Origin of the sequence: Rugamonas apoptosis (assembly GCF_014042355.1) — a bacterium.
Lineage (GTDB): Bacteria > Pseudomonadota > Gammaproteobacteria > Burkholderiales > Burkholderiaceae_D > Rugamonas > Rugamonas apoptosis.
On record NZ_JACEZU010000007.1, the window covers coordinates 1 to 379,068 of the forward strand.

Consider the following 379,068-nt stretch of genomic DNA (forward strand, 5'->3'; position numbering starts at 1 on the left):
ACAACCAAGCGCTAATTGCTCTCGCCAGGCGGCGCTGCGATGTCATCTACGCCATGATGCGAGACGGCACACTTTATTGTCCTGCCTCCGTCACAACTGCTTGACGAACGACATAGGGACACCCCCCCCAACTACGGAGCCCCGTCATGCGAGCACTCTTTTGCGTCCTGGCCGCCACGGCGGCCCTGGCGGCGCCCTGGATCCCGGCACACGCCGAGCAAGGCACACCCGACCAGGCCGTGGCCATGGTCAAGCGCGCCGTCGCCCTCATCAAGAGCGACGGCCGGGCCAAGGCGTTCGCCGCCATCGCCGACGTGGCCAACCCGTCCTTTCATGAACGCGACCTGTATATCTACGTGTATGACTTGAACGGCCAGGCCCTGGCGCACGGCAACAATCCCAAGATGGTGGGCAAGCCCCTGATTGGGCTGCGCGACGTGGAAGGCAAACCCGTGATCCAGGAAATGGTCGAACTGGCCAAGAGCAAGGGCAAAGGCTGGGTCGACTATAAATGGCCCAATCCCGTCACCCACGCGGTGGAAACCAAGTCCGGCTATGTGGAGCGGCTGGACGACATGCTGGTCGGCTCGGGCGTCTACAAATAAGCGGCGCAGCGGCGCGGCCATCCCAGCCCGCCCCCATAAAAAAACGCTGCGGGGCTTGCGCCACGCAGCGTTTTTTCGCTTCATGGCCGCCGCGGCGGCCATGCGCACCATTACTTGGCCGTCATCAGCGCCACGGTGGTGTCCAGCATGCGGTTCGAGAAGCCCCACTCGTTGTCGTACCACGACGACACCTTGACCAGACGGCCCGACACCTTGGTCAGGGTCGAGTCGAAGTTGGACGAGGCTGGGTTGTGGTTGAAGTCGATCGACACCAGTGGTTCGGTCTGGTAGGTCAGCACGCCTTTCAGCGGGCCTTCAGCGGCGGCCTTCATCAGCGCGTTCACTTCGTCCACGGTCGTGTCGCGCTTGGCGATGAACGACAGGTCGACCAGCGACACGTTGATGGTCGGCACACGGATGGCGAAGCCGTCCAGCTTGCCGTTCAGCTCAGGCAGCACCAGGCCCACGGCGGCGGCAGCGCCGGTCTTGGTGGGGATCATGCTCATGGTGGCGGAACGGGCGCGGCGCAGGTCTTCATGCATCACGTCGCTCAGCACCTGGTCGTTGGTGTAAGCGTGCACGGTGGTCATCAGGCCGGTTTCCACGCCGATCGCGTCGTTCAATGGCTTAACCAGCGGGGCCAGGCAGTTGGTGGTGCACGATGCGTTCGAGATCACGGTGTCGGTCGATTTCAGCACGTTCTGGTTCACGCCGAACACGACGGTGGCGTCCACATCCTTGCCGCCTGGAGCCGAGATGATGACTTTCTTGGCGCCGCCTTTCAGGTGGGCCGACGCTTTTTCCTTGGTGGTGAAGAAGCCGGTGCATTCCAGCACCACGTCCACGCCCAGCTCGCCCCATGGAATTTCAGCCGGGTTGCGCTGTGCGAACACGCGAATCACATCGCCGTTCACGATCATGTTGTCGCCGTCCACTTCCACGGTGCCGGGGAACTTGCCGTGGGCCGTGTCGTAGCGGGTCAGGTGGGCGTTCGACTTGGCATCGCCCAGGTCGTTGATGGCCACGATCTGGATGTCCTGCTTTTTGCCGCCTTCGTAGAAAGCGCGCAGCACATTGCGGCCGATGCGGCCATAACCGTTGATTGCAACTTTGATCGTCATACTTTACTCCTGATTATGAAAAAAAAGGGTTCCAGCGACTTGCGACTGGCTGCGTAAGGATTCAGGCAGCCAATACCGATTGAACTTTTGCCACCACGTTCTCGACCGTGAAGCCGAAGTGCTTGAACAGCACGCCGGCCGGGGCCGATTCGCCAAAGGTGTCGATACCGACCACGGCGCCTTCCAGGCCCACGTACTTGTACCAGAAGTCGGTCACGCCGGCTTCGATGGCCACCCGTGGCAAGCCCTTGCCCAGCACGCCGGCCTTGTAGGCGGCATCCTGGCGGTCGAACACGTCGGTCGACGGCATCGACACCACGCGCACGGCCACGCCTTGCGCGGCCAGCGCGTCGGCGGCGGCCACGGCCAGTTCCACTTCCGAACCGGTGGCGATCAGCACGGCCTTGGCATCGGCCGCGTCACGCAGCACGTAGCCGCCGCGGTTGATGTCAGCGATCTGCTGGGCGCTACGCTCCTGGTACGGCAGGTTCTGGCGCGAGAAGATCAGGGTCGATGGGCCATTGTGGCGCTTGACGGCGGCGCCCCAGGCGGCGGCCGATTCGACCGTGTCGCAGGGACGCCAGTTGTCCAGGTTGGGGATCAAGCGCATCGACGAGATGTGCTCGACCGACTGGTGGGTCGGGCCGTCTTCGCCCAGGCCGATCGAGTCGTGGGTGAACACGAAGATGGAACGCTGCTTCATCAGCGCAGCCATGCGCAGCGCGTTGCGGCTGTAGTCCGAGAAGGTCAGGAAGGTGGCGCCGAACGGGATGAAACCACCGTGCAGGGCGACGCCGTTCATGATGGCGCTCATGCCGAACTCACGCACGCCGTAGTTGATGTGGTTGCCCGGCTGGCCGGAACGCAGCGCCACGCACTCTTTCCAGTTGGTCAGGTTGGAGCCGGTCAGGTCGGCCGAGCCGCCCAGGAATTCAGGCAGCGACGGCGCCAGCGCCTGGATCGCATTCTGGCTGGCCTTGCGGGTGGCGATGTTTTCTTTCTTTTCCACGCAGGAAGCGATGGCGGCGGCCAGCGCGCCTTCGAACGCGGCCGGCAGTTCGCCAGCCATGCGGCGGCTCAGTTCAGCCGCTTGCGCCGGGAACTGGGCGCGGTAGGCGGCGAACTGCGCGTTCCAGGCCGCTTCACGGGCCGCGCCCGCTTCTTTCGCGTCCCAGGCCGCGTACACGTCGGCCGGCACTTCGAACGGGGCGGCGTCCCAGCCGATGTATTCGCGTACGGCCGCCACTTCCTTGTCGCCCAGCGCGGCGCCGTGCACCTTGTCGCCGCCTTGCAGGTTGGGCGAGCCCTTGCCGATCACGGTCTTGCAGCAGATCAGGGTTGGACGGTCCGAGGTCTTGGCGGCGGCGATGGCGGCGCTCACGGCGGCCACGTCATGGCCGTCCACGGCGCGGATCACGTTCCAGCCGTAGGCTTCGAAACGCTTCGGCGTGTCGTCGGTGAACCAGCCTTCGACCTTGCCGTCGATCGAGATGCCGTTGTCGTCGTACAGGGCGATCAGCTTGTTCAGGCGCAGCGTGCCGGCCAGCGCGCACACTTCGTGCGAAATGCCTTCCATCAGGCAGCCATCGCCCAGGAAGGCGTAGGTGTAGTGGTTGACGATGTCAAAGCCAGGCTGATTGAACTGGCTGGCCAGCAGGTATTCCGACAACGCCATGCCGACGGCGTTGGCGATGCCCTGGCCCAGCGGGCCGGTGGTCGTTTCCACGCCTGGCGTGACGTCCACTTCCGGGTGGCCCGGGGTCTTCGAGTGCATCTGGCGGAAGGCCTTGATGTCGTCCATGCTCACGGCGTAACCGGCCAGGTGCAGCAGCGCGTAGTGCAGCATGGAACCGTGGCCGTTCGACAGCAGGAAGCGGTCGCGGTTGATCCACTTCGGGTTGGCCGGGTTATGGCTGTAGTGGCCGCTCCACAGGGCCACGGCGATCTCGGCCATGCCCATGGGCATGCCTGGGTGGCCGGAATTGGCCTTCTGGACGGCGTCCATTGCCAGCGCGCGGATCGCGTTAGCCATTTTGGTGGTGGGGAGCGTAGAGGTCATCGTCTATCTATCACGAAAGTAGGGAAACTGGTTGCAGTGCGGTAACACGAGCCGGGCTGGCCGCGGGGCCCCACTGGCTGAACCCATTATTCTAGCAGACCCGATGTGCTCAAAATAGATTTGCGCGGCAACATGGGCGGGCGGCGAAGCCGCCGGCAGCCCCCGGCAGGCCGTCCCGGCGCCGCGCCGCGGGGCCGGTATGGGCCGCCGAGCATAAATTTGTCCAAATATTTAGCCACACCCTTTATTCCATAGTTATTTACTGAAAAAACAAAATATAAAACTGTTAGGCACCGAAAAAATGGACAAAAACAAATAAAACTTGCCGCAGCGTTGGTTCAGCGGCGTCATCGCTCCTTGCCCACACGCTCAACTGTGGCCAATCCGAGACATTCGACGGAAACACCTAGGAGCGCTTCGTTGACTTTGAGCTACATTGAGTGTCTGATACACCTTCCGAAATTACCGATCTTATCCAAAAGATATTTAGAATTTCGCGTGATCCAATAAAGCACCCCTTAAATAGGTCAGCATAGGAGTTTTAAGCAATGATGATAGAAACAATTATTTCGCGTTCGCTGCGCCAGATGTTTTCCGGCACCGCAGTTGTTGTTGGCCTGGGCGTTCTGGCCCAGCCCGTGATGGCACAGGAAGCGCCTATCCAGCGCGTGGAAATTACCGGCTCGGCCATTAAACGTATTGACGCGGAAACGGCCGTACCGGTCACCGTGGTCAAGATGACTGACTTGAAAAAGCAGGGCATCACCACGGTTGAACAAGTTCTGGCCAACCTCAGTGTGTCGCAAGCGAACCAGGGCACCAGCCAGGTGGTTGGCTCCGGCACCGGCGGCGCCTCCTTCGCCGACCTGCGCGGTATCGGCGCGGACAAGACCCTGATCCTGTTGAACGGCCGCCGCCTGGCCAACAACGCCTTCGACAGCTCGGCACCCGACCTGAACATGATTCCATTCGCCGCGCTCGAGCGCGTCGAAGTGCTGCGCGACGGCGCCTCCTCGCTGTACGGCAGCGACGCCGTCGGCGGCGTGATCAACTTCATCACCCGTAAAGACTTCCGTGGTGGCTCGGTCACCGTGGGCGCCGATTCGCCACAACATGCTGGCGGCTTCGCCAACAACTTCAACGTCGGCTACGGCTACGGCGACCTGGATCAGCAAGGCTTCAACGTCTTCGCCGTGGTCGACCACCAAGAGCAGCACCGCATCGGCGGCACCCAGCGCCCATTCAACACCCGTTACTTCGGCGGCGTATCGACTTCCACCAGCCCAGGCAACTACTACCAGGACGGCAACAGCGCCAACCCGGCCGGCCCGACCTGCGCCAACGGCCTGTTCACGGCCCCAGCTGCCGACGGTTCGTGCAAGATGACCACCTCCCGCTTCGTCGACTACGTGCCCAAGAGCGAACGTACGACCGCGCTGGTCAAAGGTACTCTGAAGCTGAACGAAAACCATGAACTGGGTATCGAACTGCTGAGCACGCAAAGCAAGGTGCAGAGCGCGATCGCGCCCGTGCCATACGGCGGCCTGTTCATGAACCGCCTGCGCCCTGACGGTTCGGTCAATCCTTACTACCCGACCAGCGGCACGATCACGCTGGATCCGAACTACACGGAAGACCCGATGCCGCGCGGCACGCAGCCCGGTTTCATCCACGTCAAGTGGCGTGACGTTCCGAACGGCCCACGCGCCGATGAAAACATCAACAACCAGCAACGTCTGGTCGTTTCCCTGACCGGCAACCTGGCTGGCTGGGACTACGATGCCGCAATGACCTACAACGAGAACAAGGTCAAGGAAAACCTGCGCGGTTACAGCGATGGCGGCATCATCCGTGCCGGCGTCCTGAACGGCGTCATCAACCCGTTCGGCGACCAGAGCGCCGCCGGCAACGCCTTGCTGGCCAGCGCCGCGCTGGATGGCAACGTGCAGAACGCCAAGGGCACCACCGCCGGTGCCGACTTCCACGCCAGCCGTGAAGTGGGCGACTGGACCCACTCGGGCCGCCAGGCCGCCTTGGCCGTGGGCGCGCAGGCGCAACACGAGAAGTTCCAGCAGGTCGCCAACGCCGACTACGCCGCCAAAGTGGTGTCGAGCACGGGTATCGATCCAGAAACCAACAATCAAGGTTCGCGCAACGTGTACGCCATGTTCGCCGAGCTGAACGTTCCCGTGCTGGCCAACCTGGACATCACCGGCGCCCTGCGTTTCGACAAGTACAGCGATTTCGGTCATACCACCAACCCGAAATTCAGCTTCCGCTACCAGCCTAGCAAGCAAGTGCTGCTGCGCGGTTCGGCGTCCCGTGGTTTCCGCGCGCCGTCGCTGTATGAGATCAACAACCCGCAAACCTACACCTCGGGCGAAAACACGCTGAACGATCCGGTCAACTGCCCGGGCGGCAAGCCTATCGCGGGCAAGTCGGCTGCGGCCAACTGCGGTCAGCAATTCGAAACCCTGCTGGGCGGTAACAAGAACCTGAGCCCGGAAAAATCGAAGAGCCTGTCGCTGGGCATCCTGGTGGAGCCGGTTAACAACCTGACCCTGGGCGTGGACTACTGGAGCATCCAGCTGACGCACCAGATCAGCACGCTGAAAGACTCGACCGTCCTGGATCCGACCGCACCAGCCGTATTTGGCCCTTACATCCACCGCAACCCGGCCGGCAATCTGGCCATCGACGGTTCGCAATGCCCGGATCCAGCCACTTGCGGTTACCTGGATCTGCGCACGCAGAACCTGGGTGACCTCAACACCAATGGTCTGGACCTGAGCGCCACCTACAAAATGCGCACGGCCGAATTTGGCACCTACCAGTTCGCCATGAACGCGACCTATGTGCACAAGTATGAGTACCAGAACTACATCGGCGACGTGATGCACCAGAACGTCAACGTGTACGCTGACGACGGCTCGAACATCTTCCGTTGGCAGAACACGATGTCGCTGACCTGGAACAGCGGCAAGTTCGGTGCTGGCCTGGCGGCGCATTACAAGACCGGCTATATCGACTTCAAACCGACCAACACGGTATCGTCGTACACGACCTTCGACGGTTATGGCAGCTGGGAAGCCTTCAAGAACTTCAGCCTGACCGCCGGCGTGCGTAACCTGTTCGACCGCGATCCACCGCTGAGCTTCCAGACCGGCAAGTTCCAAGCTGGCTATGATCCACGCTACTCGGATCCTACCGGCCGTACCTACTATGTACGCGGCACCTATAACTTTTAATTAAGTTGTAAGCCAGCCTAACGCCCGGGAAAGTCCGCTTTCCCGGGCGTTTTTCTTTGCGCCGCCCACCGCGGCACGCGACACAGGCCTTCCCATAACGGCCAGCCGCCTTTACCATCCTGCATGCATGGGGCCGCCATCGCCCTCCCCCAACCTTCAGGATTCAGCATGCCCCGCTTTTACTCCCCCCAGCCACTGGCCCTTGGCCTGGACGTCACCTTGCCCGACACCGTGGCGCACCACGTCCAGGTGCTGCGGCTGGCGCCCGGTGAACTGATCACACTGTTCAACGGCGACGGTGGCGAATACAGCGCCATGCTGGACCACATCGAACGGCGCAGCGTGACGGCCACCATCAAGGCCCATGTGGCGCGCGACGTCGAGCTGCCGTATGCCGTCACGCTGGCCCAGGCCCTGCCCGAAGGCAGCAAGATGGACTGGATCGTGGAAAAGGCGGTGGAACTGGGCGCGGCCGCCATCGTGCCGCTGGCGGCCCAGCGCTGCGTGGTGCGGCTGGCGCCGGAGCGGGCCGAGAAGAAACTGGCGCACTGGCAGGGCATCATCGTGGCCGCCTCCGAACAGAGTGGGCGCAACCGGCTGGCCCAACTGGGCCCATTGCAGGATTACCGCCACTGGATCACCCAGCAGGACCTGCACCGGCGCATCATCCTCAGCCCGCGCGCGGAACAGTCGCTGGCCGGCTGGGCGCGCCACCAGGCGCCGCAGGCGCTCACGCTGGTGATCGGCCCGGAAGGCGGCTTGAGCGAGGCCGAGGAACAGGCCGCCCTGGCCCATGGCGCGCTGGCGCTGGGCATGGGGCCGCGCATCCTGCGTACGGAAACGGCCGGCCTGACGGCGCTGGCCACCCTGAACGCCATCTGGGGCGGCATGTAGGCAGGAAAATAAGCGGGGCCAATCAGCCGGGATAACAAGCAGGAATAAAAAAACGCCGCCAGGCGCGAGCATGGCGGCGTTTCGGGTTCAGGACCGGCTGGTCATCAGAACTTGTAGTTGGCCTTCACGGTGAAGTAGCGGCCACGGGCGTTATGAATTGCCGAGTTGTAGCCGCCCGTCGCGTAGCTCGGGTCATACGGCGCCTTCGAGTCGAACAGGTTGGCGACGTTGAAGCTCAGCACCGTGTTCTTGATGCCGGTGAACGCGTACGCCAGGTCCACCGTGGTCCAGCTGTGCACTTCGCAGTCCGGGTAGAACTTGGTGTACTGCGGGTTCAGCGATGGACGGCCATACTGGCAGAACGGCTGGTCGTAGGCGCCGGTGGTGCCGTCATCCAGCGTGCTGTAGCGGGCCATCATCGACAGCGACGACACGTAGTTCACGTTGGCCGTCAGGTTGTGCGCGCCATAGCTCCAGGTGCTCGACAGGGTGGCGCGGATGCGTGGCAGTTCGCCCACGCTGGTGGTGTCGTTGCTGATGGAACCGTTGGTGCCCACCAGGTCGAACATCGGGTCGCCCACCACGGCCGCCTTCTTGTAGTCGAACACATAGGTGTAGTTCAGGCGGGTCGACAGCTTGCCCAGCTCGCCCAGCGAGTTGCGCACGTCCAGTTCCAGGTCCACGCCGCTGGTGCGGGTGCCGCCGGCGTTCACGTACGGGGTGGCGATCGAAATCAGCGGACCCGTGTTCGGGATCGGCTTGCCGTTGGCATCCACCAGCCAGGTGCCCGGGTTCTGGTCACGCTTGACCAGGTCGGCGTACTTCGGATTGTCCACCACGGCCGTATTCGGCAGCAAGTCCACTTCCTTGTCCTTGCGGATGCTGTAGTAGTCGACCAGGATGTCGATGCTGCTGGTGGGCGAGAAGATCAGGCCAGCCGTGAAGCTGCGCGCGGTTTCCGGTTCCAGCTCCCTGTTGGCGGCCGCGATACCCGACAGGCTCTTGACGCAGTCGGTCGAGTCCGAGCCAGGCTTGTTGCAGCGCAGCTTGTCTTCGAAGTTGTTGACGAAGTACTGGGTGCCGCCGTTGACCATCTGGGTCAGCGCTGGCGCACGGAAGCCTTCCGAGTAGGTGCTGCGCAACGCGAAGGTCGGGGTCACATCCCATTTCGCGCCCACTTTCGGCGTGAAGTGCGACTTGAAGCCTTCGTACTTGTCGTAGCGGCCGGCGAAGTCCATCTCGAAGGTCTTGAAGAACGGCGTGCGCAGTTCGACGAAGGCCGAATGCACGTCGCGCTTGGCGTCCGAATAAGTGTTGACCAGACCGATGATCTTGCCGTCCACGGTCAGCGGATCAGGCACGATGTTCATCTTTTCCCGCTTCAGCTCGCCACCCACGGCCAGGCCCATCGCGCCGCCTGGCAGTTGGCCGAATTCCGTACTGCCCTTCAGATCCCATTGGGTGATGCTGGACTTGCCGTCCAGCGTGACATTGCGCGTCACGCCCGGGGTGCTGGCGATCGTGGCCAACGGTACATTCTGCGTCATCAAAGTCTGCACGATCGGCAGGTACAGGAAACCATTGCTCAGCTGGTGACGCTTGGACTCGTTGTACAGCAGCGCGCTATCCCAGTCCCAGCCGTAGTTGCTGCCCTGCAGGCCAGCGAGCAGGCGGGTGGCCTTGTTCTCGTTGGAGCTGCCGCCAGGGGCGTCGGTGAAGCGATAGGCCACGGCCACGGGCACCGGATTGGCCGTACCGCGGGTCGGGTTGTCCGGATGGTTCACGCCCAGCACAGGACGGAACGGGGTGCCGGCGCCATCTTTCGGGAACACGGTGGTGATGCTGCGGCCGCTCATCGAACGCGACACGCCACTGTAGAACAGCTCGGACTGGCTGTAGGCCGCTTCCGTGAACGCTTTCAGGTCGCCGCCCAGCTTGAATTCGGCACGCGCCAGCAGGTTGCCGCTGCGGTTCTTGCCTTCCGCGTCCTCATACTGCCAGCCGTCGTAGTTGCAGAACTTGTTGCCGATCAGCGGATCGTTGGACTTCATCGGCACCAGGGCCGTGGAACCGGTGCGGATATCGGCCGCGTTGCAGCCCAGGTCGGCGCTGACATACTTGTTGAAGCTGCCGCTACCGAGCTTCGATTCCTTATAGAACACTGGGTGGCCGCTGATGCCGCTGTAGAAGTCGCTCAGGCGGCCGTCCATGATGCGGCTCTGTTCCACTTGCGTCGCTTTAGCGTCGGCCAGCGAAGTGCGGTCGCGCTGCGACACGTCGAACGCGATGAAGGCGTTGTAGTGGTTCTCTTCCAGGTCGCCGAAACCGACCACGCCGTTCAAGCCGGAGCGGCCGAAGGCGTTATCCTGGTTGCGGCTGGCTTGCAAGCTCAGCTCGCCGCCCTTGTAGTTGCTCTTGGTGATGAAGTTGATCACGCCGCCGATCGCGTCCGAACCGTACACGGCCGATGCACCATCCTTCAGGATCTCGACCCGTTCCAGCGCCGACAGGGGAATCGCGTTCAAGTCATACTGGGTCGACTGGCCGGCATTTGGGTCGGCATAAGCGGCCGGCGACATGCGGCGGCCGTTGATCAGGATCAGGGTGGAAGCGGAACCGAGGCCGCGCAGCGAAGCCGTGGCCAGGCCCTTGGAAAAGCCGCCGTCGCGCGAATCGACCTGGTTGCTCGAGCCGAGGGCCGGGATCTTGGCCATCAGGTCGGCCACCGACACGGCGCCCGTATGCTCGATGTCCTTCTTGGTCAACACCTGCACCACGGACGGATTTTCCGTCGCGGTACGTTTCAGGTTGGAACCGGTGATGACGACGCGCTCAACGTTCGCCTCATCGGCCGCCAGCACCCCCTGGCTCCAGCCCACGCAGCCCAGCAGCGCGATGGCCTGGACAATGATTTTCTTCTGCATACAAAAACTCCCTCAACGCGGTGACTAGCGGTTCGTGGCCGCACGCACCAATAAAAAAACCGCCGCAGCGGTCCTGTCCGTTTATTGACAGAAATGAACATTGTTCCTGTCAACAAGGTTTTTATTGTAGCAACGTTAAGTTACATTAAGATACAAAGCCTTGACAGCGACCGGGGTTTTTTTGGCAATTTCGCACAAAATACAACACATCGCGCGGCCGGCAGGGCCTGCCTTTTGCGACGCGCAAGCCCGCCCAATTGAACCGGCCGCGCCCGGGTACGGTAAAATCATGGGTTGCCGCGCGCCCCGGCGCCGCCCCGCTCTCCGCTAGCTACGGAGCCCCTGGAACCACAGAATGAAACCATCATGTTGCGAATCAACGAAGTCAAACTCCCGCTGAACCACACCGAGCCGGAACTGCCGGCCGCCATCCTGGCCCGGCTGGGCATTCCGGCCGCCGAGCTGCGCGGCTACACCATCTTCAAACGCAGCTATGATGCGCGCAAGAAATCGGCCATCGTGCTGATCTATTCGATCGACGTGGACGTGGCCGACGAGGCGGCCGTGCTGGCCCGCCTCCAGCACGACATCCACCTGATGCCCTCGCCCGACACCTCGTACAAATTCGTCGCCGACGGCGTACAACTGGCCGGCCAGGAGCGCCCTGTCGTGATCGGCACCGGTCCCTGCGGCCTGTTCGCGGCCCTGATCCTGGCCCAGATGGGCTTGCGCCCCATCATCCTGGAACGGGGCAAGCAGGTGCGCGAGCGCACGGTCGATACCTTCGGCTTCTGGCGCAAGCGCGAACTGAATCCGGAATCGAACGTGCAGTTCGGCGAAGGCGGCGCCGGCACCTTCTCGGACGGCAAGCTGTACAGCCAGATCAAGGACCCCAAGCACTACGGCCGCAAGGTGCTGACGGAATTCGTCACCGCCGGCGCGCCCGAGGAAATCCTGTACGTGAGCAAGCCGCACATCGGCACGTTCCGCCTGGTCAAGATGGTGGAGCAGATGCGCGCCACCGTGGAAGCGCTGGGCGGCGAATACCGCTTTGAAAACAAGGTGGTCGATATCGACATCGAGCAGACGCCCGACGGTGGCCAGGTGCGCGGCCTGACGCTGGAAAGCGGCGAAAAAATCGCCACCCGCCACGTGGTGCTGGCCGTCGGCCACAGCGCGCGCGACACCTTCCAGATGCTGTACGACCGCGGCGTCTACATCGAAGCCAAGCCGTTCTCGGTCGGCTTCCGGGTCGAGCACCCGCAATCGCTGATCGACCAGTGCCGTTTCGGCCCCAACGCCGGCCACCCCATCCTGGGTGCGGCCGACTACAAGCTGGTGTACCACGCCTCCAACGGCCGCGCCGTGTACAGCTTCTGCATGTGCCCCGGCGGCACGGTGGTGGCGGCCGCGTCGGAACCGGGCCGGGTGGTCACCAACGGCATGAGCCAGTACTCGCGCAACGAGCGCAACGCCAACAGCGCCATCGTGGTCAACATCTCGCCCGAGGTGGACTACCCCGGCCACCCGCTGGCCGGCATTGAATTCCAGCGCCGGCTGGAGGAAAAGGCGTTCGAACTGGGCGGCGGCACCTACAACGCGCCGGGCCAGTTGATGGGCGACTTCGTGGCCGGCCGCGCCTCGACGGAATTGGGCAGCGTGGTCCCGTCCTACAAGCCGGGCGTGCACCTGACGGACCTGGCCCGCATCCTGCCGGAATTCGCCGTCACGGCGCTGCGCGAGGCGTTCCCCGCGTTCGACAAGCAGGTCAAGGGTTACTTCAAGCACGACGCCGTGCTGACCGGACTGGAGACGCGCACCTCGTCGCCGATCCGCATCAAGCGCCGCGACGACACGCTGCAAAGCCTGAACACGCGCGGCCTGTTCCCGGCCGGCGAAGGCGCCGGCTACGCGGGCGGCATCCTGTCAGCCGGGGTGGACGGCATCAAGGTGGCCGAAGCGGTGGCCCTGTCGATGGCGGCCGCCGGCTAAGCCGTGGCGGCGGCCGCCGCCTCGTGCAGCGGCAACCGGATGCGTATCGTGCAGCCCCGGGCCACACTATCGTCATGCATCACCTGGCCGCCCATCTGATGCACGATGGTGTAGACGATGTGCATGCCCAGCCCGGAACCGCCCTGCCCGCGCTTGGTGGTGAAGAACGGTTCGAACAGGTGGGCGCGCGCCTCGGGCGTCAGGCCCACCCCGTCGTCGGCCACCGCGAGCCGCAGCCAGCGTCCCTGCTCTCCCGTTTCCACGCTGGCGCTCACCTTGACCAGACCGGCGCCGCCATGCGGATAGCCGTGCTTGACCGCGTTCATCAGCAAATTGGACAGCACTTGCGACAGCGGCCCTGGCGCCAGCCGCGCGCGGATCGCCGGGTCGATCTCCAGCTCGGTGCGCAGGCCCGCCTTGCGCAGCTCCGGACTATGGGCCGAAATCACTCCCTGCACATGGTCGCGCAGGCACAGGTCGCACACCTGCCCGGTCCCCTGGTCCACCGCCAACTGCTTGAAGTTGCCGATCAATTCCGCGGCGCGGGCCAGGTTTCGCTCGACCAGCGAAGCCGCCTCCTGCAGCCGGCCGCTCAGTTCCCGCACTTCCTGGCGGCTGACTTTTTCCCCGCCGATGCTGCGCTGCAGCTGGCCAGCGTAACTGCTCAGGCCCGACGCGGCCGTGACCGCCACGCCGATCGGGGTGTTGATTTCGTGCGCCACCCCGGCCACCAGCGCGCCCAGCGCCGCCATCTTTTCCTGCTCCACCAGGCTGGCCCGGGCCACGCGCAAGGCCTCGGTACGCTGCGCCACTTTTTCCTCCAGCACCTGCTCGCGCGCCTGATGCTGCAGTTCAGCCGCACCGCGCGCCGCAAAGATGGACAGCAGCGACAACGCCAGCAGCCGCTTGTTTTCATCGATAGGCTTGGTGTCGATGGCCGACAGGATGCCCAGCGTCTTGCCCTCGGTATCGATCATCGGCATCCCGATATAGCTCTCGGCCAGCATGTCGACCAATAACGTGTCTTGCGGGTAGTCGGCCTGGATGCCGCAGCCATGGAAGCACATGGTCTGGTCCGTCACATCCTGGCAGGGGGTGTGGCGCAGGCCGTATTCCATATTGGGCAGGTAATCGTTGCCGCCCCACACGGCCAGCGTCCGTATCCCCTCCTGGCCGTCCGCCATGGCGATCACCCGGCCGGCGATCACATACGTGACGTCGAGCGCGTCGGCCAGGTCCTTGACCAGGATGCGCAGGAAATCGTCACCCCGGGCGCGCGCGGTCGATGCCGTAATCGAGCGCAATGCCGCCTCCGCCAGCAGGCGGCCGTCGGCCGCGCCGAACAGCTGGCCGGGAGCGGCCAGCCTGGCGCCCCGCAGCGCCATCAGTTCTTCGCGCAGCAACAGCTTCTCATAGGTGATGGCGACGTTGGCGGAAAATACTGCCAGCAATTCGCGCTCGTCGGTGCCGATCGGCTCGCCAAAAGCCATGTAGAGCAGGCTTTCGTTGCCGTCGCGGGTGCGGTAGTAGCAGGCGTGATAGCGCTCGCCGTGGTGGTTGCGGTGTTCGTGCGTGCAGCGCACGAAGGCGGCGCGCACTTCGGGCGGCAAGTCGTCCATGCCCGCTTCGCCCTGCAGCCCGGCATAGGCGGGCGTGACGGCCAGCACCTTCAGCCGGCCGTCCATGCTGGCGGCGGCATAGGCGCTGACCCCTTCCCCCTCCTGCCCCAGCAGGATGCCGGCCTGGGCCAGCACGGCCGAACAGAACGTGCGCAGGTTGTCGGAGTCGCACACATCGGTAATGGCATGGATCGAGCGCCGCAGGCCGGCCCGTGCCCGTTCCAGCCGCATCAGGTCGCGGTAGGCGCGCAAGGTGGCGTAAAACAGGGTGGTCAGCTTGGCATGGGTAAGGTCGGTTTTTTCGCGGTAGTCGTTGATGTCGTAGGTCTCGATCACCTGCGCCTGCGGCGCCTGGCCAGGCTGGCCGGTGCGCAGCACGATGCGCACGTTGGCGTCGCCCAGCTCGTCGCGCACATAGCGCACCAGGTCCAGGCCCGCGTGTTCGCTTTCCATGACCACGTCCAGCAGGATCAGCGCAAAACGGCCGGGCTGGTCCAGCACGGCCCGCGCCTCCCGCCCCGAGTAGCAATCGGTGAAGCGCACGCCGCGCCCGTCCAGCTTGAAATCGGCCATCACCAACCGCGTCACCTCATGCACCGAGGCTTCGTCATCGACGATCAGCACCTCCCACGGCGCCAGGGCGAGCGCGGTTTCGGGCCGCACGTCGTCATCCATAAACAACATTTCGTCGTTCATCATGCCCCCTGTCGGCCATCCCGCGACGCGCCACGCCGACCACCCGGCGCATGGCGGCGCCCCGTGCCTGTTCTTATTCTACCCCCAAAACTTGCGGCCAACGACCGGCCGCGCCGGCCCGCTACAGCCAGCCGGCGCGCTTGAAGCGCCGGTACAGGTACCAACAGACCGACACCATGATGGTGACGGCGGCCGGATAACCGTACTTCCATTCCAGTTCCGGCATCACCTTGAAGTTCATGCCCCAGATGCCGGCGAACGCGGTGCAGATGGCGAAGATGGCGGCCCACGCGGCCAGCCGCTTGTTCACCTCGCCCTCCTCGATGGCCACCATCGACAGGTTGACCTGGATCGCCGTGCTGATGGTGTCGCGCACGTTGTCGAGCGTGGCGCTGATGCGGTGCAGGTGGTCGTGCACGTCGCGGAAGTATTCCTGGCTGTCCAGGCACATGGCCGGCACCCGGCCGCCATGCAGCTTGCCGGTGGCCTCCATCAGCGGCGCCACGGCATGGCGCACGGCCATCACCTTGCGCTTGAGTTCATACAGCCGTTCGATGTTGTCGCGCTGGGAACCGTGCAGGAAGATGCGCTCCTCGATCTGCTCCAGTTCCACTTCCAGCGCGTCGGCCACGGGGAAGTAGCGGTCCACCACGGCGTCCAGCAAGGCGTACAGCACGAAGGCCGGCCCCTGGCGCAGCAAGTGCGGTTCATGCTCGGCGCGCGCCCGCACGCCCAGGAAACCGTGGCTGCTGTTGCTGCGGTTCGACAGCACGTAGTTGGGGCCGACGAACACGTCGACCTCGCCCACCGTCAGTTGCTCGTGCTCGAACTCCACCATCTTGGCCACCACGAACAGCGAATCGCCATACTCCTCGATCTTGGGACGCTGGTTGCCGCGGCGCGCATCCTCCACGGCCAGTTCGTGCAGGCCGAATTCCGCCTGCATGACGGACAGTTCGGCCGCATCCGCTTCGCGCAGCGCCACCCACACGAAGCACTCGGGCCGGCACACATACTCGCTGATGTCCTCGACGGGAATGTCGGCCAGCTTCTGGCCATCCTGGTACACGACGCAATTAATCAGCATACAAAATCCATAAAAAAAAGCTCCTGGCGATCAAGCCAAGAGCTTACCGCAAATGCGCGCGGCGCTGCGTGCGGCGGCCGGGCCTAGTCGTCCTTGGCGCCGTCGATGCCCAGTTCCGCGATCTTGCGGGTGATGGTGTTGCGCCCTATCCCCAGCCGTACGGCGGCGTCGTTCTTGCGGCCGTGGGTATGCTTGAGGGCGGTGCGGATCAGGGCCGATTCGAACTGGCGGCCCAGCACGTCCATCACTTCATGCTGGCCGTTGCTGAGCATGCTTGCGGCCTGCAGTTCCAGCAAGGTCAGCCAGCTGTCCGGCCCGCCGTGCGCGGTGGCCTCGGCCAGCGCCGGCGGCACGGACGACACGGTGCCGTGGTGCGTCATGCTGAACGATTCGTGGGCCGGGGCCGGCGCGGCCGGGCTGTGGCCGCTTGTGTCCTGGCCCTGGGTCAGTTCCAGCGGCAAGTCCTTCACTTCCACCGTCTGGCCGGGCGCCATCACGGTGATCCAGTTGCACAGGTTTTCCAGCTGGCGCACGTTACCGGGCAAATCCAGGCCGCTGAGGAAGTGCAGCGTGGCGTCGCTCATGCGTTTGGCTTCCACGCCCAACTGGCGTGCGCTCTGCACCAGGAAGTGGCGCACCAGGATGGGGATATCCTCGCGCCGCTCCCGCAAACTGGGCAGGCGCAAGCGGATTACGTTGAGGCGGTGGTACAAGTCTTCGCGGAACAGGCCGTCGCGCACGCGCTGCTCCAGGTTTTGGTGCGTGGCCGTGATCACGCGCACATTGGCCTTCAAGGGCTGGTGCCCGCCCACGCGGTAGAAATGGCCATCCGACAGCACGCGCAGCAAGCGGGTCTGCAGGTCGAACGGCATGTCGCCGATCTCGTCGAGGAACAAGGTGCCGTTCTCGGCCTGCTCGAAGCGGCCGCGGCGCGTGGTCTGGGCGCCCGTGAACGCGCCGCGCTCATGGCCGAACAGTTCCGACTCCAGCAAGTCCTTGGGAATGGCGGCCGTGTTCAAGGCGATGAACGGCTGCGATGCGCGCGGGCTGTGCTTGTGCAGCGCGCGCGCCACCAGCTCCTTGCCGGAACCGGATTCGCCGGTGATCAGCACCGTCACGTTCGATTGCGACAAACGGCCGATGGCGCGGAACACTTCCTGCATGGCCGGCGCCTGGCCCAGGATCTCGGGCGTGTCGGCCGGGCCTGATTCCACGCTGGTTTCGCGCAGGCTCTCGTCGAGCGCGCGCCGGATCAGCTCCACGGCCTTGTCGATGTCGAACGGCTTGGCCAGGTATTCGAAGGCGCCGCCCTGGAACGCGGCCACGGCCGAATCCAGGTCGGAGAACGCCGTGATGATGATGACGGGCAGGCCCGGGTGGCGCGACTTGACCAGCGCCAGCAGATCGAGGCCGGAATCGCCCGGCATGCGGATGTCGGACACCAGCACTTGCGGCGTCTCGAACTCCAGCGCGGCGATCGCTTCGCGCGCGTTGGAAAAACTCTTGGTGGCGAGGTTTTCCCGCGCCAGCGCTTTTTCCAGTACCCAACGGATCGACTCGTCGTCGTCCACTATCCAGATTGGCTTCATGTATATTTCGGTTCCCGCGTTGGATCGTGATCAAGGGACCGCGGAAACGCACCAGCTCGCCCGCCGCTTATGGCAGCGGCAGCAGGATGCGGAAATCCGTGTATCCAGGCCGGCTTTCGCACTCGATCACACCCAGGTGCTGCTGCACGAAGGTTTGTGCCAAGGTCAACCCCAAACCGCTGCCGCCTTCCCGGCCCGATACGAGCGGATAGAAGATGCGGTCGCGGATCTGGGGTGCGATGCCCGGTCCATTGTCAATGATATGCAAATCTAATGCCAGCCCGTAGCGGACCTTCGCCAGCGTCACCTGGCGGGCCACCCGGGTCTTGAAAACGAGCTCCGCGTCGCCCGCTTCGATCCGGGCCGACAAGGCCTGGGCCGCGTTGTGGGCGATGTTGAGCACGGTCTGGATCAGTTGTTCCTTGTCGCCCCGGAACTCGGGGATGGAAGCGTCATAGTCGCGCCGGATCGCCAGCCCGGTGGGGAACTCGGCCAGGATCAGGCTGCGCACCCGTTCGCACACTTCGTGGATGTTGACGTCGCCCACGATGTGCGGCCGGCGGTGCGGCGCCAGCAGGCGGTCCACCAGCGTTTGCAGCCGGTCCGCTTCCTTGATGATCACTTGCGTGTACTCGCGCAACTGGCCCAGGTGCAGTGGCGGCAATTCCATCTCCAGCAGCTGGGCCGCGCCGCGGATGCCGCCCAGCGGATTCTTGATCTCGTGCGCCAGGTTGCGGATCAGCTCCTTGTTGACCTGGCTCTGGTCCAGCATGCGTTCCTCGCGGTCCAGCTTCAAGTGCTGCAAGTGTTCGCGCAGCTCGATCAGGATGTGGTCGCGCGGCTCGTCCAGCGCCGACACGATGCTGTGCACGTGCAGCGGGTCGCGCCCGGCCCGCTCCAAGGTCAAGTCCTGGCGCAGGTCGGAGAACTTGTGCTGGCGCGCCTGGGCGCAGATGTGTTCCAGTTCGTCGGGGTTGAGGAACTGGGCGCTGAGCTTCTGGCGCGACAGCGCCTTGAGCGAGCTTTCCAGCAGGTTTTCAGCGGCCGCGTTGGCGTAGGCGATCTGGCCGGCGCCATCGACCAGTACCACGGCCGAGGCCAGCAATTCCAGCCCGGCCAGCGATGGCATGGCCTCGCCCGCGCGGGCGTTAGCGTGCTGTGCGTTCATCTGATATTCGCGATCTCACGTTTCAAGGCTTCGATGTTTTTTTCCGAGCGGCTGATGCTGTCGCGCATCTGCGCCACCCGTTCCTGGTATTTGGCGTAATTGCGCTCATCGCCATGGCGTTCCGGCTCGCCGTTGTTGAACTCCTTGCGCAGGCCGGCCAGCTTTTGCTGTTCGCTGCGCAGTTCCTCGTTGAGGATGCCGAGCCGGTCGGCGTCGCGCGCCTTCTGTTCCGCGCTGTCGACGCGCGGGAAGTCGGCCGGCGCTGGCGCGGGTGCTGCCCGCATGGGCGCGGGCGCCTGGCGGCGCTGCGGCGCCGGAACGGCGTTGCCCGGCACGTCCAGGATCCTGCAGCCGGGCTTGTTGGCGTCCGTCAGTTCCTTATGGCCGGCCGCGTCCACGCACAGGTAGATGGGGCCGTCGGCCCTGGCGGCGGCGCTGGCGGCCAGCAAGACCAGTACCGGTAATAAGCGTGTTGTCATTCCCTATCCGTGAAGAGCATTAATGCCCCCCGAATATACAACATCCAAAGAAAAACGCGAGGAAAGCCGGGGCTCGCCTCGCGTTGTGGCCATACGGCGGGCGCCGGCTTGCGGCCGGCGCGCTGCCATTACAGCGAGTAGTACATGTCGAATTCGATAGGATGCGTGGTCATGCGCATACGCTGCACGTCCTGCATCTTCAGTTCGATGTAGGCATCGATCATCGAATCGCTGAACACGCCGCCACGGGTCAGGAACTCGCGGTCTTTGTTCAGGTTGTCCAGTGCCTCTTCCAGCGAGGAGCAGACGGTTGGGATCAGCGCGTCTTCTTCTGGTGGCAGGTGGTACAGGTCTTTGGATGCGGCTTCGCCCGGATGGATCTTGTTGATGATACCGTCCAGACCGGCCATCAGCAGCGCGGCGAAGCACAGGTACACGTTCGCCAGTGGATCCGGGAAACGGGTCTCGATGCGGCGGCCCTTAGGATTGGCCACGTGCGGGATGCGGATCGAAGCGGAACGGTTACGGGCCGAGTAAGCCAGTTTGACCGGTGCTTCGTAGCCTGGCACCAGGCGCTTGTACGAGTTGGTGCCTGGGTTGGTGATGGCGTTCAGTGCCTTGGCGTGCTTGATGATACCGCCGATGTAGAACAGCGCGGTGTCGGACAGGCCGGCATAGCCGTCGCCGGCGAACAGGTTCTTGCCGTCTTTCCAGATCGACTGGTGCACGTGCATGCCCGAGCCGTTGTCGCCCACGATAGGCTTAGGCATGAAGGTGGCGGTCTTGCCGTAGCTGTGCGCCACGTTCCACACCACGTACTTCAGGTTCTGGGTCCAGTCGGCGCGCTCGACCAGGGTCGAGAACTTGGTGCCGATTTCATTCTGGCCGGCGCCAGCCACTTCGTGGTGGTGCACTTCGACCGGGATGCCCAGCGATTCGAGGATCAGGCACATTTCCGAACGCATGTCCTGGAAGCTGTCCACTGGTGGCACTGGGAAGTAGCCGCCCTTGACGGTAGGACGGTGGCCGCTGTTGCCGCCTTCGATTTCCTTGTCGGTGCTCCACGAAGCTTCGTCCGAGTCGATCTTGACGAAGCAGCCGGACATGTCGACTTTCCAGCGCACGCTGTCGAAGATGAAGAATTCTGGCTCAGGACCGAAGTAGGCGGTGTCGCCCATGCCCGACGATTTCAGGTAGGCTTCAGCGCGCTTGGCGATGGAGCGTGGGTCGCGGTCGTAGCCCTTGCCGTCCGACGGTTCGATCACGTCGCACTGCATGAACAGGGTGGTTTCTTCCATGAACGGGTCGATATTGGCCGTGTTCGGGTCTGGCAGCAGAATCATGTCCGATGCTTCGATGCCTTTCCAGCCGGCGATCGACGAACCGTCGAATGCGTGACCCGACTCGAACTTGTCCATGTCGAAGTGCGACACAGGCACGGTCACGTGCTGTTCTTTACCACGGGTATCGGCGAAACGAAAATCAACGAATTTGACTTCGTTGTCTTTTACCATTTTCATCACTTCTGCGGCTGTCATTGCCATGCGTATCTCCTAAAAGAAAGGGGTGGGTGAGCCGACCAACTGTGTGTGCGCGGATGCGCTGCGCGTCCCCGTGTAAGTGCGACCGAAACTCATCCCGGGGTAAAGCAGTATCCGTGCCAGCTCAAAAATCATAACCTTCTGCCAAAACCAACTTGGAACTTGCTGGCAAATGATTCTAAAATCGTTCGGCCAGCAAAATCAGTCCCGTTTGCGCCAGCGCAAGACTGCTCCATTATGGTGCGATTTTTCTGATTTGCACCTATTTCGTGCATTTTCAAAAAACCAGTGAAAAATGCCCTCGTTTGGTGCGTGCGCGCAACACGGACGGTCAGGGCATCTATAATAAACTTAATATCCTTTCTGGAACATGACATGAGCGATGTGAATGCAATTCTGGCCCTGGCCCGTGCACGCAGCAAGGATTGGCCCTATGCCGGCGCCGTCAACCCGCAGGAAGCGTGGGAACTGCTGCAGGCCGATCCGCACGTCAAACTGATCGACGTGCGCACCAATGCCGAGCGTGACTGGGTGGGCCGGGTGGCCATACCGGATACCCAACATGGTGCGGTCCAGTGGGCCACCTATCCGGGTGGCGTGGCCAACCATGAGTTCATCGAACAGCTCAACAGCCAGGCCCGCAAGGACCAGGTACTGTTGTTTTTATGCCGCTCCGGGGTGCGCTCGCGCCACGCGGCCAAGCTGGCCACAGAATTCGGTTATCAGCATTGCTACGACGTGCTGGAAGGCTTCGAAGGCGACAAGGACGAGGCCGGCCACCGCAAGAACGTCAATGGCTGGTGCCGCGCCGGCCTGCCGTGGCTGGGCGCCTGAACCTGCCAGCGCCACACGGCGCCCGCTTGCTTCGTTGCCCGCCATGCACGGCGGGCTTTCCGGGAGAAATGCATGAAGAAATATGTGGCCGTTTTATTGCTCGCACTGGGCAATATGGCGCCGGTCCGGGCGGAAGACGCGCCCGCGGCGCCGGGCGCCGTAGCGCAAGCTAGCCTTGCCAGCAAGCTCGTCGAAGGCTCGCCATGGCGATTCGACACGAAATTCGAAAGCACGATCGTCAATTTCCGTTTCTCGGACGACGGCAAATTACAGCGCCAGTCTGCCCGCAGCCAAGCCTGGAGCGACTTTCCGATCGGCGACAATCAGACGGGTACGTTCAACACCAGCAACGGGCACACGATTACCTATTCGCTCGATGCGGCGGGCAATCCCATCGCCGTCCATTCCAAGCACGCCGCGACGTTTAAATCAGTCAAATAATCCATAGGGTCCAACCCCGGCGCCAAGGCGGGGAGTCTGCCCCTCAAGCGCGCTAGACCGGCACGGCCGCCGGCGCGACAGGCGCCGCCTCGCTCAGCAAGCTGAGCACCCGCTCGCGCACGAAGTTGATATGGCTGCGCAAGCCATACAAGCCATCGGCGAACGACAGCGGAATGGAAATCTGGTTCACCATTTCCTCGATCTCATTCAGGCGCGCCAGTTGCGCCGCGTAAATCTCCATGCGGCGCTCGCCCTGCGACTGCGCGTCCTCCAGCGCCTGCTCCACCGTGCGTAACTGCCCGTACCAGCGGTACACGCGCGAGCGGATGCGCCACACATACAACGGCGGCACCACCTTGGACAGCGGCAGGATCAGCGCGCCCAGGCCCAGCACCAGCACCCACATGCGGTCAAAGAAATTGGCCAGCCAGAAGCTCATATAGCGTTGCAGGAAGGGCGGGCCATCCTTGTAGAACTTGGCCGCGCTGGGCGCGACGGGAATTTCCGTGTAGCGCGCGGACGGGAACTGGCCCTGCTGCTGGAACCAGCCCGCGCCGCTGTGGATCGACGCGGCGGCCTGCACGAACAGGTCGACCAGGGCCGGATGCAGGGTGTCGCGCGCCACCAGCGTGGCCGTGGGGGCGATCAGGTTGTAATCGACGGGCGGCAAGTCGCGGCCCAGGTCGACGATGCCGCGCGGCAGTACCACGTGGCTGAGGAAGGGCAACTTGCGCGCATACGCTTCGGCCTGGTCGAAATCGAACAACTGGATGCCCGGCGTTTGCAACAGCATCTGGATCAGCGGCGCTTCCGGCGCCGAGGTGAACACCAGGCCATCGATGCGCCCTTCCAGCAACTCCACCGTGGCCGGCGTGTTGGCCAGCGAACTGCGGGTCACTTCCTCCGGCTCGATGCCATTCAGCGCCAGCACCTGCTTGAACAGGCGCGGAGCGCCGGCACCCTTGGGGCCGAAGTTAATCTTCTTGCCCTTGAGTTCAGTGAGCCGGGTGATGGGCTTGCCCTTGGTTTCGCGCAGGAACAGCCACATGGGTTCCGTGAACAGGCTGCCCAGCGATACCAGCCCTTCCCGCTCGGCCGCCGCCTCGTCAGTCGAGCCGCTCTGCACGAAGGCGATATCGACTTCACCGCTCTTGAGACGGCGCAAGTTCTGACCCGAGCCGGCCGACTGCACCAGTGTCACCTTGACGCCGTGCTTGGCCAGCGCGGCCGCGTATTTCTTGCCGATCTGTTCGTAGGCGCTGTTTTCCTGGCCGGTGGACAGCACCACGTGGCGCGGCGGCGACGGGTCCACCAGCACATAGGCCAGCGCGCACACGCCGACGATGGCCAGCAAGGTGGGGGCGGCAGCGACGAGCAGGTCACGCACGGAAAATTGCGTGAACTTGAGGATTTTGGACATGGTATGGCGTACAGGTTTCATGGGCTGTCACCTTGCCAACAATTGCGCTGTTTTGCAAGCGCCGCGCGCGCAAAAGGGAAGCGGGCGGGGACGGGCCGGGCGCGCGCGGCACCCGGCCCGGGAGGGCGTCAGCCGCCCGTACTGCCCCCGCCGCAGGCCGGCAGCGGTGCGGCGGCGGCAGCGGCGGCCGTGCCGGCGGCCGCGTTCTGGATGGTGGCCGGCTTGACCGGGTTAGGCTCGATCAGCGGCATCAGGCTGGGCGCCAGCACCGTCAGCAACTGCACCGGCAGCGCGCTGGTGAAGTCGTAGTTCTTCGAATCCGGACCGCGCACATAGGCCGTCATGCTGCCGAAGAAGCGTTCGCCGATGTTGAACACGAAAGTGGCCGAACGGTTCACATAGCGCGACTCGATCAAACGCCCGCCGGCGGCGAAGACGTCGAAGCGCTGGTCGCCGGTGCCGGTCTTGCCGCCCACGGGAATCACGGTGCCGTCCGATTTGACGAAGGCCATGCGGGCCCGCTTGGCCGTGCCGTCCGATACCACGCCGCGGATGGCGTCGGCCACCACACGCGCCACTTCCGGCGCCAGCACCCGCTCGCTGAGCGTGCTCTTGCCGGGCGCCACCTGGGTGTCGTACGGCGTGCCGGCCGCGAAGTGCAGCGAAGAGATACGCTGGCTGGGCTTGCGCACGCCACCGTTGATGATGATGCCCATCATCTCGGCCAACGCGGCAGGCCGGTCGGCCGAAGCGCCCAGCGTGGTGGCGTAGGATGGCACCAGCGAGTCGAAGGGATAGCCCATCTTCTTCCACTGGGCGTGGATCTTCATGAAGCCTTCCATCTCCAGCAGGCCGGCGATGCGCTTGTCCTGGGCGTGCTTGTGGTGGGTCTTGAACAGCCACTGGTACACTTCCTGGCGCTGCTGCTCGCTGGCGGCTGTCATCTCGCTCAGGGTGGCGCCTTCATGGGTGCGCATATAGGCCGCCATCCACATTTCCAGCGGGTGCACCGAGGCCAGGTAGCCCCGGTCGGGCAGCGACCACTTGTCGATCGCGTATTGCTCATACAGCTTGGCCACGCGCTCGGGCGGCACTTCGTTCTGCGACGGCAGGTTGTCCTTCAGGAAGGCGGCGAACTGCTCCTCGGTCGCTTCCGGATACAGCGTGCGGTGGATCACGGCCAGCCGCACCGGCGTGCCGCGGATATTGGCCAGCAGCGTTTTTTCCAGCTCGTCGCCCTTCTTGCCCTTGTACTTGACGTAGAAGCGGTTCATGAACTCGCGCCCTTCCTTGTCGGCGAAGCGGGCCAGGTATTCGGCGCGGCGCGGATCGTCGGCATCCTGCAGCAGCGAGGCCGAGGAACCGGGCGACTGGAACATGTAGAACTTGGCCACGTCGCGCATCAGGCGCACGAACACCAGGTTGGTCGAATGGCGCAGCGCTTCCGTCACGGTCAGGATCTTGCCGTTGTCTTCCTTGGAGAAGTTGCCGAAGTGGTGCAGGCCGCCGCCCGTGAAGAAACCTTCGCCGGGGTTGCCCGAATACTTGCGCTCCATGGCCGCGTTCAGCATCGGCGTCAGTTCCCGGCCGCCCTTGTCCAGCGGCAGCGCCTTGAAGTAGTCGATGGCCCACTGCGACAGCTTGTCCTGCGGATCGACCACCACCTTGTTCAGGGCCGCCGTATCCATGCCGCCGTAGCGGGTGTGCAACTGGTCGACGATATCGAGGTAGGTGACCAGGGTGCGCAGCTTGGCGGTGGAACCCAGGTCCAGCTTGGCGCCCTCGTTGATGTCGAGCGGCTGATCGAAGTTATCCGTCTGCAAGCGCAGCAAATTGGCCTGTTCGCCTTTTTCCAGCAGCGTGAAGCTGTACACCACGTGGGCCGGGTCGCCGTTGCCCAGCATGCCCTTGCCTGTCAGGCCAGCCGCCTTGGCCATGTCCGGATCGCGCAAATCGCGCAGCACTTGGGTGACGGCTTTCTGGGCCCGCGCATCGAGCGTGCTGACCACGCTCAGGTCCAGCCGGTCCAGGTTGTACAGACGGTTATCGCCCAACAGGCTGGCCAGGTGGGTGCGCACCGCGTTCGACGCCTTGCGGGTGACGTAGGTCATGGCCGGCGCGGCCTGCACACCGGAACCGGCGGAGGGATGCAGGCGCTGCTTGAGGGCCGCGTCGCGCACGGCCGGCGTGATCACGCCTTCCTGGGCCAGCAGGCGCAGGTGCGAGTTGGCCAGCGTTTCCAGGTCGGCCGTGCCTTCGCCCAGGTAGTAGCTGGGACGGCGCTGGGCGATCATCAGGCTCAGCGCTTCCTTGTAGGCCAGCGCGCTGTCGGGCTGGTCCAGCTTGCCGCCGAGCAGGCGGTTCACTTCCGCGAAGTCGCGGCCGTACCAGACCCACATGCCGTCGCCCAGGCCGTTCACTTCACCGTAGCCGGGCTTGGCCGACAGCGGCACCGTGTTGAGGTAATCGAGCACGATCTGGCGCCGCACGGCGGACGTGTCCTCGCCCTGCTGGTAGGCGCGCAGGCTGGCCGACACCATCTGCTGCAGCTTGTCCTTGAGGCTGCTGGTGCGCCCTTCCGGCGAGTGGCGGTATTTCTCGATCTGGGTCGCCAGCGTACTGCCGCCGGCCGGCCGGTGGCCGCCCGAGAAGGTGCTGGCCGTCTTTTCCAGCACGGCCTTGCTGAGGCGGTCCCACTCGACGGCCGGATTGCGCTTCGGATATTTAGTGTCGAGCAGTTCCCGGTTCTCGATGAACAGCAGGCTGCGCACCAGCGCCGTGGGCGCCTCGTCGAACTTGCCGTACACGCGCTCCGGATAGCTGGCCGTGAACAGGGGCTGGGCGCGGCAATCGACGATGGCCAAACCGGTCTTGGTCTTTTCGCGGAAGGTGGTGAACACGCCCATGTCGGTCAGTTCCACCATCTTGGGCGAGAAGCGGGACTGGGCCGTGACGGCGTAATCGCGCGTCTTGAGCTTGCCCAGGTAGTCGGGAATGTTGGCGTAACCGAGGCGCTCGTCGTACGGGCTGTCCTTGGGGAATCGGATCGCCGCGCTGGGCCCCGGTTCGACCCGGTAGGTGAGCTTGCCCACCAGGCCCGAGAAGAACTGGGCCTGCATGCTCGAGCTGCGAATCTCCTGCAACACCCAGTACACGCCGCACGACAGCAGCACCAGCATGGCGACGATGAAGGCGTTGCGCGAGCGCTTGCTCTTGACGGGCTCGGACGGCGGCGGCGAGGCCGGCTGGGTGTGGGCCAGCAGCACGGCTTCGTCAACTGAGTCGGGCTGGGGGACGGCGCGCAGGTGGCGGCGGCGGCCATAACCCATGGCGGCCGCGCCTGCGCGCAGTTTGCGCACCGCGCGTACAACGATGCGGGGCCGGCGGAAACGACGATTGCTTAACATATGATTCAAACCGGTCAGTCTTCTGTTCAGTAACACTTCGCGCCGCACCGCATACACCGCAGCAATGAAATCAGGTGGTACTACTTGCCTGCCTCACTACTTTGTTGGCTGCCTTGCAAGCGCACTCAAATAAAAGTCCTTTCAAAAAGCCCATGGCGTCGTTATGGCGCCTCGCCGTGCAAGCGCACTGTCTTCGGCGCCACGCCTAGCCATGGTCATTGTGAAACAACTTCTACGCACTTAACTCGCGCGGCAGGCACCCCGTTGACCGGGTCGCCCATCACGCGCAGCCTGCCATCCATTGCACCACATCGGCGCCACATGGATGGGCCGGCGCGCAGAAAAATTATAGTTCATGGGAGCTTTTCGCAAAAAAACAACGGCGCTCGCCGGGCAGGGGGAACGCCGTGCGCGCCCGGCGCGGGCCACCGTGAAGACGGCGCGCCGCGAGGCGTCAAGAGAGGTGTTGGTACTCTACCTGCAAGCGCGTCAACTCGGCGCACAGTTCAGTGAACGCGGCGGCCGTCGGCGCGGGCGCGCCCTTCACGCCCAACTCGATGTGGCGGCGCGTGTTGGCGTCGCCCACGCTGGGTAGGCTGAACACTTTTACACCGGCGAACTTCGCTTCGAGCGCCTCCATCAGCGGCGTGAGCGCCGATTCGGCCGTGCCATACACCAGCACCGATTGCTCGCTGTGCGGGGCGCGGTGGAACAGGTGGGCGTAGTGGTGGTCCAGCACCCAGGCGATCATGGGCCAGGCCATGACGGGGAAACCGGGCACAAAGTAATGCTGGCGCAGCGCGAAGCCGGCCACGTTGTTGTACGGATTGGGAATCAGCTCGGCGCCTTGCGCGAATTCGGCCATCTTCAAGCGATGCAGATTCTCGGCCGAATTGAGGTCGGCCGGCTGGCCGCTCTCCTCGCCCATTTGCAGGATGCGCTGCTGGATGTTGCGCTTGCCCTGCTCGTGCAACACCAGCGGCAAGCCCAGCGCGTCGGCCGCCGCCTGGCGCGTGTGGTCGTCCGGCGTGGCGCCGATGCCGCCGCAACTGAACACGATGTCGCCGCTGGCGAAGGTGCGGCGCAGCGTGGCCGTGATGCGGGCCGGGTCGTCGCCCAGCACTTCGGCCCAGTCCAGCTGCAGGCCACGTTCGGCCAGCAGCTGCACCACTTTGGTGAAGTGCTGGTCGGTGCGCCGGCCCGACAGGATTTCGTCGCCGATGATGATCAATCCGATTGCCATGTCAGTCCTTGGAAGTCGTTTCAAAAAGCCCATGGCGTCGTTGTGGCGCCTTGCCGTGCGGAACGGCAGTGCCGTTCCCACTGTCTTCGGCGCCACGCCTGGCCATGGTCATTTTAAAACGACTTCTTAGTCCGGTCTTGCAAAGTGAAAAGTAGGAAGGCGGTCGTGATACCAAAAAGGTATCAGCTGGCCGCCGTGTTGATGTCGCGCATGGGTGGCGCCGCGCGCAGCCGTTCCAGCGCCTCCAGGCAGTAATGCGCGAACCACAGCCCGGTGAAGATGAAGATCACCACATACAACCAGATCGAGGCGGCCGCCAGGAACGGGAACAGCACCACCGACAAGGCCGTGCCGCCCAGCCACAGCATGCCCGGCAGCGCGCCGGCCAGGCCGGACAGCACACCGATGGCCAGCAGCGGCCAGCGGTGGCGGCGCAGCACTTCGGCCCGCTCTTCGGCGCTGGCATGGTCGGCCAGCGTGTCGTACACCATCACGCGGCAAGTGAGCCAGCCCCACAGCGCGGACTGCACCACCAGCGCCAGCGGCGGAAAAGCATACAAGGGCAAGGTGAGCAGCCACAGGCCGATGAACACGGCCATGCCCACCAGCGCCGTCAGGGCGCTGCCGACCAGGCTGCCACCGTGCCTGCGCTCCAGCTGGCCGTAGCGGCGCTGGCCCACATGGCGCACGATGGCCGGCATGGCGGCCACGCCGATGAACACCAGCGCCGTCAATATCATCAAGGGTAACAACAGCAGCATGGCGATCATGGGCACCACCACCGTCTTCAGCATACCCAGGCCCAGCGAAGTGAGCAGGTTGCTGCTGTAGGCGAAGCCGTCGTACTGGACGAACAGGGCATGCAGGGTATCGATCAGCGGCTGCAGGCCCACGTACAGCAGGCCGGCCCACAACAGCACGGCCAGTGCGAACGGGATCACGCTCAGCAGCAGCATGCGGCCGTGCAGTTGCGACATCCAGGCGCGGCCATAGGACCGCATCAGCGCGCCCATCAGCGCGGGTTCCCGCGCGGGGCGGGCATCGACAGGTGTGACATGTGTATACGCTTCCAATCCAGGGAGGTGGCCGGCCCATGCCGGCGACGCCTGGCGATGATACCCTAGTGCGGCGCTTCGCCATGCCAGGCGTGGCCGCTTTTTGGCGGGCCGGGGCCGCTTGTTCTACAATGCGGGATTATCGTCAACGACACACCAAGGAAAACCATGTCCACCATCACTACCGCCTCGGGCCTGCAATACATTGAACTGACCGTCGGCGAAGGCGCCGAAGCCAAGGCCGGCCAGAACGTCACCGTGCATTACACCGGCTGGCTGCGTAACGACGACGGCAGCAAGGGCCCGAAATTCGATTCGAGCAAAGACCGCAACGATCCGTTTGAATTCGCCCTGGGCGCCGGCATGGTGATCCGCGGCTGGGACGAAGGCGTGCAAGGCATGAAGATCGGCGGCGCGCGCCAGCTGATCATCCCGGCCGACCTGGGCTACGGCTCGCGCGGCGCCGGCGGCGTGATCCCACCGAACGCCACCTTGATCTTCGACGTGGAACTGCTGGCCGTCTAAGCCATCACCGTCGGCCGTGCGCGCCCACGCTGGCGCGCATGGCTTTAGCGCACATGACTCTGCGCGCATCACTGTAGCTCACCGCCCTCCCCGGCGGCCGCGCGCTCAGCGCTGCCAGCCCCGCCGCAACGCTTCCAGTTCCGCCCTCGGCTCCAGCATCTCACCGACGATGCGCTGGTCTATCGCTTCCAGCAAGGCCGTCGGCAAGTCCACCCCGGCGCGCTTGTATGCGCCCATTTGCGGCATCGGTTTGCCGACCTGCACCAGCACCGGGATACGCCATTCTTCGCTGGCGCGGCAGGCCAGCCCCGCCAACTCCTGGCCGGTGCCGGCCAAGGTGAAGGTGCGGCAGTAGCCGCCCTCGCGCGACAGGAAACTCAGACCGATCCGCACTTCGCTCGACGCGGTGGCGGCGCCCCCCATCTGCAAACTGAGCGAGGACGCCAGCGCGCCCTGCGCGGCCAGCACGCCGTCGTGATGGGCCACCACCGTGACCGGGGCCGGAGGGCCGAACCATGACGGTTGCCAGCGCACCAGGACGAAGCGGCCCACCACCATCCCCGACAACAGCATCAGCGCCAGCATGCTCCATTCCAGCCAGCCCCAGGGGCGCCGGCGCCCGCGCCGGGCAGCGCTGTGGTTGGCGGCCCGGCTGGCCCGCACCGCGTCCAGCTGCACCACGTTGGCGCCGCGCCGCGCCCGCGCACCCTCGCGCGGGGCCTGGGCCGCGTACTGGCCGTCGCGCAGCGCGCGGTAGTGGGCCACGCGGCGCGCCACGCCATCGTCCAGCCGCATGGCTTCCTCGACGGCGCGACGGGTCGTCTCGTCCAGCTCGCCGTCCGCATACGCAATCAGGGTTTCGTCCGAAAAACTCATGATGGTGTCCTCGCTGGTACAGATCATAACCCTTTGCGGGGCTGCGCGGGCGCGCCGCTGGCGCCGCGGTTGCGGCTTTTTTGCATGCCGCGCGGGCCACTGTCAGACAAGGCGAATCGTGGTGCGGCGCCACAAAAAGCCCGCCAACACTGGCCTTTTTTTAACGCGCGACGTGACATGGCAGCTACTGTATGGTCTGCTTCAACGAGAAATCATTACATTTGACAATATTTATGCTAATCTGCGCGCTCTATTAACCAAGGAGGTAGTAATGAAAAAAGGCGAATTGATTGCAGAATTTGCGAAACGCACCGAGATGTCCGCTGCTGCCGCCAACGGTGCGGTGAACACGCTGATCGCCATCATCACCGAGCGCCTGAAAAAGGGCGACACGGTAGGCATCACCGGCTTTGGCACCTTCGCCGTTGCCAAGCGCGCTGCCCGTAAAGGCCGCAATCCTGCCACCGGCGAAGCGATCAAGATCGCCGCGTCGAAGACCCCGAAATTCTCCGCTGGCGCGACGCTGAAAGCCGCTGTCAATCCGAAGAAGAAGTAATACTCGCGACATCGTGAACTAGTGCCTGTCCAGGCACCGGAACCGGCGGCCCGGGGCGCAAGCCCAGGCCGCCGTTCTGTTTTTCAGAACTCGTCCATCAGCGCCAGCAGCACCAGTTTCTCGAACTCAGGCGCGAAGCGGCGAATGATATTCTCCGGATCGCGCGCCAGCGCGTCGTCCGTCACGATGCCGAACTGCACCCCGCCGTTGTAGCTGAGAATGGACACCCCGATGCCGATATCGCCCGATTGCGGCACCCAGAACATGACCTGATCGAGCTGGCTGCCGGCCAGGTACAGCGGCGTGCGCGGCCCCGGCACATTGCTCATCACGGCGGTGGCCTTGCGGGCGAAATAATTCTGAATCTCGTTCTGCACCTGCTTGGGCGTGGCGCCCAGCACGCCCAGCACGGACATGGCCACCAGCGCCGTGTAGCCGCCCTTGAGTTCATCCATGCGGCGCCGCACTTCGCGCAGGCGCGCCACCGGGTCCTCAATGCCCACCGGCAGCACCAGCGGCACCAGGCCGAACGCGTTGCCCAGCTTTTCATGGCCATCGGCCTTGCGCAGGTTGACCGGCACCATCACCCGCACGTCACAGGCCGGGTCCACCGTGTCGCCGCAAGCGCGCAGGTAGCTGCGCAGGGCGCCGGCCACGCTGGCCATCAGCACGTCGTTGATCGAGCAGCCATAGGCCTTGCTGATGGCTTTGACTTCGGACAGCGGCAGCGGCTCGCTCCAGGCCACGTGCTTGCGGCCATTGGGCTTGCCTTTCAGGCGCGTGGCGCTGTCGGAGTCCATGGTGGTGAGCTTGACGGCGTCCAGCGCCAGCTTGGTGGCGGTCTGGCCCAGGTGGCTGATGCGGCCCACCATCTGCGGCATGTCGGTCCACAGCCGGATCGACTTGAGCCACACGGCCGACGAGATGTCGATGGCCTTGACGGTGGTGGCCGTGATCGGCAGCAGTATCTGCTCCCACGGATTTTCCTCGGCCGCCTCGACAGCCACCTCGGACGGCGCATGCGGCTGGCTGTCGGGATGGGCGCCGAACATGGACATGAACACGCCCACCAGCGCCACGCCATCGGCGATGCAGTGGTGGATGCGGATGATCAACGCCTGGCGCACCTTGCCATCCTCGCCCACGCAATTGTCGACCAGGTGCATCTGCCACAGCGGCAGCACCGGGTCCAGCGGCTGCTGCGACAAGCGGCCCACCAACCCCTGCAGCGCCGGCTTGTTGCAGCCGCCATCCCTGGCGTCGTGCAGGCGCAGGTTCACCACATGGTCGTCCAGGTTCACGTCCTGCTCCTGCCACCAGGCGCCCGTCAGGTCCGACACCACCCGGCTGCGGAAGCGGCTGTAGGCGAGGAAACGGGTGGTGAGCGCCTCCTTGAGGCCGTCGAGCGCGATGGGCTGGCTCATCATCGCGACGCCCACAATCATCATCTGATTGCCATCCGAATCCATCCTCAGCCACGCCGTATCCACGGTCGACATCTTTTTACGGCCAAACAAGGCTTTGGACAACATTCGAGCATCTCCTCTAAGGTTTGCGGACAGTTTGTTTGTATTATGTCGCTGAACAGGATGTCAATGCGCTAAGTATTTATAGTGACATTGCTCTAACAACAATATGTGCAACGATTTATGCAACATTCTTAGTCCACAGGAGCCGTTATGAGTTTACAAGAGCAATTCGCCCAAGCGCAGGCCGATTCCAAGAATCTGCCCGAGCGTCCAGACAATATGACCCTGCTGAAGATCTACGCCCTGTTCAAGCAGGCCAGCGCGGGTGATGTGGAAGGTGCGCGTCCTGGCTTCACCGACATGGTGGGCCGCGCCAAGTATGATGCCTGGGCTGCGCTCAAGGGCAACAGCCAGGATGAAGCGATGCAGCAATACATCGATCTGATCGAAGAACTGAAGGGCTGATCAGGCCCCACCGGGGAGCGGGCCGCGCCCTCTCCCCTGCCCTGCCGCGGCGGCCATTCAGGCCTTGCCGCCAAATACCTTCTGCATGTTTTCCGCCACCTTGTGCTCGATCTTGTGAGAGAACGCGCTCAGCAAGAATCCCAGCTTGATCTGCATCTGCGCCTGATGCTTGTGCAGCGTGAGCGAACCGGACACGCCGCTGCGCTCGAAATGCAGCACGTCGCCCTGCCAGTTGCATTCGATATCGAATTCCTCGGCCATCTGCTCGGCCACTTTCTCTGCCGCTTCGCGGGCTTTCTTGTGTGACAGGTGGTGCTCCTGCACGATGTTGATGTCCGCCATCTGGCCTTCCTCACTTGTTGAACCAGCCGCCATGATGCCAGTTGGGGCGGCGCGGCGCTAGTGCCGGGCTAGTGCGGCTGCCAGCCCAGCACGGCCAGCAGCGCCGCGAAACCGACCACGTAGGCCAGCGCCACATGCCAGCCGTGGCGCAGCCACAGCAACACGGAACGGGATTCCGGATACTGGCCGCTGAGCGCCACCCCGGCCGAGGAACCGAACCAGATCATGGAGCCGCCAAAGCCCACGGCGTAGGCCAGGAAGCCCCAGTCGAAACCGCCCTGGCGCAGCGCCAGCGCCGTCAGCGGGATATTGTCGAACACGGCCGACACGAAACCGAGCGCCAGCGCGCTCTGCCAGGATGCGGCCGGCAGCGCCTGCACCGGCATCAGGGAGGCGGTCCACACCAGCGCCAGCAGGAAGGCGGCGCCGCGCAAGGCGCCCGGCAACTCCTGCCAGTCGGGCCGGCGCCACAGGGCGCTGGCGGCCAGCGTCAGCCACACGGCCGCGCCCAGGAAAGGAAACACGCCGATCCAGTCCGGGAAGCGCACGCTGAGCAGCACATTGACCAGCACCGCCGCCACCAGCACGCCGGCCACGATGGCCACCCGCGCGCCGTCGATACGCACCCCGGCCGGCGCATCCTTGACGATGGGACTGTAAGCCTGCTGCTGGCGCGCGGCCGGCAGCGCGCACACCAGCAGCGCCACCCCGGCCGCCACGTAGGCGTGCAGCACCTGCGACGGCGCCACGCCGGCCAGCCACATCATGGTGGTAGTGGTGTCGCCCACCACGCTGCCCGAGCCGCCCGCGTTGGAGGCGGCCACGATGGCGGCCAGGTAGCCCATGTGCACCTTACCCCGGAACACGCTGTGGGCCACGGTGCCGCCGATGATGGCGGCGGCGATATTGTCGAGGAAGCTGGAGATGAAGAACACCAGACACAGCAACACGAACGGCCCCTTCCAGTCGTTGGGCAGGTAGTCGGGCAGCAAGTCGGGAATGCGGCTGTGTTCGAAATGCTTGGCCAGCAAGGCGAAGCCGAGCAGCAGCGCCAGCAGGTTGGTCAGCCCCACCCACTCGTGGCCGGCATGGGCCACGAGACCGGCCACGCCCGCCCCTTCACCGAACGGCGCCCACCACACCTTGTAGGCGGTGATCGCCAGCGCCCCGCCCAGCGCCGTGCGCAGGGTGCTGATGGGGGCGAAGGCGACCATGGCCAGCACCACGGCGAACAACAGGAATTCCAGCGGGATGCCGGCCAGGGCGGGTGCGGCGAAATGGGGCATGCGGTCTCCGGGTAGGTGCGCCGGTTGCACCGGCTGTCGAGTTTGCTTGCGATTCTAGCGCACCGGTACCGGCGCCGGCCAACGCTCGAACATTTGCCTCCACGCAAACCCCAGCACGGCCGGCGCCACAGCGTATCGTTGTGCGAGGATGGGCGGCCGGCCAACCGGCGCTGGCAGCAATTGCTGAACCAGATCCGGGCCGCCACCTGAGTTCTTTTCATGCCAGCTGTTCGGGCCAATCTTGACTAGCGTCATCGCCCCGTGCGCCGGGGCATGCTACTGTCGCTCTCCGGTAGAAAAAGCACCTGTTTGCACGCCGCCCGCCCCCGCGCCGGCGGTGCGTGCGCGCGCGCGGGCTAGCACGCGCGGCGCATTTGCTTATAGGGATTGTATCTAAGCGCGATTTGTGAGATGTAGCAAATTACCTTAAAATACAGTGCTTTGCTGAAGTTGGCACGGCCGATATGACGCCGCTGACGAACCAGCGCACCAACATTGATAGGACTGTTATGACTCACGTTGTCACCGAATCTTGCATCAGCTGTCGTTACACCGATTGCGTCGATGTTTGCCCGGTAGATTGTTTCCGCGAAGGCCCGAATTTCCTGGCGATCGATCCGGACGAATGCATCGACTGCGCCGTGTGCGTGGCCGAATGCCCCGTCAACGCCATTTTCGCTGAGGAAGATGTGCCGTCCGACCAGCAGCAATTCATCAAGATCAACGTCGATCTGGCGCGCAACTGGCCTTCGATCACCAAGACCAAGGCGGCCCTGCCGGAAGCTGAAGAGTTCAAGGACGTCAAAGAGAAGCTGCACCTGCTGGTACGCTAACAGCGTCCCGTTTCGACCCGGCGCGCGTCCGGCACAGCCGGCTGGCAGGCAGCAACAGGCAGTGTTCAGGCGTGTTCGCCGCGTGCGCGCGGCGTGCCCCGTTGTTGCCCGAACATTTGACCTGAATGTTTACGCAACAACAGGGAAAATCGTATGCAAAGCGTCACCCCCACTCCAGCTGGCGTCATCGAAGCCGATGCCGTCATCATCGGCGCCGGCCCCGTCGGCCTGTTCCAGGTCTTCGAACTGGGCCTGTTGGAAATCAAGGCCCACGTCATCGATTCGCTCCACGCGGTCGGCGGCCAGTGCGTGGAACTGTACCCGGACAAACCCATCTACGATATTCCCGCCGTGCCTTCGTGCACCGGCCAGGAGCTGACGGACAACCTGCTCAAGCAGATCGCCCCGTTTGAGCCCACCTTCCACCTGGGCCAGGAAGTAACCGTGGTGGAGCGGCGCGAAGATGGCCGTTTCAACGTTGAAACCAGCAGCGGCACCCGTTTCCTCACCAAGACCATCTTCATCGCGGCCGGCGTCGGCTCGTTCCAGGCCCGCACGCTGAAAGTGGACGGCATCGAACAGTTCGAAAACAGCCAGCTGTTCTACCGCGTGAAAGACCCGGCCCTGTTCGAAGGCAAGAACCTGGTCATCTGCGGCGGCGGCGATTCCGCGCTGGACTGGGCCCTGAATTTCGTCGGCAAAGCTGAATCCGTGGTGCTGCTGCACCGCCGGGAAGACTTCCGCGCCGCGCCCGCCTCGGTGGCCAAGATGAAGGCCCTGTGCGAGCAATACGAAATGCAGCTGATCATCGGCCAGGCCACCGGCTTCGACAGCCGCGACGGCAAGCTGACCGACCTGAAAGTGACGGGCGCCGACGGCGTCACGCGCCGCGTGCCGCTCGACATGCTGCTGGTATTCTTCGGCCTGTCGCCCAAGCTGGGTCCGATCGCCGACTGGGGCCTGGACATCGAACGGCGCCAGTTGAAGGTACAAAGCACGGAAAAATTCGAAACCAACGTGCCCGGCATCTTCGCCGTGGGCGACATCAACACCTATCCGGGCAAGAAAAAACTGATCCTGTCGGGCTTTCACGAAGCGGCGCTGGCCGCTTTTGGTGCAGCGCCATACATCTTCCCGGACAAGAAAATCCACATGCAATATACGACCACCTCGCCCAAGCTGCACAAGGTGCTGGGCGTGGAAACACCCGTATTCGATTAAAAATTCCGGCGCCGGCCTGGCCATTCGTCCTACAGAAAAGCAGCGGAAACGCTGCTTTTTTTTATTCTGGCTGCGTTATGATGACCCACAGAGCCAAAAAATCGCACATTCCCTTTTGGAAACAGCAGTATCATCATGCAAGGTACCCACGAAGCGAGGCTACAGGCCTTTCTTACGGGAATCTCGAAATGCTTTAAGACACGAACAAATATCCTATAATTGGTCTATGATGTAATAGTGTTGGTGCGCTGCACCATCCTCACTGCCAGGAATATTTATGCTCTACCAACTGCACGAAATGCAACGTTCGTTCCTGACGCCCCTGATGCACTGGGCTGACGCGTCGTCCAAACTGTTCACCAATCCCGTCTCGCCGCTGGCGCACACGCCATTTTCGCAGCGGATCGCGGCCGGCTATGAGTTGATGTACCGCCTGGGCAAGGATTATGAAAAGCCGGCGTTCGAGATCGACAGCACCGAAATCAACGGCGAACAGGTGGGCATCATCGAACAAGTGGTGGAAACCAAGCCGTTCTGCCGCCTGATCCACTTCCGCAAGGACTTGAGCGAAAAGGCGCAACGCGCCCTCAAGCAACCGAAAGTATTGCTGGTGGCGCCGCTGTCGGGCCACCATTCTACGCTGCTGCGCGACACCGTGCGCGGCCTGCTGGTGGAACACGACGTCTACATCACGGACTGGACGGACGCGCGCATGGTGCCCGTCTCGGCCGGCCCGTTCCACCTGGACGACTACATTTTCTACGTGCAGGAATTCATCCGCCTGCTGGCGCCAGACCTGAACGTGATTTCCGTCTGCCAGCCGACGGTGCCGGTGCTGGCCGCCATCTCGCTGATGGCGTCGGCCAACGATCCCAAGCTGCCCAAGACCATGACCATGATGGGCGGCCCGATCGACCCGCGCAAATCGCCGACCCAGGTCAACAACCTGGCCACGGAAAAGAAGTTCTCGTGGTTCGAAAACACGGTGATCTACTCCGTGCCGCCCAACTATCCGGGCTTCGGCCGCAAGGTCTATCCCGGCTTCCTGCAGCACGCCGGCTTCATCGCCATGAACCCGGGCCGCCATGCCCAGAGCCACCGCGAGTTCTACATGCACCTGGTAGAAGGCGACGACGAGCCGGCCGACAGCCATCGCAAGTTCTACGACGAATACAACGCCGTGCTGGACATGCCGGCCGAATACTACCTGGACACCATCAAGACCGTGTTCCAGGACTTCAGCCTGCCGAAAGGCACGTGGAAGGTGGGCGGCAAGCTGGTGCGTCCGCAGGACATCAAGACGGTGGCCCTGTTCACGGTCGAGGGCGAGCTGGACGACATTTCCGGCGCCGGCCAGACCCAGGCCGCGCACGCGCTGTGCAGCGGCATCCCGGCCGACATGCAGCAGGACTTCGTGGCGCCGCAGGCGGGCCATTACGGCATCTTCTCGGGGCGCCGCTGGCGCGAAGTGATCTGTCCGAAAATTGGCGAGTTCATCCGCAAGCACGGCTGATACCACTCCCCACCATGCCCCGGCCAGCCGGGGCTTTTTTTTGGCCGCGTTCAGTTGGCCACAGGCCGCGCATGTCCGGTGTCCGCCCTGCGGAGGGTGCCACCGCCATCGAGGTGGGCGCGCTTCCAGTATTCCCGCTCCAGCCGTTCCAGGTCCAGTTCACGGGCCGCACCGTTGAACGCCTTCTGTTGCTCCAGGCCTTGCGGCGTGTGCTTGAAGCACACCGTCACGGGCCGCTCCTTGAACAGGTTGTCGGCGATGCCCACGCGCTCGCGCTCGCCCGGGCCGAACTGCGGCGTGTGCAGCAGGTAATCGAGCACATGGCGCTCGATCACGATCACGGAATAGCGCCCGATCAGCAGCTTGCGTAAATTGGTCTCGTCATTGACGCTCTCGTCCGGCGACACATCGCCGCGCGCGCGGGCCGCGTCGAACTGTTCGCCATAGGCGTACCCGGCCACCGTGCCCAGCCGCACACCGCGCAAGCCGGCCAGCGTGTCGGGCCGCACCGGCGCCGCTTTCAGGAAGGCCAGCACCGTCTGCGTGCTGCCGATGGAGGACGAGAAGTGGCACAGCTTTTCCCGCTCCGGCGTGCGCCACACGGGCAGCAGGCCGGCGTAGCGGGGGTTGTGCAAGCCAAACTCCATGGCCCGCTTCCAGGGAAAATATTCGATTTCCGAGCGCATGCCCAGCCGCTGGTAGACGGCTGCCACCAGCGCCCCGGACAAGCCGTCGCCCGGCAGCGCGGCCGTGACGAAAGGTGGCCACTCATCGGCCGAAAAGCGCACCACCGGTAATGGCGCCGCCCCCAGCCACATGGGCCACCCCGCGCAAGCCAGCCACGCCACCACAATGCCCGACTTCAACCGCCCCATCCATTGCTCCATCGTTAGTCCGGCGGTCACTGCGCCGCCGGTATGATCGGTCACTATCGTCCCACAAAAGGCGGTCGCGCACGGTTGTTATTTAGCAACTTTCGCCACATCGCCCTGCCGTGTCATGGGGCCGGATTTTTTTCGGCCCGATGGGCGCGGATATTGGATAATGACGTTTTACCGTCTACAAGTTCACCGTGTCGTCCACCAACACCCCCACCCTCGCCGACCGTATCGAAGACGTATTGCCACAGACCCAGTGCACCAAGTGCGGCTACCAGGGCTGTCGCCCATACGCGGAGGCGATCGCGGCCGGCCTGGCCGAAATCAACCAGTGCCCGCCCGGCGGCGCGGAAGGCGTGGCGCGCCTGGGCGCGCTGACGGGCCGCAAAGTCATTCCCATCAATCCCGTCAACGGCATGGAGCATCCGCGCGCCGTGGCCTACATCGACGAAGCACTGTGCATCGGCTGCACCTTGTGCATCCAGGCCTGCCCGGTGGACGCCATCGTGGGCGCGGCCAAGCTGATGCACACCATCGTGCCCGATTTGTGCACCGGCTGCGATTTGTGCGTGAACCCGTGCCCGGTCGATTGCATTGTCATGTACCCCGTGACGGAAACGACTGGTTGGGATGCCTGGAGCCAGCAGCAGGCCGACGCCGCGCGCGAACGGCATGACTTCCGCGCGCTGCGCCTGCGCCGCGACGCGGAGGAGAACGATGCACGCCTGGCCGCCAAGGCCGTGGCCAAGATGAAGGCAGTGGACGCGCTGGACCCGGCCACGGCGGCCGACGAAGCGGAGAAGGAACGCAAGCGCGCCATCATCGCGGCGGCCATGGAACGGGCACGCCTGAAAAAGGAAGCGGCGCAACAGCAGGCAACGCAGCAAGACCCAGGCGCCAAGGAAAACAAACCGGAATGAATGCAGCCAAACGCTACGAAATGTTCACGCGCTTTCGCGCGGCCAATCCCAAACCTGTCACGGAACTGGAATACAGCACCCCGTTCGAACTGCTGATCGCCGTGCTGCTGTCGGCCCAGGCCACGGACGTGGGCGTGAACAAGGCCACCCGCAAGCTGTACCCGGTGGCCAACACGCCGGCCAAGATCCTGGCGCTGGGCGAGGAAGAACTCAAGAGCTACATCCAGACCATCGGCCTGTACAAGACCAAGGCCAAGAACGTGATCGCCACCTGCAAGATATTGCTCGACCAGCACGGCGGCGAAGTGCCGCGCGACCGCGAATCGCTGGAAGCGCTGCCCGGCGTGGGCCGCAAGACGGCCAATGTGGTGATGAATACGGCCTTCGGCGAGCCGACCATGGCGGTCGACACCCACATCTTCCGGGTGGCCAACCGCACCGGACTGGCGCCGGGCAAGAATGTCGAGATCGTGGAGCAGAAGCTGCTCAAGTTCGTGCCCAAGGAGTTCCTGCACGATGCCCACCACTGGCTGATCCTGCACGGCCGCTACACCTGCAAGGCGCGCAAGCCTGAATGCTGGAACTGCATGGTGGCCGACCTGTGCGACTACCGCAGCAAGACGCCGGCGCCGGACGGCGTGTGAGCCGCCGCACTTGAACTAGCACTGCCCGCGCGCACCGCATACGCGTACCGCGCGTGCGCGGCGGACATGGCTGCGCTTACACCAGCACCAGGTTGTCGCGGTGGATCAGCTCCGGGCCTTCCACGAAGCCGAGGATGGCTTCGATCTCCGTCGATGACTTGCGCATGATGCGGCGCGCTTCCGCGCTGGTGTAGTTGGACAAGCCGCGTGCCACCGGATGGCCTTCCGGATTGACACAGGTGATGACGGCGCCGCGGCCGAATTCCCCCTTCACCGCCGTCACGCCGATCGGCAACAGCGACTTGCCTTCATCCTTCAGCTTCTGCACGGCGCCCGCGTCCAGCACCACCTGGCCCACCGTGTGCAGGTGGTCGGCCATCCATTGCTTGCGCGCCGTCAGGTGGCCCGTTTGCGCCGTCAGTTCGGTGCCGATAGCTTCACCCTGCGCCAGGCGGCTCAAGACGTCGCTGTCGCGGCCCCAGGCGATGATGGTGTGGGCGCCCGACTTGGCGGCGCGCTTGGCGGCCAGAATCTTGGTCAGCATACCGCCCCGGCCGATGCTGCTGCCGGCGCCGCCGGCCATCGCTTCCAGCGCCGGATCGCCGGCGCGGCCCTGGCGGATCAACTGCGCATTCGGGTCCCTGCGCGGATCGGCCGAGTACAGGCCATGCTGGTCGGTCAGGATGATCAGCGCGTCGGCCTCGATCAAATTGGCCACCAGCGCGCCCAGGGTGTCGTTGTCGCCGAACTTGATTTCATCCGTCACCACCGTGTCGTTCTCATTGATGATGGGGACCACGCCCAGGCGCAGCAAGGTGGTGAGGGTGGAACGCGCGTTCAAATAGCGCTCGCGGTCGGCCAGGTCGGCGTGCGTGAGCAGCACTTGCGCCGTGCCCAACTGGTGGGCGCGGAAGCTGGTTTCGTAGATTTGCGCCAGGCCCATCTGGCCCACGGCCGCGCAAGCCTGCAGTTCGTGGATGTCGGTGGGGCGCTGCTCGAAGCCCAGGCGCAGCATACCCTCGGCCACCGCGCCCGACGACACCAGTACCACTTCCTTGCCCAGCGCCCGCAAGCCGGCGATCTGCGCGGCCCAGCGCGCGATGGCGGCGTGGTCCAGGCCCCGGCCATCGTTGGTGACGAGTGAGGAACCGACCTTGATGATGACGCGGGTGGCTTTTTGTATGACGGAATTCATGGTGCGGCGGTTCTCATCTCAAAGCGCGGTCCGGCCGCGCATGACTATCAAACACCCCGGCGCGCGCGCCAGGACAAGGATTGCTGTGATATCGCCGGCGACGGGCGGGTCGCCCTGTCCTGCCGCAACCGGCGCCGCGCCCGTGGTAGCGGGGCTCGCGCCGACATGCATGACATAAACCGTGGTAACCGTTTATATCAAAGAGAAAAATGCGAATCGGCCGCGCGAGGCGGCCGATAGGGAATCACGTACTGTGATTGTAATCGAAGACGGCCTTGCCGTTCAGTACGATCCGTCCAGGATTTTAGTCCAGGATTTTGAAGCGGGGATCGTCCGGATCGATGGAGGAGATGCCGCGCGCCTCTTCCGTCATCTGGGTTTCTTCCGCGCGCTGTTCCTCGTGCTTCTTCTGCTCCAGGTGCAGGTAGATGGCGTTGACCAGTTCCTGCGTGCCTTCGTGGCTCAGGGCCGAGATCTCGAACACGGGGCCTTTCCAGGCGAAGCGCTTGAGGAAGTCCTTGACCACTTTCTTGCGCTCGTCTTCCGGCACCATGTCCAGCTTGTTGAGCACCAGCCAGCGCGGCTTGTCCACCAGCGCCTCGTCGTACTTCTTGAGCTCCTTGACCAGGGCCTTGGCTTCCTTGACGGGATCGACGTTCGCTTCGAACGGCGCCAGGTCGACGATGTGCAGCAGCAAACCGGTACGCTGCAGGTGGCGCAGGAACTGGTGGCCGAGGCCCGCGCCTTCAGCCGCGCCTTCGATCAGGCCGGGAATATCGGCGATCACGAAGCTGCGTTCGTGCGACACGCGCACCACGCCCAGGTTGGGGTGCAAGGTGGTGAACGGATAATCAGCGATCTTCGGACGGGCGTTGGACACGGCCGAGATGAAGGTGGACTTGCCCGCGTTGGGCATACCCAGCAGGCCCACGTCGGCCAGCACCTTCAGCTCCAGGCGCAGTTCGCGCCGTTCGCCTTCCTTGCCTTCGGTCTTCTGACGCGGCGCACGGTTGGTCGACGTTTTGAAGTGGATGTTGCCCCAGCCACCCTCGCCGCCCTTGGCCAGCAATTCGAGCTGACCGTGTTCGGTCAGGTCGGCCAGGATCTCGCCGCTGACGTGGTCGATGATCAGGGTACCCACTGGCAAGCGCAGCTGGATGTCGTCCGCGCCCTTGCCGTAGCAATCGGCGCCGCGGCCCGATTCGCCATCCTTGGCCTTGTGCACCTTGGAGTAACGGTAATCGACCAGGGTGTTGACGTTGCGGTCCGCCACGGCCCAGATCGAGCCGCCTTTGCCGCCGTCGCCGCCGTCCGGGCCGCCGAAGGGTCTAAATTTTTCACGGCAAAAAGAGGCGCAGCCATTCCCGCCGTCGCCGGCGATGACTTCAATTTTTGCTTCGTCGATAAACTTCATAGTATGCCGCCAAAAAACTAAAAAGGCTCTACCTTGGGCAGAGCCTTTCGATTGAAGGCTTGCGCCTTACGGGGTGGCATGCCACGAGGGCATGCCGGTACCAATTACGCTGGTACGACGGTCACGAACTGGTGCGAGTTCGGACCCTTGACAATGAACTTCACCTTGCCGGCCACCAAGGCGAACAGGGTGTGGTCTTTGCCCATGCCTACGCCTTCGCCGGCGCGCACTGGGGTGCCGCGTTGACGAATGATGATGCCGCCGGCGTTGATCGCCTGGCCGCCGTAGACTTTAACGCCCAGACGTTTTGATTCTGAATCACGGCCGTTTCGCGTTGTGCCGCCGCCTTTTTTGTGTGCCATTCTAAGACTCCTTGGATACTAGTGTGGTTCGGGCAAACAGCGATTAGCCGTTGATCGAAACGATTTGGATTTCGGTGTAATTCTGGCGATGGCCCTGATGCTTCTGGTAGTGCTTACGACGACGCATCTTGAAAATCTTCACCTTATCGTGACGACCGTGTGCCACAACAGTTACCAGTACCTTTGCACCTTCGACCAATGGAGCACCAAACTTGATGCTGTCGCCCGCGCCTACGGCGAGAACCTGATCGATGGTGATTTCGGAACCAATGTCTGCCGGTATCTGTTCTACTTTAAGTTTTTCGCCAGCGACAACTTTATACTGTTTGCCACCGGTTTTTATGACCGCGTACATGATTTGAAACCTCATCAAATGTTAAGAAAAATTCCCTCCCGGCTCGGCGTTGCAAGCATGCTGAAAACGGGGGAACCGCTGATTATACATGCGTTGGGATTTCGCGTCAAAAACTATTCACAAACTTGATGCGGCGTGGTATGTCACTCTGCGCGCGCATTCCTATCGTTATGCGAAAGACATCCAAGTTGCAGGCCCTGGCGGCCAAATGCCCCTTGCCGCAGGGCCATGTCGTATAATCGCGGCACCCTACACAGTCCATCGCAGGTTCGCCTTGTCTGACGCTACCCAACACACCACGCAAAACACCATCGCCCAAACGATCGCCGCCGACATGGACGCGGTCAACACGGTGATCCGCCAAAAGCTGCATTCCGAGGTCAGCCTCGTCAACCAGATCGCCGAGTACATCATCAGCGCCGGCGGCAAGCGCATCCGGCCGGTGCTGGTGCTGCTGGTGGCCAACGCCTATTCCTATGATGGGCGGGCGCACCATGAACTGGCGGCCGTGGTGGAATTCATCCACACCGCGACCCTGCTGCATGACGACGTGGTGGACGAATCGTCGCTGCGCCGCGGGCGCGCCACGGCCAACGCCCTGTTCGGCAACGCCGCCTCGGTGCTGGTGGGTGACTTCCTGTATTCGCGCGCCTTCCAGATGATGGTGGGCCTGAACAATATGCGCGTGATGCAGATCCTGTCGGACGCCACCAACGTGATCGCGGAAGGCGAAGTGCTGCAACTGCTGAACATGCACGACCCGGACGTGAACGAGGAACGCTACCTGCAAGTGATCCGCTCCAAGACGGCCAAGCTGTTCGAGGCGGCGGCCGAACTGGGCGCGCTCGTCTCCGGCGCCACCGACGCCCAGATCGCGGCGGCCGGCGAATACGGCCGCTCGCTGGGCACGGCCTTCCAGCTCATCGACGACGTGCTGGACTACGCGGGCGACGCCGGCGAGATCGGCAAGAACGTGGGCGACGACCTGCGCGAAGGCAAACCCACCCTGCCCCTGATCTACCTGATGGAAAACGGCACGGAAGAACAACGGGCGCTGGTGCGCAGCTGCATCGAGCAAGGCGACGAACAGCATTTCGACACCATCCTGGCGGCCATCACCACCAGCGGCGCGCTCGACTACACGCGCCAGCAAGCCGTCACGGCGGCCCAGCGCGCGGCCGACGCCATCGCCGACCTGCCCGACAACGTGTACAAGCAATCGCTGTTGCAGCTGGCCAGCTTCGCCGTCGACCGCACCCACTGAGAGGTCGTTTCAAAAAGCCCGTGGCGCCGTCGTGGCGCCTCGCCACAGTCATTTTGAAACAACCTCCTGGCGGGCGGCCCTCCGCCCTTACAGGATCTGCTGCACCAGGTCCGCTGGGCGGCACAGGCGCACGCCCTTGTCCGTGACCACGAACGGACGGTTGATCAGGATGGGATGGGCCATCATCGCATCAAGCAAAGCCTCGTCGGACAGGGTCATGTCCGACAGGCCCAGCTCATTGTACAAATCCCCCTTGTCGCGCATGGCGGCCCGCACGCTCAGGCCGGCCGCCGCGATCATCTGCTGCAGCGCCGCCCGCGTGGGCGGCGTTTTCACGTAATCGACGATCTCCGGCTCCACGCCGGTGGCGCGGATCAGTTCCAGTGTATTGCGCGAGGTGCCGCACGCCGTGTTGTGGTAGATGGTGATGCCCATGGTAGTCCTTGCTTATTCTAGGTTGGCCGAAAACGAGGCAGGCATTATCGCCGAAATGACGGCATGACGCCGGCGCGCGCTTCAGGGATAAGGCACGCCACGCCACAGCGCCAGGCGCGCCTCGCATCAATATCGATCAAAAATTACAGGTCGATAGTTGAACAAACCATAAATTTCTGGTGTAATTATTGTTAAGCGGGGTGTAGCTTAGCCTGGTAGAGCGCTACGTTCGGGACGTAGAGGCCGGAGGTTCGAATCCTCTCACCCCGACCACAGAATTCCATTAAAAACAGCGGGTTATGCGACCCGCTGTTTTTGTTTGCAGGTCAAGAAGCCAGCCGCGCCTGTTCATGGGGCCGTACGCCCGGGGTGAGCCGCGCGCGGGCGCGTCGGCGCCACCCCGATGTCAGATTTATCTTTGATCTTTCTCAGAAAAACCTTCGTGAAGCCAGGGATATACTCCGGCACTTGAGCGTAAGCCTCGTAACCATGCCTCTTGTAAAAGGGGATGGAGTTGGAGTTCATCGTGTCCAAGCGCACCTCGGAGCAGCCCATGGCGAACGCCTCGGCTTCGATCGCCGCCAACAACTGGCTTCCGTAGCTGCGGCTTCGCTCCGCAGCGATGACCCAAAGATGGCCAAGATAGAAGTAGCCTTTGACTTCCTGGCCAGCTGCCCCGCCGATGGTTTGGCCGGCAATGGTGAGCAGCACTGCCAACTTCTTCGGCTCGATGCCGCCGATAGCCTCCACGCCGAAACGATGAAGACCTTCCAGAATAGGCTGGATCGTGACTTCATCAGGGTCATGAACTACCGAAAGTCGCGCATTGCTCATCTTGGAAATCTAACCTGATTAGCCCCCTAAATGTCGTGATCTCTTCCGCCAAAAGCTTGGACTTTCGCAAGATATACGCCAATGGAGATAATATTATCAATAAGTTACGCTAATGTACCATACCCTAACGGGCGTTCTTGCGGCCGGTCAGCCGCAACGACCGTCAGCCCGTCCGCTACGCCCTTGACTCACTGCGCGCCCTGCGTATCCGCGCGGTCCTTGCTGCCGCGCTTCTGGCAATACATTTCCGCGTCGGCGCGCGCCAGGTAGTCGGACAACGTTTCCCGGCCGCGGATATCGCAGCGGATCGCGCCTATGCTGAGCGACACGGCCGCCCCCCCGGTCCTTGCTCCATTAAACTGCGCCAACTTGGCCTCTATCCGTTCGATGATCGCGCGCGGCGTCGCGTTGTCGAACGTGAACGCGGCAAATTCATCCCCGCCGACCCGCCCTACCACATCCGCATGGCGAAACGCACTGCTGAACAGCTGGGCCACCTCCCGAATCAGTGCATCGCCGGCAGCATGCCCAAACTCATCATTGATCCGCTTCAGGCCATCGACATCGGCGAAGATCACCGCACACGCCAATTCCTGCCGTCGAGCAATCAGCATGCATTGCTCGGACTTCGCCAGGAACCCGCGCCGGTTCTGCAAGCCGGTCAACTCATCCTGTGCGGCCAGCTCGCGCGCCGCCACATTTTCGGACTCGCTGGCCCGGAGCGCCGCCACGTGACGCGACTGTGTCACCGCCTGCATCCTGCTTTGCTCGTCTTCCCGGCGCAGCTGGGCCAGCAGGTTGCCGAGACGGACACCGGCGAGTTCCGCGATGCCGGGAAGCAAGTGAAGCGCAAGCTGCCGCACCGTCCTTGCAGGCGGGGTGTTCCAGCTCAGCGCGATGTAGCCACTCCTTACGCCATCCGTGTAGGGGGAGACGACCTGGCATCCTTGATCTAGCGTCAACGCCCTGCGATGCGGCGCGGACCCGCCGGCGCCCGCCAGCAAGCGTATCGGCCTGCACAATCCACTGTTCGGTTCAAGGCATGCGCTTCCATGTGCCGTATCCAGGCAGTAGCAATCGCCGGCGTCGTCACCGCTCATGAGCAGGATCGCATCGGGCCGCCACTCCGCCAGGCTCAGTCCGACGGTACGCAGCACGGATTCGACATCAGTGGCGCCCATCAGCCCCCTGGCTATGCGCAGCAGCACCAACAGCTCGCTCTTGGTAGGATGGCGCGGGCAAGCCGCCGCGCGCTTTGCCGCCGCCCGGGCGCGCCTTCCCCCTGGCTGATCCGCCTGATCAGCATCTGCCATGAACGGGACTTTATCCATTGCGACGACGTTCTGTCCCGATACGCGGGGTTGCGAAAGTTCAAGCGGCTCCCTGCTTTCCTGCAGCCGGCAACGCGCGTCGCGTACCTTCAAGCGTTTCTCCCACCAGCCGTAATCAGACAAGGTTTCCTTGGCCCGCTCCACGCAGCGTTCGTAATCGCGGGAAAGCTCGGAACATGCTGGCACGGGGGGCTCGACGCCTTGGGCCACACAGTAGCGCACCGCGTCCGCCAGTTCCCCCTCTTCCAACAGGTCGCGGCACACGGTGGAATGAATGAGTGCGAGATTCATGTTGTTCGCCCATATCTGGCCACCTGCCCCGCCATGTGCAGTCAATTCAATGGTGGGCACCACGCCTCTACGTGCGATGGTACTCTTGCTTGGTCACGCATACCGAGTGTACGCCTAAATCCCGCGCGCCGGCCTGGCGATTGCCGCCAGCCACCTGGCGGCAGGCATCGTTAACCTCAGCACAGCTTGGGATTGAGCGTAAAAGTCCCCGTCACGCTGGCCTCGGCCAGCACATGGCCGGCGATCGCAGCCCGCACGGCTTGGCCATTCATGGTCTGCCCCTTCGGTAGCGCCGCGATATCGAGCGCATACAGCGTGAACACGTAGTGGTGCAGCAGCGTGTCGTTCCAGGGCGGACATGGGCCGTCGTAGCCGAAATAGTTGCCACCCATCTGTTCGTCGCCGGCGAACCAGCCCGTGTAGTCGTTCACGCCATGGACCATGCCCTGCGGCGCGGCGGGACCGGGCTTGCCGCGCGCGGTGACGCCGTCGCTGTGGCTGCCGGCCGCGATCTCTCGGGTGGCGGCCGGAATATCGAGCAGCAGCCAGTGGAAGAAGTCCACGCGCGGCAGACTGGCCGGCACTTCGCGGCCTTCCTGGTTCACGTCGTCGCCCCGGCTGGGCACGTCCGGGTCGTGGCAGATCAGCACGAACGACTGGGTGCCGGTCGGCACGTCGCTCCAGGCCAGCTGCGGGTTGCGGTTGCCCGACAGTGCGACGTGGTTGACGGGGTCCATCACCGCGAACGCGAACTCGCCGGGGATTGCCCCGTTGTCGGTGAAGCTGGTCGTGGTCAGTTTCATGGTGTTATTCTCTTTCCCATAAATAGTGATGTTTCGTTCAAAATTATAGAAGGCGGCGACCTCCGGTGGCGCACTTTTCCGGACAAATAACGCCGCCGTTGCGGCAATAGCGCACCTGCGCGCCCCGGCGCCGCACGACCGCGTGGGCAAGCGAGCCGCTTCATGCCACGCGCAGTCAATCCGGCTCAACTTTCTTAAGCCTGAGCTCAGCATTCTTCGCTACACTATCCGCATGCGCCGCTCTTTTCCATCCCTGTTCCGGCTGATCGCCTGTCTGCTCATCATGACCATCATGAATTCGGGCATGGCGATGGCCTTGTACGTCTGCCCGCAGCAGACGGTGGAACCGATGCAGGCGCGCGCGATGGCTGGCATGCCTTGCGCCGGCATGGACATCGAAAAACCCATCCAGTGCGCCGAGTTCCAGTCCGCCGCCAAGGTGGCGCATGACCTCGCGGGCAGCGCGCCCGATCTGGCGCCCATTTCCATCGCCTTCATCATCCCCGCCCCACCTCCGTCCGTGCCGCCGCAACTGGCGCTGGCCTGGACCGATATGGTGACGCCAGCCGGCACCGACCCGCCCTACCTGCGTACGCAGCGCCTGAGAATCTGACACCTCCCCTTCCGGTTCGCGCCGCCCGGCCCCAGGCCAGGCCGGCGCTCGTCTTTCACCTGAAGGGAAATGTATGTCCACATTATTCAAACCGTATGCGGGCGCGCGCTGTCCGCGCCACGGCGGGCTGCGACTGGCGCTGCTCGCCGCGCTGTGCGCCGCCTCCACGCTCGCCTTCGGCCAGGCCGCCAATCTGACGCTGGATGAGGCGCTGCGCCTGGCCACGCAGGCGTCCGCCGCCAGCCGGGCGGCGCAAGCGTCCGTGCAAGCGAGCACGGAAGCGGCCGCCCGGGCCGGCCAACTGCCCGACCCGATGCTCAAGCTGGGTATCGACAATGTGCCGCTCAGCGGCCCCGATCAATTCAGCACCACGGCCGACTTCATGACGATGCGTAAGCTCGGCATCGAACAGCAATGGGTATCGGCCGACAAGCGCGCGGCCCGCCAACTGCGCGCCAGCCGCGCCGTGGATGCCGAACAAGGCGCCCATCTCGACACCGTGGCCAAAGTGCGCGCGGAAGCGGGCAAGGCCTGGCTCACGATGCTGTACGCGCAGCGCGGCCTGCACCTGACACAACAACTGGAACAGGAAACGGCGGCCGACCTGCGCACCGTGCGCGCCAGCCATCGCGGCGCCCAGGCGACGGCGGCCGACGTGCTGCAATCGCAACTGGAGCAGGCCCAGGCCCGCGACGACATGCGCCGCGCGGAACAGGAGCTGCGAGCCGCCCGCATCGTCCTCACGCGCTGGACCGGCGTGCGGGCCGACGCCGTGGCCGACACCCCCCCGCCACTGGACTCGCACAATACGTCATCGTCCGACGCGCAGCTGGAGCAACGCCACCCAGCCGCCATCGCGGCCCGGCGCGCGCAGGCCCTGGCCGATGCCGACGCGGCGCTCTCCGTGCGCGAGCGCAGCCCGGACTGGACGTTCGAGGCCAGCTTCAGCCAGCGCGGCAACCAGTACGCCAACATGTTCTCGTTCGGCGTAAGCATTCCGCTCACCGTCAATCGCGGCCAGCGCCAGGACCGCGAGGTGGCCGAAAAGGCCGCCATGGCCACCAAGGCCCGCCTGCAACGCGACGACGCGCTGCTCGAACTGCAGGCCCAGCACGACACCATGACACTGGAACTGGACAGCACCCGGCAGCGCATCGCCCAATTCGATGCCAACCTGCTGCCGGTGGCGCGCGAACAGGCCGAACTGGCCACGGCCGCCTACCGTGCCGGTGCCGGCCCGCTGGCGGCCGTGTTCAAGGCCCGCCGCACGCTGCTGGAAAAACAGTTGCAGCGCAACGAGCTGGAAAAACAGGCCGCGCTGGCCTGGGCCCGGCTGGAACTGGATCTCATCCCAACCGACATGGCGCAAGCCGCAGGGGACGCACAATGAACAAAATATTCAATCCTACCGTCCTGATACTGGCCCTGGCGGCGGCCGGACTGTCTTACGGCGGCTACCTGCTCGGCACACGCGCTGGCACGCACGGGATGGCGGGCGCAGTTTCGGCTTCGGTATCAGCATCGACTGCGGCATCGGCATCGGCACAGCAACAGGCGACAAAAGCCGCGTCCAAGGCGGCGCAATCCGGCGGCGACAAAATCGACCCGGCCACCGGCCGCCGCGTGCTGTACTGGCACGACCCCATGAACCCTGGCCAGCGCTTCGACAAGCCCGGCAAGAGCCCATTCATGGACATGGAACTGGTCCCCGTGTTCGCGGAGGAAAGCGCGAGCACCAGCGCCAACGCCGGCGCCGCCTCCGAGGCCGACACCGACGATGGCGCCGGCGTGCGCATCAGCCCCGCATTGCGCCAGAACCTGGGCATACGCTATGCCACCGTGCGCCACGCGGAGGTGCGCGATGCGTTGTCGCTGGTGGGCACCACCCAGTTCAACGAGAACGCGACGGCCGTGGTGCAGAGCCGCGTGACCGGTTACGTCGAACATTTGCACGCCCGCGCGCCCATGCAGGCCGTGCGCCGCGGCCAGCCCATCGCCACGCTGTTCGTGCCGGAGTGGCTGGCGCCGCAGGAGGAATACCTGGAGTTGCGCCGCAGCGGCAACGACGCGCTGGCCACCGCCGCGCGCCAGCGCATGCGCGCCCTCTCCATTCCCGACACGTTGGTGGCCGAGGCCGAGCGCAGCGGCAAGGCGCAGCGGGGCTACACGCTCACCGCGCCCGCATCGGGCATCGTCACGGAACTGGGCGTGCGTGAAGGCGCCATGGCCAGCCCCGGCATGACGATCGCCAAAATATCGGCCGTCGATAAAATCTGGCTGCTGGCGGAAGTGCCAGAATCTTTGGTGCCCAGCGTGAGCCCCGGCATGACGGTCAACGCCTCGTTCGCCGGCGCGCCGCAGCGCAGCTACACGGGCCGCGTGCGCGAACTGCTGCCCGCCGTGAACCCGGCCAGCCGCACCGTGCAAGCGCGCCTGGAACTGGACAACCGCGATGGCGCACTCGTACCCGGCATGCTGATGCAGGTGCGGCTGGAAGGCGCCAGCGGGCAGCACCGCCTGCTGGTGCCGACGGAAGCCATCATCACCTCCGGCAAGCGCGCCGTGGTACTGGTGGCCGATCAGCACAAGGGCATCCGCCCGGTTGTCGTCACGCCCGGCCGCGAGCATGGCGACGACACGGAAATCGTCAGCGGCCTGGAAGCGGGCCAGCAGGTGGTCGCCTCCGGCCAGTTCCTGATCGATTCGGAAGCGAACCTGCGCGCCATATTACCCAAATTCGTGCCCAAGGCCGAAGACAGCATGCCGGCCAAGGGAGGCATGAAATGATCGCCCGCATCATCCGACGTGCCATCGCCCACCGCATCTGGGTGCTGCTGGCGGCGGTCCTGCTGGCGGCGTGGGGGCTGGTGTCGCTGCGCCAGACGTCGCTCGACGCCCTGCCCGACCTGTCGGACACGCAGGTGATCGTGCGCGCCCAATATCCTGGCCAGGCGCCGCAACTAGTGGAGGACCAGGTGACCTATCCGCTGACGACGGCCCTGCTGTCAGTCCCCGGCGCGAAGACGGTGCGTGGCTACTCCTTCTTCGGCGACGCCTTCGTCTACGTGCTGTTCGACGACGCCACCGACCAGTACTGGGCCCGTTCGCGCGTGGCCGAGTACATCAACCAGGTGCAGAGCCGCCTGCCGGCCGGCGTGCGCGCCGAGCTGGGGCCGGACGGCACCGGCGTGGGCTGGGTCTACGAATATGCGCTGGTGGACCGTGGCGGCCATCACGACCTGGGTCAGTTGCGCGCCCTGAATGACTGGTTCCTCAAGTTCGAACTCAAGACCGTGGCCAACGTGGCGGAAGTGGCCAGCATCGGCGGCATGGTGCGCCAGTACCAGATCGTGCTGGATCCGGACCGGCTGCGCGCCTACGGCATGTCGCACGCGAAGGTGCTGGAGGCCGTCAGCAAGGCGAACCAGGAATCGGGCGGCTCCGTGGTGGAAATGGCGGAGACGGAATACATGGTGCGCTCGCACGGCTATCTGCGCTCGCTGGAAGACTTCCGCAACATCGTGCTGGACGCCGGCGAGAGCGGCACGCCGGTGCTGCTGCGCGACGTGGCCAGCGTGCGCCTGGGGCCGGAGATGCGGCGCGGGATCGCGGACCTGAACGGCGAAGGCGAAGTGGCCGGCGGTGTGGTCGTCATGCGCTCCGGGAAGAACGCGCTCGACACGATCACCGCCATCAAGGCCAAGCTGGCGACGCTCAAGGCTTCGCTGCCGGCCGGCGTGGAAGTGGTGACCACCTACGACCGCTCGACCCTGATCGCCGCTTCGGTGGCCAACCTGCGCGACAAGCTGGTGGAGGAATTCATCGTCGTCGCCATCGTGTGCGCGCTGTTCCTGTTCCACTTGCGCAGCGCCGCCGTGGCCATCGTCTCGCTGCCGCTGGGCGTGCTGGCGGCCTTCATCGTGATGCGCTACCAGGGCGTGAACGCCAACATCATGTCGCTGGGCGGGATCGCCATCGCCGTGGGCGCGGCCACCGACGCGGCGCTGGTGCTGATCGAGAACGCGCACAGGCACCTGGAGGCATGGCAGCATGCGCATCCCGGGCAAACCATCACCACGGCGCAGCGCTGGGAATTGATCACACAAGCGTCGATCGAAGTGGGGCCGGCCCTGTTCTTCTCGCTGCTGATCGTGGCGCTGTCGTTCATTCCCGTGTTCGGACTGGAGGCGCAGGAGGGCAAGCTGTTCTCGCCGCTGGCCTACACCAAGACCTACACGCTGGCGGCGGCGGCCGGCCTGGCCGTGACGCTGGTGCCGGTGCTGATGGGCTATCTGATCCGGGGCCGGATACCCAGCGAAGCGGCCAACCCCGTCAACCGGCTGTTGATCCGCATCTACCGGCCGCTGCTCGACGCCAGCCTGGCCCGCCCGCGCATCACCATCGCCGTGGCGCTGGCGGCGCTGGCGCTGACGGCCATTCCCCTGTCGCGCCTGGGCGGCGAATTCCTGCCGCCGCTGAACGAGGGCGATTTGCTGTACATGCCATCCGCCCTGCCCGGCCTGTCGGCGGCCAAGGCCGGCGAACTGCTGCAGCAGACGGACCGCCTGATCAAGACCGTGCCGGAAGTGGCCACCGTGTTCGGTAAGGCTGGCCGCGCCGATTCGGCCACCGATCCGGCGCCGATGGAGATGTTCGAAACCACCATCCAGTTCAAGCCGCGCGGCCAGTGGCGGCCCGGCATGACGCCGGCCAGGCTGGTGGAGGAACTGGACCGGGTGGTCAAGGTGCCCGGCCTGTCGAACGTGTGGGTGCCGCCCATCCGCAACCGCATCGACATGCTCTCGACCGGCATCAAGACGCCGGTGGGGATCAAGGTCACGGGGCCGGACCTGAACCGGATCGACGCCATCGCCACCGAGATCGAAGCGGCCGTCAAGCAGGTGCCGGGCGTGACGTCGGCATTGGCTGAACGGCTGCGCGGCGGGCGCTACCTCGACGTGACGGTGGACCGGGCCCGCGCCGCGCGCTACGGGCTGGCCGTGGCGGACGTGCAGTCCGTGGTGGCCACGGCCATCGGCGGCGAGAACGTGGGTGAAGTGGTGGACGGGCGCCAGCGCTTTCCCATCAACGTGCGCTATCCGCAGGACTACCGCGATTCGCCGCAGGCGCTGCGCCAGCTGCCCGTGGTCACGCCACGCGGGGCGCAGATCCTGCTGGGCGACGTGGCCACGCTGGCCATCAACGATGGTCCGCCCATGATCCGCAGCGAGAACGCGCGCCTGTCGGGCTGGGTGTATGTGGACGTGCGCGGCGTGGACCTGGCCGGCGCCGTGCGCGCCATGCAGGCGCGCGTGGCGCGCGAGGTGGCGCTGCCGGCTGGCTACGCGATCGGCTGGTCCGGCCAGTTCGAATACCTGGAGCGGGCCGAAGCGAGGCTGCGCACCGTGGTGCCGTTGACGCTGGCGGTGATCTTCCTGCTGCTGTACTTCGCGTTCCGCCGCGTGAGCGAAGCGGCGCTGCTGATGTTGACGGTGCCGTTCGCGCTGATCGGCGGTTTCTGGTTCGTGTGGGCGCTGGGCCATGCCGTGTCCGTGGCCACGGCCGTGGGCTTCATCGCGCTGGCCGGGCTGGCGGCCGAATTCGGGGTGGTGATGCTGGTCTACCTGCGCAACGCGCTCGACGCGCGGCTGGCGCAGGGACGCCCGCTCACGCGCGAGCTGATACTGGAGGCGATCCGGGAAGGGGCGGTGCAGCGGGTGCGGCCCAAGGCCATGACGGTGGCCGTGATCCTGGCGGGCCTGCTACCCATCATGTTCGGCAGCGGCGCCGGCTCGGAAGTCATGCAGCGTATCGCCGCGCCCATGGTGGGCGGCATGGTGACGGCGCCGCTGCTGTCGCTGTTCGTGATCCCGGCCGCGTGGCGGCTGCTGCAGGAATGGCAGTTGCGGCGGGCGGCCGCGTGAGCGAAAAAACTTCCGGAACTTCCAACTTCCGGGGTCAGTTCCCTTCCGGGGTCAGTTCCGGCAATCAGCCACGAACTTCCGGGGTCAGTTCCGGCAATCAGCCAAATCGTCATTTTTGGCACGATGCCGGAACTGACCCCGCCGTTGCGATGCCGGAACTGACCCCGCCGTTGCCGCCGTTGGCCCCGGCCGTTACGGTTTGTAGATGCCGGTGCCGATGCAGAAGTCGTCCACCTTGACGACGTAGCTTTGCTTGGCTTCCACCGTGTTGGTGACGGGGTTGGGCCACTTGTAACTGACCCAGCCCTTGCCTTCCTTGCTATTGCAGGTTTTGAAGATTTCGCGGATCAGGTAGACGCCGTCCGCGTCGCGCATCTCCGACAGGTCCTTGCCCACGATCTTGGGGTTCTTGCCATGCACCAGTTGACCGGCCGTCACTTGCTTGGCACTGAACATGAACAGGTACAGATCGCCCTTCTTGTTGATGTCACTGGTCGAGTTGAAGGGGCTGGCCAGCGTGTTAAATTCCGTGATCGACTTCTCGGGACCGTTCTTCTTCAAATAATCGATCGCCTTGTTCACCAGCGCCACCGCATCCTCGGTGTTGCTGCGCTCCACGGCCAGCGCCGGCAGCTGCCCGGCCATGACCAGCAGCATCCCCATGATCCACTTGCTCATCTTGCTCTCCCCATTATTGCCATTAGCGGCTATTTTCCTGAAATCATGCTAGGGGCATTCACCGGCCCCGTCAACGCGCGGCCGCCACGTCCCATCATGTCTGTTGCATACAGATACGAATAATTTTCCCTGCGGCAATATCAATTACCAAGAATTGCGAAAAAAATGCTACAGTAAACGCTCTTTCCCCATTTAATCATCCACCGCTGCGGCCCGCGCCGCGGCGCCTCGCCCATGCTGAGCCTGCACACCAACACGGCCGCGCTATACGCTCACGTCGCCCTTGGCCGCGCCGAGGGCAGGACGGCGCTCGCGGCCACGCGGCTGGGCACGGGCTTACGCATCAACTCCGCCATGGACGACGCGGCCGGGCTGCAGATCGCCACCCGCCTGGCGACGCAGAGCCGCGGCATGGCGATGGCCGTCAACAATATCCAGAAGTCGCTGTCGCTGCTGCAGACGGCGGAAGGCGCGCTCGATGAAAGCAGCACCTTGTTGATCAGGATGAAAGACCTGGCCACCCAAGCCGCCGATGCCTCCGCGTCGCCGACCGACCGGGTGGCGCTGCAAGCGGAATTTGGGGCGCTCAGCCATGAATTGAGTCACATCGCCAGTGGCACGACGTTCGGCGGCACCAAGCTGCTGCTGGGCGACACGACGGCCGAAAGAGCCACCGTCGCAGCCACCACGGCCGCCGCGACGGCCAGCGCCGGTGCCGCCGCCGGAGCGCTGGCCACGGCGCAAAACACGTTTAACACCGCCGTCGCCACCGACCTGGCCGGCTCCACGCCCGCCACCCAGGCGGCCGTGGCGGCGGCCGCCAGCGCCGTTACTGCGGCCAGCGCGCTGGCCACCGCGACCCAGCTCGCGGCCACCGACGCCCAGCAATATGCGGCCCAGGTGGCCGCGGCAACGACAGTTGACGGGGTATTTTCCAAGCCGGCGCAATTCCAGATCGGTGACTCGGCCAATGAAACCATGCAGGTCGACTTGACGGCGCAACTGGGCGCCATGCACGCGGCCCTGCACGTCGCCTCATCCACCTATGATACGTTCGGCATAGAACGCGGCAGCGTAGGCACCGAGCTGCTGCTGGCCAGCACCGCGTCGGCCACCATCGACAAGCTGCAAAGCGCGCTCGACGCCGTGGCCGGCGTGCGCTCGCTCCTGGGCGGCACGGCCAACCGGATGAGCTACGTGAACAGCAACCTGAGCCACGCCCAATTCAACACCACTGTGGCCAGGGGCCGCCTGGCCGACACCGACTTCGCGCAGGAGAGCGCCGAGTGGGTGTCGAACCAGATGCTGATGCAGGCTGGCACTACGGTGCTGCGCCAAACCAACAGCATGGCATCGATGCTGATGTCGCTGTTGGCCTGACCCGGCGCGGTCGGCGCTTACTGGGCCTTGGGTTCGCGGTAGCGGGCCAGTTCCATCTTGCCGATCTGGGCCCGGTGCACTTCGTCCGGACCGTCGGCCAGGCGCAGCGAGCGCGCGCCCGCGTAGGCCGGCGCCAGGAAGGGATCGGCCATGCCGCCGCCGCCGTGGACCTGGATCGCCCAGTCGATCACCTGGCATGCCATGTTGGGCGCGGCCACCTTGATCATGGCGATTTCCTTGGCCGCCACCTTGTTGCCCACCGTGTCCATCAAGTGCGCCGCGTTGAGCACCAGGAAGCGGGCCTGGTCGATCAGGATGCGGGCCTCGGCGATGCGCTCGAGCGTCACGCCCTGCTGCGCCAGCGGCTTGCCGAAGGCGACCCGGCTCACGCTGCGGCGGCACATGTGCTCCAGCGCGCGTTCGGCCAGGCCGATCAGGCGCATGCAGTGGTGGATGCGGCCCGGTCCCAGGCGGCCCTGGGCGATCTCGAAGCCACGGCCTTCGCCCAGCAGCAGGTTCGACGCGGGCACCCGCACGTTCTCGAACAGGATCTCGCTGTGGCCGTGCGGCGCGTCGTCGAAACCAAACACGGGCAACTGGCGCACGATGGTCACGCCCGGCGTGTCGCGCGGCACGATGATCATCGATTGCTGCTTGTGGCGGTTGGCGTTATCGGGATCGGTCTTGCCCATGAAGATGAACATCTGGCAGCGTGGATCGCCGGCGCCGGACGACCACCACTTGCGGCCATTGATCACATACTGGTCGCCATCGCGCACGATGCTGCTTTCGATGTTGGTGGCGTCGGACGAGGCCACGGCCGGTTCCGTCATGGCGAAGCAGGAGCGGATGCGGCCATCGAGCAAAGGCCGCAGCCACTGGTCCTGCTGGGCCGGCGTGCCGTAGCGGGCCAGCACTTCCATGTTGCCTGTGTCGGGCGCGGAGCAGTTGAACACTTCGGCCGACCACAGCACACGGCCCATGATTTCGCACAGCGGCGCGTATTCCAGGTTGGTCAGGCCGGCGCCCAGTTCGGACTCGGGCAGGAACAGATTCCATAAGTCGGCGGCGCGCGCCTTTTCCTTGAGTTCCTCGATCACGCGGGTGGGGATCCAGGCGTCGCCGGCGGCGCGGTTGGCTTCCACCTCGGCGTAGTAACGCGGTTCGGCCGGATACACGTGTTGTTCCATGAAGGCCGTCAGGCGGGCCTGAAGCTGCTGTACTTTCGGGCTGTATGCAAAATCCATGGTGATGGGTTCCTGGTTAGATGTAAGTGATGGCGCCAGCTTCACCCAGCCATTCCAGGTGAGCGTAGTTGTTCAGGGAGCTCAGGCTGATCTGGCCCGGGGTGTGGCGCAGCCGCGTGACGGCGCCGTTGGCCAGGCTCCAGTTGAGCGTGACGACCTGCTGATCGGGCAGGCCAAGCAGATGCTGGGTCAGGGCCGCGATCACGCCGCCCGAAGTGAACACGATGCTGGCCTGCGACGGCGCGTCGGCGCCGGCCGCGCCCTGGGCCGCGTCGGCCTGGGCCGCCACGCGCTCCAGCGCGTCCACGCAGCGCTGGCGGAACTGGGGCCAGCTCTCCACATAATCGTCGCCATGGGCGCCGCTCATCCAGCGCAGCATGGCTTGTTCGAACAGGTTGCGGAACGCCAGCTGCGGCTGCGGCGACTGGGCCAGCAGGCGCTTGAACGCTTCCGCATCGCCAAACTCGGGGCAGTGGCATTGCAGCACCTGGCGGTGGTCGAATTCCGCGAAATCCGTGTCGGTGCGCCATTCCGTTTCCTGCAGCAGGGTCTTGGGCAGCTCGGCCAGGCAGGTGTCCGCGCTCTGGCGGTGGCGCTGCATGCCGCCCATGATGACGCGGTGAAAACCCTGGCGGGTGTTGGCGAACCATTGGCCCAGCAGGCGCACTTGCTCGAAGCCCAATTCGGACAGCTGGTCGTAATTGGCGCTGCCGAACGACGCTTGGCCGTGCCGTACCAGATAAATAGTCCCCATGTCGCTCACTCGTTCCATTCAGAATAAGACACAGCTTACCGCCCGGCCTATAATTCATCAAATGAATAGTATTAATCGTCCTGTATAAATACCATGCATATATCCCGTGTCGACCTCAATCTGTTCATCGTGTTCGAAGCCATCTACGCGGAAGGCAGCCTGACGCGCGCCAGCCTGAAGATGAACCTCACGCAGCCGGCCATCAGCCACGCGCTGGGCCGCCTGCGCCAGTTGTTCGACGATCCCCTGTTCGAGCGCCAGGGCCACGTGATGGTGCCCACGCCGCTGGCGCGCTCCATCATCGAGCCGGTGCGGCAGGCGCTGCGCGGTTTCGAGGTGACGCTGAACGGCGTGGAGCGCTTCGATCCGGCCAGCAGCGAGCGCACGTTCTCGGTGGCGCTGCGCGACGTGCTGGAGGCGAGCGTGCTGCCGCCACTGATGGCGGAGCTGGCGCACAGCGCGCCGTCGGTGGGGCTCAATGCGCTGCAGGTGGGGCGGCGCGAACTGGAAAGCGAACTGGCGGCCGGCACGCTGGACGCGGCCATCGACATTTTGCTGCCGCTGTCGGCGGATGTGCGCCACACGCGGCTGGTGCGCGACAACACGGTGGTGCTGGTGCGGCGCGACCATCCGCTGGTGCGCGATAGGGCGCTGGATATGGACACCTATCTGCGTCTGGAGCACATCATGGCCAGCTCGCGCCGGCGCGGGCCGGGGCTGGAGGATTTCGAATTGAGCCGGATGGGGTTGCAGCGCAAGATCCGCCTGCGCTGCCAGCACTACTTCTCGGCCTGCCGGGTGGTGAGTCAGACGGATCTGGCGTTGACCATACCGGAACGGCTGGCGCAGGTGGTGAACCAGCAATTCGACAACCAGATCCTGCCCTTCCCGCTCGCCATGCCGTCGCTGGACATCTACCTGTACTGGCACGCCAACGTGGACAACGACCCGGCCAACGTGTGGCTGCGCCAGCAACTGGCGGCGGTGACGGCGGCGCTGCCGGGCTAGTTCGCCCCAAAAACCGGGGTCAGGTCATGCCCTCAAGCAATCAGGCTATTTGCGTGATTGCGTGAGGGCATGACCTGACCCCGGTTTTATGTCTTTAGCAGCCGGCGCCGCCGCCGGCCAGGCGTTGCACGGCCGCGCCGACGCTGTCGGCCAGGCGGCCGACAGCGCGCCGGTGACCGTCCACCAGCGCGTCGTAGCCGGGTGCGACCTGCTCCTTCAATTCGCTGCGGCAGGTCAGTACCTTGGGGCTGCCGGCCAGCCGCACGCTCCACACCACGTCCAGCAGCGCATACTGCCCCGGCGCCGATTCGAAGCGCTGCACGCTGGTGCTGATGCGGTAGATGGCGGCATGCTCCGGCGTGGGCGTGCGGAACACATCGATCGCGCCCAACCGCGCCGTCAACGCCAGCGACAAGGCCTGGCCCAGTTCCGCCGCCAGTGGCGCGGCCCACCGTTCCTGTTCCAGCAGGTCGATGCGCCCGGCGCCGGTTGTCACCACCAACTGGCTGCGCGCCACCTGCGGCGGCACGCTGGGCGCGAGCACTTCGATGTAATATGGCGCGGCGGTGACGGCGTTGTCGTGGGCGTTGTTGGCTGCGTTGTCAGTGGCGATTGCTGTGCCGGTGCCGGAGACTGTCCGCTGTGCGAAGGGTAAGCCGCTGCTCAAGCTGTAAAAGTGCTCGGGCGGCGGGCTGGCGCAGCCGGCCAGCGCCACCGTCAACGCCGCCGTCACAGTCAACGGCACCACCAGCGGCGCGGAGAACGCCCTCATGGCGGATCGCGGCGCGGCCATGAAGCGGCATGCTGGGGACGTGGACCTCATTTGCGTTCTCCTTGTTTGCCGCGGATCAGCGCCTCGGGATGGCGCTCCAGATAATCGGACAGCGCGTTCAGCGATTGCAGCGTTTGCGTCAGCTGCTGCAAGGCTTCACGCAGGTCGGACTGCACGGGCGAGTCCTTCTGCAGCAACACTTCGGCCGTGCCGAAGGTCTGGCGCGCCGCGCCCAGCGTTTGCTTCATTTCCGGCATCAGCTGCGCGTCGACTTGCTTGAACAGGGTGTCGGCGCTCTTGAGCGTGTCGCGCAGGTTGTTGCCGATCTCCGCGAACGGCACCTGATCGAGCTTGTGGGCGATGCTGGCGATCTGGGTCTGCAGTTCATCCAGGCTGTTGGGGACGGTGGGCATCACCATCGGGTACTGGCTCACGTCCAGCTTCACGTCGGGCGCCTTGGGGAAAAAGTCCAGCGCCACGTACAACTGGCCGGTCAGCAGATTGCCAGTGCGCAGTTGGGCGCGCAGGCCACGGCTCACCATGCGCTCCAGCACGGCCTGGCCGGCGTTGCGGTCCGGGTCGGCCGCCATCGCCTGCTGGAAGCGCTTGCCCAAACGCTCGGGGTACATATCCACCGTAACGGGCATGCGGAAGCTCTTCCTGGCCGGGTCGTATTCGACGCCGACCGAACGCACCTCACCCAGCACGATACCGCGGAAGTCCACCGTCGCCCCCGGCGACAGGCCGCGCAGCGACTGGTCGAAATACAGCACGGTGGTGATCGGCAGGCCATCCGGCTCGCGCATGGCGCTGGCCTGGTCCGGCGCCAGCGCGAAGCTGGTGCCCGACGGCGCGGCCGCTTCCGGCTTTTGCCCGCTGATGGATTCGAATGCTATGCCCCCCACCAGCAGCGCCGTCAGCGACTGAGTATTGAGCTTGAAACCGGTCGAATCAAGCCGCACGTCCACGCCGCTGGCATGCCACCAGCGCGTGTTCACGCCCACGTAACGGTCGTACGGGGCGTTGACGAACACCGTCATGGCCACGCCGCGCCCCTTGTCGTCCAGGTCGAAGCCGATCACCTGCCCGACCTGGATGCGGCGGTAGAACACGGGCGAGCCAACGTCGATCGAGCCCAGGCTCTCGCCGTGCAGCGTGAACTGGCTGCCCTTCTGGTCGCCCGTCACCTGCGGCACCCGTTCCAGTCCCGTGAACTCGTCGCGGGTGGCGGCGGATTTGCCGGCGTCCACGCCGATGTAGGCGCCCGACAGCAGCGTGTTCAGGCCCGACACCCCGCTCGCCCCTACCCGCGGGCGCACCACCCAGAAGCGTGTGTCCTCGGCCGTGAAGCGCTTGGCTTCCTTGCTCATGTCGATCGTCACCAGCACCTTCGACAGGTCGGGCGACAGCGAGATGGCGCGTACCAGGCCGATATCGACGTCCTTGTATTTGACCTTGGTCTTGCCCGGCTCCAGCCCGTCGCCCGTGCGGAAGCTGACCACCACGGTGGGGCCCTGGTCCAGTATCGACTTGACCACCAGTGTGGCGCCGATCAACGCGGCCAGCAGAGGCACCAGCCACACCAGCGAAGGCAGCCAGCGGCTGGCCTTTTCCACCACGGGCGCCGGCAGGTGGGTGTGGCCTGCTTCGGCGTCAGGGCCGGTTTCTTCCATCGTTTTCTCCATTCGCTCCAAGATGATCCCAGATCAGGCGCGGGTCGAACTGCATCGATGCCAGCATGGTCAGCACCACCACTGCGCAAAAAGCCAGCGCGCCGGGGCCGGCCGTGATCACGGCCAGCGTCTGGAAGCGCACCAGCGCCACCGTCAGCGTGATAACGAAGATGTCGAGCATGGACCAGCGCCCCACCAGCTCCACCAGCCGGTACAGCACGGTGCGCTGCAACGGCCGCCAGCGCGAGCGGCGCTGCGCCGTCCACGCCAGCAAGGACAGCGCGGCCAGCTTCAGCACCGGCACCACGATACTTGCGATGAAGATGATGGCCGCCAGCGCCGGCGAGCCGCTGTGCCAGAAATAGATCACGCCGCTGATGATGGTGTCGTCTTCCTTGCCGAACAGGGAGTGGGTGTACATCACGGGCAGCAGGTTGGCCGGAATGTAGAGGATGGCGGCGGCCAGCAGTAGCGCCCAGGTGCGGGCCACGCTGTCGGGCCGGCGGCGGTGCAGGGCCGCGCCGCAGCGCGCGCAACGCTGCTGCCCGTTCCCGTTCCCGTTCCCTTGCCCGTGCTGGTGCCCGTGCTGGTGCCCGTACTGGTGCTGCTGCCCGTGCCCGTGCTGGTGCTGGCGCTGGCCCCGGTCCTCCGCCACCAGTCCACAGGCATGGCAGGTCAGCGTGGGCACCCCGCCGGCCAGCACGGTGGCCGGCGCGGGCAGCGCGGCCCCGCGCGCGCGGGCCTGCTCGTCGGCCAGATTCCACAGGATACGCGGGTCGAACGCGGTGACGATGGCCAGCATCAACGTGAGCGCGCCAAAGGCGAACAGGCCCGCCTGCGGCTCCACTTGCGCCAGGCTGGTCATCTTGACGACCGTGATCAGGATGCCGATCATCAGCACCTCCGTCATGCCCCAGTGGCGCGCCGCGCGGACGGCGCGCAACAGCCGGTGCAGGCCCGGTGGCTGCTGGCCGGCGCGCAGGCTGAGCGTGACGTACAAGAGGCTGCCCAGTTCCACGGCCGGCAGCAATATGGTGCACAGGAAGACGATGGCCGCCACCACCTGCATATTCTCGTTCCACAGCACACGAATGGCGCCCAACAGCGTGGCGCTGGAACGCAGGCCGTTGACCTCCAGTTTAACGATGGGGAACAGTTGGGCGATCAGGAAGGTGAGCGCGGCGCCCAGTACCAAGGCCGCCATGCGGTTGGCATCGGAGGCGATGCCGCGATAGAGGACGGAACGGCAGCGCACGCAGCGCGCCTTCTGGCGCGGCGCGAGCGGGTGCCGGCGATGCAGCTTCCCGCAGTCATGACAGCTGATCAGTTCGTATCGATGCACGGGTACTCTCAGGCTGGGTCCAGCATGCATGATACGACAAGCGGCCGCGCCACGGTGCGGCAGATATCGGAACGATTGGCCCTGATGCGCCGCGCTGCTGCTGCGGGCACCGGGCGTCGTGCGGCAGGCGGCAGGCGCCGCCGCGCTATTGGCTTACGCGGCCAGGAAATCGAACAGCGTCATGGCCACCACCTTGGTCGCCTTGCGCAAGTCTTCCAGCAGCAGCCGTTCATCGGCCTTCTTGGCGTTCGATTCGGGCACGGTGCGGGGGCCGGCGCCGTACAGCACGGCCGGAATGCCCTGCTCGCCATACAGGCGCGCGTCCGCGTACAGGGGCGTGCCCTGGGCCGGGATGTCCTCGCCAATCACGGTCTTGGCATTGCGCTGGAGATTGGCCACCAGCTTTTCGCCGCCGGGCAGTGGGCGCAGCGCGTGCGACAGCAGCAAACGCTTGATCTCGATCCGGATGCCCGGCTCGCCGCGCACGGCGTCCTCGATCAGGGCCCGCACCTGGGCCTCCACAACGACCGGGTCTTCTTCCGGGATCATGCGACGGTCCATCTTCATCACCACTTTGCCCGGCACCACGTTGGTGTTGGTGCCGCCGTCGATGCGGCCAACCAGCATGGTGGGCGAGTCGATCCCGGGCACCTCGGATTTGACCTTTTTCAGTTCAGGCAATTGGCCGTAGATGGCGTTGAGGATTTTGGTGGCCGCCTGCAACGCGTCGTGCCCCGTCTCCGGCATGGCGCCGTGGCCGGACTTGCCGTGCACGGTGATCTCCAGTTGCAAACAGGCGTTATGGGCGGTGACGATGTTGTAGCTGAAGCCGGCCGCGATGACGAAGTCCGGCTTGGTCAGCTTCTGCTGCAACAGCCAGCCCGGTCCCAGCAAGCCGCCGAATTCCTCGTCGTAGGTGAAGTGCAGTTCCAGTCCGCCCTTGAGCGGCACGCCCAATGCTTCCAGCGCGCGCACGGCGAAGATGTAGGTGGCGAAGTCGCACTTGGAAACGGCGGCGGCACGGCCATAGATGTAGCCGTTGTCGATCACGCCGCCGTACGGTGGGTAGGTCCAATTGTCGCCCGGCGGCACCACGTCGCCATGCGCGTTCAGGGCCACGGTCGGGCCGCCTGGCTGGTAGGGGCGGCGCACGATCAGGTTGGTGATGGATTCCATACCGTAGTCGCGCACCTCGGCGCTGGGCACGGCGTGCTTTTCCGCCTGCCAGCCATAGGCCTTGACCAGTTCCGCCACCATGTCCGCATGGGGCGCGTTGTTGCCGGGCGGGGTGTCGGTAGGGACGCGCAGCACTTGCTGCAGCACGCCCACTTGCTCGTCGAAATGGGCATCGATCCAGGCCGCCAGTTGTTCTTTTTGAGTGCTCATTGCGCAGTTCTCCGTATTGGGTTTGGCGCGCTTACTTGGCGCCGGATTCGTACCAGGCCGCGATGGTGGCCCGTTCCGCATCCGTCATATTGGTCAGGTTCCCGATCGGCATGGCCTTGAGCTGGACGGCCTGCTTGTAGATCTTTTCGGCGCTCTGGTGGATCTGCTGGTCGGTGTCGAGCACCATGCCCAGCGGCGCCGTGGCGAAACCGGGCTGGGTAGGATGGGCCGAATGGCAGCTCGCGCAGCGCTGGCCGATGACGGCCTTGACGCTGTTGAACGCGGCGGCCGGATCGGCCGCCGGCGCCACCGCCACTGGCGCGGGCGGCGCGATGGTCACGGCCACGCCCAGCAACAGGGCCACGCCGGCCACGGGATAACGCCATTCCACGCGACCCTTGTGGCGCAGGTTGAAGAAGTGGCGGATCAACACACCGGCCGCCATGACGAAGGCCAGCACCAGCCAGGCATGGTCGTTCCGGTAGGTCATCGCGTAGTGATTGCTGATCATGATGAACAGCACCGGCAGCGTGAAATAGTTATTGTGGACGCTGCGTTGCTTGGCCTTCTGGCCATGCCTGGGATCGGGCAGGCCGCCGGCCTGCATGGCTTCGACCATCTTGCGCTGGCCGGGGATGATCAGCATCAGCACATTGCCTACCATGATGGTGCCGATCAGCGCACCCACGTGGATGTAGGCGGCGCGCCCGCTCAGCACATGGGTCAGGCCATAGGCGGCGGCGACGATCAGCACGAAGACCACGATCCCGAACGGCAGCTCGCGCTGGCCCAGCGGCGAGCGGCACAGCAGGTCGTACACGGTCCAGCCGGCGACCAGGGTACCGATGCCGATGCCGACCGCCTGCCAGCTGCCGATGTCGGCCACCTGCTTGTCGATCATCATGGCCTGGGCGTTGAAGTAGTAGGCGATGGTGAGCAGCGCGATGCCGGACAGCCAGGTGCTGTAAGCCTCCCATTTGAACCAGTGCAGTTCCTTGGGCAGTTCGGCCGGCGCCACCAGGTATTTTTGCGGGTTGTAGAAGCCACCGCCATGCACGGCCCACAGTTCGCCGGATACGCCCTTCTTGGCCAGCTCGGAGCCGGCTGCGGGCGGACGGATCGAATTGTCCAGCCAGACGAAGTAGAACGAGGCGCCGATCCATGCGATGCCGGTGATGACGTGCAGCCAGCGCACGATCAGGTTCAGCCACTCAAGGCCATACGGGATCAGATAGGCAAATGCGTCCATGAATTCCTTGGGTAAGAGATGTGGCGAATTTACAGAAGATAATCGTATTAGGTTCCGGCAACATGAAGATTAGAGTATATTCAACATAACGTCTAACATATATTGCCCCATGCCAGCCCTGCCGCAACACCTCGACCTGCACCTGATCCGCATCCTTTATATGCTGCTGGTGGAGAAGAACGTGTCGCGCGTGGCGCTCAAGCTCAATCAGCCGCAGCCTTCCATTTCCGCGTCGCTGCGCAAGCTGCGCGAACTGACGGGCGATCCCTTGCTGGTGCGCGGCGCGCGCGGCATGGTGCCGACCCAGCACGGCGAAAGCCTGCTGGCGCCGGCCAAGCGCATCCTCGACGAAACGGAGAACCTGTTCGTCAAGAAGACGCCGTTCGTGCCGCAGGAAGAGGCGCGCGTGTTCCACATCGCCGCGCCCGATTACCTGGACAGCCAGTTCCTGCCCAATGTGGTGGCCCTGCTGCGACGGGGCTCGCCGCTGAGCCGCATCAAGATCCACAGCCTGGGGCCGGGCTCGGACTACATCCGCCTGCTGTCGGATGGCGACATGGACCTGGTGATCGCCAACTGGGACGAACCGCCCGAGCACCTGCACATGTCCAAGCTGTTCGAAGATCCCATCATCTGCACCATGCGCGCCGATTGCCCATACGCGATGCGCACCGGCAGCGAGGACATGACGCTGTCCGATTATCTGACCCTGCCGCACGTGCGGCCCACGCAGATGCTGCCCGGTTACCACGGCGTGGTCGACTCGTTCCTTGAATCGCAAGGCATGCAGCGCAACGTGATGGTGGAATCGGCTTACTTCGGCTTGATCCCCTACATGCTGACCCAGACCGATCTGGTATTGACCACGGGCCGCCAGTTCGTGCGCTACTACGAGCGCAACCTGCCGCTCAAGACGTTCGCGGTGCCCGTCAAATTCCCGGCCATGCGTTTTTACCAGCTGTGGCACGAACGCGTGCACCAGGCGCCGGAGCACAAATGGTTGCGCGATCAGGTCAGCGCGGCGGCGCGCACGCTGCAGAAGTAAGCGGCGTTCATCATCGGCGGCATATAGCCGCTATGCATTCCACACATTTTTTTCCGCGTCCGATGCAATGGCGCGACACCGCGGCCTGACGTTTCAGGTTATGGCGCGCCGTGGCTGACAAGCTAGTTGCACTTGCCCCGCAACTTGGCCACGGCCACGAACGGCAGTGCCAGCAGGCCGGCAAAAATGAGCGTGGGTTGGAACTTCAAGCCATCGGAATGCAAGCAGTCGGGTATCCTGGCCTCATTGAAGGCGGAGGACAGGACGTCGGCCTCCGCGCTGCCCCGATACACCACGCCACCGGGCGCCACGCCCGGTTGCATCTGCTTGTTGGCCACGTCCTGGCGCTCGGCGGCGGCCTGGCGGTCGGCTTCCACCAGCGTCTCATGGATCGCCTCGCGGATCGCAGCCTCGGTTAACGGTGGATGGCTGGCGGCGGGGGCCGGTGCGAATGGGTCAGGGACGGCTGTCCCATCGCTGTGAGCGGGCGCGGGTACAGATGCGGGCGCAAGTGCGGGTGCGGGTACGGGTACGGGTGCGGGTATGGGTGCGGGTGCGGGCGCTGGTATGGAGGGCGGCGCGGCGCAGACCGCACAGGTGAAAGCGGACATTGTAATCACGGCACAAACCTGGGCCAGACGTCGCATAAGGATCACGAGCAATTTAGGCCGCGCGACGACGCCGCGCACACGAGCCACGTTTCACTATATAACCCGGGCTGGCATTGGTTGTCAAAAATAACATGTTGTTACAATCCGCTGAGGTGGCAGAACTGCCCCGCACCAGATATGCGATTTAAAAATAATGCTTATTGGAAATAAAAATTAGCTTTGCATTCCGCGACACCGCATAATGCACCTGTCTCCTCCAACTCCGTAAGAAGAATTGGATTTCACCCGCCAACATTGGCGGGTTTTTTTTGCCTTGTCTCGTGCGTAAGCGGCGGCCAGCTGCTGCTACTGGGCCTTGGCCATGCCGGACATCAGGCGCATGACCAGCTGGGTTTCCTGCTGCTCGGCGCCGGTCCCTTCGCCGGCATTGGCGACCACCAATACGCCGCTTTGGGTGTCCGGCGCCAGCGCCACCAAGGCGTTCCAGTGCCCGTTGGAACCGGCGTGCATCAATAGACGCATCGGTGCGTGAGCCGGCCAGTTGTTCTTCACCCCCCAGCCAAGGGCCGCGCCGGTTTTCCCTTGGGGCGCATGGAGGAATCGATAACCTTGCTGCGAAAGCAGTTTGCCCGCACCACGTTCACCCGCCATCTGGTCAAGCACGAACTTGGACCAATCCGCCAAACTCATTTTCATGGTCGCGCCGGCAGGTGCAAAGAAAGGCGGGATGTCGGCGGTCCCTCCTGTCAGCGGCTTGCCGGCCTTATGACCGAGCACTTGGCCATGACGCGAGGGCGCAGTATCGACCTGCATGCCGAGCGGAGCAAACACCTGTTCTTGCATCAGGTTTTCAAAGCTCTGGCCGGTGGCGCGTTCCGCAACGGCGGCGGCGATGATATAGCCGCTGTTGGAATATTGCGAGTCTGCGCGGACCGGGCCCACTGGCGCCTCGTTGAGCGCGCGCTGAACATATTCCATGCGCAGCACCGCCAGCGCGCGTCGGTCCTTGCGCGTGGCTTCGATGCGCTTCTCGTCACTGTTTGGCGGCAGGCCGGCGCGGTGCGAGAGCAGGTCAGCCAGCGTGACGGACTGATATTCCGGCCGCATTGCGGTGTCGGGGAGCATCTCCTTGAGCGGTGCCTCCCAGGACAGTTTGCCCGTCTCGACCAGGCGCGCGATCAGGGTTGCAGTCATCGCCTTGGCGTCTGAGCCGATATGCCAATGGCTGGACAATTGCGCGTGCGCGGGGCTGCCTGCGGCACGCACGCCACGCACCGCTTGATCTTCAACTTTGCCGTCGCGCATGACCAGCACGGCCATTGCCGGGATGCTGCGATCTTTCAGGGCCGTGGCAAGTTGGGCGTCCAGCTCACCCGCGTTGGCGCTGCAAGTGATCAAAGCCATGGCCGCCACGGAATAGGCGCAGCAGAAGGTGGGCCGCATCGATAAGTCTCCTAATCAGGTTTTGAGGTGCCTCCAATGTAAAGCACTGTGTTTCCGTTGGGTTTGCATATGTGACAGGCGATGATTTTGCTGGCCTGGGATGCAAAAAAATGGCTCTTTGCGGATGAACGGGAAACTCCGCCTTGCCTCGGCGGCTCAAGCTCAGATATGCGAATCAAAAATAATGCTCATCTGAAATAAAAATTAGCCTTACGTGCCGCGCCGCCGCATAATGCACCTGTCTCCTCCAACTCCCTAAGAAGAATTGGATTTCACCCGCCCACATTGGCGGGTTTTTTTTTGTTCTTCGCGGATACATGGAGAGGATAGGCAGTCATCATTCAAATGCGACGTCCTCTATGCGGTAACGGAATTTGCGCCGTTCGGGCAAGTTCCAGCCGGGCCCGGGCGGCACGTTGCGTGGCGCCGGAGCGGGAGGCAGTTGCACGATCGGGGCGGGAATCTTTGCGGCCAACAAGGCCAGCACGAATTTGGTGATGTCGTCGGCCGGTGCGACCGGCGCCGCCAGTTTCGCCTGCTTGGCCTGCTCACTGCGCAGGCGGCACGCCAGATAAAAACGCTCGTCGCCGGGCCGGCGAATATACAGATCCGTCCACGCATTGCGCGTAGTGCGTGCGAACGACTGCGCGAACTGGTTGGGCGACACAGTCCGCCCGCGATGGATGATGTGATCGCCCTCCACCCGCGCGTAGTTATGCTCGCCGTAGCTCCACGAACGCAGCACCGTCCCCTCCGGCAGGAAAAGCGACTTCCATTGATAGCCGCGCACGCAATCCGCGTCCGCCCCTTGCTGCCGCACTTCCCGCGCGCAGATCCAGCTATTGACGGCGTCTGTAACGGCCGCGGCAAGATCTTGTGGGCCACCGTTGCCCTGGCGAAGGTGGGCGACCAGGCGGGACAAGGTACTGCTGTGGAGGGGCAGGCTCACTGTGGATTCCATTCTATTTCTCCTTCTGGTTTTTTCTGCATCCTCCTATTTAGATCGGAAAACCCGGAATAGGTTCAAACTGAAGAAAGCAGAAGAAAATAGAAGCGGAAATAGAAGCTTCCCCACAGGGGCTCGGAGCGCCCGACTGGGCCTGCCTTCTCGTCCATTCTTGCCGCCAGACAGGGGCAGAAAGGCAGGATCAGTTCGAACATGCGGCTAACACGCGCGGCGAACTTTTCAATTCCGGCTTAACAGCAGATATGCGATTCAAAAATAATGCTCATCGGAAATAAGAATTAGCCTTACGTGCCGCGCCGCCGCATAATGCACCTGTCTCCTCCAACTCCCTAAGAAGAATTGGATTTCACCCGCCAACATTGGCGGGTTTTTTTTTGCCTCAACATGCGCGAAAAAAAACAGCCCGCGCATCTTGCGATGGGCGGGCGTTGCGAGGGCCACGGGCCGTCTAGCCGGCGGTGCGGGCGTTGTGCTTCTTGCGGTAGATCTTGTTGCTGGTGTGGTCCAGTTCCTTGTTCAGGTGGGCCCGCTCCTGCGGCGTCACTTTGCCGTCCGCCTTGGCCTTTTCCTTGTCCGACTCGATCTTCGCTTCGCGCTTTTCCAGGTTCAGCGTTTCCCTGGCCGTCAGCTGGCCGCTGTTGACGCCCTGCTCAATGCGCATTTCCTGCCGTTCCTGCCGGGCGTCGACCTTCGGCGTGGTCGTGCTCTGGGCGAAGGCCGGTGCGATCAGGGTGGCCAGGGCTGCCGTCAACAACAGTTTATTGATCTTCATTTTGGTATCCTCTATCGTCTCGGTTGCGGGCAACGCGCCCATGCATACTTTAACGAAGCGGATACCGATCGGTGCACCGCTCAACTGTAAGGAGTGTAAGCAGATGCTACATCCCCAGCCGCGCCGCTAGCTGGCGATGCCCGCCCTGTCCAGCATCGCGTGCAGCAGCACGTTGCAACCGGCTTCCAGATGTTCCGACTTGGCATCCTCGATCTCGTTGTGGCTGATGCCGTCCTTGCAGGGCACGAAGATCATGCCGGCCGGCGCCACGCGCGCCGCGTAGATGGCATCGTGCCCGGCGCCGGACACCACGTCCATGGTCGAATACCCGAGCTTCCCGGTGGCCTTGCGCACGGCCCCCACGCAGTCCGGATGGAACGGGCATGGCGGATAGTAGGACACGCGCTCCACCGTGATGCCCAGCCCCGTCTCACTGCGGGTGCGCTCGACGAAGGCCAGCATCTCCTCGTGCATGGCGATGAGCAGCGTGTCGTTCACGTTGCGCAGGTCGATGCTGAATTTGACTTCGCCCGGTATCACATTGCGGCTGTTGGGGAACACCTGCACCATGCCCACCGTGCCCCGTCCATAGGGCGGATAGCGGTTGGCGATGGCCACCACTTCCTGCATGATCTTCGTGGCCACCTGCAGCGCGTCCTTGCGCAAGCCCATGGGCGTGGGGCCCGCGTGCGCTTCCATGCCCGTCACCACGCAGTCGTACCAGCTCAGGCCCATCACGGCCGGCACCACGCCGATCACCTTGTCGGCGTCCTCCAGCACCGGCCCCTGTTCGATGTGGGCTTCAAAATAGGCGCCGATGGGATGCTGGCCCGGCACCTCGCTGCCCTTGTAGCCGATACGCTCCAGTTCCTCGCCCACCGACTTGCCTTCCACGTCGCGCGCCGCGTAGGCCGTCTCCAGGCTGAAGGCGCCGCAGAACACGCCGGAGCCCATCATCACGGGCACAAAGCGCGAGCCTTCCTCATTGGTCCAGAACGCAACCTCGATCGGCGCCTCGGTCTGGATATTCAAGTCGTTCAAGGTGCGCACCACTTCCAGCCCGGCCAGCACACCGTAGTTGCCATCGAACTTGCCGCCCGTGGGCTGGGTGTCGATGTGGCTGCCCGTGACCACCGGCGGCAGCGCGTTGTTGCGGCCGGCGCGGCGCATGAACACGTTGCCGATCTGGTCCACCGTGACCGACAAACCGGCCGCCTTGCCCCAGCCGACCACCAAGTCGCGCCCCTGTCGATCCAGATCCGTCAGCGTCAGCCGTTTGACGCCGCCCTTGGGGGTGGCGCCGATGCGGGCCAGTTCCATCAGCGCCGCCCACAGGCGTTCGCCGTTGATACGCATTTCGCTCATGTCACACTCCTTGTTCAAGACTGGGCCGACACCGGCACAAACGCCGGCCGTTCCACGTAGCGGCCCGCGCCCTCCTCCGCCGTCAGCACGCCACGGTCGAACACCACCTTGCCGGCGGCCATCGTGGTGCTGGGGATGCCACGCACGGTGCGTCCCTCGAACACGTTGAAGCCACCCTTGGCATGCTGGGTCCTGGCGCTGACGGTACGCGTGCCTTCGGGATCCCACACCACGATATCGGCGTCCGAACCGACCGCGATCACACCCTTGCGCGGATACATATTGAAAATCTGGGCCGCGTTGGCCGACGTCACGCGCACGAATTCGGATGGCGTCAAACGGCCCGTGTTCACGCCCGCGTCCCACACCACGGCCATGCGCTCCTCCACCCCGCCGCAGCCATTGGGGATCTTGGTGAAGTCGTCCTTGCCGGCCGCCTTTTGCGCGGCGCAGAAGGTGCAGTGGTCGGTGGCCGTCGTATGCAGGTTACCGCCCTGCAGGCCATGCCACAGCGCGGCCTGATGGTGCTTGCTGCGGAACGGTGGGCTCATCACGTGGCCAGCCGCGAATTCCGGATCGGCGCTGTGATACACGCTGTCGTCGATCACCAGATGGCCGGCCAGCGCTTCGCCATACACGCGCTGGCCGTTGGCGCGCGCCCGTGCGATGGCTTCCAGCGATTCGGCGCACGAAACATGGACGATGTAGAGCGGCGTATTGAGCACGCCGGCGATGGTGATGGCGCGGTTGGCCGCCTCCGCCTCCACGGCGGGCGGACGCGAAAGCGGGTGCGAGGATGGCCCGGTCAGCCCCTGGCGCAGCAAGTCCTGCTGCAACTGGAATACCAGTTCGCCGTTCTCGGCATGCACGGTGGGGATGGCGCCCAGTTCCAGCGCGCGGCGGAAGCTGTTCACCAGCGTTTCGTCATCGGCCATGATGGCGTTCTTGTAGGCCATGAAGTGCTTGAAGCTGTTCACGCCATGGTCGCGCACCAGGATGCCCATTTCCTCGCGCACGCTATCGTCCCACCAGGTCACGGCCACGTGGAAGGTGTAGTCGCCGGCCGCCTTCTGGGCCCAGCCGCGCCACACGTGGAACGCTTCCAGCAAGGACTGTTTGGGGCTGGGGATGACGAAGTCCATGATGGTGGTGGTGCCGCCGGCCAGCCCGGCCGCCGTGCCGGTGAAGAAGTCGTCCTGCGTGACCGTGCCCATGAACGGCAGATTCATGTGGGTGTGGGTGTCTATCCCGCCCGGTATCACGTACTGGCCGCGCGCGTCGATCACCCGCGCGGAAGGGGGTGCCTCCAGGCTCTCCCCCACGGCGACGATCTTGTCGCCATAAGTCATCACATCGGCACGAAAGGCGCGGTCCGCGTTGACGACGGTGCCGCCGCGAATAATCATGGTCATGGCTAGTCCTCTCGGTTATGGCTGAGCCGCCGCGCGCATGGCCGGCAGCGCCTTACCTTTCATCAGCACACCATACACCAGCGCCGAAATGGCAATGCCGACGAACCAGGCGTAGGTGTAAATGGTCTTGAAGCCGTCCGCCACGCCGGGGAAGGAGGACGGGAAGGCGGCGTTCAGGAAGCCGGGAATATTGGGCACCACGCCGACCACGAAGGCCACCAGCGCCGCCGTGTTCCAGCCATTGCCGTAGGAGTAGCCGCCGTCTTCGCGGTACAGCTGCGCCACGTCCAGCTCCGTCTTGCGCACCATGTAGTAGTCGATGATCAGGATACCGGCGATGGGGCCCAGCAGCGCGGAATAGCCGATCAGCCAGGTGAAAATGTAGCCCTGGGTCGATTCCAGTATCTTCCACGGCATCATCAGGATCGCGATCGAGGCCGTGATGTAGCCGCCCGTCTTGTACGAGATCAGGCGGGGCGCCAGCGAGGAGAAATCGTAGGCCGGCCCCACCAAGTTGGCCGCCAGGTTCACACTGACCGTATCGATCAGCAGGATCAGCAGCGCCACCAGCACCGCCACACCCGTCATGCGGCTGGACAGGTCGACCGGGTCCCAGATCGCCTTGCCGTACAAGACCACGGTGGCCGAGGTGACGATCACCGCCATCATGGCCAGCAATCCCATGGGCACGGGCAGGCCGACGGACTGGCCCAGCACCTGGTCGCGCTGCGAGCGGGCGAAGCGGGTGAAGTCGGGGATGTTGAGCGCCAGCGTGGCCCAGAAGCCCACCATGGCCGTCAGCGAGGGCCAGAACGCGGACCAGAACTGGCCAGCCTTCTTGCCACCTTCAACGAATTGCGACGGCGCCGACAGCAGGTCGCCGAAGCCGCCCGCCTTGTTGTACACCCATCCCAGCAGCACGAAGCAGATCAGGATCTTGAGCGGCGCCGTGTAGGTTTCCAGTTTGCGGATGGCGTCCATGCCGTGCACGATGTACCAGAACTGGATGCCCCAGAACGCGAGGAAACACGCCAGTTGCGCGCCGTTGATGCCGAGCCCCGCGATCTTGGCGCCGCCGATCTCGCCGCCCATCATCACGCCCAGCAGCGTGTAGATCATCTGGCCGCCGAACCAGGTCTGGATGCCGTACCAGCCGCAGGCCACGATGGCGCGCATCAGCGCCGGCAGCCGCGCGCCGGTGGTGCCGAACGAGGAACGGGCCAGCACCGCGTAGGGGATGCCGTACTTGGTGCCGGCATGGCCGATGGCCAGCATCGGCAGCAGCACGATGGCGTTGGCCAGGAACACGGTCAGCACGGCCTGCCAGCCGGACATGCCGCCTTCGATCAGACTGGCCGACAGGGTGTAGGCCGGGATGCACATCACCATGCCCACCCACAGCGCGGCGAAGTGATACCAGCGCCAGCTGCGTTGCGCCGCCGTGGTGGGCGCCAGATCTTCATTCCATAGTTGCGTGCTGCCAGTCGGTTCTTTACTCACGTTGCTCTCTCCAAGGGTTGATGAGGCCTCTGGCCCCGTCACCTGCGCAAGCCTGGTGACGGGCCAGTGTATCTCAGTCTCTGCAATTTTTATACCTAACCCTGTACTCACGCCGAACTAGTTTTGGACCACCTCCGCCGCCGGCTGCTGGAGCGCGCCCGGTACCGCGCCTTGCGCTGGACTTTGTGCCGTGCCTGGTGCGGATTCCGCGCGCGGATTGCGCGGGTCCTGGGTCCAGTTCATGTACGGCTTGCCCGTCTTCTGCGGCACCATCGTGATGCAGCCCTGCACCGGACAGGTGATTTCGCACAGATTGCAACCGACGCATTCCTCCTTGATCACCTCATACCGGCGTCCACCCGCCTGGTCGACCAGTTGCGCGATGGACTGGTGCGACGTGTCCTCGCACGCCACGTAGCAGCGGCCGCACTGGATGCAATCGTCCTGGTTGATCTGGGCGATCACCTGGTAATTCATATCCAGGTATTTCCAGTCCGTCGTGTTGGGCACGGCCTTGCCGGCGAACTCGCTGATGCTGCGATAACCTTTCTCGTCCATCCAGCGCGACAGGCCGTCCTTCATCTCCTCGACGATGCGGAAGCCGTGCAGCATGGCCGCCGTGCACACCTGCACCGAGCCGGCGCCCAGCGCGATAAACTCGGCCGCGTCGCGCCAGTTGCCGATGCCGCCGATGCCGGAGATGGGCAGGCCCGCCGTGGCCGGGTCGCGCGCGATCTCGGCCACCATGTTGAGCGCGATCGGCTTGACGGCCGTGCCGCAATAGCCGCCGTGCGTGCTGGCCCCGCCCACCGCCGGGAAGGCCACCATGCGGTCCAGGTCCAGGTGGGTGATGGAATTGATGGTGTTGATCAGCGAAACGGCGTCCGCCCCGCCCTCCCTGGCCGCGCGGGCCGGCCCCCGGATGTCCGTGATGTTGGGGGTGAGCTTGACGATCACGGGCAGCTTCGAATGCTTCTTGCACCAGCTGGTCACCATGCGCACATACTCGGGCACCTGGCCCACGGCCGCGCCCATGCCGCGCTCCGGCATGCCGTGCGGGCAGCCGAAATTGAGCTCGATGCCGTCGGCGCCGGTCGCTTCCACCAGCGGCAGAATATCGGCCCATGCCTTTTCCTCGCACGGCAGCATCAGCGACACGATCAGCGCGCGGTCCGGCCAATCCTTCTTGACCTGGGTGATCTCGCGCAGGTTGATTTCCAGCGAGCGGTCGGTGATCAGTTCGATGTTGTTAAAGCCGATCACTTCGCGGTTCTTGCCGTAATGGGCCGAGTAGCGCGACGATACGTTGACGGCTGGTGGATCTTCGCCCAGCGTCTTCCACACCACGCCGCCCCAGCCGGCCTCGAAAGCGCGCACCACGTTGTAAGCCTTGTCCGTCGGCGGCGCGGACGCGAGCCAGAACGGATTGGGCGACTTGATGCCGCAGAATTCTATGCTCAGATCAGCCATGATGCGGCTCCTTGTTCGATTGGATGTCGCGGTGGATGGCCAGCGCGGCCAGCTTCCCGTGCTGTACGGCCTGCACCGTCAAGTCCTGCCCGGGCGCCACGCAGTCGCCGCCGGCGTAGATGCGCGGCAGGATGGTGCGGAACTGAGCGTCCACATGGATCTTGTCGCCGTCGCGCTGCAAGGTCCTGGCCAGCGGATCGCCAATGCTGTCCGGGTCCATGCTCTGGCCGATGGCCTTGAAGATGGCGTCGGCCGCGATCTCGAACGTCTCGCCGGTGCCGGCCAGCCGGCCGTTGTTCAACGCCGTCTTCTCGAAGCGCATGGCGCGCACGCGGCCCGCCTCGTCCAACAGCACTTGCTGCGGCTGGGCCCAGGTGCGCATGCGGACCTGGTTTTCCATCGCGATGTGCTGCTCATGGCCGGTGGCGCTCATGGCGTCGAAGCCGCGCCGGTACACCAGCGTCACCTCCTCCGCCCCCAGGCGCCGGATCTGCACCGCCATGTCGATGGCCGTGTTGCCCGCGCCGATCACGATCACCCGCGCCGGCACCGGCAGTTGCGACAAATCGTCCGCTTGGCGCAGCGCGGCAATGTAGTCCACGGCCGCCAGCAGGCCCGGCGCGTCCTCGCCCGTCAGCCCCAGGCGGCGGCTGGCGCCCAGGCCCAGGCCCAGGAACACGGCGTCGTACTGGGCCTGCAAATCCTTCAACTGCACATTACCGCCCAGGGTCTGGCCGTGGCGGATCTCGATGCCGCCTATGCCGAGCAGGAACGCCACTTCCTTCTGCGCGAAGTCGTCCGTCAGCTTGTACTTGGCGATGCCGTATTCATTGAGGCCGCCCGATTTTTCCCTGGCCTCGTAGATGACGACATCGTTGCCCAGCATGGCCAGCCGGTGCGCGCACGACAGCCCGGCCGGGCCGGCACCCACCACGGCGATCCTGCGCCCCGTGGCCGGCGCGCGCTGGAACGGATGCTCGCTGAACGTCATGTGGTCCACGGCGTAGCGCTGCAGCAGGCCGATCTTCACGGGCTGCCCTTCCGCGTCGTGATTGCGTACGCAGGCGTCCTCGCACAGGATCTCGGTCGGGCACACGCGGGCGCAACTGCCACCCAGGATGTTCTGCTTGAGGATGCCGGCGGCGGCGCCGTTGACATTGCCTTCATGGATATTGCGGATGAAGCTCGCCACGTCGATTTCGGACGGACAGATACGCGAGCAAGGCGCATCGTAGCAATACAGGCAGCGCGCGCTTTCAATCGCCGCCTGGCGCGCATTGAGCGCGGGCGCCAGGTCGGTGAAATGCTCGGCCAGCGCGCTGCTGGATTGCCGGGACTGCGGCATGTACTTCAGGGATTCGATCATCATCTTCAATTCCTGACTGGGGCTGGTTGACGGGGGCTTGGTCACGCACCTGCATGCGGCAGGCCGGCCTTACTTCATCTGCGGGAACGCAAATTCCGCGCCAGCGCTGGCCGTGTTCGGCCAGCGCTGCATCACGGCCTTGTGGCGCGTGTAGAAACGCACGCCTTCCGGGCCGTAGGCATGATGGTCGCCGAACAGGCTGCGCTTCCATCCGCCGAAACTGTTGAACGCCATGGGCACGGGCAGCGGCACGTTCACGCCCACCATGCCGACCTGGATCTGGCGTACGAACTCGCGTGCCACGCCGCCGTCGCGGGTGTAGATGGCCACACCGTTGCCGTACTCGTTGCGGTTGATCAGGCCCACGGCATGGCCCACGTCCGGCGAGCGCAGCACGCACAGCACGGGGCCGAAGATCTCCTCCTTGTAGATGCTCATGTCCGGCGTCACATGGTCGAACAGCGTGCCGCCCACGAAGAAACCGTTCTCACGCCCGGCCACGTGGTAGTTGCGGCCATCGACCACCAGCGTGGCGCCCTGCTCCAGGCCTTCGCCGATCAGCTTTTCGATGCGTTCCTTGGCCGCGCGCGACACCACCGGCCCCATTTCCGCGTCGGCCGCCATGCCGTCGCGGATTTTCAGGGCGGCCGTGCGCTTGGCCAGCGCGCCGATCAACTTGTCGCCGGCGTCGCCCACGGCCACCACCACGGAAATGGCCATGCAGCGTTCGCCGGCCGAACCGTAGGCCGCGCCCATCAGCGCGTCGACCGCCATCTCCATGTCGGCGTCCGGCATCACCACCATATGGTTCTTGGCCCCGCCCAGCGCCTGCACCCGCTTGCCGCTGGCGCAGCCGCGCGCATAGATGTATTCCGCGATCGGGGTGGAGCCAACAAAACTCACCGCCTGCACCACGGGATGGTCAAGCAGCGCGTCGACTGTGACCTTATCGCCCTGCACCACGTTGAACACGCCGTCCGGCAAACCGGCCTCCTTGAGCAGCCGCGCATGCAGCAGCGACGGCGACGGGTCGCGTTCGGACGGCTTGAGCACGAAGGTATTGCCGCAAGCGAGAGCGACGGGGAACATCCACATCGGCACCATCACGGGGAAGTTGAACGGCGTGATACCGGCCACCACGCCCAGCGCCTGGCGCATGGACCAGGCGTCGATGCCGCGCGAAATCTGGTCGGTGAACTCGCCCTTGAGCATTTGCGGAATGCCGACCGCGAATTCCACCATCTCGATCCCGCGCGCCACCTCGCCTTGCGCATCGGCGAAGGTCTTGCCGTGTTCACGCGTGAGCATGGCCGCGAATTCGTCGGTGTGCTGCTGGCATAGCTGCAGGTATTTGAACAGCACGCGGGCCCGTGTCAGCGGCGGCGTGGCGGACCACGAGGGGAAGGCGGCGGCCGCCGCCGCGACGGCCGCATCCACTTCCTGCGCCGTGCCCAGCGCCACGCGCGCCACCGGCTCGCCCAGCGCGGGGTTGTACACGTCCGCATAACGGCCGCTGGCGGTATCGGCCTTGGCGCCGTTGATGTAGTGGGTGATGGTGTCTAGCGTAGTCATGATGTTCCGTTCAAATTAAATGCGCTCAGCCCAGCAGGCTGTCCGCTTCGACATAGTGATAACCCAGGCCATGCGCCACCGCTTCATAGGTGACGTGGCCGTGGCAGACGTTCAAGCCGTTCTTCAAATGGGGGTTGGTCCGCAGCGCCTTCTGCCAGCCCTTGTCGGCCAGCGCCAGCGCATGGCCGATGGTGGCGTTGTTGAGGGCGAAGGTGGAGGTGCGCGCCACCGCGCCCGGCATATTGGCCACGCAGTAGTGCACCACACCGTCCACGACGAAGGTGGGCTTTTCGTGCGTGGTGGCGTGCGACGTTTCGAAGCAGCCGCCCTGGTCGATGGCCACGTCCACCACCACCGCGCCCTGCTTCATGCGTGAGATCATGGCCGCCGTCACCAGCTTGGGCGCGGCCGCGCCGGGCACCAGCACGCCGCCCACCACCAGGTCGGCGTCCAGCACCGCCTCCTCCACCGTGTGGGCGTTCGAGTACATGGTGCTCACGCGGTTGCCGTAGATGAGGTCCAGCTGGCGCAGACGGTCGATATTCTTGTCCAGGATCGTCACGCGCGCGCCGATGCCCACCGCCATCTGCAGCGCGTTGGTGCCCACCACGCCGGCGCCGATGATGGCGATATGGCCGGGCGCCACGCCGGGCACGCCGCCCAGCAGCAAGCCCATGCCGCCCTTGGATTTTTCCAGGTGGGCGGCGCCGGCCTGCACCGCCATGCGGCCGGCCACCTCGCTCATGGGCGCCAGCAGCGGCAGGCCGCCGTTGGCCCCGGTGATGGTTTCATAGGCGATGCAGACAGCGCCGGAAGCCACCAGCGCGCGGGTCTGATCCGGGTCCGGCGCCAGGTGCAGGTAGGTGTACAGGATCTGGTCGCGGCGCAGCATGGCGCATTCCTCGGGTTGCGGCTCCTTGACCTTGACGATCATCTCGGCCCGCGCGAAGATTTCCGCCGCCGTGTCGATGATGGTCGCGCCGGCGCCCTCGTACATCGCGTCCGTCAGGCCGATGGCCGCGCCGGCGCCCTGCTGCACCAGCACCTGGTGGCCGCGCAATACCAGCTCCTTCACGCTGGCCGGCGTCAGGCCCACGCGCGATTCCTGGTTCTTGATCTCTTTAGGTACGCCTACTAGCATGCTGTTCTCCTCGTTGTAGTTTGGGATGCAAAGTAAAACGTCAGGCAGAAAAAAGGGCCAGGCGTTGCTTGTGGCGGCGCCTGTCCCGGTACAGCGGGGCCGATCAGGCCAGGTCCTTCAGCACCTTGGCCAGCTTGCCGAACAATTCGTCGATGTGCTTCTTCTCCAGCACCAGCGGCGGCGACAGCGCGATGATGTCGCCCGTGGTGCGGATCAGCACACCGTCCGCGAACGCCTTCTTGAACGCGTCGAACGCGCGCGCACCCGGCTTGCCCGCGATCGGCGCCAGTTCGATGCCCGCGATCAAGCCGATGCTGCGGATATCGATCACATGCGGCAGGCCGCGCAGCGAATGCACGGCGTCCTCCCAGTACGACTGCAGGCTGGCCGCGTGTTCGACGATCTTCTGTTCACGGAACACTTCCAGCGTGGCCAGCGAGGCGGCGCAGGCCAGCGGGTGGCCGGAGTAGGTGTAGCCGTGGAACAGTTCAATGCCGGCCGGCGCCTGCATGAAGGCTTCATACAGGAACGGCTTGGTGAACACGGCGCCCATCGGCACCACGCCGTTGGTCAGGCCCTTGGCCGTCGTCATCAGGTCCGGTTCCACGTCGAAGTAATCGGCCGCGAACGGCGTCGTCATGCGGCCGAAGCCCGTGATCACTTCATCGAAGATCAGCAGGATGCCATGCTTGGTGCACAGTTCGCGCAAGCGCTTCAGGTAGCCCTTGGGCGGGATCAGCACCCCGGTCGATCCGGCCACCGGCTCCACGATCACGGCCGCGATGGTGGACGCGTCGTGCAGGGTGACGATGCGTTCCAGTTCGTCAGCCAGGTGGGCGCCGTATTCCGGCTCGCCGCGCGTGAACGCGTTCTTTTCCAGGTCGTGGGTGTGCGGCAGGTGGTCCACATACGGCAGCATGGCGCCATACGGCTTGCGGTTGCCGGCGATACCGCCCACCGAGATGCCGCCGAAGCCCACCCCGTGGTAACCGCGCTCGCGGCCGATCAGGCGGGTGCGGGTGCCTTCGCCGCGCGCGCGGTGGTAGGCCAGCGCCATCTTGAGCGCCGTGTCCACGGCCTCGGAACCGGAGTTCGTATAGAACACATGGCCGAAGCGGTGGTTGGTGTACTCCATCAGTTGTTCGGCCAGGTCGAAGGCGGCCGGATGGCCCATCTGGAAGGTGGGGGCGAAATCGAGCTGGCCTATCATCTCGCGCACGGCCGCCACGATCTTCGGCTGCGCGTGGCCGCAAGGGACGCACCACAGGCCGGCCGTGCCATCGAGGATGCTGTTGCCGTCCACGTCCTTGTAGTACATGCCTTCGGCCGACACCAGCAGCCTCGGATGCATCTTGAAATCGCGGTTATTGGTGAACGGCATCCAGAAGGACGCCATCGATGCCGGTCGGGTCTCATTCATATCGGTCTCCTGTTCCGGTGATGGACGGCGCCGTGGCTGATCCATCCCATCGTAAAAATAATTTACCAGTTGGCAAAATGATGATGCAATAATAGACAGCGCAACAACTATGGCACAGATACACAAATCGCAAAACCCGCCAACCGTACAGGCGGCAAAAACACTACAGTTTTGTTCAGTGCAACAATAAGGAGAACACGGATGGGGGACGGGGACACTGCGCCCGATCAGCACCCGGCGCCGGCGCCCGACAGCGGCTGGCCCGCGGTGGCCATCGCGCGGGGCGGCAAGGGCAGCCTGGTGGACCAGATCGTGGCCGCCATCAGCGCCCTGGTGGGTGGGCGCGCGTTGCGCGTGGGCACCAAGATGCCATCCGTGCGCCAGTTCGCCAAGTGTAATGGTGTCAGCACCTTCACTGTGGTGGAAGCCTACGACCGGCTGGTGACGCTGGGCCTGCTGTCCTCGCGCCGCGGCTCCGGCTACTTCGTGGCCCGCCAGGACCTGCCGGCCGCGCTGGCGCCGGCCCCGTTCTCCCCCACCCCGGCCGCCATCGACGCGCTCACGCCGGAACTGTATTCAGGCACGTCGGACGCGCTGCCGGTGGGCGCCGGCTGGCTGCCGCCGGAGTGGTATGGCGAGGACACCATCCTCGACGCCGTGCGCCACGCCATGCGCATCCCCGCCAACCGCTTGCGCGGCTATGGCCACCCGCTGGGCTTTCCCACCCTGCGCCAGCACATGGCCGCCACCCTGAGCGAGGAACTGGTGGCCATCGAACCGGAACAGATCCTGCTGACCCATGGCGCCACCCACGCCTTCGACCTGATCCTGCGCACACTCACCAAGCCGGGCGACACGGTGCTGGTGGAGGATCCCGGCTACAGCAACCTGCTGTCGCTGATCCGCCACCACGGCTGCGTGGCCGTCGGCATCAGGCGCGGCGAACAGGGACTGGACATGGAGCAGCTGGCGGCCCAGGCCCAGGCCACGCAACCGAAGCTCATGTTCGTCAACACGGTGCTGCAAAACCCGCTCGGCACCTCGCTCAGCGCGGCCCAGGCCCATCGCCTGCTGGCCCTGGCCGAGCAGTTCGATTTCTGGCTGGTGGAGGACGACATCTACCGCGAACTGGCGCCACGCGGCGAAGCGTCGCTGGCCGCCATGGACGGACTGCGGCGCGTGATCCGGGTCGGCAGCTTTTCCAAGACCCTGTCGCCGGTGCTGCGGGTCGGTTCCATCTGCGCCTCGTCCTCGCTGCTGCCGGAACTGCTGCGGGTGAAGATGCTGGCCGGCCTCACCACCTCCGAGATCAACGAGCGCGCCGTGTACCACGCCATCACGGCGCGGCCCTACAAGCGCATGGTGGAACGCCTGATCGCGCAGCTCGACGCGGGCCGCGAGCGCAGCACCGCCCTGCTGCGTGAAGCGGGCATGGCGCCGCTGGCGCGCCCGCGCGGCGGCATGTTCGTCAGCGCCGGCTGGCCGGAAGCGCCCACGCCGGAGTGGAACGGCAAGGTGGTGGCCGAACAGGCGCTCAAGGCCGGCATCCTGCTGTCGCCCAACGACTTCTTCCTGCTGCGCCCGGCCGAGACGATCTGGTTCCGCTTCAACGCGGCCTACGCCGACCATCCGCAACTGCTGCAATTCCTGCGTTCGATACGCCCTCGCTGAAAGACGACTCCATGCCGACCGCCAAATCCCAAACCGGACCAGCGCCAAGAAGCAGCCGGCGCGCCCTCAACCGCGACCGCCTGGAAGCGGACATCGCCGCCGAAGCCGTGCGCGTGTTCGCCGAATGCGGCTACGAAGGCACCTCGATCGCCACCGTGGCCGAGAATGCGGGCCTGTCCAAGCAAAACCTGATGTACTACTTCCCGTCCAAGCAGGCCCTGTACCAGCGCGTGCTCGACAACGTGCTCGATGAATGGCTGGAACGCATGGAAAACCTGGCCGATCCCAGCCAGGAACCGCAGGACGTGCTGCGCGCCTATGTACAGGCCAAGCTGCGTTTTTCGCGCGAGCAGCCTTGGGCCTCGCGCGTGTATGCGATGGAAGTGATCGGCGGCGCGCCGCTGTATGGAACCCAGATCCAGGAACGCGTGGTGCCGCTGCTGCGCAAGGATATCGACGTGTTCGAACACTGGATCAGCACCGGCAAGATCGCCGCCATCAACGCCACCCATTTGCTGTTCGCCATCTGGGCCATGACCCAATCGTATGCCGACTTCTCGACCCAGATGTCGCTGGTATTGGGCCGCAAGCAGCTCACCCGCAAGGACTTCGACGACGCCGAAAAACTGATCGTGGACATGGTGCTGGCCGCCATCCGCGTGCAGCCTCCGGCGCCAGCGCCGGCACCGACAGCGACACCGGCACCGGCCGATCATCGCGGCTAAACTGGTCGTTCTCATCCGTTTTAGTCCGTTTTCGCCCGTTTTCATCCGCTTTCATCGATCTTCACAACATTGACCGCCATGCCCGTGTTCGAACCCATCACCTTGCAAACGCCGCGCCTGACGCTGCGCTTTTTGGAACCCTACGACGCCGACGCCCTGTTCGCCATCTATGCCGACCCGCAGGCGATGCGCTACTGGAGCTGCGCGCCATGGCGGGAACTGGGCCAGGCGGCCAGCCACATCGCCACCTCGCGCCAGCACTACGAGAATGGCGAATCGCTGCGGCTGGCCATCACGCTGGCCGCCACCGGGGAATTGATCGGCACGGCCACGCTGTACGCCTTCCACCGCGCCAACCGCCGCTGCGAGATCGGCTACATGCTGTCGCGCGCCCACTGGGGCCAAGGCTACATGCCCGAAGCGCTGGCCGCCCTGATCGACTACGGCTTCGGTCCGCTCGACCTGCACCGCATCGAAGCGGACCTGCATCCGGCCAACGACGCCTCGGCCACCATCCTGGACCGGCTGCATTTCCGCCAGGAGGGCCGGTTGCGCGAACGGTGGTTCGTGGACGGCGAGCTGTCCGACAGCGTCATCTACGGCCTGCTCAAGGACGACTGGCGGGCCGCCCGGCGCTGACGGACGCCCCGCCGCGCGCGCCACTCATCGCCGTTTGCCGCAGGCCATACCCCGCCAGCTGCAATTGGTCGGATGGCGCTGTTGACGCTGGCCCGCTTGCGCTACATTGACGTCATCGGTCATCTTTTAAAGGAGTAGCCAGATGAGCAAGATCACCCGCCAGAGCGTGCTCGACGTCCTCACCGAAGTGGGCACCGCCTTCCTGAACACGGCCCGCTACGGCGCCCGCACCCTGCAACGCATGTCCTGGCCCGCGTTGCTGGTGGCCTGCGTGCTGATGGCCATGATCCTGACCCTGCTGCCGCTGGCGCTGCTGCTGTTCACCGCCTTCCTGCTGCTCAAGCTGGCCGTGGGAGCATGCATCCTGGAGCGCCGCAATAAAGCCCAGCCGCCGGAGCGCCATTCGTGACGACGGCCAAGCGTCCCCCGGGCCGCGTGGTCGGCTTTTTGCGGGAGCTGGGCGACACCGCCAGCGCCCTGTGGTGGCGCTTTTTCGACTGGCTGGCCCAGGTGGCGTGGCGCAAGCTGATCATCATCTGGGTGCTGGTGCTGCTGCTGGATCTGACGCCGTTCGGCCGCCCCGAACAGGCGTTCGCCTTCGTGCTGGCCTCGTTCGGGCTCAAGGTGCTGGCCGGCGGCAAGCGCAAGGCCGAACTGGAAGCGCGCCAGTCCGCCGCCCACGCGGGCGAGGAAACCCTGGAACGGCGGCTGGTGGAAGCCCGGCTGGCCGCGCTGCAGGCCCAGGTCGAACCGCACTTCCTGTTCAACACCCTGGCCCTGATCGGCCAGTTGATCGAAACCGACCCGCCCGAAGCGGCCCGCATCCACACCCACTTGATCGACTACCTGCGCGCCACCCTGCCCCAGATGCGAGCCAAGGGCAACGGCACGCTGGGCCGGCAGCTGGACATGGCACGCGCCTACCTGGCCATCATGCAGGCCCGTATGAAATCGCGGCTGGCCGTCTCGATCGATGTGCCGCCCGAGATGCTGAGCGCCAGCTTCCCGCCCATGATGCTGCAGATTTTGATCGAGAACGCCATCAAGCACGGGCTGGAACCGAAGATCGAAGGCGGCCGGATCGACATCCGCGCCAGCGTGGCCGGCAGCCAGTTGCAGGTGGACGTGATCGACGACGGCGTGGGCTTCTCCACCCACGCGGGCGACGGCATGGGCCTGGCCAACGTGCGCGAACGGCTGCAACTGCTGTACGGCCGGCGCGCCGAACTGGTGATCGAAGCCCCGCTGACGGGCGGCGCCCGCGCCACCATCCGCCTGCCGTACGCGCCCGACATCTTCGCCAAGGGAGCACCATGAACCCGCAACTGCGCGCCACCGCGCTGATCGCCGACGATGAAGACGCCATGCGCGACCAGCTGCGCACCCGTTTGCGCGAAGTGTGGCCGGCGCTGGAGATCGTGGCCGAAGCGGCCAACGGCATCGAAGCCGTGGCGCTGGCCGGCCAGCACCAGCCCGACATCGTGTTCCTCGACATCCGCATGCCCGGCCTGTCGGGCATCGAGGCGGCCCGCATGCTGTTCAACCGCTGCCACCTGGTGTTCGTGACGGCCTACGACCAGTACGCGATCGAAGCGTTCGAACAGGGCGCGCTCGACTACGTGCTCAAGCCGGCCGGCGGCGAGCGCCTGAAAACCACCTGCGCCCGGCTGCAGACGCGGCTGGGCAAGCAGCCGGCCAACATCGAACAGCAATTGACGGCCCTGCTGCGGGGCCAGCCGGGCACCAGGCCGGGCGCCAAACCGGCCGGCAAGCCCGACTACCTGCGCTGGATCCAGGCCGTGGTGGGCAACAGCCTGCGCATGATCAGCACGCGCGAAGTGCTGTTCTTCCGGGCCGACGAGAAATACACGCGGGTGCAGACCAGCCAATCCGAAGTGCTGATCCGCAAGACGCTGAAGGAACTGGCCGATGAGCTCGATCCCGACGAGTTCTGGCGCATCCACCGCTCCACCCTGGTGCGGGTGGACGCCATCGAGGAAGTGTCGCGCGACTTGCGGGGACGCCAAATGGTGCGCATACGCAACTTTCCGGAATTGCTGGAAGTGAGCCGGGGCCACAGCCACTTGTTCCAGCAGATGTGACCTCGTGGCGGTTGTAGCGGCGGCCCCAGTGGACTAATATTGGAGCCAGCCACCGGATGCGCCGCATAATCGCCATCCCTCTGAGCGATATCAACACGGCCCCGAGGCGGGCCGGCGGCGGCGAACCCCTGGGCCTCGGCACGATAGAAGCAGTTCCACACCAGATTGGGAGAGAACCATGTCCACGATACCGAAAGCCACCAAGGCCACCGTCATCCCCTGCATGCGCTACCGCGACGCGCCCGCCGCCATCGCATGGCTGTGCGATACCTTCGGCTTTGAGAAACAACTGGTGGTGCCCAACGAGGACGGCACCATCGCCCATGCCCAGCTCTCGTACGGCAACGGCATGATCATGCTCAGCTCCGTGTTCGACACGGAATACGGGCGCCTGATCCGGCAGCCGTCCGACCAGGACAAGGCCGTCACTCAATCGGCCTATCTGGTGGTGAACGATGCCGACCGCGTCTATGGCCGCGCGCTGGAAGCGGGTGCCCACATCCTGCTGGACATCAAGGACGAGGAATACGGCGGCCGCGGCTTCACCTGCCGCGACCTGGAAGGCCATTTGTGGAGCATCGGCACCTACGACCCGTGGCAGGGTTGACGGCCACGCGAGCGGGCGCGCGGGCGGGCCTTCGTCAGCCCAGCGCCGCGATCAGGGCCGCATCGGCCACCTGCGTGGGGCGGATGCGGATCACACTGCGGTACAGCGGCGGGAAGCCCGCGCACAATTCGGCCAGCGCATCCGCCGCCATGCGCGGCCGCACGTACTGGAACTGGGCAGGATTCGTCAGCGGCAGCGGACCTTCCATGGTCGAACCATAGGCGCCCAGGTCCATGAAACTGAGCGCGCTGTCGTCCGGCCCCTGCGCGAACACGAACGTGCCGTCCTTGGGATGGCCCAGGTACTGGCGCACTTCCTCGCGCTGGGCCGGCGTGGCATCGGCCATCAACTGGTAGCGCAGCCGCGCGTAGGCACGCGTCGTCTCCATGAACGCCGTGCGGATGCCGGGGCGGTCCCGCCCGCCGGGCAGGCATAACAGCAGGTTGCCGAAGGAATCGAGCAGCGCCACGGCATCGCCCGCGCCGCCCCGCTCGCGGTCCTCGGCCATGGCGCGCAGCAGATAAGGCGCCAGGTCCGCGTCCGGCTGCTGCGGCGTGCAGCGGTAAGTCAGCGCGTCCGGATAGGCCGCCTTGAGCGCGCGCACGATGGCATGGCCGGGCGCCAGCGTGGCCGGGCATTTGAGCTGCGATTGCGGCAAGTCCGTATCGAACAGCGCCGTCACCTCCTCCTGGGTGGCCTCGAACACGAGCGAGCACAGGGCCTGGGTCGGTTCCGACACGGTCTTCCCGATGAAGAAGGACTTGGGCGCCGCGCCCATGCCGGCCCGCGCATACTGGGACGACCCCAGCACGGCCGGATAGCCGAACGTGGCGCCAGCCTGTTGCCGCAACGGCGCCGGCAGCGACGGGAAAGTGGCGTCGCCATCGAAATTGACGCCGGCCTGACGGTCGGGCGCGGCCGCCACCACGTTGAAGCCGGCCGCCAGGATCGCCCCGCTGCACATGCAGCACGGATCGAGCGAGGTGACGATGGTGACGTCGTGCGGCGCGGGCAGTTCCCGGCCCTGCGCCCGCTGCGAGAAATACCAGTCGATCAACTGGCGCTCGCCGTGGGCCGTGGGATCGTAGACCAAGCCGTTGCGGATCACATTGTTGTGCAGCGACATCAGCACCGCGCCATGCTGGTCCAGCATCACCCCGCCCACGCCGAAGGTGCCCTGGGTCTTGGCCGCGATGGCTTCGGCCGCCGCGATGGCGACGGCGGCCTGCACGTCGATGGTCTTCTTGAGCGCCAAGGTGCTTACTTCTTTTTCAGGTCGGCGCCGCCGAAGGCATTGGGCAACTGGGCCGCCGCCGTGGTTTCGAACACATCGCCTTTCAGGTTGCTCAGCACCACAGGCAGTTCATTGCCGCCCAATTCCAGGATCACCTGGCGGCAGGCGCCGCACGGCGCGATGGGGCCATCCGTCTCGCCGATCACGGCCAGCTTGTCGAAATCGCCCGGCTGGTAGCCGTGGGCGAAGGCACTGAAGAAGGCGGTGCGCTCGGCGCAGTTGCACAAACCGTAGGAAGCGTTTTCCACATTACAGCCGTGGAACACGCGGCCATCGTTGCACAGCAGCGCCGCGCCCACCTTGAAGTTCGAGTACGGCGTATAAGCCTTGAGGCGCGCAGCGGCCGCCTCGGCGATCAATTGTTCGTTATTCATCTGCATTCTCTTCATTGGGGACGCTAATTGGGGACGTAACACATTCGTTAATTGGGGACGTAACACAATTCAGTTACGTCCGGATTTATCGATTTGTCGGCCTGGGATCAGGGGCGGATCGAGCGGTAGATCACGGGGTTGGCGGCTGGCGCCGCGTCGGCGATATGATACGCGGCCTGGATCTCGCGCACCGCTTGCTGTGCCGCCGCTTCCGTGCGGGCGTGCACCATGGCCAGCGGTTGGCCCGCTTCGATACGGTCGCCCAGGCCCGCCAGCTCCGTCAAGCCGACGGCGAAATCGATATTGTCGCTCGGGCGACGGCGGCCGCCACCGAGGCTGACCACGGCCAGCCCGATACCGCGACAATCCGTGCCAGCCGCGTAGCCGGCCTTGAGCGCGGGCACGGGCAGCACGATAGGCGCGCGTTCCAGGTGCCGGTCCGGATTCTCGATCAGGTCGGCGGGGCCGCCCAGCGCCACCACCATGCGCGCGAAACGGGTGGCCGCTTCGCCGCTGTCGAGCGATGCTCGCAGCTTGGCGCGGGCCGCCGTCTCGTCATCGGCCAGGCCGCCCAGCACCAGCATTTCCGCGCATAGCGCCATCGTCACCTCATGCAGGCGCGCGGGACGCGAACGGCCCGTCAGGTAATCCATCGCGCCGCGCACTTCCAGCGCGTTGCCGGCGTACGGCGCCAGCGATTCGTTCATGTCCGTCAGGATGGCCGAGGTGCGCATGCCGGCGCCGTTGCCGACCGTGACAATGCTCTGCGCCAGTTCCAGCGATTTTTCATAAGTCGGCATGAAGGCGCCGCTGCCCACCTTGACGTCCATCACCAGCGCATCCAGCCCGGCCGACAGTTTTTTCGACAGGATGGAACCGGTGATCATGGCCACCGATTCCACCGTGGCCGTCACGTCGCGGATCGAATAGAAGCGCTTATCGGACGGTGCCAGCGACGAAGTCTGGCCGATGATGGCCACGCCCACCTCGCGCACCACCTGGCGGAAGCGCGCGTTATCGGGCACGGTGCAGTAGCCGGGGATGGCGTCGAACTTGTCGAGCGTGCCGCCGGTGTGGCCCAGGCCGCGGCCGGAAATCATGGGTACATAGCCACCGCAGGCGGCGATCATGGGGCCCAGCAGCAGCGACACCACGTCGCCCACGCCGCCGGTGGAATGCTTGTCCAGCACGGGGCCGGGCAGGTTCAGCGAGCGCCATTCCAGCACTTCGCCCGAGTCGCGCATGGCCAGCGTGAAGGCCACGCGCTCGTCCATGTTCATGTCGTTGAAGAAGACGGCCATGGCCAGCGCGGCGATCTGCCCTTCGCTGACGCTGCCGTCGGTGATGCCGCGCACGAAGAACTGGATCTCCTCGGCGCTCAGGGCGCCGCCGTCACGCTTTTTGCGGATGATCTCTTGGGTTAAAAACATGCGATTCTCCGCTTGAAATTGGGGATATTGAAAAATGCCGCGAAAAATCGGGGACGGACCCCAATTTTCGCATTGCGGAAATTGGGGTCCGTCCCCAATTTTTCGCTTACACGCCGTACGGTATCCAGATGTTCTTCACCTGCGAGGCGTGCGCCAGCACGGCGCGGCCGCCGCTTTGGGCCGTGCTGTACCAGTCGCGCCCTTTGGCGCCGCCCACCCAGGTGCGCTTGAGCGTGCCGGCCGACAGGCGCTCCACTTCGGCGCAGCCTTCGGCCGAGCCGTCGTGGCGCCACACGGCGTCGATGTCGGCATGGGTGGCCAGCGTGCGCGCCAGTTCGTCGGCACTGCCGGTGACGATGTTGACCACACCGCCTGGCAAGTCCGAGGTGTCGAACACTTGATACAGGTCGGTGGCCGACAGCGGATGCGCTTCCGACGGCACCACCACCACGCGGTTGCCCAGCGCGATGGCCGGCGCCACCAGCGAGATGAAGCCCAGCAACGGCGCCTCGTTCGGGCACACGATGCCGATCACGCCCACCGGCTCATTGAGCGCCACGGTGATGCCGTGCATCGGCGGCTGGTGCGCCAGGCCGTCGTACTTGTCGGCCCAGGCGGCGTAGTAGAACAGGCGTTCGATCGCGGCCTGCACTTCCCGCTCGGGGTTCCTGGCACCCGTCATGGCGGCTATGCGGGCCGCGAATTCCTCGCCGCGCGCGGCCAGGTTTTCAGCGATGTAGTACAGCACCTGGGCGCGGTTGTGCGCCGTGGCCTTGGTCCAGCCGCCGGCCTTGTGCGCCGCTTCCACGGCGTTGCGGATGTCCTTGCGGTTGCCCTCGCCCACTTCGGCGATGAATTCGCCGCCGGCGCCGTGGATGGCGCGGCTGTAGGCGCCATCCGGGCGCGCCTGCTTGCCGCCGATGTACAGCTTGGCCGTGCGGTCGATGCCGAACGGGCTGTCGTGTGGCGCCGCTTTTTCCTTCACCTCGGCGCCGGCTTTGGCCTTGGCCTTCGCTTCCACCAGCGGTGCGGCCGGGCGGGCGTCTTCCGACAACGCCGTCAGGTATTCGAGCATGCCTTCGCGGCCGCCCTCGCGGCCAAAGCCGGATTCACGGTAGCCGCCAAAGCCGCAGGCCGCGTCGAACTGGTTGGCGGTATTGATCCACACCACGCCGGCCTTGATCTGCGGCGCCACGTCCAGCGCCAGGCTGATGTTCTCGGTCCATACGCAGGAAGCCAGTCCGTACACGGTGTTGTTGGCCAGTTGCACCGCCTCGGGCGGGGTGCGGAAGCTCATCGCCACCAGCACCGGGCCAAAGATCTCAGCCTGGGCCACGGCGGCCGATGTGGAGGCGCCCGTGATCAGCGTGGGCGGGAACCAAGAACCATCTGCCGGCAGTTCGCAGGCTGGCTGATACACGGTGCAGCCTTCGGCACGGGCCGATTCCACCAGCCCGGCGATGCGCTGGCGTTGCACGGGATCGACCAGCGCGCCGATGTCGATCGACTTGTCCAGTGGCGAACCCAGAGTCAGCTTGTCCATGCGGGCGCGCAGCTTGTCCAGGAATCTGGCTTCCACCGATTCTTGCACCAGCAGGCGCGAACCGGCGCAGCATACCTGCCCCTGGTTGAACCAGATCGAATCGACCAGCCCTTCCACGGCCGCATCCAGGTCGGCGTCCTCGAACACGATGAAGGGCGACTTGCCGCCCAGTTCCAGCGACAGCTTCTTGCCGCTGCCGGCGGTGGCGGTGCGGATGGCGCGGCCCACTTCCGTCGAACCCGTGAAAGCGATCTTGTCGATACCTGGATGCTTGACGATGGCCTCGCCCACGCGGCCGTCGCCGGTGACGATGTTGACCACGCCGGCCGGTACGCCGGCCTGCACGCAGATGTCGGCGAACAGCATGGCCGTCAGCGACGTGAATTCAGCCGGCTTGAAGACGATGGTGTTACCGGCCGCCATGGCGGGCGCGATTTTCCAGGCCAGCATCAGCAGCGGGAAATTCCACGGCACGATCTGGCCCACCACGCCCACGGCGCGGTAGCCGGCGAAGTCCTCGGCCTGCAGCTGGGCCCAGCCGGCGTGGTAATAGAAGTGGCGCGCGGCCAGCGGCAGGTCGACGTCGCGCGTTTCGCGGATGGTCTTGCCGTTGTCCAGCGTTTCGAGCACGGCGAACAGGCGCGCGTGCTTTTGCAGCAGCCGCGCCAGCGCGTACATCACGCGCGCGCGGCCGTGGCCACCGAGCGCCTGCCAGCCCGGCTGGGCGCGGCGGGCGGCGGCCACGGCGCGCTCCACGTCCGCGTCCGTGGCCTGGGTCAGGTCGGCCAGCTTGCTGCCATCGGCCGGATTGGCCGAGGCGAACAGCTCACCGGGCGCGCTCCAGGCATTGTCGATGAACAGGCCGAAGCTGCGGCCGCGCTGCGCCAGCCAGGCTTGCGCTTCCTTGGTGCTCTCGGGTGCAGGGCCGTATTCCATGGTGTTGAGAATCTCGTTAATAGTTGGCATGACGAATCCGTGTGATCTTAAGGTTGCGCGTGGCGGTGGGCGGCCGAATAGGCGCCCGTGACGTGATGCTCCAGCTGGCGCTCGATGTCGGTCAGCAGGCTGGAGGCGCCGATGCGGAACAGGTGCGGCTGCAGCCATTCGTTGCCCAGTTCTTCCTTCATCAGGGTCAGGTATTGCAGCGCGGCCTTGGCCGTGCTCACGCCGCCGGCCGGCTTGTAGCCGATCTTGAACCCGGTCTGCTCATGGTATTCGCGGATCGCGCGCACCATCGTCAGCGAGACGGGGATGGTGGCGTTGACGGGTTCCTTGCCGGTCGAGGTCTTGATGAAATCGGCGCCCGCCATCATGCACACCCACGAAGCCTTGGCCACGTTTTCCAGCGTCACCAGTTCGCCCGTGGCCAGGATGGCCTTCACGTGCGCGTCGCCGCACGCCTGGCGGTAAGCCACCATCTCGTCGTAGAGCGCCTGCCAGTTCCCCGTCAGCACGTGCTGGCGGGTGATGACGATGTCGATCTCGGAAGCGCCGGCGGCCACCGACAGTTCAATCTCGCGCACCTTGGTTTCCAGGCTGGTCAAGCCGGCCGGGAAGCCGGTGGAGACGGCGGCGATCGGCAAGCGGCCCTGCAGCACTTCCACGGCCGGCTTGATCATCTCATGGTAGACGCATACGGCGCCCGTCGTCAGCGGGTAGTCCTGCAAGCCCATGGCCTGCACCAGGTCGGCGCGCAGCGGCCGCAGCGCCTTGCGGCACAAACGCTCCACCCGGCCCGGCGTGTCGTCGCCCGACAGCGTGGTCAGGTCGATCAGGCCGATGGCCTTGACCAGCCACGCGGCCTGGTATTCCTTCTTGACCGCGCGGCGGTTGGCCAGGCTGGCGGCGCGGCGGTCGGCGGCGGCCTTGTTGATGTGGATGTGGTTGATCCAGCCCAGGTCGAGGGGGACCGCTTCGTTGCGCTTGAAGCCGGGAAGAGTGCTCATAACAGGTTGATTCCGTTCGAAAGAGGTTGCACGCCAAGGTGGTGCGCCAGGGTCTGGCCGATGTCGGAGAAGGATTCGGAAATGCCCAGCGCGCGCGGCTGCACACCGGGGCCGAAGAAGATCATCGGAATGTGTTCGCGGGTGTGGTCCGAGCCGGTCCAGGTGGGGTCGCAGCCATGGTCGGCCGTCACCACCACCAGGTCGCCCTCGCGCAGCCTGGCCATGAATTCAGGCAGGCGCGCATCCATCTCGTGCAGCGCGTTCGAATAACCGGCCACGTCGCGGCGGTGGCCGAAGGCCTGGTCGAAATCGACGAAGTTGACGAAGGTGAGCGCACCATCGCCCGCCTCGTCAGCCACCTTCAGCAGCGCGTCGAACAGGGCCATATTGTCGGCGCCCTTGACCACGCGCGACACGCCCTGGGTGGCGAAGATGTCGCTGATCTTACCGAGCGCGATCACTTCGCCGCCGCCATCCTTCACATGGTCCAGCAGCGTGGGCGCGGGCGGCGCCACGGCGTAATCGTGGCGGTTGGTGGTGCGGGTGTACTTGCCGTTGGCGCCCACGAACGGACGGGCGATCACGCGGCCGATGTTGTATGGCTCCACCAGCTTGAAGGCGATTTCGCACAGCGCATACAGGCGCTCCAGGCCGAACGATTCTTCGTGCGCGGCGATCTGCAGCACCGAGTCGGCCGACGTGTAGATGATCGGCTTGCCGGTGGCCACATGCTCGTCGCCATGCTTGTTGATGATCTCCGTGCCGGAAGCGTGGCAGTCGCCCAGGAAGCCGGGCACTTCGCCCAGCTGTTGCAGGCGCGCCGTCAACTCGGCCGGGAACGAGGGCACGGTGCGGGGGAAATAGCCCCAGTCGAATTCCACCGGCACGCCGGCGATTTCCCAGTGGCCGCTCTGGGTGTCCTTGCCGGTCGAGCGCTCGCGGGCGGCGCCATAGGCGGCCGTGAAGCCGTCGCGCTGGTCGAAGCCGTCGGCCCACTGGCCGCAGGCCATGTGGGCGGCGGCGGCCAGGCCCAGTTTTTCCAGCGTCGGCATGTTCATCGGGGTGCCGGCCTTGGCGGCCCAGGCGGCGATGTGGCCGAAGGTGTTGGCGCCGGTGTCGTGGTACTTGGCGGCGTCCGGCGTGGCGCCGAGGCCAAAGGAATCCAGCAGGAGGATAAATGCGCGTTTCATGATGTGCTCCGGTGCGGCGAGGTATTCAGTCGTGTAAGCAGTGTAGGCCGATGGCCGGAAAAACAAAGGGGCGGACCAGGCCGCAAAAAAACGAAAGGGCGGACCAGGCCGCCCCACAGAGGGATTACGCTTGCGGCGTTTTCGCCACGTTCGCCAGGAAGCCCAGTATCAGCTCGATCAGCGACTTGGCGCCAACGGCCGCGTATTTCAGCGTCTGCTCGTGCGACAGCGGGAACGGCGACAGGCCCTCGGCCAGGTTGGTGATGACGGACACACCCACCACCTTCAGGCCGCAATGGCGGGCCGACACCACTTCCGGCACCACCGACATGCCCACCACGTCGGCGCCCAGCGTCTTGAAGGCGCGGATTTCAGCGGGGGTTTCGAAGTTCGGGCCGGCGTAGGCGATGTACACGCCTTCGTGGAGGGTGATGCTCTTGCCGGCGGCGGTCGCTTGCAGCAGCTTGCGCAGGTCGGCGTCGTAGGCGTTGGCCATGCTGAAGAAGCGGGGGCCGAAGCGCTCGTCGTTGGGGCCGATCATCGGCGTGCCGGGCATGAAGTTGATATGGTCGGTCAGCGCCACCAGCGAGCCGGCGTCCACTTCCGGACGCAACGAACCGGCCGCGTTGGTCACGAACAGCATCTCACAGCCGAGCAGCTTGAGGGTGCGCACGGCCGACGTCATCACGCCCATGCCATAACCTTCGTACACGTGGCCGCGGCCTTTCATGCACACCACCGACACGCCGGCCAGGGTGCCGATCACCAGTTCGCCGGCGTGGCCGTGCACGGTGCTGATGGGGAAGCCGGGCAGCTCGTCGAAGCTGATGGTCACCGCGTCCGTCATCTGTTCGGCCAGCACGCCGAGGCCGGAACCGAGGATCATCGCGATGCGCGGCTTGAAGTCGGCCGGAATGCGGGCGCGGACGATGGCGGCGGCCTGGAATGGGGAATTGTTAGACATGGATATCCTCGTTGTTATCAGTATGGTTCGGAGTTGGCGATGCTGTGTTGCCCTGCGCGCGCAGCGCAGTCTGGCCGGGCGCCGGGCGCCGCTACAACAACTGCTGGTGATGCGGGTATGCTGTGGATCAATGCTGGTTGAACGACACTATGCCTGATCGATATATGTATGGCAAATACCATTTTTCTTCGCAATTTATATCGCTAGAATATAAATAAACGGGATTTAAAGCCTGCTTATTTGACAGTCGATAAACATTTGTCTAGGATTGTAAACAAATGTTTACAGGAGTGGCCGTGACGGAACCCTCGAAAAAGGAACAGCTCTACCAGCTGATCCGCGCCAACCCCTTCATCTCCCAGCAAGACCTGGCCATTGAATTGCGCCTGTCGCGTTCGGCCGTGGCCGGCCACATCGCCGGCCTGATCCGCGAACGGCGGCTGCTGGGCCGGGCCTATGTGCTGCCCGACAAACGCCCCATCGTCTGCATCGGCGCGGCCAACCTGGACCGCAAGCTGCGCACGCTGGCGCCGCTGCGACTGGGCACCTCCAACCCGGCCAGCGCCGAGGAAGTGTTCGGCGGCGTGGCCCGCAACATCGCGGAAAACCTGATCCGGCTCGCCATTCCCTCCGCCCTGCTGACGGCGCTGGGCACGGACGCGGCCGGGCGCGCCCTGGCCGACCACGCCGAAGCGGCCGGCATCGACCTGCGCGGCAGCCTGCACGTGGCCGACTGTGCCACCGGCACCTACACGGCGGTGCTGGACGCGGACGGCGAAATGACGGTGGCGCTGGCCGACATGGCCCTGTACGACCGCCTCACGCCAGCCTTCCTGGCCAGCCGCCTGCCGCAACGCTCGGCCGCCGCCATGACGGTGGCCGATTTGAACCTGCCGCGCGACGCCGTCGCCCTGTTGCTGGCCGACGCCCGCCACGAAGCCGTGCCGCTGGTGATCGTGGCCGTGTCGCAGCCCAAGATGGCGCGCCTGCCGGCCGACCTGCACGGCCTGCGGCTGCTGATCCTCAACCGCGGCGAACTGGAAACCCGGGTCGGGCGCGCCCTGCCCACCGAGGACGACGTGGCCGCCGCCTGCCGCGAAGTGCAGGCCCAGGGCGCGCGCGACGTGATCGTCACCTGCGGCGGCCAGGGCGTGTTCCACACCAGCGCCGGCCGGCTGGCCTGGCTGCCGGCGCGCCAGGTCGAGGTGGTGGACGTGACGGGCGCCGGCGACGCCTTCGCGGCCGCCGTCTGCTGGTCGCTGTACCAGGGCAGCGACGACCTGGGGCTGGCCTGCCGGCGCGGCCTGAAGGTGGCCGCCATGACGCTGGAAAGCCAGGACACCGTCTCGCCCGTGCTGGCGGCCGACGTGCTCGACGAAATCAACGACTTCGACCTGAACGCTCCACTCTTCCCCGCGCCGGGCGCGCCGCTCATCGGCTGACGTCACCGACACCACCAACGCCATCGACGCCATCGACGCCACCACAGCCACCATCGCCAACCACGCCATCCAGGCCACCAACAGGACCGACACCATGCACTCCTTCCTCTCGTTCTCGCCCGAAGTGGCGGCCGCCCGCGCCGCCGGCAAAGCCATCGTGGCGCTGGAATCGACCATCATCTCGCACGGCATGCCCTATCCGCAGAATGTGCAGATGGCGCGCGAAGTGGAACAGATCATTCGCGACGGCGGCGCCGTGCCGGCCACCGTCGCCATCATCGGCGGCAAGATCTGCATCGGCCTGTCGCCCGAACAGCTGGAATTGCTGGCCACCGCGCCCGACGCCATGAAGGTGAGCCGGCGCGACCTGCCCTACGTGCTGTCGCAAGCGAAGCTGGGCGCCACCACCGTGGCCGCCACCATGATCTGCGCGCAACTGGCCGGCATTGAAGTGTTCGTCACGGGCGGCATCGGCGGCGTGCACCGCGGCGCCGAAACCAGCTTCGACATCTCGGCCGACCTGCAGGAACTGGCCCAGACGTCGGTGGCCGTGGTGTGCGCGGGCGTCAAATCCATCCTCGACATCGGCCTCACGCTGGAATACCTGGAAACGCACGGCGTGCCCGTGGTGAGCGTGGGCCAGCCCGGCTTCCCCGCCTTCTTCACGCGCGAGAGCGGCTATCAAGCCGACTTCCAGCTCGACACGGCCACCGAACAGGCGGCCTTCGTCCGCACCAAATGGGAACTGGGCCTGCAAGGCGGCGTGGTGGTCAGCAACCCGGTGCCGGCGGCGGACGCCATGCCCAAGGCGGAGATCGACGCCATCACCGAACAAGCATTGGGCGAAGCGGCCCAGCGCGGCATCACGGGCAAGCAGGTCACGCCCTTCCTGCTGGGCCGCATCAAGGACTTGACGGCCGGCCGCAGCCTGGCCACCAACATCGCGCTGGTGAAGCACAACGCGCGCGTGGGCGCCGCGCTGGCCTGCGCGCTGCACGCCCATCCCGCGACCCGCTGGGCCACACCGAGCCACACCGAGCCACACTGATCACCGCGCTTAATCCAGACCGAACCACGCCATGTCCATCGACCTGAAACAGTTACGCTACTTCCTGGCCGTGGCCGAGGAAAAGAGCTTCAGCCGGGCGGCCGAAAAGCTGCACATCTCGCAGCCGCCACTGAGCCAGCAGATCATGAAACTGGAGGCGGAACTGGGCGTGCGCCTGTTCGCGCGGACCACCCGCACCTTCGAGCTGACGGTGGCGGGCAAGGCGCTGATGCAGGAAGCGTCGGACCTGCTGGCGCGGATGCGCATGACGGTCGACACCATCCGCCAGATCGACCGCGGCGAAGTGGGACGGCTGCGGGTGGGCATCGTCGGTTCGGCCATGTGGGGGCCGATCCCCAGCCTGCTGGAGGAATTCCAGACCAAGTATCCGCGCGTGACGTGGACCCTGCACGAGCTGGGTCCCACGGTGCAGTACGAAGCGCTGCGCGGCAAGCAGGTGGACGTGGGCTTCTGGCGCGAACCGAAGCTGGACGAGGACGAACTCAAACGCGACAACCTGCGCCAGGAACTGTGCTACCGCGAGAACGTATGCGTGGCCATCAACGAGCACCACCCGCTGGCCGTGCGCGGCGAGATCGACCTGATGGACATCGCCCAGGAACCGATGCTCACGCTGGCGCTCGACAAATCGTCGTTCCCCCGCTACCTGATCGAATGCTGCGTCAAGGCCGGCTTCCAGCCCACCATCTTCCAGGAAGCGAACGAGCCGCAGACGTTGCTGGCCATGGTGGGCGCTGGCCTGGGTGTGACGCTGCTGCCCGAGACGACCAGCCGCATCGGCTGGCCCGGCGTGGTGTTCCTGCCGCTGCGCGACCCGCCGTCGGCCAACCTGTTCATCACCTACCCGGCGAACGACGACGCGCCCGTGGTGCGCGCCTTCCTCAACATCATCAATCCACCGGCGCCGGGCGAGGGCTGAGGGTCGCGAGCCACTTGAGCAGGTCGGCCGGATCTTCGAAGCTGATGACGTTTGTGGCAGGAATCGGAAGTTGTTGGTCGGCCAACCGCGCGATCTTGCGGCCACGCTCGAAAAACTCTTCCACGGTTTCAACCTTAACAATAAGCTCAGTCATTTGCGCTCCAGAAAGACGGTCCAGTCACGTTCGAAGCAGGCTTGAACATCGTCAAAATCTGTAAAGTTGACAGGTTCGACCAGTCCCATGTAGTGCCTGTGATGGCCACCATGCGCATTGTCATAACCGACAACTCGGCCATTGTCGCGTTGGCATACGCGATGGTTTATATACGCCAGATTGTACCGCGTGACGCGTCCGCACGAATCAACCCAGACTTCACGCCGTAACTGGCCATTACCGCGTTTTTCGGTGATGCAATACGTTTCGTCGATAATCTTCTTATCAGCCATGCCCGATGCTATCGCGCCACCGCCGTCCCATGTCTGACCAAACGCTAGGGACGAGAGGGAACTACGCGACTGTCGCTTTTGCAGCGCGCCGCGCTTGTCATTTGACGACAGCCTGCTGTCATTTGATGACAAAAACAACACAACATCCGCGACACGATTGACCGCGCCCCCGCGCGCCGGGCAGACTCCATTCCTATTCCCACCAGCATGGAGGCCCGCATGACCCAGTCCCAGAAACCGCCGGCGCTACCCTTGCCGCAACGGCGCGCATTCCTCAAGCAGGCCGGCACGCTGGGCGCGGCCGGCGCCCTGGGCGGCACCGCGCTGACGGCGCTGGCCGCCGCGCCTGGCCGCATCGCGCTGCCGTTCGAAAACGGTGAGCGCGAGCTGGTGGCTTACCCGCAAAAGCGTCCGCTGATCCTGCTCACGGCCCGTCCACCGCAGCTGGAAACGCCGTTCGCCATTTTCGATCAGGGCGAGATCACGCCCAATGACGCCTTCTTCGTGCGCTACCACTGGAGCGGCATCCCCACTTCCATCGACCTGAACGAATACCGCCTGAACGTGGGCGGCAACGTGAGCCATCCGCTGGCGCTCACGCTGGATGAACTCAAACAACTGGGCGATCCGGTCGAGGTGGTGGCCGTCAACCAATGCTCAGGCAACAGCCGCGGCCTGCTCACGCCGCGCGTGAACGGCGGCCAGTTGGCCAACGGCGCCATGGGCAACGCGCGCTGGACCGGCATTCCGCTCAAGACGGTGCTGGAAAAGGCCGGCATCAAGGCCGGCTCGGTGCAGGTCAGCTTCAACGGCCTCGATACGCCGCCGCTGGGCGACGGTCCCGATTTCGTCAAGGCCCTGAGCGTGGACCAGGCCATGGATGGCGAAGTGCTGCTGGCCTGGCAGATAAACGGCGCCGACCTGCCCGTGCTGAACGGCTACCCGCTGCGGCTGGTGGTGCCCGGCCACTACGGCACTTACTGGGTCAAGCACCTGTCGGACATCACGGTGCTGGAGCGTCCATTCGAAGGGTTCTGGATGAACCCGGCCTACCGTGTGCCCGACAATGCCAGCGCGAGCGTGGTACCCGGCACGGCGCCCACCAAAACGGTGCCGATCAGCCGCTTCAACGTGCGCTCCTTCATCACCAGCGTGGCCGATGGCGCGCAGGTGGCCCATGGCCGGCCGCTGGAAGTGCGCGGTATCGCCTTCGACGGCGGTTACGGCATCACGGAAGTGGCCTTCTCGGCCGACGGCGGCCGCAACTGGCAGGCCGCGCGTTTGGGCAAGGACCTGGGGCGCTACTCGTTCCGGCGCTGGAGCATCGCGTTTACCCCGCCGCGCAAGGGCGCGTACGAATTGAAAGTGCGCGCAGTGAACCGCATCGGCCAGAGCCAGCCCATGGACCCGTTATGGAATCCGGCCGGCTACATGCGCAATGTCGTCGAATCCACCCACATCGTCGCCGTCTGAGGAGCACCGCATGCGTCCATCCCTGTTTGTCCTGTCCCTGTGCTCCGCAGTGGCCGCGTTGGCCGCGCCGGCCGCGCTGGCGACGAGCATCGACCTGCCGCCCGAAACGGCCCTGTTCAAGCCCAGCACCCTGCCCGGCTACGAGCTGGTGCAACGCAACTGCATGCTGTGCCACTCGGTCCACTACATCCAGAGTCAGCCGCCCCAATCGCCGCGTGCCTACTGGGAAGCCACCGTCAAGAAAATGAAAAAGCCGTTCGGCGCGCCATTCCCGGAAAGCGAGATGCCGGCCATGGTCGACTACCTGGTCAAGACCTACGGCGCCGAACGACCGGCCGCCGCCGGCGTTAAATAACCGCACCGGCGAAGGGCCGGCCGATGGCACTGCGACCGTTCAAGCGCGGCCAGGGCGGCCATCGCCGGACCAGCGCGGCGTCTCAGTGGGTCACGCCACCCGCCTCGCGCAGGTCCACGTCATAGGCCAGTACCGTGCGCACGGCGATGCGCAAGGCTTCGATCATGTCGGCCAGCCGCATGCTGGGCGAGCCCGGATGGCGCGCCGCCTGCTGCGGCAGGTAAGGTACGTGAATCAAGCCGGCGCGCATGGTGGTGCCCCAGTCGGCCGCCTGGTGCATCAGGCTGTAGAACACATGATTGCACACGAAGGTGCCGGCCGTTTGCGACACGGAAGCCGGCAAGCCCGCCTCGCGCAGCTGGTGCACGATGGCCTTGATGGGCAAGGTGGAGAAATAGGCGGCCGGGCCGCCCGCCACCACCGGCACGTCCACCAGCTGGCGCTTGCGGTTGTCCTGGATGGGCGCGTCGTCGACGTTGATGGCGACGCGTTCAACCGTCATGTCGACCCGGCCGCCGGCCTGGCCCACCATGATCACGATGCTGGGCTGTACTTCCTCCACGATCTGGTGCAGCAGCTTGCTGGCCACGCCAAAAGCGCACGGCAGTTGCCGCGCCACCACCGTGAAATCACCTTCGTGCCAGTCGCCCAGCGCGCGCACGGCTTCCCACGACGGGTTGATGTCTTCCTGGTTGAACGGCTCAAAGCCGGTCAACAATACGATCTTGTTCATGCAATACACTCCGATTACCGGTACATCAGAAAATACAACAGGCCGACGTTGGCGGCCAACAGCGGCAAGGCCGTGGGAATCTGCGCCTTGATCACGCCATGTTTGTCATCCAGCTCCAGCAAGGCCGCCGGCACGATATTGAAATTGGCCGCCATGGGCGTCATCAAGGTGCCGCAGTAGGCGCTGAACATGCCGATGGCCGCCATCACGGCCGGATCGGCATGGTAAGTCCCCACCAGCACGGGAATGCCCACCCCGCCCGTCATCACGGGAAACGCGGCGAAGCCATTGCCCATGACGATGGTGAACAACGCCATGCCCACGCAGTACACGGCCACCGCCGCCAGGCGCGTGTCGAGCGCGAGCCAGTGCGTGACGACGTGGGCCACGGATTTGCCCACCCCGGCCTGCACGAACAGCAGCCCAAGCACGGCCAGCATGTGCGGCAGCACCACGGCCCAGCCCATGCTGTCGACCAGGCGCCGTGCCTCGCGCAGCGCCTGCGCCGGCGTGGCGCGGGTCAGCCAGCAAGCCGCCGCCACGGCCAGCAGCGCGCCGCAGCCAAGGCACACCAAGGTCACATTCTTCGCCTCCAGCAGCGGCAGGCCGCCCAGCCGCGCATCCTTGAGCAGCGTGGTGCCGGCGATGGTGACGGCCGGGATCAACAGCGCCGGCAGCAGCAGCCGGTGTCCCAGCCGCTGTGCGCTGGCGGCCCGTTCGGCGGCCGGCCGTTCGCCGTGGCGGCCCGGCAGTACGCCTCCAAAACCGGCCAGCAGCGCCATCACCACCATGGCCAGCCCCACCACTTGCGGCGGCAGGCGTTCGCCCGCCAGGTAGACCAGCGCATACAGGCCCCAGAACAGGGCCGCCGCGTGGCGCCGGGGATGGTGGCGGTCGCGCAGCGTCATGACGGCGATCAGCAGCAGCATGGCGCCGACCACCAGATAGAAAAAATCGAGGGTGATGGTCATGCGCCCTCTCCGCCCGCCGCCCGCACCAGCGCCTGCGCGCCCTCGCGCGCGATGCGCGCGTCGAGCCGGCGCAGCCGCCAGCCATGGATCACGAACGCGCTGACGGCGGTCGGTATGCCCCACAGCGCCATGCGCAGCGGGTCCACATCCAGCCCTTCGCCGCGCAGGATGGTCTGCATCAGCACGATGGCGCCGAAGGCGACGAAGATATCCTCGCCGAAGAACAGGCCGACGTTGTCAGTGGCGGCGGCCATGGCGCGGATGCGCTGGCGCAGCGCCTCGCTGATGCCGGGATGGCGGGCGGCGGCCAAGCCTTCGGCCATGGGCGCCACCAGCGGCCGCACCATGGTGGGATGGCCGCCCAGGCTGGTCAGCCCGAAGGCTGCGCTCAGTTCGCGCGCCAGCAGGTAGGCGATCAGCAGCCGCCCCGTGGTGGCCGAGCGGATCCGCGTCACCACGGCCTGGGCGTGCTCGCGCAGGCCGTAGCGTTCCAGCAGGCCGATGGCGGCCAGCGGCAACAGCAGGATCAGCGGCAGGTTACGGGTCTTGACGAAAGCCGTGCCCAGCGCGGCCAGCCAGTCGCCGGGCGGCATGGCGACGGCCGCACCGGTGGCGGCGCAGGCGGCCACCACCACCAGCACGGGATGGATGCGCAGCGCGAAGCCGGCCACGATCACGGCCACGCCGATCAAGGGCCACAGATTGACGGCTGCCTGCATGCTCACTCCTCCCGCGAAAAAACGCTGGCATGATCTTACCCCAGCCCGTCGCCGGCGCGTTGCAGAAACATTCTAAAAAGCAATTCCAGTCGTTCCGCTGCCACGCGCCACGCGCAAAACGCATAAAAGTTTTCTTTGACAGTAACAAGTTAGCACGCTAATATTTATTCAACTACCAATCTTAGCAAACACCACCATGTTGGAACTCAAGGATTTACCAAGCTTCGACACCTTGTCGCAATTCGCCAAGCTCTACCCCAATCCCGATATCGACGGGGTGCAGACGTGGCTGTTGCTGTCGCGCGGCTGCAGCGACATGATGGCCGAGTTCGAGGCGAATCTGGCCCGCCACGGCCTGTCGCAAACCAAGTTCTTCGTGCTGTTGCTGCTCAAGCGCAATCCGGACGGCATGGGCGTGGGCCGGCTGGCCGAGGGCGTGAGCGTCTCCTCGCCCACCATGACGGGCATCGTCGACCGGCTGGAGCAGGCCCAGTTGTGCCGGCGCGAGCAGGACGTGAACGACCGCCGGGCGTGGGTGGTGCGCCTGCTGCCGGCCGGCGAGGCGCTGCTGGCACTGGCCCTGCCCGAACATTACCACTGGGTGGCCCAGCTCATGAGCGTATTCAGCCCGCAGGAACGGGACCAGTTGCGCGGCCTGATGCGCAAACTCACGACCAGCCTGGCCGACAACAAGGCGATCGCCGCCTAAGCATAGCGCTGCTGCTGTGCAGCCTGGCCAGCAACCTGGAAAGCATGATTGTGTTCCGCGTAACCGTAACTGGGGACGTAACACCATGAATGGAACGGGAAAATGTTACGCCACCATGTCGCGCGCAGCGTCGCGGCAATCGGCGGCCAGCCGCCAGCGCGCCTCGCCAGGGAACCGCAGCCAGAGCGCACTCCACGTACGGGTTCCGCAGCCATAGGCATTGACGAATTGCGATGGCGATGGCGAGACATGAAACACTTCGTTCGGCAGGTGGACAGGGATGGGGTAGCTCATTTTGATCTCCAGGCTAAAACTTCTAAATCGATCCAGAACGCTCTGGATCGTTCTATATCGCTCTATTTCGCTCTGGAACAGCTCTAAAACGGTCTAAAAATGACAGCGAGAAACCGCATATTTCTCTAAAACGCTCTAACTTCTATTGTCTGCTCCTGCTAATTAGACAAGTTTAGAGTGGAGTAGTTCAAATTCTCTTAAAATAGGCCCAACTAGAGCGCTTTAGGCGCATTAGAGCCCTTCTCCAAAAAAGCGCAGCAAGGTGGGTATAGGCGCGCGCGCCGGGATCAAACGATCCACTTCGATGCAGGGGGATTTGCACAGGTACGCTAGTTCGCCTTCGTCGACGTGCCGCTCGAGCGCACGGACGCGCATAGGCGCCGCTTCCTGGCCAAACCGGCCGCCACCGGGCAGCCGGGCCACACCAACGCTTGACGACGGTGTTGAAAAAACAGCCCGCGCACTTTGCGGTACGCGGGCTGTGGAGGGAGTGACGAAACGACGACGGCTTAGAAGTTGACCTTGAACGTGGCGCCCCAGGTGCGCGGTTCGTTCAGCATGCCGGTCAGGTTGTCGATGTCGATGGCGCCGATCAATTGCTGCTTGTTGGTGATGTTGCGGCCATAGGCAGCCACTTCATACTTGCCGCCGTTCCAGCGGTAGCCGGCGCGCAGGCCGCCTTCCGTCAACGGCTTGGCCTTGTGCTCGGGCGCTTCGTACAGGAAGAAGTTGTAGCTGCTGCGGTAAGTCCAGTCGGTGTAGGCATAGAACTCGCCGTCGCCCACTTCCTTGCTGTATTTCAGCGTGAAGTTCAGCTGGGTCTTGGGCGCGCGCGGCAGCGGGTTGCCGTCGACAATGGACATGCCAGGGACCTGGGGATTCTTGTTACTCGGCGAGCAGCCCGAGGCTGGATTGTTGGTGTAACTACCGCAGTACTGCACGAACAGGTTCTTGTCCTTGATCTCCGTGTCGTTGTAGCTGCCGCCCAGGGTCATGCTGAAGGCGTCGCTCAGATTGGCCTGGAAGTCCACTTCCAGACCCTGGCCCGTCACCTTCTCCGCGTTGACCAGCTGGTTCATGTTGACGGCGCCGCTACCGGCCGTCAGCTGCTTGTCCTTGACCCGGTACTGGAACAGGCTGGCCGACAAACGGGCCCGTTTGTTGAACAAGTCCTGCTTGATGCCGGCCTCATACGACAGCGCTTTTTCCGCGCCGGCGAATGATGGCTTGTCGCCCAGGCTGAACAAACGGCCCTGCATACTGGGCGCGCGATAGCCGGTGGCGATACGGCCGAACAGGTTGGTGCTCTTGTCGAGCTCGTAGGTGCCGCTCACGTCCCAGCTCACGTTATGGGAAGTGTTGTTGAGCGGGTAGTAGGTGGTGCCGGTCGGTTCCACGCGGCTGGCCGCGAAGTCCTTCTTGTCGTTGGTGTAGCGCAAGCCGCTGCGCAGCTTGAGCTGCTCGGTGACGGTGTAGTTGAGCGAGCCGAACGCGGCCCACGACTTGGCGTCCTGGGTCTGGGTCGAGTACTTGGGCGACAGCGGATTGCCTGGCGTGAGGGAATCGAAACCGATGCTGTCGATGCGGATATGCTCATCGAAGTAGAATAGGCCGGCGATCCACTGCAGCGGGCCCTTATAGTTCGATTCGGCACGCAACTCCTGCGAGAACTGGTGGTGGCTGGGCAGCAGGTCGGCCGTCTCCAGCGTGAACGGGATCACGCCCGGGCCGTTCGGCTGCGCGGCGACCACGGGACCGCAGAACAGCGAGCAGCCATAACCGCCATCGACGTCGCCACGGCTGTAGAAGTCCAGCGTCTCGTAGCCCGTGATCGAGTGCAGCGTGATGTCGGCCAGGTTGTACTTCAGGCGGATATTGCCGCCCTTGGTCGTCAGGTTCTGGTGGTTCTGGCCATCCGACGGGTAGGAACCGTAGTCGAAGCCATCCACCAGGTCATTGCTGCCCTTCTTGATGATGTTGGCGCGGAACAGGGTGGCGCTGCCGTGGTAGTCGCGCTCATGGTAGTTGAACAGGGCACTGAAATCCTTGCCCGGCTGGACCAGCGCCTGCAGGCGGAACGCCTGGTCGCCATAACCTTCGAAGTCCTGGGTGCCCGTGTTGGGATTGGGGTTGGTGTTATGCACGCGGTTGCCGCGGTGCTGGCTGGTGCCCGAGAAGCGCAGCGCCACCGTATCGCTGACAGGGATGTTGAACATGCCTTCGGCCGTCTTGGCCGAGTAATTGCCGATGCCCAGCGTCAGATAACCTTCCTGGCGGAACACAGGCTTGGCCGAATCGAACTTGATCACGCCGGCCGGCGAATTGCGGCCGAACAGCGTGCCCTGCGGGCCGCGCAGCACTTCGATCTGGTCCACGTCGAACACGGGGAAACCCTTGAGCATGGCGTTTTCCTGGACGATGTCGTCCATCACCAGGCCCACGGGCTGGGAGGCGTTCAAGTCGAAGTCGGTATTGCCCAGGCCACGGATGTAGAAGCGGGGGAAGGTGCGGCCATAGTCCGATTCCACGTTCACGCTGGGCGAACGGCCGGCCAGGAAGCGCACGTCGGCCGCGCCGGAGGTGATCACGTCGAGCTTGTCGCCTTTTAAGGTGGCGATCGACATCGGCACATCCTTGATGTTCTCGGCCCGGCGCTGGGCCGTCACAATCACGGTTTCCAGCTGACCGGGCACGGCCTGCTCGGCGGCGGGCGCGGCCTGCCCAGCTTCATCGGCCATGGCCGCGTGCAGCGGGAAGGCGCCAGCCACAGCCAGCGCGATCAGCGTGCGGGTGGCGATACCAGTACTTTTTCTTATCATGAGTGCTACTCCCATTGGTCAAACACCAGGTTGAAATTCCGTGCCGGCAGCCGGATGGGCTGGGCCGGAGATCGGTCATCGCGCCCGCAAGGTTGGCAGGCGGTGAAAACATGTGAAATCCCCCACATTTGCCTTTGCATTCTGCAAAGTAAGGGCCATGCTAGCACGCGAATTGCTCGCAAATATTCATATCTATTTCATATAAATAAGGAAGAAAAAACGTATTTGCCGAACATATCCCGGCTGTAGCATAGTAGGGGAAGGACCCTGCACGGGCATGGCCGACGCCATTGCGGCCCCGCCCTATGAAGTAGCGCAGCTCCAGGTCTTTCCGATGGGACTAAATTTTTTCCTATCGGACAAAAAAGCAACAACGAGTAAGAATATTGACTTCAAATTACTGTTGCCGCCCTGCGACAACGGACATTCAAGCTTGCATAAAACGCTATTTTTTGGACCGCGAGGGAAGCCTGGGACGGCAACGGCGCCCGCGCCGCGCGCGGCGCCCCTGGCCAGATTAAATGTTGCTAAATTAGATGTTTCGGCCAATAAAAATATACAATATCGATCTTCCAGGAGCCTATTCATGAAACTTTCACCATTCAGTTTGACGATCGCGGCGTTCGCCGCGGCTGGCGCGTGCGCCAGCGCGTCCGCGGCTGACCCTAAGCTGGGCATCGTGTATGACGCAGGCGGCAAGTTCGACAAATCGTTCAACCAGTCCGCCTTTGAAGGCGCTTCGCGCTTCAAGAAGGAAACCAACATCAATTTCATCGAAGTACAGGCTTCCAGCGACACCCAGGCCGAGCAGATGCTGCGCGGCCTGGCCCGCAAGAACCTGGACCTGATCGCTTCGATCGGCTTCGCCCAGACCCAGGCCGTGCAGAAGGTGGCCAAGGAATTCCCGAAAGTGCACTTCGTGCTGATCGACGGCGTGGCGCAAGGCGCCAACGTCAATTCCGTCACTTTCAAGGAGGAGGAAGGTTCCTACCTGGTGGGCGTGGCCGCCGCCATGGCCTCCAAGTCCAAGAAGCTGGGCTTCGTGGGCGGCATCGACATTCCCCTGATCCGCGCGTTCGCGTGCGGCTATGAGCAGGGCGCCAAGGCCACCGCGCCCAAGGTGGAAGTGATCCAGAACATGGTGGGCACCACGGCCGCCGCCTGGAACGACCCCGCCAAAGGTGGTGAGCTGGCCCGCTCCCAGTTCGACCGCGGCGTGGACGTGGTGTTCGCCGTGGCCGGCGGCAGCGGCATGGGCACGCTGCAAACGGCCAAGGAAAAAGGCAAGCTGGGGATCGGCGTGGACTCCAACCAGAACGCCCTGTACCCGGGCGCCGTCCTGACCTCCATGGTCAAGCGGGTCGACAACGCCATCTATGACTCCTTCATGCAAATGAAGAACGGCACCTGGAAGGCCGGCGTCACCGCCAAGGGCCTGAAGGAAGGCGGCGTGGACTGGGCGCTCGACGAGAACAACCGCAAGCTGATCACGCCCGAGATCGAAAAGCGCGTGATGGGCGCGCGCAAGGACATCATCGACGGCAAGGTCAAGGTGATCGACTACCGCGCCGCCAACCACTGCCCCGCTTAATCTCCCGCTTCATGACATGACGCGCCGCCGGGGTGATCCCCCGCGCGGCGCGTTTTAACTACATACTCCTATGCAGCCAGCAGTTGAATTTCGCGCCATCTCCAAGCAGTTTGGCGCCGTGCGGGCCAACGCGGACGTCTCGTTCTCCATCGCCAAAGGCTCCATCCACGGCCTGGTGGGGGAGAACGGCGCCGGCAAATCGACCCTGATGAGCATCCTGTACGGCTACTACCGTGCCGACAGCGGCCAGATCCTGCTCGACGGCCAGGCCCAGTCCATCCGCACCAGCCAGGAAGCGATCCGGCTCGGCATCGGCATGGTGCACCAGCACTTCATGCTGGTCGAGAACATGACCGTGCTCGATAACGTGATGCTGGGCGCCGAAGGAGGCTTCCAGCTGGCCGCCCAGCGCCCCACCGTGGAAGCGCGACTGCGCGAGATCTGCGCCCGCTACCGGCTCGACGTCGACCCGCTGGCCACCATCGCCGACCTGTCCGTGGGCGCCCAGCAGCGGGTCGAGATCCTCAAGCAGATCTACCGCAGCGCCAACATCCTGATCCTGGACGAACCGACGGCCGTGCTGACGGCCCAGGAGACGGCGTCCCTGTTCGACATCCTGCGCCTGTTCAAGGAGCAGGGCAAAACCATCATCCTGATCACCCACAAGCTGCAGGAAATCCTCGACATCACCGACACCGTCACCGTGATGCGCGGCGGGCGCGTGATCGGTGCCGTGCCCACGGCCGGCACCACCAAGGAGGAACTGGCCAACATGATGGTGGGCCGTCCGATCGAAAACAACCTGCCGCGCGCGCCCTACCACCCCGGCGCGCCCGTGCTGACGGTGGACAACCTGCAATTGCAGGACGCCCAGCAGGTCAAGCTGCTGGCCGATATCGGCTTCACGCTGCGGGCCGGCGAGATCGTCGCCGTGGCCGGCGTGTCCGGCAATGGCCAGAGCGAGTTGATGGAAATTTTGGCCGGCATGCGCCTGCCCACGTCCGGCAAGCTCACCTACCTGGGCCAGGAACTCCCTTACGGCAAGCGCCACGACGCCGACGGCCTGCCGCTGGCATTCCGCGAACTGGGCATCGCCCACGTGCCGGAAGACCGCTTGCGCGACGGCGTGGTGAAAAGCTTCTCCGTGATGCACAACACCATCCTCGGCTACCAGGACCAACTGAAGAACCGCTGGGGCCTGTTCGACTTCAAGGCCATCGCGGCCCGCTGCGCCGGCCTGATGAAAAAATTCGACGTGCGCCCCGCCAACGGCGACTTGCGTATCGGCCTGCTCTCGGGCGGCAACCAGCAAAAGGTGGTGATCGCGCGCGAAGTGCTGGCGCAACCGAAGCTGATGCTGGTGGGCCAGCCCACGCGCGGCGTCGACATCGGCACCATCGAGAGCATCCACACCCAATTGCTCGCGCTGCGCGACGCCGGCGTGGCCATCCTGCTGGTGTCGGTCGAACTGGAGGAAGTGCGGGCGCTGGCCGACCGCATCCTCGTCATGTGCGGCGGCCGCATCACGGGCGAACTGAAAATTGAGGAATTCGACACCACCCGCATCGGCCTGCTGATGGGGGGCATGCATAAATCATGAACAATCACGACCTGCCACGCTGGGCCACGGCCTTCGTCCTGCCCATCCTGAACCTGCTGTCGGCCATGCTGGTCGCGGCCGGCGTCATTTATCTGCTGGGTGAAAGCCCCACCGAATCGCTGGGCATCCTGCTCAACAGCGCCATCCTCAATCCGGAAGGACTGGGCTATACGCTGTTCTACGCCTCCACCTTCATCTTCACCGGCCTGTCCGTGTCGATCGCCATGCAGGCCGGCCTGTTCAACATCGGCTCGGAAGGCCAGATGTATTTCGGCGGCCTGGGCCTGACCCTGGCCATGCTGGCCTTCGACAGCACGCTGCCGGCATGGGCGCTGATCCCCGCCGCCATCGCCGGCGCCGCCCTGTTCGGCGCGCTGTGGGCCTTCCTGCCCGGCTACCTGCAAGCGAAACGGGGTAGCCACATCGTCGTCACCACCATCATGTTCAACTTCATCTGCGCCTCGCTGATGAACTTCATCATCGTCAAATACCTGATCCCGGCCGGTGAGCAGAACACGGCCAGCCGCGCCTTCGCCGACGCGGCCGCCATGCCGCTGCTGAACCAATGGTTGCCTGTGCTGGGCGAGACGCCGCTCAACATCAGCTTCCTGTTCGCCATCGTGGCGCTGGCGATCTACGGCGTGGTGGTCAGCCGCTCCGCCTGGGGCTTCAAGCTGCGCGCCACCGGCCAGAACCCGCACGCGGCCCACTACGCCGGCATCCGTTTGTCGAAGATGGTCATCACCGTGATGCTGATCTCGGGCGCGCTGGCCGGCCTCGGTTCGGTCAACTCCATCCTCGGCTCGACCCACTACCTGAGCCTGAACTTCGTCGGTGGCGCCGGCTTCATCGGCATCGCCATCGCGCTGATGGGACGCCAGCATCCGGTCGGCATCTTCCTGTCGGCCGTGCTGTTCGGCACGCTGATCCAGGGCGGCTTCGACCTGTCGCTGGAAAAGCCGAACATCCCCACCGAGACTTTCATCTTCATCCAGGGCTTGATCATCCTGTTCTGCGGTGCGATGGAATACTTCTACGCGCCGGCCATCGCCGCCGTCCTCAAGCGCACGAAAGGCTGACCATGACTTTTGCAGACCTCCACCTCGACAGCGTGCTCGTCTCGACCGTGCGCAACGCGCCGGTGCTTATCTTCGCCGCCATGGCCGGCCTGTTCGCGGAACGCTCGGGCGTGATCGACATCGGCTTGGAAGGCAAGATCCTGGCCTCGGCCTTCGTCTCGGCCGCCGTCGCTTTCGCCACCCAGAATCCCTGGTATGGCGTGGCGGCCGGCATGGCCATCTCGGTCGCGCTGGCCATGCTGCAAGGCTACGTGGCCATCAGCCAGAAGGGCAACCAGCTGGTGGGCGGCATCGCCATCAACATCGCCATGAGCGGCCTGACTTTCGTCGTGGCCCAATTCTTCTTCCAGCAGGGCGGCCGCACGCCGGACCTGGGCCAGGCCCGTTTGTTCGACGTGGTGCTGCCCGGCTCCGCCGCCGTGGACAACATCCCGTTCCTGGGCTGGCTGTACGCGCACCTGATCGGCGGCCATTCCGTGCTGGTGTACCTGGCGTTCGGGCTGGTGCCCGTGGTGCACTGGGTGATCTACCACAGCCGCTTCGGCCTGCGCCTGCGCGCCTGCGGCGAGAACCCGCACGCGGCCGACGCGGCCGGCGTGAACGTGGAACGGCAGCGCTACCTGGCCATGCTGGTGGCCGGCGTGCTGTGCTCGTTCTCGGGCGCCTACCTGGCCATCGTGCAGAGCGGCTTCTTCCTGCGCGACATGTCGGCCGGCGCCGGCTACCTGGCCTTGACGGCCATGGTGTTCGGTAACTGGCGGCCCGTGTACACCTTCCTCGGCTGCCTCATGTTCGGCTTCTTCGGCGCCGTGCAGATCCAGATCGAAGGGGTGGACCTGCCCGTGGTGGGCCGCATTCCCGGCTCGCTGATCCAGATGGTGCCCTACGTGGTCACCGTGATCGTGCTGGCCGGCCTGATGGCCAAGTCGGTGGCGCCCAAGGCGCTGGGTACGCCGTTCGTCAAGTCGCGCTGAGGCGCCCCGGCCCTCCCGGGAGTATGATGGGACTGGCGCGATGCCGGTTCCGGCCGTCGCGTTCCCACTGCACAGGAGGAAGTCATGCCCAAGTCCAGCCAAGGCCGGCAGCCCCGGCCCATGCACGCCCCGCCCTCGCGGACCGACACCATCGGCAAACAGAAGCAGCATGCCGAACAGGCCGAAGTGACGGGCCGCCACAAGAACGCGGGCCGCAACGACAACATCGGCCACAAGACGTCCAAGTAAGGTCGTAGCCCCTTAGCGCAACGTGCGCAGGTAGGCCAGCAGGTCGGCGATCTGCTGCGCGTCGCTGATGCCCCAAAAGCGCATGCGCGTGCCGGGCACCACGTCGCCGGGCGCGCGCAGGAAGGCGCTCAAAGCCTGCGCATTCCAGACGATGCGGGACTGTCGCATCGCGTCCGAATATTTGTAATCGCTGGTGGCTGCGGCCGGGCGGCCCACGATGCCGTTCAGCTGCGGGCCGAAGCCGCCGCGCGCGGACGGTCCCACCTGGTGGCAGGACGCGCACTTGCGAAAGGCCGTCTTGCCCGCCGCCACGTCGCCGGCCGCATGCACAGGACCGGACACGGCGCCAGCCAGCGCCAACAACGCCAGCCACCGCGGCATTGGTATCGTCATGATTGATTCCCAGAGCGGCGCACAACGCGCCGCCCGCATTATGCCTTGAACAGGCAACCCCATGACGTCATGGGGTGCTGCACACATAAAGCGCGACTCACACCGCGCGCGGAACCTCGTCCAGCGACTGGAACACCGGCAGGCCCAGGCCGCGCGCCGTCTCCACCATCAGATCGGCGCCGGCCGACGGGCCGCCGATGCGCAGCACGGCGTCGCAACGCGCCAGCAGGCGCTGCGCGTGCGGATGGAACAGCGCCTCGTACACGGCGTCGCCCGTGCCGCGCGAGCCGGCCAGCGCCAGCATCGGCAGCGCCAGCCACTCACCGAGCACGGGCACATGGCCTGCCTCGTACAGCGGCAGCGCGCACGCCTCCATGGCCGCCACGTTGCGCGCGATCAGGGCCGGATCGTCGCCGGTGCCGGAACGGTAAGGGCCGGCGATCAAAATCATCAGGCCGCGCGCCGGCACCGGCGGCAGCAGGTGACGCTGCGCGTACTGCAGCAGCATGATGGTCTTGCCGTCGGCGATGTGGCCCTGCTCCACCATGCGCATGGCTTGCTCGATCGGCAGTTCCAGCACTTCGATGTCCTCGCCCTCGTCAGCCACGCCGCCGCCCGCGCCGGCGCGCGCGTGCGGCTCGTACTCGGCCACGAAAAAGTGCAGCCGCTCCGTGACGGAACCGGGACTCATGTAGGCCTCGAACACCTTGCGCACCCGGCCCACCCGGTAGCCCGTCTCCTCCTCCACCTCGGCGCGGATGCGCTGCTCGGGCGTGGCGCGGTCGAGCAGCCCGGCCGCCGCCTCGATCAGGAAGCCGTCGGCGCCGTCGCGGTAGGCCGGCAGGCGGAACTGGCGGATCAGCACCACGCTGCGCCTGGCCCGGTGGTACAGCAGGATGGTGGCGCCATCGCCACGGTCATACGTCTCGCGCGACAGGGTTTGCCAGCTGCCATCGCGGCGCCGGTAGTCGAAGGTGGTCTTGCGCAGCACATACCAGTCGTCCGACAGGGTGTCGACGCGCTGGATGCGGATATGGTCATGGGGCATGGCGGGCTTTCGGGGTGGGGGAGGAAACTTGCTTTTTTCTACATTATCATGCAATATCGTGCAATATCAAGAAATTTCACGCACACCATGCTCGCTCGCCACCGCCAGGAATTGCTGCTCCAACGTTTGAAACAGGATGGCCAGATCGTCGCCAGCGCCCTCAGCGCGGAGCTGGGCCTGTCGGAGGACACCATCCGGCGCGATCTGCGCGAACTGGCGCGCGACGGCTTGCTGCAGCGGGTACACGGCGGCGCGCTGCCGCTGGCCCTGCCGCCCTCGCCCGCGCTGGGCAACTTCGCCCAGCGCCAGCACATTTCCACCGACGCCAAGCCGGCCATCGCGCGCGCGGCGGCCGCCATGATCGCGCCGGGCCAGGTGGTGTTCATCGACGGCGGCACCACGGCCGTGCAACTGGCGCGCCACCTGCCGCCCGAGCTGCGCGCCACCGTCGTCACCCACAGCCCGTCGGTGGCGGTGGAACTGGCCGAGCATCCGCTGGTGGAGGTGATCCTGGTGGGCGGCCACCTGTTCAAGCACTCCATCGTGGCCATGGGGCCGGACGCGCTCGAGGCCATCGCCCGCATCCGCACCGACCTGTATTTCATGGGCGTGTGCAGCCTGCACCCGGACCTGGGCCTGAGCACGGGCGACCATGACGAGGCGGGCGTCAAGCGCGCCATCAGCCAGGCGGCGCGCCGCACGGTGGTGCTGGCCTCGCCGGAAAAGCTGGACACGGCCGCCCCATTCCAGATCGCGCCGCTGACCCAGGTGGATACCATCGTGGTGCAGGCGGGCACGCCGGAAGCGCTGCTGGCACCCTACCGCCGCCTCGGCATCACACTGGTGCTGGCTTGACGTGGGCCGCTTGCACATGAGCAGCGTGGCGTGCCACACTGACACAGATATTCACCCCGAACCCAGCCGAGCATGAAACGCGACAAACAATGGCGCATCCCGGCCTGGCGGCTGTTGCTGCTGGCGGCCCTGTGCCTGCACGGCGCCAGAGCCCACGCCTACGATCGGCTGGTCTACCCCTTGTCGGTGGGGGTGGACAGCCGCTACGAGTACGACTGGGCCGTGCTGCGCATGGCGCTCGACAAGAGCCGCGCCCAGTACGGCGCCTACTCCCTGCACCAGGCCACCACCTCCATGTCGCCGGCCCGCATCACGCAGGAATTGCTGATGCCCACCGGCCACATCAACATTCTGGTACGGGCCACGGCGCCTGAACTGGAACAGCAATTCACGCCAGTGCGCATCCCCGTCGACCGTGGCCTGCTGGGCTACCGGGTGTTCCTCGTGCGCCGCGACGACCTGCCCCGCTTCGCCGCCGTACGGTCGCTGAACGACTTGCGGCCGCTGCGCGCCGGCCTGGGCAAGGACTGGAGCGACGTGCCCGTGCTGCGCGCGGCCGGGCTGCCGACCGAGGAAGGTTCGGCCTATGAAGGCTTGTTCTCCATGCTGGAAGCGGGCCGCTTCGACTACTTTTCGCGCGGGGCCGACGAGGCACTGCGCGAATACGGCGAGCGCCGCGACGCCCACCCGAAGCTGGCGATCGAGCCGATCCTGCTGCTGCACTACCCGCTGCCGCGCTACTTCTTCCTGCGGCGCGACGCGGAAGGCAAACAGCTGGCCGCCCGCATCGCGGCGGGCATGGAAATCATGGTGCGCGATGGCTCGCTCAACACCCTGTTCCAGCACTACAAGGGCGCCACCATCGCCGCCGCCAACCTCAGGCACCGGCGCGTGCTGACCATCCCCAACCCCACGCTGTCGCCCCAGACGCCGTTGTCGCGCAGCGAATTGTGGTACAACCCGCTGAACGGAAAGTAAGCCGCCCGCGCCGGCACTCGGGTCGACACTACGCCCGTCTCAGGGCCAGATCGCCCGCAGCAGCGCGGCAAGGTGGTAACCCGCCTTGGTCAACTGGGCGCGGGCGATGGCGGAACTGGGCACCGGATAATCGTCCGGCACCGTCAAACCCCACACCGCATATGCCTCGCCGTTGCGGGCCGTCTGGTACCCGATGGTGCCCGGCTTCGCGTCGGCATAGGCCAGCTTGGCCACGGCCAGTCCATCATCAGCCCACTGGTAAGGCCAATCCGCCGGCTCGCCCGTGTTGGCGACGATGGCCGGCCGGGCCGCGATCATCGCTTGCGCGAATTGTTTGGGCGTGCGCGTGCCGCTGCGGCGGAACGCATAATCGACCACGGTCGTGTCCCAATAACCGTGGAACGGCTGGGTGGGCGACTTGGGCTGCGTCCATGCCGGCGCTTCGTCGGCGGGACGTGGCAGCGGCGGCGGGATCATGCGCGCGCTGGCCGCGCCCAGGCGCGCATCGTCGAGCAGCAGGTTGTTGCCGCCGCGCGCATCGAACATATGGACCGCATCGACCTGGCCACGGCGCTCGGGCACCACGAAGCCCCCTTCCCCGCCCAGATACGCCGCCCCCACGTGCAGCGGCTGGTGAATGTCGCCCACCAGGTGCACCACCAGCAGCAAGGCCTGGCGCCGGCTGAAGTGGTGCGGGTTGCCGGCATCATCATCGTGGCCCTGCAGCACGGCGATGGCTTGCCTGAGGGTTTGCACGATGTCGTCATCGGCCGTGCCGACGGCATGGTCGCGGTAATGCTCCAGCTGGAACGGCACGTCCGCGTAGTGGTACTGGCTGTGGTGCGGATTGGCGGCCGTGTAGGCTTGCATTTCAGCCGTCTGCGGACCGCAGAAGGTGCCCTTCACGCAGTCGGCCCAGTTGGCGGCCTGCTCCAGCGATTCGCCGGGCAGCAGCAGGGCCGTCACATGCTTCCGGGCGGGGCTGTCCGCGATCAGCTGGGCCGCCATGGCGGCCACGGCACGGTGGCCATCGCTGCCCCAGGCCAGCGCATCACCGGCCACCGCCGCGCAGGCGCCCGCCAGCGCGGCGGCGATCAGCCGGCGTTTCACTGCGGGCTGCCCTTGGCCGGCTTGGGATACACCTTATTGATGTCGAGCGGCTGGGCGTAGGACGAGCTCCACGTCTGTTCATGCAGGGCGGCCAGGCGCTGCGCCATCTGGCCGTTGCGCATCACCACTTCCAGGTTGCGCGACAAGTCCATATAGCCACCCGCCCAGTTGCTGGTGCCGACCCAGGCCAGCTTGTCGTCGATCACCATGATCTTGCTGTGAATGACGCGGGCGAACGGGATGAAGCCGGCCGACGCCACCGGCAAGGTCACCACCCGCACTTCCACGTTCGGCAACACGGCCAGGCTTTTCAGGTAGACCTGCTCCGGCTCCTCCAGGTTCCAGTTCGACACCAGCAGCTTGACCTTCACACCGCGGTTGGCGGCGCTGCGCACGGCGTTGTCGATCACGGCGTAGTACGGGCGCGTGCCCTTGGGGCCGTAGCTGAGCGGCGCGTAGTCCAGCAACTGGATCCGCACTTCGCTCTGGGCCGTGGCCAGCAGGGCCGGCAAGCCCGTCTCGGAATCGCCCACGCCGGCCGGGTTGTAGCGGTTAGGGCTGGCCAACAGGAAGGCGTCCTGATTGAAGTCGGCGGCCACGGTGCGCGAGTTCAGCACGGGCGCCGGCATGCCCTGGGCCGCCAGCGCCTGGGCGCGCCAGTCCTGGTCGAACACGGCCTGCACCTGGCCCACGATGCGCGGCTCCGTGATGCGCAAGCCCGTTTCATGGATATGCTCGAACGAGCGCCAATCGAAATTCTGGCTGCCCACGTAAGCCGTGGCGCGGTCCACCACCAGGTATTTGGCGTGCAGGATGCCGTTGCCCGTCAACTGGTTGAAATCGATGATGTGCAGTTCCAGGTTGGGGATGGCCTTCAGGCGCTCGATAGTGGCCGCGTCGGACAGGCGCACGCCCTTCTGGTCCAGCAGAAAACGGATATGCACGCCGCGCTGGCCGGCCGCCTCCAGCCGCGTGAGCACGCGCTCAAACGCGCTGCCGGCCTGGCCGACGACGTAGAACTGGCCCAGCACGATTTCCTTGCGGGCCAGATCGAACAGCTCGCACCAGACGGTGGCCGGGTCGCGCAGGTCGGCGTTGACCAGCGTGGTTTCGCGCGGCGCCGTTTGCACCAGCTCGAAGCCGGGGATGGTGAACGCCGCATGGGCCAGCGAGGCCGTGCCCAGCAGCGCGGACAATAACAAAGAAGAAGGCAGACGACGCATCATGGTCCTTATGGTTGCGGGGCGCGCTGGATACGGCCCAGGGAATATTTGCTGCCGGCCGGTTTGTGCAACTGGTCGCGGCGGGTCAGGTAGGCGGCCACCGCGTCGCTCAGGTAGATGCCGGTGTTGGCGCGGCTGCGGCCACTGGTGAACATGGGGAAGGCATCGCCCCCCTCGGCCAGGAAATTATTGGTGGCCACGCGGTAGGGGCTATCCGGCTCCAGCGGCACGCCATGCAGGGTCACGCTGCCCGGCACCACGCGGCTCCCCACGGGCAGCTTGGGATTCCACTGGTAGCCAAAGCCGTCCGACACTTGCAGCAGCATGTGCTTGTCGCCATAGTCACCTTGCCATTGCTGCTCCAGCAGGGTGGCGATCTGGGCGCCCGTCAGGTTCATCACCACCACCGTATTCACGAACGGCAGCACGGTCTGCACCTGGCCCAGGGTGACGCTGCCATCCTTGCCCGCCGCCAGATCGTGGCGCATGCCGCCCAGGTTCATGAACGCGATCTGGGCCCCGAACGGCGCGCCGGCCTGCAGCGTGGCATCCGCCACCAGGTCGCCCAGCGGCGACTCGTCCACATCATCTTTATCGAGCGGGACGACTGGCACGGCCAGCCGTCCCACGGAACGGGCCAGCGCGGCCGTGCCGCGCGCGCGGACCCGGGCCAGCCAGGCGTCCAGCGCCGGGTCGGCCGGATAGCGACCCGCCAGCATCACCTCGTTGCTGGCGCTGATGGCGCGCACGCGGTTGTCGGCCGTGTCCACCGTGAGCCGGATGCGCGACAGCACATGGCCGGCCGTCTCGGCCTGGGTCACCACGCGGCCATCCACCTGGCACAGGTAGCCCTTGTGCGAGTGGCCGCTGACGACCAGCCGGATGGCCGGGTCGAGCCGCTTGACGATGTCCACGATGGGGCCTGTCAAATGGTCGCAGCCCGGCTGATCAAAATAATCGGTGGTGCGGCCCCCCTGGTGGATCAGCACCACGAACACGCCCACGCCCTGCTTGCGCAATTCCGGCAGCAAGGCGTTGATGGCGTTGGCCTCGTCGGTGAATTCCAGCCCGCTCACGCTGGAAGGCAGCGACAGCGCCGCCGTGTCCTTCAGCACGGCACCGATGAAGGCCACCCGCACGCCATGCGCCGTCTCGATCTGATAGGCCGGGACGATGGGCTTGCGGGTCACCATATCGAGCACGTTGGCGGCCAGGTAGCTGAAATGGGCGCCGCCGTAATTGGGCGCGAACTGGCACGCCTTGTCGGCGCGGGGCGAGACGCAACCGCCCTTCTGCTGGCGCAGCAGCTCGGCGCGGCCCAGGTCGAACTCATGGTTGCCCAGGGCGCTGGCGCGCAAGCCCAGCAGGTCGAGCGCGCCGACGGCCGGTTCATCGGCCCACATGGACGAGATCGACGGGCTGGCGCCCACCATGTCGCCCGCGCCCACCAGCAGCAATTCGCTATCGTCCTTGCGCCACGCCTGCAGGGCCGCGCCCAGCGCATCGATGCCGCCGGCCTGCGCCGTCGTCTCGCGCCGGTCGCGCGCGCTGGTGTAGGTGTAGGCGCTCGGCTCCAGGTTGCCATGGAAATCGTTGAGCGCCACCAGGTTGATGACGGCCGTGTGCGGCGGTGGTGGTGGGCTGGCGCAAGCGGCCAGCAGGGCCGCCAGCGCGGCGGCGGCCAGGGGACGGAGCAAGGAATTCATCGTGATTCGCATCAGTGAGAAGCGGATATTGTACAGGCGGCACCCCCAGAAAATCGGGGACGGACCCCGATTTTCCCATCGGGAAAAATCAGGGTCCGTCCCCGATTTTCTGGTTGCCACTATGAAAAAACGGCTGATGTCGCCATCAGCCGTCCGGTCTTGCTTAGCTACCCATTGGTACGCTTAGAACTCGTACTTGACGGTAGCCTGGATCGCCCACTGCGATTCGCCTTTGACCTGGCGAGTCACCATCGGCTCGACTGCGTCGCGCACTTTGTAGATGTACTTGCCGCTAGGGTCCAGACCGACGAAATCGACAAAGCTGCGCGCCTGCGCGCCGCCGGCGCCCAGATCGCTGTTGAAGCCCACTTCGTTGATGCGGCCCCATTTCTTGTTCAGCAGGTTGCCGAAGTTGAACAGGTCCAGCGTGAACGATGCCTTGTGATCCTTCCACAGGCCAGGGATCTCCTGCTTCAGGCGCAGGTCGACGGTGTTGGTCCATGGCGAGAAGTCGGTGTTGCGACCGACCACGCCGCCGGCCGCTTTCTTCAGCACCGAATTGGCGTTGACCACCGACCAGAACTTGGTTTCGTTGGCATGGTTGGTGGCGGTATCGCCGGCGAACACCACCTCGCCCGAACCTGGCGCCGAAGGGATGTACATCAGGTCGTTGCCGGTATAGCCGTCGCCGTTCAAGTCGTTGTTGTAGGTCCAGCTGTATGGCTTGCCGCTGCGGCCTTCATAGAACACGCCGAAGGTGGTCTTGTAGGCACCGAAGAAACGCTTCTGGAAGTTGACCAGCGCGTTGATGCGGTTCTTGACCAGGTAGCCCGAGTTGCCCGCCACGTTCTCGTTCGGATTGAACACCGAGCGGCCGCCGTAGTTGGAGCTGGACGTCGACGAGGTCAGCGGCGACACTTCGGTCGCGTCCGTGTAGGTGTACGACACGGACCAGCTGATACCGGCCGTCATCGGGCGGCTCAGCGACACGGTGGCCAGGTTGCTGCCGCCCTTGTCGGTGCCGGTGGCCACCAGCACGTTGGTGAAGGCTGCGTTGCTGAGCGCCTTGGTACGGCCGCCGGCGCACGCGCCGCCGCTGGTGGTCAACACGCCGGTCGGGCTCCAGCAGGCCGGGTTGTAGGACTGGGTGGTGTAGTACAGGTCGCGGCCGTCGCTGCCGGTCTTGGTCGCCACGCCCAGGTTCAGGTTCTGGTAGTAGATGCCGTCCTTGACCTTGGTGTTCAGGTATTCGGCGCTGAACACGATGCCATACCACGGCAGTTCGGTATCGAACGCGATGTTGGCCTTCCACACCGAAGGCTGCTTCAGGCCAGGCGCCAGCGCGTCGACCGCCGCCGCCGGAGCGGCGCCGGCGAAGTTGCTGGGCTGGTTATTGATGTCCGGGGTGAACAGGCTGCCGGCATTGGCGCACGCCGCGAACGAACCGCCGCAGCCGATGTTGTGGGTGGCCACGCCAGGGTTGGAGAACGGATTGGACAACCACACCGTGGCCGCCGCGCCCTGGAACAGGCCGGCGCCGCCGCGCACCTGCATCTGGCGCGCGCTGTCGAGGTTGTAGTTGAAGCCCGCGCGTGGCTGCCAGACGTTTTCGCCGTCGAAGGTGACGGTGTTGTCCAGGTTGAAGCCGCCCGTGGCGCGCTTGCCGGTGGCCACGTCGCCCGCCACCGGCGCGGCCGCCACGGCGTTGTTCTTGCGTGGACGCTCGCCCACGTGGGTCTGGTCCAGTCGCAGGCCGTAGCTCAGCGTCAGGCGCGGGTTGACCGACCAGGTATCCTGTACGAAAGTGCCGGTATCCTTCAGGCTGAAACGGGCCACGGCGTCGTCCAGCGTCAGGCCGGCGTTGGGCACCTGCAGCGTGTATTGCGACGGACGGCCGGCGCGGAAGTTGTCCAGCACGGCCGCTTCGACCTGCGCGTTGGTGGTGCAGGTCTGGCCCCAGCCCGTCACGCAGGAGAACGAGTAGTTGCCCCAGATGTTTTGCAGGAAGGCGTTGTAGACGTCGTTCTTGTTGTAGTCGGCGCCGAACTTGACTTCGTGGTCGCCCAGCGACCAGTTGGCGCCCAGGTAGGCGTCCTTGGTCTTGGTGCCGAGGATGTTGCGGTGACGGCTGTTGTCGGTGCCAAACAGCAGCGAGCGCTGCGTGGTCGGCACGCTGGCCGGGGTGCCATCCGGGGTCGGGCCGGTGAAGCTCAAGCCGATCAACGGCAGTTGCGTGTTCAGCGTGGGCGTGCTGTCATAGTCGCGCGAGGACAGCTTGAGTTCGGTCGAGAAAGTCGGGGTCCAGTCGGCGGTCCACTGGGCCACCAGGGTTTCGATGGTCTTGGCCTGCGAGAACCATTCCGAGTTCAGCGACACGCCGGTGGCGCTCAGGCCGGAGAATTGCGGCTCGGTCTGATTGGTCTTGGACCAGCGCAGCATGGCGCGGTGGTTTTCGTTGATGTTCCAGTCCAGCTTGACCAGGCTGTCGTCCACCACCAGTTTCGAGCCCGGGGTCTGGGCCGAGGTGCCGATATCGATGCCGTATTTGTCCTTGGCGATGGCCTGGGCGCCGGCGATGGCCGAATTGGTGATACCGACGTTGGTGTACGGGCTGCCGATCGGGCCGAAGGCTGGCGCCAGGCGGGTCGATTCCAGCTTCTCATAGGCGGCAAAGATGAACAGCTTGTCCTGGATCAGCGGGCCGCCGACAGTGGCACCCTTGGTGGTTTCCTTGAACGAAGGCGGGGCCGAGTAGGTATCGGTGGCGGCGTTGTAGCGGTCGCCGGCCAGGCTGTCGTTGCGGAACACGTAGTAGGCGCTGCCATGCACCTGGTTGGTGCCGGACTTGGTGACGGCGTTGATGTTGCCGCCCGTGTAGCCCTTCTGGGTCACGTCGTAGTTGGCCACGTTGACCTGCACCGACTGGATCGCCTCGATCGAGATCGGCTGCTTGGCCGTCGGGCTGCCGTTCGACTCCAGGCCGAAGGTGTCGTTGACGGCCACGCCGTCGATGGTCAGCGAGTTGTAGCGCGAGTTCTGCCCGGCCACGGACATTTCGCCGCGTTCCTTGTCGGTCTGCGACACGCGGGGGTCGGCGCGCGCGTAGTCCTGCAGGTTGCGGTTGATGGAGCCCTGGATATCGAGCTCGGTGCGGCCGATGCTGGTACCGGCGCCCATGGTGGTCTTGGAGAATTTCTCGGAACGGCCGCCGGCCACGCCGGCGATGGTCACGGTCTGCATGGCAGGCGCGCCCAGGGTAGCGTCCACGTTGGCCGTTTCAGCCAGCTGGATGAACACGTTCTCGCGCTTTTCCGACACACCGTCCTTGGTGATGGTGATCGTGTACGGACCGCCGGTGCGCAGGCCGCGCGCCACGTAGCGCCCTTCCGCGTCCGTCACCACGTTGTTGACCGTACCGGACTCGGTATGGACGATGGTGACGACGGCGCCACCGGCCGGCTTGCCGTCGGCAGCCGAAATGCGGCCGCCGATGGCCGAGGTGGTGTTTTGCGAGAAGGCGGGCGCTGCCGCGAGGGCGATGGACAGGCTGAGCGCGATCTGCGTCAGCCGGAGCCGTTTGTGATCAATCATGTGTAACCCCAAATAGACGAATAGTTATATGGAATCCGCGCGGATAACGGGAATTCCTCTTTACTGTGCTGCAACTGGTAAGCCGCGTGGCCGCTGGCCGAACATCTGCCGCTGCACGCCATGCCTGGCGTTGCCCCTGCGGGCGCAACGCACAAGTGTAACGGTCCTATATTTCAGGGTAATGACAGCTTTATGGCAATGTTGCTCATAATGAAAATGGCGCCGATAAGCGCCGCCGAACACCGTCACGACCCCGCGTAAGCCCATCTCGAAGCTGTTGGAGAAGAAATAATATTGCTTTTTTGGATCATTCCATCCCACTATGCATGACGGCAAAATGGTTGACAAATACGATTTATCTTGGAGATTAAGATGAGAAGCAAATAAATAGGACCGAAAAACGCATGGCGGACTTGAGACAAAGGCAAGGCCGGGGCTGCACGGGCGGATTATAGTTCAGGCCATAGTGGCATGAAAATAATTCATCTATTGATCGCGATCAATCTAGAGGAAGTCCACCAATTTATGTCGCGCAAGGGCAACGGCGCACCGCCGCGCCGCGCACGGAGGCGCGGCGCGGCGGCGGCACGGACAGGGCTTACTTGCGCCGGGGTTCAGCGGCGGCGATGGCCGCTTCGAACTGGGCAAATTTGCCGTCCAGCGCCTTGAGCAGGCGCTGCTTGTCGGCCGGGGCCAGGAAGGAATAACGCAGGCTATCGTAGGACAGCTTTTTCACTTGCGCGTAGTCGGGCCGGTAGCGGGCCGCGTACAACACATACTCGCCCGACAGGTTGTTGCGCGACACGCCCGCGTCGTCCGTGGCCAGCACGAACGGCACCCCATACTTGCGGTACAGCGTGACGGGATGGGCCGCGCCCTTGATCCCGAGGATGAAGTCGTTGCTGCTCAGGTTGACTTCGACCGCGATGCCCTTGTCATGCATGGTTTTCATGATGGCCAAGGGATTGCTCTCATGCGCGATGTCCATGCCGTGGCCGATGCGGCTGGCGCCGGCCACCTCCACCGCATCCTTGATGTGGAAGGTCAGCCCCTCCGGCGGCACCATGCCCAGCGCCAGCTCGCCCGCATGCAGCGCCAGCTTGACGGTCGGGTACTTCGCTTTCAGGAACTTAAACATCTGCATGTGCATCGCGTAATCACGCATGGACACGTTGACGCTTTCCTGCCCCACGATGTTGACCCCGACGATCTGCGGGCTCATGGCCGCCAGCCTGAAGCTCGCCACCATGGACGCGAACACCTGCGACGGCGACAGGAAGCGCAGCACGAATGGCTGGAAGCGCATGGTGAAGCGGGCGTCGTCGATCCCGGCGCTGCCGGTCTTGAGGTTGTCCAGGTAAGACGCGATCCACTGCTGGTAGCCCTGCTCGTGTTCCAGCTGCGCGCTGTAGGCTTCCAGTGCGGCGTCCGTCACGCCATGGGCCAGCGCGCCGCGGTCGAAGTCGTCGTTATGGGTGAACGGGGCCAGCTCGAAGATGGTTTCGATATAGCTCAGGTTTTCCTGGATGGCGCGCAGCTTGAGGCGCTGCAGACCATCGCGCGCGTTGGTCGACGACACCGGACCGAAATAGCCGAAGGTGTCGAAGAACTGGCGGTCCGGCGGCGACTGGGGGCCGCTGTGGTTGTAGAAATCCTTGTCCGACCAGCGCTGCAGCAGCTGGGTCAGCAAGGTGTTATCGCCCATCACCTGCTGCCCCGTCACGCAGGCGCGCTCGGCGGCCGGCCTGGCCTGCTCGGCGGCGATGGTGGCCTGGTCCGTTTCGATGCGGTAGCTGGCGCGGTTGACGCAGTAATGCTGCTGGTCCACCCACTCCAGGTACTGCTCGGCGTAGAGGGCGCCCGAATAGTGGTGGTGCAGGTCACCGCCCTTGGGCATCATGGTGAAGAACATGGTCAGCTCGGCCAGTTTGGGCTCACTGCCGGCCACCAGCGCGGCGAAATGGCGCTCGGTGATCGCTTCGTTGCCGCGGGCCGCATTGGCCGCGTTGGCGCCGGCGGCGGCATAAGCCGCGTGCGGCAAGGCGCAGGCGGCGAGGACGGCGGCGGCGGCACCGGGCAGCATCAGGCTGGCGATTTTTCTTGGCATGCGGTGGTCTCGCTAAGGTTGGAGGTCGAACATCAGGCAGCGTCGCGCACGTGCACCGGCTGGCCGGCCGCGTAGGTGGCGGCCACGGCGCGGTCGTCGCCCAGCAGCGCCAGCGCGAACAGCAATTCCTCCAGGCTGGCGCAGTGGCTGGTACGGCGCTGCAGCAGCGGCGTGGCTTGCGGATCGAGCACGATGAAATCCGCTTCCGCACCGGGCGCGAAACCGCCTATCGTCCCCTCCAGCCCCATGGCGCGGGCCGCGCCCAAGGTGGCCAGGTAGAACATGCGCAAGGCCGGCAGATAGCTGCCTGTCAAGCGCGCTACTTTATAGGCTTCATTCATCGTTTGCAACATCGAGCACGAGGTGCCGCCGCCCACGTCCGTGGCCAGCGCCATGCGCATGCCGGCGCGGTCGGCCTGGGCGAAGTCGAACAGGCCGCTGCCGAGGAACAGGTTGGAGGTGGGACAGACGGCCGCCGCCGCCCCTGTCGCGGCCATGCGGGCGCGGTCGGCGTCGTCCAGCCAGATGCAATGGCCGTACACGGCGCGCGGGCGCAGCAGGCCGCAGCGCTCGTACACATCGAGGTAGCTGCGCGCTTGCGGGAACAGCTCGCGCACCCAGCGGCATTCATCGGCGTTTTCCGACACGTGGCTTTGCACGAAGGTGTCCGGCCAGGCCGTGGCCAGTTCACCGGCCAGCCGCAATTGCGCCTCGCTGGAGGTGGGTGCGAAACGGGGCGTGATGGCGTACAGCGCGCGGCCCCGCTTATGCCAGCGCCGGATCAGCGCCTCGCTGTCGCGGGCGCCCGATTCGGCCGTGTCGCGCAGCCATTCCGGGCAGTGGCGGTCCATCAGCACCTTGCCGGCCACCATGCGCAACTGGCGCTGTTCGGCGGCGGCGAAGAATGCGTCCACCGAGGCCGCGTGCACAGTGCAGTACACCATGGCCGTGGTGGTGCCGCAGCGCAGCAGTTCGTCGAGGAAAAATTCCGCCGTGCGGGCCGCGTGCGCCGGGTCGGCGAACTGGCGCTCGGTGGGAAAGGTATAGGTTTCCAGCCACGGCAGCAGGCCCGGCGCCGGCGAGGCAATCATGTCCGTCTGCGGGTAGTGGACGTGGGTGTCGATGAAGCCGGGGGTGATCAACTTGCCGCTGTAGTCATGCAGCGGCGTGCCCGGCGCCAGCGTGGCGTGCAGCGTGGTGTAATCGCCGGCCGCCACCACCCGGCCCTCATCGACCAGCAGCAAACCATCCTCATGCCAGCTGTGGGCGTGCTCGCTGAAGGCGGGATCGGCATGAAAGTGGAGCAGGCTGGCGCGGTAGGCTTGCATGGTGGCTCCCTTCACCTCTCAACCGGAGGTCAACCTGAAAACGGATGGTAAGTGTGCCAGTGCTCGGCGATGTCGATGCGGCGCGTGATCCACACCTGGTCATGGCTTTGCACGTAGTCGAGGAAGCGCGCCAGCGCGGCGGCGCGGGCCGGCCGGCCCACCAGCCGGCAGTGCAGGCCGATCGACAGCATCTTCGGCTGGTTCAAGCCGTTCGGGTCGCCTTCCGCGTACAGCACGTCGAACGCGTCCTTCAGGTAGTCGAAGAACTGGGTGCCCGAGTTGAAGCCCTGCATGGCGGCGAAGCGCATGTCGTTGGTATCGAGCGTGTAGGGCACGATCAGTTGCGGCGCCACGGCCGCCTGGCCGCTGGCGTCGGTGTAGTCCACCTTCTGCCAGAACGGCAGGTCATCGCCGTAATAATCGGCGTCATAGCGGAAGCCGCCGTGTTCCACCACCAGCTTGCGGGTGTTGGGCGAGTCGCGGCCCGTGTACCAGCCTTGCGGCGCGGCGCCCGTCAAGTCCTTGATGATGGCCACCGCTTCGCGCATGTGCTCCCGTTCCGTGGCCTCGTCCATGTTCTGGTAGGTGATCCAGCGCAGGCCGTGGCAGGCGATTTCATGACCCAGTTGCTGGAACGCGGCCACCGCTTCCGGATTGCGTTTCAGCGCCATGGCCACGCCGAAGATGGTCAGCGGCAGCTTGCGTTCCTCGAACATGCGCAGCAAGCGCCACAGGCCGGCCCGCGAGCCGTATTCATAGATCGATTCCATGCTCAGGTGGCGGTTGGGGAAAGCGGCCGCGCCGATGATCTCCGACAGGAAGGTTTCCGACGCGGCGTCGCCATGCAGCACGTTATTCTCGCCGCCCTCCTCATAATTGAGCACGAACTGCAACGCCACCCTGGCCTTGCCCGGCCAGTTGGCGTGCGGTGGGGTGCGGCCGTAGCCGATCATGTCGCGCGGGTAGTTATCGTATGTGGTCATCGTCGGTCAGCTGGAAAGAGTGGCAATGAAGGATATATGGCGCATCATATATTGCTCCGTCGGCCACAGTATATGATTTGTTACATAGACACCACCACCCAAACATATATGGAGGAGAGACCATGGGTAAGCTTAGTACGCACGTGCTCGATATCACCGTCGGCAAGCCTGGCGCCGGCGTGAAAGTGGCGCTGTACGCCGTCGGGCCGGCCGGCAAGACCTTGCTGAAGACGGACGTCACCAACGCCGACGGCCGTTGCGCCCCGCTGCTGGAAGGCGACGCCATGCAAGTGGGCCAGTACGAGCTGGTGTTCGACGCGGGCGACTACTTCGCGGCGCAAGGCGTCGAGATGCCTGCCCCCCGCTTCATCGACCGGGTCACGCTGGCGTTTGGCATCGCCAGCGTGGCGCAGAATTACCACGTGCCGCTGGTGGTGTCGCCGTGGGCTTATTCCACCTACCGCGGCAGTTAAGCGTCCCGCCCCGCCCCCGCGCGCAGCAGCCGGTGCGACCTGCACGCAACGCTAGCGAATTGATAGCATCAACAGCCACGGGCCGCGTGCCCGTGGGCATTGCCGCTCACCAACTTCCGATCAAGAATGATCCGATTCTCTGCTGCGCAAAGCCCGATTCCGTAGCATGATGTTGTTCAGCAAGCAGCTACAGTCAGTATCGCGCTGCTTGCATACCGTAAGTGACGGACCATCGTGCAGTTGCCACCGGGGGCTAGCGAAATCATGCTCGACCAAGCCGAAATTTCCATCGAACAGTTGCGGGTGGGCCTGTACGTGCACTTGGACTTGAAGTGGTTCGAGCATCCATTCGCGTTCAGCCACTTCAAGATCAAGGACGAGGAGCAGATCCAGGTGCTGCGCGGCCTGGGCTTGCGCAAGGTGCGCATCAGTCCCGCGCTCTGCGATCCTGGCGCCACGCCCAAACCGTTGGCCAGCGATGCCGCCGCCGACAGCGCCGCGGCAAGCGCGCCGGCGCCCGCCCCGCCCCCGGCCCCGGCCCCGGCCCTGTCCGCCATGCAGCAAGCCAAGCGCGCCATGGTGGAACGCATCAACCAGCAGCGCGAACAGGCGGGCCAGATCGAGAAAGCCTTTCTCGACGCGGGCCGCACCATCCGTTCCATCGAAACCAATCTGTTCAGCAAACCGGCCGCCAGCGTGGAACAGGCCAACCAGCTGATAACGCAAATCGTCGATTCCATCCTGTGTGCACCCGAGCTGGCGATCCACGTCATGGGCGACAAGGTGGGCGGCGAGGAACAGTATGTGCACTCGCTCAACGTGACCATGCTGTCGATGATGATCGCGCGCGACATCGGACTACCGCACGCCGTGATCTCCATGCTGGGCATGGGCGCGCTGCTGCACGACATCGGCCACAAGAACGTGTCCGACAAGATCCTCAACAAACCCGAGGCGCTCACCCGGGCCGAGCAGAACGCCTACCAGATGCACTGCGAGCACGGCGCCGAGATGGCCAAACAACTGGGGTTGGCGCCGGCCGTGGCCGCCATCATCCGCGACCACCACGAACTGTACGACGGCAGCGGCTTTCCCCGTGGGCTCAAAGGCGAGGCCATCAGCGTGCTGACCCGCATCGTCTCCATCGCCGACCATTACGACGAGCTGTGCAACCCGTTCCACCTGGCGGCCGCCCTCACCCCGCACGACGCGCTGTCGCAGATGTTCGCCCGCCAGCGCGACAAGTTCGACCCCAAGCTGCTGCAGATCTTCATCCGCTGCCTGGGCGTCTACCCGCCCGGCACCGTGGTGCAATTATCGAACGGCGTGCTGGGCATGGTGGCCACCGTCAACACCAGCAAGCCCATGAAACCGATCGTCGTCATCTACGACGCGGCCGTGCCCAAGCACGAAGCCATCCTGGTCGACATGGAGCGCGAATCCAGCCTCAACATCGTCAAGTCGCTCAAGCCGGCGCAAGTGCCGCAGGACGTGTTGCGCTACCTGAGCCCACGCAAGCGGGTCAGCTACTACTTCGACGCCAGCACGGGCGGCCAGGGGGCGGCCGCCTCATGAGCAGCCGCAGCCTCCACCAACTGATGCTCGACCACAGCCCGCACATGATGCTGCTGGTCGAACCGCACAGCCTGCGCATCCTCGGCGCCAACCGCGGCGTGGCACTGGCACTGGGCTACCATGAGGACGCCCTGCCCGGCTTGACCATCACCGACATCGAAAGTTCGCTGCCGGACGTGTTCTACTGGGAGGACGTGCGCAACGGCCTGTACCAGGATATTGAAGCCCAGGAAGGCGAGTACCGCTGCGCCGACGCCAGCATGCTGACGGTGTCCAAGTCGGTGCGCGTGATCGAGCACAATGGCGCGCCCTTGCTGCTGGTGCAGGCGCGCGACATCCGCCACGAACGCCAGGTGGAGGACGTGCTGGAACAAACCCTGTCGCAGCTGCGCGCCACGCTGGAATCGACCGGTAACGGCATCCTGGTGCTGGACTGGCAAGGCAAGATCGCCAGCATGAACCGCCTGTTCAGCAATATGTGGGGCGTGCCGGCGGCACTGCTGGACACGCGCGACGATGGCGCCATCCTGGCCTTCCTGTCGGCCCAGGTGAGCGAGAGCACCCTGTGCCGCACGCTGCTGAGCGCCGTGGTCAGCGAGGACGAGACGGAACACTTGCTGCAACTGCTCGATGGCCGCGTGTTCGAATGCCGCGCGCGCCCGCAGTACCTGGGCGAGCGCATCGTGGGCCGGGTCTTCAGCTACACCGACATCACGGAGCGCCAGCGGGCCGAGGCGGCGCTGCGCGAATCGCGCGACCAGCTGGAAGCGCGCGTGCTGAGCCGCACGGCCGACCTGCAACGCGCCAACGCCACGCTGGAGACGGAGAAGGCTTGCCAGCAGGAGCTGATCCGCAAACTGAACGAAGCCCAGAACCAGTTGCTGCAATCGGAGAAGATGGCCTCGATCGGGGTGCTGGCGGCTGGCGTGGCGCACGAGATCAACAACCCGATCGCCTTCGTCAATTCCAACCTGAACGCGCTGCAGCAGTACGGGCGCGACATGCTGCGCCTGCTCGACGCCTACGAGGAAAACGAAGCGGCGCTGGCGCCCGGGCAACTGGACGCCATCGCCCGCCTCAAGCGCGACATCGACGCCGACTTCATGCGCGAGGACCTGGGCAGCCTGCTCAACGAGTCGCGCGAGGGACTGGAGCGGGTGATGCGCATCGTGCAGGACTTGAAGTATTTCTCGCACGTGGACAGCAGCGGCCTGGTGCTGGCCAACCTGGAACAGGGGCTGGACAGCACCCTCAACGTGGTGTGGAACGAGATCAAGTACAAGGCCGAGGTGGTCAAGGAATATGGCGGCATCCCCCAGGTGACGTGCTTCCCGTCGCAACTGAACCAGGTATTCATGAATTTACTCGTCAACGCCGCCCACGCCATCGAGGACCGCGGCCGCATCACGGTGCGCACCGGCGGCAGCGATGGCCACGTGTGGGTCGAAGTGGAGGACAGCGGCAAGGGCATCCCGCCTGAACTGCTGGGCCGCATCTTCGAACCGTTCTTCACCACCAAGCCGGTCGGCAAGGGCACGGGGCTGGGCTTGTCGCTGTCGTACGGCATCGTGCAAAAGCATGGCGGCCATATCACCGTGCACAGCGAGGTGGGCAAGGGCTCCGTGTTCCGGGTGGTGCTGCCGCTGGAACGGCCGGTGGACGATGAAGCGGCCGAGGCCGATGCGGATGTTGGGGCCGAGCCGGCCCAGGTGTCAGCGGCCGGTTGACGGTCCGGCTTCCTTATCTGATTTGACGGCTTGCTTGACCGCTTGCGGCGCATCCCCATACTCCACCAGTTGCCACGTCACGGGGCCAGGCTGAATGGGGTCCCCCCACTCTCTCGCCCTTATGTATTTCCCATCTTTGTGAAGTTGGTTTTATTCGTTTCGTTTGATATTAACGAAACGTATGCTGGTGTCTATCGCCACCAAGTCACAAAGGTAAGCCATGTCGGAATTAATACTCGAATTGCCGGAGCAATTGCTCACAGCTAAAACACAGGCTCAATTATCCGGGCTGTCTTATGCGGGAGGCATCCCGCCCGCCATCGCATGGGAGTTGTTCATCAGCGGCCAGGCGCTGCTGGTGGATGTCCGCACGACGGAAGAGCGTAAATTCGTCGGCCACGTGCCCGAGAGCCTGCACGTGCCTTGGGCTACCGGCACCGCCCTGGTTCGCAATCCCCGCTTCGTCCGCGAACTCGAAAGCAAGATCGGCGGCAAAGAAACGGTCGCATTGCTGCTGTGCCGAAGCGGCAAACGCTCCGCGCTGGCAGCGGAGGCGGCGGCCAAGGCTGGCCTGCTCCACGTCTTCAATGTGCTGGAAGGCTTCGAAGGTGAAATCGATGAACGGCAACAACGGGGCAAGGCCGATGGCTGGCGCTTCCACAATTTGCCTTGGGTGCAGGACTGAACGATGGCCACCTTCGACATCGCGGGCATCGTACAGTCGTTGCACGAAACGCGCCACCATTGGCGGCAGTCAAACAGCCGGAACAGCGAAGCGGGCAACCGAAAATTTCCGTCGCGCGATGCGCTGTCCGCCATCCTCGACTGCTTGAAAGGCGTGCTGTTTCCCATGCGCCTGGGACCGCTCGACCTACGCCAGGAAAGTGAGAATTTCCACGTCGCCCATGCCCTGGACGCCGCACTGCATGCCTTGCTCAAACAGGTGACCCGCGAATTGGCGTACAACGCGGGCTTACGCGGGGAAGCTGGCCGTCCCGTCGATGAGGAGGCGTTGGCGATCGTGCACCGCTTCGCCGCCGCGCTACCGGAAATTCGCCGTTTGCTCGATAGCGATGTGCTGGCCGCCTACCAGGGCGATCCCGCCGCCAGCAGCGTGGACGAGGTCTTGTTGTGCTATCCCGGGGTGCTGGCGATGATTCATTACCGGCTCGCGCATGAACTGTATGGGCTGGGCCTTCCGCTGCTGGCACGCATCGTCAGTGAACTGGCGCACAGCACGACCGGTATCGACATTCACCCTGGCGCACGGATCGGTGCAGGATTCTTCATCGACCATGGCACCGGCGTCGTGATCGGTGAAACGGCGGTGATCGGCGCACGCGTGCGCGTCTATCAAGCCGTGACGCTGGGCGCCAAACGCTTCCCAAAGGATGGCCACGGCACGCTGCAAAAAGGCTTGCCGCGCCATCCGGTGCTGGAGGACGACGTGGTGATTTATGCCGGCGCCACGATCCTGGGGCGCATCACGGTGGGGCAAGGGGCTGTCATCGGCGGCAATGTCTGGCTGACGCACGATGTACCGCCCGGTGGCCGGATTGTCCAGGCCGAGTCGCGCGAGGGCGCATTGGCCAACGGCATAGGTGGCACATGACAGCGCAACCGGCTCTGCCCAACCCACTGGTGCAGGAATTCGGACTCGGCGTACGGCGATTGCGGGAAGCGCAAGGCTGGTCGCAGGAGCGCCTGGCTGAAAATTCCAACCTGAATCGCTCGTATATCGGCGAGATCGAGCGCGGCAGCGCGATCGCCTCACTGCTCACCGTCGAGAAGCTGGCGGCGGCGTTGAACCTGACACCGTCCGAACTGCTGATGCATGGCGAAACCCGGCGTCAGGCGGCCGCCGCGCCGCACGCTTGATGGCTATAGCATGTTGAGTACTCAAGTATCGCGCTGCACACTACGTCCGCAACTTTCTTTAACTAATCTGGATGGGAGTCATGATGGCGGTAACTGTTGGCGGGACCACGGCGCTGGGCGATAAAGCGGCACGGCAATTAGCGAATGCAACCAAGACCGCGCCACAGCTGTCGACCATCAGCCCGCGCTGGCTGACACATCTGCTGCAATGGGTGCCGGTGGAGGCCGGTATCTATCGCCTCAATCAGGTGAGCAATCCGGAAGCGATCAAGGTCACGTGCACCGCACGACAGGAAGAAAACCAGTTGCCGCGCACCTTCGTCGACTACGACGACCATCCGCGCGAGTACTTCCTGAACGCTGTCTCGACCATCCTGGATGTGCATACCCGCGTGTCCGACTTGTACAGCAGTCCGCACGACCAGATCAAGGAACAGCTGCGCCTGACGATAGAAACCATCAAGGAAAATCAGGAAAGCGAGCTGATTAACAACCCCGACTACGGTTTGCTGTCCCAGGTGAGCGACGCGCAGCGCATTTTCCCGCTGACGGGTGCGCCGACGCCGGACGACCTGGACGAATTGCTGACCAAGGTGTGGAAAGAACCCGCGTTTTTCCTGGCCCACCCCTTGGCGATCGCCGCATTTGGCCGCGAGGCGACCCGCCGTGGCACGCCGCCTCCCACGATCAGCCTGTTTGGTTCCCAGTTCATCACCTGGCGCGGCATTCCGCTCATTCCATCGGATAAGATTCCAGTGGCCGATGGTAAATCCAAGATTCTGCTGCTGCGCGTGGGCGATAAGCGCCAAGGGGTGGTGGGCCTGTACCAGCCGGGGCTGCCGGGAGAGCAGAGTCCAGGCTTGTCGGTGCGTTTCATGGGCATCAACAACCAAGCCATTTCGTCTTACCTGATTTCACTCTACTGTTCGCTGGCGGTATTGACGCCAGATGCCTTGGCTGTGCTGGACGATGTGGAGATCGGCAAATACCACGATTACGCGGACACCTATAAGTAAGGAGATGCCGTGAGTCTTCCATCTCCAACCTTGCCGGAGCCGTCCGGCGCGCCGTTCGACCTGGCGCTGTTGACGCGCATGGCGAACGATTTATTCGCCGCGCGACCGTTTGCCACGCCGGCGGGCGCTCCAGGCGTACAAGCGCCCGCCAATATCGCACCTGCCGGCTCGCCCCTGGCCAGCCCGGCCGGTCTGGGGCCGGGTGTGCCCGGCACGCCGATGCCGCAAGGCCAGGCACCGGGATCCAATCTGATTCCCGCCTCGCCGACGCAAGTTCCCTCGTTAGCCAACCGCATGCCGGCCTTGGCGCCGGCAGCGCTGGCGGGCAACGGTGTGCCCGACAAAATCCATGGCGCCGTGCCAGCCTATGAGCCGCGTGGCGGTGGTGCCTTGCTGGGTATTGCGCCCTTGGGGCTCGCCGGCCAGCGCCAGGCGGATGCTCCAAGCTATTACTTCCTCAACGAATGGCCAGGTACATCGGCCGCGCCGGCCGCATCCAGCCAAACTGCCGGCTGGGACCGCCAACCACCATTCGACGTGCACGCGGTACGGCGCGATTTCCCGATTTTGCAAGAGCGCATCAATGGCCGTCAGCTGGTGTGGCTGGACAACGCGGCGACCACGCATAAACCGCAAACGGTGATTGATCGCATCAGCCACTTCTACGCGCACGAAAACTCCAACATACACCGGGCCGCGCACGCACTGGCGGCGCGCGCCACCGATGCCTATGAAGGCGCGCGGGAGCGTGTCCGGCGCTTCATCAACGCACCGGACGTCAATGAAGTGATCTTTGTGCGCGGCACCACCGAGGCCATCAACCTGGTGGCCAAGAGCTGGGGCGCGCAGCACATCGGCGAGGGAGACGAGATCATCGTTTCCCACCTGGAGCACCACGCCAATATCGTCCCGTGGCAGCAATTGGCCGCCGCCAAGGGCGCGAAGCTGCGCGTGATTCCGGTGGACGACAGCGGCCAGGTACTGCTGGACGAATATCGCAAGCTGCTCAATAGCCGCACCAAGCTGGTGTCGATCACACAAGTATCGAATGCCCTGGGTACGATTACGCCGGTTAAGCAAATCATTGCATTGGCGCGTGGTGTGGGCGCAAAAACGCTGGTGGACGGCGCGCAATCGGTGTCGCACATGCGCATCGACGTGCAAGACCTGGACGCGGATTTCTTCGTGTTCTCCGGCCATAAAGTCTTTGGCCCGACAGGCATCGGGGCGTTGTGGGGCAAGCGCGCGGTGCTGGAACAGATGCCTCCATGGCAGGGTGGCGGTAACATGATCGCCGACGTGACCTTTGAAAAGACCGTCTACCAGGCGATACCGAACAAGTTCGAGGCAGGCACCGGCAACATCGCCGACGCCGTCGGCCTGGGCGCCGCAATCGATTACGTCACCCGCATCGGCATCGACAACATCGCACGCTACGAGCATCAATTGCTGGAGTACGGAACCCATCATCTGAAGCCGATCCCTGGTGTGCGCTTGATCGGCACGGCGTCGGACAAAGCCAGTGTGATGTCGTTTGTGCTGGATGGCTATACCACCGAGGAGGTGGGGAAGGCGCTCAACGAAGAAGGCATCGCAGTGCGAACCGGCCACCATTGCGCGCAACCGATACTGCGGCGCTTCGGTGTCGAGACGACAGTGCGGCCTTCGCTGGCGTTCTACAACACCTACGGGGAAATTGACCGGCTCGTGGCGGTGATCTCCAGGCTAGCCTGTCAGCGCCGCACCACCGCGACGACGGGTTCCACCTTGCCTTGATGCAGACCGGGCGGCGGCCTCAGGCCGCCCGTGGCGCCCGCCCGCGGGCTCGTGATGCCCAGCGACAGGTCGAGGAAGGCGACATAGGTGCCCATGGCCGCGCCCCGGCTTTGCGGCGGGGGGCGCTTGACGGCTTCCACACCAAAGCCAGGAACGGCCAGCGAATAACCGAAGCCCGTCAGCGCCGCCCCCAGGTAGACCAGCGCGGGCGCCCCGGCCTGCCAGATGCACAGCTGGCCACCGACTTCAATCCGCACGCACACCAGCGCCACTTTGGCCAGCGCCCCGGCCCAGGCCCGCGTGAGCAGGGCCGCGACGAACTGGGCGCCGGCCACCACGCCCACCACCAGCGTGTTCAAGCCGAGCTTGCAGTAAAAGAATATGAGCAATTGCTCACATACCGCTAAAAGGCGGCACGCTGCGCGCGCAGATCGACGCCATGGTGCGGGCCCTGCTGGCGGCGCACCTGCTGGAGCCGGACCTGCACAAGATGCTGGAACGGGAATTCCCCTATTTCGACGCACCCCAATCGGACGACGCGGCCGACCTGGGCATCTTCCAGCGGGTGCGCGCGCTGCTGGACCTGTGGCGCGCACAGATCGCGCCGCGCGACCTGGACCTGGCCACCTGGACCATCCTGCACATCATGGAATCGATGGTGCATGCGGCCGTCATCGGCGCGCCGCCGTTTCCGCTGGCCGCCATCGGACAAGCCATCACCGACGCCGTGATGGGTTATCTGACGCTGGGTGCGCCGCCGCCCGGCCAACCGGACCAGGCTGGCAAACTTGCATCGCTACCGCCCTTGCCTTAGAATCCAGAACTCCATGGCCGCGTTCCGGGCCAGCCCGCCCTGGCTCCGCGCCGCTGTATGCCGGCCAGTTTCCCCATGCAAGATTCTTGACGTTGACACTTGGATACCGTGCCGTTCTGGGTGCAATTGCTTGCGCTCGCTCTCCTGATACTGTGTTCGGCCTTTTTCGCGATGGCCGAAACGGCCCTGATGGCGGCCAACCGCCACCGTTTGCGCCACCTGGCCAAACGGGGCAGCCGCGGCGCCAGCACCACGTTGTGGCTGCTGGAACGCACCGACAAGCTGCTGTCGCTGGTGCTGATCGCCAACACCCTGATCAACGCCATGGCCACCGCGCTGGTGACGGCGATCGCCATCGACACCTTCGGCCACGACGACAACGTGATCACCATCTCCACCAGCGTCGTGGCCTTCCTGCTGATCGTGTTCGCGGAAATCTCGCCCAAGGTGATCGGCGCCACCTATCCGGAAAAGATCGCGCTGCCCACCAGCATGGTGCTGAAACCGCTGATGGCGGCGGCCAAGCCGCTGATCTGGTTCGTCAACCTGTTCGTCAGCCTGCTGCTCAAGCCGCTGCGCATCAAGGATGGCGCGCACCAGCACGACGCCCGCCTGTCGCCCGAGGAATTGCGCTCCATCGTGCTGGAAGGGGGCAACTTCATTCCGCAAAAGCACAAGAGCATCCTGCTCAACCTGTTCGACCTGGAAACCATCTCGGTCGAGGACATCATGACGCCCCGCTCCCAGATCGAGGCGCTGGACCTGTCCTTGCCGGTGGAGGAGATCAAGCACGAACTGACCACTTGCTACCACAACAAGCTGCCCGTCTACGAAGGCGAGATCAACCAGATCGTCGGCATCCTGCACGTGCGCAAGGCCGTGGCCCTGCTCAACCAGGAGCAGGAACTGACGGTGGAGCATTTCCGCGCGCTGTTGACGGCGCCCTATTTCATTCCGCAGGACACGCGCGTGTTCACCCAGCTGCAGTACTTCCAGGAGAACCGCGAACGGCTGGGCATCATCGTCGACGAGTACGGCGAAGTGCAGGGCCTGGTCACGCTGGACGACATCATCGAGGAAATGATCGGCGAGTTCACCACCTCCATGCCCGGCGCGGCCCGCGCCGACAGCTTCGACTGGAACGAGCACGGTGAATGCCTGTTGGAAGGGGCCACGGCATTGCGTGACATTAACAAGCGTCTGGGATTAAACTTCCCACTGGACGGTCCGAAAACCCTGAATGGGATGATGCTGGAATTGTTGCAGGAAATTCCGGAAGCCCCCATCAGCGTCAAGATTGGCCACTGCGTGATCGAGGTGGTGCAAGTGCAGCACCAGTCGATCAAAGTGGTGAAATTGATACGTCCTGCCAGCAAGCGCGCCGCCTGAGCAAAATCGCCGCAACCCCGCCGTTGCGGGCGCCCTGCCCCGTATGCGCACCGCCGGCGCAACGATGCGGCACTCATTGTTGCCGCACGGCAACGAATTACTTTACAAACCAGCTTCCTAAGGGCATTATCCGACGGGTAGTTGAGGGCCAGGCCGCCCCTGTCCGCTCCACTTTCCCGACCCCTATCCTTACAGCGCGCTCTTATGGCAGCAGTCCTTCCTAACGCGGCGCCCAGTACCTCCTTGCCGGGGCTGGCGCGCGCCTTGATGCAAGCCGGACGCCTGAGCGCCCAGCAGGCGGAGGCGCTGCAAAAGAAAGCGCTGACCGAGAAGCTGCCCTTCATCGACGCCATCCTGGCCAGCGGCACCATCGACGCGCCCGCGCTGGCCTCGTTTTGCGCGGAAACCTACGGCTATCCGCTGATCGACCTGGGCTGTCTGAACCTGGAGGCGCTGCCGTCCAAGAGCATAGACGGCAAGCTGATGTACACCCAGCGCGTGGTGGCGCTGGCCAAGCGGGGCAACAAGATGTCGGTCGCCATCTCCGACCCCACCAACACCCAGGCCCTGGACCAGATCAAGTTCCAGACCGAGTCGACGGTGGAACCGGTGATCGTGGCCCACGACGCGCTGCTCAAGCTGCTGGCCGCACTCAGCAAGAGCGCCGAGCAAAACCTCAGCGACCTGGCGGGCGAGGAACAGGATATCCAGTTCGCCGAGGACGACAATCCGCCCACCACGGCCGCCGCCGACCAGGCCGCCAGCGAAGTGGAGGACGCGCCCATCGTGCGCTTCCTCAACAAGATGCTGATGGACGCCGTCAACATGGGCGCCTCCGACTTGCACTTCGAGCCGTTCGAGAAGTTTTACCGGATCCGCTTCCGGGTCGATGGCGTGCTGATCGAACATGCCCAGCCGCCCATCTCGATCAAGGAAAAGCTGGTGTCGCGCATCAAGGTGCTGGCCAAGCTCGACATCTCGGAAAAGCGCATCCCGCAGGATGGCCGCATGCGCTTGATCGTGTCGCCCACCAAGACCATCGACCTGCGCATCTCGACCCTGCCCACGCTGTTCGGCGAAAAGACCGTGATGCGTATCCTGGACGCCACCCAGGCCCAGATGGGCATCGACGCGCTCGGCTACGACCCGGACCAGAAGGAACTGCTGCTGGACGCCATCCACCGCCCCTACGGCATGGTACTGGTGACGGGCCCCACCGGTTCCGGCAAGACGGTGTCGCTGTACACCTGTCTGAACGTGATCAACAAGCCCGGCATCAACATCTCCACGGCCGAGGACCCGGCCGAGATCAACCTGCCGGGCGTCAACCAGGTCAACGTCAACGACAAGGCCGGCCTGACCTTCCCCGTGGCCTTGAAGTCGTTCCTGCGGCAGGATCCGGACATCATCATGGTGGGCGAGATCCGCGACCTGGAAACGGCCGACATCGCCATCAAGGCGGCCCAGACCGGCCACATGGTGTTTTCCACGCTGCACACCAACGACGCCCCGTCCACCCTGACCCGCTTGATGAACATGGGAGTGGCGCCATTCAACATCGCCTCGTCCGTGATCCTGATCACGGCCCAGCGCCTGGCGCGCCGGCTGTGCACCTGCAAGCAGCCGGTGGACATTTCGGAAGACTTGCTGGTCAAGGCCGGCTTCCGGCCCGAGGAACTGGACGGCAGCTGGAAGCCGTACGGCCCCGTCGGCTGCGAACGCTGCAATGGCGGCGGCTACAAGGGCCGGGTCGGCATTTACCAGATCATGCCCATCACGCCGGCCATCGAAGCGCTGATCCTGGCCAGCGGCAACGCGATGCAGATCGCGGCCCAGTCCGAGGCAGAGGGCGTGAAGTCGCTGCGCCAGTCCGGCCTGGTCAAGGTCAAGAACGGCCTGACCAGCCTGGAAGAAGTACTCGGCTGCACCAACGAATAGGAAAGCGACCATGGCCACATCGAGCGGCACCCCGATCAAGGAATCCATCTTTTCCTGGGAAGGCAAGGACAAGACCGGCAAGACGGTGCGCGGCGAACTGCGCGCCGGCGGCGAGGCCGTCGTCAACGTCACGCTGCGCCGCCAGGGCATCATGGTCACCAAGATCAAGAAGAAAGTCTACCGCAGCGGCAAGAAGGTGACGGACAAGGATATCTCCCTATTCACGCGCCAGCTGGCCACCATGATGAAGGCGGGCGTACCGCTGCTGCAATCGTTCGACATCGTCGGCAAGGGCCACGCCAACCCATCCGTGTCCAAGCTGGTGCTGGACTTGCGGGCCGATATCGAGACCGGGACCAGCCTGAACCAGGCGTTCCGCAAGTTCCCCCTGTATTTCGACCCGCTGTTCTGCAACCTGGTGGGCGCCGGCGAACAGGCCGGTATCCTGGAGGACTTGCTGACCCGGCTCGCGATCTACAAGGAAAAGACGCTGGCCATGAAGGCCAAGATCAAGTCGGCCCTGATGTACCCGGTGTCGATCCTGGCCGTGGCCTTCATCGTCACGGCCGTGATCATGATCTGGGTGGTGCCGGCGTTCAAGGAAGTGTTCAAGAGCTTCGGCGCCGACCTGCCCGCGCCCACGCTGGCCGTGATGGCGATTTCGGAATTTTTCGTCAAGTGGTGGTATGTGATCTTCGGCGGCCTGTTCGGCGGCATCTATTTCTTCTTCCGGGCCTGGCAGCGTTCGGCCAAGGTGCAGCGCTTCATGGACGTGGCCCTGCTCAAGGCGCCCGTGTTCGGCGACGTGATCCGCAAGGCCACCATCGCGCGCTGGACGCGCACCCTGGCGACCATGTTCGCGGCCGGCGTGCCGCTGGTCGAATCGCTCGATTCCGTGGGCGGCGCGGCCGGCAACGCCGTCTACCTGGACGCCACGCGCCGCATCCAGAGCGAGGTCAGCACGGGTGTCAGCCTGACGGTGGCCATGCAGAACGCCGACGTGTTCCCCAACATGGTGACGCAGATGGTGGCCATCGGCGAGGAATCCGGTTCGCTGGACGCCATGCTGGGCAAAGTGGCCGACTTCTACGAGGAGGAAGTGGATGACGCCGTCGCTTCGCTGTCGAGCCTGATGGAACCGATGATCATGGTGATCCTGGGCGTGCTGATCGGCGGCCTGGTGATCGCCATGTACCTGCCCATCTTCAAGCTCGGCTCCGTCGTTTGACGGCGCCACGATGGCGGGAAGGGGCCGCGTGCCGGCCCCGTCCCCCATCGCGTGCCGGAATGCTTTACACTCGACCCGTGACAATAACGACGCCCCCAGGGCGCAACACGCCATGCCCCAAGCTACCCTGTTCTTCGCCCCGCCCGCCAACCTCTTCATCAGCCTGATCGCCGGCCTGTTCGGCCTCATGTTCGGCAGTTTCCTCAACGTCGTGATCCACCGCCTGCCGAAAATGATGCAGCGCGAATCGGACAACTACGTGGCCACGGAAAGCGGCAAGGAGCCGCCCCACACGGACCGCTACAACCTGGTCGTGCCCCGTTCCGCCTGCCCCCACTGCGGACACCAGATCACGGCGCTGGAAAACATCCCGGTGCTGAGCTACCTGGTCCAGGGCGGCAAGTGCCGTGCCTGCAAGGCGCCGATCTCGGCCCGCTACCCGGCCGTGGAGTTGCTGACGGGCGTGCTGTCGGCCGTGATGGTGTGGCACTTCGGCAGCGGCTGGGCCGGGCTGGCCGCCATCTTCTTCGTGTGCGCGCTGGTGGCCATGACCTTCATCGACTTCGACACCCAGATGCTGCCGGACGACCTCACCTTCCCGCTGCTGTGGGCCGGCCTGCTGCTCAACGTCAACGCCACCTTCGTGCCGCTGCAGGACGCCGTGATCGGCGCGGCGGCCGGCTACCTGGCGCTGTGGTCGATCTACTGGCTGTTCAAGCTGGCCACCGGCAAGGAAGGCATGGGCTACGGCGACTTCAAGCTGCTGGCCGCGCTGGGCGCCTGGATGGGCTGGAGCATGCTGCCGGCCATCATCCTGTTGTCGTCCGTGGTGGGCGCCGTGGTCGGCATCTGCCTGATCGTGTTCGCCCGCCATGGCCGCCACAACCCGATTCCGTTCGGCCCCTACCTGGCGGCCGCCGGCCTGATCGCCCTGCTGTACGACAAACAACTGTCGGGCTTCACGTCCGGCCTGCTGGGCTGACATGGGCGCAGCGCCACGTTTCACGGTGGGCCTGACGGGCGGCATCGGCAGCGGCAAGAGCACGGTGGCGGACTTGTTCGCCGCGCGCGGCGTGAGCGTGGTCGACACCGACCAGATCGCCCATCGCCTGACGGCGCCCGGCGGTGCCGCCATGGCCGACATCGTGGCCCAGTTCGGCCCCGAGTACGCGGACGCGGCCGGCGCGCTGGACCGGGCCCGCATGCGCCAGCTGGTGTTCGCCGACGCCGGCGCCAAGGCTCGGCTGGAAGCCATCCTGCACCCGCGCATACGGGCCGAGACGGAGGCGGCCACGGCCGCCGCCAGCGGCTGTTATGTGATGCTGGCCATCCCGCTGCTGGTGGAGTCGGGCACATGGCGTGCGCGGGTGTCGCGGGTGCTTGCGGTAGACTGCCCGGAAACGGTCCAGATCGCCCGCGTAATGGCGCGCAACAAGTTGCCAGAAGCGCAAGTCCGGGCCATCATGGCGGCCCAGGCCACGCGCCAGGCCCGGCTCGACGCGGCCGACGACGTGATCGTCAACGACGCCGGCCTGGCCGCCCTGACGCCCCAAATCGACCGTCTGCACCAGTTATATCTGACTTTTTCGAACGGAACCGCGACAAACGGTTCCCAACGTTTGTAATTTTGCTTCGCTTGCTTCAAAATCACGGGATTACCAGCGGGTCCACACATAGAGGGATGTTATTTTGATCGTCTACGAATATCCTTTCAACGAACGCATACGTACCCTGTTGCGGTTGGAGGACCTGTACGAGAAATTCAAGTTCTTTGTGCACCAAGAACATCCGATGCAGCACCATGTCGCGCTGGCCACCATTTTCGACATGCTGGAAGTGGCGGGACGGGCCGACTTGAAGTCGGATCTGCTGCAAGAGCTGGAACGCCAGCGCCAGAGCCTGCTGGGCTACCGCATGAATCCCAACGTCCAGGCCGAAACGCTGGACGCCATCCTGGGCGAGCTGGACACCGTCAGCAGCGCGCTGGTGGCGGCCCAGGGCAAGACCGGGCAGAACGTGCGCGACAATGAATGGCTGATGTCGATCCGCGGCCGTACCATCATCCCCGGCGGCGCCTGCGAATTCGACCTGCCGTCCTACTACGCCTGGCAGCAGCGCAGCGCCGAACAGCGCTTCAACGACATCGCCAACTGGTTCGCGCCGCTGGCGCCCCTGTTCGACGCGCTGGCCCTGGTGCTGCGTTTGCTGCGCGACTCCGGTGGTCCGGTCAAGATGATCGCCGCCGCCGGCAGCTACCAGCAGATGTTGCAAGGTAAGGTGTACCAGATGCTGCGCCTGACGCTGGACGAATCGCTGGGCGCCATCCCTGAAATTTCAGCCAACAAATACATGCTGTGGGTGCGCTTCACCACCCAGGGCGGCGACTTGAAACCGAAGCCGCTGGAAGACGACGTCCCCTTCGAGCTCACGCTCTGTAACTTTTAATTGAATGCCATGACTGTAGTAGATTGCCCCACCTGCGGCGCCAAAGTGGAATGGAAGCCGGAGAACAAATTCCGCCCGTTCTGCTCGGAACGCTGCAAGAAAATCGACCTGGGCGCCTGGGCCGAGGAAAAATACACCATCCCTGCCGCGCCCCCCGTCGATCCGCTCGACCAAGAGTAAGGTCGCTCCAAAGCTCAGGTGTAGCGTACCTGCTCCAGCCACTCCAGCAATGGGATGGTGGCCGGCAGCAGCGGCTCCACGCCCACCGCGCCCTGCCAGGCGAACGCCTGCCCTTCCAGGCTTTGCGGCTCGCCTTCCCAGTCGCGGCTGATGAAGAAATGCAGCCGCACGTGGGCATGCGGATACACATGCTCGATGCCGCACCATTCGTCGGCGCTGCGGATGGTCAGCCCCAGTTCCTCGACGAATTCACGCTGGAGCGCTTCGAACACCGTCTCGCCCGGATCGACTTTACCGCCGGGAAATTCCCAGTAACCGTCGTAAGGCTTGTCGGCCGGACGCTGGCCCAGCAGCACATCGCCGTTGGGCCGGACCAGGATGCCGACGGCCACGTCGATCGGACGCGCTGGCGCGCCGCTCATGCCGCGCCGTCCTGCGGCAGCTTGCCCGCGTAATCCTTGGCGAACTGCCACGCCACCCGGCCCGAACGGGAACCGCGCTGCAAGGCCCAGCGCAAGGCGTCGGCGCGGGCGGCCGCGATCTGGGCCGCGTCGCAGCCGAACGAGGTCAGCCAGTGGGCCACGATGTCCAGGTAATCGTCCTGCTTGAACGGGTAGAACGACAGCCACAGGCCGAAGCGCTCGGACAGCGAAATCTTTTCCTCCACCGTCTCGCCCGGATGCAGATCGCCATCCTCGTCATGCTGGTAGCTGGCGTTGTCGGACATGCGCTCGGGCATCAGGTGACGGCGGTTGGAGGTGGCGTAGATCAGCACGTTGTCCGATTGCGCGGCCACGCTGCCGTCCAGCGCCACCTTGAGCGCCTTGTAGCCGCTCTCGCCTTCCTCGAACGACAAGTCGTCGCAGAAGATGATGAAGCGCTCAGGCCGGCCCGCCACCAGATCGACGATGTCGGGCAGTTCAGCCAGGTCGGCCTTGTCCACTTCGATCAAACGCAGGCCATCGGCCGCGAACTGGTTCAAACAAGCCTTGATCAGCGACGACTTGCCGGTGCCGCGCGCGCCCGTCAGCAGCACGTTGTTGGCCGGACGGCCAGCCACGAACTGGCGGGTATTCTGTTCGATCTGGGCCTTTTGCGGGCCGATGTTGTGCAGGTCGGACAGCGCGATGGTCGAAGCGTGCGCCACCGCCTGCAGATAGCTGGCGCCGCTGTGGTGGCGGCGCCAGCGGTAGGCATAGCCCAGCCGCCAGTCCGGCGCGCGCGGCGTTTGCGGCAGGATGGCCTCGACCCGCTGCAGCAGCGCCTCGGCCCGCACCAGGAACTGTTCGAGTGGCGTGCTCATGATCAGGAACGGTAGTCGGCGTTGATGGTCACGTAGTCGTGCGACAGGTCGCAGGTGTAGACGGTGGCGGCGGCCGCGCCGCGCGCCAGCTTGACGCGCACCGTGATCTCGCTTTGCGACATCACACGCTGGCCATCCTCTTCCTTGTAGTCGGGATTGCGGCCGCCATCCTTGGCCACCCACACGTCATCCAGGTACAGATTGAGCTTGCTCACGTCGAGGTCGTCCACGCCGGCGTAGCCGATGGCGGCCAGGATGCGGCCCAGGTTAGGGTCGGAAGCGAAGAAGGCGGTCTTGACCAGCGGCGAGTGGCCGATCGAATAAGCGATCTTGCGGCATTCGGCCACGTCCTTGCCGCCTTCCACGGTGACGGTGATGAACTTGGTGGCGCCTTCGCCGTCGCGCACGATGGCTTGCGCCAGGAACAGCGCCAGTTCCGTCACGGCCGCCGCCAGCGTCACATATTCAGGGCTGTCGACCGCGTTCACTTCCAGCGTGCCGGCGCCGGTGGCGATCAGCATGAAGGAATCGTTGGTGGAGGTGTCGCCGTCGATGGTGATGCAATTGAAGCTGACGTCGGCCACCTGCTTGACCAGCACGTCCAGCACCGGCTGGGCCACCTTGGCGTCGAACGCCAGGAAGCCCAGCATGGTGGCCATATTCGGCTTGATCATGCCGGCGCCCTTGCTGATGCCCGTCAGCGTGACATGATGGCCAGCCACGTTGACGCTGCGCGAAGCGGCCTTGGGCTGGGTGTCGGTGGTCATGATGGCTTCGGCCGCGTTGTACCAGTTGTCCGCCGTCAGGCTGGCCACGGCTTGCGGCAGGCCGGCCACGATCTTGTCGACCGGCAGTTGTTCCAGAATCACGCCGGTGGAGAACGGCAGGATCTGCTGCGCCTCGCAACCGAGCAGGCCGGCCAGGGCCGCGCAGCTGGCGTTGGCGGCGGCCAGGCCAGCCTCGCCGGTGCCGGCGTTGGCGTTGCCGGTATTGACCATCAGCGCGCGGATAGCCTTGCCGCCGGCTTGCACGGCCGCCAGGTGGGCCTTGGCCACCTGGACCGGCGCGGCGCAGAAACGGTTCAGCGTGAACACCCCGGCCACCGTGGCGCCCGGCGCCACCTGCAATACCAGCACGTCCTTGCGGTTGGGCTTTTTGATGCCGGCTTCGGCGTAACCGATGTCGACACCCGCGACGGGCTTGAGGTCAGCGGCGGTGGGCTTGGGGGAGTTGACGGCCATAGTATGTTCTCGTGCTAGGGATGGAGGGAAAAAGGTAGCCGCTATTGTAATCCCTGGCGTGCCAGTTCGTCTGCGCGGCGCTGGCGCCGCTAGCAATGCGGCCGCCCCGACATTAACCAGTAGTTACAAATCTATTCTAGCCGCGCCTGGTTGCGCCGTGGGTCGCCTTAAATATCAAAAAAACATTCAATATCAATAACTTATCGATACCGACAGGCCAATGCCGGCGTTTTTTGGTCGATAAACCACATTAATAATAGAACACTCATTCTATTTCCCATTTGAACAACAGATGCCGTACGGAAATTAGTCTAAGGTGTCGGCTGCGTACGCTACAAGCGTGCCGCGACCGACAGGCGGGCTGCGCCATACGACAGAGCGCCGACAAGAACTAGAACGAATAAAGAACTCAACGGAATCCATAGAATGAAAAAACAACTGTTAGTAGCAAGCATCCTGGCCGCCTTCGGTGTGTTGCAAGCGCAAGCGGGCACCATGGACGACGGCAATCTGAGCATCAGCGGCTTCGGCACGCTGGGCGTCGCCAAGAGCAACACGGACCAGGCCCAGTTCGCCCGGTACAACCAGGCTGAAGGCGTGTCCGACAAGGCCCGCATCGGCCTGGACAGCAACCTCGGCCTGCAGGCGACGTACAAATTCAACGAGCAGCTGTCGGGCACGGCGCAAGTGCTGACCCGCAAGAACACCAGCACCAGCTTCACCACCGACCTGACCTGGGCCTTCCTGAAGTACAAGATCAACGATGAGCTGAACGTGCGCGTGGGCCGCGTGGTGGTGCCCACCTTCCTGATCTCCGACTATCAGAACGTGGGCTATGCCAACACGATGATGCGTCCGCCGATCGAACTGTACGGCCAGAACCCGATCGAGAACGTGGACGGCGCCGACGTCAATTACCAGCACGCGTTCGGCGACATCAACTTCAGCACCCAGGCCTTCATCGGTACCAGCCGCGGCAAGCTGTTCATTCCGACCGGCGCCGGTTCCGTGGCCACCTACCGCGCTCCGGCCGGCGGCATCAGCGTCTCGGCTGAATACGGTCCGTTCCTGGTCCGCCTGGCCCATGCGCGCGCCAAGCTCACCACCAACGACCTGACCCCGATCAACAACCTGACCAACCTGCTGGCCAAGAGCGGCTTCCCGACCCTGGCCCACGACCTGAGCCTGACCCCGGGCAAAAAGATCGCCTTCACGTCGATCGGTGTGACGATGGACTGGAACAACATCCTGCTGCAATCGGAGTACGCCCAGCGCCGCGACAAAGAGCCCGCGTACGTGCCTGACACCAACGCCTGGTACGCGCTGGCTGGCTACCGCGTCGGCAAGGTGCTGCCGTACTACGCCCACGCGGCCGTCACCGGCGCCGGCACCTCCGTCACCGTGCCCGCCACGCTGCCAGCGGCCCACCCGCTGGGCGCGGCCGTGCGCGGCCTGCTGCCCAGCACCGAGCAAAGCTCGGACCTGATCGGCGTGCGCTGGGACTTCGCCAAGAACGTGGCGCTGAAGGTCCAGGTCGACCGCGTCAAACCCAAGGTCAAGTCCGGTTCGCTGATCTTCGTCCAGCCGGCCGCCGGCATCACCAACAGCGTGACCGTGGTTGCGGCAGCGCTTGACTTCGTATTCTGATCGGGAGCCCCTCCATGAAATCCATGATGACTTCTTTGCTGCTGGCCGCCCTGGCTGCGGCGGCGCTGCCGGCATCGGCTGAAACCGTAGTGATCGTCAGCCAGAAAAACCCGGCTACCCGCATGTTCTCGGAACAGGCGGCCCAGTTCTTCCTCGGCAAATCGACCATGTTCACCCCCATCGACCAGGCCGAAGGCTCGGCCATCCGCACCGAGTTCTACCACAAGATAGCCGACAAGGACGCGGCCCAGGTCAAAGCCATCTGGTCCAAGCTGGAATTTACCGGCAAGGGCACGCCACCCAAGGAATACCACTCCGACGCGGACGTGCGCAAGGCCGTGGCGGCCGATCCCAAGGCCATCGGCTACATCAGCAAGGCCGCAGTAGATGACAGCGTGAAAGTGATCCTGACGCTGCCATAAGCGTGCACGTGATGCCGGCGCTGCCATAAGCACCGTCCGGCTTGCCACACAACGCCCGGCCACGTGCTGGGCGTTGTCATATCTGGCGCACGCTGAGCGGATATTGTCCTGGACGTCGGTGAAAAAACCACAGTTTTCACCCCGGCAACGCAATTCCGCACGATGTAGTTTTATGCTCCAGGGAAATTCGTCTAAGGTTACATCTAAGCACGCAAGGCGGCGGCAGCGATCCTGAGCCAGCCCTGGGTGCAAGCACCAAAATAAAAATAGCTATTTCTCGACGTAAGAGACAACAAGAGGGGACTTATGAAAAAACTCGTACTGGCAAGTGCATTATTCGCGGCATTCGGCGGCGCCCACGCGGGCGCCATGGATGACGGCAATCTCACCATCGGTGGCTTCGGCACGCTGGGCGTGGCCAAGACCGACACCGACAAGGTCCAGTTCATCCGCTACAACCAGGCCGAAGGCGTGGGCGAGAAAGCCCGCATCGGCTTGGACAGCAACCTGGGCCTGCAAGCGAGCTACAAGGTCAACGACGAACTGTCGGGCACGGTGCAAGTGCTGACCCGCAAGAACACCAGCCCCACCTTCACCACGGACCTGACCTGGGCCTTCGTGAAATACAAGATCAACGATGAACTGAACGTGCGCGTGGGCCGGGTCGTGATCCCCACCTTCGTGATTTCGGACTACCAGAACGTGGGCTACGCCAACACCATGATGCGTCCGCCGATCGAGATGTACGCGCAAGATCCGATCGAAAGCGCCGACGGCGCCGACTTCAATTACCAGCATGCGTTTGGCGACACCAACTTCACGGCCCAGGGTATCGCCGGCGTCAGCCGCGGCAAGCTGGTGCTGACCGGCGGCACGACGGTGGCCACCTACCGCGCGCCCGTGCTGGGCCTGAGCGTGGCCGTCGAACACGGCCCCGTGACGTTGCGCGCGGCCCACGTGCAGGCCAAGCTGAGCAGTAATGACGCGGTTCCACTCAATCAGCTGCAAGGCGTGCTGACCAAGGTCGGCTTCCCCACCCTGGCCAATGACCTCGGCTTCAACAACAGCAAGAAGGTGACGTTCACGGCCGTGGGCGCGCTGCTGGACTGGAACAACATCGTGGGCCAGATGGAATACGGTCAACGCCGCGCCAAGGATCCGGTCTATATCCCCGACACCAATTCCTGGTATGCGATGGCCGGCTACCGCATCGGCAAAGTACTGCCGTACTATGCCCACGCGGCCGTCACCCAGCATGGCCAATCCGTCACGCTGCCGGCCGGCTTCCCGCCAGCCGGTCCCCTGTCCACCGCCGTCAACGGCGTGCTGACGGCGGCCGAGCAAAGCACCGACCTGATCGGCGTGCGCTGGGATTTCGCCAAGAACGTGGACTTGAAGGTCCAGATCGACCGCGTCAAACCCAAGACGCCTGGCAAGGCCGGCTTGATGATCAACGGTCCCGCGACGGGCTTCACGGACACGGTCACCGTGGTGGCCGCCTCGCTCGACTTTGTATTCTGAACGGGAGGATGACATGAAACTGATGCTCCAGGCCTCCCTGCTGTGCGCCCTGTCCGCCACCGCCCTGTCGGCCAGTGCCGAAACGGTGGTCATCGTCAACAAGGCCAATCCAGCCACCCGCATGTTCTCGGAACAGGCGTCCCAATTCTTCCTGGGCAAATCGGCCATGTTCACGCCGATCGACCAGGCCGAAGGCTCGCCCATCCGTGCCGACTTCTACCACAAGGCGGCCGACAAGGACCCGGCCCAGGTGAAGGCGATCTGGTCCAAGCTGGTGTTTACCGGCAAAGGCACGCCACCGAAGGAATACTCCTCCAACGCTGAAGTCAAGAAAGCCGTTGCTGCCGATCCCAAGGCGATCGGTTATATTGACAAGTCGGCAGTGGATGATACCGTCAAGGTCATCCTGACCCTGCCGTAAAGGCTGGCGTGTGCTGCGCCCGCGCCCCGATCCTGGGGCGCGGGCGCTGTCTCGTCCGGCGTCGATAGGCTGGTATGGGAGGCATGTCTTGAGTTTATCGCTGCGCGCGAAATTTCTGCTGCTCAGTGCCGTGGTACAGGCACTGGTGGTTGGTCTGCTGATCTGGAACAGCCTGCGGCTGATGGACAGCGCCGTCAGCAGGAATGCGGAACGGGTGGCCCATGAATACGCAGTTACCCTCAACCTGACCCTCGGTCCCTACGCCACCCGCGGCAAGCTGGCCGAGCTGAGCAATTACCTGGCCGAAATGCTGGCCGATCCCAACGACAGCTACCTGCGCTACATCGTCATCCTCGACGCCGAGCGCCACCCCATCATCGAAGTGGGCACGCGCGCGCCCACGCTGCCATTCGCGCTGGCCGCCAACAGCGGGCCGGGCCAGGTGGTGCGCACCTATGACGACGGCCACACCCTGCACGCGCGCACGCCGCTGCTGTTACGGGACAACAAGGTCGGCTCGCTCAACTTCGGCCTGTCCACGCGCGACCTGCAACAGGCGCGCGATGAAGTGATGTGGCAAGGCGGCGTGATCTCGCTGGGCGGGCTGGTGCTGGGCGTGGCCCTGTTCTACCTGTTCACCCACGGCATCGGCAAGCGGCTGCAGGCGTTGACGGGCCAGACCCGCCAACTGGCCCCCGGCCTGGATCCGGACGCGCCGCAAGCGCCGCACCGCGCGGGCGACGAGATCGACCAGTTCTCACGCTCGCTGAACGCAATGAGCGCCGCGCTGCGCCAGCGGGTGGCCCAGCTGGAGCAGTCGCAACAGCGGCTGTCGGAATCGGAAGCCCGTTTCAAGACCTTGTTCGACATGGCGCCGCTGCCGCTGAGCGTGACAGACTTCGATGGCCACATCATCGCCGCCAACCAGGCGCTGACGCGTACCTTCGGCCACCCGGTGGGCGAATTGATCGGCCGGCGTTCGGACCAGCTGTCGTTCTGGGCCAGCATGCGCGAGCGCGACCGCCTGTGGGACATTTTCCTGCGCGACGGCGCCGTGCAAGGCGACGTGGCCGGCGTGCTGCTGCCCGACGGCAGCGTGGGCAGCGTGGCCATCTGGTCCTCGACGCTGGTGCTGGATGGGCGCCAGGCCATCATCTGGGCCTTGCTGGACTTGAGCGAGGAACTGAACGCCAAGCGCGAGCTGAAGGACTTGAATGTGTCGCTGGAAAGCCGGGTCAGCGAGCGCTCGGCCGCGCTGGAGCGGGCCAACGCCGACCTGAGCGCCGCGCTCGACACCCTGCGGCAAACCCAGCACGAACTGCTGGCGGCCGAAAAGATGGCCTCGCTCGGTTCGCTGGTGGCCGGCATCGCGCACGAGCTCAATACGCCGATCGGCAACAGCCTGCTGGCCTCCACCACGCTGGGCGACCGGGTGCACAGCTTCGACACGCTGGTGGCCAGCGGCAACCTGCGCCGCTCCGAACTGCAGCAATACCTGGGCGAAGTGCGCCTGGCCAGCGAACTGATCTCCGGCTCGCTGCGCAAGGCGGCCGACCTGATCTCCTCATTCAAGCAGATCGCCGTCGACCAGACCAACGACCAGCGGCGCGAATTCGACCTGGCCACGGCCGTGCACGACACGGTGGCCACCTACATGCCGCGCTTGCGGCGCGCCAACTGCGCGATGCGGGTGGAAGTACCCGACGGCATCAAGCTCGATTCCTATCCGGGCGGCTTGTACCAGATCCTCAACAACCTGCTCAACAACGCGCTGGCCCACGCGTTCGAGCACCGCGCCAGCGGCAACATCACGATCGAGGCCGGCGCGGCCGAGGACGACATGGTGGACCTGGTGTTCAGCGACGACGGCGCCGGCATGTCGGACGACGTGCTGCGCCACGTGTTCGACCCCTTCTTCACCACCAAGATGGGCCAGGGTGGCACCGGACTGGGCATGAACATCGTCTACAACATCGTCACCGGCGTGCTGGGCGGACGCATCGCCATCGACTCCGCGCCCGGCGCCGGCACCACCATCCACATCACCATCCCCCGCGTGGCGCCCCAGCGCGACGCGGCGCGCAACTAACAGCAGAACAATCGGGGACGTAACACAATTCCGAAAATTCGGGACGTAACACAATTTCGAAAAAAAACGGAAGCGCACGCGCTTCCGTTTTTCATTCCAGCCTGAAGTGAATCAGGCCAGCTTGCCGTGGCAAGCCTTGAACTTCTTGCCGCTGCCGCAAGGGCATGGATCGTTGCGGCCCACTTTCATGCCCATGTTGAGCAAGGGCTCGCCGGTGGCCGGTTCCGCGTTGGCGGTCGGCGCCAGCAAGTCTTCCGGCGCCGCATCCGGGTTGAAGTCGGCGTGCTGGTAATGCACATTGCCCACGTGCGGCTGCTGCATGGCCGCTTCGGCCGCGTCGATTTCCTCGCGCGACTGGATCCGCACCGTCATGATCAGGCGCACCACTTCGTTCTTGATCATGTCCAGCATCTGGCCGAACAGTTCGAACGCTTCGCGCTTGTACTCCTGCTTGGGGTTCTTCTGCGCATAGCCGCGCAGGTGGATACCCTGGCGCAGGTGGTCCAGCGCGGCCAGGTGTTCGCGCCAGTGGCTGTCCACGCTTTGCAGCATGACGTTGCGCTCGAAGCCGCCGAACGATTCCTTGCCGACGATGTCGATCTTGCTCTGGTACAGCGCGTCGGCGGCGGCCAGCACGCGCTCGACGATGTCCTCGTCGGTCAGGTTCTGTTCCGATTCCAGCATGGCGCGCAGCGGCAGTTCGATCTGCCATTCGGCCAGCAAAGCCGCTTCCAGGCCCTTGATGTTCCACTGCTCTTCCACCGATTCCGCCGGCACGTATTCACGCACCACGTCGGTGAAGGCGCCATGGCGCAGCGACTGGATCAGCTCGGCGATGTCCACGCTTTCCAGCAATTCATTACGCTGCTGGTAGATGACTTTACGCTGGTCGTTGGCCACGTCATCGTATTCCAGCAATTGCTTACGAATATCGAAGTTGCGTGCCTCCACCTTGCGCTGGGCCGATTCGATCGAGCGCGACACGATGCCCGCCTCGATCGGTTCGCCTTCCGGCATCTTCAGGCGGTCCATGATGGCGCGCACGCGGTCGCCCGCGAAGATGCGCAGCAACTGGTCGTCCAGCGACAGGAAGAAGCGCGAGGAACCGGGGTCGCCCTGGCGCGCGGCACGGCCACGCAGCTGGTTATCGACCCGGCGCGATTCGTGGCGCTCGGTACCGACGATGTGCAGGCCACCGGCCGCCACCACCTGGTTGTGCAGCGCCTGCCAGCCGTCACGCAGTTGCTGCGCCTGGGCCGCCTTGTCGGCGTCGCTCAGTTCGGCGTTCGCTTCGATGAATTGGATCTGTTTTTCCACGTTACCGCCCAACACGATGTCGGTACCGCGACCGGCCATGTTGGTGGCGATGGTGATGGCCTTGGGGCTGCCGGCCTGGGCGATGATTTCCGCTTCACGGGCGTGTTGCTTGGCGTTCAGCACGTTGTGCGGCAAGCCGCCCTTGGTCAGGATGCCCGACAGCAGTTCCGAATTCTCGATCGAGGTGGTCCCCACCAGCACGGGCTGGCCGCGGTCGTAGCATTCGCGGATTTCCAGCATCATGGCGTTGTACTTCTCGGCCGACGACTTGTACACCTGGTCGTGGCGATCCTTGCGCTGCGATGGACGGTTAGGCGGAATGACGACCGTTTCCAGGCCGTAGATTTCCTGGAATTCGTACGCTTCCGTGTCGGCCGTACCGGTCATGCCGGCCAGCTTGCTGTACATGCGGAAGTAGTTCTGGAAGGTGATCGAGGCCAGGGTCTGGTTCTCGTTCTGGATCTTCACGCCTTCCTTCGCTTCCACGGCCTGGTGCAGGCCGTCGGACCAGCGGCGGCCCGTCATCAGGCGGCCGGTGAATTCGTCGACGATGATCACTTCATTGTTCTGCACCACATAGTGCTGATCCTTGAAGTACAGCGCGTGCGCGCGCAGCGCCGCGTACAGGTGGTGCACCAGCGTGATGTTGGCCGAGTCGTACAGCGAGGCGCCTTCGGGCAGCAGGCCCATCTTGGTCAGGATGGCTTCGGCCTTCTCGTGGCCCGCTTCCGTCAGCAGCACCTGGTGGGCTTTCTCATCCTTGGTGTAGTCGCCGGGCACGTCCACCTTGCCCTTGCCGTCCGGGGTTTCCTCGCCGATCTGCTGGGTCAGCAGGCGCGGCACTTCATTGATCTTGTAGTACAGGTCGGTATGGTTCTCGGCCTGGCCGGAGATGATCAGCGGGGTGCGGGCCTCGTCGATCAGGATCGAATCGACCTCGTCGACGATACCGAAGTTCAGCACGCGCTGCACCCGGTCGCGCGCTTCGAACACCATGTTGTCGCGCAGGTAGTCGAAACCGAATTCGTTGTTGGTGCCGTAGGTGATGTCGGCGTTGTAGGCGGCCTGCTTGGCGGCGTGTTCCATCTGCGACAGGTTGATACCGGTCGTCAAACCCAGCCAGCCGTACAGCTTGCTCATGGTGTCGGCGTCGCGCTGGGCCAGGTAATCGTTGACGGTGACGATGTGCACGCCCTTGCCGGCCAGCGCGTTCAGGTAGGCCGGCAGCGTTGCCGTCAGGGTCTTGCCCTCGCCCGTGCCCATCTCCGCGATTTTGCCGTAGTGCAGTACCATGCCGCCGATCAGCTGTACGTCGAAGTGGCGCATCTTGAACACGCGCTTGCTCGCTTCGCGGCAGACGGCGAACGCTTCCGGCAGGAGCGCGTCCAGCGACTCACCGTTGGCGATGCGTTGCTTGAACGCGGGCGTCTTCGCTTGCAGCTCGGCATCCGACAGCTTTTCAATGACAGGCTCGAGCGCATTGATCTCGCGTACCGTTTTTTGGTATTGCTTGAGCAGCCGCTGGTTGCGGCTACCGAAAATCTGGGTCAGTAATGACATGCTTGAATTCTTGAAAAAACGCCGTTAAAAAAAGCTCTGTTGGTGAAAGTTGCCTTACCGCACGGAGTTCGACTATGGCAAAAGACGATGATTTTATCATGCGCAGTCGCCAACATTGGGGTAGAGACCTATATAACAATAGCCCAAAGCAGAACAATGCCACAAAATCAATACATTTCACACATGCTTAGCGGAGGGTAGCGCGCAATTGCTGCAGTCGTGTGACAGGGACCGGCACGGACGGGCCGGCTTGTGATATGTTTCGGCCCATGCGATTCTCCATGCGTTTCAACTCCTCCAACCTGTCCCTGAAGCGGCCCACGGCCGTCGGCGCCACTGATTTCCTGCGGCGCGACGACAAGATGGCCGCCTTGCTGCCGGCCATCGAACGGATGGCGTCGCTGCAGCGCGACTGCGCGGCGGCCTTGCCGGCCATGTTCCAGTACGTGGAGATCCTGTCGTTCGAGGATGGACAATTGCTGCTGGCCACGCCCAACGCGGCGCTGGCGGCCAAGCTCAAGCAGCAAATTCCCAAGTTGCAGGACACGCTGGCCCGGCGCGGCTGGCAGGTGTTGGGGGTCAAGCTGCGGGTGCAGATGGTGAAAGCGGCCGAGATCAAGGAACAGATGCGGGCACTGTCGCTGCCCGAAGCGGCCGTGGCCGCGTTCGACGAGCTGGGCCATACGCTGGAGCAGACGCCCCAGAACGCCACCCTGATCGAGGCGCTGCAACGGATGGTGGCGCGCCGCCGCGAAGGCGGCGGCTAAAAAAGGCGAAAAAAAAATCGGGGACGGACCCCGATTTTCAGGCGCAGGGACTTAAGTTAGCGCCCACTCACGCGCCATCTGGCGCAGATACGAGGGCGGTGCCGCCTCATTCGTCTCAAACGAAACGATTTCATACGCTTCCGGATGCTTGAGCAACTCCAGCAGCAGCTGGTTGTTGAGCGCATGGCCGGACTTGTGCGCCTCGTAGCTGGCCAGCAAGGGATGGCCTACCAAGTACAAATCGCCGATGGCGTCCAGGATCTTGTGGCGCACGAATTCGTCGTCATAACGCAAGCCATCGGAGTTGAGGATGCGGTATTCATCCATCACGATGGCGTTTTCCAGCGAACCGCCGCGCGCCAAACCTATGCCGCGCAGCATTTCCACGTCCTGCATGAAGCCGAAGGTACGGGCCCGTGCCACATCATGCACGTATGACACGTCGCCGAAATCGACCTGGGCCCGCTGGCTGGTGCCATCCACGGCCGGGTGATTGAATTCGATGAAAAAGTCTAATTTAAAGCCGTTGTATGGCGACAACCTGGCCCATTTTTCCTTGTCGCCCACGCCGTCGCGGATTTCGACCGGCTGCAGCACGCGGATGAATTTCTTGGCCACGGGCTGTTCCTGCACGCCCGCCTGTTGCAAAAGAAACACGAACGACGAGGCCGAACCATCCATGATGGGGATTTCCTCGGCGCTCACGTCGATGTACACGTTGTCGATGCCGAGGCCGGCGCAGGCCGACATCAGGTGCTCGACGGTGGACACGCGCGCCCCATCCTTGACCAGCACCGATGCCATGCGCGTATCGCCCACGGCCGTGGCGCTGGCCGGGAACTCGACGATGGGATCGAGGTCCACGCGGCGGAACACGATGCCCGTATCGGGCGCGGCCGGGCGCAAGGTCAGTTCGACCTTGGTGCCGGAATGCAGGCCCACACCTGTGGTGCGGACCAGTTGTTTGACGGTGCGTTGTTTAAGCATCCCGCGATTATAGCGAAGTTGGGCCAGCCACGTTTTCGCGCCGTTGCCAGCCAATCACGGATGTTCCGCCTCGGCATGCACGGCCTCGTGCCGCACCAGATAGATGCCGCTGGCCACGATGATGACCGCGCCCAGCACCGTGTAACCGTCCGGCAAGGTGTGCCACAGCAGCCAGTCGATGGCCACGCCCCAGGCCAGGGCCGAGTATTCGAACGAGGCCACGGTCGACGCCTTGCCCTTGCTGAACGCTTCCGTGATGGCCAACTGGCCGAAAAAGCCGCTCAGCGCCAGCGCCACCAATACCAGCCAGTCGTCCTGCCGCACCGGCACCCAGCCGCTGGCCGACATGGCCAGTCCGCCGCCGGCCATCATCAGCAGATACCAGAACATCATCGATTCATTGTTGTCCGTGCGGCTCAGCACGCGGCTGGCGATGGCCGACATGGCGTAGAAAACGGCCGCGCCCAGAATGGCCAGGCCGCCGACGGACAGGAAGCCCGTGCCCTCCGGCCGCAGCACCACCAGCACGCCGATCATGCCGACCACGATGGCGGCCCATTGGGCCCGCCCCACTTTTTCCTTCAGCACGAACACGGACAGGGCCGCGATCAGCGACGGCGCGATGAAGAAGATGGAATACGCCTCGGCCAGCGACAGGTTGCGCAAGCCGAACGCGAACAGGGTCAGCATGCCGATCCCGAGCGCGCCGCGGAATACGTGCATGGGCCAGCGCACCTTGAGGATGCCGGAGAACGCGCCCCGGTACGCCATGTAGGCGCACAGCAGCGGCAGCGAGCACAGCGCGCGCAAGGCCGTCACCTGCATGGCCGGGTAGTGGGCCGACAGCACTTTCATGGCCGTGTCCATCATTGAGAACATGGCCACGGCGATCAGCATGGCGTAAATGGCATGCAGGTTTTCCCTGCGGGAGTAGACGATGGCGGACAGAGCGGACCTCTAGCATAACGGTGGCCGCCGGGATGGTGGGATGCGGCCGCATGGAACGTCATCATGGCGACGTCCAGAGCCAGCAGCGTCGGCGGATGGCCGGCGCTCCGGGAAATTATAGCAAGAGGGAAATATTCATGCTGGCGGTGACGCCAGTCTGGTATCCGGTGCGGGTGCGGGTGCGGGTGCGGGTGCGGGTGCGAGTGCGGGTGCGGGTGCGGGTGCGGCCGCCACCGGCAACAACATCACCAGTTTCAAGTCCGGACGCTGGGCCAGGTGCAAGGTGACCTGACTGAACGTGTGCTCGCCACCGGCCGCGTCACGGAAGCGGCGCGCGCCCCCTTCGCGCCCCACCACGTCCTGCAAGGTCCACAGTTGGCGGAATTCCTCGCTGGCGGCCTCCAGTTGGGCGATCAGGCTGGCCAGCGGTTCCTGGGCCGCGTGGCGGCCCGTGTCGGCGCGGAACTCGGCCACCAGGCGGCGTGCCCGTTCCGGCCAGTCCACCGTCAGGCTGCGCGCTTGCGGCCGCAGGAACATGAAACGCAGCAGGTTGGGCTTGCCCGCCTCCTGGCCGTCGAGCCAGCCGCGCAGCAGGGCCGCCGCGTCGGCGTTCCAGGCCAGCGCATCCCATTGGCGGTCCAGGATGTAGGCCGGGGCGTTGATGGCGCGCACCAACGCGTCCAGCCCCTGCCCGGCCGCGCCACCGTCCAGGTCGTGCTGCGGGTCGAGCCGGCCGGCCAGGCTGAACAGGTACGCCCGTTCGGCCACGGACAGGCGCAGCACATCGGCCAGGCGGGCCAGCAGGCGGGCCGAGGCCGCCACCGGCCGGCCCTGCTCCAGCCACGTGAGCCAGGTGGGACTGACTTCGCACAACTGGGCCAGTTCCTCGCGCCGCAGGCCGGGCGTGCGGCGCCGTCCGCCGCCGGGCAGGCCGGTGCTGGCGGGCGTGACGCGCTCGCGGTGGGCGCGGATGTAATCGCCGAGGGTGGTGTGCATGGTAGAAGTTATACCAGTATAAGTCATTGTCTTGTTACAGGATAACAGATTGCCTATCCTGATGGTTCCCCACCACACGAGGAAACCACCATGAAACAGCAAGCCGTCGTCGTTGAGCAATTCGGTAACACCGCACAAGCCTACCTGAGCAGCGCCGTACACGCCCAGGGCGCCGACCTGGCCGCCATGCGCGACTTCGCGCGCGGCATGGCCCTGCCCCGGGTGCTGGACCTGGGCTGCGGCGCCGGCCACGCCAGCTTCGCCGTGGCGCCCGTGGCGCAATCGGTGGTGGCCTACGATTTGTCGGACGCCATGCTGGACGTGGTGACGCAGGCGGCGGCCGAACGCGGCCTGGAGAACGTCCGCACCCAGCAGGGCGACGTGGGCCAGTTGCCGTTCGCCGGCGGCATTTTCGACCTGGTGGTGACGCGCTTCTCGGCCCACCACTGGCTGGACGTGCCGGCCGCGCTGCAGGAAGCGTGGCGCGTGCTGCGCCCTGGCGGCAAGCTGGTGGTGGTGGACATCGTGGCGCCCGCGTCGGCCCTGTGCGACACCACCTTGCAGGCGGTGGAATTGCTGCGCGACGGCTCGCACGTGCGCGACTACCGGCTGTGTGAATGGGCCCACAAGCTGGGCATGGCCGGCTTCGCCCAGCGGCTGGAGAGCCAATGGAAACTGGAGATGCGGTTCGCGGAATGGGTGGCGCGCATGCGCACCCCGGCGCTGCGCGAACAGGCCATCCGCAGCCTGTTCGATTCCGCCCCGCGCGAGGCGCGCGACTACTTCGCGGTGCAGGCCGACTATTCGTTCTCGATTGATGCGGCGATGTTTGTCGCTTGCAAGCAGGAAGATGAAATCTACTGAGGCGTAGCGTCGGCGGCCACCGCGCCGACGTGCTCACGCAACGCCAGCAACGCACCGCGCAATGCGGCAACCATGGCCGTATCATGCTCCAACGCCTGCTCGTCCAGGTTCGCGCCCACCAGCGGCACCACGATACAGGCGGCATCGACCACCGGGGCCGACATGACGCTGACCGTCTCGCGCAAGGCCGCGTGCGCGTGCGTCGCGCGCGGCGAGGCGTTGAACAGGGCCACCGGCTTGTCGATGAACGATTCGTTCCCCACCATCCAGTCCAGCCCGTTCTTGATGGCACCCGTGACGCCATGCGCATACTCTGGACTGGCGATGACGAGCGCGTCGGCGTCAAGGATGGCCTGCTCCAGCGCGCGGACGATGGCTGGCGGCCCATCGGCCAGGTCGGGATTGAACAACGGCAGCCGGCCAAGGTCCGGGTAAAGCGTCACCTCGACGCCGGCTGGCGCCACGCGCGCCAGCACGCGCAGCAGCATGGAATTGAGGGAGGCCGCCCGCAGGCTGCCGGAAATCGCGAGTATCTTCATCAAAGTCGCTTCATGAGGTCGCTGGCCCGACAAGCCTGCTTTTCCGGGTCTGCGCCCATTCTTCTTGAGAATCGCCGGGATTGGACTGCTCGTGACACCAGGCATCATGGCCAAGATCAGGCGCATGTTCGCCCCGATTAGCTTCCGGCTCGACAGACAATCGCATGCCCACCGTCTTGAGCACGGCCAGCAGTGTCCTCAGGGTCGGATTACCTTTGGGCGACAGCGTACGGTACAAGGTTTCGCGACTGATACCAGCCTCAGCCGCAACCGCAGCCAGCCCGCCGTAAGCTTCGGCCACCGTGCGCAGGGCCAACAATCCAGCCGCGCGGTTATCTGGATCATCGAGCGACTCCATCGCGGCCTTCAGGTACTCGACTGCCAGTTCCCGGTCAGCGCGCAATTCAGCGACTTCCGCCTCATGATGCGAGACCAGTCCCTTCAACTTACCCATGACTGCCTCCGCTTCCACTCCATCCATAGTTCCTTGGCATACCGGATGTCGGCCGGCTGCGAGCGTTTTCCGCCACCACAGAGCAGAAGCACAACCGATCGTCCATGGCGGCCACAGTATACCCGGTACCCCACGCCGACATGAATACGCAATTCGATCACGCCCTCGCCTACGGGTGCCCAGTCGCCAAAATTACCAGCCTCAAGTTGAAGCAGGCGTATCCGAATACGCGTCTGCGCGACTCTATCGCGCAGCGCATCTAGCCATTCCGTGAACGGTTCACAACCATCTTCACGCCGATATCGGAATAGGTTGATCATATACTCGTTGTAGCTTAAGAGCTACTCAGCCCAAATCCAAGGAATATCGTTTTTTGGCCGCGACGGCTGGCCAGCGCCACACAACGGGATAGATTCTATCCAGATGATCGCGGCACCCATCATGCTGGCAGAAATTTCCAGGCTAGCCCAACGCAAAGCTGGATTGCATTGTTCCGCATCAACGAAACATGGCGTCCCATAACGCAAAACGGCGCCGCAGCGCCGTTTTGTCATACCTGTTGGGCAGCAGAAATTACAGCTGGCCCAGCAGCGTTTCCGCGTTCGACACTTCGAACTTGCCGCCCTGCTCCACGTTGAGCTGGCGCACCACGCCGTTCTCGACCAGCATCGAGTAGCGCTGCGAGCGGGTGCCCATGCCGAACTTGCTGAAGTCGGCGTCCAGGCCCAGCGCCTTGCTGTAGGCGGCGTTGCCGTCGGCCATCATGCGCACGATGCCGGTGGCTTTCTGGTCGCGGCCCCAGGCGCCCATCACGAAGGCGTCGTTGACGGAGATGCACCAGATTTCATCGACGCCCTTGGCCTTCAGTTCGGCCGCGTGCTTGACGTAGCCGGGCACGTGTTGCGCCGAGCAGGTCGGGGTGTAGGCGCCTGGCAGGCCGAAGATGGCGATCTTCTTGCCCTTGACCAGGTCTTGCACGTTGAAAGTATTGGGGCCCAGTGCGCAACCTTCGGTTTCGGTTTCGATGAATTCCGACAGGCTGCCTTCTGGCAGGGTATCGCCGATCTTGATGGTCATGTTTGACTCCTCTGTTCTGAATTTTGAATAAAAAAAACCGCGCTAAGCGCGGCTTGGCCCGGCATAGAAGGTGCAGTATGCCTGAAGCGGGATGATTCTGCTGAACGGACGAAAAAACGGCGCCCGCCCCTCTCCAGGGCCGGGCGCCGCCCCCCATCTTAGTCAGCCTGCTTGCGCAGGAAGGCCGGGATGTCGTAGGTTTCCATGCCGTTCTTCTGCAGCGCCTGCACCTGCTCGGACGCCGTTTCGCGGCGCCATACGGCCGGCGCCTTCATGCCGTCGTAAGCGGCGTTGCCCAGGCCAGCGGCCGCGCCCACGGACACGGAAGTGGCGGCGGCGCCACCACCGAGCGAGGCCGATGGCGTCAGCGGGCTGTTGTGGGTACCCGTGCGCAGCATCTGCTGCGGCACCAGTTGCACATGCTTCTTGGCCTTGCCCAGGCCGGTGGCCACCACGGTCACGCGGATGTTGTCGCCCATCTCGTCGTCATAGGCGATACCTTGGGCGATGGAGGCGTCCGGGGCGGCGAAGGCGCGCACGGCCGCCATCACTTCCTTGATCTCCTTACCCTTCAGGCCACGGCTGGCCGTCACGTTCACCAGCACGCCGCGCGCGCCCGACAGGTCCACGCCGTCCAGCAGCGGCGAAGCGACTGCCTGCTCGGCCGCGATGCGGGCGCGGTCCACGCCCGAAGCGGTGGCCGTGCCCATCATGGCCTTGCCCTGCTCGCCCATGATGGTCTTGACGTCGTTGAAGTCGACGTTGATGTGGCCCGGCACGTTGATGATCTCGGCGATACCGGCCACCGCGTTGTTGAGCACATCGTCCGCGTGCTGCAGCCATTCGATCAGCGATTCGTCTTCGTAGATCTCTTCCAGCTTCTCGTTCAGGATCACGATCAGCGAGTCCACGTTGGCCGACAACTGCTCCAGGCCTTCGTCGGCGATGTCCATGCACTTCTGGCCTTCGTGCGAAAACGGCTTGGAGACCACGGCCACGGTCAGCGCGCCCAGCGACTTGGCCACTTCCGCCACGATCGGTGCGGCACCGGTGCCGGTGCCGCCGCCCATGCCGGCGGCGATGAACACCATGTGCGCGCCGCGCAGCGAGTCCTCGATACGCTGGCGCGATTCCTCGGCCAGCTTGCGGCCGACGTCCGGCTTCATGCCTGCGCCCAGGCCGGTTTCGCCGATCTGGATGATGTTGTCGGCCTTGGAGGTCGACAGGGCCTGGGCATCGGTGTTGGCGGCGATGAACTCGACGCCGGCCATGCCCTTGTTGATCATGTGTTGAACTGCATTGCCACCTGCTCCGCCGACGCCGACGACCTTGATGACGGTTCCCAAAGCTGCGTTATCGACCATATCAAACTCCATGATGTGCTCCTATCAGTATGCGGTTTCCAAGCGCCAGGCCTCATATTTTTTAGGAGAACTGGAGGTTGAAAACTGCGGTTGAATTATATAAATAGTTTAGTTAAATGTATTGGAATCGCCGTACTAAAAACCACCCTGCAAACCACACTGCAACAACCTGACCTACTGCTTGACCTTTACTGCTTGACCTTCACCGCTTAGAAATTACCGAGGAACCATTCCTTCATACGCTGCCAGACCGCCTTCACCGAACCATCCTGGCGGGTCACGATGTGGCCGCGCAGGTACTGCTTCTTCGCTTCCAGCAGCAGGCCCAATACCGTCGCGTAGCGCGGGCTGCGCACCACGTCGGCCAGTTGGCCGCGGTAATCGGGCGTGCCGAGGCGGGCCGGCTTGAGGAAGATGTCTTCCGCCATCTCCACCATGCCCGGCATGATGGCCGTGCCGCCCGTGAGCACGATGCCCGACGACAGCACGCCTTCGTAACCGGATTCGCGCACCACCTGGTGCACCATCGCGAACAGTTCCTCCACGCGCGGCTCGATCACGGCGGCCAGCGCCTGGCGCGACAGGTTGCGCGGACCGCGGTCGCCCAGGCCCGGCACTTCCAGCGATTCGCCCGGATCGGCCAGCACCTGCTTGGCCACGCCGTAGCGGATCTTGATCTCTTCGGCTTCCGACGTCGGGGTGCGCAACGCCATCGCGATATCGTTGGTGATCTGGTCGCCGGCGATCGGGATCACGGCCGTATGGCGGATCGCGCCGTCCGAGAACACCGCCACGTCGGTGGTGCCGCCGCCGATGTCGATCAGCACCACGCCCAGCTCCTTCTCGTCCGGCGTCAGCACGGCGTCGGCCGAAGCCATCGGCTGCAAAATCAGGTCCGACACTTCCAGCCCGCAGCGGCGCACGCACTTGACGATGTTCTGCACCGCCGACACGGCGCCGGTGACGATATGCACCTTCACTTCCAGCCGGATGCCGCTCATGCCGATCGGCTCGCGCACGTCTTCCTGGCTGTCGACGATGAATTCCTGCGGCACCGTATGCAGCAGTTGCTGGTCGGTGGGGATGTTGACCGCCTTGGCCGTCTCGATCACGCGCGCCACGTCGGTGGCCGTCACTTCCTTGTCCTTGATGGCCACCATGCCGCTGGAATTGAAGCTGCGGATATGGCTGCCCGCGATGCCGGCATAGACGTTGCGGATCTTGCAGTCGGCCATCAGCTCCGCTTCCTCCAGCGCGCGCTGGATGGATTCCACGGTGGCCTCGATGTTGACGACCACGCCCTTCTTCAAGCCCTTCGATTCGTGCTGGCCCAGCCCGATCACTTCGTGGCGTCCGTCGGACATCACCTCGGCCACCACCGCCACCACTTTCGAGGTGCCGATGTCGAGGCCGACGATCAGGTTCTTCGCATCTTTAGTCATTTCTCTCGCCTACTGTATGTGCTTGCTGATTGGCTTTAAATTGGTGCTCTTCTTCAGTACTGCCGGTCGCGCCTTCGGTCGGGCGCCTTCGGCCGGTATCTTCAGGTCGGCCGCGCTCAGCGCCAGGCCGTTCTGATACCGCATGTCGATGGTTTCGATATTCTGCAAATGGGTCACCAGCTGCGGGTAGATGCCCAGCAGCCGGTCGACCCGTTCCTTCAACGTGGTGGCGGTCTGCTCACGCCCCAGCGCCACGCTCATGCCGTTATCGAGCTTGACGGTCCACGCATAGCGGCCCGACAGCGACAGCGCCTGCGGCACCAGCTTGAGCGGCGCGAACCACTGGCGCAATTCATCGAAGCGCGACAGCACTTCCTTCTCGCTGCCTTCCGGTCCGTCGAACTCGGGCAGCGCGTGGTCTTCCTCGGCCTCGGCCAGGTTGGCCGTGAACACGTCACCCTTGGTCGACAGCAAACGGCCATCGGCGCCCCAGGTGCCCAGCGCCTCATGCTCTTCCAGCGCCACGATCAACTGGTCCGGCCATTCGCGGCGCACGGTGGCGCGCCGTACCCAGGGCACGGACTCGAAAGCCTGGCGCACCGTGTCCAGGTTGGTGGTGAAGAAGTTGCCCTTGATGCGGCCCAGCGCGTTGTTGCGCAGCGTGAGCTGGCTCACATGGCGCAGCTCCTCGTCCTGCGCGATGGTTTCGATGCGAATCGTGCGCAGGGTGAACATGGGCCGCTGCGCCAGCCACCAGACGCCGGCGGCCAGGCATGCCAGCAGCGCCAGGGCGAAGATGCCGTTGGCGGTAGCATTCAAGGCTTTAGCGTCTTGCCACATGCGCTTACTCCTTACCCTTGGCCGGCGCGGCCATTTTCAAGCGCGCCGAGCGCAGGATTTCCACGCACAGCTGTTCGTAGCTGATGCCCGTCGCGCGCGCCGCCATCGGCACCAGCGAGTGGGTGGTCATGCCGGGCGAGGTGTTCACCTCCAGCAGGAACGGTTTGTTGTCGCGCTCGCGCAGCAGCACGTCGACCCGGCCCCAGCCCTCGCAACCGAGCACGCGGTAGGCTTCCACGGCGATGCGCTGCATCTCGGCCGTGGTGGCTTCGTCCAGCGCGGCCGGGCAGTAGTACTTGGTGTCGTCCGTGAAGTACTTGTTCTGGTAGTCGTAATTGCCTTCCGGCGCCACGATCTCCACGATCGGCAGCGCGCGGGCGGTGGCGCCCTGCCCCAGCACGGCCACGGTGAACTCACGGCCGGTGACGAATTCCTCGGCCAGCACGGAGTCGTCCAGCGCGGCGGCGATATCGTAGGCGGCCTTGAAGTCGGCGGCAGCGCTCACCTTGGTGATGCCGATGGTGGAACCTTCATGCGGCGGCTTGACGATCAGCGGCAGGCCCAGGTCGGCCGCCACCTGGTCCAGGTCCGAGTTCGCGTCCAGCACCGCGTATCGCGGCGTCGGCAGGCCGTGCATCAGCCACACGATCTTGGTGTAGATCTTGTCCATGCCCACGGCGCAGGCCATCACGCCGCTGCCCGTGTAGGGAATGCCCAGTTGTTCCAGCGCGCCCTGCATGCTGCCGTCTTCGCCGAAGCGGCCGTGCAGCGCGATGAACACGCGGTCGAATTGTTCGGCCGCCAGCTCGGCCAGCGAGCGCTGGCCCGGATCGAAGGCGTGGGCATCCACGCCCTGGCTTTGCAGCGCCTGCAACACGCCGGTGCCGGACATGATGGACACGTCGCGTTCGGCGGAACGGCCGCCGAACAGCACGCCGACCTTGCCCAGCGCCTTAGCCTCGTTTGGAGTAATGTGATTCACGTTCAGACCTTCGGGTAGTTAGTCAGTTTGGCCGGGACGCCGCTGATCGAGCCTGCGCCCATGGTGATGACGACGTCGCCGTCGCGCACCACGCCCATGATGGTTTCCGGCATATCGCCGATCGCCTCAACAAAAATCGGTTCCGTCTTGCCGCGCGCACGCAGCGCGTGGGCCAGCGCACGGCCGTCGGCAGCCACGATGGGCGCCTCGCCGGCCGCATACACTTCGGCCAGCAGCAATACATCCACCGTGCCCAGCACCTTGACGAAGTCCTCGAACAGGTCGCGGGTGCGGGTGTAGCGGTGCGGCTGGAACGCCAGCACCAGGCGGCGGCCCGGATACGCGGCGCGCGCGGCGGCCAGCGTCACTTCCGTTTCCACCGGGTGGTGGCCGAAATCATCCACCAGGGCGAAGCTGCCGCCGGTTGGAATGGCGATGTCGCCATAGCGGGTGAAGCGGCGGCCCACGCCGGCGAAACCGGCCAGGCCGGCCTGGGTGTCCTGGTCGGCGATGCCGATCTCGCGGGCGATGGCCACGGCCGAGCAGGCGTTCTGCACGTTGTGCATGCCGGGCTGGTTCAGCACCACGTCCAGGTCGGGATAGCCTTCCTGCAGCACCGTGAAATGCATCTCCACGCCCACGGCGCGCGCGTTCACGGCGCGCACTTCCGCATCCTCGTGGAAGCCGTAGGTGGTGACCGGCTTGGTCACGTGCGGGATGATGGAACGCACATGCGGGTCGTCGATGCACAGCATGGCGCGGCCGTAGAACGGCAGGCGGTGCGTGAAGTGGACGAAGGCCTGCTTGAGCTTCTCGAAATCGTGCTCGTAGGTTTCCATGTGATCGGCATCGATGTTGGTGATGACTTCAATCATGGGGGTCAGGTTCAGGAACGAGGCGTCCGACTCGTCGGCCTCCGCCACCAGGTAGTCGCCCGTGCCCAGCTTGGCGTTGGCGCCGGCGCTGGTCAGGCGGCCGCCGATGACGAAGGTGGGATCAAGCCCGCCCTGCGCCAGCACGGACGCCACCAGGCTGGTGGTGGTGGTCTTGCCGTGGGTGCCGGCGATGGCGATGCCGCGCTTGAGGCGCATCAGTTCACCGAGCATGACGGCGCGCGGCACGATGGGAATCTTGCGGCTGCGGGCGGCCACCACTTCCGGATTGTCCTGCTGGACGGCGGTGGAGGTGACGACGGCGTCGGCATTGCCGATGTTTTCAGTCGCGTGGCCCTGGAACACGGTGGCGCCCAGCGACGCCAGGCGTTGCGTGACGGCGTTGCTGCCCAGGTCGGAGCCGGTGACGGTGTAGCCCAGCGTGAGCAGCACTTCGGCGATGCCGCTCATGCCGCTGCCGCCGATGCCGACGAAGTGAATGTTCTGTACTTTATGCTTCATGAGAGTTGTTCCAATACTTGTGCGATCGCGTCGTTGGCGTCGCGCTTGCCGGCCGTTTTCGCCGCCATGGCCATGGTCTGGCAGGCGGTGCGGGTCAGCGTTTCCAGCAAAGTCGCCACGCTTTGCGGATTCATTTCCGTTTGCGGCATGTGGATGGCCGCGTTCTGCCTGGCCATCCATTTGGCGTTGTCGCGCTGGTGGCTGGTGGTCGATGCCACCAGGGGCACCAGCACGCTGGCCACGCCAGCGGCCGTCAGTTCCGACACGGTGATGGCGCCGGCGCGGCAAATCACCAGGTCCGCTTCCGTGTAGGCGTGCGCCATGTCGTCGATGAAGTCGACCACGTTGGCCTGCACGCCGGCTTGCGCGTACGCGGCGCGCAGCGCGTCGATGTTCTTCTTGCCCGACTGGTGGGTGACTTGCGGGCGCAACGCGGCCGGGATCAGCGCCAGCGCGGCGGGCAGGTTGTCATTCAGGGCCTTGGCGCCCAGGCTGCCGCCCACCACCAGGATGCGCAGCGGGCCTTCGCGGCCGGCGAAGCGCTGCTCGGGGCCGGCCATGTCCAGGATCTCCTTGCGCACCGGATTGCCGGTGACGACGGCCTTGCCGGCGGCGCGGCCGAATTCGGCCGGGAAGCCGAAGCACACGCGCTGGGCCAGTGGCGTCAACGTCTTATTCGACAGCAGCAGGGCCGCGTCGGCATTCACCAGCACCAGCGGCACGCCACGCAGGCGCGCCATCATGCCGCCGGGGACGGTGACGTAGCCCCCCATGCCCAGCACCACGTCCGGCTTGCGCTTGCCGATATAGCCGAAGCAGGCCGCGAAACCGGCCAGCATCTTGAAGGCGCCAGCCACGGTGTGCTTGAGGCCCTTGCCGCGCATGCCGGAAAAGTCGATCGCATCCATCGTGATGCCGTGCTTGGGCACGATATCCTGTTCCATGCCGTGGGCCGTGCCCAGCCAGCTCACTTCCCAGCCGCGCCCGCGCATGGTCTGCGCGATCGCCAGGCCGGGGAAAATGTGGCCGCCGGTGCCGGCCGCCATAATCATCAATCGTTTCATAATCTGCCACCACGCATCAGGACCCGGTTCTCGTAGTCGATCCGGAGCAGGATCGCGAGTCCGACGCAATTAATCACCACCCCCGTGCCGCCATAGCTCATCAGCGGCAGGGTCAAACCCTTGGTCGGCAGCAGGCCAAGGTTGACGCCCATATTGATAAACGTCTGCACCCCGATCCAGATGCCGATGCCCTTGGCCGTCAGGCCGGCGAAGGTCTGGTCGATGGCGATGGCCTGGCGGCCGATGTCGAACGAGCGCTTGACGATCCAGTAGAACATCGCGATCACCACCAGCACGCCGGCCAGGCCCAGTTCCTCGCCGATCACGGCCAGCAGGAAGTCGGTATGGGCTTCGGGCAGGTAGTGCAGCTTTTCCACGCTGCCGCCCAGGCCCACGCCAAAGAGTTCGCCGCGGCCGAAGGCGATCAGCGAGTGGGTCAGCTGGTAAGCCTTGTTGAGCGCATTGTCTTCCTGCCACGGATTGAGGTAGGCGAAATAGCGCTCGCGGCGGAACTTGGACAGCGCGATGATGGAAATGAAGATCGTCACCAGCACGGCGCCGATACCGCCGAACCAGATCGCGTTGATCCCGCCCAGGAACAAAATGCCCATGGCGATGCAGACGATCACGCCGAACGCGCCCAAGTCCGGCTCCAGCAGCAGCAACAGGCCGACGAAGCCGACCGCCGCCGCCATCGGCATGAAGCCCTTGGTCAGCTTGTGCATGTATTCCTGCTTGCGCACCGTGTAGTCGGCCGCGTACAGCACGGCCACCACCTTCATCAGTTCCGACGGCTGCAGGTTGACCACCTTGAGCGACAGCCAGCGCCGCCCGCCATTGACCACCACGCCCAGGCCGGGCACCAGCACCAGCACCAGCAGCACCAGGGTGCCGATGAACAGATAGGGCGCGGCCTTTTGCAAATCGGCGATGCGGATGCGGAACACGAACAGGCCGGCGGCCAGCGACACGGCGATGAACAGCGCCTGGCGCGTGAGGAAGTAGGTATTCTGCCAGCGCACGTAGTTGGCGAACTTGGGCGAATCGGGCAGCGAGATCGAGGCCGAATACACCATCACCATCCCCAGCAACATCAGCAGCAGCGTGACCCAGACCAGGGGCTGGTCGTATTCCATCATCTTCGACTGCCGCGCGCGACTGCCCACCGGCATGGAGGCCGGTGGTGCGTTGAAGCGGAATGGCAGCTGGAAGGCCATCAGATCTCCTGTCCCGCGTCGAGGGCGATATCGCGCACCGCATCGATGAACACCTGTGCGCGGTGCGCGTAGTTCTTGAACATGTCCAGGCTGGCGCAGGCGGGCGACAGCAGCACGGCGTCGCCGGCTTGCGCCAGTGCGCAGGCGCGCTTGACGGCTTGCGGCAGGTCGGCGCAGTCCTCCAGCGCCAGGCCGGAAAGTGCAGCGGTTTCATCGAGCGCGGCGCGGATGGCCGGTGCGTCGCGCCCGATCAGCAGCACGGCGCGCACGTAGCGCGCCACCGGATCGGCCAGCGGTGCGAAGTCCTGGCCCTTGCCGTCGCCGCCGGCGATCAGCACCAGGCGCTGGTTCTCGCCCGTGAAGCTCTTGCCCAGGCCGATCAGGGCGGCCACGGTAGCGCCCACGTTGGTGCCCTTGCTGTCGTCGTAGTATTCGACTTCATTGATGGCCGCCACCAGTTCCACCCGGTGCGGCTGGCCGCGGTATTCGCGCAGGCCGTGCAGCAGCGGCGCCAGCGGCAGGCCGATGGCGCGGCACAGGGCCAGCGCGGCCAGCGCGTTGGCGGCGTTGTGCTGGCCGCGCACTTGGAGCGCGTCGACCGGCATCAGTTTCTTGAGCACGCATTCGACCGGCTCCGGGGCCGGGTCGTTCTTGCGACGCTTCTTGCGTTCCACTTCCTCGCCCGGCTCGGCCACGGCCAGCCAGTAGATGCCGCGCTCGTTGTGCAGGCCGAGGCAGTCGGCCAGTTGCGGCGTGTCGGTGCCGAAGGTGATGTTCTCGCCCGTCGGGTCCTGCATGCGCATCACGGCCGCGTCGTCGCGGTTCAGCACGCGCACGGTGTCGGCGCCGAAGATGCGCTGCTTGTCGGCGGCGTAAGCGGCCATGTCGCCGTGCCAGTCCAGGTGGTCCTGGGTCACGTTGAGCACGGTGGCGGCGTCGGCCTGCAGGCTGTAGGTGGTGTGCAGCTGGAAGCTTGATAACTCAAGTACCCACACCTGGGGCAGCGGATTTTCCCCGGACTGCGCATCCACGGACTGGTCCAATACTTCGCGCAGCACGTCCAGCGCGGCCGGACTGATATTGCCCGCCACCCGCACCGTGTTGCCGGCCCGCTCGCACAGCTGGCCCACCATGCTGGTGACAGTGGTCTTGCCGTTGGTGCCGGTGATGGCGATGACTTTGGGCGCGTAGCCCCGTTCGTCCTTGAGCGCCTTCAGGGCCTGGGCGAACAGTTCGATCTCGCCCCACACGGGAATAGTGCGCTCGGCGGCGGCCGGCACGATGTCGGCCAGCTCGCGGTTGGGCGCCAGGCCGGGGCTGACGGCCACGAAGTCCACGCCGTCCAGCAGCGCGGCGTCGAATGGGCCGGACACGAATTCAACTTCCTGCACGGCAGCGCGCAGCGCGGGCAGGCGCTCGGGCGCTTCGCGCGTGTCGGCCACGCGCACGCGCGCGCCGCCGCGGGCCAGCCACAGCGCCATCGCCAGGCCGGATTCCCCCAGCCCCAGTACCAGTGCGGTTTTGCCTTCGTAGTTCATCAGCGCAGCTTCAGGGTAGTGAGTCCGACCAGGACCAGCATCATCGTGATAATCCAGAACCGTACGACGACCTGGGTCTCTTTCCAGCCTTTTTGTTCGAAGTGGTGGTGCAGCGGCGCCATCAGGAACACGCGGCGGCCCACGCCGAAACGCTTCTTGGTGATCTTGAACCAGCCCACCTGGATGATGACGGACACGGTTTCGGCCACGAACACGCCGCCCATGATGAACAGCACGATCTCCTGGCGCACGATGACGGCCAGGGTGCCGAGCGCGCCGCCCAGGGCCAGCGCACCGACGTCGCCCATGAACACTTGCGCGGGGTGGGTGTTATACCAAAGGAAGGCCAGGCCGGCGCCCGTCAGCGCGCCGGTGAAGATAATCAGCTCGCCCGCGCCGGGAATGTGCGGGATGAACAGGTATTTGGAATAGGTGGCGCTACCGGTCAGGTAGGCGAACAGGCCCAGGGCCGCGCCCACCATGATGGTCGGCATGATGGCCAGGCCATCAAGGCCGTCCGTGAAGTTGACGGCGTTGCTGGTGCCGACGATCACGCAGTAAGTCAGCGCGATGAAGCCCCACACACCCAGCGGATAGCTGATGGTCTTGAAGAACGGGACGATCAGGTCGGCCTTGGGCGGCAGGTCCATCGAGAAGCCCGACTGCACCCAGGCGAAGAACAGCTCGAACACTTTGCCCGCGTTAGGCGCGGACACGGAGAACGCCAGGTACAGCGCGGCGCTGATACCCACCAGCGACTGCCAGAAGTATTTTTCGGCCGAGCGCATGCCTTCCGGGTCCTGGCGCACCACCTTGCGGTAGTCGTCCACCCAGCCCACGGCGCCAAAGCCCAGCGTGACCACCAGCACCGGCCAGATCAAACGGTTCGACAGGTCGCACCACAGCAGGGTCGAGGTGCCGATGGCGATCAGGATCAGCACCCCGCCCATGGTCGGCGTGCCGTGTTTTTTCAGGTGGGTCTGCGGACCATCGGTACGCACGGCCTGGCCGTATTTCATGGCCGTCAATTTGCGGATCACGGCGGGGCCGGCGCCCAGGCCGATCACCAGCGCCGTGATGGTCGCGAACACGGCGCGGAAGGTGATGAAGTTAAAGACCCGCAAAGGTCCAAGGTCCTGCTGAAAATATTGCGCGAGCCAAAGCAGCATGATTAGTGACTTTCCTTGTTAGCTTGTTGCGATCCAATCAAATGCTGCACGACCCGTTCCATTTTCATGAAGCGGGAGCCCTTGATCAATACGGTTGCATCCGGCGTGATGACGGCGTCCAGCGCCGCCAGCAGATCGCCGAACTGTTCAAAATGACGAATAGAAGTTTGTTGTAAAGGCACGCCGTGCATATGGCGCGCCAGTTCGCCGGTAACGAGCACCTGTTCGATGCCCTTGCTCTGCGCGTAAGCGCCGATTTCCTCGTGAAACTCGCGGCCCTTGGTACCCACTTCGCCCATGTCGCCCAGCACCAGGATGCGCGGCGCGGCGGCCTTGGCCAGCACGTCGATGGCGGCGCGCACGGAGTCCGGATTGGCGTTGTAGGTGTCGTCGATCACGACGGCGCCGTTGGCGGCGGCTTTTTTCTGCAGCCGGCCGGCCACAGGCGCGAACGCCTCCAGTCCGAGCCGGATGGCGGTAGCCGAGATGCCGGCCGCGTAGGCACAGGCGGCGGCGGCCAGCGCGTTGCGCACGTTGTGTTCCCCGGCCGCCTGCAGGCGCACGAAGAACGGCGTGGCAGCCGCGTCATGGCCGATCGTAATCGTCAGTTCGCTGCCGAAGTCGCCGGCGCGATAGGTGCAGCTGACGTCCGCCTGCGGCGTCAGGCCGAAGGTGACGGTGCGGCGCTTGCCGGAGAGCGCTTGCCACAACGGTGTGAACTCGTCGCCATGGGGGAACACGGCCACGCCGTCCTCGCCCAGGCCGGCCAGCACGGCGCCGTTCTCGCGCGCCACCGCTTCCACCGTGTGCATGAATTCCTGGTGTTCGCGCTGGGCGTTGTTGACCATGGCGACGGTGGGTTCGGCGATGGCGCTCAGGCGGCCGATCTCGCCCGGATGGTTCATGCCCAGTTCCACCACGGCGGCGCGGTGCGCGGCGTCCAGGCGGAACAGCGTGAGCGGCACGCCCACTTCGTTATTCAGGTTGCCGCGCGTGGCCAGGCGCGCGTCCTCGCCGCCGCAGGCCTCGGCCAGGATGGACGCGATCATTTCCTTGACGGTGGTCTTGCCGTTGCTGCCGGTGACGCCGATGACAGGTACGGCGAACTGGCGGCGCCAGTAGTTGGCGATGCGGCCCAGCGCCACCAAGGTGTCCGGCACGACGATGGCCGGCAAGGTCCAGCCATCCGGCAGGTGTTCCGCCACCACGGCGGCCACGCCCTGCCCCGCCACTTGCGGCAAAAAGGCGTGGGCGTCGAACACTTCGCCGCGCAGGGCGACGAACAGCGCGCCGGCGGCCACGTTGCGGCTGTCGGTGGAAACGCCGTCGAACGCCGTCTGCGCGTCGTTGACGAGCGTGGCGCCAGGAATGGCGCTCGCGAGCTGGGCCAGCGTGGCGCGCATCAGTTCGGCCTCATCATGGTCAAACGGGCCGACAGGGCCAGCTGGGCGTGGTCGGTGTCGGAGAACGGCAGCTTCTTGCCCTTGATCTCCTGGTACGGCTCATGGCCTTTGCCAGCCAACAGGATCACGTCCGGCTTACCCGCGTGCTTGATGGCCAGCAGGATGGCGGCGGCGCGGTCTTCCACCGTCTGCAGCGTGGACGACGGGTGCTGCTGGTCCATGCCGGCCACGATCTGGCCGATGATGGTGTGCGGATCTTCGCTGCGCGGATTGTCGCTGGTGACCAGCACATGGTCGGCCATCTGGGCGATCTTGCCCATCTGCGGGCGCTTGCCCGGATCGCGGTCGCCGCCGCAGCCGAACACGCACCACAGCTGGCCGCCGCGCTCCTGCGCCACCTGGCGCAAGGCTTGCAGCGTTTTTTCCAGCGCGTCGGGCGTGTGGGCGTAGTCGATCACCACCATCGGCGCATCCTGGCCGCCCACCTGCTGCATGCGGCCGGGGGCCGGGCGCAGCGACTCGATGGCGTCCAACGCGGCGCGCAAGCCCATGCCCTTGGCCAGCAGCGCGCCCAGTACGCCAAGCGCGTTGCTGATGTTGAAGTGGCCCACCAGTTGGGTCTTGACCTGGGCCGCGCTCAGCGGGCAGTCCAGGTGGAATTCGGTACCGGCCGTGCGGCTGCTGCGGAACTGGCTGGCGCGCAGCATGAACACGCCCGGCAGGTCGGGCAAGGTGGCCGCGTCGGCCAGGGTATAGCCGATCACGGGGATGGCGCCGGCCAGCTTGCCCTGCACGTGGGCCGCCAGGCGCAAGCCCATGGGGTCGTCCAGGTTGATCACGGCCGTTTTCAAGCCGGGCCAGTCGAACAGTTTGGTCTTGGCCGCTTCATAAGCCGCCATGTCGCCGTGGAAGTCCAGGTGGTCGCGCGTGAGGTTGGTGAACACGGCCACGTCGAAGTGCATGCCGGCCACGCGGCCCTGTTCCAGGCCGATGGACGACACTTCGATCGCCAGCGAGGCGGCGCCGGCGTCGCGCGCCTCGGCCAGCGTGCGGGCCAGCAGCACCGCGTCCGGCGTCGTATAGCCGGTGACGTCGTATTGCGCTTCGGCGCGCGGCTTGAACAGGCCCACGCCCAGCGTGCCCACCACGGCGGCCGTCTCGCCGCCGCGCGACAGGGCCTGGCCCAGCCACACGGCGCTGGAGGTCTTGCCGTTGGTGCCCGTCACGCCCACGGTGAACATGGCGCTGTCGGGCTGGCGGTAGCAGGCGTGCGCGATCAGGCCGGCGCGCGCTTTTAGCTGCTCGACGGTGATGTAGGGCACGGCCCAGTCGGGATTCCAGGTAAAGCCGGCCGGATCCAGCACCACCAGCGCGGCGCCGGCCTCGATGGCCGTTTCAATATAGTTGCGGCCATCGCCGGCGTCGCCGGGATAGGCAAAGAACACATCGCCCACTTTGATGCGGCGCGAGTCGGACGCCAGCTGCGCCGTGGGCGCCAGCTTGCGGATCGCGTCGGCGATAGTCAACGGGTCGAAGGTAGAAGTCGTCACATTTTCCCCTGTTCGGAATTCTCAGGAATGATGATATGGGTCACGTTCGCGTCAGGCGTGATGTTCTTGGCACGCAGCACGTTGGCCGCCAGCGTGGAAAACACGGGGCCGGCCACGTCGCCGCCCACGTGCACCGCGCCGCCCGGCTCGTCGATCATCACGGCGATCACGAAGCGCGGATTGGACATGGGCGCCATGCCGACGAAATTGCCGATGTATTTGCTCTGCGAATAGCGGCCGCTGATGACCTTTTGCGCCGTGCCGGTCTTGCCGCCCGTGCGGTAGCCTGGCACTTGCGCCTTCTCCGCCGTGCCGCCCGGTTGCGTGACCATCTCCAGCATGTCGCGCATCTCGGCCGCCGTCTGGGCGCTCACCACGCGGGTGGCCGCCGGCGGCTCCGTCACTTTCTGGAACGACAGCGGGATGATGTCGCCGTCGCGGGCGAAAATCATGTAGGCGCGCGCCAGCTGGATCAGCGACACGGAAATACCCTGGCCGAAGCTCATGTTGGCCTGCTCGATCGGACGCCACGATTTGTAGGGACGCACGCGGCCCGCCACGGCGCCGGGGAAGCCCCACTTGGGCTGCTGGCCCAGGCCGACCTTGGTGAACATCTCCCACATTTCCTGGGGCGGCATCTGCAGCGCCAGTTTCGAGGTGCCGATGTTGGACGATTTCTGGATCACCTGCTGGATCGTGATCACGCCGTGCGGGTGGGTGTCGTGCACCACCTTGTCACCGATGGCGTAGTAGCCGGGACCGGTATCGATCAGCGACAGCGGCTTGACGCGCTTGGTGTCGAGCGACAGGCCCACCGTGAACGGCTTGAGCGAGGAACCGGGCTCGAAGGTGTCCGTCATCACGCGGTTGCGCAACTGTTCGCCCGTCAGCACGGAACGGTCGTTGGGGTTGTAGGACGGCCAGTTGGCCAGCGCCAGCACTTCGCCCGTGTGCACGTCCAGCACCACGGCGGCGCCGGCCTTGGCCTTGAATTTCTCGACCGCGTCCTTGAGCTGGGTGAAGGCGATGTACTGGATCTTGCTGTCGATCGACAGCGTCAAATCCTTGCCGTCATGCGGCTCGCGGATCGATTCGATGTCCTCGACGATGTGGCCCAAGCGGTCCTTGATCACGCGCCGGCTGCCAGGCACGCCCACCAGGGTTTTCTGCTGCGCCAGTTCCATGCTCTCCTGGCCCACGTCCTCCACGTTGGTGAAGCCCACCACGTGGGTGGTCACTTCGCCCTGCGGGTAGAAGCGCTTGTATTCCTTGCGGGTCTGGATACCGTCGATATCGAGCTTGGTGATCTGGTCGGCCACGTCCTGCTCCACCTGGCGTTTCAGGTAGACGAAGCCGCGGTCGGAATCGAGTTTTTTCTGCAGCTCGGCGTCGCTCATGTCGAGCAGCTTGGCCAGCGCCTTGAGTTTGGCCGGCGGTGCTTCCTGCACGTCGTCCGGGATGGCCCAGATGGCCTTGACGGGAATCGAGGAAGCCAGCACCTGGCCCTCGCGGTCGGTGATCTTGCCGCGCGTGGCCGGCAGGTCCAGCGTGCGGGCGTAGCGGATCTCGCCCTGCTTTTGCAGGAACTGGGTAGACAGCCCTTGCAGCCACGCGGCGCGCGCGCCCAGCAGCGCGAAAGCGGAAAACAGCACGAACAACACCACGCGCGAACGCCACACCGGCAGGCGCACGGCCAGCACGGGATTTTTCGAGAACGGCACTCCCTTGGAGGCCGCTACCCGGGACACGCTGGCATTGGAGGCGCGCTTCATTTGCCCTCTTCCGGCGACAGGTATTGGGTACGGGTAGCCGTCAGCGGCACCATGTTCAGGTCACCGCGCGCGATCTGTTCGATACGGGCGTGCTTGCCCAGCGTGGACTGGTCCAGCTGCAGCTGCGCCCATTCGATGTCGAGCTGGCGCGCCTGCGACTGGCTGCGTTCCAGTTCGATGAACAGGTGGCGGGCCTGGTATTGGGCGTTAACCAGCGACAGGCCGCAAATGACCAGCAACACCGTCAGTACCAGGTTGATCTTGTTGCTCATGGCGCCCCCTCCGGCAACGGCAGGCGGCGCGCCACCCGCATCACGGCGGAACGGGCGCGCGGGTTGGCATCGACTTCGGCGTCGGACGGCTTGATCTTGGAGATCAGTTTCAGCAGCGGCTGCGGCAGGTCGACGGCGCGGATCGGCAGCCGGCGGTCCGGCTGCGGCACGTTGGCCTTGGCCGCGAAGAAGCGCTTGACCATGCGGTCTTCCAGCGAATGGAAGCTGATGATGGCCAGGATGCCGCCCGGCGCCACGCAGTCGTAGGCTTGCTCTAATCCAGCTTCGAGGTCTTCAAGCTCTTTATTGATGAAAATCCGGATAGCCTGAAAAGTACGGGTGGCCGGGTCCTTGCCCTTTTCCCGAGTCTTGACCGCGCCTGCCACGAGACCGGCAAGCTGTCGTGTGCTTGAAATTGGCTCGACTGCCCGGCGAGCAACAATCGCCTTTGCAATCTGAAAAGCAAACCGTTCTTCCCCATATTCTCTGATCACCTTTTCCAGTGTCTGTTCGGATTCTGTGGCGAGCCACTCGGCCGCCGACATGCCGCGCGTGGTATCCATGCGCATGTCGAGCGGGCCATCGTTGCGGAAGCTGAAACCACGCGCCGCGTCGTCCACCTGCGGCGAGGAGATGCCCAGGTCGAGCAGGATGCCGTCCACCTGGGCCACGCCGCGCTCCGTGAGGGCGGCGCGCATGGTGGCGAAGCTGTCGTGCACGATGGTGAAGCGGGGATCGGCCACCTGTTCGGCGGTGGCGATGGCTTGCGGGTCCTTGTCGAAGGCGATCAGGCGCGCGCCCTCCGCCAGGCGCGACAGGATCAGGCGGCTGTGGCCGCCACGGCCGAAGGTGCCGTCCACGTAGATGCCGCTGGCGCGCGCGCCCGACAGTTCGAGGGCATCGACCGCTTCGTCTAGCAGCACCGTACGATGCTGAAATTCAGGCACCGCTGTTATTGTCATTGCGGAGCCTTAGAAAGAGAAGTTGGCGAGGACATCGGGCGTGCCGGCTTCGATCGCCTGCTGCTCTTTTTCCGCCAGTTTGGCGGCATCCCAGATTTCAAAATGGCTGCCCATGCCGATCATCATGATCTCGCGCGACAAGCCGACGGCGTTGCGCAGTTCGGGCGAAATGAGCACGCGGCCGGCACTGTCGAGCTCGACGTCGCAGGCGTTGCCCAGGAAGATGCGTTGCCAGGCCCGGGCCGACATGGGCCAGGCGGCGATCTGTTCGCGGTGGTTTTCCCACACGGGGCGGGGGAAGAACAGCAGGCAGCCGTCCGGATGTTTGGTCAACGTGAGGCGGCCTTCGCACTGGATGGCCAGCGCGTCACGGTGCTTGGCAGGGATGGACATCCTGCCTTTGGCATCGAGACTGATTGCGGACGCGCCTTGAAACACGGGAGTTACCTTTTGACCTCAAATTGGTTAGCGGAGCGGAAATCGCGCTGTTTCGTCTCATCTTCCCCCGCCGCTAAGTCAGGAGAAAAATCCCACAAAAAGACACTTTTTCACACAGATGCCCACTTTAGAGGAAGGGCGATGGGTGGTCAAGCGCTTTCAGCCTAACGAAACAGGGATTTTATTAATGAAATTAAGGACTTAGCGAACTTCCTTGAAGCGGGCTCGAACAAAAATATATTGAGAAATTAGATACTTATGGAAGATAGTGAAAGTGCTACCTCATCTGCGCCCCTGTTTTTCGCGGTGCGAAAGGGCGGAAAATGTTGGATGAAAATAATTAAATTAAATGCATACAGTTGCCAATGGCCAACACCGCAATAGTAATCCGGCAACAGGCTGGATGACGTGACGGGACGGCTGCAAGCCGAGGGGCGGAAGTGTGAACTTTGGAGAGAATGACCAGCCTGTCGCGCCTGGCGCGCGTTTCGCGGATTGGAAGACCTTCAACACTGCACTATCGATACCACGGTTTTACTGCCTGCATTTTCAGCAGCCGGCAAGGCATGGCCCGAGCACTTGTATAGACAACATTGCCTGACGAGCCAACGAGCATGCGGCGCCGGCCGCGCCACATCCGCCATTATACGGAATCGGCGCACGGCCCCGCGCACACGTGCGTGCGCAAGACTGGCACGGTGTCAGGCCGGCGGGTATCAGGCCGGCGCTTCCCAGCCGCGCGAGCGTTCCACGGCGCGCGCCCAGCGGGCCAGCAGCGCGGCGCGCTGGTCGGCCCCCATTTGCGGCAGGAAGCGGCGCTCGCACTGCCACTGGGCCGTGATCTCTTCCTGCGTGTCCCAGAAGCCCACCGCCAGGCCGGCCAGGTAGGCCGCGCCCAAGGCCGTCGTTTCCGTCACCTGGGGCCGCACCACGGGCACGCCCAGCAGGTCGGCCTGGAACTGCATCAGCAAGTCGTTGCGGGCCGCGCCGCCGTCGGCCCGCAACTCCGTCAGCGGGATGGCCGCGTCCTTCTGCATGGCCGCCAGCAGTTCGGCGCTCTGGAACGCGATCGCCTCCAGCGCGGCACGCGCGATATGGCCCTTGTGGCTGCCCCGCGTGAGGCCGACGATGGTGCCGCGCGCGTAGGGGTCCCAATGGGGCGCCCCCAGGCCGACGAAGGCCGGCACCATATACACACCGCCGCTGTCGGGCACACTGGCGGCCAGCGCCTCCACCTCGGCCGAGTGCTGGATGATGCCCAGCCCATCGCGCAGCCACTGCACGGTGGCGCCGCCCATGAACACGCTGCCTTCCAATAGATAATCGGTGCGGCCATCGACCCGCCAGCCCACCGTCGACAGCAGCCGGTTGTGCGACACCACCGGATGGCGGCCCGCATGCATCAGCATGAAGCATCCGGTGCCATAGGTATTCTTGACCATGCCGGGCTGGTGGCAAGCCTGGCCGAAGGTGGCGGCCTGCTGGTCGCCGGCGATGCCGGCCACGGGAATGGCGCCGCCGAACAGGCCCTCGCGCGTGCTGCCCACCTCCTCGCTGGACGATACCACCTGCGGCAGCATCTCTTCGGGGATGTCGAACAGGTCCAGCATGTCCTGGTCCCAGCGCATCAGGTGGATGTTGAACAGCATGGTGCGGGCCGCGTTGCTCACGTCCGTCACATGGCGGCCGGTGAGCTTGTAGACCAGCCAGCTGTCGATGGTGCCGAAGGCCAGCGCGCCATGGCGGGCCCGTTCGCGCGCGCCGGGCACGTGGTCCAGCAGCCATTTGAGCTTGGTGGCGGAAAAATAGGCGTCCAGCTCCAGTCCCGTGACGTCGGCCACCAGCTTGGCCTTGCCGTCCGCCCGCAACTGGGCGCAGTAGTCGGCCGTGCGCCGGTCCTGCCACACGATGGCCGGCGCGATCGGCTCGCCCGACTTGCGGTCCCACACAATGGTGGTCTCGCGCTGGTTGGCGATGCCGATGGCGCGCACATGGGCGCTGTCCACATGCAGCTCGTTCAGCACCTTACGGGCCACGGTCAGCTGGCTGTTCCAGATTTCATTGGGATCGTGCTCGACCCAGCCGGGCTGGGGATAATGCTGGGGGAATTCCTGGGCCGCGCTGGCGCAGATGCGGCCACGGTGGTCGAACAGGATGGCGCGCGAACTGGTGGTGCCCTGGTCCAGGGCCAGTATGTATTGAGTCATCAGCATATCCCCTGGCGTCGCCGCGTCGGACATGCGCATGCAGCAGCGGGCGGCCGCCGTGTTAAGCAAAGAAATACAGCAGAATTCAGTTGAAGCAAGCCGATAGGCCGGATTTTGTTACGGCGCGGGCAAGCCCGCGCTATGACAGCCATTCCTCTAGGCGCCGAATTACTCCGGCGCTCAAGCTTCCTACCCGCACGCTCCGCGAGCAGCATCATCGCGTGCCTATTTGGAATTGCACCAGGTGGAGGTTACCGCGTTTCACCGTAACTTAATACGCTCGTCTCTGTGGCCCTATTCCTCGCCTTATACCCCCGGCTTGCGCCGGAAGGCTTTCAGCGGACGGCCGTTAACCGTCACCCCGCTCTATGGAGTCCGGACCTTCCTCCCGCCGGGCATTACGCACCGGCCAGCGGCTGTCTGGCTTGCTTCAGGCGGTATTGTACCGCGCCGGCCGCCAAATCTGAAATTTGGTGTCGCCATTAGAAAAGCCGCCCCCCGCGCAGCGTCTTAGAATGGGACTGCCGGCGACCATCCCGCTCGCCCCCAAGATAAGGTTATACCATGACCCATCCCTCCCGCACCGGCGGCCAGATCCTGGTCGACGCCCTGAAGATCCACGGTGTCGATACCGCCTTCGGCGTGCCCGGTGAAAGCTATCTGGACGTCCTGGACGCGCTGCACGACTCCGATATCCGCTTCATCATCAACCGCCAGGAAGGCGGCGCCGCCTTCATGGCCGACGCCTACGGCAAGATGACCGGCAAGCCGGGCATCTGCTTCGTCACCCGCGGGCCGGGCGCCACCAACGCCTCGATCGGGGTGCACACGGCCTATCAGGATTCCTCGCCCATGATTCTGTTCATCGGCCAGGTCGGCCACGACTTCACCGACCGCGAGGCGTTCCAGGAGATCGACTACCGCCGCATGTTCGGCCAGATGGCCAAGTGGGTGGCCCAGATCGACCGCGCCGACCGCATCCCTGAATATATGGCGCGCGCGTTCCAGGTGGCCACCAGCGGCCGCCCCGGTCCGGTGGTGCTGGCGCTGCCGGAAGACATGCTGACCAGCGTGGCGGCCGTGGCCGACACGGCCCGCTACCAGCCGGTGCAGGCGTCGCCGTCGGCAGACCAGATCGCGCGCGTGCGCACCATGCTGGCCGGCGCCAAGCGTCCCTTGGTGCTGCTGGGCGGCGGCGGCTGGAATCCCCAGGCCTGCGCCGACCTGCGCGCCTTCGCCGAGGCCAACGCGCTGCCGGTCGCGTGCGCGTTCCGCTTCCAGGACCTGCTCGACAATGCGCACCCGAACTATGTGGGCGACGTGGGCATCGGCATCAATCCCAAGCTGGCCGCGCGCGTGCGCGAGGCGGATGTGATCCTGGCCATCGGCCCGCGCCTGGGCGAAATGACCACCAGCGGCTACAGCCTGCTCGATGCGCCGGTGCCGAAACAGCGCCTGATCCACATCCACGCCGACGCCGAGGAACTGGGCAGCGTGTACCAGGCCGCCCTGATGGTCAACAGCGGCATGCCGCAAGCGTGCGCCATGCTGGCCGCGATGGCGCCGGTGGACGCGGGCGCCTGGCGCGCCAGCGTGGCCGAAGCCAAGGCCGAACTGCTGGCCTACCAGGAGCAGCCGCCCATCTTCAAGGACGGCAAGGCGCCGCTCGACCTGTGGCAGGTGGTGCAACAGATCCGCGCCATCGCGCCGGCCGATACCATCATCACCAACGGCGCCGGCAATTACGCCACCTGGGCCCACCGTTTCCACCGCTACGGCGGCATGCGCACCCAGCTCGCGCCCACCAGCGGCGCCATGGGCTACAGCGTGCCGTCCGGGGTGGCGGCCAAGATCGTGGCGCCCGAGCGCACCGTGATCACCTTCGCCGGTGACGGTGAATACATGATGAACGGCCAGGAGCTGGCCACGGCCGTGCAATACAAGGCGGGCGTGGTCATCATCGTGTTCAACAACGGCATGTTCGGCACCATCCGCATGCACCAGGAGCGTGACTATCCGGGCCGCGTGTCCGGCACGGTGCTGCATAACCCGGATTTCGCGGCGCTGGCCCAGGCCTACGGCGCGCATGGCGAGACGGTGACGGAGACGGCCCAGTTCGGGCCGGCGCTGGAACGGGCGCTGGAACATACGCGGGCCAAGCGGCTGCCGGCTGTGATCGAACTGCGCTACGACGGCGACCTGATCACGCCGGGCGCCACCTTGTCCGCCATCCGCGCCAACGCGCTGGCCGCGCGCGCGGCCAAGCAGTAAGCGCAGCGCGGGGCGGCCGGCGCCCAGCCAGACCCGCCGCAGGACGCGCCGAGGCCTCGCAGCAGGTCTTGCTTCAGGCCTCAGGCCTCTATTCAGCCTGCATTCAGGCCTGCGTGGCGGGCAACGGCTCGGCCACGCCGGGCTGGCGCTGCGGCGCCCTCTTGTCGTCCTGGCGCTTGGGCGCCGGCGGCTTGCCGCCCTCGTTTTTCAGCATGGGCGCTTCCTCGCCGCCATGTTCCGGCGCCGGTGCCGGCTCGCCCTCGGCGGCGGCCGGCTTATGCGACGCTGGACAAGCACGGCAAGCGCCCGGCTTGCGGCCAAAATCGACCACCTTGGGCAGGCGCATGGGCACCGAGCCATCATCGCAGTAGGCGCCATCGAGCAGCAGCGTATTGCCATCGTCCGACAGCTTGCCGCTGATGGCGCGTTCGTCCTCACCCGGCGGGGTGACGGTGAACACCAACTGGTGGCCGCGCGGGTCGATATTGACGTCGCTGGCCACCACCGGCCAGCTCAAGCCGCCGGCCGTGTACTCATAGAGCACCGTATCGACTTCCGCGAAGCGCTGCAGCGTGATGCGCTGGCCGCCGAATTCGCCGCTGCCGGGATGCAGGCACAGGTCGGAGAACACCAGCATGCCGTACCGGGGCAAAGCGGCGGCGGGACGGCGCGCCACCTTGGGCGCGGCCAGCGCGGCGCAGGACGCCAGCAGGATCAGACAGGCCAGCGCGGCGCGGCCGGCGGAACGGGTGGGCATCATGGTGGAAACAGGAATGATATTGAAGGAATATTCTACCGCCTGGCGAACGCCGGCGGTGGTGGATGGCGCATCGCCGTCCGTAAACGCACATCGGCCGCGCGAACGCGGCCGATGTGTCATCTAAATCCGAACTAAGCGGAAATTAGAAGTTGTGCTTCACGCCAACGTTGAACGCCTTGTCGCCGGTGCCGGCTTCGGTGTTGTTGCCAACGGTGTAGAACGCGCCGTTCTTGTTCTTGATCTTGGCATAAGCGACGTAGGCGCTGGTACGCTTCGACAGAGCGTGGGTGTAGCCGATGGCCCACTGGTCAGCGTCTTGGTTAGCGGCCAGCTTGTCGTTCTTACGGGTGAACGAAGCGATCACGCTGCCTGCTGGACCGACTGGCACGGTGGCGCCAACCAGGATGTTGTTGCTGTCAACAGCAGCGGTGGTCTGGGTCAGTTGACCTTTGTCACGGCCGTAGGCGAAGAAAGCCTTGGCAACCTGGAAGTCGTAGTTCACGGCCAGCAGGGAGTCGTGGCCCATAGGAGCGGACACTGCCGTGTCGTTGTTACGGCTGTTGTAAGCGAAGCTCGCGTTCAGCGGGCCGTTCGAGTAACCGATCGAACCACCGATCTGACGCTGGGCCTTGGCGCTGCCGTTTTGCTCGCCAGCGCTGTACGACAGTTCAGCCTGCACGCCGTTCAGCGACGGGGTACGGTAGGTCACGGCGTTGCTGTTGCGGGTCAGGGTGTCGGTGGTCGCGAACAGGTTCTTGGCGGTACCAGCCAGGCCCAGGGCGAACGGGTCAGCCACGTCGCGCAGGGTTTCGTAGTACGGGGTGTACTGACGGCCCAGCAGCACGGTGCCGGCGTCTTTCGACACCAGACCAACGTACGATTGACGGTTAGCGATCGAACCAGCGACGTCGGACGCGCCGGTGTCAGCCTTGATGCCCGATTCCAGGACGAACACGGCGCTCAGACCGCCGCCCAGATCTTCGGTGCCCTTGAAGCCCAGACGCGAAGCCGAAGCCACGCCGGAGGTAACTTTGGTCACGGTGCCAGCTGCACCACCACGCTCGCTCACGATGCCGGCATCAACGGTACCGTAGATCGTAACGTTCGACTGAGCGAAAGCAACGTTGCTCATTGCGCCCAGGATTGCGATGGAGATAAGAGATTTTTTCATTACGTGATTCCTTCAGTTGTGTTGCGGGTAAAAAGGTAAAGCTAGTGCTACGCCTAAATACGGTGCTTATCGGCGCCGGTTGGGGCGTCGTTTATGCGTGAGGGCAATCTCCCCTGCTGCCACGTCGCTGTCCTTGTTGCCGGACGCGTTCACATTTAAGTTGCGGCCGATTTAATCGTGCCGGCTTTATCGCAGTGCTTGTGGCACCGGAGGCGGCACTATACTGACGCTTTGAGTATCCATCAAGTGTAAAAACGTTCATATTGGTTATCGCCTGCGGCGATTCCCACGCTGCCACCAAGATGGTTTTTCAAAAACAGCAATATTTTACCGCATCGCAATATAACCTGCCGAGGCAGCCCACTAACTTGTCAAATCCGCACGGATGAACTTACTGCGGCACCCCGGCAAGCCGGACCGCACATACCTGCTGCAATTGAAAAATGCACCAGTGTCGGACTAAGTAAAAATAGCTACATTGCTATTTCTGGCTGTATTTTATACCGAACCTTTGCTCGGCACACTTATACCAAATATGTAGATGCGGCCCAGCCCGGAGAATGTTTGGCAGTTTCCGTAGAAAAACACGGGGCTGGACCGACTTTGCCTATAGTGAGAGTGCTCAATTAATGAAGTAAATTCTGCCCCGGCGGCGCCCTGCTGCGACGCAGCAGCAATTTGTAAGCAATTGCTACTTGTTGTCGAGAGACGACAGTAAACGTCTGGCCTCAACCGCCGCGAGGCCGCACACGGCCACTGACGCCGGCCATGACCGGCCCGACAACATGAAATGTCTTCATGAAAACGCCAACCGGGCCAGCATTGCGGCTGCGCTGCCCGTCATTTAACAATTAGCGTCTCCACAGGCCGCGCGGCGTCCCCGCCCGGTGCCCGCACCGGCACACCGGCGCGCCCCGCACACCGTCCGGCGCAACCCAGGCGGCCGGCCCGGCAGGCCCGTAAACCATGCCTCGTCACAACATTCTTGATTTTTTTCACCCGCGCCCCAACTTTTTTGTCCATGGCAAATTGCGAGCATTTGCAGTATTTTTCGCATTAGTTCTTTATGTCAACAGTGTGTCGTGGACAAGGTTCTATACTGTGGATAAGTGGCTCCGCGTGACGGGCGGAGGTGGGCACTTTGTTCTCCGAAACGAGGTTAGAATGCAGGTCGCGTCGCGGAGAAGTCAGGGCTGGCGGCGTGCAACCATACCGAGCCAATGCCTATCCCTACGGCACCCAAACCATGTGCGAAAACCAGCGTCTACCCGATTCCCGTAGCCGCACAAGCTGATGAAAACTAACGCCCTCACTTTGCCTGTTTCGAGCACCATCAGCGACGTCGAGCGCGATACCGGCGTGGCCAAGGAAACCTTGCGGGTGTGGGAGCGGCGCTACGATTTCCCGCAACCGCTGCGCGACGCCCATGGCGAGCGCGTCTATCCGGTGGAACAGGTGCGCAAGCTGCGCCTGATTAAACGCCTGATCGACCTGGGCTTCCGTCCCGGCAAATTGATCGGCTACAGCGCCGAGGAATTGCAGGCCATGGCCGAGCGCGCCGTACAACCCGGCCCCAACCTGCCCCTCCCCCACCCCGAGCATCAGCAATTGCTGGACCTGTGCAAGGCGCACGACATGGATGCGCTGCGCCGCCGCCTGTCGCAGGCGCTGCTGGTGATGGGCTTGAAAAGCTTCGTGATCGACCTGGTGGCGCCGCTGACCCGGCTGGTGGGCGAAGCCTGGGCCAGCGGCAAGTTGGCCGTGTTCGAGGAACACCTGTACACGGAAACGCTGAAAATGGTGGTGCGCAGCGCCATCTTTTCCGTCCCGCAAGCGAACGCGGCCAGCATCGGCGCGCCCCGCATCATCCTCACCACCCTGCCCCAGGACCGCCACAGCCTGGGCCTGCTCATGGCCGAGGCCATGTGCGTGGTGGAAGGGGCCCATTGCGTGTCGCTGGGCGTGCAGACGCCGCTGCTGGAAGTGGTGGAGGCCGCCCGCGTGTTGCAGGGGGATATCGTGGCGCTGTCGTTCTCGGCGTCGATGAATCCGCGCCAGGCGCTCGACAGCCTGGCCGAACTGCATATGCGCCTGCCGGAGACGACTGAACTCTGGGCCGGCGGCAACAACGCGGCGCTGCGCCGGCGCAATCCCAAGTTCGTGCGGGTCCTTAACCTGGCCGACATCGGCCATGCCATCGCGGAATGGCGCTTGCGCCACCCGCGCCACAGCGCCCGCGCCGGCTGACCAGCGTGCCGGCGGCCCGTGCGGCGGACGCCCAATCTTGCCATTCAGACAGCCCAGGCGGGCCGTCCCGCCCCGCGCTCTGGTAAAATATCGCCATTCCCAGTGTCCGGCGCCGCCGGCCATCCGCTTGAAGCGCCTTCAATCACACACCCATGTTTAGTTTCTTCAAGAAAAAACCCGTCGTTCCTGAAACGCCGCCCGCCGCCGCGCCGGCCCCTACTCCCACCGCTCCACCTGCCGCCGTCCCACCTGTGGCCGCTCCGCCTGCCGCCGAGTTACAGCCCGGGTCTCAGCCCATCTCCGCCCCGGTGCCGGCCGCCGAGCCGCTGCTGGCCGTGGAAGAGCCGGCGCCGCGCCAGTCCTGGATCTCGCGCCTGAAGGCGGGCCTGTCGAAAACCTCGGCCAACCTGTCCATCCTGTTCGTCGGCGCCAAGATCGACGACGACCTGTACGATGAGCTGGAGGCGGCCCTGCTGATGGCCGACGCCGGCGTCGATGCCACCCAATACCTGCTCGACGCGCTCAAGCGCAAGGTCAAGGAAGACAAGCTGCTGGACGCGGCCGCCGTCAAGGCCGCCCTGCGCACGCTGATGATCGACCTGCTGACGCCGCTGCAGCGCCCGTTCGAGCTGGGCCGCCATCAGCCGCTGGTGATGATGATTTCCGGCGTCAACGGCGCCGGCAAGACCACCACCATCGGCAAGCTGGCCAAGCACATGCAGTCGCACGGCCAGTCCGTGCTGCTGGCCGCCGGCGACACCTTCCGCGCCGCCGCCCGCGAGCAATTGATGGTCTGGGGCCAGCGCAACAACGTCACGGTGATCTCGCAAGCGTCGGGCGACCCGGCCGCCGTCTCGTTCGACGCCGTGCAATCGGGCAAGGCGCGCGGCATCGACGTGGTGATGGTGGACACGGCCGGCCGCCTGCCGACCCAGTTACACCTGATGGAAGAGCTGAAAAAGGTCAAGCGCGTGATCGGCAAGGGCATGGAAGGCGCGCCCCACGAAACGCTGCTGGTGATCGACGGCAACACGGGCCAGAACGCGCTGGCCCAGGTCAAGGCTTTCGACGACGCGCTGCAACTGACGGGCCTGGTGATCACCAAGCTGGACGGCACGGCCAAGGGCGGCGTGCTGGCCGCCATCGCCCGCGTGCGTCCGGTGCCCGTGTACTTCATCGGCATCGGTGAAAAGATTGAAGACTTGCAGCCCTTCGTGGCGGCCGATTTTGTCGAAGCCCTGCTCGGATGATGCCGATGATTGAATTCCAGAACGTCACCAAACAATATTCCCCCGACGCCACCGCCCTGCGCGGCGTGTCGCTGACGGTAGAGAAAGGCGAACTGGTATTTCTGGCCGGCCCCTCGGGCGCCGGCAAGTCCACCCTGCTGAAGATGATCGCGGCCATGGAGCGCCCCAGCAGCGGACGGGTGCTGGTCAACGGCCAGGACGTGGGACGCATCAAGCCGGCCGGCCTGCCGTTCCTGCGCCGCAACCTGGGCTTGATCTTCCAACAACAGCGATTACTGACCGACCGCTCCGTGCTCGACAATGTGATGCTGCCGCTGCTGGTGACGGGCGCGCCGCGCGCGGCCGCCGAGCAGCGCGCCCGCGCCGCACTCGACAAAGTGGGTTTGCTGGACCGTGCCCTGGCCCAGCCGCTGGCCCTGTCGGGCGGCGAGCAGCAGCGCGTGTCGATCGCGCGCGCCATCGTCAACCGGCCCCAGATCATCCTGGCCGACGAGCCCACCGCCAACCTGGACCGCGCCAGCGCCAACCAGGTGCTGGATGCGCTCAAGGCCTTCCATTCCGTCGGCGTGACCTGCCTCATTTCCAGCCACGATGAACAGATGCTGGACGCGGCCGCCCGCGTGATCCACCTCCACCACGGCCAGATCGATGGCCAGCAAGACGCGGGAGCGCAAGCATGAGCAACTGGTTACGGCAACACGGCTTCGCGCTGGCGGCGGCGCTGGTGCACCTGCGCCGCGCGCCGGGCAGCTTCCTGTTCAATATCATCGTGGTGGCCATCGCGCTGGCGCTGCCGTTCGCGGGCGTGACCCTGCTCGACAACGTGCGCCCCATGTCCGAACAATTGTCGGTCGATCCCGAAATCAGCGTGTTCCTCCGGCAGGAACTGCCGCGCGCCGACGCGGAAGCGATGGCGACCACCCTGCGCCAGCTGGTGGCTGACAAGCAAGCCAAGATCATCTTCACGGCGCGCGAAAAGGCGCTCGACAACCTGAAAACCAAGAGCGGCCTGACGGACGTGCTCAGCACGCTGGGCGAGAATCCCCTGCCCGACAGCTACGTGCTCAAGCTGGACGCCTTCCGCAACGCCCAGTCCGGCGGCGACGTGGACGCGCTGGCCGACCAGATCCGCGCCCTGCCCGGGGTGGACACGGTGCAGGTCGATTCGGCCTGGGTCAAGCGCCTGGCCGCGCTGATCAACGTGCTGCGGCTGGCCCTGCTGCTGCTGGCCGCCACGCTGGGCACGGTGGTGGTGGCCGTGGTGTTCAACACCATCCGCCTGCAGGTGATGACGCAGCGCGACGAGATCGTCGTGTCCAAGCTGATCGGCGCCACCGACACCTTCATCCACCGCCCCTTCTATTACACGGGCGCCCTGTTGGGCCTGTGCGCGGGCGCCGTGGCGCTGGGCGCGGTGGCGCTGGCCTTGCGCCCGCTCAACACGGCCATCGCCGAGTTCGCCCGCCTGTATGCGTCCGAATTCCAGCTCACGCCGCTGCCGCCGCTGGCCATGGCCGGGCTGCTGGCCGTGTCGGCCGGATTGGGCCTGGCCGGCGCCGTGCTGTCCGTGCAACGCCACCTGTCGCGCCTGAACTGAGTCAGCTCGCCCCGGCAGCGCCAACTGCGCTTCATCCAGCTGGTCATGCCCCAACCGTGCGTTCGCGCACGGTTTTTCGCCTGTCTCCCGCCTACAATTAAGTTCCGCTTAAGCTCACCCCCGCATGCTGATCGCGTCATCAGATGCGGCGTACTGTCATTGTGTATGCGACGCCCACATCCGCCGCCGGCCGGTGCCGGCACTGGATATACAAGCCCCCCAGGTCGCCTGAAAATCGATAGCTTTTTTACTATCAAAGCGATTATGGATGGCGATTGGCACTCAACGACGGAGAGTGCTAATATATGAAACATCGTGGTGCTGGAAATTCTTATAAGCAACTTTTTGCGGCGAGAATAGCCAGTTCCCCAAGCAAGATCGCAGCGGGCAACAGACGGATGACAGGCTGGTAACAAACAGTAAAATCCGATGTGAACGCCCCGGCTGCATGGCACATTGACACTTGGCACTATCAGCTAGCGAGGAAATAAATGAATATGATGTCCGCACCGAACGCGTTGGTCCCAGCCAACAACCGTGCTCTGGGCCTCGGCTTCACTGGCAACCTGGGCAACCTGGACGCCTACATCTCGGCCGTCAACCGCCTGCCGATGCTGTCGCATGACGACGAAGTCTCGCTGGCCCGTCGCCTCAAGGAACAGAACGACCTGGCCGCCGCCCAGGAGCTGGTGCTGTCGCACCTGCGCCTGGTGGTGTCGATCGCGCGCGGTTACCTGGGCTACGGCCTGCCGCACGCCGACCTGATCCAGGAAGGCAATATCGGCCTGATGAAAGCCGTCAAGCGCTTCGACCCCGACCAGGGCGTGCGCCTGGTGTCGTATGCCATGCACTGGATCAAGGCCGAGATGCATGAGTACATCCTCAAGAACTGGCGCCTGGTCAAGGTGGCGACCACCAAGGCCCAGCGCAAGCTGTTCTTCAACCTGCGCAGCCACAAGCAGGGGCTGGACGCCATGACGCCCTCCCAGATCGATGGCCTGGCCAAGCTGCTGGACGTCAAGCGCGAGGAAGTGATCGAGATGGAAACCCGCTTGAGCGGCCGCGACATCGCGCTCGAATCGCCGACCGACGACGAGGACGACAAGTTCGCCCCCATCGCCTACCTGTCGTCCGAGCAGAGCGAGCCGACCAAGGTGCTGGAAGCGGAACAGGTCACGCGCCTGCAATCGGAAGGGCTGGAATCGGCGCTGGGCAAGCTCGATCCCCGCTCGCGCCGCATCGTCGAAGCGCGCTGGCTGGCCAACGACGACGGTTCCGGCGCCACGCTGCACACGCTGGCCGACGAATTCGGCGTGTCGGCCGAGCGCATCCGCCAGATCGAATCGGCCGCGCTCAAGAAAATGAAAGGCGCGCTGGCCGCCTACGTCTGAGGCCCACCGGCCTGGTGCCCAAGAAGATGCCGCCCCGCGTACACGCCGGGCGGCATTTTTTCTGGTACGACGCCGATGCGTGTACCATATCCGTCCCGCCGTTTTTTCGCGGCGCCGTCCGTGCGCCGCCATCGGGCAGCTTTTGTTAGTCTCGTTGCATTCCTGACCGAAAGGATACGCATGAACAGCAAGTTGTCGCGCCGTCTTTGGCTGCACCCGTGGTTCCGTCTGGTCCTGCTGCTGGCCCTGGCCGGCTGCGGCGCGCACGCCAGCGATGGCGCGCCGCCGGCGCCGCCCATCCCCGCCAAGCTCACCGTCGCGTTGACCCAGGGCCAGAGCACCACCGTGGCGCCGGGCGCCGTGCTGCGCCTGGAACGCGTCAACGACAGCCGCTGCCGGGTGGGCGCCGTGTGCGTCTGGGCCGGCTACATCAGCTACACCTTCACCCTCAACAAGGGCGGCGCCAGTTCCAGCTTCGTACTGGCGTCCGATATGCCCGGCGCCGGCAAGACCGCGAGCCAGAACGGACTGACCTTTACCCTGCTCGGGGTGGAGCCCGACAGCGTGCCGCACATGAAGGAAGCGGCACCCGATTATCGGGTCAGCTTGCAGGTGAGCCGTCCCTCCGCCCCCTGAACCCGAGCGCCATGACCGCCCGCGCACGTCCCATCCGTGCCCATGGCGGAAGCGCTAAGCCATGATTAAGAAACCCTGTCGATACTGACAACTCGACACACATCGACCGGGAGACATCATGCAAGGCTGGATCCGCGCCAACAAAGGCTTCCTGCTGTTCCTCACGCTGTTCGGCATCTTCCGCACGGCTGTAGCGGACTGGAATCCCATCCCGTCCTCCTCCATGCATCCCAATCTGCTGGAAGGCGACGTGGTGCTGGTGAACCGCCTGGCCTACAACGTCAAACTGCCGTTGACGGACATCGTGCTGGGCCACACGGGCGAACCGCAGCGGGGCGACATCGTCACCTTCAGTTCGCCCCAGGACGGCACGCGCCTGATCAAGCGCCTGATCGCGCTGCCCGGCGACCGGGTCGAAATGCGCGACGAGCAGTTGATCATCAACGGCCAGCCGGCCAGTTACGCCACGCTGGGCGACGGCAGCGAGACGGTGGGCGCGGCCGGCTCATTGCGCACCATACAACTGCGCGAAACCATGGCCGCCGGCACGGCCGCCGCGCACACCATCCAGCTGCTGCCGCAAGTGAACGCACGGCGCAATTTCGCGCCCGTCACGGTGCCACCCGGCCAGTACCTGATGTTGGGCGATAACCGTGATAACAGCGCCGATTCGCGCTACATCGGCATGGTGCCGCGCGCGCTGCTGATCGGGCGCGCCGTGCGGGTGCTGGCCTCGGCCGACATCCAGGGCAACTGGCATCCGCGCACGGAACGCTTCGGCATGGATTTGTACGGCGCGCGCTGACCGCGCCGGCCAGCCCGCCTGGTCGCCGGGTTTGATGGCCCACCGCCCTGGCGGTAGCGATGCCTGCAACTGGCGTCGTTCAGGCCGGGACGGGCGCGCTGTCCACGGCCTGCGCGCGGCGCAGCCGTTCGCGGCAATTACACAGATTGGTGCGCATGGCCGCGCGGGCCGCTTCCGGATCCTGGCGTTCGATGGCGTGGTAGATGTCTTCGTGTTCGCGGTAGATGCGCTGCAGGCAATCGCCGGCCGCGCCCGGCGCCACATGCGCGCCGCGGCCCGGCGCCATCAGGGCGCAGGGAATGAAGGCTTGCCCCAGGTCGGCCAGCAGGTCGACGAAATAACGGTTGCCCGTGGCCTCCGCCACCAGCAGGTGAAAGCGCTGCTCGGCCTCGACCGATATGCCCGGCAGCGCGGCCCCGCTCAGGATGCGGTGCAGCGCCGCCTCCAGCTGCGCCACCTGCTGCGCGCTGCGGCGGGTGGCGGCCAGCCAGGCCGCCTCCGTCTCCACGCTGATGCGCAGTTCCAGCACGGCCAGCAGGTCATCGACGCTATGCACGGCGCCGGCCGCCACGCTGAGCCGCGCCGGCTGCGGCGCCAGCACGAAGGTGCCTACCCCATGCCGGGTCTGCACCAGTCCCGCCGCCTGCAGGTGCGAGATGGCCTCGCGTACCACGGTGCGGCTCACGCCATGCCGCTCCATGATGTCCGATTCTGCGGGCAGCTTGTCGCCGGGCTTGCAGGCGCCGCTGCGGATGCACGCGGTAACGCTCTCCACCACGCCCTGCGCGAGATTGCGCGGCTTCTTGCGGGGCACGAACAAGGGAGCGGGGACGGTGTGGGACATGACGCGGACGGGCGGTGACGGGCCTGCCCATTATAGCAGCGCGAACTGACGGCAGTTGAAGCGGCGGCGGCGCCTCAGACCAGCAGCGCCGCGCTCATCGACTCGGCGTCGGCCGCCGACTGGCGCAGCACGTGCTCCAGTTGCGCGTTATCGCGCACATAGTCTTCCAGCGCGCCATCGGCATACCCCGCCTCGATGGCCGGCGCCAGCGGCGAGGCAACGGGCGCCAGGCGCCTGGCCAGCAGCAGGGTATCGCGCAGGCCGGCCGGCGGTGGCGACAGCGTGGCGCCGCGCAGCCCCACGATGGACAAGGCCACCGGCTCGGGAATGGCCAGCTTGCGCATCATTTCGCGTGTGATGATTTCCTGCGCCGCGCCCAGCCACTCGGCCGGGTCATCCAGCAGGCCGGGCATCTCGTCGGCGCGCGACAACAGGTAAAAGCCGCCCGCCTCGTGCACCACGCCGGCGAATAACGCCGTGTCGGCGTCGACGCCCGTCACATGGCGCGCCAGCACATGGGCCAGCGCCGCCACATGGGCCGAGTGGCGCCACAGCTGTCCGGCCATGGCGCGCAGTTGCGGATCGCGTATCCGGCTGCCGAACTGGCGCACCACCATGGCCGCCGCCATCGTGTACAGGTTGCGGAAGCCCACCCGCAGCACCGCCGTGCGCACGCCCGTCACCAGCGGGCCGCGCCGGTTGAACACGGCCGAATTGGCCAGCGCCACCGTGCGCGCGGCCAGTTGCGGCTCGGCCAGCACCTTGCGCACCACGTCGTCCGTGGCGCAATCGGGATCGGCCAGCGCCAGCTGCAATTGCAGCGCCGCGTTCACGCTGGTGGGAAAAACCAGCTCGCCGCGTTCGGCTTGCGACACGATCAGGGCGAAATCTCTTAGTTTTTCCATGGAAACATTATACGCAGGGCGGCGCCAACCGCAATGCCCCGCGTATCGTGGCCGCCACGCCGGCGGCAAGCCATGGGCTACAGGTGTGGCAGGATCAGCGGCAGCAGGTCGTCGAAGGTGCGGCCGCTGGCGTTTTCGCCGATCGCGTGCATCTTCCATTCGCCGTTGTGGCGGTACACCTTGGCCATGATCTGCGCCGTATGCGCGCCCTGCACCGACAGGTTGAAACGGGCCACTTCCTTGCCGCTGGCCGCGTCCAGCAGGCGGCAGTAGGCGTTTTCCACCTGCGAGAAGTTCTGTCCCGTGAAGCTGTTGACGGTGAATACGAGGCTGCGCACGCCGGCCGGCACCTGGCGCAGATCGACGTTGATCTGTTCATCGTCGCCATCGCCGGCGCCGGTGCGGTTGTCGCCCGTGTGGACGATGCTGCCGTCGCGGCTACGCAACTGGCGGAACCAGATCACGTCCAGCGGCCGGTTGGCCTCGTCGAACATGACGCACGAGGCGTCCAGGTCCACCGGCTCGCTGCGCGCGCCGAAGCCGAAGAAGCCCTTGCTCTTGATCGCGTCCCAGCCCAGGCCCATGACGACCTGGCCCAGGGTGGCGCCCGCTTCCTTGTCCAGCGAGATCTTCTGGCCTTTTTGCAGATTGACTGACATTGCTGTTTCCTTTCGATTGAGATTGCGCTGAATGCAGACTGCTGACTGCTGACTGCTGGTGCTTACTGCTGGCGGCGCTGGGTCCAGGCCAGGAAGGCTTCCCGGTTGCGCGAACACACCAGCACCTTGCCCTGGCCGGAAAAACGCAACACCATGCCTTCGCCGCTGGTCTGGCTGTTGATCAGGTTGCCCAGGAAGCCGCCGCTGCCGCCGGTGGTGATGGACATGTCGTAGCGCAGCGCGCTGTCCCAGCACACCACGTGCGAATTGTCGATCACCACATCGCGCCCCGGCGCCACCTCCAGCTGCGAGATGGAACCGAAGCCCGACACCGCCACCTGGCCGGAACCGGCCGTCTCCGTGACGAAGAAGCCGCCGCTCTGGGCGAACAGCGCGTTGCCCAGGTTCTGGGTCCGCACCCGCAGCTCGACGCCGTCACTGGCGGCCACGAAGGCGCCGTCGCTCAGCATGTACTGGCGCGGCCCCACGTCCACCACCTGCATGGCGCCCGGCAGCGTGGGCGACAGCAGGCAATCGCCCGCGCCGCGCACGGCTTCGATGTGCTGCTGGAAGAACGACTCACCGTTGGCGAAGCGCCGCATCAGCGCCGCGCCGATACCGCCGGTGACCTTGCCGCGCAAGTCCAGCGCCGCCTCCATCATCACCATCGCATCCGACTCGCAGTAGATTTTTTCGCCGTGCGCGAGCGACACGTGCAGGAACGGATCGACGTCCCCGGTAACAGTAAATGCTGGCATAGTGATCTTTCCTGAAACTATTTATACCGTTTAGATATTCACACCGAACGACGAGGCCAGCGGCCCCAGGCCACCCTTGAAGCCCTGGCCCACGGCCTTGAACTTCCAGTCGGCGCCATTGCGGTACACCTCGCCGAACACCATGGCCGTCTCGGACGAACCATCCTCGGACAGGTCGAAGCGGGCGATCTCCGCATTGCCGCTGGCGTTCACGCAGCGCACGAAAGCCTTCTGCACCATGCCGAAGTTCTGGCGCCGCGCGTCCGCCTCGTGGATGGTGACGCAGATGGCGATGCGCTCCACGTTGGCCGGTACTTCGGCCAGGTTGATGGTGACCGTCTCGTCATCGCCGTCGCCGGCGCCGGTGCGATTGTCGCCCGAGTGGGCCACCGCGCCCTCGACCGACTTCAGGTTGTTGTAGAAGACGAAGTCGGCGTCGCCACGTACCTTGCCATCCACCTTGAGCAGGAAGGCCGAGCCATCCAGGTCGAAGCTGTTGCCGTCCGTGGCGCGCACGTCCCAACCGAGGCCGATCACCATCTTCGACAGACCGGGAGCTTCCTTGCTCAGATTGACGTTGCCACCTTTTTGCAGACTGATTGCCATGATGTGTTACTCCTGTGTGATAGAACGGGCGCCTGGCCGGATTGGCCTGTACCAGGAAGTCATTTCAAAAAGCCCATGGCGTCGTTGTGGCGCCTTGCCGTGCAAGCGCACTGTCTTCGGCGCCACGCCTAGCCATGGTCATTTTGAAACAACTTCCTCCTGCCCGCGGCGGGCCGGCGCCTGGCGCCCGCCGCGTTGTCAGACTTTGCTTATGCCGCCAGCGCCAGCGCTTCCTGCTTGCGCCGGTGGCGGATCGAGGACCACAGCGAGGCGGCGATGAAGGCCACGCCGACCAGGCCCGTGAACACCTCGGGGATGTGGAACTTCATGCTGGCCAACATGATCAGCGCCAGGATGCCGATGGCGTAGTGGGCGCCGTGTTCCAGGAACACGAATTCATCCAGCGTGCCCTGCTTGACCAGGAACACCGTCAGCGAGCGCACGAACATGGCGCCGATGGCCAGGCCCAGCATGATGATCACCACGTCGGTCGTGATGGCGAACGCGCCGATCACGCCGTCGAAGCTGAACGAAGCGTCCAGCACTTCCAGGTACAGGAAGCCGCCAATGCCGCCGCGCTTGATCAAGTCGCCCACGTTGCTGCCGTTTTCCTCCTTCTCCAGCAGGCTGCTGACGGCGTCCACGCCCACATAGGTCAGCACGCCCCACAGGCCGGACACCAGCACCACCAGCTTCTGCTCCGGCGCCACCAGCGCCAGGCTGCCCAGCAGCGCGCCCAGCGCCACCATCACCGAGATCGACGACACCTTGCCCAGCGCGCCCAGCTTCTGCTCCACATGGCCCAGCCAGTGCAGTTCCTTGTCCTCGTCCAGCAGGAAGTTCAGGAACACCAGCAGCAGGAAGATGCCGCCGAAAGCCGCCACTTCAGCGTGGTGGTTGGTCAGGTGGGTCGAATAGGCGGCCGGATCATTGAGCGCCAGCTGCCATACTTCCATCAGCCCCAGGTCGGCCGCCATGGCCACGATCACCAGCGGGAACAACAGGCGCATGCCGAATACGGCGATCACGATGCCCAGGCCCAGGAACAGCTTTTGCCAGTACGCGTCCCAGGTCTTCAGCACCGAGGCGTTGACCACCGCGTTGTCGAACGAGAGCGAGACTTCCATCACGCCCAGAATGGCGGCGATGCCGATGGCCGACAGCGCGCCGGCCCATCCCGTATGTTCGTAGCCCCACCATCCGGCCGCCACCAGGCAGACGAAGGTGACGAACATGGACACCTTGAAGTGTTTCATTGATTTACCCCGTTGTTGTCATGAATGGGATGCAGTGTAGGGCCGGACGCGATATTAAAAAATAGAAGATAATCGAAGTATTACTTCGAAAAACCAGAACATGAAAACAACCGGACTCAATTTCCGCCACCTGTATTTTTTCTGGATGGTGGCCAAGGAAGGCAGCGTGACGCGGGCGGCCGAGCGGCTGGGACTGGCCGTGCAGACGGTCAGCATGCAGCTCGCGCTGCTGGAACAATCCGTGGGCAAGCAGTTGCTGGAACCGCAGGGCCGGCGCCTGGCGCCGACCGAGGCGGGCCGCGTGGCGCTCAGTTATTGCGACCAGATTTTCCTGCTGGGCGACCAGTTGCAGGATGCGCTGGAAGAGACGGACACGGGCAAGATGCGGCTCACGGTGGGCATCTCCGACTCGCTGCCCAAGCTGATCGCGTTCCGCCTGCTGGAAGCGACCCAGCAAATGGGCCAGCAAGTGAAGCTGGTGTGCCTGGAAGATGAATTCGAATCGCTGCTGGCCGACCTGGCGCTCAACAAGCTGGACGTGGTGCTGACCGACCGCGCCGTGCGCCCCGGCGGCGGCTTGCGCGTGTTCAGCCATTTACTGGGCGAAAGCGGCATGCAGTTGTTCGGCGTGCCGCGCCTGGTGCGCAAGGTGCGGCGCAATTTCCCCGCCAGCCTCGATGGCGCCCCGCTGCTGCTGCCCACCCGTAACAACGCGCTGCGCGGCCGGATCGACGCCTGGCTGGTGCAGCACGGCGTGCGGCCGGACGTGGTGGGCGAATTCGAGGACAACGCCATGCTCAACACTTTCGGCCGCAACGGCCTGGGGCTGTTCTTCGCGCCGTCCGCGCTGGCGCACGACATCCAGGAACAGTTCGGCGCCGTGCTGGCCGGCGACGCGCCGGAATTGCGCGAGCAGTTCTATGCCATCTCCAACGAACGCAAGATCAGGCACCCGGCCGTGGAAGCGATCCTGTCGGCCGTGCACAGCGGACCGTTCGCCGTGGCGCAGTGAGCACGACCTGCGCACGGCCGCGGTTGTCCCGCCCGCGTCGCATCAACCGGCGCGCGCGGCGCACACGAAAATTGCGCTGCCGGGTGGCCGGGTCGGATAAGATGCAGGTTTCGACCGCCCGCCTCGCGCGCCCCTATGCAAAACCTCCTGCTTGTCCTGCTCGCCATTTTCCTGGTCGCGCTCAACGGCTTCTTCGTGGCCGCCGAATTCGGCATCGTCACGCTGCGCCCCACCCGCATCCGCGCCATCGCCAAAAGCCAGGGGCTGCGGGGGCGCACGCTGGCCAAGGTGCACGGTGAGCTGGACGCCTACCTGTCGGCCTGCCAGCTCGGGATCACGCTGGCCTCGCTGGGCCTGGGCTGGATCGGCGAGCCGGCCTTCGCGGGGCTGCTGGAACCACTGTTCGCCGCCATCGGCGTCAGCTCGCCGCAACTGATCCACGGCGTGGCGTTCGCGCTGGCGTTCACCATCATCTCCTTCCTGCACATCGTCGTGGGCGAGCTGGCGCCCAAGTCGCTGGCGATCCGCATGCCCGAAGCGATCGGCCTGTGGAGCGCCCTGCCCCTGTACGGCTTCTACTGGGCCATGTATCCGGCCATCTGGGTGCTCAACGCCAGCGCCGGCATGGTGCTGGGACTGGCGGGCCTGTCCGGCAAGGGCGGCCATGATACCCACTATTCCGTCGATGAACTCAAGCTGATCCTGCGCAGCAACCAGCCGGGCCAGAAGTACAGCAAGGACGAGCGCAACATCCTGGCCCACTCGCTGGACTTCAGCGAGCTGTCCGTGGCGGACCTGATGCGGCCCATCAATGAAGTGATCGCGCTGCGGGCCGACCTGCCGCTGGAGGAGAATCTGCAGACCATGCTGCGCAACCGTTTCAGCCGCTATCCGTATTACGACGCGGACGGCGAAACGGTGCTGGGCCTGATCCATTTGAAAGACCTGTTCTTCGCCCAGCAATCGGGCAAGCCGGTGACGGAACTGGCGCCGCTGCTGCGGCCGGTGGAAACCCTGTCCGCGCGCACGCCCGCGCTGGAGCAGTTCCGCCGCTTCCGCGACGGCGCGCCCCACTTCGCGCTGATCGGCGAAAAAGGCAAGCGGCCGCTGGGCTTCATCACGCTCGACAACCTGCTGGGCGCCATGGTGGGCGAGATCCACGACGAGTTCCGGCTCAACGAAAACGACTGGCTCAAGCAGCCCGACGGCACACTGGTGGGCAAGGCCAGCCTGCCCATCTTCTCGCTGGAGCGGGCGCTGGGCATCGATATCGAGAACGAGGAACTGGGTCTGGATGAAGTGGAATCCGTGGGCGGCCTGCTGATGCTCAAGCTGGGCGACATTCCCAAGCAGGGCCAGCGCATCAGCTTCCGCTCGTTCGACATCGTCGCCAAGAAGATGACGGGACCGCGCATCCTGCTGGTGAAGGTGATTCCGAAAAGCGCGCCGGCCAGCGAAGAGGACGATAGGGACTGAGGCGGCACTGCGCACGGACCGGCGTCATGGCCGCCACCATCTCAAGCCAGCACTTTCGCCCCGGCCGCCAGCAACACCATGCTCAGCGCGATTTGCAGCCAGCGTCCCGGCAATCGGCGTCCCAACGCGCTGCCCAGGACGATGGCCGGAAGCGAACCGGCCAGCAGGCTGGCCAGCATCCGCCCGTCCACCATGCCGGCGAACAGGTAACCCATACCGGCCACCATGGCCAGCGGGATCGCGTGCACCAGGTCGGTGGCCACGAGCTTGTGGGGCGTCATGCGCAAGGGATACAGATACAACAGCATCACGCTGCCCAGAGCACCCGCGCCTACCGACGTCAACGCGACACACAGGCCCAGGATGGCGCCGGCGGCCACCGTCATCCGGGGCTGCAGCCGCTTGAAACTGGCCGGATCGCCGAGCCGGCGCCCACGCGCCAGCGCCAGCAAGCTGGGCGCCAGTAGCAGGCCCAGTGCTGTCACCAGCACCAGCAAGCCGATCGCCTTGCTCAACCAGGCTATCCTGATCAACTGGTGGCCCAGGCTTACCGCGACCACCACCGCCAGTGCCATGGGCAAGCTGCCCATCCATAAACGCCGCACCACCTGCCAGTCAACCTGCCCGCCCCCACTGTGCATGCGGGCCCCGGCCAGCTTGGTGATGGCCGCGAACCACAGATCGGTCGCGATCGCGGTGGTGGGGGCCACGCCGAAGAACAGCAACAGGATGGGCGCCAGCAAGGCGCCGCCGCCGACGCCCGTCAATCCGACCACGAAGCCGGTCAGAGCGCCCGGCATGACATAGGCCAGGTCGATCATCGGGCCGCCCCGGCGCCGGACATCAAAAAATTCGTCGTAATTTGCATATTTATGTTGCCAACCGAATTATTGGCATTATCATTTACAGTCCAGACAAGTATAAAATACAAAGATGCAAATTGCGACTAAAAATGAGGCGAGCGAACTGTGCGGCTTGAATGCCCCGCAGGTCTGGGACACGGAGCGTGCATTTCACCATTTACAGGCACTGGGCAAGGCGGACACCAAGCGCACCGCCGAGCGCCGCCTGAACGAATGGAAGCTGCTGCCGGCGCCTTTGACGCCAGCGTCCCTGCGCGATGAACTGGAGCGCCCGGCCAATCCGCTGATCCTCGACTGGGCGCTGGAGAAGGCCCGCAGCCAGCGCAAACTGGTGCTGTTCGCCCAGCTCAGCGCCCTGCCGGACGGCGCGCCCTGTCTGCATGCCAACGACGCCCGCGGTGGCCGCTACTGGCTGCCGCTGGCGGACGGGCATGTCCAGCCACTGGACACCCCCGCCATCGTCGCGGCCTTGCGACGGTTGCAACAGCACGCCGGCAAGGACGTCGCCGTATTTCCCCACGGCGCCCTGGCTGGCCTGCTGCGCCCGGTGCGCTCGCCGGAGCACATCACCCTGCATCCTGGCGCTTACGCACCCACACTGCCCACGCCGCCCGTGCCGGCCGGCGCCGCCCGCCACCTGCCGCCTGCGCCACACCTGAAACGGCTGGAAGCGGAAAGTATCCACCTCATCCGGGAAGCGGTGGCCGAGGCCGGCAACCCGGCCATGTTGTATTCGGCCGGCAAGGACAGCGCCGTCATGCTGCATCTGGCGCGCAAGGCTTTCCACCCCGCGCCACCGCCCTTCCCCCTGCTGCATATCGATACCCGCTGGAAGTTCCAGGAGCTGTACCTGATGCGCGACCAGATGGTCAAGGCCAGCGGCATGGAACTGCTGGTCCACGTCAATCCGGAAGCCATCGCCAAGGACATCAACCCGTTCGACCATGGCTCGGCCATGCACACGGCCATCACCGAGACCGAGGGCCTCAAGCAGGCGCTGGACAAATACCGCTTCGACATGGTGTTCGGCGGCGCCCGCCGTGACGCGGAGCGGTCACGCGCCAAGGAGCGCATCTTTTCCTTGCGCGGCCCGTCGCACCGCTGGGACCCAGGGCAGCAACGCCCGGAAATGTGGGACTTGTTCAACACCAGGAAAAGCCAGGGCGAAAGCATCCGGGTCTTCCCCCTGTCGAACTGGACCGAACTGGATATCTGGCAGTACATCCACCAGCAAGCCATCCCCGTCGTGCCCCTGTATTGCGCCCGGGAGCGGCCGGTGGTGCTGCGCGACGGCATGCTGCTGGCGGTGGACGACCACCGATTCCGTCTGCTGCCGGGCGAGCAGATCGTGGAAAAACTGGTACGCTTCCGCAGCCTGGGCTGCTACCCGCTGACTGGGGCGATCGCATCGCACGCGGCCACCGTGCCCGAGATCATCCTGGAACTGCTCAACGTCCGAGGTTCCGAACGCCAGGGCCGCGCCATCGACCACGATGCGGCGGCCAGCATGGAAAAGAAAAAACAAGAGGGGTATTTCTGATGGCGTCTTCCCATCCGGTCCAAACCAAATCCACGCGCGCCCGCAGCGGCGCCAGGACCGCGGCGGCGCAGGCCCCGGCCACCGGCCTGCCAACCACCGTCGAGGCCTTGCAGGCGCGGCAAAGTGGGCAGGACCTGCTGCGCGTGATCACCTGCGGCAGCGCCGGCGATGGCAAGAGCACCCTGCTCGGCCGCCTGCTGTTCGATGCGCGGCAACTGTACGACGACCAGCTGGACACCTTGCAAGCGGAATCGCGTCTGTACGGCACCCAGGGCCAACAGATGGACTTCGCCCTGCTGAGCGATAGCCTGGCGGCCGAACATGCGCTAGGCAATACCATCGACGTGGCCTACCGCTACTTCACCACCGCCAAGCGCAAATTCATCGTGGCCGACACGCCGGGCCTTGAGCAAGCCACGCGCAACATGGTGAGCGGCGCCTCCACCGCCGACGTGGCTATCATGCTGGTCGACGTGCGCGCCGGCTTGCTGTCCCAGACCCGGCGCCACGCCTTCCTCGCCTCGCTGATGGGCATCCGCCACGTGGCGCTGGCCATCAACAAGATGGACTTGGCCGACTTCTCGCACGACATGTACGAACGCGTCAAGACCGGCTTCGAGGCGTTTGCGGCGCCGCTGGGCTTCGCTTCGATCACCACCATCCCCATCAGCGCGCTCGAGGGCGACAACCTGACCGACCGTTCCGCCCACACGCCGTGGTACCGGGGGCCGACGCTGATGGCTTACCTGGAGACGGTGGAAGTGAGCCGCCAACAGAGCGACAAGATGGTGTATCCGGTGCAAATGGTAAACCGCGGCGATGCCGGCTTCCTTGGCTATTGCGGCACGGTGGCGCAGGGCCGCATCGCCGTCGGCGACGAAATCCGCGTCACCGCCTCCGGCCAGAAAGCCATCGTGTCCGACATCGTCACCCTGGATGGATCGCTGCCTGTGGCCCTGGCCGGCGACGCCGTCACGCTGTGCCTGGACCGCGCGCTCGACGCCACGCGCGGCGACATCCTGTCGCACGCGCAAGCGCCGCTCGAAATGACGGACCAGTTCGAGGCGACCATCGTCTGGCTGCATGAGGACCAAGGCATGCCCGGCCGGAACTATGAGCTCAAGCTGGCCGGCCAGTGGACCACGGCCGCGATCACCAACATCAAGCACCTTATCAACGTCGACACCATGGCCCACGAGGCCAGCAAGAAACTGCAGTTAAATGGCATCTACGTGTGTAACCTCAAGACCAGCAAGCCGGTCGCGTTCGATGCCTACGCGGCGTCCCGCACGCTGGGTGGCTTGATTTTGGTGGACCGCTACACCCATGCCACGGTCGCCGTCGGCATGATCCGCCACAATCTGCGCCGCGCCCAGAATGTACACCGCCAGGCGCTGTCCATCGCCCGCGCCGACCGGGAGCAATTGAACGGTCATCAAGGCAAGGTGTTCTGGTTCACCGGCCTGTCCGGCTCCGGCAAGTCGACGCTGGCCAACGCGCTGGAAGTCAAGCTGCATGCCCGTGGCATGCGCACCTATGTCCTTGACGGCGACAACGTGCGCCAGGGCTTGAACAAGGACCTGGGCTTCACGGAAGCGGACCGGGTCGAGAACATTCGCCGCATCGCCGAAGTGGCCAGGCTGATGATGGACGCGGGGCTGGTGGTGCTGACGGCGTTCATCTCACCGTTCAAGCGCGAACGGGAAATGGCGCGCGACGTGATCGGCGCGGATAACTTCGTCGAAGTGTACGTCAGCACCCCGCTCGACGTGTGCGAGCAGCGCGACGTCAAGGGCTTGTACAAGCAGGCGCGGGCCGGCCGGATTCCGAACATGACGGGCATTAACAGCCCTTATGAGGCACCTGACGAACCGGCCTATGAAGTCAACGCCAGTACCACCCCGGTGGAGACAATCGTGCGGGAACTGGCGGCCATGATCGGCTGAGCGCGCGCCGCTGCCAGCGCGGCGGGAGGGCTCAGGCCGCGCCGTCGTCCGGTTCCGCCGCGCCCCAGTGGCGCAACAGGCCCAGCGCCACGGCCAGCAGCGTGGGGCCGATGAACAGGCCGACGAAGCCGAACGCCAGCACGCCGCCCATCACGCCCAGCAGCACCAGGATGAACGGCAGGCTGCTGCCACGGCTGATCAGGATGGGCTTGACCACGTTGTCCACGCCGCTGATGGCGAAGAAGCCCCACAGCAGCATGAACACGCCCCATCCCGTATGGCCCTGGTTGAACAGCCAGATGGCGGCGCCGCCCCAGATCAGCGGCGGCCCCACCGGCACCAGCGACAGCACGAAGGTGGTGATCGACAGCAGCGCCACGGCCGGCACCCCGGCCAGCGCCAGTCCCACGGCCGCCACGCCGGCCTGCGCCAACGCCGTGCCCAGCAGGCCGTACATCACGCCGCGCACCGTGCGGCCCACCGTGTCGGCCACGGCCACACCCTGCTCGCCGATCAGCTTATTCATCCCGCTGCGCACCAGCGCCACGATGGCGTGGCCATCGCGGTACAGGAAGAAGCACACGAACACGGCCAGGCTGACCTGGGCCACGCCGCTCCCCAGCACCAGGCTGCTGCCCAGGAGCAATTTGCGCGCCGGTTCCAGCAGGCGCTGGGCCAGCGCGATCAATTCCTCGCGGCTGGCCACCAGTTTGCGCAGGTAGGCGTCAAACTGCTCGCCCACCAGCGGCAGTTGCTTGACCCATGCCGGCAGCACGATACCGCCGTCATCGAGCGCGGCGCGCACCTGGTCGAAATAGCTGGCCGCGTTGTCGGCCACGCTCCATGCCACCAATGCCAGCGGCACCAGAATCACCAGCGTGAGCGAGAAGGTCATCAGGGCGGCGGCCAGCGTGCGGCGCTGGCGCATACGGTGCAGCAGCCGCAGGTACAGCGGCCAGCTGGAAATGGCGATGGCGGCCGCGAACAAGATCGCGGCCAGGAACGGCCGCAGCACGATCAGGCAGCCGAGAATCAGCAGCACAATGGCCGCCAGGCGGGTGTAGGGTTGGAAGCGCTGCTCCATGCCAGGCCCGCCGGTCAGGCGATCAATTCAGCAGCAGCTTGAGGTCGTGCACGATGGGCTCGGGGCCCAGGCCGTGGCGCACGAACAGGCGCAGCTTGCCCGTCTTGTCGAACACATAGCTGCCGGCCGTGTGGTCCACCGTGTAGCTGCCCTTGGTCTTGCCCGGCACCTTGGCGTAGAACACCTTGAATTCCTTGGCCACGGCGGCGGTCTGCTCCGGCGTGCCATACAGGCCGATGAAGCGCTTGTCGAACGCCGGCACGTACTGTGACAGCAGCGCCTGGGTGTCGCGCTCGGGGTCGACGGTCACGAACAGCACCTGCACCTGGTCCGACAGAGGGCCCAGCGCCTGCATCACGCTTTCCATTTCCGCCATCGTGGTGGGGCACACGTCCGGGCATTGGGTATAGCCGAAGAACATCACCACGGCCTTGCCCTTGAAGTCGGCCAGCTTGCGCGGCTTGCCCGTGTGGTCGGTCAGCGCGAAGTCGTGCGCGTAATCGAGGCCGGACAGGTCGGTGTTCTTGAATTCCACTTTGGGCAGGGCGGGTTTTTCGCCGCAACCGGCCAGCGGACCGGCCGCCAATACGGCCAGGGTCAACGTCGCTAACAGTTTTTTCATGGTGTGCTTTGAGCTTGAATTACAGCTTGATGTAGTGGTCCACCAGCAGCGCGGCGAACAGCAGCGACAGGTAGATGATGGACCAGGTGAAGGCCTTGCGGGCAATCAGGTCGGTATAGTGACGGTAGATTTTCCACGCATGGCGCAGGAAGACGGCGTTCAGCACCACGGCGCTGGCCAGGTAGATCAGGCCACTCATGTGGACCGCGAACGGCAGCAAGGTGGTGGCGGCCAGCGCGATCGAATACAGCAGCACGTGGAACTGGGTGAACGGCAGGCCGTGCGTGACGGGCAGCATGGGCAGGCCGGACTTGGCGTAGTCGTCGCGGCGGTACATGGCCAGCGCCCAGAAGTGCGGTGGCGTCCAGACGAAAATGATCAGCACCAGCAGCCACGCTTGCATCGGCACGTCGTTGGCCACGGCGGCCCAGCCCAGCGCCGGCGGCATGGCGCCGGACAGGCCGCCGATGACGATGTTCTGCGGCGTGGCCGGCTTCAATATCATGGTGTAGATCACGGCGTAGCCGACGAAGGTGACGAAGGTCAGCCACATGGTCAGCGGATTCACCAGCGCGTACAGGATCCACATGCCGGCGCCGCCGATGATGGCCGAGAACAGCACGGTCAGGCCCACGCTCAATTCACCAGTGGCCACCGCGCGGCGCGCGGTGCGCGCCATGCGTGCGTCGATCTCGCGTTCGGCCAGGCAGTTGACGGCGAACGCGGCGCCGGCCAGCAGCCAGATGCCGATGGTGGCAGCCACCACCACGCGCCAGTCAGGCAGGCCGTCGGTGGCGAGGAACATGCCGATCACGGCACAGAACACGGCCAGTTGGGTCACACGGGGCTTGGTCAGCGTCCAGTATTGAGCGAAGTGGTTGGATTTACGGGTGGCGGTGTGCGTCGTCATTAGTGGTGTCTGGCAGCGGTGGCATGCGGGAATACGGCGCTGGCGGCTGCCTTCTGCGCAATCTCGAATTGGAACTTAGCCCGGTAGTTTAACATGGTCAGCAGCAGCACCAGCAGCGCCGCCCCGGCGTTATGCAGCACGGCGATGGCCAGCGGATAGTTGAGGAAAATCGTGGCCACGCCGGTGCACAATTGCAGCGCCAGCACCACGGCGATGGCGCGCGCCGTCTTGTGCAGCGCCGTGTGGCCCCAGGCGCGGAACGCCGTGTAGCCGGCCACCAGCGCCACCACGAACGCGAAGTTGCGGTGCACCCAATGGATCGCCGTCAGCGCCGCGAACGGCAGATAATGGCCGGCGGCCGTCTTGCCCAGCGCGCGCCACAGCGTGAAACCATGTTGGAAGTCCATCTCCGGCACCAGCTTGCCGCCGCACAGGGGGAAATCGGTGCAGGCCAGGGTGGCGTAGTTGGTGCTCACCCAGCCGCCCAGCGCCAGTTGCACCAGCAGCAGCACGCCGGACAAGGCGGCCAGCAGGCGGATATTGCGCATGGCCGGCGGCGAACCGGTCACAGTGCGCACAGGCGCGATCATCTGGTCCTGGCGGCCGCCATACCACGCCAGCAGCGCCAGCAAGCCCATGCCCAGCAACAGATGGCTGGTGACGATCACGGGCTGCAGCTTGAGGGTGACGGTCCAGGCGCCGAACGCGCCCTGCAGGCAGACGAACAGCAGCAGCGCCGTGGGCAGCCAGGGCGCGTATTCGGCGCGGCTGCGGTCGCGCAGCCAGTGGCGCCACGATTGCGCCGCCATGGCCACGATCAGCACCCCGATCGCCATGGCCAGGTAGCGGTGGATCATCTCGATCCAGGCCTTGGCCACCGTCACCGGGCCGCTGGGCAGCAGCGCTTCGGCGGCCTGGATCTGCTCATGGGCCAGCAAGGGGTTGGCGGTGCCGTAGCAGCCGGGCCAGTCGGGGCAGCCCAGGCCGGAGTCGGTCAGGCGCGTGAAGGCGCCGAACACGATCAGGTCGAAAGTGAGGAACACGCACACCCACACCAGCTTGCGGTACTTGTTGGTGTCGGACGAGGTCCACACGATCGCCAGCGGCAGCAGGGCCACCAGCAGCGCGGTGATGGCCATTTGGGGCAAGGTGACGGCATGCATGATGGTTCAACCTATGGCGGAAGCTTTGAGCAGTTTGGCCAGGTCCTTCTTCACCTTGGCCATTTTATCGATATCGGACGAGATGGCGCGCGCCGGAAAGCGCATCATCAGGTTGCCCAGCGGGTCGATCAGGAACACGTGTTCGCTGAGCGGACCGTCGGTGCCGGGCGGCAGCCACTTTTCCACCGCGCCGGCCGGCGCGCGCAGCATACGGGTGCCGTCGTTCACGCGCAGCAGCATGGTGTCCAGCGGCGCGTCGTCCGTGATCAGCCAGACCCGTTCGATGCGTTCCATCTCCTTGCCCTGCATGGTGCGCAACTGGCGCATGGCGAACAGCTGGTCCTGGCAATCCTGCCCGCAGTCGGACGGGCCCACCTTGAGCATGATCCACTTGCCCTTGTAGTCGTCCAGGGTGGCCGGCTTGCCGTCCAGCGTGGTGCTGGCCATGGCGGGAATCGGGTACTGGCGCGGGTCGATCAGGTCACCGTAATTGGTGCGGCCGCTGGGCTTGACCACGTAATAAGTGAAATAGGAGGCGATCAGCGGCGCCGCGCACACGGCCAGCACGGCCAGCAGCTTCCAGCGCCCGCGCGCTTGTTGCCCGGCCGCCGGTTCAGTGTTCGTCACGTTGGTTTCCACTGCTTTTTCCACGTCGGTATCCATTCCATACATAAAAGATGATGGCCATCGCCGCCAGTGCGTACCACTGGAAGGCGTAGCCGCGATGTTTGTCCACGCCCAGCGCCGGCGCCGGCCAGTCGCGCACCAGCGTGGCGTCGTCCGGGCCGGCGGCGCCCGCCTGTTCGATCACGAACGGCGCCAGCGCCAGTCCGGTGCCGGCCGCCACCTGGGCCGGGTCGGCGTTCTGCACGATGGCGCCCGGACGCAGCGCGGGCGCGGTGCCCAGTTGCATCACATGGCCCACATGCTGGCGCGCCACGCCTTCCAGCGTGACAGTGCCGGCCGGGGTGGCGTAGTCCGGCAGCTTGTCGCGCCGTACCGGGTCGCGCGGCAGCCAGCCACGCGCCACCAGCACATTGCCGGCCGTGCCGTCGATATGAAACGGCATCAGCACGTAAAAGCCGGCCCGGCCCTGGTAGGGGCGGTTATCCAGGTACAGCGGCCAGCCGCGTACAAACTGGCCCTGCACGCGCACGCGGCGGAATTCCACCTCGGCCGCAGGCACGGCGTAGCCATCCAGCACCAGCGGCGCGGCGGCGACGCCCTGCATCAGCCGCGCTTCCAGCGCCAGCTTCCCGGCCGCGCGCCGTTCTTGCCAATTCCCCAAGGCAATGCCGAGCGCCACCACCAGCACGGTGGCCACGAATGGGATAAGTGTAAACCGGAAGGCGATACGCATTACAATGGGTGCCTCACTCTATCTACCAACTACCGCGCCATGAAAATCGCCGTCGCCATCGCATTCATCCTGATCATCGGCAGCCTGGGCTCGGCCCTGTTCTTTCTCATGCGCGACAAGGGCAAAAGCAACAATACGGTGCGCGCGCTGGCCATGCGGGTCGGCCTGTCGATCACGCTGTTCCTGCTGATCCTGCTCGGCTACAAGCTGGGCTATATCCAACCCACCGGCATCCGCCAGTAAGCAGTCTTCCCCGCCCTGCCCCGCCACGAAAAAAGCCGCATCCGGGTCTGCCCCGCATGCGGCTTTTTCAGCTTCGCGGCAGGCGGCGCCGCGAAGAATTATAGCGCTCTCTTACAGCCAGTACACGACCACGTACAGGCCCAGCCAGACCACATCGACAAAGTGCCAATACCAGGCCGCGCCTTCGAACGCGAAGTGGTGCTCGGGCGTGAAGTGGCCGCGCAGCACGCGGTACAGCACCACCGACAGCATGATGGCGCCCATGGTCACGTGGAAGCCGTGGAAACCGGTCAGCATGAAGAAGGTGGAACCGTAGATGCCCGAGGTCAGCTTCAGGTTCAGCTCGCTGTACGCGTGCATGTATTCGAAGGCCTGGAAGCCCATGAAGGTCGCGCCCAGCAGGATGGTGAGGAACAGCCAGAACGCGGTCTTGCCGCGATGACCGGCGCGCAGCGCGTGGTGCGAAATGGTCAGCGTCAGGCCCGAGGTCAGCAGCAGCGCCGTGTTCAGGGTCGGGATCGGGAACGGTCCCATGGTCTTGAATTCCTGGATGGTGCCGGCCGGCCCCGTGTTGCCCCAGTGGGCCGCGAAGTCGGGCCACAGGATCTTGTGGTCCAGGTCGCCCAGCCACGGCATGGTGATGCTGCGGGCGTAGAACAGGGCGCCGAAGAAGGCGCCGAAGAACATCACCTCCGAGAAGATGAACCAGCTCATGGACCAGCGGTAGGAGTGGTCGATGCGCTGGCTGTACAAGCCCTTCTCCGACTCGCCGATGGCGTCGCCGAACCAGAAGTACAGCACCGTGATGATGCCCGCCAGGCCGACCATGTTCACGGTCGAGCCCCACGAGACATCGTTCACCCAGGCCGACGCGCCGACCATGGTCAACAACAGCGACAGGCCGGCCAGCAGCGGCCACTTGGATGGACCAGGCACGAAGTAGTACGGTGCCGAGGCGTTTTGTGAACTCATCTTCATCTCCCTAAATCAACTGTATGCGTGAATGCTACTTTTTATTTTGAAACGACAAATTTAACGATCGTGATCAGCAGCGCGATGAACAAGGCCACCCCGATCAAGCCGGCGATGATGACGTGCACCGGGTTCAGTTTAGCCGAATCCGTGTCGAAATCACGCTTGCGGCGCAGGCCGAAAAACGACCAGAACACCGCCCGCATGGAGTACAGGAACGAGGCCTGCGGTTGCGCTTTCTTCCCTTCATCCATGGCGTCCACCTTGCTCACTTCGAGGCCGTCTGGTCCAGACCGGCGATTTCAAAAAACGTGTACGACAGCGTGATCGTCTTCACATCCTTGGGCAGGGCCGGATCGATGTAGAACACCACCGGCATCTGCCGCGCCTCGTTCGCCTTCAGGGTCTGCTGCTTGAAACAGAAGCATTCCACTTTCTTGAAGTGCGGCATGGCGCTTTGCGGCGCGTAGCTGGGGATGGCCTGGGCCTGCATGGTACGCGGCTGGGTGTTGACCACTTCATACAGCATCGTCTGCAGCTGGCCCGGATGCACCTGCATGCTGGCCACCACGGGACGGAAGCGCCATGGTCCCTGGGCGTTGCCGTCGAATTCCACGGTGACGGTGCGGCTCATGTCGACCTGGGTGTTCTGGTCCAGCGTCACCGTGCCATCCTTCTGCGTCAGCACGTTGATACCCAATACTTCGCAAATCTGCTTGTAGACGGGGATCAGCGCGTAGCCGAAGCCGAACATCATGACGGCGATGACGAGCAGCTTGGCCAGCAATTGCCGGTTCAGGCCGCGGGTTTCCTGGTCCATGGCCACGTCAGCTCAGCCAGATGTGCTTGACGAACACGGACACGAAGAACACCAGCGCCACGGACGCCAGGATCAGGCCGGTCCTCACATTATTCGGTTTGTTCGCTTGGGACATGATCCTCAACTCACTGCTGAAATATCGTTGGCGGACCGCCGGCTGGCGGCCCGCCCTTGCCATTACTTGACGGTTGGCGGCGTTTCGAAGGTGTGGAACGGGGCCGGGCTAGGCACGGTCCATTCCAGGCCTTCCGCGCCATCCCAGGGTTTCGCTTCCGCCTTCTTGCCGCCGCGAATGGTTGGCAGCACCACGCAGAACAGGAAGAACACTTGCGACAGGCCGAAACCGAAGGCGCCGATGGAGGCGATCATGTTGAAGTCCGTGAACTGCGCCGGGTAGTCGGCGTAGCGGCGCGGCATGCCGGCCAGGCCCAGGAAGTGCATCGGGAAGAAGGTGATGTTGAAGGTGATCAGCGACAGCCAGAAGTGCAGCTTGCCCATGGTTTCGTTGTACATATGGCCGGTCCATTTCGGCGACCAGTAGTAGAAACCGGCGAACAGCGCGAACAGCGAGCCGGCCACCAGCACGTAGTGGAAGTGGGCCACGACGTAGTAGGTGTCCTGCAGCTGGATGTCGATCGGGGTCACGGCCAGGATCAGGCCGGTGAAGCCGCCCATGGTGAACACGAAGATGAAGCCGACGGCGAACAGCATCGGCGTCTCGAAGGTCATGGAACCCTTCCACATGGTGGCGATCCAGTTGAACACCTTCACGCCCGTGGGCACGGCGATCAGCATGGTGGCGTACATGAAGAACAGCTGCGACGTCACCGGCATGCCGGTGGTGAACATGTGGTGGGCCCACACGATGAACGACAGGATGGCGATCGAGGCGGTGGCGTACACCATCGAGGCGTAGCCGAACAGCGGCTTGCGGGCGAACGCCGGCAGGATCTGCGACACAATGCCGAACGCCGGCAGGATCATGATGTAGACCTCGGGGTGGCCGAAGAACCAGAAGATGTGCTGGTACATGACAGGGTCGCCGCCGCCGGCCGCGTTGAAGAACGAGGTGCCGAAGTGACGGTCGGTCAGGGTCATGGTGATGGCGCCGGCCAGCACGGGCATCACGGCGATCAGCAGGTAGGCGGTGATCAGCCAGGTCCAGCAGAACATCGGCATCTTCATCAGGGTCATGCCGGGCGCGCGCATGTTGAGGATGGTGACGATGATGTTGATCGAACCCATGATGGACGAGGCGCCCATCAGGTGCATGGCGAAGATACCCATGTCCATGCCGATACCCATCTGGCTCGACAGCGGCGCGTACAGGGTCCAGCCGGCGGCGGTGGCGCCGCCCGGCACGAAGAACGACGACGCCAGCAGGATGGCGGCCGGTGGCAGCAGCCAGAACGAGAAGTTGTTCATGCGGGCGAAGGCCATGTCGGAGGCGCCGATCTGCAGCGGGATCATCCAGTTGGCGTAGCCCACGAAGGCCGGCATGATGGCGCCGAACACCATCACCAGGCCGTGCATGGTGGTCAGCTGGTTGAAGAATTCAGGCTGGAAGAACTGCAGGCCGGGCTTGAACAGCTCGGTGCGGATCATCAGGGCCAGCACGCCGCCCGACAGCAGCATGATGAAGGAGAACCACAGGTACAGCGTACCGATATCCTTGTGGTTGGTGGCGAACAACCAGCGCGACAGGCCGTGCGGATGGTCGTGCGCGTGATCGTGACCGTGGGCGTGATCGTGTGCGTGATCCAGAGTGCTTGTGCTCATGTAACTCCCCTAATTACTTGCGTGCAGCCAGGACTTCGGCTGGTTGAACGATGTTTTCGGCGGCCTTGTTCGACCAGCTGTTGCGGGTGTAGGTGATGACAGCCGCGATCTCCGTATCCGACAGTTGTTTCCATGCTGGCATCTCGCCAGGGAACTTGCCGCTCTTCTTGCCGTTCAGCAGAACGTGGATCTGGTCCGCCTTGGGACCGGTGACGACGGGCGAGCCGTCCAGCGCGGCGAACGCGCCGGGCAAGCCCTTGCCGTTGGCCTGGTGGCAGACCACGCAATTGGTGGCGTACACTTTCTCGCCCTTGGTTTTCAGTTCATCGATGGTCCACACCTTGCTCGGATCTTCCGCCAGCGCGGCCATTTCCTTGAGCTTGCCGTCGACCCACACCTTGTACTCGTCTTCCGTCACGACCTTGACGACGATCGGCATGAAAGCGTGTTCCTTGCCGCACAGTTCGGCGCAGTTGCCGCGGTAGGTGCCGGTGTGCTCGGCCTTGAACCAGGTGTCGCGCACGAAACCGGGGATGGCGTCCTGCTTGACGGCGAAGGCGGGGATGGACCAGGCGTGGATCACGTCGTTGGCGGTGGTGACGATGCGGATCTTCTTGTTGACCGGCACCACCACTTCGTTGTCCACTTCGATCAGGTAGTTCTCGCCGCGCGGCTCGGTCGGCGCCACGCCGGGCGCGCCCACTTGCGATCGGGGGGTGGACAGGTTGGACAGGAAGGAAATGCCCTGGCCCTCGCCTTTCAGGTAATCGTAGCCCCATTTCCACTGCATGCCGGTGGCCTTGATGGTGATGTCGGCGTTGGAGGTGTCTTTCATGCCGACCACGGTGCGGGTGGCGGGCAGCGCCATGCCGATCACGATCAGGAATGGCACCACGGTCCAGGCGATCTCGACGGCCGTCGATTCATGGAAGGTGGCGGGTTTGTGGCCCAGCGACTTGCGGTGCTTGATGATCGAATAGAACATCACGCCGAACACGGCGACGAAGATCACCATGCAGATCACCATCATCCAGGTGTGCAGGCTGTAGACTTCGGTCGCGATCTGGGTCGCCGGTGCCTGCAGGTTCAGTTCGCGCACCATGGGACCGCCGGTACCGCCCGTTGCCGCCGTGTAGGTGCCGGCCGCCACCGGGGCGTCGGCCGCCCACGCCGGCATGCCCGCGGCTGTCATCAACAGCCCGAGCATCAACGATTGAAGTCGCTTTGCATGTTTCATGTTTTCCCCAACCACCAAAAAAAATGGATATATTTTTTTTAAAACGGCGTGAAGATTCGATGAGTTGAACCGCCGCCGCTCCTTAAACACCTTCAGATCCGGCCCGGCGCGCCCGCAAAAAACATCAGGCTGCGGTAGAGCAGAATCTTGATATTTCGCCAAGCGTAGCTAATATTACTATCAGATGCCCGGCCTGCACTAGCAATTACTCTTCGCCTCCCCCGACGCCGCCTATATAAGGTAGGCGATATCAAGACATGACAAAATTAGTCAACGATTATATAGAACAAAAATGACTTCCATCAAGGAATTATCCAATTTCCCATAGTGGCAGTGCACCATCATCGGGCGAGAAATGGCCGAGCGCACCCGAGCGGCGGGCCCGTCCGGGCCGCTGCTGTGCGTCAATCAGATAGCAATTTGATAGGAAGTGGGTGGCTGCAATGGTGCCGCCGCGCGCCGCTTAACGCGGCTTGCGGGGCAGATCGAAGCGGATGATGGCCTCGCCCGCGGCCGTCACGCGCGGGGCGGGACGGAAGGCGTGGCCGTAGATGATCTCGAACGACAGGCCCAGCTTGCCATCGGCACGGCGGGTCCGTTCCAGCGCGGCCAGCATGCGGGCCCAGGCCTTGCGGCCGATCAAACCACGGCGGCGCGTGGCCAGCGGATTGCCGCCCCAGGCCCGCACGTCAGCCAGCAGCGCTTGCGGCGTGTCGTAGGTGACCGTGATCACTTCCATGTCCAGCACCGGCGTCGAGAAGCCTGCCTCCACCAGCTGGTCGCCAAAATCGTGCATGTCGACGAACGGCAGCCCATGGGGCGCCATGTCCACTGCCTCGAACGCGGCCCGCACTTCCTTGAACGTGTCGGGGCCGAAGCAGGAAAACATCAGCAAGCCATCCACCTTGAGCACCCGGCGCCACTCGGCGAACACGCGGTCCGGCTGCGGGTGCCAGTGCAGCGCCAGGTTGGACCACACCAGGTTGATGGCGCCCGGCCCCAGCGGCAGCGCCGCGAAATCGCCGCACACCAGGTCCACGCCCGTCTTGGCCGGCAACAACTTGCTCATCAACTGGTTGATGGCGCCGGGCCGCGAAGCGCGCGCGCGGGCCGCGCCCAGCATGGCTTCGGCCGCGTCCACACCCACTACCTGCGCCGCCGGATAAACTTTCTGCAATGTTGCCAAATCGGCGCCCTCGCCGCAGCCCGCTTCCAGCACGCGCTGGGGCGACAGCTTGATCAGGCTCAGCCGGTCATGCATGCGCGAGGCGATCTCGCGCCGCAGGAAGTCGGACGGTTGCACCCGCTGGGGGTGGGCGAAGGCGGCGCGCACGCGCGCAAGGTCGATGGGTGCGCTCAGCTTGGGCGCATTAGCAGGCACTTGCATGATTCTTAATAGGGGACGGTGAAGATGCGATAATGTCGGCAGTGTACATGGTTGTAGCCAAACGCGATGCCGACCGCCCCGCCACCGCCGCGCCGTCCGCCACCCGCCAGCGCCCGCGCGCTGCTGCGCCGGACCGGTACGGCCTTGCTGCATGGCTTGCTGCCGACGGCGTGCGCACTGTGTGGCGCCGCCTGCCCGGATACGCTGTGCGCACCTTGCACTACCCAGTTTTTCGGCGCCGGTGGCGACCGCCCGGCGCGCTGCCACCTGTGCGCCAATCCGCTGCCCGCCGGCGCCGAGGCGGGCACCGCTACCGGACCTGGCCTGTGCGCCGGCTGCCTGCTGCACCGGCCCGCGTTCGACGCCACCGTGGTGGCCGCCGATTACGCCATGCCGCTGGACCAGCTGGTATTGCAGTTAAAATTCGGCCACCGGCTGGCGCACGCCGCCCTGTTCGCCCGCTTGTTGCGCGACGCCGTGCTGGAGCGGCCCGGCTTCGTGCTGCCGGCCCTGCTGTGCCCGGTGCCGCTGGGGCCGCAACGGCTGGCCGAACGGGGCTACAACCAGGCGCTGGAAATCGCCCGTCCGCTGGCGCGCATGCTGGGCGTAGCGCTGGCGCCGCGGCTGGCCTGGCGGGTGCACGACACGCTGGCCCAAAGCCGTGTCGCGCCGGCGCAGCGCGGCCGCAACGTGGTCCATGCGTTCGCCGTGGCCGACCCGGCGCTGGTGGCCGGCCGCCACATCGGCATCGTCGATGACGTCATGACCAGCGGCAGCACCTTGCAGGAGCTGGCCGCCACCCTCAAGCGTTACGGCGCCGCGCGCGTGAGCAACCTGGTGTTCGCGCGCACGCCGCCCCACTGATTTTTTTAGGAGAAGCACCTTGTTCCACGTCGTCCTCGTCAACCCGGAAATCCCGCCCAACACGGGCAACGTGATCCGCCTGTGCGCCAACACGGGCGCCCAGTTGCACCTGATCGAACCGCTGGGCTTTCCGCTGGAAGACTCGAAACTGAAACGCGCCGGCCTCGATTACCACGAGTACGCGCAAATGAAGGTGCACAAGAACTGGGATGCGTTCCTGGCCGCCGTCCAGCCCGACCCGGCCCGCATGTTCGCCATGACCACGCACGGCTCCTCGCCATTCGCCAACGCCGCGTTCCGGCCCGGCGACGTGTTCGTGTTCGGCTCCGAAACGCGCGGCCTGGACCCGGCCCTGCGCGAGTCGTTCCCGCCGGCCCAGCGCATCCGCCTGCCGATGCGGCCCGACAACCGCAGCCTGAACCTGTCGAACACGGTGGCGGTGGTCGTGTTCGAGGCGTGGCGCCAGAACGGCTACGCGGGCGGCGCCTGACTGCGCGGGCGCGCCGGATCGGCCCCCGCCTTCGTGCGCCGCCAGCCCACGCCAACGGCGGGATTCCAGCCCACCACGCAACTTTCAAAAACGGCAACTGATTGCCCACAAAAAAGTGAATTTCTGCTAATCTCAGGCATCAAGAACCAACCTGCGGACCCGCCACCCGCCGCCTGACGATGCAGAAATCGACGTTTCCACTGATGCTGATGCCCGTCATCGCCTTGGCAGCGGGCGTGTTCGATTATCGTCGGCCGCATGGCGGCGACGTGGCATCGCTGGCCTTCGCGCTGGCCGCGCTGCTGCTGATATTTTGCTGGTTCCACCTGGACGCCACCCAACGCCACTACCGGCGCAGCGCCATGCAGCTGGGCGCCATGCTGATCCTGCCGGCGTTGGCCCTCCCCTGGTATCTGTTCAGATCGCGCGGCGCCTTGCGCGGCGCCGTCGCCATCGGCAAGGCCCTGCTGCTGTTGCTGGCAACCATGAGCTGCTACGGCCTGGGCGCCCGGCTGGCCGCCTGATTACCGCCCGATACCCGCCCGCCCCTCACTTTCACGGACCGCCATGTCCCACATCCGCATGTTCCGCCCCCTGCGTTCGCCGGCCGGCGTGCTGGCCATACTGCTGGCCATGCTGGCCTTGCCGCTCCAGCTTCCCGCCATAGCCGCTGCCGGGACAGGCGCGGTCATTAACGACGTCACCCAGCTCAATCCCATTCCCGTGGCGCAGGTGCTGACACCGACCCGGCTCGACGAGATCGTGGCCGCCGTCAAAACCCATCATGGCCCGATCTCCATCGGCGGCGGACGCTACAGCATGGGCGGCCAGACGGCCACGGAACAGGCGCTGCAGATCGACATGCGCCAGTTCGACCAGGTGCTCGCCTTCTCCGCCGAGCGCAAGGAAGTCACCGTGCAAACCGGGATCACCTGGCGCAAGCTGCAGCGCTTCATCGATCCCCACAACCTGTCGCTGCAGATCATGCAGACCTATTCCAACTTCACAGTGGGCGGCTCGCTCAGCGTCAACGTGCATGGGCGCTACATCGGCCAGGGACCGCTGGTGTATTCCGTCAAAGCGATCCGCATCGTGCTGCCGGACGGCCGCCTGGTGCGCGCCAGCCGCGACGAGAACAGCACCATCTTCTACGGCGCCATCGGCGGCTACGGCGCGCTGGGCGTGATCGTCGAGGCCACGCTGGCCTTGACAGACAACGTCGCCGTCGAGCGCAAGTCGGAAGTCATGCCGCTGTCGGCCTACCGCGCCTACTTCTTCGGCAAGATCGCCAGCGATCCGGACGTGGTGTTCCACAATGCCGACATTTACCCGGACGCGTTCGACACCGTGCGCGCAACGTCCTACGTCAAGACCAGCAAGGCGCCGACCGTGCCGCAACGCCTGATCCCGCCCGACCAGCGTTATTGGCTGGACCGCGGCGCCTTCTGGATCATGTCGGAACTGCCGTTCGGCAAAGCGTTCCGCCAGCACGTGATCGACCCGCTGGTGTTCCGCGGCGAGCGCGTGGAGTGGCGCAACTACGAGGCCAGCTACGACGTCAAGGAACTGGAGCCGTCATCGCGCCAGGACTCGACCTACGTGCTGCAGGAATATTTCGTGCCGGTCGAACACCTGGAGCAGTTCGTGCCGAGGATGGGCGAGATCCTGCGCCGCCATCACGTCAACACCATCAACGTCTCGATCCGCCACGCCAAGCAAGACCCGGGCACCCTGCTGGCCTGGGCCCGCAAGGAAGTATTCGCCTACGTGCTGTACTACAAGCAGGGTACGGGCGCGCAGGACAAGGCCGCCGTGCGCGCCTGGACCCGCGAAATGATCGACGCCGCCACGGCCATGGGCGGCGCCTACTATCTGCCGTACCAGATCCATGCCACGCCAGCCCAGTTCCACGCCGCCTACCCGAACGCCGGCGCCTTCTTCCAGCTGAAAAAAGCGCTGGACCCCGACAACAAATTCCGCAACAAACTATGGGATGCCTATTACCTGCCCGCCGCGCCCGCCACGCCTGCCGCCAGGGTGGCGGTGACGGCCAGCCCCGCCGCGCCGCCCCTGCCGGTCCAGCGCACCGCGCCGCAGGCCTTGCCGGCGCCAACGGTCGCCCGCGCGCTGGCTTCCGTGCCCGGCTACCGGCGCGACGAAGCCCAGACCTACCTGACCTTGCCGGAATGGGTGCTGGTCTACCACCCCGATGAATATGCCCGCTTCATCAAGGACCATCCGCCATCGGCCTACCCTTACTTTGGCGCCATCGGCCAGTTCTGGGGGTACTACTGGGACGCCTATGCGGCCACCCGCGCCAGCTACGATTTCAACTGGGGCTATCACTTGATGGTGTGCGTGATCGGCACCAGCTACACGGTGGAGAACGCCATCAAGGGCGCCTATGAAGACACACTGGGGCGCGCCAGCGAAGCGACCCGCGGCGCCAACGTGACGCCGGAAGAAGTGTTCGCGGCCAGGGTGGCGCAGGACTATGTGGACTTCATCCGGGTCGACCCGTGGTACGAGTTTTCATTCGCCACACCGCTCAAGCGCCTGTGGGTGGAGACGCCGCTGACCGGCCCCGACATGGTACGCAAGTGGGAACGCAAGCTGATCCTGAGCCTGGAATACACGATCAAGGCCAGTTACGCCAGCGCCATCAAACTGGCCAGCAAGGCCGTGTATGGCGACGCCGACACGGAAATGCTGGCCCTCACCAGCCACGTCGCGCCCGATGCGCTGCGCCCCGGCAGCAAGATGCAGGTGATCAGCCAGTTCGCCGACGGCAGCACCCTGCTGTCGCTACCCCGCTACGAGGCATTCCGCGACGACGTGATCGAACTGGGCAAGCAAGGCGTGGCGTTCCGCGAAATCGCCGGCAACGGCACCATCCTCGTGACCAGCCTGGTCCCGGCCGACTGGCGCTACGACCTGGCCGAGGGCAAGGTCCTGTTCGAAAAGCCCATCCTGACGGCGCCGCGGCAAAAGCGCATCGCCATCAATGCCCCCGTGCGCCATCTGACCGATATCGTCCGCCAGCTCGCGGCCCGCCACTACACGGTGGAACACATCTACGATTACTGACGCCGGACTCAGACCCGCACAAATTCCATCAACGCGTTGCGGGTGGGATCGCCGGGCTGATACAGCTGCTTGCCCGTGTTCTTGAAGCCGCGCTGCTCCAGGTAGGCCGTCAGCTGGGACAGCGACGTGAAGTTGCGAATCTCGGCCTGGTTGAGGTTCCAGTCCGTGCCCAGGCCCATATTGAAGACGTCGTGCGCCAGCGCCACCATGCGATTCATGTCGTCCGAACTGACGTCGTGGTCGCGCACGATCAGGCGCCCGCCCGGCCGCAATGCGCGCCGCAGCGACTGCACGAAACCATCGAGCCGGTCCGGCGGGCTGTGGTGGAAGCCGATGAAATTGCTGATCAGGTCCAGGCTGCCATCGGCCACCTCGGTCCCCGTCAACGGCGCATATTGCTTGAGCGGCACGAAGCGGCCCAGCTTGAACAGGCTGCCCCGCTCGGCCAGATCGACGGGAGAATAGGCGGCTGCGTCCGTGTGCACCAGCACCAGGTCGCCCTTCAGTTCCAGCGCGCTTCGGAAGGCACTGATGTAGCGGCCGGTGGTGCCGATTTCCATGTACCCGTCGACGCGGCGCGCATCGCCCAGCAGCGACAGCATTTCGCGCGCCATTTCCCGCTTCTGCCGCGCCAGCGCCGGCAAGGCATAACGCACATCGCCCAGCAGCGGCTTGATTTCGCCCAGCCGCGACTGGGCCAGCCGGTAGATGTCGCGGTCGCACGGCGCCGCCGCGCTGACGTCGGCAATCAACTGGTGCAAGCGCTGTTCCGGATACAGGTGATAGACGTTCTGCAGGAACTGGTAGAACGCCGCCTTCAGCTGCGGGTTGCCGTAGATGGCCTTGAAATTGGAGGTCTGCTGCAAGGCGTAGCCGTTCTGTGCGTCCGCCGTGGCCGTGCCCGTGGTCCGCGCGATGGCGGGCAGGCCGCCGTCCAGCGCCAGCAGCGCGCCGAACAGCGCGATCCATTTCAGCGCCTGGCGCCGCTCTCCGTTTTCCACACTGACCACGACGCCGCCTTCGTTAATTATTTGAAAACAATTATACAGCGGCGCAGGCGGACCGGGCGCCGGGACCGCCAGCCGGCCAGGGCGGACGGAAACCGCATGGTTTGTTCGATGTCCACGCATGGTTCAAATTTGAACTATACTGTTCAAACCTGAACCAAATTTCATTACCTTTGCGGAGCCCCTGCCATGAATCTGTTTATCCGGCTGTTCTACGTGCTGATCACCACGCTGTTCCGCCCGCGCCTGCCTGTGGGCCCGGCCACCAGCGAACTGGCGTTGATGACCATGCCCAACGACCTCGACATCAACCTGCACGTCAACAACGGCCGCTACCTGACGCTTTGCGATCTGAACCGGGTCGACCTGTTCATCCGCTCCGGCCTGGCGCGGCTGATGGTCAGGCATGGCTGGATGCCCGTCATCGCGGAACATACGATGAAGTACCGCAAGGAGCTGGGCGTGTTCCGCCGCTTCAAGGCGACGATGGAATTAACGCACTGGGACGAGCGTCACTTCTTCATGACGCACCGCTTCACCATCGGCGACAAGCTCATCGCCGAGGGCACGTCGAAAGGTCTGTTGGTGGGCAAGCAGGGCGTCGTCGCACCCCATGTGGTGATCGCCGCCCTGCAGGCCAGCCAGGACGCCCGCACCTGAATGGAAGCCGCGGCGGGCCTGGCCACGGCGGCTGCCGCTACAGCAGTGCTTCCAGCTGGGCCGACACGCGTTCCATCACGCGGCCGATGATGCTCAGTTCCGCCTCCGACGTGCCGGCCACCATGGCCTGCACCACCTCGCTCTGGATCTTCATGGCCTGCTGCGCCAGCGCCATGCCGGCCGGCGTCAGGGTCAGGCGCTTGGTGCGGGCGTCCTCCGCGTCGGTATCGCGCGTGACGAGGCCGCGCTCGGCCATCTGGGTCAGCAGCATGCTCACGCCGCTCTTGGTGATGAAACAGCGCGCGGCCAGCTCGCGCTGGCTGAGGCCAGGCCGGGTGGCCAGCGTGGCCAGCACTTCCAGGTCGCCCACCCGCAGATGGATTTCGGCCAGCCGCCGGCTGACCACCGTCTCGCACAGGTTGTAGGCGCGCACAGTCGCCAGCCACGTCTGCGTGCCGTGCGGCGACGACGGCTGTTTCATGCCTGGCGTACCTTGTTCAGCAGCTTGGTGGTCGAGCGGTCGTGTTCGAAATCGATGGCGATGGCCTGGCCGCCGTAGGCCAGCACGGCCTGGCCTTCCGGGATGGCCCCCATGTCGTAGTCGCCGCCCTTGGCGTAGATTTCCGGGCGGGCTTCCAGCACCACTTGCAGCGCCGTGTCCTCGTCGAAGTCCACCACCAGGCTGACCGATTCCAGCGCGGCCAGCACGGCCATGCGGTCGGCGCAGTTGTTCAGGGGCCGGTCGTCGCCCTTGCCCAGCCGTTTGACGGAGGCGTCCGTGTTGGCGGCCACCACCAGCGAGGCGCCCAGCGCGCGCGCCTGCGCCAGGTAGGTCACGTGGCCACGGTGCAGGATATCGAACACGCCATTGGTCAGAACCACGGGCTTGGGCAGCGCGGCCACGCGCGCGGCCAGTTGTTCACGGGTGCAAATCTTGTTTTCAAATACGGGCATGTTTTTTCTTGGGTGGTGCGGCGGCCCAGGGCCGGCCGGGTTTATTCGTCTTCTTCCTCGTCGTCCATCTGCATGCTGAGTTCGCCGCCGGACGCGCCCGACGGTTCGTCGCGCCGCTCGCCGCGCAGCTTGATCTGCAGACGCAAGCCATTGGCCGAGTCGGCGTTGCGGATCGCTTCCTCGTAGCCGATGTAGCCCTTATTATAAAGTTCATACAGGGCCTGGTCGAAGGTGCACATGCCCAGTTCGCGCGACTTGTGCATGATTTCCTTGATCGACTGGAAATTGCCCTTGAAGATCATCTCGGCGATGGTGGGCGTATTGAGCAGGATTTCGATGGCCGCCTTGCGGCCCTTGCCATCCTCGGTGCGCACCAGCCGCTGCGAGACGATGGCGCGCAGGTTGGACGACAGATCCATCAGCAACTGGTTGCGCCGCTCCTCGGGGAAGAAGTTGATGATGCGGTCCATGGTCTGGTTCGAGTTGTTCGCGTGCAGCGTGCCCAGGCACAAGTGGCCCGTCTCGGCGAACGCGATCGCGTGCTCCATGGTTTCCGTGTCGCGGATCTCGCCGATCAGGATCACGTCCGGCGCCTGGCGCAAGGTGTTCTTGAGCGCGTTGTGCCACGACAGCGTGTCGACGCCCACTTCGCGGTGGGTGATCAAGCAGCTCTTGTTCTTGTGCACATACTCGACCGGATCCTCCACCGTGATGATGTGGCCGGCCGAATTGGCGTTGCGGTAATCGATCATGGCCGCCAGCGTGGTCGACTTGCCGGAACCCGTGCCGCCCACCACCAGCACCAGCCCGCGCTTGGTCATGATGACCTCTTTCAACACGTCGGGCAGGTCCAGCTTTTCGAAGGTGGGAATCTCGGAGGCGATGGTGCGGATCACCATGGCCACGTTCTGTTGCTGCACGAACACGTTGACGCGGAAGCGGCACACGTCGGGCAGCGAGATGGCGAAGTTGCACTCCAGTTCCGCTTCGAACTCGGCGCGTTGTTTTTCGTTCATGATGGACAGCGCCAGCGCGCGCGTCACCTGCCCGTTCAGCTTTTGCTGGCTGAGCGCCTTCATGGCGCCTTGCGACTTCATGCTGGGTGGGAAGTCGGCGGAAATGAACAAGTCCGAGCCGCCCGTGTGGTGCATGACTTTGAGCAGCTTGTGCAGGTAGGCCTGGGCCTCTTCGGGGCCAAAAGTGGAGGACATGCGAACCTTTCGATCAGTCGATACAGCGACACGGCCGTGGTGTGTCATTATATCGGCAGCGCCCGGCGCCACCGCTTTTTCGTGAATGACACAACGGTTGAGATTGACCTCTTTATATCATTGCGTCGCCGCAATGCCTGTGTTCAAATACCTTTATGACACTGACCGAACTGAAATACATCGTTGCTGTTGCACGAGCGAAACACTTCGGCCACGCCGCCGAGGCATGTTATGTCGCCCAGCCAACACTCTCGGTAGCAATCAAGAAGCTCGAAGACGAGCTGGGTGTCGTATTGTTTGAACGGGGCGGAGCGGAAATCTCCGTCACCCCGCTGGGCGCGCAGATCGTGGCCCAGGCCGAACGGGTGCTGGAACAGACGGCCGCCATCAAGGAATTGGCCAAGCAGAACAAGGACCCGCTGGCCGGCCCGTTGCGGCTGGGCGTGATCTACACCATCGGCCCCTACCTGCTGCCGCCGCTGGTGAAAGCCATGATCACCAAGGTGCCCCAGATGCCGCTGATCCTGCAGGAGAATTTCACCGTCAAGTTGCTGGAAATGCTGCGCCAGGGAGAACTGGACGCGGCCATCATGGCCCTGCCGCTGCCCGAACACGGCATGGCCGTACAGGCGCTGTACGACGAACCGTTCGTCGTGGCCATGCCGCCCCAGCATGCATGGGCGCGGCGCCCGGCCATTCCGGCCGAGGATTTGAAGACGGAAAACATGCTGTTGCTGGGCAACGGCCACTGTTTCCGCGACCAGGTGCTGGAAGTGTGCCCGGAAATGGCGCGCTTCTCCTCGCCCGGCAACGGCATGCAGCGCACCTTCGAAGGCTCGTCGCTGGACACCATCCGCCACATGGTCGCTTCCGGCATCGGCCTGACGGTGCTGCCGCGCGCCTCCGTGCCGGACATGGACAGCGACACGGGCATGCTGCGCTTCCGCCATTTCACCCAGCCGGAACCGTCGCGCCGGGTGGTGATCGTGTGGCGCAAGAGCTTCACCCGCAAAGCCGCCATCGACGCCATTTGCGCCGCCGTGGCCGAATGCCACCTGCCCGGCGTCACCCCATTGCCGATCGACGCCCACTGAGTCCCTCCCCTGACGCGCCGGCCCAGGATTTGCGATAATCGCGTTTTGCCCTGGAACGGACGCCCCCTCATGAACAAGCTGGAGCTGTACGCGCGCCTGCTGCGCCTCGATAAACCGATCGGCACGCTGCTGCTGCTGTGGCCCACGCTGAGCGCGCTGTGGCTGGCCTCGGGCGGCAAGCCGGACTGGAAACTGGTGGCCATCTTTTCGCTGGGCACGCTGCTGATGCGTTCAGCCGGCTGCGCCGTCAACGATTACGCCGACCAGGATTTCGACAAGCACGTCAAGCGCACGGCCCAGCGCCCCATCACCAGCGGCAAGGTCAGCGGCAAGGAAGCGCTGGCCATCGCCGCCGCGCTGGCCGTGCTGTCGTTCTGCCTGATCCTGCCGCTCAACGCGCTGACCAAGCAATTGTCGGTGGCCGCCGTGCTCATCGCCGCCAGCTATCCCTACTTCAAGCGCTTCTTCGCCCTGCCCCAGGCCTACCTGGGGATCGCGTTCGGCTTCGGCATCCCGATGGCGTTCGCCGCCGTGCAGGACACGGTGCCGCCGCTGGCCTGGGTGATGCTGGTGGCCAATGTGTTCTGGGCCCTGGCCTATGACACGGAATACGCCATGGTGGACCGCGACGACGATTTGAAGATCGGCATCAAGACTTCCGCCATCACCTTTGGCCGCCACGACGTGGCCGCCGTCATGTTCTGCTACGGCGCCAACCTGACCTTGTTGCTGGCCTGCGGCTGGCTGTTGGGTCTGCGCATCTGGTTCGTTACGGGACTGCTGGCCGCAGCCGCCATAGCGGCGTACCATTACACTTTGATACGGGGCCGTGAGCGCGACGCCTGCTTCTACGCCTTCCGCCACAACAACTGGCTGGGCGCCGCAGTGTTCGCCGGCGTGGCCCTGGATTACGCGCTGCGCTAAGTACGACACCAGGCGCGTTCGGCACACGCTTGATCTGGCGCACAGCGCCGTCCGCGCAGCAACTTATACACTGGGCATTTCACGATGTAGTGATCCACCTTACCAGGGAGTAACCATCATGGAACAGACTGTGCAACAAGGAAATGGCGCCGTGAACGGCAACATGGCGCAAAGCCAGGCCAACAGCCACGAAGCGCGCGAAAAACTGATGAACGATCTGAAGCTGGTGATCGGCGACGCCGAGAGCTGGCTCAAGGAAGCCAAGCGCAACGCGGCCAACAACGCCGGCGAAGCGCAGGCCCGCTTCGACGACACCCTGCGCACGGCCAAGTCGGATCTGTTGCGCCTGCAGGACAGCATGACGGCGCGTGGCAAGCTGGCGGCCCAGTCGGCCGACAGCTACGTCAAAGGCCATGCGTGGCAGGCGGTGGGCCTGGGCGCGGCCGTGGGCGTGATCGCCGGCCTGCTGCTGGCGCGGCGCTAAGCAGGACCGAAGCGTCAACCAGCCATCGGGGGGCCGGCGGCTTTAGTTTCCGCAGGGAAAGCAAAGTTTCCACCGGCGCGCCGGCATGCCATAATGGCGCCGCAGCGCGCGGTGGCTACCGCGCCATCTCCCGAACCTGGAACGTCATGTCGTCTCGCTTGCCCTATCGTCTGCTCGCCGTGCTGGCGGCCTGTATCGCGTTGCCGCCCGCCGGGGCGGTGGAAGTGAAGATGGCTTTCGGCGAAAAAATCCCCCCGTTCTGCTTTCCGGAAACCAACTCCGGCATCGAACTGGAGGTCATCGGCGAAGCGCTGGCCTACCGGGGCCACTTGCTCAAGCCCCAGTATTTCCCGTTCGCCCGGGTGCCCATCGCCTTCAAGGGGCGGATGGTGGACGCGGCCATGACGGACCTGGGCGAGGACATGACTGCCGCCGGCGGCTGGTATGGCGACCCCGCCGTCCTGTATGACAACGTGTTCATCAGCCTCAAGGAACGCCATCTGGCGATCCGCGGCCCGCAGGACTTGCGGGGGCTGCGCGTGATCGCCTTCGCCGGCGCCGCCAAGCGTTATCCCGACTGGCTGGGGCCGGTCAAGGAGGCGGGCCTGTATTTCGAACAGAACGACCAGGCGCTGCAAGTGCTCACGCTGGAAAAGGGCCGCTATGACCTGGTGCTCAGCGATCGCAACATCTTCAAATACTTCAGCTTGCAACTGAAGCGCGAGCACGGGGTGCCGCTCAAGCCCACCCAGGAGCATGGCTTCGTCAAGCTCAACCCCATGGATTACCGTCCCGTGTTCCGCGACAGCCATGTGCGCGACGACTTTAACGCCGGCCTCAAGCACTTGAGGGACACCGGGCGCTACAACGCCATCTACCAGAAATACCTGGGCGACGAAAAAAGTAACTAAGGAGCAGCTAAGGGCAACTGAGCGGCTCAGCTAAACGCGCTGCACCAGCCGCCAGCCAGCACCAGCTTGCCGGGGAACAGCGGGCAGCCGCCCTTGCCATCCGGGCCATCCTCGTAGATCTGGCATTTGGAACATCGCTGGTCGGGCTGGTGCTCGGGGAACCTGGCCTGATCCACCCGGGCCGTCTCCGTCACGTAGCCGAATTCCAGCGCCTTGGGGTCATCCTCGCGCAGCGCCGTACGTTCGTCGGCCACGGCCAGCCGGCCCAGGCCGGCGGCAGCCAGGCCCGCCACGGCACGCATGATGAAGATTCTGCGATTGGCCATATTGCCTCCCGAATGTTGTGTAGCCGTCATGATACTCCCCAGCCACCACGCCGGCCTGATCCCAGATCCGCACCCGGATCGCCGCCATGCGGGCCGGCGGCGATGTTGACGTCATAGTTCAGGCGGCGCCGCCCAACTCGTCGCCCAGCTCCTTGCCGCGCTGGGCCGCCGCTTTCACGGCCGTGATGATGGCCGCCTTCACGCCGCTGGCTTCCATGCTGGTCAAGGCCGCGTACGTGGTGCCGCCCTTGGACGTGACGCGCTCGCGCAGCAGCGACACCGGTTCGTCCGACTGCGCGGCCAATTGCGCCGCGCCGGTGAAGGTGGCCAGCGCCAGCTGCTTGCCCTGCTCCGCGCTCAGGCCCAGTTCCGCCGCCGCCTGCTGCATCGCTTCGATGAAGTAGAACACATAGGCCGGGCCGCTGCCCGAGACAGCCGTCACGGGGTCGATCTGCGCTTCGTCGTCCAGCCACACGGTCTGGCCCACGGCTTTCAGGATGGCGTCGGCCGCGTCCTTCTGCGCGGCGCTCACGCCGGCCGTGGCCACCATGCCCGTGATGCCCTGCCCGATCAGGGCTGGCGTGTTGGGCATGCAGCGCACGATGGCGCCGTAGCCGCCCAGCCAGCGCGACAGGTCGGCGGCGCGGATGCCGGCCGCGATCGACAGCACCAGCGGCGGCGTGTTCTTGTCCAGCAGCGGCAGCAACTGGGCCGCCACTTCGCGCATGCTTTGCGGCTTGACGGCCAGCACGATCACGTCGCGCCCCGCCAGTTCGCCGCCGGCGGCGCTGGCCGTGGTCACGCCGAACTTGGCGCGCAACTGGTCCAGCGCGGCGCCGTTGGGGTCGACCACGTGGATGTTCTGGCCCGCCGTCAGCTTGCCCGCCAGGCCCGCGATCAGGGCCGATGCCATATTGCCGCCGCCGATAAATGCTATTTTCATGTCGCTCTCTCGTTTAATGGTAGTTGCGTGATCCGAATATGGCGCTGCCGATGCGCACGATGGTGGCCCCTTCGACGACGGCCGCGTGCAGGTCGGCCGACATGCCCATCGACAGCGTGTCGAGCGGGATGCCAGCGGCGCGCAACTGCTCATACAGCGCGCGCAGTCGGGCGAACGGGGCTCGCTGTTGTTCCATACTGTCAGCCGGTTCGGGAATCGCCATCAAGCCGCGCAGCCGCAAATTGGGCAAGGCCGCCACTTGCGCGGCCAGCGCGGCCACTTCCTCGGGCGCCGCGCCGCTTTTACTGGCCTCGCCGCTGATGTTCACTTGCAGGCAGATGTTCAGCGGCGCCTTATCCGCCGGGCGCTGCTCGGACAGGCGCTGGGCGATCTTGAGCCGGTCGACCGTATGCACCCAATCGAAATGCTCGGCGATGGGCCGGGTCTTGTTGCTCTGGATGGGACCGATAAAGTGCCATTCCAGCGCCGCGCCGGGCGCGCCAGCGGCCACAGCGGCGATCTTGTCGAGCGCTTCCTGCAGGTAGTTTTCACCAAACGCCAGCTGGCCGGCCCGCACCGCTTCCAGCACGGCTTCCGGCCCGAACGTCTTGGACACGGCCAGCAACTGGACGGCGCCGGGCGGACGGCCACACTCTTGTAATGCGGCAATTATTGTGCCGCCGATGGCTTGCAAGTTCTGGGCGATTGTGGACATAATCAGTGGGCAATGAGCAGTAGGCAATGAGCAGTTGGCAATGAGCAGTAGGCAATAAGCAGTGAGCGATGAACGCACGGCGATCAGCGGACAGTTACACTATCGGCTGAACAAACCGCCGCACCGGTGAGCCGTCCCGGCGCGCGCCCGACAACAGGCACAGGGATTATAAATGGACATTTCAGAACTGCTGGCATTCTCCGTCAAGAACAAGGCCTCGGACTTGCACCTGTCGGCCGGCTTGCCGCCCATGATACGGGTGCATGGCGACGTGCGGCGCATCAATCTGCCGCCGCTGGAGCACAAGGATGTGCACGGCATGATCTATGACATCATGAACGATGGCCAGCGCAAGGCCTACGAGGAAATGCTGGAATGCGACTTCTCGTTCGCCATCCCCGGCCTGGCGCGCTTCCGCGTCAACGCCTACAACCAGGAACGGGGCGCCTCGGCCGTGCTGCGCACGATTCCGTCCAAGATCCTCAGCCTGGAAGAGCTGAACTGCCCCAAGATCTTCGCCGAGCTGTCGCTCAAGCCGCGCGGCCTGGTGCTGGTGACGGGACCGACCGGTTCCGGTAAATCGACCACGCTGGCGGCCATGGTCAACCACGTCAACGAGAACGAGTATGGCCACATCCTCACCATCGAAGACCCGATCGAATTCGTGCATGAATCGAAGAAGTGCCTGATCAACCAGCGCGAAGTGGGACCGCACACGCTGTCGTTCAACAACGCGCTGCGCTCGGCCTTGCGGGAAGATCCGGACGTGATCCTGGTGGGCGAGTTGCGCGACCTGGAAACCATCCGCCTGGCGCTGTCGGCGGCCGAGACGGGCCACCTGGTGTTCGGCACCCTGCACACTTCGTCGGCCGCCAAGACCATCGACCGTATCGTCGACGTGTTCCCGGCCGATGAGAAGGAGATGGTGCGGGCCATGCTGTCCGAATCGCTGCAGGCCGTCATTTCGCAAACCCTGCTCAAGACCAAGGACGGTTCGGGCCGGGTCGCCGCGCACGAGATCATGGTGGCCACACCGGCCATCCGCAACCTGATCCGCGAAGCCAAGATCGCGCAAATGTATTCGGCCATCCAGACCGGCAGCAACGTGGGCATGCAGACGCTGGACCAGACCCTGACGGACCTGGTGCGGCGCAACGTGATCTCGTCGGCCGCCGCGCGTTCGGCCGCCAAGACGCCGGACAACTTCCCTGGCTGAACATCAAACACCGGGGTCAGTTCCGGCAATCGGCCAAGGACGATGCGTCCTTGGCCGATTGCCGGAACTGACCCCGCCTTCCATCAACCAGGAGCGCACCATGGAACGCGACCAGGCATCAAAATTCATGTTCGACCTGCTGCGCCTGATGCTCAGCAAGAAGGGCTCGGACTTGTTCATCACGGCCGGCTTCCCGCCCGCCATCAAGATCGACGGCAAGATGACGCCCGTGTCGGCCCAGGCCCTGTCGGCCGCCCACACGGCCGACCTGGCACGCTCCATCATGAACGACAAGCAGACCGCCAACTTCGAGCTGACCAAGGAAGCCAACTTCGCCATCAGCCCCGGCGACCTGGGACGGTTCCGGGTTTCGGCCTTCGTGCAAATGAGTTCGGTGGGCATGGTGCTGCGGACCATCACCAGCGAGATCCCCAAGCTGGAAGACCTGGGCTTGCCGGAAGTGCTGAAGGACGTCGTGATGTCCAAGCGGGGCCTGGTGATCATGGTGGGCGCCACCGGTTCAGGTAAATCGACCACGCTGGCGGCCATGGTGGGCTACCGTAACGAGAACAGCTACGGCCATATCATCACCATCGAAGACCCGGTCGAATACGTCCACCCGCACAAGAACTGCATCGTCACCCAGCGCGAGGTGGGGGTCGATACGGAGGACTGGGAAGTGGCGCTGAAAAACACGCTGCGCCAGGCGCCGGACGTGATCCAGATCGGCGAGATCCGCGACCGCCAGACCATGGACCACGCCATCGCCTTCGCCGAGACGGGCCACTTGTGCCTGGCCACGCTGCACGCCAACAGCGCCAACCAGGCGCTGGACCGCATCATCAACTTCTTCCCCGAGGAGCGCCGCCAGCAATTGCTGATGGACTTGTCGCTCAACCTGCGCGGCATGATTTCCCAGCGCCTGATTCCGCGCAAGGAGAGCAAGGGCCGCGCCGTGGCCATCGAGATCATGCTCAATTCGCCGCTGATCTCGGACCTGATCTTCAAGGGCCAGGTGCACGAGATCAAGGAGCTGATGAAGAAGTCGCGCGAACTGGGCATGCAGACCTTCGACCAGTCGCTGTTCGACCTGCACGAAGCCGATCTGATAACCTATGAGGATGCGCTGCGCAACGCCGACTCCGTTAACGATTTGCGCCTCACCATCAAGCTGGAAGGCAAGGCCGCCAAGACGCGCGACCTGTCGGCCGGCACCGAACATTTGGGAATCATCTGATGCACACTATTTTCGACCTGGAAGCGGACACCCTGTCCGGCAAACCTGTGAGCCTGAGCCAATACAAGGGCCAGGTGCTATTGATCGTCAACACGGCCAGCAAGTGCGGCTTCACGCCCCAGTACCAGGGCCTGGAGGCCGTGTACGCGCAATTCAAGGACAAGGGCGCCGTGGTGCTGGGCTTTCCGTGCAATCAGTTCGGCGCCCAGGAACCGGGTTCGGCCGACGAGATCGGCGCTTTCTGCGAAAAGAACTACGGCGTCAGCTTCCCCATGTTCGCCAAGGTGGACGTGAACGGCAGCCAGGCCCATCCCCTGTTCAAGCAGCTCAAGAAGGACGCGCCCGGCCTGCTGGGTACGGAAGGCATCAAGTGGAATTTCACCAAATTCCTGGTGCGCAAGGACGGCACCGTCTACAAGCGCTACGCGCCGGCCACCAAGCCGGAGGAACTGATCGCCGACATTGAAAAGCTGCTGGCCGAATAGCGCCCGGTCGCGCCATTGCTTGCAAGGTGCAAGCGAGTGGACAGGGCGCACGCCCAATGCCGGCATGAACTTTACAAACGGCAAAATAAAATGCCGGAGAATTAACTATTCGGTAATAATAAGGGTGGATCAATTCGCCGGATGATATCGACCATCTATGCCTCTGCTGGGGAAACTACTGTCGCGCTGGTCGCGGATGGGGATCTATTCCCGCCTGTTCCTGCCGATCTTCGTCATCATCGCCGTCGTCACGGGCGTGCGTTACACGCTGCTGGTCGACAGTGAGTCGCAGGCGGCCGGCGCGCACTACCGGCGCCAGGCGCGCGAACTGGAAAGCTATCTGAGCACGGCGCTGCAGCCGGCGCTGGCCGCGCGCGACCGCGCCGCGCTCGACGCCACCCTGGCCGGCGCCCTGCTGCTCAACCCCGACGTGGCCGACGTTCACCTCGACTACCCCGGCGGCCACCTGGAAGCGCTGCGCGCGGCGCCGTCGCCGGTGCGCCACCCGGACTGGTTCGCCGCCCTGGACACGGTGCCGGCGCTGTCCATGGAACACGCCCTCGGCCCGCACGCCACGCTGGCGCTGCGTTTTTCCCCCACCGCGCCGCTGAACGCCGTGTGGCACACGGTGCGCCAGCAAGCCGTGATCTCGGCCATCAACATCACCATCATCTACGCGCTGCTGGGCGTACTCGTGTGCCTCAACCAGCGCATGCTGCGCCGGCTGCAACAGGCCACCGACCGTTTCCAGAACGGCGACTACGCCGTGCGCATGCCGGTGCGCGGCACGCTGGAGGCGCGCGCGCTGGCACGCACCTTCAACAACATGGCCGAGAAAGTAGCGGCGCTGGTGCACACCCTGCGGCGCAGCCAGCAGCAACTGCGGGAGGAGAAGGAGCGCATCGAAGTGACGCTGGCGTCGATCGGCGACGCCGTCATCACCACCGACACAGCCGGCCGCATCGCCACCGTCAACGCCGTGGCGCAAGCGCTCACCGGACGCAGCGAGGAACAGGCGCGCGGCATGGAACTGCACCAGGTGTTCGCACTGGCCAATAACTTCGGCCAGCACACGCTGCTCAAGGCCACGGATGCCATCTGCGCCGGCGGCGCCGCCGTCAAGATGGCCAACCAGGCCTTGCGCCACTTGTCTGGCGCGCTGGCCACCATCGAATACACGGCCGCCGCCATCCGCTCGGCCAATGGCGCCGTGCATGGCATGGTGCTGGTGTTCCGCGACGTGAGCGAACGGCGCCAGCTGATCCAGCAGATGTCGTGGCAAAGCAGCCACGACGTCCTCACCGGCCTGCCCAACCGCAGCGCGCTGGCGGCCCGCTTCGAGCACGAGATCGCGCGTGCCCGCGAAGGCGGCTACCGGCTGGCCGTATGCCTGTTCGACCTGGACCACTTCCAGCAAGTGAACGACAGCCTGGGCCAGGCCGTGGGCGACGCGCTGCTGACGCAAGTGGCCAGCCGCCTGCACGACCTGGCCGAACAGCGCCAGTACGTGGCGCGCCTGGGCGGCGACGAATTCGTGCTGCTGCTGCCGGAACTGGGCGAACGGACCGCCATCGGCCAGCTGCTGCTGCGGCTGATGGCGGCGCTGGAACGCGACTACCTGTGCGAAGGCGAAGTGGTGAAGATGTCGGCCAGCGTGGGGGTGGCCATCTACACCGGCAACGAGGCCAGCGCCGACCACCTGCTGCGCCAGGCCGACCAGGCCCTGTACCAGGCCAAGCTCACGGGCCGCAACCGCTATCACTTCTTCGACGCCGACCTGGACGAGCAGGTGCGCACCCACCACAACCGCCGCACCGAGGTGCGCGCCGCGCTGCGGGCAGGCCAGTTGCGGCTGCACTACCAGCCCAAGCTGGACATGCGCTCGGGCCGTATCATCGGCATGGAGGCGCTGCTGCGCTGGCAGCACCCGCTGCGCGGCCTGGTGGGGCCGATGGAGTTCCTGCCCATCGTCGAGCACAGCGACATCATCGTCGACATAGGCGAATGGGTGCTGCGCGAAGCGTTGCGCCAGCTGCAAACGTGGCGCGCCGAGGCGCCGCACTGGGTGGTGAGCGTCAACATCGCGGCGCGCCACTTCCAGCGCGCCGATTTCGTCGAGCGCCTGGGCGCCATCCTGGCCGAATTCCCGGACGTGCCGCCGGCCATGCTGGAACTGGAGATCCTGGAATCGTCGGCCCTGAGCGACGTGGCCCACGTGCGCGCCATCATGCAGGCCTGCCAGCGGCAAGGCATCAGCTTCGCGCTGGACGATTTCGGCACCGGCTATTCGTCGCTGTCCTACCTCAAGCGGCTGCCGGCCGACACGCTGAAGATCGACCAGAGCTTCGTGCGCGCCATGCTGGTGGACCGGGAAGATTTGCACCTGGTGTCGGCCATCATCAACCTGGCGCGCTCGTTCGGCATGCGCATCATCGCCGAGGGCGTGGAGACGGTGGAACATGGCGCCATGCTGATGCGGCTGGGCTGCGACCTGGCCCAGGGCTACGGCATCGCCCGCCCCATGCCGGCCGACGAAGTGCTGCCCTGGGTGGCCGCATTCGACAGCGCCCCGCTCTGGCAGGCGGCCGCGCAACTGCCGCCCATCGTCACCCTGCACGGCGCGGATGCCGACGGCGACGCCCAGTTCCCGCTGTTCGCGGCGGGCTGAATTGACCACAAGGAGAAACCAGATGAACAAGACCCTGCTGGCGGCCTGCCTGCTTATCACCACCACCGCCGCCACCAGCGCCTACGCCGACGAAGCCGGCGATTGCAGCGCCGCCGCCGGTTCCTACCGTACCGGCGTGGTGGTGCGCGGCCCCGCGTTCGCCCACGGCCAGTACCGCAAGGGCGTGGAACTGTCGCACACGCACCTGACGATGAAGGCGGACCAGGATGGCCGCATCTACGACGTCGCCATCGACAATGTGTTCGTACCCGGTTTCGACCGCAACCAGGCCGGCATCCCCGCCCCGCTCAACGCGATCCGCGTGAACGACCGGATCGGCGTGTGCGGCCAGCTTTATACGAAAGGCGTGGGCATCCACTGGGTGCACACCAACTGCGGCAAGCGGCCCACGCCGGCCCATCCGGACGGCTGGCTCAAGGAGCTCAAGCCGGACGGCACGCCCGGCCCCAGCGTGACCGGCAACCCGGACTTCTGCCCGATATTCAGGAACCGCTGACTTAGCTCGCGGTGTGAACCAAAATTGGGGACGGACCCCAATTAGCGCGAGCGCTAATTGGGGTCCGTCCCCAATTTTGGTTCACACCGCGCCATGGTGAACTCGCTTGCCTTATCCCCATGTGTAAGATATTCTTTACACGTGAAAACGAAAACATTACAACTCGACGGAGACCGGCTGCTGGCCACGCTGTCGGCGCTGGCCAATCCGCACCGGCTGCGCATCATCGCGATGCTGGAATCGGGCGGACGCAACTACGTCAGCCAGCTGGCGCGCGAGCTGGGCATCAGCCGCCCGCTGCTGCACCTGCACCTGCAAAAGCTGGAAGACGCGGGCCTGGTGACCAGCCAGCTGGAACTGTCCCCGGACGGCAAGGCGCTCAAGTTTTTTGAGGCGGCCCCGTTCGACGTCGAACTGACCCCGGCCGCCATCGCGCAGGCAGCGCAATCCCTGACCAACCATACTGAAACGTAGAGGCCATCATGTCCGAAAGTGTATTTCTTCTGACGATCTGCCTGCCACTCGCCACCATTGTGGTGGTGTTCGGCATGCGCTCCTATGCCGCCATCCAGCAGGCCAAGGCGCGCCTGGCCAACGACAACGCCTACCGCCAGATCGCCGAACAGGCGGCCGCCGCGCAAGCGGAAACGGCGCGCCGCCTGGCTTCCATGGACGCCACGCTGAGCGAGCTGAAATCGCGTCTGGCGACGGTGGAGAAAGTGCTGAAGGAAGTGGAATAAGCGGGCGCCGGCGCCCCACTAGGAAGCCAGCGCGCGGTCGATCAGTTCTATCCAGTGCTGCACGGGCGTGTCCGTGCCCGATTGCAGGTGGGCCTGGCAGCCCACGTTGGCCGACACGATCACTTCCGCCCCCGTGTCCGCCAGGTTGGCCAGCTTGCGGTCGCGCAGTTGCAACGATAATTCCGGCTGCAACAGCGAATAGGTGCCAGCCGAGCCGCAGCACAAATGGCTGTCCGCGCACAGCTTCACGTCCACACCAGCCGCGCGCAGCACACCTTCCACCTTGCCGCGTATCTGCTGGCCGTGCTGCAGCGTGCAAGGCGGGTGGTAGGCCACGCGCTCGCTGATTTTGCCGCGCAGCTTGCGCCCCAGTTCCTCCTCGAATTCCGGCATTACCTCGCTCAGGTCGCGCGTCAACGCCGAAATGCGTTCGGCCTTGGCCGCGTATGCGGCATCGTGCGCCAGCAAGTGGCCGTATTCCTTGACGGTGGCGCCGCAGCCGGACGCCGTCATCACGATCGCTTCCACCCGCGGCACGCCCTCCGTGCCTTCCACGTAGGGCCACCAGGCGTCGATGTTGCGGCGCATGTCATCCAGGCCGCCATCCTGGTCGTTCAGATGGTAGCGCAGCGCGCCGCAGCAGCCGGCCCTGGGTGCGCTCAACAACTGCACGCCCAGCGCGTCCAATACACGCGCCGTGGCGCTGTTGATATTGGGCGCCATGCCCGGCTGGGTGCAGCCTTCCAGCACCAGCATCTTGCGTGCATGCGCCCCCGTGGGACGCTGGCCCGCGCCTTGCACGTGCGGGATCTTGTCCTGCCAGGGCTTGGACAGCAAGGGCCGCAGCAACTGGCCCGCCCGCAACGCCGGCTTGAACACCCAGCTGCGCGGCAGCGCTTCTTTCAACACGGCGCGTTTGAGCCGTTCGGCCAGCGGGCGCTGCACGCGCTGCTCGACCACCTTGCGGCCGATGTCGACCAGCCGCCCATATTTGACGCCGGACGGGCAGGTCGATTCGCAATTGCGGCAGGTCAGGCAGCGGTCCAGGTGGCTCTGGGTCTTGGCCGTGACGGGCGCCCCTTCCAGCACCTGCTTGATCAGGTAGATGCGCCCGCGCGGCCCGTCCAGTTCATCGCCCAGCAACTGGTAGGTGGGACAGGTGGCCGTGCAAAAGCCGCAGTGCACGCAGGCGCGCAGGATGGCGTCGGCTTCGTCGCCGTCGCGCGTGTTCTTGATGAAATCGGCGAGATGGGTTTGCATGGGACTCCGTCAATACATGCGGCCGGGATTGAAGATACCGGCCGGGTCGAAGCTGGCCTTGAGCCGCTGATGGATGGCCGCCACGGCCGGCGCCAGCGGCTGGAACACGCCCGCGCTGCGGTCGCCGCCCCGGAACAGCGTGGCGTGCCCACCCACGGCGCTGACCGTGCGGCGGATGCTGGCCGCGTCGCCGCCGGCCACCCGCAGCCAGCGCTGCGCCCCGCCCCACTCGATCAACTGTGCACCTTTCATCACCAGCGCGCTGGCGGCCGACGGCACCGACAGCCGCCACAACTCGCCGCCGTCGAAAAAGGCGTGGCGCTGGTCGCGCAGGCTGGCCCAGAACGCCCCGTCATGTTCGACCGGCTGGCCCCCCAGCTTGCGCCGCGCGGCGCCGACGGCCGCTTCGGCGCCGGACAGGCGCAGCGAAAGGATGCCGTCGTGCCAGCAGCTGGCCGAGATGGGCAGCGGCTGGCCGCCCCACTCGTTCAGGCGCCGCAGCGCGTCGATTTCCGACAGCTCGAAGCGGATGCTGGCCTCGCACACGGGCAACGGCAGCACCTTGAGCGACACATCCATGATCAGGCCCAGCGTGCCGAGCGAGCCGGCCAGCAGGCGCGACACGTCATAGCCGGCCACGTTCTTCATCACCTGCCCGCCGAAGCAGAGCAACTCGCCCCGCCCGTCCATCAAGGCCGCGCCCAGCACGAAGTCGCGCGCGGCGCCGGCGCTGGCGCGGCGCGGGCCGGACAGCGCGGCCGCCACCACGCCGCCGATGGTGGAGACGGCGCCGTAACGGGGCGGTTCAAAGGCCAGCATCTGCCCCTGTTCGGCCAGCAGCGCTTCGATCTCGGCCAGCGGCGTGCCGCAGCGGGCCGTGATCACCAGTTCCGTCGGTTCGTAAGCGAGCACGCCGTGGTAGGCGCGCGCGTCCAGCAATTGGCCGGTGGGCATGTTGCCGTACCAGTCCTTGGTGCCGCCGCCGCGCAGGCGCAGCGGCGTGCCGGCGGCCGTGGCGGCGCGGATCTGCTCTTGGTATTGGTTGATAATCGCTTGCAAAGTGACTCCGTCAGAAACGCGGCAAACCGGGGAATTTCAGTACCCCGCCCGTGACCCGCATCTTGCCCATGTCGGCGCAGCGGTTCAGGGTTGGTATCGCCTTGTCGGGATTGAGCAGCTTCACCGGGTCGAAGGCGCGCTTGACGGCGAAAAACGCTTCCAGCTCCTGGGGCGTGAACTGCTCGCACATGGAATTGATCTTCTCGATACCCACGCCGTGTTCGCCCGTGATGGTGCCGCCCACTTCCACGCTCATCGCCAGGATCTCGGCGCCGAACGCCTCGGCCCGCGCGAATTCGTCAGGTTGGTTGGCGTCGAACAGGATCAGCGGGTGCAGGTTGCCGTCGCCGGCATGGAACACGTTGGCGCAGCGCAGGCCATACTTGCTCTCCATGCGCGCGATCCCGGCCAGCACTTCGGCCAGCCGCTTGCGGGGAATGGTGCCGTCCATGCAGTAGTAATCGGGCGAGATGCGGCCGGCGGCCGGAAACGCGTTCTTGCGGCCGGACCAGAAGCGCAACCGCTCGGCCTCGTCCTGCGACACGGCGATGGCGCTGGCGCCGGCCGCCTGCAGCACGGCCGTCATGCGCGCGATGTCCTCCTCCACCTCCTCCACCGTGCCGTCAGCCTCGCATAGCAGGATGGCGGCGGCCTCCGTGTCGTAGCCGGCCTTGCAGAACGGCTCCACCATGCGGGCCGAAGTCTGGTCCATCATCTCCAGCCCGGCCGGGATGATGCCAGCCGCGATCAGGTCAGCCACGGCGTTGCAGCCGGCCCCCACTTCGCTGAACGACGCCATGATCACGCGCGCCGTGGACGGTTTGGGAATCAGCCGCACCGTCACTTCCGTCACGATGCCCAGCATGCCTTCGGAGCCGATGAACACGGCCAGCAGGTCCAGGCCCGGCGCGTCGAGCGATTCGCCGCCCAGTTCCACCACCTCGCCTTCGATGGTGACCATGCGTACCCGCAGCACGTTATGCACCGTCAGGCCGTATTTCAGGCAGTGCACGCCGCCCGAGTTCTCGGCCACGTTGCCGCCGATGGTGCAGGCGATCTGGGACGAAGGGTCGGGCGCGTAGTACAGGTCGTGGCGGGCGGCGGCGTCGGAAATGGCCAGGTTGCGCACGCCCGGCTGCACCACGGCCGTGCGGGCGTAGGCATCCATGCGGACCACCTGGTTCATGCGCGCCGTGGACAGCACCACCCCATCCGCGATCGGCATGGCGCCGCCGGACAGGCCGGTGCCGGCGCCGCGCGGCACGATCGGCACGCCCAGTTGGCGGCACACGTTGACGATGGCGATCACCTGCGCCTCGCTGTCGGGCAACACCACCACCATGGGTAGCTGGCGGTAGGCCGCCAGCCCGTCGCATTCGTAGGGACGGGTATCCTCCGGCTCAGCCAGCACGCAGCGCGCGGGCAGCACGGCGCGCAGGGCGTCGGCCACTTGCTGCCGGCGGATGAACAGGTTGGCCGGGTCGGGGGAAGCGGTGTGCATGGCGGCGGTGGGAACAAGTCGATAGACGTCGATTGTAAGCACAAACGGCGTCGCCGTCGCGCCGGGCGATCAATTGGCGCTGACTCTGGACGCGATTCGCCGCGTCGGCGGTGGGGGAAATCGGGTGGCGGGCGGGGTTTTGGCGTATCCTCACATCTTTTCACGGATCAGGAACCATCATGGGCAACCGACTCTCCAAGATCGCCACCCGCACCGGCGACAACGGCACCACCGGCCTGGGCGACGGCACGCGCACCGACAAGGACAGCGTGCGGGTGCACGCCATGGGCGACGTGGACGAACTCAATTCCAACATTGGCCTGCTGCTGTGCGAAGCCATGCCCGACGACCTGCGCGAGGAACTGGTGACGATCCAGCACGACCTGTTCGACCTGGGCGGTGAGTTGTGCATCCCCGGCTACCAGATGATCACGGATGCCCACGTGGCCCGGCTCGACGACCTGCTGGCCAAGTACAACGCCGACTTGCCGGCGCTGACGGAATTCATCCTGCCGGCCGGCTCGCGGGCGGCCGCCGTGGCCCACGTGTGCCGCACCGTGTGCCGCCGCGCGGAACGGGCCATCGTCACGCTGGGCAAGGCTGAAACCATCCACGACCATCCGCGCCAGTATGTGAACCGGCTGTCGGACCTGATATTCGTGCTGTCGCGCGTGCTCAACCGCTTCGACGGCGGCAGCGACGTGCTGTGGCAGCACGAGCGCAAACGCGGGTAAGGTAACCGGCCCGCGCCCCCAGGAGTACGCATGACGTCACGCTGTGCCTCGACGTCCGCCATCGCGCGGGCCTTGCTGTTATGCAGCGCCTTGCTGGCCGCGCACGCGCGCGCTGGCGCCCCGACGCCCGCGGCGCCCCAGCAATTCGCCCGCCTCGGCGACGTGACGCTGGAGAACGGTGCCGTCATCCACGATTGCCAGCTCGGCTACCGCACGCTGGGCACGCTCAACGCGGCGCGCGACAACGCCGTCCTGGTACCCACCTGGCACACGGGCACCAGCGCACAGCTGCTGGAGATATTGGGCCCGCAAGGCCTGTTCGATCCGGCTCCGTACTTCGTGATCCTGGTTGACGCGCTGGGCAACGGCGTATCGTGCTCGCCGTCCAACAGCACCAGCCAGCATGGCAAGGCCTTCCCCGCCTTCACCATCCGCGACATGGTGGCCAGTGAGCACCGGCTGCTGACGGAGAAACTGGGCATTCACCACCTGCGGGCCATGGTCGGCTACTCCATGGGCGGCATGCAGACGCTCCAGTGGATGGTGAGCCATCCCCGCTTCATCGACATCGCCATTCCCATCGCCGCCACGCCGCGCCTGTCCAGCTACGACCTGCTGTTCTGGCGCACGGCCGAACAGGCCATCGCCACCGACGCCACCTTCGCCGGCGGTGACTACCAGCGCAACCCGCCGCTACCACTGTTCCAGATGGTGTTCGCGCTGAACGCCAGCTCGCCCGACTACCGCCAGCGCATGACGGCGCCGGCCGGCTTCGACAAATTTTTGCACGAGACGGTGGCGCCCGACCCGGAAGCGCCCGACGCCAACGACAACCTGGCGCAAATCCGCGCCCTGCTCACTCAAGACATCGGCGCCGGGCCGGGCGGGCCGCAAGGGCTGGAACAGGCGGCGGCCCGGGTGCGCGCGCGCGTCCACCTGATCAACGCGCGACAGGACCAGTTGATCAATCCGGGCGCGGCGCAGGCGCTGGCGCCGCTGCTGCATGCGCGTATGACCTTGCTCGATAGTGAGTGCGGCCATTTCGCCATCCAATGCGATATGGCGGCGATCCGCACGGCGATCGAAGCGGCGCTCAAGCCGTAGGCGGCCAGCGGCGAGTTTCAGGGTGCCGCAGCCAGCGAAGAGTTTCAAGGCGCCGCAGCCAGCGGCGCGTCGGCGCCCAGCAACAGCGCCATGCCCTTGGCCATGCTGAGGCGGGAAGCGGCGGCCGGGTGGTCGGCGATCAGCGCGGCCGACTCCTGGGCCGCCAGCTTGGCATAGAAACGGACCATGGCCACCGGCGGCCAACCGGCCCGGTAGGCCAGCACCATGCCCAACTGGTCAGCCTCACTCTCTTGCATGGACGACAGATCGGACAGCCGGATTTGCAGCGACAGGTCGGTGTCGAGCCGTTCCAACAGCACGTCCAGCGGCAGCGGCGGCCGGCGTGCCAGCAAGAACGCTTCGGACAAAGTCTCGCGCGCATGCTCGGCCACGGCGTGGGCCACCTCATGGCCCAGCAAGGTGGCAAGTTCGCCATCGTCCGCTGCCAACTGGCGTACGAAAGCGCTGCCGACGAGGATTTTTCCGCCCGCCATGCAGACGGCATCAACCTCGGGATCGCTGGTGGTATGCAGTTCCCACTGCCATTGGGCCGCTTCCGGCTTGAGCGCGATGGCGGCCCGTATCAAACCGGCGCTGATGGCGCGCAGACGGGCCAGCAGGACGGGATCGTCATCGAGCTTGCCATCGGCCGCCAGCCCCACCACGCGTTCGATGTAGCGGTCCTCGACCTGGCTGTCCACCGCATCGGCGGAAAAGCGCAGCTCCTGCCAGCGCCCCGATTCCGGCACCTGGCCCCGTACCGCGCCGCAGCAAAACAACAGAACCGCCGTCCACATGGAAACCCGGTACATGCCGCCCTCCCCGCGCGGGGCCGCCACGGCCAGCCATGCGCCGATATAAACGATTTATATCAATATAGGATCGAAGCGGAGTGGGCGCAAGGCCGCGAGCAGCGAGCAGAAAAAATGGGGACGTAACACTAATTCCGGTTTTCGAAATTGTGTTACGTCCCCATTTCTTTTCGCCCCCGGTCAGTCCGGCGGGCGGAGCGGTGATCAGCCGTTGTTGACGACCAGCCGGGGCACGTCGGCGCCGAAGCGCTGGCGGATCGAGGCGGCGATGCCGTCCGCGTCCAGCCCCACGCCAGCCAGCAGCTTGGCCGGGTCGCCATGGTCGATGAATTTGTCGGGCAGGCCCAGCATGAGCACGGGCTTGACGATGCCTTCGGCGGCCAGCGCCTCGGCCACGGCGGCGCCGGCGCCGCCCATGATGCACCCCTCTTCCACCGTCACCAGGTAGTCGTGTTCGGCGGCCAGTTGCTTGACCAGTTCCACGTCCAGCGGCTTGACGAAGCGCATATTGGCCACCGTGGCGTCGAGCGAGGCGGCCGCCTTGACGGCCGGCGCCACCATCGAGCCGAACGCCAGGATGGCGATCTTCTGGCCCTGGCGCTTGATCTCGCCCTTGCCGATTGCTATGGTCGTCAGCGCTTGCTCGATGGCCGCGCCGATGCCGGCGCCGCGTGGATAGCGGATCGCGGCCGGGCCGTTGTACTGGTAGCCGGTGGTGAGCATCTGGCGGCATTCGTTCTCGTCCGACGCGGCCATGACGACCATGTTGGGAATGCAGCGCAAATAAGCCAGGTCGTAGTTACCGGCGTGGGTGGCGCCGTCCGCGCCCACCAGGCCGGCACGGTCCAGCGCGAACGTCACGTCCAGGTTCTGCAGCGCCACGTCGTGGATCAACTGGTCGTAGGCCCGTTGCAGGAAGGTGGAATAGATCGCCACCACCGGTTTCAGTCCTTCACAGGCCAGGCCGGCGCCAAAGGTGACGGAATGCTGCTCGGCGATGCCGACGTCGAAATAACGGTCCGGGAACTGCTGCTCGAAGCGCACCATGCCCGAGCCTTCACGCATGGCGGGGGTGATGCCGACCAGGCGCTTGTCGGCGGCGGCCATGTCACACAGCCAGTTGCCGAATACTTCCGTGTAGGTAATCTTGCCGGGCGCCGTGGCCGGCTTGATGCCTTCAGCCGGATTGAACTTGCCGGTGCCGTGGTACAAGATAGGCTCGGCCTCGGCCAGCTTGTAGCCCTGGCCCTTCTTGGTCACCACATGCAGGAATTGCGGGCCCTTGAGGTGCTTGATGTTCTGCAGCGTGGGGATCAGCGATTCGAGGTCGTGGCCGTCGATGGGGCCGATGTAGTTGAAGCCGAATTCCTCGAACATGGTGGCCGGCACCACCATGCCCTTGGCGTGTTCTTCCAGCCGCTTGGCCAGCTCCAGCACGGGCCCCGGCAGCACGGACTTGCCCACGTTCTTGGCGGCCGCGTAGAACTGGCCCGACATCAGGCGCGCCAGGTAGCGGTTCAAGGCGCCCACGGGTGGCGAGATCGACATGTCGTTGTCGTTCAGGATCACCAGCAGGTTCAGGTCTTCCTGCACGCCGGCGTTGTTGAGCGCCTCGAAGGCCATGCCGGCCGTCATGGAGCCGTCGCCGATCACGGCGATGGCGTGGCGCTGCTCGCCCTTGATCTTGGCTGCCTGCGCCATGCCCAGCGCGGCCGAGATCGAGGTCGACGAGTGGGCCGTGCCGAAGGTGTCGTATTCGCTCTCGTCGCGCTTGGGGAAGCCGGAAATGCCGTCCAGCTGGCGCAACGTGTGCATGCGCTCGCGCCGGCCCGTGAGGATCTTGTGCGAGTAGGTCTGGTGGCCCACGTCCCACACGATGCGGTCATGCGGCGTGTTGAACACGTAGTGCAGTGCCACCGTCAGTTCCACCGTGCCCAGGTTGGACGACAGGTGGCCGCCCGTCTTGGAGACGGAATCGAGCAGGTAGTGGCGCAGTTCGTGGGCCAGCGGGGTGAGCTGGTGGCGTGCCAGCTTGCGCACGTCGGCCGGGGAATCTATGTTTTCGAGCAATTTCATATTCTTATGCCTTCCGCTGCACGATCAAATCCGCGAGTTCGCGTAAGCGCAGCGCTTTGTCACCGAACGGCGCGAGCGCCGCGTGCGCATCGAGCCGCAATTGTTGCGCCAGCGCGCGCGAAGGTTCCAGGCCGAGGATGGAGACATAGGTCGGCTTGTTGTCGGCCGCGTCCTTGCCGGCCGTCTTGCCCAGCGTGGCCGAATCGGCCGTCGCATCGAGCACATCGTCCACCACCTGGAATGCCAGGCCGATGGCGCGCGCGTAGGTGTTCAGGGCCGCCGTTTCGGCCGCGTCCAGCGTCTTGCCGGCCAGCGCGCCCAGCACGACGGAGGCGCGCAGCAAGGCGCCCGTTTTCAGCTGGTGCATCTGCTCCAGCTGCTCCAGCGTCAGGCTCAGGCCCACGCTGTCCAGATCGATGGCCTGGCCGCCGCACATGCCGGCCGAGCCGGAGGCATGCGCCAGCAGGCGCAGCATGGGCACCAGCCGCTCGCACGGCGCCGCTTCCGACAGCACCAGGAACGCTTGCGATTGCAGCGCGTCGCCCACCAGCAGGGCCGTGGCCTCGTCGTAGGCCACATGCACGGTGGGTTTGCCGCGGCGCAGCGCGTCGTCGTCCATGCAAGGCATGTCGTCATGCACCAGCGAATAGGCGTGGATCATTTCCACGGCCGCCGCCGCCCGGCTCAGTAATTGTTCGTCGGCGCCGAACAGGGCGCCGGCCGCGTACACCAGCAGTGGGCGCACCCGCTTGCCGCCGCCCAGCAGCGCATAGCGCATGGCTTCGTGCAGCTTGGCCGGCACCACGTCCGGCGCCGGCAGGTAGGCGCCCAGGTCGCGCTCGGAAGCGGCCTGCACGGTTTTCATCCAATCGTCGAACGCGGGCGTCATGCCAGTTCCTCCTGGTTGTCGGCGAACGGTTTGAGCATGTCCCCTTCCCGCACCTTAACCTGGGATTCCACCTTGTCGAGCTGCTGGGCGCAGTATTTCACCAGCTCCGAACCGCGCTGATAGGCCGCCACCGACGCTTCCAGCGGCAGCTGGCCGGCCTCCATTTGGGCCACCAGTTGGGCCAGTTCGGCCATCGCTTCCTCAAACGAAGCGGGCGGCGCGGCCGTTTGCGCGGCGTCCGCGCTAGATTTCTTAGACATAGAATTCGGATCTTTACAGGCAAAACGCGCCCGAGTTGTGCAAAAAACAGCGCTGCGGGCGCAGTGTAGCCCGTTATTTTAGAACAAACCAACTTATCCGGTGGAACTAATGACCCCGCCTGGCGCGGCGCCTGCGCCCGCCATCGGCTGGGAAAACTAGATTTTATCGCAATCGCCCGGCGCCGGCCCCGGTACAGCGCTGCCGGATCAAGCCCGGGGCAGATGGGCGCCGTCGCGCCCGCAAAGGGGGTGGAAACACGGTATAATCGCCGGTTCTGTCCGAAATACCATTTTCAACAACTTGAATTCAGGTCTTTACGGATTCTGTCTCTCTTTGGTTTGATGCACATATTAAGGGGGGTTTGGATGTCCGATCTGGGTAGCCACGCCAAGCTCGCGCCGACTGAAGCGCAACTTCCGGTTAACGTCTATTTTGACGACGCGCTGTTGCAGCGCGAAATACAACAATTATTCCAGACGGGGCCACGCTACGTGGGCCACGAACTGATGGTGCCGAACGCCGGCGACTATGCGACCCTCGTTTCCGAAAACGAAGGGCGCATGCTGGTGCGCAACGCCAGCGGCGTGGAGCTGGTGTCCAACGTGTGCCGCCACCGCCAGGCGCTGATGTTCAATGGCCGCGGCCACGCCGACAACATCGTCTGCCCGCTGCACCGCTGGACCTACGACCTCAAGGGCGAGCTGATCGGCGCGCCCCACTTCGAGACGACGCCCTGCCTGAACCTGCCCAAGACCCAGCTGCAAAACTGGAACGGCCTGCTGTTCGAGCAGAACGGCTATAACGTCATGGAGCAGCTCAAGGCATTGTCCGTCACCAAGGACCTCGATTTCTCGGGCTATATGTTCGACCATGTGGAAGTCCAGACCTGCAATTACAACTGGAAGACCTTCATCGAAGTCTACCTGGAGGACTACCACGTCGAACCGTTCCACCCTGGCCTGGGCAGCTTTGTCAGCTGCGAAGACCTGCGCTGGGAATTCGGCCGCGACTACAGCGTGCAGACGGTGGGCGTGAACCGGGGCCTGACCAAGGCCGGTTCCGACATCTACAAGCGCTGGCAGGAGCAGGTGCTCAAGTTCCGTGGCGGCGAAGCACCGCCCTACGGTGCCATCTGGCTCACGCTCTACCCCAACATCATGGTGGAATGGTATCCGCACGTGCTGATCGTCTCGACCCTGTGGCCGGAAGGTCCGCAGCGCACCAAGAACGTGGTGGAGTTCTACTATCCCGAGGAGATCGTGCTGTTCGAGCGCGAATTCATCGAGGCCGAACGGGCCGCCTACATGGAAACCGTGGTCGAGGACGACGAGATCGCGCTGCGCATGGACGCCGGCCGCAAGGCCCTGATGGACCGGGGCACGACGGACGCCGGTCCCTACCAGTCGCCGATGGAAGACGGTATGCAGCACTTCCATGAGTGGTATCGCGGCAAGATCACGCTGTAGCAACCGGATAGTCGATGCAGTCGCTTTGGATGTTGTTTGCCAGTTTTATGTTCGCCGCCATGGGGGTGTGCGTGAAGCTGGCCTCCGAGCAGTTCGCCACCTCGGAGATCGTGTTCTACCGGGGCGTGATCGGCGTCACCACTCTTTTCTGCATGATCCGGCTGCAAGGAGGCAGCCTGCGCACCACCATGGCCGGCGCCCACCTGTGGCGCGGCTTGGTGGGCGTGCTGTCGCTGTGGCTGTGGTTCTGGGCCATCGCCCGCCTGCCGCTGGCCACGGCCATGACCCTCAACTACATGGCGCCAATCTGGATCGCCGTGTTCCTGTTCGCCGCCGGCTGGTGGCACGCGAAAAACCATGTGGAATGGCCGCTGCTGGCCGCCGTCGGCATGAGCTTTGTCGGCGTCACGCTGCTGCTGCAACCGGCCTTTCACGCCAACCAGTTGACGCCGGCCCTGATCGCGCTCAGTTCCAGCCTGCTGTCGGCCATGGCCTACCTGCAGGTGCGCAAGCTGGGCCTGGCCGGTGAGCCCGAATACCGGGTGGTGTTCTATTTCTCCGTCATGAACCTGGTGGCTGGCGCGGCCGGTACCATGTTGGCCAGTGCGCCCGGCCAATCCGGCTGGCACGCCATCGACACCATGCACGGCGCCTTGCTGCTATTGGGCATAGGCGTGTGCGCCACCAGCGCCCAGATGGCCATGACGCGCGCCTACCGCCTTGGCAGCACGCTGGTAGTGGCCAACCTGCAATATACGGGCATCGTATTTTCCAGCGTGTGGGGTGTGCTGGTGTTCGACGACGTGTTCGACTGGCGCAGCTGGGCCGGTATTGCCGTGATTCTCGCGTCGGGCAGCGCCGCAACGTTTTACAATACGCGCAGTACCGAACGCGGTAAAGCCATCGCCAATACCGACCCGATCGCAAGCGAAGTCTAAGAGGTTGTTTCAAAATGACCGTGGCGAGGGGGCTGCGCCGCAGGCGCAGCGAAAACGAAGGCAGTGCGCTTGCACGGCGAGGCGTCACAACGACGCCACGGGCATTTTGAAACGACCTCTAAGGAGCAGCCATGCATACGACCTTGATAGACGCCGCCACCCTGGCCGGGCACCTGACCGATCCCGACTGGATCGTGATCGATTGCCGCCACGATTTGATGGACCTGGAAGCGGGCCGCGCCGCCTACGCGGCCGGCCACATCCAGAACGCCCAGTTCGCGGACATGGAACACGACCTGGCCGGTCCCAAGGTGGGCCCGGACGGCAAGTTCCACGGCCGCCATCCCCTGCCCGACCGGGCGGCCCTGATCGAGAAGCTGCGCCAGTGGGGCGTGAACGACCAGTCGCAAGTGGTGGCCTATGACGCCCATGGCGGCATGTACGCGGCCCGCCTGTGGTGGCTGCTGCGCTGGATCGGCCACCCGGCCGTGGCCGTGCTCGACGGCGGCCTGGCCGCATGGCACGAGCAGGGCTTGCCGCTGGTGACGCCGGTGGCCACGCGCCCGCGCGGCCATATCATGGAAAAGCCCACGCTGACGAAAACCGTGACGGCGGCCGAACTGGTGGGCAATCTGGCCGGCGGCATGCTCAAGGTGATCGACGCGCGCGCGCCGGACCGCTTCCGCGGCGAGAACGAAGTGATGGACCCGGTGGGCGGCCACATCCCAGGCGCCAAGAACCGCTTCTTCAAGGACAACCTGCTCAGCAACGGACGCTTCAAGAACGCCACCCAGCTCACCAGGGAATTCGGCCCGTTGTTCGACACGGTGTCGGATGTCGTCATGCAGTGCGGCTCGGGCGTGACGGCCTGCCACAACCTGCTGGCCCTGGAAGTGGCCGGCCTGAGCGGCGCGGCCCTGTATCCGGGCTCGTGGAGCGAATGGTGCGCCGATCCGGCACGGCCGGTAGCCAAGGGCGAGGCGTAAGGAACACGACCTCGTTCCGCCCCGGCCGGCGCCAGGCCGGGCGGGCGGCAGCGGCCGTCAGTGGCCGCGCGTGAGGAACAGCACGATACACACGCCTAAGGCGATCAGCAGCACTTGCGGCACCGTCTCCCTCAACGTGGCGCGGCGCTGCATCTGCGGCATCAGGTCGCTCACGGCGATGTAGATGAAGCCGGACGAGGCGAACACCAGCACATACGGGATCATGCCGCTGGCGCGGTCCAGCATGTAGTAGCCCAGCACCCCGCCGGCGATCGCCATCAGGCTGCACAGCAGGTTGTACACATAGGCGCGGGTGCGCGTGAAGCCGGCGTTGAGCAGCACGATGAAATCGCCGATCTCCTGCGGAATCTCGTGCGCGATGATGGCCAGGCCCGTCACCAGCCCCAGCTCCGGATTGGCCAGGAAGGCGGCCGCGATCAGGATGCCGTCCGTGAAATTGTGCATGCCGTCCCCCACCAGAATCATCCAGCCAGCCTTGCCCGCCTCGCGCTTGTCGTGGCCGTGGTGGTGATGGTGGCCGTCGCCCTCGTGGTGGTGCGAGTGGCGCAGGATGGCCAGCTTTTCCAGCATGAAGAAGGCCAGCAACCCGCCCAGCAGGGTGGCGAACAGGCTGCGCGCGTCGGCCTGCGATTCGAACGCTTCCGGCAACGCGTGCAGCAAGGAGGTGGACAACATGATGCCGACCGACAGGCTGACCATGCGCTCGACCACCTTGGACAGCAGCGCGAACGAAAAAATGGCGGCGGCCGTGATGCTGACGACGCCGGCGACCGTGGTGGCCAGCAGGATGGAGATGAGTGTCGAGTCGATTTTGAACCTCTTATGGCAGGGACCGGGCGCGGCGGCAGGGCTGCAAGCGGCGCGGGCCGGACGGTATTTTACCGCCCAGCCCGCTTATTTGCCCAATTCACGCCAAATGGCGCCTCCCGCTTACATCACGCCATGCTCGCGCAACCACGCGATGGCGCGCGCGAAACTGTCCTTGGCGTCCGCCTCCACATAGCTGGGACGGTAGTCCGCATGGAAGGCGTGACCCGAATTCGGGTACACCACGAACTGGGACTTGTTGCCGGACCGGTTCAGCGCTTCCTTCATGCGGGCGATGGAATCCTGGCTGATGCCGGTGTCCTTCAAACCGTACAGGCCCAGCACGGGTACCTTGAGCGAGGGGGCGATGTCGATCGGATAGGTCGGCATCATGGCGTTGGCCTCGCCCACCAGCCGGCCATACCAGGCCACGGCCGCCTTCAGTTGCGGGTTGTGGCCCGCGTACATCCAGGCGATGCGGCCGCCCCAGCAGAAGCCGGCGATGCCCATCTTGTCCGGATTGCCGCCGTTGGCCTTGGCCCACGCGAACACGGCGTCGATATCGCCCAGCACCTGCGCGTCCGGCGTCTTGGCGATGATGTCGCGCTGCAGGTCGGCGATGGTGGCCGCCTTGCTGGGATCGCCCTGGCGCACGAACAGTTCCGGCGCCAGCGCCAGGTAACCGAGCTTGGCGAAGCGGCGCGCCACGTCGGCGATGTGCTCGTGCACGCCGAAGATCTCAGACACCACCACGATCACGGGCAGGTTGGTCTTGCCCTCGGGCTGGGCGCGGTAGACGGGCACGGTCTGCCCGTTCACGGTCAGGTGGAGCGTGCCGGCCGTCAGGCCCTCGGTGTCGGTCTTGATGACGTTTTGCGCCACCACCGGCATGGCGGCCACGGCGAAGCCCGTGCCCAGCGCCACTTTCAGGAAATCGCGACGGCCTACGCCATCCGACAACGACGTTTTCGACAGCAGACTTGCAGCATCTTGTACCAGATCTTTCATGTCTCTCCTCTTATAGTTTAACGTCTCCACACACGGGCACCTTGTGAGCGCCCGCTATTGCCAACACCGTTACCGGGAAGCCGCGCGTCAGTGCGCCTCGTCCCAATTCTTGCCGACACCCACTTCGGCCGTCAGCGGCACCTTCAATGCGGCCACACCGGCCATCAGGCGCGGCAACTGCTCGCGCACCAGGGCCAGTTCCGCGTCCGGCACTTCCAGCACCAGTTCATCGTGCACCTGCATGATCATTTTGGTTTGCAGACCGTCGCGCTCCAGCCAGCCCTGCACGGCGATCATGGCCAGCTTGATCAGGTCGGCCGCTGTGCCCTGCATGGGCGCGTTGATGGCGGCCCGTTCCGCGCCCTGGCGGCGCGGGCCGTTGGGCGAATTGATCTCGGGCAGCCACAGGCGGCGGCCGAACACCGTCTCCACGTAGCCGCGCGCCTTGGCCTGCGCACGCGTATCTTCCATGTACTGCTTGACGCCGGAGAAACGGGCGAAATAGCGGTCGATATAGCTTTGCGCCGCGCCCCGCTCGATACCCAGGTTGGACGCCAGGCCGAACGCGCTCATGCCGTAGATCAGGCCGAAGTTGATCACCTTGGCGTAGCGCCGCTGCTCGCTCGACACCTCGTCGGCCGGCACGCCGAAGATTTCGCCGGCCGTGGCGCGGTGGATGTCCACCCCGTCGGCAAAAGCGCGCAGCATGTTCTCGTCGCCCGAGATGTGGGCCATGATGCGCAGCTCGATCTGGGAATAGTCGGCCGACACGATATGGCTGCCGGCCGGCGCCACGAACGCCTCGCGGATGCGGCGGCCTTCCTTGGTGCGGATCGGGATGTTCTGCAGGTTGGGATCGTTGGACGCCAGCCTGCCCGTCACGGCCACGGCCTGCGCGTAGTTGGTGTGCACCCGGCCCGTCGCGGCGTTGATCATCTTGGGCAGCTTGTCCGTGTAGGTGGACTTGAGCTTGGACAGGCTGCGGAATTCCAGCAGCACTTTCGGCAGCGGATAATCCTCGGCCAGTTTTTGCAGCACTTCCTCGTCGGTGGAAGGCGCGCCGCTCGGCGTCTTTTTCACCACCGGCAGCTTGAGTTTTTCAAAGAAGATCTCGCCGATCTGCTTGGGCGAACCGAGGTTGAACGGCTGCTCGGCCAGTTCATGCGCCTTCTGCTCCAGCTCCGCCACGCGCGCGCCCAGTTCAGCCGACTGGGTGGCCAGCAGGCCGGCATCGATCATCACGCCATTGCGCTCGATCTTTTGCAGCACCACGGCCGTCGGCAATTCGATGGCGCGGTAGATGTGGTTCAGCTTCTCGTCCCCTTCCACCTTGGCGATCATGGACTGGTGCAGGCGCAGCGTGATGTCCGCATCCTCGGCCGCGTAGGCCGTGGCGCGGCCCAGTTCCACCTGGTCGAAAGTGATCTGGCTGGCGCCCTTGCCGCACACGTCGACGAACGGAATGGTGGTCACGTTCAGGTGGCGCAGCGCCAGGTTGTCCATGTCGTGCGGACGGTGCGACTCGAACACATACGATTCGAGCAGCGTGTCGTGCACGATGCCGCGCAGTTGCACGCCATGGTTGGCGAAGATGTGGCTGTCGTACTTGAGGTTCTGGCCCACCTTGGGCTTGTCCGCGTTTTCCAGCCATGGCTTCAGGCGCGCCAGCACATGCTCGCGCGACAGCTGTTCTGGCACGCCGGCGTAGGTGTGGGCCACCGGGATGTAGCAAGCCACGCCCGGCTCCACGGACAGGGAAATGCCGACCAGCTGGGCCGTCATCGGTTCCAGCGACGTGGTTTCCGTATCCACGGCCGTCAGCGCGGCGGCGTCGATCACGGCCAGCCAGTGATCGAGCTGGGCCTCCGTGGTCACCATGTCGTAGCGCAGTTCGGCGGGCGGCTCCGCGAACAGATCCTCCGTGACGCCACCGGCCACCACCACGGCGGCAGCGGCGGCGGCCGGCGCGGCCTTGCCGCTGGCCGCGCCCAGCTCGCGCTGCAAGGTCTTGAAGCCGTACTTGGTGAAGAAGGCCAGCAAGGATTCCACGTCCTCGGGGCGCGCCGCCAGCGATTCCGTGATGCTGCTCATGTGGCCCGACAGGTCGCAATCCGTCTTCACGGTGATCAGCTGGCGCCCGCGCGGCAGCCATTCCAGCGCCGAGCGCAGGTTCTCGCCCACGGCGCCGCCCACGCTGGCCGCGTTGGCCATCACGCCATCGAGGCTGTCATATTGGGTCAGCCACTTGAGGGCCGTCTTGGGGCCGCACTTGTGCACGCCGGGCACGTTGTCGACCGTGTCGCCGATCAGGGTCAGGTAGTCGATGATGCGGTTGGGCGGCACGCCGAACTTGGCCAGCACACCGGCCTGGTCCAGCTTCTCGTTGCTCATGGTGTTGATCAGCATGACGCGCTCGTTGACCAGCTGGGCCAGGTCCTTGTCGCCGGTCGACACCACCACGTCCATGTCGGCCTGGGCCGCCTGCACGGCCAGGGTGCCGATCACGTCATCCGCCTCCACCCCCTCCACCATCAGGATCGGCCAGCCCATGGCCTTGACGGCTTCGTGGATCGGTTCGATCTGCAAGCGCAGGTCGTCCGGCATCGAGGCGCGCGTGGCCTTGTATTCGGGGTACATGTCGTCGCGGAAGGTCTTGCCCTTGGCGTCGAACACGCAGGCGATATAGGCGGCCGGATAGTCGGCGCGCAGGCGGCGCAGCATGTTGACCATGCCGTGCATGGCGCCGGTCGGGTGGCCGTCCGGGCTGCGCAGGTCGGGCAGCGCGTGGAAGGCGCGGTAAAGGTAACTGGAACCGTCAACTAACAGCAGGGTTTTATGCATAATGCCGGGAAAATGGAACGCGCGCGCGGGCGAAACAGGCATTATCGCAGACTTTACGGGCCCCATCGCCCTCATTGCATTGTTTTCACAAAGACAACGAAACAACAGCCGCGCGCCCTTCGCGTGTCCCGAAATGACGCCGAAACGACGCTTTAGAAACAGCTAAGCGTGTCTGTTTGTTACAATGGGCTCTCACACTGTATTCATCCCGTTTTCACAGGCGACCCCACCATGATGCGCACCTCCACTCTCTGGCAAGTCCTCCTTCTGGCGCTGTGCGCGCAGGTGGGCGTGGCCAGTGCCCAGACGCCCGCTGCCGGCACCCCGCCCAAGCTCGAAAAAATCGAGGAAGTGGCGGACGACCCGATCACGGTCAACGCCAAGCCGGCCGCCGCCGAGAAGAAAATCACCGAGAAGCGCGAAGGCGGGCGCGTGACCGAAGCCAAGGTCAAGAGTGGCAAGAGCACCTACACGGTCAAGCCCAACAACCCGGTCGGCAGCGCGCTGCCGGGCGACGCCGTGGGCAGCGCCAACCGCGGCCCCCAGTGGACCGTGATGGAATTTGACCTCGGCAAGAAAAAGAAGAAAACCACGGAAGAAGAAGCGGCCGACACCAGCGTGCCGCCGCCACCGCCACCGGCCAAACAGTAGGAAGTTGTTTCAAAATGACCGTGGCTAGGCGTGGCGCCGAAGACAGTGCGCTTGCACGGCAAGGCGCCACAACGACGCCATGGGCTTTTTGAAACGACTTCCAGACGGCCAGTCCGCCGCGCCCCGGCCTGTACGGGGCGCGCCCTTCGAACCTCATCCCTGACACTCATGGCAGTTTTTACCCCGGTCACCCTGGACGATATCGGCCAGTGGATCCAGCAATTCCCCCTCGGCAAAGCGCTCGCCCTCAAAGGCATCGCCTCCGGCATTGAAAACAGCAACTTCTTCCTGACCACGGAGCGCGGCGAGTATGTGCTCACCATCTTCGAGAACCTGTCGTTCGAGCAGTTGCCATTCTATCTGCGCCTGATGGACCACCTGGCCGCGCGCGGCGTGCTGGTGCCGGCCCCGGTGGCCACCAACGCGGGCGAACTGCTGGCCGAGTTGCACGGCAAGCCGGCCGCCATCGTCAGCAAGCTGGAAGGCCGCTCGCAGCTGGACCCGCAACCGGTGCACTGCGCGGCCGTCGGCGCCATGCTGGCGCGCATGCACCTGGCCGGCCAGGACTATCCGCTGCAGCAACCGAACTTGCGCGGCCTGGCATGGTGGAACGACACCACGCCGCTGGTGCTGCCTTACCTGTCCGACGACAACGCCCATCTGCTGCGGGCCGAGATGCACTTCCAGCAGGCGTACGCCTGCAGCGACACGTACAACCAGCTGCAGCAAGGCCCCGTGCACGCCGACCTGTTCCGCAACAACGTCATGTTCGACGGCGAACGGCTGACCGGCTTCTTCGACTTTTATTTCGCCGGTTGCGACACCTGGCTGTTCGATGTGGCCGTCACCGTCAACGACTGGTGCATCGACCTCGATACGGGTGTGCTGGATCAAGCCCGCGTGCGCGCCATGCTGGACGCCTACCATGCCGTGCGCCCCTTCACGGCCGCCGAGCAGTCGGCCTGGCAGCCCATGCTGCGCGCCGCCGCGTTGCGCTTCTGGCTGTCGCGCCTGTACGACTTCCACCAGCCGCGCGAAGCGGAAATGCTGACCCCGCACGACCCCACGCATTTCGAGCGCATCCTGCGCGAACGCATCGCCACCCCGGCGCCGGACCTGTACTGATGAACAATCTGCCCGCAAGTACCGGCTGGCTGTGGGTGAAACAGGGCCTGGCCCTGTTCCGCCGGCAGCCGGCCGCGCTGTCGACGCTGCTGCTGGGCTCCATGTTCATCTCGCTGCTGGCCAGCGTGGTGCCGCTGCTGGGGCAGTTCATGCCCGTGCTGCTGGTGCCCGTGTTTTCCGTCGCCTTCATGCAAGCCTGCCTGGACATCGACCAGGGCCGGCGCATCGTGCCGGCCCGGCTGCTGACGGGCTTTCACAAGCCGGCCGTCGGCACGCTGCTGAAATTGGGGGTGCTGTACCTGTGCGCGGCCGCGCTGGCGCTCGGCGCCTCGGCACTGGCCGACGGCGGCGTGCTGTTCCAGCTGATCACGGGGCAAATCGAAGCGAACGCCGACACGGCCCGCCAACTGAAGGAAGCCAACCTGGGCGGCGCCATGCTGCTCGCGTGCGCCGTCTACATCCCGGCCGCGATGGCGTTCTGTTTCGCCGCGCCGCTGATCTACTGGCAGAAAATGGCGCTCGGCAAAGCCATCTTCTTCAGCTTCTTCTCCGTGCTGCGCGCGCTCAAGGCCTTCATCGTGTTCGCACTGGGCTGGTTCGCCATCACCGCCACGGTGAGCGAAGTGGTGATCATGCTGATGGGCCGCAGCCAGGTGGCCCTGCTGGTGCTGCTGCCGCTTTCCGTGATCCTGACGGTGCTGCTGCACTGCTCGTTCTACGCCAGCTACCGCCAGATCTTCGGCCTGCCGGCCGCGCCCCAGGAACCGGCGCCGGCGGAGCAGGAATAATTCCAATACGGCGGCGCCTCGCGAACAAATGGGGACGTAACACAATTCAAACTGCAAATTGTGTTACGTCCCCATTTGTTCGCCGCCGTTCTTTCCGCTACCGTCCCAGCCGTTCCAGCTTGGCCACGCTCAGGTCCAGCACCTTCATGCCGTGGCTGCCGAAATTGATCTGGGCCCGCGCATTGCCGCCGCTGCCCTCGATGTTGACGATCACGCCTTCGCCGAATTTGCCGTGAGCGACCGATTCACCGATGCGCCAGCCGGCGCCGGCCGACTTCTGCGCGATCTTCTGCGCGATGGCGTTGTCCGAGCCCACCAGCGGCACCACGTCGTCCCACGCCGACTTGCGGTTGTTGGAGGCGGACCAATGCGACTGCACCTTGGGCGAAAGCCACTTGAGCGATTCCTCCGGCAGCTCGTCGAAGAAGCGCGACTTCATGTTGTAGCGGGTCTGGCCGTGCAGCATGCGGGTCTGCGCGAAGCACATGTAGAGCCGCTTGCGCGCGCGCGTGATGGCCACGTACATCAGGCGCCGTTCCTCCTCCACGCCGCCATCTTCGCGCGAACTGCTCTCGTGCGGGAACAGGCCCTCCTCCAGGCCCGTGATAAATACGTTGTCGAACTCCAGGCCCTTGGCCGAATGCACCGTCATCATCTGCAACGCGTCCTGGCCGGCCTGGGCCTGGTTGTCGCCCGCCTCCAGCGAGGCATGCGACAGGAAGGCCGACAGCGGCGACATCACGGTCGGCAGCGGCGCGTCGGCATCGTAGATCTCCACACCGTCGGCGTTGACGATGGCATCGCCCGCCTGTGCCTGCGCCTTCGGTCCCAGGTGCGCAGGCGCCCCCTGGCCGTAGCCTTCCTCGGACACGAACTGGGTGGCGGCGCTGACCATCTGCTCCAGGTTTTCGATGCGGTCGGCGCCTTCCTTCTCGGTCTGGTAGTGGGCCAGCAGGCCGCTCATTTCCAGCGTCACGCGCACCAGTTCCGGCAGCGCCATCTGCTGCGTCTCGAAGCGCGCACCTTCGACCAGGCGCACGAAGCCGCCCAGCGAGGTGCCGGCCTTGCCCGCCACATAAGGCACGGCCGCGTACAGCGAAATATTGTGCTGCTCGGCCGCCGCCTGCAATTGCTCGATCGAGCGCAGGCCGATGCCGCGCGTGGGGAAGTTCACCACCCGCAGGAAAGCCGAATCGTTGTGCGGGTTGTCCATCAACTGCAGGTAGGCGATCGCGTGCTTGACCTCGGCGCGCTGGAAGTAGCGCAAGCCGCCGTATACGTGATACGGCATGCCGGCCGAGAACAGCGCATGTTCGATCACGCGCGACTGCGCGTTGGAGCGGTACAGCACAGCGATCTCGCTGCGCGACACACCGTCTGCGATCAAACTCTTTGACTCCTCAATGATCCATTGGGCTTCCGCCAAATCGGAGCTGGCTTCATACACGCGCACCGGCTCACCGTGGCCGGCGTCCGTGCGCAGGTTCTTGCCCAGGCGCTTGCTGTTATTGGCGATCAGCATATTGGCCGCGTCCAGGATGTGGCCGTGCGAGCGGTAGTTCTGTTCCAGCTTGATCAGGTTCTGCACCTTGAACTCGCGCTCGAACGCGCTCATGTTGCCCACATTGGCGCCCCGGAAGGCGTAGATGCTCTGGTCATCGTCGCCCACGGCGAACAGCGCGCCGCCCACTTGCCCGCCATGGCCGGCCATCAGCTTGAGCCAGTTGTACTGCAGGTTGTTGGTGTCCTGGAACTCGTCCACCAGAATGTGCTTGAAGCGCTGCTGGTAATGCTCGCGCAAGGGCTGGTTACGGCTCAACAGCTCGTAAGTGCGCAGCAGCAGTTCAGCGAAATCGACCACGCCTTCGCGCTGGCACTGGTCGTCGTACAACTGGTACAGCTCGACCTTCTTGCGCTCGTCCGGGCCGTAGGGGTCGATCTTGTTGGCGCGCAGGCCCTGGTCCTTGGCGCCGTTGATGAAGTACTGCAGTTCCTTGGGCGGGAACTTCTCATCGTCCACGTTGTTCGCCTTCAGCAGCCGCTTGATGACGGACAGCTGGTCCTGCGTATCGAGAATCTGGAACGTTTGCGGCAGGGCCGCGTCGCGGTAGTGGGTGCGCAGCAGGCGGTTGCACAGGCCGTGGAACGTCCCGATCCACATTCCCCGCGTATTGATCGGCAACATGGCCGACAAACGCGTCATCATTTCCTTGGCCGCCTTGTTGGTGAAGGTCACGGCCAGGATGCCGGCCGGCGACACCTGGCCGGTCTGGATCAGCCACGCGATGCGGGTGGTCAGCACGCGCGTCTTGCCGGAGCCGGCGCCGGCCAGGATCAGGGCACTCTGGGGTGGCAGCGTGACGGCGGCCAGTTGTTCGGGATTGAGGTTGTGGAGGAGATTTTGCATCCCGTGATTATACCGGGCCGGCGCGCCAGTGCTGGGGTTTTATACAGTCCAGCACATGGCACAGGTGTGGCGCGCCGGCCCGTCACGTCAGTACAGCACCACCGAGCGGATCGACTCGCCCCGCTTCATCAGGTCGAAGCCTTCGTTGATGCGCTCCAGCGGCAGCCGGTGCGTGATCAGGTCGTCGATATTGAGTTTGCCTTCCATGTACCAGTCGACGATCTTCGGCACGTCGGTGCGGCCGCGCGCGCCGCCGAACGCGGAGCCCTTCCACACCCGCCCAGTCACCAGCTGGAATGGCCGGGTCGAGATTTCCTGCCCTGCCGCCGCCACGCCGATGATGATGGATTGGCCCCAACCCTTGTGGCAGCATTCGAGCGCCTGGCGCATGGTGGTCGTGTTGCCGATGCATTCGAAGCTGTAGTCGGCGCCGCCGTCGGTCAGCTGGATGATGGCGTCCACCACGTTCTCCACCTGGGATGGGTTGATGAAGTGGGTCATGCCGAACTTGCGCGCCATGTCCTCGCGGGCCGGGTTCAGGTCGACCCCGATGATCTTGTCCGCGCCCACCATGCGCGCGGCCTGGATCACGTTCAGGCCGATGCCGCCCAGGCCGAACACCACCACGTTGGCGCCCGCCTCCACCTTGGCCGTGAACAGCACCGCGCCCACGCCGGTGGTCACGCCGCAGCCGATGTAGCACACCTTGTCGAACGGCGCGTCCGAGCGGATTTTCGCCAGTGCGATCTCCGGCACCACGATGTAGTTGGAGAAGGTGGAGGTGCCCATGTAGTGGTAGATCGGTTTGCCGTCCAGCGAAAAACGGCTGGTGGCGTCGGGCATCAGACCGCGGCCCTGGGTCGAACGGATCGACTGGCACAGGTTGGTCTTTTGCGACAGGCAGAATTTGCACTGGCGGCATTCCGGCGTGTAGAGCGGAATGACATGATCGTCCTTTTTCAGGCTCTTCACGCCCGGTCCCACGTCCACCACCACACCAGCGCCCTCATGGCCCAGGATGGCGGGGAAGATGCCTTCCGGGTCGGCGCCCGACAGGGTGTAGTAATCCGTGTGGCAGATGCCGGTGGCCTTGATCTCGACCAGCACCTCGCCTTCGCGCGGGCCGCCCAGCTCCACTTCCTCGATCGTCAGCGGCTGGCCCGCCTGCCATGCAACGGCTGCTTTGGTTTTCATGTGTTTGTCCTTGTTGGCGTTAGTCGGCGCTCCGGCCTGGCCGGTGCACCATCATAACAAACCGCCAACGTGAACGAAACGTCAGCAGGAAGGCTGGATGACGGTGGCCAGCGATGGCATTTCCAGCAGGCGCGACACGGTCAGCCACAGCTGGCGCGGCGACGTCCACGGCTTGTGAAGGAAGGGGATGCCCTGGTCGAGGCGCTCCGGCTGGCGCCCCGAATACAGCAGCACCGGGGTGGCCTGCGGCTGCTCGCACAAGATGTGCAGCAAGGTGGCGCCGTCACCGTCGGGCAGGTCCGGGTCCAGCACCACCAGCGCATAACGCCCGCTGCGCACGGCCCGCACGGCGGCGTCCAGCGTGCCGGCGTGGGTGACCTGGGTTTCCGGCACCAGCAGCGCGGCCAGCACCAGGGCGGCGTCATGGTCGCTATCAACATGCAATACACGCGGTGCGGCGCCGTACCCGCGCGCCTCATCATGGGCGGCGCGCGCTTCATCCAACTGCTGCTGGCTGACACAGAACGGCGCTGGCGCGGTGCTGATTGGCTTATCGGTCATGAAATCTCTCCGGCGAAAAAAGGACTGCTCCGGCTACGCAACGAGCGCGCGCAAGGGCGCGCGAGGCAACGAAGGAAACGGGAACGATGCGGCGGAGTTGGGCCGGACGGGGATAGCGGCGCGGGGAACGGGCGGTCGCGAACAAGACGGCGGGGAGCGGGTTACGGTCCGGCCGCGTATCGGCTCAGCGACGGGAGGCCGCTGAAGCCAGTGTGCATGGTACATCAAAACACGGGGCCGGCAAGCGTACGTCGCTTACCGGCGCCCCCGGCGTTTACTTTTTGAGACGGTTGCTGAACGCGGCATGCAGGCTGTTCAGGGTTTCCTCGGCGGCCAGCAGTTGGTCGGCCACTTCGTTGACCTTGCGCCGGCTGGAGCGGGCGTGATCGCGCAGCACTTCGAAGGCCGTGTTGCGGTCGGTCTGGAACTTGCACATCAACAGGCCCACGGCCAGGCTGGTTTCGCGTCCGGCCGCCAACGCCGCGTTCAGGTTGAGCTCCGTACGGCGCAACTGGCGGATCTCGTCGGCCCGCGCCAGGCCGGCCGCGAAAGCCGGCATCAAGTGTTTTTCATCGACCGGCTTGACCAGGAAGCCGACGGCGCCGTAGGACGCCGCCTGCTTGCCGGCGTCGGCGTCGCCGCGGCCGGACAGGAACATGAACGGCACCGAGGTCTGGGCGTGCAACCGCTTGGCCAGTTCCAAACCATTCATGCCCGGCATGTGGATGTCGAGCAGGGCCAGGTCCGGTTCGCGCTGGGCGATCAGTTGCAAGGCTTGCTCGGACGAGGAAGCCTGCAGCGTGTCGTAGCCGGCGTGGCGCAGCACCTCGCCCAGGTAATCGAGCAGCAGTTGGTCGTCATCGACGATCAGTATCAGTCGCTTCGCGCTGGCGGAGACGTTCATAGGGCGGATCCGTGGTCAAGTAAACGCCTGAATTATAAGACGTAACGGCCCACGGATAGCCAACCAGTTTTCAATGCCGTTGTTAATGAGCCAAGAATAAGGCCCTGAACCGGTGCACGGCGGCGGCCGGATCATCGGCCAGGTAGACGCTGCTGATGGCCGCCACCATATTGGTGCCGCGCGCCACCAGCGGCGCCGCGTTCTCGGGCGTCATGCCGCCGATGACGACGCTGGGCACGGTGATCACGGCGCGCGCCTGGTCCAGGATGGACGGCGCCGTCGTCACCGCATACTGCTTGACACGCGACGGATAAAAGCCGCCGAAGGCCACGTAGCTGGCGCCGGCCGCCTGCGCCGCCTGGGCGCGCGGCAGGTCGCCGTAGCAGGAGGCGCCGACGATCTTGTCCGGCCCCAGCGCGGCGCGCACCTCTGCCAGCGTGGCGTCGGTGCCGCCCACGTGGATGCCGTCCGCGTCGAGCGCGCGGCACAGGTCCAGGTGGTCGTTGATAATCAGCGGCACGCCGTGGCGGCGGCACAGCGCCAGCAGGGCCGCGCCCTGCTCCGCGCGCAGCGCCGGACCGGCATCCTTGTGGCGGTACTGCAGCAGCGCCACGCCGGCGCCCAGCGCCTGCTCCGTCACGGCCAGCAGCCGCTCCGTATCGTCCCAGTTGGGGGTGACCAGATAAAGTCCTTGCATCATGCTCTCTCAAAAAAAATTCGGGACGTAACACGCTTTTCAGCGCAGCGGAATACGCTGGCCTGCGGCGATCGGGTAGGACGCTTCCAGCGCGTGATGGCAGAACAACTGCGCCCGTTCCAGCGCCACCGCCACCGGTACCTGCTGCGCCAGCAGGCCGGCGATGGATGAGGCCAGGGTGCAGCCGCTGCCGTGAAAACCGCCCGGCAAACGGGGCCAGCGCCACTGTTGTTCGCGTTCCGGGCCATACCAGCGGTTGACCACCTGCTCGCCGTCCTCATGCCCACCCGTGATCAGCACATGCTGGCAGCCCCGCTCGCGCAGCACGCGGGCCTGCGCGGCCGGCGTGTCCTCGCCACTCAAGGCGCGCGCCTCCGGGCCATTCGGCGTCAGCACGGTCACCAGCGGCAGCAGTGGCGCCAGCGCCAGCGCCGCGTCGTCGCGCGACAGCAGGTCGCCGTGGCCACTGGCCAGCACCGGGTCCAGCACCACCGGCAAGTCCGGCTGATGCACGCGCAGGCGCGCGATCAGGCCGGCGATCGCGCGTGCGTTGGCGGCGCTGCCCGTGATGCCGATCTTGACGGCGGCGATGGCGATCTTCGCCGCCAGCACCTCGGCCTGGCGCAGCACCATGGCGCTGTCAACCGGCTGCACGTGGTAGACGCGATCGTTGTCCTGCGCCGTCAGCGCCGTGACCACGGTCAGCGCATGCGCGCCCTGGCCGGCCACGGCTTGCAGGTCGGCCGCGATGCCGGCGCCGCCCGACGGATCGACGCCGGCCAGCACCAGCACGGCGGCCCGTTCATCGGGACGGCGCACGGGTGGCGCCGCCGCCGGCGAACCGGCGCCGGCTGGCGCGTGCATGCCGGTGGCGGCGCGGTCCGTCATGCCAGCCGGCCAGCCATCGGCGACGATGGCGAGGCGGCGAAGCGCTTCGGAATGCGGCCGGCCAGGTAGGCTTCACGCCCGGCCTGCACCCCCAGCCGCATGGCGCGCGCCATGCGCACCGGGTCCTGGGCGCCGGCGATGGCGGTGTTCATCAACACGCCGTCGCAGCCCAGTTCCATGGCGATGGCGGCATCCGACGCCGTACCCACGCCGGCATCGACCAGCACCGGCACGGTGGCCTGCTCGATAATCAGCGACAGATTCCACGGATTGAGGATGCCCATGCCCGAGCCGATCAGCGACGCCAGCGGCATCACGGCCACGCAGCCGATACTGGCCAACAGCTTGGCCTGGATCGGATCGTCGCTGCAGTAGACCATCACGTCGAAGCCGTCGCGCACCAGCGCCTCGGCCGCGATCAGGGTTTCCGGCATGTGCGGGAACAGGGTCTTCTCATCGCCCAGCACTTCCAGCTTGACCAGCTTGTGGCCGCCCAGCAGTTCGCGCGCCATCTGCAGCGTGTAGACGGCGTCCTTGGCCGTGTAGCAGCCGGCCGTGTTGGGCAGGATGGTGTACTGCGACGGTGGCAGCACGTCCAGCAGGCTGGGCGTATTGGGATCCTGGCCGATGTTGACGCGGCGGATGGCCACCGTGATGATCTCGGCGCCGGCCGCGTCGGTCGCTTCCTTGGTTTGCGCCAGGTCCTTGTATTTGCCGCTGCCCACCAGCAGGCGCGAGTTGTAGCTCTTGCCCGCGATGGTCAGCAGGTCTTGGTTTTGCTCTTGCATCTCTGTTTTCCTTTAACGTCCGTGGTTAGCCGCCGCCGATGGCGCGCACGATGTCCACCTTGTCCTGGGCCGCCAGCTGGCGCTCGCGCCATTGCTGGCGCGGCACCACCGTGCGGTTGATGGCCAGCGCCAGCGCCTGGCCCGTCAGCGACAGGGCGTCGATCAAGTCGTTCACCGTATGGCCGGCCGGTACGCTGTGCGGCGCGCCGTTCAGTTCTATCGCGATCATGGCCGCCTCACAGCTTGCGATACAGCTCGGCGCCGTTCTTGACGAACTCGATCGCCTTGGTCTGCATGCCCTGTTCCAGCGCCGCCTTGTCGTCGATGCCGCCGTTGGCCGCCGCGAACTCGCGCACTTCCTGGGTGATCTTCATCGAGCAGAAATGCGGGCCGCACATGGAGCAGAAGTGCGCCACCTTGGCCGAATCCTTGGGCAGCGTCTCGTCGTGGAATTCGCGCGCCTTGTCCGGGTCCAGGCCCAGGTTGAACTGGTCGTCCCAGCGGAACTCGAAGCGGGCCTTGGACAGCGCGTTGTCGCGGATCTGCGCGCCCGGATGGCCCTTGGCCAGGTCGGCCGCGTGGGCCGCGATCTTGTAGGTGATGATGCCGTCCTTGACGTCGTTCTTGTCGGGCAGGCCCAGGTGCTCCTTGGGCGTTACGTAGCACAGCATGGCCGTGCCGTACCAGCCGATCTGCGCCGCGCCGATGCCGGAGGTGATGTGGTCGTAGCCGGGCGCGATGTCGGTGGTCAACGGGCCCAGGGTGTAGAACGGCGCCTCGTGGCACTGCTCCAGTTGCAGGTCCATGTTCTCCTTGATCAGCTGCATGGGCACGTGGCCGGGGCCTTCGATCATCACCTGCACGTCGTGCTTCCAGGCGATCTGGGTCAGTTCGCCCAGCGTCTTCAGTTCACCCAATTGGGCTTCATCATTGGCGTCGTAGATGGAGCCGGGACGCAGGCCATCTCCCAGCGAGAACGACACGTCGTAGGCCTTCATGATTTCGCAGATCTCTTCGAAGTGCGTGTACAGGAACGATTCCTTGTGGTGGGCCAGACACCACTTGGCCATGATGGAACCACCGCGCGAGACGATGCCCGTCAGGCGCTTGGCCGTCATCGGCACGTAGCGCAGCAGCACGCCGGCGTGGATGGTGAAGTAATCCACGCCTTGCTCGGCCTGTTCGATCAGGGTGTCGCGGAAGATTTCCCAGGTCAGGTCCTCGGCCTTGCCGTTGACCTTTTCCAGCGCCTGGTAGATCGGCACGGTGCCGATGGGGACCGGGCTGTTACGGATGATCCATTCGCGCGTCTCGTGGATATGCTTGCCGGTCGACAGGTCCATCACGTTGTCGCCGCCCCAGCGGATGGCCCAGGTCATCTTCTCCACTTCCTCGCCGATGGACGAGGTGACGGCCGAATTGCCGATGTTGGCGTTGATCTTGACGAGGAAATTGCGGCCGATGATCATCGGCTCGATTTCCGGGTGGTTGATGTTGGCCGGGATGATGGCGCGGCCGCGGGCGATCTCGTCGCGCACGAATTCAGGCGTGATTTCGGCCGGAATGGCGGCGCCGTAGGCCTGGCCCGGATGCTGGCGGCCCATCAGGTCGGCCAGGCGCTGGCCCATGGGGCCGGAGGTTTTCAGGTTCTCCAGGTACTCCTGGCGGCGCAGGTTTTCGCGGATGGCGACGAATTCCATTTCCGGCGTGATGATGCCCTGGCGCGCGTAGTGCATCTGGGTCACGTTCTTGCCAGCCTTGGCGCGGCGCGGCTGGCGGTGCAGGTTGAAGCGCAGCTCGGCCAGGGCCGGATCGGCCAGGCGCGCCTGGCCATATTCGGAGGTGGGGCCGGCCAGTTCCTCGGTGTCGCCCCGTTCCAGGATCCATGGCAGGCGCGGAGTGGCGGCCAGGCCGGAGCGGATGTCGATCACGGCTTCCGGGTCGGTGTAGGGACCGGAGGTGTCGTACACATAGACGGGCGGATTGGCTTCAAAACCAAACGAGGCGGGCGTGTCGGCCTGGGTGATTTCGCGCATCGGCACGCGGATGTCGGGGCGGCTGCCCTGCACGTACACCTTGCGCGAATTGGGCAGCGGCGCGATGGCGGCCTGGTCGACCGTGGCGGTGGCGGAGAGGAATTTCGGATTGGCGTTCAATTTGGCTCCTTGGTTGGCTACAGGAGCCAGCAAAGGAGGTGGGGATGGCGCTGATGATGGCCTGACGGCGGCCGGCGATATCCTGAGCTTCCCTTCGCTGGCATTATCCAGATCAGGTTCGGAGGGTATTTCTCACCCGCGCAGCGCTCAATTGATAGCGCTTTGCAGGACCCCTAGCGTGTGCCACCCACCGTGAGGCGGGCAGCGGATCGCATTATACATCGGTGCGCCGCCCGTGCGTGCGCATGCGCGCCGAAGCGCCAATAGCGTGTATGCGCGGCGCCCCGCTTGACAACGCCGGCGCCAGCCGTGTCGCGCCTACAACAACAGTACATTTTGCCGGGCCTGCTTGTTTTTTATGCATGTGAAACTGCTACAATCCTCAGCAATTATAAAAAAAGTATTGTTTTTTGACATCAGTCCGGTCGCAGCCCCCCTCCCCTCACTCTTCAGGATGCCAACATGAAACCAAGCTCCCCCATGCTTTCCACCCTGCTGCTGGGCGCCGTGCTCAGCTGCGCGCTCCCAGCCCACGCCACCGTCTACGCCAGCTATTCCGGTTCCCAGCTGGGCGTGACGCAACGCACCGACGGCCTGGTGCAAACCAACTACTTCGGCACCGGCGTTCAAGCCCGTGGCCTGGCGCTGGGCGTGAGCAACGACCTGTACATCGCGGCCGGCAACCACCTGATCAACTACAGCACCAACGGCACCCTGATCAACGACATGGCCTTCCCCATCGCCTCCATCAACTACACCGATGTGGATGTGGGCGGCGGCCATGTGGTGGCATCCTATAACGGTCCCCAGCAAGGCTTCACCGTGCGCGACTATGCGCTGAACCAGTCCAACGCCGTCAGCACGGGCTTTAACATCAACGGCATCGCCGCCGGCGACAACAACCACGTCTACCTGGCCTCGGGCAATCACCTGTACGATTACCTGACCAACGGCACCCAGGTCACCAACATGACCTTCCCCGACCAGGGCATCAATTACACCGATGTCGCCTACGGCAACAACTGGGTGGTGGCGTCCTACGCCGGCTCCCAGCACGGCGTCACGCTGCGCAACCTGGCGCTGAACCAGACCAGCTACTTCGGCGTTGGCTTCGACATCGACCGCCTCACGCTGGGCAACCACAACGATGTGTACCTGACCTCGGGCAACAGCATCTACGACTACTCGCTCACGGGCGCGCTGATCACCCAGATGACCTTCCCCGATAACGGCATCCACTACACGGGCATCGACGTGATGGCGCCCGTGCCGGAACCTGACACGGCCGCCATGCTGCTGGCCGGGCTGGGTCTGGTGGGCTGGATCGCGCGCCGCCGCAAGGCCTGAGTATCAGGCGGCCACCGGACTATGGCAGCGGGCACGGCGCCCGCCCGCTTCCCAGTGGCGCCCCCGCGTGGCAAGATGAGCGCCTGTCCCGCCATCGCTGCCCATGCGCCAATTTCATCTGTTACCCGCCCCGCCACTGCAGCCATATATCGACCGGCTGTGGGGGTGGGAAAGCGCCCCCGGCGAAACCATCGCCCTGCCCACGCTGCTGCCGGGGGTGGGCGCCGAACTGTATTTTCACTACCGGCTGCCGTTTCACCATGCCAGTCCGGAGCAGGCGTCACGCCCCTTGCCGGCCGCCTCGGCCCATTTGCTGTGCCTGCGCAGCGCGCCGCTGGCGCTGGCGGCGATGGCCGATGTCGGCTTTATCGCCGTGCGCTTCCGTACCAGCATGCTGGCCCGCTTCACGCCCGTGCCCATCGCCCAGCTGCACGACAGGGCGCTCGATATCGCCGACGTCTGGGGCGTGCCGGGCCTGGCCTGCGCCACCCGGGTGGCGGCCGCCGACAGTCACGCCGAACGGCTCGGCCTGATCCAGGATTTCCTGCTGCGCCAGCTACGCCCCGAGGGTGCCGATCCGCTGATCGAACGCGCGGTGGACGTCCTGTACCGCACGCATGGCGGGGTGGCGATCGAACAGCTGGCGCAGCGGCTGCAACTAGGCCGGCGCCAGTTGGAACGCCGCTTCCTGGCCGGCACGGGCCAGACCCCGGCCGGACTGCGCCGCTTATGCCGCTTCCACCACACGGTACGGGCGCTGCTGCTGACGCCGTCCACTCGCGGCCTGGACACGGTTCTGCGCTACGGCTATTTCGACCAGGCCCATTTCATCCGCGATTTCCGGACCCTGGTGCACACCACGCCCCAGCGCTACCTGCGGCAGGCAAGGGATATGACGCATTTTTACAATCCGCCGCGCGCGCAAAACGGCACCATGCAAGTTCCCTGAACCCTGACACGGAGCTTCCATGCTGTTAATTGCCCACCTACATTCCCATCCCCACACGGCCGACGAACTGGCCGCCACGCTGTGCGCACTGGCCACGGTGAGCCGCGCGGAAGCGGGCTGTCTGTCCTACACGGTGCATCGCCGCCGGGACCAGCCTGAGGTGTTCGTCGTCTGCGAGCTGTACCGCGACCAGGCCGCCTGCGACGCGCACCTGGCCTCGGCCCCGCTGCGCCAGGCGCTGCGCCGTTTCGACACGCTGCTGAGCGCTCCACCCGTGCTCCAGATGTGCGACACTATCTCCATGCCGAGTCCGCTTTAATGCCGTACCGGCGGTACCTGGCTGCTGGGTAAACTGAAAAGTAAGAGTTGTAACAAAACCTCACTATGTGCGGAAACTAACATTCTAGTTTCCATATGGAACGCATACTGTCCGTGCAGCGAACTCGTCACTGCCGTTTGAACGACAACAGAATAAGAGGTCCATCATGAAACAGCCAGGCTATCGCCCCCTTCGTACCGCCAGCGCGGCCTTCGCCGCCATCGCCGCCCTCACCCTTGCCGCCTGCGGTGGCGGTGGTGGCTCCACGGCGTCCACCAGCACCATGGGCACGCTCAGCGTGTCGCTGACCGACGCCCCCTCCTGCGGCTTTGACGCCGTCAACGTCACCGTCAGCAAAGTACGCGTGAACCAGAGCGCGGCGGCCAGCGACACGGATGCCGGCTGGACCGACATCACCCTCAGCCCGGCCCGCAAGATCAACCTGCTCAACCTGACCAACGGCGCGCTCGACACGCTGGGCCAGACGCCCCTGGGCGCCGGCCACTATTCGCAACTGCGCCTGGTGCTGGACGCCAACACGGGCAACGCCCTGGCCAATTCCGTGGTCGCCACCGGCAGCACCACCGAAGTGTCGCTCGACACCCCCAGCGCGGTGCAAAGCGGCATCAAGCTGGTCAATGAATTCGACGTCGCCGCCGGCCAGAAAGTGGACCTGGTGCTGGACTTCGACGCCTGCAAATCCGTCGTCACCAAGGGCAATGGCAAGTACGCGCTGAAACCGGTGGTCAAAGTGATCCCGACCGCGCTGAACGGTATCGGCGGCTTCATCGCGCCTGCCCTGCTGACCAGCCACGTGATGGTGTCGGCCCAGCAGAACGGCGCCATCGTCAGCGCCACCACGCCCAACGCCACCACCGGCGAATTCTCGCTGACCCGATTGCCGCTCGGCAACTACGACGTGGTGGTGACGGCCGACGCCCACGCCGCCGCCGTTGTCGGCGCCGTGCCCGTGACCAGCACCAGCGTGATCGTCCCGCTCAGCACCTCGGCCGCGCCGATCACCCTGCCGACTTCCGTTACGGGCAGTATCGCCGGCACCGTGCTGCTGGCGCCTGTCAGCACCACCGCCACCGCCTATGTCGACGCCAAGCAAACCATCGCTGCCGGCCCCGTTGTCACGATCAAGTACATGGGCGCCGACCTGACCACGGGCAACTACACGCTGACCGGCCTGCCCACCACGGCGCCGCAATACGCGCCCTACAGCGCCACCTTGCCGCTGGCGTTCGCCAGCGCCGGCACGGTGCAGCCGGGCGTGGGCAAATACATGCTGGAAGCGTCCGCCAGCGGCTACACCACCAAGTCGCTGGCCTCGGTCGACATTTCGGCCGCCAACCAGACGGGCGTGAACTTCAGCCTGGTGCCATAAACACCAAGCTGCGTGATCCGGAAGGGGCGCTGCGGCGCCCCTTTTTCATTCCCGCAAGAAATTTCCCGCCCCTTGCCGGCGGCGCACGCCACGGTTTGACACTTTTCCCGCAGATTTTCACGCTGCTGCGCCCATGTCCCGTCGTATGGCCTGCTTCGTCATCTATAATGGCTGTTTTCGCAAATTTAACTCACCAAATCATGGAATTAGCCAAGTCTTTCGAGCCCGCCGACATTGAACAATTCTGGCGCAACGAGTGGGAACAGCGCGGTTACTACGCCGCCACGCTCGACGCCGGCAAACCCTCGTTCAGCATCCAGCTGCCGCCGCCGAACGTGACCGGCACCTTGCACATGGGCCATGCCTTCAACCAGACCATCATGGATGGCTTGACGCGCTACCACCGCATGCTGGGCCATAACACAGCCTGGATTCCCGGCACCGACCACGCCGGCATCGCCACCCAGATCGTGGTGGAACGCCAGCTGGACGCCCAGAAAGTGTCGCGCCATGACTTGGGCCGTGAAAAATTCGTCGAAAAAGTGTGGGAATGGAAGGAAAAATCCGGCAACACCATCACCGGCCAGATGCGCCGCATGGGTACCTCGCCGGACTGGAAACGCGAATACTTCACCATGGACGAGACCCGCTCCAAGGTCGTCACCGAAGTGTTCGTGCGCCTGCACGAGCAAGGCTTGATCTACCGCGGCAAACGCCTGGTCAACTGGGACCCCGTGCTGGGCACGGCCGTGTCCGACCTGGAAGTGGTGTCGGAGGAAGAAGACGGCTCCATGTGGTACATCAAGTATCCGCTGGCCGACGGCAGCGGTGCGCTGACGGTGGCCACCACCCGTCCGGAAACCATGCTGGGCGACGTGGCCGTGGCCGTGGACCCGACCGATGAGCGCTACACGGCGCTGGTGGGCAAGCTGCTCAAGCTGCCCCTGTGCGACCGCGAAATCCCCATCATCGCCGACAGCTATGTGGACAAGGAATTCGGCACCGGCTGCGTCAAGATCACGCCCGCGCACGATTTCAACGACTACGCCGTGGGCCAGCGCCACAACCTGGACATGCCATCGATCCTGACGCTGGACGCCAAGATCAGCGACAACGCGCCCGCCGCCTACCGTGGCCTGGACCGCTTCGCCGCCCGCAAGCAGATCGTGGCCGACCTGGAAGCGCAAGGCCTGCTGGAACAAATCAAACCGCACAAGCTGATGGTACCGCGCGGCGACCGCACCGGCGTCGTGATCGAACCGATGCTGACCGACCAGTGGTTCGTGGCCATGAGCAAGCCAGCCCCGGAAGGCACGTTCTTCCCCGGCAAATCGATCGCGGAAACGGCGCTCGACAAGGTCGCCAGCGGCGAGATCCAGTTCGTGCCTGAAAACTGGAGCAACACCTACAACCAGTGGCTCAACAACATCCAGGACTGGTGCATCTCGCGCCAACTGTGGTGGGGCCACCAGATCCCGGCCTGGTACGACGAAGCCGGCAACATCTTCGTGGCCGCCACGGAAGCGGAAGCGCAAGCCCAGGCCGCCAAGGCCGGCAGCACCGGCCCGCTGCGCCGCGACAACGACGTGCTCGACACCTGGTTCTCGTCGGCGCTGGTGCCGTTCTCGACGCTGGGCTGGCCCGAGCAGACCCCGGACATCCAGGCTTTCCTGCCGTCGTCCGTGCTGGTGACGGGTTTTGACATCATCTTCTTCTGGGTCGCCCGCATGGTGATGATGACGGCCCACTTCACCGGCAAGGTACCGTTCAAGACCGTGTACGTGCACGGCCTGGTGCGCGACTCGCAGGGCCAGAAGATGTCCAAGTCCAAGGGCAACACGCTGGACCCGATCGACCTGATCGACGGCATCGGCGTGGAAGCGCTGGTGGAAAAACGCACCACCGGCCTGATGAACCCGAAAGCGGCGGAAAAGATCGCCAAGGCCACCCGCAAGGAATTCCCTGAAGGTATCGCCGCCTACGGCACCGACGCCGTGCGCTTCACCATGGCGTCGTATGCCTCGCTGGGCCGCAACATCAACTTCGACCTGGGCCGCGCCGAGGGCTACCGCAACTTCTGCAACAAGATGTGGAACGCCACCCGCTTCGTGCTGATGAACACGGAAGGCAAGGATTGCACGGAGAACGAAGCCGCGCTGTCGATGGCCGACAAGTGGATCATTTCGCTGCTGCAAAAGGCCGAGCTGGACATCGCCAAGGGCTTCGAGGACTACCGCTTCGACAACATCGCCTCCACCATCTACAAGTTCGTGTGGGACGAGTATTGCGACTGGTACCTGGAAGTGGCCAAGGTCCAGGTGCAGCACGGCACGGAAGGCCAGCAGCGCGCCACCCGCCACACGCTGCTGCGCGTGCTGGAAGTGATCCTGCGCCTGGCGCACCCGATCATCCCCTTCGTCACGGAAGCGCTGTGGCAGACGGTGGCCCCGCTGGCTGGCAAGACGCTCAAGGCCGAAGGCGATTCGATCATGATGCAGCCGTACCCGCTGGCCAACACGGCGAAGATCGACGAATCGGCCGAAGCATGGATGCAGCAACTGAAAGCGCTGACCGACGCCACCCGCAACCTGCGCGGCGAAATGCAGCTGGCGCCATCGCTGCGCGTGCCGCTGATCGTGGAACCGGGCGACGCCGCCGACAAGGAAGCGCTGCAAGTGTTCGCGCCTTACATCCAGTCGCTGGGCAAGCTGGCCGAAGTGCAGATCGTGGATGCGCTGCCGGAATCGCCGGCCGCCGTTTCCATCGTCGGCACCACCAAGCTGATGCTGAAAGTGGAAATCGACGTCAAGGCCGAGCGTGAGCGCCTGAGCAAGGAAATCGTGCGTCTGGAAGGCGAGATCGCCAAGGCCAGCGGCAAGCTGTCGAACGAGAGCTTCGTGGCCCGCGCGCCTGCCGAAGTGGTAGCCCAAGAGAAAGAACGGGTCGCCAACTTCTCGGCCACGCTGGACAAGATGCGCGAACAGTTCGCCAAGCTGCCAGCCGCTTAAGCACCGCGCAGTCCCAAAACGGGGGCGTGACACGTTTTCAGCGTGTTCCGCCCCCGTTTTTTCTTTGTGGAACTATCTCCGTTGCGGATTAGAATCAAAATAGCACGAGTGGTCAATTTTTTTGCAACATACGGTGGAATTGGGCCGACAGTTTGCTAAACTGCCAAATACACAACAACTATCCCGGAGACTCCACGATGCGTTCTTTGAAGCAAGCAGCCACTATTTTTACCATCGCAGCAGCCAGCCTGGCGGCCAGCGCGCTGGTCGCTCCCGCCTGGGCGGACGACAGCTCGCCCGTCGGCCTGTGGAAAAATATCGATGACGTGACGGGCAAACCCAAGGCCCTGATCCGTATTACGGAAAGCAATGGCGCCCTGCAAGGCCAGATCGAAAAGCTGTTCCGCGCGCCCACCGAAGACCAGAACCCCAAGTGCGAGAAATGTGAAGGCGCCCGCAAGGACGCACCCGTGCTCGGCCTGGTGATCATGTCCGGCCTGAAGAAGGACGGCAGCGAATACACGGGCGGTGAAATCCTCGACCCGGACAACGGCAAGGTCTACAAGAGCAAGCTGAGCCTGGCCGACGGCGGCAAGAAACTGAACGTGCGCGGCTACATCGGCATCCCGATGCTGGGCCGTTCGCAAACCTGGGTGCGCCAGGAATAAGTGCGTCCTGCCCGCCTGAAAAAAACCGGCCACGTTGCACAGGCCGGTTTTTTATTTGCGCTTGGTTGATGGTGTGGCCAGGCCTACTTCTGCGAGAGCAGCCGCGAATTGGCATCGCTGCGGTAGATCAGCGGCGCCTCCGCGCCCGCCGCCGCCTGGCTGGCCTGGGCCTGGCGCACGATGCGCACGATGTCGCCATGCTGGGGTGACTTGCTGCACACCGGGTCGGCGTTGGCCGCATCGCCCGTCAGCGCCAGCGCCTGGCAGCGGCAGCCGCCGTAATCCTTGTGCTTGTCGTCGCAACTGCGGCACGGCTCCTTCATCCATGCGTCGCCACGGAACTTGTTGAAGGCCTCGCTCTCGTACCAGATTTCTTTCAAGCTCTGCTCGGTCACGTTGGGGAAGCTCATGCCCTGGATAGTGCGCGCCGCGTGGCAGGGCAAGGCCGCGCCGTCGGCCGCCACGTCCAGGAACACGGAGCCCCAGCCATTCATGCAAGCCTTGGGCCGCGCCTCGAAATAATCGGGCACCACGAACAGGATGCGCAGCCGGGAGCCGATGCGTTCGCGGCAAGCGTTCACCACCGCCTCAGCCCGCTCCAGCTGTTCGCGCGTGGGCATCAGCTGGGCGCGGTTGACCATGCCCCAGCCGTAGTACTGGGTGTTGGCCAGCTCCAGGTATTCCACACCCATCTCGAGCGCCATGTCGATGATGCGTTCCACATGGTCCAGGTTGTAGCGGTGCAACACCACGTTGAGCACCATCGGATAGTCGTACTGCTTGATCAGCCGCGCCACGCGCGCCTTCAGGTCGAAGGTGCGGGTGCTGCTGAGGAAGTCGTTCATTTCCCGGGTCGAATCCTGGAACGACAACTGGATGTGGTCGAGCCCGGCCTCTTTGAAAGCCGCGATGCGCTGCTCCGTCAAGCCGATGCCGGACGTGATCAGGTTGGTGTAGTAGCCCAGCCGGCGGCCTTCGGCCACCAGCAGTTCCAGGTCGTCGCGCAGCAGCGGTTCGCCGCCGGAAAAGCCCAGTTGCGCAGCGCCCAGTGCACGGCCCTGGCGCAGCACGTCTATCCACTGTTCGGTGCTCAGCTCGTGACGGTTGCTCGCGTAATCGACCGGGTTGTAGCAGAACGCGCAATGCAACGGGCAACGGTAAGTCAGCTCAGCCAGCAACCACATGGGCGGCGCGATGGCCGCCGTGCTGACCTGCGGGAGGGCGGCGCTAGACAAGCCAGCCTCGCTGCCGCGCTTCGGCCAGGAAGGCCAGCACGTCCGGACCGAGGTCGCTGGCCTGGAATGCCGTTTCCAGCTCGCGCACCAGGTCGGCCACCTCGCGGCTGCCGTCGCAGCGCTTGAGGATTTCCGCCGCGCTCGGGTTGAGCCGCACCAACCCTTCCGGGTACAGCAGCACGTACGCTTGCTGCGCTTCCTCCCACTGCAGGCGGAACAGCCTGGACAGCTTGGGCATCGTCAAGTCGGTCAGCATGATGGCTCTCCCGGTTCAGTCGTAGGCCAGTGCGATGGCATCCATCATGGCCCACAAGATGTCGAGTTTGAATTGCAATATACCGAGCGCCTGTTCCTGCTGCGCGCGCGTGGTGAAGTGCGCCAGCGTGACGGCCAGGCCATGTTCCACGTCGCGCTCGGCCAGCGAGATGCGGCTGCGGAAGTAAGCCAGCCCTTCCGGCTCGATCCACGGATAATTCTTGGGCCAGCTGGCCAGGCGATCCTTGTGGATCTTCGGTGCGAACATTTCCGTGAGCGACGAACAGACGCCTTCCTGCCACGGCGCCTGGCGCGCGAAGTTCACATAGGCATCCACCGCGAAACGCACGCCGGGCTGCACCTCGCGCAGCGACCACAAATCGTCGCGCGCGATGCCGACCGCCTCGCCCAGCCGGCTCCACGCTTCGATGCCGCCCGCGTTGTCGCCGTGGCCGTCGTGGTCGTGGATGCGCTCCACCCACAGCCGGCGCGTGGCGCGGTCCGGACAATTGGCCATGATGGCCGCGTCCTTGCGGGGAATGTTGATCTGGTAGTAGAAGCGGTTGGCCACCCAGCCCCGGATCTGGTCCGGCGTGAGCGTGCCTTCCTGCATGCGCACGTTGAAGTGGTGATGGATGTGATAGCCGGCGCCCTTGGCCATCAGTTGTTCCGTGAACTCACGTTCATCCCACGCCGGCCGGTTGTCCCGCCCTGGTTGCGACATCATGTTCATAGTGTGATCTCCATACCGTCATAGGCCAGCTCGATGCCGTGCTCACCCAGCGTGGCGTGCTGGGGCGAGTCTTCATCGAGGATGGGATTGGTGTTGTTAATGTGGATCAGGATCTTGCGCGATGCCGGCATCTGGTCCAGCACTTCGATCATGCCGCCCGCGCCCGACTGCGGCAAATGGCCCATGGAGGCGGCCGGATTGGGCGAGAAGCCCAGCGTGATCATTTCGTCCTCGGTCCAGAACGTGCCGTCCACCAGCAGGCAGTCGGCGCCGCGCATGAGGGCCGTGGTGGTGGCGTCGAGGCTGCCCAGGCCGGGTGCGTAGAACAGGGTGCGGCCGGAGATCATGTCCTCCACCAGCAGGCCGATGTTGTCACCCAGCTGGGGCCGTTCGCGGTGGGGCGAGTATGGCGGCGCCTTGCTGTGCAGCGGCACGGCCGTCAACCGGATGCCGCTCAGGGCCGGGATCTCGAACGGCTGCGCTTGGCCCGCCACCGGCAGCGGCTGCCAGTGTACGCCGCAATAGTGCGACAGCACGTCGGCCAGCGGATAGCCGGTCTGCAAATCGTCCCAGACGGACGCGCTGCAATAGAGGGGGATGGTGCGCCCTTCGCGCAGCATCATCAGGCCAGTCACGTGGTCCACCTGGGCATCCATCAGCAGCACGGCCGCGATGCCCGTATCGCGTGCGGCGCGGGCTGGCTGCAGGGCCGGCGTGGCGCGGATCTGGGTCAGGATATCGGGTGAGGCATTCACCAACAGCCAGTCCGTGCCGTTGGCGGAAATGGCGATCGACGATTGGGTGCGGGCGCGGCTGTTGATGGTGCCGTTGCGCACGCCGTTACAGTTGTAGCAGTTACAGTTCCATTGCGGATAGCCGCCGCCAGCCGAAGAACCCAGTACGATGATTTTCATCAGTAACCTCGAATCGAACTTGCGCCGCGACCACCGGCAACTGGCCGGCGGCCGCGGCAAGCGCCGCTTAGCGGTTGGCGATGTACAGCGTGATTTCAAAACCGAAACGGAAATCGATGAACTCTGGTTTGCTCCATTGCATGGCTGTCTCCTTGAATATAGGTAGGTTGATTGACCGTCCTGGACCATGTGGACATGGTTTTCGGACCATCACAGCTATCTACGCAAGTTCCATGCCGCTCGCGTTGGAACAGCGCGCGCAGGTGCATGGCGCAATTGCCTGCGCCACCGTGCAACAAAAGTGTGGAGAAATGGAACAGTGGTGTGTCAGCGCGTGCGCATCTTGTGCAGATGGCGGTCCAGGCTGTTGGCGAAATTCTGGCGGTCGGCCTGGCTGAAAGCGGCCGGGCCACCCGTGTCCACGCCGCTGCCGCGCAGCTCGTCGAGGAAGGCGCGCATGGTCAGCATTTGCTGGATATTATCGCGGGTGTAGAACTCGCCGCGCGGGTTGAGCGCGTAGCCGCCCTTGTCCAGCACGTCGGACGCGAGCGGGATGTCACCCGTGATAACCAGGTCACCGGCCGCCAGCCGGCGCACGATCTCCTGGTCCGCCACGTCGGCGCCCGATGGCACTTGCAGGGCGCGGATGAAGCGTGAAGGCGGCACCCGCATCAACTGGTTGGCCACCAGCGTCACCTGCAACTGGACGCGGTCGGCCACCCGATACAGGATCTCCTTGATGACGGCGGGACAGGCATCCGCATCGACCCAGATCTGCATGGGCGCGGCCGGCGGGGTCAGCTCCCCCACAGCTCACCGTTCGGATTGACGCGCGGGGGATTGACGCCGAAGTGCAGGTAAGCGGCCGGCGTGGCGACCCGCCCGCGCGGGGTGCGTTGCAGGAAACCTTGCTGGATCAGGTAAGGTTCCAGCACATCCTCAATGGTGTCGGCCGCCTCGCCGATGGCCGCCGCCAGGTTGCCGATACCGACCGGGCCACCACCGAACTTGAACAGCACCGCTTCCAGCAGCTTGCGGTCCATCACGTCGAAGCCCACCGTGTCCACGTCCAGCATGACGAGGGCCGCGTCCGCCACCTGCTTGGTGATGTCGCCGTCGCCCTTCACTTCCGCGTAGTCACGCACGCGGCGCAGCAGGCGGTTGGCGATACGGGGCGTGCCGCGCGCGCGGCGCGCCACCTCGGCCGCGCCGTCCGGTTCGATCTCCGCCTTGAGCAAGGCGGCGCTGCGGGTGACGATGCGGGTCAGTTCGGCCGTGTTGTAGAACTCCAGCCGGGCCACGATGCCGAAGCGGTCGCGCAGCGGGTTGGTCAGCATGCCGGCCCGGGTGGTGGCGCCCACCAGCGTGAACGGCTGCAAGTCCAGTTTGACGGAACGGGCCGCCGGGCCTTCGCCGATCATGATGTCGATCTGATAATCCTCGAGCGCCGGATACAGGATTTCCTCCACCACGGGCGACAGGCGGTGGATTTCATCGATGAACAGCACATCGTTCGCTTCCAGGTTGGTCAGGATCGCGGCCAGGTCGCCGGGCCGCTCCAGCACGGGGCCGGAAGTCTGGCGCAGGTTGACGCCCATCTCGCGCGCGATGATGTTGGCCAGCGTGGTCTTGCCCAGCCCGGGTGGGCCGAACAACAAAGTGTGGTCCAGCGCCTCGCCGCGCTTGCGGGCGGCCTTGATGAAGATTTCCAGCTGGTCGCGGATCTTTTCCTGCCCGACGTATTCATCGAGGTGCTTGGGACGCAAGGCCCGTTCGATCGCTTCCTCATTGGGCGAAGCGGGGGCCGCGTCGATGATGCGCTGTTCGGTGAAGTTGTCGGTTTGGATGCTCATTCAAGAATCTATCAAGTATTGTCGTCTTTGATCGGGGCGGGAACAGTTGCCAGAACCCGACGTACATAATCCCCGATCATCTGGTTCGCGGCACGCAACTGCTCTTGTTCGCCTAGCGTCAGCATTCTGACCTTCCCCCTTAATACCGGCGGGCTGTCGAGCCGAACGACCAAAGGTTCGACTTTACCTTCCCCGACCAGCTTCTTCCAAGCGCTCAACGATTCTTTCGCTCGTTGCAGTCTGGATAAGGTATCGGGCTTCCGATGCGGTGAGACAGTCGAAGCCGAAGCCAAATCGCTGCCTCCACCAGAATTCGATTGTTCCATGCTTGCTCCTTAACGCGTCAAGCTGATGATTCGCCAACGCCAGCTTTGCCGAGTGTGGCTTCCCGGTCAATACGCTTGTGCCGAGAACCTTGGCGCCTTGAACCAAAATATGGCCGCGCAGATTGGCAAGAGTACCACCTTGGCCGATAAAATCGTCTATCAGAAAATAGTTTAGGCCAGATTTAACTGCACCACTGAAAAGCGCTTGATTGGCCATGCGAACGAAGCCACTGGCGCCAGTATGACCGACAACGTTCTTCTGAAGCACATGTGTTTCGATGTCCCAGTTCAAAATGACGGCAATCGTCTCGGCCATTGCCCTGGGGATCGCATTCAATCCGGCAGACTCCTCTGCCTGCACTGCAAGCAGTACCGGCGAAAAAGGTCCATATTCCCGGCTTAACCGATCCAAAATTTCATAGGACAGCGACTCGGTGACAAGGCTGATCGAAGCGATCACATCGCCAGCCTTTGCTTGTTGATAGCTGGAGTGCCGTTTGACGAATAGTTCCGATGCGTGAATCAAGACATCCGGAAAGCCATTCCAGGGAAAACGTATCGGCTTGTCCATGACTGCCTCCGCTCGACCCGAAGATCGAGCATAGGCAGAAGCGCCAGCCACTCATTTGAGACACATCACCCCTTGGATAACGCCTTCAATGCCTGCTTGATGCCGTCCGAAACACCGCTGCCGGCCGGCACGGTCTTCAATGCGGCCACCGCTTCCTTGTCCGAATAGCCCAGCGCCAGCAGGGCGTTCAGGATATCAGATTGCGAATCGGGCACGGCATGGACGCCGCCGGCGCCGATGTCGGCGCCCAGCTTGCCTTTCAGTTCCAGCAGCAAGCGCTCAGCCGTCTTCTTGCCGATGCCGGGTACCTTGACCAACCGGCCCGCTTCCTGCAATGTGACCGCCTGCGCCAGGTCGGCGATCGACATGCCCGACAGGATGGACAGCGCCGTGCGCGCGCCCACGCCGCTGATCTTGATCAACTGGCGGAAGACGGCACGCTCCTCGGCGTTGCCGAAGCCGAACAACAAATGCGCATCCTCGCGGATCGCCTGGTGGGTGAACAGCACCACCTTCTCGCCCACCTGCGGCAGGTTGTAGAACGTGCTCATCGGCACGTCCACCTCATAGCCCACGCCCTGCACGTCGACCAGCAGTTGCGGCGGATTTTTTTCCAGCAGGATGCCGGACAGACGACCTATCATCGTGATACCTTTTTGGTATTAGTAAGGGAGATTAACCGACCAGCCGGCCGCGCTTCATGCGCAGCCCGGCCAGCGGTCCGGGCAGGCCGGCGGCGGCAACCGTACCGCCGCTGGCCGCGTTGGCGCCGGCGATCAGGGTCAGCGTTTCGCGGCTGTGGGCATGGCAGATGGCCACGCCCAGCGCATCGGCCGCGTCGGTGCCGGGCAGGCCTGGCAGCGCCAGCAGCCGCGCCACCATGGCTTGCACCTGGGCCTTGACGGCCCGGCCCGTGCCGACCACGGCCTGCTTGACCTGGGTGGGCGAATACTCGGCCACGGCCAGCTCGGCCGTCACCAGCGCGCAAATGGCCGCGCCGCGGGCCTGGCCCAGCAACAAGGTCGATTGGGGATTGACGTTGACGAAGACTTGCTCGATGGCGGCGCAATCGGGTTGGTACTGCCTGGCCACCTGGCCCACGCCGTCCAGGATCACCTTGAGCCGCTTGGGCAAATCGCCCTCGCCGCTCTTGATGGTGCCCGAGGCGATGTAACGCAGCCTCGCCCCCTGCTTGTGAATGACGCCAAAGCCGGTGGTGCGCAAGCCGGGGTCGATGCCGAGAATAATCATTCCCGGATTGTACCCGGGAAAATTGAATGCTGTATATAAAAACAGTGCGGCGGACCGAAACCGGCCCGCCGCACTGTGGGCACTACTTGAGATTAATGACGGAAGTGACGGGTGCCGGTGTAGACCATGACCACGCCGCGCTCGTCGGCCGCGTCGATCACTTCCTGGTCGCGCATCGAGCCGCCCGGATGGATCACGCAGTTCGCGCCCGCGTCCACCACCACGTCCAGGCCGTCGCGGAACGGGAAGAAGGCGTCCGACGCCACCACCGAGCCGGTCAGCGACAGGCCGGCGTTCTGCGCCTTGATCGAGGCGATACGGGCCGAGTCGATACGGCTCATCTGGCCAGCGCCCACGCCCAGGGTCATGTTGTTACCGCAGAACACGATGGCGTTGGACTTGACGTACTTGGCCACACGCCAGGCGAACATCATGTCCTGCAATTGCTGCTGGGTAGGCTGGAGCTTGGTCACCACTTTCAGGTCGCCCACCAGCACGTTCTTGGCATCGGCCGACTGCACCAGCAGGCCGCCGCCCACGCGCTTGAAGTCCATCGCGTTGATGCCGTTGCCCAGCGGGATTTCCAGCAGGCGCACGTTCTGCTTGGCCGACAGGATCTGCAGCGCTTCGGCCGTGAACGACGGCGCGATCAGCACTTCCACGAACAGCTTGGCCAGTTCCGTGGCGGCGACGCCATCCACTTCCGTGTTGAAGGCGATGATGCCGCCGAAGGCCGAGGTCGGATCGGTCTGCAGCGCGCGCTTGTAAGCGTCCACCGCGTTGGCGCCCAGCGCCACGCCGCATGGGTTGGCGTGCTTGACGATCACGCAGGCGGCGCTCTGGTCGAAACCGCCCAGGCTCTTCACGCATTCCCAGGCCGCGTCGGCGTCGGCGATGTTGTTGTACGACAGTTCCTTGCCCTGCAGCTGGCGGTAGTTGGCCAGCGCGCCGGCCGACGGTTGCAGGTCGCGGTAGAAGGCGGCGCTCTGGTGCGGGTTCTCGCCGTAGCGCATGTCCTGCACTTTTTCGAACGCCACGTTCAGCGTTTGCGGATAAGCCGCGCGGCTGGCGTGGGCCTTGTCGGCGCCCAGGCTGGTCAGGTAGTTGGTGATGGCGCCGTCGTACTGGGCCGTGTGGGCGTAGACCTTGGTGGCCAGCTTGAAACGGGTGTCGTAGCTGACCTGGCCGGGCGCGTTGTCGGTGCCCTTCATTTCCGCCAGTACCACGCCGTAGTCGGCCGGGTCGCAGATCACCACCACGTCCTTGTGGTTCTTGGCGGCCGAACGCAGCATGGTGGGGCCGCCGATGTCGATGTTCTCGATCGCGTCTTCCAGCGTGCACGTATCCTTGGCCACGGTAGCCTGGAAGGGGTACAGGTTGACCACCACCATGTCGATGGTCGGCATGTTGTGCTCTTCCAGCTTGGCCATGTGCTCAGGGAAATCGCGACGGGCCAGGATGCCGCCGTGCACTTTCGGGTGCAGCGTTTTCACGCGGCCGTCCAGCATCTCCGGGAAGCCGGTGTAGTCGGCCACCTCGGTCACGGCCAGGCCGTTGTCGGCCAGCAGTTTGGCGGTGCCGCCGGTCGACAGGAGGTTGACGCCCATGGCCGCCAGGGCGCGGGCGAAGTCCAGGACGCCGGTCTTGTCGGATACGGAGATGAGTGCTTGTTTAATCATGGCTATGGCTAGTTGGTTGAGTATTCTTGGTTCAAGCCCACCGGCGCCAGCGGCCATGCACAGCCACCCAGGTGCCGGAAGGTCGCGCGCGCTTACAGCAGGCCGTGCTCTTGCAGTTTTTTGCGCAGGGTGTTGCGGTTGATGCCCAGCATTTGCGCCGCATGCGACTGGTTGCCGTCGGCGCGGGTCATGACCACTTCAAGGATGGGCTTTTCCACGGTCAGCACGACCATGTCATAAATATTCGATGCTTGTTGCTCGCCCAGGTCGTTGAAGTAATCTTCAAGGCTCTTCTGGACCACTTCCTGGATACTTTCTTTGCTCATTTTGTTACCGTTCGGCTAATTGATCTGTTATGACGCCCTTGTCGCGGATCACGCGGCAGCGGCGTTTGCCCTTTTTTTTTGTATCTTTTTTGAAGCGCTGGAAGACCGTTATGCGGCCTCCGCCGGTTCCGGGAGGCGGTATTGTAACCGCTCGCCGAAACGCCATTGCGATTCAAAGAACTGGTCGACGGCCAGCAACTGCTCGTCCGTCGATTCCAGCAAGTTCATTTGCTGGCGGAATGCTTCCCCGCCCTCCAGGTCGCGCACATACCAGCCGATATGCTTGCGCGCCGTGCGCACGCCCAGGTATTCGCCGTAGAACGCATAATGGGCGCGCAGATGCTCGTCCATCAGGGTGCGCACTTCGTCCACATAAGGCGCCGGCAAATGGGTGCCGGTGCGCAAATAGTGGTCGATCTCGCGGAAGATCCATGGCCGGCCCTGCGCCGCGCGGCCAACCATGATGGCGTCGGCGCCCGTCTGGTCCAGCACGTAGCGGGCTTTTTCCGGCGTGGTGATGTCGCCGTTGGCCACCACGGGAATGGCCACGGCCCGCTTGACGGCGGCGATGGTGTCGTACTCGGCATCGCCCTTGTAGCCGTCGGCGCGGGTGCGGCCATGCAAGGTCAGCATGGCGATACCGGCGTCCTCGGCAATGCGGGCGATGGTGAGCGCGTTCTTGTTGGCACGGTTCCAGCCGGTGCGGAACTTGAGCGTGACGGGCACGTCCACCGCGCCCACCACCGCATGCAGGATTTCCCTGACCAGCGCTTCGTCCTGCAACAGGGCCGAACCGCACCAGCTGTTGCACACCTTTTTCACGGGGCAGCCCATGTTGATGTCGATGATCTGGGCGCCGCGTTCCACGTTGAAGCGGGCGCAGTCGGCCAGGTCTTGCGGGTCGGCGCCAGCGATCTGCACCGCCTTCGGTTCCATTTCCCCCGCATGGTCGGTCCGGCGCGAACTCTTTTCCGTGGCCCACAGCCGCGGATTGGAGGCAGCCATCTCGGATACGGCGTAGCCCGCGCCGAGCTGCTTGCACAGCTGCCGGAACGGACGATCCGTCACGCCCGCCATGGGGGCGACGAATACATTGTTACGCAATAAATAAGGGCCGATTTGCACTGGACTTGCCTGAACGGGAACAAGGAACCCTCTATTTTAACCGAAGGACTGCTCAATTAATAAGCACTATTTTTCAACAGAACTATCGTCCAGGCGCTTGACAGCTGCGAATAAATCTTTCCTATATGGAAGAATTAGTACGTGCGTTCAGTTCAATTCATCGAGCGCGTCCAGGCTCAGGTGGTCCACCTCGCCCCAGCTGGCCAGGGTCAGCTTGCCGTCGGCCAGGGTGAAACGGTTGACGCTGGCATTCTTGACCTGGAAGTCGCGCGGACTGTCGAGCGTCATGCCGACCGCTTGCCGGTAGGCGCATTCGAGCACGCCGCCGTGGGCCACCACGGCGATGGTCTGGCCCGGATGGCGTTCGGCCCAGTGGGCGATGCCGTCGATGACGCGGCGGTAGAACTGGCGGAAGCTCTCCGCCGGGCGGGCACCGGCCGGCATCACGGCATCCACGTCGCGCGCTTGCCACAAAGCATATTCCTGCGGGTAGCGCTCGGCGATCTCGGCATACAACATGCCTTCGAACACGCCGTAGCAACGTTCGCGCAGGCCGGGGTCGGTATGCACCGGCATGCCGTGCTGGCTGGCCACCGCATGGGCCGTCTGCACGGCGCGTTCCAGGTCGCTGGCGATGATGGCGTCCAGCCGCTCGCCAGCCAGGGCGCGGCCCAGTGCTTCCGCCTGGCGCTGGCCTTCCTCGTTCAGGGCGATGTCGGTATGGCCCTGCAGGCGGCGCGCGGCGTTCCAGGCCGTTTCGCCGTGGCGAATCAGCAGAATAGTTGTCTGTTTCATGCGTTCTTATTTGTGAGGGGGCACCAGCGCGGGGTTGAGCGTATAGGTGCCGATCAATTGTGCTTCATCAATAATATGGCCGTGGATGGCGGCACTGGCTTGCGGGCCCGTGAAGCGTCCCTCCAGCGCCAGCCTCGGCACATCGAGCGCATAGATGCGGAAGATGTAATGGTGCAGACGCAAGTCGTTCCACGGCGGACAGGGGCCATCATACCCGTAATAGTCGCCGGCCATGTCCGGATCGGCCGCGAACCAGCCCGTATAATCGTTGATGCCTTGGCGCGGCGCATGGTCGGCGCCGTCGGCCGTCAGCGCCACGCCGGGGCCGGGCTTGCCGTGCGCCACCACGCCCGATGCCAGCGCGCCCTCGTGCAGCGCGCGCACCGTGGGCGGCAGATCGATCAGGGTCCAGTGGAAAAAGTCGCCCCGCGCCAATTCGGCCGGCAGCGTGCGGCCTTCGATGTTGACGTGACTGCCATCCTGGGGCGCATCGCCGTCGATGCAGAACAGCACCAGCGACTCGGTGCCGGCCGGCACCTCGTCCCAGGCCAGGTGGGGATGGCGGTTGTCCGACAGGCGCACCCGGCCGATGGGATCGATAGCCGCGAACGCGCAGCCGGCGGGGATGGCGCCGCCATCGCGGAAAGTCTCGCTCCACAGTCTCATCGCATCCCCCGCTCCGCTCTATATACTCTGGCCAGATTGACGTGCCGCTTTGCGCGCACGCAAACATCTTAGAGGTTGTTTCAAAATGACCGTGGCAAGGCGTGGCGACGAAGACAGTGCACCTGCACGGCGAGGCGGCTGCGCCGCGAGGCGCAGCGAAAACGACGCCACGGGCTTTTTGAAACGACCTCTCACTATTTGGCGCAAGTTTGCAGCCAGAACGTCACCGGACCGTCGTTCGTCAGCGACACTTGCATGTCGGCGCCGAACTGGCCGGTGGCGACCACCGGATGGCGCACGCGGGCCTGGGCCACGAAATGGTCGAACAGGCGCCGCCCATCCTCCGGGCTGGCGGCCGGCGTGAACGAGGGCCGGCTGCCGGACTTGGTGTCGGCCGCCAGCGTGAACTGGGGCACCAGCAGCAAGCCGCCGGCCACGTCCGTCACGCTCAGGTTCATCTTGCCCGCCGCGTCGGCGAACACGCGGTAGGCGAGCAGCTTGGTCAGCAGCGCGTCCGCTTCCCGTTCCGTGTCGCCCCGTTCGGCACACACCAGCACCATCAGGCCGGCGTCGATGGCGCCGATCACGGCGCCCGCCACCACCACGTTGGCGCGCGTGACCCGTTGCAGCAGTGCGATCATGCGCTCAGCGTGACGCGCGCGAACTTGCGCTTGCCCACTTGCAGCACGAAGGTACCGGCTTCGATCTTGACGGCTTTATCGCTGATCACGGCGCCATCGACCCGCACACCGCCCTGGTCGACCATGCGCATCGCTTCCGACGTCGAAGGGCACAGGCCGGCCTGCTTGAGCAGTTGGGCGATACCCACCGGCGCGCCGGCCAGCGCCACTTCCGGCACGTCGTCCGGAATGCCGCCCTTGGAACGGTTGACGAAGTCGGCCAGTGCTTCCTCGGCCGCCTGCTGCGAGTGGAAACGGGTCACGATTTCCTGCGCCAGCGCCACTTTGGCGTCGCGCGGGTTCTTGCCATCGGCCACTTCCTGTTTCAGCTGGGCCAGTTCGGCCAGCGAACGGAACGACAGCAGCTCGTAGTAGCGCCACATCATCACGTCGGAAATGCTCATCAGCTTGGCGAACATGGTGTTGCCCGGTTCCGTGATGCCGATGTAGTTGTTCTTGGATTTGGACATTTTGTCGACGCCGTCCAGCCCTTCCAGCAGCGGCATGGTCAGGATGCATTGCTGTTCCTGGTCGTAATCCTTCTGCAGTTCACGGCCCACCAGCAGGTTGAACTTCTGGTCGGTGCCGCCCAGCTCCAGGTCAGCCTTCAGCGCCACGGAATCGTAACCTTGCATCAGCGGATAAAGGAACTCATGGACCGCAATCGGAGTCCCACTCTTGAACCGTTTGCTGAAATCGTCGCGTTCCATCATGCGCGCCACCGTGTAGCGCGAGGCCAGCTGGATCATGCCGCGCGCGCCCAGCGGATCGCACCACTCGGAGTTGTAGCGGATTTCCGTGCGCGCGGGGTCCAGCACCAGCGATGCCTGCTTGAAATAGGTCATCGCGTTCTGCTCGACCTGCTCGCGGGTCAGCGGTGGACGGGTGACGTTGCGGCCGGACGGGTCGCCGATCATGGAGGTGAAATCGCCGATCAGGAAGATCACCTGATGGCCCAGGTCCTGCAACTGGCGCATCTTGTTGAGCACCACGGTGTGGCCCAAGTGCAAGTCGGGCGCCGTTGGGTCCAGGCCCAGCTTGACGCGCAGCGGCACGCCGCTTTGCTCGGAACGCGCCAGCTTTTGCGCGAACTCACTTTCGACCAGCAGCTCGTCGACACCGCGCTTGGTGATGGCAAGGGCTTCCTGGACGCGGTCGGACAACGGCAGGACGGGGGCGGGTGCCTTTTTAGGCGATGCAGACGAGGTATCCATATGTTTGTAAACGATTTTCCGAAAAAAGTAGGCTGGCTCAGGAGTTTGTTATAATGCTCGATCCCATCAATCTTGCCGTATGAAAACGAACCGAATAAACAATAAGAAAAATTAAACGTTCCTGAATAGTTCAAGCGGCAAATTTTAACTGATTGCATGAACCCTACAAACAAATTCACAAGCTCACGCTTGTTCACACTGCTAGGATCGACGCGCAAGGCACGCATCATCAGCGCCTCCGCACTGTTTCTGGCAGTGTGCGCGTTCGGTGCGGCCGGCGTCGCGCCGCTGGCACCGGATGCTTCGGATTTGCCCGTCAAGTCGGTGTCCGAAGAACTGGCCCTGCCCAACCTGTCCACGCAGATCGCCGCACTGGAACAGCAGCAGACCAGCGAGCACTACATCCATGAGGAAAAAGTACGGGCCGGCGACACGCTGGCCGCGCTGCTGAACCGCCTCGGTGTGGACGACGAAGCGGCCGAAACCTTCATCAAGAAGGACAAAGTGGCGCGCGGCGTGATGCAGCTGACCACCGGCAAGCGCGTGCAAGCCCAGACCGACGACGAAGGCAACCTGCAGTGGTTGCAGGCGACCGTGGTCGACGGCAAAGACGTGCCCGTCAAGAATATCTCCATCACCCGCAAGGGCGACGGTTTCGTGGCCAAGGAAGAAGCGGCCAAGCTGGAACGTCGCATCGAGATGCACGCGCGCACCATCAGCTCGACCCTGTACGCGGCCACCGATTCCAGCGAGGACGGCGCCAAGCTGCCCGACTCCATCGTCAAGCAGATCATCGAGATGTTCTCGACCAACATCGACTTCCGTGGCGACCTGAAGCGGGGCGACCATTTCAACGTGGTCTATGAAACGTTCTGGCAGAACGGCGAGTTCGTGCGCGCGGGCCGCATCCTGGCCGGCGAATTCACCAACCACGGCACCACCTACCAGTCGGTCTGGTTCGAAGATCCGCAAACCAAACAAGGCGGCGGCTACTTCAGCTTCGACGGTAAATCGCTCAAGAAAGCCTTCCTGAAATCGCCAGTTGAATTCAGCCGTATCTCGTCCGGTTTCGCCATGCGCGTGCACCCGATCTCGGGCCAGTGGAAACAGCACAAGGGTATCGACTTCCCTGCGGCCACCGGCACCCCGATCCGCGCCGCCGGCGATGGCGTGGTCGATTTCGAAGGCACCCAGAACGGCTACGGCAACGTGATCGTGCTCAAGCACTGGGCCAACTACACCACCGCGTACGCGCACATGAGCCGTTTCGCATCGGGCATCAAGAAGGGCAGCAAAGTCAGCCAGGGTGACGTGATCGGTTACGTGGGCACCACCGGCTGGTCCACGGGCGCCCACCTGCACTACGAATTCCGCGTGGGCGGCGAAGCCAAGGACCCATCGAAGATGAACGTGCAAGCCCAGGCTCCGCTGACGGCGGCCGAAATGGCCCGCTTCAAGACCTACGCCGCCGACATGTCGCACCGCTTCGCGCTGCTGCAACCGGTCGGTTCCGGCAGCACCCGGGTGGCGGCCAAGTAAGGCCAGCCCGCAGCAACAGGAAAACAGGCCCGCGCGGCCTGTTTTTTTTCGCCTGCCTGGCATGGCGATAGTTCGCACAGGAACGCAGGCAGTCAGGCAAAATACAACCTTTGAAAACACCGGGGGTCAGTGCCAACCATCGTGCACGAGCTCAAACCCCGGGGGTCAGTTCCGGCATTCGCGCCCCCGGGGGTCAGTTCCGGCATTCGGACATGAGTTCGTGTCCGAATGCCGGAACTGACCCCGCTCTTTGACCCCACTCTTGCAAGGATCGCTACATGGCTCTGTATATCGGCCTCATGTCCGGCACCAGCCTCGACGGCGTCGATGGCGCCTTGGCCGACTTCGACGGCGCGGCCGTCCGCACCTTGGCCGCCGCCTACCTGCCCTTCGCGCCCGAATTGCGGGCTGAACTGATGGCGCTGCAATCGGCCGGCCATAATGAAATCGAACGTGAGGCGCTGGCCGCCAATCAACTGGCCGCCTGCTACGCCCGCTGCGCGGCGGACCTGCTGGCGCAAGCCAGCCTGGCGCCGTCGGCCGTGCGGGCCGTGGCCGTGCACGGCCAGACCATCCGCCACCGCCCGGAGCTGGGCTTTACCCGTCAGACCAACAATCCGGCCCTGCTGGCCGAACTGTGCGGTATCGACGTGATCGCCGACTTCCGCAGCCGCGACATCGCGGCCGGCGGCCAGGGCGCGCCGCTGGTGCCCGCCTTCCACCAGGCCCTGTTCGGCTTGCCTGGACAGGCGCGCGTGGTGGCCAACATCGGCGGCATTTCGAATATCAGCGTGCTGCATGGCGATGGCCGCGTGACCGGTTTCGATACCGGCCCCGGCAACGTGCTGATGGATGGCTGGATCGCCCGCCACCACGGCAAGCCGTATGATGCGGACGGCGCCTGGGCCGCCAGCGGCACCGTCATCCCCCCACTGCTGCAAGCCATGCTGGCCGCGCCCTACTTCGCCCTGCCGGCCCCCAAGAGCACGGGGCGCGACCTGTTCCACCTGGACTGGCTGGACGCCCATCTGGCATCTTTCCCTGGCGCGGCCCCGGCCGACGTGCAGGCCACGCTGACGCAACTGACGGCGATGACCCTGGCGCAGGCGATCGAGCGCTACACCGCGCAAGCGGACGCCGTCTATGTGTGCGGCGGCGGCGCCTGCAATGGCACCCTGCTGGGCATGCTGGCGACGGCGCTGGGCCGTAAAATGAAAGTGGCATCAACCGATGCGCTGGGCGTGGCGCCGAACCGGGTCGAAGCGCTGGCGTTCGCCTGGCTGGGTTACCGGTTCACGGAGCGGCTGGCGGGCAATCTGCCGGCCGTCACCGGCGCCGCGGGGGAGCGGGTGCTGGGCGCACTGTACCCGCACTGAGGCGGCGGCCGCGTGCCGCCGGGCTGGCGGTCGCGGGCGCACAAATAACAACGGCGGAGCAGCTTGCGCTGTCCGCCGTGGATGCGAGAACGCCACAGCCGCGCTGGCGGCTGTGCGCTCGGGGTCGAAACTCAGGCCGAGAACGAGGAACCGCAGCCGCAGGTCGAGCTGGCGGTCGGGTTCTTGATCACGAACTGGGCACCTTCCAGGTCATCCTTGTAGTCGATCTCCGCGCCCACCAGGTACTGGTAGCTCATGGAGTCGATCAGCAGCGTGACGCCGTTCTTGACCATGGTGGTGTCGTCTTCGTTGATGATCTCATCGAACGTGAAGCCGTATTGGAAACCGGAACAGCCGCCACCTTGCACGAAGACGCGCAGTTTCAGGTCGGGATTGCCCTCTTCCTCGATCAACTGGGCGACCTTCTCAGCCGCGCTATCGGTAAAGTTGATAGGCGACGGGATTACATCTTGCGCTTCAGCAACAGCATTCATATCACACTCCTACGTAAAATCATTCCGGACATTATAGACCTTTGGCGCAATTTATGCTCTCCAGTACGCCAATTGCCGTACCCTGGACCGCCACGCCAGCCTCGTCCCGCAGAGCCAGCTGGCCCAGCACCTGGGCGCCGCCGTGCATTTCCAGCACTTTGTAATACACATCCCCTACGATACGGGCTTTCGGCTGAATTTCAAGCCTTTCCGCAACGTGAACGGCGCCGCGTATCTCACCGTTGACGATCAGGTGATCACAGCGTACCTCGCCATCGATGCAGCCATGCTCGGACACCACCAGATAACTGCCGTGGCCCGGTTCCGCGCACACGCTGCCCACCACCTTGCCCTCGATGCGCAAGCCGCCCCGGAACAGCAAATGCCCATCGATCCGGGTGGCCGGACCGATCAGGCTTTCCATCGGATTACGGGCTTTGGCGAACATGGCACTCCCCGAAAACGCCGGCGGCACAGACCGACATGCCTGACTATGCCCAAGTTTGGCGCCGTCCGCCTTGATCTGCCTCGCCGTTTTCCGAAACCGCGTGCTTTACGGCAGCAACGCGACCTGGTTCAGGCCCGTGCCTTCCTCCAGGCCAAACATCAGATTCATGCACTGCACGGCCTGGCCCGATGCGCCCTTGACCAGATTGTCCTGCACCACCAGCACGATCACCGTGTTGCCATTGCGGTGCAGCGCCAGGCGCAGCATGTTGGAACCGCGCGTGGAGCGGGTTTCCGGATGGGAACCGAACGGCATCACGTCCACGAATGGCGCATCCGCATATTGTGCTTCGAACAAGGCTTGCAATTCCTCGTTGCTGATGTCGCGCGTGAGGCGCGCGTACAGCGTGGAATGCATGCCGCGGATCATAGGCACCAGATGCGGGGTGAAGATCAGATTGACGGGCTGGGCCGTGAAGTTTTGCAGCTGCGCCACGGTTTCCGGCGTGTGGCGGTGGCCGGCCACGCCATAGGCCTTGAAGTTGTCGCTGGACTCAGAGAACAGCGTGGCGATCTCGGCTTTGCGGCCGGCGCCGGACACGCCGGACTTGCAGTCGGCGATCAGGCCACCCGCGTCCACCAGGTCCGCCTTGAGCAGCGGGTAGAAGCCCAGTTGCATGGTGGTCGGGTAGCAGCCGGGATTGGCGATCAACTTGGCGCCCTGGATGGCGTCGCGGTTCAGCTCGACCAGGCCATACACGGCCTGCTCCAGCAGTTCCGGGCAGGTGTGGGGAATCTTGTACCACTGTTCGAACGTGGCCTGGTCCTTCAGGCGGAAGTCGGCCGCCAGGTCGATCACTTTCACGCCGGCCGCCAGCAATGCCGGCGCCTGGGCCATGGCCACGCCGTGCGGGGTGGCGAAGAACACCACGTCGCACTGGGTCAGGTCGGCCTTGTCGGGCGCCGAGAACGCCAGGTTCACGCGGCCGCGCAGCGAGGGGAACATGTCGGCCACGGGCAAGCCGTCTTCCTTGCGCGAGGTAATGGCCGTCAGCTGCACATCGGGGTGAACCGCCAACAGACGCAGCAATTCCACTCCCGTGTATCCGGTGCCGCCGACGATGCCAACTTTGATCATGTTCTTTCCTTGAAAGTGAGGGGTAGGGGTGAACCTGCCATTTTATCAGGCATGGGCGGCATTCGTGCGGCGCCGCACCATAAAACAAAAAGCCGCCTGACTGACGCCGGCGGCTTTTTGAAGCAGCGCACTGCAAACAGCGCGCTGAGTAGGCGTGAAATTAACGCTTCGAGAATTGTTTTGCGCGACGTGCTTTGCGCAGACCAACTTTTTTACGTTCAACTTCACGTGCATCGCGGGTCACGAAGCCGGCGCGGGCCAGATCGCCCTTCAGGGCTGCATCGTAGTCGATCAGGGCGCGGGTGATACCGTGGCGCACTGCACCTGCCTGGCCGGACTCGCCGCCGCCGTGCACGTTGACTTTGATGTCAAAACGCTCGACGTTGCCGGTCAGTTCCAGCGGTTGACGAATAACCATCAGGCCGGTTTCGCGGGAGAAGTACTCAGCCGCTGGCTTGCCGTTGACGATGATTTGGCCAGTGCCAACTTTGATGAACACGCGAGCTACTGCACTCTTGCGACGGCCGGTGCCGTAATTGTAGTTACCGATCATGTCAGTTCCTTAGATTTCGAGTGCTTTAGGTTGCTGAGCAGCGTGCGGGTGGGTACCTTCGGCGTACACTTTCAGCTTCTTGATCATGGCGTAGCCCAGCGGACCTTTAGGCAGCATGCCCTTGACCGCTTTTTCCAGCGCACGACCTGGGAAACGCTGTTGCATTTTCAGGAAGTTGGTTTCGTAGATGCCGCCTGGGTAGCCCGAGTGACGGTAGTAGGTCTTCTCGGTGGCTTTGGTGCCGGTCACGCGCAGTTTGCCTGCGTTGATGATGACGATGAAATCGCCGGTATCGACGTGAGGAGTAAATTCTGGCTTGTGTTTGCCGCGCAGTCGGAGTGCCACTTCGCTGGCAACACGTCCGAGGACTTTGTCCGTCGCGTCAATCACGAACCAGTCGCGCTGGACTTCATGTCCTTTAGCGGAAAAAGTTTTCATGTTGACTTCCTAAATGAATTACACACGCTCATATGGTGGTTCCGCCATTGCTTCAGCGGACTCGGCCTTTTTGTTGATTCTTCCCTGAGCGAACGGAAAGCCGGCAATTATAACCGCCCATCGCGCGCCGGGTCAAGCCCCATGCGGGTTTGCGGGGCCGTGCCACGGCGGCGGGCCGGCTCCATTACAATACAGTCCAGTTTTTTTAACCGGAGAATGGCATGGAATGCAAAGTGAGCTGGAACGGCCCCTCGGGCATGAGTTTTTTGGCACAGACGGGCTCCGGCCATCTGGTCAACATGGATGGCGCACCCGAGGGCGGCGGCCACAACCTGGCACCGCGTCCGATGGAAATGGTGCTGCTGGGCACGGGCGGTTGCACCGCCTATGACGTGGTGCTGATCCTGAAAAAAGGCCGCGAAGACGTGCGCGGCTGCGAATGCACGCTGAAGGCCGAACGGGCCGACACGGAACCGAAGGTCTTTACCAAGATCAACTTCCACTTCACCGTGACCGGCAAAAACCTCAAGCCGGCCGCCGTGGAGCGCGCGATCACCCTGTCGCATGATAAATATTGCTCAGCTTCCATCATGCTGGGCAAGACGGCCGAGATCACCCACTCGTTCGAGATCGTCGAAGTCGCTTAATTTATAAGTAGTAGGCGCTGCCGGTCATGACCTTGGCCATGGCCGTCATCGCCAGCTTGACGGGCACGGGCGGCTCGATGGCGCCCAGCGCCTGAGCGGCCGCGCCGTGCGCCACTTCGTCGACCCGCATCTGTTCGACGATGGCGCGCGATTTGGCGTCCTGCGGCGGCAGCTTCTCCAGATGGCTGGCCAAATGGGCTTCCACCTGACGTTCCGTTTCCACCACAAACCCCAGGCTGCGGGCATCGCCCAGGTAAGCGGCCACCGTACCGAGCGCATACGCACCCGCGTAGAACAAGGGATTGAGCACGCTGGGCTGCGAACCCAGTTCGGCCAGGCGCTGCGCGGTCCAGGCCAGGTGATCCTCTTCTTCCCGTCCGGCCTGCTCGAATTGCACCCGCATGGCGTCGCCGTGGGCGAAACGGGCTTGCGCATCGTACAGGGCCTGGGCGCACACTTCACCCACATGGTTGACGCGCATCAAGCCCGCGCTGTGGCGCTGCTCGGCCTCGCTCAGCACGGCATCGGCCGCGTGGGCGCCCGGCGTGGGGCGTGAGGCGCTGGCCACGCCAGTGATCACACGCAGGGCCTTGTCGGCGCCCGTGATGAAACGGTCCAGGGGATGGTGGTATCGGTTCGCTGCCATGGTCATAATCGCAATCGGTCGGAAAGCGCCATTATAGGACCATCGCCGCGGAATGGCGCCCGGCGGGCGGCGCTCAGGCGTCCGCTTCCTCGCGCAACTGGCGCTGGCGCTCGATGTAGTCGGCCACCGGCCCCCGCACGTCGATGCCCGAAATGTCCTTGGCCACGCCCAGGTTCAGGCCCAGCAGGAAGGGGATGCTCTCGACCGGCACGTCCGGACAGTGCATGGCGAACGCGTCGAGGAAGCGCCGGGATTCCACCACCCGCACCACTTTCTCGCCGCTCATGAATTGCAGCACGCTGGTGATGCTGTGGCCCTTGCCGATGCTGCGATAGATGAAACGGTTGTAGGCGCGGTCGATCTGCTTGAAATCGAGCGTCTCCTTGGTCATCAAACTGGCCAGGTAACACAGGCCCGTGGCCACCCGGAAAAAGCCGGTGCCCTCGCTCTTGCTGGTGCCGCAACGGGTCACGGCCAGGATGTTGTGCTGCAGTTGCGGATTCATGGCCCAGACTATAGCAAGAGAATCCGCGCTTGTGCCTTGCGTGCCAGAATTTTTGCGTGCTACTCTACATCACCGAGTCAAAAGGGACGCCCGATGATCGAGGTCAAAGGCTTGGCCAAGCGTTTCCGCCTGCCGTCTCACAAAGGCACACCGTATCAGCTGCATGATCCGCGCGAACATGATGGCTGGTTCCATGCTGTGCGCGACGTCAGCTTCCGCTGCGCGCCCGGCGAAGTGCTGGGCCTGCTCGGCCCGAACGGCGCCGGCAAGACCACCACCCTGCGCCTGCTGTCGACCGCCCTCAAGCCCGACGCCGGCAGCGTCATGGCCAACGGCGAGGACTTGCTGGCCGACCCGCTGACCGCGCGCCAGCGTATCGGCTTCCTGTCCGGCACCACCGGCCTCTATGGCCGCCTGACGGCGCGCGAGAACATCGAATATTTCGGCCGCCTGCACGGCATGAGCCCGCCCTATCTTCAGCGCCGCTGCGACGAATTGTTCGAGCTGCTGCAAATGCATGAATTCGGCAACAAGCGGGCCGACCAGCTGTCCACCGGCATGAAGCAGAAATGCGCGATCGCCCGCACCGTCGTGCACGAGCCGCAGATTGTCATCCTGGACGAACCGACCACGGGGCTGGACGTGATGTCGTCCAAGATCCTGCTCGACTTCATCGCCAGCTACAAGGCGCTGCACATCCCGCTGATCTTTTCCACCCACCACCTGCACGAGGTGGAAAAGCTGTGCGACCGGGTCTGCATCATCAACCACGGCAAGACGGCGTTCCACGGCACCACCGAGGAATTGCGCCACCTGGGCGGCAGCGCCGACCTGTACGACGCCTTTATCTGCGTCATCAACCACGGGGGCGCGCCATGTGGACCATCTACCTGAAGGAAATGCTGGAGCTGATACGGGACCGCAAGACCTTCATCTTCACCGTCTTCATCCCCATCTTCGCCATGCCGCTGATCTTCACCGGCTTTGGTTACCTGTCGTCCTCCATGTTCCGCCACGCCAACACGGCGGAAATGACCTACAGCATCTTCGGGCAGCAGAACGCCCCCCAGCTGAGCGCCCGCTTCGCCCGCGAAAAGGGCTTCCGCGAAGTGAAGCTGGCCGGGCCGGACGAGATCAAGGCGGCCATCGCGGACGACCGCATCAAGTTCGCCTTGATCATCCCGGAGGGTTTTGAAACCCGCTTGGCCCACCAGCAGCAAGCGGCCGTCGCCCTGCATTACAACAACGCCACGCCCATCGACGTGACCCGCAAGCGCGTGATGACCGTGATCCACGCCCAGAACAGCGCGCTGCGCGAGCAGGCGCTGCTGGCCCTGGGCCTGAGCCAGAACCAGCTGCGCTTCGCGCTCAATCCCATCAAGCTGGAGGAGCATTCCACGGCCGACAAACGGGAACAGATGGGCGCCCTGTTCGGCGGCTTCCTGCCGTACATCCTGCTGATGGTGTGCCTGATGGCGGCCATGTACCCGGCCATCGACACCGGCGCCGGCGAGAAGGAACGGGGCACGCTGGAAACGCTGCTGCTGGCACCCGTGCCGCGTTCGGCCATCGTGGTGGCCAAGTTCCTGGTACTGTTCAGCATCGGCCTCACCTCGGCCCTGCTGATGGTGGTCAGCCTCGGTTTGCTGCTGTTCTTCTTCGGCCACGCCATCGAAGGCAACCTGGCCATGATGTTGCACGCCATCGGCGTGGCGGACCTGGCCATGGTGGCCCTGATGCTGATTCCCACCGCCGCCATCTTCGCTTCCCTCTTGCTGGCCATTTCCGTCTACGCTAAAAGCTACAAGGAGGCGGCCGGGCTGATCTCACCGCTGATCATCGTCACCATCCTGCCCACCCTCGTGGCCCTGCTGCCGGGGGTGGAAATGAACTGGTTCTGGGCCATGGTGCCGCTCACCAACGTGTCGCTGGCCATGAAGGAACTGGTCAAGGGCACCATGGATTACCGCATGTTTTCCATGATCCTGCTGTCGACCACGCTCACGGCCGGCGCCATGCTGGCCCTGTGCCGCTGGTGGTTCAACCGCGAGCAGGTACTGTTTCGCAACTGAACTTGCGCAACCGGGTTTGCGAAATTAGCCTTCCAGCAACAAGGGCCGCCGCCAACGCACCAGATGGCCGGCGTTCCAGTCCACCGTTTGCGCACTCTGGCGCATCCTTCGCGCCGCCTGTCGCAATCGCTCCCCGCGCCTGTCGCAAATTCAATACAATGCACCATGTAAAAAGTGCTTATTCGTTCTGCAATGCCGCCAACCAGCCGTTACAGAACCAGGACAGGAGTCACAATGGAATTGCGCATCAGCAACTTATCCAAGACCTACGCCAATGGCGTGGTGGCGCTGGATAATATTTCGCTCACGATCCCGGCCGGGATGTTCGGCCTGCTCGGCCCCAACGGCGCCGGCAAGTCGACCCTGATGCGCACCCTGGCCACCCTGCAGGAGTGCGACAGCGGCTCGGTGTTCTTCGGCGAATACGATGTGCTCGATGAAAAGGATGAGATCCGCCGCCTGCTGGGCTACCTGCCGCAGGACTTCGGCCTGTATCCAAAAGTGACGGCCTACGAATTGCTGGACCATTTCGCCGTGCTCAAGGGCTTGTCGCACCGGGGCCGGCGCCGCGAGGTGGTGGAAGGCCTGCTGCAGCAAACCAATCTGTACGACGTGCGCCACCAGCGCCTGGGCGGTTTTTCCGGCGGCATGCGGCAGCGTTTCGGCATCGCCCAGGCGCTCTTGGGCGACCCGCGCCTGATCATCGTCGACGAACCGACGGCCGGCCTGGACCCGCAGGAACGGGTGCGCTTCCACAACCTGCTGTCGGACATCGGCGACGACCGCACCGTGCTGCTGTCGACCCACATCGTGAGCGACGTGGCCGACCTGTGCGCCAACATGGCCATCATCAACCACGGCCACGTGCTGCTGTGCGGATCGACCCAGCAGCTGATCGAGGAGGTCAGCGACAAGATCTGGGTGCGCTTCATCGACAAGCGCGACCTGCCCTCGTTCCAGCTGCGCCATCCCGTGATCTCGTCGCGCCTGCTGTCGGGCCGCACCCTGATCCACGTCTACAGCGAGGACGATCCGGGCGACGGTTTCGAGGAAGCCATCGGCGACCTGGAGGACGTGTATTTCGCCACCATCGCCGGCCGCCACCATGCCGCCCAGCCCTGTGCGTAACGATAAGGGCCTGCCATGTTAGCCATCGCCCTGTTCGAGGCACGCCAGCGGCTCAAGCTGCTGTCGACCTGGGTTTATTTCGGCATGTTCCTGCTGCTGGCCCTGCTGTGGATGGCGGCCGCCGGCGGCGTGTTCAAGGCCGCCGTGGTGTCGTTCGGCAGCGTGGCCATCAACGCGCCGCGCTCGCTGATGATCACCGTCAGCTACCTCGGTTCGCTGGGCGTGATCGTGATGGCGGCCATGATGGGCCGCGCGGTGCAGCAGGATTTCGAATATGACATGCACCACTTCTTCTTCAGCGCGCCGATCGCCAAGCACCAGTACATGTTTGGCCGTTTCCTGGGCGCCTTCCTGAGCCTGGCCGTGATTTTCACCAGCCTGCCGCTGGGCGCCTGGCTGGGCACTTACCTGCCCGGCCTCGACGCCGAGCGGCTGGGCCATCCAGGCCCGCTGGCCTTCCTGATGCCGTATGTGAGCACCATGCTGCCCGACATCTTCATCTTCGGCGCCGTGTTCTTCATCCTGGCCGCGCTCACGCGGCGCATGCTACCGGTCTACATCAGCAGTGTCGTCATGCTGATCGGCTACATCGTCGCGCCCGACCTGGCGCGCGACCTCGACTACAAAACCCTGGCCGCCCTGATCGATCCGTTCGGCACGACGGCCATCGTCCGCCTCACCGAGTACTGGCCCATCGCCGAGCGCAACACGCGCATGGTATGGCTGGAAGGGGTGTTCCTGCTCAACCGCGCGATCTGGTGCGGCCTGGGCCTGGCGGCGCTGCTGCTCGGCTACTGGCGCTTCCACTTCATCGCCAGCGTCGACAGCGGCGCCGACCGGCGCGCCGACAAGGAAGCGGCGCCAGCGGCCGCCTCCGCCCCCACCGCGCTGCAGGAGCGGCCCGATTTCGCGGCCCGCAGCCTGGGTCTGCTGCTGGCACGCATGAGCTGGCTGAACCTGCGCGAGACGACCAAGAACATCTACTTCCTCGTCATCGTGCTGGCCGGCGTGCTGATGATGTACGCCAGCGCGATCGACCTCGGTTCCATGTTCGGCACCAACACCTACCCCGTCACCTACATGGTGCTGGACGCCGTGTCGAGCATCTTCGCGCTGTTCATGCTGATCATCACCACCTTCTACGCGGGCGAACTGGTGTGGCGCGAACGGGAAGCGCGCATGGCCCAGATGCTGGACGCCCTGCCCATCCCCAGCTGGCTGCCGCTGATGGCCAAGCTGATCGCGCTGGTGGGCTTGCAGGCGCTGCTGATGGTGGTGGTCATGCTGTGCGGCATGTCGATCCAGATATTCAAGGGCTATTTCCTGCTGGAGCCGGGCCTGTACCTGCACCAGCTGTTTTTGATCCAGCTGCCCGGCTACGCGCTGGTGGCGGTGCTGGCCATCACGCTGCAAGTACTGGTCAACCAGAAGTACCTGGGCTACTTCGCCATGATCGTGTACTACCTGGCCACCATCACGCTCAGCTCCATCGGCCTGGATCACCCGATGCTGTTGTATGGCATCACGCCCACCATCGTCTACTCGGCCCTGAACGGCTACGGCCACGCATTGGCGCGCGAATGGTGGTTCGACCTGTACTGGGGCGGCGCGGCCATCGTGCTGGTGGTGCTGTCGCTGCTGTTCTGGGCCCGCGGCACCAACGGCGAATGGCGCCAGCGCCTGCAACTGGCCCGCCACGGCCTGACGGCGCCCGTGCTGCGCACGCTGGCGGCCGGGCTGCTGGTGTTCGGCGGCGCCGGTGGCGTGCTGTTCTACAACATGCACATCGCCAACGCCTACCACTCGACCTGGGGCAAGGAGGAACAGCGGGCCCGCTACGAACGCCAGTACAAGAAATTCGCCGCCCTGCCCCAGCCCCGTATCACGGACGTCACCCTCAAGCTCGATATCGTGCCGGAACAGCGCCGGCTGCTGGCCCAGGGCCGTTACGTGCTGCGCAACCGCACCCAGCAAGCCATCGCCACCGTGCTGGTGCAGCAAGACATGATGGCAAGCATCCGCGCCATGCGCTTCAGCCAGCCCGTGCGGCCCGGTCTGCGCGATACGGAACTGGGCTTCTACAGCTACCAGCTGGCCACGCCGCTGGCCCCGGGCGCCCAACTGGCGCTGGAATTCGAGCTGGAATTCGCGCCCAAGGGCATCCTCGGCCTGGGCCAGGACACGCCGGTGGCGGCCAACGGCACCTTCTTCAACAACGACGTGCTGCCCCACATCGGCTACCAGCAGCGGGCCGAGCTGGACGACGCGCGCGACCGCCGCCGCCACGACCTGCCCCCGCGCGAGCGCATGCTGCCGCGCGACGACCCGCGCGGCCTGGCCAACAATGAAGTGAGCAACGACGCCGACTGGATCCATTTCGACGCCACCGTCAGCACCAGCGCCGACCAGACCGCCATCGCGCCGGGCACGCTGGCCAAGGAATGGCGCGCCAACGGCCGCCACTACTTCCATTACCAGATGGACCAGCCCATGCTCAATTTCTACGCCGTGCAGTCGGCCCGCTACCAGGTGCGGCGCGACTGGTGGCAGGACGTGGGCATCGAGCTGTACTACCACCCCGGCCACGAGTTCAACCTGGAGCGCATCGACCACGGCCTCAAGGACGGGCTGGACTACTGCACCCGCAACTTCGGCCCCTACCAGTTCAAGGTGCTGCGGGTGGTGGAATTCCCCCGGTTCGCCGCGTTCGCGCAATCGTTCCCGAACACCATCCCGTTCTCGGAAAGCGTGGGCTTCATCGCCAAGGTGGACGACAAGAATCCCAAGGATATCGACTACCCGTTCTATGTGAGCGCGCATGAAGTGGCGCACCAGTGGTGGGGCCATCAACTGGTGGGCGGCAACGCCCGTGGCGCCAGCGCGCTGAGCGAGACGCTGGCCGAATACTCGGCGCTGATGGTGATGCAGCAGCGCTACGGGGCCGGCAAGATGCGCCGCTTCCTGCGCTACGACCTCAACAAATACTTGCTGGGCCGGGCGCTGGAGCGCAAGAAGGAATTGCCGCTGGCCGAGAACGAAAACCAGGACTACATCCACTACAACAAGGGCAGCCTGGCCATGTATCTGCTGCAGGACCGGATCGGCGCGGCGCGCGTCAACGCCGCCTTGCGCACACTGCTGGCCGAGTACGGCAAGCGCGGCGGTCCCTACCCTGGCGTGACGGTGCTGGTGGACGCGCTGCGCCGCATCACGCCACCCGAGCATGCCTACCTGATCGACGACTTGTTCGAGCAGATCGTGCTGTACGAAAACCACGCCGTGTCGGCCACGGCGCGCAAGCTGGCCGACGGCCGCTATGAAGTGCAACTGGCCGTCAGCGCGGCCAAGGTCAAAGCCAACGAACAGGGCGCGGAGCAGGACGTGCCGCTGCATGACTGGATCGACATCGGCCTGGATGATGCGAACGGCAACCCCTTGCTGCGCCAGCGCGTGCGCATGGAGCGCAAGGACAACCGCTACACGCTGCTGGTGTCCGGCCGCCCGGCCCGCGCCGGTATCGACCCCGACAACAAGCTGATCGACCGCAAGCCGGACGACAACATGGTCAACGTGGAGATGGAAGCGCGCTAGCGGCGTGCCGGGCGAACGAGTCGAGCCCGAACCAATCAGGCCGTCGTGAACAAGGTGCTGAGCAGGCTGGAATTGACGAACGCCTGGATCACGGTGCCCGCCAGCGAGGGGTTGGATTTGAGCAAGTCGGCCCAGTTCGACGAGGCTTGCGTGGACGGCAAGTCCGCCAGCACACCGGCGCCATTGTAGATGCCGGAGGTGGACGTGGTGGTGGAGCCCGTCAGCGTGCCGATCACGCCCAGTTGCAACGCCTGTTGGGCAAGATAGCTGGTATTGCTTCCTGGCACGGGCACGCTGACGGGCTCCGCCAGGATGCCGGCCTGTTGCAGCGATTCCAGCAAGCCGCTGGGGGTGTAGACGGTAACGCCCGTCGAGCCTCCCAGCGACGCCACCACGGCTTGCTGCGCCGACAGGGCAACAGCGGCGTCGGCCAGTCCGGCACCGCCATTGGACTGCACCGGCGGCACATAAGTCTGGTAAGACGGCGAGGACGTGACGGAATTGAGCGCGATGGTCATGGCTGGCACTCCTGATACTTCACTATAGGAGGCGCGGCAAGCGGACGCAAGTGTGCGCGGGCGCGGTGGGGTCCGGCAGGTTCATTCCAGCTTACTCCACGGCAGCGGCCAGCCTGACCGCCAGTTCACGTAACCAGGCCGCGCCCCCTTCCCCGTTCCACACCAGCGCCACCTGTTCCACGCACTGATACGCGCAATCGGTCACATGGATGCGGCGCAACTGCTCGCCGGCCAGCGCGAAGTCGGGCAAATAAGCCAGCGCTTCGCCGCCGCGCACCAGCGCCAGCAGCAATTGCAGGTCATCGGCCCAGTAACGTATCTTGCGCGGTAACTGATCGTCGCGCCAGCCGTCGGCGCGGGCGCCGCGCAGCACGCCACAGAACAGGGAACGGGAGGGACAGACAAAATCATGCGCCAGCACCTCGACCGTGCTGGCGTGCAACACCGGCCCCGGCGGCCAGGCCGCCACCAGCGGATGGGTCGGCCCCGCCGCCAACTGCAAGGTGACGCTGCCCAGCGCCGTCGTCTGCCACTGCGCCGACCAGTGCGCGCCCTGGCCCGCCGTCACGCCATCTGTGACGATGGCCGCGTCCAGCTCGCCGCGCGCCAGCGCCGCCAGCGCCTCATCCTCAAACATGGCATGCAGGTGCAGCCGCGCCGCCGGATAGGGACGCAAGGCTTGCGCCAGCGCGTGGCCGTGGCGCCACAACAGGATGGCGGGGCCGCCGATCCGGCACACCACGTCGGCCTGTTCGCCCATCACGTCGCTGCGGGCCTGGTCGGCCAGCGCCAGCAGCGTCTGGGCCCGCTGCAACAATAATTGGCCATGGCCGTTCAGCGTCAATTGCCGGGCGCCCCGGTCGAACAGGGGCTTGCCCAGGTCGTCCTCCAGCCGGCGGATGGCCTTGGACACGGCCGACGGCGTCAAATGCAATTCCTCGGCCGCCGCGCCCAGCGAGGGGCTGTGGGCCGCGCGGGTGAAGATGCGCAGGTCGCTCAGGTTCATCGTTTCCTATCAGGACATGAATAGTGAATTTAAGTTGCTTTACTGGATACGATCGCCATCATACCATCGCCGTTTTCCTTCTCGCATCGCGCCCCTCATGTCCACCCTGTCCACCCTGACCCAACACCAGTGGCTGTACCGCCGCCAACCGACCGCCCACATCACGGCCGACCATTACGAATTGGTCGAACAGCCGCTCGCCACCCGGCTGGGTGAACGGGAAGTGCTGATCGAAGCGCGCTATTTCAGTGTCGATCCCTACATGCGCATTGGCCAGTCCGGCAAGCCCACCTACGATCCCGATCCGCACCCGCTGGACACGGTGCAGCAAGGCGGCGTGGTGTCGCAAGTATTGGCCTCGAACGCGGCCGGTTTCCTGCCCGGCGACTGGGTCTACAGTTACACGGGCTGGCAAAGCCATGCGCGGGTGCACGCCGGCGCCCTGACGCGGCTGGACCCGGCCCAGGCGCCCGTCACCACGGCGCTGGGCGTGCTGGGCATGCCGGGCCGCACGGCCTGGTTCGGCCTGACGGAATCGGGCCGGCCCCATGCCGGCGAGGTGGTGGTGGTATCGGGCGCGGCTGGCGCCGTCGGCTCGCTGGTGGTGCAATTTGCCAAGCGCCACGGCGCACGCGTGCTGGGCATCGCCGGCGGCCAGGCCAAGTGCGACTGGCTGCGCGACACCCTGGGCGCGGACTGGGCCATCGACTACAAGGCCCACGCCGACAGCGGCACGCTGGCGGCCGAAATCCGTGCCCTGACCGGCGGCGTGGACGTGTATTTCGACAACGTGGGCGGTATGGTGACGGACGCCGTGCTCCCCCTCATCAACCGCCGCGCCCGCATCGTGATCTGCGGCCAGATCAGCCAGTACGGCGGCGGCCTCGATACGCCGGCGCTGGGACCGCGCCTGCTGCACCACCTGCTGTACCAGCGCGCCACCATCCAGGGCATGTTGGCGCGCGACTACGTGCATCGCATGGACGAGATGGTGCGCATCGTCGCGCCCTGGGTGCAGGCCGGCCAGATCGTGTTCGAGGAAACCTTCGTCGATGGCTTCGAGCAACTGCCCAACGCGCTCAATGCCCTGTTTACGGGCGAGCACCGGGGCAAACTGCTGGTGCGGGCGTGAACCTAGGTCCGCATCGCGCTTGAACGTTGCGGCGGCGGACGGGCATCAACGGGCATCGTTCACCGTGCCGTCTCTCTGGAGGATGCCGCCATGCACACCCGTCCACGCCACCGGCCGTCCCGCCGACTCGCCCTCTGCATCGCCGCCGCGCTATGGAGTGTGATCGGCGTGGCGCAGGCCGTGCCCAGCTTCGCCCGCCAGACCGGGCTCGATTGCATGACCTGCCACCTGAGCTGGCCCGAACTGACAGCCACCGGCCGCCAGTTCAAGCTCAACGGCTACACCCTGGGCGAGCGGCTGCGTTTGCCGCTGGCGGGCATGGTGCAAGCGTCGGCCACTTCCACCGCCAACGTCGACCCGCGCGTGGCCGACAGCTTCCCCAAGGACCGGCAAGCGACGCTGCAGCAGGCCAGCGTGTTCCTGTCCGGCAAACTGGCCGACCATGTGGGCGTATTCTCCCAGTACAGCTACGACGGCGTGGAACACCACGCCAGCATCGACAACGTCGACCTGCGCTACGCCAACCACGCCGGCGAGGGTGCGGGCAAACTGGTGTACGGCTTCACGCTGCACAACAACCCCACCGTGCAGGATGTCTACAATACGGGCGCGGCCTGGGGCTTTCCCTATGCCAGCTCGCCGGTGGCGGCCGCGCCCAACGCGGCCACCGCCATCGAAAGCCTGGGCCAGCAGGTGGCGGGCCTGGGCGCCTACGCCCTGTGGCGCGACACCGTGTATGGCGAACTGAGTTTTTATCGTACGGCCGACGGCCTGTTCTCGCCGCTGCGGCTGGGCACGGACCACGCGGAGGACGCCGCCTTGAAAGGCTATGCGCCCTACTGGCGGCTGGCCCTGCAACACGACTGGGACCATGCGCGCCACGCGGCCATGGTGGGCGCCTACGGCCTGGTGCTGGACCGCTATCCCGACAGCACCGTACGCAGCGGCCCCACCGACCATTACCGCGACCTTGGCGTCGATGCCCAATACCAGTACATCACGGACCGGCACCGCGTATCGGCCCAGCTGAACTATGTGCGTGAGCGGGCCCGCATCGGCGCGGCCAGCAACGCCAGCGACGACTTGCACAGCCTGCGCGCCAAGGCCACCTATTATTTCGATAAAAAGTACGGCTTCAGCGTGGCGCGCTTCGCCACCCACGGCACGGCGGACGACGCGCTGTACAACACGGGCGAGGCCGTCAGCGGCAGCGCCGCGGGCAGTCCCAACAGCGCCGGCACCCTGTGGGAGTTCGACTACCTGCCCCGGCGCGACGTGCGGTTCATGCTGCAATACACGCGCTACAACAGGTTCAACGGCGCCGCCGTCAACTATGACGGCCAGGGCCGCAACGCGCGCGACAACAATACGCTGATGCTGATGCTGTGGCTGATGTTCTGATGCCTGAAACGTATACACGGCATACATCCAATGAGAAAGGAGCAACCATCATGGAGCGCGATCCATCATCGAGACGGCGTGCGCTGCGTGGCGCGCTGGCGCTGGCCGCGCTGGCCACTACCAGCGGACTGCTCCGGCCAGGCCTGGCGCGGGCCGGCAACGGCGCCAAATCGGACTACCAGTACCAGGATCATCCGCAGGACGGCCAGCGCTGCGCCCAGTGCGCCGCGTTCCAGCCGGCCCCGGATGGCGGTCCAGGCACTTGCCGCCTGATCAGCGGCACCATCAATCCAAACGGCTGGTGCATCGCTTTTTCGCAGCGCTGAGGGCGATTTCACGGGCAATATTCCAAGAGGGAAATGTTAAATTCAGGAAACACCCTGCCGCCGCGATGGCTTGTTTGTGTGGTGAAATGATACATGGACCGAAAAATACAGGCAGTACGGCGTCACATTGACAGCGCCCCCGATATAATGGCCGCGGCGCCAGTTGATGGCGTTCGCCGTCCCCGAAAGCGCGTTCCTTCATGCAAAATTCTCCCGCTCCAGACCAGCCCCCTTGCCCGCTGATCATCAATCTCGCGCCGACCGGCATGGTGCCGACCCGCGCCATGTCGCCCCATGTGCCGCTGCAGCCCGACGAGGTGGCGCGCGACGCCACCCAGTGCGCCGCGCTGGGCGCGTCGATGTTGCATTTGCACGCGCGCGCAGCGGACGACACGCCCACGGAAGATCCCGCCGTCTACGGCGACATGATCGCCGCGATCCGGGCCACGGCGCCACACGTGGTGATCGTCACCTCCACCAGCGGCCGGCTGGTGCAGGATGTGGAACGGCGTGCCGCCAGCCTCTACCTGGAAGGCGACCTGAAACCGGACATGGCCAGCCTGACGCTGGGCTCCATGAACTTCGCCACCACGGCCAGCATCAACGCCCCCGCCACCATCACCCGGCTGGCCCAGATCATGCTCGAACGGGGCATCAAGCCGGAACTGGAAGTGTTCGACCTGGGCATGGTCAATTACGCCAAGATCCTGATCGACAAAGGCTTACTGCGGCCGCCCTACTATTTCAATATCCTGCTGGGCAATCCCGGCACGGCACAATCCACGTTGCAACATCTGGCCACCATCATCGGCGACCTGCCGCCCCACTCGTACTGGTCGCTGGCCGGCATGGGCCGCTTCCAGGCGCGCGCCACGGCATTGGGCGTGGTGCTGGGCCACGGCGTGCGCGTGGGCCTGGAAGACAACCTATGGCTCGACGATGGCCGTACCGAACTGGCCACCAACGCCCAGTACGTGCAACGCTGCGTGGCGCAGGCGCAGGCGATCGGCCGTGCCGTGGCCACGCCGGCCCAGGTGCGCGCCATGCTGGGCCTGGCGGAGAGCCACTGACATGTCGCCACCTTCCCTGGTGATCTTTGGCACCAGCAACATCCTGTCCGACCTGTTCGACTGCGCGCTGGCCAACGGCCTGACGCTGGGCAAAGTGGTACTGCACTGGCCCGAAGAGGTGGGAGAACGCGACCTCAGCCTGGCCGAGCGGTTACGCCAACTGGCCAGCCATTGCACGCCGCCATCGGTGCAGCGGTTGGACGATTTCACGCCCGCTGCCGGCGAACTGTACCTGCTGGGGCCCACCACCCCCGTGCGGGCCGAGCTGGCCGCCGAACTGCGCGCGCGCCATGGTCTGGCGTTCCACACCCTGGTCCATCCCACGGCTTACGTATCGCCGCTGGCCACGCTGGGGCCCGGCGTGTTCGTCGGCGCCAACAGCGTGATCGGCCCCGGCGCCGTCCTGGACGAGCATGTGTTCGTGAACCGGGGCGTGACCATCGGCCACGACACCCGGATCGGCGCGTTTTCACGCATCCAGCCCGGCAGCAACCTCGGCGGGCTGTCGCGCCTCGGCCGCGGGGTCACGGTCGGTATCGGGGCCACCCTGCTGGAACGGCTGGAGGTGGGCGATCAAGCCTTCATCGGCGCGGGCGCGGTGGTGACAGCCGATGTGGCGCCGGCCACGCTGATGGTGGGTATCCCGGCCAAATTCAAGAAGACGCTGGCGTAGTGCGGCGCTGGAAGCTTGCCAGCGCAGCCTGGCAAGCGCCCATCAAGCTGGCGCCAGCCTGCCTCAGATCCAGCGTATTGCGGAACAAGGTACGCATGACGGCGCCGCGTTCTGCACGCGCACCGGCATCGTCCAGCCAGTGGCGCAGGGTCGCGAAATAGCTGTCGCTGTCGCACTGCGCATACCGCCCTACCTTGTCGCCGCCATCCGAACCGCCTAAGCTCAGCACGGGCAAGCCGGCCGCCATCGCTTGCGCCACACTGAAGCCGCCCCCCATGCGTGGCGGATTCAGGTAGATGTCGCAACAAGCCAGCACACCGTCCAGGTTGGCCTGATGCGGCAAGACTCGTACCCGCCCTGGCGGCAATCCTTGCAGCGATGCGGGCAAGGGGTCGCCGCAACCGACCAGCAGCCAGACCACGTCGGGGCGCGCGGCCAACAAGTCGACCATGTGGGCGGCCCAGTCGCCGCCCACTTCCTCGCGCAAGCGGTAGCCGACGCTGACCAGCACCAGCGCCGTGTCGGGCAAGTCCAGCCCGGCACGCGACAAGGGCGGTAGCGCGGCACCCGGCGGGATCCGGTACGGATAGTGCCACGGTGCAGCAGCGGCGAACTCCGGCTGCCAGGACGCCCCCGCGGCGGCGGCCTGGGCCGGGTCGGCGGCCAGCCACACATCCGCCGACACCACCGGCGCCACCGACTGGACGGACAGGGCCACCACCGGCCGTGACCGGTACAGCACGTCGACCAGGGGCGAATACAGGCCCACAAACAGGACCAGGTCTGGATCGAAGCGGTTCAGCCGGTCGGCCACGCCGCGCCAGCGCCGCAGCAACGACAAGCGCTGATCGGCAAGATGGATGGTCAACGCTTGCGGCTGGTTGGCTTGCCATCCGGCCGGATCGGGCGGCAGGAAATTCGTGTCGTTGCCACATGCAATCAGCTGCGGCATGGAGGCGATGTGCAATTCCTGCGCGCTGAACAATTCCACGGCGACGCCCTGTTCTTGCAACAGGGCGCCATGGGCCAGCGCCAAGCCGGTGGGGGCATGGCTATAGCCGCTGAGCTGCGGCGCCACGATGGCGACCTTGCGAACCTGGCTGACCGCGCGCGGCGCGGCGGCGGCCAAGCCGTCGGCGGCCAGGCACGCGCCGCTCCGGCGCAGCAAGGCGGGAAAGCCGGCGCCGCGCAAGGCATCGGCAAAACCGGTGCGGTCAGGCTGGCGCGCCAGTATCTCGAACCATGCGACGACCAGGTGCGCCGCGATCCGGTCCGGATCGCACAGCGGCATGGCCAGCAAAGCCGCCGCCTGGTGGCGAAACGTGAAATCACCGCTGACGTCTGCCAGGAAAGTGGCCCGCATGAAGCGGCTCAACGGATCCGATTCCATCCGTCGCAGCAGGATGGCACGCGCTTCCAGTTGCTGCTGCGCAGTGGCGGCCAGATAGAACGGACGCAAACGATGCCAGCAATGCACAGCGGTGGCGTTACGCAGCACCTGCTCCAGCGCATCCTCCAGCAAGCCCGTGTTTTCCTGCGCACTACTCATCCGTTCATCGCTCCGTGATCCGCCGGACCCTCGTGTTTGATATCGATCGAAGCCACGCCCCGGCACCGATAGGGTAAAAAAAACCGGGACGCGAAGGTCCCGGTTTCGTGTTACTCGGCTGCCGCCGCCGTCTTCTTGACGGCCGCCTTTTTGGCGGGCGCCTTGGCCGCCGTGGCCCGCTTGGCGGGCGCCTTGGCCTTGGTGGCCGTGGCTTTCTTGGCCGGTGCCTTGGCTGCCGCCTTGGCCGCCTTGGCCGGTGCGGCACCTTCCGCGCCTTCCGCACCTTCCGCACCGTCGTCCGCTACCGCGCCAGCCTTGGCCTTGGCGCCGGGCTTGGCCTTGCGCTCCTCGAACTCGAAGCTGATCTTGCCATCCTTGCCCTTGACCAGGAAGGCCTTGAACGGACGCCGCGTACGCTGCGAAATGAAGCCCGGCAGCAGATCCGTCTTGCCGTCGTTGAGCAGCTTGGCCATCTGCTCGGGCAGGATTTCCTGCTGCAGGATGATGCGGCCGCTGCGGAAGTCGCAGGTCTTGGGCTTGGCCACGCTGTGCTCGCACACATAAGCCAGGCCCATCTCGTACACGCCGGCCGCGCATTTCGGGCACGGACCGAGCGCGGTCTGGCCGGTGAAGTCCACGCCCTCGCCGTCCTCGCCCGCATCATCGTTCTGGCCGAAATCGAATTCCAGCTTGAAGTTGTTGATGTCCTCGTCGCGCACGATGCGCAGGATGGCGGCGAACGGCCGGCCCATCTTGGATCGGAAGCCTTGCAGCGGGCCGATGGTGCGGTTCTGCAGCAGCTCTTCCACTTCCGCGATCTCGAACTGGCGGCTGCCCGGCGTCTTGCTCATCGAGAAGTCGCACTTGGTGCAGGCGAACCGGCGGTAGTTTTCCTTGACCACGCCGCCGCAATTGGGGCACGGCGTGTGCATGGTGTGGTAGTCGCCGGGGATGGTTTCGTTGTCGTATTCCTTGGCGCGCTTGACGATGATCTGGGTCATCTGGGCGATTTCGCGCATGAATTCCTCGCGCGAGATCTTGCCCTTTTCCATTTGCGACAGCTTGTATTCCCATTCGCCCGTCAGTTCCGGCGCCGTCAATTCATTCACACCCAGGCCGCGCAGCAAGGTCATCAGTTGCGACGCCTTGGCGGTGGGGATCAGTTCCCGGCCTTCGCGCACCAGGTAGCGTTCCGTCAGCAAGCCTTCGATGGTGGCCGCGCGCGTCGCTGGCGTGCCCAGGCCCTTGCCGGCCATGGCGTCGCGCAGTTCGTCGTCCTCCACCAGCTTGCCGGCCCCTTCCATGGCCGACAGCAGCGTCGCTTCCGTGTAGCGGGCGGGCGGCTTGGTGACCAGGCCGTTGGCGTTGACCTTATCGGTGTGCACGTGCTCACCCTTGGCCACCGGCACCAGGTTGCCGCCGGCGGCGTCGGCCTTGTCCTCGTCGGTCGAGGCTTCCTTGCCGTAGATGGCCAGCCAGCCCGGATTGGTCATGACCTTGCCTTCAGTCTTGAACTGATGGCCCGACACTTCCGTGTAGCGGGTGGTGACCTGGAACTCGGCCGGCGGGAAGAACACGGCCATGAAGCGGCGCGTGACCAGGTCGTACAGCTTCTGTTCCGGCTCGGACAGGTTTTTCGGCGCGATCGTGGTCGGGATGATGGCGAAGTGGTCCGAGATCTTGGTATTGTCGAAGATACGCTTGTTCGGCTTGACCCAGCCCTTGTCCAGGATCTGCTTGGCGAACTGGTGGTAGTTCGGGTTTTCCTTCACCACTTCCAGCGCCTGCATCACGGTCGGCAGGTAGTCTTCCGGCAGGTGGCGCGAATCGGTACGGGGGTAGGTCAGCACCTTGTGCTTTTCGTACAGGGCCTGGGCCAGGCCCAGCGTGTTCTTGGCCGAGAAGCCGAAGCGCGAGTTAGCTTCGCGCTGCAAGCTGGTCAGGTCGAACAGGGCCGGCGCCATCGAGGTGGTCGGCTTGGATTCCTCCGTCACCTTGCCCTGCTTGCCCACGCACGCCATGGCGATGGTGTCGGCCGCGGCCTTGCTCCACAGCCGCTCGGCCTTCTTCTCGGGATCCGTGTCGTCCTTCTTGAACTTGGTGTCCAGCCATCGGCCTTCATACACGCCGGCCGCGCACACGAACTCGGCCCGCACTTCCCAGAAGTCGCGTGGCACGAATTTCTTGATCTTGTCCTCGCGCTCGACCACGATCGACAGCGTGGGGGTCTGCACCCGGCCCACGGTGGTCAGGTAGAAGCCGCCTTCCTTCGAGTTGAAGGCCGTCATGGCGCGGGTGCCGTTGATGCCGATCAGCCAGTCCGCTTCCGAGCGGCAGCGGGCCGCGTCGGCCAGCGGCAGCATTTCCTCGTCGCTGCGCAAATGGGTGAAACCGTCGCGGATGGCGCCCGGCGTCATCGACTGCAGCCACAGCCGCTTGACGGGCTGCTTGGCCTTGGCGTTCTGCGCGATCAGGCGGAAGATCAGTTCGCCTTCGCGGCCCGCGTCACATGCGTTGATGAGGGTGGTGACATCCTTGCGCTTGATCAGCTTGTTGAGCACCTTGAGCCGCGCTTCCGTCTTGGCGATGGGATTGAGCGCGAAATACGGCGGGATCATGGGCAGGTGGGCGAAGCTCCACTTGCCGCGCTTGACGTCGTGTTCTTCCGGTACGGCAATTTCCAGCAAATGGCCGACGGCGGAGGACAGCACGTAATCGTCGGACTCAAAGTACTCATCGTGCTTGGTAAAGCCGCCCAGCGTCTTCGCGATGTCGTTCGCGACAGATGGCTTCTCGGCGATGATGAGGGTTTTGCTCATATTTTGTTATCTCGTAGTTACTCTGGGGTGGGTACAGCATGCGCATCATACATGGGCAATGCGGCCAAGGCTGAATTTTCGCGGGCCCGGACGGTGGCAACTTATCAAAGCGCCAATAATATACGGGTTGCAGCGCAAAGGGCAAGCAGGCCGCGTGGCGACGCCAGCGACAGTGCGAACGGTGCGGTGGCGGCCAGCGGCGGCGGCTGGCGTCCTAGTGCAGCAGGCGCGGCGCCTGGTCTTCGTCGGCGCCGAACAGGTCGTCGAACATCAGCGCGTCCGGCTCCTTGCCCTGGCTCCACAGCAACATCAGCACGATGACCTTGAGCTTGGCCAGCGACACGGGCACTTCGTCCAGCGCCAGCGCGCGCTCGATGACGATCTCGCGTTGCAGCGGCGACAGCACCTTGGCCGACTCCAGGAACTGGATGAAGCCGATGGCCGCCGTGCCCAGCACGTCCTGCTCCTCGTCCACGTAGTAACGGGTGCCGGTGGAGGCGGCCGTCAGGGTCTGTTCCATGCCGGCCATGGCCGTCAGGTCCGTCAGCCATACGAGCGCCTCGGAAATGTCCACGTCGTCGAAACCGACGGCCGACAGTTTCCTGGCCAATGCCTCCGGTTCCGGGCAGGCATCAGGACGGTAATAGGTCTCGTAGAGATAAACAAGGATGTCGAACATGGCGCTACTCTATCAGTTAAGTCAGATCGGGCACAAGTGCCGCACGGCCAGTGCAAGGGACACCGGGCGCTAGCGGCCACACCGTTGAAACATACCGCCTGGCAAGCGCTCGACCAGCCCGGCCAGTTCCAGCGCCAGCAACTGGTGCTGCACGGCCGGCAGGTCCAGGCCGCGCCGCAGCGCCAGCAGGGCCGGGGTGGCCGGATCGTCGCCCAGCGCCGCCAGCAGCGGGTCGACAAAGCTGTCGTCGGGCGCCGCCTGCGCCACGCCAGGTGGCTGGCCGGCCAGCGCGGCCAGGATATCGTCGGCCGATTCCACCAGCCGGGCCCCTTCTTTAATCAGTGCGTGGCACCCCTTGGCCAGGGTGGCATGGATGGACCCGGGAATGGCGTACACGTCGCGTCCCTGCGCCAGCGCCAGCCGGGCCGTGATGAGCGAGCCGGAACCGGCCGCCGCCTCCACCACCAGCACCGCGCGCGCCAGCCCGCTGATGATGCGGTTGCGCTTGGGAAAGTTGGACGACTGCGGCGCCGTGCCCAGCGGGTATTCGCTGACCAGGCAACCTTCACGTGCGATGCGCTCGACCAGCGCCGTGTTGCGCCGGGGATAGATCACGTCGATCCCGGTGCCCAGCACGGCCACCGTGCCGCCCTCACCCAGCAGGGCGCCTTGGTGGGCGGCCGCGTCGATGCCCAGCGCCAGGCCCGACACGATCACCAAGCCCGTCTCGGACAGCGCCTGGGCCAGCCGGGTCGCGTTGCTCGCGCCCTGGGCGCTGGCGTTGCGGCTGCCCACCATGGCCAGCGCGTCGCGCGCCAGCAGTTCGGCCCGGCCCTGCACGTATAGCAACAGCGGCGCATCGGGCGTGGCCCGCAGCGCGGGTGGGTAGTCAGGGTGGTCCAGCGCCAGCACGCGGCGCCCCGGGTGTTGTCGCCAGAGGTCGATGGCGGCCAGCTCGGCGGCCACGGCCTGCGCCGTCTCGCCCGTGGCGCCGGCGGCCAGCGCGCGCGCCTGGGCCGCGTTGAGCCCGTCCGACAGGCCGGCGGCGGCGGCGGCGAAAATGGCGCCGGGGGAGGCGAATTTTTTCAGCAGGCCGTGCGCCGTCAGCAGCCCCACGCGCGGCGTCAGGCTCAGGCGCAGCCAATCGGCCAGCGGCGCCGGGGCCGCTGGCGGGGATGGTGCGGTGGGTGGGGTATCCGTGGCTTGCACGGCGCGGCTTACTCCGGTGACTGGGCGACGTCGCCCACTTCCACCGGCGCCGTGACCTGCATGATCAAGCCATAGGAAATATGCTTGAACACGCGGAAGATAAACAAGCTGCCCACTTCCTCGTCCGGCAGCTTGACCTGCGGATCGCTCATGCCGTGCCAGCCCTTGCTGGCGCCCGGATCGCTGACGGTCCTGCCGGTATGGTACAGCTGCAGCACGGAGCCGATATCGAGTCCGTCAAGTTTGCCGCGATTAATGCTCACCACCTGGTTCTGGCCCGCATGGGTGACGCCGCCGTAGATGGCCGCCACCCGCGCTTCCACCCGCTGCTCGGGCGGATGGGGCACGTAGTTGCGCATCGGGGTAGGCGGCGCCTGCATCAGCTGATCGCCCACGCCCATCTCCTCCTTGGCCGTGGCCACCGTGAAAGTGTGGACCTCGCTGCCATCCTTGGCCGGGGTGCGCAGCTTGAGCGTGCCCAGGTAAAACGCTTCGTAGCCGATCACGGCCTGGGTGACGGGATCCTTCAGCGCGTTGCCGGGGCGGAAGGCCTGGAACGAGGTGCCATCCTTCAGGTCGCCACGCACATAGGCGCGGTCGTCCTTGCCCAGGAACACATGGCCTTCCTGGGTGGCGATGATGCGCGGCGCATTGTTCAGTTCATCGTTCTCGATGATCAGGGGCTGGGTCAGGAACGGTTCGATCACACCGGCCGGGATGGACGGCACGGCGTCCTTGCCCAGCCCTTCCGTGCGGATCTGGGGCGACAGGCGCAGCGTGTTGGCGTCGCCACCGTCGCCGGCCTCGATCTTGTTGCCCAGCCGCAAGCGGCCGGCGGCGCGGTCGAACCAGATGATCTGGCCCGGATAGATCCAGTGCGGGTTATGGATCTGTTCCCGGTTCAAGTCCCACACTTGCGGCCAGCACCAGGGCTTTTCCAGGAAGCGGCCGGAAATGTCCCACAGCGTATCCCCTTTGACCACCAGATGCTGGTCCGGCGCGTCGGGCCGGAACTGGCAATTCAGGGCCTGCGCCGGGATGGCCGCGGCGGCCGAAAAAAGAGCCGCCACGAACAAGCGGGTGCCGACTGTGCTAAAATTTTTCATTCATAATGTCCGTTAAGTGCAGCTCGGCGCTGGGTCCGGGAGCCGGCCCGCCACCATGCAAGAGAGCGGCGATACGCTACCCTGTCGATCAGTGGGGAACGAGAAGGCTGGCCTTGGGCTTGCCATACTGAATCAAATTCTGCCCACAAAACCCTCAACTAGCAAGCGAAACCACGTCCACGCGGCGGGTGCCGCTGTTGCATTTTTGACGGGGCGGGAACGCGAATCGCCGCACACGACGCCACGCCAGTTGTTAAGGCAACCACACAGTTATTAAATCGTTTAGCCAAGATCAGCATGTCCATACTCAATATCCTGCGTTACCCCGACCCACGCCTGCACAAGGTCGCCAAACCCGTCACCCAGTTCGACGCCCGCCTCGAAAAGCTGGTGGCCGACATGGCCGAAACCATGTACGACGCGCCCGGCATCGGCCTGGCCGCGTCGCAGGTGGACGTGCATGAACAACTGATCCTGGTCGACATCACCGAAACCAAGGATGCGCTGGTGGCCTACATCAACCCCGAAATCATCTGGGCCAGCGACGAGATGCAGGTCTACGATGAAGGTTGCCTGTCCGTACCCGGCATCTACGACGGTGTGGAACGCCATGCGCGCGTCAAGGTGCGCGCGCTGGACGTCAAGGGCCAGCCGTTCGAAGTGGAAGCCGATGGCTTGCTGGCCGTGTGCCTGCAACACGAGATGGATCACCTGAAGGGCAAAGTGTTCGTCGAATACCTGTCGCCGCTCAAGCGCAACCGCATCAAGGCCAAGCTGCAGAAGGAAGAACGGGGCATGGAGCGCGAAGCGATGCTGCGCGCCCAGGGCCGCCGCTACTGATCCCACCCGCCGCCGGGCGTCCGGCGCGGCGGCACGCATCACCAAGGAATAAAAATAATGAAAGTGATCTTCGCCGGCACGCCGGAATTCGCCGCCGTGGCCCTGCAGTCCTTGCACGAGGCGGGCTTTGAGATTCCGCTGGTGCTGACCCAGCCCGACCGTCCAGCCGGGCGCGGCATGCATCTGCAACCGTCGGCCGTCAAACAATACGCCGTGGCGCACGGCATGGAAGTGCTGCAACCGCTGTCGTTGCGCATGGATGCCAGGGACCCGCAACGGGCGGCCGAGGCGCAAGCGGCCCATGAACGGCTGCTGGCCACCGACTACGACGTGATGGTGGTGGCGGCCTATGGCCTGATCCTGCCGCGCAGCACGCTAGCCATCAAACCCTGCCTGAACATCCACGGTTCGCTGCTGCCGCGCTGGCGCGGCGCCGCGCCCATCCACCGCGCCATCGAAACGGGTGATGCGGAAACGGGCATCACCATCATGCAGATGGAAGAAGGCCTGGACACGGGCCCCATGCTGCTGGTCGAACACGTGGCCATCGCGGCCGACGACACCACCGGCACGGTGCACGACAAACTGGCCGCGTTGGGCGGCAAGATGATCGTGCAGGCGCTGCGCAAGCTGGAACAGGGCAAGCTGGAAGCCGTGCCGCAACCGGAAGCGGGCGTGTGCTACGCGGCCAAGATCAGCAAGGATGAAGCGGCGCTGGACTTCAACCTGAGCGCGCAGGAAATCAGCCGCAAGATCCGCGCCTTCAATCCCTTTCCCGGCGCATACGCGCCCGTCAACGGCGTCAACGTCAAGCTGTGGGCGGCCGAGGTGCTGGACGCCGACAGCAGCGCGCCAGCCGGCCATGTGGTGGCGGCCGACGCCCAGCATGGCATCGTGGTCGCCTGCGGTAGCGGCGCGCTGCGCCTGACGGAGCTGCAAAAGCCGGGCGGCAAGCGCATGCCGGCCTCCGAGTTCATCAAAGCCTTCCCGCTCGAAGGCCAGCGCTTCGCGTGAGCGTGCGCGCCCGTCCCTCCACCCTGCCTCGCACGGCCGCATGGACCAGCTAGCGGCCATGCGCGCCTTGCGCCGGGTGGTCGAGCTGGGCAGCTTCACGGCCGCCGGCGACGCGCTGGGCCTGTCGCATACGGTCATCTCGCGCCAGATCAGCCACCTGGAAGCGAAGCTGGGCGCCCAACTGCTCAACCGCACCACGCGCCGGTTCGCGCTCACCACGGCCGGCACGGAATACTACGCGGCGTGCCAACACATCCTCGACGCGCTGGACGATGCCGACCGCGCCGTCGGCCAGCACCAGGCCAACCCCAGCGGCACCTTGCGCATCAACGCGCCGATGGCGTTCGGCACCGAGGAACTGGCGCATTGGCTGCCCCGCTTCCTTGAGCGCTATCCCGAACTGCAGGTAGACCTGGTGTGCAACGACCGCGTGGTCGACCTGATCGAAGAGGGTTTCGACGTGGCCCTGCGGCTCGCGCGCGATTTGCCCGACTCGACCCTGATCGCCAAACGGCTGGCCAGCAGCCAGGTGATGCTGGTGGCCTCGCCCGATTACCTGCGCCGGCACGGCACGCCGAGCACGCCCCACGATCTGCTGCAGCACAACTGCCTGACCTACAGCCAGCTGGCGCGCCCCCGCGAGTGGCGCTTCACGGCGCCCGGCGGCGACGACGTGGCGGTGACGGTCAAGGGCAGCCTGCAGGCCAACAATGGCGTGGCGCTGCGCACGGTGGCGCTAGCCGGCACCGGCATCGCCACCACGGCCTCGTTCATTGTCCATGAGGATGTGCGGCGCGGCGCGTTGGTCCAGGTGCTGCCCGATTACACGATCCGTCCGCGCGAGCTGTACGTGCTGTACCCGCACAACCGCCACCTGTCACCCAAGGTGCGCGTGTTCGTGGAATTCGCCAGCGCGCTGTACCAGGCGCGCGGTTGGGATTAGCCCGGATGCTCGCGCGATTCCATATAGTCGCGCAGCAATTGATTAATAAGTCGCTCATAATCGGGACCTTGCCGCCGAAACCAATCGTAGACGTCCAGATCGATCAGCAACGTGTTCTTCCGTATCAGTGCCTCCCGCATCGTGCCATGTTGGGCGGATTCTTCCGTGATTTCCGGAATGTCGCTCAGGTCGATTTCTTCATCGGCGAGTTCGGTCCAGTGCTTCCTGCTAGTAGCCTCGTTCATATTGCCGTTCCTCCTGGCGTGTCGCCTTCCTTGCCGAAATGATTCGCGTGAGCTGCTCGCCTCGCTGGACAAAGACCACGGTCGCCAGGGTCCCGCCGACAAAGCCAATCGCAATATAGCGATCCTCTCCATACGGGCCGCCACGATCAAAATAAGTCAGCGCAGGCTGCTCGAAAATCCTCGCCGCGTCCTCAAAGCTGATCCCATGCTTTTGAACATTCCGGAGGTTCTTCAGTTCGTCCCACTCGAATAGCATCGCATCACACCGTAGTATAGGACGCGCGACGGCGCGCACCCGGACCAGTGTGCACGCCGTTTAGCCAGCCGAGCTTGCGGCACCTCAGCGTTCGCCTCAAGCCGTGACAGACAGTTCCAGGATGGCGTTGGTGGTCAGCACCTGGGCGAAGTTGTCGGACAGGGCCGTCAGCGTCACGTCGTGCAAGTCTTGTGCGCTGGTCACGCCGCCGTTCCAGCCGGTGATGTCGCGCGAGGCGCAGGCGTCAGCCGCCACCAGCACCTGGTAGCTCTGGGCGCCGAACTGGCGCGCGTCGCGCGTCGCCGTGGACACGCACATATGCGTCATCAGCCCGCCGATGATCAGGGTGCGGATGCCGCGCGCCTGCAGTTGCGCGTGCAGGTCGGTGCCGGCAAAGCTGCTGACCCGGTCCTTGCGCACCACCACATGCTGCGGCCGCACGGCCAGTTGCGGGTGGATCTCGGCCATCACGCTGCCTGCCGCGAACACGGGCGCGGTGGGGCCATTCACGTGCTGGATGTGGAACACCGGCATGCCATGGGCGTCGGCCAGCGCGGCCAGGCGGTTGGCGTTGCGCAGCGCGGGCAGGCCGTCCGGGATCGGCACCCGGCCGCGGTAGTACTCGTTCTGGAAGTCGATCAGCAGCACGGCGGTGCTGGCGGCGGCGAGTTGCTCGACAGGCTGGATGGCGGCGATGCTGCGCAGGGTGGCGGTCATGGTGTACTCCTGGTAAGTGGTCAGTGCAGCCATCTTATTTGCGCACTGAACACTACACCAGACGCTATCGATCACATTATTTGTGCATATTTTGCACAAATAATGCCGTTGTTGTTGCGGCGCAGCAGCGGCCTGAAGCTTCGCCCGCGATGCCGTATAATTTTAGACCGCCGTCGACTTTTCCAGCGGCCGCCTTCCCGCCCACAGAAAGTATCAAATGAACAATACCGTGTCCCATTCCGCCATGTCCAAGACCGATGCCCAATTGCGCGAGATCCTGTCGCGCCGGATCATGATCCTCGACGGCGCGATGGGCACCATCATCCAGCAGTACAGGCTGGACGAGACGGCCTACCGCGGCGGCCCCACCGGCCGCTTCATCGACTTTGCCGCGCCCATCGATAGCGGCGCGCGCGAACTGTTCGTCAAGGGTAACAACGAGCTGCTGACGCTGACCCAGCCGCAGGTGATCCAGGAAATCCACGAGCGCTACCTGGCCGCCGGCGCCGACCTGATCGAAACCAACACCTTCGGTGCCACCACCATCGCCCAGGACGACTACCACATGGCGCACCTGGCGCGCGAAATGAACGTGGCCGCCGCCAAGCTGGCGCGCGCCGCCTGCGACAAGTACAGCAGCGCCGACAAGCCGCGCTTCGTGGCCGGCGCGCTGGGGCCCACGCCGAAAACGGCGTCCATCTCGCCCGACGTGAACGATCCGGCGGCCCGCAACGTCACCTTCGACCAGCTGGTGGCGGCTTACCACGAACAGGTGGAAGGCCTGGTGGAAGGCGGGGTTGACGTGCTGCTGGTGGAAACCATCTTCGACACGCTCAACTGCAAGGCCGCGCTGTTCGCGATCGACCTGTATTTCACCGAACACCCCGAAGTGCCGCGCCTGCCACTGATGATCTCCGGCACCGTGACGGACGCCTCCGGCCGCATCCTGTCGGGCCAGACCGTGCCCGCGTTCTGGAACTCCGTGCGCCACGCCAAGCCGCTCACCATCGGTCTCAATTGCGCGCTCGGCGCGGCCCTGATGCGTCCTTACGCCGAAGAGTTGTCGCAGATCGCCGACACCTTCGTCTGCATCTACCCCAACGCCGGCCTGCCCAACCCGATGAGCGACACGGGCTTCGACGAGCTGCCGGCCGACACCTCGGCCCTGCTGCGCGAATTCGCCGATGCCGGTTTCATCAACGTGGCCGGCGGCTGCTGCGGCACCACGCCCGACCACATCCAGGCCATCGCCGAGATGCTGTCGTCCACCGCGCCGCGCACCGTGCCCACCGTGCCGGTGGCGCAGCGCCTGTCCGGCCTGGAGCCGTTCACCATCGACGACAACTCGCTGTTCGTCAACGTGGGCGAACGCACCAACGTGACCGGCTCCAAGGCTTTCGCCCGCATGATCCTCAACGAGCAGTACGACGAGGCGCTCAGCGTGGCGCGCCAGCAGGTGGAGAACGGCGCCCAGGTGATCGACATCAACATGGACGAAGCCATGCTGGATTCGCAGGCGGCCATGACGCGCTTCCTGAACCTGATCGCGTCGGAACCGGACATCTCGCGCGTGCCCATCATGATCGACTCGTCCAAGTGGTCGGTGATCGAGGCGGGCCTCAAGTGCGTGCAGGGCAAGGCCATCGTCAACTCGATTTCGATGAAGGAAGGCGAGGAGGAATTCCTGCGCCAGGCGCGCCTGTGCCTGCGCTACGGCGCGGCCGTGATCGTGATGGCCTTCGATGAGAAGGGCCAGGCCGACACTTTCGAGCGCAAGATCGAAATCTGCGCCCGCGCCTACAAGGTGCTGACGGAGCAGGTGGGCTTCCCGCCGGAAGACATCATCTTCGATCCCAACATCTTCGCCATCGCCACCGGCATCGAGGAACACAACAACTACGCGGTGGACTTCATCAACGCCACCCGCTGGATCAAGGACAACCTGCCGCACGCGAAGATTTCGGGCGGCGTCTCCAACGTCTCGTTCAGCTTCCGCGGCAACGACCCGGCGCGCGAAGCCATCCACACCGTGTTCCTGTACCACGCCATCAAGGCCGGTATGACCATGGGCATCGTCAACGCCGGCATGGTGGGCGTGTACGACGACCTGCCGGCCGAACTGCGCGAGCGGGTCGAGGACGTGGTGCTGAACCGCCGCGACGACGCCACCGAGCGCATGATCGAGATCGCCGGCACGCTCAAGGCGGGCGGCAAGCAGGAGGCGCAGAACCTGGAATGGCGCGGCCAGCCGGTGGAAAAACGCCTGGCGCACGCGCTGGTGCACGGCATCACGCAATGGATCACGGACGATACGGAAGAGATGCGCCAGCAGGTGCTGGTGTCCGGCGGCCGCCCGATCCACGTGATCGAAGGTCCGCTGATGGACGGCATGAACATCGTGGGCGACCTGTTCGGCCAAGGCAAGATGTTCCTGCCGCAGGTGGTCAAGTCGGCGCGCGTGATGAAGCAGGCCGTGGCCCACTTGATCCCCTACATCGAAGAGGAAAAGCTGGCCGAGGAAAAGCGCACCGGCGTGGTGGCCAAACCGAAGGGCAAGATCGTCATGGCCACGGTCAAAGGCGACGTGCACGACATCGGCAAGAACATCGTCTCCGTGGTCCTGCAATGCAATAACTTCGAAGTGGTGAACATGGGCGTGATGGTGCCCTGCTCCGAAATCCTGGCGCGCGCCAAGCTGGAGAACGCCGACATCATCGGCCTGTCCGGCCTGATCACGCCGTCGCTGGAGGAAATGGCCCACGTGGCCAAGGAACTGCAGCGCGATGAACACTTCCGCATGCTGAAGATTCCGCTCTTGATCGGCGGCGCCACCACCAGCCGCGCCCACACGGCCGTCAAGATCGCCCACAACTACGAAGGCCCGGTGGTCTACGTGCCGGACGCCTCGCGTTCCGTCTCGGTGGCGCAGTCGCTGCTGACGCCCGAGAGCCGCGAACAGTACATCGCCGAGATCGCGCAGGACTACGAACGCATCCGCGACCAGCACGCCAACAAGAAGGCGCTGCCGATAGTGACGCTGGCCCAGGCCCGCGCCAACAAGGCGGTGCTGCCGTTCGCGCCCGTCAAACCGAAGTTCATCGGCCGCCGGGTGTTCAAGAACGTGGACCTGGCCACCATCGCCCAGTACATCGACTGGGGTCCGTTCTTCCAGACCTGGGACCTGGCCGGCCCCTTCCCCGCCATCCTGAAGGACGAGGTGGTGGGCGAGGCGGCCAGCAAGGTGTACGAGGAAGGCCAGGCCCTGCTCAAGAAACTGATCGACGGCCGCTGGCTGACGGCCAACGGCGTGGTGGCCCTGCTGCCAGCCAACAGCGTCAACGAGGACGACATCGAGATCTACACGGACGACAGCCGCGAGACCGTCGCCTTCACCTATTACGGCCTGCGCCAGCAAGGCGTGAAGCCGGTGGTGGACGGCGTGCAGCGCCCCAACCAGTGCCTGGCCGACTTCATCGCGCCCAAGGGCTCGGGCCAGCAGGACTACATCGGCATGTTCGCCGTCACGGCCGGTTTGGGGATCGAGAAGTACGAGCAGCGCTTCGAAGACGCGCATGACGATTACTCGTCCATCATGCTCAAGTCGCTGGCCGACCGCCTGGCCGAAGCGTTCGCCGAGTACCTGCACGAGCGCGTGCGCAAGGATTTGTGGGGTTATGCGGCCGCCGAGGCGCTCAGCAACGACGACATGATCGGTGAAAAATACCTGGGCATCCGTCCCGCGCCCGGCTATCCAGCCTGCCCGGAACACACGGTCAAGGGCGACATGTTCAAGGTGCTGCAGGCCGAGGAGATCGGCATGGAACTGACGGAGTCGTTCGCCATGTATCCGGGCGCGGCCGTGTCAGGCTTCTACTTCGCCCATCCGGATTCCAAGTACTTCGTGGTCGGCAAGATCGGCCAGGACCAGCTGGACGACATGGCGGCCCGCCGCCACGTCAGCAAACAGGATCTGGAACGCTGGCTGGCGCCGAGCCTGTCGTAATTTCCGGCCGCCCGGCGGGCGGCTGCGGCAGCAGGCGCGAATCGGGCGGCAAACTCGCCTGCAGCAATTTGAGCGCCTCGGCCGTCAGCGCCACGAAGGCGTTCTGGTGTTCGGCCAGCTGGCGCGTCATCCACTGCCAGCCCTGCTCCGTCTCATGCAGCCACACCATACCGTCCGGGAACGCGGACGGCAGCGCGTCCAGCGCCGCCGGCACCACCAGCTTGCCGCGCGGGCCCCACAGGTAATCGGGCGGCGTCTCCTTGCGCCACACGAAGCCATTCTTTTCCGCGTAGGTGTGATTGTGGCGGAACGTCAGGTCCACCACGTCCGGCTCGCCCAGTCCGTCGGCCGACTCGATCCAGCAATGGTAGGCGCCGCCGGCCGGGTTGGCGAAGGCGTCGTTATCGGCCATGCGCATCAGCTGGCCGCCGCCGCAATCGACGGCCGCCAGGCCCGCCACAGGCCGGTACATCCGGTCCAGCACGATGCTGATCAGGTTGGAGCCGACCACTGCGTACACATGGCATAGCGAACAATAATTGTGCGGGTAATAGCTTCGGATCGTCTGGTTGACGCAGTGGGCGATCAGCGATTGGATGGTGACAGGCATGGGGTACTTCCGGAATCCGCTTGGTTCCTTTTGTAACGGCATGTTTCTCAGAAACTTTACCCTGTGGCAACTCAATAATGGACGGCAAGCGTGCGCCATGGGGTGGCGGGAACTGGCTACCATGGCCTTCCCTGGCTCCCGGGCGGCACGCCGCGGCAATCCGGCCGGGAACTTCGAGCGTGAGCGGTGGTCTAACTAGCACTTGGCTGCCGCGCGAAGCGCTGGCCATTATTTCAAGGAGGCACTATGGCAAGCAATTCTGAACTCCAACCCGTTTCGGCCAAGCGATGGCAGGACCAGCTGATCCTGCTGCTCGGGCTGTGGCTGTTTATCACCCCGTGGGTGTTTGACTATGCGATTCCTTCGGCGCCGGCCTGGAACGCCTTTATTTCCGGCGCCGTGATCGCGGTGCTGGCCGCGTTCGAGCTGTACCGCACTTACTTCTGGGCCGTGCTGGTCAACCTGCTGGTCGGCCTGTGGGTGGCGATCTCGCCCTGGGTGCTGAAGGTGGCGGACCAGCGGACCCTGATGTGGAATGAGCTGATCGTGGGGCTGGCCGTGGTCGTGCTGGCGCTGTGGGAAATGCAGACGGACCCGGAACTGCACAAGCACTGGCCAGGCGCCGGCCACGCCACCTGAGCGTGGCGCTCTGGCGCTGCGCAACACGGCAGCGCCGGCGTCAGGGGCAGTACGGGAGTCTGCCCCTGACGTGGCCGGGCAAAAAAAACGCCGCGCGGGGCGCGGCGGTTCGGAAACAGCGGGCTGGTGTTACAGGGCGTAGCGCACCACGTTGTCGCTCCACTCGAAGGCGGCCATTTCCAGTTCCACCAGTTCGTCCGTGGACATGGCCAGGTCGCGCAGCGTGGGGATGATATGGTCGTCCATTTCCTCGATGCGTTCGATGCATTCGGCCAGCTTGAGCAGGTCGCCGAAGAAGCCGCCCCGGAACATCAGCGCTTCCGCCACTTCATCGTTGACGGGAATCTGCTGCAGGATGTCGGCCATGGGGATGCCGAACAGGGTGTCCATCAGCGACATGATGCCCACCGTGAAGGCGATATCGGCCGCATGGCGGTGGCTGGGGCGCAGTTTGCTGGCCAGCAGTTCCAACAGGCGGCCGCGGGTGGTGGCCAACATCAGCAGCGGGGTCATGCTGTGGCCCCGCTTGCTCGGTTCCGCGTACAGCATGATCTGCAGCCAGCGCTGCAACTGGCGCCGGCCCAGGATGGTGACGGCCTGGCTCAGCGAATCGATGCGCTGGCGCGCGCCCACGGCTGGCGTGTTGACCAGGCGCAGCAGGTTCAAGGCCAGCGACACGTCGCGCTTGATGGCGCGCTCGATCTCCAGGTTGTCCGCATCCGACGTCACCAAGGTCATCAGCTCCATCACGGCCAGCTGCGACGGCGACAGCTTCTTGCCGCTCATGATGACGGGCTTGGCGAAGTAATAGCCCTGGAAGTAATCAAATCCCAGGTCCAGGCAATTCTTGAATTCGTCGCGGGTTTCCACTTTTTCCGCCACCAGCTTCTTGTTGTCCTGGCGGAAGCGTGGGGCCAGCTTCATCAAGTCGGCCAGCGGCATGTTGCGCATGTCCATCTTGACGTATTCCACCAGCGGCAGCAGGGCCTGGACGTGGCCCGTGTCGCAGGTGACGTCGTCGAGCGCGAAGCTGAAGCCCTGGCCCACCAGTTCCGTCATCCGGCGCAGCACGGGCGGCGTGAGCGCCATGGTATCCATCACTTCCAGCACCACGTTCTCGCGCGGCAGGAAGGAGAAGATATCGCTCATGATGACGTCGGCGTCGGCGTGCACGAAACCGAGCGCGTCGCCCACCACCCGTTCCATGCCCAGCTGGGCCGCATGGGCGATGACGGAAGCCGTGGCCGACAAAGCGTTGGTGACGTGCGCCGGGCCCACGGGAGCGTTGCGGAACAACAGCTCGTAGCCGAACAGGGCCTGTTGGCGGTCCAGTATCGGTTGACGGCCCAGGTAAAACTCGCGCACGCGCAAGCCTTGCGGGGACGTATCGTTGCGGGATAGATCGATCATTGCCTGGTCTGGTCGGGCGGCAGCGGCGGCGGCCCACAGGCCACGCCTAGCACCACTGCGCGTGGTTGATAAGGGAGAATATCTCTACTTTACTGCATTTATTCCCCATTGCTAATATTTTGGCATCCATAGTCGGCCAATTCTTATACTATTTCAATGCTATCCCCTACTTGCGGCATGCCATCCACAAATAGTTTCAGCTCGCCGGGCGCGAAGGCGGTCCACTGCTCGTTGGTGGTCAGCGGCTGGGTGACGATGATGGCGACCCGGTCGTTCGGCGTCGTCACCTGGGAGAAATCCACGCTCATGTCCTCATCCGACAGCTTGGCCGTGTCGAACGGGTAGCGCCGCACCAGGTAATACAGGGCCGTGGAACAGTGGGCGAACAATTCCGTCCCGCTCGACAGCAGCATATTGAAAGTGCCGTGGGTGGCGATTTCGCGCACCAGCTCGCTCAATGCGGCGCGCAGCTGGTCCAGCGGCGGCCGGGTGTCGCCGAAACGGGCACGCAGTTGCTGCAACAGGTAGCAGAAGGCCCGTTCACTGTCCGTGTTGCCGACCGGGCGGTAGGCGCCATCCAGCACGGGCGCGAATTCCTTGAGGTCGCCGTTATGGGCGAACACCCAGTAGCGGCCCCACAGTTCGCGCACGAAAGGATGGCAATTCTCCAGCGCCACCTGGCCCTGGGTGGCCTTGCGGATGTGGGCGATAACGTTCTTGGACTTGATGGGATAACGCTTGATCAGTTCCGCCACGGGCGAAGCGACAGCCGCCTGGTGGTCGACGAAATGGCGCACGCCGGCGCCCTCGAAAAAAGCGATGCCCCAGCCGTCATGGTGGGTATCGGTCTGGCCGCCGCGCATGGCGAAGCCGGTGAAGCTGAACACGATGTCGGTTGGGACATTGCAGTTCATCGCGAGAAGTTGGCACATGGTTCAGTTGCTGCGAAGCGATACGGAGCCCAACCATACCATGCCCCGGTGGCGGCGTCGCCGGAATCTGGCACCCGCCCCCACCGTCCCTCCGGCCCCCGCTCAGTGCAGCAGCACGGGCTGACTCATGAGCGAGTCGTAACTGCCGAGGAATTCATCGATTTCGGCCATGGTGGGTTCGCCAGCGATGAGCTCGTTGACGTCGCGCCGGAACGACTGCGCCAGCGCACCGGCGATGAAGATTTCACGTTTGCCGCCCTTGTCGACAATTTCATAGCCGCCAAACCGGAGCGCCTCCAGATCGCGGTCGGCGCCGAATTCGACCACACTATATTGCTCGCTGTTGTAGATGAGGTTCATTTTGCATCCTTCACGCTAAGGGGCGGAACGCTGGCGATCCGCCTTCAGCACCCACGTGGGGCTGGCGGCGGGCGTTTTCAAGGGACCGGCGGGACGGCCCCGGCAGGCAAGCGGCCTCAGGCCGCGATGTCGGCTTGCAATGCCAGCAAGGAACCATAGGGCGCCTCGGACAGCCAGCTGCGCAGCTGGTCGAGGTGGCTGGCCGTTGCCAGGCTGATGTAGAGCCGCGCGGGGGCATGGCGCAGCACACGGTTCAATGTTACGCGCAAAACGAGATTACCGCTGCAATGCAAGCAACCAGGGGCAATACGCAACACTTGGAAGGCTGGCGGCGCGTCCGGCCCGTCGGCCAGGTCGGCCAGTGGAGAGTTGCCATCCGTCAATCCTTCCAGGATGACGGTGGTGGCCAGGCCCGGCTGCAAGTGGGCCGCGATGGCCGCCTCGCGCGCGCCAGACTGCGCGCCCGTGACCAGCCAGGTGGGGACGGCGGCGCGCGGGGATGCGGCGCCCGGCCGGTCCCCCGCCGTCATGCGCCTTTCTTGGCCAGCTTGCCCGGTTCCACGCCCAGTTGCTTGAGCTTGCGGTACAAGTGGGTGCGTTCCAGCCCCGTCTTCTCGGCCACGCGCGTCATGCTGCCGCCTTCGCGGCCCAGGTGGTGTTCGAAATACATGCGCTCGAACGCGTCGCGCGCTTCGCGCAGCGGCAAGTCGAACGACAGGTTGAACAGGTGGTTGTCGCTGCCGCCGATGACGGCGCCGGGACGGACCGCGGCCGCCTGCGGCGCCTGGGCGCCAAAGCCGGTGCCGGCGCTTTCCTCAGGCTGGACCTGCTGGGCGGGACGGGCTGCCAGCGCCGGGGCGCGCACGGTTTCCTGGGCCCGGGTCAAGCCTTGTTGCACGGCCTTGAGCAGCTTTTGCAGCGCGATCGGTTTTTCCAGGAAATTCAGGGCGCCGATGCGGGTCGCTTCCACCGCCGTATCGATGGTGGCGTGGCCCGACATCATGATCACGGGCATGGTCAGCAAACCGTCGCGCTGCCATTCCTTGAGCAAGGTCACACCATCCGTATCCGGCATCCAGATATCGAGCAGCACCAGGTCGGGTGCGCCGCCCGCACGCGCCTCGCGCGCCTGCTGCGCGTTCTCGGCCAGCTGTATCGCATGTCCTTCATCGCTGAGGATTTCCGAGAGCAACTCACGGATTCCCATTTCATCATCCACTACCAATATATTTGCCATCTATCCCTGCCCTTCCTCATTTCGCCGCTTTATTCCGGCAATGATTTTTTGTGGTCATTGCAACGTTAGGTATTTTGCGTCGCCGGCGCTAACTTTAACAGCAAAATCAGCACGGACGCACCACTTCTATCGATATGGTTCTGGATATCGATCCGGCCGCCATGTTCGTCGATAATTTTTTTCACCATCGCCAGGCCCAGGCCGGTGCCGCGCGCCTTGGACGTGACATACGGTTCGAACGCCCTGGCCAGTATCTTGGGCGCGAATCCGGGGCCGTTGTCGGTGATGGCCAGCCGCACGGCCGTGCGCGTGCCGCCGTCCGCGCCCTGATAATGAATGGCTTGCGTGACGACGTCAATCCGTGGCGCCGGCGCGCCCTCGGGCAGCTCGGCCATCGCGTCCTGGGCGTTCTGCAGCAGATTGTGGATCACCTGGCGCAGCTGGGTCGGGTCGCCCATCACCAGCGGCAGGCCGGCGGCCAGTTGCGGGTGGATGATGTCATCCCCTTCGCCGCTCACGTACAGGTGCAGGATCTCGTCCACCAGCGCGTTCAGGTCCAGCGATTCGAGCACGGCCGGCGGCGTCTTGGCGTAGTCGCGGAAGTCGTCCACCATGCGCTTCATGGCCGCCACCTGGTTGACGATGGTGGTGGTGCCCCGGTTCAGCAGTTCCGCGTCGGGCGGGGCCAGCTTGGCTTCCAGTTTCATTTGCAGCCGCTCGGCCGACAGCTGGATCGGCGTCAGCGGGTTCTTGATCTCATGGGCCAGGCGGCGCGCCACCTCGCCCCAGGCCACCGAACGCTGGGCCGAGATCACGTCCGAGATATCGTCGAACACGACGATGTAGCCGCTGCCGCTTTCCACCGGCAGGCGCGAACCGCGGGTCAGCAGGGTCAGTTCGCTGTCCTCGCCGCCGCCGGGACGGCGCGGCACTTCGATCTGGCGCTGCCAGTGCAGGCGGGCCACATTGCGGCCGGCGGCCGACTGCGCGTTCTGGGCCGCGAAGGCGTTGACGATGGCGGTGCCGAATTCCTGCAGGCCGTCGACGTCCGTCAGGCGGCGCCCGATCAGGGCCGGCCCCGGCTGCTGCAGGATGCGTTCGGCCGAATCGTTGCAGCTGACCAGGTGGAATTCGCCGTCCAGCACCACCACCCCGGCCGACATATTGGCCAGCACGGATTCCAGGTGGGCCTTGGCGTTTTGCAGCGCGGCCCGGTTGCGCTCGACGGCGCTGCGGGCGTCCGACAACTGGCGCGTCATGGTGTTGAACGACTGGGTCAGCGTGCCCAGCTCGTCGGAGGTGGCCACGATGGGACGGGGCGACAGGTCGCCCTCGGCCACGGCGCGCGTGCCTTCGGCCAGCAGCAGCAGCGGCTGGGCCAGGTCGCTGGCGATCAGGAAGGCACTGGCGATGGCGCCGAACACGGCCAGCAGCAAGGTCAGGGTCAGCGTTTCGATGTACATCTTACGCAAGCCCACCCGGGCCACGAAGCGCTCCTTGTATTCGCTGTAGGCGCTGCGGATGGTTTCGCCGTTGCTGGCCAGCTGGGCCGGCGCCAGCTGGATCAGCTGCAAGAAGCGGGGTGCCAGGTGGGTGCCGTTGGGCTGCACATGGTCGGGAATGGCCATCAGCACCCGCAGGCGCAGCTTGCTGTTGCCCTCGGGCAGGCCACGCGGGGCCGTGACCATGTCGCTGCGCAACTCGCTGCCGCCCTCGGCCGCGCCGTAGGAGGCGTCGGTCTTGGCCTTCTCCATCATCTCGGTGGTGGGCAGGTCGGCGCTCAGGTTGCCGCTGTTGTTGGCGCGGGCGCTGACGATCAAGCCCCCTTCGGCGTCGACGATGATGGCGTTCTGCATGCCCGGCTGCAGCTTGACCAGGCGCGCCAGCATGGCCGGTTCGCTGCCGAACGGATTGTCGGCCAACTGCTGCACCGTCTTGTGGGCTGTGCTGTCGAGCTCGGCCAGCACCGTATCGAGCCCGGCCCGGCCCAGGTTGATGCCCGATTCCAGCGCCTCTTCCACGTGCACGTTGAACCACGACTCGATCGAGTGCGACACGAATTGCACTGAAACGAGGAAAATCACCAATCCCGGCAACACGCCGATGGCGGCGAACAGCAGCACCAGCCGCGTCATCAGGCGCGAGCCGAACTTGCCGCTCTTGAAACGGGCGTACAGCCGGAACAGCGACACGGCCACCAGCACCAGCAGCGCCACGGCCACGGCCGCGTTCAAGCCCAGCAGCCAGGAGTAGTAGCGGTCGAAGAAGCCGGAATTGTCGGACGCGGAAGCGAGCAGGAACAGCAGGATGCTGACGATGGCGCCGCCAACGACGAACAGGTACCGCAGGGCCTTGGTCACTGACTTACTCCGCCCTGTACTGGAAGGTTTTCTTGTCCGACGCCAGGCGCCATTCACTGTTGTTGAAGGCGTTGACCTGGATCGGCTTGGGCAGGTAGTCGCGGTCCATGCCCATGCGCAGCGTCACGTTGTACGTCTCGCCCGGCTTGAGCGCGCCGCGCGGCGCCACGGTCCAGCGGCTGGGCCGGCGGATCAGGAACAGCGCGTCCTCCAGCGAGGAAAAGCTCTGCTGCACGCTGCCGATCACGGATACGTGGTACTGGCGGGTCAGCACGTTGTAGGAGATGCGGGCCGTCTGGTGGGCCACGATGGCCTTTTCGTCGAACCAGTACCAGCGCGGGCGGGTGAATTCGATCTCGGTGGTGAAGTACAGCTGCACGCCATGCTGGATGGCGTCCTCCAGGCCGTGATTGAGGTCGAACGCATAGTTGGCGGCCAGCCGGTAGCCCTCGTCGGCCGCCTCGATGGTGGCGCGCTTGATCTCCACTCCCTCGGCCGCCCGCGCCGCCGGCGCCAGCGCGCAGGCCACCATCAGCAGCAACTGCCAGGCGATGAGTCGGAGGAAGCGTCGTGTCACGAGTGGGCCGGTGCTCAGTAAATCCGTCGGAAAATGGCGGGCAAAACGGTCACGCATTTTTCTGGAACAGCGCGTAAAACAATCCGTCGTGATCCTGCTCCTGGCCACCCACCGGCAGCAGCTGACCGGGCGCGTCCAGCCGCGTCGCCCCGTGACGGACGGCGAATGCGGCCGCTTGCGCCTCCGATTCCTGCGGCCACAAGGAGCATGTCACGAACAGCAATTTACCACCCGGTGCGAGCATCTGCCAAAGGTTGTCGAGGATTTTGGCCGAAAGTGTTGCAAGTTGGAGCGTGTCGCCCTTGCGCCGCAGCCAGCGGATATCGGGGTGGCGGCGCACGATGCCGGAGGCAGTACAGGGCACGTCGGCCAGGATGCGGTCGAACGGGCGGCCATCCCACCAGCCGGCCGCCTGGGCGTCGGCCGCCTGCAGCGTCGCCTGCAATCCCAGCCGCTCCAGGTTCTCGCCCACCCGGGCCAGACGCTTGGGGTCGGCGTCCAGCGCCGTCACGGCGGCAGCGGCCAGTTCCAGGATGTGGCAAGTCTTGCCGCCGGGCGCGGCGCAGGCGTCCAGCACGCGCATGCCGTCGGCCACCTCCAGCAGCGGCGCGGCCAGCTGGGCGCCGGCATCCTGCACCGACACCACGCCGTCAGCGAAGCCGGGAATCTGGGTCACGGCCACCGGCTTGGCGAGGCGCACGGCGTAAGGGCCGATCTGGCTGGCGGCCATGCCGGCCGCTTCCAGCGTGGCCAGGTACTGGGCCACCGTCGCTTTACGGGCATTAACGCGCAAGGTCAGCGGCGGGGCCGTGTCACCGGCCGCCAGGATGGCTTGCCACTGCTGGGGCCAGGCCGCCTTCACGGCATCCAGCCACCACTGCGGGTAATTCCATTTGGCCAGCGGCTGCATCAGCGCCGTGTCCAGCAAAGCCTGGCGCTCGCGCAGGAAACGGCGCAATACGGCGTTGACCATGCCTTTGGCGCGCGCCGTATCGGGATGGGCGTCGGCCGCCGTCACGGTCTGGTCCACCACGGTGAACGCTTCATAGGGGGCGACGGCGTCGGGCGCCGTCAGCAGCGCCAGCGCGCAGGCCAGCAAGGCCGCCACCAGCGGTTCCGGCGCCTTGGGCGCCATCAGGCCGATCAGGGTTTCGCTCTGGCCCAGCTGGCGCATGCAGCGATAGGCGATGTCCTGCATGGCGCCGCGGGCCTGGGGCGGGGCCTCCTGTTTAGCGAACACGGCGGCCAGCGCCTGCGGCAAGGCGGTGCCGGTACGGACCTGGGCCACGGCATGGGCCGCGCCCAGCAGGCAGAAGGCCAGCGCATCGGGCTTGAGCGCCGTCTGGAAGCCGGCCTGCACGACCGGTTTCAGGGCGCGCGCGTGGCTGGCCCGCAGCTTGGGCGCCGCCGGGGCGGAAGACTTCAAGGTGAGCGTCGGACGCTTGTTCATATGCTAATTCCAGGTAGGTTCCGCGCGCGATCCAGGGCGGGCCGGCAGCCGCGATCGCGCAGTATACAGCAGTGCCCGCAAGATGGGCCATGCGCGCGGCCCGGGCGGCGGGTTTATGCCGATAGTAGCAGCCTGCGGCCAAGTGAACCGCTCCGCAGGCGCGCGCCCCGCCCGCGCGGTGACCCGGCAGCGGCAAACCAGTATAATTACCGCTGTTTGGCCGGTGCCCGTGCGCCGGCCGTTTTCGCTTACGGACGTTTTCTTAGCGCGGCCCGGCCGCCATCTCGCACATGCTCGCCCAACAAAAACAAGATATCACCGCCCTGTTCCAGGCCGCCCTCGCTCCCCTGCTGGACGGCACCGGCATCGCCGCCAACGTGGTGCTGGAGCGCCCGCGCGACCCGTCGCACGGTGACGTCGCCTGCAACATCGCCATGCAGCTGGCCAAACAGCTCAAGATGAACCCGCGCGAACTGGCCACCAAGGTGGTCGCGGCGCTGCTGGAGAACCCGGCCGGCAAGAGCCTGGTGGAATCGGCCGACATCGCCGGCCCCGGCTTCATCAACCTGCGCGTGACGGCAGCCTCCAAGCAGGCCGTGGTCAAGGCCGTGATCGAGCAAGGCGCCGGCTACGGCATGAGCGCCGCCGGCACCGGCAAGCACGTGATCATCGAATTCGTCTCGGCCAACCCGACCGGCCCGCTGCACGTGGGCCACGGCCGCCAGGCGGCGCTGGGCGACGCGCTGTCGTCGCTGTTCATCTCGCAGGGCTACCAGGTCACCCGCGAGTTCTATTACAACGACGCCGGCGTGCAGATCCAGACCCTGGCCACCTCGGTCCAGGCCCGCGCGCGCGGCTTCAAGCCGGGTGACGCCGAGTGGCCGGAATCGGCCTACAACGGCGACTACATCCAGGACATTGCCAACGACTTCCTGGCCAAAAAGACCGTGTCGGCTTCGGACGGCGCGCCCGTCACCGGCTCGGGCAACGTCAACGACATCGAATCGATCCGCGCCTTCGCCGTGACCTATTTGCGCAACGAGCAGGACATCGACCTGCAGGCGTTCGGCGTCAAGTTCGACAACTACTACCTCGAATCGTCGCTCTACAAGGATGGCAAGGTCAACGCCGCCGTCGAATCGCTGGTCAAGTCCGGCCACACCTACGAGCAGGACGGCGCGCTGTGGCTGCGCACCACCGAGTACAGCGACGACAAGGACCGTGTGATGCGCAAGTCCGACGGCACCTACACCTATTTCGTGCCGGACGTGGCCTACCACATCGTCAAGTTCCAGCGCGGCTACACCCAGGCCATCAACGTCCAGGGTTCGGACCACCACGGCACCATCGCGCGCGTGCGCGCCGGCCTGCAGGCGGTGGGCATGGGCATCCCGCAGGGCTACCCCGACTACGTGCTGCACAAGATGGTCACTGTGATGAAGGGCGGCGAGGAAGTGAAGATCTCCAAGCGCGCCGGTTCCTACGTGACCGTGCGCGACCTGATCGAATGGTCCGGCGGCGGCGACATCGGCAAGGGCCGCGACGCGGTGCGCTTCTTCCTCATTTCGCGCAAGGCCGACACGGAATTCGTGTTCGACGTCGACGTGGCACTCAAGACTTCGGACGAAAATCCCGTGTATTACGTGCAGTACGCCCACGCGCGCATCTGCCGCATGCTGGAGCAGTGGACCGGCGATGAAGCGTCGCTGGCCGGTGTCGACCTGGCGCCGCTGACGGCGCCATCGGAAGCGGCGCTGCTGGCCACGCTGGCGGCCTACCCCGAGGTGCTGGCGCGCGCCCAGGCTGAACTGGGCCCGCACCAGATCGCGTTCTACCTGCGCGACCTGGCCGCCAACCTGCACAGCTTCTACTTCGCCGAGCGCGTGCTGGTGGACGACGAGGCGCTCAAGCTGGCGCGTCTGGCACTGATGGTGGCCACCCGCCAGGTGCTGCGCAACGGCCTGGCGCTGATCGGCGTTTCCGCTCCCGACAAAATGTAATTGCGAAGGATATCGCGCACAATGAATCACCGTTCCGGTTTTATCCCGCGTCAGCGCCAGCAAGGCAATTTCCTGATCGGCTTTATCAGCGGCCTGGTGGTCGGCCTGGCGATCGCCGTGGTGGTCGCCCTGATGATCACCAAGGGCGCCACACCGTTCACCGACAAGGGCAAGACCGGCAAGGCGGCCGAGCCGACGGCCGGCCAGGTGGCCGATCCGAACAAGCCGATGTACGGCAACAAGGATGCGGCACGCGAGGCGGCCCGGGACTTCGCGCGCGAGCCCAAGCCGCCCGCCGCCGATCCGCTGCAGCAGGCGGTCGACAAGATCCAGGCCGCGAGCGACGCCGCGCCCGCGCCCAAGGCGGCACCGGCTACTCCGGCGCCGGCACCGGCCGCACCGGCCGTGGTCGAGCGGAGCAAGCCTGCCCTGCCCGCCGCCGCGACCGCACCTGCCGCACCCGCTGCCGCTGCCGCCGCTGCCGGCGAGGACAAGTACGTCTACTATCTGCAGGCCGGCGCGTTCCGCGAACTGGCCGACGCCGAAAGCGCGCGCGCCAAGCTGGCCCTGCTGGGCTTCGAGGCCAACCTGTCCGACCGCAGCACCGACACGGGCGTACTGCACCGCGTGCGCCTGGGCCCCTACACCCAGGTCGAGGCGATGAACCGGGTGCGCAGCAAACTGTCCGAGAACGGCGTCGACGTGGCCGTCGTGCGCAATCAAAAATAAACCACAGGAGTAGCAATGCGATTTCTGAAGCTGATACTGGGCGCGCTGACCTTGAGCGCCATCGCCGTCACCGCAGCCGCGTCGCCGGCCGATCCCAAGGCGGGCGTGGAATACCAGGTGCTGCCTACCCCGCAGGCGACGGATACCGGTAAAAAAGTGGAAGTGCTGGAGTTCTTCGCTTACTACTGCCCTCATTGCTATGCCTTCGAGCCGTCACTGGAAGCGTGGATCAAGAAACAGGGCGACAACATCGTCTTCAAGCGCGTGCATGTTTCGGGCGGCGACAGCGTGTCGCCCCAGCAGAAGCTGTACCTGACGCTGGACGCCATGGGCCTGATGAACGACCAGATGCACAACAAGATCTTCAACGAGATGCATGTTGCGCACAACCGCATGAACCGCGATGAGCTGGCGTTCGACTTCGCGGCCAGGCAGGGCATCGATCGCCAGAAGTTCATGGACACCTACCGCTCGTTCGGCATCGGCGGCCGTATCCGCCACGTCAACGCGCTGATGGACGCCTACCATGTGGACTCATGGCCGATGGTGGCCATCGACGGCCGCTTCGTCACCTCCCCTTCGCTGGCCGACGCGGGCAGCAAGTCCGCCAACTCGGAAGCCCAGCTGCACGCGCAAGCGCTGCAGGTGATGGATGCGCTGGTGGCCAAAGCCAAAGCGGAAAAGAAATAACGATGTCCGCGACCGGCGCGACCGCCCACACCTGCGCAGCATGACGCCGCAACGCGTCTTCATCACCGGCGCGTCGAGCGGCATCGGCGCGGCGCTGGCCGCGCGCTACGCGGCCCAGGGCGCCACGCTGGGATTGCTGGCGCGCCGCAAGGACGCGCTGGACCAGCTGATCGCCGCCCTGCCCAATTCCGAACGCCACCGCGCCTACGCGGCCGACGTGCGCGACCACGCGGCCATCGCCGCCGCCGCGCAAGCGTTCATGGCGCACGCGGGCGGGGCCGACGTGGTGATCGCCAACGCCGGCATCTCGGCCGGCACGCTGACGGAATACGCGGAAGACCTGGCCGTGTTCGACGCCATCATCGCCACCAACGTGGTGGCCACGGCCGCCACTTTCGCCCCCTTCATCGCCGCCATGAAAGCGCAGTCCACGCCCACCCGGCTGGTGGGTATCGGCAGCGTGGCCGGCATACGCGGCCTGCCCGGCGCGGAAGCGTACAGCGCGTCGAAGGCGGCGGTGATCAGCTACTGCGAATCGCTGCGGCTGGAACTGAAACCCTACGGCATCCGCGTGGTGACCATCTGTCCCGGTTATATCGACACGCCGATGACGCGCCACAATCCCTATCCCATGCCGTTCCTGATGCCGGTGGAGCGCTTCGCCGCCGCCGCCGTGGACACCATCGCCGCCGGCCGCAGCTACGCCGTGATTCCGTGGCAGATGGGCGTGGTCGCCAAACTCCTGCGCCTGCTGCCGAACGCGCTGTATGACCTGGCTTTCGGCAAGGCGCCGCACAAGCCGCGCCAGCCGGCCAACTCCCTGTAATGCCATGAACAGCACCGCCTCGTCCCTCCTGTCGGCCAGCGCCATCACGGAGCGCTGCGCCTCCAGCGCCAGCCATATCGCGATTGAAGTGGTGGCCGAAACCGGTTCCACCAACGCCGACCTGCTGGGCCGCATCGGCCAATTGCGCGGCCCCGTGCTGCGCATCGCCGAACGCCAGACGGCCGGACGGGGCCGCGCCGGCCGCCCATGGTTGTCCGCCCCCGGCGCCACGCTGACGTTCTCGCTGGCCTGGCATTTCAAAGGCGGCTTGCATGCCATGGCCGGCCTGCCGCTGGCCGTGGGCGTGGCGTTGGCCGAGACCCTGGGATCGCTGGGCGTGCCAGTACAGCTCAAGTGGCCCAACGACGTGCTGCGCGACGGGAAAAAGCTGGCCGGCATCCTGGTCGAAGCCCAGCAAGGCGCCGACGGCGGCTACTGGGCCGTGATCGGCGTGGGCCTGAACCTCATCATGCCGGATGAACTGGAAGCACTGATCGGGCGCGACGCGGCCGGCGCACCCTGGCTGGCCCAGATGGACCGCAACGAACTGATGGCCACCCTGCTCAGCCGCCTGGCCGCCGTGCTGGCCGAATTCGACGACACCGGTTTCGCCCCGTTCTGCGAGCGCTGGAACGCGCTGCACGCATGGCACGGCCAGGACGTGACCATCATGGACGGCGGCCAGGTGCTGCAGCAGGGCCGCGCCGCCGGCGTCGACCACAGCGGCCGCCTGCTGCTCGACACGGCCCTGGGCCGGGCCGAAGTGCTGTCGGGCGACGTCTCGCTGCGGCTGGTGCAACCATGATCCTGTTGATCGACGCCGGCAACACCCGCGTCAAGTGGGCGCTGGTGGCGGCCGACGCGCCGCTGGCCGCCTGGCTGGCGACGGGCGCCGTGCCGCACGCGGAGCTGGAACAACTGCCGGCCGTCTGGCAGCGGGCGCTGGCCAACCGCGGCGTGACCCGCGCGCTGCTGGCCAACGTGGCCGGCGCCGCGCTGCGCGAACGGCTGGAGCGGATCCTGCCGGCCGGGCTGGCCGAGGTGGCGTGGTTCGCCTCGCTGCCGGAACTGGCCGGGGTGCGCAACGGCTACCGCAATCCGGCCCAGCTGGGCTGCGACCGGTTCGCCGCCGCCATCGGCGCGCACGCGCTGGCGCCAGGGCGCGACGTGATCGTGGCCACCTGTGGCACGGCCACCACCATCGACGCCGTGACGGCCGATGGGGCCTTCCTGGGCGGGATGATCCTGCCCGGCCTGGGCTTGATGGCCAGTGCGCTGGCGCGCAACACGGCGCAGTTGCCCCAGATCGCACAAGACGGTAAGCTGCCGGCAGGATTCGCCGACAACACGGACGACGCCATTCTCAGCGGCTGCCTGGCGGCGCAAAGCGGCGCCATCGAACATGCGTGCGCACTGCACGGCGCCAGCCTGTGCCTGATCTCGGGCGGCGCGGCGCCGTTCGTGGCGCCCATGCTGAAAGTGCCGTACCGCGTGGTCGACAACATCGTGCTGACCGGTCTGCACGCGGCCAGCGGCGCCTTACCCGTAACCACTCTGGATAGCCCGTGCTGAAATTTATCTTCTGGTCGCTGTTGGCAGTCAATGGCGCGCTGTTCGCGTATGGACAAGGCTACCTGGGCCACTTCAGCGGCAACGAACGCGAACCGGCGCGGCTCAAGAATCAGCTCAACGCCGACAAGCTGGCCGTGATCCCGGCCGAGAAAGCGACGGCCGCCGCATCGGCCACCGTGTCCACCAGCGCCAGCGCGGCCGCGTCGTCGTCAGCGTCGGCATCGGTGAAAGCGGGGCCGGAAGCGCTGGCCTGCGTCGAAATTGGCAATTTCGTGATCGGTGAAGCGCGCCGCTTTGAAAAGCTGCTGGAACCGCTGGACCTGGGCGACCGCCAGTCGCGCCACAACTTGCCCGGCACGGAAGTGTCGAGCTACATCGTATTCATCCCGCCGCAAGGCAACAAGGAAGGCGCCGACAGAAAGGCGGGCGAACTGCGCGCACTGGGCGTGACCAATTATTTCGTGATGGCTGATTCGCAAACCATGCGCTGGGCCATTTCGCTGGGCGTATTCAAGACGGAAGGTGCGGCCCAGAATCAGCTGGCGGCGCTGGTCAAACAGGGCGTGCACAGCGCCCGCGTCGCGCCGCGCATGAGCGGCGGCAAGCAGCTGGCCTTCCAGTTCCGCGACATCGACACCGACATCAAGACCCGCCTGGACAAACTGCGCACCGGTTTCCCGAATGCGGAAACACGCAGCTGCAAATAGGCCCTGACGCAGCGCCGCGTCAGCGCTGGATCACGATCGGTTTCAACCCCTGCGCCGCCGGCAGGGCTTGTGCCGCCTGCAATGCCGCCTGGCGGGTGGCGAACGGGCCGCTGAACAGGCGGTGGACGGTGCCACCCTGCACCACTTCCAGCGATCCCAGATTACCCATCAGGCGCGCCAGCCGGCCGCGCACGGTTTCCGCGTTTTCGGCGCGGGCGTAGGCGCCCAGTTGCAGGTAGAAGCCGCCCTTGTCGGCGCCGCTCGCGCCTGCGGCCGTGGCGCCGCCCTGCCCTCCGCCCTGCACCAGCGATTCGAATTCCGGCGATCCGGCCGCCGCCGCCGTGGCAGTCGTTGCCGTCGTCACCGGCTTGGGGGCTAGCACCAGCGGTGTGGTGGCCGATTGCCCGGCCGCGCGCGCGGCCAGCATGCGGTCGATCTCGGCCGGCAGGATGCGTTCGATCTGCAGTTCATGACTGCCCTTGCCCAGCAAGCCCAGTTTGAGCGCGGCCGTGTACGACACGTCGATCGCGCGATTCGAGTGGAACGGGCCCCGGTCGTTGACGCGCACGATCACTTGCGCACCTGTCGCCACGTTGGTCAGCCGCGCATACGATGGAATCGGCAGCGTGGGATGGGCGGCCGTCATCTTGTACATGTCGTACAGCTCACCCGACGAGGTGCGCTGGCCGTGGAATTTCTTGCCATACCAACTGCCGACACCACGCTGCGTGTAGGGCTGATCATTCGTGATCGGGGTGTAGGTCTTGCCAAACACCACGTAGGGCCGGTTGGAACGGGGCAGCAGCGGATCGTTGCGCACTTCCGCGTCCGGCACGTCGGCCAGATTGGGCGGCGGATTGTCGCCCGGCCCATCGTCCTGATAATAGCCGCCGCGGCCGGAGCCGGCCGCCGGCAACGCCGGCACGCCAGGTTCGTTCCGTGCCGGTGTCTTGGCCACGCCGCCCGCCGGCCTGGGCACGGTGGCGGACGGCGCGCCTTGCTGCGGCACCGTGCCGCAGGCAGCCAGCGCCAGCAGCGCCGCCAGGCCCGCCGCTTTCAAGTAACCGTTTTTGGTCATAACCATCTTGCCATCCTTGTTATTTTTTCCCGGACGGCAAACCACGTCCGGTTGACGGCGCACGCGGCCGCCAACCGTGCATTATCGCTCAAACGGGCTAGCGGCCGCGCCACACTGGTTTCAGCGCCGCCGGCAAGGCGGCGGCGGCAGGGGGGGGAATCAGGAGGGAATCAGGTCTGGACCAGCTTGCGGTGGCGCTGGATGCTCATCAGGATGCCGCCGCCCAGGCCCAGCGTGAGCAGCGCCGTGCCGCCGTAGCTCATGAACGGCAAGGGCACGCCCACCACCGGCAGAATGCCGCTGACCATGCCCATGTTGACGAAGGCGTAGGTGAAGTAAATCATGGTGATGGCGCCGGCCAGCAGGCGGGTGAAGAAGTTGGGCGCGTTGGCCGCGATCATCAGGCCGCGCCCGATCAGCAGCAGATACAGCACCATCAACACCAGGTTGCCCGTCAGGCCGAACTCCTCCGAGAACACGGCGAAGATGAAGTCGGTGGTGCGCTCGGGGATGAATTCCAGGTGGGCCTGGGTGCCGTGGGTCCAGCCCTTGCCCGTGATACCGCCCGAGCCGACGGCGATGGTGGACTGGATGATGTGGAAGCCCTTGCCCAGCGGGTCGGAGGTGGGGTCGATCAGCGTCATCACGCGCTCGCGCTGGTAGTCGTGCATCACGGACCAGATCACGGGCAGGCTGGCCGCGCCCATCACCACCAGCCCCACCAGCGCCTTCCACGACAGACCAGCCAGGAAGATCACGCAGAACCCGGCCGCCACCACCAGCAGCGCCGTGCCCAGGTCGGGCTGCTTGGCGATCAGGCCGACGGGAATGGCCAGCAAAATCGCCGCGATCAGATAGGAATGCCAGCGCAGTTGCCCGGCGCGCTGCTGGAAGAACCAGGCCAGCATCAGCGGCATGGCGATCTTCATGAATTCGGACGGCTGGATGTCGACCCCCAAATGCAGCCAGCGCCGCGCCCCCAGCTTGACGGTGCCGAACAGCGCCACCGCCAGCAGCAGCGCCACCGCCACCACATAGGCGGGAACGGCGATGCGCATCATCATCTGGGGCGTGATATTGGCCACCATCCACATCACCAGGAAGGCCATGAAGATGTTGCGCAGCTGGTCCTCCACCTTGCCGGGGATGCCGATGCTGGCCGAGTACAGCGTCACCAGGCCGGTCGACAGCAGCAACACGATGATCAGGGCCAGCGGGCCGTCGAACACGGTGAAATAGGGGCGCATGCGGCGCCACAGCGAACGCCTTTCGTTGATCGGCATGGTGGCCTCCTTACTCGGTATTGCCGGGCGTTTCGGCGCCGGGCTTGGGTTCGCCGCTCACGCCCTGCTCGGCCTTGATATCTTCCATCGAACGCAGTTCGGCGTCCTCCTTCGGCACCTTGGTGGTCTCCTTCTCCTTCGGACGCTTGCCCAGCAGGTAGAAGTCGAGCGCCTTGCGCACGATGGGCGCGGCCACGCCGGCGCCAAAGCCGCCGTTCTCCACCACCACGGCGATGGCGATGCGCGGCTTGTCGGCCGGGGCGAAGGCGGTGTAGAGCGCGTTGTCGCGCAGGCGCTCGGCGATCAGGTTGGCGTTGTACTTCTCGTTCTTCTTGATGGCGATCAGCTGCGCCGTGCCGGTCTTGCCGCCCGAGGTGTAGCCGGCCCCGGCGAAGGCCTTGGCCGCCGTGCCGCCCAGCGTCACGCCCACCATGGCGTTCTTGATGATGTCGATGTTTTCCTGCTTGAGCGGGATACGGTAGCTTTCCTTGGGCACCGTCAGCTTGCGCGCGCGCGTGACGCCATCCTCGATGATCTTGACCAGGTGCGGCTTCATCACCACGCCGTTGTTGGCCAGGTTGGCCACGGCGTGCGCCAGTTGCAGCGGCGTGTAGCTGTTAAAACCGTTGCCGATGGAGACGGAGATGGTGTCGCCGCCCACCCACTTCTGGGCCGCCACGTTCTTCTTGAAGCGGGCACGCTTCCATTCCTTGGACGGCAGGATGCCGGTCTTTTCGTGTTCCAGGTCGATACCGGTCAGTTCCCCGAAACCGAACGGCTTCATGAAGTCATGGATGGCGTCGATGCCCATGTCGTTGCCGAGCATGTAGTAGTAGGTGTCGCACGATTCGACGATGGACTTGTACATGTCGACCGTGCCATGGCCGCCCGGTTTATCGTCGCGGAACTTGTGGCCGCCCAGCGTGAACGAACCGGGGTCGAAGATGGTCTGCCCCGGCGTGCGCTTGCCCAGCTCCAGCGCGGCCAGCGCCATGAAGGGTTTGAAGGTGGAACCGGGCGGATAGGTGCCCGACAGGGGGCGGTTCACCATCGGCTTGTCGAGCGAGGTGTTGAGGTCGGACCAGCTTTGCGAGTCGATGCCGTCCACGAACAGGTTGGGGTCGTAGCCGGGGCGCGACACATAGGCCAGGATGTCGCCCGTCTCCGGCTCGATCGCCACCAGCGCGCCGCGCCACTCGCCAAACGCTTCCTCGATCACCTTCTGCAGTTCGATGTCGATCGACAGGATCAGGTTGTTGCCCGGCGCAGCCGCCGTGCGCGACAGCGTGCGGATGGCACGCCCGCCGGCCGACACTTCCACTTCCTCGTAGCCGGTGGTGCCATGCAATTGGCGCTCGTAGCTCTTTTCCAGCCCTTCCTTGCCGATATGGTCGGTGCCGTTGTAGTTGGCCGCGTCGTCCGTTTCCTCGATGGCCTTGGCCTCGGCCTGGTTGATGCGGCCGATGTAGCCGATCACGTGCGAGGCCAGCTCGCCCAGCGGATACTGGCGGAACAAACGGGCCTGGATCTCCACGCCGGGGAAGCGGAAGCGCTGGGCCGAGAAACGGGCCACTTCCTCGTCAGTCAGGCGGGAGCGCAGCGGCACGCTCTCGAAGTTCTTCGATTCCTCCAGCAGCTTCTTGAAGCGTTTGCGGTCCTTGGCTTCGATCTGGATCAGCTTGGCCAGTTCATCGATCGTCTCGTCGAGCGTCATGCGCAGCTTGGACGGCGTCACTTCCAGCGTGTAGGCCGAGTAGTTGCGGGCCAGGACCACGCCGTTGCGGTCCAGGATCAGACCCCGGTTCGGTTCGATCGGCACCACGGCGATGCGATTCTCCTCCGCCTGCGCCGCGTAGTCGCTGTGCTTGACCACCTGCAGCCAGATGAAGCGCGCCAGCAGCAGGCCAAAGCAGACGAACACCATCAAGCCCAGCGCCGTCAGGCGCAGGCGGAACAGGTGCAGTTCGCGTTCCGTGTTCTTCAGTTCAGTCATGCGGGTAAATCAGGTCGGTCAAAAAGAGGATGCTCAGATCGGCCGCGTGTGATCGCGGTCGACAGCGCGCCGTTGGGGCGCCAGCAGCAGCCAGGTGGCCAGCGGCCACAAGGCGACGGCCACCGCGCTTTCCAGGAAATAGAACCAGCCGGGGAATTTACCCGACACCATGAAGCGTATGCCCAGTTGCACCGACTGCGCCATCAGCAGCAGCGGGAACACGTGCATGGCCTGCGTCATGAGCGGGAACCACAGCACGCGCCGGTGCAGCATGATGGCGAAATAGGACAGCAGCGTGTAGGCCAGTGCGTTCTCGCCCAGCAGCGTGGAATCGTGCACGTCCATCAGCAGGCCGAGGAAGAAGGCGGTGCCGATGCCCACCTTGCGCGGCTGGTGCACGCCCCAGAACACCAGCACCAGCGCCACAAAGTCGGGCGTGCCGATGAAATTCCCCCAGGGCAGGAGGTTGAGCAGGAAAGCGCAGAACAGGCTGAACGCGATGAACAGCGGACTGACTGGCAGCAGGATGTAGTGGGGACGGTTCACTGCGCGGCCTCCTTGGGTTTGGACTGGACCGGCGCCGTGGCAGGTGTGGCGGCCTTGGGCGCGGCCGGCGTGGTGGCCTTGGGTGCGGCCGGCGTCGTGCCGGGCGCTGGGGCTGGCGTCGCGGTCTTGGGCGCGGCCGGCGCCGCAGTGGCAGGGACGGCGCCCGGTGCGGCTCCTGGCGTGGCACCCGGGGTTGCTCCTACTACGGCGCCCGTTTCCTTGACGGGGCCCATCTTGCCCACGTGTTTTTTCGTCGAACGCACCTCTTCCTCCGGTGGCCGGGGCGGCATGTCCGGTGGCGTCATCAGGATCAGCAATTGGGTGTGGTTGGAAATGCCGGCCAACGGCTGGCACACCACGCCGCCGAACGAGCCGCCGGCGCTGTTTTCCACTTGCGTTACGCGGGCCACGGCCAGGCCGGCCGGGTACACGCCATCCAGACCGGAAGTGACCACCACGTCGTTGACCTGGATGTCGGCGTTGGGCGCCGTGAAGCGCAGTTCCAGCATGCCGGACTTGCCACGGCCATAGGCCACGCTGCGCAAACCGGTGCGCAGCAGTTCAACGGGAATGGCTTGCTCCTTGTCGGTCAGCAGCGTGACCTCGGAGGTGAACGGGAACACGCGCGTGACCTGCCCCACCACGCCCAGGTTGTCGATCACGGGCAGGCCGAGCGTGACGCCCTGCTGGGTGCCCCGGTCCAACACGATCTTGCGGCTGTTGACGTCGCGCGCGTCGTACAGCACCTCGGCCAGCATGGACTTGACGGGCAGGCGCTGGCGCGCATCCATCAGCTTGCGCAACTGGCTGTTTTCGGCCGATTGGAACTGGGCCTGCTGCAAGGCCTGGGCGCTGGCGATCTGCTGGCGTTTGAGCTCGCGCACCTGTTTTTCCAGCGACGACAAGGTGGAGAAATAATCGCCCACGCCGTAGATGGCGTCGCGCGGCAGCAAGGCCGCCATTTGCAACGGATAGAGTACGGTGCCGGCCACCTGGCGCACCGTGGCCAGGCTATGCATGCGCGAATCGACCAGCAGCAGCGCGATCGAAATACACGCGAACAACGTCATCTTGACGCGGGCCGGGGCGCCTTGTTTGAATAGTGGCGGAGGACTATATTCCATGACTTCCAATTATCCGGCGCATTTGCGCCAACCAACTAACTAACGGCCTAAGTTAGCCTGTCACTCATCCACCAGCCCGGCGCCACCGGCGGCGCCGGGCCTAGTCATCACTCGTAGGAGAAGATGGAGCCCAGTTGGTCCATCCGTTCCAGCGCCATGCCGGAGCCGCGCACCACGCAGGTGAGCGGATCTTCGGCCACCAGCACGGGCAGGCCCGTCTCTTCCATCAGCAGGCGGTCCAGGTCGCGCAGCAGCGCGCCACCACCGGTCAGCATCATGCCTTTTTCCGCGATGTCGGCGCCCAGTTCCGGCGGCGTCTGTTCCAGCGCGTTCTTGACGGCCGAGACGATGTTGTTGAGCGGGTCGGTCAGCGCTTCCAGGATCTCGTTGGACGAGATGGTGAACGAACGGGGGATGCCTTCGGACAGGTTGCGGCCCTTGACTTCCATTTCCTTCACTTCCGAGCCGGGGAAGGCCGAACCGATGGCCTTCTTGATGGCTTCGGCCGTCTGTTCGCCGATCAGCATGCCGTAGTTGCGGCGGATGTAGTTGACGATGGCTTCATCGAACTTGTCGCCGCCCACGCGTACGGAACCCTTGTACACCATGCCGCCCAGCGAGATGATGCCCACTTCCGTGGTGCCGCCGCCGATGTCGACCACCATCGAGCCGGTGGCGTCGGACACGGGCAGGCCAGCGCCGATGGCCGCGGCCATTGGTTCTTCGATCAGGTACACCTGCGAGGCGCCGGCGCCCAGCGCCGATTCGCGGATCGCGCGGCGTTCCACCTGGGTCGAGCCGCACGGCACGCAAATGATGATGCGTGGCGAAGGACGGAAGAACTTGGAGTCGTGCACCATGCGGATGAACTGCTTGAGCATCTGTTCGGTGACGGTGAAGTCGGCGATCACGCCATCCTTCATCGGGCGGATCGCCTCGATGTTGCCAGGTACTTTACCCAGCATCTGCTTGGCTTCCTTACCGACAGCCTGGATGGTTTTCTTGCCGTTCGGACCACCTTCCTGGCGGATGGCGACGACCGATGGTTCGTCCAGCACGATGCCTTGGCCGCGTACATAGATCAGGGTGTTGGCCGTGCCCAAGTCAATGGCCAGATCGGTGGAAATATACCTGCGTAAAAAACCAAACATGAGTATCCTGTGGCGCCTCTAGAGTGCGCGTAAGCCGTTATTAGGGAGTATCCGAGCGCCCGTCCTCGGGGCGCTGCGCTATCAGTTCCGACGCGGCGGCAGCTTCATTCGGCGCCGGCAACGCATCAACCCGCCATTCTACCTTATAATTTGAATGCGATTTGCCGAAAATCCAGTCAAAAGTGTGTCCCTTCAGGCCACGAATTAAGCGGGTTTCATGAACTTTTGGCGGCTGATTGCCATGAATTCCAGTTTTTTATTAATATTACAATCAAACCGCGCGGCCCGGCCGCGCCTATCGCCATGTCCCTGACCTTATCCGACGTAAAACGCATCGCCCACCTGGCCCAGCTTGAAATGAGCGAGCAGCAGTCCGCCACGGCGCTGGGCCAATTGAATGGCATCTTCGCGCTGGCCGAACAGATGCAGGCGGTCGACACCGACGGCGTCGCCCCGCTCAGCCATCCGCTGGCGGCCCACATGAATAATATCGCGCTGCGCCTGCGCGAAGACGTGGCCACCGAACCGAATCGCCGCGAGGCTTACCAGGCCGTCGCGCCCAAGACCGAGGATGGCCTGTACCTGGTGCCGAAAGTGATCGAATAAGTAGTCGAAAAACAGGACCTCGTCCTCGCACGCGGCGCGCCCGGCTCCCGCCAGGCGCGCCGCGCGCCGTCCGTCCCGCCGAACCGAATCCGAATTGAAACGCCATGCACACCAAAACCATTAAAGAGCTGTCCGCCCTGCTGCAAAGCAAAGCGATTTCCGCCACCGACCTGGCCAAGCACTTCCTCGACCGCATCGAAGCGAGCGATTTGAACGCCTTCCTGCACGTGGACCGCGCCCTCACGCTGGCGCAAGCGGCCGAAGCGGACGCCCGCATCGCCGCCGGCACGGCCACCCCGCTGACGGGTGTGCCGATCGCCCACAAGGATATCTTCGTCACGCAAGGCTGGCGCTCGACGGCCGGCTCCAAAATGCTGGGCAACTACGTCAGCCCGTTCAACGCCACCGTGGTGGAAAAACTCAACGCGGCCGGCATGGTCACGCTGGGCAAGCTCAATTGCGACGAATTCGCCATGGGCTCGGCCAATGAAAACTCGGCCTTCGGCGCCGTGAAAAACCCGTGGGACAAATCGGCCGTGCCGGGCGGTTCCTCGGGCGGTTCGGCCGCCGCCGTGGCAGCGCGCCTGGCGCCCGGCGTGACCGGCACCGACACGGGCGGCTCGATCCGCCAGCCCGCCTCGTTCTGCGGTATCACCGGCATCAAGCCCACCTACGGCCGCGTGTCGCGCTTCGGCATGATCGCGTTCGCCTCCTCGCTCGACCAGGGCGGCCCGATGGCGCAAACGGCCGAGGATTGCGCGCTGCTGCTGTCGGCCATGGCCGGCTTCGACGAGCGCGACTCCACCAGCCTGACGCCGGAACAGGGCGGCGTGGCGGAGGACTTTACCCGCGCGCTGAACCAGCCGCTGACGGGCTTGCGCATCGGCGTGCCCAAGGAATACTTCGGCGAAGGCCTGGCGGCCGACGTGGAGCAGGCCGTGCGCGCAGCGCTGGAACAGTTCGTGAAACTGGGCGCCACGCTGGTCGACATCTCGCTGCCCAACACGGCGCTGTCGATCCCGGCCTACTACATGATCGCGCCGGCCGAAGCCTCGTCCAACCTGTCGCGCTTTGACGGCGTGCGCTACGGCCATCGCGCCGCCGAGTACAAGGACCTGCAGGACATGTACAAGAAAACCCGCGCCGAAGGCTTTGGCGCGGAAGTGAAGCGCCGCATCATGGTCGGCACCTACGTGCTGTGCCACGGCTACTACGATGCCTACTACCTGAAGGCGCAAAAGATCCGCCGCCTGATCGCGCAGGATTTCGAAGCCGTGCTCAATGGCCCCAACGCCGTGTGCGACGTGATCATGGGCCCCGTGGCCCCCACCGTGGCGTGGGACCTGGGCGACAAGTCGGATGACCCCGTGGCCGCCTACCTGGCTGACATCTTCACCCTGTCGACCAGCCTGGCCGGTCTGCCCGGCATGTCCATCCCCTGCGGTTTCGGCCAGGGCGACAAGAACAGCAAGCGCCCAGTGGGCCTGCAGATCATCGGCAATTACTTCGGCGAGGCCAAGCTGCTGAACGTGGCGCACCAGTTCCAGCAAGCCACCGACTGGCACCTGCGCGCGCCGGCCGGCGTATAAAAACGTCCGCCCGCCTCCCCTACAACGAATACATCAGCGAGAACACCACTATGGAATGGGAAGTCGTCATCGGTCTTGAGAACCACGTGCAGCTCACGACCGAATCTAAAATTTTCAGCGGTTCGCCGATCAAGTTCGGCGCCGAAGCCAACACCCAGGCCAGCCCCGTTGACCTGGCGCTGCCGGGCGTGCTGCCGGTGATGAACAAGCAGGCCGTGGATCGCGCGATCCGCTTCGGCCTGGCCGTGGGCGCCAAGGTGGCGCCGCAGTCCGTGTTCGCCCGCAAGAACTACTTTTATCCCGACCTGCCCAAGGGCTACCAGATCAGCCAGTTCGAAGACCCGGTGGTGCAAGGCGGTTCGCTCACCTTCGGCTACGAGAAGGATGGCGAATTCGTCACCAAGACCGTCAACCTGACGCGCGCCCACCTGGAGGAAGACGCCGGCAAGTCGCTGCACGAGGACTACCACGGCATGAGCGGCATCGACTTGAACCGCGCCGGCACGCCGCTGCTGGAAATCGTATCCGAGCCGGAAATCCGCAGCGCCGCCGAAGCGGTAGCCTACGCCAAGGCCCTGCACTCGCTGGTGATGTGGCTGGGCGTGTGCGACGGTAACATGCAGGAAGGCTCGTTCCGCTGCGACGTGAACGTCTCCGTGCGCCCCAAAGGCCAGAAGGAATTCGGCACCCGCTGCGAGATCAAGAACCTGAACTCGTTCCGCTTCATCGAGGAAGCCGTGCACGTGGAAGTGCGTCGCCAGATCGAACTGATCGAAGACGGTGGCAAGGTGCAGCAAGCCACCCGCCTGTACGATCCGGACCGCAAGGAAACGCGCGAAATGCGCAGCAAGGAAGACGCGCAGGATTACCGCTATTTCCCCGATCCGGACCTGCCGCCGCTGATGATTTCGCAGGAGTGGATCGAACAAGTCAAAGCCACCATGCCGGAACTGCCGGGCGCCCTGCGCGCGCGCTTCGTGAGCGAATACGCGCTGTCGGAATATGACGCGCTGGTGCTGACCCAATCGAAAGCCATGGCCACCTACTTCGTGGCCGTGGTGGACAAGGCTGGCAAGGAAAACGCCAAGGCCGCCGCCAACTGGCTGATGGGCGACGTATCGTCCACGCTGAACCGCGAGAACGTCGACATCGCCGACGCGCCCGTGGCGCCGGTCCAACTGGCCGGCATGCTCAAGCGCATCGCCGACGGCACCATCTCCAACAAGATCGCCAAGGAAGTGTTCGCCGCCATGTGGGAAGCCAAATCGGCTGACGAGAACCTGGTGGACGTCATCATCGAAGCCAAGGGGCTGAAGCAGATTTCCGACACGGGCGCGCTGGAAGCGATCGTCAACGACGTGCTGGCGGCGAACGCCAAGTCGGTCGAACAGTACCGCGCCGGCAAGGAAGCGGTCATCAACGCGCTGATCGGCCAGGCCATGAAAGCGTCGCGCGGCAAGGCCAACCCGGCCCAGCTGACCGAACTGCTGAAGGCCAAGCTGGCCGGCTAACGGCACACGGCGTCACGCCATGGCCGGGGAGCGATCCCCGGCCATTTTTGTTTGGGCGATGGCTGGCGCGGCACAACGGCGCTGACGGCGCATTTATGCTCATTGAGCACAGGCCAGGGAGAAGCTGATGTCGACCACGTCTTTATCCTTGCCGTTCACAGCCAGCGCGAAGGCGGCTACGCAAGTATCAAATAAGCAAAAGAATGTACAATGCGCAAATAGAAAATATTAATAATTAAGCATGAATGCACCAGTTCGGTCCACAGTGGTCATTGCGTTGATTGCGGGAGTACATCTTGGGGCACTATGGAAATTGGGCCAATTCACCCCTACCAATGACACCGCCCATGGTCAAACGATGGCGCTCCTGTTCTTGCGCGCCCCAACCAAGCTGACCGCGCGAAGTACGCCGATGCCTCAGCCAGCACGACGCTTACGGCTTCATGCGGCGTTGGACTTGCGGCCCGCAACGGCAGCGCCATTGCAAGAGCGGGTCTTGGCCCCGCCGAAAGAGCAACCTGTGCTGGCGCCCCACTCCGAATTCCCGGATCTTCTGGAGCCTGGCGCCGAGCGGGACGGCCGCTCCGGTTTGCGCGACCGTGCCTTGTCACAAGCGCGTGAGATTGCACACGAGATGGCGCCGCGCGGCGAAATAGCACCCGCGCTTTCGCGTCAGGAGCGACTGGCGCAGGGCATCGCTGCCGCCTTCAAGACACGGACCACCACGTTCGAAGAGTTGCGGGCGGCCGATGGGAGCCCCATCACCAAAGTCAGTGGGCCCGCGGGGACCTATTGCATCATGCGCGACACGAATCTGGGGGCGGGGCACGATACGATACGCAATGGAGCGCGCGATAAATTCGTGAAGTGCCCGCATTGAGAAAGGTGAGTCGGGTGCGGCGTCTCTTGTCCGCGCCCGCACCGATGCCACCTGTAGGCTTACGCCGCTGCTTTTTTCGCCAGCACCGCCAGCGCCTGCTCGGACCACTCGATCCAGAACGTTTCCATCTTGATGCCGGCGATAAGCACCAGGTGCTGCAGTTGCTGTTCGTGGGTTTGCCCTTGCGGCGGGAAGTCGCGCAATTCGATCTGCTGGTACAGCGCCAGCTGGCGGCGGTGCAGTTCCAGCCGGCGGGCGATGTCCTGATCCAGTCCGGTCGGACCGATCACGGCTTCGGCGCGCAGGCGCAGCATCAATTCCTCGCGCATCGGTTTGGGGTCCTGGCTTTGCGCCGTCCAGCGCCGCAGTTCCTCCCGCCCGGACGGCAGCACGCGGTAGGCCCGCTTGCGGCCCCGCCCCGATTCCGGCTCCAGCGATTCCACCCAGCCCGCCTGCTCCAGCCGCCCCAGTTCGCGGTAGATCTGCTGGTGCGTGGCGTGCCAGAAGAAGCCGATCGACTTGTCGAAACGGCGCGCCAGTTCCACGCCGGAGCAAGGGCGCTCCAGCAAGGCCGTGATCAAGGCATGGGGTAAGGACATGGTGTTCGCAGGCGAGGCCCGATGTGGCAAAGGCGACATTATCCCATGCCGCCCTTGCCGCTGCAGGCTGCTTAGCCTTTGAACGCGGGAATGAGGTGGCCGATGCGCTTGCCCATCTCCGCGCCCAGCGCCTGCAGGCCGCTCAATGGGCGCACCATCACCTCGAATTCGACGATCTTGCCGTCTTCGTCGAAGCGAATGAAATCGGCGCCCTTGAGCTGCTTGTCGCCCACCCGGGCGCTGAATTCCAGCACCACGCTCAAGCCGTCGCCAGTGGCGAACTGGCGGTGGTAGACAAAGTCCTCGAACACATTGATCACCGTGCCCAACACCAGCACCACCGCCTGCGCCGACTGATAAGGCGTGAACGCCAGCGGTGAACGGAACACGGCGTCCCGGTGGACGATGGACGGCAGCGGCGCCAGGTCGCGCCGGCGCAGCATGTCGTGCCAGCTGGCCAGCGATGCCGCCACAGAAGGATGCAAGGATGCGAGTTGCTCTGTCATGCCGTTCTCCACCAGTTCAAGGTTGGGCCGGATGGCCGGGGTCAGATCAGATCGTGGCCGCCAGACGCACGCCCTGGTCGATGGCGCGCTTGGCATCCAGTTCCGCCGCCACATCGGCGCCGCCGATCAGGTGCGCCGCGCAGCCGGCCGTCTTCAGTTCGTCATACAGTTCACGCATCGGGTTCTGGCCGGCGCACATGATGACGTTGTCGACCGCCAGCACACGGTCTTCACCATCCACCGTCACGTGCAGGCCTTCATCGTCGATCTTGCGGTAGCTGACACCGGAGGCCATGGCCACGCGGCGCGCCTTCAGGCCGGTGCGGTGGATCCAGCCGGTGGTCTTGCCCAAATTGGCGCCGACCTTGCTCTCCTTGCGCTGCAACAGGTAGACCCGGCGCGGCGACGCTTCCACTTCAGCTGCGCGCAGGCCGCCGGCCTCGCGGTAGGCCGTGTCGATGCCCCACTCGGCGTAGAACTTCTCGGGATGCAGGGTGGCGCTGTCGCCGCTGTGGGTCAGGAATTCGGCCACGTCGAAGCCGATGCCGCCCGCGCCGATGATGGCCACCGTCTTGCCTACCGGCTTACGCTCGCGCAGCACGTCCAGGTAGCCCATCACCTTGGGATGGTTGGCGCCTTCGATCTCCGGCAGGCGCGGCGTGACGCCGGTGGCCACCACGATCTCGTCGTAACCGCCCTGCTGCAACTGCTGCGCCGTGGCGCGCGTGTTCAGCTTGACCTGCACCCCGCGCAGTTCGATCTGCTTGCCGAAGTAGCGCAGCATTTCGTAGAACTCTTCCTTGCCCGGCACCTGCTTGGCCACATTGAGCTGGCCGCCGATTTCGCCGGCCGCCTCATACAGTTCCACGGCGTGGCCACGCTCGGCGGCGGCCACGGCGAAGCTCAAGCCTGCGGGACCGGCGCCCACCACCGCCACGCGCTTGCGCTTGACCATCGGCGCGAACACCAGTTCCGTTTCATGGCAGGCACGCGGGTTGACCAGGCAGGACGTGATCTTGCCGCCAAAGGTATGATCCAGACAGGCTTGGTTGCAGCCGATGCAGGTGTTGATTTCATCGCCGCGGCCCTGCTCGGCCTTAACCACGAATTCCGGATCGGCCAGCAGCGGACGGGCCATCGACACCATGTCGCTGCAACCGTCGGCCAGCACCTGCTCGGCCACTTCCGGCGTGTTGATGCGGTTGGTGGCGATCAGCGGCACCTTCACATGGCCGCGTAACTGCTTGGTGACCCAGGCGAAGGCGGCGCGCGGCACCTTGGTGGCAATGGTGGGAATACGCGCCTCGTGCCAGCCGATGCCGGTGTTGATGATGGTGGCGCCAGCCGCTTCCACGGCCTTGGCCAGCGCGATCACTTCGTCCAGCGTGGAGCCGTCTTCCACCAGATCCAGCATCGACAGGCGATAGATGATGATGAAATCGGGGCCTACTTTTTCGCGCGTGCGGCGCACGATCTCGACCGGGAAGCGCATCCGCTTTTCGTAGCTGCCGCCCCATTCGTCGTCGCGCATATTGGTGCGGGCCGCGATGAATTCGTTGATCAGGTAACCTTCCGAACCCATGATCTCGACGCCGTCGTAGCCGGCCGACTTGGCCAGGCCGGCACAGCGCACGAAGTCGGCGATGGTCTGCTCCACTTCCTCGGTGGTCAGCTCGTGCGGCTCGAAGGCGTTGATCGGCGCCTGCAGCGCGCTCGGCGCCACCAGGCCAGGCTGGTAGGAGTAACGGCCAAAGTGCAGGATCTGCATGGCGATCTTGCCGCCAGCCGCGTGCACGGCCGTGGTGACTTCGCGGTGATGTTCGGCGTCCGCCTCGGTGGTCATCATGGAGCCGCCACGCACGGGGCGCCCCGCTTCGTTGGGCGAAATGCCGCCCGTGACGATCAGGCCCACGCCGCCGCGCGCGCGCTCGGCGTAGAACGCGGCCATGCGGGCGAAACCGTTGGGCGCTTCTTCCAGGCCCACGTGCATGGAGCCCATCAGCACGCGGTTGCGCAGCGTGGTGAAGCCCAGGTCCAGAGGGGTCAACAGGTGTGGGTACGAGGTCATGCGGATCTCCGTTTATGCAATCAGTTGCACGATTGTAGGGCCGTCACCCTATTCGCGCAACCAGTTGCATAAATGGTTGCATGAATCCTCTAAATGCACGCCGACCACGATTCGGGGACACCCTATCCGGGGACTCGCCCCGAATTTGGCAGGGTGGAAATCGGGGTCTGTCCCCGATTTTCCATGGTTTGCTTATCAGGCTGGCAAGCCGTGCGCGCCCATCCACCGCAGGATGGCGGCGAAGATCTGCTCGCGATTGAGCTCGTTGAAGTTCTCGTGGTAGTTCTGCGGGTAGCGGTGCAGTTCCACCAGTTCCGGCTTGATCGAGCGCAGCATGGCTTCGCCAGCGTCCGCGTCGGCCAGGCGGTCGTCGCCAGCGATGGCCGCAAACAGGGGGTAGCGCCAGGCCGGCATGTGGGCCGCCAACCCGGCCTGCGCCTGGTTCAGCGCATGGCCGAAACGCACCGTCACTTCCGTCGCGCGCACGTTGTCGCGCTCGTCGGCGTGGTGGCGGGCCGTGATGGTGGCGTCGTGGGTCAGCACGTCGGTCAGCGAATCGAGCGGCACTTTCATGCGCGGCAACAGCGCGGCCAGCACGCCCGACAGCGCCAGCAGCACCGGCGCCACCTTGATGGCGTTGACGTAGTACGGCGAGGACAGGATGAAGCCGTTGATGGCGGGATCGGCCGGCAAGCGGTGCAGGGCCAGGTGGGTAGCGATCAGGCCGCCCATCGAGTGGCCCATGATGAAGATGGGCAAGCCCGGATATTGCCGCTTGACCCAGGCCAGCAGCAGTTCGCTTTCATCGAGGAATACATGGAAGCCGGGAATGTCGACCCGGCGCGCCATCTCGTGGCCCACCATGTCGTAGCTGACGGTGGCGATGCCGTGGGCGCGGAAGTACAGGGCCGGGGTCACATAGTCGCCCGCATGGGCCATGCCGCCGTGCAGCGCCAGGATGACGGCGCGCGGCGCGGCCGGCTCCCAGATGTGGATCTGACGCTCAGTCTGGCCGCCAACTTGCAGGCGGGCCAGTCTGTCTTCGGAAAATCGCATTGCTACACTCCAGTTGTGCTTTTGGCAAAACCGTTAGCTTAACGCAATTTCCTCCGTTACGAAGCGATACTGAGTGAAATACCCATGTCAACCAACAGCCGCAAGTCCGACAGCTCGAAATCGAGGCTGGGCACCACGGTTTCGCCCTCCGTATGGCTGACGGCGATGCGCAACTCGGCCGCCACGTCGGACCGTTCGAAGTGGATGCCGCGCGCCGAGCATTCGGCCAGGTAGGAACGGATCTGGCGCAACAGCACGTCCGGGTCCTGGTGGGTGGCCACGCCCAGGTAAAAACCGGAATCGATGCGCACCCGGCCATCGGGGCGCGGATCGCCCTTGTGCCAGGTATGGTCGGGCTCGGTCGGCAGGCCATCGCGGATGTCCGCCAGGCCCTCTTCGTCGCCGTGTACTTTCAAAGTCGCGATGTTCATCATTCAGCCTTTACTTTCCCGGCCGGGGCCGAAAACCAAAACGCGAGTGCACTGCCGTTTGAATGTTACGCCAAAGCAATTTCAAAGTCTACGCGGCGACGCTGCGCAACATCAAGCCGCGGCGGCCACCCCATAGCGGGTCCGGTAAGCGGCCACGGCGTCCTTGTACTGTTGCAGCTGAGGATCGGCGCCGGCGCCGTTCAGGTAGCTGAACAGGTCGTCCAGGTTGCCGATCGAAATAACGGGGATGTTGTAGGTGTTGCTCACTTCCTGCACCGCCGAATTGGGCGACAGCGCGCCATCCTTGCCCGAGCGTTCCATGCGGTCGAGCGCGATCAGCACGGCGCACGGTTCGGCGCCGGCAGCGCGGATCATGTCCACCGATTCGCGCACCGAGGTGCCGGCCGAGATCACATCGTCGATGATGACAACCTTGCCCTGCAGCTTGGCGCCGACGATGGTGCCGCCTTCGCCATGGTCCTTGGCTTCCTTGCGGTTGAAGGCGAACGACGTGTTGCGGCCCTTGCCGGCCAGCGCCACCGCCGTGGCCGAGGCCAGGGTGATGCCCTTGTAGGCGGGGCCGAACAGCATGTCGAACTCGACGCCCGAATCGAGCAGGGTCTGGGCGTAGAACTGGGCCAACTGGGCCAGCGTGGCACCGTCGTGGAACAGGCCGGCGTTGAAGAAGTAAGGCGACTGGCGCCCCGCCTTGGTGGTGAACTCACCAAAACGCAGCACGCCGGTGGCGACGGAAAACGCGATAAATTCTTGCCGTAGATTGCTCATATTGCCTCATTTCGTAAAAGTGCCTGTATTTTAATCCGCCCGCCCGTGCCGGACAATGCGGCCGGCGCCGCTCCTCACGCGCCCCCCCGTAAAACACGCTACACTGGCGCTTTTCGCGCAGCCCGGCCTGCTTTTTCACTCCCCCTATCCTATGCCAAAAATCATCTCCGCCAATCTGAACGGCATCCGTTCCGCCGCCTCCAAGGGCTTTTTCACCTGGATGGCCGCGCAGGACGCCGATTTCGTCTGCGTCCAGGAACTCAAGGCCCAGGCCGGCGACATGACGCCTGAATTCCTCAATCCGGGCGGCTACCATGGCCACTTCCACTACGCCGAGAAAAAAGGCTACTCGGGCACGGGGGTTTACAGCAAGCAACAGCCGGACCGCGTGCTGATCGGCTTCGGCAGCCCCGAATTCGACGCCGAAGGCCGCTACGTGCGCTGCGACTTCGGCCAGTTGACCATCATTTCCGTCTACTGCCCTTCCGGCTCGTCCGGCCCCGAGCGCCAGGAAGCGAAGTTCCGCTTCATGGACCTGTTCCTGCCCCACCTGGCGGCGTTGCGCGCCGAAGGCCGCGAAGTGGTGATCTGCGGCGACTGGAATATCGCCCACCACGAGATCGACTTGAAGAACTGGAAAGGCAACAAGAAGAATTCCGGCTTCCTGCCCGAGGAACGGGCCTGGATGACCCGCATCTTCGATGAAGTGGGCTACGTGGACGTACACCGCGGCATCGACAAGCGCGAAGAACAGTACACCTGGTGGAGCAACCGTGGCCAGGCCTGGGCCAAGAATGTGGGATGGCGTATCGACTACCACGTGGCCACGCCCGGCATCGCGGCCCAGGCGCGCGCGGTGGCCATCTACAAGGATGAGCGCTTCTCGGACCACGCCCCGCTGACCATCGAATACGCGGCCTGAGCGGCCGCCCTCCAGCGCCAGCAGCCCACCGGTCTATAACGGGCGTGCGCGCCGCCTACAGCGTGCGCCGGCTGAAGAACTGGCGCCGCTCGCCCGTAAACGGATCGTCGAAGGCGATGGCGCGCGCCAGCAATTTCAGCGGTTGCGACACGTCATCCTGCTTGCATGGCAGCGCCACCGGGTAGAACGCGTCGTTGACGATGGGGACACCCAGCGCCGCCATGTGCACCCGCAGCTGGTGCTTGCGGCCCGTGTGCGGGCGCAGTCGATATAAAGTGGCGTCGGCCCGCTGTTCGATCACGTCGATCACGGTTTCCGAATTGGGCTCGCCCGGCGCCTCCTTCATCACGAAGAATTGGTCGCCGTCCACCATGCGGCTGCGGTAGGTGAACGGGAAATCGTAACCGGCCAGCGGCGCGGCCAGCGCCTCGTATTCCTTCTCGATGGCGCGCTTCTGGAACAGCGACTGATAAGCGCCGCGCGTGACCTGGCGGCACGAGAAGATCACCACCCCGGCCGTCTCGCGGTCGAGCCGGTGGATGGGCGTGAGTTCCTCCATGCCCAGCTTCTTCTTCAAGCGCACCAGCAGCGATTCATGCAAAAAGCGCCCGGTCGGGATCATGGGCACGAAATGGGGCTTGTCCACCACCAGCAAGTCCTCGTCCTGGAACAGGATCTCTTCGTGGAAGGGAATCGGCGTTTCCACCTCCAGCTCGCGGTAGTAAAAAATGCGGATGCCGCGCTGGTACGGGCTGTGCGGCAGCAGCGGCGTGCCGCTGGCGTCCACCACCCCGCCCTTCTCCATGCGCGTGCGCCAGTCGGCCTCGCTCACGGCCGGGAAGCGCTCGGCCATGAAAGTCAACATGTCCGGCCAGTCGCCACCCTGCAACCACAGGTAGCTGGGCATGACGCCGTCGCGCATGGGCAACGGCGGCTTGCCGTGCTTGTGGGCGTTGGCCGCCATGTCAGCGCTTGCTGATGGCGACCGAGTGGTACGGCGGCAGCGCGTCCGGGTCCAGCCCGCGCGCCCGCGCGAACACGGGCAGCACCAGCGGCATGCTGCGGTTCATGTCATCGATACGGGAACCGCCGCTGGGGTGGGTGGACAGGAATTCCAGCGGCTGGCCCTGATTGAGCTGGCCCATCTTGGTCCACAGCGCCACGCCGGCGCGCGGATCGAAACCGGCCCGCGCCGCCAGGTCCAGGCCCACCTGGTCAGCCTCGCTCTCATCCTCACGCGAGAACTTGAGCACGGCCAGTTGCGTGACAGCGTTGGCGCCGGCGTCCGTCAGGCGCTGGTCCACACCCAGCCAGGCCGACAGGCCGATACTGGCCACCCGCCCGAACAGGTTGGCCGTGGTGGCCTTGCCGGCCTGCTCGCGGCCATGCTCGCGCAGCGCGTGGCCGATCTCGTGGCCCATCACGATCGCCACTTCATCGTCCGTCAGATTGAGCTTGGTGAGGATGCCGCTATAGAAGGCGATACGCCCGCCCGGCATGCAGAACGCGTTGACGGTGGCGGAATTGAGCAGGTTCACTTCCCACTTCCAGTTGGCCGCCTGCGGGTTCCAGCGCGTGGTGAACGGGATCAGGCGGCGCGCGATGGCGCGCAGGCGGATCACCTGCGGGTGATTGTCCGGCACCAGCGCCTGCTTCTGCTGCGCCTGGTCCAGCAACTGCGCGTACTGCTGGCGCGACTGCTGGTCCACCTGCTGCTGGTCCTCGAAATTGCGGAACTTCGACATCGGCTTGACGGGGATGCCGTCGGTATAGTTCTGCGTCGATGCCATCGGCGCGGCGGCCAGTCCGGCCACCAGCGCCAGCGCCAGTGCGCTACGTTTGAGGGTGTTCATTGGGTGCGTTCCATGGTGCGATTTTCGGCAGCATCATCATGGCAGGAAATGCGAGGACAAAGCACACGATAAAGAACGTGAACCAGCCCGTTTCGGCCACGATGAAGCCGACCGAGGAATTGATAAAGGTGCGCGGCACAGCGGCAAGGCTGGAAAACAGCGCGTATTGGGTAGCAGTGTAACGCGGATCGGTGGAACGCGATATAAACGCCACCAGCGCGGCCGCGCCCAGCCCGGTGCTGGCGAACGCTTCGAAGCCGTACACGGCGCTCAGCAGCACCTGATGGGGGCCGACCTGGGCCAGCCAGGCGAAGCCCAAAATCGCCAATGCCTGCAGTACGCCAAACACCCACAGCGCGCGGTTGATGCCCAGCTTGACCATCCACACCCCGCCCACCACGCCGCCGGCCAGGCTGGCCCACCAGCCGGTGGCGTTGGCCGCCAGGCCGATCTGCTTGGTGCTGAAGCCGAGATCGAGGAAGAACTTGGTCGACAGCGCGGTGGCCATGCTGTCGCCCAGTTTGTACAGCAACACGAAGGCGATGATCATGAAGGCCTTGTTCCAGCCGTCGCGCCGCACGAACTCGCGGAACGGCAGCACGATCGCTTGCTGCAGGTTGCGCGGCGGCTCGCCATACACGGCCGGCTCCTTCACCAGCAGCGTGCAGGCCAGCCCCGGCAGCATGAAGGCGGCCACGATCCAGAACACGCTCTGCCACGGCATGCTGTCGGCCAGCACCAGTCCCAGCGCGCTGGGAATCAGGCTGGCGGCCTTGTAGGCGTTGACGATGACGGCCGCGCCCAGGCCCTGCTCGGCGTCGCTCAGCGACTCGCGCCGGAAGGCATCGATCACCACGTCCTGGCTGGCCGACAGGAAGGCCACGCCGGCCACGAACACGGCGATCAGGCCCAACTGGGTTTTCGGATCCAGCATGCCCATCGTGCCCATGGTCACGAACAGCAGCAGCTGGGTCAGCGCCATCCAGCCGCGGCGCCGCCCCAGCCGCCCCAGGCTGTAGCGGTCCATGAATGGCGCCCACAGGAATTTGAACGTGTAGGGCGAGGTGACCAGCGCGAACAGGCCCAGCGCCTTGACGTCCAGGCCCGAGGTGGCCAGCCAGGCCTGCATCAGGTAGATCAGGGTGTACAACGGCAGGCCGGAACTGAAGCCCAGGAACAGGATGGCCACGGTGCGGCCATTCAGGTAGGCGCGCCAGCCGGTGGCCGGTGCGGCCGGCTGGGGTGCCACGGGTTCCGGCGCCGCCATCAGGCCGAGGCCTTTTTACGCAGCCGGAACACGGCCAGGTCGCCACGCAGGTTGGGCAGCACGGATACTTGCTGGCCGGCCGCCAGGGCCACGCATTCGAGCACTTCCAGCCCGCAGTCCTCGGCCAGTTCGCGGAAGTCGTTGATGGTGGCGCAGCGCACGTTGGGCGTGTCGTACCACTGGTAAGGCAGCGACTTGGAAACCGGCATGCGGCCCTTGAGCAGCGCCACCCGGTGCGGCCAGTAGGCGAAGTTGGGGAAGGAGACGATGGCTTCGCGCCCCACCCGCACGATATCGCGCAGCAGCGGTTCCACATGTTTCATCATCTGCAGTGAGGACAGGCACAGCACCGTGTCGAACGCGTTATCGCCGAACAGGCCCAGGCCTTTTTCCATGTCCTGCTGGATCACGTGTACGCCGCGCCGGGTGCTGTCGAGCACCTTGTCGTCGGCGATCTCGATGCCATAGCCGCTGCACTGGCGGTCCGTCTGCAGGTAGTCGAGCATGACGCCGTCGCCGCAGCCCACGTCCAGCACGTGCGACTGCTTGGGCACCCAGTGGGCGATGAAGGCGAGGTCGGGACGGGCACTGCTTAACTGTTCAAAATTCATGCGTACTCCTTTTTACTGCTCGCGGGCGCGGCCTGCGTGGGCGCGCCCAGCTCTTTCCACACCTGCTCGTAGTAAGCACGCACCAGGTTCATGTAGCGCGGGTCTTCCAGCAGGAAGGCGTCGTGGCCGTGCGGCGCGTCGATCTCGGCGTAGGTGACGGGACGGCGGTTGCGCACCAGCGCCTGCACGATCTCCTGGCTGCGCTCGGGCGAGAAGCGCCAGTCGGTGGTGAACGACGCCAGCAGGAACTTGGCCTTGGTGCCGGCCAGGGTCTTGGCCAGGTCGCCGCCATGGAAGCGCGCCGGGTCGAAGTAGTCGAGCGCCTTGGTGATCAGCAGATAGGTGTTGGCGTCGAAGTATTCGCTGAACTTGTCGCCCTGGTAGCGCAGATAGGATTCGATCTCGAAATCGACGCCGAAGCCGAACTTGTAGTTGCCGTCGCCGTTCTGGGACACATCGCGCAGCTTGCGGCCGAATTTCTCGGCCATGTCATCGTCCGACAGGTAGGTGATGTGGCCGACCATGCGCGCCACCCGCAAGCCGTTGCGGGGCACCACGCCGTGCTCGTAGAAGTCGCCGCCATGGTAGTCCGGGTCGGACAGGATGGCCTGGCGCGCCACGTCGTTGAAGGCGATGTTCTGGGCCGACAGCTTGGGCGTGGAGGCGATCACCACGCAGTTGCGCAACCGGTCCGGGTACATGATGCTCCAGGCCAGCGCCTGCATGCCGCCCAGCGAGCCACCCATCACGGCGGCGAACTGCTGGATGCCCAGCCGGTCGGCCAGCAGCGCCTGCGAGGCCACCCAGTCCTCCACCGTGACCACGGGGAAGGCCGCACCATAGGGCTTGCCGGTGGCCGGGTTGGGGTGCATGGGGCCAGTGGAACCGAAGCAGGAACCCAGGTTATTGATGCCGATGACGAAGAATTTGTCGGTGTCGAGCGGCTTGCCCGGCCCCACCATGTTGTCCCACCAGCCGGTGCTTTTCGGCTTGCCCTCGTATTCGCCGGCCACATGGTGCGAGGCGTTCAGGGCGTGGCAGACCAGCACCGCGTTCGACTTGTCGTCGTTCAGGGTGCCGTAGGTTTCGTACATCAGCGTGTAGTCTTGCAGCGTGGCCCCGCTTTGCAGCGCCAGCGGCTGCGGAAAATGCATGGTTTGCGGCGACACGTATCCAATGGATGGCATGTGGTTTTTGCTTGTCTAGGGGGCGGCCCCACGGGCCAGATAATCAATGCGGAACCGCGAGGGTGGGTTCCGCAGGCTTGCCAGCAATGCAGATTGTACCTTGATGATGGCTACATCAGCTGCAATTGCTGGACCGCGTCGGCGATGGCATCCGGCTCCATCGACCGCATGATCTTGCGCGTCTGGGGCGCCAGCCGCGCCAGGTCGCTGTTCAGGATCTCCTGCTTGACCGACAGCAGCTGCGCCGGGTGCATGGAGAATTCGCGCAGTCCCATGCCCAGCAGCAGGCGGGTGAGCTTGACGTCGCCCGCCATCTCGCCGCACACGGCGACGTCGATGCCGGCCTTGTGGCCAGCCGCGATGGTCATGGCGATCAGTTGCAGCACCGCCGGATGGAGGGGATTGTAAAGGTGCGCCACCTCATAATCAACCCGGTCGATGGCCAGCGTGTACTGGATCAGGTCATTGGTGCCGATCGACAGGAAGTCCATGCGCTTGACGAACATGGGCAGCGCCAGCGCGGCGGCCGGGATCTCGATCATGGCGCCCACCTCGACGTCCTCGTCGAACTTGACGCCCTGCTCGCGCAGCTCGGCCTTGGCTTGCGCCACCATGGCCAGCGACTGGTCGATCTCGAACGCGTGCGCCAGCATGGGAATCAGGATGCGCACCTTGCCGAAGGCGGAGGCGCGCAGGATGGCGCGCAACTGCGCCAGGAACAGCTGCGGCTCGGCCAGGCAGTAACGGATGGCGCGCAGGCCCAGGGCCGGATTGAGGGCCGTGTGTTCGGTCTGGTCGAGCGGCTTGTCGGCGCCGATGTCGAGCGTGCGGATGGTGACGGGCCGGCCCTTCATGGCCAGCACGGCGCGCTTGTACTGCTCGAACTGCTCGTCCTCGGACGGAATCCGGCTGTTGCGGCCCATGAACAGGAATTCGGAACGGAACAGGCCCACGCCGTTGGCGCCGGCCTCCATGGCGGCCGCGCAGTCGTCGGGCAGCTCGATGTTGGCCAGCAGCGTGATGGGGGTGCCATCCTTGGTGACGGCCGGGGTCTTCTTGAGCTTGTTGAGCTTCTTGCGGGCCCGCTGCAGCGCGTTCTGGCGCTCGCGGTACTGCTCCAGCACCAGCGCGCTGGGATTGACGATGACCACCCCGGCATCGCCGTCGATGATGATCCAGTCGTCCTGCTCGACCAGGGTGGACGCCTGCGACATGCCGACGGCGGCCGGAATATCCAGGCTGCGCGCCACGATGGCCGTGTGCGAGTTCTGGCCGCCCACGTCGGTGACGAAGCCGATGAAGGAACGGTCGCGGAATTGCAGCATGTCGGCCGGCGAGATATCGTGCGCCACGACGATCATCTGGGCCTGGTATTCGCCGTCGCCGACGGCCGGCAGCGGCTGGGCGCTGCCCATCAGCACCTTGAGCACCCGTTCGGCCACTTGCTGGATGTCGGCCTTGCGTTCGCGCAGGTAGGGGTCTTCGATCTCGTCGAACTGGGCCGACAACTCGTCGATCTGGGTCAGCAGCGCCCATTCGGCGTTGTAGTGGCGCGAACGGATGATGTCGAGCGGCGCCTCCGAAATCATGGGGTCCGACAGGATCAGGGCGTGCACGTCGATGAAGGCGCCCAGCTCCGTGGGCGCGTCCTTGGGCAGGTCCAGCCACAGGGTTTGCAGTTCCTTGTGCACGGCCACCAGCGCCTGCTGCAGGCGCTGCACTTCGGCCTCCAGGTGCTCCTCGGCCACCAGGTAATGCTTGACTTCAAGTGCGGCGGCCGCCAGCAGGTGGGCCCGGCCGATCGCGATGCCGCGTGATACGGGAATGCCATGTAGCGTGAAAGATGCCATGGGTGAACCTGTCGGGATACGTGGACGGCCGTGTTCCGCGGGCATTACTCGCCTTCGCCGAACTTGTCGTTGACCAGCGCGGTGAGCGCCGTGATGCATTCCTGTTCGTCGGTGCCGTCGGCCTCCAGCGTGACCTTGGCGCCTTTGCCGGCGGCCAGCATCATCACGCCCATGATGGATTTGGCGTTGATACGGCGGGCATTGCGGGTCAGCCAGACGTCGCTTTGGTATTTTGCGGCCAATTGGGTGAATTTGGCGGAGGCACGCGCATGCAAACCAAGCTTGTTGATAATCTCAAGTTCTTGTTGAATCATATTTTTCTATTCTCAATCAGGAATGCGCACTGCAAACAAGGCCACCGCCAGCCGCAGCGGCGGCCACATATCATTCACAACAAACGGCCAGACGCGCTAGGCTGGGCCCAGCCGTATCCGGTTGTCGACCCGCACGGCGCCGCTTTGCGCACCGGCCAGAGCCATTTCCACCACCACGTCCAGCGTGTCGCGCCGGTAGGTGATGGCGCGCAGCAGCATCGGCAGGCTGATGCCCGCGATCACTTCGACCCGGCCGGCGTCGGCCAGCTTGTTGCAGCAGTTGGCCGGGGTACCGCCCTTGATGTCGGTGATCACCAGCACGCCGTCGCCCTCGTCGAGCCGGGCGATGGCCGCCGCCGCCAGTCCCTGCACTTCCGTCAGGTCCTGGTCCGCCACCACGTCGATCGCTTCCAGCCGTTCCGTCGGGCCGCGAAAAACGTGGGCGCAGGCGGCGATGAATGCCTGCCCCAGCGGCGCGTGAGTCATAAGCAGTATGCCAACCATAAGATTAAACCGCCAGTGAACGGCGCCGCTTTACAACGGCTACCGTGTAATTTTTTTCCATTCGGGACTTCATGCCTGCGCCGCGCCCTGCTCCACCGCGTCGATGAACATGGCCGCCACGTTAAAGCCGGTCTGCTGCGCGATCTCCTGGAAGCAGGTGGGGCTGGTGACGTTCACTTCGGTCAGGTAGTCGCCGATCACATCCAATCCTACCAGCAACAGGCCACGGCTGGCCAATATGGGGCCCAGCGTCTCGGCGATCTCGCGGTCGCGCGCGCTCAGCGGTTGCGCCACGCCGGTGCCGCCGGCGGCCAGGTTGCCCCGCACTTCACCGGCCTGCGGGATGCGCGCCAGCGCGTACGGCACCGGCTTGCCGTTGATGACCAGGATGCGCTTGTCGCCCTGGACGATCTCGGGAATGTAGCGCTGCGCCATGATGGTACGGCGGCCGTTGTCGGTCAGCGTCTCGATGATGGCACCGAGGTTCATGCCGTCGGCCTGGACCCGGAACACGCCGGCGCCGCCCATGCCGTCCAGCGGCTTGAGGATGACGTCGCCGTGGTGGGCCTGGAACGCGCGCAGCCGCGCCTCGCTGGACGTGACCAGGGTGGGCGCCGTGAACTGGCTGAACTGGGCGATGGCCAGCTTTTCATTGTGGTTGCGGATCGCGTCGGGCCGGTTGAACACGCGCGCGCCCTGGCGCTCGGCCAGCTCCAGCAGATAGGTGCCGTAGATGTACTCCATGTCGAACGGCGGGTCCTTGCGCTGGATCACGGCGTCGAACGCGGAAAGGGCCGTCTCATGGTGCGGCTCCAGCCGGTACCAGTCGTGGGCGTCGCCGGTGAGCGTGACGCGGGCCGCGTTGGCGTACACGATGCCGCCGTCGAGCGCCATGTCCCGCTGCTCGAACGCGTAGACGGCATGGCCGCGGGCGGCCGCCTCCACCATCATGGCGTAGGTAGAATCCTTATAGGTCTTGAAGCTGGCCAGGGGATCGGCGAGGAATGCGATTTTCATGGGCGTTTCCATTCTGGGTAATGCCTGATTTTAGCCGACAAGCGGGCCGGTCCGTACGAGCCCGCGTCATGTCCGGTCAATACACTTCCGGGTTGGGGTCGGTGCGTTCCATCTCCAGCGACGCGGCCAGCAGCGCCAGCCGCGCCACCACGCCATACACGTAGAAGCGGTTGGGCGCGGCCGTGCCGGGCTTGGCCTTCAAGTCGGGCACGGCGTGCTGCTGGGCAAACGCCAGCGGCACGTAGTGGGAGCCGGGCGCGTTCAGGTTCTGGTCCACGCCCTTGTCGCCATGCACGCGGTAGAAACCGCCCACCACGTAGCGGTCTATCATGTAGACCACCGGTTCGGCCACGGCGTCCTTGATGCTCTCGAAGGTGGGCACGCCTTCCTGGATGATGATGTCGGTGACGGCCTTGCCGTCCTTGACCACCGACAGGCGCTCGCGCTGCTGGGGCGTGAGCTGCTTGATCTCGGCCGAATCCTTGATGGTCAGGATACCGGCGCCATAGGTGCCCGCGTCCGGCTTGATGATCACGAAGGGCTTCTGCTCCTTCATGCCGTATTCCTTGTACTTCTTCTTGATCTTGGCCAGCAGGGTGTCGATGTTGGCGATCAGGCAATCCTCGCCCTCGCCCGTCTGGAAGTTCACCTGGCCGCACCTGGCGTGGAAGGGATTGAGCATCCACGGATCGACGCCGATCAGCTTGCCGAATTTCTTGGCCACTTCGTCGTAGGCGTCGAAGTGATTGCTCTTGCGGCGCAGGGCCCAGCCCGCGTGCAGCGGTGGCAGCAGGCTTTGCTCGTGGATATTCTGCAAAATGTCCGGTATGCCGGCCGACAGGTCGTTATTGAGCAGGATGGTGCACGGGTCGAAATCCTTCAGGCCCAGGCGGCGGCCGTTGGGCGAGCGCACCAGCGGTTCCACCACCAGCATATTGCCGTCGGGCAGAGCCAGCGGCGTGGGCTGGGTGATTTCCGGCGACAGCGACCCCAGGCGCACATGCAAGCCGGTCTGGCGGAAGATCTGCATCAGGCGCGCCACGTTCTGCCAGTAATGGGGGCTGCGCGCCGTTACTTCGGGGATCAGCAGCAGGTTGCGGGCGTCCGGGCAATACTTGTCGATGGCGGCCATGGCGGCCTGCACGGACAGGGGCAGCATCTCGGTGGCCAGATGGTTGAAGCCACCGGGGAACAGGTTGGTGTCGACGGGCGCCAGTTTGTAGCCGGCATTGCGCAAGTCGACGGAGCAATAGAACGGCGGCGTATGTTCCTGCCACTCGAGACGGAACCAGCGCTCGATGGCCGGCGTGGCGGCCAGGATTTTTTCTTCTAAATCTAGCAGCGGTCCGGTCAGGGCCGTAACGAGATGGGGAACCATGATCACTTCCTTAATTGATGCGGGAGGACGGCCCTCCAGACATGCTGAACCGCCTATATTACCGTGCAACTATACCAAATCGGGGCAATATTGCTTTTTTAAACCCCCAATAACGAAAAAAGGCGCCTCTTGCGGAGGCGCCCTGGTGTGGCCCGCCAGTGGCGGGACGGATGCGATGTAGCGTATCAGTTGTGGTAAGCCGATTCGCCGTGGCTGGTGATGTCCAGACCTTCGCGTTCCTCTTCTTCCGGCACGCGCAGACCGATGACGATGTCAACCAGCTTGTAGGCCACCACCGATACCACGGCCGACCACACGATGGTGGTGCCGACGGCAGTAGCCTGGGTGGTCACCTGGCCGACGATGGAATAAGCATCGGTCGACATCTTGTTGGTGACGTAGTCGAAGATGCCCTGGCCGCCCAGCGATGGCGAAGCGAACACGCCGGTCAGCAGGGCGCCCATGATACCGCCCACGCCGTGCACGCCGAACACGTCCAGCGAGTCGTCGGCGCCGATCAGGCGCTTCAGGCCGTTCACGCCCCACAGGCAGACCACGCCGGCCAGCAGGCCGATGATCAGCGCGCCCATCGGACCGACATAGCCGCAGGCTGGGGTGATAGCCACCAGCCCGGCCACGGCGCCGGACGCGGCGCCCAGCATGGAAGGCTTGCCCTTCATGATCCACTCGCCGAACAGCCAGGACATGGCGGCGGCGGCCGTGGCCAGCAGGGTGTTGATGAAGGCCAGCGCGGCCACGTCACCCGATTCCAGCGCGGAACCGGCATTGAAACCGAACCAACCCACCCACAGCAGCGAAGCGCCGATCATGGTCATGGTCAACGAGTGCGGCGCCATCGATTCGCGGCCATAACCGACGCGCTTGCCGATCATGATGGCACCCACCAGGCCAGCGACAGCGGCGTTGATGTGCACCACGGTACCGCCGGCGAAGTCCAGCGCGCCTTTTTGCCACAGCCAGCCAGCTTTGGCCGTTTCGGTGGCCAGGGTAGCGGCATCCTTGATCGCGTCCGGACCAGTCCAGAACCAGACCATGTGAGCGATCGGCAGGTAGGAGAACATGAACCACAGCACCACGAAAGCCAGCACGGCGGTGAACTTGGCGCGCTCGGCGAAGGCGCCGATGATCAGGCCGCAGGTGATGGCGGCGAACGTGCCCTGGAAGGCGACGTACACGAATTCGTTCAGCACCACACCTTTGCTGAAGGTGGCGGCCGTCGAGAAGGTGGCTTTGACGGGATCCCAGATGCCGTTCAGGAACAGGCGGTCGAACTTGCCGTAGAACGCGTTACCTTCCGTGAAGGCCAGCGAGTAGCCGAAGATGCACCACAGCACAATGATCAGCGAGAAGATGGTGAACACTTGCAGCAGGATGGACAGCATGTTCTTGGTGCGGACCAGGCCGCCGTAGAACAGGGCCAGGCCCGGGATGCTCATCATGATCACCAGCAAGGTGGAGGTCATCATCCAGGCCGTGTCGCCCTTGTTGGGGGTCGGCGCTGGTGCTGCCGCTGGTGCTGCCGCGTCGGCGGCGGGGGCGGCAGCCGGGGCCGCGGCCGACGCTGCCGGGGCGGCGGCGGCGGGGGCGGCCACAGGCGCCGGCGCGGCGGCCGGTGCGCTGGCGGCTGGCGCCGAGGCGGCCGCCGCGGCTGGCGTCTCGTCAGCGGCTACGGCCGGCAGTGCGGCGCCCAGGGCGAACAGCACGGTGAATCCGGCCAGCCACGTTGTTATCGTTTTTTTCATTCATCTTCCCCTTAGAGAGCGTCGTTACCGGTTTCGCCGGTACGGATACGGATCACCTGTTCCAGGTTGTACACAAAAATCTTGCCGTCGCCGATTTTGCCGGTGCGGGCAGCGCCTTCGATGGCTTCGATCGCCTGGTCGACGATGGCATCGTCGACGGCCGCTTCGATCTTGGTCTTGGGCAGGAAATCAACCACATACTCGGCGCCACGGTACAGCTCGGTATGGCCTTTCTGGCGGCCAAAACCCTTCACTTCCGTGACGGTGATGCCTTGCACGTTAATCGCCGACAAGGCCTCGCGGACCTCGTCCAGCTTGAACGGCTTGATGATGGCGGTAATCAGTTTCATGACGGCCTCGCTTAGAAGGTTTTCGTGACGGTCAGGACCGCGCTGGTCTTGGCCAGGTTCTTGCCGTTGGGGGCAATGTACGCTTCCGTGTCGGCGTAGATGGCGGCCAGCGAGACGGTGGCGAAACCGAAGTCCTTGGTTACGCCGACCTTGTAGTCGCTGTAGCTCAGATCGCCGTGGTTCTTGACGTTCTGGTGGCCCACGTGCAGGTTCAGGTTGTAGCCGTCATACACGTCATAGTTGAAGGCCGCGTCCAGGTAACCGCTGCGCTTGCTGTCGGGGGTGCCGAACAGGTTGGAGGTCGACTGCGAGTACTTGAGCGAGAACGGACCGGCGCTGAGCTGGCCGTACAGTTCGAAGGTGTTGGCGTTCGGGTGCAGGCCGTTCGATGGATAGAAGTAGTACAGGCCGCCCACGTCGTAGGAAATGTCCTTGGTCACTTCGCCACGCTTGCCGCCGTAGATATCCCACTCGACGTCGCCGCTGCCGCCCGCGTCCTTGGTCCATTTGATGGTCGACAACCAGGTGCCGGCGTAGAAACCGGTCGGGTTGTGGGTATAATCCGCACCGCCCTGCAGGGCCGGATTGAGGCGCGATTGCGAATAGCCACGGTAACGGTAATCGCTGGCCAGGCCGACGTTGTAGCTGATTTCGTTGTCCGGCTTGGCCTCAGGTTTCGCGTCTTCCGCGCGGGCCACGCTGGCGCCCATGGAAGCGAATGCTAAAGTCAACGCGGCGGCAAGAGTGAGCTTCTTGGTGAGGCATTTCATAACGATTTCCTTTAGGTTGAACTTAGTTAGCGGTTGCGGTTTACAATTCAGGCTTAAAAACAAACGTTCCAGCCTATCTTTAGCAGAATGCGTGCCAGCTTGCTTCAGTACAAGTACGCTATGAAAGAGGCAAGTGCGTGCCACTTGCTGGGGCGGCGGGCGACGTCCGCGCGCAGGCCGAACCAACTATCACGGAATTCGCACCATCTTAACGCCGGGGTGCACCGCAATGGTGCGATGCATTGCCGACAACATCAAGGACTATCATGGACATGAACACTTTTTTTAATGACTTGCAGAGCAAGATCAACCAGGCGATCGAGAATTCGCCGGCAAAAGATATCGAAAAAAACGTGAAATCGATGATGACGCAAGGTTTCGCCCGGCTGGACCTGGTGACCCGCGAGGAATTCGACATCCAGGCCCAGGTACTGGCCAAGACCCGCACCAAGCTGGAAGCGCTGGAAGCGCGCGTCGCCGAACTGGAAGCGCGCCTGACGGCCGACAAGTAATCCCCCATGCGGGCCGGCCGCTCGCGCCGGTCCCATCCACCGCAGCGTCCGTGTTCCTCGCCTCGCGCCGGGCCGCATACCTTCGCCAGCTAGCCTCCGCCCTGCTCACCTCCGCCCAGCTTGACCCAGCTGCGTGACCGCATGATGACCGGCGGCATCCGCGCCCACCCACCATCCTTGGGCCAGCTCAATATCGCGCCGCCGTAACGTCCTACGATTTCAGCAGTCTGTTCTCCCCACCGCAAGGATACCGATGAGCTTAGCTGTGCTGAAAAGCCGGGCGCTGGCCGGCATGGAGGCGCCGGAAGTGAATGTGGAAGTGCATCTTGCCAACGGCCTGCCCTCCTTTACCATCGTCGGCTTGCCGGACACGGAGGTCAAGGAAGCGCGCGACCGGGTGCGGGCGGCGATCCAGAACAGTGGCTTCGAGATGCCGGCCTTCCGTATCACTGTCAACCTGGCGCCGGCCGATCTGCCCAAGGAATCGGGCCGCTTCGACTTGCCGATCGCGCTGGGCATCCTGGCAGCGTCGCGCCAGATTCCCGCCAACCGGCTGCATCACTATGAATTCGCGGGGGAATTGTCGCTATCGGGCGAATTGCGGCCGATCCGCGGCGCGCTGGCCATGTCCTACGCCATGCTACGCGGCGAGAATCGGTACGCGTTCATCCTGCCCCAGGCCAACGCCAACGAGGCGGCGCTGGCGGGCGGCACCGTCATCCATCCCGCCCTATCGTTGTTGCAGGTGTGCGCTCACTTTTCATCGACGGACGCGGCGGCGACCTTGCCCCGCCATGTGGCGCAACTAGCCGTTACCCGGCGCGATTATCCCGACTTCGCCGACGTCAAAGGGCAGACTTTGCCGAAGCGGGTGCTGGAGATCGCGGCCGCCGGCTGCCACAGCGTGCTGCTGGTGGGGCCGCCAGGCGCTGGCAAGACCATGTTGGCCAGCCGCTTCCCGGGGTTGTTGCCCAGCATGACAGATGCCGAGGCGCTGGAGGCGGCGACGGTACAATCGATCACCGGCGAATTTCGGGCCGAGCAATGGAAGCAGCGGCCATTTCGCGCGCCCCACCATACCGCGTCAGGCATCGCGCTGGTGGGCGGCGGCAGCGTGCCCCGTCCTGGTGAAATCTCGCTGGCCCATCATGGGGTGTTGTTTCTCGACGAATTGCCCGAATTCGACCGCCGCGTGCTGGAAGTCTTACGGGAACCGATGGAATCGGGCCATATCACCATTTCCCGCGCAGCCCGCCAGGCCGATTTTCCAGCCCGTTTCCAGCTGATCGCAGCCATGAACCCCTGCCCCTGCGGCTATCTTGGACATCCCGGGGGCACCTGCCATTGCCCAATGGACGCCATCGTCCGCTACCAGAACCGCATCTCCGGGCCGTTGTTGGATCGTATAGACATGCAGATCGAGGTGGGACCGGTCGAGCCGGAAGTACTGGCCGCCGAGGTGGACGGCGAACCTTCGGCCACCATCCTGTCCAGGGTGGAACGGGCTTATCAACGGCAATTGCGACGCCAAGACAAGAGCAACCAGCAGCTGACGACACGGGAAATCGACCAGTTCTGCAAGCTCGACCGCGCTTCCGAGCGGCGGCTGCGCACCTCAATGAAGCATTTCCATTGGTCAGGACGGGCTTACCACCGCGTGCTGCGTGTGGCGCGCACCATTGCGGATCTCGCCGGCAGCGAGGCCATCCGCAACGAACACATCAGCGAGGCCATCCAATACCGGCGCGTGCTGCGCCAAGGCTGAAACAATTGCCTGCGCGCCAGCCGCCCTGCTACCATCGGACATGCGAAAATTCTCCCTCCCCCTCCTCCTGACAACGCTGCTGGCCGCTGGTGTGCTTGCCGCGTGCAGCCCCAAATATGACTGGCGCGACTACCGCAGTGCCGATGCGCCGTACGCCGTGCTGTTCCCTGGCAAGCCGGCCAGCCAGACCCGGACCATTAACCTGGATGGGCAAGAAGTCAGCATGACGATGACGGCAGCCGAAGTCGACGGCGTCTCGTTCGCCGTGGGCAGCGCCAAGCTGGCCGACGCGACCAAGGCGCAGGCGGCGTTGGCTGCCATGAAGACGGCGCTGGTCAACAATATCGGCGCGGCCATCGTGTCGGACAAGACCACCGCCACCTCGTCCGGCACGGGCAGCCAGGGCGGACAGCAAACCCTGGTGGAAGTGGAAGCGAAAGGAGCGCACAATGGCGAGGCGACGTTGCTGATCGGTCATTTCATTGCCAAGGACAGCCGGATTTACCAGGTGATCATCATGGGAGCGGAAAAACATGTCGTTCGCGACACAGTTGACACCTTCATGAGCTCCTTTAAACTAAACTAACAACCGTTGATGTATGCGAACGGACAAGTCATGTTATCGTTGCAATCAACAAGACTGGGAGAGCGCTTATGCTGATCACATTCAAATCCAAACTGTTGCCAGAAGTAATGATGTATCAGGAACATGCACAGCGCATCCTCGACCTGTTACACAAGAGTCCCACCCGCGGGGTGATCACGGCGGCTGAAGCCGCCCAAGCATTATCTGTCCTGGAACACGAGGTCGCGCTGAGCAAACTGCATCCGGAAGTGGATGCGGAGCATGAGGTTCATACGCCCGAGCAAGAAGATAGTGGGGATCTGCCCGAGAACAAGCTGCACATGCGTGTCGGCTTTGCGGCACGGGCCTTCCCCCTGTTGGAAATGCTGCGCAATGCCAAGCAAGAAGGTCAGGACATCATCTGGGGAGTCTGACTGCCGGCAACAACGGCAAGCAGAACAAGAAGCGCTTCGTCATGAGGCGCTTTTTTTATGTCCGCAAGGATAGCGACGAAAAAGTTGGAGACGAAAAAAAACCCCGCCAACACAAGAGTCGGCGGGGTTTTTTCGGATAACTAGCTTGACGATAACCTACTTTCACACTGGTTGCAGCACTATCATCGGCGCAGAGTTGTTTCACGGTCCTGTTCGGGATGGGAAGGGGTGGGACCAACTTGCTATGGTCATCAAGCTTTGACTTGTATGGGCTGCGCGCTCATGCGCGTCGCCCGGAATCTGGAAGAAGGAGTAAAGACTGGGGTAATGAAGTTGTATCAACGAACGTTACAACGCACTTCTCATTCACCACAACCTGCTAAGGTTATAGGGACAAGCCGTACGGGCAATTAGTATCAGTTAGCTTAATGCATTACTGCACTTCCACACCTGACCTATCAACGTCCTGGTCTCGAACGACCCTTCAAGGA

General features: G+C 64.8%; 352 protein-coding genes, 1 tRNA gene, 2 rRNA genes, 1 other RNA gene, 2 pseudogenes and 1 riboswitch. Of the genes and pseudogenes, 142 read left to right on the forward strand and 216 right to left on the reverse strand.

The genetic code is table 11. The features are described from left to right. The first annotated feature begins 146 nt into the window (after positions 1–146). A complete protein-coding gene (locus H3H39_RS14570; RefSeq protein WP_182154129.1) occupies positions 147–605 on the forward strand; it encodes a cache domain-containing protein in 459 nt (152 codons plus the stop codon). 110 nt (positions 606–715) lie between these two features. Here H3H39_RS14570 and gap read toward each other — a convergent pair whose 3' ends face one another. Both gap and tkt read right to left on the reverse strand, forming a co-directional pair. Further along, entirely contained in the window at positions 716–1,726 is a 1,011-nt protein-coding gene (gene gap, locus H3H39_RS14575; RefSeq protein WP_182154130.1) for a type I glyceraldehyde-3-phosphate dehydrogenase, read from the reverse strand. 61 nt (positions 1,727–1,787) lie between these two features. Then, complete coding sequence (gene tkt / locus H3H39_RS14580) at positions 1,788–3,785, reverse strand: transketolase (protein WP_182154131.1); 1,998 nt, start codon at positions 3,783–3,785, stop codon at positions 1,788–1,790. A gap of 548 nt (positions 3,786–4,333) precedes the next feature. On the opposite strand from tkt, the gene H3H39_RS14585 reads away from it, so the two are divergent. Further along, positions 4,334–7,033, forward strand: coding sequence for a TonB-dependent receptor (locus tag H3H39_RS14585; protein WP_182154132.1), 2,700 nt, complete (start codon positions 4,334–4,336; stop codon positions 7,031–7,033). A gap of 168 nt (positions 7,034–7,201) precedes the next feature. Next, positions 7,202–7,927: a 16S rRNA (uracil(1498)-N(3))-methyltransferase gene (locus tag H3H39_RS14590; protein ID WP_182154133.1), complete on the forward strand. Its 726-nt coding sequence runs from the start codon at positions 7,202–7,204 to the stop codon at positions 7,925–7,927. A 104-nt stretch (positions 7,928–8,031) separates the two neighbouring features. Here the strand turns inward: H3H39_RS14590 and H3H39_RS14595 are convergent, their stop codons facing one another. Beyond that, entirely contained in the window at positions 8,032–10,851 is a 2,820-nt protein-coding gene (locus H3H39_RS14595) for a TonB-dependent receptor (protein ID WP_182154134.1), read from the reverse strand. Between the two features lie 366 nt (positions 10,852–11,217). Here H3H39_RS14595 and H3H39_RS14600 point away from each other — a divergent pair, with 366 nt between their 5' ends. Further along, positions 11,218–12,843 (forward strand): NAD(P)/FAD-dependent oxidoreductase, encoded by a 1,626-nt coding sequence (locus tag H3H39_RS14600; protein WP_182154135.1) that lies wholly within the window; start codon positions 11,218–11,220, stop codon positions 12,841–12,843. On the opposite strand, the gene H3H39_RS14605 is transcribed toward H3H39_RS14600, so the two are convergent. From H3H39_RS14605 to glnA, 6 genes are all read right to left on the reverse strand, one after another. Then, positions 12,840–15,161 (reverse strand): DUF3369 domain-containing protein, encoded by a 2,322-nt coding sequence (locus tag H3H39_RS14605; RefSeq protein ID WP_182154136.1) that lies wholly within the window; start codon positions 15,159–15,161, stop codon positions 12,840–12,842. The two genes, H3H39_RS14600 and H3H39_RS14605, sit on opposite strands and share 4 nt — an antisense overlap. A 118-nt stretch (positions 15,162–15,279) precedes the next feature. After that, positions 15,280–16,245, reverse strand: coding sequence for a magnesium/cobalt transporter CorA (corA, locus tag H3H39_RS14610; RefSeq protein ID WP_182154137.1), 966 nt, complete (start codon positions 16,243–16,245; stop codon positions 15,280–15,282). Between the two features lie 83 nt (positions 16,246–16,328). Continuing rightward, the gene (gene ntrC / locus H3H39_RS14615; protein WP_182154138.1) at positions 16,329–17,834 is read right to left on the reverse strand and encodes a nitrogen regulation protein NR(I); all 1,506 of its coding nucleotides are present in this window, start codon (positions 17,832–17,834) and stop codon (positions 16,329–16,331) included. A gap of 67 nt (positions 17,835–17,901) precedes the next feature. Further along, complete coding sequence (gene glnL / locus H3H39_RS14620; protein ID WP_229218057.1) at positions 17,902–19,002, reverse strand: nitrogen regulation protein NR(II); 1,101 nt, start codon at positions 19,000–19,002, stop codon at positions 17,902–17,904. Then, on the reverse strand, positions 18,999–19,481 hold the full coding sequence (locus H3H39_RS14625) for a DUF4124 domain-containing protein (RefSeq protein ID WP_182154139.1): 483 nt from the start codon (positions 19,479–19,481) through the stop codon (positions 18,999–19,001). Before H3H39_RS14625 ends, glnL begins: the two co-directional genes overlap by 4 nt. A gap of 128 nt (positions 19,482–19,609) precedes the next feature. Further along, entirely contained in the window at positions 19,610–21,025 is a 1,416-nt protein-coding gene (gene glnA, locus H3H39_RS14630) for a type I glutamate--ammonia ligase (RefSeq protein ID WP_182154140.1), read from the reverse strand. Positions 21,026–21,397: 372 nt separating this feature from the next. Between glnA and H3H39_RS14635 the strand changes: the two genes are divergently transcribed. Then, positions 21,398–21,856 carry a rhodanese-like domain-containing protein gene (locus H3H39_RS14635; protein ID WP_182154141.1) on the forward strand — a complete coding sequence of 153 codons (459 nt, stop codon included), beginning with the start codon at positions 21,398–21,400 and terminating at the stop codon, positions 21,854–21,856. A gap of 72 nt (positions 21,857–21,928) precedes the next feature. Further along, complete coding sequence (locus H3H39_RS14640; protein WP_182154142.1) at positions 21,929–22,297, forward strand: hypothetical protein; 369 nt, start codon at positions 21,929–21,931, stop codon at positions 22,295–22,297. Positions 22,298–22,349: 52 nt separating this feature from the next. Here H3H39_RS14640 and H3H39_RS14645 read toward each other — a convergent pair whose 3' ends face one another. From H3H39_RS14645 to H3H39_RS14660, 4 genes are all read right to left on the reverse strand, one after another. Then, a complete protein-coding gene (locus H3H39_RS14645) occupies positions 22,350–23,717 on the reverse strand; it encodes a TAXI family TRAP transporter solute-binding subunit (RefSeq protein WP_182154440.1) in 1,368 nt (455 codons plus the stop codon). A gap of 128 nt (positions 23,718–23,845) precedes the next feature. Next, positions 23,846–26,896: a transglycosylase domain-containing protein gene (locus tag H3H39_RS14650; protein ID WP_229218080.1), complete on the reverse strand. Its 3,051-nt coding sequence runs from the start codon at positions 26,894–26,896 to the stop codon at positions 23,846–23,848. 682 nt (positions 26,897–27,578) lie between these two features. Next, the gene (locus H3H39_RS14655) at positions 27,579–28,367 is read right to left on the reverse strand and encodes a competence/damage-inducible protein A (RefSeq protein WP_182154143.1); all 789 of its coding nucleotides are present in this window, start codon (positions 28,365–28,367) and stop codon (positions 27,579–27,581) included. 182 nt (positions 28,368–28,549) lie between these two features. Then, entirely contained in the window at positions 28,550–29,380 is an 831-nt protein-coding gene (locus H3H39_RS14660; RefSeq protein WP_182154144.1) for an EI24 domain-containing protein, read from the reverse strand. Between the two features lie 210 nt (positions 29,381–29,590). Here H3H39_RS14660 and H3H39_RS14665 point away from each other — a divergent pair, with 210 nt between their 5' ends. After that, positions 29,591–29,947 carry an FKBP-type peptidyl-prolyl cis-trans isomerase gene (locus H3H39_RS14665; protein WP_182154145.1) on the forward strand — a complete coding sequence of 119 codons (357 nt, stop codon included), beginning with the start codon at positions 29,591–29,593 and terminating at the stop codon, positions 29,945–29,947. Positions 29,948–30,052: 105 nt separating this feature from the next. Here the strand turns inward: H3H39_RS14665 and H3H39_RS14670 are convergent, their stop codons facing one another. Further along, complete coding sequence (locus H3H39_RS14670) at positions 30,053–30,823, reverse strand: anti-sigma factor family protein (RefSeq protein WP_182154146.1); 771 nt, start codon at positions 30,821–30,823, stop codon at positions 30,053–30,055. A 271-nt stretch (positions 30,824–31,094) separates the two neighbouring features. On the opposite strand from H3H39_RS14670, the gene H3H39_RS14675 reads away from it, so the two are divergent. After that, on the forward strand, positions 31,095–31,379 hold the full coding sequence (locus tag H3H39_RS14675; protein ID WP_182154442.1) for an HU family DNA-binding protein: 285 nt from the start codon (positions 31,095–31,097) through the stop codon (positions 31,377–31,379). Between the two features lie 83 nt (positions 31,380–31,462). Here H3H39_RS14675 and H3H39_RS14680 read toward each other — a convergent pair whose 3' ends face one another. Continuing rightward, entirely contained in the window at positions 31,463–32,911 is a 1,449-nt protein-coding gene (locus tag H3H39_RS14680; RefSeq protein WP_229218058.1) for a wax ester/triacylglycerol synthase family O-acyltransferase, read from the reverse strand. Positions 32,912–33,058: 147 nt separating this feature from the next. On the opposite strand from H3H39_RS14680, the gene H3H39_RS14685 reads away from it, so the two are divergent. Continuing rightward, positions 33,059–33,313, forward strand: a complete 255-nt coding sequence (locus H3H39_RS14685) for an acyl-CoA-binding protein (RefSeq protein ID WP_182154147.1) — start codon at positions 33,059–33,061, stop codon at positions 33,311–33,313. Between the two features lie 57 nt (positions 33,314–33,370). Here the strand turns inward: H3H39_RS14685 and H3H39_RS14690 are convergent, their stop codons facing one another. Together H3H39_RS14690 and H3H39_RS14695 are read right to left on the reverse strand one after the other, a co-directional pair. After that, entirely contained in the window at positions 33,371–33,655 is a 285-nt protein-coding gene (locus H3H39_RS14690; RefSeq protein ID WP_182154148.1) for a polyhydroxyalkanoic acid system family protein, read from the reverse strand. A gap of 68 nt (positions 33,656–33,723) precedes the next feature. Further along, on the reverse strand, positions 33,724–34,941 hold the full coding sequence (locus H3H39_RS14695; RefSeq protein ID WP_182154149.1) for a citrate transporter: 1,218 nt from the start codon (positions 34,939–34,941) through the stop codon (positions 33,724–33,726). Between the two features lie 509 nt (positions 34,942–35,450). On the opposite strand from H3H39_RS14695, the gene fdxA reads away from it, so the two are divergent. The 3 genes from fdxA (at position 35,451) to H3H39_RS14710 (ending at position 38,508) form a co-directional block, all read left to right on the forward strand. Further along, complete coding sequence (fdxA, locus tag H3H39_RS14700; RefSeq protein ID WP_182154150.1) at positions 35,451–35,774, forward strand: ferredoxin FdxA; 324 nt, start codon at positions 35,451–35,453, stop codon at positions 35,772–35,774. A 153-nt stretch (positions 35,775–35,927) separates the two neighbouring features. Further along, entirely contained in the window at positions 35,928–36,995 is a 1,068-nt protein-coding gene (locus tag H3H39_RS14705) for an NAD(P)/FAD-dependent oxidoreductase (protein ID WP_182154151.1), read from the forward strand. 277 nt (positions 36,996–37,272) lie between these two features. Next, positions 37,273–38,508 (forward strand): polyhydroxyalkanoate depolymerase, encoded by a 1,236-nt coding sequence (locus H3H39_RS14710; protein ID WP_182154152.1) that lies wholly within the window; start codon positions 37,273–37,275, stop codon positions 38,506–38,508. Between the two features lie 50 nt (positions 38,509–38,558). Here the strand turns inward: H3H39_RS14710 and H3H39_RS14715 are convergent, their stop codons facing one another. Then, entirely contained in the window at positions 38,559–39,383 is an 825-nt protein-coding gene (locus H3H39_RS14715; protein WP_229218059.1) for a substrate-binding periplasmic protein, read from the reverse strand. A 197-nt stretch (positions 39,384–39,580) separates the two neighbouring features. Between H3H39_RS14715 and rsxB the strand changes: the two genes are divergently transcribed. After that, a complete protein-coding gene (rsxB, locus tag H3H39_RS14720; protein ID WP_182154153.1) occupies positions 39,581–40,306 on the forward strand; it encodes an electron transport complex subunit RsxB in 726 nt (241 codons plus the stop codon). Continuing rightward, on the forward strand, positions 40,303–40,950 hold the full coding sequence (nth, locus tag H3H39_RS14725; protein WP_182154154.1) for an endonuclease III: 648 nt from the start codon (positions 40,303–40,305) through the stop codon (positions 40,948–40,950). Before rsxB ends, nth begins: the two co-directional genes overlap by 4 nt. A 76-nt stretch (positions 40,951–41,026) precedes the next feature. On the opposite strand, the gene proB is transcribed toward nth, so the two are convergent. The 4 genes from proB to rplU form a co-directional block, all read right to left on the reverse strand. Next, the gene (gene proB, locus H3H39_RS14730; RefSeq protein ID WP_182154155.1) at positions 41,027–42,145 is read right to left on the reverse strand and encodes a glutamate 5-kinase; all 1,119 of its coding nucleotides are present in this window, start codon (positions 42,143–42,145) and stop codon (positions 41,027–41,029) included. A 304-nt stretch (positions 42,146–42,449) separates the two neighbouring features. Beyond that, positions 42,450–43,559: a GTPase ObgE gene (gene obgE / locus H3H39_RS14735; RefSeq protein ID WP_182154156.1), complete on the reverse strand. Its 1,110-nt coding sequence runs from the start codon at positions 43,557–43,559 to the stop codon at positions 42,450–42,452. Positions 43,560–43,663: 104 nt separating this feature from the next. Next, positions 43,664–43,921, reverse strand: coding sequence for a 50S ribosomal protein L27 (gene rpmA, locus H3H39_RS14740; RefSeq protein ID WP_182154157.1), 258 nt, complete (start codon positions 43,919–43,921; stop codon positions 43,664–43,666). 43 nt (positions 43,922–43,964) lie between these two features. After that, complete coding sequence (gene rplU / locus H3H39_RS14745; protein WP_056149930.1) at positions 43,965–44,276, reverse strand: 50S ribosomal protein L21; 312 nt, start codon at positions 44,274–44,276, stop codon at positions 43,965–43,967. Between the two features lie 274 nt (positions 44,277–44,550). Between rplU and ispB the strand changes: the two genes are divergently transcribed. Continuing rightward, on the forward strand, positions 44,551–45,540 hold the full coding sequence (gene ispB / locus H3H39_RS14750; RefSeq protein ID WP_182154158.1) for an octaprenyl diphosphate synthase: 990 nt from the start codon (positions 44,551–44,553) through the stop codon (positions 45,538–45,540). Positions 45,541–45,627: 87 nt separating this feature from the next. Here the strand turns inward: ispB and arsC are convergent, their stop codons facing one another. Continuing rightward, positions 45,628–45,975 (reverse strand): arsenate reductase (glutaredoxin), encoded by a 348-nt coding sequence (gene arsC, locus H3H39_RS14755; protein ID WP_182154159.1) that lies wholly within the window; start codon positions 45,973–45,975, stop codon positions 45,628–45,630. Positions 45,976–46,171: 196 nt separating this feature from the next. On the opposite strand from arsC, the gene H3H39_RS14760 reads away from it, so the two are divergent. Next, a tRNA-Pro gene (locus tag H3H39_RS14760) sits at positions 46,172–46,248 on the forward strand. Between the two features lie 75 nt (positions 46,249–46,323). On the opposite strand, the gene H3H39_RS14765 is transcribed toward H3H39_RS14760, so the two are convergent. The 3 genes from H3H39_RS14765 to H3H39_RS14775 form a co-directional block, all read right to left on the reverse strand. Beyond that, positions 46,324–46,809, reverse strand: coding sequence for a GNAT family N-acetyltransferase (locus H3H39_RS14765; protein ID WP_182154160.1), 486 nt, complete (start codon positions 46,807–46,809; stop codon positions 46,324–46,326). 188 nt (positions 46,810–46,997) lie between these two features. Next, complete coding sequence (locus H3H39_RS28370) at positions 46,998–48,491, reverse strand: GGDEF domain-containing protein (RefSeq protein ID WP_182154161.1); 1,494 nt, start codon at positions 48,489–48,491, stop codon at positions 46,998–47,000. 116 nt (positions 48,492–48,607) lie between these two features. Then, positions 48,608–49,234: a YbhB/YbcL family Raf kinase inhibitor-like protein gene (locus tag H3H39_RS14775; RefSeq protein WP_182154162.1), complete on the reverse strand. Its 627-nt coding sequence runs from the start codon at positions 49,232–49,234 to the stop codon at positions 48,608–48,610. Between the two features lie 232 nt (positions 49,235–49,466). Between H3H39_RS14775 and H3H39_RS14780 the strand changes: the two genes are divergently transcribed. The 4 genes from H3H39_RS14780 (at position 49,467) to H3H39_RS14795 (ending at position 55,771) form a co-directional block, all read left to right on the forward strand. After that, the gene (locus tag H3H39_RS14780) at positions 49,467–49,847 is read left to right on the forward strand and encodes a hypothetical protein (protein WP_182154163.1); all 381 of its coding nucleotides are present in this window, start codon (positions 49,467–49,469) and stop codon (positions 49,845–49,847) included. 73 nt (positions 49,848–49,920) lie between these two features. Further along, the gene (locus H3H39_RS14785; RefSeq protein ID WP_182154164.1) at positions 49,921–51,237 is read left to right on the forward strand and encodes a TolC family protein; all 1,317 of its coding nucleotides are present in this window, start codon (positions 49,921–49,923) and stop codon (positions 51,235–51,237) included. Then, positions 51,234–52,634, forward strand: a complete 1,401-nt coding sequence (locus H3H39_RS14790; RefSeq protein ID WP_182154165.1) for an efflux RND transporter periplasmic adaptor subunit — start codon at positions 51,234–51,236, stop codon at positions 52,632–52,634. The genes H3H39_RS14785 and H3H39_RS14790 overlap by 4 nt, the downstream gene beginning before the upstream one ends. Beyond that, complete coding sequence (locus H3H39_RS14795; RefSeq protein ID WP_182154166.1) at positions 52,631–55,771, forward strand: efflux RND transporter permease subunit; 3,141 nt, start codon at positions 52,631–52,633, stop codon at positions 55,769–55,771. The genes H3H39_RS14790 and H3H39_RS14795 overlap by 4 nt, the downstream gene beginning before the upstream one ends. Positions 55,772–55,963: 192 nt before the next feature. Here the strand turns inward: H3H39_RS14795 and H3H39_RS14800 are convergent, their stop codons facing one another. Next, complete coding sequence (locus tag H3H39_RS14800; RefSeq protein ID WP_229218060.1) at positions 55,964–56,449, reverse strand: cache domain-containing protein; 486 nt, start codon at positions 56,447–56,449, stop codon at positions 55,964–55,966. 234 nt (positions 56,450–56,683) lie between these two features. On the opposite strand from H3H39_RS14800, the gene H3H39_RS28375 reads away from it, so the two are divergent. After that, entirely contained in the window at positions 56,684–57,829 is a 1,146-nt protein-coding gene (locus tag H3H39_RS28375; RefSeq protein ID WP_182154167.1) for a flagellin N-terminal helical domain-containing protein, read from the forward strand. 17 nt (positions 57,830–57,846) lie between these two features. On the opposite strand, the gene H3H39_RS14810 is transcribed toward H3H39_RS28375, so the two are convergent. Both H3H39_RS14810 and H3H39_RS14815 read right to left on the reverse strand, forming a co-directional pair. Beyond that, positions 57,847–59,076, reverse strand: coding sequence for an acyl-CoA dehydrogenase family protein (locus H3H39_RS14810; RefSeq protein ID WP_182154168.1), 1,230 nt, complete (start codon positions 59,074–59,076; stop codon positions 57,847–57,849). A 16-nt stretch (positions 59,077–59,092) separates the two neighbouring features. Beyond that, complete coding sequence (locus tag H3H39_RS14815) at positions 59,093–59,830, reverse strand: histidine phosphatase family protein (RefSeq protein ID WP_182154169.1); 738 nt, start codon at positions 59,828–59,830, stop codon at positions 59,093–59,095. 93 nt (positions 59,831–59,923) lie between these two features. Between H3H39_RS14815 and H3H39_RS14820 the strand changes: the two genes are divergently transcribed. Further along, positions 59,924–60,838: a LysR family transcriptional regulator gene (locus H3H39_RS14820; RefSeq protein WP_182154170.1), complete on the forward strand. Its 915-nt coding sequence runs from the start codon at positions 59,924–59,926 to the stop codon at positions 60,836–60,838. A gap of 94 nt (positions 60,839–60,932) precedes the next feature. Here the strand turns inward: H3H39_RS14820 and H3H39_RS14825 are convergent, their stop codons facing one another. From H3H39_RS14825 to H3H39_RS14845, 5 genes are all read right to left on the reverse strand, one after another. Next, positions 60,933–61,661, reverse strand: a complete 729-nt coding sequence (locus H3H39_RS14825) for a PqiC family protein (protein WP_229218061.1) — start codon at positions 61,659–61,661, stop codon at positions 60,933–60,935. Beyond that, complete coding sequence (locus tag H3H39_RS14830) at positions 61,658–63,283, reverse strand: PqiB family protein (protein ID WP_229218062.1); 1,626 nt, start codon at positions 63,281–63,283, stop codon at positions 61,658–61,660. Before H3H39_RS14830 ends, H3H39_RS14825 begins: the two co-directional genes overlap by 4 nt. Next, positions 63,264–64,625: a paraquat-inducible protein A gene (locus H3H39_RS14835; protein WP_311196928.1), complete on the reverse strand. Its 1,362-nt coding sequence runs from the start codon at positions 64,623–64,625 to the stop codon at positions 63,264–63,266. The genes H3H39_RS14830 and H3H39_RS14835 overlap by 20 nt, the downstream gene beginning before the upstream one ends. 153 nt (positions 64,626–64,778) lie before the next feature. Continuing rightward, positions 64,779–66,011 carry a M20/M25/M40 family metallo-hydrolase gene (locus tag H3H39_RS14840; protein WP_182154173.1) on the reverse strand — a complete coding sequence of 411 codons (1,233 nt, stop codon included), beginning with the start codon at positions 66,009–66,011 and terminating at the stop codon, positions 64,779–64,781. 31 nt (positions 66,012–66,042) lie between these two features. Then, positions 66,043–67,260: a urate hydroxylase PuuD gene (locus H3H39_RS14845; RefSeq protein ID WP_182154174.1), complete on the reverse strand. Its 1,218-nt coding sequence runs from the start codon at positions 67,258–67,260 to the stop codon at positions 66,043–66,045. A 109-nt stretch (positions 67,261–67,369) separates the two neighbouring features. Between H3H39_RS14845 and H3H39_RS14850 the strand changes: the two genes are divergently transcribed. Then, a complete protein-coding gene (locus H3H39_RS14850) occupies positions 67,370–68,305 on the forward strand; it encodes a LysR family transcriptional regulator (RefSeq protein ID WP_182154175.1) in 936 nt (311 codons plus the stop codon). Between the two features lie 122 nt (positions 68,306–68,427). Here H3H39_RS14850 and H3H39_RS14855 read toward each other — a convergent pair whose 3' ends face one another. From H3H39_RS14855 to aptA, 12 genes are all read right to left on the reverse strand, one after another. Beyond that, positions 68,428–68,682 carry a hypothetical protein gene (locus H3H39_RS14855; protein ID WP_182154176.1) on the reverse strand — a complete coding sequence of 85 codons (255 nt, stop codon included), beginning with the start codon at positions 68,680–68,682 and terminating at the stop codon, positions 68,428–68,430. Positions 68,683–69,261: 579 nt separating this feature from the next. After that, positions 69,262–70,359 (reverse strand): serine hydrolase domain-containing protein, encoded by a 1,098-nt coding sequence (locus H3H39_RS14860; protein ID WP_182154177.1) that lies wholly within the window; start codon positions 70,357–70,359, stop codon positions 69,262–69,264. Between the two features lie 337 nt (positions 70,360–70,696). Next, positions 70,697–71,320 carry a hypothetical protein gene (locus tag H3H39_RS14865; RefSeq protein ID WP_182154178.1) on the reverse strand — a complete coding sequence of 208 codons (624 nt, stop codon included), beginning with the start codon at positions 71,318–71,320 and terminating at the stop codon, positions 70,697–70,699. Between the two features lie 454 nt (positions 71,321–71,774). After that, on the reverse strand, positions 71,775–72,098 hold the full coding sequence (locus tag H3H39_RS14870) for a hypothetical protein (RefSeq protein WP_182154179.1): 324 nt from the start codon (positions 72,096–72,098) through the stop codon (positions 71,775–71,777). 126 nt (positions 72,099–72,224) lie between these two features. After that, a complete protein-coding gene (locus H3H39_RS14875; protein ID WP_182154180.1) occupies positions 72,225–73,463 on the reverse strand; it encodes a Zn-dependent hydrolase in 1,239 nt (412 codons plus the stop codon). A gap of 14 nt (positions 73,464–73,477) precedes the next feature. Beyond that, complete coding sequence (gene hydA, locus H3H39_RS14880) at positions 73,478–74,875, reverse strand: dihydropyrimidinase (protein WP_182154181.1); 1,398 nt, start codon at positions 74,873–74,875, stop codon at positions 73,478–73,480. Positions 74,876–74,890: 15 nt separating this feature from the next. Continuing rightward, positions 74,891–76,375 carry an NCS1 family nucleobase:cation symporter-1 gene (locus H3H39_RS14885; RefSeq protein WP_182154182.1) on the reverse strand — a complete coding sequence of 495 codons (1,485 nt, stop codon included), beginning with the start codon at positions 76,373–76,375 and terminating at the stop codon, positions 74,891–74,893. A gap of 117 nt (positions 76,376–76,492) precedes the next feature. Next, positions 76,493–77,845, reverse strand: coding sequence for an NAD-dependent dihydropyrimidine dehydrogenase subunit PreA (gene preA, locus H3H39_RS14890; RefSeq protein ID WP_220461558.1), 1,353 nt, complete (start codon positions 77,843–77,845; stop codon positions 76,493–76,495). After that, positions 77,838–79,214, reverse strand: coding sequence for an NAD(P)-dependent oxidoreductase (locus tag H3H39_RS14895; RefSeq protein ID WP_220461559.1), 1,377 nt, complete (start codon positions 79,212–79,214; stop codon positions 77,838–77,840). Before H3H39_RS14895 ends, preA begins: the two co-directional genes overlap by 8 nt. Positions 79,215–79,280: 66 nt before the next feature. Continuing rightward, positions 79,281–80,783 (reverse strand): CoA-acylating methylmalonate-semialdehyde dehydrogenase, encoded by a 1,503-nt coding sequence (locus tag H3H39_RS14900; RefSeq protein ID WP_182154183.1) that lies wholly within the window; start codon positions 80,781–80,783, stop codon positions 79,281–79,283. A gap of 25 nt (positions 80,784–80,808) precedes the next feature. Continuing rightward, positions 80,809–81,924, reverse strand: coding sequence for an alanine dehydrogenase (gene ald / locus H3H39_RS14905; protein ID WP_182154184.1), 1,116 nt, complete (start codon positions 81,922–81,924; stop codon positions 80,809–80,811). A 103-nt stretch (positions 81,925–82,027) separates the two neighbouring features. After that, positions 82,028–83,344, reverse strand: coding sequence for an omega-aminotransferase AptA (gene aptA / locus H3H39_RS14910; RefSeq protein WP_182154185.1), 1,317 nt, complete (start codon positions 83,342–83,344; stop codon positions 82,028–82,030). 201 nt (positions 83,345–83,545) lie between these two features. On the opposite strand from aptA, the gene H3H39_RS14915 reads away from it, so the two are divergent. The 7 genes from H3H39_RS14915 (at position 83,546) to H3H39_RS14945 (ending at position 89,088) form a co-directional block, all read left to right on the forward strand. After that, positions 83,546–85,015: an aminotransferase-like domain-containing protein gene (locus H3H39_RS14915; protein ID WP_182154186.1), complete on the forward strand. Its 1,470-nt coding sequence runs from the start codon at positions 83,546–83,548 to the stop codon at positions 85,013–85,015. An 11-nt stretch (positions 85,016–85,026) separates the two neighbouring features. Then, the gene (locus H3H39_RS14920) at positions 85,027–85,740 is read left to right on the forward strand and encodes a TetR/AcrR family transcriptional regulator (RefSeq protein ID WP_182154187.1); all 714 of its coding nucleotides are present in this window, start codon (positions 85,027–85,029) and stop codon (positions 85,738–85,740) included. Between the two features lie 78 nt (positions 85,741–85,818). Beyond that, entirely contained in the window at positions 85,819–86,379 is a 561-nt protein-coding gene (locus tag H3H39_RS14925) for a GNAT family N-acetyltransferase (RefSeq protein ID WP_182154188.1), read from the forward strand. 142 nt (positions 86,380–86,521) lie between these two features. Then, positions 86,522–86,788, forward strand: a complete 267-nt coding sequence (locus H3H39_RS14930) for a hypothetical protein (RefSeq protein WP_182154189.1) — start codon at positions 86,522–86,524, stop codon at positions 86,786–86,788. Further along, positions 86,785–87,696: a sensor histidine kinase gene (locus tag H3H39_RS14935; protein ID WP_182154190.1), complete on the forward strand. Its 912-nt coding sequence runs from the start codon at positions 86,785–86,787 to the stop codon at positions 87,694–87,696. Before H3H39_RS14930 ends, H3H39_RS14935 begins: the two co-directional genes overlap by 4 nt. Further along, positions 87,693–88,481 (forward strand): LytR/AlgR family response regulator transcription factor, encoded by a 789-nt coding sequence (locus tag H3H39_RS14940; RefSeq protein WP_182154191.1) that lies wholly within the window; start codon positions 87,693–87,695, stop codon positions 88,479–88,481. The genes H3H39_RS14935 and H3H39_RS14940 overlap by 4 nt, the downstream gene beginning before the upstream one ends. A 178-nt stretch (positions 88,482–88,659) precedes the next feature. Next, positions 88,660–89,088, forward strand: a complete 429-nt coding sequence (locus tag H3H39_RS14945) for a VOC family protein (RefSeq protein WP_182154192.1) — start codon at positions 88,660–88,662, stop codon at positions 89,086–89,088. A 34-nt stretch (positions 89,089–89,122) separates the two neighbouring features. On the opposite strand, the gene H3H39_RS14950 is transcribed toward H3H39_RS14945, so the two are convergent. From H3H39_RS14950 to xapA, 7 genes are all read right to left on the reverse strand, one after another. After that, on the reverse strand, positions 89,123–90,343 hold the full coding sequence (locus H3H39_RS14950; RefSeq protein ID WP_182154193.1) for a nucleoside deaminase: 1,221 nt from the start codon (positions 90,341–90,343) through the stop codon (positions 89,123–89,125). 5 nt (positions 90,344–90,348) lie between these two features. After that, complete coding sequence (locus tag H3H39_RS14955) at positions 90,349–90,756, reverse strand: cytidine deaminase (protein WP_182160581.1); 408 nt, start codon at positions 90,754–90,756, stop codon at positions 90,349–90,351. Between the two features lie 107 nt (positions 90,757–90,863). Continuing rightward, positions 90,864–92,186, reverse strand: coding sequence for a thymidine phosphorylase (gene deoA / locus H3H39_RS14960; protein ID WP_182154195.1), 1,323 nt, complete (start codon positions 92,184–92,186; stop codon positions 90,864–90,866). A gap of 106 nt (positions 92,187–92,292) precedes the next feature. Beyond that, a complete protein-coding gene (locus H3H39_RS14965; RefSeq protein ID WP_375540432.1) occupies positions 92,293–94,695 on the reverse strand; it encodes an aldehyde dehydrogenase family protein in 2,403 nt (800 codons plus the stop codon). A 17-nt stretch (positions 94,696–94,712) separates the two neighbouring features. Beyond that, positions 94,713–95,675 carry a deoxyribose-phosphate aldolase gene (gene deoC / locus H3H39_RS14970; RefSeq protein WP_182154196.1) on the reverse strand — a complete coding sequence of 321 codons (963 nt, stop codon included), beginning with the start codon at positions 95,673–95,675 and terminating at the stop codon, positions 94,713–94,715. Continuing rightward, a complete protein-coding gene (locus tag H3H39_RS14975) occupies positions 95,672–96,865 on the reverse strand; it encodes a phosphopentomutase (protein WP_182154197.1) in 1,194 nt (397 codons plus the stop codon). The genes deoC and H3H39_RS14975 overlap by 4 nt, the downstream gene beginning before the upstream one ends. 124 nt (positions 96,866–96,989) lie before the next feature. Further along, positions 96,990–97,829 carry a xanthosine phosphorylase gene (gene xapA, locus H3H39_RS14980; RefSeq protein WP_182154198.1) on the reverse strand — a complete coding sequence of 280 codons (840 nt, stop codon included), beginning with the start codon at positions 97,827–97,829 and terminating at the stop codon, positions 96,990–96,992. A gap of 296 nt (positions 97,830–98,125) precedes the next feature. On the opposite strand from xapA, the gene H3H39_RS14985 reads away from it, so the two are divergent. The 3 genes from H3H39_RS14985 to H3H39_RS14995 all read left to right on the forward strand — a co-directional run bounded on the left by H3H39_RS14985 (position 98,126) and on the right by H3H39_RS14995 (position 101,259). Then, the gene (locus tag H3H39_RS14985) at positions 98,126–99,271 is read left to right on the forward strand and encodes a carbohydrate kinase (RefSeq protein WP_182154199.1); all 1,146 of its coding nucleotides are present in this window, start codon (positions 98,126–98,128) and stop codon (positions 99,269–99,271) included. Between the two features lie 94 nt (positions 99,272–99,365). After that, complete coding sequence (locus H3H39_RS14990; RefSeq protein ID WP_182154200.1) at positions 99,366–100,319, forward strand: pseudouridine-5'-phosphate glycosidase; 954 nt, start codon at positions 99,366–99,368, stop codon at positions 100,317–100,319. A gap of 31 nt (positions 100,320–100,350) precedes the next feature. Further along, complete coding sequence (locus H3H39_RS14995; RefSeq protein WP_182154201.1) at positions 100,351–101,259, forward strand: LysR family transcriptional regulator; 909 nt, start codon at positions 100,351–100,353, stop codon at positions 101,257–101,259. On the opposite strand, the gene H3H39_RS15000 is transcribed toward H3H39_RS14995, so the two are convergent. Together H3H39_RS15000 and H3H39_RS15005 are read right to left on the reverse strand one after the other, a co-directional pair. After that, on the reverse strand, positions 101,231–101,413 hold the full coding sequence (locus H3H39_RS15000) for a hypothetical protein (RefSeq protein WP_182154202.1): 183 nt from the start codon (positions 101,411–101,413) through the stop codon (positions 101,231–101,233). The two genes, H3H39_RS14995 and H3H39_RS15000, sit on opposite strands and share 29 nt — an antisense overlap. Beyond that, complete coding sequence (locus H3H39_RS15005) at positions 101,410–101,706, reverse strand: toxin-antitoxin system TumE family protein (RefSeq protein WP_182154203.1); 297 nt, start codon at positions 101,704–101,706, stop codon at positions 101,410–101,412. The genes H3H39_RS15000 and H3H39_RS15005 overlap by 4 nt, the downstream gene beginning before the upstream one ends. A 219-nt stretch (positions 101,707–101,925) precedes the next feature. Between H3H39_RS15005 and sorA the strand changes: the two genes are divergently transcribed. Then, a complete protein-coding gene (gene sorA, locus H3H39_RS15010) occupies positions 101,926–103,179 on the forward strand; it encodes a SorA family sulfite dehydrogenase catalytic subunit (RefSeq protein ID WP_182154204.1) in 1,254 nt (417 codons plus the stop codon). A 10-nt stretch (positions 103,180–103,189) separates the two neighbouring features. Beyond that, a complete protein-coding gene (gene sorB / locus H3H39_RS15015; protein ID WP_182154205.1) occupies positions 103,190–103,534 on the forward strand; it encodes a SorB family sulfite dehydrogenase c-type cytochrome subunit in 345 nt (114 codons plus the stop codon). Between the two features lie 82 nt (positions 103,535–103,616). Here the strand turns inward: sorB and pcp are convergent, their stop codons facing one another. The 3 genes from pcp to H3H39_RS15030 are packed head-to-tail and all read right to left on the reverse strand — an operon-like array spanning position 103,617 to position 105,957. Continuing rightward, entirely contained in the window at positions 103,617–104,267 is a 651-nt protein-coding gene (pcp, locus tag H3H39_RS15020; protein WP_182154206.1) for a pyroglutamyl-peptidase I, read from the reverse strand. A gap of 14 nt (positions 104,268–104,281) precedes the next feature. Then, on the reverse strand, positions 104,282–105,238 hold the full coding sequence (locus H3H39_RS15025; RefSeq protein ID WP_182154207.1) for a DUF979 domain-containing protein: 957 nt from the start codon (positions 105,236–105,238) through the stop codon (positions 104,282–104,284). After that, positions 105,235–105,957 (reverse strand): DUF969 domain-containing protein, encoded by a 723-nt coding sequence (locus H3H39_RS15030; protein ID WP_182154208.1) that lies wholly within the window; start codon positions 105,955–105,957, stop codon positions 105,235–105,237. Before H3H39_RS15030 ends, H3H39_RS15025 begins: the two co-directional genes overlap by 4 nt. A gap of 196 nt (positions 105,958–106,153) precedes the next feature. Here H3H39_RS15030 and H3H39_RS15035 point away from each other — a divergent pair, with 196 nt between their 5' ends. Next, positions 106,154–106,666: a MarR family winged helix-turn-helix transcriptional regulator gene (locus H3H39_RS15035; protein WP_182154209.1), complete on the forward strand. Its 513-nt coding sequence runs from the start codon at positions 106,154–106,156 to the stop codon at positions 106,664–106,666. Positions 106,667–106,771: 105 nt separating this feature from the next. Here H3H39_RS15035 and H3H39_RS15040 read toward each other — a convergent pair whose 3' ends face one another. After that, entirely contained in the window at positions 106,772–106,960 is a 189-nt protein-coding gene (locus tag H3H39_RS15040) for a hypothetical protein (RefSeq protein ID WP_182154210.1), read from the reverse strand. A 509-nt stretch (positions 106,961–107,469) separates the two neighbouring features. Beyond that, positions 107,470–109,779, reverse strand: coding sequence for a TonB-dependent receptor (locus tag H3H39_RS15045; RefSeq protein ID WP_182154211.1), 2,310 nt, complete (start codon positions 109,777–109,779; stop codon positions 107,470–107,472). 586 nt (positions 109,780–110,365) lie between these two features. Between H3H39_RS15045 and H3H39_RS15050 the strand changes: the two genes are divergently transcribed. The 5 genes from H3H39_RS15050 (at position 110,366) to H3H39_RS15070 (ending at position 115,272) form a co-directional block, all read left to right on the forward strand. Next, positions 110,366–111,370, forward strand: a complete 1,005-nt coding sequence (locus tag H3H39_RS15050; protein WP_182154212.1) for a BMP family lipoprotein — start codon at positions 110,366–110,368, stop codon at positions 111,368–111,370. Between the two features lie 70 nt (positions 111,371–111,440). Continuing rightward, positions 111,441–112,970 (forward strand): ABC transporter ATP-binding protein, encoded by a 1,530-nt coding sequence (locus H3H39_RS15055; protein ID WP_182154213.1) that lies wholly within the window; start codon positions 111,441–111,443, stop codon positions 112,968–112,970. Beyond that, entirely contained in the window at positions 112,967–114,049 is a 1,083-nt protein-coding gene (locus H3H39_RS15060; protein WP_182154214.1) for an ABC transporter permease, read from the forward strand. The genes H3H39_RS15055 and H3H39_RS15060 overlap by 4 nt, the downstream gene beginning before the upstream one ends. A gap of 2 nt (positions 114,050–114,051) precedes the next feature. Then, complete coding sequence (locus H3H39_RS15065; protein WP_182154215.1) at positions 114,052–115,023, forward strand: ABC transporter permease; 972 nt, start codon at positions 114,052–114,054, stop codon at positions 115,021–115,023. Positions 115,024–115,107: 84 nt separating this feature from the next. Further along, positions 115,108–115,272 carry a hypothetical protein gene (locus H3H39_RS15070; RefSeq protein WP_182154216.1) on the forward strand — a complete coding sequence of 55 codons (165 nt, stop codon included), beginning with the start codon at positions 115,108–115,110 and terminating at the stop codon, positions 115,270–115,272. Between the two features lie 12 nt (positions 115,273–115,284). On the opposite strand, the gene H3H39_RS15075 is transcribed toward H3H39_RS15070, so the two are convergent. Both H3H39_RS15075 and H3H39_RS27935 read right to left on the reverse strand, forming a co-directional pair. Next, complete coding sequence (locus H3H39_RS15075; protein ID WP_182154217.1) at positions 115,285–115,665, reverse strand: c-type cytochrome; 381 nt, start codon at positions 115,663–115,665, stop codon at positions 115,285–115,287. A 478-nt stretch (positions 115,666–116,143) separates the two neighbouring features. After that, a pseudogene (locus H3H39_RS27935) lies at positions 116,144–116,713 on the reverse strand (NUDIX domain-containing protein); the annotation flags it as partial. An 87-nt stretch (positions 116,714–116,800) separates the two neighbouring features. Here H3H39_RS27935 and H3H39_RS15085 point away from each other — a divergent pair. Both H3H39_RS15085 and H3H39_RS15090 read left to right on the forward strand, forming a co-directional pair. Then, positions 116,801–117,568, forward strand: a complete 768-nt coding sequence (locus tag H3H39_RS15085; RefSeq protein WP_182154219.1) for a DeoR/GlpR family DNA-binding transcription regulator — start codon at positions 116,801–116,803, stop codon at positions 117,566–117,568. A gap of 72 nt (positions 117,569–117,640) precedes the next feature. Next, positions 117,641–118,546, forward strand: a complete 906-nt coding sequence (locus tag H3H39_RS15090) for a transporter substrate-binding domain-containing protein (RefSeq protein ID WP_182154220.1) — start codon at positions 117,641–117,643, stop codon at positions 118,544–118,546. A gap of 39 nt (positions 118,547–118,585) precedes the next feature. On the opposite strand, the gene H3H39_RS15095 is transcribed toward H3H39_RS15090, so the two are convergent. From H3H39_RS15095 to puuE, 7 genes are all read right to left on the reverse strand, one after another. Further along, entirely contained in the window at positions 118,586–119,656 is a 1,071-nt protein-coding gene (locus H3H39_RS15095) for a S1/P1 nuclease (protein ID WP_311196929.1), read from the reverse strand. After that, positions 119,653–120,879 carry a phospholipase D-like domain-containing protein gene (locus H3H39_RS15100; protein ID WP_182154450.1) on the reverse strand — a complete coding sequence of 409 codons (1,227 nt, stop codon included), beginning with the start codon at positions 120,877–120,879 and terminating at the stop codon, positions 119,653–119,655. The genes H3H39_RS15095 and H3H39_RS15100 overlap by 4 nt, the downstream gene beginning before the upstream one ends. Before the next feature lie 8 nt (positions 120,880–120,887). Continuing rightward, the gene (locus H3H39_RS15105; protein ID WP_182154221.1) at positions 120,888–122,585 is read right to left on the reverse strand and encodes a bifunctional metallophosphatase/5'-nucleotidase; all 1,698 of its coding nucleotides are present in this window, start codon (positions 122,583–122,585) and stop codon (positions 120,888–120,890) included. Positions 122,586–122,768: 183 nt separating this feature from the next. Continuing rightward, positions 122,769–126,176: a TonB-dependent receptor gene (locus tag H3H39_RS15110; RefSeq protein WP_182154222.1), complete on the reverse strand. Its 3,408-nt coding sequence runs from the start codon at positions 126,174–126,176 to the stop codon at positions 122,769–122,771. Positions 126,177–126,774: 598 nt separating this feature from the next. After that, positions 126,775–128,283 (reverse strand): amidohydrolase family protein, encoded by a 1,509-nt coding sequence (locus tag H3H39_RS15115; RefSeq protein WP_182154223.1) that lies wholly within the window; start codon positions 128,281–128,283, stop codon positions 126,775–126,777. A gap of 32 nt (positions 128,284–128,315) precedes the next feature. Next, a complete protein-coding gene (gene guaD, locus H3H39_RS15120) occupies positions 128,316–129,611 on the reverse strand; it encodes a guanine deaminase (protein ID WP_182154224.1) in 1,296 nt (431 codons plus the stop codon). Between the two features lie 29 nt (positions 129,612–129,640). Beyond that, the gene (gene puuE / locus H3H39_RS15125) at positions 129,641–130,594 is read right to left on the reverse strand and encodes an allantoinase PuuE (RefSeq protein WP_182154225.1); all 954 of its coding nucleotides are present in this window, start codon (positions 130,592–130,594) and stop codon (positions 129,641–129,643) included. 122 nt (positions 130,595–130,716) lie between these two features. Between puuE and uraH the strand changes: the two genes are divergently transcribed. The 8 genes and pseudogenes from uraH to H3H39_RS15165 all read left to right on the forward strand — a co-directional run bounded on the left by uraH (position 130,717) and on the right by H3H39_RS15165 (position 139,039). Further along, positions 130,717–131,067: a hydroxyisourate hydrolase gene (gene uraH, locus H3H39_RS15130; protein ID WP_182154226.1), complete on the forward strand. Its 351-nt coding sequence runs from the start codon at positions 130,717–130,719 to the stop codon at positions 131,065–131,067. Positions 131,068–131,331: 264 nt separating this feature from the next. Then, on the forward strand, positions 131,332–132,642 hold the full coding sequence (locus H3H39_RS15135; protein WP_182154227.1) for a cyclic di-GMP phosphodiesterase: 1,311 nt from the start codon (positions 131,332–131,334) through the stop codon (positions 132,640–132,642). Beyond that, on the forward strand, positions 132,639–134,369 hold the full coding sequence (locus H3H39_RS15140; protein ID WP_182154228.1) for a PAS domain-containing sensor histidine kinase: 1,731 nt from the start codon (positions 132,639–132,641) through the stop codon (positions 134,367–134,369). Before H3H39_RS15135 ends, H3H39_RS15140 begins: the two co-directional genes overlap by 4 nt. A gap of 220 nt (positions 134,370–134,589) precedes the next feature. Next, positions 134,590–135,054, forward strand: coding sequence for a rhodanese-like domain-containing protein (locus tag H3H39_RS15145; protein WP_182154229.1), 465 nt, complete (start codon positions 134,590–134,592; stop codon positions 135,052–135,054). A gap of 3 nt (positions 135,055–135,057) precedes the next feature. Next, positions 135,058–135,981, forward strand: a complete 924-nt coding sequence (epsC, locus tag H3H39_RS15150) for a serine O-acetyltransferase EpsC (protein ID WP_182154230.1) — start codon at positions 135,058–135,060, stop codon at positions 135,979–135,981. Next, positions 135,978–136,264: pseudogene (locus tag H3H39_RS15155) on the forward strand (helix-turn-helix domain-containing protein). Before epsC ends, H3H39_RS15155 begins: the two are co-directional and overlap by 4 nt. Before the next feature lie 66 nt (positions 136,265–136,330). Further along, the gene (locus H3H39_RS15160) at positions 136,331–137,263 is read left to right on the forward strand and encodes a family 2A encapsulin nanocompartment shell protein (RefSeq protein ID WP_182154451.1); all 933 of its coding nucleotides are present in this window, start codon (positions 136,331–136,333) and stop codon (positions 137,261–137,263) included. A gap of 78 nt (positions 137,264–137,341) precedes the next feature. Continuing rightward, positions 137,342–139,039 (forward strand): family 2A encapsulin nanocompartment cargo protein cysteine desulfurase, encoded by a 1,698-nt coding sequence (locus H3H39_RS15165; protein WP_182154452.1) that lies wholly within the window; start codon positions 137,342–137,344, stop codon positions 139,037–139,039. Here the strand turns inward: H3H39_RS15165 and H3H39_RS28515 are convergent. Next, complete coding sequence (locus H3H39_RS28515) at positions 138,997–139,428, reverse strand: MFS transporter (RefSeq protein ID WP_375540433.1); 432 nt, start codon at positions 139,426–139,428, stop codon at positions 138,997–138,999. The genes H3H39_RS15165 and H3H39_RS28515 overlap by 43 nt on opposite strands. A gap of 50 nt (positions 139,429–139,478) precedes the next feature. Between H3H39_RS28515 and H3H39_RS15175 the strand changes: the two genes are divergently transcribed. The 8 genes from H3H39_RS15175 (at position 139,479) to H3H39_RS15210 (ending at position 147,033) form a co-directional block, all read left to right on the forward strand. Beyond that, entirely contained in the window at positions 139,479–139,853 is a 375-nt protein-coding gene (locus H3H39_RS15175) for a hypothetical protein (protein ID WP_182154232.1), read from the forward strand. Between the two features lie 99 nt (positions 139,854–139,952). Further along, on the forward strand, positions 139,953–141,242 hold the full coding sequence (locus H3H39_RS15180; protein WP_182154233.1) for an HlyC/CorC family transporter: 1,290 nt from the start codon (positions 139,953–139,955) through the stop codon (positions 141,240–141,242). Between the two features lie 204 nt (positions 141,243–141,446). Continuing rightward, positions 141,447–143,180, forward strand: a complete 1,734-nt coding sequence (pilB, locus tag H3H39_RS15185) for a type IV-A pilus assembly ATPase PilB (RefSeq protein ID WP_182154234.1) — start codon at positions 141,447–141,449, stop codon at positions 143,178–143,180. A gap of 10 nt (positions 143,181–143,190) precedes the next feature. After that, positions 143,191–144,408, forward strand: a complete 1,218-nt coding sequence (locus H3H39_RS15190; RefSeq protein WP_182154235.1) for a type II secretion system F family protein — start codon at positions 143,191–143,193, stop codon at positions 144,406–144,408. A gap of 112 nt (positions 144,409–144,520) precedes the next feature. Continuing rightward, entirely contained in the window at positions 144,521–145,390 is an 870-nt protein-coding gene (locus H3H39_RS15195; RefSeq protein WP_182154236.1) for a prepilin peptidase, read from the forward strand. Position 145,391: 1 nt separating this feature from the next. Then, on the forward strand, positions 145,392–146,033 hold the full coding sequence (coaE, locus tag H3H39_RS15200; RefSeq protein ID WP_182154237.1) for a dephospho-CoA kinase: 642 nt from the start codon (positions 145,392–145,394) through the stop codon (positions 146,031–146,033). 64 nt (positions 146,034–146,097) lie between these two features. Further along, on the forward strand, positions 146,098–146,853 hold the full coding sequence (gene zapD / locus H3H39_RS15205; protein ID WP_182154238.1) for a cell division protein ZapD: 756 nt from the start codon (positions 146,098–146,100) through the stop codon (positions 146,851–146,853). A 9-nt stretch (positions 146,854–146,862) separates the two neighbouring features. Further along, positions 146,863–147,033, forward strand: a complete 171-nt coding sequence (locus tag H3H39_RS15210; RefSeq protein WP_182154239.1) for a DNA gyrase inhibitor YacG — start codon at positions 146,863–146,865, stop codon at positions 147,031–147,033. A gap of 14 nt (positions 147,034–147,047) precedes the next feature. On the opposite strand, the gene H3H39_RS15215 is transcribed toward H3H39_RS15210, so the two are convergent. The 3 genes from H3H39_RS15215 to argJ are packed head-to-tail and all read right to left on the reverse strand — an operon-like array spanning position 147,048 to position 149,577. Further along, on the reverse strand, positions 147,048–147,455 hold the full coding sequence (locus H3H39_RS15215; protein WP_182154240.1) for an NUDIX domain-containing protein: 408 nt from the start codon (positions 147,453–147,455) through the stop codon (positions 147,048–147,050). Then, positions 147,452–148,336 (reverse strand): ATP-binding protein, encoded by an 885-nt coding sequence (locus H3H39_RS15220; protein ID WP_182154241.1) that lies wholly within the window; start codon positions 148,334–148,336, stop codon positions 147,452–147,454. The genes H3H39_RS15215 and H3H39_RS15220 overlap by 4 nt, the downstream gene beginning before the upstream one ends. Before the next feature lie 2 nt (positions 148,337–148,338). Further along, positions 148,339–149,577, reverse strand: a complete 1,239-nt coding sequence (argJ, locus tag H3H39_RS15225; RefSeq protein ID WP_182154242.1) for a bifunctional glutamate N-acetyltransferase/amino-acid acetyltransferase ArgJ — start codon at positions 149,575–149,577, stop codon at positions 148,339–148,341. Between the two features lie 426 nt (positions 149,578–150,003). Between argJ and H3H39_RS15230 the strand changes: the two genes are divergently transcribed. The 5 genes from H3H39_RS15230 (at position 150,004) to H3H39_RS15250 (ending at position 155,677) form a co-directional block, all read left to right on the forward strand. Next, positions 150,004–151,224 carry a porin gene (locus tag H3H39_RS15230; protein ID WP_182154243.1) on the forward strand — a complete coding sequence of 407 codons (1,221 nt, stop codon included), beginning with the start codon at positions 150,004–150,006 and terminating at the stop codon, positions 151,222–151,224. A 23-nt stretch (positions 151,225–151,247) separates the two neighbouring features. Next, on the forward strand, positions 151,248–151,646 hold the full coding sequence (locus tag H3H39_RS15235) for a type 2 periplasmic-binding domain-containing protein (RefSeq protein ID WP_375540434.1): 399 nt from the start codon (positions 151,248–151,250) through the stop codon (positions 151,644–151,646). A gap of 306 nt (positions 151,647–151,952) precedes the next feature. Continuing rightward, positions 151,953–153,167 (forward strand): porin, encoded by a 1,215-nt coding sequence (locus tag H3H39_RS15240; protein ID WP_182154245.1) that lies wholly within the window; start codon positions 151,953–151,955, stop codon positions 153,165–153,167. Positions 153,168–153,189: 22 nt separating this feature from the next. Next, the gene (locus tag H3H39_RS15245) at positions 153,190–153,588 is read left to right on the forward strand and encodes a type 2 periplasmic-binding domain-containing protein (protein WP_375540438.1); all 399 of its coding nucleotides are present in this window, start codon (positions 153,190–153,192) and stop codon (positions 153,586–153,588) included. Positions 153,589–153,676: 88 nt separating this feature from the next. Beyond that, positions 153,677–155,677 (forward strand): ATP-binding protein, encoded by a 2,001-nt coding sequence (locus H3H39_RS15250; protein ID WP_182154247.1) that lies wholly within the window; start codon positions 153,677–153,679, stop codon positions 155,675–155,677. Between the two features lie 111 nt (positions 155,678–155,788). Here H3H39_RS15250 and secA read toward each other — a convergent pair whose 3' ends face one another. Beyond that, positions 155,789–158,554 (reverse strand): preprotein translocase subunit SecA, encoded by a 2,766-nt coding sequence (secA, locus tag H3H39_RS15255; protein WP_182154248.1) that lies wholly within the window; start codon positions 158,552–158,554, stop codon positions 155,789–155,791. A 281-nt stretch (positions 158,555–158,835) separates the two neighbouring features. Here secA and H3H39_RS15260 point away from each other — a divergent pair, with 281 nt between their 5' ends. Then, positions 158,836–159,321 carry a DciA family protein gene (locus tag H3H39_RS15260; protein WP_229218063.1) on the forward strand — a complete coding sequence of 162 codons (486 nt, stop codon included), beginning with the start codon at positions 158,836–158,838 and terminating at the stop codon, positions 159,319–159,321. A 51-nt stretch (positions 159,322–159,372) separates the two neighbouring features. Here H3H39_RS15260 and lpxC read toward each other — a convergent pair whose 3' ends face one another. From lpxC to H3H39_RS15275, 3 genes are all read right to left on the reverse strand, one after another. Beyond that, positions 159,373–160,308 (reverse strand): UDP-3-O-acyl-N-acetylglucosamine deacetylase, encoded by a 936-nt coding sequence (gene lpxC, locus H3H39_RS15265; protein ID WP_182154250.1) that lies wholly within the window; start codon positions 160,306–160,308, stop codon positions 159,373–159,375. Positions 160,309–160,362: 54 nt separating this feature from the next. Continuing rightward, a complete protein-coding gene (locus tag H3H39_RS15270; RefSeq protein WP_182154251.1) occupies positions 160,363–161,205 on the reverse strand; it encodes a DMT family transporter in 843 nt (280 codons plus the stop codon). 186 nt (positions 161,206–161,391) lie between these two features. Beyond that, complete coding sequence (locus H3H39_RS15275; protein WP_182154252.1) at positions 161,392–162,252, reverse strand: helix-turn-helix transcriptional regulator; 861 nt, start codon at positions 162,250–162,252, stop codon at positions 161,392–161,394. A gap of 90 nt (positions 162,253–162,342) precedes the next feature. On the opposite strand from H3H39_RS15275, the gene H3H39_RS15280 reads away from it, so the two are divergent. Next, complete coding sequence (locus tag H3H39_RS15280) at positions 162,343–163,116, forward strand: class I SAM-dependent methyltransferase (RefSeq protein WP_182154253.1); 774 nt, start codon at positions 162,343–162,345, stop codon at positions 163,114–163,116. Here H3H39_RS15280 and H3H39_RS15285 read toward each other — a convergent pair. The 21 genes from H3H39_RS15285 to rnpB form a co-directional block, all read right to left on the reverse strand. Further along, entirely contained in the window at positions 163,110–163,655 is a 546-nt protein-coding gene (locus H3H39_RS15285) for an NADPH-dependent FMN reductase (RefSeq protein WP_182154254.1), read from the reverse strand. The genes H3H39_RS15280 and H3H39_RS15285 overlap by 7 nt on opposite strands. A gap of 10 nt (positions 163,656–163,665) precedes the next feature. After that, positions 163,666–164,109 (reverse strand): addiction module antidote protein, encoded by a 444-nt coding sequence (locus tag H3H39_RS15290; RefSeq protein WP_229218064.1) that lies wholly within the window; start codon positions 164,107–164,109, stop codon positions 163,666–163,668. Further along, positions 164,097–164,429: a type II toxin-antitoxin system RelE/ParE family toxin gene (locus H3H39_RS15295; protein ID WP_182154255.1), complete on the reverse strand. Its 333-nt coding sequence runs from the start codon at positions 164,427–164,429 to the stop codon at positions 164,097–164,099. The genes H3H39_RS15290 and H3H39_RS15295 overlap by 13 nt, the downstream gene beginning before the upstream one ends. A 253-nt stretch (positions 164,430–164,682) precedes the next feature. Beyond that, positions 164,683–165,186 carry a peroxiredoxin gene (locus H3H39_RS15300; RefSeq protein ID WP_182154256.1) on the reverse strand — a complete coding sequence of 168 codons (504 nt, stop codon included), beginning with the start codon at positions 165,184–165,186 and terminating at the stop codon, positions 164,683–164,685. A gap of 158 nt (positions 165,187–165,344) precedes the next feature. After that, the gene (gene ftsZ, locus H3H39_RS15305; protein WP_182154257.1) at positions 165,345–166,562 is read right to left on the reverse strand and encodes a cell division protein FtsZ; all 1,218 of its coding nucleotides are present in this window, start codon (positions 166,560–166,562) and stop codon (positions 165,345–165,347) included. Between the two features lie 197 nt (positions 166,563–166,759). Then, positions 166,760–167,992, reverse strand: a complete 1,233-nt coding sequence (ftsA, locus tag H3H39_RS15310) for a cell division protein FtsA (protein WP_093388256.1) — start codon at positions 167,990–167,992, stop codon at positions 166,760–166,762. Between the two features lie 9 nt (positions 167,993–168,001). Continuing rightward, positions 168,002–168,832: a cell division protein FtsQ/DivIB gene (locus tag H3H39_RS15315; protein WP_182154258.1), complete on the reverse strand. Its 831-nt coding sequence runs from the start codon at positions 168,830–168,832 to the stop codon at positions 168,002–168,004. A 4-nt stretch (positions 168,833–168,836) separates the two neighbouring features. After that, positions 168,837–169,814, reverse strand: coding sequence for a D-alanine--D-alanine ligase (locus tag H3H39_RS15320; RefSeq protein ID WP_182154259.1), 978 nt, complete (start codon positions 169,812–169,814; stop codon positions 168,837–168,839). 2 nt (positions 169,815–169,816) lie between these two features. Then, positions 169,817–171,208, reverse strand: coding sequence for a UDP-N-acetylmuramate--L-alanine ligase (murC, locus tag H3H39_RS15325; RefSeq protein ID WP_182154260.1), 1,392 nt, complete (start codon positions 171,206–171,208; stop codon positions 169,817–169,819). Next, a complete protein-coding gene (murG, locus tag H3H39_RS15330) occupies positions 171,205–172,272 on the reverse strand; it encodes an undecaprenyldiphospho-muramoylpentapeptide beta-N-acetylglucosaminyltransferase (protein ID WP_229218065.1) in 1,068 nt (355 codons plus the stop codon). The genes murC and murG overlap by 4 nt, the downstream gene beginning before the upstream one ends. Continuing rightward, positions 172,269–173,489, reverse strand: a complete 1,221-nt coding sequence (gene ftsW, locus H3H39_RS15335; RefSeq protein ID WP_182154261.1) for a putative lipid II flippase FtsW — start codon at positions 173,487–173,489, stop codon at positions 172,269–172,271. Before ftsW ends, murG begins: the two co-directional genes overlap by 4 nt. Continuing rightward, on the reverse strand, positions 173,489–175,027 hold the full coding sequence (murD, locus tag H3H39_RS15340; protein ID WP_182154262.1) for a UDP-N-acetylmuramoyl-L-alanine--D-glutamate ligase: 1,539 nt from the start codon (positions 175,025–175,027) through the stop codon (positions 173,489–173,491). Before murD ends, ftsW begins: the two co-directional genes overlap by 1 nt. Continuing rightward, on the reverse strand, positions 175,027–176,196 hold the full coding sequence (gene mraY, locus H3H39_RS15345) for a phospho-N-acetylmuramoyl-pentapeptide-transferase (protein ID WP_182154263.1): 1,170 nt from the start codon (positions 176,194–176,196) through the stop codon (positions 175,027–175,029). The genes murD and mraY overlap by 1 nt, the downstream gene beginning before the upstream one ends. 2 nt (positions 176,197–176,198) lie before the next feature. Further along, positions 176,199–177,599, reverse strand: a complete 1,401-nt coding sequence (locus H3H39_RS15350) for a UDP-N-acetylmuramoyl-tripeptide--D-alanyl-D-alanine ligase (RefSeq protein WP_182154264.1) — start codon at positions 177,597–177,599, stop codon at positions 176,199–176,201. After that, positions 177,599–179,149, reverse strand: a complete 1,551-nt coding sequence (locus H3H39_RS15355; protein ID WP_182154265.1) for a UDP-N-acetylmuramoyl-L-alanyl-D-glutamate--2,6-diaminopimelate ligase — start codon at positions 179,147–179,149, stop codon at positions 177,599–177,601. The genes H3H39_RS15350 and H3H39_RS15355 overlap by 1 nt, the downstream gene beginning before the upstream one ends. Further along, positions 179,146–180,921 carry a peptidoglycan D,D-transpeptidase FtsI family protein gene (locus tag H3H39_RS15360; protein ID WP_182154266.1) on the reverse strand — a complete coding sequence of 592 codons (1,776 nt, stop codon included), beginning with the start codon at positions 180,919–180,921 and terminating at the stop codon, positions 179,146–179,148. The genes H3H39_RS15355 and H3H39_RS15360 overlap by 4 nt, the downstream gene beginning before the upstream one ends. After that, positions 180,918–181,193, reverse strand: coding sequence for a cell division protein FtsL (gene ftsL, locus H3H39_RS15365; protein ID WP_182154267.1), 276 nt, complete (start codon positions 181,191–181,193; stop codon positions 180,918–180,920). The genes H3H39_RS15360 and ftsL overlap by 4 nt, the downstream gene beginning before the upstream one ends. Further along, the gene (gene rsmH / locus H3H39_RS15370; RefSeq protein ID WP_182154268.1) at positions 181,190–182,155 is read right to left on the reverse strand and encodes a 16S rRNA (cytosine(1402)-N(4))-methyltransferase RsmH; all 966 of its coding nucleotides are present in this window, start codon (positions 182,153–182,155) and stop codon (positions 181,190–181,192) included. Before rsmH ends, ftsL begins: the two co-directional genes overlap by 4 nt. Before the next feature lie 9 nt (positions 182,156–182,164). Beyond that, positions 182,165–182,593: a division/cell wall cluster transcriptional repressor MraZ gene (gene mraZ / locus H3H39_RS15375; RefSeq protein WP_182154269.1), complete on the reverse strand. Its 429-nt coding sequence runs from the start codon at positions 182,591–182,593 to the stop codon at positions 182,165–182,167. Positions 182,594–183,309: 716 nt separating this feature from the next. Next, complete coding sequence (glpK, locus tag H3H39_RS15380) at positions 183,310–184,800, reverse strand: glycerol kinase GlpK (RefSeq protein WP_182154270.1); 1,491 nt, start codon at positions 184,798–184,800, stop codon at positions 183,310–183,312. 87 nt (positions 184,801–184,887) lie between these two features. After that, positions 184,888–185,232: RNase P RNA component class A (gene rnpB, locus H3H39_RS15385), an RNA gene on the reverse strand. A 132-nt stretch (positions 185,233–185,364) separates the two neighbouring features. Here rnpB and H3H39_RS15390 point away from each other — a divergent pair. Next, entirely contained in the window at positions 185,365–187,071 is a 1,707-nt protein-coding gene (locus H3H39_RS15390) for a thiamine pyrophosphate-binding protein (RefSeq protein WP_182154271.1), read from the forward strand. A 103-nt stretch (positions 187,072–187,174) separates the two neighbouring features. Here the strand turns inward: H3H39_RS15390 and H3H39_RS15395 are convergent, their stop codons facing one another. Together H3H39_RS15395 and H3H39_RS15400 are read right to left on the reverse strand one after the other, a co-directional pair. Further along, positions 187,175–187,831: a hypothetical protein gene (locus tag H3H39_RS15395; protein ID WP_229218067.1), complete on the reverse strand. Its 657-nt coding sequence runs from the start codon at positions 187,829–187,831 to the stop codon at positions 187,175–187,177. 142 nt (positions 187,832–187,973) lie between these two features. Next, on the reverse strand, positions 187,974–189,002 hold the full coding sequence (locus H3H39_RS15400; RefSeq protein ID WP_182154272.1) for a porin: 1,029 nt from the start codon (positions 189,000–189,002) through the stop codon (positions 187,974–187,976). A gap of 1,293 nt (positions 189,003–190,295) precedes the next feature. Here H3H39_RS15400 and H3H39_RS15405 point away from each other — a divergent pair. From H3H39_RS15405 to lepB, 7 genes are all read left to right on the forward strand, one after another. Continuing rightward, complete coding sequence (locus H3H39_RS15405) at positions 190,296–191,249, forward strand: MerR family transcriptional regulator (RefSeq protein ID WP_182154273.1); 954 nt, start codon at positions 190,296–190,298, stop codon at positions 191,247–191,249. Positions 191,250–191,401: 152 nt separating this feature from the next. Then, the gene (ftsY, locus tag H3H39_RS15410) at positions 191,402–192,499 is read left to right on the forward strand and encodes a signal recognition particle-docking protein FtsY (protein ID WP_182154274.1); all 1,098 of its coding nucleotides are present in this window, start codon (positions 191,402–191,404) and stop codon (positions 192,497–192,499) included. A 5-nt stretch (positions 192,500–192,504) separates the two neighbouring features. Further along, positions 192,505–193,179, forward strand: coding sequence for a cell division ATP-binding protein FtsE (locus tag H3H39_RS15415; protein ID WP_182154275.1), 675 nt, complete (start codon positions 192,505–192,507; stop codon positions 193,177–193,179). Continuing rightward, a complete protein-coding gene (ftsX, locus tag H3H39_RS15420; RefSeq protein WP_182154276.1) occupies positions 193,176–194,096 on the forward strand; it encodes a permease-like cell division protein FtsX in 921 nt (306 codons plus the stop codon). Before H3H39_RS15415 ends, ftsX begins: the two co-directional genes overlap by 4 nt. A 497-nt stretch (positions 194,097–194,593) precedes the next feature. Then, positions 194,594–195,487: an RNA polymerase sigma factor RpoH gene (rpoH, locus tag H3H39_RS15425; RefSeq protein WP_182154454.1), complete on the forward strand. Its 894-nt coding sequence runs from the start codon at positions 194,594–194,596 to the stop codon at positions 195,485–195,487. A gap of 180 nt (positions 195,488–195,667) precedes the next feature. Continuing rightward, positions 195,668–196,123 carry a hypothetical protein gene (locus H3H39_RS15430; protein WP_182154277.1) on the forward strand — a complete coding sequence of 152 codons (456 nt, stop codon included), beginning with the start codon at positions 195,668–195,670 and terminating at the stop codon, positions 196,121–196,123. A gap of 118 nt (positions 196,124–196,241) precedes the next feature. Beyond that, complete coding sequence (lepB, locus tag H3H39_RS15435; protein ID WP_182154278.1) at positions 196,242–196,928, forward strand: signal peptidase I; 687 nt, start codon at positions 196,242–196,244, stop codon at positions 196,926–196,928. Positions 196,929–197,007: 79 nt separating this feature from the next. Here lepB and H3H39_RS15440 read toward each other — a convergent pair whose 3' ends face one another. From H3H39_RS15440 to H3H39_RS15465, 6 genes are all read right to left on the reverse strand, one after another. Continuing rightward, on the reverse strand, positions 197,008–197,772 hold the full coding sequence (locus tag H3H39_RS15440) for a FadR/GntR family transcriptional regulator (protein WP_182154279.1): 765 nt from the start codon (positions 197,770–197,772) through the stop codon (positions 197,008–197,010). A gap of 74 nt (positions 197,773–197,846) precedes the next feature. After that, positions 197,847–198,677 (reverse strand): HDOD domain-containing protein, encoded by an 831-nt coding sequence (locus tag H3H39_RS15445; RefSeq protein WP_182154280.1) that lies wholly within the window; start codon positions 198,675–198,677, stop codon positions 197,847–197,849. 77 nt (positions 198,678–198,754) lie between these two features. After that, positions 198,755–199,336, reverse strand: a complete 582-nt coding sequence (locus H3H39_RS15450; RefSeq protein ID WP_182154281.1) for a TerD family protein — start codon at positions 199,334–199,336, stop codon at positions 198,755–198,757. A 62-nt stretch (positions 199,337–199,398) separates the two neighbouring features. Then, the gene (locus tag H3H39_RS15455) at positions 199,399–200,094 is read right to left on the reverse strand and encodes a TIGR00266 family protein (protein ID WP_182154282.1); all 696 of its coding nucleotides are present in this window, start codon (positions 200,092–200,094) and stop codon (positions 199,399–199,401) included. A gap of 30 nt (positions 200,095–200,124) precedes the next feature. Next, the gene (locus H3H39_RS15460; RefSeq protein WP_182154283.1) at positions 200,125–200,700 is read right to left on the reverse strand and encodes a TerD family protein; all 576 of its coding nucleotides are present in this window, start codon (positions 200,698–200,700) and stop codon (positions 200,125–200,127) included. 209 nt (positions 200,701–200,909) lie between these two features. Next, positions 200,910–201,956, reverse strand: coding sequence for a DUF475 domain-containing protein (locus H3H39_RS15465; RefSeq protein WP_182154284.1), 1,047 nt, complete (start codon positions 201,954–201,956; stop codon positions 200,910–200,912). Positions 201,957–202,056: 100 nt separating this feature from the next. Here H3H39_RS15465 and nhaR point away from each other — a divergent pair, with 100 nt between their 5' ends. After that, entirely contained in the window at positions 202,057–202,968 is a 912-nt protein-coding gene (nhaR, locus tag H3H39_RS15470; protein ID WP_182154285.1) for a transcriptional activator NhaR, read from the forward strand. A gap of 135 nt (positions 202,969–203,103) precedes the next feature. Further along, positions 203,104–204,444, forward strand: a complete 1,341-nt coding sequence (locus tag H3H39_RS15475) for a hemolysin family protein (RefSeq protein ID WP_182154286.1) — start codon at positions 203,104–203,106, stop codon at positions 204,442–204,444. Positions 204,445–204,485: 41 nt separating this feature from the next. On the opposite strand, the gene H3H39_RS15480 is transcribed toward H3H39_RS15475, so the two are convergent. Continuing rightward, positions 204,486–205,265, reverse strand: coding sequence for a sulfite exporter TauE/SafE family protein (locus H3H39_RS15480; RefSeq protein ID WP_182154287.1), 780 nt, complete (start codon positions 205,263–205,265; stop codon positions 204,486–204,488). Between the two features lie 679 nt (positions 205,266–205,944). Here H3H39_RS15480 and cysD point away from each other — a divergent pair. Together cysD and cysC are read left to right on the forward strand one after the other, a co-directional pair. Then, a complete protein-coding gene (gene cysD / locus H3H39_RS27940; protein WP_229218090.1) occupies positions 205,945–206,847 on the forward strand; it encodes a sulfate adenylyltransferase subunit CysD in 903 nt (300 codons plus the stop codon). Beyond that, entirely contained in the window at positions 206,847–208,793 is a 1,947-nt protein-coding gene (gene cysC, locus H3H39_RS15490; protein ID WP_182154289.1) for an adenylyl-sulfate kinase, read from the forward strand. The genes cysD and cysC overlap by 1 nt, the downstream gene beginning before the upstream one ends. Before the next feature lie 31 nt (positions 208,794–208,824). Here cysC and H3H39_RS15495 read toward each other — a convergent pair whose 3' ends face one another. The 6 genes from H3H39_RS15495 to H3H39_RS15520 are packed head-to-tail and all read right to left on the reverse strand — an operon-like array spanning position 208,825 to position 213,932. Beyond that, positions 208,825–209,877, reverse strand: coding sequence for an AI-2E family transporter (locus tag H3H39_RS15495; protein WP_182154290.1), 1,053 nt, complete (start codon positions 209,875–209,877; stop codon positions 208,825–208,827). A gap of 22 nt (positions 209,878–209,899) precedes the next feature. Continuing rightward, positions 209,900–210,499: an SCO family protein gene (locus H3H39_RS15500; RefSeq protein WP_182154291.1), complete on the reverse strand. Its 600-nt coding sequence runs from the start codon at positions 210,497–210,499 to the stop codon at positions 209,900–209,902. Positions 210,500–210,518: 19 nt separating this feature from the next. Beyond that, the gene (cyoE, locus tag H3H39_RS15505) at positions 210,519–211,409 is read right to left on the reverse strand and encodes a heme o synthase (protein WP_182154292.1); all 891 of its coding nucleotides are present in this window, start codon (positions 211,407–211,409) and stop codon (positions 210,519–210,521) included. Further along, on the reverse strand, positions 211,409–212,572 hold the full coding sequence (locus tag H3H39_RS15510) for a COX15/CtaA family protein (RefSeq protein WP_182154293.1): 1,164 nt from the start codon (positions 212,570–212,572) through the stop codon (positions 211,409–211,411). Before H3H39_RS15510 ends, cyoE begins: the two co-directional genes overlap by 1 nt. Before the next feature lie 6 nt (positions 212,573–212,578). After that, positions 212,579–213,199 (reverse strand): SCO family protein, encoded by a 621-nt coding sequence (locus H3H39_RS15515; protein WP_311196931.1) that lies wholly within the window; start codon positions 213,197–213,199, stop codon positions 212,579–212,581. Beyond that, positions 213,186–213,932: an SURF1 family protein gene (locus H3H39_RS15520; protein ID WP_182154295.1), complete on the reverse strand. Its 747-nt coding sequence runs from the start codon at positions 213,930–213,932 to the stop codon at positions 213,186–213,188. The genes H3H39_RS15515 and H3H39_RS15520 overlap by 14 nt, the downstream gene beginning before the upstream one ends. 39 nt (positions 213,933–213,971) lie before the next feature. Here H3H39_RS15520 and H3H39_RS15525 point away from each other — a divergent pair, with 39 nt between their 5' ends. Beyond that, entirely contained in the window at positions 213,972–214,175 is a 204-nt protein-coding gene (locus tag H3H39_RS15525) for a twin transmembrane helix small protein (RefSeq protein WP_182154296.1), read from the forward strand. A gap of 111 nt (positions 214,176–214,286) precedes the next feature. Here H3H39_RS15525 and H3H39_RS15530 read toward each other — a convergent pair whose 3' ends face one another. The 7 genes from H3H39_RS15530 to H3H39_RS15555 all read right to left on the reverse strand — a co-directional run bounded on the left by H3H39_RS15530 (position 214,287) and on the right by H3H39_RS15555 (position 220,370). Further along, positions 214,287–215,147 (reverse strand): cytochrome c oxidase subunit 3, encoded by an 861-nt coding sequence (locus tag H3H39_RS15530; protein ID WP_182154297.1) that lies wholly within the window; start codon positions 215,145–215,147, stop codon positions 214,287–214,289. Positions 215,148–215,188: 41 nt separating this feature from the next. Beyond that, a complete protein-coding gene (locus H3H39_RS15535; protein ID WP_182154455.1) occupies positions 215,189–215,401 on the reverse strand; it encodes a DUF2970 domain-containing protein in 213 nt (70 codons plus the stop codon). 14 nt (positions 215,402–215,415) lie between these two features. Further along, the gene (locus tag H3H39_RS15540) at positions 215,416–215,967 is read right to left on the reverse strand and encodes a cytochrome c oxidase assembly protein (RefSeq protein ID WP_182154298.1); all 552 of its coding nucleotides are present in this window, start codon (positions 215,965–215,967) and stop codon (positions 215,416–215,418) included. Between the two features lie 7 nt (positions 215,968–215,974). Then, positions 215,975–216,082, reverse strand: coding sequence for a cytochrome oxidase small assembly protein (locus tag H3H39_RS27645; RefSeq protein WP_220456333.1), 108 nt, complete (start codon positions 216,080–216,082; stop codon positions 215,975–215,977). A gap of 62 nt (positions 216,083–216,144) precedes the next feature. Next, entirely contained in the window at positions 216,145–217,746 is a 1,602-nt protein-coding gene (ctaD, locus tag H3H39_RS15545; RefSeq protein WP_182154299.1) for a cytochrome c oxidase subunit I, read from the reverse strand. Between the two features lie 13 nt (positions 217,747–217,759). Next, entirely contained in the window at positions 217,760–218,983 is a 1,224-nt protein-coding gene (coxB, locus tag H3H39_RS15550) for a cytochrome c oxidase subunit II (RefSeq protein WP_182154300.1), read from the reverse strand. 463 nt (positions 218,984–219,446) lie between these two features. Continuing rightward, complete coding sequence (locus H3H39_RS15555; RefSeq protein ID WP_182154301.1) at positions 219,447–220,370, reverse strand: methyltransferase domain-containing protein; 924 nt, start codon at positions 220,368–220,370, stop codon at positions 219,447–219,449. 66 nt (positions 220,371–220,436) lie between these two features. Here H3H39_RS15555 and H3H39_RS15560 point away from each other — a divergent pair, with 66 nt between their 5' ends. The 4 genes from H3H39_RS15560 (at position 220,437) to H3H39_RS15575 (ending at position 224,811) form a co-directional block, all read left to right on the forward strand. Beyond that, entirely contained in the window at positions 220,437–221,234 is a 798-nt protein-coding gene (locus H3H39_RS15560; protein ID WP_182154302.1) for a ComF family protein, read from the forward strand. A 19-nt stretch (positions 221,235–221,253) separates the two neighbouring features. Beyond that, positions 221,254–221,724, forward strand: coding sequence for a tRNA (uridine(34)/cytosine(34)/5-carboxymethylaminomethyluridine(34)-2'-O)-methyltransferase TrmL (gene trmL / locus H3H39_RS15565; RefSeq protein WP_182154303.1), 471 nt, complete (start codon positions 221,254–221,256; stop codon positions 221,722–221,724). Positions 221,725–221,927: 203 nt separating this feature from the next. Beyond that, complete coding sequence (locus tag H3H39_RS15570; protein WP_182154304.1) at positions 221,928–222,248, forward strand: hypothetical protein; 321 nt, start codon at positions 221,928–221,930, stop codon at positions 222,246–222,248. 43 nt (positions 222,249–222,291) lie between these two features. After that, on the forward strand, positions 222,292–224,811 hold the full coding sequence (locus H3H39_RS15575) for an FAD-binding oxidoreductase (RefSeq protein WP_220461562.1): 2,520 nt from the start codon (positions 222,292–222,294) through the stop codon (positions 224,809–224,811). A gap of 8 nt (positions 224,812–224,819) precedes the next feature. On the opposite strand, the gene H3H39_RS28380 is transcribed toward H3H39_RS15575, so the two are convergent. Continuing rightward, entirely contained in the window at positions 224,820–225,821 is a 1,002-nt protein-coding gene (locus tag H3H39_RS28380) for a class I SAM-dependent methyltransferase (RefSeq protein ID WP_182154305.1), read from the reverse strand. 186 nt (positions 225,822–226,007) lie between these two features. On the opposite strand from H3H39_RS28380, the gene H3H39_RS15585 reads away from it, so the two are divergent. After that, positions 226,008–226,478: an acyl-CoA thioesterase gene (locus H3H39_RS15585; protein ID WP_182154306.1), complete on the forward strand. Its 471-nt coding sequence runs from the start codon at positions 226,008–226,010 to the stop codon at positions 226,476–226,478. Between the two features lie 37 nt (positions 226,479–226,515). On the opposite strand, the gene H3H39_RS15590 is transcribed toward H3H39_RS15585, so the two are convergent. The 3 genes from H3H39_RS15590 to H3H39_RS15600 are packed head-to-tail and all read right to left on the reverse strand — an operon-like array spanning position 226,516 to position 228,643. Beyond that, complete coding sequence (locus tag H3H39_RS15590) at positions 226,516–226,959, reverse strand: MarR family winged helix-turn-helix transcriptional regulator (RefSeq protein ID WP_182154307.1); 444 nt, start codon at positions 226,957–226,959, stop codon at positions 226,516–226,518. Further along, complete coding sequence (locus H3H39_RS15595; protein ID WP_182154308.1) at positions 226,956–227,432, reverse strand: adenylyltransferase/cytidyltransferase family protein; 477 nt, start codon at positions 227,430–227,432, stop codon at positions 226,956–226,958. The genes H3H39_RS15590 and H3H39_RS15595 overlap by 4 nt, the downstream gene beginning before the upstream one ends. A 41-nt stretch (positions 227,433–227,473) precedes the next feature. Further along, the gene (locus H3H39_RS15600; protein ID WP_182154309.1) at positions 227,474–228,643 is read right to left on the reverse strand and encodes a PilT/PilU family type 4a pilus ATPase; all 1,170 of its coding nucleotides are present in this window, start codon (positions 228,641–228,643) and stop codon (positions 227,474–227,476) included. Positions 228,644–228,798: 155 nt separating this feature from the next. Between H3H39_RS15600 and H3H39_RS15605 the strand changes: the two genes are divergently transcribed. From H3H39_RS15605 to H3H39_RS15620, 4 genes are all read left to right on the forward strand, one after another. Beyond that, a complete protein-coding gene (locus H3H39_RS15605) occupies positions 228,799–229,737 on the forward strand; it encodes a hydrogen peroxide-inducible genes activator (protein ID WP_182154310.1) in 939 nt (312 codons plus the stop codon). A gap of 69 nt (positions 229,738–229,806) precedes the next feature. Then, positions 229,807–230,661, forward strand: a complete 855-nt coding sequence (gene ubiA, locus H3H39_RS15610; RefSeq protein ID WP_182154311.1) for a 4-hydroxybenzoate octaprenyltransferase — start codon at positions 229,807–229,809, stop codon at positions 230,659–230,661. 118 nt (positions 230,662–230,779) lie between these two features. Next, positions 230,780–231,145, forward strand: coding sequence for an ElaB/YgaM/YqjD family protein (locus tag H3H39_RS15615; protein ID WP_182154312.1), 366 nt, complete (start codon positions 230,780–230,782; stop codon positions 231,143–231,145). A 146-nt stretch (positions 231,146–231,291) separates the two neighbouring features. Beyond that, positions 231,292–232,056: a substrate-binding periplasmic protein gene (locus tag H3H39_RS15620; RefSeq protein ID WP_182154313.1), complete on the forward strand. Its 765-nt coding sequence runs from the start codon at positions 231,292–231,294 to the stop codon at positions 232,054–232,056. 26 nt (positions 232,057–232,082) lie between these two features. Here the strand turns inward: H3H39_RS15620 and H3H39_RS15625 are convergent, their stop codons facing one another. The 3 genes from H3H39_RS15625 to H3H39_RS15635 all read right to left on the reverse strand — a co-directional run bounded on the left by H3H39_RS15625 (position 232,083) and on the right by H3H39_RS15635 (position 234,040). Further along, positions 232,083–232,382: a high-potential iron-sulfur protein gene (locus H3H39_RS15625; RefSeq protein WP_182154314.1), complete on the reverse strand. Its 300-nt coding sequence runs from the start codon at positions 232,380–232,382 to the stop codon at positions 232,083–232,085. Between the two features lie 118 nt (positions 232,383–232,500). Beyond that, positions 232,501–233,325 carry a pyrroline-5-carboxylate reductase gene (gene proC / locus H3H39_RS15630; protein ID WP_182154315.1) on the reverse strand — a complete coding sequence of 275 codons (825 nt, stop codon included), beginning with the start codon at positions 233,323–233,325 and terminating at the stop codon, positions 232,501–232,503. Between the two features lie 13 nt (positions 233,326–233,338). After that, on the reverse strand, positions 233,339–234,040 hold the full coding sequence (locus H3H39_RS15635) for a YggS family pyridoxal phosphate-dependent enzyme (RefSeq protein ID WP_182154316.1): 702 nt from the start codon (positions 234,038–234,040) through the stop codon (positions 233,339–233,341). A gap of 172 nt (positions 234,041–234,212) precedes the next feature. On the opposite strand from H3H39_RS15635, the gene H3H39_RS15640 reads away from it, so the two are divergent. The 7 genes from H3H39_RS15640 (at position 234,213) to H3H39_RS15670 (ending at position 240,903) form a co-directional block, all read left to right on the forward strand. Further along, the gene (locus tag H3H39_RS15640; protein WP_182154317.1) at positions 234,213–235,256 is read left to right on the forward strand and encodes a type IV pilus twitching motility protein PilT; all 1,044 of its coding nucleotides are present in this window, start codon (positions 234,213–234,215) and stop codon (positions 235,254–235,256) included. 100 nt (positions 235,257–235,356) lie between these two features. After that, a complete protein-coding gene (locus H3H39_RS15645; protein ID WP_182154318.1) occupies positions 235,357–236,493 on the forward strand; it encodes a PilT/PilU family type 4a pilus ATPase in 1,137 nt (378 codons plus the stop codon). Further along, a complete protein-coding gene (locus H3H39_RS15650; protein WP_182154319.1) occupies positions 236,493–236,978 on the forward strand; it encodes a glutathione peroxidase in 486 nt (161 codons plus the stop codon). The genes H3H39_RS15645 and H3H39_RS15650 overlap by 1 nt, the downstream gene beginning before the upstream one ends. 196 nt (positions 236,979–237,174) lie before the next feature. After that, positions 237,175–239,646: a putative bifunctional diguanylate cyclase/phosphodiesterase gene (locus H3H39_RS15655; protein ID WP_182154320.1), complete on the forward strand. Its 2,472-nt coding sequence runs from the start codon at positions 237,175–237,177 to the stop codon at positions 239,644–239,646. 22 nt (positions 239,647–239,668) lie between these two features. Next, a complete protein-coding gene (locus tag H3H39_RS15660; RefSeq protein ID WP_182154321.1) occupies positions 239,669–240,163 on the forward strand; it encodes a hypothetical protein in 495 nt (164 codons plus the stop codon). A gap of 141 nt (positions 240,164–240,304) precedes the next feature. After that, positions 240,305–240,637: an ArsR/SmtB family transcription factor gene (locus tag H3H39_RS15665; protein ID WP_311196932.1), complete on the forward strand. Its 333-nt coding sequence runs from the start codon at positions 240,305–240,307 to the stop codon at positions 240,635–240,637. Positions 240,638–240,645: 8 nt separating this feature from the next. Next, positions 240,646–240,903: a hypothetical protein gene (locus tag H3H39_RS15670; protein ID WP_182154323.1), complete on the forward strand. Its 258-nt coding sequence runs from the start codon at positions 240,646–240,648 to the stop codon at positions 240,901–240,903. An 18-nt stretch (positions 240,904–240,921) separates the two neighbouring features. Here H3H39_RS15670 and glcF read toward each other — a convergent pair whose 3' ends face one another. The 3 genes from glcF to H3H39_RS15685 are packed head-to-tail and all read right to left on the reverse strand — an operon-like array spanning position 240,922 to position 244,723. Continuing rightward, positions 240,922–242,163: a glycolate oxidase subunit GlcF gene (gene glcF, locus H3H39_RS15675; protein ID WP_182154324.1), complete on the reverse strand. Its 1,242-nt coding sequence runs from the start codon at positions 242,161–242,163 to the stop codon at positions 240,922–240,924. Positions 242,164–242,172: 9 nt separating this feature from the next. Then, entirely contained in the window at positions 242,173–243,222 is a 1,050-nt protein-coding gene (gene glcE / locus H3H39_RS15680) for a glycolate oxidase subunit GlcE (RefSeq protein WP_182154325.1), read from the reverse strand. A 10-nt stretch (positions 243,223–243,232) separates the two neighbouring features. After that, on the reverse strand, positions 243,233–244,723 hold the full coding sequence (locus tag H3H39_RS15685; protein WP_182154326.1) for an FAD-linked oxidase C-terminal domain-containing protein: 1,491 nt from the start codon (positions 244,721–244,723) through the stop codon (positions 243,233–243,235). Positions 244,724–244,902: 179 nt separating this feature from the next. Between H3H39_RS15685 and H3H39_RS15690 the strand changes: the two genes are divergently transcribed. Together H3H39_RS15690 and H3H39_RS15695 are read left to right on the forward strand one after the other, a co-directional pair. After that, positions 244,903–245,457: a cob(I)yrinic acid a,c-diamide adenosyltransferase gene (locus H3H39_RS15690; protein WP_182154327.1), complete on the forward strand. Its 555-nt coding sequence runs from the start codon at positions 244,903–244,905 to the stop codon at positions 245,455–245,457. 30 nt (positions 245,458–245,487) lie between these two features. Next, positions 245,488–246,561: an alpha/beta fold hydrolase gene (locus tag H3H39_RS15695; protein WP_182154328.1), complete on the forward strand. Its 1,074-nt coding sequence runs from the start codon at positions 245,488–245,490 to the stop codon at positions 246,559–246,561. A 44-nt stretch (positions 246,562–246,605) separates the two neighbouring features. Here the strand turns inward: H3H39_RS15695 and H3H39_RS15700 are convergent, their stop codons facing one another. From H3H39_RS15700 to H3H39_RS15715, 4 genes are all read right to left on the reverse strand, one after another. After that, the gene (locus H3H39_RS15700) at positions 246,606–247,373 is read right to left on the reverse strand and encodes a M48 family metalloprotease (protein ID WP_182154329.1); all 768 of its coding nucleotides are present in this window, start codon (positions 247,371–247,373) and stop codon (positions 246,606–246,608) included. A 204-nt stretch (positions 247,374–247,577) separates the two neighbouring features. Further along, positions 247,578–249,449: a 1-deoxy-D-xylulose-5-phosphate synthase gene (gene dxs / locus H3H39_RS15705; RefSeq protein WP_182154330.1), complete on the reverse strand. Its 1,872-nt coding sequence runs from the start codon at positions 249,447–249,449 to the stop codon at positions 247,578–247,580. Between the two features lie 4 nt (positions 249,450–249,453). After that, complete coding sequence (locus H3H39_RS15710; RefSeq protein ID WP_182154331.1) at positions 249,454–250,338, reverse strand: polyprenyl synthetase family protein; 885 nt, start codon at positions 250,336–250,338, stop codon at positions 249,454–249,456. Next, positions 250,335–250,598, reverse strand: a complete 264-nt coding sequence (locus H3H39_RS15715; RefSeq protein ID WP_182154332.1) for an exodeoxyribonuclease VII small subunit — start codon at positions 250,596–250,598, stop codon at positions 250,335–250,337. Before H3H39_RS15715 ends, H3H39_RS15710 begins: the two co-directional genes overlap by 4 nt. A gap of 366 nt (positions 250,599–250,964) precedes the next feature. Here H3H39_RS15715 and H3H39_RS15720 point away from each other — a divergent pair, with 366 nt between their 5' ends. The 3 genes from H3H39_RS15720 to H3H39_RS15730 all read left to right on the forward strand — a co-directional run bounded on the left by H3H39_RS15720 (position 250,965) and on the right by H3H39_RS15730 (position 253,989). Continuing rightward, positions 250,965–252,065: an aromatic ring-hydroxylating oxygenase subunit alpha gene (locus H3H39_RS15720; RefSeq protein WP_182154333.1), complete on the forward strand. Its 1,101-nt coding sequence runs from the start codon at positions 250,965–250,967 to the stop codon at positions 252,063–252,065. 14 nt (positions 252,066–252,079) lie between these two features. Then, positions 252,080–253,003 (forward strand): DMT family transporter, encoded by a 924-nt coding sequence (locus tag H3H39_RS15725; protein WP_182154334.1) that lies wholly within the window; start codon positions 252,080–252,082, stop codon positions 253,001–253,003. 131 nt (positions 253,004–253,134) lie between these two features. Beyond that, complete coding sequence (locus tag H3H39_RS15730) at positions 253,135–253,989, forward strand: sulfurtransferase (protein ID WP_182154335.1); 855 nt, start codon at positions 253,135–253,137, stop codon at positions 253,987–253,989. Between the two features lie 57 nt (positions 253,990–254,046). Here H3H39_RS15730 and H3H39_RS15735 read toward each other — a convergent pair whose 3' ends face one another. The 3 genes from H3H39_RS15735 to polA all read right to left on the reverse strand — a co-directional run bounded on the left by H3H39_RS15735 (position 254,047) and on the right by polA (position 258,666). Further along, on the reverse strand, positions 254,047–254,796 hold the full coding sequence (locus H3H39_RS15735) for a ZIP family metal transporter (protein ID WP_182154457.1): 750 nt from the start codon (positions 254,794–254,796) through the stop codon (positions 254,047–254,049). Positions 254,797–254,940: 144 nt separating this feature from the next. Further along, complete coding sequence (locus H3H39_RS15740; RefSeq protein WP_182154336.1) at positions 254,941–255,825, reverse strand: dienelactone hydrolase family protein; 885 nt, start codon at positions 255,823–255,825, stop codon at positions 254,941–254,943. An 87-nt stretch (positions 255,826–255,912) separates the two neighbouring features. After that, positions 255,913–258,666 (reverse strand): DNA polymerase I, encoded by a 2,754-nt coding sequence (gene polA / locus H3H39_RS15745; protein ID WP_182154337.1) that lies wholly within the window; start codon positions 258,664–258,666, stop codon positions 255,913–255,915. Between the two features lie 231 nt (positions 258,667–258,897). Here polA and H3H39_RS15750 point away from each other — a divergent pair, with 231 nt between their 5' ends. The 3 genes from H3H39_RS15750 (at position 258,898) to H3H39_RS15760 (ending at position 261,230) form a co-directional block, all read left to right on the forward strand. Then, positions 258,898–259,317, forward strand: coding sequence for a hypothetical protein (locus tag H3H39_RS15750; protein WP_182154338.1), 420 nt, complete (start codon positions 258,898–258,900; stop codon positions 259,315–259,317). A 168-nt stretch (positions 259,318–259,485) separates the two neighbouring features. Continuing rightward, a complete protein-coding gene (locus tag H3H39_RS15755) occupies positions 259,486–260,442 on the forward strand; it encodes a homoserine kinase (RefSeq protein ID WP_182154339.1) in 957 nt (318 codons plus the stop codon). Next, on the forward strand, positions 260,442–261,230 hold the full coding sequence (locus tag H3H39_RS15760) for a BPSS1780 family membrane protein (protein WP_182154340.1): 789 nt from the start codon (positions 260,442–260,444) through the stop codon (positions 261,228–261,230). The genes H3H39_RS15755 and H3H39_RS15760 overlap by 1 nt, the downstream gene beginning before the upstream one ends. 97 nt (positions 261,231–261,327) lie before the next feature. Here H3H39_RS15760 and H3H39_RS15765 read toward each other — a convergent pair whose 3' ends face one another. The 9 genes from H3H39_RS15765 to thiC form a co-directional block, all read right to left on the reverse strand. Further along, a complete protein-coding gene (locus H3H39_RS15765) occupies positions 261,328–263,637 on the reverse strand; it encodes a UvrD-helicase domain-containing protein (RefSeq protein WP_182154341.1) in 2,310 nt (769 codons plus the stop codon). Between the two features lie 87 nt (positions 263,638–263,724). Continuing rightward, entirely contained in the window at positions 263,725–264,831 is a 1,107-nt protein-coding gene (locus tag H3H39_RS15770) for an S-(hydroxymethyl)glutathione dehydrogenase/class III alcohol dehydrogenase (protein WP_182154342.1), read from the reverse strand. Between the two features lie 81 nt (positions 264,832–264,912). Continuing rightward, on the reverse strand, positions 264,913–265,392 hold the full coding sequence (locus tag H3H39_RS15775; protein WP_182154343.1) for a response regulator: 480 nt from the start codon (positions 265,390–265,392) through the stop codon (positions 264,913–264,915). Between the two features lie 274 nt (positions 265,393–265,666). Beyond that, a complete protein-coding gene (locus H3H39_RS15780; protein ID WP_182154344.1) occupies positions 265,667–266,296 on the reverse strand; it encodes an ANTAR domain-containing response regulator in 630 nt (209 codons plus the stop codon). An 82-nt stretch (positions 266,297–266,378) separates the two neighbouring features. Continuing rightward, positions 266,379–266,993, reverse strand: a complete 615-nt coding sequence (gene thiE / locus H3H39_RS15785; RefSeq protein WP_182154458.1) for a thiamine phosphate synthase — start codon at positions 266,991–266,993, stop codon at positions 266,379–266,381. A gap of 39 nt (positions 266,994–267,032) precedes the next feature. Beyond that, positions 267,033–267,881 carry a bifunctional hydroxymethylpyrimidine kinase/phosphomethylpyrimidine kinase gene (gene thiD, locus H3H39_RS15790; RefSeq protein WP_229218068.1) on the reverse strand — a complete coding sequence of 283 codons (849 nt, stop codon included), beginning with the start codon at positions 267,879–267,881 and terminating at the stop codon, positions 267,033–267,035. Further along, complete coding sequence (locus tag H3H39_RS15795) at positions 267,878–268,669, reverse strand: thiazole synthase (protein ID WP_182154345.1); 792 nt, start codon at positions 268,667–268,669, stop codon at positions 267,878–267,880. Before H3H39_RS15795 ends, thiD begins: the two co-directional genes overlap by 4 nt. A gap of 25 nt (positions 268,670–268,694) precedes the next feature. After that, positions 268,695–268,898 carry a sulfur carrier protein ThiS gene (gene thiS, locus H3H39_RS15800; protein ID WP_182154346.1) on the reverse strand — a complete coding sequence of 68 codons (204 nt, stop codon included), beginning with the start codon at positions 268,896–268,898 and terminating at the stop codon, positions 268,695–268,697. Between the two features lie 7 nt (positions 268,899–268,905). Beyond that, positions 268,906–270,825, reverse strand: a complete 1,920-nt coding sequence (gene thiC, locus H3H39_RS15805; protein ID WP_182154347.1) for a phosphomethylpyrimidine synthase ThiC — start codon at positions 270,823–270,825, stop codon at positions 268,906–268,908. A 72-nt stretch (positions 270,826–270,897) separates the two neighbouring features. Further along, a riboswitch (TPP riboswitch) is annotated at positions 270,898–271,010 on the reverse strand. Between the two features lie 541 nt (positions 271,011–271,551). Between thiC and H3H39_RS27950 the strand changes: the two genes are divergently transcribed. The 6 genes from H3H39_RS27950 (at position 271,552) to H3H39_RS15835 (ending at position 278,506) form a co-directional block, all read left to right on the forward strand. Then, positions 271,552–272,172, forward strand: a complete 621-nt coding sequence (locus H3H39_RS27950) for an FxDxF family PEP-CTERM protein (protein WP_446033172.1) — start codon at positions 271,552–271,554, stop codon at positions 272,170–272,172. A gap of 103 nt (positions 272,173–272,275) precedes the next feature. Continuing rightward, a complete protein-coding gene (locus H3H39_RS15815) occupies positions 272,276–273,121 on the forward strand; it encodes an AraC family transcriptional regulator (RefSeq protein WP_182154348.1) in 846 nt (281 codons plus the stop codon). A gap of 19 nt (positions 273,122–273,140) precedes the next feature. Continuing rightward, positions 273,141–273,440 (forward strand): putative quinol monooxygenase, encoded by a 300-nt coding sequence (locus H3H39_RS15820; RefSeq protein ID WP_182154349.1) that lies wholly within the window; start codon positions 273,141–273,143, stop codon positions 273,438–273,440. Positions 273,441–273,606: 166 nt separating this feature from the next. Continuing rightward, on the forward strand, positions 273,607–274,830 hold the full coding sequence (locus tag H3H39_RS15825) for a DUF4382 domain-containing protein (protein WP_182154350.1): 1,224 nt from the start codon (positions 273,607–273,609) through the stop codon (positions 274,828–274,830). Between the two features lie 200 nt (positions 274,831–275,030). After that, positions 275,031–277,838 (forward strand): valine--tRNA ligase, encoded by a 2,808-nt coding sequence (locus H3H39_RS15830; protein WP_182154351.1) that lies wholly within the window; start codon positions 275,031–275,033, stop codon positions 277,836–277,838. Positions 277,839–278,035: 197 nt separating this feature from the next. Further along, the gene (locus H3H39_RS15835; RefSeq protein ID WP_182154352.1) at positions 278,036–278,506 is read left to right on the forward strand and encodes a DUF2147 domain-containing protein; all 471 of its coding nucleotides are present in this window, start codon (positions 278,036–278,038) and stop codon (positions 278,504–278,506) included. Positions 278,507–278,589: 83 nt separating this feature from the next. Here H3H39_RS15835 and pqqE read toward each other — a convergent pair whose 3' ends face one another. The 17 genes from pqqE to tyrS form a co-directional block, all read right to left on the reverse strand. Further along, the gene (gene pqqE, locus H3H39_RS15840; protein ID WP_375540435.1) at positions 278,590–279,741 is read right to left on the reverse strand and encodes a pyrroloquinoline quinone biosynthesis protein PqqE; all 1,152 of its coding nucleotides are present in this window, start codon (positions 279,739–279,741) and stop codon (positions 278,590–278,592) included. Continuing rightward, positions 279,734–279,997 (reverse strand): pyrroloquinoline quinone biosynthesis peptide chaperone PqqD, encoded by a 264-nt coding sequence (pqqD, locus tag H3H39_RS15845; RefSeq protein ID WP_182154353.1) that lies wholly within the window; start codon positions 279,995–279,997, stop codon positions 279,734–279,736. The genes pqqE and pqqD overlap by 8 nt, the downstream gene beginning before the upstream one ends. Positions 279,998–280,012: 15 nt before the next feature. After that, a complete protein-coding gene (gene pqqC, locus H3H39_RS15850; RefSeq protein ID WP_375540436.1) occupies positions 280,013–280,723 on the reverse strand; it encodes a pyrroloquinoline-quinone synthase PqqC in 711 nt (236 codons plus the stop codon). A 2-nt stretch (positions 280,724–280,725) separates the two neighbouring features. Then, positions 280,726–281,646 (reverse strand): pyrroloquinoline quinone biosynthesis protein PqqB, encoded by a 921-nt coding sequence (gene pqqB / locus H3H39_RS15855; RefSeq protein WP_182154463.1) that lies wholly within the window; start codon positions 281,644–281,646, stop codon positions 280,726–280,728. Positions 281,647–281,710: 64 nt separating this feature from the next. Continuing rightward, positions 281,711–281,854, reverse strand: coding sequence for a pyrroloquinoline quinone precursor peptide PqqA (gene pqqA / locus H3H39_RS28520; RefSeq protein WP_220461563.1), 144 nt, complete (start codon positions 281,852–281,854; stop codon positions 281,711–281,713). A gap of 116 nt (positions 281,855–281,970) precedes the next feature. Beyond that, entirely contained in the window at positions 281,971–282,423 is a 453-nt protein-coding gene (locus H3H39_RS15865; RefSeq protein ID WP_182154464.1) for a YaiI/YqxD family protein, read from the reverse strand. A gap of 17 nt (positions 282,424–282,440) precedes the next feature. Next, entirely contained in the window at positions 282,441–283,496 is a 1,056-nt protein-coding gene (gene ruvB / locus H3H39_RS15870; RefSeq protein WP_182154354.1) for a Holliday junction branch migration DNA helicase RuvB, read from the reverse strand. A gap of 183 nt (positions 283,497–283,679) precedes the next feature. Further along, the gene (locus H3H39_RS15875; protein ID WP_182154355.1) at positions 283,680–284,393 is read right to left on the reverse strand and encodes a phosphoribosyltransferase; all 714 of its coding nucleotides are present in this window, start codon (positions 284,391–284,393) and stop codon (positions 283,680–283,682) included. Positions 284,394–284,458: 65 nt separating this feature from the next. Then, positions 284,459–285,037 (reverse strand): Holliday junction branch migration protein RuvA, encoded by a 579-nt coding sequence (ruvA, locus tag H3H39_RS15880; RefSeq protein ID WP_182154356.1) that lies wholly within the window; start codon positions 285,035–285,037, stop codon positions 284,459–284,461. A 31-nt stretch (positions 285,038–285,068) separates the two neighbouring features. After that, positions 285,069–285,644, reverse strand: a complete 576-nt coding sequence (ruvC, locus tag H3H39_RS15885) for a crossover junction endodeoxyribonuclease RuvC (protein WP_182154357.1) — start codon at positions 285,642–285,644, stop codon at positions 285,069–285,071. Positions 285,645–285,736: 92 nt separating this feature from the next. After that, positions 285,737–287,323: a bifunctional phosphoribosylaminoimidazolecarboxamide formyltransferase/IMP cyclohydrolase gene (gene purH, locus H3H39_RS15890; RefSeq protein WP_182154358.1), complete on the reverse strand. Its 1,587-nt coding sequence runs from the start codon at positions 287,321–287,323 to the stop codon at positions 285,737–285,739. A gap of 92 nt (positions 287,324–287,415) precedes the next feature. Next, on the reverse strand, positions 287,416–287,649 hold the full coding sequence (locus tag H3H39_RS15895) for a helix-turn-helix domain-containing protein (RefSeq protein ID WP_008445162.1): 234 nt from the start codon (positions 287,647–287,649) through the stop codon (positions 287,416–287,418). 108 nt (positions 287,650–287,757) lie between these two features. Next, positions 287,758–288,774 (reverse strand): tRNA dihydrouridine synthase DusB, encoded by a 1,017-nt coding sequence (gene dusB, locus H3H39_RS15900; RefSeq protein ID WP_182154359.1) that lies wholly within the window; start codon positions 288,772–288,774, stop codon positions 287,758–287,760. Between the two features lie 147 nt (positions 288,775–288,921). After that, positions 288,922–289,569, reverse strand: a complete 648-nt coding sequence (locus tag H3H39_RS15905; protein ID WP_182154360.1) for a histidine phosphatase family protein — start codon at positions 289,567–289,569, stop codon at positions 288,922–288,924. 6 nt (positions 289,570–289,575) lie between these two features. Continuing rightward, on the reverse strand, positions 289,576–290,235 hold the full coding sequence (locus H3H39_RS15910) for a YbhB/YbcL family Raf kinase inhibitor-like protein (protein WP_182154361.1): 660 nt from the start codon (positions 290,233–290,235) through the stop codon (positions 289,576–289,578). A 194-nt stretch (positions 290,236–290,429) separates the two neighbouring features. Further along, positions 290,430–290,876, reverse strand: coding sequence for a D-aminoacyl-tRNA deacylase (dtd, locus tag H3H39_RS15915; protein WP_182154362.1), 447 nt, complete (start codon positions 290,874–290,876; stop codon positions 290,430–290,432). After that, a complete protein-coding gene (gene tyrS / locus H3H39_RS15920; protein WP_182154363.1) occupies positions 290,873–292,129 on the reverse strand; it encodes a tyrosine--tRNA ligase in 1,257 nt (418 codons plus the stop codon). Before tyrS ends, dtd begins: the two co-directional genes overlap by 4 nt. Before the next feature lie 156 nt (positions 292,130–292,285). Here tyrS and H3H39_RS15925 point away from each other — a divergent pair, with 156 nt between their 5' ends. Together H3H39_RS15925 and H3H39_RS15930 are read left to right on the forward strand one after the other, a co-directional pair. Continuing rightward, positions 292,286–293,668, forward strand: a complete 1,383-nt coding sequence (locus H3H39_RS15925; RefSeq protein ID WP_182154364.1) for a M23 family metallopeptidase — start codon at positions 292,286–292,288, stop codon at positions 293,666–293,668. A 278-nt stretch (positions 293,669–293,946) separates the two neighbouring features. After that, positions 293,947–295,044 (forward strand): anhydro-N-acetylmuramic acid kinase, encoded by a 1,098-nt coding sequence (locus tag H3H39_RS15930; protein ID WP_182154365.1) that lies wholly within the window; start codon positions 293,947–293,949, stop codon positions 295,042–295,044. 131 nt (positions 295,045–295,175) lie between these two features. Here H3H39_RS15930 and erpA read toward each other — a convergent pair whose 3' ends face one another. The 5 genes from erpA to rplM all read right to left on the reverse strand — a co-directional run bounded on the left by erpA (position 295,176) and on the right by rplM (position 298,114). Beyond that, the gene (gene erpA / locus H3H39_RS15935; protein ID WP_182154366.1) at positions 295,176–295,538 is read right to left on the reverse strand and encodes an iron-sulfur cluster insertion protein ErpA; all 363 of its coding nucleotides are present in this window, start codon (positions 295,536–295,538) and stop codon (positions 295,176–295,178) included. A gap of 31 nt (positions 295,539–295,569) precedes the next feature. Beyond that, positions 295,570–295,986, reverse strand: a complete 417-nt coding sequence (locus H3H39_RS15940) for a bactofilin family protein (RefSeq protein ID WP_182154367.1) — start codon at positions 295,984–295,986, stop codon at positions 295,570–295,572. Positions 295,987–296,091: 105 nt separating this feature from the next. Beyond that, on the reverse strand, positions 296,092–297,123 hold the full coding sequence (argC, locus tag H3H39_RS15945) for an N-acetyl-gamma-glutamyl-phosphate reductase (RefSeq protein ID WP_182154368.1): 1,032 nt from the start codon (positions 297,121–297,123) through the stop codon (positions 296,092–296,094). Between the two features lie 160 nt (positions 297,124–297,283). After that, complete coding sequence (gene rpsI / locus H3H39_RS15950; protein WP_008445137.1) at positions 297,284–297,676, reverse strand: 30S ribosomal protein S9; 393 nt, start codon at positions 297,674–297,676, stop codon at positions 297,284–297,286. A 9-nt stretch (positions 297,677–297,685) separates the two neighbouring features. Beyond that, complete coding sequence (rplM, locus tag H3H39_RS15955) at positions 297,686–298,114, reverse strand: 50S ribosomal protein L13 (protein WP_179675979.1); 429 nt, start codon at positions 298,112–298,114, stop codon at positions 297,686–297,688. Between the two features lie 221 nt (positions 298,115–298,335). Between rplM and H3H39_RS15960 the strand changes: the two genes are divergently transcribed. After that, on the forward strand, positions 298,336–298,761 hold the full coding sequence (locus H3H39_RS15960) for an OsmC family protein (RefSeq protein ID WP_182154369.1): 426 nt from the start codon (positions 298,336–298,338) through the stop codon (positions 298,759–298,761). Position 298,762: 1 nt separating this feature from the next. Here H3H39_RS15960 and coq7 read toward each other — a convergent pair whose 3' ends face one another. Both coq7 and H3H39_RS15970 read right to left on the reverse strand, forming a co-directional pair. Then, a complete protein-coding gene (coq7, locus tag H3H39_RS15965; RefSeq protein ID WP_182154370.1) occupies positions 298,763–299,407 on the reverse strand; it encodes a 2-polyprenyl-3-methyl-6-methoxy-1,4-benzoquinone monooxygenase in 645 nt (214 codons plus the stop codon). A 73-nt stretch (positions 299,408–299,480) separates the two neighbouring features. Then, positions 299,481–299,912 carry a hypothetical protein gene (locus H3H39_RS15970; protein WP_182154371.1) on the reverse strand — a complete coding sequence of 144 codons (432 nt, stop codon included), beginning with the start codon at positions 299,910–299,912 and terminating at the stop codon, positions 299,481–299,483. Positions 299,913–300,005: 93 nt separating this feature from the next. On the opposite strand from H3H39_RS15970, the gene H3H39_RS15975 reads away from it, so the two are divergent. From H3H39_RS15975 to H3H39_RS15990, 4 genes are all read left to right on the forward strand, one after another. Beyond that, on the forward strand, positions 300,006–300,806 hold the full coding sequence (locus H3H39_RS15975; protein WP_182154372.1) for an ABC transporter ATP-binding protein: 801 nt from the start codon (positions 300,006–300,008) through the stop codon (positions 300,804–300,806). Next, positions 300,788–301,984: an ABC transporter permease gene (locus tag H3H39_RS15980; RefSeq protein WP_182154373.1), complete on the forward strand. Its 1,197-nt coding sequence runs from the start codon at positions 300,788–300,790 to the stop codon at positions 301,982–301,984. The genes H3H39_RS15975 and H3H39_RS15980 overlap by 19 nt, the downstream gene beginning before the upstream one ends. Before the next feature lie 234 nt (positions 301,985–302,218). Further along, on the forward strand, positions 302,219–303,112 hold the full coding sequence (locus H3H39_RS15985) for an ABC transporter ATP-binding protein (protein ID WP_182154374.1): 894 nt from the start codon (positions 302,219–302,221) through the stop codon (positions 303,110–303,112). Positions 303,113–303,127: 15 nt separating this feature from the next. Further along, positions 303,128–306,703: an ABC transporter permease/M1 family aminopeptidase gene (locus tag H3H39_RS15990; protein ID WP_182154375.1), complete on the forward strand. Its 3,576-nt coding sequence runs from the start codon at positions 303,128–303,130 to the stop codon at positions 306,701–306,703. A 35-nt stretch (positions 306,704–306,738) separates the two neighbouring features. Here H3H39_RS15990 and H3H39_RS15995 read toward each other — a convergent pair whose 3' ends face one another. Beyond that, a complete protein-coding gene (locus tag H3H39_RS15995) occupies positions 306,739–307,221 on the reverse strand; it encodes a hypothetical protein (protein ID WP_182154376.1) in 483 nt (160 codons plus the stop codon). Between the two features lie 91 nt (positions 307,222–307,312). Next, on the reverse strand, positions 307,313–308,227 hold the full coding sequence (locus H3H39_RS16000; RefSeq protein WP_182154377.1) for a LysR family transcriptional regulator: 915 nt from the start codon (positions 308,225–308,227) through the stop codon (positions 307,313–307,315). 97 nt (positions 308,228–308,324) lie between these two features. Here H3H39_RS16000 and H3H39_RS16005 point away from each other — a divergent pair, with 97 nt between their 5' ends. The 5 genes from H3H39_RS16005 to H3H39_RS16025 all read left to right on the forward strand — a co-directional run bounded on the left by H3H39_RS16005 (position 308,325) and on the right by H3H39_RS16025 (position 312,829). Further along, positions 308,325–309,359, forward strand: a complete 1,035-nt coding sequence (locus H3H39_RS16005; RefSeq protein WP_229218071.1) for an NADP-dependent oxidoreductase — start codon at positions 308,325–308,327, stop codon at positions 309,357–309,359. Positions 309,360–309,449: 90 nt separating this feature from the next. Next, a complete protein-coding gene (locus H3H39_RS16010; protein ID WP_182154378.1) occupies positions 309,450–310,760 on the forward strand; it encodes a cytochrome C in 1,311 nt (436 codons plus the stop codon). 50 nt (positions 310,761–310,810) lie between these two features. After that, a complete protein-coding gene (locus H3H39_RS16015) occupies positions 310,811–311,086 on the forward strand; it encodes a high-potential iron-sulfur protein (protein WP_229218073.1) in 276 nt (91 codons plus the stop codon). A gap of 200 nt (positions 311,087–311,286) precedes the next feature. Beyond that, on the forward strand, positions 311,287–312,156 hold the full coding sequence (locus H3H39_RS16020) for a beta-keto acid cleavage family enzyme (RefSeq protein WP_182154380.1): 870 nt from the start codon (positions 311,287–311,289) through the stop codon (positions 312,154–312,156). A 1-nt stretch (position 312,157) separates the two neighbouring features. Further along, a complete protein-coding gene (locus H3H39_RS16025) occupies positions 312,158–312,829 on the forward strand; it encodes a hypothetical protein (protein ID WP_182154381.1) in 672 nt (223 codons plus the stop codon). Here H3H39_RS16025 and H3H39_RS16030 read toward each other — a convergent pair. From H3H39_RS16030 to H3H39_RS16050, 5 genes are all read right to left on the reverse strand, one after another. Beyond that, on the reverse strand, positions 312,810–314,378 hold the full coding sequence (locus H3H39_RS16030) for a glycosyltransferase (RefSeq protein WP_182154382.1): 1,569 nt from the start codon (positions 314,376–314,378) through the stop codon (positions 312,810–312,812). The genes H3H39_RS16025 and H3H39_RS16030 overlap by 20 nt on opposite strands. A gap of 110 nt (positions 314,379–314,488) precedes the next feature. Further along, on the reverse strand, positions 314,489–317,197 hold the full coding sequence (locus tag H3H39_RS16035) for a DNA topoisomerase III (protein WP_182154383.1): 2,709 nt from the start codon (positions 317,195–317,197) through the stop codon (positions 314,489–314,491). A gap of 214 nt (positions 317,198–317,411) precedes the next feature. Continuing rightward, a complete protein-coding gene (locus H3H39_RS16040) occupies positions 317,412–317,876 on the reverse strand; it encodes a Smg family protein (protein WP_182154384.1) in 465 nt (154 codons plus the stop codon). Positions 317,877–317,945: 69 nt separating this feature from the next. Next, positions 317,946–319,085, reverse strand: coding sequence for a DNA-processing protein DprA (gene dprA / locus H3H39_RS16045; protein WP_182154385.1), 1,140 nt, complete (start codon positions 319,083–319,085; stop codon positions 317,946–317,948). Between the two features lie 8 nt (positions 319,086–319,093). Beyond that, on the reverse strand, positions 319,094–320,191 hold the full coding sequence (locus tag H3H39_RS16050) for a LysM peptidoglycan-binding domain-containing protein (protein WP_182154386.1): 1,098 nt from the start codon (positions 320,189–320,191) through the stop codon (positions 319,094–319,096). A 297-nt stretch (positions 320,192–320,488) separates the two neighbouring features. Between H3H39_RS16050 and def the strand changes: the two genes are divergently transcribed. Genes def through H3H39_RS16065 form a run of 3 tightly spaced genes read left to right on the forward strand, consistent with a single transcriptional unit; the run spans position 320,489 to position 322,988 of the window. Further along, the gene (gene def, locus H3H39_RS16055; protein WP_182154387.1) at positions 320,489–321,031 is read left to right on the forward strand and encodes a peptide deformylase; all 543 of its coding nucleotides are present in this window, start codon (positions 320,489–320,491) and stop codon (positions 321,029–321,031) included. A 57-nt stretch (positions 321,032–321,088) separates the two neighbouring features. Further along, the gene (gene fmt, locus H3H39_RS16060) at positions 321,089–322,045 is read left to right on the forward strand and encodes a methionyl-tRNA formyltransferase (RefSeq protein ID WP_182154388.1); all 957 of its coding nucleotides are present in this window, start codon (positions 321,089–321,091) and stop codon (positions 322,043–322,045) included. 40 nt (positions 322,046–322,085) lie between these two features. Continuing rightward, entirely contained in the window at positions 322,086–322,988 is a 903-nt protein-coding gene (locus H3H39_RS16065; RefSeq protein ID WP_182154389.1) for a LysR family transcriptional regulator, read from the forward strand. Here H3H39_RS16065 and H3H39_RS16070 read toward each other — a convergent pair. From H3H39_RS16070 to H3H39_RS16080, 3 genes are all read right to left on the reverse strand, one after another. Beyond that, positions 322,985–323,233: a BrnA antitoxin family protein gene (locus H3H39_RS16070; protein ID WP_182154390.1), complete on the reverse strand. Its 249-nt coding sequence runs from the start codon at positions 323,231–323,233 to the stop codon at positions 322,985–322,987. The two genes, H3H39_RS16065 and H3H39_RS16070, sit on opposite strands and share 4 nt — an antisense overlap. Then, a complete protein-coding gene (locus H3H39_RS16075) occupies positions 323,217–323,489 on the reverse strand; it encodes a BrnT family toxin (protein WP_182154391.1) in 273 nt (90 codons plus the stop codon). The genes H3H39_RS16070 and H3H39_RS16075 overlap by 17 nt, the downstream gene beginning before the upstream one ends. A gap of 96 nt (positions 323,490–323,585) precedes the next feature. Next, the gene (locus tag H3H39_RS16080) at positions 323,586–324,239 is read right to left on the reverse strand and encodes a cysteine hydrolase family protein (RefSeq protein ID WP_375540437.1); all 654 of its coding nucleotides are present in this window, start codon (positions 324,237–324,239) and stop codon (positions 323,586–323,588) included. Between the two features lie 184 nt (positions 324,240–324,423). Between H3H39_RS16080 and metH the strand changes: the two genes are divergently transcribed. Beyond that, entirely contained in the window at positions 324,424–328,209 is a 3,786-nt protein-coding gene (gene metH / locus H3H39_RS16085; RefSeq protein WP_182154392.1) for a methionine synthase, read from the forward strand. Here the strand turns inward: metH and H3H39_RS16090 are convergent. Next, on the reverse strand, positions 328,163–328,819 hold the full coding sequence (locus H3H39_RS16090; RefSeq protein WP_182154393.1) for a hypothetical protein: 657 nt from the start codon (positions 328,817–328,819) through the stop codon (positions 328,163–328,165). The genes metH and H3H39_RS16090 overlap by 47 nt on opposite strands. A gap of 246 nt (positions 328,820–329,065) precedes the next feature. On the opposite strand from H3H39_RS16090, the gene H3H39_RS16095 reads away from it, so the two are divergent. Beyond that, positions 329,066–329,458, forward strand: coding sequence for an SPW repeat protein (locus H3H39_RS16095; RefSeq protein WP_182154394.1), 393 nt, complete (start codon positions 329,066–329,068; stop codon positions 329,456–329,458). Positions 329,459–329,587: 129 nt separating this feature from the next. On the opposite strand, the gene H3H39_RS16100 is transcribed toward H3H39_RS16095, so the two are convergent. From H3H39_RS16100 to rsmB, 8 genes are all read right to left on the reverse strand, one after another. Continuing rightward, positions 329,588–330,868 carry an EAL and HDOD domain-containing protein gene (locus H3H39_RS16100; protein ID WP_182154395.1) on the reverse strand — a complete coding sequence of 427 codons (1,281 nt, stop codon included), beginning with the start codon at positions 330,866–330,868 and terminating at the stop codon, positions 329,588–329,590. A gap of 143 nt (positions 330,869–331,011) precedes the next feature. Then, positions 331,012–331,800 (reverse strand): class II glutamine amidotransferase, encoded by a 789-nt coding sequence (locus H3H39_RS16105; RefSeq protein WP_182154396.1) that lies wholly within the window; start codon positions 331,798–331,800, stop codon positions 331,012–331,014. Between the two features lie 102 nt (positions 331,801–331,902). Continuing rightward, positions 331,903–332,160 (reverse strand): BTH_I0359 family protein, encoded by a 258-nt coding sequence (locus H3H39_RS16110; protein ID WP_182154397.1) that lies wholly within the window; start codon positions 332,158–332,160, stop codon positions 331,903–331,905. 116 nt (positions 332,161–332,276) lie between these two features. Continuing rightward, on the reverse strand, positions 332,277–332,690 hold the full coding sequence (locus H3H39_RS16115; RefSeq protein WP_182154398.1) for a GTPase: 414 nt from the start codon (positions 332,688–332,690) through the stop codon (positions 332,277–332,279). Then, positions 332,687–333,397 (reverse strand): response regulator, encoded by a 711-nt coding sequence (locus H3H39_RS16120; RefSeq protein ID WP_182154399.1) that lies wholly within the window; start codon positions 333,395–333,397, stop codon positions 332,687–332,689. Before H3H39_RS16120 ends, H3H39_RS16115 begins: the two co-directional genes overlap by 4 nt. Before the next feature lie 65 nt (positions 333,398–333,462). Continuing rightward, a complete protein-coding gene (locus tag H3H39_RS16125) occupies positions 333,463–335,757 on the reverse strand; it encodes a sensor histidine kinase (RefSeq protein ID WP_182154400.1) in 2,295 nt (764 codons plus the stop codon). 4 nt (positions 335,758–335,761) lie between these two features. After that, positions 335,762–336,391 carry a DUF4390 domain-containing protein gene (locus tag H3H39_RS16130; protein ID WP_182154401.1) on the reverse strand — a complete coding sequence of 210 codons (630 nt, stop codon included), beginning with the start codon at positions 336,389–336,391 and terminating at the stop codon, positions 335,762–335,764. Continuing rightward, complete coding sequence (gene rsmB, locus H3H39_RS16135; protein ID WP_182154402.1) at positions 336,384–337,784, reverse strand: 16S rRNA (cytosine(967)-C(5))-methyltransferase RsmB; 1,401 nt, start codon at positions 337,782–337,784, stop codon at positions 336,384–336,386. The genes H3H39_RS16130 and rsmB overlap by 8 nt, the downstream gene beginning before the upstream one ends. Positions 337,785–338,074: 290 nt before the next feature. Here rsmB and argS point away from each other — a divergent pair, with 290 nt between their 5' ends. Genes argS through H3H39_RS16170 form a run of 7 tightly spaced genes read left to right on the forward strand, consistent with a single transcriptional unit; the run spans position 338,075 to position 344,308 of the window. Beyond that, on the forward strand, positions 338,075–339,784 hold the full coding sequence (gene argS / locus H3H39_RS16140) for an arginine--tRNA ligase (protein ID WP_182154403.1): 1,710 nt from the start codon (positions 338,075–338,077) through the stop codon (positions 339,782–339,784). A gap of 21 nt (positions 339,785–339,805) precedes the next feature. After that, the gene (locus tag H3H39_RS16145; protein ID WP_182154404.1) at positions 339,806–340,513 is read left to right on the forward strand and encodes an SPOR domain-containing protein; all 708 of its coding nucleotides are present in this window, start codon (positions 339,806–339,808) and stop codon (positions 340,511–340,513) included. A 15-nt stretch (positions 340,514–340,528) separates the two neighbouring features. Then, a complete protein-coding gene (locus H3H39_RS16150) occupies positions 340,529–341,203 on the forward strand; it encodes a thiol:disulfide interchange protein DsbA/DsbL (RefSeq protein ID WP_182154405.1) in 675 nt (224 codons plus the stop codon). A gap of 40 nt (positions 341,204–341,243) precedes the next feature. After that, positions 341,244–342,029 carry an SDR family oxidoreductase gene (locus tag H3H39_RS16155; RefSeq protein ID WP_182154406.1) on the forward strand — a complete coding sequence of 262 codons (786 nt, stop codon included), beginning with the start codon at positions 341,244–341,246 and terminating at the stop codon, positions 342,027–342,029. 4 nt (positions 342,030–342,033) lie between these two features. Continuing rightward, entirely contained in the window at positions 342,034–342,834 is an 801-nt protein-coding gene (locus H3H39_RS16160; protein WP_182154407.1) for a biotin--[acetyl-CoA-carboxylase] ligase, read from the forward strand. Next, positions 342,831–343,601 carry a type III pantothenate kinase gene (locus H3H39_RS16165; protein WP_182154408.1) on the forward strand — a complete coding sequence of 257 codons (771 nt, stop codon included), beginning with the start codon at positions 342,831–342,833 and terminating at the stop codon, positions 343,599–343,601. Before H3H39_RS16160 ends, H3H39_RS16165 begins: the two co-directional genes overlap by 4 nt. Then, positions 343,595–344,308 carry an SPOR domain-containing protein gene (locus tag H3H39_RS16170; RefSeq protein ID WP_182154409.1) on the forward strand — a complete coding sequence of 238 codons (714 nt, stop codon included), beginning with the start codon at positions 343,595–343,597 and terminating at the stop codon, positions 344,306–344,308. The genes H3H39_RS16165 and H3H39_RS16170 overlap by 7 nt, the downstream gene beginning before the upstream one ends. A gap of 19 nt (positions 344,309–344,327) precedes the next feature. Here the strand turns inward: H3H39_RS16170 and H3H39_RS16175 are convergent, their stop codons facing one another. The 6 genes from H3H39_RS16175 to H3H39_RS16200 all read right to left on the reverse strand — a co-directional run bounded on the left by H3H39_RS16175 (position 344,328) and on the right by H3H39_RS16200 (position 351,483). After that, positions 344,328–345,392 carry a septal ring lytic transglycosylase RlpA family protein gene (locus H3H39_RS16175; protein ID WP_182154410.1) on the reverse strand — a complete coding sequence of 355 codons (1,065 nt, stop codon included), beginning with the start codon at positions 345,390–345,392 and terminating at the stop codon, positions 344,328–344,330. Between the two features lie 164 nt (positions 345,393–345,556). Further along, positions 345,557–346,669 carry a rod shape-determining protein RodA gene (gene rodA / locus H3H39_RS16180; RefSeq protein ID WP_182154411.1) on the reverse strand — a complete coding sequence of 371 codons (1,113 nt, stop codon included), beginning with the start codon at positions 346,667–346,669 and terminating at the stop codon, positions 345,557–345,559. A 10-nt stretch (positions 346,670–346,679) separates the two neighbouring features. Next, positions 346,680–348,662, reverse strand: a complete 1,983-nt coding sequence (mrdA, locus tag H3H39_RS16185) for a penicillin-binding protein 2 (RefSeq protein ID WP_182154412.1) — start codon at positions 348,660–348,662, stop codon at positions 346,680–346,682. Between the two features lie 33 nt (positions 348,663–348,695). Continuing rightward, positions 348,696–349,208 (reverse strand): rod shape-determining protein MreD, encoded by a 513-nt coding sequence (gene mreD, locus H3H39_RS16190; RefSeq protein WP_182154413.1) that lies wholly within the window; start codon positions 349,206–349,208, stop codon positions 348,696–348,698. Next, positions 349,205–350,332, reverse strand: a complete 1,128-nt coding sequence (gene mreC / locus H3H39_RS16195; RefSeq protein ID WP_182154414.1) for a rod shape-determining protein MreC — start codon at positions 350,330–350,332, stop codon at positions 349,205–349,207. Before mreC ends, mreD begins: the two co-directional genes overlap by 4 nt. A gap of 107 nt (positions 350,333–350,439) precedes the next feature. Then, positions 350,440–351,483, reverse strand: a complete 1,044-nt coding sequence (locus tag H3H39_RS16200) for a rod shape-determining protein (protein ID WP_008445008.1) — start codon at positions 351,481–351,483, stop codon at positions 350,440–350,442. A 303-nt stretch (positions 351,484–351,786) separates the two neighbouring features. On the opposite strand from H3H39_RS16200, the gene gatC reads away from it, so the two are divergent. The 4 genes from gatC to H3H39_RS16215 all read left to right on the forward strand — a co-directional run bounded on the left by gatC (position 351,787) and on the right by H3H39_RS16215 (position 356,069). After that, the gene (gatC, locus tag H3H39_RS16205) at positions 351,787–352,089 is read left to right on the forward strand and encodes an Asp-tRNA(Asn)/Glu-tRNA(Gln) amidotransferase subunit GatC (protein ID WP_182154415.1); all 303 of its coding nucleotides are present in this window, start codon (positions 351,787–351,789) and stop codon (positions 352,087–352,089) included. A 104-nt stretch (positions 352,090–352,193) separates the two neighbouring features. Continuing rightward, positions 352,194–353,678 carry an Asp-tRNA(Asn)/Glu-tRNA(Gln) amidotransferase subunit GatA gene (gene gatA, locus H3H39_RS27955; protein WP_229218076.1) on the forward strand — a complete coding sequence of 495 codons (1,485 nt, stop codon included), beginning with the start codon at positions 352,194–352,196 and terminating at the stop codon, positions 353,676–353,678. 32 nt (positions 353,679–353,710) lie between these two features. Next, positions 353,711–355,189, forward strand: a complete 1,479-nt coding sequence (gene gatB, locus H3H39_RS16210; protein ID WP_375540439.1) for an Asp-tRNA(Asn)/Glu-tRNA(Gln) amidotransferase subunit GatB — start codon at positions 353,711–353,713, stop codon at positions 355,187–355,189. Between the two features lie 496 nt (positions 355,190–355,685). Next, positions 355,686–356,069, forward strand: coding sequence for a hypothetical protein (locus tag H3H39_RS16215; protein ID WP_182154416.1), 384 nt, complete (start codon positions 355,686–355,688; stop codon positions 356,067–356,069). A gap of 59 nt (positions 356,070–356,128) precedes the next feature. Here H3H39_RS16215 and H3H39_RS16220 read toward each other — a convergent pair whose 3' ends face one another. The 6 genes from H3H39_RS16220 to pyrE form a co-directional block, all read right to left on the reverse strand. Next, positions 356,129–356,668 (reverse strand): PadR family transcriptional regulator, encoded by a 540-nt coding sequence (locus H3H39_RS16220; protein ID WP_182154417.1) that lies wholly within the window; start codon positions 356,666–356,668, stop codon positions 356,129–356,131. Positions 356,669–356,739: 71 nt separating this feature from the next. Continuing rightward, on the reverse strand, positions 356,740–357,174 hold the full coding sequence (locus tag H3H39_RS16225) for a nuclear transport factor 2 family protein (protein WP_182154418.1): 435 nt from the start codon (positions 357,172–357,174) through the stop codon (positions 356,740–356,742). Between the two features lie 46 nt (positions 357,175–357,220). Next, positions 357,221–359,242, reverse strand: a complete 2,022-nt coding sequence (locus H3H39_RS16230) for an NADPH-dependent 2,4-dienoyl-CoA reductase (RefSeq protein WP_182154419.1) — start codon at positions 359,240–359,242, stop codon at positions 357,221–357,223. Positions 359,243–359,437: 195 nt separating this feature from the next. Then, entirely contained in the window at positions 359,438–360,298 is an 861-nt protein-coding gene (locus H3H39_RS16235) for an alpha/beta fold hydrolase (protein ID WP_182154420.1), read from the reverse strand. 56 nt (positions 360,299–360,354) lie between these two features. After that, on the reverse strand, positions 360,355–360,732 hold the full coding sequence (locus H3H39_RS16240) for a DUF4279 domain-containing protein (RefSeq protein ID WP_229218078.1): 378 nt from the start codon (positions 360,730–360,732) through the stop codon (positions 360,355–360,357). A 108-nt stretch (positions 360,733–360,840) separates the two neighbouring features. Continuing rightward, entirely contained in the window at positions 360,841–361,515 is a 675-nt protein-coding gene (gene pyrE, locus H3H39_RS16245; protein ID WP_182154421.1) for an orotate phosphoribosyltransferase, read from the reverse strand. A gap of 151 nt (positions 361,516–361,666) precedes the next feature. Between pyrE and H3H39_RS16250 the strand changes: the two genes are divergently transcribed. After that, positions 361,667–362,437 carry an exodeoxyribonuclease III gene (locus tag H3H39_RS16250; RefSeq protein ID WP_182154422.1) on the forward strand — a complete coding sequence of 257 codons (771 nt, stop codon included), beginning with the start codon at positions 361,667–361,669 and terminating at the stop codon, positions 362,435–362,437. Between the two features lie 55 nt (positions 362,438–362,492). Here the strand turns inward: H3H39_RS16250 and H3H39_RS16255 are convergent, their stop codons facing one another. From H3H39_RS16255 to H3H39_RS16315, 13 genes are all read right to left on the reverse strand, one after another. Continuing rightward, the gene (locus tag H3H39_RS16255) at positions 362,493–363,401 is read right to left on the reverse strand and encodes a pseudouridine synthase (protein WP_229218079.1); all 909 of its coding nucleotides are present in this window, start codon (positions 363,399–363,401) and stop codon (positions 362,493–362,495) included. 1 nt (position 363,402) lies between these two features. Next, positions 363,403–364,290, reverse strand: a complete 888-nt coding sequence (locus H3H39_RS16260) for a M48 family metallopeptidase (protein ID WP_182154423.1) — start codon at positions 364,288–364,290, stop codon at positions 363,403–363,405. Next, positions 364,271–365,557: an AmpG family muropeptide MFS transporter gene (locus tag H3H39_RS16265; protein WP_182154424.1), complete on the reverse strand. Its 1,287-nt coding sequence runs from the start codon at positions 365,555–365,557 to the stop codon at positions 364,271–364,273. Before H3H39_RS16265 ends, H3H39_RS16260 begins: the two co-directional genes overlap by 20 nt. Further along, the gene (gene metW, locus H3H39_RS16270) at positions 365,557–366,168 is read right to left on the reverse strand and encodes a methionine biosynthesis protein MetW (protein WP_182154425.1); all 612 of its coding nucleotides are present in this window, start codon (positions 366,166–366,168) and stop codon (positions 365,557–365,559) included. The genes H3H39_RS16265 and metW overlap by 1 nt, the downstream gene beginning before the upstream one ends. Beyond that, positions 366,165–367,355, reverse strand: coding sequence for a homoserine O-succinyltransferase MetX (metX, locus tag H3H39_RS16275; RefSeq protein WP_182154426.1), 1,191 nt, complete (start codon positions 367,353–367,355; stop codon positions 366,165–366,167). The genes metW and metX overlap by 4 nt, the downstream gene beginning before the upstream one ends. A gap of 110 nt (positions 367,356–367,465) precedes the next feature. Next, complete coding sequence (ptsP, locus tag H3H39_RS16280; RefSeq protein WP_182154427.1) at positions 367,466–369,205, reverse strand: phosphoenolpyruvate--protein phosphotransferase; 1,740 nt, start codon at positions 369,203–369,205, stop codon at positions 367,466–367,468. Positions 369,206–369,249: 44 nt separating this feature from the next. Beyond that, the gene (locus H3H39_RS16285) at positions 369,250–369,519 is read right to left on the reverse strand and encodes an HPr family phosphocarrier protein (protein WP_182154428.1); all 270 of its coding nucleotides are present in this window, start codon (positions 369,517–369,519) and stop codon (positions 369,250–369,252) included. Between the two features lie 96 nt (positions 369,520–369,615). Then, positions 369,616–370,023: a PTS sugar transporter subunit IIA gene (locus H3H39_RS16290; protein WP_182154429.1), complete on the reverse strand. Its 408-nt coding sequence runs from the start codon at positions 370,021–370,023 to the stop codon at positions 369,616–369,618. A 69-nt stretch (positions 370,024–370,092) separates the two neighbouring features. Beyond that, a complete protein-coding gene (gene gshB, locus H3H39_RS16295; protein ID WP_182154430.1) occupies positions 370,093–371,040 on the reverse strand; it encodes a glutathione synthase in 948 nt (315 codons plus the stop codon). A gap of 76 nt (positions 371,041–371,116) precedes the next feature. Continuing rightward, a complete protein-coding gene (gene gshA / locus H3H39_RS16300) occupies positions 371,117–372,418 on the reverse strand; it encodes a glutamate--cysteine ligase (RefSeq protein WP_182154431.1) in 1,302 nt (433 codons plus the stop codon). A 185-nt stretch (positions 372,419–372,603) separates the two neighbouring features. Continuing rightward, entirely contained in the window at positions 372,604–374,181 is a 1,578-nt protein-coding gene (locus H3H39_RS16305; RefSeq protein WP_182154432.1) for an ammonium transporter, read from the reverse strand. An 11-nt stretch (positions 374,182–374,192) separates the two neighbouring features. Beyond that, entirely contained in the window at positions 374,193–374,531 is a 339-nt protein-coding gene (locus H3H39_RS16310) for a P-II family nitrogen regulator (RefSeq protein WP_182154433.1), read from the reverse strand. Between the two features lie 11 nt (positions 374,532–374,542). Continuing rightward, positions 374,543–375,301: a TorF family putative porin gene (locus tag H3H39_RS16315; protein ID WP_182154434.1), complete on the reverse strand. Its 759-nt coding sequence runs from the start codon at positions 375,299–375,301 to the stop codon at positions 374,543–374,545. Positions 375,302–375,567: 266 nt separating this feature from the next. On the opposite strand from H3H39_RS16315, the gene H3H39_RS16320 reads away from it, so the two are divergent. The 4 genes from H3H39_RS16320 (at position 375,568) to H3H39_RS16335 (ending at position 378,577) form a co-directional block, all read left to right on the forward strand. Further along, positions 375,568–375,813: an accessory factor UbiK family protein gene (locus tag H3H39_RS16320; protein WP_182154435.1), complete on the forward strand. Its 246-nt coding sequence runs from the start codon at positions 375,568–375,570 to the stop codon at positions 375,811–375,813. 253 nt (positions 375,814–376,066) lie between these two features. Next, the gene (locus H3H39_RS16325; RefSeq protein ID WP_182154436.1) at positions 376,067–377,578 is read left to right on the forward strand and encodes a YifB family Mg chelatase-like AAA ATPase; all 1,512 of its coding nucleotides are present in this window, start codon (positions 376,067–376,069) and stop codon (positions 377,576–377,578) included. Between the two features lie 40 nt (positions 377,579–377,618). Beyond that, positions 377,619–378,164, forward strand: a complete 546-nt coding sequence (locus H3H39_RS16330) for a hypothetical protein (protein ID WP_182154437.1) — start codon at positions 377,619–377,621, stop codon at positions 378,162–378,164. A 68-nt stretch (positions 378,165–378,232) separates the two neighbouring features. Continuing rightward, on the forward strand, positions 378,233–378,577 hold the full coding sequence (locus H3H39_RS16335) for a DUF1840 domain-containing protein (protein WP_182154438.1): 345 nt from the start codon (positions 378,233–378,235) through the stop codon (positions 378,575–378,577). A 143-nt stretch (positions 378,578–378,720) separates the two neighbouring features. On the opposite strand, the gene rrf is transcribed toward H3H39_RS16335, so the two are convergent. After that, positions 378,721–378,833, reverse strand: a 5S ribosomal RNA gene (rrf, locus tag H3H39_RS16340). A gap of 133 nt (positions 378,834–378,966) precedes the next feature. Then, a 23S ribosomal RNA gene (locus H3H39_RS16345) occupies positions 378,967–379,068 on the reverse strand; the annotation flags it as partial.

Excerpts from the sequence above, each read along its gene's own strand:
- H3H39_RS14570 (WP_182154129.1), top strand. The coding sequence starts at position 147 with ATGCGAGCACTCTTTTGCGTCCTGGCCGCCACGGCGGCCCTGGCGGCG.
- gap (WP_182154130.1), bottom strand. The coding sequence starts at position 1,726 with ATGACGATCAAAGTTGCAATCAACGGTTATGGCCGCATCGGCCGCAAT.
- tkt (WP_182154131.1), bottom strand. The coding sequence starts at position 3,785 with ATGACCTCTACGCTCCCCACCACCAAAATGGCTAACGCGATCCGCGCG.
- H3H39_RS14585 (WP_182154132.1), top strand. The coding sequence starts at position 4,334 with ATGATGATAGAAACAATTATTTCGCGTTCGCTGCGCCAGATGTTTTCC.
- H3H39_RS14590 (WP_182154133.1), top strand. The coding sequence starts at position 7,202 with ATGCCCCGCTTTTACTCCCCCCAGCCACTGGCCCTTGGCCTGGACGTC.
- H3H39_RS14595 (WP_182154134.1), bottom strand. The coding sequence starts at position 10,851 with ATGCAGAAGAAAATCATTGTCCAGGCCATCGCGCTGCTGGGCTGCGTG.
- H3H39_RS14600 (WP_182154135.1), top strand. The coding sequence starts at position 11,218 with ATGTTGCGAATCAACGAAGTCAAACTCCCGCTGAACCACACCGAGCCG.
- H3H39_RS14605 (WP_182154136.1), bottom strand. The coding sequence starts at position 15,161 with ATGATGAACGACGAAATGTTGTTTATGGATGACGACGTGCGGCCCGAA.
- corA (WP_182154137.1), bottom strand. The coding sequence starts at position 16,245 with ATGCTGATTAATTGCGTCGTGTACCAGGATGGCCAGAAGCTGGCCGAC.
- ntrC (WP_182154138.1), bottom strand. The coding sequence starts at position 17,834 with ATGAAGCCAATCTGGATAGTGGACGACGACGAGTCGATCCGTTGGGTA.
- glnL (WP_229218057.1), bottom strand. The coding sequence starts at position 19,002 with ATGAACGCACAGCACGCTAACGCCCGCGCGGGCGAGGCCATGCCATCG.
- H3H39_RS14625 (WP_182154139.1), bottom strand. The coding sequence starts at position 19,481 with ATGACAACACGCTTATTACCGGTACTGGTCTTGCTGGCCGCCAGCGCC.
- glnA (WP_182154140.1), bottom strand. The coding sequence starts at position 21,025 with ATGGCAATGACAGCCGCAGAAGTGATGAAAATGGTAAAAGACAACGAA.
- H3H39_RS14635 (WP_182154141.1), top strand. The coding sequence starts at position 21,398 with ATGAGCGATGTGAATGCAATTCTGGCCCTGGCCCGTGCACGCAGCAAG.
- H3H39_RS14640 (WP_182154142.1), top strand. The coding sequence starts at position 21,929 with ATGAAGAAATATGTGGCCGTTTTATTGCTCGCACTGGGCAATATGGCG.
- H3H39_RS14645 (WP_182154440.1), bottom strand. The coding sequence starts at position 23,717 with ATGTCCAAAATCCTCAAGTTCACGCAATTTTCCGTGCGTGACCTGCTC.
- H3H39_RS14650 (WP_229218080.1), bottom strand. The coding sequence starts at position 26,896 with ATGCTGGTGCTGCTGTCGTGCGGCGTGTACTGGGTGTTGCAGGAGATT.
- H3H39_RS14655 (WP_182154143.1), bottom strand. The coding sequence starts at position 28,367 with ATGGCAATCGGATTGATCATCATCGGCGACGAAATCCTGTCGGGCCGG.
- H3H39_RS14660 (WP_182154144.1), bottom strand. The coding sequence starts at position 29,380 with ATGGGCGCGCTGATGCGGTCCTATGGCCGCGCCTGGATGTCGCAACTG.
- H3H39_RS14665 (WP_182154145.1), top strand. The coding sequence starts at position 29,591 with ATGTCCACCATCACTACCGCCTCGGGCCTGCAATACATTGAACTGACC.
- H3H39_RS14670 (WP_182154146.1), bottom strand. The coding sequence starts at position 30,823 with ATGAGTTTTTCGGACGAAACCCTGATTGCGTATGCGGACGGCGAGCTG.
- H3H39_RS14675 (WP_182154442.1), top strand. The coding sequence starts at position 31,095 with ATGAAAAAAGGCGAATTGATTGCAGAATTTGCGAAACGCACCGAGATG.
- H3H39_RS14680 (WP_229218058.1), bottom strand. The coding sequence starts at position 32,911 with ATGTTGTCCAAAGCCTTGTTTGGCCGTAAAAAGATGTCGACCGTGGAT.
- H3H39_RS14685 (WP_182154147.1), top strand. The coding sequence starts at position 33,059 with ATGAGTTTACAAGAGCAATTCGCCCAAGCGCAGGCCGATTCCAAGAAT.
- H3H39_RS14690 (WP_182154148.1), bottom strand. The coding sequence starts at position 33,655 with ATGGCGGACATCAACATCGTGCAGGAGCACCACCTGTCACACAAGAAA.
- H3H39_RS14695 (WP_182154149.1), bottom strand. The coding sequence starts at position 34,941 with ATGCCCCATTTCGCCGCACCCGCCCTGGCCGGCATCCCGCTGGAATTC.
- fdxA (WP_182154150.1), top strand. The coding sequence starts at position 35,451 with ATGACTCACGTTGTCACCGAATCTTGCATCAGCTGTCGTTACACCGAT.
- H3H39_RS14705 (WP_182154151.1), top strand. The coding sequence starts at position 35,928 with ATGCAAAGCGTCACCCCCACTCCAGCTGGCGTCATCGAAGCCGATGCC.
- H3H39_RS14710 (WP_182154152.1), top strand. The coding sequence starts at position 37,273 with ATGCTCTACCAACTGCACGAAATGCAACGTTCGTTCCTGACGCCCCTG.
- H3H39_RS14715 (WP_229218059.1), bottom strand. The coding sequence starts at position 39,383 with ATGGGGCGGTTGAAGTCGGGCATTGTGGTGGCGTGGCTGGCTTGCGCG.
- nth (WP_182154154.1), top strand. The coding sequence starts at position 40,303 with ATGAATGCAGCCAAACGCTACGAAATGTTCACGCGCTTTCGCGCGGCC.
- proB (WP_182154155.1), bottom strand. The coding sequence starts at position 42,145 with ATGAATTCCGTCATACAAAAAGCCACCCGCGTCATCATCAAGGTCGGT.
- obgE (WP_182154156.1), bottom strand. The coding sequence starts at position 43,559 with ATGAAGTTTATCGACGAAGCAAAAATTGAAGTCATCGCCGGCGACGGC.
- rpmA (WP_182154157.1), bottom strand. The coding sequence starts at position 43,921 with ATGGCACACAAAAAAGGCGGCGGCACAACGCGAAACGGCCGTGATTCA.
- rplU (WP_056149930.1), bottom strand. The coding sequence starts at position 44,276 with ATGTACGCGGTCATAAAAACCGGTGGCAAACAGTATAAAGTTGTCGCT.
- arsC (WP_182154159.1), bottom strand. The coding sequence starts at position 45,975 with ATGGGCATCACCATCTACCACAACACGGCGTGCGGCACCTCGCGCAAT.
- H3H39_RS14765 (WP_182154160.1), bottom strand. The coding sequence starts at position 46,809 with ATGAGCAATGCGCGACTTTCGGTAGTTCATGACCCTGATGAAGTCACG.
- H3H39_RS14775 (WP_182154162.1), bottom strand. The coding sequence starts at position 49,234 with ATGAAACTGACCACGACCAGCTTCACCGACAACGGGGCAATCCCCGGC.
- H3H39_RS14780 (WP_182154163.1), top strand. The coding sequence starts at position 49,467 with ATGCGCCGCTCTTTTCCATCCCTGTTCCGGCTGATCGCCTGTCTGCTC.
- H3H39_RS14785 (WP_182154164.1), top strand. The coding sequence starts at position 49,921 with ATGTCCACATTATTCAAACCGTATGCGGGCGCGCGCTGTCCGCGCCAC.
- H3H39_RS14790 (WP_182154165.1), top strand. The coding sequence starts at position 51,234 with ATGAACAAAATATTCAATCCTACCGTCCTGATACTGGCCCTGGCGGCG.
- H3H39_RS14795 (WP_182154166.1), top strand. The coding sequence starts at position 52,631 with ATGATCGCCCGCATCATCCGACGTGCCATCGCCCACCGCATCTGGGTG.
- H3H39_RS14800 (WP_229218060.1), bottom strand. The coding sequence starts at position 56,449 with ATGAGCAAGTGGATCATGGGGATGCTGCTGGTCATGGCCGGGCAGCTG.
- H3H39_RS28375 (WP_182154167.1), top strand. The coding sequence starts at position 56,684 with ATGCTGAGCCTGCACACCAACACGGCCGCGCTATACGCTCACGTCGCC.
- H3H39_RS14810 (WP_182154168.1), bottom strand. The coding sequence starts at position 59,076 with ATGGATTTTGCATACAGCCCGAAAGTACAGCAGCTTCAGGCCCGCCTG.
- H3H39_RS14815 (WP_182154169.1), bottom strand. The coding sequence starts at position 59,830 with ATGGGGACTATTTATCTGGTACGGCACGGCCAAGCGTCGTTCGGCAGC.
- H3H39_RS14820 (WP_182154170.1), top strand. The coding sequence starts at position 59,924 with ATGCATATATCCCGTGTCGACCTCAATCTGTTCATCGTGTTCGAAGCC.
- H3H39_RS14825 (WP_229218061.1), bottom strand. The coding sequence starts at position 61,661 with ATGAGGTCCACGTCCCCAGCATGCCGCTTCATGGCCGCGCCGCGATCC.
- H3H39_RS14830 (WP_229218062.1), bottom strand. The coding sequence starts at position 63,283 with ATGGAAGAAACCGGCCCTGACGCCGAAGCAGGCCACACCCACCTGCCG.
- H3H39_RS14840 (WP_182154173.1), bottom strand. The coding sequence starts at position 66,011 with ATGAGCACTCAAAAAGAACAACTGGCGGCCTGGATCGATGCCCATTTC.
- H3H39_RS14845 (WP_182154174.1), bottom strand. The coding sequence starts at position 67,260 with ATGGACGCATTTGCCTATCTGATCCCGTATGGCCTTGAGTGGCTGAAC.
- H3H39_RS14850 (WP_182154175.1), top strand. The coding sequence starts at position 67,370 with ATGCCAGCCCTGCCGCAACACCTCGACCTGCACCTGATCCGCATCCTT.
- H3H39_RS14860 (WP_182154177.1), bottom strand. The coding sequence starts at position 70,359 with ATGCGGCCCACCTTCTGCTGCGCCTATTCCGTGGCGGCCATGGCTTTG.
- H3H39_RS14865 (WP_182154178.1), bottom strand. The coding sequence starts at position 71,320 with ATGGAATCCACAGTGAGCCTGCCCCTCCACAGCAGTACCTTGTCCCGC.
- H3H39_RS14870 (WP_182154179.1), bottom strand. The coding sequence starts at position 72,098 with ATGAAGATCAATAAACTGTTGTTGACGGCAGCCCTGGCCACCCTGATC.
- H3H39_RS14875 (WP_182154180.1), bottom strand. The coding sequence starts at position 73,463 with ATGAGCGAAATGCGTATCAACGGCGAACGCCTGTGGGCGGCGCTGATG.
- hydA (WP_182154181.1), bottom strand. The coding sequence starts at position 74,875 with ATGACCATGATTATTCGCGGCGGCACCGTCGTCAACGCGGACCGCGCC.
- preA (WP_220461558.1), bottom strand. The coding sequence starts at position 77,845 with ATGGCTGATCTGAGCATAGAATTCTGCGGCATCAAGTCGCCCAATCCG.
- H3H39_RS14895 (WP_220461559.1), bottom strand. The coding sequence starts at position 79,214 with ATGATGATCGAATCCCTGAAGTACATGCCGCAGTCCCGGCAATCCAGC.
- H3H39_RS14900 (WP_182154183.1), bottom strand. The coding sequence starts at position 80,783 with ATGACTACGCTAGACACCATCACCCACTACATCAACGGCGCCAAGGCC.
- ald (WP_182154184.1), bottom strand. The coding sequence starts at position 81,924 with ATGCTAGTAGGCGTACCTAAAGAGATCAAGAACCAGGAATCGCGCGTG.
- aptA (WP_182154185.1), bottom strand. The coding sequence starts at position 83,344 with ATGAATGAGACCCGACCGGCATCGATGGCGTCCTTCTGGATGCCGTTC.
- H3H39_RS14915 (WP_182154186.1), top strand. The coding sequence starts at position 83,546 with ATGGGGGACGGGGACACTGCGCCCGATCAGCACCCGGCGCCGGCGCCC.
- H3H39_RS14920 (WP_182154187.1), top strand. The coding sequence starts at position 85,027 with ATGCCGACCGCCAAATCCCAAACCGGACCAGCGCCAAGAAGCAGCCGG.
- H3H39_RS14925 (WP_182154188.1), top strand. The coding sequence starts at position 85,819 with ATGCCCGTGTTCGAACCCATCACCTTGCAAACGCCGCGCCTGACGCTG.
- H3H39_RS14930 (WP_182154189.1), top strand. The coding sequence starts at position 86,522 with ATGAGCAAGATCACCCGCCAGAGCGTGCTCGACGTCCTCACCGAAGTG.
- H3H39_RS14940 (WP_182154191.1), top strand. The coding sequence starts at position 87,693 with ATGAACCCGCAACTGCGCGCCACCGCGCTGATCGCCGACGATGAAGAC.
- H3H39_RS14945 (WP_182154192.1), top strand. The coding sequence starts at position 88,660 with ATGTCCACGATACCGAAAGCCACCAAGGCCACCGTCATCCCCTGCATG.
- H3H39_RS14955 (WP_182160581.1), bottom strand. The coding sequence starts at position 90,756 with ATGAATAACGAACAATTGATCGCCGAGGCGGCCGCTGCGCGCCTCAAG.
- deoA (WP_182154195.1), bottom strand. The coding sequence starts at position 92,186 with ATGTTTTTAACCCAAGAGATCATCCGCAAAAAGCGTGACGGCGGCGCC.
- H3H39_RS14965 (WP_375540432.1), bottom strand. The coding sequence starts at position 94,695 with ATGCCAACTATTAACGAGATTCTCAACACCATGGAATACGGCCCTGCA.
- deoC (WP_182154196.1), bottom strand. The coding sequence starts at position 95,675 with ATGAGCACTCTTCCCGGCTTCAAGCGCAACGAAGCGGTCCCCCTCGAC.
- H3H39_RS14975 (WP_182154197.1), bottom strand. The coding sequence starts at position 96,865 with ATGAAACGCGCATTTATCCTCCTGCTGGATTCCTTTGGCCTCGGCGCC.
- xapA (WP_182154198.1), bottom strand. The coding sequence starts at position 97,829 with ATGTCTAACAATTCCCCATTCCAGGCCGCCGCCATCGTCCGCGCCCGC.
- H3H39_RS14990 (WP_182154200.1), top strand. The coding sequence starts at position 99,366 with ATGCACTCCTTCCTCTCGTTCTCGCCCGAAGTGGCGGCCGCCCGCGCC.
- H3H39_RS14995 (WP_182154201.1), top strand. The coding sequence starts at position 100,351 with ATGTCCATCGACCTGAAACAGTTACGCTACTTCCTGGCCGTGGCCGAG.
- H3H39_RS15000 (WP_182154202.1), bottom strand. The coding sequence starts at position 101,413 with ATGACTGAGCTTATTGTTAAGGTTGAAACCGTGGAAGAGTTTTTCGAG.
- H3H39_RS15005 (WP_182154203.1), bottom strand. The coding sequence starts at position 101,706 with ATGGCTGATAAGAAGATTATCGACGAAACGTATTGCATCACCGAAAAA.
- sorA (WP_182154204.1), top strand. The coding sequence starts at position 101,926 with ATGACCCAGTCCCAGAAACCGCCGGCGCTACCCTTGCCGCAACGGCGC.
- sorB (WP_182154205.1), top strand. The coding sequence starts at position 103,190 with ATGCGTCCATCCCTGTTTGTCCTGTCCCTGTGCTCCGCAGTGGCCGCG.
- pcp (WP_182154206.1), bottom strand. The coding sequence starts at position 104,267 with ATGAACAAGATCGTATTGTTGACCGGCTTTGAGCCGTTCAACCAGGAA.
- H3H39_RS15025 (WP_182154207.1), bottom strand. The coding sequence starts at position 105,238 with ATGACCATCACCCTCGATTTTTTCTATCTGGTGGTCGGCGCCATGCTG.
- H3H39_RS15030 (WP_182154208.1), bottom strand. The coding sequence starts at position 105,957 with ATGCAGGCAGCCGTCAATCTGTGGCCCTTGATCGGCGTGGCCGTGATC.
- H3H39_RS15035 (WP_182154209.1), top strand. The coding sequence starts at position 106,154 with ATGTTGGAACTCAAGGATTTACCAAGCTTCGACACCTTGTCGCAATTC.
- H3H39_RS15040 (WP_182154210.1), bottom strand. The coding sequence starts at position 106,960 with ATGAGCTACCCCATCCCTGTCCACCTGCCGAACGAAGTGTTTCATGTC.
- H3H39_RS15045 (WP_182154211.1), bottom strand. The coding sequence starts at position 109,779 with ATGATAAGAAAAAGTACTGGTATCGCCACCCGCACGCTGATCGCGCTG.
- H3H39_RS15050 (WP_182154212.1), top strand. The coding sequence starts at position 110,366 with ATGAAACTTTCACCATTCAGTTTGACGATCGCGGCGTTCGCCGCGGCT.
- H3H39_RS15055 (WP_182154213.1), top strand. The coding sequence starts at position 111,441 with ATGCAGCCAGCAGTTGAATTTCGCGCCATCTCCAAGCAGTTTGGCGCC.
- H3H39_RS15060 (WP_182154214.1), top strand. The coding sequence starts at position 112,967 with ATGAACAATCACGACCTGCCACGCTGGGCCACGGCCTTCGTCCTGCCC.
- H3H39_RS15065 (WP_182154215.1), top strand. The coding sequence starts at position 114,052 with ATGACTTTTGCAGACCTCCACCTCGACAGCGTGCTCGTCTCGACCGTG.
- H3H39_RS15070 (WP_182154216.1), top strand. The coding sequence starts at position 115,108 with ATGCCCAAGTCCAGCCAAGGCCGGCAGCCCCGGCCCATGCACGCCCCG.
- H3H39_RS15075 (WP_182154217.1), bottom strand. The coding sequence starts at position 115,665 with ATGACGATACCAATGCCGCGGTGGCTGGCGTTGTTGGCGCTGGCTGGC.
- H3H39_RS15085 (WP_182154219.1), top strand. The coding sequence starts at position 116,801 with ATGCTCGCTCGCCACCGCCAGGAATTGCTGCTCCAACGTTTGAAACAG.
- H3H39_RS15090 (WP_182154220.1), top strand. The coding sequence starts at position 117,641 with ATGAAACGCGACAAACAATGGCGCATCCCGGCCTGGCGGCTGTTGCTG.
- H3H39_RS15100 (WP_182154450.1), bottom strand. The coding sequence starts at position 120,879 with ATGCGTCGTCTGCCTTCTTCTTTGTTATTGTCCGCGCTGCTGGGCACG.
- H3H39_RS15105 (WP_182154221.1), bottom strand. The coding sequence starts at position 122,585 with ATGAATTCCTTGCTCCGTCCCCTGGCCGCCGCCGCGCTGGCGGCCCTG.
- H3H39_RS15110 (WP_182154222.1), bottom strand. The coding sequence starts at position 126,176 with ATGATTGATCACAAACGGCTCCGGCTGACGCAGATCGCGCTCAGCCTG.
- H3H39_RS15115 (WP_182154223.1), bottom strand. The coding sequence starts at position 128,283 with ATGCCAAGAAAAATCGCCAGCCTGATGCTGCCCGGTGCCGCCGCCGCC.
- guaD (WP_182154224.1), bottom strand. The coding sequence starts at position 129,611 with ATGCAAGCCTACCGCGCCAGCCTGCTCCACTTTCATGCCGATCCCGCC.
- puuE (WP_182154225.1), bottom strand. The coding sequence starts at position 130,594 with ATGACCACATACGATAACTACCCGCGCGACATGATCGGCTACGGCCGC.
- uraH (WP_182154226.1), top strand. The coding sequence starts at position 130,717 with ATGGGTAAGCTTAGTACGCACGTGCTCGATATCACCGTCGGCAAGCCT.
- H3H39_RS15135 (WP_182154227.1), top strand. The coding sequence starts at position 131,332 with ATGCTCGACCAAGCCGAAATTTCCATCGAACAGTTGCGGGTGGGCCTG.
- H3H39_RS15140 (WP_182154228.1), top strand. The coding sequence starts at position 132,639 with ATGAGCAGCCGCAGCCTCCACCAACTGATGCTCGACCACAGCCCGCAC.
- H3H39_RS15145 (WP_182154229.1), top strand. The coding sequence starts at position 134,590 with ATGTCGGAATTAATACTCGAATTGCCGGAGCAATTGCTCACAGCTAAA.
- epsC (WP_182154230.1), top strand. The coding sequence starts at position 135,058 with ATGGCCACCTTCGACATCGCGGGCATCGTACAGTCGTTGCACGAAACG.
- H3H39_RS15160 (WP_182154451.1), top strand. The coding sequence starts at position 136,331 with ATGGCGGTAACTGTTGGCGGGACCACGGCGCTGGGCGATAAAGCGGCA.
- H3H39_RS15165 (WP_182154452.1), top strand. The coding sequence starts at position 137,342 with ATGGCGAACGATTTATTCGCCGCGCGACCGTTTGCCACGCCGGCGGGC.
- H3H39_RS15175 (WP_182154232.1), top strand. The coding sequence starts at position 139,479 with ATGGTGCGGGCCCTGCTGGCGGCGCACCTGCTGGAGCCGGACCTGCAC.
- pilB (WP_182154234.1), top strand. The coding sequence starts at position 141,447 with ATGGCAGCAGTCCTTCCTAACGCGGCGCCCAGTACCTCCTTGCCGGGG.
- H3H39_RS15190 (WP_182154235.1), top strand. The coding sequence starts at position 143,191 with ATGGCCACATCGAGCGGCACCCCGATCAAGGAATCCATCTTTTCCTGG.
- H3H39_RS15195 (WP_182154236.1), top strand. The coding sequence starts at position 144,521 with ATGCCCCAAGCTACCCTGTTCTTCGCCCCGCCCGCCAACCTCTTCATC.
- coaE (WP_182154237.1), top strand. The coding sequence starts at position 145,392 with ATGGGCGCAGCGCCACGTTTCACGGTGGGCCTGACGGGCGGCATCGGC.
- H3H39_RS15210 (WP_182154239.1), top strand. The coding sequence starts at position 146,863 with ATGACTGTAGTAGATTGCCCCACCTGCGGCGCCAAAGTGGAATGGAAG.
- H3H39_RS15215 (WP_182154240.1), bottom strand. The coding sequence starts at position 147,455 with ATGAGCGGCGCGCCAGCGCGTCCGATCGACGTGGCCGTCGGCATCCTG.
- H3H39_RS15220 (WP_182154241.1), bottom strand. The coding sequence starts at position 148,336 with ATGAGCACGCCACTCGAACAGTTCCTGGTGCGGGCCGAGGCGCTGCTG.
- argJ (WP_182154242.1), bottom strand. The coding sequence starts at position 149,577 with ATGGCCGTCAACTCCCCCAAGCCCACCGCCGCTGACCTCAAGCCCGTC.
- H3H39_RS15230 (WP_182154243.1), top strand. The coding sequence starts at position 150,004 with ATGAAAAAACAACTGTTAGTAGCAAGCATCCTGGCCGCCTTCGGTGTG.
- H3H39_RS15235 (WP_375540434.1), top strand. The coding sequence starts at position 151,248 with ATGATGACTTCTTTGCTGCTGGCCGCCCTGGCTGCGGCGGCGCTGCCG.
- H3H39_RS15240 (WP_182154245.1), top strand. The coding sequence starts at position 151,953 with ATGAAAAAACTCGTACTGGCAAGTGCATTATTCGCGGCATTCGGCGGC.
- H3H39_RS15245 (WP_375540438.1), top strand. The coding sequence starts at position 153,190 with ATGCTCCAGGCCTCCCTGCTGTGCGCCCTGTCCGCCACCGCCCTGTCG.
- secA (WP_182154248.1), bottom strand. The coding sequence starts at position 158,554 with ATGTCATTACTGACCCAGATTTTCGGTAGCCGCAACCAGCGGCTGCTC.
- H3H39_RS15260 (WP_229218063.1), top strand. The coding sequence starts at position 158,836 with ATGCGTTTCAACTCCTCCAACCTGTCCCTGAAGCGGCCCACGGCCGTC.
- lpxC (WP_182154250.1), bottom strand. The coding sequence starts at position 160,308 with ATGCTTAAACAACGCACCGTCAAACAACTGGTCCGCACCACAGGTGTG.
- H3H39_RS15270 (WP_182154251.1), bottom strand. The coding sequence starts at position 161,205 with ATGCTGATCGCCGTGGCCATGTTCTCAATGATGGACACGGCCATGAAA.
- H3H39_RS15275 (WP_182154252.1), bottom strand. The coding sequence starts at position 162,252 with ATGCACACCACCCTCGGCGATTACATCCGCGCCCACCGCGAGCGCGTC.
- H3H39_RS15280 (WP_182154253.1), top strand. The coding sequence starts at position 162,343 with ATGAAACAGCAAGCCGTCGTCGTTGAGCAATTCGGTAACACCGCACAA.
- H3H39_RS15285 (WP_182154254.1), bottom strand. The coding sequence starts at position 163,655 with ATGAAGATACTCGCGATTTCCGGCAGCCTGCGGGCGGCCTCCCTCAAT.
- H3H39_RS15290 (WP_229218064.1), bottom strand. The coding sequence starts at position 164,109 with ATGGGTAAGTTGAAGGGACTGGTCTCGCATCATGAGGCGGAAGTCGCT.
- H3H39_RS15295 (WP_182154255.1), bottom strand. The coding sequence starts at position 164,429 with ATGATCAACCTATTCCGATATCGGCGTGAAGATGGTTGTGAACCGTTC.
- H3H39_RS15300 (WP_182154256.1), bottom strand. The coding sequence starts at position 165,186 with ATGACCATCAAGATCGGCGATACCCTGCCAGAAGGCAGCCTGTCGGAA.
- ftsZ (WP_182154257.1), bottom strand. The coding sequence starts at position 166,562 with ATGGAGTTTGATATGGTCGATAACGCAGCTTTGGGAACCGTCATCAAG.
- ftsA (WP_093388256.1), bottom strand. The coding sequence starts at position 167,992 with ATGACTAAAGATGCGAAGAACCTGATCGTCGGCCTCGACATCGGCACC.
- H3H39_RS15315 (WP_182154258.1), bottom strand. The coding sequence starts at position 168,832 with ATGTGGCAAGACGCTAAAGCCTTGAATGCTACCGCCAACGGCATCTTC.
- murC (WP_182154260.1), bottom strand. The coding sequence starts at position 171,208 with ATGAAGCATAAAGTACAGAACATTCACTTCGTCGGCATCGGCGGCAGC.
- murG (WP_229218065.1), bottom strand. The coding sequence starts at position 172,272 with ATGAAACGATTGATGATTATGGCGGCCGGCACCGGCGGCCACATTTTC.
- ftsW (WP_182154261.1), bottom strand. The coding sequence starts at position 173,489 with ATGGCCTTCCAGCTGCCATTCCGCTTCAACGCACCACCGGCCTCCATG.
- murD (WP_182154262.1), bottom strand. The coding sequence starts at position 175,027 with ATGAACTACGAAGGCAAAACCGCACTGGTACTGGGGCTGGGGGAATCC.
- mraY (WP_182154263.1), bottom strand. The coding sequence starts at position 176,196 with ATGCTGCTTTGGCTCGCGCAATATTTTCAGCAGGACCTTGGACCTTTG.
- H3H39_RS15350 (WP_182154264.1), bottom strand. The coding sequence starts at position 177,599 with ATGCGCGCCACGCTGGCCCAGCTCGCGAGCGCCATTCCTGGCGCCACG.
- H3H39_RS15360 (WP_182154266.1), bottom strand. The coding sequence starts at position 180,921 with ATGAAGCGCGCCTCCAATGCCAGCGTGTCCCGGGTAGCGGCCTCCAAG.
- ftsL (WP_182154267.1), bottom strand. The coding sequence starts at position 181,193 with ATGAGCAACAAGATCAACCTGGTACTGACGGTGTTGCTGGTCATTTGC.
- rsmH (WP_182154268.1), bottom strand. The coding sequence starts at position 182,155 with ATGACAATAACAGCGGTGCCTGAATTTCAGCATCGTACGGTGCTGCTA.
- glpK (WP_182154270.1), bottom strand. The coding sequence starts at position 184,800 with ATGACTCAATACATACTGGCCCTGGACCAGGGCACCACCAGTTCGCGC.
- H3H39_RS15390 (WP_182154271.1), top strand. The coding sequence starts at position 185,365 with ATGACCCATCCCTCCCGCACCGGCGGCCAGATCCTGGTCGACGCCCTG.
- H3H39_RS15395 (WP_229218067.1), bottom strand. The coding sequence starts at position 187,831 with ATGATGCCCACCCGTTCCGCCGGCCGCGCCGCGCTGGCCTGTCTGATC.
- H3H39_RS15400 (WP_182154272.1), bottom strand. The coding sequence starts at position 189,002 with ATGAAAAAATCTCTTATCTCCATCGCAATCCTGGGCGCAATGAGCAAC.
- H3H39_RS15405 (WP_182154273.1), top strand. The coding sequence starts at position 190,296 with ATGAAAACTAACGCCCTCACTTTGCCTGTTTCGAGCACCATCAGCGAC.
- ftsY (WP_182154274.1), top strand. The coding sequence starts at position 191,402 with ATGTTTAGTTTCTTCAAGAAAAAACCCGTCGTTCCTGAAACGCCGCCC.
- H3H39_RS15415 (WP_182154275.1), top strand. The coding sequence starts at position 192,505 with ATGATTGAATTCCAGAACGTCACCAAACAATATTCCCCCGACGCCACC.
- ftsX (WP_182154276.1), top strand. The coding sequence starts at position 193,176 with ATGAGCAACTGGTTACGGCAACACGGCTTCGCGCTGGCGGCGGCGCTG.
- rpoH (WP_182154454.1), top strand. The coding sequence starts at position 194,594 with ATGATGTCCGCACCGAACGCGTTGGTCCCAGCCAACAACCGTGCTCTG.
- H3H39_RS15430 (WP_182154277.1), top strand. The coding sequence starts at position 195,668 with ATGAACAGCAAGTTGTCGCGCCGTCTTTGGCTGCACCCGTGGTTCCGT.
- lepB (WP_182154278.1), top strand. The coding sequence starts at position 196,242 with ATGCAAGGCTGGATCCGCGCCAACAAAGGCTTCCTGCTGTTCCTCACG.
- H3H39_RS15440 (WP_182154279.1), bottom strand. The coding sequence starts at position 197,772 with ATGTCCCACACCGTCCCCGCTCCCTTGTTCGTGCCCCGCAAGAAGCCG.
- H3H39_RS15445 (WP_182154280.1), bottom strand. The coding sequence starts at position 198,677 with ATGGAAAAACTAAGAGATTTCGCCCTGATCGTGTCGCAAGCCGAACGC.
- H3H39_RS15450 (WP_182154281.1), bottom strand. The coding sequence starts at position 199,336 with ATGTCAGTCAATCTGCAAAAAGGCCAGAAGATCTCGCTGGACAAGGAA.
- H3H39_RS15455 (WP_182154282.1), bottom strand. The coding sequence starts at position 200,094 with ATGCCAGCATTTACTGTTACCGGGGACGTCGATCCGTTCCTGCACGTG.
- H3H39_RS15460 (WP_182154283.1), bottom strand. The coding sequence starts at position 200,700 with ATGGCAATCAGTCTGCAAAAAGGTGGCAACGTCAATCTGAGCAAGGAA.
- H3H39_RS15465 (WP_182154284.1), bottom strand. The coding sequence starts at position 201,956 with ATGAAACACTTCAAGGTGTCCATGTTCGTCACCTTCGTCTGCCTGGTG.
- nhaR (WP_182154285.1), top strand. The coding sequence starts at position 202,057 with ATGAAAACAACCGGACTCAATTTCCGCCACCTGTATTTTTTCTGGATG.
- H3H39_RS15475 (WP_182154286.1), top strand. The coding sequence starts at position 203,104 with ATGCAAAACCTCCTGCTTGTCCTGCTCGCCATTTTCCTGGTCGCGCTC.
- H3H39_RS15480 (WP_182154287.1), bottom strand. The coding sequence starts at position 205,265 with ATGATCGACCTGGCCTATGTCATGCCGGGCGCTCTGACCGGCTTCGTG.
- cysC (WP_182154289.1), top strand. The coding sequence starts at position 206,847 with ATGGCGTCTTCCCATCCGGTCCAAACCAAATCCACGCGCGCCCGCAGC.
- H3H39_RS15495 (WP_182154290.1), bottom strand. The coding sequence starts at position 209,877 with ATGGAGCAGCGCTTCCAACCCTACACCCGCCTGGCGGCCATTGTGCTG.
- H3H39_RS15500 (WP_182154291.1), bottom strand. The coding sequence starts at position 210,499 with ATGAAAAAACTGTTAGCGACGTTGACCCTGGCCGTATTGGCGGCCGGT.
- cyoE (WP_182154292.1), bottom strand. The coding sequence starts at position 211,409 with ATGACGACGCACACCGCCACCCGTAAATCCAACCACTTCGCTCAATAC.
- H3H39_RS15510 (WP_182154293.1), bottom strand. The coding sequence starts at position 212,572 with ATGCATGCCGTCACCTTGCCCCAAATGGCCATCACCGCGCTGCTGGTG.
- H3H39_RS15520 (WP_182154295.1), bottom strand. The coding sequence starts at position 213,932 with ATGCGTATCGCCTTCCGGTTTACACTTATCCCATTCGTGGCCACCGTG.
- H3H39_RS15525 (WP_182154296.1), top strand. The coding sequence starts at position 213,972 with ATGAAAATCGCCGTCGCCATCGCATTCATCCTGATCATCGGCAGCCTG.
- H3H39_RS15530 (WP_182154297.1), bottom strand. The coding sequence starts at position 215,147 with ATGAGTTCACAAAACGCCTCGGCACCGTACTACTTCGTGCCTGGTCCA.
- H3H39_RS15535 (WP_182154455.1), bottom strand. The coding sequence starts at position 215,401 with ATGGATGAAGGGAAGAAAGCGCAACCGCAGGCCTCGTTCCTGTACTCC.
- H3H39_RS15540 (WP_182154298.1), bottom strand. The coding sequence starts at position 215,967 with ATGGACCAGGAAACCCGCGGCCTGAACCGGCAATTGCTGGCCAAGCTG.
- H3H39_RS27645 (WP_220456333.1), bottom strand. The coding sequence starts at position 216,082 with ATGTCCCAAGCGAACAAACCGAATAATGTGAGGACCGGCCTGATCCTG.
- ctaD (WP_182154299.1), bottom strand. The coding sequence starts at position 217,746 with ATGAGCACAAGCACTCTGGATCACGCACACGATCACGCCCACGGTCAC.
- coxB (WP_182154300.1), bottom strand. The coding sequence starts at position 218,983 with ATGAAACATGCAAAGCGACTTCAATCGTTGATGCTCGGGCTGTTGATG.
- H3H39_RS15555 (WP_182154301.1), bottom strand. The coding sequence starts at position 220,370 with ATGCAAGTGCCTGCTAATGCGCCCAAGCTGAGCGCACCCATCGACCTT.
- H3H39_RS15560 (WP_182154302.1), top strand. The coding sequence starts at position 220,437 with ATGCCGACCGCCCCGCCACCGCCGCGCCGTCCGCCACCCGCCAGCGCC.
- H3H39_RS15570 (WP_182154304.1), top strand. The coding sequence starts at position 221,928 with ATGCTGATGCCCGTCATCGCCTTGGCAGCGGGCGTGTTCGATTATCGT.
- H3H39_RS15575 (WP_220461562.1), top strand. The coding sequence starts at position 222,292 with ATGTCCCACATCCGCATGTTCCGCCCCCTGCGTTCGCCGGCCGGCGTG.
- H3H39_RS15585 (WP_182154306.1), top strand. The coding sequence starts at position 226,008 with ATGAATCTGTTTATCCGGCTGTTCTACGTGCTGATCACCACGCTGTTC.
- H3H39_RS15590 (WP_182154307.1), bottom strand. The coding sequence starts at position 226,959 with ATGAAACAGCCGTCGTCGCCGCACGGCACGCAGACGTGGCTGGCGACT.
- H3H39_RS15595 (WP_182154308.1), bottom strand. The coding sequence starts at position 227,432 with ATGCCCGTATTTGAAAACAAGATTTGCACCCGTGAACAACTGGCCGCG.
- H3H39_RS15600 (WP_182154309.1), bottom strand. The coding sequence starts at position 228,643 with ATGTCCTCCACTTTTGGCCCCGAAGAGGCCCAGGCCTACCTGCACAAG.
- H3H39_RS15605 (WP_182154310.1), top strand. The coding sequence starts at position 228,799 with ATGACACTGACCGAACTGAAATACATCGTTGCTGTTGCACGAGCGAAA.
- ubiA (WP_182154311.1), top strand. The coding sequence starts at position 229,807 with ATGAACAAGCTGGAGCTGTACGCGCGCCTGCTGCGCCTCGATAAACCG.
- H3H39_RS15615 (WP_182154312.1), top strand. The coding sequence starts at position 230,780 with ATGGAACAGACTGTGCAACAAGGAAATGGCGCCGTGAACGGCAACATG.
- H3H39_RS15620 (WP_182154313.1), top strand. The coding sequence starts at position 231,292 with ATGTCGTCTCGCTTGCCCTATCGTCTGCTCGCCGTGCTGGCGGCCTGT.
- H3H39_RS15625 (WP_182154314.1), bottom strand. The coding sequence starts at position 232,382 with ATGGCCAATCGCAGAATCTTCATCATGCGTGCCGTGGCGGGCCTGGCT.
- proC (WP_182154315.1), bottom strand. The coding sequence starts at position 233,325 with ATGAAAATAGCATTTATCGGCGGCGGCAATATGGCATCGGCCCTGATC.
- H3H39_RS15635 (WP_182154316.1), bottom strand. The coding sequence starts at position 234,040 with ATGTCCACAATCGCCCAGAACTTGCAAGCCATCGGCGGCACAATAATT.
- H3H39_RS15640 (WP_182154317.1), top strand. The coding sequence starts at position 234,213 with ATGGACATTTCAGAACTGCTGGCATTCTCCGTCAAGAACAAGGCCTCG.
- H3H39_RS15645 (WP_182154318.1), top strand. The coding sequence starts at position 235,357 with ATGGAACGCGACCAGGCATCAAAATTCATGTTCGACCTGCTGCGCCTG.
- H3H39_RS15650 (WP_182154319.1), top strand. The coding sequence starts at position 236,493 with ATGCACACTATTTTCGACCTGGAAGCGGACACCCTGTCCGGCAAACCT.
- H3H39_RS15655 (WP_182154320.1), top strand. The coding sequence starts at position 237,175 with ATGGGGATCTATTCCCGCCTGTTCCTGCCGATCTTCGTCATCATCGCC.
- H3H39_RS15660 (WP_182154321.1), top strand. The coding sequence starts at position 239,669 with ATGAACAAGACCCTGCTGGCGGCCTGCCTGCTTATCACCACCACCGCC.
- H3H39_RS15670 (WP_182154323.1), top strand. The coding sequence starts at position 240,646 with ATGTCCGAAAGTGTATTTCTTCTGACGATCTGCCTGCCACTCGCCACC.
- glcF (WP_182154324.1), bottom strand. The coding sequence starts at position 242,163 with ATGCAAACCCATCTCGCCGATTTCATCAAGAACACGCGCGACGGCGAC.
- H3H39_RS15685 (WP_182154326.1), bottom strand. The coding sequence starts at position 244,723 with ATGCACACCGCTTCCCCCGACCCGGCCAACCTGTTCATCCGCCGGCAG.
- H3H39_RS15690 (WP_182154327.1), top strand. The coding sequence starts at position 244,903 with ATGGGCAACCGACTCTCCAAGATCGCCACCCGCACCGGCGACAACGGC.
- H3H39_RS15695 (WP_182154328.1), top strand. The coding sequence starts at position 245,488 with ATGACGTCACGCTGTGCCTCGACGTCCGCCATCGCGCGGGCCTTGCTG.
- H3H39_RS15700 (WP_182154329.1), bottom strand. The coding sequence starts at position 247,373 with ATGTACCGGGTTTCCATGTGGACGGCGGTTCTGTTGTTTTGCTGCGGC.
- dxs (WP_182154330.1), bottom strand. The coding sequence starts at position 249,449 with ATGAAATTGCTCGAAAACATAGATTCCCCGGCCGACGTGCGCAAGCTG.
- H3H39_RS15710 (WP_182154331.1), bottom strand. The coding sequence starts at position 250,338 with ATGACGCCCGCGTTCGACGATTGGATGAAAACCGTGCAGGCCGCTTCC.
- H3H39_RS15715 (WP_182154332.1), bottom strand. The coding sequence starts at position 250,598 with ATGTCTAAGAAATCTAGCGCGGACGCCGCGCAAACGGCCGCGCCGCCC.
- H3H39_RS15720 (WP_182154333.1), top strand. The coding sequence starts at position 250,965 with ATGTCCGATCTGGGTAGCCACGCCAAGCTCGCGCCGACTGAAGCGCAA.
- H3H39_RS15725 (WP_182154334.1), top strand. The coding sequence starts at position 252,080 with ATGCAGTCGCTTTGGATGTTGTTTGCCAGTTTTATGTTCGCCGCCATG.
- H3H39_RS15730 (WP_182154335.1), top strand. The coding sequence starts at position 253,135 with ATGCATACGACCTTGATAGACGCCGCCACCCTGGCCGGGCACCTGACC.
- H3H39_RS15740 (WP_182154336.1), bottom strand. The coding sequence starts at position 255,825 with ATGAAAGATCTGGTACAAGATGCTGCAAGTCTGCTGTCGAAAACGTCG.
- polA (WP_182154337.1), bottom strand. The coding sequence starts at position 258,666 with ATGCATAAAACCCTGCTGTTAGTTGACGGTTCCAGTTACCTTTACCGC.
- H3H39_RS15750 (WP_182154338.1), top strand. The coding sequence starts at position 258,898 with ATGATGCGCACCTCCACTCTCTGGCAAGTCCTCCTTCTGGCGCTGTGC.
- H3H39_RS15755 (WP_182154339.1), top strand. The coding sequence starts at position 259,486 with ATGGCAGTTTTTACCCCGGTCACCCTGGACGATATCGGCCAGTGGATC.
- H3H39_RS15760 (WP_182154340.1), top strand. The coding sequence starts at position 260,442 with ATGAACAATCTGCCCGCAAGTACCGGCTGGCTGTGGGTGAAACAGGGC.
- H3H39_RS15765 (WP_182154341.1), bottom strand. The coding sequence starts at position 263,637 with ATGCAAAATCTCCTCCACAACCTCAATCCCGAACAACTGGCCGCCGTC.
- H3H39_RS15770 (WP_182154342.1), bottom strand. The coding sequence starts at position 264,831 with ATGAAAACCAAAGCAGCCGTTGCATGGCAGGCGGGCCAGCCGCTGACG.
- H3H39_RS15775 (WP_182154343.1), bottom strand. The coding sequence starts at position 265,392 with ATGACCGATAAGCCAATCAGCACCGCGCCAGCGCCGTTCTGTGTCAGC.
- H3H39_RS15780 (WP_182154344.1), bottom strand. The coding sequence starts at position 266,296 with ATGAACGTCTCCGCCAGCGCGAAGCGACTGATACTGATCGTCGATGAC.
- thiE (WP_182154458.1), bottom strand. The coding sequence starts at position 266,993 with ATGCAAGGACTTTATCTGGTCACCCCCAACTGGGACGATACGGAGCGG.
- thiD (WP_229218068.1), bottom strand. The coding sequence starts at position 267,881 with ATGACGGACCGCGCCGCCACCGGCATGCACGCGCCAGCCGGCGCCGGT.
- H3H39_RS15795 (WP_182154345.1), bottom strand. The coding sequence starts at position 268,669 with ATGCAAGAGCAAAACCAAGACCTGCTGACCATCGCGGGCAAGAGCTAC.
- thiS (WP_182154346.1), bottom strand. The coding sequence starts at position 268,898 with ATGATCGCGATAGAACTGAACGGCGCGCCGCACAGCGTACCGGCCGGC.
- H3H39_RS27950 (WP_446033172.1), top strand. The coding sequence starts at position 271,552 with ATGGCCTTCCCCATCGCCTCCATCAACTACACCGATGTGGATGTGGGC.
- H3H39_RS15815 (WP_182154348.1), top strand. The coding sequence starts at position 272,276 with ATGCGCCAATTTCATCTGTTACCCGCCCCGCCACTGCAGCCATATATC.
- H3H39_RS15820 (WP_182154349.1), top strand. The coding sequence starts at position 273,141 with ATGCTGTTAATTGCCCACCTACATTCCCATCCCCACACGGCCGACGAA.
- H3H39_RS15825 (WP_182154350.1), top strand. The coding sequence starts at position 273,607 with ATGAAACAGCCAGGCTATCGCCCCCTTCGTACCGCCAGCGCGGCCTTC.
- H3H39_RS15830 (WP_182154351.1), top strand. The coding sequence starts at position 275,031 with ATGGAATTAGCCAAGTCTTTCGAGCCCGCCGACATTGAACAATTCTGG.
- H3H39_RS15835 (WP_182154352.1), top strand. The coding sequence starts at position 278,036 with ATGCGTTCTTTGAAGCAAGCAGCCACTATTTTTACCATCGCAGCAGCC.
- pqqD (WP_182154353.1), bottom strand. The coding sequence starts at position 279,997 with ATGCTGACCGACTTGACGATGCCCAAGCTGTCCAGGCTGTTCCGCCTG.
- pqqC (WP_375540436.1), bottom strand. The coding sequence starts at position 280,723 with ATGATGTCGCAACCAGGGCGGGACAACCGGCCGGCGTGGGATGAACGT.
- pqqA (WP_220461563.1), bottom strand. The coding sequence starts at position 281,854 with ATGGTCCGAAAACCATGTCCACATGGTCCAGGACGGTCAATCAACCTA.
- H3H39_RS15865 (WP_182154464.1), bottom strand. The coding sequence starts at position 282,423 with ATGCAGATCTGGGTCGATGCGGATGCCTGTCCCGCCGTCATCAAGGAG.
- ruvB (WP_182154354.1), bottom strand. The coding sequence starts at position 283,496 with ATGAGCATCCAAACCGACAACTTCACCGAACAGCGCATCATCGACGCG.
- H3H39_RS15875 (WP_182154355.1), bottom strand. The coding sequence starts at position 284,393 with ATGGACAAGCCGATACGTTTTCCCTGGAATGGCTTTCCGGATGTCTTG.
- ruvA (WP_182154356.1), bottom strand. The coding sequence starts at position 285,037 with ATGATAGGTCGTCTGTCCGGCATCCTGCTGGAAAAAAATCCGCCGCAA.
- ruvC (WP_182154357.1), bottom strand. The coding sequence starts at position 285,644 with ATGATTATTCTCGGCATCGACCCCGGCTTGCGCACCACCGGCTTTGGC.
- purH (WP_182154358.1), bottom strand. The coding sequence starts at position 287,323 with ATGATTAAACAAGCACTCATCTCCGTATCCGACAAGACCGGCGTCCTG.
- H3H39_RS15895 (WP_008445162.1), bottom strand. The coding sequence starts at position 287,649 with ATGAGCAAAGAAAGTATCCAGGAAGTGGTCCAGAAGAGCCTTGAAGAT.
- H3H39_RS15905 (WP_182154360.1), bottom strand. The coding sequence starts at position 289,569 with ATGAAACAGACAACTATTCTGCTGATTCGCCACGGCGAAACGGCCTGG.
- H3H39_RS15910 (WP_182154361.1), bottom strand. The coding sequence starts at position 290,235 with ATGAGACTGTGGAGCGAGACTTTCCGCGATGGCGGCGCCATCCCCGCC.
- dtd (WP_182154362.1), bottom strand. The coding sequence starts at position 290,876 with ATGATCGCACTGCTGCAACGGGTCACGCGCGCCAACGTGGTGGTGGCG.
- tyrS (WP_182154363.1), bottom strand. The coding sequence starts at position 292,129 with ATGGATACCTCGTCTGCATCGCCTAAAAAGGCACCCGCCCCCGTCCTG.
- H3H39_RS15925 (WP_182154364.1), top strand. The coding sequence starts at position 292,286 with ATGAACCCTACAAACAAATTCACAAGCTCACGCTTGTTCACACTGCTA.
- H3H39_RS15930 (WP_182154365.1), top strand. The coding sequence starts at position 293,947 with ATGGCTCTGTATATCGGCCTCATGTCCGGCACCAGCCTCGACGGCGTC.
- erpA (WP_182154366.1), bottom strand. The coding sequence starts at position 295,538 with ATGAATGCTGTTGCTGAAGCGCAAGATGTAATCCCGTCGCCTATCAAC.
- H3H39_RS15940 (WP_182154367.1), bottom strand. The coding sequence starts at position 295,986 with ATGTTCGCCAAAGCCCGTAATCCGATGGAAAGCCTGATCGGTCCGGCC.
- argC (WP_182154368.1), bottom strand. The coding sequence starts at position 297,123 with ATGATCAAAGTTGGCATCGTCGGCGGCACCGGATACACGGGAGTGGAA.
- rpsI (WP_008445137.1), bottom strand. The coding sequence starts at position 297,676 with ATGATCGGTAACTACAATTACGGCACCGGCCGTCGCAAGAGTGCAGTA.
- rplM (WP_179675979.1), bottom strand. The coding sequence starts at position 298,114 with ATGAAAACTTTTTCCGCTAAAGGACATGAAGTCCAGCGCGACTGGTTC.
- H3H39_RS15960 (WP_182154369.1), top strand. The coding sequence starts at position 298,336 with ATGGAATGCAAAGTGAGCTGGAACGGCCCCTCGGGCATGAGTTTTTTG.
- coq7 (WP_182154370.1), bottom strand. The coding sequence starts at position 299,407 with ATGGCAGCGAACCGATACCACCATCCCCTGGACCGTTTCATCACGGGC.
- H3H39_RS15970 (WP_182154371.1), bottom strand. The coding sequence starts at position 299,912 with ATGAATCCGCAACTGCAGCACAACATCCTGGCCGTGACCCGTTGCGGC.
- H3H39_RS15975 (WP_182154372.1), top strand. The coding sequence starts at position 300,006 with ATGATCGAGGTCAAAGGCTTGGCCAAGCGTTTCCGCCTGCCGTCTCAC.
- H3H39_RS15980 (WP_182154373.1), top strand. The coding sequence starts at position 300,788 with ATGTGGACCATCTACCTGAAGGAAATGCTGGAGCTGATACGGGACCGC.
- H3H39_RS15985 (WP_182154374.1), top strand. The coding sequence starts at position 302,219 with ATGGAATTGCGCATCAGCAACTTATCCAAGACCTACGCCAATGGCGTG.
- H3H39_RS15990 (WP_182154375.1), top strand. The coding sequence starts at position 303,128 with ATGTTAGCCATCGCCCTGTTCGAGGCACGCCAGCGGCTCAAGCTGCTG.
- H3H39_RS15995 (WP_182154376.1), bottom strand. The coding sequence starts at position 307,221 with ATGACCATCGCGCTCAATTCCGTCACGTCCTCGCCGTCTTACCAGACT.
- H3H39_RS16000 (WP_182154377.1), bottom strand. The coding sequence starts at position 308,227 with ATGAACCTGAGCGACCTGCGCATCTTCACCCGCGCGGCCCACAGCCCC.
- H3H39_RS16005 (WP_229218071.1), top strand. The coding sequence starts at position 308,325 with ATGTCCACCCTGTCCACCCTGACCCAACACCAGTGGCTGTACCGCCGC.
- H3H39_RS16010 (WP_182154378.1), top strand. The coding sequence starts at position 309,450 with ATGCACACCCGTCCACGCCACCGGCCGTCCCGCCGACTCGCCCTCTGC.
- H3H39_RS16015 (WP_229218073.1), top strand. The coding sequence starts at position 310,811 with ATGGAGCGCGATCCATCATCGAGACGGCGTGCGCTGCGTGGCGCGCTG.
- H3H39_RS16020 (WP_182154380.1), top strand. The coding sequence starts at position 311,287 with ATGCAAAATTCTCCCGCTCCAGACCAGCCCCCTTGCCCGCTGATCATC.
- H3H39_RS16025 (WP_182154381.1), top strand. The coding sequence starts at position 312,158 with ATGTCGCCACCTTCCCTGGTGATCTTTGGCACCAGCAACATCCTGTCC.
- H3H39_RS16030 (WP_182154382.1), bottom strand. The coding sequence starts at position 314,378 with ATGAGTAGTGCGCAGGAAAACACGGGCTTGCTGGAGGATGCGCTGGAG.
- H3H39_RS16035 (WP_182154383.1), bottom strand. The coding sequence starts at position 317,197 with ATGAGCAAAACCCTCATCATCGCCGAGAAGCCATCTGTCGCGAACGAC.
- H3H39_RS16040 (WP_182154384.1), bottom strand. The coding sequence starts at position 317,876 with ATGTTCGACATCCTTGTTTATCTCTACGAGACCTATTACCGTCCTGAT.
- H3H39_RS16050 (WP_182154386.1), bottom strand. The coding sequence starts at position 320,191 with ATGAAAAATTTTAGCACAGTCGGCACCCGCTTGTTCGTGGCGGCTCTT.
- def (WP_182154387.1), top strand. The coding sequence starts at position 320,489 with ATGTCCATACTCAATATCCTGCGTTACCCCGACCCACGCCTGCACAAG.
- fmt (WP_182154388.1), top strand. The coding sequence starts at position 321,089 with ATGAAAGTGATCTTCGCCGGCACGCCGGAATTCGCCGCCGTGGCCCTG.
- H3H39_RS16065 (WP_182154389.1), top strand. The coding sequence starts at position 322,086 with ATGGACCAGCTAGCGGCCATGCGCGCCTTGCGCCGGGTGGTCGAGCTG.
- H3H39_RS16070 (WP_182154390.1), bottom strand. The coding sequence starts at position 323,233 with ATGAACGAGGCTACTAGCAGGAAGCACTGGACCGAACTCGCCGATGAA.
- H3H39_RS16075 (WP_182154391.1), bottom strand. The coding sequence starts at position 323,489 with ATGCTATTCGAGTGGGACGAACTGAAGAACCTCCGGAATGTTCAAAAG.
- H3H39_RS16080 (WP_375540437.1), bottom strand. The coding sequence starts at position 324,239 with ATGGCTGCACTGACCACTTACCAGGAGTACACCATGACCGCCACCCTG.
- metH (WP_182154392.1), top strand. The coding sequence starts at position 324,424 with ATGAACAATACCGTGTCCCATTCCGCCATGTCCAAGACCGATGCCCAA.
- H3H39_RS16090 (WP_182154393.1), bottom strand. The coding sequence starts at position 328,819 with ATGCCTGTCACCATCCAATCGCTGATCGCCCACTGCGTCAACCAGACG.
- H3H39_RS16095 (WP_182154394.1), top strand. The coding sequence starts at position 329,066 with ATGGCAAGCAATTCTGAACTCCAACCCGTTTCGGCCAAGCGATGGCAG.
- H3H39_RS16100 (WP_182154395.1), bottom strand. The coding sequence starts at position 330,868 with ATGATCGATCTATCCCGCAACGATACGTCCCCGCAAGGCTTGCGCGTG.
- H3H39_RS16105 (WP_182154396.1), bottom strand. The coding sequence starts at position 331,800 with ATGTGCCAACTTCTCGCGATGAACTGCAATGTCCCAACCGACATCGTG.
- H3H39_RS16110 (WP_182154397.1), bottom strand. The coding sequence starts at position 332,160 with ATGAACCTCATCTACAACAGCGAGCAATATAGTGTGGTCGAATTCGGC.
- H3H39_RS16115 (WP_182154398.1), bottom strand. The coding sequence starts at position 332,690 with ATGACGGCGGGGGACCGGCCGGGCGCCGCATCCCCGCGCGCCGCCGTC.
- H3H39_RS16120 (WP_182154399.1), bottom strand. The coding sequence starts at position 333,397 with ATGGCAAATATATTGGTAGTGGATGATGAAATGGGAATCCGTGAGTTG.
- H3H39_RS16130 (WP_182154401.1), bottom strand. The coding sequence starts at position 336,391 with ATGCGTGACCGTTTTGCCCGCCATTTTCCGACGGATTTACTGAGCACC.
- rsmB (WP_182154402.1), bottom strand. The coding sequence starts at position 337,784 with ATGAACAAGCGTCCGACGCTCACCTTGAAGTCTTCCGCCCCGGCGGCG.
- argS (WP_182154403.1), top strand. The coding sequence starts at position 338,075 with ATGCTCGCCCAACAAAAACAAGATATCACCGCCCTGTTCCAGGCCGCC.
- H3H39_RS16145 (WP_182154404.1), top strand. The coding sequence starts at position 339,806 with ATGAATCACCGTTCCGGTTTTATCCCGCGTCAGCGCCAGCAAGGCAAT.
- H3H39_RS16150 (WP_182154405.1), top strand. The coding sequence starts at position 340,529 with ATGCGATTTCTGAAGCTGATACTGGGCGCGCTGACCTTGAGCGCCATC.
- H3H39_RS16155 (WP_182154406.1), top strand. The coding sequence starts at position 341,244 with ATGACGCCGCAACGCGTCTTCATCACCGGCGCGTCGAGCGGCATCGGC.
- H3H39_RS16160 (WP_182154407.1), top strand. The coding sequence starts at position 342,034 with ATGAACAGCACCGCCTCGTCCCTCCTGTCGGCCAGCGCCATCACGGAG.
- H3H39_RS16165 (WP_182154408.1), top strand. The coding sequence starts at position 342,831 with ATGATCCTGTTGATCGACGCCGGCAACACCCGCGTCAAGTGGGCGCTG.
- H3H39_RS16175 (WP_182154410.1), bottom strand. The coding sequence starts at position 345,392 with ATGGTTATGACCAAAAACGGTTACTTGAAAGCGGCGGGCCTGGCGGCG.
- rodA (WP_182154411.1), bottom strand. The coding sequence starts at position 346,669 with ATGCCGATCAACGAAAGGCGTTCGCTGTGGCGCCGCATGCGCCCCTAT.
- mrdA (WP_182154412.1), bottom strand. The coding sequence starts at position 348,662 with ATGACTGAACTGAAGAACACGGAACGCGAACTGCACCTGTTCCGCCTG.
- mreC (WP_182154414.1), bottom strand. The coding sequence starts at position 350,332 with ATGGAATATAGTCCTCCGCCACTATTCAAACAAGGCGCCCCGGCCCGC.
- H3H39_RS16200 (WP_008445008.1), bottom strand. The coding sequence starts at position 351,483 with ATGTTTGGTTTTTTACGCAGGTATATTTCCACCGATCTGGCCATTGAC.
- gatC (WP_182154415.1), top strand. The coding sequence starts at position 351,787 with ATGTCCCTGACCTTATCCGACGTAAAACGCATCGCCCACCTGGCCCAG.
- gatA (WP_229218076.1), top strand. The coding sequence starts at position 352,194 with ATGCACACCAAAACCATTAAAGAGCTGTCCGCCCTGCTGCAAAGCAAA.
- H3H39_RS16220 (WP_182154417.1), bottom strand. The coding sequence starts at position 356,668 with ATGTCCTTACCCCATGCCTTGATCACGGCCTTGCTGGAGCGCCCTTGC.
- H3H39_RS16225 (WP_182154418.1), bottom strand. The coding sequence starts at position 357,174 with ATGACAGAGCAACTCGCATCCTTGCATCCTTCTGTGGCGGCATCGCTG.
- H3H39_RS16230 (WP_182154419.1), bottom strand. The coding sequence starts at position 359,242 with ATGACCTCGTACCCACACCTGTTGACCCCTCTGGACCTGGGCTTCACC.
- H3H39_RS16235 (WP_182154420.1), bottom strand. The coding sequence starts at position 360,298 with ATGCGATTTTCCGAAGACAGACTGGCCCGCCTGCAAGTTGGCGGCCAG.
- H3H39_RS16240 (WP_229218078.1), bottom strand. The coding sequence starts at position 360,732 with ATGATGAACATCGCGACTTTGAAAGTACACGGCGACGAAGAGGGCCTG.
- pyrE (WP_182154421.1), bottom strand. The coding sequence starts at position 361,515 with ATGAGCAATCTACGGCAAGAATTTATCGCGTTTTCCGTCGCCACCGGC.
- H3H39_RS16250 (WP_182154422.1), top strand. The coding sequence starts at position 361,667 with ATGCCAAAAATCATCTCCGCCAATCTGAACGGCATCCGTTCCGCCGCC.
- H3H39_RS16255 (WP_229218079.1), bottom strand. The coding sequence starts at position 363,401 with ATGGCGGCCAACGCCCACAAGCACGGCAAGCCGCCGTTGCCCATGCGC.
- H3H39_RS16260 (WP_182154423.1), bottom strand. The coding sequence starts at position 364,290 with ATGAACACCCTCAAACGTAGCGCACTGGCGCTGGCGCTGGTGGCCGGA.
- H3H39_RS16265 (WP_182154424.1), bottom strand. The coding sequence starts at position 365,557 with ATGGCGGCGCCGGAACCCGTGGCACCCCAGCCGGCCGCACCGGCCACC.
- metW (WP_182154425.1), bottom strand. The coding sequence starts at position 366,168 with ATGAATTTTGAACAGTTAAGCAGTGCCCGTCCCGACCTCGCCTTCATC.
- metX (WP_182154426.1), bottom strand. The coding sequence starts at position 367,355 with ATGCCATCCATTGGATACGTGTCGCCGCAAACCATGCATTTTCCGCAG.
- ptsP (WP_182154427.1), bottom strand. The coding sequence starts at position 369,205 with ATGGCATCTTTCACGCTACATGGCATTCCCGTATCACGCGGCATCGCG.
- H3H39_RS16285 (WP_182154428.1), bottom strand. The coding sequence starts at position 369,519 with ATGATTCAACAAGAACTTGAGATTATCAACAAGCTTGGTTTGCATGCG.
- H3H39_RS16290 (WP_182154429.1), bottom strand. The coding sequence starts at position 370,023 with ATGGTTGGCATACTGCTTATGACTCACGCGCCGCTGGGGCAGGCATTC.
- gshB (WP_182154430.1), bottom strand. The coding sequence starts at position 371,040 with ATGAAAATCGCATTCCTCGCCGATCCCCTGGCCAGCTTCAAGACCTAT.
- gshA (WP_182154431.1), bottom strand. The coding sequence starts at position 372,418 with ATGGTTCCCCATCTCGTTACGGCCCTGACCGGACCGCTGCTAGATTTA.
- H3H39_RS16305 (WP_182154432.1), bottom strand. The coding sequence starts at position 374,181 with ATGAAAAAAACGATAACAACGTGGCTGGCCGGATTCACCGTGCTGTTC.
- H3H39_RS16310 (WP_182154433.1), bottom strand. The coding sequence starts at position 374,531 with ATGAAACTGATTACCGCCATCATCAAGCCGTTCAAGCTGGACGAGGTC.
- H3H39_RS16315 (WP_182154434.1), bottom strand. The coding sequence starts at position 375,301 with ATGAAATGCCTCACCAAGAAGCTCACTCTTGCCGCCGCGTTGACTTTA.
- H3H39_RS16320 (WP_182154435.1), top strand. The coding sequence starts at position 375,568 with ATGGACATGAACACTTTTTTTAATGACTTGCAGAGCAAGATCAACCAG.
- H3H39_RS16325 (WP_182154436.1), top strand. The coding sequence starts at position 376,067 with ATGAGCTTAGCTGTGCTGAAAAGCCGGGCGCTGGCCGGCATGGAGGCG.
- H3H39_RS16330 (WP_182154437.1), top strand. The coding sequence starts at position 377,619 with ATGCGAAAATTCTCCCTCCCCCTCCTCCTGACAACGCTGCTGGCCGCT.
- H3H39_RS16335 (WP_182154438.1), top strand. The coding sequence starts at position 378,233 with ATGCTGATCACATTCAAATCCAAACTGTTGCCAGAAGTAATGATGTAT.